Genomic DNA, 461,373 nt, shown 5'->3' on the forward strand with positions numbered 1-461,373 from the left:
CCTGTCCGGGCTCCACCCGGCGGAACTCCTCGGACTCGCCCAGAAGGGCCTCCTGGAGCGCGCCGGGATCGCCCCCGACACCGTGGAACAGGTCATCGGAGGCTGCGTCACCCAGGCCGGCGAACAGTCCAACAACGTCACCCGCAACGCCTGGCTGCACAGCGGACTCCCGCACACCACCGCCTGCACCACCATCGACTGCGCCTGCGGATCCTCCCAGCAGGCCGTGCACCTGGTCGCCGGACTGATCGCCTCCGGCGCCGTCGAGACCGGCATCGGCTGCGGCGTCGAATCGATGAGCCGGGTCTTCCTCGGCGCCGCCCTCGCCCCCGGCACCGGCTCCCCGGCACCGGAGAGCTGGACCCTGGACATGCCCGACCAGTTCACGGCCGCCGAACGCATCGCCCGCGACCGGGGCATCACCCGGGCCGACGCGGACGCCCTCGGCCTCGCCTCCCAGCGCAAGGCGGCCCGCGCCTGGGCCGAAGGACGCTTCGACCGGCAGATCATCGAGATCCAGGCCCCCGTCATGGGCCCCGGGGGACCGACCGGCGAGACGGCCCTCGTCAGCCGCGACCAAGGGCTGCGCGCGACCACCCCCGAAGCCCTGGCAGGCCTCCGTCCCGTCCTGCCCGACGGCATCCACACCGCAGGGAACTCCTCCCAGATCAGCGACGGCGCCGCCGCCGTCCTGCTGATGAGCCGGGAGCGCGCCGCCCGCGAAGGACTGCGCCCCCGCGCCCGGATCGTCGCCTCCGCCATGGTCGGCTCCGATCCCTACTACCACCTCGACGGACCCGTCGCCGCGACCGAACGGGTGCTCGGCAGAGCCGGGATGACCCTCGCCGACATCGACCTCGTCGAGATCAACGAGGCCTTCGCCTCCGTCGTCCTGTCCTGGGCCCAGGCGCACAAGGCCGACCTGGACAAGGTCAACGTCAACGGCGGCGCCATCGCGCTCGGCCACGCCGTCGGCTCCACCGGTGCCCGGCTCGTCACCCAGGCCCTGCACGAACTGGAGCGCACCGGCGGGTCCACCGCCCTGATCACCATGTGCGCGGGCGGTGCGCACGCCACCGCCACCGTCATCGAACGCATCTGAAGGGCGCCATGACCATCGGACTCACCCAGGAACACCGCGACCTGCGCGACGCCGTGCGCGCCTTCGCGGAGCGGCACATCACCGAGGACACCCTGCGGGCCGCCGCCGACGCGGACAAGGAGACCCTCCCCGCCCACTGGGGCGGTCTCGCCGCACAGGGACTCCTCGGACTCCACCTGCCGGAGGAGGCGGGCGGCGCGGGGTACGGACTCGTCGAACTCGCCGTCGTCACCGAGGAACTGGGCCGCGCGGTGGCCCCCGGGCCGTTCCTGCCGACGACGCTCGCCTCCGCCGTGCTGCACACCGCCGGACACCGTGGCCACCTCGCCGCGCTCGCCGCGGGCACCACCCTCGGCGCGGTCGGACTCGCCCCCGGCACCCTCGTCCTGGACCGCGCCGACGACGGCACGGCCACGGTGACCGGGACCAGTGAACTCGTCGTCGGCGGACACCTCGCCGACGTGTTCGTCCTGCCCGCCGCCGACGACGGCCGCACCACCTGGCTGGTGCTGCCCCGCGCCGCCGTCGGGACCACCGACGTCCGCAGCCACGACCTCACCCGCCGCTCCTCCCGCGTCACCGTCCGCTCGGTGCCCGTCCCGGCCGCCGACCTGCTGGACCTGGACCCGCGGACGCCCCTGGACCTCGCCGCGGTCCTGTTCGCCGCCGAAGCCTCCGGGCTCGCCGACCGCTGCGTGGCCACGGCCGCCGGCTACGCCCGTGTCCGGGAGCAGTTCGGCCGCCGTATCGGCCAGTTCCAGGGCGTCAAGCACCGCTGCGCCCGCATGCTCGCCCAGGCCGAACAGGCCCGTGCCTGCGCCTGGGACGCCGCCCGCGCGGCCGGCCCGGACGGCGCCACCGACCCCCGGGAGGCCTCGCTGGCCGCCGCCGTCGCCGGAGCGGTCGGCGTGGACGCCGCGTTCGCGGTGGCGAAGGACTGCGTCCAGGTGCTCGGCGGTATCGGCTTCACCTGGGAGCACGACGCGCACCTCGCGCTGCGCCGCGCCCACACCCTCCGGGTCACCCTCGGACCGGCCGGCGCCTGGCGCCGCCGCGTCGCCCGGCTCGCCCTGGACGGCACCCGCCGCACTCTCGGGGTCGAACTCCCGCCCGAGGCCGAGGCCGTACGCGAGCGGATCCGTGCCGAACTGGGGGAGGCCGCGGCCCTGGAGGGCACGGAACGCCGCACCCACCTCGCCGACCACGGCTACACCGCACCGCATCTGCCGGCCCCCTGGGGCAAGGGCGCCGACCCGGTGACCCAGCTCGTCATCGCGGAGGAACTGCGGGCGGCGGACCTCACCCCCGTCGACATGATCATCGGCGGCTGGGTGGTCCCCACGCTCATCGCCCACGGGGACTCCGCCCAGCGGGAGCGGTTCCTCGCGCCGAGCCTGCGCGGCGACCTCGTCTGGTGCCAGCTGTTCAGTGAACCGGGCGCCGGATCGGACCTGGCGGGCCTCAGCACCCGCGCGGTGAAGACGGACGGCGGCTGGCTGGTCACCGGGCAGAAGGTGTGGACCTCCATGGCCCACGACGCCCACTGGGGCGTCCTGCTCGCCCGCACCGACACCGCCGTACCCAAGCACCGGGGCATCTCCTACTTCCTCCTCGACATGACCAGCCCCGGCATCGAGATCCGGCCGCTGCGCCAGATCACCGGAGAGGCCGAGTTCAACGAGGTCTTCCTGGACGAGGTGTTCATCCCCGACGCACTGCTCGTCGCCGCCCCCGGTGACGGCTGGAAGCTCGCCCGCACCACCCTCGCCAACGAACGTGTCGCCCTCTCCCACGACTCCGTCGGCTCCGGCGCCGAGGCCCTGCTGGAGATCGCCGCAGCCTCCGGCACCCTCGACGACGAGCGGCTCACCACCCTCGGCGGCCACCTCTGCGACGCCCAGACGGGCGCCGTGCTCGCCCTGCGCACCACCCTGCGGAGCGTCTCCGGGCAGCAGCCCGGCGCCGAGGCCTCCGTCGCCAAGCTGCTCGGGGTCGAACACCAGCAACGCGTCTGGGAGACCTGCGTGGAGTGGCAGGGGACCGACGCGCTCACCGGCGAGGGCGAACGCCACGACGCCGTCTGGATGTTCCTCAACTCCCGCTGCCTGTCCATCGCCGGCGGCACCACGGAGGTCCAGCTGAACATCATCGGCGAACGCATGCTCGGCCTGCCCCGTGACCCCGAGCCCACCGAGAGAGGCTGACCATGCCCATCGACCGCGACAAGGCGCTGACCGCGGACCCGTCGGTCCGCGAGATCCGCTGGAGCACGCGCGACGTCCTGCTGTACCACCTGAGCCTGGGCGCCGGAGCCGACCCGGCCACCGGACCCGAGCTGTCCCTGACCTATGAGCGGGGCCTCACGGTGCTGCCCACCTTCGCCCTGGTGGCCGGCTCCGGGATCTCCTCGGGTGAGACGGCCGGACCCGGTCTCCACCTGCCCGGCATCGACGTCGACCTGCGTGCCCTCCTCCACGCCGGCCAGGGACTCCGGGTCCACCGGCCCCTCCCGGCGTCCGGCACCGCCACCCTCCGCTCCCGCGTCGCCGAGGTCTGGGACAAGGGCAGGGCCGCCCTCGTCGTCCTGGAGTCCACGGCCACCGGCCCCGACGGCCGGGCGCTGTGGACCACCACCACCCGCGTCTGGGCGCGTGGCGAGGGCGGCTTCAGCCAGGACCCCGGCCCGGAGGACGAGCGGGTGACCCCACCGGACCGCCCCGCCGACACCGTCCTCACCTCCGTCACCGCGCCCCAACAGGCCCTCTGGTACCGGCTCAACGGCGATCTGAACCCCCTGCACGCCGATCCGGCGACCGCCCGCGCCGCCGGGTTCGACCGGCCGATCCTGCACGGACTGGCGTCGTACGGCCTGGTCGGCAAGGCCCTCGTCGACGGCGTCCTGGACGGCGACGTCACCCGCCTCACCGGCCTCGACGCACGCTTCGCCGGCCCCCTCGTCCCCGGCGAGTCCCTGACCACCTCCGTGTGGCGTACGGGACCCGCCGGTGACGGCACCGAACGTCTCGTACTGCACACGGCCTGCCCCGAACGCGACGGCGCGCCCGTGCTCACCCACGCGACGGCGACGGTGGTGGCGTCATGACCGTCCCCGCCCCCGAGAACACCGCGGCATCCACCGGCCCCCGCCTGGTCGCCGAGGAACACAAGGACGGTGTCGACGCCGCCGTGGCCGCCGCCCGCCGGCTGGTCACCGCCCTGCTACGGGCCGGTGACGGCACCGGCGCCGACCTGGACGCCGTCGCCGCACAACTCGACGCCGTCGCCGTCCGGCTCACCGAGGGCGCGCCCCCGGTGAGCGAACGCCTCGCCGAGATGTGGCGCGGCGAGGGCGTCACCCGCCACGACCCCGTCACCGGCCCGGAGAACGCCCTCGCACCGCCGCTGCGCCTGTACGGCACCGAGGAGGGCACTGTCGAAGGCGTGGTCACCCTCGACCTGCCCTACCAGGGGCCGCCCGGCCATGTGCACGGCGGTGTCTCGGCGCTGCTCCTCGACCACACCCTGGGCGTGGCCAACCACTGGGCCGGCACCTCCGGGATGACGGCCGAGCTGACCCTGCGCTATCTGCGGCCCACCCCGTTGTTCGAACCCCTGACTGTCACCGGCCGCCAGGTCTCGGTGGACGGTTCCCGGATCCGGACGGCCGGGGAGATCCGGGCCGGGGACCGCGTCTGTGTCACCGCGGCGGGGCTGTTCATCAACAAGCAACTGCCCAGGCCGAGTTGAGGGAGACGTTCGATGGGGCACTTCGACGGCAGGACCGCGGTCATCAGCGGCGCGGGCCAGGGGGTCGGCCAGGGCATCGCCCTGGCCCTCGCCTCCGAGGGGGCCTCCGTCGCCGTCCTCGGGCGCACCGAGCGGACACTCGTGGCGACCTGCGAGCTGCTGCGCGAACGGGGCGCGCGGGCCGAGCCGTTCGTCTTCGACGTGCTCGACACGGCGGGTGTCCCGGCCGTCGTGGAGGACGTCGCCGCGCGCTTCGGCGGGATCGACATCCTGGTCAACAACGCCTACAGCGGGTGCTACGGGCCACTGCTGTCGCTGAGCGGCGAACAGTTCCGCAGGGGCTTCGACAGCGGCCCGTTCGCGGCGTTCGCCTTCATGAAGGCCGCGCACCCCTATCTGAGGGAGAACGGCGGGGGCGTGATCATCAACCTCGTCACCTCCGCCATGGAGCGCTGGGACCTGAGCACGTACGGGGCGTACGCCGCCGCCAAGTCCGCACTGCGCACGCTGACCCGGGCCGCCGCCGACGAGTGGGGCCGCGACGGCATCCGGGTCAACGCGATCGCCCCGCACGCCGTGTCACCGGCGTACGCCCGGTGGCAGGAGGCCCACCCCGAGGAGGCCGCAGAGTTCGCCGCGTCCATCCCGCTGGGGTACGTCGGTGACTGCGAGCGGGACATCGGACGGGCCGTCGTGATGCTGTGCGGCCCGGACGCCCGGTATCTGACGGGCGCCACCGTCCCGCTCGACGGCGGCCAGGCCAACTTCGGCTGACCGCCGCACGACCCGAGCCGCCCGGCCCCGGCCCCTCCCGGTCAGCGGGACCACACGGGGCCGCACCGGCTGGACCGCGCATAGCGTCGCCACCGGTCGGCACGGGCGGCCGGGAAGGGCGACGACCCGACGCCTCTGGACCCCGTGATCACCGAGCGGCCCGCACCCGCACCGCACCCCTGTACCGACACCGGCAGACCCGGCCACCGGGTGAGAGGGACCGACGTTGCCACACCAGACCATTGCCGACCTGCTGCTCGCCCGCGCCGGCGACGACCACCCCGGCCTGCTGACCCGTGAACGGTCCTGGACCTGGGACGAGGTCGTGAAGGAGAGCGCGGCCCGCGCCGCCTGGGCCCGGGAGCTGCGCGCCGGGGGACCGTTCCACATCGGCGTGCTCCTGGACAACGAACCCGAGTACGTCTTCTGGCTGGGCGCCGCGGCCCTCGCCGGTGCGGCCGTCGTCGGCATCAACCCCACCCGCCGCGGAGCCGAACTGGCCCAGGAGGTGCGGCACACCGACTGCCGGATGATCGTCACCGACCGAGCGGGCGCCGCCCTGCTCGACGGACTCGACACCGGTGTCGACCGCGACCGCTTCCTCGTCGTCGGCGAACCTGCCTACGCCACCGGCCTCGCCGCCCACACCGGCCGCCGCCCGGCCGCCCCGGACGTCACCGCCGCCAGCCGGATGCTGCTGCTCCTGACCTCGGGCACCACCGGCACCTCCAAGGCCGCGATCTGCTCGCAGGGCCGGCTCGCCGGGCTCGGCGCCGCCAACAGCGCCAAGTACGACATCACCCGCGAGGACGTCTGCTACTGCCCGATGCCGCTGTTCCACGGCAACGCGCTGATGGCGCTCTGGGCTCCCGCCCTCACCGCCGGGGCCACCATCGCCCTCACCCGCAAGTTCTCCGCCTCCGGCTTCCTCCCGGACGTACGCCACTTCCGGGCCACCTACTTCACGTACGTCGGCAAGGCGATCGGTTACGTCCTGGCCCGCCCGGAGACCGGGGAGGACGCCGACAACCAGCTCACCCACGCCTTCGGCACCGAGGCGTCGCCCGAGGACGCGACGCGCTTCCTGGAGCGCTTCGGCTGCCGGCTCGTCGAGGGCTACGGCTCCAGCGAGGGCGCCGGGATGCTCAAGCGGGTCTCCGACGCACCTGCGGGCGCCCTCGGCAGGCCCGCCCGGGAGGGCGTCCGGATCGTGCACCCCGCGACCCGGCGGACGTGCCCGCCCGCCGTCCTCGACCCCCACGGCCGGGTGCTCAACCCGGAGGAGGCCGTCGGCGAGATCGTGGACACCGAGGGCGCCGCGCGCTTCGAGGGCTACTACAAGAACGAGGCGGCGAACGCCGAACGCGTCCGCCACGGCTGGTACTGGACCGGTGACCTCGGATACGTCGACGAGGCGGGCTACTTCTACTTCGCGGGCCGCTCCGGCGACTGGATCCGCGTCGACGGCGAGAACATCTCCGCCCTGCTCACCGAACGCGTCCTGCGCCGGCACCCCGCGGTCGTCGCCGCCGGGGCCTTCGGCGTCCCCGACCCGCGCTCCGGCGACCAGGTCATGGCCGCCGTGGAGGTCGCCGGGGGCACCCGATTCGAGGACCTGGACCTGCCCGGCTTCCTGGAGGAGCAGGAGGACCTGGGCACCAAGGGCGCCCCCCGCTTCGTACGGGTCTCGCACGCCCTGCCCACCACCGGATCCAACAAGCTGCGCAAGAAGGAGATGCAGCTGGAGGGATGGCGCACCGGGGACCCGGTGTACCGGTGGGCGGGACGGGGCCGGCCCGTCTACACACCGATGACCGACGACGACAAGGCCGCGCTGCGCGACGAGTTCCTCGCCAACGGGCGCGGGCGCTTCCTGCCCTGACCGGGCCCCGGCCCGTCCGGCGCCGGACAACCAAGGAGAACCACATGCAACTGCGCGAGAGCGCCGCGCACCACGAGCTGCGGCGGGAACTGCGGGCGTACTTCTCGGGCCTGATGCCCGAGGACGAACGGCGCCGCGCCGGTGAGGAGGGCGTGGGCGGGGACCGCTTCCGCGAGGTCGTCAAACGGCTCGGCTCGGACGGCTGGCTGGGCATCGGCTGGCCCACCGAGTACGGCGGCCAGGGCCGTCCGGCCGAGGACCAGTACGTCTTCTTCGACGAGGTGCAACGCGCGGGCCTGCCCTTCCCGTTCGTCACGGTCAACACGGTCGGTCCGACCCTCATGGCGTACGGCTCCGAGGAGCAGCGGAAGCGGTACCTGCCCGGCATCCTCTCCGGGGACGTCGTGTTCGCCATCGGCTACACCGAACCCGCCGCCGGCACGGACCTCGCCTCGCTGACCACCCGGGCGGTCCGGGACGGCGACAGCTATGTCGTGGACGGGAGCAAGATCTTCACCAGTGGCGCCAACACCGCCGACCACATATGGCTCGCCGCCCGCACCGACCCCGACGCCCCCCGGCACCAGGGCATCTCCATCCTGATCGTGCCGACCTCGGACGAGGGTTTCTCCTGGAGTCCCGTCCGCACCGTCGGCGGCATGGTCGTCACCGCGACGTACTACAGCGGGGTCCGCGTCCCCGCCACCGACGTGGTCGGCGAGGTGAACGGCGGCTGGCGGCTGATCACGGCCCAGCTGAACCACGAGCGCATCGGCCTCGCGGCCCTCGGCGGCCGCATGATCCAGCTGTGGGAACGGGTCCTGGACTGGGCCCGGGAGAACGGCACCGCCGACATCCCCTGGGTGCGGCGGGAGTTCGCCCGTACGCACGCCCGGCTGGAGGCGATGCGGCTGATGAACTGGAAGATGACCGCCGCCGTCGCCCGCGACACCCTGACCGGCGCCGACGCGGGCGCCGCCAAGGCCTACGGCACCGAGACCCACATCGACGTCCAGCGCGGGCTGACCCAGATCCTCGGCGCCGCCGGACGCGTCCGGCCCGAGTCTCCGGGCGCGGTCCTCGCCGGACAGGTCGAACAGCTCTCCCGGCAGGGCATCGTCAACACCTTCGGCGGCGGCGTCAACGAGGTGCTCCGCGACATGGTCGCCACCCAGGGTCTCGGCCTGCCGCGCGAGAGGCGTGGCGCGTGAGCGGGTACGAGGAGCGGCCCCGGCCGGGGTACGAGGAGCGGCTCCAGGCCTTCACCGGACGCGAACTGCGCCCGCTCACACCGGCCCAGGACCCCGTCAACCAGCCGATGATCCGGCACTGGGCGGAGGCCATGGGCGACACCAACCCGGTCTACACGGACGCGGCGGCGGCCCGCGCCACCGGGCGTACGGGCGTGGTGGCACCCGCCTCGATGGTCCAGGCCTGGACGATGCGCGGTTACGCGGCCACCGTCGCACCGCCGTCACCGTCCGCCCCCGGCGGTTTCGACGCCCTGGTCGCCCTGCTCGACGAGGGCGGCTACACCTCCGTGGTCGCGACCGACTCCGAGTTCACCTTCCTGCGGGAGCTGGAGACCGGCGACCACGTCGCCGTACGCGAGACCGTCGAGTCGGTCTCCGCCGAGAAGCGGACCGCGCTCGGCACCGGACGGTTCGTCACCACCCTGAAGACCTACACCGACGGGCACGGCGCCACCGTCGCCACCCAGCGCTGGCGCACCCTCCGCTTCCGCCCGGCCCCCGCCGCCCCGCCGCCCCGCCGGACGCCGCACCCGCCCCGCGCCCCCGTCCCGCCGTCAACCGGGACAACGCCTACTTCTTCGAGGGGGCCGAGCGGCACCGCCTGCTCATCCAGCGCTGCACCGGCTGCCGGACCCTTCGCCATCCCCCCGGCCCCTGCTGCCCCGGGTGCGGCTCCCTGGAGTGGGACACCGTCGAGGCCTCCGGGGAGGGGCGGGTGTACAGCTTCGTGGTGAGCCACCACCCACGGCACCCCGCCTTCACGTCGCCGTACCTCGTCGCCGTCGTCGAACTCGCCGAGGGGACACGGCTCGTCACCAACCTGACCGGTGTCGCCCCCGACGACGTCACCATCGGCATGCCCGTCGTCCTCGACTGGCTGACCGCCGCACACGATCCGACCCTGCCGGTGTTCCGGCCCGCACCGACGGAGGCCCCCTGATGGACTTCTCCCTGGGAGAGGAGCTCGAAGCGGTCCGCGACCTGGCGCGCGAGATCTTCACCGACCGCGCCACCCCCGAGCGGCTGCGCGAGGTGGAGACCTCACCGACCCGCGTCGACGAACACCTCTGGGACGACCTCGCCTCGGCCGGGCTGCTCGCGGCCGTGCTGCCCGAACGGGACGGCGGCGCCGGGCTCGGCACGGCCGGCCTCTGCGTCCTCCTCCAGGAGCAGGGCCGACGGGTGGCCCCCGTACCGCTGTGGCCCGCGCTGACCGGGGCGCTCGCGGTCGCCGCGTACGGCAGCGCGGCGCAGCGGGCCTCGCTGCTGCCGCCCCTCGCGGACGGCACCGGCCGGCCGGCCCTCGCCCTGGAGGAGTTCGGTCCCGCGGACCCGCTGATGCCGGGCACCGGGGCCGTGGCGGACGGTCCGCGCTGGCGGCTCGACGGCCTGAAGGCCGTGGTCCCCTCGCCCGCCGGTGCCCGCCACGTCCTGGTGACCGCCACCACCGACGCCGGCCCCGGCCTCTTCCTGGTGGCGTCCGACGCCCCCGGGGTGACCTGGCGGGACGCGGAGACCACCAGCCACGACATGAGCGCCCACCTCGCGCTGGACGGTGTACGGGCCGAGGCGGTCGGCGCTCCGGGGGACGGAGCCGTTGCCCACCTCGTCAGGAGCGCCCTCGTCGCTCTGGCCGCCGTGCAGACGGGGGTGGCGGAAGGCGCCCTGGGGTACGCCGCCGGCCATCTCGCGCAGCGCGAGCAGTTCGGCCGCCCGCTCGCCACCTTCCAGGCGGTGCGGCACCAACTCGCCGACTGCTACATCGACATCGAGGCGATGCGGGTCACGCTCTGGCACGCGGTGGACGCGCTGGCCGACCCCTTCGACGCCCGTACGGCCGACCGGGCCGCCCTCGTCGCCAAGTGGTGGGCCACCGAGGGCGGCCTGAACACCGTCCATCGGATCCAGCACGTGCACGGCGGCATCGGCGTGGACACCGACTACCCGGTGCACCGGCACTTCCTGTGGGGCAAGCAGATCTCCACCACCCTGGGCGGCGCCGGGGCCGACCTCGAACGCCTCGGCGCGCTGGTGACCGGAGAGGCGGTGACGGCATGACCCGGCCACCGCGGGACCCCGCCACCACGGCCACCGAGGTGGCACCCGCCACCACGGCCGGCGAGGCCGCGCCCGCCCTGCCAAGGACACGCGCGTACGCCGAGGTGGCCCCGGGGGACGTGCTCCCCGAGCTGTCCGTCCCGCTCACCCGCACCCTGATCGTCGCCACCGCGCTCGCGAGCCGCGACTACCAGGACGTGCACCACGACCCGGACCTCGCCCGGGAGCGCGGTGCGAAGGACGTCTTCCTGAACATCCTGACCAGCAACGGCCTGGTCGACCGGTACGTCACCGGCTGGGCCGGTCCCGCCTGCGTCGTCAAGGCCATCCGTATTCGGCTCGGCGTCCCCGGACACCCCGGCGACACCCTGGTGTTCACCGGCACGGTGACGGGGACGTCCGACACGGACCGCCAGGTGGAGATCGCCGTCCGGGGCACCACCGGCCTGGGTGACCACGTCACCGGAACCGTGTCCGTGCGGCTGCCCGAGGGGGAGCGATGAGGGGGACGTTCGCGGGCACCGCGGCCGTGGCCGGGATCGGCGCCACCGAGTTCTCCAAGGACTCCGGGCGCAGCGAACTCCGGCTCGCCTGCGAGGCCGTGCTGGCCGCACTCGCCGACGCGGGGCTCACCCCGGCCGACGTGGACGGGCTGGTCACCTTCACCGCGGAGACCAGCTCCGAGATCCACGTGGCCCGCAACACCGGGATGGGCGAGCTGACGTTCTTCTCCCGCGTCGGGTACGGCGGCGGGGCCGGCTGCGGCACCGTGCAGCAGGCGGCCATGGCGGTCGCCACCGGCGTCGCCGACGTGGTGGTGTGCTACCGGGCGTTCAACGAGCGCTCCGGCGAGCGGTACGGGCTCGGTCAGGCGGCCCGCCCCATGGACACCACCGCGGACCGGGCCGCCTACGCCTGGACGACCCCGTTCGGGCTGAGCACCCCCGCCCAGTGGGTGGCCATGTTCGCCCGCCGCTACCTGCACGAGTACGGCGCCACCACCGACGACTTCGGCCGGGTCGCCGTCGTCGACCGCAAGCACGCCGCGAACAATCCGGCGGCCTGGTTCCACGGCCGCCCCATCACCCTCCAGGACCACCGCGACTCCCGCTGGATCGCGGAACCCCTGCGGCTGCTGGACTGCTGCCAGGAGACGGACGGCGGCCAGGCGTTGGTGATCGTCTCCGCCGAACGCGCCCGCGACCTCCCGCACCCGCCCGCCGTGATCCGCTCGGCCGCCCAAGGGCTCGGTGCCGACCAGCACATGATGACCAGCTACTACCGGCCCACGATCACCGGCATCCCGGAAATGGGCCTGGTGGGACGCCAGTTGTACGGACAGAGCGGGCTGGGACCGGACGACATCGACGCGGCCGTCCTCTACGACCACTTCACCCCGCTGGTCCTTCCGCAACTGGAGGAACTGGGCTTCTGCGCCCCCGGCGAGGCGAAGGACTTCATCGCCGACGGCCATCTGGAACTCGGCGGCCGGCTGCCCTTCAACACCCACGGCGGGCAGCTCGGCGAGGCCTATCTGCACGGCATGAACGGCATCGCGGAGGGGGTCAGACTGGTGCGCGGCACCTCGGTGAACCAGCCGGACACCGCCGACCACGTCCTGGTCACCGCCGGCACCGGAGTCCCCACCAGCGGGCTGATCCTGGGAGCGGACCGATGACCCCCTCCCCGTGGCAGGGCCGCGCCCTGGGCACCCGTACGGTCTCCTGGACCGCCCGGGACGCGATCCTCTACGCGCTCGCCGTCGGCGCCCCGGCGGACCGGCTCGACCTGGTGTACGAGGAGCGTCTGCGGGTGCTTCCCACCTTCGCGCTGACGCTCGCCCAGTGGGCGCCCGACGCGCTCGGGACGCTCGGCGCCTTCGACGTCACCACCGCCGTCCACGGCAGCCAACGCCTGCTCGTACGGCGGCCGTTGGAGCCGGAGGGGGAGCTGACGACCACGGCGCGCGTCGCCCGCGTCCTGGACAAGGGTTCGGCCGCCGTCTTCGACGTGGAGGTGACCTGTCCGTCCTTCACGGCGACCTGGTCGGTCTTCGCCCCGGGCGTCGGCGGATTCGGCGGCGACCGCGGACCGTCCGCCCCGCGCCGCCCGGACGGCCCGGCCGGGCACACCCTGACCGTGGCCACGCACGCGCGGCAGGCGGCGCTCTACCGCTTGCTCGGCGACCGCCACGCGATGCACATCGACCCCGGGGCGGCGCGGGCGGCGGGGATGCCCCGGCCCTTCCTGCACGGACTGTGCACGCTGGCCGCGAGCCTGCTGCCGCTGGCCGACGCGCTCGGCGCCCACCCCGCCGCACTGGTGGAACTGGACGCCCGGTTCGCCGCCCCGGTCTTCCCCGGAGACCGGCTCACCCTGCGGGGCTGGACCACCGACGAGGACCGCGCCGACGGGGACAGCGCCGACGGTGACCGCGCCGACCAGGACCGCACCGGCCCGAACGACCGGGGCGGCACCGCCGTGCGTTTCGAGGCGTCCGCCGCCGACGGCCGCACCGTGCTCTCCGGCGCGCGCGCCCGCTTCGCCCCCGGAGTCCCCAACCTCCCCGACCTCCCCGACCTCCCCGATCAGAAGGAGCAGCACGATGCTTGAGGCCGCACAGCGCACCGAGGCGGCCCGGGTACTGTGGGCCGCCCAGCGCGACCGCACCCCGGTCGAGCCGCTCACCGCCGGGTTCCCGGCCATCGAGGTGACCGACGCCTACGAGATCCAGCTGATCAACGTCCGCAGGCACCTGGCCGAGGGCCGTACCGTCCGCGGACACAAGGTCGGCCTCTCCTCGAAGGTCATGCAGCGGATGATGGGCGTGGACGAGCCCGACTACGGCCATCTGCTCTCGGACATGGTGCTGCCCGAGGGCACCCCCGTCGAGGCCGACCGCTACTGCCACCCCCGGATCGAGGTCGAGCTCGGGTACGTCCTGGGCCGGAGCCTGCCGGGGGAGGGATGCACCACCGCGGACGTCCTCGCGGCCACCGAGTACGTCGTCCCGAGCATCGAACTCATCGACAGCCGGATCAAGGACTGGCGGATCCGGCTCGCCGACACGATCGCGGACAACGCCTCGTCCGCGGGGGTCGTCCTCGGTTCGGCCCGGGTGCGCCCCGGTGACATCGACCTGGCCGGCATCGCCGCCGTGCTGTACCGCGACGGCGAGGAGATCGCCCGGGGCGACACCGGCGCGGTGCTCGGCGACCCGACCGAGGCCGTGGCCTGGCTGGCCCGCACGGTGGCGTCCTACGGGGTGCGCCTGGAGGCCGGGCACGTGATCCTGCCGGGCTCGTGCACCCGGGCGGTGGACGTGGCGCCGGGCGACACGTTCCGGGCCGACTTCGAGGGGCTGGGCCCGGTGTCGGTCGCGTTCGTCCACTCAACGGGACACCAGCGGCCGGAAGACGGACACCGGCACTAGTTTCGCGGGGCGCGGGGCGCTCCCCTCGGCAGTGGGGGGAGGGCCCCGGCGTACCCATCGGACCGACGTACCAACGGAAAGAGGCAGCATGAGCCCGACGAAGACCCTGGAGGGGCGTACCGCCGTCGTCACCGGAGCGGGAGCGGGGCTCGGCCGCGCCGAGGCGCTGGCGCTCGCCGAACTCGGCGCCGCCGTGGTGGTGAACGACGTCGGCCCGTCCGTCCACGACGTGGTCGCCGAGATCCAGGAGCGCGGGTCCCGGGCCGTCGCGGTCACCGGTGACGTGGGGGAGTGGTCCATGGGCGACCGCCTGGTGCGGACCGCCGTGGAGTCGTTCGGCGGCCTGGACGTCGTCGTCAACAACGCGGGCGTGCTGCGGGACAAGATGCTGTTCAACCTCACCGAGTCCGACTGGGACGACGTGATCCGGATCCACCTCAAGGGCCACGCCGGCGTCTCCCGCGCGGCCGCCGCGCACTGGCGGGCGGCGAGCAAGGCGTCCGGCGCCCCGGTCTACGGCCGGGTGGTCAACACCTCGTCCGAGGCCTTCCTGTTCGGCTCCCCCGGCCAGCCCAACTACTCCGCCGCCAAGGCCGGCATCACCGCGCTGACCCTGTCCACGGCCCAGGGCCTGGCCCGGTACGGGGTGCGTGCCAACGCGATCTGCCCGCGCGCCCGCACCGCGATGACCGCCGAGGCCTTCGGGGAGGGCGTGAGCGCGCCGGGCGGCCTGGACATCATGGCCCCGGAGCGGGTCGCCGCCCTCGTCGCGCACCTGGCCTCGCCCGCCGCCGACGAGATCAACGGACAGGTCTTCGTCGTCTACGGCGACATGGTCGCCCTGCTCGCCCCGCCCACCGTGGAGCACAAGTTCACCGCCGCCGACGGGGCCTTCACCCCGGAGGAACTGGAGCGGCAGCTGACTCCGTACTTCGTCGGCCGCGACCCGTACCGCGGTTACGCGGCCTACAGCGTCGCCGGACTCGACACGACGGGCACGCAGAAGACCCCGTGAGGCCCGTGGCCCGGTGGGTCCGTCCGGCCGGTGTCCCCGACACCGGCCGGATCAGCCCGCCTCCGGCCCCGGCGCGAGCAGCAGACGGCACGCCATCCGCAGGTCGGCGTCGGCCTTCTCCGGTGACAGCCGCTCGTTGAGCCGGGACTGGAGCACCCCGTACCAGAGCAGGATCAGCAGCCGCAGCCGCGCGATGTGGTGGTCCGTGGGCCGTTCGACGCCCCAGGCCCGCAGCAGCAGGTCGAGGAAGCCAGAGTCGATCCGCGCCAGGTCCGGGACGGTCGAGGCGCGGGCGGCGTTCGCCGACTGGATCATCGCGGTGGCCAGGGCCGGGCGGCGCAGCAGCTTGCGGGTGGCGCTGCCCAGCGTCTCGAAGACGGCGTCCTCGGGCGAGGTGCCCTCCGCCCGCTCGGGCAGCCGCGCCCCGAACCCCTCGATCTGGTCGGCCATGAGCGCCGTGAACAGGTGGGTCTTCGACGGGAAGTACCGGTACAGGGTGCCGATCGCCACCCCCGCCGACCTGGCCACCTCGTGCATCTGCACCCGTTCGAGCCCGGACTCGGCGGCGAGGTCCGCCGCCACCTCCAGGATGCTCTGACGGCGGGCGCGCTGCCGGGGCGAACTGGGCTCGGCCCCCGCCCTGGCCTCGGCGATTCTGGGCACGCTCCCCTCCCGGAGATCGGTGGTGTCGACGGCCACCGACAATACGCCGAGCCCGGCCGCGCGTCAGGCGCCGCCGTACCGGTCAGCGGGACCGCCCCCGCCCCGTCCGCCGCCCGCGCGGTCTGCTGAGGCCTCACACCACCGAGGCACGGGAGGGCACATGCGAGGCCGCCGGCAGGAACAGGAATGGGACGCCACCCACGACGTGGTCGTCGTCGGGTCCGGGGCGGGAGCGATGACCGGGGCCCTGGAGGCCGCGTCGCAGGGCCTCGACACCGTCGTACTCGAACGGACGGCGCTGCTCGGCGGCACCTCCGCCTACTCAGGGGCCGCCTGCTGGCTGCCCGGCACCCAGGTCCAGGAACGGGCGGGCCTCGGTGACTCCACCGAGGCGGCCCGCGCCTATCTGCGCGCCCTCACCGGCGACGCCGAGGCCGAACGCCGTGAGGCCTTCCTGCGGCACGCCCCCGCACTGGTCGCCCGGCTCGAACGCGACCCGGCCCTCGTGTTCGAGTGGCGTGCCTTCCCCGACTACGTCGCCGCCCCCGGCCGGATGGACGCGGGCCGCTCCTTCGTCCCGCTCGACCTGGCACCGGACGAGCTGGGCGACCTGCTGCCCCTGGTCCGCCCCGCCGTCGACCGGGACCGCGCGGGCCTGGGACACCCCGACGGGCCGCTGAGCGCGGGCCGCGCACTGATCGGGCGCCTGCTGCTGGCCGCCACCCGTACCGGCCGCGCGCACATCCGCGCGGAACACCGGGTCACCGGGCTGGTCACCGAGGACGGCCGGGTCACCGGCGTGGAGGCGTGGACCCCGCACGGCACGGTCCGTGTGCGGGCCCGGCGCGGTGTCCTGCTGGCCGCCGGCGGCTTCGAGCGCGACGACGAGGGGCGCGCCGCACACGAGGTGCCGGGCCGCGCGGCCTGGAGCATGGCCCCCCGGGGGACGAACACCGGTGAGGTACTGCGCGCCGCCGTCGCCGCCGGAGCCGCCACCGCGCTGATGGACGAGGCCTGGTGGTGTCCGGGCACCGAACTCCCGGACGGGACCGCCGCGTTCACGCTCGGCCTGCGCGGCGGGCTCATGGTGGACGCCACCGGGCGGCGCTTCGCCAACGAGTCGCTGCCGTACGACCGGATGGGCCGTGCCCTCGCCGCCGCGCGGCGGGACGGGCCGTGTGTCCACCTCGTCTTCGACTCCCGCGAGGGTGGCGCGCTGCCCGCCGTCACCGTGCCGTCCGCCGCGCCCGAGGCCCATCTGGCGGCCGGCACCTGGGTGCGGGCGGACTCGCTGCCGGAGCTGGCCGGCCTCATCGGGGTCCCGGCCGGCGCCCTGGCCGATACCGTCTCCCGGTTCAACGGCTTCGCCGCCACCGGTACCGACGAGGACCACCACCGGGGGGAGGACCCCTACGACCTGTTCTTCGCCGACACGCGGAACGCCCCGGGTCCCAACCCGTGTCTGGTCCCGCTCGACCGGCCTCCGTACTACGCGGCCCGGCTGGTCCTCGCCGACCTCGGCACCAAGGGCGGCCTCCGTACCGACGCCGACGCCCGGGTCCTGGACGCCGGGGGCCGCCCGCTCCCCGGCCTGTACGCCGCGGGGAACACCAGCGCCTCCTTCACGGGCCGCGTCTATCCCGGCCCCGGCGTCCCCCTCGGCACCGCGATGGTCTTCGCCTCGCTGGCCGTGCGGCACATGGCCGAAGAGCCGGAGCGCACCGCCTGATCCGGGCGGCGGGCCAGGCGTCCCGCCCAGTGGGATGTCCGGCGGCGGCACCGCGCGGGCCCGTTCTACGGTCACCGCACCGCACCGCCGCCCCGCCCCCGGCGTGGAGCCGGCCGGGCCGCCGGGCACGACGAGAGAGGGATTTCATGATCGACAAGAGCGTGTACGGGCCGTGGGCGGTCGTCGCGGGAGGCTCCGAGGGAGTCGGCGCCGCGTTCGCGCACCAGCTCGCGGACGCGGGGATCAACCTGGTCCTGATCGCCCGCAAGCCCGGCCCGCTGCACGAGACCGCCGAGCGGGCGCGCGCCCGGGGCGTCGAGGTCCGCACCCTCGAACTCGACCTGCTCGACCCGGCGGCCCCGGCCTCGGTCCGTGCCGTCACCGACGGTCTGGAGGTCGGCCTGCTGATCTTCAACGCGGGGGCCAACAGCTACGGCCACGACTTCGTCACCGGCGACCTCGACCGCGTCCGGGGCGTCCTGGACCTGAACATCACCGCGCAACTGGCCCTCACCCACCACTTCGGGGCCCTGATGAGGGAACGGCGGCGCGGCGGCATCATGCTGGTCGGCTCGCTCTCCGGCTACCTGGGCCAGGCGCGGATCAGCGTCTACTCGGCGGCCAAGGCCTTCAGCCGCGTCTTCGCCGAGGGACTCTGGCTGGAACTGCGCCCCTACGACGTGCACGTACTGGAACTGGTCCTCGGGGTCACCCGGACCCCCGCCATGGAACGCGCCGGGCTGCGCATGGACCTGCCCGGCCTGCGGGTCGCCGAACCCGAGGACGTCGCCCGCGAAGGGCTGAGCCACCTCGCCGAGGGGCCCGTGCTGGTCGCCGGCGGGAACGCCGGTACGGCCGAGCGCCGCAGCGGCTTCCCGCGCGCCGGACTCGTCCTCGGCGCCCACGAGGCGTCCGAGCGGCTGCTGCCCGCGTCCTCCTGACGTGCCGTCGGCCAGGGCGCGCACGGGCCGCCACCCCGGTCCGGGAAGCCCCGTCCCCGTGAGCCCGCTTGCCGTGAGCCCGCTCCCCGTAAGCCCCGTCGCAGTAAGCCCCGTCGCTGTAAGTCCCCGTCCAGGAAGCCCCGTTCCGGAGAGCAGATGAGCGAGAGCGAGCACCCCCTGACGATTCCCGGCGCCCTCGACCTCGCCGCGCTCCGCGATCCCGGCGGGGAGGCGGTCGTGGACGGTGACGTACGGCTGACCTGGGCGCGGTTGCGCGAGCGGGTGCGGGCCGTCGTGACCTCGCTGATCGCGCTCGGTGTCCGGCGCGGCGACCGGGTCGCGGTCTGGGCCCCCAACAGCCACCGCTGGGTGGTGGCCGCGCTCGCCACGGCGTCGGCCGGGGCGGTGCTGGTCCCCGTCAACACCCGCTACAAGGGCGCCGAGGCCCGGCTGCTGCTCGAACGCGCCGAGGCCCGGCTGCTGTTCGTCGAGAACGGCTTCCTCGGCAAGGACTACCTCGCGATGCTGGACACGAGCGCCGAGGGCCGGGCGGTGCCCCGGCCGGCCGCCCTGGCGGACGTGGTGACGCTGGACGCCGCCACCCGGCCCGGCACTCTGTCCTGGGACGACTTCCTGCGGCGCGGCGCCGCCCGGCCCGACGAGGACGCCACCGCCCGCGCCGCGGCGGTGCGCCCCGACGACCCCTGCGACCTGCTCTTCACCTCCGGTACCACCGGCCGGCCCAAGGGCGCCCTGACCACGCACCGGCAGAACCTCCTCACCTACCGGGCCTGGTCCGCGCGCGCCGGGCTCACCGGCGAGGACCGCTACCTGGTGATCAACCCGATGTTCCACTGCTTCGGCTACAAGGCCGGAGTCCTCGCCTGCCTGCTGCGGGGTGCCACCATGGTCCTCCAGCCGGTCTTCGACGTCCGGCGCGCGCTGCGCGCGGTCGAGTCCGAGCGGATCACCGTGCTGCCCGGCCCGCCCACGATCTACACCGAACTGCTGGACGCGCCCGGCCGGGACCGCTTCGACCTGTCGTCGCTGCGGCTCGCGGTGACCGGCGCGGCCGTCGTCCCGGTCGCCCTCGTCCGCCGGTTGCGGGCCGAACTCTTCCCCGAGGTGCTCACCGCCTACGGGCTGACCGAGAGCTGCGGCACGGTCTCCGTCTGCTCCGCCGAGGACGACGCCGAGACCGTCGCGCTGACCGCGGGCCGCCCCATCGACGGTGTCGAGGTGCGGGTGGCCGGCCCCGACCGGGTCCCGCTGCCGGCCGGGCACGACGGCGAGATCCTGGTACGCGGCTACAACGTGATGCTGGGCTACCTCGACGACCCGGAGGCGAGCGCCGAGGCCGTCGACGCCGACGGCTGGCTGGCGACCGGGGACGTCGGCCACCTCGACGCACACGGCAACCTGGTCGTGACCGGCCGCTCCAAGGACATGTTCGTGGTCGGCGGGTTCAACGTGTACCCGGCCGAGGTCGAGCAGGTGCTCACCGGCCACGGCGCCGTGGCCGAGGCCGCCGTGGTCGGTGTCCCGGACGCGCGTCTCGGCGAGGTCGGACGCGCGTACGTGACGGTCCGCCCCGGGGCCGCGACCGGCCCGGACGACCTGGTCGGCCACTGCCGCGAACGGCTCGCCAACTTCAAGGTCCCCCGCGAGGTCGTCGTCCTGGCGGCCTTGCCGCGCAACGCCTCCGGCAAGGTCGACAAATCCGCCCTGCGGACCACTTGACGGACGCGTCCCGCAGCCGAACGGTCACGATCCACACGGGCATGGAGGACGGACGATGGGCAACGAGGTCCTGGACGCGGTACGCGCCCTGCTGCCGGCCATCGGCGAACGGGCCGTCGCCGCGGACGAGAACCGGCGGATACCGGAGGGCACGATCGGCGAACTGGCCGGGGCCGGAGTCTTCCGGATGCTCCAGCCCGCCCGCTACGGCGGCCTGGAAGCCCACCCGGCCGACTTCTACCGGGTGGTGCGGGAGATCTCCGCGGTGTGCTGCTCCACCGGCTGGGTGGCGTCCGTCCTGGGCGTCCACCCCTGGCAGTTGGGCCTCTTCCCCCGGCGGGCGCAGGACGACGTCTGGGGCGAGGACCCGGACACCCGGATCTCCTCCTCCTACGCGCCGGTGGGGCGGCTCACACCCGTCGACGGGGGCTACGAACTCACCGGCCGGTGGAGCTTCTCCTCGGGCTGCGAGCACGCCGGATGGGCCCTGCTCGGTGCCCTCGTCGTCGGGGCCGAGGGCCGTCCGGTGGACTTCCTCACCGTCCTGGTGCCCCGCCGCGACTACCGCATCGAGGACGTGTGGGACGTCGTGGGGCTGCGCGGAACCGCCAGCAACGACATCCTCGTGGACACGGTGTTCGTCCCGGCCCACCGGGTCCTGCGCAACTACGAGCAGGCCCAGTTGCGGGGCCCTGGACAGCAGGTCAACCAGGGGCCGCTGTACCGGCTGCCGTTCGGGACGGTCTTCACGAGCGCCATCACCGCCCCGGTGATCGGCGCCGTGTCCGGCGGCTACGCCTCCTACGTCTCCCTGATGAAGGAGCGGGTGCGGCTCAGCCTGGGCGGCGGAAAGTTCGCCGAGGACCCGTTCGCCCAGGTGGCCATCGCCCGCGCCGCCTCCGACATCGACGCGACCGTCCTCCAGATGGACCGCAACCTGCGCGAGCTGTACGAACTGGCCGAGGCCGGGAAGGACATCCCCGTGGAACTGCGGCTGCGCGCACGGCGGGACCAGGTCCGGGGCACCGAACGGGCCGTCGCCGCGATCGACCTGCTGTTCAAGACCGCCGGCGGCACCTCGCTGCGGCGCGGCAACCCCGTCGAGCGCGCGTGGCGGGACGCCCATGCCGGAAGCGTCCATGTGGCCAACGACGTGGAACGGGCCCTGGCGATGTACGGGCGGGGGGCCTTCGGGCTGACGGTCGAGGACAACCTGGTCTGAGCCCGGCCCCCGCCACGGCCCCGCACACCCGGCCCGGCCCCGCCGCGACGGCCCCGCACACCACGGCCCGGACCCCCGCGTGGGGTCCGGGCCGGTGTGGCGTACGGCGTTCCTACCGCCCCGGGGCCGCCGCCCGCGCGGCCAGGTAGCGCGCCGGGAACTCCCCGCCGCCGTGCACCGCCAGGTCCGCGCCGTTGACGTATCCGGCGAGCGGGCCCGCGAGGAAGAGGCAGGCGCGGGCGACGTCACCGGGGACGGCCAGGCGGGCCATCGGGAGGGTGCGGGCCACCGACGCCCCGCCGTCGGCGCCGTAGACGGACGCCGCGCTCTCGGTGCGGATCAGCCCGGTGGTGATGTGGTTGACCCGCACCCGTGGAGCCCATTCGAGGGCCAGGGCCTTGGTGAGGCCCAGCAGCCCGGCCTTGGCAGCCGTGTAAGCGGCCGTACCGGGCTGCGGGTCGTGCGCGGAGACGCTGCCGATGTTGACGACCGACCCGCCCTCCTCCTGGTCCCGCATGACGCGGTGGGCCGCCTGCGCCACGTAGAACGGCGCGAGCAGGTTCAGCGCGACGATCCTCTCCACGAAGCGGGGCGAGACGGTGGCGGCGTCGGCGTCGGGGGAGCCGCCCGCGTTGTTGACGAGGACGTCGAGGCGGCCGAAGCGCTCCACCGTGGAATCGACCAGCCCGGCCGCCGCCGCGGGATCGCGTACGTCGGCGGGGACGAAGAACGCCTCCCGGCCCCCCGCCGCCGGCCCGGCCTCAGGTGCGTGGCGTCCGCAGACGGCCACCTCCGCACCCGCCCCGAGGAACGCCTCGGCGACGGTGGCACCGATGCCCTTGGTGCCGCCGGTGACGAGGACCACCCGGCCCGTGAAGTTCAGGGGATCGCCGATGTCCATGATGTGCGGCCTCTCTGCCGGTCGGAAGGGTGCGGGGTACGGGCGCCGGTGGGGGGATCAGCACGCGGACGGCAGCCCGAGGCCGGCGGCGAGCCGTTCCCGGTGCCGTGCGGGCGGACCGAACAGTTCGCCCGCCCCGTGGGCCCGCTTGAAGTAGCGGTGCGCGTCGTGCTCCCAGGTGATACCGATTCCGCCGTGCAGCTGGATCATCTCGCCGGCCACCGCCGAGAACGCCTCGGAGCAGACCGACTTCGCGACGGCGGCGGCCCTCGGCAGCGCGGCGGGATCCAGATCGGCTGCGAACGCGGCTCCCAGTGCCGCCGAACGCGCCGACTCCACCCGCACGTAGGCGTCCGCGAGCCGGTGCCTGACGGCCTGGAACGAGCCGATGGGGCGGCCGAACTGGACCCGTTCGCGCGCGTAGGCGACGGTGAGTTCCAGAGCCCGCCCCGCGGCGCCCACCTGCTCGGCGGCCAGCGCCGTACAGGCCAGGTCCCGCACCCGCTCCAGGCACCGCGCCCCGTCGCCGTCCACCCCGAGCAGCCGTCCCTCGGCACGGTCCAGCACCCACCGGGCCTGGGCCCTGGTCCCGTCCATGGTGACCAGGGGGGTCCGGTGCGCCCCGGCGCCGTCCGCCGCCACCTCGAAGAGCGACACCCCGGCCGCCGTCCGGGCGGCGACGAGCAGCACATCGGCGCCGGGCCAGTCCAGTACGTGTTCCTTGACCCCGTCGACCAGCCAGCCGCCGTCCGGGCCGGGCACCGCCTCGGCGCGGAGCGCGGCCGGGTCCCAGGAACCCGCCTCGGCCCAGGCCAGGGCGCCCACCGAGGTACCCCCGGCGAGCCCCGGCAGCAGCCGTCCGCAGGCCTCCTCGTCGCCCGAGGCGAGCAGCGCCCCGGCCGTGAGCACCGCCGAGCCGAGGTACGGCAGTGGGCTCAGGCTCCGCCCCAGCTCCTCCATCAGCACATGGACGTCCCGCGCGCCGCCCCCGGCCCCGCCGTACCCCTCGGGCACGGCCAGGCCCGCGAGCCCCATCCGGCCCGACAACAGCGACCAGGCGTTCGCCCCCTGATGTCGTGTCAGCGCCGACCGCACGGCCGACCGCAGTTCTTCCTGCTCCTCAGTCAGCCTCATCGGCTGCTCCTCTCGGTGGGGTGCGCCCCGTCACGCGTCAGGCGGCCAGCACACGGGCCCGGCACGCGGCCGGGGTGCCCCAGGCGTCGCGCAGCGGCCGGGCCTTGCGGATCCACAGGGACAGGTCCAGTTCGTCGGTGTAGCCCACGGCGCCGTGCAGCTGGAGTGCCGTGCGCGCCGCCCGGTAGGCGGCCTCGCCGGCCGTGACCTTGGCCGCCGCGATCTCCCGGCCCGCCGCGTCGTCTCCGGCGGCGAGCGCGAGCGCGGCGCCGCGCACCAGCGGCTCGGCGAACTCCAGGGCGACCAGCGTGTCCGCCAGCCGGTGCTTCACGGCCTGGAACGAGCCCACGGGCACACCGAACTGGGTGCGCCCGCCGACGTAGGCGACGGTACGGGCCAGCAGGGTGCGGCCGAGACCGAGCGCCTGGGCCGCGGTGACGAGCGCGGCCACGTCCGTGGCGTACGCGGCGGCCGCCGCCACCGCCGGCCCCCGGGCCAGGACCTCCCCGCCGGACGGCCGCGCCAGGCGCCGCGCCGGATCGGCCGAGTGCTGTACGGGACCGGCCCCGCGGGCCACCCGCAGGGTGTCACCGTCCACGGCGAACACCGCGTCGGCCGCGTCGGCGTCCAGGGCGTACGGGCCGAAGGACGCCACCTGGAGCGAGGCGACGGTCGTGCCGGCGGCGATGCCGGGCAGCCTGCCGGTGGCCACGCCGCCCAGCCGGTCCAGGAGGGCCGCGGCGGCGACCGTCTCGGCCAGGGGGCCGGGGACCGCATACCGGCCCAACTCAGTGAATGCCACGGTCAGTTCGACCGGCATCAGGCCGAATCCGCCGTACTGCTCGGGCACGGCCGGCGCGAAGAGCCCCGCCTCGCCCAGCCGCGTCCACAGGGCCCGTCCCGGTGCCGGATCGCCGGACGCCCAGGCCCGGACAGCGGCCGGTGTGCCGGCGGAGGAGAGCAGACCGTCCAGGGAGCGGGCGAACTCCCGCTGTTCGGCGTCGAGGAGGAAGCGCATCAGCGGCGTCCCTTCGGCAGGCCGAGCAGCCGCTCGGCGATGATGTCACGCTGGATCTCGTTGGTGCCGGCGTAGACGGGCCCGGCCAGGGAGAAGGTGTAGCCCTCGGCCCAGCCGCCCCGGGCGGGCGACTCCGGTGCGTGGTCGGCGAGTTCGCCGAGCGGACCCAGCAGGTCGAGCGCCGTCTCGTGCAGCGCGATGTCCAGCTCGGACCAGTAGACCTTGTTGAGGCTGGAGGCGGCCCCGGCCGGTCCGCCCTCGTCGTGCAGCACGCGGGAGGCGGCCGCGTAGGAGAACAGCCGGTAGGCGCGGGCGCCGATCACCGCGTCGGCGACCCGGTCGCGCAGCGCGGTGTCGGTGGGGTCCGCCCGCTCGCGCCACAGGGCGGTCAGCCGGTCGGCGGCGGCGGTGAAGCGGCCCGGACTGCGCAGGGTGAGTCCGCGCTCGTCGCCGGTGGCGCTCATCGCGACCCGCCAGCCCTGGCCCGGCCCGCCGATGACGTCCCGGTCCGGTACGAACACGTCGTCCAGGAAGAGTTCGGCGAAGGCGGGCTTGCCGTCGAGGCGTCCGACGGGCCGCACGGTGACCCCCTCGGCGTCCAGCGGGAACATCAGGTACGTGAGCCCCCGGTGCGGCCGGTCCGCGTCCGGGTCGCTGCGGAAGAGGCCGAAGGCCCGGTCGGCGAAGGCCGCCCGTGAGGACCAGGCCTTCTGCCCGCGCAGCAGCCAGCCGCCGTCGGTGCGGACCGCCGTCGAGCGCAGCGAGGCGAGGTCGGAACCGGACTCCGGCTCGGACCAGGCCTGCGCCCAGACGACCTCACCGCGCGCCATGGCGGGCAGGACACGGGCGCGCTGCTCGGCGGTGCCGTGCTCGAGGAGTGTGGGGGCGAGCAGGTTGATGCCGTTCTGGCTGACCCGGCCGGGCGCCCCGGCGGCGAAGTACTCCTCCTCGAAGACCAGCCAGCGCAGGATCGAGCCGCCCCGCCCGCCGTACTCCTCGGGCCAGGACACCACCGACCAGCGGTCGGCCGCCAGCGTGGCCTCCCACTCCCGGTGGGCGGCGAAGCCCTCGGCCGTCTCCAGGGACGGCAGCGGGACGGAGGGGACATGAGCGGCCAGCCAGTCGCGTACCTCGGTACGGAACGCCTCGTCCGCCGCGTCGAACGCCAGGTCCATCAGCCGCCCGCCTTCTTCATCGCCCGGATGTCCATGCCGCCGAGCGCGTCCGGCGCGGTCTCGGCGTTGTGCGCGTGTGCCAGGTGGTGCAGGCCGAACACCGAGTCCAGCCCGGTGTGCAGGCCTTGGAGGTCCTCGGCCTGGTTGACGGCGCGTTTGGTCAGGGCGAGGCCCAGGCGCGGCATCTCGGCTATGCGCAGGGCCAGTTCGCGGGTGCGGTCGGCCAGCTTCTCCCGGGGGACGACCCGGTTGACCATGCCGACCTCGTAGGCGCGGCGGGCGCCCATGCGGTCGCCGGTGTAGAGGAACTCCTTCGCCACGCGCGGCGGCATCACCCAGGGGTGCGCGAAGTACTCCACACCGGGGATGCCCATCCGTACCACCGGGTCGGCGAAGAACGCGTCCTCGGAGGCCACGATCAGGTCGCACACCCAGGCGAGCATCAGCCCGCCCGCCACACACGCGCCCTGCACGGACGCGATGACCGGCTTGGGCAGTTCCCGCCAGCGGCGGCACATGCCCAGGTAGACCTCGGACTCCCGGGCGAAGCGGCTCTCCGCGCCCTCCTTGTCCGAGTGGTCCCACCACAGTCCGGCCCTGCGGTCGAACGGCAGGTGGGCGTCCCGCTCCGGGGTGCCGATGTCGTGCCCCGCGGAGAAGTGCTTCCCCGCGCCGGCCAGGACGACGGCCTTGACCTCGCCGTCCCCGGCCGCGCGGTAGAAGGCCCGGTCCAGGGCGTAGGTCATCGCGGAGTTCTGCGCGTTGCGGTAGTCGGGCCGGTTCATGGTCACCGTCGCGACGGGGCCCCGCTTCTCGTACAGCACCGGTTCGCCGGGTACCGGTGCGTCGGCTGCGGACCGGTCGCGGTCCGGTTCCTCGTGGGCAGCGGACATCGGCCCCTCCTTCCCTAACAAGTGTTTGGTAGATTAACGTACGGCCATGAGCAGCGTCGAGGAGTTCCGCGCCGAGATCCGCGGCTGGCTGGCCGCCCACCTCACCGGAGAGTTCGCGGGCCTGCGCGGTCGCGGCGGACCGGGCCGGGAGCACGAGGCCTTCGCCGAACGCCTCGGCTGGGAACGCCACATGGCGGCCGAGGGCTGGACCTGTGTGGGCTGGCCCGAGGAGTACGGGGGCCGGGGCGCGAGCCTCGAACAGCAGGTCGCCTTCCACGAGGAGTACGCCCTCGCCGACGCCCCCGCCCGCGTCAACCACATCGGCGAGCAACTGCTCGGCCCCACCCTGGTGGCCTTCGGCACGGCCGGGCAGCGCGCCCGCTTCCTGCCGCCGATCGTCGCGGCCGAGGAGCTGTGGTGCCAGGGGTACAGCGAACCCGACGCCGGGTCCGACCTGGCGAACGTACGCACCAGGGCCGAGCGGGACGACACGGGCGGGTGGGTGGTCACCGGACAGAAGACCTGGACCTCACTCGCCCACGCGTCGCAGTGGTGCTTCGTGGTGGCCCGCACCGAACCCGGCTCGTCCCGCCACCACGGACTCTCCTACCTCCTGGTGCCGCTCGACCAGCCCGGTGTCGAGATCCGGCCGATCACCCAGCTGACCGGCACCTCCGAGTTCAACGAGGTCTTCTTCGACGGCGCCCGCGCCCGCGCCGACCACATCGTGGGCGCACCGGGCGAGGGCTGGCGGGTCGCCATGGCCACCCTCGGCTTCGAGCGGGGCGTCTCCACCCTCGGCCAGCAGGTGGGCTTCCGGCGCGAGCTGGAGGCCGTCATCGAGCTGGCGAAACACAACGGTGCCGCGAACGACCCGCTGATCCGCGACCGCCTCGCCCGCGCCTGGACGGGACTGGAGACCATCCGCTGCAACGCGCTGCGCTTGCTCGACGGCGCCGCCTCGGGGGCGCCGGGCCCCGAGGCGTCCATCGGGAAGATCTTCTGGGCCACCTGGCACCGCGAGCTGGGCGAACTCGCCATGGACGTCAGCGGCGCCGCCGGCATGCTCGCCGCGGGGGAGCCGTACGATCTCGACGACCGGCAGCGGTTGTACCTCTTCTCCCGCTCCGACACCATCTACGCCGGATCGAACGAGATCCAGCGCGACATCATCGCCGAGCGTGTCCTCGGCCTGCCCAAGGAGAACCGCCCGTGACCCCCCAACCGCCCTACGTACCGGGGCATTCACTCCTGGAAGGACGCACCGCGGTGATCACCGCCGCCGCGGGCGCCGGGATCGGAGGAGCGACCGCCCGCAAGTTCCTCCAGGAGGGTGCCCGGATCGTCCTCGGCGACGCCCACGAGCGCCGCCTGAAGGAGAGCGCAGCCGCCCTCGCCGAGGAGTTCGGCGCGGACAACGTCGCCGCACTGCCCTGCGACGTCACCGACCAGCGGCAGGTCGACGCCCTCTTCGCCCTCGCCGCCGAACGCCACGGCGGACTCGACGTCGTCGTCAACAACGCCGGTCTCGGCGGCACGGCCGAGCTCGTGGACATGACCGACGCCCAGTGGTCCACGGTCCTCGACGTCACCCTGAACGGCACCTTCCGCTGCACCCGCGCCGCCCTGCGCCACCTCAAGGAGCAGGACACCGGCGGCGTCGTCGTCAACAACGCCTCCGTCATCGGCTGGCGGGCCCAGCGCGGCCAGGCCCACTACGCCGCCGCGAAGGCCGGCGTCATGGCCCTGACCCGGTGCGCCGCCCTGGAAGCCGCCGACTTCGGCGTACGCGTCAACGCCGTGGCCCCGAGCCTCGCCATGCACCCGCACCTGGTGAAGGTCACCACCCCCGAGATCCTGGACGGCCTCACCGAGCGCGAGGCCTTCGGCCGGTACGCCGAACCCTGGGAGATCGCCAACGTCATCGTCTTCCTGGCCAGCGGCTACTCCTCGTACATGACCGGGGAGACCGTCTCCGTCAGCAGCCAGAGGGCGTGAACGTGATGACCACGAACTCCAGCGCCGAGCGCCGCGCCGAACTCCTGGCCACCGCGGCCCAGGTCTTCGCCGACCAGGGGTACAACGCCACCACCGTCCGCCGCGTCGCGGACGCCGCCGGACTCCTCGCGGGCAGCCTGTACTACCACTTCGACTCCAAGGAGTCGATGCTCGACGAGATCCTCTCCTCCTTCCTGGACGAGCTGTGGGCGGGCTACGACACCGTGCTCGCCGCCGGGCTCGGTCCCCGGGAGACCATCGAGGCCCTCGTCACCGAGTCCTTCCGCCAGATCGACCGCCACGGACCCGCGGTCGCCATCTACCAGAAGGAAGCCCGGCACCTGTCCGCCCAGCCGCGCTTCGCCTATCTGGCCGACTCCCAGGTGAAGTTCGAGAACGCCTGGCTGCGCACCCTGGAACGCGGCGTCGCCGAAGAGGTCTTCCGCGCCGACCTCGACGTCCGCCTCGTCTACCGGTTCGTCCGCGACACCGTGTGGGTGGCCGCCTCCTGGTACCGCCCCGGCGGCACGCACAGCCCGGAGGAGATCGCCCGCCAGTACCTGTCCATGGTCCTCGAAGGCATCACCCCCCGTACCTGACCCCGCACCACCCCTGACGAAGGAGCAGTCATGGCCGAGGCCTACATAGTCGAAGCGGTCCGCACCCCGGTCGGCCGGCGCGAGGGTGGGCTGTCCGCCGTCCACCCCGCCGACCTCGGGGCGCACGTCGTCCGGGCACTCGTCGAGCGCACCGGCATCGACCCGGCCGCCGTCGACGACGTCGTCTTCGGCTGCCTGGACACCGTCGGCCCGCAGGCCGGGAACATCGCCCGCACCGCCTGGCTCGCCGCGGGCCTGCCCGAGGAGGTGCCCGGCACCACCGTCGACCGCCAGTGCGGTTCCTCCCAGCAGGCCGTCCACTTCGCCGCGCAGGGGGTGCTCTCCGGCACCCAGGACCTGGTCGTCGCGGGCGGCACCCAGAACATGTCGATGATCCCGATCGCCTTCGCCAGCCGCCAGGCCGCCGAGCCCCTCGGACTGACCGAAGGCCCCTACGCGGGCTCCGAGGGCTGGCGCGCCCGCTACGGCGACGCGCCCGTCAACCAGTTCCACGGCGCCGAACTCATCGCGGAGAAGTGGGGTATCAGCCGCCGCGACATGGAGGAGTTCGCCCTGCGCTCCCACCACCGTGCCCTGCGCGCCATCGAGGAGGGCCGCTTCGACCGCGAGACCGTCGCCTACGGAGACGTCACCGTGGACGAGGGGCCGCGCCGCGACACCTCCCTGGAGAAGATGGCCGGTCTCAGGCCGGTCGTCGCGGGCGGCCGGCTCACCGCCGGGGTCTCCTCCCAGGTCTCCGACGGTGCCTCCGCCCTGCTCATCGCCTCCGAGAGGGCGGTGGCCGAGCACGGCCTCATCCCCAGGGCCCGCGTCCACCACCTCTCGGTGCGTGGCGAGGACCCGATCCGGATGCTGTCGGCGCCGATCCCCGCGACCGCGTACGCGCTGAAGAAGGCCGGGATGTCCATCGACGACATCGACCTGGTCGAGATCAACGAGGCGTTCGCGCCGGTCGTCCTGGCCTGGCTGAAGGAGACGGGCGCCGACCCGGACAAGGTCAACGTCAACGGAGGCGCCATCGCGCTCGGCCACCCGCTCGGCGCGACCGGCACCAAGCTGATGACGACCCTGCTGCACGAACTGGAACGCACCGGCGGACGGTACGGCCTCCAGACGATGTGCGAGGGCGGCGGCCAGGCCAACGTCACGATCGTCGAGCGCCTCTGACGGCCCGGTTCCGGTACATCGCGGCGGTCAGGGCCCGGAAGTCGTCCGCCGGGCGCCGTCACTCCCCGTCCTCGGCCGGTCGCGGCGAGGGGGCGGGGCCGGACGCCGTCGACGGCCGGCGCGAGACGGCGCTGATCTGCCAGGCGGCGGAGTAGAGCAGCAGCGCGGCCGCGGCCGAAGCGCCCGCTCTCCTGGCGGCCCCGGTCAACACGCCTTCGGCGAGGGCCCCCCATCGGGCCGGGACCGTCGTGGAGGGGTAGGTGGTCTCGCTCGTGCCGTCACCCAGGTCCACGGTGGTCGGCCGGCCGTAGTCCACTTCCGTCACGTAGCGGTACGCGTCGAAGTCGTCACGCAGGTTGACGGCGGCGCCCAGCACCGGTGCCGCGACCAGCAGAGCCACCACGCTCCACCGCGTGACGGGCCCCGGACGGGCCACTGTGCCGGTGCCGCCGTGGGAGCGCAGTCGGTCCCGGCGCCGCCAGAGACACAGGCCGACGGCCGCCAGGCCGAAGACGGTGCTCGCGGACTGCAGCATCCGGGCACCCGTCAGGCCTCCCAGGGCCGGTGCGCGCAGCGCCTGCACGTGGGTGACCAGGAAGCCGTCGCCATGGGTGAAGGAGTCCCACACGAGGTGGGAGGCGATGCCGATCAGGGCGGAGAGCAGGAGCCACAGGGTGTGGCGGGCCTTGGCCGGCAGGCCGGTTGTCCGCTCGGGCTCCGGAAGACGGAGGCCGGACGGGAGCAGCGCCGTGACCGGCGCGCGCAGCATCCGGTAGACGGCGACCAGCATGACGGCAAGGGGCAGACCGACCGCCGGGCCGACACCGAGTGAGTGGGTCTCCGTGGCGTTGAGGAGCGGCCCGTACCAGTCCTCGGGGCTCGTCTCGGACACGCCGAGGGTGTTCAGGAAGTACGGGACGTCGGGCGCCAGGGCGCCTGCGACCAGAGCCGCCGGTACGAAGGGCCGGCGCATCAGCGGCAGCACCGCGGCGGGGTGGGACAAGGTGAACGGCAACTCGGTGATCTTCTCTGTTCGGAAGGGACCGGGCAGGGGTCACTGCACGTCGTTCCGCGGGCGCCCGTTCGCTGGGGGCACTCACGACCGGCCGGCCCAGGAGGGACACACGCATGGATAGAACACCGGAGAGAGTATTCATCTCAACGGACTATTGCAACGCGGGCACGGCGCGGAGGCGCTGGTGAGTACGGTGTGCTGCCGGCGCGAGGAAGCCGCCGGGCATGACGCGTGCGTGAGGGGCACGACAGAGCCGGCCGCCCGTCGGCGGCCGGCCGGAAGAAAGCGGTGGGGTCAGCTTCGGCGGCGCACCGTCTGGAGGAACGCCGTGAGCGCGGCCATGACCGACAGCAGGAGAAAGGTGCCGAGGACGGGCCGGAGATCGCCCCAGACGGTCGCGCAGGAGTAGGCGACCAGAGGCGGAGCGGACACGGCCATCGCGCCCATCTCACGCAGACCTGAGGAACGCGCGCGGAGGGCGAGGACGGCCCCCGTGAAGGCGAGGACCAGCAACGGCCAGGCGCCGTAGTCCGTGGTCACACCAAAGGCCCCTGTGTATGCCCCGGCATTCACCACGACGACGGGAAACCACCCCACGGCAGCCATGGCTCCGGCCGCCGCCGACAGTCTCCTGTCACCGCGCCGGTCCGGAGGGCAGGCGAGGACGACGGCGACGGTCAGCAGCGCCGCGACCGGAGTGAGGGCCCCGTCCTCGTACACGCGTGCGCCGGCGGCCCACTGCACGACCGCCGTCCCCAGCAGCCCGCACCCGGCCAGCCCCGCACCCGGCCCCCACCGGCCGGTCAACGCGACGACCGCGCCGACGCACACCAGCAGCGAGAGCAGCATGTACAGGATCCACGCACCGTCCGTGGCGTGGAGCTGTACGCGTACCGGGGCCGGCGAGAGGGCGAGCCCGGTGTACCAGCGCGTGAGACGCAGCCCGCTGCCCACCGCGCAAGCCGCCAGGGCGAACGGGGCGGCCAGGGCGAAGAAACGCCCCGCGGGCGACGCCGAGTCGAGCCCCAGCCGGACCCGCAGGGCGTGCGCGACCAGATCGGCGTCCGCGCGCAGCCGGGCCGGACGTGGCATGTCCGCCGTCATCTCCCGGTGCACGTCGATGATCTCCTGCCCGTGAGCAGCCCGGTACGCGGCGGGATACAGACGGACGAGGGGATCACTCACGCCGGCGCCGTCGCGCCGTCGGCCAGACGCCGCCTGACCTCCCGGGCGGTCGCGGCCAGCCGCTCCGCCTCCGCCTCCAGCCTCTCCCGCCCGGCGGGAGCGAGGGCGAAGACCCGACGAGCCCGGCCGCCCACCACCTCCTCACGCTCCACCTGGATCAGACCCTCCGCCAGCAGCCTGTCCAGCGCCCCGTAGAGCGCCCCGGTGCGCGGCGTCACCCGGCCGTCGGTGATGGTCTTGACCTCCTGGGCAATGGCGTACCCGTGCCGAGGGGCATTCGCCAGCGCCGTCAGCAGCAGCAGAGCCAGCTCCTGCATTCCTCGTTCGCTCATGCCGACAGAGTATTCCGCCCGACGGACCCTCGGCGAGCCGGAACCGCGGCGGTCTCGCCCTCACGGGGGCGTGGGTCCCGGTCCGGCGGGGTCTCCGGGGTCTTGTGCCGCGTACTGCCCGGCCGTCAGTGGTGCGTGCGGGGCTTGTGTCCGGATGCCTTGACCGTCCAGGTCAGGGTCTCGGTGGTCTCGGCGCGGACCTGGGGGTCGCGGATCGACGCGCTCCGGTCTTCGGACCTGACCGTGACGGTGTGCGTCCTGCCGTCCGCGGCCACCCCCAGTGCGGCGGGGACGACGCCGGTGAGCCCCTTCGCCCGCTTCACCTGGACCCCGTCCACGTACCAGCGCAGCTCCGGCGCGGCCAGACCGGTGAGTTCGGCCTGGGAGACCTTGATGCGCGTGGTCCTGAGGACAGCACTGCCTGCGGCGACCTCGCTGCTCAGCGCGTTGGCCTCGCGGTAGAAGCCCGCGATCATGGCCTCACGGCCGGGGAGGTTGAACTCGCTGACGTTCAGGGCCCGCATGAGGGAGTTGGACGTGGGGCGGTAGATCCCGTAGGGGTAGTAGCTGCTGCCCTCGTACGTGCCGACGGTGCCGCCCGTGGGATCGGTCTCGCCGAGCCAGCGGTACCACTTGGCCCGCTTGGCGGCCATCTGCCGCGTGGTGTAGGTGCTGGAGTTGATGTCGGCGGGCTCACCGGAGGGCCAGGTGCCGTAACCGTCGTAGGCGTACTCGTCGGCCAGCAGGCCCACCGAGTGGGCGATCTCGTGGACGGCGATCATGCTGGACTGCTCGTTGTCCGAGGAGAGGGTCGAGACGCCGTCGAACGGATACCCCTCGGCCTCCAGTCCGGAGTAGCCCGCGCCGCCGTACTTGGCGGAGTGGGAGAGGACGACGACGAGATCGGCCTCGGGGGCCTTGGCCGCGTAGGAGGCGACCTTGTCGATGTCGGCGCAGACCAGCCTCTCGGTGTCCGAGCACCAGAAGTAGCTGCCGAGCGCCGTGTCCTTGGTGACGTCGACGGAGGGGTCGCCGGAGACACCGGATTCGGCGGAGACCGCGTCGACGGTCCACACGTTCATCAGACCCTGGTAGCTCGCGTACGGCTCGACCCGGGTGATGTCCGCCCACTTGGCGGCCGCCGCGGTGTGGAAGGCGTCCTGCTGGCCGGCGGTGTATCCGTCGCCGATGATCACCACGTCGAGGCGGTCGGCCGAAGGGCCGGTCACCGACAGCTCGTTGACCTCGCCGTCCGTGGTGCCCGCCGTGGGGTCCGCGGTCCGGGCCGTGGACCGCCCGGCCGCCCGCTCCGTGGTGACCGGAACCTCGGTCCGCCGGCCCTCGCCCCCGGGCTCGGGGAAGTACTCCACGGTGACGCGCGGCCCCGGCGCGGGCTGCGGATCCACGGCGGACGCGGGCGTGGCGAGGGCCGTGCCCATCATCGCCATGAGCCCTACGCTCACGGATATGGCGGCATTTCTGCTCGTGCGCATGTCAATCCTTACTCTGGTGTCCAGCTCGGAGGTGAAGTAAAGCGATAAGATAAGTGGAATTAAGTGGTGGTTAACTTAGGTTGTGCGCAGGGGGGTTGGCAACAGTCACGGGCGTGAGGCCGCCGGTGGCCACCGGCGGACGACAGGGCGAGGGGATGGCCATGGCGGGCACCAGCAGGGCGACGGCGGCGTGCGACGGACCGGGGCGGACGGCCGGGAGTGAGGCTTCCGGCGCGCCGGACCAGGAAGCGGGGGAGGGGCGGGAGGCGCCGTCGGCGATCGGTCGCCGGGTGAAGCGACTGCGTGGACAACGGAAACTGACGCAGCGCCAGCTGGCCGAGCCGGTGTACACCGCCGCCTATGTCTCCACCCTGGAAGCGGGCAAGGTGCGGCCCTCCGAAGCCGCCCTCCGGCACATCGCGGAACGTCTCGGCGTGGCCTACGAAGAGCTCGCCACCGGCAAGCCCACCCACCTCGTCACGGCCCTGCGGATGCGCCTGGCCGACGCCCAGCGGGTGCTGGCCGTCGAGGACGCCACCGACGCGCGGACGGCGTACGAGCAAATCCTCGGGCAGGCCGAGGAGTACGGGCTCACGCGGGAGCGGGCGGCCGCGCTCACGGGCCTCGGGGAATGCGCGCTGGAGACGGGCGAACTGGCCGACGCCCTGGCCCGGTTCGAGGCGGCCGAACACGCGCTGGCCGACGAACCACTGCCGGCGCGTGCGCGGGCGGTCCGGGGCCAGGCGGTCGCCCACTACCTCGCGGGCCAACTGCGCTACGCCTGCTACCTGCTGGAGAGCGCGATCGACGAGCTCAACACGTCAGGGCTGCACGATCCGGGCGCGCTGCTCCAGTTCTACACGGCGTCGATCGCCCCGTACATGGACATGGGCGCCCATGCCCGTGCCGCGCAGGCCGCGGAACTCGCGCTGGCCCTGGTGTCCCAGGTGTCCGACCCGGCCCTGGTCGCCACCATGCACCGCACGGTGGCCCGTACGCTGATCGCCGAAGGCAGGGTCGAGGCCGCCCAGGCGTCGTTGGCGCGAGCCACCGAGCTCTACGAGCAGCTGCAGATCCGTACCGAACTCGCTCACTGCCACTGGATGCGTGGCTACGTCCACGCCCAGCACGACGAACTGGAGCGCGCGGAGGCGGAACTGCGCACCGCGCACTCGATGCTGGTGTCCAGGCGGGCAGCCCTGTACGTCTCACAGGTGGAGGTCGAGCTGGCCGACGTCCTGCGCAGGAGGGGGAAGCCGGCCCAGGCGGCGGAGCTGCTGGAAAGCCTGCTGGTGGGCCTCCAGCCGGGGCGCGGGGCCTTGCACGCGGGCGGAGCCCACCGGCTCCTGGGGCTGATCGCCGAGGAGGCGGGGGACGTCGAGGCGGCCGAGCGGCACTACGCCTCCGCGCTCTCCCTGCTCGAACAGACGGGAGCCGCCGGGGACCTCGCCGACATCTGCCGACTGCTCGGAGACCTGATGCGCCGCGAGGGCCGGACGGAGGCGGCGCTGAACGCCTACCGCACCGGGCTCGGGCACCGCGCAGAGCCGGGCACCACCACGCTCGGCCCCGCTCCCGCCCGGCCGCCGTTCGGCCCCTGGGCCTGACATCGCGGGCCGGGCCGTGTCCACGGGGCGTCCCGGGCGGGGGGCGGCCCGGTCGGGGCCCGGACCGCCCACTGTCCCCGTGCGGCCCGGACCGCCCGCGTACCCAAGGAGCGAGGTCCGTGACGTCAGCCGGTGTCCGGGAGGGATCTCAGGGCCGTCCGGGCCTCATCCATGATCCGCTCGACCAGTTCCGAGCAGGACGGCAGGTCCTCGATCAGCCCGGCCACCTGTCCCGATGCCATCACCCCGATGTCCGTACGGCCCTCGACCATCGAGGCCTTCAACAGCATCGGTGTGTTGGCCGCCAGCAGTACCTGACTCCATGTCAGGTCCTTGCCGTGCTTCATCGCCAGTCCGTCCCTCACGAGTCGGGGCCAGCCCGCACCGGTCTCCTTCCGGAAGGCCGAGGCGTGCCGCAGGGCCCGCCACAGGGACGAGAGGCGGCCGGAGCGCTCCAGCGCGTCGACCATGGGGGTCCGCAGCATGCGGTGCGGCAGCCCGTCCACCCGGGTGGTGACCGTGACGTCCTTGACGGTGGCGGCCAGGTACCTCGCCTTCACCGCCTCGGGGACGGTGCTGTCGGAGGTGAGCAGGAAGCGCGTCCCCATCCCGATCCCGGCCGCCCCGTAGGCGAGCGCGGCGACCAGCCCGCGGCCGTCGTGGAAGCCGCCCGCCGCGATCACCGGGATGTCCACCGCGTCCACGACCTGGGGAAGCAGCACGGTGGTGGCCACGTTCCCCGTGTGGCCGCCGCCCTCGCCCCCCTGCACCATGACCGCGTCGGCGCCCCAGGCCGCCACCTTCTCGGCGTGCCGGCGGGCACCGACCGAGGGGATGACGACCACGCCGGCGTCCTTGAGGCGGGCGACGAGGTCCCTGGAGGGGGCGAGCGCGAAGGACGCCACCCGCACCCCCTCCTCGACGATGATCCGCACCCGCTCGCCCGCGTCCCCGGCGTCGGCCCGCAGGTTGACGCCGAACGGCGCGTCCGTACGGGACCTGACCTCGCGGACCGCCGCCCGCAGCTGCTCCACGCTCATCGTGGCGGAGGCGAGGATGCCGAGCGCCCCCGCGTTCGCCGAGGCGGAGACGAGGCGCGGGCCGGCGACCCAGCCCATGCCGGTCTGCACGACCGGGTACCGGACCCCGGTGAGGTCGGTGAGCGCCGTACGGAAGGGTCCGCTCATGCCGGAACCTCGCGTTCGCGCAGCCCTGTCGGGTCGATCACCCCGCGGATCAGGCGCAGTTCGTCCTCCGTGGGCTCCCGGGTGAAGGGCACCTCGTCGGGGACCGCCAAGGCGAACCCGGTGGCCGCGGTGACCTGTTCGAGGCTCACTCCGGGGTGCAGCGAACGCAGCCGCATCACGCGGTCGGGGGTCTCGAAGTCGAAGACCCCCAGGTTGGTGATCACGCCCGGGAGGCGGTGGTAGCGGGTCGCGGAAGGACCGGCCGCCGCCGCCCGGTCGTATCCGACCCCGCTCACCATGTCCACGTGTTCCACGAACACCCGGGTCGAGTGCTTCGGCACCCAGTAACTCGTCGGGTTGTTCAGTGTGTTCACGGGCGCGCCGCGCACGCCGAGAAGCTGGCGGGTGGGCCGGGACCAGTCGCCGACGCAGGAGATGTTCTGGTTGCCGTGCCGGTCGAGCTGGCTGGCGCCCATCATCACGTGGCGGCGGCCGGTGGCGGTCAGCGTGAGGTGCTCACGGAACGGCAGCCAGCCCTCGATGCTCCCCGGCCGCTCCCCGACGGAGGGGGTGTCGGCCATCAGCAGCGCCTCTCCGTCGGTCAGCAACAGGTCCGGTGAGAAGGTGAGTCTGGCCAGGCGTGCCCCGATCGCCGGGACGGTGCCCATCGGGCTCGCCAGGATCTCGCCCGCGTCCCGCCAGGCTTCGGCGCAGGCCACCACGCAGTACTCGGCGCGGCTGACCGCCGGGAGGCCGGGGGTCTCGGTGGCGCTCATGCTTCCTCCAGATGGAACGCGGTGACGGCGGCCTGGTAGGCGGCCTCGTCGCCGGACAGGAACCGTGCGGCGAAGGCCGGCCACGCCTCCGGGTCGCGGGCCGCCCGGACGTAGGCCCGCTGGAAGGACTCGTCCCGGTCGTGGTCGGGCACGCAGGAGGTGAAGTGGGCGCCGTTCGGTGTCTCGACGACCCCGTCCACGAACAGGCGCTTGACCAGGAGGGTCTGCGGCCCGTGCTCCTTGAGCAGGTCCGCCGTCTCCACGATCCGCTCGCACGAGACGTACGCCTGGTCGGCCGCCTCGCAGAACAGGTCGTCGAAGTACGGATCGGGGCCGAGGTACTGGCCGTTGCCCTGTGCGTCGGACCGGTTGAGGTGGACCAGGGCCGCGTCCAGCCGCAGCGCCGGGGCCGCGACCAGTTCCTCCCCGTCCTCGTACGGCGACGTCACCGTGCGCAGTGCCGGGTTGACCTCCATCAGGTCGGAGCCGAGACCCGCCCGTACCGGCATGAAGGGCAGCCGCTGGGCCCCCGCCGTCAGCCCCCACATCATCATCGCCTCGTCGAGCTCGACCATCTCGAACGCGCCGCGCTGCCGGGCCGCCGTGAAGTGCGGCTCCAGCGGTATCGAGTCGAGCGTCCCGAACGCCGCCACGAGCGTGCGGATCTTCCCCGCCGCCGCGAGCAGTCCCACGTCCGGGCCGCCGTACGACACCACGGTCAGGTCGGTGAGGTCCGAACGCAGGAGGGCCCGCACCAGGGCCATCGGCTTACGGCGCGAGCCCCAGCCGCCGATGCCGATCGTCATGCCGCTCTCCAGGCGGCCGACGACCTCCTCGGCCGTCATCGTCTTGTCCTGAGTCACGCCTGCCGCTCCTTGTCCGCGTCCGGGCCCGAAGCCGGGTCCGTGCCGAAGGTGTCGCGTACACGGCCGGCGACCCCGCTGAGATTGGCCTCGAAGGTGAAGCCCTGCTCGAAGCGGTAGCTGCGGCGTACGTCGACGGGGTCGATGCCGTTGATGGCGGCCTTGGCCAGCCGGATGAGGTGTCCGTCCTTGGCGGCGATCTCCCGGGCCAGCGCGAGGGCGGCCCCGGTCAGCCGGTCGCGGGGGACGACGCTCCACACCGATCCGTGCCGGTGCAACTCGTGCGCCGTCACCGTGCGCGAGGTGTAGTACAGGGTCCGCATCAGGTGTTGCGGGACGAGCCGGGCCAGATGGGTGGCCGCGCCGAGGGCGCCCCGGTCCAGCTCCGGCAGGCCGAAGGTCGCGTCGTCGGCGGCCACGATCGCGTCCGCGTTGCCGGCCAGGCCGATGCCGCCGCCCAGGCAGAAGCCGTGCACGGCCGCGACCACCGGCACCTCGCACTCGTAGACCGCCGCGAACGCCTCGTAGCAGCCCCGGTTGGCGCCGATCAGCGCCTCGGGCCCGTCCGCGCGCTGCATCTCCTTGATGTCCACGCCCGCGTTGAAGCCGCGCCCCTCGGCGGTGAGCACCACGCACCGGACGGACGGATCGGCGCCGGCGGCGCGTACGGCGGCGGCCAGCTCGTACCAGCCCCGTACGGGCAGGGCGTTGACCGGGGGGAAGTCCACGGTGACGAAGGCGACGCCTTCTTCCGGGACGGAGGTGGAGACACCCATGAGCAGATCAGCTACCTTTCCACCAAACGTTTGTTAGGCCCGAAGGTAGCAGCGTCCCGGACGTCGCGGGAGGGTGCGATGCCACTGAGCGGTACGGCCGCCCTCGTCCCGCCCGGCCACCGCCCGTCCCCGCTGTCTCCCGCCCCGTCGGAAGGACTTGCCGCCATGACCTCACCTGCCGCCGCCCCACTGTGCGCCGGACGTGTCGTCGCCGTCACCGGAGCCGGCCGCGGACTCGGCCGCGCGCACGCCCTGGCCTTCGCCGCCGAGGGCGCGCGGGTCGTCGTCAACGACCTGGGCGTGGGCCCCGACGGCTCCGGCCCGGCCACCGGACCCGCCCAGCGGGTCGTGGAGGAGATCCGCGCGGCGGGCGGCGAGGCGGTCGCCCACCACGGGGACATCGCCACCACCGAGGGCGCCGGCTCTCTCGTCGCCGTCGCGCTCGACGCCTTCGGCCGGTTGGACACCCTCGTCAACAACGCCGGGTTCCTCCGGGACCGGATGCTGGTGAACCTGGACGAGGACGACTGGGACGCCGTGACGCGCGTCCACCTCAAGGGCCACTTCCTCCCGCTCAAGCACGCGGCGGCGCACTGGCGGGCCGAGGCGAAGGCGGGCCGCACGCCCGAGGCGCGTGTCGTCAACACCAGCTCAGGGGCGGGTCTGCTGGGCAGCGTGGGCCAGGGCAACTACGCCGCCGCCAAGGCGGGGATCGTCGGGCTGACCCTGGTGGCGGCCGCCGAGATGGGCCGTTACGGGATCCAGGTCAACGCGATCGCCCCGGCCGCCCGTACCCGGATGACCGAGGACACCTTCGCCGCGACGATGGCGGCTCCGGGGGAGGAGGGGGCCTTCGACGCGATGGCGCCGGAGAACGTCTCGCCGCTCGTCGTATGGCTGGGCTCCGCCGCGTCCACCGGGGTGACCGGCCGGGTCTTCGAGGCCGAGGCCGGGCGGATCACCGTGATGGAGGGCTGGCGGCCCGGCCCCGGCGTGGACAGGGGTGCCCGCTGGACCCCCGCCGAGGCCGGAGCGGCGGCCACCGGACTGCTCGCCGCGGCCGAACCGCCCCACCCGGTGTACGGGGCGCGCTGACGGCACGCGGTGGGGTGGGGGCGGGTGGTGACGTGGTGTCAGCTCCCGCCCACCGGGATGCGGCCTGCGCATGCGGCAGCCGGGGACTTGGATGGGCCCTCCGCCTCCCCTCCTTCCCGTCCTGTCCTGTCCTGCCTGAGAGAGGTCCCCTCATGCGGCTCGGTGTCAACAGCCCCGTCGTCACAGCGGTACCCGGTGTCCACTCCCCCTGGGAGCGCGGTGCCGGCATCGAGGAGCTGGGGGCGGTCGCCGAGGCGGCCGACCGGCTCGGCTTCGACCATCTGACCTGTTCGGAACATGTCGCGGTGCCCGCGGACATCGCCGAGGTGCGTGGCGGCACCTACTGGGACCCGCTGGCCACCTTCGGCTATCTGGCCGCCCGGACCCGCCGGATCAGGTTCGCCACCCAGGTGCTGGTGCTCGGCTACCACCACCCGCTGGCCCTCGCGAAGCGCTACGGCACGCTGGACCGCGTCTCGGGCGGACGGCTCGTCCTGGGGCTCGGCGTCGGCAGTCTTGAGGAGGAGTTCCGGCTGCTCGGAGCGCCCTTCGAGGGCCGTGGCGCGATCGCCGACGACGCCGTCGCCGCACTGCGCGCCTCCCTGTCCCGGCGTGAACCGTCTTACCACGGTGCGCACTTCGACTACCAGGGCCTGGTGGTGGAGCCGTACGCGGTGCAGGACCGGGTGCCGCTGTGGATCGGCGGCCGGACGCCCCGTTCGCTGCGCCGGGCCGTGACGTACGGGGACGGCTGGGTGCCGTTCGGACTGCCCCTGGAACGGCTGGGCGAGATGGTCGGCGCGGCCCCGCTGCCGGAGGGCTTCGAGGTGGTGCTGAGCGCGGGCCGGCCGCTGGACCCCTCCGGTGACGCGGAGGGGACCGGGGAGGCGCTGCGGAAGGTGGTCCGGGCGGGCGCGACGCTGGTGAGCGTGTCGCTGACGGCACGTTCCGCGGGTCATTACGTCGAGCAGATGGAGGCGCTGGCCGCGCTCGCGGGCACGGCGTCGGACGCGGAGGGCCGGGCGTGAGCGAGAACCGGATCGCCGCGCTGGAGGCCCGGATCGGGCTGCTGGAGGACGAACGCGCCGTCGCCAGGGCGATGGCCTCCTACGGGCCGCTGGTGGACGGCGGGGACGCGGAGGGGGTCGCGGCGCTGTGGGCACCTGACGGGCTGTACGACATCGACGAGATCTTCCTCGCGGGCCGGGAGCGCATCCACGAGATGGTCGCCTCCCCCGCGCACCAGGGCTGGATCCGGCAGGGGTGCGCGCACGTGGTGGGCCCACCGCACATCACGGTCGACGGCGACGAGGCGGTGGCGGTGTGCCACTCGCTGATGGTGGTGCACGAGGAGGGCCGGTACGTGGTCCGCCGGGCCACCGCCAACCACTGGCGGCTGCGCCGCACACCCTCGGGGTGGCAGGTGGTCACCCGGACCAACCGCATCCTGGACGGCCGCGCGGAGTCGCCCGCGCTGCTGGTCGCCGGAGTACGGGGCGAGGCGGCCCAGGCCGACTGAGCCGGCCCGGTCACCCGTCACTTCGACGAAGCCGCACAGGCGCCGGCCGCACCGACATCGGCACCGGACGGCCCGGCCCGCCGGTTCCTCCTCGGCCCGCTCCTGGACGGACGACCGCCCCCGCACGACCCCGGCGTGGTGGCGCCCCCGCCCCGTCCCGTCCGGTCAGCGGGAGTGGGCCCGTCGAAGCGGGCACGGAGGCCTAGCGTCCTGCGGAGGCGTCCCCCTCCGGGGACCCGCGGCCGTCGCCGTCACCTCCCACCCCAGGAGTACTCATGCCCCGCACCGTCGTCGTCACCGGATCCGGTTCCGGGATCGGAGCCTCCGTCACCGCCCTGCTGCGCGAGGGCGGGGACCGGGTGATCGGGGTGGACCTGCGCGGCGGTGAGATCGACGCCGACCTCTCCACGGCCCCGGGCCGCGCATCGGCGGCCGCCGAGGCGGCCGAGGCGGCCGGCGGGGTGGTGGACGCGGTCGTCACCTGCGCCGGGACCTCCGTACCGGGCACCGCGATGGTGACGGTCAACTACTTCGGCACCACCGGGTTCCTGACCGTCCTGCGGCCGGCCCTGGCCGCCGCCGAGCGGCCCCGGGCCGTGGCCATCGGCTCCATCTCCGGTACGCGGCCCGCCGACCCGGACGTCGTCGCCGCCTGTCTGGCCGACGACGAGGCCGCGGCCCTGCGCCACGCGGAAGCCGCCGTCGCCGAGGGCCGCGCCCGGCAGTTGTACCCCTCCTCCAAGGCCGCGCTCGCCCGGTGGGCGCGGCGCACGGCGCTCGCCGAGGGCTGGGCGGACACCGGGATCGCGTTGAACGTCATCGCGCCCGGCATCGTGCTCACACCGATGAGCGCGGGCCTCTTCGACGACCCGGAGACCAAGAGGGTCATGGACGAGGCGGTGCCCATGCCGCTCAACGGCTACCTGCGGCCCGAGGACGTCGCACGGGCGGTGCTGTTCCTGGCCTCGGACGCGAACAGCCACATCACGGGACAGGTGCTGTACGTGGACGGCGGCGCGGAGGCCACCCTGCGCGGCCCCGACATCTTCTGAACCGGCACCGGGGGCCCATCCATCGGCCCCCCGCACGCCCCCTCACCTGATGAGCCGTCCGGACCGAACTCCAGGGCGATCCGGCAGGGCGGTCCGGCCCGAGACGGCACGCTTGTCCGAATCAGGCCTGTCCCACAGGTGCCCCCGGACCACAGAATCTCCGAGGACTCACACGGCACCCACAGGGAGACACTCCATGAACCTGGCCAAGAGACTCGGAACGACCGTGGCCGCGACAGCCCTGCTCTTCGGCGGCCTCACCACCATCGGTGCCGGCCCGGCGTCGGCGGCCAGCCCCTGCGACGCCCGCGCGTACCAGAACAACTCCAGTGCCTACGGCTACTTCTTCGGCTCGTACAACCTGAAGACCCGCCCGGCGGCGGAGTGTTCCAACGTCAAGAAGTTCAGCGCCGGCACGAAACTCTACATATGGTGTTACATCTACAACTATTACGGTAATGCGTGGGTCTACGGGCGTGTCGAGGGCACGCAGACCAAGGGATGGATCTCCGCCGACAACGTCAGCTACGAAGGCGGTTCCCTCAACATCTGCTGAACCGGGAGGCGCGGCCTCGCGCTCCCGGCGGCCGCCGTCCGGAGCGCGAGACCGCCGTCCTTACGGACATGATCCGTGGCTCCGCGCCGGACGGCCCCCCACGGCTCGCCGCAGAGGGCCGGACCGTCCCGCCCCGGGCCGCCCTCAGACCCGTACCGGCGGCCTCAGACCCGTACCGAGTGCCGGATCACCTTGCCCGTCGCGTTGCGCGGCAGCTGCTCGGCGGTGAGCCGCCAGCGCTTGGGGACCTTGAAGTAGGCCAGCGCGTCCGCCGCGTGCTCCCGCAGGGACTCCTCGGTGGCCGTCGATCCCGGCCTGAGCACCACCACGGCCGCCACCTCCTGGCCCAGATCGGGGTGCGGCACCCCGAGGACCAGGCACTCCACGACGTCCGGGTGCTGGGCGAGCACCGTCTCGATCTCCGCCGGGTAGACGTTCTCGCCCCCGCGGATGATCAGGTCCGAGCGGCGGCTGCGCAGATACAGCCGGCCCTCCCGCAACTGCCCCAGGTCGCCGGTGCGCAGCCAGCGGTCCCGGTCGACGGCCGCCTCGGTCGCCTCCGGATCGCGCCAGTAGCCCAGCATGTTGAACATGCTGCGGACACAGACCTCGCCCTCCTCGCCCTCCGGGAGGGCCCGGCCGGCCGGATCGCGGATCTCCAGGCGGACCCCGACGACGGGCCGCCCGAGACTGCCCGGCGCCGCCGCCAGGTCCCGCGGGTTCGCCGCGGCTATGGCCGTACAGGACTCGGTCAGGCCGTAGCTGTCCACCAGTGAGTCCTTCGCGAACGGCACCTCCCGGCGCAGCCGCTCCTTGAACTCCGTCGTCGAGGGCGCCGAGGCCAGGGCGAACGCGGTCAGCGAGGACGTGTCGTACCGGTCCACCCCGCCGTGTTCGAGGAGCCGGTGGGCCATCGTCGGCACCGCCCCCCAGTTCGTCACGCGTTCCCGCTCCACCATGCCGAGCACCGCGTCCACGTCGAACGCCCCCTGGTGCAGGGCGATCCGGCTGCCCGTGGCCAGCCGGGGCGCGACCAGGTTGTGCAGGCTCGCGATGTGGAACAGGGGCAGCGCCAGCAGGTAGACGCGGTCCTCGGAGGCCACCGGGTCACCGGACTCCGCCAGCAGGGCGTCGTTCAGCCGGTGGTACTCCACGACGGCCAGCAGATTGCGGTGGGTGTGCACCGCGCCCTTGGGGCGGCCCGAGGTCCCCGAGGTGTACAGGATGACGGCCGGGTCGTCCTCGGCGACGTCGGCGGACGGCAGCGGCGCGTCGGGGTATGCCCCGGCGAAGCGGCGGACGTCGTCCTCCAGGGACAGCACCGGGACGGGACAGCCGTCCAGTTTCGCCGACTGCCGGGCGTCCGCCAGCACGAGGGCGGGCTCCGCGTTCGCCACCCCGTAGGCCATCTCGCGCGCCGACCACCAGGCGTTGAACCCGACGGCCACCGCTCCGACGGACACCGTGGCCCAGAACGCCTCGATCCACTCGACGCTGTTGGCGGCGGCGATCGCCACCCGGTCGCCCTTGCCGATGCCGTACTCCTCCCGCAGCACCCGGGCCAGCGAGGCGACCTGCGCCGCGTGTTCGGCGAAGGTGACGCGGCGGTCCGCGGTGACGATGTGATCGCGGTCGCCGTGCGCGACGGACGCGTGCAGGACCTCGTGCAGGGCCCGCTGCCGGTGGACGAAGACCGGCAGCCGGGTGCCCAGGACGTCGTCGTCGGAGAGCTCGAACCGGCCACCCGGGCCTGTGAGCCCCGCGACGGCGGCGAGAGCGGGGGAGCGGTGGTCCGTTTCGCTGGGCATCGGGACTCCTGGTGCGTCGGGAACTCCAGACGGATCGCTTGTCGGGCTCAGTGTCGGCCGAGGGCGAGGCTTCGCTCACCGACGGGTTCCGGTCACCGGGACACCGCGCCACTCACCCACCCGGGAGGGAACGGCCACCCCTCGGGCACGGTCCGCGCCCCGCCGGGTTCCCGGTGAGTGGGATGCCTCACGTCGGCCGGAATTCGCTCACCGTAGCGTCCCCCCACCTGATCCGGCCCCGCTCCTTCTCCGCTCCCCGCCACCGGACCTCTGGAGGAAACCATGAAGCGAGCACCACGGGTACGAGCCCGCCTCGCCGCCGTCCTGGCCGCCGCGGCGCTCCTCAGCTCCGCGTGTGCCTCCCCGGACGGTGGCGGCGACGGAGGGAAGCAGCAGAAGGCCGAACGCGGCCGCTACACGTTCGGGAGCGTCGGTGAACAGCCCGACGCGGGCGAGCCGGTGCGCGGCGGCACCCTGCGCTTCGCGGACTACGCCGAGGCCCGCAGTCTCAGCCCGGCGGCCACCTACGCCACCGGCGCCTCCGGCGGCTCCGCGCTCGCCGCCGTCTACGACGTCCTGATGCGCTACGACACGGCCGCCCAGAGCTACGAACCCTGGCTGGCCGAGTCACTGACGAGCAACGACGACGCCACGGTCTGGACGCTCGAGCTCCGCGACGGCGTCGAGTTCTCCGACGGCACGCCCCTGGACGCGAAGGCGGTCGTCGCCAGCCTGGCGTGGTACCAGGAGAGCAAGGGCGCCGACACCGCGCTGCTCGCCCCCGACCTCGCCAAGACGGAGGCCGTCGACGACTCCACCGTCGTCTTCACCCTCCGCACCTCCTGGGCGACCTTCCCCGCGATGCTCGCCCAGGCCCCGGGCATGATCGTCGCCCCCGCCGCGTACGCCGGCGACACCTTCCGACCGATCGGCGCCGGCCCCTTCACCCTCCAGAAGCACGCCCCTCAGGAGGAGATGATCCTCAAGGCGAACAAGAAGTACTGGAAGGGCCAACCGCACCTGGACGCGGTGCGGTTCGTCTGGCCGCAGGCCGACCGGGCCAAACTCGACGCGCTGAACGACGGCACGGCCGACGTGACGTACATGCGCAGCCCCGACGTCGTGGACGACGCCGTGAAGGAGGGCCACCCCGGGGAGCTGACCCTGACCGGTCTCGGCAACATGGTCACCGTCAACACCCGTGAGGGCCGCCCAGGCGAGGACGTCCGGATCCGCAAGGCGATGGCCCTGGCCCTGGACCCCGAACTCGACACCGCGCGCGCCTACGGGGGCAAGGGCCTGCCCGGTCAGGAGATCTTCCCGCCCGAATCGCGCTGGCACTCCGGCGTCGAACCCCTCGGTATCGACCTGGACAAGGCGAAGGAACTCCTCGCGGAGGCCAGGAAGGACGGGTACGACGGCACCGTCACCTACATGGACGGCACCGACCCCGTCTCCCGGTCCAAGGCGGTCGTCGTCAAGGCGATGCTCGAACGCGTCGGGTTCACGGTCGAGCTCGACCTCGTCTCCTCCATCGCCGACCGGGTGTCGAAGACCTACGTGGACCACGACTTCGACATCAGCCGGGGCGCGGCGAGCGTCTCCGAGGGCGACCCCTACCACCGGCTCCAGAACATCCTGAACTCCGAGAGCTACGGCAACCCCGGCGGCTACGCCGACCCGGAGATGGACCAGCTGCTCGTCCGGCTCCAGGGCGCGAAGGACGAGGCCGGGACCCAGAAGGTCCTCGACGACATCCAGACGCTCTTCAACGAGGACGTCCCCGTCATCAACCTCGGCGCCAGCGCCGGATTCACCGCCTGGGGCGAGCACGTGCACGGCATCGTGCCGACCGACGAGTACATGGTGCTCCTCGGAGAGGCATGGATCGGCACATGACGGCCGCCCGCCCCGTCCACCGGCCCGGCCCCGGCCCGTCCGCGGACGGCGCCCGCCGCCTGATGCCCCGCGGACCCGTACGCCGACCCCAGGCAGACCTGGAGGAACCATGAGCACCGCCGTGGTGCGCCGACTGGCAAGGAAGGCCCTGGAGCTGGCGGGTGTGCTCCTCCTCGCCAGCGTCGGGGTGTTCTCCCTGGCCGTCCTGCTGCCCGGCGACCCCGCCGTGGACATCCTCGGCGCGGGCCGCGACCCGGCCGAGTACGCCGAACTCCGCCACGACCTCGGACTCGACCAACCGCTGGTCACCCGCTACCTCGACTGGCTGGGCGGCGCGCTGACCGGAGACCTCGGACACTCCGTCGTACCCCCGCAGAGCGAGGTCACCGACCGGGTGCTGTCCGCGCTGCCCGTCAGCTTCGAGATCGCGGTGCTCGGACTGCTGCTGGCCCTGCTGATCGCGGTGCCGACGGCCATGTGGTCGGCCTACCGGGAGGGTTCGGCGGCCGACCGGATCCTGGGCGCCGGCACCTTCGGCATCCTGTCCGTGCCCAGCTTCCTGGCCGGGCTGCTGCTGATCCTCGTCCTCGTCAACTCGACGGGCTGGTTCCCCCGTTCGGAATGGGTACGGCTCGGTGACGGCGACCTGCTGGGCAATCTCCGTCACGCGTTCCTGCCGGCGCTCACCGTCGCCCTCGCCGAACTCGCCATGTTCACCCGGGTGTTGCGCAGCGACTTGATCGTCACCCTGCGCGAGGACTACATCCTCGCCGCCCGCGCCAAGGGCATGAGCCCCCCGCGCATCCTGTTCGCCGACGCCCTGCGCCCCTCCTCCTTCTCCCTGGTCACCCTGCTCGGCCTGAGCCTCGGCCGGCTGATCGGCAGCACCGTCGTCGTGGAGTACCTCTTCTCGCTGCCCGGCATGGGGACGCTCGTCGTCAACGCCGCCGGACAGGGCGACTACCCGATGGTCCAGGGCGCCGTGCTCACGATCGCCGTGATCTACGTGATCCTCAACGCCGGAATCGACCTCTCCTACGGTTACCTCGACCCCAGGACGCGACGTGTCCATGTCTGACCTCGCCCCGCGCACGCGGAGCCTCCCGCCCCTGCCCACCGCCGTGTCCCTCACCGTCGCCGGCCTCGTCCTGCTGGTGTCCGGCGCGACCACCCCCTACCTGGTCGCGCCCGCCAGGACGGCCGTCGCCCTCCTCGGACTCGGCCTGCTCCTGGCCGGTGCCTCCCGGCTCGGCAAACGGTGGGCCGGGCCCGGCTTCGACGTGGTGTTCTGGTTCGGCGCGGGCTGGCTCCTGCTGCTCGGACTCGCCATCGTGTTCGTCCCGTGGCTGCCGCTCGCCGAGGACCGCGACGTGGCCACCACCGTCACCGAACCGGTCTTCGCCGCCCCCGCCTTCACCGGCGCCCACCCGCTCGGCACCAACGGCTTCGGCCTCGACCTGCTGGCCAGATCCCTCTACGGGGCCCGCTCCTCCCTGCTCATCTCCCTGTCCGCGGTCGCCGTCGGCACCCTGGCCGGCGGCGCGATCGGCATGGTGGCCGGATACTTCCGCAAGACCGTCGACCGGGCGGTCGGCATCGCCACCAACTCCCTGCTCGCCGTGCCCCCGCTCATCCTGCTCATCGCGCTGGCCACCGTGCTCCAGCCGCACCCGCGCAACGTCGCCCTGTCCCTGTCGCTGCTGACGATCCCCGGCATGGTGCGCCTGGCCCGCGCCACCACCATGGCCTACGCCAACCGGGAGTTCGTCGTCGCCGCCCGCGCCATGGGCGCCAAGCGCTCCCGCGTCCTGGTGCGCGAACTGCTCCCCAACGTCCTGCTGCCCGTCCTGTCCCTCGCCGTCGTGATGATCTCCGTCCTGATCGTCGCCGAAGCCTCCCTCAGCTTCCTCGGACTGGGCATCCAACCGCCGGAACCCACCTGGGGAAACATGATCGCCGAGGGGGAGGGCCAGGTCTTCGAGGAGCACCCGCACATCGTGCTCGTCCCCGGGGCCTTCCTCTTCCTCACCGTGTTCGCCTTCAACATCGTCGGCGAGAAGGCTCGCGGGCGAGGGGACTCCCGGAGCGTGAAACTGTGACCACCCCGCCCGTCGCCACCGGCACCCCCCTGCTCACCGCCACCGGGGTACGGACCGCCTTCCGCACCCCGCGAGGACCGGTGCGGGCCGTCGACGGCGTCTCGCTGTCGCTGTCCGAGGGAGAGACCCTCGGCATCGTGGGGGAGTCCGGATCGGGCAAGTCGGTGCTGGGCCGCACCCTGATGGGCCTGATCACCGACGGCCCCGGCACCACCGTGTCCGGCTCGGTGCTGCTCGGCGGCAAGGACGTCCACCGGCTCACTCCCGCCGGACGGCGTGCCCTGTGGGGCACCGAGGTCGCCATGGTCTTCCAGGACCCCATGACCTCCCTGAACCCCGTGAAGAAGGTCGGCGCCCATCTCTCCGAGAGCGTCCGCCTCCACCTCGGGCTGAGCCGGGCCGACGCCCGCGAACGCGCCGTGGACCTGCTCCGGAAGGTCGGCATCCCCGAACCGGCCCGGCGCGCCACGCAGTATCCGCACGAACTCTCCGGCGGGATGCGGCAGCGCGTCGTCATCGCCATGGCCCTGGCCTGCGGCCCCCGGCTGCTCATCGCCGACGAACCGACCACCGCGCTGGACGTCACCGTGCAGAAGCAGATCCTGGACCTGCTGCGCTCGCTGACCGAGGACCTGCGGATGGCGACGATCCTCATCAGCCACGACCTCGCCACGGTCGCCGGCCGCACGGACCGCGTCGCCGTGATGTACGCCGGACGCCTCGTGGAGTACGCGGACACCGCCGCCGTCTTCGACCGCCCCCGGCACCCGTACAGCAGCGCCCTGATCGCCTCGATCCCGCGCCTCGACCAGCCCCCGCACACCCTGCTGCCCACCATCGAGGGCAGGCCGCCCGACCTGCTGCACCCGCCCGCCGGATGCCGGTTCGCGCCGCGCTGCCCCACCGCGACGGACCGCTGCGTCACCGAGGCGCCCGAGCCGGCCGGATATGCCGGTGACCGTGACGCCGGCGGTGTCGTCGCCTGTCACCACCCCCTGGGCGCCGCCGAGGAGGCCACCCCATGACGACCACCCACGGCACCGGACCGGACCCGCGCCCCGCGCTGGTGGCCGAAGACCTCGTCGTCGAGTACCCCGCCGGGCGCGGCCGCAGGGTGCACGCCGTCTCCGGCGTCGGACTGGAGGTCGCGGCCGGTGAGACCCTCGGCATCCTCGGCGAGTCCGGCTGCGGCAAGTCCACCGTCGGCCGCTCCCTGATCCAGCTGCCGCCCCCCGACTCCGGCACCGTCCGCCTCGGCACCACGACCCTCACCGGCCTCGCCCCCGAGGCACTGCGCCGGGCCCGTGCCCGGATCCAGCTCATCACGCAGGACCCCGTCTCCGCCCTGAACCCCCGCCGCAAGGTCAAGGACCTGGTGTGGGAGGGCCCTTCGATCTGGGGGAGCGGCGGCGACACCCGCGACAAGGACACCCGGACCGACACGGCACTGCGCGACGTCGGCCTCGACCCCGCCACCGTACGGGACCGCAGACCGCACGAGCTGTCCGGCGGCCAGTGCCAGCGGGTGTGCGTCGCCCGCGCCCTGATGCTCGAACCCGAGGTGCTGATCTGCGACGAACCCGTCTCCAGCCTGGACGTGTCCGTGCAGGCGCAGATCCTCAACCTGCTGGAGACCACGGTCCGCCGTCGAGGACTGAGCATGGTGTTCATCGCCCACGACGTGTCCGTGGTGAAGAACATCAGCGACCGCGTGATGGTGATGTACCTCGGCAAGGTCTGCGAGGTACTGCCCTCCGAGGGGCTGCCGCACGAAGCCGCGCACCCCTACACCCGGCTGCTGCTCGCCTCCCTTCCCGAGGTCCAGCTCGGCACCACGGACGCCCCCGCCGACGCGCCCGTGCACGCCGCCGAACTGCCCTCACCCCTGGACCCGCCGTCGGGCTGCCGCTTCCGTACCCGGTGCCCCCTGGCCACCCGACGGTGCGCGGACGAGGAACCCGTACCGCGGGAGATACGGCCCGGCCACCGGGTCGCCTGCCACCACGCCGAACCGAGGAGGAACCGCCCGTGACCACCCCCGAGACCCCCGATGTGCTGGCCCCGGCCGTGCTGGGCCCCGTCAAGCTCCGCAACCGCGTCATCAAGGCCGCGACCTACGAGGGGCTCAGCCACAGGTCCCTGGTGACCAGGGACCTCGTCGACTTCCACGTCGCCTACGCCCGCGGCGGGGTCGGCATGACGACCGTCGCCTACTGCGCGGTCGCCAGGGAAGGCCGCACCGACCGGCACCAGATCCACTGGACCGACGAGGCGATGCCCGGCCTGCGCGTCCTCACCGACGCCGTCCACGCCGAAGGGGCCGCCGTCTGCGCGCAGATCGGCCACGGCGGGCCCGTCGCCAACCCCAAGGGCAACGGCGCCCCGGCCCTCTCGCCGACGAAGCACTTCCACGCCACCACCCTGAGCTGGGCCCGGGAGGCGTCCGTCCACGACATCCGGCGCGTCACCGAGGCACACGCCGAGGCCACGCGCCGCGCCGTCGAGGCGGGCTTCGACGCCGTCGAGGTCCACCTCGGCCACAACTACCTGGCCAGTTCCTTCCTCAGCCCCCGGATCAACCACCGCACCGACGCGTACGGCGGGAGCCTGGAGAACCGGGCCCGCTTCGCCCGGGAGATCATGCGCGCCGTCCACGACGCGGCCGGCGGCCGGATCGCCGTCGTCGCCAAGATGAACATGGACGACGGCGTACCGGGCGGCTTCTGGCTCGACGAGGCCATCCCGGTCGTCCAGTGGCTCGAACGGGACGGCACCGTCGACGCCCTGGAGATGACCGCCGGCAGCTCCCTGCTCAACCCGATGTACCTCTTCAAGGGCGACGCCCCGCTCAAGGAGTTCGCCGACGTCATGCCGCAGCCCATGAAGCTCGGCGTGCGGGCCGTCGGCAAGCACTTCCTGCGCAGCTACCCCTACCAGGACGCCTATCTGCTCCAGGACGCGCGGCAGGTACGGGCCGCCGTGCGGCTCCCGATGATCCTGCTCGGCGGGATCACCGGCAGGCCGGTCATGGACCTCGCGATGCGCGAGGGCTTCGCGTTCGTGGCGATGGCCAGGGCCCTGCTGCGCGAACCCGACCTCGTCAACCGCCTGCGCGACGACGCCTCCACGCCGTCCCTGTGCATCCACTGCAACAAGTGCATGCCGACCAACTTCACCGGCACCCGCTGCGTCCTGGTCGACCGGGGCACCACACGCCGCGAGACCTGGGGCAAGCCCGCCGGGTACGTGGCGTGAGGGGCGCGGACGCGGTCGCCACGGCCGAGGCCGTCAGGAACGGTGAGACCGACGTACGCACCCTCGTCGCGGAGGCCGTCGCCCGTATCGAGCGACTCGGCCCCGCGCTCAACGCGGTGGTCCACACCCGGTTCGAGGCCGCCCTCGACGAGGTGGCGGCTGGCCTGCCGGACGGTCCGCTGCACGGTGTCCCGATGCTCGTCAAGGACCTGGGCACCGAGGTCGCGGGGCTGCCCGCGACCGGTGGCAGCCGGCTCTTCGTGGAGGGTACGGCACCGCGCGACAGCGAACTGGTGGCCCGGTACCGGCGGGCCGGCGCGCTCGTCCTCGGCACCACCAACACCCCCGAACTGGGCCTCAACGCTTCCACCGAACCGGCCCTCTTCGGCCCCACCCGCAACCCGTGGAACACCGCGCACTCGCCGGGCGGCTCCAGCGGCGGGTCCGCCGCCGCGGTGGCGGCGGGCCTGGTGCCGGTCGCGCACGCAAGCGACGGCGGCGGCTCGATCCGCATCCCGGCGGCGGCCTGCGGACTGTTCGGCCTCAAGCCCAGCCGTGGCCGGGTCACCCCGGCGCCCCGGCCGACCACCCTGTCGGGGCTCGTCTCGGGACACCACGCCGTCACCACGTCCGTACGCGACAGCGCGCTGCTCCTCGACGTCGCCGAGGGGCCCCTGCCCGGCGACGCGTACGCCGCACCGCGACCGGCCGCCCCCTTCGCCGAACTGGCCCGCCGCGCCCCGGGGCGTCTGCGGATCGGCCTGCTCACCGCGCTGCCGGACGGCCCCGAGACGCACCCGGAGTGCGCCGAGGCCGCCCGCGCCGCGGCCCTGCTGTGCGAACGCCTCGGCCACCACGTGGCCGAGACCACCGCCCCCTACCGGCCGGACGACGTCGGCCGTACCTCGGGCGTCCTGATGGGCGCCGACCTGGTGGCCCAGATCGACGCCCGCCTCGCCCTGCTCGGCAGACCCCTGGCCGACGACGACATCGAACCCTTCACCCGCGTCCTGTACGACACCTACCGCGCCCTGACCGCGGCCGACGTCAGCCGGGCGCTGCGCCGGGCACAGGAGATCGGCTGGCGGGTGGGCGCGGCGTTCGCGGCGTACGACGTCCTGCTGACCCCGACGCTGGCGCGGCCGACGCCCCGGCTCGGCGTCCTGGACACGGCCGACCCGGAGTCGGTCCACCGGCACGCCTCCGACTACTCCGCCTTCACCAGCGTCCACAACGTGACCGGGATGCCGGCGATGTCCGTCCCCTTCGGCCACGACGGCGCGGGGCTGCCACTGGGGGTGCAGTTCGCCGCACCCCTCGGCGGTGAGGGAACCCTCCTCGCCCTGGCGTCGCAACTGGAAGGGGCGGCACCCTGGGGGAGCCCGCCCGGCCTGTGACGGCGCGGGCCCGTGACCGCCGGGCCCGCGCCTTTCCGCCCCTCAGGACCGGTGGAGCACGGATCCGCCCGCGTACCGCGCGCTGTCGCCCAACTCCTCCTCGATCCGGATGAGCTGGTTGTACTTCGCGGTGCGGTCGGAGCGGGACAGCGAGCCGGTCTTGATCTGCCCGCAGCCCGTCGCCACGGCCAGGTCCGCGATCGTGGTGTCCTCCGTCTCGCCGGACCGGTGCGACATGACGGCGGTCCAGCCCGCGCGGTGCGCGGTGGCGACCGTGGCGAGCGCCTCGGTCAGGGTGCCGACCTGATTGACCTTGACCAGCACCGAGTTGCCGACACCGGTGCGAATGCCCTCAGCGAGCAGCTTCTCGTCGGTGCAGAACACGTCGTCGCCGGTGAGCTGGCAGCGGTCACCGACACGGGCCGTCAGCTCCCGCCAGCCGTCCAGGTCGTCCTCGGCCATCGGGTCCTCGACGGACACGACCGGATACGCCTCGATCAGCCCGGCCAGGTGGTCGGCGTGCTCCGAGGGCGTGCGGCGCACCCCCTCGCCCGCGTACACGTACACGCCGTCCCGGAAGAACTCCGAGGACGCCGGGTCCATGACCAGGCCGACGTCCGTACCCGGGCGGTATCCGGTGCGTTCGACCGCCGCCATGACGAAGTCGAGCGCCTCCTCGGCGGTGCGCAGCGCGGGGGCGAAGCCGCCCTCGTCGCCGACGCCGGTGGAGTGCCCGGCGGCCAGCAGGTCGCGGCGGAGGGTGTGGAAGATCTCGGACCCCATACGGACCGCCTCCGCGAAGGTCTCCGCACCCACCGGGGCGATCATGAACTCCTGGAAGTCCAGCGGATTGTCGGCGTGGGCACCGCCGTTGACGATGTTCATCATCGGCAGTGGCAGGAGGCGGGCGTCGGCGCCGCCGAGGTGGCGGTAGAGCGGGAGGCGGTGCGCGGCCGCCGCGGCCTTGGCGGCGGCGAGGGAGACGCCGAGGACGGCGTTGGCGCCGAGCCGGGACTTGTCGGGTGTGCCGTCGAGCGCGATGAGCGCGGCGTCCAGGCCCGCCTGGTCGTCGGCGTCGCGGCCCACGACCGCGGCCGCGATCTCGCCGTCGACATGGGCGATCGCCCGGTCGACGCCCTTGCCGTGCCAGGCGCCGGGGTCGCCGTCGCGCAGCTCCAGGGCCTCCCGCGCCCCGGTGGAGGCGCCGGACGGGACGGCGGCGCGGCCGAGGGAGCCGTCCGCGAGGACGACATCGGCCTCGACGGTGGGGTTGCCCCGGCTGTCGAGGATCCGGCGGGCGGTGACGGACCGGATGGCGGTGGGGCCGACTGCTGTGGAAGCCATGGGATGTCCTTCCCGTTGACGCGTGCCGCGGCTCTGCTGCGACGACGTCGGCGCCTGCCGCGGCGAGGTCAACTGTACAGCAATGCTGTTCAGTGTGGCTGTTCAGTTCTGCTGTTCAGCTTGGCTGTGCAGGCTGTTCGCTCGCACGGTGCGGGGCAGCGGTGCAGGTCAGCTGGGTGGACGAGGGTGCGTGGGCCCTCGGCGGCGCGCGATAAAGTGCCGTATGGCCACCCCGGAACCCGCCACCGTCGCCGCCGAACTGCGTACCGCGATGGGGAAGCTCACGCGGCGCGTGAAGCACGAGGACCACATCCCGCACGGCCAGGTCGCCGTACTCGGTGTCCTGGACCGGGACGGAGCCATGACCACCAGTGATCTGGCCGCCGATCAGCGTGTGCGGCCCCAGTCCATGGCCCGCGCGGTCGGGCTCCTGCTGGAGCAGGGCCTCGTCGTCCGCCGGGCGCACCCCACGGACGGCCGCAAGTCCCTGGTCGAGCTGTCCGGCGCGGGCCGGGACGCGCTGGAGGGCGAACGCGGACGCAGGGCGGGCTGGCTCGCCCAGGCCATCGAGGCCGAACTCACCCCCGAGGAGCGGGAGACGCTGGCCCGCGGCGCCGCGCTGATGGAGCGGCTGGCCGGACGCTGAGCGCCCCGCCCCGACGCGGGCCCGGACCTCGGCGGGGGCCGTGCCGGTCCCTTCCGGCACGGCCCCCGCGTCCGCTTCCCGTCCGGGTCAGCAGCCGGAGTCGGCGATGACGTAGTGGCCCGGGGACGTCTGCTTCAGGGTGTGGGTGACGAACACGTTGTACAGGCCCATGTTCTGCTCGGAGCCGTTGGCGTACGTGTATCCGCCGGCGGTGTGGGCCCGGCCCGCCACCACGTGGGCGTAGTTGGTGGCCGTCGCGCACGTCGGGGTGTAACCCGTGGTGGTGGCCGAGACGGCGGCGGAGGCCGTGCCGACCGTCCCGTCCGCGGCGACCGCCGCGACCGTGTACGTGTACGCGGTCGCCGGGGACAGACCCGTGTCGGTGAACGAGGTGCCGGTGGGCGCGGCGACCTGGGTGCCGCCCCGGTGGACGCGGTAGGAGGCGGCGCCCTGGACCGGGGACCAGCTCAGCGCCACCGAGGTGTCCGTCACCGTGCCCGCCGCGAGACCGCCCGGCGCGGGCAGCTTCTCGCCGCCCTCGCCCGGGTCGGTACCGCCGTCACCGTCCTGGTCCAGGCCCCAGAACTTCGCCGTGTAGGAGCTGGAGCAGATGGTGTTCAGGAAGTACGCGGCGGTCGAACCGCACTGCTCGGCGCCGGAACCGGGGTTCACGGCGAGACCGTGTCCCATGCCGCTGATCTGGTACAGCTGTACGGCGGGCTTGCCGGAGGCGTCGTCGTAGCTGGTCATCGTCGTGTTGCCGGGGAGCGTCGCGGTGCTGGAGGGGGTCTGGGAGATGCCCCAGACATCGGTCCACTGGTCGCGCAGCTCGGTGGCGTTGACCGGGTAGACCGTGTAGTCAGAGGTGCCCTGCCAGATGGCGACGCGCGGCCAGGGACCCGTGTAACCGGGGTACTGGGCCCGGACCTTGGCGCCCCACTGGGCCGGGGTGAGGTTCAGACTGCCGTACTGGCAGCTCGACGCCCCGACCTGACTGGTGGCGCACTGCGCGGGCAGGCCCGAGGCGATGGACCCGCCCGCGAAGACGTCCGGGTACGCCGCGAGCAGGTTCGCGGCCATGCCGCCGCCCGCCGACAGACCGGTCACGTACACCCGGTCCGGGTCCGAGCCGTACAGCGACCCGGCTTTGGTGACCATCTGGGTGATGGAGGCGGCCTCGCCCTTGCCGCGCGTGGAGTCGGCCGGGTCGAACCAGCCGAAGCAGGACAGCGCGTTGTTCGCCGAGCTGGTCTGCGGGAACACCACGGCGAAGCCGTACGCGTCGGCGATCTTCGGCCAGCCGCTGTTGGCGTAGTAGGCGTCGGCGCTCTGCGCGCAGCCGTGCAGGGCGACGACGACGGGGGCGCCGGCCGGCAGCCCCGCCGGGACGTAGGTGTACATGGACAAGTTGCCCGGGTTGGAGCCGAAGCCGATGACCGGTGTCAACCCGCCCGCCGCGGCGGCCGGCTGGGCGAGGGCTACGGTCCCGGCGGCTGCCGCGAGCAGACCGGACACGGCGAACGTCCCGATCCGCCGCGCGAGGCGGCGTAGGAAGGTGGGGCGCACGGGGGGTACCTCCGAGGATGCGCGAGCCGCCCGGCTTCGGGGGATGACCGGTCGGTGCGGCTCTGGACGGTCGGTGCGGCGGGCGGTCCACCGCTCCCGGGGTCCCGCCCGGGGTCGGTGGCGGGGAGGCCCGGGGGAGAGGGCCACCGGTCACCCGCCGAGCAGGGACGCTAGGCGGGGGGCGACGGGCGCCGACATGTGCACGTACGCCATCCGGCGCCGGGGGAAGTGTGCGTACGGACCGTTGTCCGGGGTGCCGCCGTCCGGCGTACGCGCGGCGGCACCCGGCGCGGACGTGCGCGGTGGGGGCCCGTGCCCGCCCATGGGGCGGGGCACCATGGCGGGGAGCGGAACTGTGTGGGCCGGCCACGTGTGAGCGGTCCTTCCCGGTTTCTACGGTGACGCTCATGGAGAGCACTTCGCGTCCGGACGCCGACCGCCGGACCAACGCCCCGGCCCCGCCCCCCGTCCGCCTCGCCGGACCGGACGAGCCCCACCGCCAGGGCGGGGCCGGCCCCGCGCCCGACGGCCGGTTCCTGGCCGGGAGGACCGCGCTCGTCACGGGGGCCGCGAGTGGCATCGGCCGGGCCTGCGCGGTGGCGCTGGCCTCGGCGGGGGCACATGTGCTGGTGGTGGACATCGCCGGGGACGGGGCCGAGGAGGTCGCCGCACTGATCGGCGGCACCGGCGTGCGGGCGGACCTGGCGGACCCGGAACAGGTGGACGCCCTGGCGGTCGACGGCGTGGACATCGTCGTCAACAACGCCGGCCTCCAGCACGTCGCGCCGCTGCACGAGTTCCCCCCGGACCGGTTCACACTGATCCAGCGGGTCATGCTGGAGGCCCCGTTCCGCATCCTGCGCCGCACTCTGCCGGGGATGTACGCGCGGGGGTGGGGACGGGTCGTCAACATCTCCTCGGTGCACGGGGTGCGGGCCAGCCCCTACAAGTCCGCGTACGTCGCCGCGAAGCACGGGCTGGAGGGGCTGAGCAAGGTGGTGGCCCTGGAAGGCGCCCCGCACGGAGTGACGAGCAACTGTGTGAACCCCGGTTACGTGCGCACCCCCCTCGTCGAGGGACAGATCGCCGACCAGGCCCGCGCGCACGGCATCCCGCCGGAGGAGGTGCTGGAGAAGGTGCTGCTGGAGCGCAGCGCCGTCAAGCGCCTGATCGAACCGGAGGAGGTCGGCGCGGCGGTGCTGTGGCTGTGCGGACCGCACACCGGATCGGTCAGTGGGGCGTCCCTGCCGATGGACGGGGCGTGGACGGCCCGCTGACCCGGCGGACGGCACGCTGTACGCCTCGGGAAGGCCGTACGGGCGGGGGCCGCCCCGGTCCGGCGGTCAAGGGAGATCAAAAAAGGCCAGCTCACAGGGGTGACGTGGACAGGCAGGGCTGGCAGGGTTGCGCATCGGCGGGCACGAGCCGCGATACGGCCACGCCGTCCCCTTCCCGCACGACGTCCACCCGGCGCGCCGCACCGGCCGGTCCCGTGCGGCGGGAACGGCGGGGGCGGCGGGACGGACAGGGAGGCGGAGATGGACGCGAGCACGGCGGCGGGCGTCGAGGGGCGGCACGCGACGGACGGGGGCGGCCCCCGCACCCCTGAGACCGCTCCGGACGCCTCCGCCGCCCCGCATCTGCGCCGCCTGTTCGACCTGCTCGCCGCTGACGCGCCCGCCGAGGCGCTCGGCGCGGTCATCGGGCAGGCCCGGGAGGCGGGCGTCGGCGGCGCCGACCTGGCGGAGACCGAGCGGGCCGTCGCCACGGCCCTGCGGGTACGCAGCTCGCTGCGGGCCCACCGCCGCCGCGAGCTCGAACTCGCGGCCCTCTTCGACACGGCGGGCGACCTCGCCGCCTCCCGCGACCTCGACGAGGTGCTGAAGGCCATCGTCCGGCGGGCCCGGATGCTGCTGGGCACCGACACCGCCTATCTGACGCTGCCCGACGAGGAGGCGGGGGACACCTACATGCGGGTCACGGACGGCTCCGTGTCGCCGGTGTTCCAGAACCTCCGGCTCGAACTGGGGGAAGGACTCGGCGGACTGGTGGCCCAGACCACCCGCCCGTACGCCACCCCCGACTACCGCACGGACGACCGCTTCCGGCACACCCGCAACATCAACGCGGGCGTCTTCGAGGAAGGCCTGGTCGCCATCCTCGGCGTGCCGCTGCTGCTCGGCTCGGTGCACGGCGGCGACCGCAAGGTGATCGGTGTGCTCTTCGCCGCCGACCGCACCCCCCGCGCGTTCAGCCCCGACGAGGTGGCCCTGCTCTCCTCGCTGGCCGCGCACGCCGCCATCGCCATCGACACCGCCCGCGCGCTGCACGACACCCGCGCCGCCCTCGCCGAACTCGCCGAGGTGAACGCGCTGGTACGGGCCCACGCGGCGGCCGTGCAGCGCGCCGAGGAGGCGCACGACCGGCTCACCGACCTCGTGCTGCGCGGAGGGGGCGTGCGGGACGTGGCCGCGGCGGTGGCCGGACTGCTCGACGGGGCCCTCACCGTGCACGATCCGGGAGGCCGCCCGCTGGCCGCCGTACGGCACGACGGGGGCCCGTTCGCCGCCGACTCGATGGACGCGGGCTGGCTCGTCTCGGCCGCCGAGGAATCCCGTGCGGCGGCCCGCGCGGTGGCCCGCTCCGGACGGTGGATCTGCGCGGTCCTGGCCGGGCAGGAGCTCCTGGCCATCATGGTGCTGCACCGGCGTGAGCCGCTGGAGGACGCGGACCGGCGGATGTTCGAACGCGCCGGCGTCGTCACCGGCCTGCTCATGCTGCTGCGGCGCACCGTGGCCGAGACCGAGAACCGGGTGCGCGGCGAACTCGTCACCGACCTGCTGACCGACGCGGGCCGCAATCCGGCGCTGCTCGCCGAACGCGGCCGCCGCCTGGGAGTGGACCTCGACCGGCCGCACCTGGTGCTGGTCGCCGACACCGCGCCCGAGGCCCGGGACCGGCTCAGCTCGGCCGTCGTCCGCCATCTGTTCGGGTCGCCGGGAGGCAGCGCGAGCGCCGAACACGCGGGCGCGGTCGTGCTGCTGGTGAGCGCCGAGGGGGCGCAGGCCCCGGATCAGGCCGCCCGCGCCGCCGCCGTGCAGCTCGGCCATCTCACCGGGGCGCCGGTCACGGTGGCCGCCGCCGGACCGACCTCGGGTCCCTCCGCGATCGCGGACGCGCACGCCGAGGCGGTGCGCTGTCTGCGCGCCCTGCATGTCCTGGGCCGGCACGGCGACGGGGCGTCGGCGGGCCAACTCGGGTTCCTCGGAGTGGTGCTGGGGGACGCCAAGGACGTCGGCGGGTTCGTGTCCGGGACCCTCGGCCCGCTCCTGGAGTACGACGCCCGGCGCGGCACCGAACTGGTCCGCACACTCGCCGCCTACTTCGGCGCGGGCGGCAGCCTGACCCGCGCCAAGGCCGCGCTGCACGTGCACGTCAACACGGTGGTGCAACGCCTGGACCGCATCGAGGCCCTGCTCGGCCCGGACTGGAACCACCCCGACCGGGCGCTGGAACTACAACTCGCATTGCGCTTGCAGCAGTTGCACCTCTGAGCGCCGAGCGCCCCACCGGACCGGCGGGGCGCTCGACACACGAGGGACCGTCAGGCGGCCTGCACCCCTGCCGACTTCAGCAGCAGGTCCGCGACGAGTGCCGCCCCCGACTCGCCTGTGAGCACCGTGTAGTGGTTGGTGTCCGGGGCGGGCAGCGGGGTGACGCCGGTGCCGTCGAGGGCGGCGGCGGCGAGGCGCTCGGGGTCGTAGAGGCCCTGGGGCTCGTCCATCAACCCGCGTTCCGCCCACAGCAGGGTGGCGGGCACCGGCAGGGAGCGGACGGCGGCGAGCACGTCCGCGTCGAAGAGGCCGATGCCGTCCGTGCGGACGGCCTCCAGCCGGCACGAGGACCGCATCACCGGTTCCGTGCCCACCAGGTCGCGCTGGATGTACGCCTCGGTCTCCGGCGTCCACCGGTCCGCGAACGAGGGGTGCGCCTGCCAGAACTCCCGGTAGGCGGTGCGGTCCTGGAAGGTCATGGACAGCCGGTCCATGGCCGGGCCGATCACCGCGGTCATCAGCTCGTCCGGTGACAGATGGGTGGGGGCGGGGAAGCCGACCCCGCCGTCCACGAGCAGCAGCGGCCCGAACCGCTCCGGGTGGCGTACGGAGGCCAGCGCGGCCGTAAAGGCGCCCATCGAGTGACCGGCGAGCACCGGCCGCTCCGGCGCGAGCGCCTCGGCGACCACCGCGACGTCGTCCGCGTGGGCGTCGATGCCGTACGGGCCGGGCAGGCCCGAACTGCCCGCCCGGCCCCGCAGATCGGGGGCGAGGAGCGTGGCGCGGCCCGCGAGGTGGCGGGCGACCGCGCCCCACGACAGGCCGTTGGCGGTGATGCCGTGCAGGGCGAGCACCGTGGGGGCCCGCGGGACGGACGCCGGCCAGCGCAGGACGGCGAGGTCACCGCCGGGGACCGGGACGCGCAGTTCCTCGAAGGACAGCGGCTCGGGACCTGCGGATACGGCGGCGGGCGTGGTGCCGGTGGGGGTCACGGCGTGTGCCTTTCCTTGGTGTCGGTGTCGGTGTCGGTGTCGGTGTCGGCGGCGGCCGAGGCCGGGTCGTCCGGGGCCGGGTCGTCCGGGGCCGGGGCGTCCGGGACGCCCTTCCCGCCACCCCGGCGCGCAGCGCGCGCCTCGCGGATCCGGCCGGGCAGGGCCGCGAGGCCACCGGGCAGCACGTTGACGACGATCACGAACAACGCGCCGAGCAGGAACAGCGGTTGGCTGAGCGGCACCCGCAGTACGGCGGGCAGGTCGGCCACGGCCGCCGAGTTCGCCACGTCGCCGAGCCGGTGGTCGGCCCAGGTGTAGAGGATACCGCCGAGCATCGGGCCCCAGCGGGTGCCGGAGCCGCCGAGGACGACCATGACCAGCAGGGACAGCGTGAACTCGGAGCTGGTGGTGTGCGGGGTCGAACCGCCGGTCAGCAGCAGGTGCACGATACCGCCGAGCGCGGCCAGACCGCCCGCCACGGTGAAGGCCACGAGCTTGAACCCGTACGGGCGCAGCCCCAGCACCTCGACGCGGCGCTCGTTCTCCTTGATGCCCTCCCAGACCCGGCCGGTCGGCGAGTGGGTGGTGAGGTGCACGACGGCGAGGGTCAGACCGAGGAAGGCGAGCGTGATCCAGTACAGGTTGGCGGTGTTGTCGATGCCGACGAGTGAGGAGGGAAGGAATCCGGCGGCGACCGCCCGGCCCTCCTCGCCGCCCGTGAAGCCGCCCGGGTCCCGGGCCACCACGATCGAACCGGCCTGCGCGAACGCCAGCGTCACCATCGAGAAGCCGATACCGGTGACCCGCAGGCTGACCGAGCCGAGCAGCACGGCGAGCACGACGCCGAAGACCAGCCCGAGCACCACCGACAGGCCGAACGGCAGGCCCGCCTCCTGCATCATCGTGTTGGTGGCGTAGCTGCCCGCCGCGAAGTACAGGGCGTGGCCGAAGGACAGCAGCCCGGTGCGGCCGAGCAGCAGGTCGTATCCCGTCGCCAGCGCCCCGAAGAGCAGGCACGTCGCCAGGAGTTGCAGACTGCCGGCGCTGCCGACGGGCCCGTCCAGCAGGCCCGGGACCTCCAGGGCGCAGTACGGCAGCAGGAACAGCAGGACGAACAGCCCTACGGGCCAGCGGCGCAGCAGGCGGTGTACGGGGGAGCCCCCGGTGCCGGGGGCGGCGGCGTGGGTGGCGGTGTCGGTGACGGTGCTCATGCGAGCCTCCCGGTGAGACCGCGCGGGCGCACCAGCAGCAGGGCGGCGAGCAGCACGACGACGGCGAGGTCGCCGAGACCGGCGGTGGTGTAGTAGTTGGCGAACTGCTGGACGAGGCCGATGACGACGGACGCCACGGCGGCGCCCGTCACCGAGCCCATGCCGCCGGTCACCACGACCACGAACGCGAAGATCAGCAGCGAGGTCCCCTGGCCCGGGTCGACCGAACCGAAGTACAGGCCGCCCAGCGCCCCGCCGAGCGCGGCGGCCGCGCCGCCGATCGCGAAGACGAGCGTGAAGGCCTTGCGGACGTCGATGCCGAGCGCGGTGACCATGGCCCGGTCCTCGACCCCCGCCCGGACCACCAGCCCGTGCCGGGTGCGGTCGAGGAACAGCTTCAGGCCCGCCCAGACCAGCACGGCCGCGGCGATCAGCACCAGCCGGTTGGCCGGGACGCTGGCACCGAGCACCCCGACGGTGCTCTTCAGAGCCTCCGGGCCGGGGAACGTCAGCGGATCGGTGCCCCAGATCCCCGACAGCAGGGCGGGGACGGCCAGCGACACCCCGACCGTGGCGAGCACCTGCTCACGCGGGCGGGTGTAGAGGGGCCGTACGACGACCAGTTCCAGCACGATCGCCGCGAGCGTGCCGACGGCCACCCCGAACACGACGGCCAGGACGAAGCCGAGTCCGCCGGAACCCGCGCCGGGGAGGTGGCCGGAGGCGGCCCACCAGGTGGCGTAGGCGCCGACCGACAGCAGCGCGCCGTGCGCGAAGTTCAGCACGTCCATCAGGCCGAAGATCAGCGAGAGCCCGGAGGCGACGAGGAAGTACAGCGCACCGAGACCGAGGCCGGTCAGGGTGAGCAGGACGACGGTGTCCATCAGAGGTCGGCCTCCGTGCGGTCGGACCGCCCCGCCCCGGCCGCGTCGTCGGCGGTGGTGGGCGGGGTGGCGGGGGAGGGGGCGCGCCCGACGCCCAGGAGGCGGCGGGTGGCCTCCGGGTCGCCGAGCAGCGCGGCGGCGGGACCCTGGTGGGCGGTGCGGCCGTCGGCGAGCACCGTGCAGTGGGTGGCGAGCCGGCGGACCATGGCGAGGTTCTGCTCGACGAGCAGCACCGGGACGGCCTCGGCCGCGCGTTCCAGCACGGTGGTGACCTCGGTGACGACCTTCGGGGCGAGGCCCTTGGTCGGCTCGTCCGCGATGATCAGCCGGTTGCCGTTGAGCAGGGTGCGGCCGATGGCCACCATCTGCTGCTGGCCGCCGGAGAGCGTGCCGGCCGCCTGCCGGGCGCGGGCGAGGAGTTCGGGGAACAGTTCGTGGACGAGCGCGTAGTCCGGCTCCCCGTCGCCGCGTTCGGCCAGGCGCAGGTTCTCCGCGACGGTCAGACCGGCGAAGACGCCCCGGTCCTCGGGGGCGTAACCGATGCCCCGGCGGACCAGGGTGTGCGTGGGCAGGCCCACCGTCTCCTCGCCGTCCAGCAGCACACTGCCGGTGCGGGGCACCAGGCCGAGCACCCCGCGCACGGTGGTGGTCTTGCCCGCGCCGTTGCGGCCGAGCAGGGCGGTGACCCCCTGGGCCGCGACGTCGAGGTCCACGCCGTGCAGGATGTGCCGTCCGCCGATCAGGACGCGCAGGCCGCGGACGGCGAGCAACGGGCCGCCCGCGGCGGGACGGGTGGTGGGGACGGTGCGTGCCGTCCGGCCGGGGCTCACAGGGCCGCCCCGAGGTAGGCCCGCTGGACGGTGGCGTCGGCGGTGACGGCCTCCGGGGTGTCCAGGGCGAGCAGGCTGCCGTGGTGCATCACGGCGAGCCGGTCGGCCAGGCCCAGCAGGACGTCCATGTGGTGCTCCACCATGAGCACGGTGCGGCCCTCGTCGCGGTGCAGACCGCGGATCAGCTCGGTCAGGGCGGGTACCTCCTCCGCGCTGACGCCCGCCATCGGCTCGTCCAGCAGCATCAGCCGGGGTTCACCGACCAGCAGGACGGCGAGTTCGAGCTTGCGCTTCTCCCCGTGTGAGAGGGACCGCGCCGGTACGTCGGCGCGGTGCGTCAGACCGGTGCGGACCAGCACGTCGTCCACCTGGTCCTGGTAGCGGGAGGCCCGCCGCCAGATCCGGTACGAGCCGCCGCCCGCCGCCTGCGCGGCGAGGCGGACGTGCTCGGCGACGCTCATCGCGGGCCACAGGCTCGACGTCTGGAAGGTGCGGCCGAGGCCGCGCCGCGCACGGGCGTGCGGGGCCTCGCCGGTGATGTCGGCCCCGTCGAGGAGGACCCGGCCGGTGGTGGCCGGGACCAGACCGCTGATCAGGTTGAACAGCGACGTCTTGCCGGCCCCGTTGGGGCCGATGAAGGCGAGGAACTCACCTTCGCGGACGTCGAGCGAGACGTCCGAGAGGATGGTCGCGCCGCCGACGGTCCAGCCGGCCGACTCCAGAGCGAGGACGGCGGGGGCGACCGCCGCGCCGGGCCCGTGCCCGGCGCCTTCGGGTGCCGCGGTCATGGATCAGCCCGCCTGGGGCTGGACGGGAGGGGTCACATCGCCCATGGGGAGGGTCTTGATCAGCTCCGGCACCGCGGTCGCGCCGCTGCCGGTGAGCTTCGCCTGGAACATCGGCTGGAGCATGGCGTGGTCCTCGGCACGGATCTTCTGCTCGCCCTTGACCCCCTCGAACGTCCAGCCCTCCAGGGACTTCACCATGGCGTCCACGTCGTCGGCGCCGGCCTCGACGGCGCGCACGACCATCTGCGCGGCGGTGAAACCGTCCGGGGTGAACAGGTCGGGGGTGCCGCCGGCCTTCTCGACGGACTCGATCATCGCCTTCTCCGCGTCGGTGCCGGCCGCGCCCGCGAAGTAGTGGGCGAGGAAGGTGATCTTCGCGCCGCCCGACCCGAACACCGGGTACGAGGCGGTGCCGGCCAGACCGGTGGTGACGGTGGAGGAGGACAGCACCCCCTGCTGGTCCAGCGCGGTCCACAGTGCCGGGGCGGTGGCACCGGCCCAGGCCACGAACACCAGGTCGGGACCGGCGGACTTGACCTGGCGCGCGAACGGTGTGAGGTCGGTGGCGCTCGGCGGTGCCAGCACCGAGGAGACCTTGGCGCCCTCACCGCCGAGGACCGCCTTGACCGCGCTCACGTTGGCCTGCCCGAAGGTGGAGTCCTGGGCGAGGACGGTGACCTTCTTGCCCTTGGCGTCACCGAGCATGGCGGCGGCGGTCAGGGTGTCCTGGTAGGACTGGCGGCCGGAGCGGAACGTGTACCCGTTGATGCCGGTCACCGCGTCCGTGGCGGCGGGCCCGTCGATGTACAGCACCTTGTTCTGCGCGGCCAGCGGGGCCATCTGGAGGGCGACACCGGAGTCCGTGCTGCCCGCGATGATCTTCGTGCCCTTGCCGATGAGGTCCTTGCCGGCGGCGACGGCCTTGGAGGCGTCACCGGCGTCGTCCCGCTCGGTCACCTTGATGGTCCGGCCGCCGGCCTTGCCGGTGCCCTTCGTCGCGTAGTCGAGTCCGGCCTGGAAGCCCTCGACGTACTGCTTGCCGTAGGCGGCGAGCGGGCCGGTCTTGGAGTAGACGAGACCGACCTCGACGGGCGCGGAGTCCTTGCCGCCCCCGGCCGCGGAGTCCGAGCCCGCCGTGCCGGCCTTGGCGCAGCCGGAGGCGAGGAGCGCCGCGACCGCGAGGGCGGCCACCGAGGCGAGGGTTCTGGTGCGGCGGGGGTGTGCGGAGGTGACAGGCATGGGAACGGCTCCCGGAGAGTGGTTGCCGCACCGGCCCGGTCGTGCCCCGGGGGACCGGGGCACATCTGCGGCGGACGGCGGCGGCGGCGCAGTTGCTGACGGTTGGGACGGTAAAAGTTGGCCACCGGCGCCGACATGGTGCCGCGCACCGCACCTGCGGCGGCGCTCATGTGTCCGTCCCACATGGCGGGGGCGTCCCGGGGACGGCGATCGTGAGGGACGGTCGGCCCCGGCGCGGTGCCGCGTCCCGGATCGCCGGGCGGCCGTCCGCCCGCGCCGCGCACTCCGCGCCGCGTGACGGGGCCCCGAGGGCCCCCGGTCCCCCCGTACGGAAGGCAGCACGAGGACATGGACAAGGTGGTGGGCTCCGCCGCGCAGGCGGTGGCCGGCATTCCCGACGGCGCGGTACTGGCCGTCGGCGGCTTCGGTGTGTGCGGCATCCCCTCGGGACTGATCGCCGCGCTCGTGGAGGCCGGGACCGGCGGACTGCGGGTCGTCTCCAACAACTGCGGCCTCGACGACTGGGGCCTCGGCCTGCTGCTGCGCGCCGGGCGGATCGTCCGTATGACGTCGTCCTACGTCGGTGAGAACAAGGAGTTCGCCCGCCGCTACCTCTCCGGCGAGCTGGAGGTGGAGCTGACCCCGCAGGGCACGCTCGCCGAGCGGCTGCGCGCGGGCGGCGCGGGCATCCCCGCCTTCTTCACCCCGGCGGGTGTCGGGACCCAGGTGGAGGAGGGCGGCCTGCCCTGGCGGTACGCCCCCGACGGCTCGGTCGCGGTGGCCTCGCCGCCCAAGGAGGTGCGCGCGTTCCGCGGCGGCCGCTATCTGCTGGAGGAGGCGATCACCGCCGACTACGCCCTGGTACGTGCCGCCGTCGCCGACCGGCACGGCAACTGCGTCTTCCACGCGGCCGCGGCGAACTTCAACCCGCTGGCGGCGATGGCCGGCCGCGTCACCGTCGTGGAGGCCGAACAGATCGTGGAACCCGGGCAGTTGGACCCCGACCGGGTGCATCTGCCGGGGGTGTTCGTGGACCGCGTCGTCGCGGCTGACCCGGACGACCGGCGCATCGAGCGCCGTACGGTCCGGCCGGCCGCCGAGCCCCCCGTCCCCGCCGAAGCGTCCGCCTCCCCGGCGGCGAAGGAGAACTGACGATGCCGCTCGACCGCGACCAGCTCGCCGCCCGCGCCGCCCGCGAACTGCGTGACGGCCAGTACGTGAACCTCGGGATCGGCCTGCCGACCCTGATCCCCGCCCATCTCCCGGACGGGGTGCACGTGGTGCTGCACTCCGAGAACGGCGTCCTCGGCGTCGGCCCGTACCCGGTCGCCGGGCAGGAGGGACCCGACCTGATCAACGCGGGCAAGGAGACCGTGACCGTCCTGCCGGGCGCCGCCTACTTCGACTCCGCGCTCTCCTTCGGCATGATCCGCGCGGGCCGCATCGACGTCTCCGTGCTCGGCGGCATGCAGGTCTCCGCCCGCGGCGACCTCGCCAACTGGACCGTGCCCGGCAAGATGGTCAAGGGCATGGGCGGCGCGATGGACCTCGTCCACGGCGCCCGCCGCATCCTGGTCGTGATGGAGCACACCGCGAAGGACGGCAGCCCGAAGATCGTCGAGGAGCTGACCCTGCCCGCGACCGGGCGCGCCGTCGTCCACCGGATCATCACCGAACTGGCCGTCATCGACGTGACCGGCGAGGGCCTGATCCTGGTGGAGACCGCGCCGGGCGTCACCGAGGACGAGGTGCGCGCCGCGACGGGGGCGGCGCTGCGCTCCGCGCTCGCCGCCTGACGGCCGCCCGGCCCGGTCCTCGCCGGGCCGGGCGGCCCGCCGTGTCAGGGACGGCCGGTCAGATAGCCGCCCATCGTGGTGAAGTACTCCGCCGCGGCCATCTCCCGGCCGTCCTCGGTCCGTACCCGGGTGAGGGCCAGGCCGCGGTTGCGGCCGGTGCGGGCGTCGGAGCCGGCGACGATCACCACGCCGTCGCCCTCGCGGTAGAAGACACGGCCGGGCGTGCCGCCGTAGCGGTTCTCCGAGACCCTCGCGGCGAGGACCTCCAGCCGCTTCCCCCGGTGGAAGGTGAAGGCGCTGGGGTAGGGCTCGGACTGGGCGCGGACCAGGCGTTCGAGGTCCTCGGCCGGCCAGTTCCAGTCGATGCGGATGTCCTCCTCGGACCGCTTGTGGAAGAAGCTCGCCCGTGAGCGGTCCTGCTTGGTGAACTCCGTCCGCCCCGAGGCGATGAGGTCGAGCGCGCCGATGGTGACCGGGGCGATCAGGCCGACGGTCTTGTGGAAGAGGTCCGTGGTGGTGTCGGCCGGGCCGACCGGGACCGCCTCCTGCCGGACGATGTCGCCGGCGTCGAGTTCGTCGTTCATCATGTGCGCCGTCACGCCCACTTCGGACTCGCCGTTGATCAGGGCCCAGATCAGCGGCGAGAAACCGGCGTACTTCGGCAGCAGCGAGTCGTGGACGTTCAGCGTGCCGTGCCGGGGGAGGGCGAAGACGCGCGGGGGGATCCAGGTCCGCCAGTTGTTGGCCACGATGATGTCCGGGGCCGCTTCCTCCAGGCGCCGGAACAGCTCCTCGTCGTCGGGGCGGTTGCGGATCAGGACCGGTACGCCGTTGGCCTCGGCGAGGTCGGCGACGGAGTCGCTCCAGATCTTCTCGTACGCGTGCTCGCTCTTGGGGTGGGTCACGACCAGCACCACGTCGTGCTCGGAGTCCAGGAGGGCTTGCAGGGTGCGGTGCCCCCAGGTCTGGTATCCGAACATGACGACACGCATGCGGTTCCTCCTACAGGACGGGGAGTGGTCGATGTCAGTAAAGCAAGGCTTACCTTACTCTGCAATGGGTATGCTTCGCAGCGCAGTTGAGGCGGGACCGGCGTCCGGGGTGCCTGATTTGCCGCTGTCGACAGCCTCACGTGATTAGCTTAGGCTCACCTAAGTTCCAGCGTGGGTGCCCCGTCGGTGTGCCCACGCTTCGTACTTCCCCGCGCCTGACGGGGGGTTTCCCCGCACGATGGGAGTGACATGTCGCAGGTTCATCCCGACGACGCACCACCGGTCCATGACCTCATCGGTATCGGCTTCGGGCCGTCCAACGTGGCCATGGCGATCGCGCTCGGCGAGCACAACGCGGACCCGGGCACACGCGAGAAGATCAGCGCGCGCTTCTTCGAGCAGCAGCCGCGCTTCGGCTGGCACCGCGGGATGCTGATCGACGACGCGACCATGCAGGTGTCCTTCCTCAAGGACCTGGTGACGCTCCGGAACCCGGCCAGTGAGTTCAGCTTCCTCTGCTATCTGAAGAGCAAGGGACGGCTGATCGACTTCATCAACCACAAGAACCTCTTCCCGCTGCGGGTGGAGTTCCACGACTACTTCGAGTGGGCTGCCGCCCAGGTCGGCGACCAGGTCTCCTACGGCCACGAGGTCGTCGGCGTCGCCCCCGTACTCCACGACGGAGCGGTGGAGTACCTGGACGTGACGGTCCGTTCGGCCGAGGGGCTCGCGGTCCACCGGGCCCGCAACCTCGTCATCGGCACCGGTCTGCGCCCCCGCCTGCCGGAGGGTGTCGAGCGTGGCGACCGCGTCTGGCACAACTCCGACCTGCTCAAGAAGGTCGACGGCCTGGAAGGCACCTCGCCCTCCAGGTTCGTCGTGGTGGGCGCGGGCCAGAGCGCCGCCGAGAACGTCGCCTATCTGCACCGCCGCTTCCCCGAGGCCGAGATATGCGCGGTCTTCACCCGCTACGGGTACAGCCCGGCCGACGACAGCGCCTTCGCCAACCGGATCTTCGACCCCGAGGCGGTCGACGACTACTTCGCCTCGCCCGAGGACGTCAAGCGCCGGCTGATGGACTATCACGGCAACACCAACTACTCGGTGGTGGACATCGATCTGATCGACGACCTGTACCGGCAGGTGTACCGGGAGAAGGTCCTCGGCACCGAGCGGCTGCGGTTCCTCAACGTCTCCCGCCTCACCGACGTCGAGGAGACGCCGGACAAGGTGAGTGCCACCGTGAAGTCCCTCGTCACGGGCGAGGAGACCCTGCTCGACGCCGACGTCGTGGTCTTCGCCACCGGCTACAGCCCCGTCGATCCGCTCGGCCTCCTCGGCGGCGTCGGGGACCACTGCCTGCGCGACGGCGAGGGGCGCGTGAGCGTCGAGCGCGACTACCGCATCGCGACCGACCCCCGGCTGCGCTGTGGCATCTACCTCCAGGGCGGTACGGAGCACACGCACGGCATCACCTCCGCCCTGCTGTCCAACACCGCGATCCGGGTCGGCGAGATCCTGGACTCGCTGATCGACCGGAGCGTCAAGGCCGCCCCCGACGCGGCCCGGCCGGTCGCGGGCGGCTGACCCGCACCCGCTCCCACCGGAGCCGCGGCCTGCCACGTCACGGTGTGAGATGCCCCACGGGCCCCGCAAGTCCCCGTTGATCAAAGGGATATCGTACGTCGACATGAGCACGACTGCACTGGAGCGCACCGCGCCCACCGGTATGACGGCGGCCCGCCGAAGACGGGTGGCGGGCTCGGTGGCGCTGGTCGTGGTGCTGGTGGTCGCGGTGGCCGTGTCGCTGGCCGTCGGTGCGCGCGCGCTGAGTCCGGCGGAGGTGTGGCACGGGCTGACCGCCGCGCCGGACGCCGACCGGCACCACACCGAGATCAGGCTGATCGTACGGACGGTACGGGTGCCCCGGACGGTGCTCGCGGTCGTCGCGGGCCTCGCCCTCGGGACCGGCGGCGCGCTGATCCAGGGCTTCACCCGCAACCCGATCGCGGACACGGGGCTGCTCGGCGTGAACTCCGGTGCCTCCTTCGCCGTGGTGTCGGCGATCGCCCTGTTCGGCTTCACCGACCCGTTCCAGTACGTCTGGTTCGCGTTCGCCGGGGCGGCCCTCGCCGGTGGCGTCGTCTTCGGGCTGTCGAGCATCGGCCGGGGGGCCGGCAATCCGCTGACCCTCGCGCTGGCCGGGCAGGGCATCACGGTGTTCCTCATGGCGATGACCACGGCGGTCGCGCTGTCGGACGTGAAGTCGCTGAACGCGCTGCGGTTCTGGAACGCGGGCTCCGTGGCCGGGGTCGGGTTCGGCGTCATCGGTCCGGTGGCCGTGTTCGTCGCGGTGGGGCTGGTGGCGGCGCTGGCCCTGCTGCCGTCCCTCAACCTGCTGAACCTCGGGGACGACGTGGCGCGGGGGCTCGGGGTGAACATCGCGCTGAGCCGGACCGTGGGCATCGTCGCCGTCACCCTGCTGGCGGGGGCGGCCACGGCGGCGTGCGGCCCCATCGCCTTCCTCGGGCTCATGGTGGCGCACGTGGCCCGGTACCTGACCGGACCGGACTACCGCTGGCTGGTGCCGTACGCGGGCCTGCTCGGCGCCGTCGTCCTGCTGGTCTGTGACATCGTGGGCCGACTGGTCGTGCGGCCGGGCGAGTTGGACGCCGGAATCGTCGTGGCCCTGCTCGGCGCCCCGTTCTTCGCGGCTCTGGTGTGGCGAGGAAAGTTCAGGAGCGCATGAACACGACCGAAACCGGGCGGGCGACGGCCCCGGGCGTACGGCTCGGGCAGGTGTCGTTCGTGTGGCGGCCCTGGATCGCCGGCGTCACCCTGCTGCTGGCGGCGGCGGCCTTCCTGGTGTTCTGCCTGTCCATCGCGGTCGGGGACTTCCCCATCGCCCTGCCCCGGGTGATCGCCACCCTGCTGGGCGGCGGCGAGCAGGTCGACGCGTTCGTGGTCATGGACCTGCGGATGCCGCGCGCGCTGGCCGGACTCGTGGTGGGCATCGCCCTGGGGGTGTCCGGGGCGATCACGCAGTCCGTCGCGCGCAACCCGCTGGCCAGCCCGGACGTCCTGGGCATCACCGGCGGGGCCGGCACGGTCGCGGTGTTCCTGGTGACGGTGTCCGGCGGGACCGCCGCCGCGGTCGTCTCCACCCTGGGGCTGTCCGCCGCGGCGCTCGCCGGCGGGCTCGCCACGGGGCTGCTGGTGTACTTCCTGGCGTGGCGGCGCGGGATCGACGGCTTCCGCCTCATCCTCATCGGCATCTCGGTGAGCGCCGTCATGGAGGCGCTCACGACCTGGCTGCTGGTCTCGGCCGACATCCGGGACGTGGCCAGGGCCCAGGCATGGCTGGTCGGCTCGCTGGACAACCGGTCCTGGGACGAGGTCGGCACCGCGTTCTGGTGCGTGCTGGTGCTCGTGGTGGTCGTGGCGTGCGCCGCGTTCCAGTTCAAGCCGATGCACCTCGGCGACGACGTGGCGGCGGGGCTGGGCGTCCGCTACACCCGGGTGCGGGCGGTCCTGCTGCTCTGTGCGGTCCTGCTGGCGGCCGCCGCGGTGAGCGCGGCGGGCCCGGTCCCGTTCGTGGCGCTGGTGGCCCCGCAGGTGGCGATGCGTCTGGCCAGGTGCCCCACGCCTCCCATGGCGGCCTCCGGCCTGGTGGGCGCCCTGCTGCTGACCGGCTCGGACCTGGTCGCGCGTACGGCGCTGCCGTTCACCCTCCCGGTCGGCGTGGTCACGGCGGCCGTCGGAGGTCCCTTCCTCGTGTACCTGCTGGTGCGGGCGAACCTCAGGTAGCCGATGACAAGAATGAGCGAGATCCTGAGAGACAGGGGGAGCTGTGGCCGTTTCGCACATCACCACGGTTGATTCCACGGCCGGCGGTGTCTCCCGGCTGGCCGCCAGGGGCGTCACGGTCGGCTACGGCGGACGGACCGTCATCGACGGCCTCGACGTGTCGATCCCGCCCGGACTGGTCACCACGATCATCGGGCCCAACGGCTGTGGGAAGTCCACCCTGTTGCGCACCCTGACGCGGCTGCTCAAACCGGCCGGCGGCACGGTCGTGCTGGACGGCGAGGACATCAGCCGGCTCAGGACCAGGGACGTGGCGAAGCGGCTCGGCCTGCTGCCGCAGGCACCGGTCGCGCCGGAGGGGCTGACGGTGGCCGACCTGGTCGCCCGGGGGCGCCATCCGCACCAGAGCTGGCTGCGGCAGTGGTCCTCCGACGACGCCTCGGTCGTCGAGCGCGCGCTGGCCATGACCGGGGTCCTGGACCTGGCCGACCGCCCGGTGGACTCGCTCTCCGGAGGCCAGCGCCAGCGCGTGTGGATATCGATGACGCTGGCTCAGGGCACCGACCTGCTGCTGCTGGACGAGCCGACCACCTATCTGGACCTGGCGCACGCCATCGACGTACTCGACCTGGTGGACGACCTGCACGAGTCGGGCCGCACGGTGGTCATGGTGCTCCACGACCTCAACCTGGCCACCCGTTACAGCGACCATCTCGTCGTCATGCGGGCGGGAGCGATCCTGGCGCAGGGCCACCCGCGCGAGGTGGTCACCGAGGAACTGCTGTACGAGGCGTTCGGGCTGCGGGCCAAGGTGATCGACGACCCGATGGGGGACCGCCCGCTCATCGTGCCCATCGGCCGCGCCCACGTCCGGCTCGACCGGGGCACCCCCGCCTGACATCGCCCAACTGGGCGCCTCCGTACGGAAACAGAGAAAGTAAGGCTAGGCTAACCTCATCTTGTGAGGATAAGGTTTGGCTGCCCTCAGTCGGGGCGCGGGAACAGTGCGAAAGCAGGGGATACGGGATGCTCTTCCAACGAACGACGCGTGTGAAGCCATGGCGACGGCTGGCGGCGACGCTGTCCGCCGTGACGCTCGGCGTCGGTCTGCTGGCCGCCTGCGGCTCCGACACGGCGGACGAGAAGACCGGCAAGGCCCCCGCCGCCGCGACCGGCGCGTTCCCGGTCACCGTGGAGCACGCGTTCGGCTCCACGGAGGTCACCAAGGCCCCGCAGCGGGTCGTCTCCGTCGGCTACACCGACGACCAGGCCATCCTGGCGTTCGGCATCAAGCCCGTCGGCATGGTGGACCAGTACCCGAACCCCGCCGGACAGACCCCCGACGTCAACACCCAGTGGCCCTGGGTGAAGGACAAGTGGGGCGACGCCCGCCCCGAAGTCATCATGAGCAACGGCGACTCGGGCCCCAACTACGAGAAGATCGCCGCCCTGAGGCCGGACCTGATCATCGCGGTCTACTCCGAGATCGACCAGGCCGCCTACGACAAGCTCTCCAAGATCGCCCCGACCGTGGGCCGCACCAAGGGCGAGAAGGAACTGTTCAGCGCCCCGTGGCAGGACAACGCGCTGCACATCGCCAAGGCGCTCGGCAAGGAGACCGAAGGCGCCGCGCTGGTCAAGGGCATCCAGGACAAGCTCGACGCGGCCCGTGCGGCGCACCCGGAGTTCGCGGAGCAGACCGCCGTCCCGCTGTCCTGGTACGAGGACTCGGTCGCGCCGTTCACCACCACCGACGTGCGCGGGCGGCTCGTGACGGGCATCGGCTTCAAGGGCGCCACGAAGATCGACGAGATCGCGGACGGCAAGTTCTACACCGTGCTCTCCCCGGAGCGCGTCGACCTGGTCGACGTCGACCGCATCTTCGTCATCGCCGACAAGGCGGACCAGGAGGCGCTGAAGAAGTTCAAGCTGTTCGCCAACCTGGACGCGGTCAAGAAGGGCAAGGTCTCGTACCTGCTGGACGGCGAGGGCCCGGCGGTCGGCGCCGCCATGTCCCAGGGCACCCTGCTCTCCCTGCCGTACGCGATCGACGAGCTCGTCAAGTCGGTCGACCAGTGACGCCGGGCCCGTCCCGCCGGACCGAACCGGTACCTGGGTGAGCGGCGCCGGGACGCGCGCCGCCCCGGCGGCCCTGCGCACCGCGGCCGGAGGCGAGTCCACCCGATGGGTCGCGGCGCGCTGCCGCGAACTGCCCTGGCTCACGGCGGCCACCGTGTTCACCACGGTGGCCGGCGCGACGCTCCAGGTGCTTCCGGTGCTCCTGCTCGGCCGGGTGGTCGACGGAGTGGTCCAGGGCGACGGGCGCTCGGTCCTGGTCACCGTCGGGATCTGGATGGGAGCCGCCGCGCTGCTCGGCGCGGCGGCCACCGCCCTGTCGACGTACCTGATCGGGCGGCTGGGCGCGGACCTGCTCGCGCGGCTGCGGGAGGGAGCCGTCCGGGCGGTCCTGGGCATGCCGAGCGCCCGGATCGAGCAGGTCGGACGGGGAGACGTGCTCTCCCGGGTGGGCGACGACGTGGCCGTGCTGTCCCGGGGCATCCGCAGTGCCGTCCCCACCGTGTTCTCGGCCGGTGTGCTGGTCGCCATCGCCACGATCGGCATGTTCGGACTGGACTGGCGGCTCGGCCTGGCGGGCGCCGGCGCGCTTCCGGCGTACGCGCTGGCGCTGCGCTGGTACCTTCCGCGCTCCGCCCCGCTCTACCGCGGGCAGCGGATTGCCCAGGCCGACCGCGCCCAGGCGCTCATCAGCGGACTCGACGGGATCGACACGGTCCGCGCGTACCGCCTCGAAGGAGCCTTCCGGGAGAAGGTCACCGCCGAGTCGTGGCGGGTGCGTGACCTCGGCGTCGAGGTGTTCCGGTTCTTCGGCCGGTTCGTCGGCAGGGAGAACCGGGCCGAGTTCATCGGACTCGTGCTGATCCTCCTGGTGGGGTACGCCCTGCTGGAGGGCGACGCCGCGACCCTCGGCGAGGTGGCGGCGGCCCCGCTCATGTTCCACCGGCTGTTCACCCCGCTGGGCGCCATCATGTTCACCTTCGACGAGGCGCAGAAGTCGGGTGCGAGCCTGACTCGCCTGGTCGGCGTCCTGGGGGAGGCCGCGGAGGACCGTCTCGTAGGCGACACCTCCGTCACGTCGGCCGACGCCGTGCCCCACCCGGTGACCGTGGAGGGGCTCACGTTCAGCTACCCGGACGCCGGGCGGCCGGTCCTCGAGGACATCTCCCTGACGATCCCGGCGGGCGGCTCACTCGCCCTCGTGGGCGCGACGGGGGCGGGCAAGTCCACCCTGGCCGCGCTGATCGCGGGCATCGGACACCCTCAGGCGGGATCGGTGCGGGTCGGGCCCCACGACCTGGCCGATCTGGACGAGGCAGGGGCACGCGCCCTGGTGAGCATCCTGACGCAGGAGACACACGTGTTCTCCGGTTCCCTCGCCGACGACCTGCGGCTGGCCGCGCCCGGGGCGGACGACACCGCGCTCATGGACGCGCTGCGCACGGTCGGCGCCGGCACCTGGGCCGAGGCGCTGCCCGAGGGGCTGGACACCGCGGTCGGCGAGGGCGGCGAACGCCTGGACGTCACCAAGGTCGCCCAGATCGCCCTGGCCCGGCTGGTGCTGGGGCGTACACCGGTGGTGGTCCTCGACGAGTCGACCGCGGAGGCGGGCAGCGAGGGGGCGGCCGAGCTGGAGCGGGCCGTACGGGCCGCGTGCGCGGGCCGGACCACGCTGTTCGTGGCACACCGGCTCACCCAGGCGATGGCGGCGGACCGGATCGCCGTGCTGGACGCGGGACGCGTGGTCGAGCAGGGAACCCACGACGAACTGGTGGCTCTGGGCGGCCGGTACGCGCGCCTGTGGCGTGCGTGGCGAGAAGGCAGTTAGGCGGACCCGGTCGGACCGGGGTCGACTTTCATCCCACGGAAGGGCGTTGAGTCTTCGATGACGGAACCGAGTGCGCGTCTCCTCCCGCTCTCCCCCACGGGGGTGGCCGCCGTGCGCCGGCGGACCGGCGCGTACGGCGACCGGACGGTGGCCGTGGCCTGCGCCGTCGGGCTGGCGTACTGGGCGACGGGCAGAAGCCCCGACGGTCTCGACCTCACCCCCGCCACCCTGTTCGCCGACGTCCTCGGCTGGGTGGACAACGGCGGTCCGGGCCCGGACGGCTGGGAGGTCGGCGCGGACGGCGGGAGCATCACCGTCCCCGAGGGCGTCGCACCGGACGAGGCGCGGCGGGCACTGGAGGACCTGACCGACTTCCCGGACCGCCCGCTCGGCACCATCGGCCCCTGCGGAACGGCCGAGCGGATCGAGGCCCTGGCCCGGTGGAACGACACCGCGACCGAACGGGTCCGCCCGACCGTCGTGGAGATGTTCCGCGAGCAGGCGGGCGCCCGGCCGGACGCGGTCGCCGTCGTCGACGGCGACCGTGTGCTGACGTACCGTCAAGTAGACGATTCATCGGCACAGTTGGCCTACCTACTCCGCGAACGCGGACTCGCCGCCGAACAGGTCGTCGGCATCTCGCTGGGCCGCTCCGCCGAGATGGTGGTCGGACTGCTCGGCGTGCTCCGGGCGGGCTGCGCGTTCGTCCCCCTCGACCCGCGATGGCCCGCCGCGCGCCGGGCCGTCGTCATCGAGGACGCCCGCGCCGTGCTCCAGCTCAACACCTCGGGCGAGCACACCGCCGGTGAACCGGAGGCCGTGGCCGTGGACCTCGGCGCCTGGCGGCTCGGTTCCCGCACGGCCGAGGAGCCCGGCCCGCGCGTCCCGGGCGCCTCGCTGGCCTATGTGATCTTCACGTCCGGTTCCACGGGACGCCCCAAGGGCGCGATGATCCGCCACGAGGCGATCAGCGAGCGCCTGCTGTGGCAGGCCGACGAGATCCTCGGCTTCGGCCCCGACGACGTGTCCCTGTTCAAGGCGCCCCTGTCCTTCGACATCTCCGTCAACGAGATATTCCTGCCGCTGGTGCGCGGCGGCCGGGTCGTGGTCCTGCGCCCCGGCGGCGAACGCGACCCGCACCACCTGCTGGACGTCATCGCCCGGCACGGCGTCACCTTCACCTACCTGGTGTCCTCCATGCTGGACGTCCTGCTGGAGATCGTGGGCGACTCGGGGCGCCTGGACAGCCTGCGGCACGTGTGGTGCGGCGGCGAGGTGCTGACCCCGGAGCTGTACGAGCGGTTCCGCACCCGCCTCGACATCCCCCTGTACCACGGCTACGGCCCGGCCGAGACGACGATCGGCGTCTCGCACGTCGTCTACCGGGGCGCGGCGGAACGCCTGTCGACATCGATCGGCAAGGCCAACCCCAACACCCAGCTGTACGTGCTGGACGACGAGCTGCGCCCGGTCCCCGTCGGGGCCGGCGGCGAACTGTACGCCGGAGGGCTCCTCCTGGGGCGCGGATACGTCAACGCCCCGGCCCTGACGGCCTCCCGGTTCGTGGCCAACCCCTTCGCGGCGGACGGCTCCCGCCTCTACCGGACCGGTGACCTCGCCCGGTTCGCCCCGGACGGGTCGCTGGACTTCCTCGGCCGCGCCGACAACCAGATCAAGATCCGCGGCATGCGGCTGGAGATCGAGGACGTCGAGGCCGGTCTCGCCGAGCACCCCGGGGCACGGCACACCTGTGTCGTCGCGAGAACGAACCCGGCGGGCGGCACCTACCTGGTGGGATACGTCATCCCGGCGGCCGGCCACGAGGACCTGAGCGCGGAGGACGTCCGGGCGTGGGCCGCCGCGCACATGGTGGAGTACATGGTGCCCACCCACATCGTGGTGACCGGGGAGTTCCCGCTCACCGCCCACGGCAAGATCGACCGGAACGCGCTGCCCGAACCCGTGCTCTCCACCGGCCCGCTCGTCGCGCCGGCCACCGAGAACGAGCGCCTGGTGTGCGCGGCCGTGGCGTCGGTCCTCAGACTGGAGGAGGTCGGCGCCGACCAGGACTTCTTCCGGCTCGGCGGCGACAGCATCCTCGCCATCTCGCTGCTGAGCGCACTGCGCGAGGCGGGCCTCCACGTCACCGCACGGCAGATCTTCACCCACAGCGTCGTGGGCGCGCTGGCCGCGGTCGCGAGCCGTGAGGACGCCACTCCGGCGGAACACGGCGACGAGGCCACCGGACACGTCGTGGCACCGCCCGTCGTGCGGTGGCTCGGCGCGACCACGGACGCGATCGACGGGTTCGTGCAGTCGGTGGTGGTGCGCACCCCGGCGGACCTCACCGCCCACGCCCTCGACACGATGCTCACCGCCCTGGTCACCCACCACGTCATGCTGCGCGCCAGGCTGGTACGCGGCGACCGCTGGAGCTTCTACGTCCCGCCCGCGGACCACGTCACCGCGCACTGGCAGGAGAGCGACGCTCCGCTCGACGCGTGCACCACGCTCGCCACCCGCGGACTCGACCCGGACAACGGGGTGATGCTGCGCGCCGTCTGGCGCCGCGAGGCCCGGCAACTCGTCCTGGTCGTCCACCACGTGGTGATCGACGGGGTGTCCTGGCGCGTCCTGACGGACGACCTGGCCACGGCGTGGCGGCAGCTCTCCTCGGGCACGCCTCTCGCCCTGCCCCCGGTGGGCACCTCCTTCCGGCGCTGGACGCGGCTGCTGGAACGTACGGACTTCGAGGCCGACCGCGCCTTTTTCCGGCGCCCGCTGCCCGGCCCGGACCACCCGCTGGGCAGACGTGCCCCGTCCGAGGACGACACCGTCGCCCAGGAACGCCTGCGCACCGTCACGGTCGGGCCCGAGGTCACCTCCGCGCTGCTGGGCGAGATCCCCGCCAGGTTCCACGCGGGCGTCAACGACGTCCTGCTGACCGGGCTCGCCGTGGCCCTCGCCCGGTGGCGGCGCGACCTGGGGCAGGACCAGACCTTCGCCCACATCGAGCTGGAGGGCCACGGCCGCGAGGGACGGTTCGTCGCGGGCACCGCCGGCTCCGAGCCCGACCTGTCGCGGACCGTGGGCTGGTTCACCACCCTGTTCCCGGTGACCGTGGACCCCGGACCGGCGGACGACCTCACCGACCCCGCGTACCTGGCCGCCGCGCTCAAGGCGGTCAAGGACGACCTCGGCCGGGTACCGGGCAACGGGCTCTCCTACGGCGTCCTGCGCCACCTGGCCGGCATCCGCTTCGACACACCCGCGCCGCAGGTGCTCTTCAACTACCTGGGCCGCTTCGACTCGGACACCCCGGGGGACTGGCGGTTCGCCGGCCCCACCGGGCAGTTGGGGGAGCGGCGCGACCCGCGGATGCGTCTGCCGCGCGCCCTGGAGTTCAACGCGATCGCGGAGCCCGCCCCGGCCGGCGGGTACGAGCTGGTCACCACCCTCTCCTGGCCCGAAGGGGTGTTCACCGACGAGGACACCGCCACCCTCGGCGCCTACTTCCAGGACGCCCTGACCGCCCTGGCCGCGCTCGACGGGGGCGGCCACTCCCCGGGCGACTTCGCCGCCGTACCGCTGACGCAGGACGACGTGGACGCCTTGGACGGACCGGCCCTGCGCGACATCCTGCCGCTGACCCCGTTGCAGGAGGGCCTGTACTTCCACTCGGTCTTCGACGACGACGCGACGGGCAGCTACGTCGAGCAGCAGGTGCTCACGCTGGAGGGCGAGGTGGACGCCGGCCGGCTCGCGGCGGCGGCCACCCGGCTGCTCACCCTCTACCCGAACCTGGCCGCCCGGTTCACGGCCCTCGCGGACGGCCGGGTGGTCTCGGTGCTGGAGAGCGGTGTCCGGGCGCCCTTCACCGTCCTGGACCGCCCCGGCATCACCGGCGACGAGCTGCGCGACCACGCCGAGCGCGACCGCCGCGCCGGGTTCGACCTCGCCACCGGACCGCTGATGCGGTACACCCTCGTCCGCGCGGGCCACGGCCGGAACGTGCTGGTGCAGACCGTGCACCACATCGTCGCGGACGGCTGGTCGGTACCGCCGATGCTCCGCGCGCTGCTGACCGAGTACCACGCGCCGGGGAGCGTGTATCCGCTCGGCGGCTTCCCCGACTACGTGCGGTGGCTCGCCGCACGGGACGACGAGGAGAGCGACCGGGTCTGGCACGACCAGCTCGCCGGGCTGCCCGGCCCGTCACTGGTCGCGGAGGGGCACACCCCCTCCGACCGGTTCGCCGACACCGCCGTGGCCCCGGACGGGGACGTCGACGCCGCCGCCCGGTCGGCCGGGGTGCCGCTGAGCGTGGCCGTGCACAGCGCCTGGGCGCTGACCCTGGGCGGCATCCTGCACCGCGACGACGTGGTGTTCGGCTCCACCGTCTCCGGGCGCGACGCCGACGTGCCGGGCATCGCGGACATGGTGGGCCTCTTCATCAACACCGTCCCGGTGCGCGCCCGCTGGTCCAGGGGCACCACAGCGGGCGACCTGCTGGACTCGGTCCGCGCCCACCAGAGCGCGGTACTGCCCCATCAGCACGTCTCACTGGCGCGGATCGGCCGCCGGACCGGCACCGGACCGCTCTTCGACACCCTGGTGGTGTTCGACGTCGCGACCGACGTGGAGGCGCTGCGCGGGCCGGACGACGACCTCGTGGTCACCGGCATCGTCAACGAGGGGGCCCCGCACTACCCGCTGACCCTGGTGGTGGAGCGGGCGCTCGACGGCGGTCCGCGCTTCCAGCTGATCTACGACGGGGCGCTGCTGCGGGAGGCGGGCGCCCGGACGATCCTGCGGACCTTCGCCCGGACCCTCACGGGCCTGCTCACCCGCCCCGGCACCCCGGTCGGTGATCTGGTCCGCGAGGACGTCCGGCGCCCCGCCCCGGCCGTCCCGGGCGCCCCGGCGACCCTGGACGCGCTGTTCGACGCCGCCGCCGGCCGCGACCCGGCCGCCACCGCCGTCACCCACTGCGCCCTCGACGGCACCACCAGGTCACTGACCTACGGTCAGCTCTCCGACGCCAAGGACGGACTGGCCTCCGCCCTGCGCGCGGCCGGCGCCGGACCGGGCACCCGGGTCGCCGTCGCCGTCCCGCGGTCCGCGGAACAGGTCGTCGCCCTGGTCGCGGTCGTCACCGCGGGCGCCGCGTACGTACCCCTCGACCTGGCCTATCCGGACGAACGGCTGGAGTACGTCCTCGCGGACGCCGCACCCCAGGTCGTCCTCGTGGACCGCGAGCACCGCGACCGCTTCGCGCACCTGCCGGCCCGTGTGCTCGTCCTGGGCGACGAGACGCCCGGTGCCGGGCCGCCGCCGGACGCCACCGCCCGCCGGGCCCGCCCGGGGGACCCCGCGTACGTGATCTACACCTCCGGATCGACCGGCAGGCCCAAGGGCGTCGTCGTCCCGCACTCCGCCGTGGTCGCGCTGCTCGCCCACACCCGGGCCGACATGGAGTTCGGCCCGCGTGACGTATGGGTCCAGTTCCACTCGTACTCCTTCGACTTCGCGGTCTGGGAGCTGTGGGGCGCCCTGGCGCACGGCGGTGAGCTGCTGGTGCCGGAGTACGGCCTGACCCGCTCCCCGGTGGACTTCCACCGGCTGGTCCGCGAGCGCGGGGTGACCGTGCTCAACCAGACCCCGTCCGCCTTCCACCAGTTCGTCGAGGCCGACCGGCAGGCCGCCGAGCCGGTCACCGCACTGCGCCGGATCATCTTCGGCGGCGAGGCGCTGGACCCCGGACGGCTGCGCCCCTGGACCGAACGGCACGGCACCGGCTCACCCGAGCTGGTCAACATGTACGGCATCACCGAGACCACCGTCCACGTCACCCACCGGGTGCTCACCGGCGAGGACGTCGACGGTGACACGAGCCCGATCGGCGGCCCCGTCCCCGGGCTGACGGTCCATCTGCTCGACGACCGGCTCCGGCCGGTGCCGCCGGGCCGGGTGGGCGCCCTCTACGTCGCCGGTGACCAGGTGTCCCTCGGCTACCTGGGCCGGCCCGGTCTCACCGCCGGACGGTTCGTGGCGAACCCGTTCGTGGACGACGGCACCCGCATGTACCACACGGGCGACCTCGCCCGGCGCACGCTCGACGGCGAGCTGGTCTTCGTCGGCCGCGCCGACGACCAGGTACAGCTCAAGGGCTTCCGTATCGAGCTCGGTGAGGTGGAGTCCGCGCTCAGGGAACTCGACGGCGTGGCCGACGCGGCCGTCACCGTCGCGGACAGCGGCGACCATCTCGTGGCACACGTCGTCGGCGCGGGTACCGGCGACGTCACCGGCCCGCTCTCCGCGAGACTGCCCGCGTACATGGTGCCCGGCCGGGTGATCCGGCTCGACGCCCTGCCGCTGACCGTCAACGGCAAACTGGACCGCCGGGCCCTGACCGAGCACGCCGCCACCGTGCCGGAGGACACCCCTCCGGCCGCCGGCGGTGACTCCGTGCTCACCGCACTGGTCGGCGTCTACCGCGCGACCCTGCCCGGCGCCCCTGACGTGGACGGCGACACCGACTTCTTCATGGCCGGCGGCGACAGCATCGTCGCCATCACCCTGATCAACCGGGCCAGGGCCCTCGGCCTGTCGATCACGCCACGGGACGTGTTCCTGCACAAGAGCCCGCGCGCCCTCGCCGGCCACCTCGCGGCACGCACACCACGCGCCGTGCCGCCCGCGCCCGCCCACCCCGAGGACGGCCCGCTGGCCCTCACACCGATCATCCTGCGCAGGCGCTCGCTCGGCGGCTCCCTCGCCCGGTTCGCCCAGGCCAGGGCGCTGGTGGCGGCCGAAGGCACCAGCTTCCAGGACGCCGGACGCGCCGCGGACGCCGTCGTCGCCGCGCACCCGGTCCTGCGCCTGCGGCTGCGCGTGGAGCACGGGGTGTGGGCCCTGCGCACCGGGCCCGCCCACCACGTCACCGTGGCCCGGCCGGACACCGCGGACCCGGCGGCCGCGGCCGACGAGGCCGCCGGGCGCCTGGACCCCGAGTCCGGGGAGGTCGTCGCCTTCGCCTGGCTGGAAGCGACCCGGACCCTCGTCGTCACCGCGCACCACCTCGCCGTCGACGCGGTGTCCTGGCTGATCCTGCTGGACGACCTGGCCACCGCCCTGCGCGGCGACAGCCTGCCACCGCCCACCACCTCCTACGCCGCGTACGCCGACGCGCTGAACTCCCGGCCCGCCCACGCCCTCGACGCCCTCGGACACTGGATCAGCACGCTCCAGGCACCCCCGCTGCTGCCTGAGGTCACGGGCCCGCGCGAGACCACGGTCGTCCTCCCGCCGGACGTGAGCGACCGGGTCACGCGCACCGCCCCCGCCGCACTCGGCATCGGTCTCACCGAACTGCTGTGCGGCGCGCTGCGCGCCGCGCTGACCCGTGTCCAGCCCTCGCCCACCGACCTGGCGATCGAGCTGGAGCGGCACGGCCGGGTCCCGGCGCTGGACCACCACGACTACACCCGTACGGTCGGCTGGTTCACCGCCGTCGCCCCCGTACGCCTCACCCCGCGCACCGACCCCGTCGCGGCGGCGCGCGAACTCACCGAACGCCTCCCCGACGAGCGGGGACACGTCGCCTACGGGCAGTTGCGGTACCTCGACCCGCAGACGGCACCGCTGCTGACCGCCCGCCCCCAGGTGCTCTTCAACTACCTCGGCCGGGGCCGCGAGTCCGAGGCGCTCCCCGTCACCGGCCAGGACCAGGGCCGCCCCTACGCCGTCGAGGTCAACGCGTGGACCGACGAGGACACCGGACGCCTGTGCGCCGTCCTCACCCTCGCCGACGGCGTCCCCGACGAGCTGACCCGGCACTGGCGCGACGCCCTTGAGCACGTCGCGGACACCGCCGCGGCGGCCGAACGCACGGCACCGGTCACCCCGCTCCAACGGGGCCTGTTCTTCCAGGCCCAGATGGCGGGCTCCGCCGGACACTACGTCGCGCAGAGCTACTTCACCTTCGACCGGCGGCTGGACACCGACGCCCTGGCCGAGGCGATGGCGTACGTCATCGGCCGTCACCCGGTCGTCGGCGCCGGCTTCACCACCGACCGGGACGGCAACCCGGTCCAGAATCTGAAGGCCGGACGGCGCGTCGAGGTGCGCACGGTGCGCGCGGAGTCCGAGGCGGACGTGGACACCCTGCGCGCCCGGGACCGCGACACGGGATTCGACCCGGGGTGCCCGCCGCTGGTCCGGCTGACCGTGGTGCGCCTGTCCGACGACCGCGACGGTCTGCTGCTGAGCTACCACCTGCTGCTCTGGGACGGCTGGTCCCGCGAGATCCTCCTGCGGGACCTGTTCGACGCCTACCGGGCCGCCGTCGCCGGTGAACCGCTGCGTGCCACCCCGGCCACCCCGTCCTTCGAGGACCACGCCCGGACGCTCCACGCCCGGGACACCGCCGCGTCGGAGCGCTTCTGGGCCGGGCACCTGGCCGGCCTGGCCGGACCGACGCTGCTCGCCGGACCGCGCCCGTCGTTCTCGGACGCCCTGCCGCGCGCCCTCGCGCACACGCTCTCCTCCGAGCGGTCGGACCTGCTCAGGGAAGCCGCCCGGAGACACGGCGTCACCCTCAACTCCCTGCTGACCGGGGCCTTCGGCCTCCTGCTGGGCGCGCACACCGGACGCGCCGACGCCGTGTTCGGTGTGACCGTCTCCGGCCGGGAGGGCGAGGGCCTGTCCGAGGTCGTCGGCGTGCTGCTCAACACCGTCCCCCAGTGGACCCGGGCGCGGCCCGGCGACACGGTCGGGGCGTACCTGGCGGCCGTCCAGGCGTCCCGGGTCGAGGCCATGGACCACGAACACCTGGGACTGGGCGAGATCCAGCGGGCCGGCGGACACGACAGCCTGTTCGACAACCTCTTCGTCCTCCAGAACTTCCTGGACCTGGACGCGCTCGCCGCGATGAACGCCCGGCACGGCATCACCTCGGTGCGGGCCGACGACTCGACGCACTACCCGTACACCTGGGTCGTCACGCCCGGCGACCGGCTCACGGTCAAGCTGGAGTACCGCGGCGACGACACCGGACACGCCCGCCGCCTCCTCGACGACTACCTGCGCGTGCTGGACGACCTGGCCCGCTCGAACGGGCCGGTGGGCGCCCTGAAGGGGCTGGGACCGGAGCCCCGGCCCGCCCCCCGCACGGACATCGGCACCGACACCGTCGTGGACCGGTTCGACCGGGCGGCTGACCGCGACCCGGAGCGGGTCGCCCTGGTCGCCCACGGCACGACCATGACCTTCGCCCGGCTCCGGGACCGCAGCCGGGCGCTGGCGGGGGTGCTCGCCGGGCGCGGCATCGGCCCCGAGCGCACCGTGGGCCTCGCCCTGCCGCGCTCCCTCGACTCGATCGTGGCGCTCTTCGCGGTACTGCGTACGGGGGCCGCCTACGTCCCCCTGGAACTCGACCACCCGGACGAGCGGATCGCCGCGATCACCGCCGACGCCCGCCCCGACGTCATCCTCACCGTGAGTACCGTGGCGCCCCGGCTGACCGGCGAACTCATCGAGCTGGACCGCCCGCTGCCCGAGGCCGCCCCGTTCGTGACGTTCGCGCCCGGTGACCCGCACCGCCTGCGCCACCCCGCGTACACGATCTACACCTCCGGATCGACCGGGAAGCCCAAGGGGGTGGTGACCGAGTACGCGGGCCTCACCAACATGCTGGTCAACCACCGGCGCCGGATCTTCGAGCCGGTCCTCGCGCGCCACGGCCACCGGGTCTTCCGGGTCGCCCACACCGTGTCGTTCGCGTTCGACATGTCGTGGGAGGAGCTGCTGTGGCTGGCCGACGGACACGAGGTGCACATCTGCGACGAGGAGCTGCGCCGTGACGCGCCCCGCCTGGTCGAGTACTGCCGCGAGCACGCCGTGGACGTCGTCAACGTGACCCCGACCTATGCGCGGCAACTGGTGGACGAGGGGCTGCTCGACACCACCGCCCGGCGGCCCGCCCTGGTGCTGCTGGGCGGCGAGGCCGTCACCCCGGACCTGTGGCGGCGGCTCGCGGAGACCGAGGGAACCGTCGGCTACAACCTGTACGGGCCCACCGAGTACACCATCAACACCCTCGGCGTCGGCACCTTCGACTGCCCCGACCCGGTGGTGGGCACGGCGATCGACAACACCGACGCCCACGTCCTGGACCCGTGGCTGCGCCCGCTGCCGGACGGCGCCCCCGGTGAGCTGTACGTCGCGGGGATCGGCATCGCGCGCGGCTACCTGGGGCAGAGCGCGCAGACCGCGGACCGGTTCGTCGCCTGCCCGTTCGGCGCCCCCGGCGAACGGATGTACCGCACCGGGGACCTGGTGGTCCGGCGGCCCGACGGGAACCTCATGTACCTGGGCCGCACCGACCAGCAGGTCAAGATCCGTGGCCACCGGGTCGAACCCGGCGAGGTGGAGGCCGCGTTCGCGGCGCACCCGGCGGTGCGGTTCGCCGCCGCCGTCGCCCAGCCCGCCCCCCAGGCGGACGGCGCGTACCAGCTCGCCGCTTATCTCGTGCTGACCGGCTCCGACCTGGCGACGGTCGCCGCCGAGGCGGGCGCCGGCCTGCCGGACTACATGCGCCCGACGCACTACGCCCAGGTCGACCGCATCCCGCTGACCGTGAACGGGAAGGCCGACACCAAGGCGCTGCCGGAGGCCCGGCCGCTCGGCGTGCTGACCACGGGCGGCGAGCGCGCGCCGAGGAGCGGCACGGAGAGCGAGGTCTGCGCCTTCTTCGCCGAGGCACTCGACCTGGACGACGACGAGGTCGGCGCCGTGAGCGACTTCGTCTCCCTGGGCGGTCATTCCATGCTGGCGGTGCGGTTGATCGGACTGCTCCGCCGCGCATACGGTCCTGTGGTCACGATCCGTGATCTGCTCACCCTGCGAACCCCGGAAGCGATTGCGCGCCACATCGATGACGACTCCTGACACACAGCGGCCCCGCCCGGGGTCCGACATCCTCCGTACCGCCCTGCGCCGCAACATCGGCGCCATGGCGGGCGGCACCGTCCTCATGGGCCTGTACCAGGCGGGCGAGACCGCCTTCCCCATCGCGCTCGGCCTGATCGTCGAACACACCCTGCGGGACCGGCACCTGGGCTCGCTCGGCCTGTCGGTCGCCGCGCTGGCCGTGATCATCACGACCGTGTCGCTGTCCTGGCGGTTCGGGATGCGCGTCCTGCAGAAGGCCAACACGACCGAGGCGCACCGCTGGCGGGTGCGGGTCGCGGCCTGCGGGCTCCAGCCGGTGGCCAGGGACCTCGACCTCAAGTCCGGCGAGGTGCTGACCATCGCCACCGAGGACGCCGACCAGACCGCCGACATCATCGAGGTGGTGCCGCTGCTGGTCAGCTCCCTGGTCGCGGTGGTGGTCGCGGCGGTCGCGCTCGGCCTGGCCGACCTCCGGCTCGGCCTGCTGGTCATCGTGGGGACCGTGGCGATCCTGTCGGTCCTCGGTGTGATGTCCAGACGGATCGGTTCCAGCACCCGCGAGCAGCAGGCCCGGGTGGCGCGGGCGGGCGCGAAGGTCGCCGACCTGATCATCGGCCTGCGCCCGCTGCACGGCTTCGGCGGCAACCACGCGGCGTTCCGGTCCTACCGGCGGGTCAGCGCGGAGGCCAGGAACCAGGCGATCACGGTGGCCCGGGTGAACGGCGTCTACGCGGGCACCGCGCTGGCGCTGAACGCGGTCCTGGCCGCCGCGGTGACGCTGACGGCGGGCTGGCTCGCCTTCGAAGGGCGCATCACCATCGGGGAGCTGGTGATGGCGGTGGGGCTGGCCCAGTTCATCATGGAGCCGCTCAAGATGTTCTCGGAGATGCCGAAGTACGTCATGATGGCGCGTGCCTCGGCCGAGCGGATGGCCCTGGTGCTCTCCGCGCCGCCGGTGACGACCCCGGGGACGGAGCGCCCGGCCGCCGGGGGAGACCTGGAGATCGACTGCGTACGGTACGGCGCGCTGCGCGAACTGAAGTTCCGGGTGTCCGCGGGGGAGTTCGTGGCCGTCACCGCCTACCAGCCGCGTGCGGCGGCCGACCTGGCGTCGGTCCTGGCCGGGAACACCCCGCCCCACGCCTACGAGGGGGCGCTGCGGCTCGGCGGCCGGGAGACCGCGGACCTGTCGATCGAGGCCGTCCGCGCGCACATGCTGGTCAACCCGTACGACGGGGAGATCTTCGCGGGCACCCTGCGTTCGAACATCGACCCCTCGGGCACCAGCGGTTCGGTCGCCGAGGCCGTCGAGGCGTCGATGCTGACCGATGTCGTCGCCCTCCACCGCGAAGGGCTCGACCACGCCGTCCGGGACCGCGGCGCCAACCTCTCCGGCGGACAGCGCCAACGGCTGTCCCTGGCCCGCGCGCTGGCCGCCGACACGGACGTCCTCGTGCTGCACGACCCGACGACGGCGGTCGACGCCGTCACCGAACAGCTCATCGCGCGCAACATCGCGGAACTGCGCCGGGGCCGCACCACCGTCGTCCTCACCAGCAGCCCGGCCCTCCTGGACGCCGCCGACCGGGTCCTGGTCCTGGACGACGGCGCGGTCACCGCGGAGGACTCCCACCGCAACCTCCTGGCCACCGACGAGGCGTACTGCCGGGCGGTGGCCCGCTGACCGGCGGCCGAGGGCCGGGCACCGCGGCCTGGGCGGCCCTCAGCCGAGTGCCCAGGCGACGTCCCTGAGCAGGGCGTGCCGCCAGCCCGCCCGGTCGTGGTCCGACGGCGACCGGGAGACCCGCACGGTCGCCCCGGCCCGCTCGGTCAGGGTCTCGACGAGCCCGCAGTGGGGGAGCATCCGCGCCTCGTGCTCCCCGACGTCGAACGCGACCCGCAGTCCGGGCAGTCCGGGGTGCTCCCGCAGGCGCGCGGCGACGCTGCCGCCGACCGGACCGGCGAGCGGGTCCGCCCGGTCGAAGGCGTCGGGCGTCCACCAGAACGACCCGGACTGGCAGGCGACGCGCGTCACCAGGCCGGGGAACTCCAGGGCCGCGTACAGCGCGCTCAGCCCGCCGAGGCTCTGCCCCGCGACCACCAGCCGGTCCAGGCCGGCCCGCACGCCCGACTCCGCGACCAGTGGCAGCAGTTCGTCCCGGACCGCCTCCCACAGCCGGCGCTCGCACCCGAACTCGGCCTTCCTGCCCTTGGCCGGGAGGAAGACCAGGGTGACGGGGGGCATGTCCCCGGCGGCGACGGCCGAGTCGAACGCGGACACGGCCGGGTGCAGATACAGCCAGTCGTCCCCGTCGAGCAGCAGGACCACCGGCCCGCCGCCGCCCGCCGGATGGACGCGTACGGTGCGCCGCCCGCCGAGCTTCTCGCTGCTCCAGCGGATCCGGGTGCGGGGCAGGGGCGGGACGTCGTCGGGGCCGACGACGGGCCAGTGCGGCTGGTCCGGCGCGTCCGGGGTGGCGGCGAGGGACCGGTCCGCGCCCGCGCCGGCCGGGTTGAACGGGTCCGCGTACGCCGCGCCGTCCACCAGGAGTTGATAGGTCACCCGCAGCCGCGCGGGCATGGGGACCTCGGCGTACCAGCAGTCCGTGCCGGCCCACCGGCGCAGCGGAACCGGCCGCGACCAGCTCTCGAAGCCGACGGTCGCCGGGGCCCCGCGCCACAGGAACAACGCCACCCAGCCACCGTCGCCGGAAGGCACCGGCACGGGTGTCCGCGCCGCCGCCCAGAAGGCGTCGGTACCGGGTTCGCCGGGCAGCCCGTACGCGGCGAAGACCTCCTCCGTACCGGCGGCGCGGCCGGTCGCGGGGCCGTTCACGACCGGCGGGTGACGCGGTCGTGAACGGCCCCGGCGCGCACGCCGGCGTGCGGCCCGGTGCCGCTCTCGAAGGGGAACCGTTCGAACACCAGGCGCATGCGGCGTCTCCTTGTGAGAGGCAAGGTGAAAGGCTAAGCTCGCAATGAATTAGGCGAGCCTAACCTAAGCGTGCCCTCTCCTTCCATCGGTGGCCGCGTGACGGAGCACCGCACGGGGGCCGCTGACCAGGCATCAGCCAGATCCGGCCGCACCCCGCCGGAGACTGGCCCACACCCTCCGGCGCCGCCGTCACGGCCGCGCCGGACCCGAGGAGGCAGTGACAGATGAGCACCAACCCGTTCGACGACCCCGAAGGCCGCTTCCTGGTCCTGGTGAACGACGAGGGCCAGCACTCGCTCTGGCCGTCGTTCGCCGAGGTGCCCGGCGGCTGGACGGTCGCCTTCGAGGAGAACACGCGCGAGGCGTGCCTGGAATACGTCGAGACCCACTGGACCGATCTGCGCCCCCGTTCCCTCGCGGCGTCCATGGACACCTGACCGGCGCGGCGGCCGGAACGACCCCGCCCGTCGCGCCGGCCACTACTGTTTTCCGCATGTCGGACGACGGGACAGCCCTCAAGGCACATGGTAAGGAGGGACGGTGGCACTCGACATCAACGAACCGTTCGGACAGAACTGGACACATGCCGCCCAGTTCGGGATCGCGTTCGCCCTCTCCTGCGCGATCGGTCTGGAACGGGAGATCCGTCAGAAGGCCGCCGGTCTGCGGACCTACACGATCGTCGGGCTGGGGGCCGCCCTGTTCACCCTGGTCAGCAAGTACGGCTTCAGCGATGTCCTGCTGGAGGGCCGGGTGGTGCTCGACCCGTCGCGGGTGGCGGCGCAGATCGTCTCCGGGCTCGGCTTCATCGGCGGTGGCGTCATCTTCGTGTACCGGGGGTCCGTCCGGGGCCTGACCACGGCGGCCTCCATCTGGCTGACCGCGGCGGTCGGGGCGGCCGCCGGAGCCGGTCTCCCCGTCCTCGCGACGCTGGCGACCCTCTCGTACTTCCTGGTCTCCTACGGCGTCCGGCCGCTTGCCCACATGCTCCCGGCCCTGCGTACGGTCGCCATCGGGTACCGGATCACCTACACCGAGGGCATGGGCACCTTGCGGGAGCTGGTCAACCACTGTACCGACGGCGGGTTCTCCATCTCGGAGCTGACCACCCTGACCCCCCAGGGGACGGGCGTGTTCCGACGCCGGCGGCCGGAGGAGCGGCAGTCGGTCGAGCAGACCGTGGAGATCGCCCTCAACGTCCAGGGACGCGGCGACGTGGACGCGCTCACGGCGCGACTGGCCGGCACCTCCGGTGTGCTGGCCTGCAGCAGGAGCGATCTGGCCGACGAATGACGCCGTGGCCCGGCGTCCGGTACGTCCGGGCGCCGGGCCCGGAGGGTGTGGGGCCCGGCCGGTGGGGCCCCGCCGGTGTGGGCCCCCGCCGGGACACCGGCGCGGCCCCCGGCGTGGCTCAGGCCTCGTCGTCCTGGATGTGGACCGCGGCCTCTTCGGCGGAGGCCGCGCCTCCGTCGATCCCCACGTCGCGGCCCAGCACCCGGTTGTGGCGTTCGTCGCCGGGTGCCTCCGGGGCGGCGACACGGCCCGCCCGCTCGTCGCCCGCCTCGTCCTCCGCCGGGCCGTTGCTCTCCGGTTCCCGGCCTCCCGTCCGGTCCTCGGCCGAACCCTGCTCGGGCTCCTCCTGCGCCAGGCGCCGGTCGAGGGACTCGCCCTCCCGCTGCTCCTCGCCGGTCGTGCCGTACTTCGACACACCCAGGGGCTTCTCGGGCGGGGAGTACCCCGTGTCCATCGTGTCGTCGAGGTCGGGCTCGTCGAGCACGTTCTCCGGGTCGAGCTCGTCCGTCGGCCGGTTGCCCGTGTCCGAACCATCCGGCTGGTACACGTCGTCGCCGCGTCCTTCTCCGGACATGTGCCTGTTCCTTCCTTCGGGGTATGCCCTACCCGCCGTCACGTCCGTACGCACGGTCGTGCGGCGTCGTCGCTCTCCTGCCCGCGCGAGCCCGGCTCAGTGATGTGGAAGCGCCGGATTCCCACGGGCGGCCGGTCCGGTCCACCCCGTGCATCCGGTCCGGCGATGCGGCTCTGGGGCGGAGCGGAAGGCCTGGTCGGAGCCGTCGCGGCCACCACTCGACGGCCCCGGCAGCTTATGGCCGATCCGGAGCGGGGGCGACCGGGGGCCGGGTGGGGAGCGGCCGGGGACCGGCTGATTCCACAGGTCTGGCGGGCCCGCGAGGGGGAAGACGGCGAGACGCCGGGGGCGAGACGCCTCCGGGTCCGCCCGTAGCCGCGGGACAGCCGAAGGGACGGGAAGCCATGCCGACCGACATACCGGGAAGACGCGACACCCGCACCGACGAACAGCCCCCGGACGCCCTGTCTGTCCCGGACGTCCCCAACGTCCCGGACGTCCCCAACGTCCCGGACGTCACGGCTGTCCCGGACGTCACGGACGCCCCGGCCGTTTCCGGCGACGCGGCCGTCCCGAGTGGGGGCGCCGCCGTACCGGCCGCCACGGCCGTACCGCACCACACGGGCCGGCCGGGCGAAACCGCCCCCCACGCCCCGGGCGGGCCGCCGGCCACCGGGCTTCCGGGCCCCCTGCCGGGCGCCGCCGACGCCACCGGGCGTCCGTCCGGGGCCTCCAGCGGCACCGCACGCGCGGCCGGGGTCATCGCCGCCGCGGCCGTCTGCCAGGCCGCCCTGATGGTGGGGCTGGGGCTCCTGATCACCGGGCCCGCCGCCCGCGTATGGCCCCTGTCGTCCGAGGACGGGGTCAACGACGCGCTGGAGCGGGCCCGTACCGGCACGCTCGACACGGTGTCGTCCGTCGTCTCCGAGGCGGGCAACACGGGGACGGTGGTCCTCGGCACCCTGGTCAGCTGCCTCGCCCTCCTGCTGATCCCCCGGCTGCCCCGCCTGCGGGAGGCCGTCTTCCTGGCCGTCGCCGTCTCGCTCCAGTCCCTGGTCTTCCTCGTCGTCACCGAGGCGGTGGACCGCACCCGGCCGGACGTGGACCGCCTCGACGCCTCGCCCCCCACCTCCAGCTACACCTCCGGGCACACCGGCGCGGCCACCGCCCTCTACGCGGGCCTCGCCGTCCTCGTCCTGCACCGGGCGAAGGGGCCCTGGCGCAGGGTCGTCGCCGCCCTGCTGCTGCTCCTGCCCCTGCTGGTGGGGCTGGCCCGCGCGTACCGGGGCATGCACCACCCGACGGACGTCGCGGGCGGTCTGCTCAACGGCGGACTGTCCCTGCTGATCGTCGGCCGTGCCCTGCTGGCCGGCCCGCACATACCGGCGCCGCTCCCGTCCGGCGCCACCCGGCACCCCGGGACCACCCGGATCGCCCGTGCGGCGCCGACCGGTCCGGGTCCCGGCCGCACCACGGTGATCCACAACCCCACCGTCACCGACGAGGCCGCCCGCGACGCGGTGCGCGGCGTCCTGGAACGGCACGGTCACCGCTCCGTCCGGTTCGTACCGACCACGGCCGACGACCCGGGGGAGGGCCCGACCCGTAACGCGCTCCGGGACGGAGCGACCCTCGTCGTGGTCTGCGGCGGCGACGGGACCGTCCGCGCGGTCGCGGAGGCCCTGGCGGGCACCGGGACCCCCCTCGCGGTGGTGCCCTGCGGCACCGGGAACCTCCTCGCACGCAACCTCGGCCTGCCCCTGGAACCCGCGAAGGCCCTGTCCGCCGCGCTGCGCGGCACACCGCGCCGCATCGACCTGGGACGGGTCGAGGGCGACGGCCTGCCGCCGGCCCACTTCACCGTGATGTCCGGAGCCGGCCTGGACGCCGCGATGCTGGAGGGCACCAGCGACCGGGCCAAGGCCACCTGGGGCTGGCCCGCCTACCTCGTCGCGGGTCTGCGCGAACTGCGGGCGCCCCGGACGCGCCTGACCCTCCGCCTCGACGGGGCACCGCCGCTGCGCCGCGGCGCCAGGATGGTGCTCGTCGCCAACGCCGGTACGGTGCAGGGCGGGACGGCCCTGGTACCGGCGGCCCGGCCCGACGACGGGCTGCTCGACCTCATGGTCCTCGACCCGCGCGGCCCCGCCGGATGGCTGACCGCCGTCCGCTCACTGCTGCGCCGCCGCCCGTCCCCGCCCACGGGCCCCCGCACGGACACGAGCCGGCGCGCGGTGGAGTACTTCACCTTCCGCCGCGCGGAGATCCACTTCGACGCGCCGCAGCCGCGTGAGCTGGACGGCGACCCCGTGGCCCCGGGCCGGCGCCTGTCCGCCGAGGCCGTACCCGGCGCGCTGACGGTGCTCGTACCGGAGCGAGGGGAGTGAGATGGGTACCGCCACCAAGGTCCCGCAGACCCGCGACATGCGCGGCACCGAACTCTCCGGCGACGAGGCACTGGCCACCCTGCGGCGCTACGGGCGCTGGCCGCTGCTGCGCGACTCCTTCGTCCGCTTCCGGTACGCGGACGGCTTCAGCCACTCCCGGGCGCTCGCCCTCCAGACGGTACTGGCGGTCGTCCCGCTGGTCATCGCGTTCGTCGGGCTGTCCGGCGCCCTGCACACCGAGGACCTGGGCCGGGTGGCCGAACTGACGATCCACCGGATCACCGCGGGCCCCAGCGCCGAGGTGGTCGAGGACGCGCTGCAACGCAGCCGGCGGCGGGCCGACGACGGCGCCCAGGTCGCCCTCTGGTTCGGACTCGCCTTCTCGCTGACCAACACCACCACCGCCATGTGCCAGATCGAACGCGGCGCCAACCGCATCTACGGGGTCGAACGCGACCGGGACTTCCACCGCAAGTACCTGCGCGGGCTGGTGATGTCGCTGACCGCCGGGATCCCGCTGGGTATCGGCTTCGTCGCCATGGTGGCCGGCGGCGACCTGGTGGCGGCCGTCGTGGACGTGTACGGCCTGAGCGCCGGCGCGGAACACGCCCTGAACCTGCTGCGCCGCCCCGTCGGGGTGCTCCTGGTGCTGCTGTCGGCGAGCGCCGTCTTCCGCCGCTCGCCGCGCCGCCGCCAGCCCGGCTACACCTGGCTGGCCTTCGGCGCCGCGGTCTACCTGGTGCTCTGGACCGCCCTCACCTGGCTGTTCAGCCTCTACCTCGAGGTCAGCGGGTCCTTCGACACCGTGTACGGTCCGCTCACCGCCTTCATGTCGCTGCTGCTGTGGGCCTACCTCACCTCTCTCGCGCTGTTCCTCGGCCTGTCGTTCGCCGCTCAGATGGAAGCCGTCCGGGCCAGGCTGCCCGGACCCGTACAACCCGATCCGGGAGCCTGACATGCCCGCCCGACCCGCCGACCCCTCCCCACGCGGCCACCGGGGGAGCACCGGCCGCTCCGCACCGGCGGACCGCCGCCGGGACGCCGACCGCAGGTTCGGTGTCCGGCTGTTCGCCTCCGCGGCCGTCGCCGCGGCCGCCGCCGTCCTCTTCGGCCTCCTGCTCGCACTGGTGGAGAGCGGCTGGGGCCCCCTGCGGCACCTCGACGCGGGCGCGGCCCGCAGCCTGAACCGGACCGCCCTGGACCATCCGGCGTGGACCGGCACCCTGCGCTTCCTCTCCCACGTGGTGTGGGACCCGGTGACCCTGCGCGCGGCGGTCGCGCTGCTCACCCTGTGGCTCGTCCACCGCCGCGCCTGGCGGCTCGCCACCTGGTCCGCGGTCACCGCGGTGACCGGTGGCCTGATCGGCCTGCTGGCCAAGGCGGTCGTCGAGCGGGCCAGGCCGTCCCTCCCGGATCCGGTGGCGCACGCCCCCGGCTTCTCGTTCCCGTCCGGCCACGCGATGACCGCCATGACCTCCTTCGCGATCCTGCTGCTCGTCCTGCTGCCCGTGGTGCGCCGCCGCCTGCGCCCGCTGTGCTGGGCCGTGGCGGGCCTCTCCGTGCTGGGCACCGGCTTCACTCGGGTCGCGCTGGGCGTCCACTGGTTCAGTGACGTGGTCGGGGGCTGGGCGCTCGGGCTCGCCGTGGTCGCGCTCACCGGCTGGGCCTTCGAGGCCTGGCGCGCGGACGCCGGGCTCGGCCGGACCGACGTCGGCGAGGGCCTGGAGCCCGAACTGGGCCGCGACGACCCGGAAGGCGCCGGCGCGCGGCGCGGCACGGCGACCCACCGGACCGGAACACGGGACGGCGGCACCACAAAATGAGACGGGGCGTGCCGACCGTACCGGAACCGGGCTCACACCGGGCGCAAAGGGCGCGTGGACGGCTTGAGCGGGGGGCTCGTTCGCGTACGTCACGTCAACACCTCCCCGCAATCAGCCATTTCACCGGAGAATGGGTGCCTTGTCGGGTCGCACCGGTTATTCGTGGATCCGTACAAGTCCTGTTCCCCGTTCACGAATGAGGGCCGGTTCATGACGACGGTGCTTTTGGTGCACGAGATCTCGCTGTGGAGGGCCTCACTGGCCTGCCTTCTGAGCGCCGACCGCGAACTGCTGGTCGAGGTGACGGACAAAGGCGGGGTACGCGCGGCGGCCGAGGAGTGGTCGCCCGACATCTTCCTCACCGACCTGGACTGTCCGGACTCCGTGGAGGTCCTCGCCGAGGTCGAGTCGCTGCGATGTCCCGACAGCGGGGACGGGGCCCTGGTGGTGCTGGCCCGCGGTGACAGACCCGGCGCCCTGCGCCGGGCGTTCGACGCCGGAGCCCGCGGATACATCGACAAGTTCGGTACCGCGAAGGGATTACCGGAGATCATGCGCAAAGTCGCCGGCGGCGGACGGCACATAGACGAATCCCTGGCGTTCGGACTTCTCCAGGCCGCCGATGTTCCTTTGTCCCGGCGGGAATTGGGGGTGCTCGCCCTGGCGGCCGAAGGAGAGTCCGTATCCTCGATCGCCGGTGCGCTGCACCTGACGAACGGGACGGTGCGCAACTACCTGGCGGCGGCGATACGCAAGACCGGCGCACGCAATCGCCTGGACGCCATACGGCTGTCCAAGCAATTCGGCTGGCTCTGAGCGGGGAGGGCCCGTCAGAACCGCGCCGCCTCAGCGGTCACCGGTTCCCGGCCACCGGCCCGGGACGCCCGTCAGCTCGCGGTAGAAGGGGGAGAGCGCCGGCAGCTCGGCCGGTGTCCCGCACACCACGTGCGTCCCGTCCATCACCACCACACGGTCGGCGCGATGCGCCGACCCCGGGCGGTGGGCTATGACGACCAGGGTGCGCGCCCGGTCCGCGAGGGCGTCCTCGACCCGTGCCTCCGTCACCGGGTCGAGGCCGCTGGTCGCCTCGTCCAGGACGACCAGGGGAGCCGTGGAGAGATGGGCCCGCCCCAGGGCGACGAGCTGCCGTTCCCCCCTGGACAGGTGCCCGGGTGTCACCGGGGCGTCCAGCCCGCCCACCCGGTCCACCAGGGCGTCCAGGCCGAGCGCCCCGACGGTCTCGGCGATCTCCCGGTCCGTGGCCCCCGGCCGCAGATAGCGCAGGTTGTCACGGAGGGAGGCGCTGAACACGAAGGCCCGCTGCGGCAGGAGGGTGCGTACCGAGGCGGCCTCCACCGGCGCGGCATGCCGCCCCGACCAGAGCACCCGGCCCTCGTCGGGCGGCACCACCGCGGCGATCAGACCCGCCAGGGTGGACTTCCCCACGCCGCTGGGGCCGACCACCGCCAGCCTCTCGCCCCGCCGGACGCGCAGGTCCAGCCGGTCCACCACCGGCCGGGCGCCGGGGCCGTACGCGAAGGTGACGCCGCGCAGCTCCGCCTCGTGGCGGGGCGCCCCGCCTCCGGACCGCGCCGGCGGCACGGCACGAGCCGCAGGCACGGGGTCCGGCCGCGGCGGTGGTAGGGGGTCGGTGAAGCGGTCCAGGACCACCACCAGACGGCCCCCCGCCGTACCGAGCACGCTCATCAGGGCGTGCACCGCGGGAGCCAGGGCCTGGGTGAGGTAGGTCAGCGCGCCCACCAGCGCCCCACCGGTCAGCCCGTGGTCCAGCAGCCACGGCGCGGCGAACAGCAGGACCACGGGGGGCACCCGGCCGCAGAGCGCCGTCGCCCCGATCCGTACGGCGCTCCAGCGGGCCAGCTGCCGGGCGGCTCGTGCCTGACGGAGGGTGAGGTCCCGCGCGGTGGCGGACACCTCGTCCCGGGCCCCGGTCGCGGCGATGTCCCGGAGCGCGGACGCGGTCTGCCCGACGTACCCGGCGTACGCCTCGTCGGCGGTCAGATAGGCGTGCTGGCGCGCGGCCATCGGTCCGAGCGTCGCCGCGAACAGCGCGACACCCACGGCGACCGGCGGGAGGACGACCAGCAGCAGCCGCGGTTCGAGCGCCGCCATCCCCGCGAGCGCGCCTGCGGTGGTGAAGACGAACGACCGCAGGGCCAGCACCGTCCCGGCCCAGCCGTCCCGGGCGATCTCGCTCTGGTGGGTCACTTGGGACACCGCACCGCTGGACGCCTCCCCGGGGCCCTCCAGGGCGTCGGCGAGCGCGCGGGCCACGGCGCGCCGCACCAGGCCGTCGCGGAACGGCTCGACCAGGTCCGCGAGCCGGCCGAACACCCCCCGGGTCGCCGCCCCGGCCGGAAGGGTGGCCGCCACCGCGACCAGCAGCCAGAGCAGGCCCACCCCCGGACGCCCGGCCAGGAATCCGTCGTCCAGCGCGCGGGCGACCCCGTAGCCGCCGAGGAAGGTCTGGCCGAACTCCAGCGCGGACCAGCCCGCCAGCCGTACGACCACGCCCCGGCGGGCATGGAGGAAGGGCCGTCCCTCCCGCAGCACCCGGCCCAGCGCCCCCGCCCACGGGTCCCGGACGGAGCGCTCCGTCCGCCGCGCGGCGGGCGGCGGGGCCAGGGGCGGCGCCTCGGTGCGCTGTTCCACCGTCACGCCGTCCCCCTCCCGCCGGACGGGCCGGGCCCGTCGCCGTCCGGGGAGCGGAAGACGGCCCGGTAGTCAGGGTCGGCCCACAGTCCGCCGTGCGGTCCCACCGCGCGTACCTCGCCGTCCTCCAGCCAGACGACCTGGTCCGCACCGGCCGCGACGGACAGCCGGTGGGCGACGACCAGCCGGGTCGTCTCTCCGGCGAAGCCGTCCAGTTCCCGGTGCACCCGGCGCTCGGTGACCGTGTCGAGCCCGCTGGTCGCGTCGTCCAGGATCATCAGCCGTCCCCGGTGCGCGAACGCCCGTGCGAGGCCGAGGCGCTGGTACTCGCCCCCGGACAGCGGGGCCTTCGCCTGCGGGGTCGCGTAGCCCTGGGGGAGGAGCGCGACGAAACCGGCGGAGGCCGCCTCGGCGGCGGCCCGCACCCGGCCGGGCGACGGACGCGGCACCCCGAAGGAGATCGCCTCCTCGACGGTCGTCCCGGGCAGCACCGGGCGGGCGAAGGCGAACGAGACGGTGTGGCGCAGCCGTACGGGATCGACCCCGTCCAGCGGCACCCCGTCGAGGGTGACCGTGCCGGCGTCCGGGTCCGTGAGCCGGCCGGCGACCGCCGCCAGCACCGACTTGCCCGAGCCGGAACGCCCCACGACGGCCACCGAGGTCCCCCCGGGCACGGTGAAGGCCACGTCCCGCAGCAGGTACCTGCCGTCCCGTACGACGTCCACCCCGCGCAGTTCCAGCGTTCCCGGGCCGTCCGGCGGCAGTTCCAGCGAGCGGTGCGGCACGGGGGGCAGGTCCAGGAGCGGTTCCAGGCGGCGCGCGGCGGCCCGGCTGCGCTGGAGGGAGCCCAGCGCCCCCGTCAGGGAGCCGATCCCCACGGCCAGTACGGCGTACCGGGAGGCGGCCACCAGCCCTCCGACGTCGAGCGCCCCGGCCCACAGGCGCAGTCCGGCGACGGCGACGACGAGGACCGTGAGGAGGGGGAGCAGCACGGCGCTGCGGGCGGACGCCCGGCCGTAGACCTCCCAGGTGCGCCGTCCGTGCCCGCCGAGCGCGGTGAGGGGCTCCAGGATCCGGGCGTACTCGCGGGCCCCGGTCCGGGCGGCGCGGATCGTCGCGGCGCCCTCCAGGGCCTCGGTGAGGCGGGCGGCGAGTACGGCCTGTTCCGCCTGGTAGTCCGCGGACGCTCCGGAGGTCTGCCGGGCGAACGTCCGCAGGAGGAGCAGGAGCGCCGGGAAGCCGGCGAGCAGCGCGAGCGCCGTCCACACGTCCACCAGGAAGAGTCCGGCCAGGCCGCCGACCGGGAGGAGGACCGCGGCGACGGCACCGGCGGCGGTGACCGGCGCGGCGGCGGCGTCGGGGGCGTTGGCGGTGAGCCGTGTCGTCAGGTCGCCCGGCGGGACGGGCTCGGTGTTCCGGAGCCCGGTGCCGAGCACCCGGTCCAGGGCGTCGGTCCGCAGCCGGGCGGCGAGCCCGGCCGTCGTGGTGCCGCCGACGACGGTGGCGGCGCAGTCCAGCAGTACCTCCGCCGCGGTGAGCGCCGCGCACAGCCACAGCAGGGCCCAGGGGACGCCGGGGCCGGACACCACACCGTTGACGGCCCCGCCCAGTGCGGCGGGGAGCGCCACGGCGGCGACGGCGGCCCCCGCCGAGCAGAGGCCGGTACCGATCACGGCGACGGGGCGCCGACGGCCCCACGTACGCGGAATCAAGCGTGGCCCCTCTGCCGGGCGCGGTTGCCTCACCGCGCGGATACGGGCACACGGCGGCCCCGGGAGCGGAACCCCCGGGGACCACCGGCCGCCGGCGGGCCGTCCGCGTGCGCGCGGACGGCCCGCCGGTCTCAGGTCACGGGGTGCAGAGCACCACGCTGAGCGAGCTGTACTCGCAGACGAGCAGGCTGACCTGGCTGCCGGTCGCCACCTCGTCGAAGGCCTCTTCCGCCGGGGTGTCCAATGCCTGAAGGTCGAGCAGTGCCATGATGCTTACCCTTTCTCGGGACTGATGGAGCGTCATTTGTTCACGGCCCCGGAGGGGACCGGGCTGTGGGCCGCGGTGCGCGGCTCGGGGAGCCGGGCGGGCGGCAGGAACGGCAGGGCCACCGGACGTCCGGCGAACGCGCTGCCCAGAGCGAGGAGGCAGCCGGCGGTACCGGTCGCCAGGTCCATCGACAGGCGGAGCAACTGCTCCCCGGGGAAGGCCAGGCCACCGCGGTACGGCACGGCGTGCAGGTCGAGCAGGCCGGCGTGACGGCGGATCACCCGCTGCCGCGCCCCGGCGTCCCCCGGGGTGCGTGCCAGGTGCAGGACCAGACCGCCGACGCCCCGGAAGAGCCCCGGCTGGATGTAGAAGGCCGAGCCGCAGGCCCGCAGCAGGGCGTGCCGGGCGGTGGCCAGTTCCTCGTCCGGCCGGTGGGCCAGGAAGTCGTCGAGGACCGTGGCGAGGCCGGCGCTGCCCGCCCCCAGGTACGGCATGGTCCGCTTCCCCTCGACCACCACGAGCGCGTCGTCCGCCCCGGGGCGGCACCGGGCGAGGTCGCGGCGCAGGGCGATCGCGGCGAGGTCCAGGAGCCCGGGGTCACCGGTGGCCTCGTAGCGCCGGATCAGCAGCAGGGCGATGCCCGTCGCGCCGTGCAGCAGCCCGGTGCCCGCCAGTGGACGGTTCTCGGTGAGCGTCCTGACCGCCAGGGCGGCGCAGCGGTCGGCGGCCCGGGACAGGGCGGCCGCGTCGTCCGGGCAGGCGGTGCGGGCGAGGTCGTCGAGGGCCAGGGCGATGCCCGCCTGACCGCTGTGGAGTCCGGCCGGCAGCCCTTCGAAGGGCTGCCGGGCGAGGAGGCGGCCCAGCCGGCCGGCGTGCTCGGCGCGCCCGAGCCTGCCCAGTGTCCAGGCGATGCCGGCCAGTCCGTCGTAGAAACCGGCCGGGGTGCCGGGGGCGGGGTCGGCGGACCGCCGTTCCAGCCAGTCCAGGGCCTGCGGGCAGGAGGGGGCGCCGGTCTCACTCAGCGCGAAGAGGACGCCCGCGGCCCCGTGGGCGAAGGACTGGCCACCGGCGGGCGAGGCGAACTGGGCGATGTCCCCGGGAAAGCAGCGGTCCTCGCGCTCCGGGGTGCAGGAGGCGGCGATCGCGCGGGCCATGGCGTCCCGGCTCAGCGGCCAGTCGGCGGCGGCGGGGAGCGCGCGCCCCCCGCCCGTGCCGGTACCACCGGAGCCGTGCGCCGCCGGGCCGGAGGGGCGCACGGCGGCGGTGTCCCCGGCCGGACGGCGTTCGATCTCCTCGACGGCGGCGTCCAGGGCGCCGGGTGCCAGGCCGAACACCCGCTCGGCACGGGCGGCCAGCGGGGCCGCCTTGCCCCGGTCGATCCCGAAGAGGGTGGTCAGGGGGAGGAACAGGGCCAGCCGCAGACAGGCGAGCGCGTAGCCGTCGATGTCCGTGCCGCGCCGGTCGGGGGGCGCCACGAAGGCCGGATTGGCGACGATCTGCCGTTCGCGCCGGTGGGTGGGTGAGGCCGCTTCGAAGTCGAGGAGCACCACCCGGGCCCCGTCCTCGGAGACGATGACGTTGCTCATGTGCAGATCGCTGATGACCAGCCCGCGGCCGTGCACGTCGCGCACCGCCCGCTCGACCAGGGCGTGGATCCGGTCGGCCCACGCGGCGTGGGCGGCGAGGTCCGCGGGCGACGGGTCCTGGACGGTGAGCGGGAAGCGCCGGGCGAAGACGGTGTTGAGGGTATCGCCGGGTATGTGTTCGAGCACCAGGAAGCGGTGCTCGCCGATGTCGAGGACATCGCGGACGGACGGCACGCAGTCGAGCCCCGCCAGCTGTTCCAGGGCGGCGCGTTCGCGCTCCAGCCGGGCGGGCGCGTCGGCCCCGTCCGCCGCCAGTCCGGCGTGCGGCCGGGCCTCCTTGAGCACCACCCGCGCCCCGTCGCGGGTGTCCCGGCCGAGGTAGACGCCCCCGCCGTTGGAGAAGTGCAGCGCCCGCTCCACCTGGTAGGGCAGGCCGTCCAGGCTCACCGCGGCGCGGGCCGCCAGGTGGGGCAGCAGGAACGGCGGCGTCTCGACCCACGAGGGCACGGTGAACGACGGCCCCCGGGGATCGGGTACGAGGGTGCCCTGAGGGTCGGCCACGGCCGGTACGAGCCGGCCGTCCGGGGTGGCGCAGAAACGCGGCGCGAACGCGCCGTAGCGCACGTGCACCGGCCCGCCGCCGCAGCGCAGGTCGCTGAGGATGCCGGGGCCGTGCTCGCCCTCCAGCAGCCGCATGAGGTCGCCGCACACCAGGGGGAACTCGGCGTCCGAGCGCGGATAGACGGTGATGAACTTCCCGCTGCCCGCGCGGTCCGCGTACTTGGCGTTGCGCAGGTGCAGCAGGCCGGGCGCCGGGACGAACTTGAAGGGCAGGCGCCGCGAGACGCAGTAGGCGGCCACCCGGTCGAGCACCGAGGGGGCGTTGTCGAGTGCAGAGGAGACGTGGATCTTCCATCCCTGCGAGGGCACCCGGACGCCCAGGGGCGTGAGCGAGAACCAGTCACCGCGCCGCGACCGCTCCCAGCCCTCGGGGGCCGGCTCGCGGGCCGGGCCGTACAGCTCCCCCCGCTCGCCGGAGCTCCCGGAGGAACGGTGGGGCGCGTCGTAGAACAGACGGTCCACCGTGCAGTACGAGGCGTACTCCGGATTCACCCGCGCTCCTCGGCTCGTGCGTTCTTCGGTCCGTGCGATTGCGTCGGCACGGAGAAAAGTGCCACGGGGCGGCGGGGCGCGACAGTCGCGGATGTCACCACCGGCCGAGGGGGCGGGACATGCGTAACGCATCTGCGTCCCGCACACCCGCCGGCCCGGCCGGAGCCCCGCCGCAGGTGGGGGCCGTGCCGGACGCCCCGAGCGGGTCCGGACCCGGTGGCCGGAAAGCGCACTCCCCTCGGTAAGGGAACGCATGTTCGATTAGCGGTAGGCTGGTGCCATGTCCGCGCATCTCCAGGGTTCACTGTTCGACCAGACCGACCGCCCGCTCCTGGGCCGGCTCACCGGGCTGCGCAGAACCGTCCTCGGCGACGGCGCCTGGGTGGACCTGCTGCCCGGCTGGCTGAGCGGCGGCGACGCGCTCTTCACCGCCCTCGCGGCCGACGTCCCCTGGCGGGCCGAGCGCCGCCGGATGTACGACCGGACCGTGGACGTCCCCCGGCTGCTCGCCTTCTACGGGGCCGCCGACCCGCTGCCGGACCCCGTCCTGGACGAGGCCCGCACGGCGCTGTCCGCGCACTACGCCGAGGAACTGGGCGAGTCCTTCACCACGGCGGGGCTGTGCTACTACCGGGACGGGCGCGACAGCGTCGCCTGGCACGGCGACACGCACGGGCGCAGCTCGTACGAGGACACGATGGTGGCGATCCTCTCCCTCGGCGCCCCGCGCGACCTGCTCCTGCGTCCCGTCGGCGGCGGCGGGACGGTCCGCCGGCCGCTGGGACACGGCGACCTGATCGTCATGGGCGGCTCCTGCCAGCGGACCTGGCAGCACGCCGTCCCCAAGACCGCGCACGCCCAGGGCCCGCGGATCAGCGTCCAGTACCGGCCGCGCGGGGTGCGCTGAACCCGTCCGGGAGGCCGCCCCGCGACCGGGCCACCTTCCGCGCGGACGCCCCGCTCCACGGCCACGGGGACGGACGCCGGGCCTTCTTCCGTACGGGAGGGCCGGCGGGCACGGCACCCGGCACGAGCACGTCCCCGGCGGGGCGTCCGGCCCTGCCGGGGCGGCGCACACCGATGGGCGCTGCCGAAGGAGTGACGGCCCGACGCCCCCCGTGGCACACCGGTCCGGCGGCGGGAGGTATAGGCGTGGCCGGGCCGGGGGCCCCACGCGGTCACACCGCCGTGCGGGCCGGGCGCACGCCTGGGGGCCGGGGTCCACGGGCGGCCCGACGCGGGCCGGTCTCCTCGCACGTACCGCAGGCCGGTCGGTGGCCGGCGACACCCCACAAGGAGAGCCAGAGTGACGGACAACCCAGCAGAACAGCCCATCCCCGGTGCGCCGGGCAGCGTCCCCCCGTCCGTCGCGGAACCGACGGAGCCGCACGAGCCCCTGCCGCCCAAGCCCGACCAGGGCGGACCGGAGACGGTCAGCCCCACCGGCCAGCCCACCGGGGCCGACCCCGCGCGCAACGCGCAGAGCGGCGCCTACCTGACCACCGCGCAGGGCGCCCGGCTGTACGACACCGACCACTCCCTGAAGGCGGGCCCCCGGGGGCCGGTCCTGCTCCAGGACCACCACCTGCGGGAGAAGATCACCCACTTCGACCACGAGCGCATCCCGGAGCGCGTGGTGCACGCGCGCGGGGCCGCCGCCCACGGCGTGTTCCGGGGCTACGGCTCGGCGTCGAACATCTCCAAGGCCGCCTTCCTGGGCCGGGACGTGGAGACACCCGTCTTCGTGCGGTTCTCCACCGTGCTCGGCTCGCGGGGGTCGGCCGACACCGTGCGCGACACCCGGGGCTTCGCCACGAAGTTCTACACCGAGGAGGGCGTGTTCGACCTCGTCGGCAACAACATCCCGGTCTTCTTCATCCAGGACGCGATCAAGTTCCCCGACGTCATCCACGCCGGCAAGCCGCACCCCGACCGCGAGATCCCGCAGGCCCAGAGCGCCCACGACACCTTCTGGGACTTCGTGACGCTGCACACCGAGGCGACCCACCACACGCTGTGGAACATGTCCGACCGGGGCATCCCGCGCTCGTACCGCATGATGGAGGGCTTCGGCATCCACACCTTCCGGCTCGTCGACGCGGAGGGCGCCACCACCCTGGTCAAGTTCCACTGGAAGCCCAAGCTCGGCACCCACTCCCAGGTGTGGGAGGAGGCCCAGATCGCCTGCGGGGTGGACCCCGACTTCCACCGCAGGGACCTCGCCGACGCGATCGAGTCCGGCGCCTTTCCGCAGTGGGAGCTGGGCGTCCAGACCTTCCCCGACAACCCCGAGCAGATGTTCCAGGGTATCGACCTGCTGGACCCGACGAAGATCGTCCCTGAAGAGCTCGCGCCGGTGCAGCCCGTCGGGCTGATGACGCTCGACGCCAACCCGTCGAACTACTTCGCCGAGACCGAGCAGGTCGCCTTCCACGTCGGCAACATGGTGCCCGGCATCGACGTCACCAACGACGCGCTGCTCCAGGGGCGGCTGTTCAGCTACATCGACACCCAGATCACCCGGCTCGGCGGCCCCAACTTCCCCCAGCTGCCGATCAACCGGACGCACGCCCCCGTCAACGACATGCTGCGGGACGGGATGCACCAGACCGCCGTCCACCGGGGAGTGGCGCCCTACCGGCCCAACTCCCTCGACGGAGGCTGCCCGTTCCTCGCGGGTGAGGACACCCGCGCCTTCGTCGAGGTACCGGCCGAGGTCGCCGCGAGCCGCAAGGTGCGCGACGCCGCCGCCTCGTTCGACGACCACTTCAGCCAGCCCCGCCTGTTCTGGCTCAGCATGAGTCCCGTGGAGCGCGAGCACATCATCGCCGCCTACACCTTCGAACTCGGCAAGTGCTACGAACAGGCCGTCAAGGAACGCGGTCTCAAGGTGCTCGCCCGGATCGACGGCGAGCTGTGCGCGCGGGTCGCCGCCGGTCTCGGCCTCCCCGCCCCCGAGCCCGACGGTCCGCTCGTGGACTCCGACCCGAGCCCCGCCCTGTCGCAGGTCGGCGCCCTCTGGCCGGTCGACGGCCGTGTCGTCGGGATCCTCGTCGGCAAGGACGCGGACCTGGACGGGGTGCGCGCGGTGTGCGGCACCGTGCGCGACACCGGCATGGTGCCCCTGGTCATCGCCCCCGCCGGCGGGGTCATCGGCGCGGACGGCGACCCGGTCACCGTGCAGCGCACCTACGCCACCGCCCGGTCCGTCGAGTTCGACGCCGTCCTGGTCGCCGGGGCCCCCGGCGACGCCAGCGCCGCCCCCGACCCCCGGGTGACGGTCCTCCTCGACGAGGCGTACCGGCACGGCAAGGCGATCGGCACCTGGGCCGGAGGCGGGCGGCTGCTCTCCATGGCGGGCGTGCCGCTGGACGCCCCGGGTGTGGTGGAGGGCGAAGCCGCCACCGAGGTGCTGGAGGAGGTCACCGAACTCCTGGGCGGCCACCGGGTCTGGGACCGCTTCCCGTCCACGGTCTGATCCCGCGGCGCCGGACGTACGGTGCCACAGGGCCGAAGGCGGCGCCCGGATCGCTCCGGGTGCCGCCTTCGGCGTTCCGGGACGCGGGGGAGCACGGCTGAGCTGGGAACACTCCCGGGCGGGACGTCGCGGCGGGAGCCCGGGATTCACAGCCGGCGATCGTGCGAGACATCTTGCCGCCGTCCGCTCCGTGCGGTTACGGTCACGGCCAAGAAGCAGGCGCCGTCCGCCTCCTGACCAGGGCAGTCCGCCCGGCCGGGTGCGGCACGGCGTTCGTGGGCGCACCGCCGTGCGGGCGGTTCCGGCACCCGTGCGAGGTTCCGGTCGTGACCGGCGCGCGCACGGGGGCGGGCCACCGCCGGCACGACCGAGGAGCAGGACATGGACGACCCGCTGCCTCCCCCGCCGTCCCGTACGACGGCCCGCCGCCTCCACGGGAACGTCTCCCCGCCCCCTCACCGGACCCCACCACGCACCGGCCCGGCCGTGCGCGGCAATCCCCGGCGGTTACCAGCCCGGTCCGCCGCCGGATGAACCGGCCCGCCCCGGGATGAACGGGCCCGCGCCGGACGAACGGGACCCCGGAGCGACGAGCCCCCGCCTCACCCCATCTGGTCCTCCGCCGACAGGTGCTCCACCGTCACACCGGTCTGTGTGAAGGTCCGGGTCACCGTGCCCGAGGTGTAGACCCAGAGGATGCGCAGGGGCGTGTCGCCGACGTTCCGGAAGAGGTGCGGCAGGGGGGAGGGGATGTACGTCGTGTCGAAGCGCTCCAGGCGCGTCACCTCTCCGCCCACCAGCACCTCGGCCTCGCCGTCCAGGACCGTCACGTGCTCGTCGCAGTTGTGTGAGTGCATCGGCGCCCCGGAACCCACCGGATACACGCTCATTCCGCTGGTGATCAGATTCTCGCCGTTCGCCGCCTGAGTCGTGACCAGGGGAGTGGTCACGACGGAACCTCCCCGGTCCAGCGTGCGGACGGCGGCGGCCTTGATGATGACGGTCATACGGAATCCCTCTCGACGTCGGTGCGTCGTCCGACGTTAGGCGCCGGAAGCGGGAATCGAGGGGCGTCCGGCGTGCACCTTTACCTTGCGTTCCGGGAGGGGTGAGCCTCGGCGACTCGGGGGTACGGTCGGCTCCCATTGCACGGTCGAACCACCCGTGTCACCGGATGAAAGGCAGGCAACTCCCATGAGACTCCCCGTACTCGCCGCCGAAGAGATGGACGACCGTCAGCGGGAACTCCACGCGAGGATCACAGCACGCCGCGGCGGTGTGCGCGGGCCTTTCCGGGTATGGCTGCACAGCCCCGAACTGTGCGAGCGGGTCGAATCGCTCGGCGCCTTCGCGCGTTTCGAGTCGGGTCTGCCGAAGCGCCTGCGGGAACTGACCCTGCTGATGGCCGCACGCCATTTCGACGCGCAGTACTCCTGGAACGCGCATGTGGCCGCCGCGGTCGAGGCCGGCGTTCCCGAAAAGGCCGTCCAGGCCATCGCCGAACGGCGGACGCCCGAATTCACTGACGAGGCGGACACCGCGTTCCACGCCTTCTGCGAGGAACTGCTGGCGACCCACTTCGTCTCGGACGACACCTTCGCCCGCGCACACGCCCACTTCGGCTCACGGGCCCTGGTCGACGCCATCGGGTCCCTGGGCAACTTCACGATGCTCGGCATGTGCCTGAACGCCTTCCAGGTCGACCTCCAGGCCGACCGCGAGCCCCCGTTCCCCGACATCCGCGGCTTCGCCCGCGTCACCGGTGACGGAGACCGGCCGCAGCCGTGACAGCCCACCCACAGCCATGTACGGAAGGGAGTACGGCCGTGTCCGCCACGACCTCTCCGGAGACCGCCCGCGCCGTGGACCGTCCGGTCGCGGAGCCGGTGGTCCGCGTCCGCGACCTCACCAAGCGCTTCGGCGGAGCCGTGGCTCTGCGGGGCGCCTCCCTGGACATCAGAGCCGGTGAGGTCCACGCCCTGATGGGCATGAACGGCGCCGGGAAGTCCACCCTGGTCCAGCTCCTCTCCGGAGCACACCAGGGGGACGGCGGCACGATCGAGATCGGCGGGACGCGCCACTCGGGACTCACCGCCCGCACGGCACGTCAGCTCGGCATCTCCACCGTCCCGCAGCGCCGCGAACTGGTCATGACACTGACCGTCGCCGAGAACATCCTCCTCGGTGACCTCCCCTCCGCACGCTCCGTGGTGTCGTGGAAGTCCGTCGAGCGCCAGGCCCGTCAGGCCCTGCTCGACCTGGACATCGACATCGACGTGCGGCGCACCGCGGGCGAACTCACCGTCGCGGAGCAGACGATGGTGGAGGTCGCCCGCGAGGTGCGGCGCGGCGGCAGGGTCCTGATCCTGGACGAGCCCACGGCCTGCCTGGGCGCGGCGGCCGCCGACCGGATCCGCACCCTGGTGCGCACCCTGCGCGACGAGGGGGTGGCCGTCGTCTACATCTCGCACTACATCGACGAGGTGCTGTCGGTCGCGGACCACGTCACCGTGCTCAGGGACGGCTCCGTGGTGCACAGCGGCCCCGCCGCCGAGACGGACTCCGCCGGTCTGGTCCGCCACATGGTGGGCCGCGACGTGGTCTCCCGCCGGCCGGAACGCCCGGCTCCCGCGCCGACCGTCGCGCTGTCCGTACGGGGTCTCTCCCACGGCCGCGACATCGCCGACTTCGGCGTCCAGGTCCGCGAGGGCGAGATCGTCGGCGTCCTCGGTCCGGCCGGGGACGCCCAGTCCCGGCTGTTCGACCTGCTGTCGGGCCGACGGCGCCCGGACGCGGGGGAGATGGAGGTGGGCGGGGCCGCGGTGCCCTTCGGTGACGTCGCGCGCTCGCTGGCCGGCGGACTGCGCTGCGTCACCGGGGACCGCCGTGCGCTCGGTCTGATCCCCGGGCTCACCGTGGACGAGAACATCATGTTGGCCACCGACCGGCTCGGCCGGCGGCGGTGGCAGCGCCGGGCCGACACGAGCCGCCGCGCGGCCCCGCGCCGGGAGGCCTACGGGGTGGTCTCGCTGACCCCCAACCCGGTGGTGGCCGGCCTCTCCGGCGGCAACCAGCAGAAGGTCCTGCTCGCCAAGTGGCTGGAGACGTCACCGGTCGCCTGCTTCCTCGAAGACCCCACCAACGGCGTCGACGTGTCGGCGATGGCCGACATCCACGCGCTGATCGACGAACTCGCCTCCCGGGGCGTGGCCGTCCTGCTCGCCTCCTCGTCCGCCGAAGAGGTCATGCGTCTGTCCGACCGCGTGATCGTCGTCAGCGCCGGCCGTGTGGTCGCCGAGCACGACGTCAGCGCCATCACCCGCGACGAACTCGTCGCCACCGCCCTCGGAGGACACCCCCGATGAGCCTCACCGCTCCGCCGGAGACACCCACAACCAAGAGCCCCACACACGCCGGCCGGACGGCGGGGCCCTTCCGCGCGCTCACCGGCGTCCCACACGCCGGCCTGACAGCCGTCCTCGTCGCCGTCATCGTGTTCGCCGGGGTGCAGACCGACTCGTTCGCCACCTCCACCAACCTGGTCAACGTCCTGCGGCAGGTCAGCGTCGTCGCCGTCCTGGCCGCCGGGCTCACCCTGCTGATGACCGCCGGAGGCATGGACTTCTCGATGGGCAGCAACGCGGCGGTCACCACCGCCGTCGCCGCCCAGTTCCTCGCGGACGGCCGCTCCACCGCCTTCACGGTGATCGTGTCACTGCTGCTGGCCACCGCCATCGGACTCGTCAACGGCCTCGTCGTGACCTACACGAACGTGGCGCCCTTCGTGGCCACCCTCGCCACCGCGACCCTGCTGGACGGGGTCGCCCTCCTGGTGCTCAACGGGCTCAGCGTCTCCATCGGGGACCATCTGTCCGCGCTCGGCACCGGCAAGACGCTCGGCCTGCCGAACCTGCTGATCGTGGCGGTCCTGGTGCTCCTCGTCGTGGGCCTGGTCATGAGGTTCACCGTCTTCGGCCGCGACGCCTTCGCCGTCGGCGGCAACGAGCACGTCGCCCGGCTCAGCGGCATCGACGTCAACCGGCGGAAGCTGGTGCTCTACAGCCTGGCCGGCGCCCTGTCCGGCCTCGCCGGGCTGATGCTGCTGTCCCGGCTCGGAGCGAGCAGCCCCGGAACCGGCGGCCTCCAGCTCCAGCTCACCGCGGTCGCCTCGGTCGTGATCGGCGGCACCATGCTGGCCGGCGGCTTCGGCACCGTCATCGGCACCTGTCTCGGTGTGGTCCTCCTCGGGGTGGTGGCCAACGCGCTCAACCTCCTCCAGGTGTCCAGCTACTTCCAGCAGATCTCCGTGGGCGCCGTCCTCCTCGTTGCCGCGATCGCCAACCAGCTCCACAAGAAGCCCTCCCCGCACTGACAGCCGCCGTACCCCTTCGCCGTACCCCCCGCCCGTACCGTTCGAAAGGCCCCTTCCATGAACGTCTCCGTTCGCTCCCGCAGAGCCACCGCCGCCTCTGCCGCCGCCGCGCTCGCCCTCGTCCTGAGCGGCTGCGGCGCCGGCTCCGGCGACGGGGCGGTCTCGCTCGGCTTCGTCAACGGCGGCGACACCGAGTTCCACACCTGTCTCCAGGCGTCCGTGAAGGACACCGCCGAGGCGGAGAACGCCAAGATCTTCACGGCCAACTCCCACCAGAACCCGGGTACGGAGCTGTCCAACATCGAGGACATGATCTCCCGCAACGTCGACGCGCTCATCGTGCAGACGGTCAATGTCGACGCGCTCAAGGGGGACATCGCCAAGGCCAAGAGCGCGAACATACCCATCTTCCTGACGTCCGTGGTGACCGACGACCCCAGCGACATCCTCGGCGCGGTGGTGGTCGACCTCAAGCAGGTCGGCGAACTCGACGCCGGCTACGTGGAGAAGGACGCGGCGGGCTCGCCCGTCGAGGTCGGAGTGATCGCCGGAGCCCCCGGTGCCGCCTCCGACCTGCTGGTCAACGGCTTCACCAAGGCCCTGCCGGACAACGCGAAGGTGGTGGCGAACCAGCCGGGCATGTTCAACGCCGCCAAGGCCCAGGACGTCGCCGAGAACATGATCCAGGCCCACCCGAAGATGACGTACGCCTTCGTGGCGAACGAGGAGATGGCCTTCGGCGCGCTCAAGGCCTTCCGAGCGGCCGGGGCCGATGTGAAGATCGTGACGGTCAACGGAACCGACGAGGGCCTGGCCGCGGTCAAGGACGGGCGCTTCGCCGCGACCGTCGCCAACTCCGCCATGACCACCGGGAAGATCGCCGTCACCAACGCGATCAAACTGCTCGACGAGAAGAAGACCGACAAGATCGCCATGACGCCGATCAGCCTCATCACCGCCGACAACGTCAACAGCGCCCCGAAGTACTGCTCCGTCGAGAAGAAGAAGTCCTGACACCCGGACACCACCCGCCCGTCACCGCGCCGCACCCCTCGCGCCCCCTTCCGACCGGGCACCCACCCCGTCACCCGCACCTGCGGAGACCGGGCCCCACCCCCCGTCACCGCATCCCACCCGCACGGGTCCCCACGCTCAGCCGCACCGACCACACCCTTCACGGCCTAAGGCGCCTTCGGCCGTGAAGGGGCCGGAGGAACCATGGACCGCCTGCTTCTCATGCGCAGCTTCGTGACCGTCGCCCACATCGGCAGCTTCAGCGGAGCGGCCAGGCAACTGAGCTCTTCCGGGTCGCTCGTCTCGCGCCACGTCGCCGAGCTGGAGCGGCAGATCGGTGTGCGGCTGGTCAACCGCACCGCCCGCTCCGTCAGCCTCACGGAACCCGGCCGGCGCTACGCGGAGTTCGCCGCGCGCATCCTCGACGAGATCGAGGCGGAGGACGCCACCCTCGCGCGGCGGCACGACCGGGCGGAGGGGACGCTCAGCATCATCTGCCCGAAGTGGATCGGCAGTCTGGACCTCGGGGACGCCATCGCGGCCTTCTCGGCCGCGCACCCGAAGATCGTGGTGCGCTTCGAGCTCGGCGGCATGTCCGACCGGACGTACGACTTCCTGGACAGCGGTTTCGACATCGCCTTCCACACCCGGGACCTGCGGGACTCCAGTGTCCGGCTCAAGAAGGTCTCCTCGCTGCCGTTCGTCCTGTGCGCGTCCCAGGAGTACCTGGAACGGCACGGCACCCTCGGCCACCCCAACGACATCGCGGCCCACGACTGCCTGGTCCATGTGAACGACCCGGTCTGGCGGATCGGCCACGGCCACGCCAGCACCCTGCACAAGATCCGCAACGTGGCCTTCTCGTCCAACTCCTACATCGCCCTCCAGAAAGCCGCCGTGCACGGCCGGGGCATCGCCCTGCTGCCGCAGCGGTCCGCCTACGACGACCTGGTGTCCGGAGCCCTCCAGGTCCTCCTGCCCGAACTGGCCGTCCCCGACCGGCCCCTCTACGCCATCTACGGCCCCGGACAGGACACCCCGCGCAAGGTCACCGTGTTCCTGGACTTCCTCACCCAGTGGTTCTCCGGCAATCCCATCGCCGCGATCACCCGGTGACGGCGAGCCGTAATTCCGGGTGAACGCGACCGTCCGCGCAACAAACGCTTGCGATATCCGGCCCACCACGTCCGTTGAGGTCACCGGGTCCGAAAAATACGATCGGCCCAGCCGTTGCGGTTCCACGGAATCGGTCCGCGAAATGAGGAGTTCATGGGAATCCAGAGAATCGAATCGGTGACCTACGGTGTCGACGCACTCGACGTGTGCGTGCGTTTCTTCGAGGACTTCGGACTCGCGCTCGTGGAGCGTACCGGCGAACGCGCCTCGTTCCGGACGCTCGCGGGGCAGACCCTGCACCTCGACACCGTCCCCGACCCGTCGCTGCCCGAGCCGCTGGAGGCCCTGCCCACCCTGCGGGAGGTCGTCTGGGGCGTCGACACCGCGGAGGAACTGGACGCGCTGGTGGCCGCCGTCGCCGTGGACCGCGCCGTCACCACCACCCCGGACGGCACCCACCACACGGTGGACGAGACGGGGTTCGGGCTCGGCCTGGCGCTCGCCCGGCCGCGAGAACTTCCCGCCCCCGAGGTGCGCCGGCCCAACGTCTCGGGCAGCGTGCGCCGCTGGAACGAGCCGCTCGGCCCCGTCGGCCGGGTCCGCCCGCTGCGGATGTGCCACGTCGCCCTGAACATCCCCAAGGCGGGCCGGGAGCGGGCCGTCGCGTTCTACACCGAACGCCTCGGCTTCCGGCCGACCGACATCGTCGAACCGATGGGCACCTTCATGCAGTGCGAGGGCGACGACGACCAGCACAACTTCCTGCTGTGCCACCGCCCCGACCGCGCGGGCGTCAACCACGTCTCCTACGAGGTCCCCGGCTTCGACGACGTCGTCGAGGGCGGCAACCACATGATCGCCCAGGGGTGGACGGAGGCCCGCAGACTCGGCCGGCACACCATCGGCTCCAACGTCTTCCGGTTCATCCACGCCCCGTGCGGCGGCCGCGTCGAATACGCGGCCGACATGGACCGGGTCGACGACTCCTACGAGACCCGCGTCCACGCGACCACACCTCCGCACCACATCTGGACCCTGCGCGGCTCCCGTGACACACCCGGGAACCCCGCCTCCTGACCCCCCGACCGCCGAGCGTGAGAGGCCACACGCACCCATGACGAGCCATCAGGAATACCCCTCCGTCCGCATGTACATAGCGGGCGAGTGGTGCGAGGGCGGGACCGGGCGCACCGCGCCGGTCGTGAACCCCGCCACCGCGGAGGTGATCGGACACGTCCCGCTCGCCACCACCGCCGACCTCGACCGCGCCGCCGAGGCGGCCGCCGCCGGATTCGCGGTCTGGCGCGACACCCCGGTCGCCGAGCGCACCGCGATCCTCCACAAGGCCGCCGACCTGCTGGTCTCCCGGGCCGACGAGGTCGGGCGGACCATGACCCTGGAGCAGGGCAAGCCGCTGCGCGAGGCGACCGGGGAGGCCCGGCGCGTCGCCGGGGCACTGCGCTGGGACGCCGACGACGCCCGCCGTGCCTACGGACGGGTCATCCCCTCCGAGCCCGGCACCCTGCTCTCCGTACGCCGCGTCCCCATCGGGCCCGTGGCCGCCTTCACCCCCTGGAACTTCCCCGCGGGCTCACCGATGCGGAAGATCGCCGCGGCGCTCTCGGCCGGCTGCTCCGTGGTCGTCAAGGCGTCCGAGGAGACCCCCGGCACCGCCGTACGGCTGGTCCGCTGCTTCGAGGACGCCGGGGTGCCCCCGGGCGTCCTCAACCTGGTGTTCGGCGAGCCGTCCGAGGTCTCCGCCCATCTGATCGCCCACCCGGCGACCCGGCTGATCGCCTTCACCGGCTCCGTGCCCGTGGGCAAGCTGCTGGCGGCCGCGGCCGGCGCCGAGATGAAGCCGTCCCTCATGGAACTGGGCGGACACGCCCCGGTCATCGTCTGCGAGGACGCCGACCCGGTGGCCGCCGCCCGCCGCGCCGCCGCGGCGAAGTTCGCCAACGCCGGACAGGTCTGCACCTCGCCGAGCCGCTTCCTGGTCCACGAGAGCCTCCTCGCGGAGTTCACGGAGGAGTTCGTCCGGGCCGCCGAGGCCGTCGTCGTCGGCGACGGCCTCGACGAGGGCGTCACCATGGGCCCGCTCGCCAACGAACGCCGGCTGACAGCCATGGAAGCCCTGGTCGCCGACGCCGTGTCCCGGGGCGCGAAGGTGCTCACCGGCGGCGGACGCCTCCCGGGCGCGGGCTACTTCTTCGCCCCCACGGTGCTCACCGACGTACCCGGCGACGCCGCGCTGATGACCGACGAGCCCTTCGGACCGCTCGCGCCCGTCGTCCCGTTCACCGACCTCGACGACGCCCTGCGCACGGCCAACGCCCTGCCGTACGGGCTCGCCGCGTACGGCTTCACCCGCTCCGCAGCCACCGCCGAGCGCCTGACCCGCGGGTTCGAGGCCGGCATCCTCTCCCTCAACCACTGCGGCGGATCCGTGCACGAGGCGCCCTCCGGGGGCGTCAAGGCCAGCGGCTACGGGCGTGAGGGCGGACCGGAGGGGCTGGACGCCTACCTGGTCACCAAGCGCGTCTCCCACCTGCTGACGGACTGAGGCGCCATGCGATACACCCGGGTCTGTCTGGGCGGCCGGGCGGTGTGGGGCCGCGTCGAGGACGACGCCGTGCTCCTGCTGTCCGGGTCGCCCCTGGAGGGCGATCCCACGGTCATCGGCACGGTCCCGCTGGACGAGGCGCGCTGGCTGCCCCCCGTCGTACCGCCCGTCTTCTACGCCGTCGGCATGAACTACCCGCGCCACATCGAGCACGCCCGCCTGCTGGGCGACAAGGCCGGTGTCGTCCCCGAACGCCCGGAGGCCGGCTACCGGGCCAACAACGCGCTCACCGGCCACCGCACCGCGATCGTGAAGCCGGACGGGCTCCGCGGCCGCTTCGAGGCCGAACCCGAATTGGTGGCGGTCATCGGCCGGACCCTGCGGTACGCCACCCGCCAGGAGGCCCGCGACGCCGTCTTCGGCTGGACCATCGGCAACGACGTCAGCGCCCGCGCCTGGCAGCACGAGGACCGCACGTTCTGGCGCAGCAAGAACAGCGACACCTTCAAGCCGATGGGCCCCTGGATCGAGACCGACGTCGACGCCCTGGCGCAGACGACCACCCTGCGGGTCAACGGCGAGGTCCGCGCCCTGTTCCCGACCGGCGACATGGTCTTCGACCCCTTCGACCACCTCGTGGAGATCACCAAGTACATCACCGTGCACCCCGGCGACGTCCTGTGGATGGGCGCCGAGTCCACCTGCCGGATCGAACCGGGCGACACCGTCGACGTCGAGATCAGCGGCATCGGCGTCCTGTCCAACCACGTCCGGGCGGAGACCGCCCGGCCCCCGGCCACCCCACCCGAAAGGCGGCAGCAGCCGTGAGCAAGGAACCCCGCTACATCCACCACGTCAACTTCCCCACCACCGACCCCGACCGGACCGCCGCCTGGTACACCAAGGTCTTCGGGATGAAGAGGATCCAGCCCAAGTCCAACACCCGGGTCGTGCTGATGACCCGGGGCAACTTCGACCTGCACTTCACCCCGGTCGAGGAGATGGACCGGATGGCGCCCTACCACTTCGCCGTCGAGGTCGACGACTGGGACGACTTCCTGGGGCACCTCAAGGACCTGGGCATCCGCCACACACGGCCGATCGAACGCCCCGAGAACCACTCCAAGTTCTGCTACATCCACGACCCCGACCACACCATGATCGAGCTGGTCTTCCACGGCAAGCGCCCCAACTGAGCCGCAGCGTCCGCCAAGGAGAAGAGTCCCCATGCCCTACGTCGACTCCGACGGAGCCTCCCTCTACTACGAACGCCACGGCGACGGCCCCACGATCGTGTTCGTGCACGGCTCGGGAGGCCACCACGCCATCTGGTGGCAGCAGGTGGCCGCGCTGCGCGACGCGTTCACCGTCGTCACCCTCGACCTGCGAGGCTTCGGCGCCACCCGGCTGTCCGCGCCCCGGACCGAGTTCGACGGCCAGGCCTTCCACCGTGACGTCGTCGCCGTACTCGACCAGGAGGATCTGACCGACGCCATGGTGGTCGGCCAGTCCATCGGCTCGATCGCCGCGCTCCGGGCCGGCCTGGAGCGCCCCGGCCGCGTCAGCTCGGTCGTCCTCGGCCACTCCCTCGGCAGCATCAGCCACCCCGAACTCAGGGAGCTGGCCGCGGCCGACCGCGCCGAGGCCGTCAAGCTCCCCGTCATCGACCGGCTGCTCACCAAGGAGTTCCAGCGGGAACGGGCCGACCTCACCTTCCTCTTCCGGCAGATGGGCACGTTCAACACCGCCACCATGCAGGACCTGCGCAACCTCGACACCGACGGCCCCGGACTGGACGAGATCCGGGAATCCGGCGTCAGGGTCGCCTTCCTGGCCGGTGAACGGGACGCGGTGCTCGGTGTGAAGACCGTCACCCGCGCCCACGAACTGGTGGACGGCTCCCATCTGGAGATCGTCCCCGGCGCCCCGCACTCGATGTACTGGGAGACACCCCAGAAGTACAACGCGGCCGTCGCCCGCCTGCGCCGCACCCTCACCGCCCCGAAGGAAGCCGTATGAGCACCCTCACCCTCGACGCCGCCGAAGAGATCATCGACGCCGCGCACCGGCGCGCCCAGGCGCTCGGCAAGGCCGTGAGCGCCGCGGTCGTGGACGCCGGCGGCTTCCCCGTCGCCATCCGCCGGGCGGACGGCGCCCGCCCGCTCACCCCGGACATCGCCCGCGCCAAGGCGTACACCGCCGCGATCATGCAGCGCCCCGGCCGGATGCTGAAGAAGTGGCAGGAGAGCCAGCCCGTCTTCTTCTCCCAGCTCTCCCAGCTGCCCGGTGCGGCCCTGCCCATCCTCGCCACCGAGGGCAGCGTCACGATCAAGAAGGACGGCGAGGTCATCGGCGGACTGGGCATCGCCGGAGGCACCGCCGACGAGGACCAGCAGATCGCCGACGACGTCCTCGCCTCCCTCGGCTACGAACTGGAGTTCGCCGCCTGGGGCGTCCCGGGCAGCCCCGCCGGAGCCCTGGGCAGCCCCGCCGGAAAGGAAGCCTGAACCATGGCCGACACGTTCAACTACCGCATCGATCACCACGGCAGCCTCGTCCGCCCCGCCGCCCTGCTCGCCGCCCGCGAGCGTGCCGCCCGGGACGGGGACACCGGGCCGCTGCGCGAGGCCGAACGCGCCGCCGTCACGGAGGCCGTGGCCTTCCAGCGCAAGCTGCGTTCCACGGTCGTCACCGACGGCGACGTCCCCCGCGAGGACTTCCGCGGCGCCGTCCTCGACGGCGTCTCCGGCTTCCGCCGCACCGGCGAGGTGACCGGCGGTCTGGCCGGCTGGGTGGCCGAGTCCCTGCCCGAGGCGGACGGCCCGCTGCTCGCCGACTGGGCCGCCCTGCTCGGCGAACTCACCCTGATCGCGCCCAAGGTGACCCTGCCGTCGCCCGCCTACCTCGCCGCCACCTGCTTCGACCCGTCCCTGGCCGGCTCCGGCGGCCCTGCGTCGGCCCGGGAGCTCGGTGAGGCCCTGGCGGAGATCGTCCAGGCGGAGATCCGGCTGCTCGTCGCCCGGGGCGTGCGCCTCGTCCAGCTGACCAACCCGCTCCTGCTCGCCCACACCGCCACCGAACCCGGTGACGCCGGCGCGCTCTCCTTCGAGGACGCCCTGGCCGTGGAGGCGCTCGCCCTGCCACCGGAGGAGCACCCCGAAGGCGTACGGATCGGAGTCAGCCCCGGCTTCGCCGCGCCCGCCTCGGTGGACCGGGCCAGGGCCGAGCGGATGTACGCCGGTGTCCCGGCCGACCGCTGGGTGCTGCCGTTCGACCAGGGCACCGCCGCCGAACTCGACCTGCTCCGGGCGCTGCCCGAGGACCGGGACGCATGCCTGGGCGCGGTCGACGCGACCGTCCCGGAGACCGAGGAGATCGACGCGGTCATGGTCCGCATCGACGCCGCCGCCGGGATCAAGGACCTGGAGGACATGGCGCTGTGCCCGTCCCGGGGCTTCGAGGACGTCGCCGGCCGGCCGCTGCTGTCCACCGTGGACCAGAACCGCAAGCTGGTCCAGGTCGAGACCCTGGCCCGCTACTGCTGGGGCAACGAGTTCTGACCGGCCGGGGCCGGGGGCCGGCGGGCGCCCGCGCCCCACGGCCCCGGCCCCCGGCCTACAGGACGTCGGCGAAGGTGACCGTCCGGTCGGTCAGCAGCGGCCGCACCGTCCTGACGATCAGCTCGTCGAAGTAGCCGGCCGCCGCGTGGGCGTCGAAGCCGGACCGGTCCGCGTACCGCTCGTACAGCACGAAGGCACCCGGACCCTCCACGTCCGCGTGCACCTCGTAGCCGAGGTTCCCCGGCTCGGCGAGCGTGTGCTCACGCATCTTCAGCAGCGCGGCGCGCACGGCGTCCTCGTCGGCGGGGGCGCAGCGGTAGTGGGCTATGACGGCGAATGCCATGGGTCTTCTCCTCGTTCGCACAGGGCTTCGGGCGGTGCCGATTCCAGCACGGTTCACGCGCCCGGGGCCGTGCGTGACGCGCAAGCAATGTCTGCCGCCGCGGGCCTGGTCACCTCCGGCGACTTCCTGTGTGGTCGTGACGACCACACCGTCCCCTCTGACACACCGCGCTCGCCGCGGTCGAACGGGAGCAATGATCCAGATGCGCACCATGGAAACCCTTCTCGGCGGACAGTGGGTGACGGCCGACGCGTGGCTGCCGGTCCACGACCCGTCCGACACCCGCGCCCCCGTCGTCCGGGTCCCTGCGCTGACCGCCCGGGAGGTGACCCGCGCGTACGACGAGGCCGAGAAGGGGTTCGACGTCTGGCGGCGCACCAGCCCCTTCGAACGGGCCCGGGTCTTCCACGAGACGGCGAGACTGCTCCGCGAACGGGCCGCCACCATCGCCGCGGACGTGGTCACCGAGAACGGGAAGAACCTCGCCGAGGCCGGGGGAGAGGCCCAGAAGGCCGCCGACTTCTTCGAGTACTACGCGGGCCTCGCCCGCGGCGGCTACGGCACGCTCCTGCACGACGCCCGCCCGGACACCCGTACGAGCTTCCAGAGCGTGCCGCTCGGCATCGTCCTGGCCATCACCCCCTGGAACGACCCTCTGCTGACGCCGGCCCGCAAGCTGGCCCCCGCCCTGGCCGCCGGCAACGCCGTCGTCCTCAAACCCGCCTCCGAGACCCCGGTGTCCGGACTCCACCTGGCCCGCGCCCTGCACGACGCGGGCCTGCCGGCCGGGGTGCTGGGCGTGGTCACCGGCCGGGGCCGCGAGATCTCCGCCCCGCTGCTCGACGACCCGCGCCTGGCCGCGGTCACCTTCACCGGCAGCAACGCCGTCGGCGAGTCGCTGCGCGCCGCGCTCGCCGACCGCTCCGTCCGCTTCCAGGGCGAGCTGGGCGGCAAGAACGCCACGGTCGTCCTCGCCGACGCCGACCTGCCGGCCGCCGTCACGGCACTGATGACCTCCGCGTTCGGACAGGCCGGCCAGCGGTGCACCGCCACCAGCCGCGTCCTGGTCGAGCGCTCCGTGTACGAGGAGTTCACCGGCCTGCTGCTGGAGGCGGTCTCCGCGCTGCGGACGGGCCCCGGCGCCTCCGGGACCGCGGTCGTCGGCCCGCTCGTCAGCCCCGGACAGCGCGCCGGAGTCCTCGCCGACATCGAACGCGCGGTACAGGAGGGGGCCACCGTCCTGGCGGGCGGCGGCACCCCGGCCGACGAGGCGCACGCCCACGGCTGCTACGTCAGCCCCACCGTCCTCGGGGACGTCACACGGCAGATGGCCGTCTGGCGTGAGGAGGTCTTCGGACCCGTCCTCGTCCTGCGCGCCGTGGACGGCCTCGACGAAGCCCTCGACGAGGTCAACGACTCCGCCTTCGGGCTCGCCGCCGCCGTGTTCACCCGCGACCTGCGCGCCGCCCACCGCTTCGCGGACGAGGCCGACTGCGGACAGATCGCGGTCAACACCACGACCTCGGGCTGGGACGTGCACCACCCCTTCGGCGGCTTCCGCGACTCCGGCTCCGCCTTCAAGGAGCAGGGCACCGAAGCCCTGCGCTTCTACACCCGCGTCAAGACCGTCGCCTTCCACTTCGGCTCCTGACGGCGGGTCACCCAGACAGAGAGGAGGACGCCGATGGCTGACGAGACGATCGGCATCGTCGGCGCCGGCATCGTGGGTCTGGCCACCGGCCGGGAGATCGCGCTGCGCCGCCCCGGCACCCGGGTCGTGGTGTTCGAGAAGGAACAGCGGGTCGCCGTCCACCAGACCGGACACAACTCGGGCGTGGTGCACGCCGGGATCTACTACGCGCCCGGCAGCCTCAAGGCCGAGCTGTGCGTACGGGGTGTGTCCCTGCTGCGCGCCTACTGCCAGGAGCGGCGGCTGCCGTACCAGGAGATCGGCAAACTGGTCGTGGCCGTCCGCGAGGACGAGCTCGGCCGCATGGAGGACCTCTACCAGCGGGCCAGGAGCAACCACGTGCCCGATCTGCGCAGGATCTCCAAGGACGAGATCAGGGAGATCGAGCCCAACGCCGGCGGTATCGCGGCGCTCCACTCGCCCCGCACCGCCATCACCGACTACCCCGCCGTCGCCCGGCGGTTCGCCGAGGACATCGTGGCCCACGGCGGCGAGGTGCGGCTCGGGTTCCCGGTGTCGTCCCTCACCGACGTACCCGGCGGGATCGAGGTGGGCTCCGGCGAGGAACGCGTCCGCGTCGACCGGCTGATCCTGTGCGCGGGGCTCCAGTCCGACTCCGTCGCCAGGCTGGCCCGGGACCGCGGGGACCCGCGGATCGTCCCGTTCCGGGGGGAGTACATGCTGCTCAGACCGGACCGCACCGACCTGGTGAGGGGACTGGTCTACCCCGTGCCCGACCCCCGCTACCCCTTCCTCGGGGTGCACTTCACCCCCCGGGTCGACGGCTCGGTGGAGGTCGGCCCGAACGCCGTCCTCGCCCTCGCCAAGGAGGGCTACAAACTGTCCGACGTGTCCGTGCGGGACCTCGCCCGGCTCGCCGCCTACCCGGGCGTGTGGAAGATGGCCGCCCAGCACTGGCGGACCGGCATCAGGGAGTACCGCGGCTCCCTGTCCGTCGCCGCCTTCATGAGCAGGGCCGGCGACTACGTGCCCGGGGTGGGCACCGACGACGTGGTCCGCGGCGGCGCCGGGGTACGGGCCCAGGCGCTCGACCCCGACGGCTCGCTGGTGGACGACTTCCGCATCCACCGGGTCGGCCGGGTCACCGCCGTACGCAACGCCCCCTCACCGGCCGCCACCGCCTCCATGGCCATCGCCGAGCACATCCGCGAGGCCGTGTTCGCGAACGCCGGCGACCCGGCCTGAGCCCGCCCGACCCGGCTGATCGCGCAACAACTGCTTGCACGCCCGGATCTGCGCGGACACCCACTCCCCGCCCTAACGTCTGACGCACACCACCCCACCCCTCGAAACGAAAGAGGCTCACCATGTTCGTGGTCGACACCCAGATTCACATCTGGAAGGAAGAGACCCCGGAGCGCCCCTGGGTCCCCGGAGCCCGTGAGCGCATCCGGCTCAACGGCCACCGCGAGGAGGCCTTCTCCTACGAGGAGGCCCTGGAGCTGATGGACGAGGCCGGAGTCAACCGGGCGCTGATCCTTCCGCCCTCGTGGGAGGGCAACCGCATCGACTACGCCCTGGAGGCGTGCGAGGCCCACCCCGACCGCTTCGGCATCATGGCCCGCGTCCCCCAGGACAACGAGGCCGAGGGAACCGCCCTGCTGAAGGACTTCGCGCAGAACCCGCACATCAAGGGCACGCGCCTCACCTTCCACCGGCCGCAGGACCGCAACTGGATGATCGACGGCACCAACGACTGGTACTGGCCGGTCGCCGAGGAACTGCGCGTCCCGACCATGGTCCACGCGCCGATCTGGAAGAAGGAGCTCGGCCAGATCGCGGCCCGGCACCCCGAACTGAAGATCGTCATCGACCACATGGGCATCATGGCCCGCTGCGTGGACGACGCCATCGGCTACTGGGTCTCCGAGACCGCCGACCTCGCCGAGCACCCCAACATCTACGTCAAGCTCTCGGCCCTGCCGGGATACTCCACGGAAGCCTTCCCGAACAAGAACATCGAGAAGTACGTCCGCGAGATGGTCGACAGGATGGGCCCGCGGCGCTGCTTCTACGGCACGGACATCACCCGCCTGCTCGGCCACGGCATCACCTACACCGACACCATCGAGCAGTTCACCAAGCACTGGGACTTCAGCCCCGAGGAGCTGGAGTGGATGATGGGCCGCGGCATCAGCGAGGTCCTGGACTGGCCGGTCGAGGGCTGAGGACACACCTGAGATGAAGGACAGCGCGAACACACCGGGCGCCGACGGCGGGGAAGCCTTCGTCTCCGCCTTCACCGCCGTCGGCGCCGACTACCTCTTCTGCTCCTCGGGGTCCGAATGGGCCCCGGTGTGGGAGTCCCTGGCCAGGCGCCACCGCGACGGCGACCCGGCCCCCGCCTACCTCGACCTCACCCACGAGACCGTCGCGGTCGGCATGGCCACCGGCTACGGCCTGGTCACCCGCCGCCCGCAGGGGGTCCTCCTGCACGCGGCGCCCGGACTGCTCCAGGGCTCGATGGCCGTCCACGGGGCGCTGCTCGCCGGCGTCCCCATGGTGGTCGCCTCCTCGGAGTCCAGCACCTACGGCGACGGCCCCGGCCAGGACCCGGGCGGCCAGTGGTACCGCAACCTCTCCGTGGTGGGCGGCCCGCACGGCGTCGCCCGTCCGTTCACCAAGTGGTCCAACGAGGCGGCCAGCGTCCACACCCTGCCCACCATGATCACCAGGTCCGCGGAGCTGGCCTGGAGGGCACCGGCGGGCCCCGCCTACCTCAACGTCCCCCTGGAGATCCTCCTGGAGGACTGGGACGGCCGGGAGGCCAAGCCGGTCGTGGCTCCCGGCTCCACACACAGTTCGCCCGAAGAGGCCGATCAGGTCGCCCAGTTGCTCCGTGAGGCCGAGAACCCGGTGATCGTCACCGAGACGGCCGGCCGCGAGGCCGGGGGCTTCGAGGCACTCGTCGCCTTCGCCGAGGCATGGGACATCCCGGTCGTCGAACCCGACTCCGCGGTCTGCGGCAACTTCCCGCGTACCCATCCGCTGCACGCCGGCAGCGACATCGGTCCGTGGATGGACGAGGCGGACCTGATCCTCCTGGTCAACTGCCGCGTCCCCTTCTACCCGCCGAGCCGCCGCCCCGCCAAGGCGACGATCGTGGTCATCGACGAGGTGCCGCAGCGACCGCACATCGTCTACCAGGTGCTGTTCGCGGACCGGTACCTGGAAGGCGGTGTCGCCAACTCCCTTCGCCAACTCGCCAAGCGGGCCAAGGACCTCGACCCGGCGGCCGTGGCCCGGCGCCGGAGCGCCCAGGAGGAGCGGTACGCCGCCGAGCGGAACGCCATCGCCCTGGCGGAGACCGGGGCGGAAGAGGCCGGGTCCCGGACGGACCGGCCCGAGGGAGCCGGGGGGACCGACCCGGTCCTGGTCGCCGCGACCCTGCGGCGGCTGCTCGACGGCACGGACGCGCTCGTCGTCGACGAGACCATCACACACAGCCGGGTCGTCAAGCGCCACCTGAAGACCTCCCGCCCCGACTCGTACTTCTACGTGCAGGGCGGGCTCGGGCAGGGCATCGCGGTCGCGCTCGGCGCCAAACTCGCCGCGCCCGACCGCCCGGTGGTCTTCACCGTCGGCGACGGGGCCTTCACCTACAACCCGGTGATCCCGTCGTACGACGCCGCCAGGACGTACGACCTGCCCGTGCTGATCGTGGTCTTCAACAACCGCGTCTACAAGTCGATGAACCTGAACCACCGCAGGTTCTACCCCGACGGGGCGGCCGCCGGGACCGGCGAATGGCTCGGCACCGACCTGCGCCGGCTGCCCCGGCTCGCGGCCTTCGCGGAGCCGTTCGGGATGCACACCGAGACCGTCGACACGCCCGACGCGCTCGCCCCGGCCCTGGAGCGCGCGCTCAAGGCGGTGGCGGACGGCACCACCGCCGTCGTCGACGTCCTCGTCACCCGCTGAACAGGAGACACCAGCCCACCATGACCGACACCCCTGCCCCCAAGCCGGGCAAGACCCTGGTCGCCGCCGAGGACCTGACGGCCTTCGCCGCCGCACTCCTCGAAAAGGGCGGCCTGACCCCCGAGGACGCCCGCACCACGGCGGACGTGTTCGTCTGGGCCGCCCGGCGCGGGGTCGACTCGCACGGCACCGCCCGCGTCCCCGCCTACCTGGAGCTGCTGGCCAAGGGCGTGGCGAACGCCCGGCCCCGGATCACCGTCGAGTCCACCACACCGGCGGCCGCCGTGCTCGACGCCGACCGGGCTCCCGGCCCGGTGGCTCTGACCCGCGCGGCCCGTGAAGCGGTGGACCGGGCCAGGACCTACGGCATCGCCACGGTCGGTGTGCGCCGCACCGTCCACACCGGCGCCATCGGCTACTACGTGTCCCGGATCGCCGAACAAGGCCTGATCGGCCTCGGCTTCGTCTCCGGTATGCCCAACATGGGCTACACCGGGGTGAAGGGCGCGGCCGTGGCGACCAGCCCGCTGGCCGTCGCGGTCCCCGCCGACAGCCGCGCCCCCCTGCTCCTGGACATGGCGACCGCCACCATCGCGCTGGGCAGGATCCGCCAGGCGAAGGCGAACGGCACCCCCTTGCCGGAGGGGGCCGCGGCCACCGCGGACGGTACGCCGACGACCGACCCGGACCAGGCCGTCATGCCGCTGCCGCTCGGCGGCGTCAAGGGCTCGGGGATGTCGCTCGCCTTCGAGCTGCTCACCAGCGTGCTGGTCGGGGCGCCCATCTTCTCGTCGTTCCACTCGGACGACCCGCGGGGGCGCGAGCACCGCCAGAACGCCCTGCTGATCGCGGTGGACCCGGCCGCCTTCGGGGACCCCGGCGCGTTCACCGAGGCGGTGGACACCACCCTGGGCACGCTCAAGGGCCTGCCGGCGGCGGACGGTGCCACCGGGGTGTTCTACCCGGGTGAGCGCTCCGCCGCGCTGTCGGCGGAGCGTGGTCGTACGGGGGTGCCGGTGGCCCCGAAGGTGTGGCGCGAACTCCTGGCGAAGGCCGAGGAGTTCGGCGTCGAGCCGCCCCGCCCCCTCGGGGGCGCGGGCTGACGGACCCGGTGCGCGGTGCACGACCCGGCGGTGCGGACCGGGTCGTGCACCGCGCACCGGCAGCCGCCCCCGCTCCGCGCCGCGCGGGCCGGGGCCGTCCGCCTCCGGCTCAGAGCACGACGCGGTAATGCGTCGTCAGGCGCCCGGTGTCGTCCAGGACGTGGAAGGCGATCCCGGGCGGCTGGTCGCGGTCGGCCGGGGCGTCACCCTCCCACGGCATGCGCAGGGTCCAGGTGACGGCCGGGGCCACGACGAGGGGGCGGCCCGCGAAGGTCGAGGAGGCGGCCGTGTGGGCGTGCCCGGTCAGCACCGCCACGACCCGCGGATGCGCCTCCAGCAGCGCGGCCAGCCCCTCCGGCTGTTCGAGCATCGCCGAGTCGGGCAGGGGGTGGTGCACCGCGACCGGCGGCTGGTGGAAGGCGATCAGGGCCCGCGTGTCACGCGGCAGTCCGGTGAGGGTGGCGTCGATCCAGGCCAGGGTGGCGTCGTCGAGACGGCCCTCGTCGCGCCCGGGGACGGTCGAGTCGCACATCAGCAGGGCCGTGCCGGCGATGTGGTGGACCTGGTTGACGGCGTCGGCCCCGGCCGGTTCGCCGAGCAGGGCCTTGCGGTACGCGGGCCGCGCGTCGTGGTTTCCCGGGCAGGTCAGCACCGGGAAGGGCGCGACCAGCAGGCGTGCCGCCTCCTCGTACTCCGCCTCCGCGCCGTGGTCGGCGATGTCCCCGGTGACGAGGACCGCGTCCACCGGCCGGGGCAGGGCCCGTAGGTAGTCCATCACCCGGGCGGCGCGGCGGGTGGCCCGCTCACCGCCGTCCAGGTGCAGGTCGCTGATCTGAGCCAGTAGCAGCGTCATGTTCCGTCCCCCTCCGGGCTCGGAGGACGTCGCGGGGACGGCTCCGGCCGCTAACGGTAAGTTCCCTGTTTACCGTTAGGAGCCTAGAGTGTGCGCCACGACGTGGGCAAGGGCGCGGCCATAGGGGTCGCGGAAGGGGGTGCCGGGTGGAGCGCTGGCCGGCCGTGGAGCTGGTGAACACGATCCGCCACGACGGGAGCGGCGGGGTCGCCGACGATCTGGCCACCACGTACGCGACGGACCGCTGGATCCAGGACCGGGCGGAGCTCCTGGACGGCCGTGTCCCGGCCGGGCCGGTCGTGGCCGACGAAGCGTTCCGCCGGCAGCTGGCCGAACTGCGGGACGCGGTCAGGGCGTTGTTCGCGCACACGGTCGGTGCCCCGCCCTCCCGCCCGGCGGAGGCGGGCCCGGCGGCACCCGGTCGGGCGGTGGCCCTGCTGAACGCGTACGCCGCCCGGGAACCCGTCGTCCCTCTGCTGTCCTGGCCGCCCGGCGAGGTTCCCACGGCCGGCTGGTCCTCGGCGGAGGACGACCCGGCGGTCCGGCTCCTCGCGGCGCTGGCCCGCGCGTCCGTGGACTTCCTCACCGGTCCCGGACGCGAGCGGCTGCGGGCCTGCGGCGCCCCTCGCTGCGTGCGCTACTTCGTCCGGAGCCACGGACGGCAGGAATGGTGCAAGCCCTCCTGCGGCAACCGGGCCCGGGTGGCCCGCCACTCCCGGCGCAGGCGCGCGGGCTCCGGCGACGGCACCGGGACCGGGACCGGTGCGCGGGCCGCCGGGCCGGACACCCCGGGCTGAGGGCGTGGTACGTCCGGGACCGGCGAGGTCCGGGCCGGGCCCCGGCACCCCGGCGAGGGGCCGGGGCTCAGCTCCCGCCCGCCCCGGTCCCGGACGCCGCCTCGGCCCGACCGGGTTCGCCCCGCCCGCCTTCTGACCCGTCCTGGTCGTCGGCGCGCCCGACACGGACGACCTCACCGTCGGCGGTCCGGCGCGCGCGGTCGCCGGTGCGGTACATGCGGCCGCCCGGCGGCCCGAACGGGTCGGCGACGAATCGTTCGGCGGTCGGTCCCGTACGGCCCAGGTATCCGTCGGCCAGCCGGTGGCCCGCCACGTACAGCTCACCGGGTACGCCCGGCGGGCAGAGCTGGAGTGCCTCGTCCAGCACGTAGAGCCGGGTGTTCCACACCGCGCGGCCGTCGGGGACCGGCCCGGTGCCGTCCGCCCCGTACGCGTGGTACGTCACGTCCACGGCCGCCTCGGCGGGCCCGTGGAGGTGGTGCAGCGCGACTCCGGGCAGCGCCCGGTGGAAGGCGGCGGCCGTCTCGCGGGGTGGCGCCTCACCGCCGCAGAACACCTGACGCAGGGCCGGGCACGGCTCCGGGCCCGTCTCCGCCAGGAACGTGGGGAGCGTCGGGGGCGTGAAGTGGCAGGTGGTGACGGCCTGTTCGCGGATCAGCCGGGCCGGGCCGGCCGGGTCCCCGTGCGCCTCCGCATCCGCCAGGACCAGCGCCGCCCCCTGGCGCAGCGGCCAGAAGAGTTCCCAGAGGGACGCGTCGAAGGGTGTCGGGGTCCTCTGGAGCACCCGGTCCTCGGCGGTCAGGCCGTACGCGTCCTGCATCCAGCGCAGCCGGTTGTCGACCGCCCTGTGCGACACGACGACCCACTCGGGGTGCCCCGTGGAGCCGGAGGTACGGACGACGTACGCCGGATGGGCCGGGGTCAGGGGGCGCGCCGGGTCGGACCACAGATGGCCGGAGACGTCCAGACCGGCCAGGACCACCAGCGGCGTCCCGGTGGTCCCGGGCAGCCGCCCCGCCCGGTCGGTGATCGCGCACACCGGTCCCGCGTCCCCGAGCGGCGTGGCGAGCCGCGGTTCCGGGTCCTCCGGGTCCAGCGGCAGAAAAGCGGCCCCCGACTTCAGCACGGCGAGCAGGGAGACGACCAGGTCCACCGAGCGCGGTACCGCCACCGCCACCACCGCACCGGGCCGCGCGCCCAGGGTCCGCAGATGGCGTGCCAGCCGGTTGGCCCGGGTGTTGAGTTCCCCGTAGCTGAGGGCGGTCCGACCCTGGATCAGGGCGGTCGCGCCGGGGGTGCGCGCGGCGCGCGCCTCGATCGGGCCGATCAGCGTCGTCGGCGGCAGTGCGCGATCCGTGGCGTCGAACTCCTTTGTGAGCAGCGCGAGTTCGGCCTGGCTCGCGACGGTCTGCGCCGCGGTCGGGGTATGCGGGTCCGCGTGGATCAGGCGCTCCACCAGGTCGAGGAACCGCTCGTGGTGGGCGGCGAGCCCGGCCGCGTCGTACAGGGCGGGGTTGCCGTCGTGGTCGACGCGCAGACCGCGGCCGTCGCCCCGGTCGTAGATGTTCACCGTCAGGTCCTCGACCGGGCCCGTGGACAGGTTCCCGGCGCGGACCGGGGCCCCCGCGAAGTCCAGTGCGTAGTCGAAGGGCACGACGTTGACGAGCGGACCGACCAGGCCCCGGCCCTCACCGAGCAGCCGCAGGTCACGGCGGATGTCCTCGTAGCGGTAGCGCTGGTGGCGGCGGACCTCGCGGACGCCCCGCACCACCTGTCCCACCAGCTCGGCGAAGGTCCGGTCGGGACGGACGGTCAGCCGCAGCGGCAGCACGTTCATCACCAGGCCGGGCACCCGCGGCGAGACCGAACCCGGACGCCCCGTCATGGGCAGCCCGAGCACCACCTCACGGCGTCCGGTCGCCCGCGAGGTGTACAGGGCCTGCGCGGCGATCAGTACGTCCGGCCAGGTGGCGCGGGACCGGCCGGCGAGCTCCCGTAGGCCCTGGGCGGCGGGCGCGTCCAGCTGGCTGGTGCGCCGCAGGAACGTCCGGGACGCCGGCGTACCCCGACCCGCCAGCCGCGGTACGTCGGGCCGGTCCCCGAACGTCTCGCTCCAGTAGGCCCGGTCCGCCTCGAAGGCGCCGGAGGAGCGGTAGGCCGCGTCCTCCGCCACCACGTCGGCGAGGGAGCCGAAGGTACGGGGGCCGGGGACCGCGCCGCGCGCGAGCGCCGTGTAGACCTCGGCGGTACGCCGCGCCAGCAGGGTGTGGCCGAACCCGTCCATGAGCAGGTGGTGGACGCGCACGTACCACAGCCACCGGGCCTCGCCGACGCGCAGCAGGGCGTGGCGGAACAGCGGGCCGGCCGCCAGGTCGAACGGCTCGGCCAGGTCGGCGCGCATCCACTCCTCGGCCCGCCGGTCCGGACGCGGCGCGTCCCGCAGATCGCGGACGATGGGCCCCGGCTCCACGGCGGCGGACAGATACTGGCGGGGGCCCGCCTCGCCGCTCTCGACGCGCACCCGCAGCGCGTCGGTCTCGGCGGTGACGCGCCGCAGCGCCTCGGCGAACACCTCGGGGTCGAGGGGGCCGTCGATCTCCAGGTACTCGGCCGTGTTCTGCGCCGGGCTGAGCGGATCGAGGCTCTGGGCGTGCCACACGCCCGCCTGGGCGGCGGTCAGCGGAAGCGTCACCTGACCGCGGCCGGAGCGGCCGGAGCGGTCGGTGAGCAGGGCCGTCATGAGACCGCTCCCGGACGTGCGGGCCCGCTCCGGGCGGCGGGCGGCCCGGCCGGACCGGTGAGGTCGCTGGGCGCCATGGCGGTCAGATCTCCTTCAGCAGCGCGTCGGTGGTGAGCACCCGGGCGCAGCGGCCGGCGGCGTACCGCAGGGCCATGTCGTGGTCCTCGCGGGAGAAGTCGGCCACGGCGTCGGCCACGACGAACGCCTGGATGTCCCGCATCCAGGCGTCGCAGGCGCTCATCAGGACGCCTATGTGCGCGTAGACCCCCGTGACCACCAGCTGGTCGCGGCCCGACTCGGCGAGGACGTCCGCCAGCCGGGTGCGCACGAAGGCGCTGTACTTCCACTTGGTCAGGACGATGTCGCCGTCCTCGGGGGCGACCACCGCCGGAACGGCCAGAGCCTCGGGCGTGTCCGCCGCTCCGGGGCCCCAGAAGTCGAGCTGGAGCCCGCGTTCCTCGGGTGTCTGACCGCCCTTCTGCGTCGAGTAGACCACCGGGACACCGGCCCGGCGGCACCGCTCGACGGCGCGGGCGGTGTTGTCGAGCATCCCGGTCAGCGGCTGCTCACCGGCCGGGTAGGCGCTGAGGAAGTGGTTCTGGAGGTCGTGGACGAGCAGTACGGCGCGTGCCGGGTCCACGGCCCAGTCGACGCGGTTCACGGGCAGTTCGGCCGGGGCCGGCAGGGCGTAGGGAGCGATGGCGGGAAGTGCCATGGGAGGGAGGGCCTTTCGGTGCCGCGCGGGACGGGGATCAGTGCTGGGGCGTCGCGGATCGGCCGGAGGTCGCGTCGGTGCGCAGCCCCTTCTTGCTGACCTTGCCGATCCCCGTCTGCGGGAAGGCGTCCACGAACTCGACGAGGTCGGGGACCTTGTAGGCGGCGACACCGCGCTCGCGGACCAGCCGCTTGACGGCGGGCGGCTTCAGCGGTTCGGCGCCGTCCCGCAGGATGACGTAGGCGAGGGAGCGTTCGCCCAGGTACGGATCGGCGACGCCCACCACGGACACGTCGTGCACGGACGGGTGGGAGAGGATGATGTTCTCGATCTCCTCGGGCGCGATCTTCTCGCCGCCCCGGTTGATCTGGTCCTTGGCCCGGCCCTCCACGACGAGGTGCCCGGTGGGGGTACGGCGCACGATGTCGCCGGTGCGGTAGAAGCCGTCCGCGGTGAACGAGCGGGCGTTGTGCTCGGGGGCCCGCCAGTAGCCGCGGATGGTGTACGGGCCACGGGTCAGCAGATGCCCGAAGTCGCCGTCGGGGACGTCGTCGTCCTCGTCGTCCACGACGCGGATCTCGTCGTCCGGTGAGATGGGGCGGCCCTGTGTGGTGACGACGGTCTCCTCGTCGTCGTCCAGACGCGTGTAGTTGACGAGCCCCTCGGCCATGCCGAAGACCTGCATCAGCCGGCAGCCGAGGGCAGGTTCCAGCCTGCGGGCCGCGGCCTCGCTGTACTTGGCACCGCCGACGAGGACCAGGCCGAGGCTGGAGAGGTCGGCCGTGGTCCCGGCGGCGGCCTCGGTCCAGAGCAGGGCGAGCGGCGGCACCATGCCCGTCATGGTGACGCGCTCGGCCTCCACGAGGGGGAAGGCGGTCGCCGGATCGGGGCGGGGGCAGAGCACCACCGTGCCACCGGCGTACAGGGTGCCCAGCCAGCCGGGCGAGCTCATCGGGAAGTTGTGCCCGGCCGGCAGGGTGACCAGGAACCGGGTGTCCTCGTCCACTCCGCAGATCTCGTCGGAGCCGCGCAGCGAGTAGATGTAGTCGTCGTGCGTCCGGGGGATGAGCTTGGGCACGCCCGTGGTGCCGCCAGACAGCTGGAGGAAGGCGAGGTCGTCCGGGGCCGGGCCCTCGGGCAGGTGGTCCGGCTCGCACGGCACGTCGGACAGCGCGGTGTGCTCGCCCGGGTCCCCGGCGACGAACACGTGCCGCAGCGTGGGCGTGGCCGCCTTGACCTTCGAGGCGAGGGCGCGGTGGTCGAACCCTGCGTGCCGGTCGGGTATCACGTAGGCGACGGCCTCGGTGAAGGAGCAGAAGTACGCGATCTCCGTCTCCCGGTGCGCGGGCAGCGCGTACACGGGCAGGGCGCCGATACGGAAGAGCGCGAAGACCACCTCGACGAACTCACCGACGTTGGGCAGGTGCACGACGACCCGGTCGCCCTTGGCGATGCCGCGCGCGGCGAACCCGGCGGCCAGCCGGGCCGAGCGCTCCGCCAGCTCCTGGTAGGTCCACACCCGGCGCGCGGGCGCCGGGTCCACGACCGCGATCCGGTCCGGGTGGGCGGCGGCGCGCTCGGCGAGCACGGAGCCGAAGGTCTCCCCGCGCCAGTGGCCGGCCGCGCGGTAGCGCTCGGCGAACTCGGCGGGCCAGGTGGGCGCGTCGGCCCCGGGGTCGTTGGTCACAGTGTCGCTCCCACAGCGTTCAGGAAGGTACGGAACTTGGCGCCGGTCTCCGCCGTCTCGGCGGCGGGCGAGGACTGGGCCACCACGCCGGCCCCGGCGAACAGCCTCAGGGTCCTGCCCTCGGCCTCGGCACAGCGGATCGTCACGACCCACTCGCCGTCACCGTCGGCGTCCTGCCAGCCGAGCATGCCGGTGTAGGCGCCCCGGTCGAAGGGCTCCGACTCGGCGATCACCGCGCGGGCGGTGTCCGTCGGGGTGCCGCAGACCGCGGGTGTCGGGTGCAGCGCCGACGCCAGGTCCAGCGCGGAGGTGGCCCCGGGGTCGGTGAGCGTTCCGGTGAGGGTGGTCGAGAGGTGCCACATCGCCGCGGTGCGTACCAGCGTGGGGCGTTCGGGCGCGTCCAGCCCCGTGCAGAACGGTGCGAGCGCCTCCCGTACGGCGTCGACGACGACCGCGTGCTCGTGCAGGTCCTTGGCGGATTCGAGCAGCGCCGCCGCCCGCCGTACGTCCTCGGCCAGATCGGCGCTGCGGGGCGCGGATCCGGCCAGCGGGTTGGCGACGAGCCCTCCGCCCCGGCGGGCGACGAGGAGTTCGGGGCTGGCGCCGACGAGGGTGCGGCCCGGACCGCTGGGCAGGGCGAACGTGTAGCCCTCGGGATCGCGGCGGGCCAGCCGGTTCAGCATCCCCGGGAGGTCCAGCGGGCGCGGCGAGGTCAGCTCCAGGGTGCGGGCGAGCACGACCTTGTCGAACTCCCCGGCCCGCATGCGCCGTATCGCCGCCGCCACCGCCTCCCCGTACCGCCCGGGGTCCGGTACCTCGCGCAGGTGCCAGTCGGCGGTGTGCCCGCCCTCCGGGGCGCGCAGCGCGATCAGCGGGTCCTCGCGCAGGGCGGGCGCCCGGCGCACGGTCCGGGGGACCGCCAGCGCGAGGGCGCCGTCCGGTGCGAAGGGCAGCGCGCCGATGACGAGCGGCGCGGGGTCGCCCGCCCGCCGCCGCGCGTCGAGCACCTCGCGCACGCGCACGGCCACCGGGCGGGAGTCGCGCGGTACCTCGGCCGCGGTGCCGCTGCCGAGCAGGGTGTGCCGGGGCGTGGCGAGAAACCGGTCCGTGCCGGGCCGGTAGGCGTCCAGCAGGGCGGTGGCCGTGCCGGGGGAGGCGTGCGGAGGATGATCGGTGGGGACACTCGGAGAGGCGGACATGGTGGTCTCCCGTGGTGGGCTCGGGCGGCGGCCGGACGGCTGCGGCTGGACGGCGGCGGTACGGAACGGGCGCGTCAGGCGCGCAGGGTGGCGCCGCCGTCCACGTACAGGTCGTGCATGGTGATGTGCCGGGCGCGGTCGGACACCAGGAAGGCGACGGCGTCCGCTATGTCGGAGGGGTCCGCGATGCGGCCGAGGGGTATGCCCGTCCGGAAGCCCGCGAGGTCCCCTTCCAGGACGCCGCGGGCCCCCGCCGCCTCGTCGCCGCCGCCCGCGGACCACATGGCGCGCTGCATGTCGGTGAGGGTCGAACCCGGCGAGACGGTGTTGCACCGCACTCCCCGGGACGCCACCTCCAGGCCCAGGCACTTGGTGAACATGACGGCCGCGGCCTTGGACGCGGCGTACGCCGCCATGCCGGACCGGGGGATGCCCGCGGCGTTGGAGGCGACGGTGACGATGCTGCCGCCGCCCCGCTCGGCCATCCGCCGCGACACGGCCCGCGAGACGTGGAACACCCCGTCGGTGTTGACGGCGAAGGTGGCCGCCCAGTCCTCGTCGGTCAGCTCCGCGACACGCGAACTCCGCAGTATCCCGGCCACGTTGACCGTGATGTCGAGCGGGCCCAGGGTGTTCTCGGTCTCCGCGACGAGTGCCTCGACCGCCGTGGCGTCCGTCACGTCGAGGGTGCGGGCGGTGAGCCGGCCGTCGTACGTCCCGGCGGGGGAGGTGGTGACGCCCTCGACGGCCAGATCGGTGGCGAGGACGCGGGCGCCCTGACCGGCCAGCGCGTGGACCACGGCTTCGCCGATGCCCCGGCCCGCGCCCGTCACGAGGGCCAGCCGCCCGGAGAGTTCCTGTCCGCCGCTCACTTGACCACGGCCATGTGAAGGCGGAGCGGGAGCGGGGACACGGCGGACGGGGGACGCGTACGGCGGCGGGAGGGAGGGAACGAACTGGGCGCCATGGCCTGGAATCTCCGTCTGTGTGCGTGTCGGTCTCTGTTCCGGTGAGCTCTTCCGATGCATGTCTGAAGAGGGCTTCGCACATGACGCCGTTTCAGGGCGTGGCGAAGCCCTGGCACCCACCGGAACCGGGCGGTTGGGTTTAGGTTAGGCTACCCTTATGTAGGTCGCGCAAGGGGGTCGGACGGGAACAGCCGAAACCCGCCAGGGTGAACGTCCGCCGCTGGAAGGGGAGATCGGCCCGTGGACCGCCACGGGCCGCCAGGTCCTCCTTCTCGGTCTCCTCCCGCGCTCCGGGGGAGGCGGCCCGCCGCGTCGAGCCGTACCGGGCCTCAGGGCGGGAGGGATGTGCGGACGCTCACGCCGGTGACGGCGGGCCGGATCGAGCCGGCGGCGTGGGTGGCCGGACCGCAGGTGGGGAAGCGCCCGCGACCCATTGGCCGAAACCGGACCACTCGGCGCCGGCTCCGGTGACGGCTTCGCCCGGTGTCTGCCGGGGCGCGGGCGGTGGGGGCTCAGGGGCCGGGGCCCGGACGGGCCGGGGCTCAGATGGGCGTGGTGCGGGGGCCGGGGCTCAGTCGGCCAGGGTGTCCAGGAAGGCCGCCAGCTTGTTCCTGGTCCGCTCCGCCTGCTGCTCCACGGTCAGCGACTCCTCGAGGCGCCGGCCGGACGCGGGGAGCTTCTTGCCTCGTACGTAGAGGGAGCAGTCGAGGTCGGTGCAGAGGTAGATGCCCACCGAGTTGCCGTCCCGGCCCGCCTGTCCGCGCTTGCGGGCGGTCATCAGTGAGACCCCGTTGCCCGGGTGGGTGGTCAGGCAGACCGAACACATGCTGCGGTGCAGGAAGCCCCGCTGCTGCGACGGGAAGCGGAGGGTGACCCCCACCAGCTCACCGCGCAGCTCCGTGACGATGTAGCTGCGGTCCGGGGCCGAGAGATCACGCCAGCCCAGGAAGTCCAGATGGTCCCAGGGCCGCTCCTCCAGATCGCGGGGGAGGGGCAGGCGCTTCGCCTCGCCCTTGGAACAATTGACGAACGACGTGCGGATGTCCTGCTCGCTGAGGGCTCTCATGCCTCCGAGGCTAAAACTGCCTACAACCTATAGGCAAATGTTTAATGTCTATAGGTCCGCTCGTGAGGTGCCGAGGTGCAGAGGTGCAGAGGTGCGGGTGTACGGGTGTCACGGGGCTGCGATGGGCAGGTGGTGGGCCGGCGGGTGGGCGATCCCGAGGTCCGGCCGCCAGGCGGCCAGGATCTGGGCGGAGGGGTGGAAGAGGGCACCGGGCAGCGCCTCGACGTCGCTCCACCGCCAGGTACTCATGAGGTGCGGCTCGGTCACCTCGGCGACCGCCGACTCCACCGTGACCAGAGCCCCCATGCTGATGCGGTTGATCCCGCCGACGACGTCGTGCACCATCGCGAAGACGCTCACCGCGCTCTCCGGGACGTCCACCCCGGTCTCCTCGCGCAGCTCACGGGCGGCGGCCGCCGCGACCGACTCGTGCGTCGGGTCGATCTTGCCGCCGGGAAGCTCCCAGGTGCCGTCGCGGTGCCTGCCGAGCAGGATCCGGCCCTGCCCGTCCCGGACGATCACCCCCACCCCGAAGGCGGCCTGGGCGAGCGGCGGGCGGGTGTTGCGGGTGGCGGTGTCCTGGCCGTCGGTGGTCATCTGCGGCTCTGCTCCCGGCTGGTCGTGAGGCGGTGTACGAAGCAGGGTCATCCTCACACGACCAGCCGGAGCGCCGTCCGCGATATCCCCAGCCGCACGCTCTGGCCCCAGGTCAGTTCCAGTGCGTCGGACTCCATCCCGTCACCGAAGACGACCATGCGGTCCGATTCGACGGTGAGCGCCAGGGTTTCGCGCCGTCCGAGCGCGCCCGCCGTCAGCGAGGTGCCGGTCGCGGGGGACGGCCACGCCTCCCGTACGAACCAGAGCAGCCGGGGGTCCGACGGGGCGGGCAGACGCAGGGTGCTGCCGCGTTCCAGCCAGAGGGAGCGCAGCCAGCCGGTGGCGCCGGTGCCGGTCCCGACCAGGACGCCCGAGGACGCCTGCGGCTCTCCGGCCGAGGGCTCTCCGGGGGCGCCGATGCGGTAGCGGGCGGTCCCGTGGCCGGGCGGGGCGAGGCAGATCTCGTTGAGGGCGAGCAGCCGTTGGGTGTCGTCGGCGACGGCCTCCACCATGGTCAGCGACTCCGTCCGGCCGTCCGGCGCGGTGGCCGCCCGGCAGAGCGCGGCGGTGTCGCGGGCCCGGTGGCGTACGAGGACGCCGGGGTTGCGGCCGGGGTCGGTGTCGATGCCCACCACCGGCTGCCCGGCCAGGTACTTGGCGGCGTTGGCGACCAGCCCGTCCTGGCCGACCACCACGACCACGTCCTCCGGCCCGAAGAGGAAGCGGTCCAGGTCCGCCCGCTCGACCTGGGTCCGCCGCCAGCGCAGCGGCACCGCCGCGGCCACGTCGGTCAGGGCCCGCCGGTGGCGGTGGTGCCGTTCGGTCACCTCCGCGAGGGACCGGCCGCGGCTGGAGAGGAAGAACTCCGCCTGCCCGTGGGTCCCGTGCCGGGCCAGCAACTCCTCGTACTCCGTGGTCCGGTGGACCAGGACCGCGCGTGGGGCCAGGCTCACGCCCCCGCCTCGGGCCGGGGTCCGCCGAGCTTGGCGAGCAGGCCCGTCAGGACGTCGGGCGACAGGGTGAGGCTGTCGATGCGGGGCAGGTTGTCCGCCAGCCGGGTCGCCGCCAGGGCGTGCAGCGTGCCCGGGTCCACCTCGGCGTGCACCCGCAGCCAGGCCGCCTGTGCCTCGGCGCGGGCCGCCCCCGTCTCGCGGGCCGCCTCCGCCTCCGCACGCGCCAGGCGTACCGTGCGCGCGGCCTCCGCCTCGGTCCGCACCCCGTCGGCGGCGGACTTCTCCTCGGCCTCGCGGCGGGCGTTGGTGCCGCGCTGATCAACCAACCGCTCCTCGCGGCGGGCCAGTTCGATCTGGCTGGCGAGTTCGTTCTCCGCGATCGCGCGCTCCCGCTCGACCGCGACGGCCCGGCGCTCGTAGGTGGCGCGGTCCGCCTCCTGCTGGATCTGCTCCCGGGCCGGGGTGCGCAGGGCGCGCTCCACCTCGGCCTCGGGGCGGATCGCGACGACGCGGACGGCCACCACGTCGATACCCGTTGCGGGCAGCCGGGGTTCGGCGGCCAGCCCGGTGGCGACGCTCTCCCGCACCGCGGCGACCCCGTCCATCAGGGCGGCGGCGAGCGGAGTGCGGGCCAGCACGTCCAGCGTGTGCTGCTGCGCCGTCTCGGTGAGGAGCGTGGCGATCTGCTCCAGCGGGGCACCCCGCCAGACCCCGGTGTCCGGGTCGATCGAGAAGTCGATCCGAGCGGCCGCCTCGGCCGGGTCGCTGATCCGGTAGGTGACGGTGGCCTGCACGGTGACGTCCTGGAAATCGGCCGTCCGCGCGTGGAAGGCCATGGCCAGCTCGCGGTCGTTCACCGGGACCTCGGAAAGGGCGGCGGAGAGCGAGCGGTACCAGAAGCTGAGCCCGGGACCGTCGTGGGTGAGCCTGCCGCGCTTGTGGTGGCGGATGTGGGCGGTGGGCGCGGAGCGCAGATGCCGCCGCCCGAAGCGCCGGGTGATGTCGGCCATGTCGGGGACCCCCTCTTTTTCGTCGCTATGACGATAAGCGGTGGACCGTCATAGCGTCAAGTAGACGAAAAGGGGGAGGGTGAAAAACGACCGGCCGCCGGTTTCCTCGGAAACCTGCGGCCGGTCGTCGGTGCGCCGGCCCCGTCCCCACGGTCCGGCGCGGCGGGCCGTCGTCGTCCACTGCGACGACGGCCCACGTCATCAGGTCCCGGGCGGGGGTGCCGGGAGGCCGAGCGCGGGCAGGACGGCGCACTCGATGAAGCGGACGAGGAAACCGTCGCCCGCGTAGCGGTCGGCCAGCAGCGGCTTGGCCCGCATGATGCCGAGCAGCTGCGCCGCGACGTACGGGGCGGCGGGGTTGTCCGCCGCGACCTCGCCGCGCTCGACCGCCCGCCGGACCATGGTGTCGATCGCCGCGACCGACGGCGCGATCAGCGTCTGGCGCAGGGCGCACAGCAGTTCGGGGCTCTGGAGCGCGGCATGGGTGAGCGCGTGCATGAGGGCGGTGTCGCGATCGGCGCCGTCGAATGTGGCCGCCACCGCGGACAGGTCCCCGCGCAGGCTGCCGGTGTCGATGGCGGCGAGTGACGTCCTGCTCGTGCCGTGCAGGGCGGCCACCACCAGCTCCGGCTTCGAGCCCCACTGCCGGTACAGGGTCGACTTGCCGCACCGGGTGCGGGCGGCGACACCCTCCATCGTCAGGGCCGCGTAGCCGCTCTCCCGGAGCAGGTCCAGCACGGCCGCGTACAGCTCCTGTGCCCGCTCCGGCGTGATCTTCGACCGGCGGGACGCGGGGGCGGAATCCTGGGCGGGACCGGGCGACGACATCTGCCTGCCTCTCTGGTGGTCTGGCGCGAAGGCCTTCGATACGCCAGTGTACCGATACGCGCGTGTACCGATACGCAAACGTATCGGTACACTGGCGTATCGATGTGGCGCGACGTGGCCGTGCCCACGTCGGCACACCTTTCCCACCAGGTCACAGCGTTCTGGTCACAGCGTTTCGTCAGCGAAGGGGCACGGGGTGATACACGCCCGCAGCGGGCCCGTGGACCCGGAGCCGGACACCTCTGTCCGGCCGCCCCTCGTCCGCGAGCTCTTCCTGGTCGCGGGACTCTTCCTCGTGTACAAACTCGGCCGGCTGGCCGCGAACGGACACGTCGAGGAGGCGTTCCACAACGCCGGGCACGTCTGGGACCTCGAACGCGTCCTCCACCTCCCTGACGAGGCGGCCGTCCAAGGCCTCCTGCTGCACAGCCATACGCTGGTCCAGGCGGCCAACACCTATTACGTGACCGTGCACTTCCCGGCCACGCTGGTGTTCCTGGTCTGGCTGTACCTGCGCCGCCCGCGCCACTACGTCTGGTCGCGCCGCGTCCTCGCCGTACTCACCGGTGCCGCGCTCGCCCTGCACCTGCTCTTCCCGCTGGCACCGCCGAGGATGCTGCCGGCCGCGGACCTCGTGGACACGGGCAGGGTCTACGGGCCCTCGGTGTATGGGGACACGCCCGCCGACGACTCCCTGGCCAACCAGTTCGCCGCCATGCCCTCCCTGCACTTCGGCTGGGCGCTCGCGGTCGCCGTCGGGCTCGTCGTCGCGACCCGCTCCCGGTGGCGCCCGCTGTGGCTGCTGCACCCGCTGGTCACCCTGTTCGTCATCGTGGGAACGGCCAACCACTACTGGCTCGACGCGGTCGTGGTCACGGCCCTGATCTGCGTCGCCTACGCCGTGCTCCGGCCGCCGGCCCGCACGCGCCGGCCACGGCAGGCCCCCGCCGGACAGGCCGCCCCGCCCGCCACGGCCCCGGCGCTCGGGGCGTACGCCTTCGGAACCGGAATGTATGCCTCCGGAACCGCGACGTACGGAGCCGGGACCGCGACGTACGGAGCCGGAACCCGCGTCTCCGGAACGGGGGCGTACGGAGCCGGGAAGCGCACCACTCGCGCCCGACTCCCCGGAACGCGCACCACCCGCGCCCGTCTCCCCCGGATACGGACACGCCGTACGCCCGAGCTCCCGACGCGAACCCTCCGCGCCTACGCGCGCTCCGGAGCGCGCCGGTGAACGCCACGCTCGTAGCCGTCGCGCTGTCCCTCGTCTCCGCCGCCGCCTACGCCTCCGCCGCGGTGGCGCAGGCCCGCCTCGCCGGCCGTACCGAGGCGTCCGCCGGGGTACTGCGGCTGCTGGGCCGGGGCGCGTGGTGGTCGGCGGTGGGGCTGAACGCGGCCGGGGCACTGCTCCATGTCGCCGCGCTGAAGTACGGGCCGCTCACCCTGGTCCAGCCGCTCGGCGCGCTCACCCTGGTCGCCGCTGTCCCACTGGGCGCCCGCGCCGCCGGACGCCGGGTCAGTGGCACCGAGTGGCGCGGCACGCTTCTCACCCTGCTCGGGCTCGGCGCCCTGCTGCTGGCCGCCGGCGGCGCCGCCCCGCACGACACGCTCAGCCTCGCCGAGGCCCTGGCCGTGGGCGCGGTGACCCTGTCGCTCGTCGCCGTCCTCAGCAGGCCGGGCGCCCGGCCGGGCCTCCGGCACGCGGCGGCGTCCGGGCTCGCCTCCGGGGTGGCCTCGGCGCTCACCCAGACCCTGACCGTCGCCACGACCGACCGCTCCGGACCGCTGCTCAGCTGGCGCCTGGTCACCGTGGCGCTGCTGGTCTCGGCCTTCGCGCTGGGCGGTCTGCTGCTCTCCCAGACCGCCTACCGGGGCGGTCTGGGCGCCCCCCTCGCGGTGGTGACGCTGACCAACCCGGTCGCCGCGGCCGCCATCGGTCTGGTCCTGCTCGGCGAACACATCCAGTCCGGGGTGACCGGTCTGGCCCCGGCGCTGGCGGGAGCCGCGGCCGCCGTACGCGGCGTGATCCTGCTCAGCCGCGCCCAGGACCGCAACGCCGCCGCCCCGCCACGCGCCACCGGGGAGGGGCCGCCGTCGCGCGTCGCCGTCGGGGGACCACCCGTCGCCGGGGCGCGGGCCGCCGAATCCCTTCCCCTGCACGCGGAACCGGTGCCCGGCCCCTGAGCCACGCCCCCCCCGCGCCGGGACCTGGCCGGAAACGCTCGGTGCGCGGCCCGTCCCCGTACGGCCGGACCACGAATGGCCCAACACCACCGGACTCCGCCACCCGGGTGAGCACACAGTGGGTCCGTACGGAATCGTCCGCGTTCCCCGCCGACGGGAGACAGCCATGACCACCTTCAACCGACGCGACCTCGGACTTCTCGTGCTCAGGGTCGGAACGGGGGCCGTCCTCGCCGCCCACGGCACCCAGAAGCTGGCCGGCTGGTTCGGAGGCGGGGGTATCGAGGGCACGACCGCCGCCATGGAGTCCATGGGCTTCCTCCCGCCGAAACACAGCGCCCTGGCCGCGGGGCTCGGCGAGACGGGTGGCGGTGTCCTGCTGGCGCTCGGTCTCGCCACACCGGCGGCCGGAGCGGCGGCGGCCGGCACGATGGCCGGCGCCGTCGCGGTCCACGCCCCGGCGGGCTTCTTCGCGATGGGCGGCGGCTACGAGTACCCGGCGTTCCTCGGCTTCGCCGCGGCCGCGATCGGTCTGGCGGGCCCGGGGGCCTACTCCCTGGACCATGTCACCTGCCACGTCCTCAACCGGCCGTGGGTCGTCGGCCTCGCCTTCGCGGGCAGCGCGCTGGCAGCGGCTGCCGTCGTGGGCCGGCGCTCCAAGGGCCGGGCGGAGAGCGCCGGCACCGAGGAGGGCTGACGCGGGCGCGGTCCCTTTCCAAGGGGCGTATCGACCGGCGCGCATTGATCGCCTCTTCACGGGCAACCGGCCATGCATGCATACGAAAGCGTTGTCGGCGAACGGACAAGCCCACGCCAGGCGGGCGGCGAACAGTCAGGCCGTGGACCTGGGAGCCCGTGCGGGCTTCGTCGCCCGGGGTGTGATCTACCTCCTGGTCGGCGTGCTGGCGCTGCGCATCGCCTTCTCCGGCGGCTCGGGCAAGCAGGCCGACCGGGGAGGCGCGATCGCGGAGGTGGCGGACAAGCCCTTCGGGAGCGTTCTGCTGTGGGCGCTCGGCGCGGCCCTCGCCGGTATGGCGCTGTGGCGGTTGTCCGAGGCGGTGTTCGGACAGGCCGGCCCCGACGGCCGCACCCCGGGCAAGCGGGCCATGGCCGCGGGCCGCTTCGTCTTCTACGGCTTCGTCTCCTACTCCGTCCTCTCCTACGCCACCGGTAACCGGGGCAGCGGCAGCGGGTCGAGCGACCGGCGGACCGACGACGTCACGGCGAAGGCGCTGGGCTGGACCGGCGGGCAGTGGATCGTCGGCGTCGCGGGGGCCGTGGTGGCGGGCGCCGGTCTGTGGATCGCCTTCCGGGCCGTCACACGCACGTACCACAAGCACCTGAAGATGGCCGAGATGACCAGGAGGGCCCGTCAGGCCGTCGATGTCGTCGGCGTCTTCGGCGGGGCCGCCCGCGGCACGGTCTTCGCGACGGCGGGAGGCTTCGCCATCGCCGCTGCCGTCCGGCACGAGCCGGGGAAGGCCAAGGGAATGGACGACACCCTGCGCTCCTTCACCCAGACACCCGCGGGGCCGTGGCTGCTCGCCCTGATCGCTCTCGGACTGGCCGCCTTCGGCCTCTTCTCCTGGGCGAACGCCCGCTGGCGCAGGACCTGACCACCGGCGCACGGTCCGAGCGGGCCCACGGTCCGAGTGGGCGCCCGGTCCGAGTGGGCCGCACACCGATCCGGCCCACGGGCCGGGGCGCCCGCCCCGCCGGATCAGTCCAGACCCCGCCCCGCCCTGAAACGCGCGAGCCCCTCGGACAGTTCGACCAGTGGCTCCGGATAGTCGAACGCGGCGCGCTCCCGCCCCGAGAGCCTCCACGGCTCATGGACGGCGGGAGCGCCGAGCTCTTTCAGCTCCGGCACCCAGCGGTGCACATAGGCCCCGTCCGGGTCGTACCGCTTCGCCTGCACCACCGGATTCAGCACCCGGTTCGGCCGGCTGTCGGTGCCGGTCCCCGCCACCCACTGCCAGTTGAGCTGGTTGTTGGCGACGTCCCCGTCCACCAGGAACTCCAGGAAGTGGCGGGCGCCGACCCGCCAGTCCACGTACAGCGTCTTGACGAGGAAAGAGGCGGTCAGCAGGCGGCCGCGGTTGTGCATCCAGCCCTCGTGGCGCAACTGGCGCATCGCGGCGTCGACCAGGGGATAGCCGGTGCGGCCCTCCTTCCAGGCCTCGACGTCGTCCGCCGCCGCGCGCTCCGTACGCCACCGGTCGCCACGCGGCCGGTAGTCGGAGTGGGACGCGGCGGGGCGGGCGGCCAGGACCTGGTGGTGGAAGTCCCGCCAGCACACCTGCCGGACGAACGCCTCGGCGCCCGCACCACCCGCCGAACGGGCGCGGTGGACCAGTTCGGTGGGGGAGAGGGTGCCGAAGTGCAGATGCGGGGAGAGCCGCGAGGTGGCGTCACCGGCCAGGTCGTCGTGGAGGTCCTCGTACCGCGCCAGACCGTGGCGGCGCCAGGCGGCCATACGCGCGCGGCCCGCGCTCTCCCCGCCCTCGGCCAGCCCCTCGGACACCCCCGGCACCCGGGACCGCTCGGGGAGCGGCTCGGACGCCGGACCGTCCGGCACCCGCACGGCCCGCGGCGCGCCGAACGGGGTACGCAGACGCTCCCGGGACCAGCTGCGGAAGTACGGGGTGAACACGGCGAAGTGGTCCTTGCCCGCACCGGAGGGCACCACCGCGCCCGGAGCGACCGCGGTCACCACCGCGTCGTGGACGCACAGCCGGCGGCCCTCCGTCTCCAGGGCCTTCCGCAACCGCTCCTCGCGGCGCTGCGCGTACCCGCTGACGTCCGCCGCCACATGCACCTCACCCGCGCCCGTCTCCGCGACGACCCGGCGGACCGCGTCCACAACATCACCCGAACGGATGATCAGGCGACCGCCCCGGTCACGGAGACCGGCGTCCAGATCGCGGAGGCAGTCGGCGAGAAACGCCTGCCGGTTGGCGGCGAGGAACCCGGCGTGCTCCACCCCGTCGTCCCGTACGAACAGCGGTACCACCTCGTCGGCCGACGCCAGCGCCGCGCGCAGCGGCGGATGGTCGTGCAGCCTCAGGTCGGAGGTGAACAGCGCCACCGCCACACTCATGCCGTTCTCCTGTTCACCGACCGGGCCGCGGCGCGGGCGATGTTGCGTGCCATACCGCCGAAGACCACCGCGTGGAACGGTGACACACTCCACCAGTAGGCGTGGCCCAGCAGGCCCGCCGGATGGAAGATCGCGCGCTGACGGTAGCGGGACCGGCCGTCACCGTCCGCGCCCCGCTCAACGTACATCTCCAGCCAGGCCAGTCCCGGCAGCCGCATCTCGGCACGCAGCCGCAGCAGACGGCCCGGCTCGATCTCCTCGACCCGCCAGAAGTCCAGCGAGTCGCCGACCCGCAGATGCTCCGCGTCCCGCCTGCCCCGGCGCAGCCCCACGCCGCCGACCAGCCGGTCCAGCCAGCCCCTGAACGCCCAGCCCAGGGGGAACGAGTACCAGCCGTTGTCGCCGCCGATCCCCTCGATCACCCGCCACAGGGCCTCGGGCGAGGCGTCCACCTCCCTTTCGCGCACATCCGTGTACAGGCTTCCGCCCGCCCAGTCGGGGTCGGTGGGGAGCGGATCGCTGGGGATGCCGGGCGTCGAGGCGGAGGACCAGCGGGTCGTCACCTTCGCCTCGCGCACCCGCTGCAGGGCGAGGGAGAGCGCGGTCGCGAAGGGGAACGGCTGCCCCAGGCCGTCCGGGACGTGGTCCGCGATGTCGTGCTCGCGGCACACCACCTCGTAGCGCAGGGACTCCGCGAGCGGACGGGCGATGGAGGCCGGAACCGGTGTGATCAGCCCGACCCAGTGGCTGGACAACCCCGGCGACAGCATCGGAACCGGCAGGATCAGCCGGTGCGGAAGCCCCGCGACCCGCGCGTACGCCTGCATCATGGCCCGGTACGTCAAGATGTCGGGGCCTCCGACGTCGAACGTACGGTTCACGTCCTCGGGCATCCGTGCACTGCCGACGAGGTAGCGCAGCACGTCCCGGACCGCGATCGGCTGGACGCGCGTGGACACCCAGCTCGGGGTGACCATGACCGGCAGCCGCTCCGTGAGGTAGCGCAGCATCTCGAAGGACGCCGAACCGGAACCGATGATGACCGCCGCGCGCAGCACGGTCGTCGGTACGCCGGAGGCGAGCAGGATGTGGCCGACCTCGGCCCGGGAACGCAGATGGGGCGACAGCTCCCGCTCGGGGACCTCGGCCGGGGTCAGCCCGCCCAGATAGACGATGCGCCGCACTCCGGCCGCCCGTGCCTGCTCGCCGAAGACCCTGGCCGCCCTGCGGTCGGTCTCCTCGAAGCCCGCCCCGCTGCTCAGGGCGTGGACCAGGTAGTAGGCGACGTCCGTGTCCCGCATCGCCGCGCCGAGCGACTCCGGGTCCGTGACGTCCCCCTGGGCGACCTCGACCTCGTCCGCCCAGGGGAGGTCGCGCAGCTTTTTCGGGGTGCGTGCCAGACAGCGGACCCGGTGGCCGGCCTCAAGGAGTTCCGGGACGAGCCGGCCCCCGATGTACCCCGTGGCGCCGGTCACCAGGCAGCGCAGCCCGCTTCGGTCGTCGCCTGTCTCCATGGCCGCTCCGTTCTGATCGATCCACCTGCGTCCACGGTGTCGTGCCTGAGGCCGTTCCGCTTGTCGGGAACCGCACGGCGATGTGCCTGCGACGCGCCCGGGGGACGCGGACATGGCACGATGAGGGTTTTCCGGGCAGCGGGCAGCGGGCAGCGGGGTGCGGGCAGCGGGCACCGGGCAAGGCGGCAGCACGTGTCGGGCGGAGCCGGAACGGCCGGTAGGCGGCCGGAGAGCGGCGGGTGCGGCGGAGCCGGAGAGGCGGGAGAGCCGGTGCCGCGGAGCCGGAGACGCGGTTGGCTCAGTGCGGCGTGCCCGGCCGCTCGGTGGCCGTGCCACGGATGACGCGGTGGCCGTCCGCATCCGTACCGAGGTCCGTGGGAACGTCTGTGTGCGGGCTCGTGGCGGAGCCGGCATGCGGCCCCGTGGAGGAGCCGGCGGCCTGTGAGGGGGCGGTGGAGCCTCCGTCGCCCTTCAGGGCGCGTGCCTCGCTCTTCAGGATGCGGGCCGACTTGCCCAGGGAACGGGCGAGTTCGGGGAGCTTCTTGGCGCCGAAGATCAAGACGACGATGATGAGGAGGATCGCGATCTCGCTGATGCCGAACATGACTACTGTTGCTCCCCTGATCGGCCTGTCCGTGCCGGACGGCCCGCTTCCCCGGTCGTGTCCCCGGTCGTGACGAATCTACAGCACTGTAGAGCCGTGCGGCAGGGTGCCTCGTGCCTGCCGCACGTGAGAACGACTGGCCCGGTGGTGCCGCCGGGCCGGGGGCCTCAGTCCTCCTCGCCGCCGTCTTCGCCGCTCTCGTCGTCCTCGAAGAAGTCGCCCACCTCGTCCACCACTTCGGCGGCCACCAGTCCGCCCGCCACCCCGACGGCGAGTCCGGCGGCTCCGGCGGCGACGGCCGTCCCCATTCCGGGACCGGAGCGGTGCCCGTGTGCCTCGCCGTGCTCGTCCCCGTGATCGTGTCCGTAGCCGTGTCCGTAGCCGTGTCCGTACGCGGACGGGGCGTCGTGCGCGGAGCGGGCCGCGACCAGCGAGCGGATCCAGGAGTCGATCTCGGTGTCCCAGTCGCGCCCCTGGTAGTCGTGGTGGCCGACGGCGAAGCGGCCGAGGACGTCGCTGCCCTCGGTGTAGAACCCGCCGCGCTTGTCCGCCTCCAGGACGATCTCCAGGCCGCCGGGATCGGCCAGGAACGTCAGCTCGATCTCGTTGATCTCGTGGGCGTACTGGGGTGCGGGAGACAGCTCGATCTCCTGGTAGAAGGGCAGTTGCTGCCCGGTACCGCGGATGTGTCCGAGCTCCAGATCCGCCGACCTGAACCCGAAGCCGAGCCGTCCGAGCGTTTCGAGGAGGGCCTCCTGGGCGGGGAGGGGCGCGACGGAGAGCCGGTCGAGGTCGCCCTTGTCCCGGGCGCCCGCCACCGCCAGCTCCGTGCGTACGCCGAGGACGATGCCGAGATCCTGGCCGTACAGCTCCGTGACCGGGGTCTCCCAAGGCAATGGCACATCGAACGGAACGCTGTGCTCGGCGCCCTCCGCGAGGACGAAACCACCCGATACGGTGAAACGGCCGAAGCTGACCATCCTTTCGGACTCGCCCTCCTCGTGCTCGGCCTCGACCCGCGCGACGAGTTCGAGCGTGATGCCCTCGACCGTGAAGTCGGCGCTGCCGCCCTTCAGGTGGACCTGTCCGCTCAGTGAGCCTCCGGGAACAGCGGCGCCGCCGGTGAGCACCGTGTCCACGGTCGGGGCGCCCACGCCGAGGGAACCGAGCAGCTTCTTGAACACCATCGTGGCGTTCACTCCTTCTTCCGTACGCGGGAACACGGTGTGACGCGTTCGATCGCGTTTCTACGCAACTGTAGAAGCATAGAGGTGAGATGGGGTCGAGGCGGCTCTACTATGGGGCCGTGGACAGTACGGACGGCGCCCGAGGTGGACCGCTCGGCGAGGGGCCCGCCGCTCCTGAGCTCCAGGCACTCGCCGTGCAGCTCCGCCGTATGAACGGAGAGGTCAGCCGGCTGGCGCACGCCTTCGCGCATGCCGAGAGCCTCCACGCCACGGACGTGCAGGCTCTCGCGGCGATACTCGACGCGGAGGACCCGCTCACCCCGGGGCGCCTGCGCGACCACCTCGGTCTGACCTCCGGTGCGGTCACCGCCTGTCTGGACCGCCTCGAACGCTCCGGGCACATCCGGCGTTCGCGTGACAGCGCGGACCGGCGTGTCGTACACCTGCACTACGAGCCCGCCGCGAAGTCGGCGGCCCGTACCTTCTTCATGCCCCTGGCCGAGGCCGCTGCCAGGGCTCAGGCCCTCTCGGAGCCCGGAGAAGTGGCCGCCGCGCTGCGGTTCCTCGCCCGTATGAACGGAGAACTCGCGGGTACGGAGTCCCCCCGGCGCTGACCCTCTGTCACCCCAGGTGTGGCCGGGTACGGCACGCGCGGGGCCGCGAACATGTATTTCAATGATTAAGATACTCAATGCTTGAGTGATCTCGTTCGTCCCGGGAGTGCCATGTCCACCGCATCGAGGCCGGTCCGCTGGCTGATCCCCGCTTTCCTCCTCGTCGCCTGGCTCGCCGTGGGCGGAGCGTTCGGTCCGTACGCGGGGAAGCTCGGCGAGGTGGCCACCAACGACCAGGCGTCCTTCCTGCCGCAGAGCGCGGAGTCCACCCAGGTGATCGACGCCCAGAAGGCGTTCAGCCGGCAGGAGACGGTGCCCGCGATCGTGGTCTGGACGTCCGAGAAGGACGGCGGGCGGCTTGACCCCGGGCAGCGGGAGGCCGCCACGGCGGCACTCGCCGGGCTCAAGGGCGAGCCAGGTGTCACGGGCGAGGTGTCCCCCGCACTGCCGTCGAAGGACGGCCAGGCGTTGGAGGGTGTCGTCCAGCTGCGGTCCGACCTGGGCGACGGACTGCCCGACGCCCTCGCCGCCGTCCAGGAGGCCGCGGACCGGGTGCCCGGCACGCAAGCGCAACTGGCGGGCCCCGCGGCCAGCCAGGCGGACCTTTCCGACGCCTTCGCCGGAATCGACGGGCTGCTGCTCGGCGTCGCCCTGGCGGCCGTGCTGGTCATCCTGCTGCTGGTGTACCGAAGTGTTCTGCTGCCGCTGATCATCATCATCGGGGCGGTCTTCGCGCTCGCCGTCGCCTGCGCGGTGGTGTACGTCCTCGCGGATCACGACGTCGTCCGTGTGGACGGCCAGGTCCAGGGCATCCTGTCGATCCTCGTCATCGGCGCCGCCACCGACTACGCGCTCCTGCTCACCGCACGCTTCCGCGAGGAACTGGGCCGGCACGCCGACCGGTTCACCGCGATGCGCGCGGCCCTGCGCGAATCCGCGGGGCCGATCACGGCCAGCGCCGCCACCGTGGCGCTGGGCCTGCTCGCCCTCCTGATCAGCGACCTGACCAACAACCGGGCGCTCGGTCCGGTGGGCGCCATCGGCATCGTCTGTTCCGTCCTGAGCGCCCTCACCTTCCTGCCCGCCGTCCTGGTCCTGCTCGGCAGGACCGCGTACTGGCCGGCCAAGCCGAAGGAGGGCGACGCCGCCTCCGGATCCACGGGGATCTGGTCGAAGGTCGCCGCCCTGGTCGACCGCTCCCCCCGCAAGGTCTGGGCCGTCACCCTGATCGGCCTTCTCGCCTGCGCCGCCTTCATGCCCACGCTGAACTCCCAGGGCGTCCCCCTGAAGGAGATCTTCGTCAACGACGCGCCGTCCGTCGCCGCCCAGCAAACCCTGAGCAAGCACTTCCCCGGCGGGTCCGGCAACCCCGCCGTCGTCATCGCGAACGCCGACCGTGCCGATCAGGTGGCCGGTGCCGCGAAGGGGGTCAGCGGCGTGGCGAGCGTGTCCGTGGTGACGGAGTCCGGACGGCCCGGCCAGGGCACACCGATCGTGGTGGACGGCCGCGTACGCGTCGACGCCACACTGAAGGCCGCGTCCGACAGCGACGCCGCCAAGGACACCGTCGCCCGGCTGCGCGACGCGGTCCACGCGGTGCCCGGCGCGGACGCACTGGTCGGCGGCTACACCGCGCAGCAGTACGACACCCAGAAGACCGCCGAGCACGACCGCGGCATCATCGTGCCGGTGGTGCTCGTGATCATCCTGGTCATCCTGATCGGGCTGCTCCGCTCCCTGTTGATGCCCCTGCTCCTCGTCGCGACCGTGGCGCTCAACTTCCTGGCCACCCTCGGCATCGCGTCGCTGGTCTTCCAGCACGTCTTCGGCTTCACCGGCACCGACTCGTCCGTGCCGCTGTACGGATTCGTCTTCCTGGTCGCCCTCGGCGTCGACTACAACATCTTCCTGATGTCCCGGGTCCGGGAGGAGTCCCTGATCCACGGCCCCAGGGAAGGCGTACTGCGCGGGCTGACCACCACGGGCGGGGTCATCACCTCGGCGGGTGTCGTCCTGGCGGCCACCTTCGCGGCCCTGAGCGTCATCCCGCTGGCGTTCCTGGTCCAGATCGCGTTCATCGTCGCCTTCGGAGTCCTGCTGGACACCCTCGTCGTGCGCTCGCTGCTGGTGCCCGCGCTCGTCCGGGACATCGGACGCCTGGCCTGGTGGCCTGGGGCGCTGAGCCGCCGCTCCGACGAACCGGCCGCCGAGGCCCGTGGCCCCCTCCCGTAGCCCCGCCTCCGGCAGTCCCGGCTCGCTTCGCCCGAACTCCCGTAGCCTGCACCCATGGTGAGCGCGAAGATCGAACTGCATGTGCATCTGGAAGGGGCGATACGTCCGGCCACGCTGCTGGAGATCGCACGGCGCAACGGCGAGGCGCTGCCCGCCGACACCGTCGAAGGCCTCGAAGCGCTGTACCGCTTCACCGACTTCCGGCACTTCCTGTCGGTGTGGCGGATGACCACCAACTGCCTGCGAACGGCCGACGACTTCCGGCGTGTGGTCGTGGACTACGCGCGGGAGGCCCACGGCCACGGTGCCGTCTACCTGGAGGCGATCTTCTCGCCGGCCGAGCGCGTCGAGTCCCACGCCATCGACTGGGACGAGATGTTCACCGGATACACGGAGGGGGCGGTCGAGGCGCGGGAGAGGTTCGGGCTGACCGTCCGCTTCACCCCCGACCTCTACCGAGGCTGCCCGGTGGAACTGGCGGAGGAGTGTGCCCGGGTGTCCGTGCGGTACCGGGACAGGGGAGTGGTGGGCCTGGGGATCGGGGGCGACGAGCGGCGGACCCCCCTCGCCCCCTACGGCAAGGCGGTGCGTATCGCGCGGGAGGGCGGACTGGCCTTCGTACCGCACGCGGGGGAGGCCGGCGGGCCCGAGCGGATCAGGGAGGCCCTTGACTTCGGGGCGGCCCGCCTGCGGCACGGGATCCGCGCGGCCGACGACCCGGCGCTGCTCGCCGAACTCGCGGACAGAGGAGTGGTCCTGGACGTCTCCGTGACGTCCAACCTGTGTACCGGTGTGGTCCGGGACATCGCCGCACACCCCCTGCCGAGACTGCGCGCGGCCGGTGTGCTGTGTTCGGTCAGCACGGACGACCCCGCGATGTTCGGCACCGACCTCGGGCGGGAACACGCGCTCGCCGCGCGGCTCGGCGTGTCGGCCGACGACGCCTACGCCGCGGGGCTCGCCGGAGCGCTGTGCGAGGACGAGGTGCTGACACGGCTCCGGGCCGTGGCGTCCGCTTCCTGAAGCCGGCGGTCCTCCCACGGGTCCCGGGGCCGGACCAACGGCTTCGCGAGCGCTCTCGCGGCCGGGATCCGGGCGGTTGGCTGGCTGTGCGCTGTAGGTCATGTGCCCAACCTGGCAGCCGGCGGTGCCCGAAGCCTCCCCCGCCAGGGTGGTCCCCCTCCCTCGCGCGGGGGAGTCTCCCCACCCCCACCCGGCCCCAATCACGTCTCATCGGGACAGAAGTCCCCGTGGGACATTTTTAGCTGTACAGTGCAGTTATGGACGCGACAGGGAACGGTTCCGAACGGCGCGGCCGCAAGGCCCGCAGGACCCGCGACACGCTGGCACGGCATGCGTTCGAGCTCGTGCTGGACCGGGGCCTGCGGGGTGTGACGGTCGAGGAGATCGCGCAGGCGGCCGACGTCGACCGGCGTACCTTCAGCCGCTACTTCCCGAACAAGGAATCCGCCGTCCTCGACGCCGTACGGGGCGACGGCGACCGCATCAACCGGGCGCTCCGTGCCCGGCCCGCCGCCGAGCCGCCGCTCACCGCCTACCGGCGGGCCGTCCTGGACTGGCTGGACGACCCGGAGGCCGAGCCCTGGCACCTGCGGCCACGCTTCTTCGACCTGCTGGTCATGGCCGAGGAGGAACCCACCCTGTACGCGGCGTTCCACCACATCCGGGTGGACGCCCAGGAGGAGTCCGTCGCCGTCCTCGCGGCCAGACTCGCTGTTGACGCACGGCAGGACCTCCGTCCCGCCGTCGCCGTCGCCGCGGGAGCCGGAGCGCTCCTCGCGGCCCAGGCGGCGTGGGTGCGGAGCGGCCGGCCGGCCGCCCTGCCCGAGTTCGTCGTCCATGCCTTCGACGCCCTTTCCGCAGACCTGCTGGAACCCCGGCAGAGCGGGCCGGCGCCCCACAGCACCACAGAAGAGAGCACACCGTCATGAGCACCAACCTCCCCACCGCCTACGAAGCGGAGTTCGCCGGCAAGGTCGCCCTCGTCACCGGAGGCGCATCCGGCATAGGCCTGGCCCTCGCGCGCCGACTGGCCGCGGGCGGCGCCGCCGTCGTGGTCGCCGACTACCGCGCGGACAGTGCGGCCAAGGCCGCCGAGGAGCTGAAGGCCACCGGCGCGCGGGCCGCGGCCGTCGCCCTCGACGTCACCGACCCCGCCTCCGTCGAAGCCGGTGTGCGGTTCGCCGTCGACACCTTCGGCGCCCTGCACCTGGCCGTGAACAACGCCGGCATCGGCGGCCCCTCGCAGCCCACCGGCGAGTACGCCGTCGAGGACTGGGACAAGGTCGTCGCCACCAACCTCAGCGGCGTCTTCTACTCGATGCGCTACGAACTCCCGGCCATCCTGGCCGCCGGCGGGGGCGCCGTCGTCAACATCTCGTCGATCCTCGGCACCAACGGCTTCGCGGGCTCCCCGGCGTACGTCGCCGCCAAGCACGGCGTCGTCGGCCTCACCAAGACCGCCGCACTCGAATACGCCGCGCACAACATCCGCGTCAACGCCGTCGGCCCCGGCTTCATCGACACCCCGCTGCTCCGCGACACCGACGGTCCGGCCCGCGACCACCTGGTCTCCCTCCACCCGGCGGGCCGCCTCGGCACGGCCGAGGAGGTCGCGGAGCTCGCCGCCTTCCTGCTCTCCGACCGGGCGTCGTTCGTCCACGGCAGCTACCACCTGGTGGACGGCGGCTACTCGGCCTCCTGAGCCCTGAGTGGCGCACGGCCACCGGCGGGGTCACAAAGGTGGGGGAAGAAAGAACGAAGGAGAGCCATGAAAGCCGTCCAGTACCGCACCGTCGGCGCCGCGCCCGAGGTCGTCGAGATTCCGGAGCCCGCACCGGGACCGGGACAGATCCTGCTCAAGGTCAGCGCCGCCGGCGTCTGCCACTCGGACATCGCCGTGATGAGCTGGCCCGCCGAAGGCTTCCCCTACGAGCTGCCGCTCACGCTGGGCCACGAGGGGGTCGGTACCGTCGCCGCACTCGGTGACGGCGCCCAGGGCTTCTCCGTGGGCGACTCCGTCGCGGTCTACGGCCCCTGGGGCTGCGGCACCTGCGTGAACTGCGCCCAGGGCCGGGAGAACTACTGCCTGCGCGCCGCCGAGCTGGGCATCAACCCGCCCGGACTGGGCAACCCGGGCGCCATGGCCGAGTACATGATCGTCGACGACGCCCGGCACCTGACCCCGATCGGCGACCTGGACCCGGTCAAGACCGTCTCGCTGACCGACGCGGGTCTCACCCCGTACCACGCGATCAAGCGGTCCCTGCCGAAGCTGGTGCCCGGCGCGACCGCCGTGGTCATCGGCGCCGGAGGCCTCGGGCACGTCGGGATCCAGCTGCTCCGCGCCCTGACCGCCGTCCGCGTCATCGCGCTCGACGTCTCCGAGGAGAAGCTGGCACTCGCCCGCTCCGTGGGAGCCCACGAGACCGTGATCTCCGACGAGAACGCGGCCGCCAGGGTCCGGGAACTCACCGGTGGTGTCGGCGCCGAGGTCGTCCTCGACTTCGTCGGCGCCCCGCCGACCGTGAAGACGGCCGGCGAGTCCGCCTCCATCGACAGCGACGTCACCATCGTCGGCATCGGCGGCGGGACGCTTCCGGTCGGGTTCGGCGTGCTGCCCTTCTCCACGACGGTCAGCGCGCCGTACTGGGGCACCCGGCGGGAGCTGGCCGAGGTGATCGAACTGGCCCACGCCGGTGCCGTCGATGTACACGTCGAGACGTACTCCATCGACGAGGCCCCGCTCGCCTACGAACGGCTGCACGCGGGCAAGATCAAGGGCCGCGCGGTCATCCTGCCGAACGGCTGACCAAGACGTGACCACGACCGCGGGCCGCCCACGTGTGCGGCGGCCCGCGGTGTTCACCCACTACGGCGGACACGGACGGTCACGGGCGGACATCGACGGTCGCGGTCGGACACGGACGGTCGCGGACGTTCGCGGCCGGACACGGGCGTACCCGGCGGTCGCGGACGGTCGCGGACGTTCGCGGACGGACACGGGCGTACCCGGCGGTCTCGGACGGTCGGAACGAGCCGGTCACCGCCCCGGGGCCGCCCGGCCGCGCGGATCCGTTCCCCGGCGTCACGATCCGGCCCGGCGGCGGGCGGAAGACCCGGACAGAGGCGCGGAGCATGGCGGTGGCGGCCCCCACATGAGCAACGCGGCGCCCTGCGAGTGGTACGCGCCGGGCCGGTCGGGACCGATATCCACGCGCGTGCGATAGGCAGAGGACATGCAGACCTTCCTGCCCCACGCCGACTTCCGCCGGAGCGCCCTCGCGCTGGACCCGAGGCGGCTGGGCAAGCAGCGCGTCGAGACGATCCAGGTCCTCCGCGGTCTCACCGTCCCCGGCTACGGCTGGCGCCACCATCCCGCCGTCCACATGTGGGCCGGGTACCAGGAGGCGCTCGTCCGCTACGGCCTGGAGATGTGCGCCGTCTGGACGGCGGAGGGCCGGGCGGACACCTGCGCGGCGACCCTGCGCGAGGACCTTACCGCCTCGCTAGGACGCCCCGCCGCCGTCCGCCCGCAGTCCGCGCTCGCCGAGGCGCGGGAGCTGCCCCCGTGGCTCGGTGACGAGGCGTTCCACCTGAGCCATCGCTCCGCGCTGGTGCGCAAGGACCCCGCGTACTATCAGCCGTTGTTCCCCGGCGTTCCCTCCGATCTGCCGTACGTCTGGCCCTCCTCGGACCGCGGACGGACGTGAGCTGGAAACCGAGTTTTGCACATCGTGCAAACTTGCATAGGATGCATCCTCATGAGTGCCGACGGCGCCCCGTCCGTCGGGCTGCGTGAACGCAAGAAGCGTGCGACGCGTGACGCCCTTGCGAACGCGGCACTGCGCGGCGCCGCCGAGCGGGGAATCGAGAACGTGACGGTCGAGTCGGTCACCGACGAGGTCGGTGTCTCCGTCCGCACGTTCTTCAACTACTTCCCCTGTCTGGAGGACGCGATCACCCGCCCCGACCGGGGCTGCGCCGCCCGCCTGCGTCAGGCGGTGCTCGACGCACCGGAGGAACTGCCGGCGTTCGACGCCCTGCGCGAGGCGATCGGCAGGGAACTCGCCGACATCGAGGAGGATCAGGAGCGCTGGGAGCTCCAGGCGGCCGCGCTGACGAAGAGCCCTTCGCTGCTGCCAGGCTTCCTGGCCGCGCAGGGGGCGGACGAACGCGCCATGGTCGCCGTCCTCGCCGAGCGGCTCGGCCAGGATCCCGGGGCCGACCTCTACCCGAGGCTCCTCGCGCACGTGTCGGTCGCGGCCGTGCGCGCGGCCGCCGAACTCTGGGTGGCGTCCGGGCGGACCCGCTCCTTCCAGAGCATCTACCGCGAGGCCTTCACCTCGCTGGCCGCCGGTCTGAGCGGCTGACGCCGCCGGCCTCAGCGGCTGGCGTACATCCGTGGCCCCCCGTCGGGGCCTGTAGCAGAGAACGAGGAACGTGAGCCGATGACCGCTGCTCCCACGTCTGAAAGCGGTACCGCCGGTGCGCTCGAAGGTGCCGCACCGACCATGACACGCAGACACATACTCCAGGCCATGTCCGGCCTCATGGCCGGCATGTTCGTGGCCATCCTGGCCTCCACCGTGGTCGCCAACGCCCTGCCCAGGATCATCGTCGACCTGCACGGCAGCCAGTCCTCGTACACCTGGGTCGTCACCGCCGAACTCCTGGCGATGACGGCGACCGTCCCGGTCTGGGGCAAGCTGTCCGACCTCTACGACAAGAAGCTGCTGATCCAGCTCTCCCTCGGGATGTTCGTCGTCGGCTCGCTCGTCGCCGGGTTCTCCCACAGCGTCGCCCTGCTCATCGTGAGCCGGGTGCTCCAGGGCATCGGCGCGGGCGGTCTGACCGCGCTGGCACAGGTCGTGATGGCGGCCATCATCCCGCCGCGCGAACTGGGCCGCTACTCCGGGATCTTCGGCGCCGTCTTCGCCGTCGGCACCGTCGCCGGACCGCTCATCGGCGGTGTCCTGGTGGACACCTCCTGGCTGGGGTGGCGCTGGTGCTTCTTCATCGGTGTGCCGTTCGCCCTGATCGCCATCGTGCTGCTCCAGCTGACGCTGAAGCTGCCCATGGTCCGCAGAGAGGTGAAGATCGACTACCTCGGAGCCGTCCTCATCATGAGCGGTGTCAGCGCGCTGCTGCTCTGGGTGACGCTCGCGGGCAACAACTTCGACTGGGCGTCGTGGCAGACCGTCGCCCTGGTGTCCGCCGGTGTGATCCTGCTGGGCTGCGCCCTCGTGGTCGAGTCCAGGGTCCAGGAACCGATGATCCCGCTGGCCATCTTCCGTAACCGCACGGTGGCCCTGACGACCGTCGCGAGCATGCTCGTCGGTGTGGCCATGTTCGGCGGCACGGTGTTCCTCTCCCAGTACTTCCAGATCTCGCTCGGCAAGACGCCCACCGCCGCGGGTCTGATGAGCCTCCCGATGATCCTCGGTCTGATGCTCTCGACCACCATCGCCGGACAGATCATCTCCGCCCGGGGCAAGTGGAAGGGCTTCCTGGTGGCGGGCGGCATCATCATGACCGCCGGTATGGGCCTGCTGTCCACCATCAGCGCGGACTCCTCGTTCGGTCTGCTGAGCGTGTACATGGTGGTGCTCGGCGTCGGCGTCGGCATGCTGATGCAGAACCTGGTCCTGGCGGCCCAGAACGACGTGCCCGCCTCGGAACTCGGCGCGGCCACCTCGGTGCTGTCCTTCTTCCGCAGCCTCGGCGGTGCCATCGGTACGAGCGCGCTGGGAGCCGTGCTCGGCCACCGGGTGGCCGACGAGATGGAGAAGGGCTTCGGTGGTGCGGCGGCCGGCGGGGGCGGCGGACACAGCGTCCCCGACCTCTCCACCCTGCCCGAAGAGGCCCGGCACGTGGTCGAGCAGGCGTACGGGGTCGCGACCGCGGACGTCTTCCTGGTCGGCGCCCCCTTCGCGTTCCTCGCCCTGATCGCGGTCCTGTTCATCAAGGAGAAGCCGCTCAGGACCCAGAGCGGCATGGAGCGCCTCGCGGAGGAGACCGCAGCCGCCGAGGCGAAGTCCGCGGCCGTGGTGACGCACTGAGCGAACCATGACGGACCGGCACGGTCCGACCGCCCGCACGGGGTCCCGGCCACACGGCCGGGACCCCGTGCGTCGTCCCGCCGCGCGTCCGGGCGGGGACGGAGCGTGCGCCAGCCCCGTTACGGCACCGGATGCGCGCCCCGGCTCGTCACCTCATCCGGGGGCGCGAGCCGTCCTGCGGCCCGGGCTGTTCCTGGTGCGGGCGCACGCCTCGGCGTGCGCCGAGGAGCCTTTCACCCCGCGATGCGATGAGCGTGTGAGCCTATTACTCGCACTAATTAGCTCACATTGACGATGCGGGTCTTCCGCTATTCCGTCCGCGTGGATAAATCCGCTTCAATGGAGTGGCGGATACCCAACGACTGTGAGCCGCCCGTGATTTCGGGAGCCGGTCGGTGGTTAAAGCCGTAGGAATCGGAAATGAATGATCTGGGCTGATGGGACTGGGGGCGTCAGCCGGGCGGGACCCGCTTCGTCGGAACCGGGCGCCCGAAATCAATCGGTGGGTGGGCAGCTGATGCCCTGGGGTGCCCATGGGCCCCTCGGGCTTCCTTGAACTGCGCCGATGCGGTCTTCTCTCCTGGGTCACCATCTTGTGCGGAGGGTTGCTGGTGGACGAGTGCGAACGGTCGGCCGATGGCGGGAATCCTGCGGTCCCCCTTTCGAGCGGCGGGACCGGTGAGGTCAGGAATTCCCTGGCCGCCCTTCTCCGCGTGACCGCCTATCCGGTGCTTTTGCTGGCGGTTGTCACGGTCGGTGCGGCGGCATTGCTCCTCCGCTGGGATCCGGCCCGGGTCAGCCCGCTATTCCTGGTCGGGACCCTCGTCTATCTCGCCGTCCTCGAACGGCTGATCCCGTACGAGCGGGAGTGGCACCCGGGAAGCGACGAGTGGCGCTGGTACGGCGCCTACTTCGTGCTCACCATGGCCGGGAGCGCGCTGGCCCAGCTCCTGGTCACCGCCACCGTCGGCTGGATCTCGCCCGCGGAGCCGTCCCACCACCTCGGCATCGAGATCCCCGGGGCCCTGCTGACCGGATCGTTCGTCAGCTACGTGGTGCACCGGCTGGGGCACAGCAACCCGCTCCTGTGGCGACTGCACGGGGTGCACCACGTGCCGCGGAAGGTCAACGTCGCCAACAACGGCGTGAACCATGTGCTGGACATCGTCCTGGCCCAGAGCCTCGTCCAGCTGACGCTGGCGCTCGTGGGCTTCTCGCGCTCGTCGGTACTGGTGGTGGGGCTCTTCGTGGCCGCCCAGGGCTACTTCGTCCACGCGAACATCGACGTCCGCATCGGCCGGTTCAACCATCTGCTGGCCAGCCCCGAGCAGCACCGCCTGCACCACAGCACCGACCTGTCCGAAGCCGGCCACTACGGCTCCGACCTCTCGTGCTGGGACCACTTCTTCGGCAGCTTCACCTGGCACCCCGGCCGTGAACCCGCCGCGATCGGGCTCAGCGACCCGGGCTCGTTCCCCGGTACCGGCGAGATCCTCGCCAGCCTTCTGCACCCCTGGAGACGCCGCCCGGAAGCCGGGCGCGGGCCGAGCTGACCACCGAGCCGGTCCGTCCGGACGCCGGCCCGGCCGCGTCCCGACGGACCTCCACCCCTCCGCCGCCTCTCTCCTGTCCCGCCTTACGACTTGAGGAGTTCGACATGGCCGACGCGATCAACAACCCGTTACGGAGCAAGGTGGCGATCATCGGTATGGGCTGCCGCCTGCCGGGCGGTGCCTCGGACCACCGGACGTTCTGGCGCAACCTGATGGAGGGCAAGGACTGCATCACCCCCACGCCGCCCGACCGGTACGACGTCACCACCCTCGGCAGCCGCCTCCGGGACAAGCCCGGACGGCTCACCGGCGGCCGGGGCGGATACATCGACGGATTCGACGAGTTCGACCCCGCGTTCTTCGGGATCAGCCCACGCGAGGCCGACTACATGGACCCCCAGCAGCGCAAACTGCTGGAGGTCGCCTGGGAGGCCCTGGAGGACGGCGGCCAGCGCCCCGCCGAGCTCGCGGGCAGCGATGTCGCCGTCTACGTCGGCGCGTTCACCCTCGATTACAAGATCCTCCAGTTCTCCGACCTCGGCTTCACCTCGCTGGCCGCGCACACCGCGACCGGCACGATGATGACGATGGTGTCGAACCGTGTCTCGCACTGCTTCGACTTCCGCGGGCCCAGCCTCTCGATCGACACCGCGTGCAGCTCCTCCCTGGTGGCCGTGCACCTGGCCTGCCAGGCGCTGGACCGGGGAGAGAGCGACCTCGCGCTCGCCGGCGGCACCCTCCTGCACATGGCCCCGCAGTACACCGTGGCCGAGACGAAGGGTGGCTTCCTGTCACCCGAGGGCCGTTCACGCACGTTCGACGCGGGCGCCGACGGCTATGTGCGGGCCGAGGGCGTCGGACTGGTCGCGCTGAAGCGGCTGGAGGACGCCGTCCGCGACGGGGACCGGATCCACGCGGTGATCCTCGGCAGCGGGGTCAACCAGGACGGCCGTACGAACGGCATCACCGTCCCCAACGCCGAGGCGCAGGTCTCCCTCATCCGGCGCGTGTGCGCCGAGGCGGGAATCGCCCCCGGCGGACTCCAGTACATGGAGGCACACGGCACCTCCACCCCCGTCGGCGATCCGATCGAGGCCAACGCGCTGGCCAGGGCCCTGGCGGTCGGACGCGCCCCCGGCGACCGCTGCTACGTCGGCTCGGTGAAGACCAACATCGGGCACACCGAGTCCGCCGCCGGAATCGCCGGGCTGATCAAGACCGTGCTGTGCCTCAAGCACCGGTACATCCCGCCCCACATCAACCTGGAGCGCCTCAACCCCGCCATCGACGCGGACGCGCTGCCCTACGAGATCCCCACCCGGCCGACCGCGTGGCCCGAGCACGAAGGGCCCGCGCGCGCCGGGGTGAACTCGTTCGGATTCGGCGGCACCAACGCCCATGTGGTGCTGGAGGAGGCCCCACCGGTGGCGCCGGACGGCCCCGCCACGACCGCAGGACGCACCGCGGCCACCGCCGCCGGCCCACCCGTCGTCCGGAGCGCGCCCACCGCCCCGGACGGACGCGCCTGGAGCATCCTTCCGCTGAGCGCCCGCCACCCGGACGCGCTCGGCGAGCTGGCCGCCGGGATCACGGGCGAACTGGCCGGCGGCGACGGCCGCGCCCCGGTGTCCCTGGCCGACCTCGGTCACACCCTGGCACACCGCCGCCAGCACCTGACCGAACGGCTGTCCGTCGTCTACACCTCGCGCGCCTCACTGGACGAGGCGCTCACGGCATACCGGCGCGGTGAGCCCCACCCCCGGGTCGTCCAGGGCCGTCTGCGAACCGCGGAGGACCGCCGGCTGGTCTGGGTCTTCACCGGCATGGGACCCCAGTGGTGGGGCATGGGCCGGCAACTCCTCCGGGAGGAACCGGCCTTCCGCGAGGCCGTGACCGAATGCGACCGGGTCCTCGGCCGGTTCACCGACTGGTCGCTGCTCGCGGAGATGTCCGCCCCGCAGTCCACGTCGCGGATGGCCGAGACCTGGCTCGCACAGCCCGCGAACTTCGCCGTGCAGATCGGACTCGCGGCCATGTGGCGGGCGTACGGAGTGCGTCCGGACGCCGTGGCCGGACACAGCACCGGTGAGATCGCCGCGTTCTACGAGGCGGGCGTCTACTCGCTGGAGGACGCGGTCCGGATCGTCGTGCACCGCAGCCGGCTCCAGCAGACCCTGGCCGGGACGGGCACCATGCTCGCCGTGAGCCTCTCGGAGGAAGAGGCCGAACAGCGGGTACGTCCCTACCGGGACCGGGTGTCGATCGCCGCCGTCAACAGCCCCACCTCCCTCACCCTCGCCGGGGAGGAGGAGGCGCTGACCCTGCTGGCCGAGGAACTGCGGGCCGAACAGCTCTTCGCCAAGTTCCTCACGGTCGAGGTCCCGTACCACAGCGTCGGCATGGAACGGATCAAGGACGACCTGTTCGAGGCCCTGGCCGGCCTCACCCCGCGCCCCGCCCGGGTCCCCCTGTACCTCACCGGGCAGGAGGGGACCGCGGACGGCCCCGAACTCGACGCGGCCTACTGGTGGAAGAACGTCCGTGACCGGGTGCGCTTCCGGGCGGCCGTCGACCGCCTGGCCGACGACGGCCACCAGGTGTTCCTGGAGATCGGCCCCCACCCGGTGCTCGCCCACTCGATCCGCGAATGCCTCGACGCCAGGGCCGCGTCCGGACTCACCCTGCCCTCGATCCGCCGCCAGGAGGACGAGAGCGAGCGGTTCGCCGCCTCGCTCGCCTCGCTCCACAACCTGGGCACCGGCATCGCCTGGGACACCCTCCAGCCGGCCGGCCGCCCGGTCACCCTGCCCCGCTATCCGTGGAGGCGCGACCGCCACTGGACCGAGCCGGCGGCGGTCGCCCAGGTACGCCTGGGCCGCCTCGACCACCCGCTGCTCGGCCGCCGCACCGACCACGCGGAGCCGACCTGGCAGGCCCGTCTCGACACCGAGACCCTGCCCTACCTCGCCGACCACCGCATCCAGGACACCGTCGTGTTCCCCGCCGCGGGCTACCTGGAGATGGCGGCCCAGGCCGTCCTGCGGATCACCGGAGGCACCCGCGCCGTCCTCGCCGGCATCGACCTGCGCAAGGCGCTCTTCCTGTCCGGCACCGAGGACAGGACCGTGCAGCTGTCGCTCTCCCTGGAGGACGCCGCCTTCACCGTCGCGTCCCCGGCAGGCGGCGACGGGGAGCGGACCGTGCACGCGAGCGGGGTCGTCCGCACCGGGCAGCGGCGCGATCCGGGGCCCCCGCTCGACGCGGCGGCGATCCGCGCACGCACCACCACGCGGCTCGCCGGACCCGACTGCTACACCGCGCTGGCCCGGCTCGGCTACCACTACGGCCCCGCCTTCCAGGCCATCGAAGAGGTGTGGATCGGTACCGGTGAGGTACTGGCCCGGATCCGCCCGCCCCAGGCCATCGGCGACGACGCCGCCCGGCACCACCTCCACCCCGTCCTGCTCGACGCCTGCTTCCAGTCGCTGCTGACACCGCAGACCCTGCGGGAGGACACCGAGCCGGGCGGCGGCATCAGGCTGCCGCTCACCCTGGACGAGGTCGCCCTCGAACCGGTCAGCGACCAACCGCTGTGGGTCCACGCCACGCTGCTCCCCAGCGACAAGGACACGACCCTCGGAGACATCGCCCTCTACGCCGACGACGGCTCCCCGCTGGGCCGGATCAGCGGATTCCGGGCCGCCGACGTGGAGAAGGCGGCGACCACCGTCGCCCGGACCACCATCGACTCCTGGCTCGCGGAGACCGTCTGGACCCAGGCCCCGCCGCAGCCGGACGAGGACGCCGACGCGGCGGCCGCGGCGCGGGACCACGGCTGGCTGGTCCTCGCCGACGGCCAGGGGGTCGCCGACGCCTTCGCCGCCCTCGCGGCGGCCCGGGGCGAACGCTGCCACCTGGTGCGCGCGGGCGACGGATACACCGAAGGCGGGATCGGCGGAGCCCTCACCGTCGACCCCGGGTCCCCGGCCGACCTGGACCGCCTCTTCGCCCATCTGGACCGGCAGGGCGGCCCCTTCCGGGGAGCCGTCCTGCACCTGTGGAACCTCGACCGCCCCCCGCTCGCCCGGTGCGACCGGCGGGCACTGGGCGACCACACGGGCCCCGGCGCCTACTCGCTGGTCGTGCTCGCCCGCACCCTGCTCGCCCGGGGCGGCGCCGGCCGGCTGCACATCGTCACCCGCGGCGCCCAGCCCGTCCTGCCCGGCGAGGCCGTCGAACCGCTCGGGGCGCCCGCCTGGGGCATCGGCCGGGTACTGCGCCACCAGGAGCTCATCGACCACCCCGGCAAGCTGATCGACCTCGACCCCCGGCAGCGGTCAGGGCCCGACGGCGTGCGCGCCGACGCCGAGGCGCTGCTGCGCGAGGTGCTCACCCGCGACGAGGAAGAGGTGGCCCTGCGCGCCGGAGACCGCCGTACCAGCCGGCTGAGCCCCGCCGAGGGCCTGACCCGCCCCCTGCCGCTCAGGCTGCGGGCCGACGGCAGCTATCTGGTGACCGGCGCCTTCGGCGCGCTCGGCCGCCTCCTGTGCCGCACGCTCGTCCGCCGTGGGGCCCGCAGGCTCATCCTGGTCGGGCGCACACCGGTGCCGGCCAGGGAGAAGTGGTCCGGCGCCGACCCGACCGCGGCGGAGGGCCGTGCCGTCGCCCTGCTGCGCGAGCTGGAGGACCTGGGCGCGCAGACCGTCCTGGCCCCGCTCGACATCACCGACGAGGACGCGCTGACCCGCTGGCTCGACGCGTACCGCAGCACCGACCCACCGCCCGTGCGCGGCGTCTTCCATCTCGCCGGACAGGTACGGGACACCCTGGTCACCGACCTGGACCGGTCCGCCTTCGACGCCGTCCACGACCCCAAGACCGTCGGCGCCTTCCTCCTGCACCGGCACCTGAGGGACGAACCGCTCGACCACTTCGTGCTGTTCGCCTCGATCGCCTCCCTGCTGACCACGGCGGGCCAGACCAACTACGCGGCGGGCAACGCCTTCCTGGACGCCCTCGCCCATCACCGGCGTGCCCAGGGCCTGCCCGCGCTGAGCCTGGACTGGGGTCCCTGGGCCACCGGGATGATCGAGGAACTCGGCCTGGTCGACCACTATCTGCACAGCCGCGGCATGAGCTCCCTCGCCCCGGAGGCGGGCATGGGCGTCCTGGAGCGCGTCATCGGCCAGGACCACGCACAGCTGGTCGTCGCCACCGTCGTGGACTGGCCGGTCTTCCTCGCCTGGTACCCGGCCCCTCCGCCGCTGGTGGCCGGCCTGGCCGCGGCGGCGGCCCCTCCGGCGTCCGGGGGATCGGGCAACGCCTTCCTCGACGCCTTCGGCGCCGCCGACGAGGAGACCCGCCGCTCCCTGGTGGCCGGGCGGTTCGCCGAGCTGGCCGCCGCCGTCCTGCGCACCACCGCGGAAAGCGTCGACATGGCGTCCGGCCTCGGCACCCTCGGACTCGACTCGCTGCTCGCCATGGAACTGCGCGCCCGCGTCCACGCCGAACTCGGCGTGGCCCTGCCCGTCGTCGCCCTGCTGAGCGGCACCCCGGCCGGAGAGCTGGCCACCCAGCTGCACGACGGGCTGAGCGCCCTGGTCGCCGCCGAGGACTCCGGTGACGGGACCCGTGCCGTCGAACCGCACCACGACGAGAGCCGGTACCCGCTGACCCAGAACCAGAAGGCGCTCTGGTTCCTGAAACACCTCAACCCCGACGGCTACGCCTACAACATCGGCGGAGCCGTCGAGGTGACCGTCGCCCTCGAACCGGACCTGATGTTCGAGGCCGTCCGCAGGCTGATCGCACGGCACCCGGCCCTGCGCACGAACTTCGTCCTGGAGGACGGCCGGGCCGTCCAGCGGGTCTCCCCGGACGCCGAGCCCGACCTCGCCCTCTTCGACGTGCGGGACCAGGACTGGGACACCATCCACCGGACGATCGTCGCGGAGTACCGCAAGCCCTACGACCTCGCACACGATCCGCTGGTCCGCTTCCGGCTCTTCCGGCGCGGGCCCGAGCGCTGGATCATCATGAAGGCCGTCCACCACATCGTCTCCGACGCCATCTCCACGTTCACCTTCATCGAGGAACTCTTCGAGGTGTACGAGGCGCTGCGGCAGGGACAGGAACCGCAGCTGCCGCCTCCGGCCGCCCGCTACCTGGACTTCCTCAACCAGCAGAACCAGTTCCTGGCCGGGCGCGAGGCCGCGGGCATGCTCGACTACTGGCGCTCCCACCTGCCGGCCGAGGTCCCGCTCCTCGACCTCCCCGTCGACAAGCCGCGCCCCGCCGTGCAGACCCACAACGGCGCCTCGGAGTTCTTCGCGCTCGACACCGAACTCAGCGCCCGCGTCCACGCCCTGGCCCGCGCCCACCACGTCACCCCGTTCATGGTGCTGCTGAGCGCCTACTACCTCCTGCTCCACCGCTACTCCGGCCAGGACGACATCGTCGTCGGCAGCCCGGTGACCGGCCGCACCCGCCAGGACTTCGCGTCCGTCTACGGCTACTTCGTCAACCCGCTGCCGCTGCACGCCGACCTCTCGGGCGCCCCGACCGTCGCCGAACTGCTGGAACAGGTCCGCACGACCGTGCTCGGCGGACTGGACAACCAGGAGTACCCGTTCGTGCTGCTCGTCGAGGAGCTGGGCCTTCAGCACGACCCCAGCCGCTCGGCCGTGTTCCAGGCGATGTTCATCCTGCTGACCCACAAGGTGGTCACCGAGCAGTACGGATACAAGCTGGACTACATCGAACTACCTGAGGAGGAAGGGCAGTTCGACCTCACCCTGTCGGTGTACGAGGACGAGTCCGAGCACCGTTTCCACTGTGTGTTCAAGTACAACACCGACCTCTTCCTCGCGGAGACGGTGCGCCGGATGGCCTCCCACTACACCCGGCTGCTGGACCGGATGACCCGGGCGGCGGGGGACCGGCCCACGTCACGGCTGGAGATGCTCGACGACGCCGAACGGGAGCGGCTGGTGGGGCGGTGGGGCCGGCCCGCCCTGCCCGCCCCCCGCACGTCTCCGGCCTCCACCGTCGGGCCGGAGCCCTTCCTGCCGGTGCACGTCCGGATCGGCCGGGTTGCCGCCGCCCGCCCCGAGGCCGTCGCCGTCACCGTGCCGGCCCCGGACGGCGGGGCACGGCGCATGACGTACGCGGAGCTGGAGCGCCGTGCCGGGGAGTGCGCCCAGCGGCTGCGCGCACGCGGGGTCACCACCGGGTCGGTGGTCGCCCTCCGCCTCGACAAGTCACCCGAACTGATCGTCACCCTCCTCGCCGTGCTCAAGGCGGGCGGATCCTATCTCCCCGTCCAGCCCGACCAGCCCTCGGACCGGCTGGCGCATCTCCTGCGGATCACCGGCGCGGTGCTGCTCGTCACCGACGGCACGGCGGAGCAGGGGCCGTCCGAAGGGCTGCCGGTGGCGACGGTGACCCTCGAGGCGCTGCACACCACCGGGCCCGAGCCCGGCACCTCCCCGGCCCCGGAGGAAGAGGTGGGCCCCGGCTCTCCCGCGTACGTCATCACCACCTCGGGCTCCACCGGGCGTCCCAAGGCCGTCCGGGTCGGCCACGGCAACCTCGCCTCCGCGTACACCGCGTGGCGCGACGCCTACCGCCTGGAGGAGGACGTCCGGGTGCACCTCCAGATGGCCGGTCCGTCGTTCGACGTGTTCACCGGCGACCTGGTCCGTGCCCTGTGCTCGGGCGGGAACCTCGTCCTGGCCGACCGCGACCTCCTCTTCGACACACCGCGCCTCTACCGCACGATGCGTCAGGAACACGTGGACTGCGCGGAGTTCGTGCCCGCCGTGGTGCGCGGCCTGATGGACCACTGCGTCCGCGAGGACCTGAGGCTGGACTTCATGCGGCTGCTGGTGGTCGGTTCGGACGCCTGGAACGTGGGGGAGTACCGGCGACTGGGCGAGCTGTGCGGCCCCCGGACCCGCCTCGTCAACTCCTACGGCCTCACCGAGGCGACGGTGGACAGCGCCTTCTTCGAGGGCCCCGCCGACGACCTCGAACCGGGCCTGATGGTCCCCATCGGCCGGCCCCTGCCGCACAGCACGCTCCATGTCCTCGACCCCCACGGCGAACCCGTCCCGCCGGGCGTCCCCGGCGAACTGTGGATCGGCGGCGACGGCGTGGCCCTGGGATACGCGGGGGACCCGGAGCAGACCGCGCGGCGCTTCGTCACCCGCACCCTGAGTCGCCGGCCCGGCGCCACGCCCGAGCGGTTCTACCGGACCGGCGACATCGCCCGCTGGGACGCGCACGGCCGCGTCCACCTGCTCGGCCGTACCGACGGGCAGGTGAAGCTGCGCGGCCACCGCGTCGAGACCGGCGAGATCGAGGCTCACCTGCACCGCTGGCCGGCGCTCGCCCGTGCCGTGGTCACCGTACGCACCGACACCCGCCAGGACCCCGCGCTCTGCGCCTACTGCGTCCCCGCACCCGGCGCCACGCTGGACCGGGGGGCGCTCCGGCGCCACCTGGCCGGCGCCCTGCCCTCGTACATGATCCCGTCGTACTTCGTGGAGATGTCCGCGCTGCCGCTCACGTCCAACGGCAAGGTCGACCTCGCGGCCCTCCCGGCCCCCCGCGCCGAGACACGGGAGCGCACCCACGAGCCGCCGACCACCCTCTACGAGGTGAGCGTGGCCCGGCACTGGAAGGCGCTCCTGGACCTCGAACAGGTGGGTCTGGAGGACGACTTCTTCGAGTCCGGGGGCAGTTCGGTCAAGCTCATCGAACTCCTCCACCACCTGCGGACCGAATTCGGTGTCAGCGTCCCCGTCAGCCGGCTGTACCGCACCACGACCCTGCACGGCATGGCGGCCACGGTCCAGGACGTCCTGCACGGCACGTCCGCCGACGAACTGCCCTTCCTCTCGTTCAACGGCGGGCAGTCCCGGCTCCTCTTCGCCTTCCCGCCCGCGGGCGGCCACGGACTCGTCTACCGCGGCCTCTCCGCCCACCTCCCGGAGTACACCGTCATAGGCTTCAACTACCTCCCCGGAGACGACAAGGTGACCCGGTACGCCGACCTGATCGAGTCGGCCCGGCCCGAGGGGGCGTGCCTGCTCCTCGGCTACTCCCTCGGCGGCAACCTCGCCTTCGAGACCGCCAAGGAGCTCGAACGCCGGGGGCGCCAGGTCGCCCACGTCGTCGTCCTGGACTCCCGCCGCATCCTGGAACCCTACGAACCGGGCGACGAGGGGATCCGCGCCTTCGAGGCCGAGCTGGCCGAACACCTGCGCAAACACACCGGCTCCGAGGCCGTCGCCCGCGAGACACTCGCCCACGCCGCCGAATACCTGGCCTTCTGCGGACGTACCCCCAACACCGGCACCGTCACCGCGGCGGTCAGCGTCATCACCGACGAGGAGAAGGCATCCCTGTACGCCGCGGGCGAGCGGGGTACCTGGCACGGCAGCTCCGCCGGCACCACCACCGTGCTGCGCGGCTCCGGCACCCACGCCGACATGCTCGACCCCAAGCACCTCGCCCGCAACGCCGAGCTGGTGCGCGCCGTACTGACGGGGGACGCGGCCCATGGCGGATGACGACTCCACCGACTGGACCAGCAGGCGGCGCGCACCCGGCACGGCACCGCGCGTCATCGTCATCGGCGCCGGTGTGGCCGGCCTCTCCACCGGCTGCTACGCGCAGATGAGCGGCGCCAGGACCCGGATCTTCGAGAAGCACGTGCTGCCCGGCGGCTGCTGCACCGCGTGGTCGCGCGACGGCTACCTCTTCGACTACTGCATCGAATGGCTGATCGGCACCGCTCCGGGCAACGACGCCCACCGGGTGTGGCGCGAACTGGGCGCGTTCGACGGCAAGACGATGACCAACTTCGACCTGTTCAACAAGGTCGAGGACGAGAGCGGCCGGTCGGTGCTCTTCTACAACGACCCCGACCGGCTGGAGGCCCACCTTCTGGACCTCTCGCCCGCCGACGCCGGTCCCGTCCGGGCCTTCACGCGTGACCTGAGACGGTTCACCGGCATCGAGCTGTACCCCTTCCTGACCGCGCCCCCGCTGCGCACCGTCCGGGAGAGGGCGGCGCTGCTGCGCACGGTCCTGCCCGCCTTCCGGCTGTTCTGGCGCACCGCGGCGACACCGATGCACACCTTCGCCGACACCTTCCAGGACCCGCTGCTGCGCCGGGCGTTCCGCAACATCTTCTTCCAGGACCCGGAGGGCTTCCCGCTCCTGCCGTACCTCTTCAACATGGCCGCCGCCCACCACGGCAACGCCGGATTCCCGCAGGGCGGCTCGCTGGGCCTCGCCCGCTCCGTGGAGGAGCGCTATCTCGGTCTCGGGGGCACGGTCACCTACCGGGCCCGCGCCGAGAGGATCCTGGTCGAGAACGGCCGCGCGATCGGCGTGGAGCTCAGGAACGGCCGCCGCTACTACGCCGAGCACGTCGTCGCGGCCTGCGACGGCCACACCACCGTCCACACCCTGCTCGGCGGCAGGTACACGAGCCCCCGGATCGACAAGCTCTACACCGACCTGCTGGAGCGCCCCGGCACCCTGTTCCCCGCGGTCGTCTCCGCCTTCGTCGGGGTCCGGGGCACGATCGGCCCCGAGGAGGCCCACAGCACCACCCATCTGCTGTCCGCGAAGGACGCCGCCCGGCTCCCCGGCACCCTCCAGAACAGCCTGGTCGCGCAGGTGCGTTCCCGCTACTCCGACGGATTCGCTCCGCCGGGCCACAGCGTCGTGCACTGCACCTACTTCAGCGACTTCGGCTACTGGAAGGAACTGCGTACCAGGGACCGCAAGGAGTACCGCGCCCGCAAACGCGAGGTCGCCGACTTCGTCCGCGCCTTCCTGGGGCGCCGTACCCCGGGACTTGCCGAGCGCATCGAGCTGATCGACGTGGCGACTCCCGCCACCACACACCGGTACACCGGCAACCACGACGGTTCCATCCTGGCCTGGAAGGCGTTCTCCGACGCCGACGACGTCGCCGCCCGGCTGGTCGGCAAGGACCGGATGCGGCTGCCCGGACTGAGCGGCTTCTCCATGGCCGGCCAGTGGGTCGGCATGGGCGGTCTGATCCGCGCCGCCTCCACCGGCCGCTTCGCCGTCCAGTACCTCTGCCGCGAACTCGGCCTGGAGTTCCGGGCGTGGGAGAGCGACGGGGCCGAGCCCTGGCATCCGGGGAAGCTGGGGCACCTGCCCCAGCTCGACCGCTGGTCCGCGCGGGAGGAGACCGGCTCATGACGGACAGGACGAACGGGACCCGGCCGGGCGCCCCCGACCGCAGAGAGACCATGATCATCATCGGCGCCGGGCTCGGCGGCCTCTCCACCGGCTGCTACGCGCAGATGAACGGCTACCGCACCCACATCCTGGAGATGCACGAACTGCCCGGAGGCTGCTGCACCGCCTGGGACCGCGGCGGCTTCACCCTGGACGCCTGCGTCAGCTGGCTCCTCGGCAGCGGCCCCGGCAACGAGATGCACCAGATCTGGCTGGAGCTCGGCGCGTTGCAGGGAAAGGAGGTACGCCACTTCGACGTGTTCAACATCGTCCGCGGACGCGACGGCAGAGCCGTCCACTTCTACTCCGACCCCGACCGGCTGGAGGCCCACCTCATCCAGCTCTCACCGGCCGACGCCAAAGCGGTCCGCCGGTTCTGCGCCCACCTGCGCACCTTCCGCAAGGCCCTCGCCGTCTACCCCTTCCTCAAACCCGTCGGCCTGATGACCCGCACCGAACGCTGGCGGATGCTCGCCTCGTTCCTCCCGTACTTCAACACCGTCCGGAGCACCATCACCGTCCTGATGACCGACTTCTCGGCACGGTTCAAGGACCCGCTCCTGCGCGAGGCGTTCAACTTCATCCTGTACGAGAAGCACCCCGCCTTCCCGGTGCTCCCCTTCCACTTCCAGCTCGCCTCGCACGCCAACCTCTCCGCGGGCGTCCCCGAGGGCGGTTCACTGGGCCTGGCCCGTTCGATCGAACACCGCTACCGGCGCCTGGGCGGCGAGGTCTCGTACAACACGAAGGTCGAGACCGTGCTCGTCGAGGACGACCGCGCCGTCGGCGTCCGGCTCAGCGACGGACAGGAACTCCGCGCGGACATCGTCGTGTCGGCCTGCGACGGCTACACCACCACCATGAAGCTCCTGGGCGGCCGCTATCTCGACGACACCTACCGGCGCCTGTACACCCGGACCATCCACGAACCCGGCATGGTCTTCCCCGGCTACTTCACCCTCTTCCTCGGCCTCTCCCGCCCCTTTCCCGGAGGAGACCCCTGCACGACCTACCTGCTGGACGAGTCCACGGCGGCCCAGCTGACCGGCATCCGCCACCCGAGCGTCAACGTCCAGTTCCGCAGCCGCCATTACCCCGAACTCTCACCGAGCGGAACCACCGTCGTCTACGCCACCTACTTCTGCGACATCGCCCCCTGGCGCGCCCTGGACGAAGGCCCCGAACAGGTCACCCGGGTCCGCGGCGGCGAGCAGCTGCACACCCTGCCGGTCCGGCACGGCCGCGGCTACTACGCCGCCAAACGGCGGGCGCGCGAGACGCTCGTGGACTTCCTGGAGCAGCGCTTCCCCGGCGTCCGGGACGCGATCGTCGTCCGTGACGTGTCCAGCCCCCTCACCCAGGTCCGCTACACGGGCAACTACGACGGCACGGTGCTCGGCTGGCAGCCCTTCGTGGAGAGCGGGGAGACGCTGGAAGAGCTGATCAAGCAGCACGGCCCCGGACTCCCCGGGCTGCGCGACTTCTACCAGTCCGGCGTATGGGCCACCACCGGCGGGCTGATCCGGGCCGCCGCCGCCGGACGCCACGTCATGCAGTTCGTGTGCCGCGACGACGGCAGGCCCTTCACCGCGTCGGTGGACCGCACCGCGCCTTTGCCCACCCACCGCGTGATCCCCGTACCGGCACGCCCCGACCCCCGCGCCGCGGCCGGCCGGCGGACCACCGGCACACGGACGACAGGGAAGGCAGGAAAGACCCCATGAAGATCAAGAAGTGGGTGGTCCGCGAGCACGTCGAGGGCGTGCCCGACGTGGACCGCGTCTACGAGAAGGTCGTCGAGGAACTCGATGTGGACCTCGCGCCCGACGAGATGCTCCTGCGCACCCTCTACGTCTCCGTCGACCCCTACCTCCAGGGCATCGCTCTGGACACCCCGCTCGGGGGCCACATGGGGGCCGACTCGATCATGGAGGTGCTGGAGTCCGGACCGCTCGCCGCCCACCGCCCCGGCGACCTGGTCCAGGGATTCGGCGGCTGGCGCTCCCACCTGGTCGGCACGGGCGCCGCCGAACTCTGGCAGACCGGGACCTTCCCCATGGTCTTCCCCGCCTACCGCAGGCTCGACCCCGGCCGGTACGACGACGCCCTGCCGCTCTCCACCGCCCTGAGCGTGATGGGCGGACCCGGCATGACGGCCTGGGGAACCCTCACCAAGTACATGACGGTCAGACCCGGCGACACCTTCGTCATCAGCGGGGCCTCCGGCGCGGTGGGCGCGCTCGTCGGCCAGCTGGCCGCCCTCGCGGGCGCCCGGGTCGTCGGCACCACCTCCTCCCCGCAGAAGGCGGACTACCTCACCGGCCTCGGTTTCGACACCGTCGTCACCTACCGGCACGGGGACGGCGCCGACACCATCGCCAAGGACCTGGCACGGGCGGCCCCGGACGGCGTCGACCGGTACTTCGACAACCTCGGCGGCGCCGTCACCGACGCGGTGTTCCCGATGCTCAACGTCGGCGGCCAGGTAGCCGTGTGCTGGCAGTGGGCGACCCAGGTCGGCAACGAGGGCGTCGGGCCCCGGCTGCTGCCCTACCTCATGTTCCCGCGGGCGACCGTCCGGGGGGTCTTCTCGCTGGAGTGGTTCACCGACGAGAACTGGCAGGCCCTCCACACCGAACTGGGCAGCAGGGTCCGGCGCGGCGAGGTCGTCTGCGACCACACCTTCCACTACGGCTTCGACAACATCCCCACCGCCTACGACAGCCTGTACCGCGATCGCGCGGTCAACCGCGGCAAGGTGCTGGTCGAACTCTGACCGACCCGGCGCTCCCATCCGCACGCCGAACTCCGAACTCCGAACGAAGGCCTCACCGGTACGGCCAAGGAGGCACAGTGACCGCCATCGAACAGCAGACCGCCGACCCCGCAGCCCCGCCCCTGGTCCCGATGCACCGCCTGCGCTTCGAGGAACCGGGCCCGCCCCGCCTCGCCGCACTGCCGGACGGGTCCCCCGCCTGGCTGGTCAGCAGACACTCCGACGTCCGCCGGGTCCTCTCGGACCCCCGCTTCGGCCGCGCCCGGCTGTACGCGGACGAGGCGCCCTCACCCTCCGGCGTACCCGACCTGGTGAACAACCCCGACCTGATGTTCAACCAGGACGGCCCCGACCACCTGCGGCTGCGCCGCACCCTGCGCCGCGCCTTCACCCCGAGGGCCGTCGCCCGCTGGCGGCCCTGGATCACCGGCATCGTGGAACAGCTCCTCGACCGGCTGGAAGAGGAACCGCGCCCGGCCGACGTGGTCGAGACGTTCACCCTGCCGCTCCCGGTCGCCGTCATCAGCCGGCTGATGGGGCTCGACGAGTCCGTCCGGGGCCGGATGCGCCACTGGAGCGAGCACGCCTTCTCCGACGGCTCCCACGCCGGGGAGCAGGTGGAGTCCGTACTCAGGGAGTTCAGCGACTTCGGCGCCCAGCTCCTCGCGGAACGGCGCCGCACACCGGGCGACGACCTGATCAGCGGCCTGGTCCGGGCCGCCGACCAGGAAGGCGGCATCCCCGAGGCGCAGTTGGTGAGCCTGGTGTGCGGACTGGTCGTCGGCGGCCACGACAGCACGATGACCATGCTCGGCAACGGACTGCTCTACCTCCTCGGGGAGCGGCCGGAGACCTGGCACCGGCTGGGCGCCGACGAGGAGGCGGCCGGCACGGTCGCGGACCGGCTCATCCACCTCGTCCCGCTCGGGGACGACCGGGGCTCCGCACGCCATGCCTCCACGGACGTCGAGATCGGCGGGGTGACGATCCCGGCCGGGGCGGTCGTCCTCGCGGACTGCGGGATGGCCAACCGCGACCCGGAGGTCTTCCCGAGCGGTCTGGCCGACGGCCTCTTCACCCCGCTGGAGGCGCCGACCCTCTCCTTCGGTGCCGGAGCGCACTACTGCCTGGGCGCGTGGCTGGCCCGGGCGGAACTCCAGACCGCCCTGCACCGCCTGGCCGCCCGCTTCCCGGGACTGCGCCTGGCCGAACCGGTGGGCACGGTCACCTGGCGGACCGGCAGCACCTCCCGCAGCCCGCAGAGCCTCGCCGTGACCTGGTGACCGCCCGCGCCAGGCGGGTCGGAACGCCCTGGCCCCCGCGCGCCGCCGACCGAGCCCCCCGCCGCGTCACACCGGCGCGGCGGGGGCCGCCAGGTGTCCGCACTGCCGGGCCTCCAGCGCCTCGACACGCGCGGCCTGCTCCTCGGTGACCACATCGCAGATCCAGTCCCAGTGCACCGTGACCAGATCACCCGCGGCGACCGGGTCGATGAGGCTCCGGCCGCCGACGGCCCAGCGCACGGTGTCCTCCCGTTCCGGGCCGGGCGCCGGCGTCACGCCGTCCCACACCAGCGGCCGGGACCGCACGGTGGCACTCCCCCCGTCCACGCGCACCACCCGCGCGGTCCGGATACGGCACCGGTCCAGCACGTCCAGGGCGGCCGGGTGGCCGCTGCCGCGCAGCAGCGCCGCCCACGGGTACACCTCGAACACCTGGAAGCTGTGGTGGGCCAGGGCCCGCTCCGACGCCTCGCGCCACGTACCCCCGAGCTGCCCGCGGAAGCGGTCGAGCAGGCGCTCCACGAGAGCCGCCGAATCGGCCGGGCCCAGCAGGTCGTTGCCGATCCAGTAGGCCTCGACCACCCGCGCGTCGAGCGGGTCGGCGATCCCGGCCGCCTCCGCGAGGAACTCCAGATAGCACCAGGCCCCCTCGAACCGCCGCGCCCGCCGCTCGATGTCCGCGGTCGCCCCCGGCCGGAGCAGCGCGGAGGCGTCGTCGGGACCGCAGTATCCGAGTGCGTTGGGCGGGTACGCGTACCGCGCGAACAGGAGCGCGCCCTCGGCGGACATTCAGCAGATCCTCGGCAACTGCTCGCCGACCGGGAGCCCGACGACCCGGCTGCCGCCCAGCCCGGTCCTCGCCACCACCATCCCCGGGTGCTCGGGTACACAGGTCCCGATCCGGCAGGCGGAGCGCCCCAGGGGATGGGCCCGCAGCGCGGCGAGCACCTGGTCCGCGGACGCGGACGGCACGATCGCGATCAGCTTGCCCTCGTTGGCCACCTGCAACGGGTCGAGTCCGAGCAGGCTGCACGCGTCCCGTACCGCCACCGGTACCGGCAGCGCGCGCTCCACCAGGTCGATGCCGACCGACGAGGCGCGGGCGATCTCGTTGAGTGAGGCCGAGACGCCCCCGCGGGTCGGATCGCGCAGTACGCGCAGGTCCGCGCCGGTGGCGATCATGTCGGCGACCACCCCGTGCAGGGGCGCGGTGTCGCTCTCCACGGCCGTACCGAACTCCAGGCCCTCCCGGCAGCTCATCACCGCGACACCGTGCACCCCGATGTCGCCGCTGACCAGCACGGCGTCTCCGGGCCGGGCGCGGCGCGGGCCGATGTCCACGCCGTCGGGGACCAGGCCGATGCCGGAGGTGTTGAGGTAGACACCGTCGCCGCTGGCGCTGTCCACCACCTTGGTGTCCCCGGTGACCAGCCGGACCCCGGCGGCCCGCGCGGCCGCGCCGACGGCCTCGGCGACCCGGCCCAGGTCGGCCAGGGCCGTGCCCTCCTGGAGGATGAACGCGGTGGACAGGTACAGCGGCACCGCGCCGGACATCGCCAGGTCGTTGACCGTCCCGTTCACCGCGAGATCACCGATCGACCCGCCCGGGAAGAACATCGGCTTCACCACGTAGGAGTCGGTGGAGAACGCGAGCCGGGTCCCGGCGGCCCCGATGCCCAGGACGGCCGAGTCACCGAGTTCGGACGAGGCCGCCGTCCCGTACGCGGGCAGGAACAGATGCTCGACCAGTTCGGCCGACATCGCGCCGCCGCCGCCGTGGCCCATCATGACGGAGCCGGTGTCCCGCAGCGGAACCGGGCAGACCCACCCCTCGAAGTCGAGGGGCTCCACCCCGTCGTGCACGGTGTCCGTCATGTGGCATCGACCAGTTCCAGCCGGCGGTGGGTGTAGTAGGCGGCGCAGGCGCCCTCGGAGGACACCATCGTCGCGCCCAGCGGCTTGCGTGGTGTGCACTCCTTGCCGAACGCCGCGCACTCCTGCGGTTTGATCTGGCCCTGCAGCACCTCTCCGGACCGGCACAGCGACGACTCCTGTGTGCGGATGCCGGACACGTCGAAGCGCCGCTCGGCGTCGAACGCGCCGTATTTCTCCGCCAGTCGCCAGCCGCTCAGCGGAATCGCCCCGATGCCCCGCCACGTCCGGTCGGTCACCTCGAAGACGTCCCGCAGCATCGCGACGGCCGGGGCGTTGCCCTCGTCGCGCACGGCGCGCGGATAGGCGTTCTCGACTTCGTGGCGGCCCGATTCGAGCTGGATGACCGTCCGTCTGATGCCCTCCAGGATGTCCAGCGGTTCGAATCCGGTGATCACGATCGGGACCTCGTACCTCTGGGCCAGCGGCGGGTACTCCGACGTGCCCATCACGCTGCACACGTGCCCGGCGGCGAGGAAGGCCTGGACGCGGCAGGCGGGCGATTCCATGACGGCGGCGATCGCCGGCGGCACGAGCACATGGGACACGAGCAGCGAGAAGTTCCGGACGCCGAGGCGCTTGGCCTGGTACACGGCCATCGCGTTGGCCGGCGCGGTGGTCTCGAAGCCGATCCCGAAGAAGACGACCTCCTTCTCCGGGTTCTGCCGGGCGATCTTCAGGGCGTCCAGGGGGGAGTAGACCACCCGTACGTCGCCGCCCGCGCTCTTCACCGAGAACAGGTCCTGACCGCTGCCCGGCACCCTCAGCATGTCGCCGAAGGAGCAGAAGACGACATCGGGCCGGGCGGCGATCGCCAGGGCCCTGTCGATGACCTCCAACGGTGTGACGCAGACGGGGCAGCCGGGGCCGTGAATCAACTCGATGCCCTCGGGCAGCAGTTGATCGATACCGTGCCGGATGATCGAGTGGGTCTGGCCGCCGCACACCTCCATCAGCGACCACGCCCGGGTGGTCACCGCGTGGATCTCGTCGAGCAGCCGCTTGGCCGGCTCGGGGTTGCCGAACTCTTCGAGGTACTTCACCGGCCGGCTCCTTCTACGAGATCCCGCTGCTGGGCGGCCTGTTCGAGACCGTCGCCGAACTCCTCCGCCAGGATCCCGAGCCGCTCGAAGTTGGCCAGGGTCTCCTCGGCCGAGCGTTCGTCCAGGCGCTGGATGGCGAATCCGACGTGCACGATGACGTATTCGCCGATCGTCACATCAGGGATGTACTGGAGGCACACCTCCTTGCGTACGCCACCGAAGTCGACGTCGGCCATCAGGGTGCCGTCCACCTCGACGGTGCTGAGGACACGTCCTGGTACTGCCAGACACATGGTTTCTCTTCTCTGTGGATCCCTCGAAGGCCCAGAAGCCCGCCGGCGCGGCCGGGTCAGCCGGAGGCCGCGACCAGAAGCTGCCCGAACGCGATCCCGCCGTCGTTCGGAGGAAGCAGCCGTGGACGCAGCACGGTGAAGCCCCGCTCGGTCAGGAGGCGGTGGGCGGCGTCCAGGAGGACGGCGTTCTGGAAGACGCCACCGCCGAGCGCCACCACACCGAGGCCGGTCCTCTCCCGGCAGATCTCCGCGAACCGGGCGACGAGCCCGGCGACGGACGCATGGAAACGCGCCGCGATCACCTCGGGCGCCACCCCGGCCCGTACGTCGCGGACCACCGCGCGGACGACCGGCCCGGGATCGGCCACGGCCTGCTCCTGGGACGTCGCGGAGGGCAGGCCGAAGGCGTAGCGGTCGCGGGGGGCGCACTCCTCCGCCCGCGCGGCCCGCGCCAGCCCCTCCAGCTCGACGGCCGCCTGCGCCTCGTGGTCCACGGTGTGCCGGACACCGGACAGCGAGGCGACGGCGTCGAACAGCCGGCCCATCCCGGAGGTGGGTACGCAGCCGAAGCCGGTGCCGAACTGATGGGCCAGCACGTCCCGTTCCCTCGGCGGACAGGCACGGACCGCGGGCAGTTCCTCGTCCCAGCCGATCCCGGCCGCCCGCAGATGGGCGAGCGCCATCCGGTACGGCCGCAGCACGCTCGCGTCACCCCCGGCGAGCGGCACGTATCCCAGATGGCCCGCCCTGCTGAACGACTTGTAACCGGCGATCAGCGCCTCACCGCCCCAGGCCGCTCCGTCGGTGCCCTGGCCGGTGCCGTCGAAGGCGATCCCGATCACGCTCTCGTCCGGGCCGAGTCCGTGTTCCCCCATGACAGAGGCGATGTGCGCGTGATGGTGCTGCACCGTCCGGACCGGCCGCCCCCGCGCGTGCTCCCGGGCCCAGGTCCCGGACCGGTAGCCGGGATGCGGGTCGGTGACCAGCTGCCCTGGGGTGACCCCGGTGAGGCGCTCCAGACGCTCCTCGGTCCGGGTCAGCGCCTCGACCGTGGCCGGTGCGTCCATGTCCCCGATGTGCTGGCTGACCCAGGCGTAGCGGCCCTCGCCCAGCGCACAGGTGTTCTTGAGGTCGGCGCCGACCGCGAGCGTGGGCGGTACGTCGAAGGGGAGCGCGAGGGGCAGGGGCGCGTACCCCCGTGACCTGCGCACCGGAAGCTCGGCACCCGCCACGAACCGGCTGACCGAGTCGTCGCACGGCACATGGATCTCCCGGTCGTGCCGCAGCCAGGCGTCGACCAACGGGGCCAGCTCGGCCAGGGCCTCGGCGTCCCCGGTGACGATCGGTTCACCCGACAGGTTCGCCGAGGTCATCACCAGCGCGTCCGGCCCCGGAGGGTCGTCCCCCGTCCCGAAGAGCAGGACGTGCACCGGCGTGTACGGGAGCATCACCCCGAGGTCCGGGTTGCCCGGTGCGACGGACGGTGACACCCCGCCGGACGTTCCGGTCGCCGGTCGCCGGGGCAGGAGGACGATCGGCCTGCGGGCACCGGTGAGCAGGGCCTCCTCGTCGTCGGTGAGCCTCACGAGCTCCCCGGCGGCCGCGAGACCGGACACCATCACCGCGAACGGCTTGTCCCCGCGCCGCTTCCGGCGCCGCAGCTCGCGCACGGCGTCGTCGTTGCGGGCGTCGCACGCCAGGTGGTAGCCGCCGAGGCCCTTGACCGCGACGATCCGTCCCGCGGCGAGCAGTTCGCGCGCGCCCCGCAGGGCGTCCTCGCCGGTGACGGGTACCGCCGTGTCCGTGCGGACGAGTTCGAGCCGGGGGCCGCAGGCGTGGCACGCGATGGGCTGCGCGTGGAAGCGCCGGTCGGCCGGGTCCTCGTACTCGGCCCGGCAGTCCTCGCACATCGGGAAGCCGGCCATCGTGGTGGCGGCCCGGTCGTAGGGGGTGCCCGTGACGATCGTGAACCTGGGTCCGCAGTGGGTGCAGGTGATGAAGGGGTGGCGGTGGCGCCGGTCGGCCGGATCGCGCATCTCGTCGAGACAGGCCTGGCAGGTGGCGATGTCCGGGGAGACCAGCGTGCGGGCCCGGCCGCCCCCGGTGGAGGCCTCGATGGTGAACTCGGTCGCGCCGGTGGGCGGTTGATCGAACGCGCGGACGTCCTCGACGATCGCGAGCGGCGGGGCGTCGGCCACGAGCCGCCGGCCGAACTCCTCGACCGCCTCAGGAGCGCCCTCGACCTCCGCGACCACACCGGCGCCGGTGTTCGTGACCCGGCCCGCGAGCATCAGCTCCGAGGCGGTGACGTAGACGAAGGGCCGGAAACCCACGCCCTGCACCACCCCGCGCACCTCGAACCCGCGCCGGATCCGCTGGGTGCGGGCCTGCCCCATCATCTCCAGGCCCGCCAGCGCCTCCCTGGCCTTGGCCCGGTCGATGACCTCCACCGCGAACCCCATGTGCAGGAGCACCCAGTCGCCGTCGGCGGGGGCCTGGTCGAGCATCCCGATGTTGACGCGCCGCCGCGCCCCCTCCACATCGACGAGCGCGAGCTGGCCGGCGTACCCGTCCACGATCTCCACCACGCGGCCGGGGATGCCAAGACACATGATCAGGTTCTCCGGTGTTAGACGCTCTGGGGATGTCCGGCGTGCGGGCCGGGCGCGGCCGGCAGCAGCCGCCCGACCAGCGCGCGCACGACGTCGGCCGCACCGGGCACCGCCGCGTGGACCGTGCTGCTGAGACCGATGCCCTCCTCCACTCCGGCCGGGGTGCAGCCGACGAGGTAGGTGACCGGAAGAGTACCGCCCAGTTGGCCCAGGTTTGCCAGCACCGCAACGGGATTCATGCCATGTGCGTCGAATTCACCCGTTCCGAGGTCATCCGTACCGATCTCCAGTACGGTCATCTCACCGGGCGGGCCGTCTCCCGGATACGCGTCCACCAGGATCAGCGCGTCGTATCCGTCGAGCAGGTCGTACGCGAGATGCATCCCCCGGATCCCGTAGTCGACCACGCGGACGCCCGGAGGCAGTCCGCCGGCTTCCGCGAGCCGCCGCACCACCTCCGGACCGAAGCCGTCGTCGCTCAGGAAGAGGTTGCCGACGCCCGCCACGAGCACACGCCCGGCCACGTCGCTCCGCATGTTCCGCTCCTCAGGTGGATGGCTGACCCGTGCGGGTCAGCCGCCGCCGGACCGGAGGTCCGGGGCGTCCGGGTCGTGGGGGCCCTGCGGCTGGACTGAGGTGTCGGACTTCTTGTCCGAGGAACCCTCGGGCCGGTCGGCCGGGCCGCCGGACGGCTGGTCGGACCCCGTGTCGCGTGAGCCCTTGCGGCCCCGTACCTCCTGGGGCTCCTCCGCCAGGTGCTCGCCCGGCACGTCGGAATACGGCCTGTCGGTCATGGGAACCACGTCCTCACTCACATCGAACGGATCTTCAGGTACCGGCGGATGTCGGGGATGGACTTCACCGCGGCGCCCACGGCGATCAGCGCGGCGGCCGAGACGACGGCGGTGGTGAGTACGCCCAGGGTCTTCACGATCGGCTCTCCTCTCGGTGTTCCGGACTCCCGGCGGGCAGCGGTTCGAGCTCGTCGGGCGCGAAGTAGAGATAGCGGCCGTACCAGTCGTGCAGGTCGGCCGCCGGGTCGTCGAGGAGGACCACCGCGACATGGGTGCCGCCGTCCACGTCCGAGAGGACGGCTGTGACCCGCGCGACCTGGTCGGCGAGGAAGAGGTCCTGGGCGTCGGCCCGCCGGGAGGGGCGCAGCCTGACGAAGCTGCCCTTGGCGACGCGCACACCGTCGACCACCACCGCGTCGCTCCCCGGCCGTACGTCCGCGTCGGACGCCGGATCCCACCAGGGAGCACCCTCGGTGCCGAAGGTGTCCGGGGCGGCGGTCTCCGCCCGGGGATCGCGCAGCAGGCCGTGCAACTGCCGCATGCCGGACTCGGACATGCCGTCGCACCGGTCGATGATCTCCCGGGCCCGAGGATCGGTCGCCCGTGCCTCGGCCTTCTCCTTCTCGGTCATGGTCATCACCCGCAGGGTCAGGATCTCGTCGATCTCGGTCGAGTCGAAGAGGGCCCCGGCGCTCTGCTCGGCCACCTCCGGGTAGTCGTACAGGATGATCGGGGCGCCCAGCACGGTGTCCGTCGAGCCCCGCACCCCGGCCAGGACCGGCCAGCACCGGCGCTGCCGGCAGCGACCGGCGGCAGCGGCCGCCTCGTCCGGCGGTTCGAGCAGGGACACGAACGCGGCGTCGTGCGCGTCCAGGATCAGATGGGCGCCGATCAGCGAGGCGCGGCAGGCGGCGTCCTTGTCGTCGGCGGGCTCGGGGTGCTCGTTGCGGACGGACACCGAGAGACGGACGTAGCCGTCGTCGACGACGGGCCGTGTACGGATCCGGACCGTCAACGGCTGCCGCCTGCGCACGATCCGGCCCACCACCGAGCCGCGCGTGTCGGTCAGCGGCTCCGACTCCTCACCGCCGGCCACCTGACGCAGGGTGTCGACGGGCCCCGTCAGGCCGGCCGCGGGCAGGGTGATCTCGTGTTCGACCGCCTCGTCCCAGGTCAGCTGCCGCACCCCGTCCACGTCGAGCGACGCCACCGGGGTGTGCCCGCCGTCCGCCTCACGCCGCTCCACCTCCCTGACCCGCACCTGGAGGAAGCGGAGGCGCACCGTGACCGCCCCGCCCGACTCTCCGGGAGCCAGCAGGCACTGCGTCTCCATCTCCGGTTCCTCACCGAAGCTCGCCGCCGCCGCGAGCGGTGGTCCGAGGACTCCGAACTGCCACCGCGACCGGTTCTTGTGCGCGCTCGCCCGGTACGGGTAGAGCAGGTACCCCTCGTAGAGGACCGCGTCGGCGACCGCGCGCACCTGGTCGACGCTCACCGGACCACCTCACCGTTCTCGGCCAGCAGAGCGTCCACCGTCTCCTCCCAACTGGTGAGGCCGCGCTTCGCACGGAAATCCGCGAAGCGGGCGAGCACGTCGTGATCCAGCCTGATCCAGCCGGTGTTGGGGAAGTGGTACGCCATCATCTGCCGCCACACCGCGACCGGCAGCTCGTGCCGGGCCTCGCGGTCCCACGGGACGCGCTGCACCGCGAACCCCGCCTGGCCCCGGGTGAACACGGTCCCCGAGAACATCAGCGTCAGGGGCACGGCGCCGTCCCGGAGGGCGTGCAGATACCGGGACCCGACCACGTCGAAGTCGTAGGTGCAGGGCAGGGGCAGATCGAACTCGGTGGCGCCGGTGAACCCCTGCACCGTCGTGTCGCACTGCATCCACTGGAACGGCCGCAGGGTGTCCGACCAGCGTTCCCGTTCCCCGAACAGGGCGTGCAGGCCGTCCCGTTCGATCGCGTCGTAGGGGCGGCGCTGCGGTTCGATGCGCACCTGGCAGTGCAGGGCGATCGCGTGGATCCGCCGGCCGGCCCTCTCCTCGATCCGCAGGCGCGCGGTCAGTTGCGGGGCCGCCGTGTACGGCTCGGCGACGACGTCGAGCACGGAGAACGCGAGGTCGCTCACCGCGCCTCGGCTCCGGCGGCCGGCCGGCTGCGGCCGTCCACCTGCGCGAAGAAGGCGTCCATCGCGGTGTGCGCCTCCTGGCCGCCGTCGAAACCGCGCCACACCGTCCGCAGTCTGCCGACCAGTTCGTAGCAGGTGTCGACGGGCACCAGATGGCAGCTGCCGCCTCCGCCGTCGAAGCGGCGGACCAGCAGTGCCTCGACGTCGGGCCGCAGGACGGACAGTTCCGGGGCGGCCTTGACCACTCGCTCCCAGGCGTCGAGCGGCAGCTCGGACTCCGTCGCACCGGCGGGCCCCGGATAGAAGGCGACGACGCGGTCCTGGACCGAGTTGCGAAACAGGAACGCCAGCCCGACCGGGATCTGTAACTCGTCCCAGGCGCGCCCGTCCATGGTCAGGCCCTCGAAACGCAGATAGCGGTCGGGGACGGCGCGGTAGCGCAGATCGGCCCCCTCGTCCGCGAACAGGAGGCAGCACGCCCGGCAACCGCACAGCAGGGCACGGCTTTCGACGTTCACCAGGTGCGCGTGGTCCTCACCGACCGGGGCGGCGCACAGCTCGCAGCGCTCACCGTCGGCCGGCCGCGGGCGCTCGCGCGCGATCCGCGACAACACCGCGGCGGGGGAGCCCTGACGGCCCGTCGTACTCATGTCGCCACCGTCGCGGGGACGCAGACCGAGACGCCCGCCCCGTCCGCGAGCAGCGGGAGCGGATCGAGGTGCAGCCCCTCCACGTCCAGGCAGGAGCCCGCCCGACGCACGTCGTAACGCGCCCGGCAGCCGGCGCACCGCAGCACGCCGTCCCCGGCCGCGCCGCCGAGCCGCCGCTCCGGCGCGGCACCGTCGAACGGCCGCTCGCAGCGGGCGCACCGGTCGGCGAAGGCGAACAGGTCCGCACCGATCCGGCAGCCCACGGCGGCGACACCCTCGACGGTGAAGCGGACCACCGCGCCGGGCTCCACGGCGGACAGCTCCGGGACGACTCGCCACGAGGCGCCCTCCTCGGCCTCCCCGTGGAGCCGGGTGAAGAGGGCGTCCACCGGGACGACGGGACCGGCCGTCTCCTCCTCTGCGGCCTCGACCTCGATGGAGGTGACCTCCGGAGCCGCCGCCTCCACGGCTCCCCGCACCGCGAGCTTCAGCGTGACCGAGGACGAGGGGCAGCCGTCGCAACTGCCCAGCAGCCGCAGCCGCACGGTCCCGTCGTCGGTGACGGCCAGCAGTTCGACGTCGCCGCCGTGCGAGCCGAGGTAGGGACGGACGCTCTCCAGCGCCTTCTCGACCCGCGTCTCCACGTCGTACGGGTGCAGGCCGTGCACCAGCAGCACACTGGCCACCAGGTCGTCCCCGGCGAGCGCCGCCAGGACCGTGTCGTCCAGGGTGCCGTGCTCGTGCACGAGATCGAGCAGCCGTTCGAGACCCGCTCCGTAGAAGTCGACGACGAGGCGCACCAGTTCCTCGCTTCGCTCCCGCGCGACGGTGCCGCCGGACGCGCTGGCCGCGATCAGCGTGTCGATGCGCTCCCCGGTGCGGCGCCAGTCGGCGGAGGGGTGCTCCGAGACCTCGGCCACGTCATTCACCGCCGGCGGACTGGGTGGGGGAGTGCAGCAGTTCCAGCTTCTTGCCCTCACCGAGGTACATGTGCACCCCGCACGGCAGACAGGGGTCGAAGCTGCGCACCGTGCGCATGATGTCGATGCCCTTGAAGTTCTCCCGGTCGTTCTCCTCGAAGATCGGCTGCCCCTGCACCGCATCCTCGTAGGGACCGGGTGTGCCGTAGGTATCGCGGGGACTGGCGTTCCACGGGGTCGGGGGGTACGGGTGGTAGTTGGCGATCTTGCCGTCCCGGATGACCATGTGGTGCGAGAGGACGCCGCGCACCGCCTCGGTGAAGCCGCAGCCGACGCCCTCCTCCGGCACTTCGAACCTCTCCCAGGTCTTGGTGCGTCCGGCCCGGATCTCCACGAGGGCCTTCTCCGCGAAGTGCAGCGCGCAGGCGGCCGCGTACGCCTGGAAGTAGGTCCGCGCGCGGTTGCGCTCGATGGTGTTGCTCCACCGCGGTACGTGCCACTCCAGCTCCACCGGGCCCTTGAGCGCGGTCTTGGGGAGGTTGATCTTCACGCTGGTGCCGGTCGCCTGGACGTAGCCGATGTCGACCAGTCCGGCCAGCGCCGTCGTCCACAGACGCGCCAGCGGTCCGCCTCCGGTGTCGAGCGCGAGGTAGTCCTTGCCGTCGAACCAGCGGGGTGACATGACCCAGCTGTACTTGTCCTCCAGATTCCGCTTCTGGGGCCGGGGATTGGTGTGCTGGTTCCAGGGGTGGCGCCGGTCGACCGGGTTGCCGAGGGGGTCGTGGGTCACGAACATCTCCTGGTCCTCCCAGTCGCCGTAGTACGACGAGCCGAGCAGGATGCGGATGCCCAGGTTGATCTTCACCAGGTCCGTGGTGACCAGTTTCCCGTCGACGACCACGCCGGGGGTGACGTACATCTTCCGGCCCCAGCCGGTCATGTCCTTGTACTGGAAGTTGCAGTGCTCCGGGTCCTGGAACGACCCCCAGCAGCCGAGCAGGATGCGCCGGTTGCCGACCTGTTCGTACCCGGGCAGGGCCTCGTAGAAGAAGTCGAAGAGGTCGTCGTGCATCGGCACGACCTTCTTCATGAACTCCACGTAGCGCTGGAGGCGGGTGATGTAGTCGGTCATCAGCTGGATGGTCGCGACCGTGCCGACACCACCGGGGTAGAGCGTGGAGGGGTGGACGTGCCGCCCCTCCATCAGGCAGAACATCTCCCGCGTCAGCCGGCTCACCTGGAGCGCCTCCCGGTAGAACTCACCGGTGAACGGGTTCAGCGACCGCATGATGTCGCCGATGGTCTTGTACCCGTGGGCGTCCGCGTGCGGCGAGGGGGTCCGGTTGGCCTGGTCGAGCACGCCCGGGTTGGTCTCGGCGACCATCTTCTCGCAGTAGTCGACCCCGACCAGGTTCTCCTGGAAGATGTTGTGGTCGAACATGTACTCCGCGGCTTCGCCGAGATTGACGATCCATTCACCGAGGTGCGGCGGTTTCACCCCGTAGGCCATGTTCTGCGCGTAGCAGGAACAGGTGGCGTGGTTGTCCCCGCAGATTCCGCAGATCCGGCTGGTGATGAAATGCGCGTCGCGCGGGTCCTTGCCTTTCATGAAGACCGAGTATCCGCGGAAGATCGAGCTGGTGCTGTGGCACTCGGCGACGACCTTCTGTTTGAAATCGATTTTCGTGTAGATTCCCAGGCTGCCGACGATCCGGGTGATGGGATCCCATGCCATCTCCACCAGGCCGTCTTTACCCGGGGCCGTTTTGGCGCCCGTGTGCTGCGTCGCGGTCATTACGCCACCCTCGTCTTTCTTTCTCCTGCGGTGATTTACCAGGTGCGGGTGGCGCCGGTGGTCAGTTTCCTGCCGGGCTTACGCCACTTCGGCTCGCGGTCGAGCGTGTGCGTCGTGAGGTGGCGCAGCCGCCGCATCGTGTTTCCGTACAGTCCGACCGCGTTCGTCGAGAGCTTTCCGCCGGGCGGCTCGTCCATGAACGGCATGAACTTGTCCGGGAATCCCGGCATGGTGCACCCGATGCAGATCCCGCCCACGTTGGGGCATCCGCCGATGCCGTTCATCCAGCCGCGCTTGGGCACGTTGCACTTGACTGTGGGACCCCAGCAGCCCAGCTTGACGATGCACTTCGGCGAGCCGTACTCGGTGGCGAAGTCACCCTGCTCGTAGTAGCCGGCCCGGTCGCAGCCCTCGTGCACCGTCTGCCCGAACAGCCAGGCAGGGCGCAGTGCGTCGTCGAGCGGGATCATCGGGGCCTGGTCGGTGGCCATGTAGAGCAGGTAGGTGAGCGTCTCCGAGAGGTTGTCCGGCTGGATCGGGCAGCCGGGGACACACACGATCGGGATGCCCGCCTTGGACGTCCAGTCCTTGCCCAGGTAGTCGGGGACCCCCATGGCGCCGGTCGGGTTGCCCGCCATGGCGTGGATCCCGCCGTAGGTCGCGCAGGTCCCGGCGGCCACGATCGCGGTGGCCTTGGGCGCCAGGCGGTCGAGCCACTCGCTGGTGGTGACGGGCTGCCCGGTGGTGGGGTCGTTGCCGAATCCGCACCAGTAGCCCTCGTCGTGCAGCTGCTCGTTGGGAATGGACCCCTCGACCACGAGGACGAACGGTTCCAGTTCTCCGCGGTCCGCCTTGAAGAACCATTCGAGGAAGTCGTCGGCGCCGCCGTTGGGGCCGCACTCGAAATCGATCAGGGGCCAGTGCACCGCGATCTGCGGAAGGCCGGGCAGAGCGCCGAGTGCGATCTCCTCGATGCTGGGCTGAGTGGCCGCGGTGAGGGCCACCGAATCACCGTCACAACTGAGTCCCGCATTGATCCACAGCACATGGATCAGTGTCTCTTCCGCCTTTACCGCTTCCTCTGTAGGCATAGTGCTCTCGCCTTTCGGGGAGACAGCCGTCCCGTCGTGTCGCTGAGCCCGGCTTTCCACACACGGGTGGGTTCGCGCATATTGCTACCATCTAGCCCCGGCGCGGGAGCACCGGCAACACGGTGATTCCGTGGACGGAATGAGCCGGTCGGGTGACACACCCGGTCCGCGGGGCGATTTGCCGCGTCGCGCGGCGCGCACGACGGCCTACGGTCGGGACGCCCATCGCGAGAACGGTACGAACGAGGCCGTGGTGCACGAACTGGCAATTACACAGAGCGTCGTCGACGCCGTATGCGAACGCGCCGCCGGACGTCCGGTCCGGTCGGTCGTCGTCCGGGTGGGTGCGCTCACCGCGGTCGTCGCCGACTCGATGCGTTTCTGCTTCGACCTGGTCACCGAGGGAACGGTGGCCGAGGGTGCGCTGCTGGAGATCGATCAACCGCCGGGATCGGCCCGATGCCGTACGTGCGGTGTCGAATTCGCCCTTGCCGACCTGATCCCGCTGTGCCCGTGCGGCAGCGCGGACGTACGGGTCACGTCGGGACGGGAACTCCAGATCGTCTCGATGAAAGTGGGTTGACTTCCATGTGCGGTACTTGCGGCTGCGGTGACGAGGACGGCGGGCAGGCCGGTACGAGGGTCACCGTGCTGGACGGGCGGGCGGCAACCCCCCATGGGCACGACCATGTGCACGACCACGACCACGACCACGACCACCCGCACGAGCACGGCCGTCCGGCGCCCGACCACGAGACGGTCACGCTCGAACAGCGGGTCCTGGCCAAGAACGAGCGCCTCGCGGAGCGCAACCGCCGCTGGATGGCCGCCCGGGGGATCGTGGCGGTGAACCTGATGAGTTCACCGGGCGCGGGGAAGACCACCCTGCTCGAACGCACCATTGGCGAGCTGGCCGGGTCGCGGCCGCTGGCGGTCGTCGAGGGCGACCAGGAGACCAGACTGGACGCGGAGCGCATCCGGCGCGCCGGATGCCCGGTGGCGCAGGTGAACACCGGGGCCGGCTGCCACCTCGACGCGGAGATGATGCGCGAGGCGCTCACCTCGCTCTCCCCGGCCCAGGACTCGCTGCTGCTGATCGAGAACGTGGGCAACCTCGTCTGCCCCGCCCTGTTCGACCTGGGAGAACAGAGCAAGGTCGTGATCATCTCGGTCACCGAGGGCACCGACAAGCCGCGGAAGTACCCGTACATGTTCGAGGCCGCGGACCTGATCGTCGTCAACAAGACCGATCTGCTGCCCTACGTCGACTTCGACGTGGAGCGGTGCGAGCGGTACGCCCGTGAGGTCAACCCCGACGTCCGGGTGCTGGGCATGTCGGCGACCACCGGTGAGGGCCTGGCCGACTGGTACGAGTGGCTGGCCGGCCAGAAGTAGCGGCGGCCGCGCCGTCCGGGGCCGCCGGGCGGGGCGTCCGGCCACGGCGCGGCCGGTGCCGGCCGCGCCGCCCGGCGTCACCCGGCCGCGTCACCTGCTGGCGCTGGAGTAGGGCAGGAGACCCATCTCCCGGGCGTTCTTGATCGCCGTGGCCATCTGGCGTTGCTGCTGGGCGCTGATACGGGTGACCCGGCGGCTGCGGATCTTGCCCCGGTCGGAGATGAACTTCCGCAGCAGATCGGTGTCCTTGTAGTCGATGTAGGTGATCTCGGCCGCGTCGAGCGGGTTGGGACGGGTCTTGAGCGGCTTGCGGGGGTCTGTACGGCGTGCCATCGGGCACTCCTTCGGTGGTCGGTCGGCCGGGCGGGCCGGGGTGGTCAGTGCGCCGGGTCGAGGAGGGGGTCGAAGGCCGGGGGCAGGCTCTTCCAGGCCTCGGGCCCGGCCGTGTACTCGGCGTCGGTGAGCAGGCAGGAGTCCAGCAGCGCGGTGAGTCCCTCGCGGTCGAGGCCGGGGGAGACGAAGACCAGGTGCTGGCAGCGGTCGCCGTGTTCCGGATGCCAGTCCAGGGCGGCGGCGGCCCGGCGGAAGGGCGGCACCATCTCCCAGGCCGCGTCCGGCAGGGAGGCGAGCCAGGGGCCGGTGTCCTCCACGCACAGGGCGCCGCCGGCCGCGTCCCAGGAGAGCAGGGTGTCCGGCCGGTCGGCGAGCCAGAACCGGCCACGGCTGCGGGCGGCCGCGCAGCACAGGTCCTCCAGCGCGTCGTAGAGGCGCTCGGGGTGGAAGGGACGGTGGCTGCGCCACACGAGGGTGCTGACTCCCGACGCGTCGGCTTCCTGGGGGAGGAGCGCGCACGCGGGGTGCTGGCGGGCGGCCGCCGCCTCCACGTCGAACCCGGACAGCGCGAGTTCGGCCAGCGCGTGTGAACCCGCCGCCGCGTGCCGGGCCGTGGGGTGCAGCTGCCCGATGAGCGCGCGGTCCTCGTCGTCGGCCGCCTCGCTGTCGGTCAGGGCGAGCACGGAGGCGTACTCCAGCTGCCGGGCCCAGGTGTCGCCGACGGTGCGCTGGTCGGTCGCGGCCGCCGCCAGCCCGGCGTCCGCCAGGTCGTCGCCGTTGACCAGGTAGGGCAGGACGAGGGCCGGATCGACCGCGGTGATGACGCTCGTGACCTCGGCCCACCCGGCGCCGTGGGCGGCGACGACCTCGGCCATGGCCTTGGGTTCGACGGAGTCCCAGAGTTCGAGTACGGCGAGACGGGTGCTGCCGTCGGAGGCGAGTCGCTCCAGTTCCGGGATCAGGTCCTCACGCAGGGCACAGCAGGCGCAGTCGTTCACGAGGGGCGCCTCGCCGGCGGACCGCTCGCCGGAGGCGTCGCGGACCGTGCGGCGCACCGTACCGCCGTCCGCCGTGGTCAGGTCGTGGTGCAGCGCGACGCTGCGCGGGACGGCCCTGAGCAGCCCCTCCACCACCTCGCGGCGGGCGTCGGAGTGCAGCCCGCTGACGACGGCGACGGACAGCTTCCGGTTGTCGTCCATCACCGGTCCGCCCGGCTGCCGTAGCGGCGCTCGAACCGCTCCACCCGTCCCGCGGTGTCCAGGACGCGGGCGGTGCCGGTGTAGAAGGGGTGGCTCGCGGAGGAGATCTCCACGTCCACGACGGGGTAGGTGTGGCCGTCCTCCCATTCGACGGTGCGCCCACCGGTGGTTCCGGCGAGGGTGGAGCGGGTCAGGAAGGCGAAGTCGGCGGCCTTGTCGCGGAAGACGACGGGGCCGTACGAGGGGTGGATTCCGGGCTTCATGGCGATGTCCTTCGTTCAGGTCGGGCAGGTCGGGCAAGGCCGGCAGGTCGGGCCGGGTCGGTGGTCAGCGCTCTTCGCGGAAGTCCACGTGCCGGCGCACCACCGGGTCGAACTTCCTCAGTACGAGCCGGTCGGGGTCGTTCCGGCGGTTCTTGCGGGTCACGTAGGTGTATCCGGTGCCCGCGGTGGAGCGGAGCTTGATGATCGGGCGTAGTTCGTTGCGAGCCATGCGGGCTACTATATGGCAATGGTTTCCATGTTCAATAATGGGGCCACTCGACGAGAGGCAGGTATCATCGTGTCCGCCCACTGCCAACTGACCGGCGCCCAGCCGGGCTTCGGCAACCACATCTCCCACTCGCACCGGCGCACCTCACGCCGGTTCGACCCCAACATCCAGCGCAAGCGCTACTGGCTGCCCGGCGAGGGCCGTCATGTGCGTCTGACGCTGAGCGCCAAGGCGATCAAGGCCGTCGACACCATCGGTATCGAGGCCGCAGTGGCCCGCATCCGGGCGCGAGGGGGAAAGGTCTGATGGCGAAGAAGAGCAAGATCGCGCAGAACGAGAAGCGCAAGCTGGTCGTCCGGCGGTACGCGTCCCGGCGGGCCGAGCTGAAGGAGATCATCCGGCGTCCCGGTACGCCCGAGGCGGAGCGGTCCGCGGCCGTCGAGGAACTGCGGCGCCAGCCGCGTGACGCCAGTGCCACACGGGTCCGCAACCGGGACGCCGTGGACGGCCGCCCGCGCGGCTACCTGCGGAAGTTCGGGCTGTCCCGGGTCCGGGCGCGTGAGGAGGCACACGCCGGGTTCCTTCCCGGAGTGACCAAGTCGTCCTGGTGACGGAGGGCCGCACACCCGGCGCGAGGCGGGGTGTGCGGCCACCCGCCGCGGTCGGGGGCGCGGTCGGCCGAGGCCGCGCGAACGGTTCGCCGTGGTGAGCCGCTCGCGGTGACCGTGCCGGTCGTGGGGCACCGTGCTGACGGTCGTGGCCGCCGTGCGCGACCGGAACCACTGAGTCCGCGGGGCCCGCCCGGCGTCCCCGCCACGTCACCGTCAGCACGTGCCGCCGTCAGCGCAGGGCGGCCACCAGCGCGTCGCTCGCGGAGCACCACACCTGCCGCGCCTCGCCGAAGCCCTGTTCCAGCAGGGTCTCGACGTGCCAGCGGGTGAGGGTGGGGCGATCGCGTGGTCCGTCGCCGGTCCGGGGCTTCCTCGGGTCGCCCAGCAGGGCGAAGCGCTCGGCCGCGGCACCGGCCAGGACGGGGTCGTCCGCCACCGCCTGCCACCAGTCCACCCAGTCCGCAGCCCCCTGCCGTCGTCGCTCCTCCTGGCGTCGGGCGTGCAGGGCTCCAAGGGCCGCGTTGATGCGAGGAGCGGAGTCGTCCTCCATGTGGTCGGCGTTGAGGAACACACCGCCCTCGCGCAGCAGACCGGCCAGGGCCCCGTAGAGGCGGCGCAGCGGTTCGGTGTCCAGCCAGTGCAGGGCGGTGGCCGTCACCACGGCGTCGTAGGACACGTGCGGGAGACGCTCGGTCCACCCGGGTGCCGTGAGGTCGGCCTCGACGAAGGTGACGCGGTCGTCCCCGGCGAAGTGGCCACGCGCGATGGTCAGGAGCGCGGGGTCGATGTCCACACACGTACTGGTGGCCCCGGGCAGCCGGCGCAGCAGCCGGTCGGAGATGCTGCCCGTGCCGCACGCCAGGTCCAGGACGCGCGGCGCGGGTCCGGCCACGGCCTCGACGGTGTCGAGCATGACCCGGAACCGCTCCTCGCGGTCCGGCATGTACCACTCCTGCTGGCGGTCCCAACTGGTCTGCCACCGCTGCCAGTCGGTGCTGGTCGTTGCTGTCATGAGTGTGGTTGTCCCTCTCTCGGCGCGTCGTACGGGGTGGGCGTGCCCGCGGCCGCCACGGCACCCAGATGCCGGGAGCGCAGCAGCAGGCGGGTGGTCTCCGAGCGCGGGGCGGTGAGTACGGACCGGCGGTCGCCGTGGTCCACGACGGTGCCGGTGTCGAGGACGACCAGGTCGTCGGCGAGCCGTTCCACGAGACGCAGGTCGTGACCGATCCACAGCACGGCGGTGCCGCTCCCCTCGCGGAGCCGGGTGATCTCCTCCGTCACCGCCCGGGTGCTGACCTCGTCCAGCGCGGTGGTGATCTCGTCACAGATCAGCACCACGGGCTCGGCGAGCAGGGCGCGGGCCAGCGCGGCGCGTTGCAGTTCCCCGCCGGAGAGCGATCCGGCGTGCCGCGCCGCGTGTTCCGAGGACAGACCGAGCCGCTCCCACACGCGCATCGCCCGCCGCTCGGCCTCCCGCGGCGACAGCCCGCGCAGGCGTACCGCGGTGCGGGCCACCTGCTCCAGTACGGTGCGCCGCTCGTCGAACGAGTTCCGTACCTCCTGCCACACGTACTGCACGGCCCTGATCTGCCGTGGCGTCCGGTGGCGCAGGACCGGCAGCGGTTCGCCGAACAGGGACACCTCTCCGTCGTGGCGTTCGTGGAGCCCGGCGAGGCACCGGGCGAGGACCGTCTTGCCGCTGCCCGAGGGGCCGACGACGGCCGTGCAGCCGGCTTCCGGCACCCGCACGGTCACGTCGCGCAGCACCTCGCCCCGCCGTCCGGGGCGCAGCCACGCGGACAGGCCGCGGGCGTGCAGGGCGGCCCGGCCGCCGCCGGGGGAGGGGGCCGGGTCCGAGGCGGGGGCCGGAACAGGTGCGGCCGGCCGTGCCGGCAGGAGGTCCGCCGTGCGGCCCTCGGCCGTGACCCGTCCCCGGTCCATGAGCACGGTCCGCGTGGCGACCGCCCGTACGAGGTCGTGGTCGTGGCTCAGCAGCAGCACCGCGATCCCGTCGGCCGCGAGCCGGGTCAGCTCTCCCGCCAGCCGCAGCCGCGCCACGGTGTCCAGGCCCGTACTGGGCTCGTCGAGGACCACGGCACGGGGGCCGCAGACGAGCACCTGGGCCAGGGCCACCCGCTGCCGCTGCCCGCCGGAGAACTGGTGCGGGAAGCGGCGACGGGTCGCGGGGCCGTCCGGCAGTCCGGCGGTCCGCAGGGCTTCGGCCGCGTACCCGGCCGCGGCGGGGCGCCCGCCGCCGGGCCGGTGCAGGCGGGCCAGTTCGGCCAGGACCGAGCCCGTCCGCCGGGCGGGGTTGAGGGCATGGGCCGGGTGCTGGGGCATGTAGGCGACGACCCGGCCGCGTACGGACGGCGCGAGGCGGGTCGGCCCGTCGGCCGATACCACCGTGGTGCCCGCGACCTCGACCTCGCCGCTGAGCCGGACACCGGTGGCCGACTCCCCCAGGAGGGCCAGGGCGGCGGTGGTCTTGCCGCTGCCGGAGGGCCCCACGAGAGCCGTCACCTCACCGGGCGCGACGGTCAGGCCGACGCCGTCCAGCAGGACGGCCGTCCCCGCCCGCGCGGTCAGTCCGCGGACCTCGATCACCGGTTCCATGCCCGCTCCTTCCCCCGCGTGGTCTCCCCGCGTCCGTCCCCGCGCGGCAGCAGGCCGTCGGCCAGCAGATTGGCACCGACGGTGAACATCACCAGCATCAGCGCCGGGGCGACGACCGCCCATGGCTGCACGAACAGCGCCTCCCGGCTCGCGGCGATCACCACGCCCCAGTCCGGGGAGGTCGGGTCCAGGCCGAGTCCGAGGAAGTTGGCCGCTGCCACGGTGAAGACCGCGGACCCCACCCGGGTACCGGCGTCGGCGGCCGCCACCGGCAGGACGGCACGCCCCACGTGCCCGATCAGGACGCGCGCCGCCGACTCGCCCTGGAGCCGCATCGCCTCCGCGACGGGACCGCCGGCCGCGTCCATGGCCGCCGCCCGCAACAGCCGTGCCACGGCGGGCACGTTGAGAGCCGCGACCGCCAGGGCCACGGCGACCGGATGCCCGCGCCACCCGACCCCGATGACGCTGATCACCAGCAGGGAGGGCAGGGGCAGCAGGAGTTCGACCGGCCGCATCAGCAGATCGTCGAGCCACCGGCTGCGGGAGGCCGCGGCCGTCAGCCCGATCGCGGCCCCGACCACGCAGGCCAGGGCCACCGCGGCGCAGGCCACCCCGAGCGCACTCGCCCCGCCCCGCAGGAGCAGCGCCAGGACGTCGCGGCCGAGGGCGTCCGTGCCCAGCACGTGCCCGTCGCCCCTGGCGTAGGGCATGCCCTCGGACGGAACGGGCGAGTCCGTGACGAACGGGCCGATCAGGGCGGCCGCGCACGGCGGGGCCAGGAGCAGCGCCCCGGTGGCCGTGCGCCGGTACCGGCGGCCGTTCATCGCAGTACCTCCGTGCGGGGGGCCAGCCGTCGGCTGACCAGGTCGGCGGCGAGGTTGAGCAGACAGGCGACGGCGGCCAGGGTGAGGGTGAGCGCCTGGACGGTGGGCACATCACGGTTCTGCACGGCCTCCACCAGAGCCGTCGCGGTGCCGGGAACGGCGAAGACGGCCTCGACCACCAGCACACCGCCCAGCAGATGGTCGCCGGTGCGCGCGAGTTCCTGCACGCCGGGGACCGCGGCGTTGGGCAGCAGGTGCCGCAGTACGAGCCGGACGGGGGGCACTCCGAGACGGCGGGCCTGCACGGTGTATCCGGCGTTCAGCGAGGTGAGGGTGCCGGCCCGGATCTGCCGTGACAGCACGCACACGGTCCTGGCCAGCAGGACCGCCACCGGCAGCACGAACAGCTCGGGGCGCTGCCACCACAGGTCGTCGGCCCCCACCCAGGTGGAGGGCAGCCACCCCAGCCGCAGGGAGAACAGGGCCACCAGCAGAAGGGCCAGGACGAAGTCCGGCACGGAGGTCAGCGTCAGTGTCACCGCGGAGACCACGCGGTCGGTGCGGCTGCCCGCCCGCAGCCCGGTCACCAGCCCGATGACGACGGCCAGCGGAACCAGCAGGAGGATCGTGACGGCGGCGAGGGCGGCCGTCGCCGTGACGGAGCGGGCCAGCACCCCGCTCACGGGCCCGCCGCCGACCAGGGAGGTGCCGAGGTCGCCGGTGAGCAGACCGCGCGCCCAGTCGGCGAAACGCTCGGCCGCCGGCCGGTCGAGCCCCATCTGTTCGCGTAGCTGGGCCACCTGGTCCAGGCCGGCCTGCTCGTTGAAGTCCACGGTGGCCGCGTCGCCCGGCAGCAGGTCGGTCAGCAGGAAGACCACGACGCTGAGGACGGCGAGCTGGACGACGGTCCAGCCGCCGCGGCGCAGGGCGTACCGCAGCACCTCAGTCCAGCCACACCGTGTCGAACCTGGCCCAGTCCACGGTGTTGGGCGGCGCCTCCTTCACCCCGCGCAGAGTGCGGGAGACGGCGTTCAGCCACTGGGGGTGGGCCCACAGGACCAGCCCGCCACGGTCCCGGAGCGTCTGCTGCACCGACCGGTAGCGCTGCTCGCGCTCCTCGTCGTCGGTGACTGCCTGGGCCGCCGCGAAGGCCTCGTCGAAGTCGGGGCGCTGCCACGCGGTGGCGTTCTGCGGCGATTCGGTCAGCAGCCGCTCGCTGATGTACGTGGGGATCGACATGGCGCCGCAGCGGTGGTTGGTCACCGTCCCGGTGGTCAGCACATCGGTGAAGTACGACTCCGGAGGCCCGTTGGTTATCTTCACCCTCAGTCCCGCCTCCTCGGCCTGTTCGGCGAAGAGGTGGGCGGCCTGGGCGAAGCTGTCCGAGGCCGTGGACGTGTAGAAGGACACGGTCTTGCCGAGCAGCCCGGACCGCCGCAGCAGCCGCCGGGCCTCCGCCACGTCCCGCTCGCGCTGTTCCAGGCCGTCCGGGTAGTACGTGTAGCCCTTGCCGTAGAGGTCGTTGCCGATCTCGGCACGGCCGGCGCAGACCACGTCCACCAGGCGTTCGCGGTCCACGAGCAGCTTGACGGCCATCGCCGCGTCCGGGTCGTCGAAGGGCGGCCGGTCCGTCTTGAGGGCGAAGCCCTGGACGCCGCTGCGCGCGGTGGCCACCACCCGTACCCGGCTGTCGTGTTCGACGGTGCGGGCGAAGGTCGGGGTCATCTCGTGCGCGTAGTGCACCTCGCCGCTGCGCACGGCGGCGCCCCGCGCCTCGCTCTCCGCGGACAGGACGCGCACCTCGTCCAGGTGTGGGGCACCGTTCCAGTGGTCGTCGAAGCGGCGGGCGACGAACGAGCGCCCGGCGGTGAAGGAGACGAACCGGAACGGGCCGGTCCCCACGGGATGCCGCGGATCGTCCCAGCCGTCGCGGACGATCGCCGTACCGGTCATCGCCAGCAGGGCGGGCAGCTCCGCGTTGGGCCGGGTGAGCCTGATCTCCACACTCCGCCTGCCCACCGCACGGCAGTTGGGGAGGTCCACGGAGGAGAGGGACTTCTTCGCCAGATGGTCGGCGGCCTTGGGGTCGAGGATGCGCGCGAGGCTGTACAGGACGTCGTCGGCGTCGAGGACGTGCCCGTCGTGGAAGTGTGCCTCACGCAGCTCGAACCTCCAGACGCGGGCCGACGCGTCGCTGGTCCAGGTGCGGGCCAGCCTCGGGACGGGGCGCAGGGAGGCGTCGAGGTCGACCAGCTTGTCGAAGACGGCCTTGTGCCGGGCGATGTCGACGAACTGCCGCTGCGCGTGCGGGTCCATCGTCTCCTTGACGCCCGCGCCCGGGAAGGCGGCCCGCAGGCTTCCGCCCTTCCTGGGGGAGGAGGAGCCGGAGGCGGCGGACGAGCAGCCGGTGAACAGGCCGGTGCCCACGGCGGCGGCCATGAGGAGCGCGTTTCGGCGTGTGGGAGCGACAGGCACCGGCGGGCACCTCCTGATCGAACGTCATTTACATATGCATCCAATGTGTTGTTGCGACCGATTGGCAAGTGGGCCTCCTATGGTGTGGCCCACACTGGTGCTCGGGCGACCACCGGGTTCGTACGGCTGGGCGCGCCCGAAGCCCGTCACGGGCCGCGCGGAGACGTCCTAGAACTTGTCCAGCCACAGGACGATCCCGGTGTGTCCCGTCAGCACCGCCGCCACGCCCGCCCGGACGGCGGCCGCGCAGCGGGCATCGGTGAAGGAGCCCGGGTCGTACGTCGAGGCCATGCCGAGCCCTTCGCCCCGGAACGACGCGCCCGACCAGTCCACGGCCGTCACGTTCTCGGTGGGTTCGGCGAGTTCGGCCCCCACGATCAGGAACTCCTGGTCGAGATGGCTCGGGCTGACCGTCGCCAGCGGGTCCACGAGGTCGTTGCCGGCGCTGACGATCAGGTCGGGGCGCAGGTCCAGTGCCCGGGTGACGGCGGGCACGTGGTCGGCGGCGTCCGAGGCGGTCACCGTCCGCAGATCGACGTCCTCGTCCTTCGCCCACGCCTTCACCGCCTTCACCAGGGCCTTCGTCGGACGGTCCTGACCCGCGGTGAGCAGGACGACACGCGTGCCGGCCGAGGGCCGGACGCCGGACCACGACCCCGGGCTCGGTGTCACGGTCGACTCCGGTGCGGGCGAGGAGTCCGGATCGATGAATCCCACGCCCAGTTCGCCGACGGCGGCGGGGCCGGGGCGTGGTTTCGACCAGTCGTCACCCGAGGCGCATCCGGTGAGCAGGGCGGCGGCCACGAGCAGTACGGCGGCCAGGAGCGGGCGGTGCACGACGATCGTCCTCCGGTACAAGGGTCCGCGGCGGCGGCCCGGCGGGAGCGCGGGGCGCGGGTGGCTCGACGCGGCTTCTCCCTCATCCTGCGCTTCCGCCACGCACGATCTCCATCACCCCGACCCCCGTCGAACGTTTGTTTTCTCATGATTCGCCGCTCGGTCGTCATCGGTTCATCCGCGACCAGCACGGTGCACGGGCAACCCCAAGGAGCCCCATGTCACACCGTGTCCGCCGCCTTCTGCTCACCTTCGCCGCGGCGGTTCTCCTCTTCCTCGGCCTTGTGCGGCCCGCCGCCGCCCATGGCTTCACCTCCACCGTGTACGCGCACGTCACCGCCGACCGTGACGGCCCGATCCGGACCGAACTCAAACTGGAGTACGACCTGCTCGTCGTCTCGGCCGCCGACGCGGGCGACGACGACCCCCTCTTCCGGGACGGAACCGACGCGTTCGAGAACGGGGACGCCGATGCGCGGTCCGCGGCCCTCGACGCCCACCGCGAGACCGCCGTCGACTACGTCACCCGGCGCTTCACGGTCACCACGGGCGGCGCCGTCTGCGCACCGGCCCCCGTAGGCACGTTCCGGACGGGCCGTGAGGAAGGCGTGCCCTACGCGCTCCTGACGCTCGACTGGACCTGTGCCGGACACGGCACCGGCGACCACGAGATCCGCAGCACCCTCTTCCCCGACGCGGAGGGGTACGTCAAGGGAACCAAGACGATCGTCACCTACGACGTCGACGGCCTCACGGGCAGCGCCGCCCTCGACACGGGGCACCCGTCCTTCTCGATCGGCCAGTCCTGGGCGGAGCGCTTCTGGGAGTTCTTCCGGCTCGGCGCCGAGCACCTGTTGACCGGCACCGACCACATCCTGTTCCTGCTCGCCCTCATCGCCGGGTCCAGGCGGCCCCGCGAGGTCGTCCTCGCCGCCACCGCATTCACCCTGGCCCACTCGGTGACGTTCCTGCTGGCCGCGCTGGGGCTGGTCGAGGTCCCCGCCGACCTGGTGGAACCCGTCATCGCCCTGTCCATCGCCGTGGTCGCCGGCTGGCACCTGTGGCGGATCCGCGGGCGTGGCACCGCCGTCGGCGACCTCCCGGCGCCCACCGGGGGCCGGTTCGGTCTGGACCGCGCCGGATGGACCCGGCTCTGCGTGGTGTTCTGCTTCGGACTCGTGCACGGACTCGGCTTCGCCGGGGCGCTCGGCATCGAGGCCGCGTGGTCCTGGACGCTGCTGTGGTCCCTGCTGGTGTTCAACATCGGCATCGAGGCCGTCCAACTCGCCGTCATCGCCGTGCTGTTCCCCCTTCTCCTGCTGCTCGGGCGCCGCTCGCCCCGGGCCGCGCTGTGGGCCACCGGGACACTGTCGGCGGGCGTGGCCGTGATGGGGCTCGTCTGGTTCGTGCAGCGGGTGACCGGATCGTAAGCGCAGGTCAGCGGTGATGTTCAGCCCACGCCAAGATCACATTCAAGCGGCGTTCATCTGGCGCCGACAGCGTGGCGTCCACCCTCGCATGTGCACCGCATGCGCACCGTTCGTACACAGAAGAAACGACACTTCATGAGATCGAACTCCTCCCCGCAGGCCCGTGGGCCTGTGCGGCACCGTGTGGCCACCGGCGCGACCGCCGCGTTCCTCGGTCTGACCGTGGCCTTCGCGGGCGGACAGGCCGCACCGGCCGCCGCGGCCGAATCCTCCACCCTCTCCGGCATCGTCCTGGGTGTCGGCGCCAACGAGACCCAGCGCACCGTCAACTGGTACTCCTCCGCCGACACCGCGCAGAAGGTCCAGCTCGTTCCCTCCGCGCGCCTCACCGGCGGCGAGTTCCCCGCCGACTCCGCCGTCTTCGACGCGCTGGGCGCCGCGAACATCGCCGGCAGCGGCGGCTACAACCGCAACGCCACCCTCACCGGCCTGAAGGAGAACACCGCCTACTCCTACCGCGTCGGCACCGAGGGCAACTGGTCGAAGACGTACTCCTTCACCACGCAGGACTTCGAGGGCGAGTACGACTTCCTCTTCCTCGGCGACCCGCAGATCGGCTCCTCCGGGGACCTGGCGCAGGACCAGGCCGGCTGGGAGGACACCCTCGACGTGGCCACCAAGGCCAACCCGAAGGCCGAGATCCTGGTCTCCGGCGGCGACCAGGTCGAGAGCGCCAACAACGAGTCCCAGTGGACCTCCTTCCTGGCGCCCGACCAGCTCCGCCAGTACCCGTGGGCCGCCACCATCGGCAACCACGACGTCGGCGGCAAGGCGTACGAGCAGCACTTCTCGACGCCCAACACCGACCGCTCCGGCTCGCTGTACGCCAACGGCAACCCCGAATCCAACACCTCCGGCGGCAACTACTGGTACATCTACAAGGATGTGCTGTTCATCGACCTCAACAGCAACAGCTACGCCACCTCCCAGGGCGGCGGGGGCGACGAGGCGCACACCAAGTACGTCACCGACGTCATCAACCAGCACGGCTCCGAGGCCAAGTGGAAGGTACTCGTCTACCACCACGCGATCTACTCCCCGGCCTCGCACGCCAAGGACAAGGACAACAAGGTCCGCCGGGTGGACTTCCCGACGACCTTCTCCAAGCTGGGCGTCGACCTGGTCCTCCAGGGTCACGACCACAGCTACTCGCGCAGCTACCTCATCAAGAACGGTGAGAAGGCCGACGCGAAGGAGCAGCCCGGCGCGTCCGACGTCTACCCGGGCCCCGGCGGCGTCCTGTACGTCACGGCCAACTCCGCCTCGGGCTCCAAGTACTACGACATCACCACGCCCGACAACAGCGGCACCAGCGGCGCGGGCAACGGCCCCGACCCGCTGAACCCGGACAGCTACTGGTACAACTCGGTGCAGAACCAGGAGCACGTCCGCAGCTACGTCAAGGTGGGGGTGCGCAACGACAAGCTCGTCGTGGAGAACCTCCGCAGCGGCACCTGCGAGGCTCCCAACTCCCAGGTTTCCAAGGGCGACTGGTGCAAGAACACCACCGCCGCGCAGCCGGTCGGCTCGGTCGTCGACAAGGTGACCGTCCACCCGTACAACGGTGACGGCCAGTCCCTCCAGGTGGACGTGCCCGAGGTGGCGCCCGGCGAGTTCGGCTGGACCATCGACGGCTACAACGGCCTGGTGGACCTCGGTACCGCCAAGGAGGAGAACGGCGACCACTTCACCGCCTCCGGCAAGATCAACCCGATCCTCGTGTCGGACACCCGCCGCTCGCTCTCCCCGTGGTCGGTCTCGGCCGACGTGAGCGCGTTCAAGGACGCCGAGAAGACGTTCGCGGGCTCCTACCTGGGCTGGAAGCCGTACGTGCTCGACCAGGGCGCCGGCGCCCAGGCCGGCTCGCCGGTCGCCTCCGGCTACGACGGCAAGGGGCAGGGCCTGTCCATCTCGCGGGGCCTCGGCTCCGCGCCCCAGGGCCACCCCCGCGGTACCGCCAAGCTCGGTGCCGACCTGGCCCTCAAGATCCCTGACACGGTCCAGAAGGGCGGCTACCGCGCCACCCTCACCATCACCGCGCTGAGCAGCTGACGTTCCCGCTCCACCGGCGTGGCGGGCTCCGGCAGTTCGCCGGAGCCCGCCACGCCCCCCTTCCGAGAGAGACCCCATGTACGCAGTGGCACCACCTCGCCGCCCCCTCCCCGCCCTCGCCCGCACCGCCCTCCTCATCCTGCTCACGGCCCTGGTGTCCGGCATGTCCGCCGCTCCGGCCCTGGCGGCCGGAGGCGACGTCACCTGGACGGTCCGGACGGCGGCGAACGACTACGGGGACGACCGGTCGAGCTTCAGCTACGGCGTCAACCCCGGCGGCGAGGCCGAGGACGCGATGGTCGTCGCCAACCACGGCAAGGAACCGCTGCGCCTGGCGGTCTACGCGGCCGACGGCTACACCACGGACAAGGGCGGCCTCGACCTCCTCACCCAGGACAAGAAGTCCCGCTCCATCGGCTCCTGGGTGCACACCCCCAGGACGAGCGTGGAGATAGCCCCGGGCAAGAGCGCCGAGATCCCTTTCACCGTCACGGTCCCGCGCGACGCGACCCCCGGCGACTACGTGGGCGGCATCCTCACCTCGCTCAAGCAGTCCGACGACGCCGAGGGCATCGCGGTCGACCGGCGCCTCGGCATCCGGATCAAGCTCCGCGTCAGCGGAGCCCTGCGGCCCGCCCTCGCGGTCGAGGACGTGCGCGTCGGGTACGACGGATCGGCCAACCCGTTCGCCCGGGGCGACGCCACGGTCACGTACACCCTCCACAACACCGGCAACGCCCTGCTCTCCGGCACCCAGAAGGTCACCCTCACCGGCCCCTTCGGGACGCTGAGCACCGACGCGGCGGATGTCGCGGCGCCGCCTGAGCTGCTGCCCGGCGAGCGCTGGAAGGTCACGGTCCCCGTCCACGACGTCACCCCCGCCTTCCGGCTCACCGCCACCGCGACCGTCACCCCGCTCATCACCGACGCGGCCGGTTCCACCACCGCGCTCGACCCCGTACGGGCCACGGGGCACGGCTGGGCCGTGCCGTGGACGGCGCTGGTGATCCTGATCCTCGTCGTGGCCGCGGCCGTGGCGGCGTTCGTGCTCACCCGGCGCCGTCGCGCCCGGCGTGCCGAGCGGGAGGAGGAGCGGGTACGCGAGGCGGTGGACCAGGCGCTGCGGGAGAACGCCGGACACCAGGCCTGACGACCGGGAACGCCACTCGTACACCCGTGCGACCGACGGGACCCGCCGCCTCGTACCATCGCGGCACGGCCGAACGGCGACCCGCTCCGGCTCGGTGGGCGTGCGAGGGATGTGCGGAGATGCTTGACATGAGGAGCCACGCCGACGCGCTGTCGTCGTTGCTGGTGCCCTATGGCGACGACTTGGGCGACGAGGTGGACTGGGCCGAGGCCGAGGCGGCCTACGGCGTGGAGTTTCCCTCCGACTACAAGGAATTTGTGCGACGGTTCGGACAAGGGACCGTCGAAGGAAAGATCTGCGTCATGCTGCCCGTCGCCACCGCCGAACCGGCGACGAGGAGGGTGGCGTACCTGTCCGACCTGGTGCGCGCGCCCTCGACGTACGGCCGGGAGGTCCGGTTCGGCTCGCACGCCTACGGGTCGGACCACATGCTCGTATGGGGCGAGACGGACAGTGCCGACGTGCTCGCCTGGGTGGTCCTCGGCCCCGATCCCGCGACCTGGCCGGTCGCCGTGTGGGTGAGAGGGGACGCGGCCTGGGTCGTACACCCGTGCGGGACGGCGGAGTTCCTCGGCAAGCTGCTGCGGGGCGAGTTCCCCGAGTGCCCGATCAGCGACACCTCTCTCGTGGGGATCCCGAGCCCTCGGTTCCTGCACGACAGGGAGGAAGAGCGCCTGGCGGAGCACGGTGTCCACCCGTGGGACGAGGACTGACCGCGTGACGGCGGCGGTGTCACGCGCGTGGAGGCGTCCGGTGGAGTGCGGTGCCCGCTGTCGCCGGACGGGGCGCCCCGCCCGCGGAGTCACTGCCGCAGGACGCCCCGGTCAGGCGTGGACGGAGGTCAGCCGCTCAGCACCGGGCCGATGAGGGTGCCTTCGGCCACCGTGAACTCGCCCTCGGCGAAGGAGTTTCCGGGGATCTCCCCGCCCGGAGCCTGGAGAGTGAAGGCCACCTCGTCCGCGGCGGTGACACGGCCGGTGTTGGGCACCTGGATGTCGAAGTGCACCGGGTGCCCCGGTCCGAAGGACACGGCCGTCTTCTGGTCCCCGTAGCGGCTGGCCGTGATGCCGCTCTCCGCACCCCCGGATGAGAACCGTACGCCGGTGGGGGAGCCGGCCAGCGTGCACGGCTCGTACCCGGCCGGGGCGGTCAGGGTGACCCGGTAGTGGCGGTGCCCCGAACTGCTGGGCGCGGCGGTGATCTTCGCGATGTGGTTCGCCGGACGGCACGCGGAGGGGGCGAGGCCACCGGTCGTCGCCGACGAGGCCTGTGCGATTCCCCCGCCCGCGGTGCCCGCGAGCACCATGGCGGCGAGAGCGACGGCGACCTTCCGATTGATACGCGTCATGAGCATTCCTTGCCTTGCTTGTAATGGCTCCGCGGATGTTCTCCGTCAGAACCATGGTCAACACGATTCCTGCCCGCGCGTTCTCGCGGAGAATGTCTCAGGGCTGTCACGGTGAGTGGCCGATGGGCGCGGCCCATGGAGGGACGGCCTGTGGACGGGCCGCATCGCTCCATCCGGCCGGTGCCCGCGGGCTGTTGCACGTCGGGGCGTGCGCGATACGGTCGGTGGGCCTTATCGATCACCTGCGCACGAGAACGAGGAACGGAACGGCATGGCTGGTTTACACGAGCGGACACAGCGGATAGACACCTCGACGGCTCACTCCGCGCGGGTGTACGACTACATCCTGGGCGGCAAGGACCACTATCCGGTCGATGCCGAGGCGGGCGACGCGATGTGCCGGCACTGGCCCGCGCTGCCCGTGCACATGAGGGAGAACCGGCGGTTCATGCACCGGGCCGGCCACTACCTCGCGCAGGAGCGGGGCATCCGCCAGTTCCTCGACATCGGAACCGGCCTGCCCACCGCCCCCAATCTGCACGAGGTGGTGCAGGAGGTGGCGCCGGAGTCGCGCGTGGTCTACGTCGACAACGACCCCATCGTCCTCGCGCACGCCCGCGCCCTTCTGCAGGGTTCGGCCGAGGGCGCCACCGCCTACGTCGATGCCGACATGCACGATCCCGAGGCGATCCTGGAGAGCCCGGAGTTCCGGTCGCTGATCGACCTGGACGAGCCGGTCGGCCTGATGATCATCGGGGTCCTCCACTTCATCATGCCCCCGGACGACCGGCGTCTGGTGCGGCGGCTGCTGGATCCGCTGCCGCCGGGCAGCCACCTGGCGATGACCGTCGGCACCGGGGACTTCGCGCCCGAGGAGGTCGGCCGGGTGTCGGAGGAGTACACCCGGCAGGGTATGCCGATGGTGCTCCGCGACCTACGGGTCGCTTCCTCGTTCTTCGACGGCATGGAACTGGTCGAGCCCGGCGTGACCCAGGTCCACACCTGGCGGCCCGGCTCGGAACAGGACGGCGTGGACGGCCGGGCCATCGCCATGTACGGCGCGGTGGCCCGCAAGGTGTGAGCCGCGCACACGTGTGACCCGCGGGCGCTCGGACACCATGGGCCCGGTTGCCCTCCCGCCGAGGGAGGGCAACGCCCCGCGCGTGCCGTCGCGGCGAGCACGTCTATGAGCGTACGGGGCGATGAACGGCCGTCCGGGGCGGCCTTGTTGAGCCCGCGCCACGGGTAGCCCTGTGTGCGTGGGGCATCAGCGGCGAGGGGCTCGCCCGGTGTCCGTCACGTCCCGGCACGGCCGCCCTTCTTCCACGTTCGCGGTCCGGCGGGCCGCCTCACCCGTAACGCCGTCACCGCCCTTCACCGACAGCCCGCCCCTTGACAGTTCAGCCATGGCCGCATGCAATATATTGCATGCCAGTTCCGCACAGCCGGGGCCTCGTCTCCCGGCCACTCCTCCGGGAGAGCGCCTACCGCGCCATCCGTGACGCCATCGTCGACGGCACGCTCGTCCCGGGCGAACGTCTCATCGACGGCGACCTGGTGGCCTGGCTGGGGATCAGCCGCACGCCGGTCCGCGAGGCCCTGACGCGGCTGGAGCAGACGGGCCTGGTACAGACGAAGCCCGGCCGCTACACGATCGTCAGCCCGCTGGACGTGCGCGCCGTGCGCGCCGCGCAGTCGGTCACGTCGGCCATGCACGAACTGGCCGTCCGGGAGGCGGTCCCGCACCTGGACGCCGCCGAGTTCGACGCCATGCGCGAGGCGAACGCGCGCTTCGCCGACGCCTTGCGGCGCAACGACGCCGACATGGCGCTGGAAGCCGATGACGACTTCCACCACGTGGCCGTGGCCGCCTGCGCGAACGAGGCCGTACGCACCGTCCTCGATCAGTTCACGCCTGTGCTGCGACGCCTGGAGCGGCTGCGCTTCTCCTCGTTGAGCGGTCGCGGATCGGTCGCCCAGCATGAGCGGATCATCGCGCTGAGCGCGGCCGGAGACGTCGAAGGAGCGGTCGCCGCCACCCGCGCCAACTGGCAGACGCTCCTGCCGCTGCTCGACACCTGGCCGGCCTCCGGCGAAGAACCGGGCGACGCCACGGCGGGCGGCCACGCACCGGGGTGATGACGCCCCCTTTCCCCTGACCACCTCTCCACCACGAGCCCTGCCCTCAGGCGCCGGGCCGGACCTACCGCGAGGAGCCCCGATGTCCCTTGACGACTTCGAGCGTTACCCCCTTCTGTTCGGCCCCAGCCCGGTGCATCCGCTGGACCGGCTGAGCGACCATCTCGGCGGGGCCCGCATCTGGGCGAAGCGCGAGGATTGCAACGCCGGGCTGGCCTACGGCGGCAACAAGACCCGCAAGCTGGAGTATCTGCTCCCCGACGCGCTACGGCAGGGCGCGGACACCCTCGTCAGCATCGGCGGTGTGCAGTCCAACCACACCCGGCAGGTGGCGGCCGTGGCCGCCCATGCGGGACTGAAGGCGGTACTGATCCAGGAGAGCTGGGTGGACTGGCCGGACGCGGTCAACGACAAGGTCGGCAACATCCTGCTCTCCCGCGTCATGGGCGCCGACGTGCGGTTGGTGCGGGCCGGGTTCGGCATCGGCGTCAAGGACAGCTGGCGCCAGGCCCTGGACGACGTACGGGCGGCGGGCGGCACACCGTACGCGATCCCCGCCGGCGGATCGGACCACCCGCTGGGTGGCCTGGGCTTCGCCAACTGGGCCCGCGAAGTGCAGCGGCAGGAAGCGGAACTGGGCGTCTTCTTCGACACCATCGTGGTGTGCAGCGTCACCGGCAGCACGCAGGCCGGCATGATCGCGGGATTCGCGGGCCAGGACCGGCCGCGCCGGGTGCTGGGCATCGACGCGTCGGCGAAGATAGCCGAGACCCGCGACCAGGTGGCGAGGATCGCCCGTAACACCGCCGAACTCATCGGCCTGAAACGGGACGTGCGGGACGACGAGATCACGGTGCTGGAGGGCTGGGCAGGGGATCTCTACGGCATCCCGGTGGAGTCCACCGTCGATGCCATCAAGCTCACCGGCCGGCTCCAAGGCATGATCATCGATCCGGTCTACGAGGGTAAGTCCATGGCCGGACTCATCGACCTGGTGCGCGGCGGCGAGATCCCCAAGGACTCCAACGTCCTGTACGCCCACCTCGGAGGCCAGCCCGCGCTCAACGCCTACAGCGGCATCTTCCACTGACCGCGTTCCTGACACACCTCTTCGACGAGATCGGCCCCGGCCGGACGACCGGACCGGCCGGGGCCCCGTGAGCCGACGTGTCTCCGTGACGGCCCGGCCTGCCGGCGAACGGGCCATCACCTACGCTTCCGGGCATGGCAGCAGAGAACGGAAGGGCCGGAAAGGCCCCGGAGCCCCGGGTGCAGTTGGTCATCGGCATCGTCCGCAAGGGCGACGAGATCCTGCTCGTACGAGAGAGCCTCGGCATCAACGGCGAGAGCCTCTGGTCCCTTCCCGGCGGTGGAGTCGAGGACGGCGAGCTCATGAACGAAGCCCTCCGGCGCGAACTGCGCGAGGAGACCGGGCTGCTGGTGGGCAACCCGGTACGGACCGCGTTCCTCATGCACATCGACTCCGAGCAGCACCCTTCGGCCCTGGCCGTCGCCTTCGAGATCGACGCGTGGTCGGGGAACCTCGCGCCCACGGACGACGACATCGAACAGGCGGCCTTCTTCCCCCTGCCCGACGCACTGAAGCTGCTCGGCGAACTGGACAGCGCGACGCAGCGGGACCCGATCGTCGGCCATCTGACCGGGACCGTGGCGCCGGGGACCACCTGGCTGTATCGCAACCGGGGTGAGGAGGAGACGCTCGTCGCCCGCTGGTGACGCCGGAACGTGGCCACCGGTGAAGAGCACGCGGAGTGAGGGGCACAGCGGGGCATGACGAGGACGCCCGGTGCCCGCGCCGGAACCGTCCGTCTCAGGGGCCGCGCCAGAGGTTGGCGTACGCCGCGTTCTCGATGGTCCGCCTCTGGCGTACGGCTTCCAGTTCCATCACCGCGTCGTGGACGGCGGCCACCACGGTCGTCACCGCCTCGTCGTCCAGGCCCGGCTCGTCGCCGGACCGTCCGTCGTCGATGCCCACGACCGAGGCGAGGGCGGCCAGGACGGGTTCCTTCGCCTCCCAGCGCCCGGCCGCCCGGCGGCGGCCGGGCGAGTCGACCGGTTCCACGCGTTCCGAACCGAAGGACAACCGGCCGCCCCGCTTCCGCGTCAGCTCGCCGTCCTCCTCCAACGCCGTCTGGTACACGGCCGAGAGGTCCCGGCCCCGGCGCCACAGCCAGTCCTCGATCCGCTCGTACGGCGGTTGCCGGGTGAGCCGCTCCGCGGCCTCGCCGAGGAGCCGATCGTCCGGTGCCGGTGGCCCGCCCGGCACGACGCGGTCACCGTCCACGGTGACGGCCCCCGCGCCGACCAGATCGATCAGCTCGGCTCCCGCGAGTGCGAGCGACAGGTCACCCTGCCCCACGGCGTGTTCCGGCCCCTGGTCTATGGCGATGACGAACAGGTCTTTCGCCGTGGTCATGAACGGCTCCCCTCGGAGACATCTGGGAAAGGGTGCGTCCCCATCGGCCGGCCCGTATCCGGAGCCGGCTCGGTGGTGAGGCGACCGCCACGGTCAGCAGGGCCGGAGCGGTCCGTATTCCAGCATGATGTATACAGTGAGCCGCTTTCATTCTCACGTCGACAGGTCGCGCGTCGGGTCGGTGAACGCGGCTTCGTAGCCACGCCACCGGTACCGGGGGACGATCCAGCCGTCCCCCGGTACCGGCGTAATGCGGGCTCGACCGCCGTGTGGCCGGTGAGCGGCCGGTGGCGGCCGCTCACTCTCCCGGCGTCACGTTGCCGTGCGGGGTCAGCGGCACCTTCTGTCCAGCCACGACGTGAAGTCCTTCGTCCAGGTGGTGACCATCGGCACGGAGGTGACGGGGGAAGCGTACTGATCCATCTTCTCCTGCCAGGTGGCGTAGTGGCCGGAAGCCGCCGGAGCGGGCTCCTCCCAGCGGACCGTGGGCGCGTCGATCCAGCGCGGGTGGTTCGTGAGCGTGGCGCCGAGCCCCGCCGCCTCGATGCGCTTGACGAGTTCGGGGCGCAGCTTGTCGTGGAGCGTGTAGATCATGATCTTCTGCGTGGCCGCACGTTCCGAGATGGGCGCGATGACTTCCTTCCACGCGGCTTCGCGGATGGACGCGTCGGCGTTGAGCAGGGACAGCTCGTTTTCGCCCTTGAGTTCCACGAAGGCTGCCATCTGCTGTTTCTTGGCACTGTCGAGCCATTCGCGGAAGGTGTACACCGTCTCACCGGTGAACGGGCCGTGGTCGATCGTACGGCCCTTGAGCTGGTCGGCGCCGGTGGCCCACCAGATGTCCCTGACGTCGGCCTTGGTGCCGGTCAGACCCCTGGTCGAGAGGTTGTGCCACATCACGCCCTTCGTGCCGTTCTTGGTGAGCCGGAGGTCCGCCTCCACACCGCTCGCACCCCAGCTCTTCTGCTGCGCGAGGCCCTTCGGGTGGTTCGGCTGGCGCACCTGGTCCCGCTCCCAGGCGTCCGGCCCGGTGGGGTAGCCGCCGTGTCCGAAGACCGTCGGGCAGAGGGGCAGGGGACTGTTGTAGCGCTCGACCATGTGGGCCCTGGTGAACGTCCACTTACCGGCGGGGACCTCCCAGCTGTGCAGGGCGTCGCCGAGGGTGCCGTCCGGCTTGGCCGTGAAGGTGATGGTCTTCACCCGGCCGTCGCTGTAGCCGTAGAGGGTGGCGAGGTCGTCGCGGCCGTCACCGTTGTAGTCCCCCGTGACGATGTCCATCCTGTAGCGGCTGTACCACCCGTCCACGGCGTTCAGAAGCTCGCGCCGGTTGCCGAACTTCCCGTCGGCGTCCAGGTCGAAGCCGATCAGGGCGTCGTGCCCGTCGGCGTAGTCGTACCACGCGGCGAACTCGTCACGGCCGTTGCCGTCGAAGTCTCCTGAGTACACACTCACCCGGTCGAACTGCCAGCCGCTGAGCTCCGCACCGCGGACGGGCTCATTGAAACCACCGTCGGGCCTGCCGGTGAAGACCATGAGCCTCACGGTGCCGGAGGTGTAGCTGTCCAGCACGCCGATGTCGGCGCGGCCGTCACCGTCGTAGTCACCGGTGGCGAACTTCATGCGCCCGACCTCCCATCCGTCGGCGGCGGGGCGCTGGAAGGACGAGAAGGGGGCGGCGAAACCGCCGTTGGCGTCGGCCAGGAACGTGAAGAGCTTGTCGTCGCCGTTGCGGTAGTCGTACCAGGCGGCGATGTCGTCGCGGCCGTCACCGTTGAAGTCCCCGGCCTGGGCGGTGATGGCGTCGAAGGTCCAGTTACCGGGTGCCACGGCCCAGGAGGAGAAGTAGGTGGCGAAGGTGCCGTCGCCGTTGCCCAGCCAGGTGAAGAGGGAGACCCGTCCGTCGTCGTATCCGTAGAAGGCGGCGACGTCGCCCGTCCCGTCACCGTTGAAGTCACCGGTGACACGCTTCATGTGCTCGGCCCAGAAGTTGCCCTTGGCCGTTTCCCAGCCCACGAGGGGCGCCGAGAAGCCGCCGTCCGGGGTGGCGGAGAAGGTGTGCATGGCGTCGTGGCCGTCGGCGTAGTCGTACCAGGCGACCATGTCGCTCCGGCCGTCCCCGTTGTAGTCGTGGCGGGGGCCCGTGCCACCTGCTCGTACGGCCGCTGTTCGCGTTCCGCCATCGTTGTCGTCCGTGGGGAGGGAGCTGACCTCGGGCCACGGGGCTCCGGAGGAGACGGCCGGGGACGGCGCACCGTCCGCTGCGGCGCTCGCGCTGCCGGTACCCGACTGCAGAACGAGCAGAGCGCACACGACGGCGGCGCTCACTATGCCTGAGAGTCTCTTCATTCGATTGTTCATTCCCCTTGTCATGGGTCACTGTCATGGGATGGAAGAAGGCTCCAGCCCGCGTCCGACGGGGGATGGCTTCGGAAGTGGTCGGAAGTGGACGGCAGTTCAGGGGTGGTGTCGGTATGGTGCCGGAACCAGGAGCGATTGTCGCCCGAAGAGCCGGTGAAAAGGGGGTAGTTGCTCCCGGTGGTTTGTGCCGTGTCGCATCGTTCCGTGAGTCGAGGGCTTCGCGTCCATGGACGGCCGTCCGGTGCGAACGGACGGAACCCGGACGTGAACTCCCCGACCACCTGTCCGCGTCCTGGGCTGTGCCGCCCGGTCTCGGCGGTACAACGGGACTCGGTGGCGTGGACGAGCGAGGGCCGGTTGGGCGCGTTCGTGAGACCGACTGGCTCACCCCGCCGTGGCCGTGTCCGGCGCTAATGGCCCTGGCGCAGGTGGCCGTAAGGAGGCCTCACCGAAGCAGAGCGACGCCCTTTCCACGGAACGGCGGCCGTGCCCTGGGATCACGTGGTCCGTGCGGTGGGGGGCGCACGGACCGCTCAACGCCCTTTCGGTACGACCGATTACGGGACAGAGTCGAACGTATTGGTGGACCCGTCGGAAGGCCGGGCACGCAGGGTCCGGCGGACGGCGCTCCGTAGCCAGCGGTGTGCGCTGTCGGCGGTGTGCCGGGGATGCCAGGCCATGCCGATGGTCACGGGCGGCAGCGGCAGCGGGATGTCGAGGAGGCGCAAGCCGAGGAGGGTCGCCTGCTCGGTCAGGGGCGAGACGGCGGCGTCGGGCGGGGCGGCGGGGACCAGGGCGACCACGTCGCTGCGGGCGGCGAGGCCCAACGCGGCCAGGTGGTTCGGCAGGACCACGGTGACCCGGCGACTCAGACGGTGCTCGGCGAGGGCGTCGTCGACGGGACCCGTGAAGCGTCCGCGGCGGCTGACCGCGACATGCTCGGCGGCGGCGAACCGGGCCGGCGTCAGGGGCTCCCCGGCGAGGGGGTGACCCGGCCGGACGGCGGCCGTCATCCACAGGGTGACCAGCTCCTCGACCTGGGTTTCGGGATCCACGTGGTCAATGGCCCCGACCTCCAGGTCGACCCGGCCGTCGCGGAGGGCGGGCCCCGCCTCCAACTCCTCGGCCCGGAACCGCAATGACAACCCGGGTGCCTCCCGCCCGGCCAGGGCCAGCAGGCCGGTGGCGAGTGCCGCACCGACCAGGTCGGCTGCCTGGAGGGTGAGAGTGCCACGCAGCGAGGCGGGGTCCATGTCGGCGGCCGGAGTCAACAGAGCGCCCAGCCGGCGCACCACGGCGGCGGCCTCGTCCCGCAGAGCCAGTGCCCTGGGGGTGGGCACCATGCTCTGTCCGGCCCGGACCAGCAGGGGGTCCTGGAGGATACGGCGGAGGCGGCCGAGGGTGCGGCTCATCGCGGCCGGGGACGTGTGCATGCGGGCCGCGGCGCGGGTGACGCTCTGCTCGGCGAGCAGGGCGTCGAGGGCCACGGCGAGGTTGGCGTCGATGACGGGCGCCAGAGCATCTGTGCTGTTCATCGGTGTCATTCCGTTTCAGGCAATAATCCGTTGCTGAAGTTCCCATTGTGGCAATGCTTCGCGCGTTCGCAGTATTGAGGTCGTACCGATCCGACACGACCCACGAGGGTTTCATGATCGTCATCACCGCTCCCACCGGGAACATCGGCCGCCATCTGCTGGCGCTGCTCCTGGAATCCGCTCCCGCCCGCCGCGAGGAACTGCGCGTGATCGTGCGCGACCCCGCGCGCCTCCCCGACACGGTGCGCGAGCGAGTCGAGGTGGTCACCGGATCGCACGGTGACGCCGCCGTCGTCGACCGGGCCTTCGACGGCGCCGACGCCGTCTTCTGGCTCGTCCCGCCGGACTCCTCCCGCACCCCGGACGAAGCCTTCCGGGGTTTCACCCGCCCCGCCGCGAGCGCCCTCGCTCCGCACGGTGTCGGACACGTCGTCGGCGTCTCCGCCCTGGGGCGCGGCACCCCGGTCGCCGGCCGCGCCGGACTCGTCACCGCGTCCCTCGCCATGGACGACCTCCTCTCGGGATCCGGCGTCGCCTACCGGGCCCTGGCCGACCCCTCGTTCTTCGAGAACCTCCTGGAGGAGACCGATTCGATCCGGGAGCAGGGGGTCTTCAGTGACGTGGCCGACGCCGACCGTAAGGCGCCCCTGGTGGCCGTCGCCGATATCGCCGCCGTCGCCGCCGGCCTGCTGCTCGACCGGACCTGGACCGGCAGTGACAGCGTCCCGGTCCTCGGTCCTCAGGACCTGTCGCCCAACGACCTGGCCCGCGTCATGACCGAGCGGCTCGGCCGCCCCGTCCGCTACGAGCGTCAGGCGCTCGACGACCTGCGCACCACCCTTGTCGGCCACGGCCTCGACAGGGAGTTCGTGGAGGGCATCGTCGAGATGAAGCGGGCCAAGGACGGCGGCCTCGACGCGGGAGTCACCCGAACCCCCCGGACGGCTTCCCCGACCACCTTCGAGCAGTGGGTCGCCCAGACCCTCAAACCCGCAGTCCTCTCCTGAACCCACGACCGAACAGGAAAACCATGCCTACAGAGACCACCGAAACCCCGGTCACCGCGTTCATGCTCGTCAAGACCACACCCGAGTGGCTCGCCATGACCGTCGAGCAGCGGACGCACGCCTTCGCCACCGAGGTCGTCCCCGTCGTCAAGGCCAGGACCACCGGCGTCCGGTCACGCTTCTACGACACGGAGTTCTACTCCGCCCGCGTCACCGACGTCTGGGTCTGGGAGGCGGTCGACCACCACGCCTACCAGCTCCTCGTCGACGCCCTGCGCGAAACCCCCTTCTGGGACCGCTACTTCGAGGTCGTCGACCTCCTCGTCGGCACCGAGAACGGCTATGCCCGCACCTACGGCGTCGACGCCGTCACCACCATCTCCACCTGACACCGCCTCAGCCGGACGTGACCTGGCGTGGCGCCAGGTCACGGCGGCGGCGCGTATCCGGCTCCCCATCCGCACGCGTCGGTGGCCGGTCCCCTCCCGCGCGGGTACGACGGGCGAGCGGCTCGCAGCCTGCACCAGGCAGGACTTCAGAATGGAGGCTCGTCCAGCCACTGGCGTGTCGGCGGTACGGCGGGCGGTGGTGGGTGTGTGTGCTGCAGGAGGGCCAGGGCGTCCATGACGCGACCGAGGTCGATGAGGTATCCGGCCAGGGTGGTGGAGTTGGCGGGGGCGTACCGCTCAAGGACGGTGACGGCGTCCTCGGTGCGCCCGGCGTTGGCCAGCATCGTGGCGACGTGCTCCGCCGCATACGAGGTGGTGCCCTCGGGGTGGGCTCGCGTCAGCTCGACGGCCTCGTCGACCCGTCCGCAGGCGGCCATCAGCGGGAGCCTGATCCAGAACAGCTCCCACTCCTCCTTGCCACGACGGGTCTTGAGGTCGTCGAGCCAGGCCAGAGCGTCCTGCGGGCGGCCCTGCTCGGCGTACAGCGTGCACAGCGCGTCGACGATCCAGTCCTCCGCGCCACCGGGGGCGTCGGCCGGCACACGCATCACCTCGATCGCGTCGTCGTAACGGTCGTGCCTGGCCAGGAGCCGTGCGAGTTCCACTGCCGTGTTGCCCCGGCGAAGGGACCCTTGGCCGGCCTTCCGGTAGACGGCGATCGCGCCGTCCACGTCGCCGCGCTCCTCCAGCAGCTCTGCGAGGCGCTGCGCGGCGTACCCGAGAGGTTCGGTGTGCGCGTAGGCGCGCAGCTCGTCGATCCGCTCGTGCCGGGCGAACAGGTCGGCGAGCTGGTCACGGCCGTTGATCGAGGTGAACTGATGGGTGGACAGCAGGGCGACCGCCTCTTCGACGCGGCCCTGGCGTTCGTGGACGGTGGCGAGCAATCCGACGGCCAGGCGGGGTTCCAGGCCGCGGCAACACCATGGGGAGCCGCACTCGTGCCCGGCCGGGATCCGGGTGGCGAGCAGTCCGGCGGCCTCCTCGTCTCGGCCGGCGGCTTGGGCGACGTCGATCAGCGCGTGGGCGAGGGGCCAGTCGTCGATGTGGGGCTGCAGCAGGTCGAACGCGTCGTCGGCCAGGCCGTTCCGGGCGAGGAGCCGCGCGAACGACTCCAGCGCCAGCCCGCCCCCGGTCTCCGCGTACGAGCGGGCCGAGGCCATGTGTGTGCGGGCGAGGGCGACGGCTTCCTCACCGCGTCCCCATTCCTCCAACAGTCCGGCCGTGGCCGCGGTTGCTGTCCACCAGCCCGTGGCCAGGTACGGGTCGAGCACTTCAAGCGCCTCGACCTGCCGGTCCTGCCCGCCGAGCACTCTTGCCCACTCCAGCGCGCAGAACCACTCCCCGCGGAGTGCCTGGCGCTCCACCTCCTGGGCGTGGCCGAGCTCCAGCAGCCGCGAGACCAGCTCCGGCGGGATGCAGCCGAACCGTGTCCGGGCCCGGTGTTCAAGATCAGAAGCGTCCACGACCACGCACCGTAGCGCCTGCCTCTGACACCCTGCCCGCACCACCCACCGACACCTTCGAATTCAACACCGTCGAAATGACGCACCTCGCCGGTCGGAGCCCCGGAAGGGACCGCAGAGCGCCGCGATCAGGACGCCAACGACTTCGCCAGCGGCCGCAGTCGGGTCGCGGTGACCGCGAAGACCAACCGGCCCAAGAGCGACAAGGACCGCGTGGAGCGGTAGTCGACTTCCTGGACCAGCACTACGTGCCTCATTGGTGATCAGTACGGATGCTCCTGCCCAGAGTGCGGCGGCGGCGCGCAGGTTCCCGTACGCCTCGGCGGTCATGGCGCTGCTGGGCGGGAGGGACGGCAGAGGCAGAGGACCTTGTCATGGGTGTCTCCGATCGGAAGGGTCCAGCGGGTAGTTGAGGCCGGGTGGGGTTCGTTCATGCGGTCAGCTGGTACGGGTCGTCGCGGTGCGGTCCGGGCGTGAGCCGGGTGAAGTACTCGGTCCGCAGGATCTGTGCCCGCGTCCCTTCGTCCGTGCGGGCGAGCAGACCGGGCAACGCCCGTTCAATGGCGACCTCCCCGCGGTGCGCGAGAATCGCCGTCCACTTCTGCTGTTGCCAGGGCGTCACATCGACGGCGGTGGTCGCGAAGGAATCGTCGACGGACAGCACCTGCTTGCCGACACCTCGCAGGAGCGGCGCGAGGTCGGCGACTCCGGAGGCCGGGTGAGTGGCGCAGTACACGGCGTGCACCTGCCACGGGTCACCCACCTCGGGGCGAAGGTACCCGAGTGCCGCGTCCCGCACGGCCAGCAGTGCCGCTTGGTGGGTCCGGCGGTGATCCGGGTGACCGGTCAGCTGGCCCAGGGCGTCGTGCGTGACCACGATGTCGGGGCGGGCGGCACGGATCTCCTGGACGACGGCGGTGACCACCTCGTCGAGCGGGGCGTCCAGGAGCCGTCGGCCCTTTGGTTGCCGGCTGCCGACGGCGGCGGTAGGAGGGCACGACACCGACGCGTTCCGGGTCGGCAACCAGCGACCCCATCAGGGCCCGGTGCAGCTCGGCGGCCAGGGTGCTCCTCCCCACGCCGAACGGCCCGTTGAGCCGGATGATCACGCCCCCGCCCGCACCGTGACGGCCTCGTGCTCGGGTCGGGGAGCGGGCACCCGGCCGGGCCAGCCGAAGATCATGCGGCAGGCCGGGGTGTCGATCGGGTCGCCGGGCTGCAGCCGGTCGGCGGGGGTACCGGCGGGGTGAACGCTCAGGGACGGGTAGCCGCTCTCGCGGACCTCCCGGTCCCAGGTCCGCACACACGTGGCGAACCGCTCGGCCAGCTCCAGGCCGGCGGGCCCGTAGGAGTGGATGCGGAACTCGTACCGTCGGTCGGCGCGTTCGGGCCCGTCGGAGATCTTGACCTGGGTCAGGTAGGCGAGAGCTCCGTCGGCGACGATCGCCGCCGCGTCCTCCTGCGCCACGAGCCCGGAGCCGGGGGCCACCGTCAGGCGGCAGTACCCGGTTAGGGTCGTCGCGGCGAGCACCTGTAGCGTCTCGAAGCTGAACTGCCCGGCGACGACCACGCCTGTGCTGAGCTCGTGCCGCTCTCCGCTCAGGGCCTCCTCCAGGCCGCTCGTGTCCTCGGCGGTCCCCAGCTCCCACCGCACGGTCACCTCACCACCGGCCAGGGCGGCGGTCGGCACGGTGCGGGCGGCGGCGCCGCGGTCCCGGACGAACCCGCAGTACGTCCAGTGCTCCGCGTGCAGGATGTCGCCCCGCCGGACCAAGGTGATCGCCCGGGTGTACCCGCCCACGTCCAGCGGGACGACCAGCCGCCCACCCTCGGCCAGCTGCTCCCGCCAGGCGGGGGCGATGTCCGTCGCGGTGTGGGTGACGACCACCGCGTCGAACCCGCCCGCCGGTACCAGCGCGGGCGCCCCCAGGGCACCGTCGCCGAGGACCGCGGTGACCCGGCCGCTGCCGGCCTCCGAGCCGAGTCGTTGTGTTCGGTGCACCACGTACGGGTCGATGTCCACGGTCACCACCCGGCCGCGTTTTCCCAGGACGTGCGCCAGGAGTTCCGCGTTGTATCCGCCGGAGCCGACTTCCAGCACGGTCATCCCCGGCTCCAGGTGGAGTTGCTCGATCATGTCGGCCTGCAGCCAGGCCGCGGAGACGGAGCTGAGCGCCCTCTGGGGTGACTCGCGGACCGTCACCACGGCGAGGTTGTCGTGGTAGGCGGTCTTGAGTCGGGCCTCGGGGACGAACCGGTGCCGGGGCACCTCGCGCAACGCGGCCTGGACCCGCGGCGAGGACGCCCAGCCCTTGCTGATCACGCGGTGCGCCATCCGCTCGCGCAGCCGGACCGCCTCGGCCGGCTCCCCGGGCACCGGCGGGGCGGCGGGGGAACAGGCGTAGGAGTGGACGGGCGGGAGCCCGGGCAGCACCCCGGGCCACACCGCGGTGAGAGCCTGAGCGCTGGGCGCGAAGATCTTCCCCAGAGTCGCCAGGGTGTTCAGGTCGTGGAACTCCCAGCGTACGAAGCGGTGTGGCTCGGGCAGGGCGAGCACACCGTCCCAGCGGGAGACGCGGACCACGGCGGTGACGCGGCGCACGTCCACCCGGTCGTCGTGCAGCACGGTGATGACGTGAGCGTCCTCCACGAGCGCCGTCAGCCCGGTCTCCTCCGTCAACTCCCGCACGGCGGCCGCCGACGCATGCTCGCCCGTCTCGACGCGGCCGCCGGGCAGCTCCCACATGCCCCGGGTGGAGCGGCCCAACAGGACCCGGCCGAACGGGTCGGTGACCACCACTGCGGCACCGAAGACGGCCTGCGGCTCGGGCCGCAGCTTCTCCTCCGCGCTGAACGATCCGGCCGGTCCGCGCAGGACCAGCACCGCCATGCCCTCCGCGTCGAACTGCTCGACGTGCTCGAACCCGTCGGTGAGCGAGGCGAGTTCGTACTCGTCCAGGGCGATGTGGCGCCGCTCCTCCGGGGTGTTCTCCACGATCGGCGTGATGATGACGAGTGCCCCGCCCTCGCGCAGCCGCGCGGCCAGAGCGCGAAGGACACGGGCGCGATCGCGGATGAATGCGATCGACAGCCGCAGGACGATCAGGTCGTAGCCGTCCTCGGCGAGGCCGGCCAGGTCCTCGTGCTCCACGTCCAGGTTCAGCCAGCGCACCCCCTCCACCTCGGCGTGCCGCGCGCGGGCCCGATCGAGCGCCCCTTCGGCGAAGTCCGCTCCGTCGACGGTGTAGCCGAGCGAGGCGAGGTAGACGGACAACCCGCCGGTCCCGCAGCCGATGTCGAGCGCGCGGCCGCCCTCGGGGGCCGGGGTGTGCTCGACGAGGAGGCCTTCTCCTCGTCACCGAGCCGCCGGAAGTCCCGCCCGGTGTTGTAGTGCTCGGACCAGGCAGTCCGGGTGATTCCCACAGGTCGCTCCTTGTTCGTGAAAGGCGGGATGGTCGTGGTGTCAGGGCAGTTCGACTGGGTCGTAGAGGGCGGCCGGTTGCTGGGTCTGCGGTGCCCGGTACCGGTAGCCGAACGACCGGTGCCACCGCTCGGCCCCGTAGTTGATCAATCCTGCGGCCGTAAGCTCAGGGCGGACAGGCGGACGGCGGCCCCGTCGGTGAGGTACCGGTCCCGGTCGAGGGTGACCACCCCCTGGTCGCCGCAGATCTGGCAGGCCACTGCGGCGGTCACCCCGGCACCCGTCCCGATGTCCAGCACCCGCGGACCCGGGCGCATGTCCAGCTCCTCCAGCAGCTCGACGGTCAGACCCGTCACCGCCGACATCGACGTGATCGACGCCCCGACCGCGTCCCGCGCTCCCGGCCCAGCAACGGCTCCCCGTCGTGCTGGACGAGCACACTGGCCCCGCCGTACAGCAGCCCGAGCAGCTCGGGGCGGTCCTGCGGCGCCGACCAGTCCAACAGATCCCACCGCGGTGGCTCCTCGCCCGGACCGCTGCGCCGAACGAACGCCTGCGGCATCAGCACTTCGCGGGGCAGCGCGAGGAGGGCGTCGCGGACCGGGCCCGGCCGCAGGGACCCTTCCTCCTCAAGCCGGGCGACCATCGCCGCCCGCGCGGCTGCCGGATCGGCTTCCGCTTGCGTCGGCGTGGCTCCGCCGACCGGGCCGGCGGTGGGACAGGTGTCCAGAGTGCTCATCGCTCGCCCCAGCCCTGTTCCGAGTACGGGCACCCCCGAAGGATGCCGTCGATCGCCATGCGGGTGTACGGCACGACCTCTGCCGGAAGGTCCTGCGGCCTCCACCACCGCCACTCCACGCACCGGTCGGGCTCCAGGACCTCCGGGTCGCCGGTCCAGGAGCGGGCCTGGAAGACGAGCGCGATCCTCGGCCGGGCATCGGGGGAGTCGACGTGGTGCACAGTGTGGACGAGGTCGACGTCCTCGGGCGCGATGGTGAGGCCCGCTTCCTCCTTTGCTTCCCGAACCAGGCAGTCGATCGCCGTTTCCCGCTCGCAGTGACCTGCCAGGAAGTGCCAGGTGTCCGGCGCATACGTGGAGTCCGGGTGGCGCAGGCCAAGGAGGATCCGGCCCTGGTCGTCCTGGAGATGGAGGTGTACACCGACGATGTGCGGCTCGGTCCCCGGCGGGTCCTCGCCGGGCAGCGGATCGGTGTCGTCCGGCGGTCCCTCGGCCGCAGGGTGCTCGGCCGCGTGGCGCCGGATCAGATCACCGAGCCCGGGGCTCAGGCGCAGCCGGTCGAGCATGTCGACGGTGCACCACGTCAACAGGACACCTTCGCGGAGCTTCACCGCCTCGGCATCCCCACTCCAGCGCCCGGCATAGACGCTGACGGGCACCGCAAGGCCGTCGACACTCGTCGCCTCTTCCACGGCGAACGGCACCAGTTCCGTGGGTTCCAGGCCCGGCACCTCCTCGGCGAGCTCGCGCCGCAGCGTTGCCTCAAGGCAGGAATCGTCCCTCGTGCGGCCGCCACCAAGGAGGGCCAGCACCCAGGGCTCCCAGATGCCCTCCCGGTCATCCCGCAGATGCAGGAGGTACCGACCGGTCCCGTCGTGGATCAGGGCGCTCGCGTTGACAGGCTCCGGGCGCCCATCGAGGCCGTCCGCCTCGGCGTCCAGGAGCTTGGCCCGCAGCACAGGGGGCCGCACTTCGGCGTACGGAAGCCACTGGGCTCCGGCGACTTCCTCGTCCTGCAGAACGAGCGCGGGCGGTTGCTCGGAGGTGAGATGGAACGCGAAGCGGAAGTCGAAGTGCTGGTGAGCGGGCTCGTCTTTCGCCGGGTTGGCGTCGACGTCATGGACGTCCACGTCGATCGGCTCGTCGAGAAACTGTGCGGTCAGGCAGAGGTCGCCTGGACGGAGCCCGGCTTCTTCGCACACTTCCCGAACGGCTGCGGCCAGGAGCGTACGGTCGCCCGCCTCAACGTGGCCGCCTGGGGCGAGGAGCAGCCCCGTCGCCCGATGAACGATGTGGAGCACCCGGCGGTCGCGGTCGATGACCACCGCACTGCAGGTGATGTGACCGGGCAGCGTGGCGCGGCTGGAAGGCTCCTCGGCGCCGTGGAGGACAGCCGGCAGCCCTTCCAGGGCCTTCCGTTCCCCGGGGTGCCGGCTGAGGTAGGCCTCGACGGTCGCGCGGACATGAGAGCGGGAAGGGGGCACGTGATCACCTCGGACAGTGGAAAGCGGGGAGTAGGTGCTGAGCTGGAGGGGCGCGCCTGACGGCGGGCTCGCCGATGACGGCTCCGTGCCAGGGGCGTTGTTGAGGTTCGTGCTCACGGGCCACCTCCCGAAGAGCGGTCACGCCGCACATCCACGGCGACCGCGGAGCCGGGCAGGGCCGGCACCGGCAGCGCCGGGGGCGTGCTCCAGCGCCCGTCGCCCCGCGTCCAGATCGGTGCTGCCGGGTAGGCCTTCCCGAACCACCGGGCGCCAGTCGCTGTCGCGTGCCACGTAGTTGCGGGTCGCGGTCCCCGCAGGACCTTCGTCGACCGCGGTGGGGACGATCCGGTGGAAGAACGGCAGGATCCTTGCCACGACCAGCACGTCCGACTCGGCGCCGTTCATCGCCGCACCCCCGACCGGCCGTCGGAGATCAGCGGCTCGCGGAGAGCTCGGGTATTCGCCCGCAGTTGCTCCTCGTCCTGGCGCCCGAGATCGAGCGCCTCGAAGGACAGCGGGTCGCCCGAAGCCGGGTCCGCTGCTGCCTCACGTCCCCGAACGCAGTGCCGGTGGGCGCGCGGGATCTGGTTGCCCCACAGCAGGTGGTTCATTCTCGTCTGCGTCACTGCCGCTGCTGATGACCCCCACCCCGTATCCAGCCGTGTTGAGCGGCGCGCGTAGGTGTAGGACGGCCGAGCGGCGCAGGTCGGGGACACGGGCGGGGGCGGCCGCCGCTGTTCGAATCCGGGGCGATGAGTGAGAGCGGGCTCGGTGTTCATGGTGTCCCTCCGTCTGGGCGGTCGGTTGGTACTGGTGCTCTAAGAACGCGCCGGATCCCGGGCGGTTACGGCCCCGACCGGGCGAATCTCTCGAACATGAATACGAATCCGGCTCTCAGGCAAGAGCCGCCTGCCTGGTCACTTTCGAACTCACACGTTCGAGTGGTTGACGACGTGCGGCACCCGATCAGGGGCTTGCGCCGTCCTTTCGCGGACCCGGCAAAGGGCTGGGACGGCGTGCGTGGTGGCGGATCAAGCCCAGGCCCTGCTTGAAGGCGACCGGGGCCTGAGAGAGGTTGACCCACAGGAGCCAGCCATCTGGATACAGCGAGTCCCAGGCGGCGGAGGTCCCGCGCACAGCCCGGGCAAGGAGAGGTCCTTGGAGGTGGTGAGGATCAGAGCGGTCTTGCTCAGGTCGATGCCGTGGGCTCGGCCGCTGAGTATCGGGGCGGGCTGCGGGCCTTCGGCCCCGCATCCATCCCGCATCTCGCCGAGCCCGGCGCCTTCTCGTGCCGGTCGGCCAGGTGCCCGGCGGCGCGGGGTCCAGTCCGAGACGGAGACGACTGGCTCGTCGCCCACGTCGAGGAGGAGGTACGGCGCGCAGGGCTGGTCCCGGCGGGCCTGCCCTCTGACGCTGCCCCAGGTGAGGCTCGCGTTGACAGCAGAGCTGCCCCGCGAGGAGCTTCCACGGGGTCCGGACCACACGCTCGCGCGCCAGCCCGACTGCGAGTCGGCCGAACGTTCCGCACGGGGAAGAGTCGGGTTCGGGTGTGCGATGACGGCGTCGGTCCAGATCCCCATGCTGCTCTTTCGGCAAGGGCGTGACGGTGATCACGGACGTGCTTCGGGGGGCTGCGTAGGCTTGGGTCGTCTCCACCTTGGGGGCCGCGAGGGTGGACTTAGCTTCCTTTTGTCACCTGACGGCGCGTCAGGAAGGTGAGTAAGTGGTCGGCGTGAGTCCTGGGAGAGCCGGGACATCTGCCCGGACATGGGACTCGTTGTAGAATGTCGAAACAGCACTTGACCTGCAATAACGCAGGCAGGGAGCCTAGACCGGGAGTACTTCGATGATGCGCACCATGTTCAAGTCCAAGATTCACCGGGCCACCGTCACCCAGGCCGACCTGCACTACGTGGGTTCCGTGACCATCGACGCGGATCTGATGGACGCGGCCGATCTGCTGCCCGGCGAGCTCGTTCACATCGTGGACATCGACAACGGCGCCCGGCTGGAGACGTACGTCATCGAGGGCGAGCGCGGCTCCGGCGTCATTGGGATCAACGGTGCGGCCGCGCACCTCGTCCACCCCGGTGACCTGGTCATTCTCATCAGTTACGCCCAGGTCGACGACGCCGAGGCCCGTGCGCTCGTCCCGAACGTGGTGCACGTCGACGCCGACAACCGCATCGTGGCTCTGGGGGCCGACGCCTCGGCGCCGGTGCCGGGCAGTCGTACCGAGCGGAGCCCGCACGCGGTCCCCGCGCCGTAGCGGCACCCGCCACCCGTAGCGGGACCCACCCACCCGGAGCGCCGTAGCGGAACCCAACCACCGGAAGCGGCGACGGCCCGCCGGTGCGTCGCAGCGACCCGTCCGTCGGACAAGGAGCAACGCGCCATGGCAGCAGAGAACGAGTCGGTGGAGATCAGGGACGACCGGGAACGCCACAAGCTTGTGGCCTACGAGGACGGCACCGCCGCCGGGACCATCGCGTACTTCGTGATGGATCCGGCCCCCGGGGCGCTCGTGCCCGTGCACACGGTCGTCGGGCCGGAGTACGAGGGCAGGGGAATCGCGGGCGCGCTGGCCAGGGAGTTCTACGCCATGGCGGGCCGCGAGGGCGTGCCCGTCGTGCCGCTCTGTCCGTACGTCGTGCGGTGGGCCCAGCGCCACCCCGAGCAGGCACCCGAGCCGTCCGGCGAGCTGGTGGAAGAGGCGAGGCGGCAGCTCGCCTCGCACCCCGAGCTGCTCTGACCGGTGGCCCGCCCGGCCGGTACGTATGGTCTCGGCAGGCGGGGGCAGCCGCACGGAGAGACGGTGGAGACGTGATCCACGCGTACGTTCCGTCGCTGTTGGAGGACGAGATGACCCATCCGTATCCCGAACCGGTGCCGCCGCCCACGCCGACGCCCCCGCCCGTACCGGGGCCGCCGACGCCGGTGCCTCCACCGCCGCCCGTGCCGCCGGGGCCGGTGCCGCCCGGTCCGGCTCCGGAGCCCATCCCGCAGCCGCCCGGACCCGACCCCGACCCCGTGCCCGAGCCGGAACCGGAGCCCTCACCGGCGGGATGAGCGGGGCGAACGCGACGAGTGGACAAAGGCGTGAGGGCCCCGCCCAGGCGGGGCCCTCACACCTGTGCAGGCCCGCCTCCGGTCCTCGCCGTGCCGGGCCGCCTACCGGGCGGTTCCCGGGCCGGTCGGAGCGGTCGGGCCGGTCAGGGCGTCCACGTGGGCCAGCCCGCTCTCGGCCGCCAGCGAGTCCAGTGACTGCGCGTCGCGCACCGGGGCGAACCGCACCTCACCCCCGGGCCGAGGGCGAAGCCATGCACGGCGGGGCGCGGCAGGCTGTTGTACGCCCAGTGTGTCGAGAAGTAGTACGCGCCGGTGTCGTACAGGGCCACGAAATCGCCCTCCCGCAGCTCGGGCAGCTCCCGGCCGTGAGCCACCACGTCCCCGGCGAAACAGCACGGCCCCGCGATGTCCTGGACCATCGGCGGACCGCCGCGCGGACGGCCTTCCCCGTCGAAGGCACCGACCCGCAGCGGCCACGCCTCGGGCATGAGGACCGTCCGCGTCGCGATCTGCGCGCCGGCGTGGGTGAGGGCGATACGGCGGCCGCCCGCGTCCTTGGTGTACTCCACCCGCGCCCCGATGAAGCCGTTCTTGGCGAGCAGCGACCGTCCGAACTCGGTGACCAGGGCGTACCGCCCGTCGAAGAGGCCGGGCGCCGCTGTCCGCAGCGCGGTCACGTAGTCGTGGAAGGCGGGCCGGTCCTCCTCGTCGGCGAAGTTCACCGGGAGGCCGCCGCCGATGTCGATGCCCGTGACACGGCGGGCGCCCACCGTCGCGTTGATCTCCTCGGCCAGCCGGTAGGTCTCCGCGATGCCTTCCGCGATGAGGTCGAGGGGACACCCCTGCGAGCCCACGTGCGCGTGCAGCCTGGTCAGCCAGGGGCGCTCGGCGAAGGCCCGTACGACCTGTTCGCGGACCCCGGCATCACGCAGCGGCACCCCGAACTTCGAGGTGGCCGTGGCTGTGCTCATCGCACCGATGGAACCACTTCCCACCTGCGGATTGACCCGCAGCCCGAGCACCGACGCCGTGCCCGCGGAACGGAGGTCCCCGACGCGGCGGAGTTCGTCGAAGCTGTCGGCGTTCACGGCCACCCCGAGCGAGAGCGCCGACCGGAGCTCGGCGCGGGTCTTCGCGGGTGAGTCCAGCACGATCTTCTCGGGCGCGAATCCGGCCTCGACGGCCAGACGCAGTTCGCCGGGGCTCGCCACCTCGCAGCCCATGCCGCAGGAGGCGAGCAGCCGCAGTACGGGCACCAGCGAGGCCGCCTTCGCGGCGAACGTGTGCAGGACGGGCACGCCTGGCACCCCCGCGAAGGCGTCCCGCAGCGCGGCGACCGCGTGCCGCACCCCGTCCGTGTCGAGGAAGCCGGCGACGGGCTGTTCCTCGCCGAGCAGCCCGCCCGCGACGGCCTGGCGGAGGGCCGCTGCGAACCTGTCGGGGCGGTCGGCCGGGAGGAAGGCCGGGGACGCGGCGGACGTCGTCGGTGTCATACGGCGAGAGTCGGTGATGACGGCCCTCCGGGTCTTTGTCGCGAGGGACAAGACTGGCCTGTCTCCTTGTCCGTACGGACGAACCACCCGCCGGTGTCGGGGGAGACGGTCAGACATCACCCGTCAGACGGTCAGACATCACCCGTCAGGCGCACGGCCAGGGTGACCAGGAGCCGGGTGTCCGGGTCGTCCAGGTCGACGCCGTAACGCTCCCGGGCCCGCCGCAACCGGTAGCGCAGCGTGTTCGGGTGCAGGACCAGCCGCTCGGCCGCCCGCCTGACGTCGCCCGAGGCGTCGAGGCAGGCGCCCAGCGTCCTGATCAGCTCACCGCCCGCCGCGAGGTCGGCCCGCACGAGGTCGTGCACCGGCCCCGAGCCCGCCTCCCAGAGGGGCCGCACGGCGTCCAGCATCCGCAGTACGTCGAGGGCCGGGCCCGCCTCGGCGGGTCCGGCGTACCGTACCGGGTTCCGGACGCCACCGCGGCGTTCGCGCTCCGCCAGCACCCGGACGACCAGCCCCGCCTCCTCGCACGACGCGGCGGCCAGGAGCGCGGACGGGACCACGGGGCCCGCGCCGGCGCGCACCGGTACGCCACCGGGCAGCGACGGCGCGAGCGAGGCCAGCTCCCGGGCCAGACCCGACGCGGCGCGGCCCCCCGCCTCACACCCCCGCCCCCGGAGACCACCCGGTCCGCGCTCGGGAACCTCGCCGCCCCGCCCGCCGGTCAGGGGCAGCAGTACCACCAGCCGTTCCGCCTCCCGCAGGACGAGCGCGCCAGGGCGGAAGGACACGGCCTGCAAGCCCAGCACATCCAGCGTGCGTCGGACGGCGGGCGGGGCATCGCCGCCCGTGTGCTCCGCGACGACCACCGCGCAGGGGGCATCGGCGGCCACCCCCAGGGACCACGCGTGGGTGCGGGCGTCGCCCTGCCCGTACAGCAGCCCCCGCAGGGCGTCGTTCCGGCGGCGTACCGCTCCGCTCTCCCGCAGCCGGTGCCGGATCAGGTGCGGGGCGGCGGCCTCGGCGGCACGCCGCAGGGCGTCTTCGGCCCGTGGGGAGAGGCTGCGGCCGTCGGCCGCGGCCCAGATGGACCCCAGCACCTCGGGACCGCTGCGCACGGCGACGACCAGGCGCTCCGGACCCTCGTCGCTCGCCGGGCGTCGGATGACGTCGCGCGAGGTCCACAGGGCCCGCAGGAGCCCGCTGCGGCGCAGCTCGGCCAGCCGCGCCTCGGGGACCCGGCCGCCCAGGATCGTGGACCGGCGCACACCGTCGGCCTCCGGGAGCGTGGCCGAGTGGGCCAGCACCCGGAACGCGGTGTCCTCGATGGTGATCGAGCCGCCGGTGGACGCGGCGATGGCGGAGGCGAGCGCGTCCAGGCTGTCGCCGTACGGGGGAGCGTCACACCCGGCGTCCTCTTCGGCGCCGGAGAGCGTGAGCGCGGAACGCAGGAGGGAGGCGGTCTCGCCCCAGTCGGTCCATGGCGCCCGTGCCAACAGCGCCAGCCCGGTTTCCCCGGCCGCCGCCAGCACCTCGGGCGCGGGCGGCACCCCTTCGGTATCGCGCAGTACGACGGCGCAGCCGCCTTGCCGGGCCGCTCCGTACACGGCGCCGGCCGCCTCCGGGGACGACGCGGGTGGCCCCACCGCCAGCAACACCCGGCCCCCGGGGCCCCTGCCGGTCTGCTCGCCGCCCGAGTCGGAGAAGACCACCTCGCGGACGACGGGATCCGTGCCCCCGGGAGCCAGCAGCAGCCGCAGCGTACCCGCGTCGTCGAACGCGAGGATGCGGCGGAGCGTCGGCCCGGCCGGCCGTTCCGCCCCGCCCGGACCTCCGGGTTCGACGGGCTCGACGGGCTCGGCGGACTTGGTGGGTTCGGTGGGTCCGGCGGACTTGGTGGGTTCGACGGGTTCGGTGGGTCCGGCGGTGCCTCCGGGGCCGGGACCGCTGGGCTCGACGGCACCCCCGGGCTCGCCGGGGGCGGGGCTGCTGGTCATCGGCCGAGCATACGAGCAGCGGTCCGACGGGCGTGCCTCCTCGTGCGGACCGGGCACGGGCGGTACCTCGGACGCCCCGCGAGGCGCGCGACCCGGTCCCGCGGGCCGTGTGCACAGCCGGGTCCGGGCCCGGACACGCCCTGAGCCTCCTCAGCCCGCCGTGGATTCCGACCGGTCGCCGCCCCACAGCGTGTGGAACGAGCCCTCGCGGTCCGTGCGGCGGTAGGTGTGCGCCCCGAAGAAGTCCCGCTGCCCCTGTGTGAGCGCCGCGGGCAGCCGGTCGGAGCGCAGCCCGTCGTAGTAGGAGAGCGCCGCCGCGAAGCCCGGGGTGGGCACCCCCTGCCGCGCGGCCTCCGCGACCACGGCCCGCCAGTCGTCCTGGGCCCCACCGATCTCCTGGGCGAACTGCTCGTCGGACAGCAGGCTCACCAGGTCGGGCCGGCTGTCGTAGGCCGCCCGGATACGGTCCAGGAACGCCGCCCGGATGATGCAGCCGGCACGCCAGATCGCGGCGACCGAGCCCAGGTCGATGTCCCAGTCGTACGCCTCGCTGCCCGCCCGGATCTGGTGGAAGCCCTGCGTGTACGACACGATCTTGGACGCGTACAGGGCCTGTTCGACCCGGTCCGCGAACGCGGCGGCCTCGGCCTCGTCCATCGGGGCGGGCGACGGTCCCGGCAGTTCGCGGGCCGCCTCGCGCAGATCCGCGTGGCCGGACAGGGAGCGGGCGAAGACGGCCTCCGCGATCCCGGACACCGGGACACCGAGGTCGAGGGCGATCTGCACCGTCCAGCGGCCCGTGCCCTTCTGCTCGGCCCGGTCCTGTACGACATCCACGAAGGGCTTGCCGGTGGCGGCGTCCGTGTGGGCGAGCACCTCGGCCGTGATCTCGATGAGGTAGGAGTCGAGGCGCCCGGTGTTCCAGTCCCGGAAGGTCTCGGCGATCCGGGCGGGGGAGTAGCCCGCGACCCTCCGCAGCAGGTCGTACGCCTCGGCGATGAGCTGCATGTCCGCGTACTCGATGCCGTTGTGCACCATCTTCACGAAGTGGCCGGCGGCGTCCGGGCCGATGTGGGTGGTGCACGGGGTACCGTCCTCCGCCTTCGCGGCGATCTTCTCCAGCATCGGCCCGAGGGACTCGTACGACTCCTTCGAGCCGCCCGGCATGATGCTCGGCCCGTGCAGCGCACCCTCCTCACCACCGGAGATCCCCGTGCCCACGAAGTGGATGCCGCGTTCGCGCAGCTCCTTCTCGCGGCGCCGGGTGTCCTCGAAGTGGGCGTTGCCGCCGTCGATGATCACGTCGCCCTCCTCCAGCAGTGGGGCGAACTCCTGGATGACCGCGTCGGTCGGGTCCCCGGCCTTGACCATGACCACCAGTCGGCGGGGGCGTTCCAGCGCCGCGACGAACTCCTCGGGTGTGCGCGCGGCGACGAAGGTCCCCTCGTCGCCGAACTCCTCGACCAGCGCGTCGGTCTTGGCGGTGGTGCGGTTGTGCAGGGCCACGGTGAAGCCGTGGCGGGCGAAGTTACGGGCCAGGTTGCGGCCCATCACCGCGAGTCCCGTGACGCCGATCTGGGCGGTGCCGCTCATAGGTGCGCTCCTGCGGTCTGGTCGGGGGTGTGCGTGCGTGGTGCGGTGCCTCGTCTGCGGCTGCCACGGAACGGTGCTTCTACGCGTTCGCCCGGAGCCGGAGCCGGAGCCGGAGCCGGAGCCGGAGTCGCGGGTGGGGGTCAGGTGCGCGTGCGGGTGTCGGGGTCACGTGTCCGGGGCGTTCGTCCGGGGGCCCGCGCTCAGGGCTGGTCCTCCGGATCCGGTACCACGTGCATCGCCGCCTCTTCGGCGGACGCGGCGGCGCCGTCGATGCCGACGTCCTGGGCGGTGAGCGCTGAGGGTACGTGTCCGTCTCCCTGCTGCGTGAGGCGCCCGGCCCGGTCGGTGCCGACCTCCGTGTCGGACAACTCGCCGTCCCCGCCCTCCAGGTCCCCCCGGGCGCCGCCCGCCAGATCCTCCGTCCCCTCGTCGGCCGTCTCGGAGGTGTCGGGGACCTCCCTGGCCAGACGGCTCTCCAGGGATTCGCCGGTGTGCTGCTCGGAAGCCGTGGTGCCCCGGTCGTCGACCGCCAGCGGCCGCTCGGGCGGGGAGTACCCCCGGTCCAGGAGGTCGTCGAGGCCCGAGTCGTCCAGGCTGTCCTCCGCGTCGAGCTGTTCCTCGGGGTCGGCGGCCTGGTCCCGCTGGGGCTGGTAGACATCGTCCCCCCACTCGTCGGACCCCGGGCCGGTCCAGGCGGTCATGCCGACTCCCCGGTCGGTGTCAGTCATCGCGTGTCCTCTCCGTCCGGCTGGGGGTTCGTGCCGCCGCGGCGGGCGCCGGGGTCCGCCGCACCCTCTTCCGGGCCCCTCTCACAGCAATTCCACTCCCGTCCGGCGAGGGACGCAACGGAAGCGGATGTCCGCCGTGGGTGAGATACCGCTGAAGAGGCCCCCGGCCCCCGGCCGCCGCCCCGCCCGGACGCGCACCGGACGCGTGGATCGCACCGGCATGGCGGGGAGCCCGCGAGGAGCCTTCGCCTGGGCGGTCCCGAGCGAGCCGGCGTGCGTCTCCGCCGGAAGGGCATCATCCGGCACCTCGAACGTGAGTTCGGGGCAGCCGGTGCGGGGGAGCAGGGTACGGGCACCGAGCACCTCCAGCCGGCGGGGCGGAAGTGCTTCCCGGCCAGTTCCTCCGCCGGTCGGGAGGGCGTCGTCGATGCCGAGAACTCCGCAGGCGTCCAGGGGAGACGGCCACGATTCCGCGACCGTACCGATGAACGCGGTCCTCAGCCGCTCGCGTCGTGAACCGGCCCGTCCATGTCGTGGACCGGCCCGTCCACGTCGTGAGCCAGGCTGGGTACGTCGTGATCCGGCCATGATCGACTTCTCCGGGCTGTCTGCGCCGCCCATGCCCTGTGACCGTAGGGCTGTTGACGGGACGTCGGTCGGACGCGGCTACTCAACTGCGCCGGTCATTGGCATGGACCTGTCTGCCCGAGCTGGGCTACAGTCCGTCGCAGTGGCCCTGAGAGCGCTCTCAGATTCTCGGCCGCCTCCTGTTCCACCCCCACGATGCTGGAACAACAGAAGGGGCAACTCCCTTGAGACCAAAGACGATGGTGCGGACCGGTCTGTCCGCACTGCTCATCATCGGCACCTGGGCGACCGCCGGCCTGAGCCAGGCGGCCGCGGCGGATCCCTCCACCACCGCCACCGAAGCCCCCGCCTCGGCAGGCCTGCTCACCGCGATGCAGAAGGACCTCGGGCTGACGAAGAGTCAGGCCGAGGCCCGGCTCGCCGCGGAGAAGGAGGCGACCGCCCTCCAGGGGGCCGCCCGCAAGGCGGCCGGTGCGTCGTTCGGCGGCGCCTGGTTCGACGCGGACAGCGGGAAGCTCACGGTCGCCGTCACGGACGACGCGAGCGCCCGCCAGGTCCGTGCGACCGGCGCGCAGACCCAGCTCGTCACCCATACCGCAGGCCGGCTGGACGCGGCCAAGGCCCGGATGGACTCCCTCGCCGCGCCGCAGGGTGTGAGCAGTTGGCACGTCGACCCGAAGACGAACAGCGTCGTCGTCGACGTGGTGGCGTCCGAGCGTGCTGACAACGATGTCCTCGCCTTCCTGGCGAAGGCACGGCAGGCCGGCCCGGTCACGGTGAAGGAGACCAGCGAGGCTCCGCAGACCTTCGCCGCCGGGACCGTGGGCGGCGACCCGTTCTACACGGGCAACGTCCGCTGTTCCATAGGCTTCTCCGTGCACGGAGGCTTCGTCACCGCCGGCCACTGCGGTAAGGCGGGCCAGGAGGTACGGGGCTGGGACGGCTCGGGCATCGGGAACATCCAGGGCTCGTCGTTCCCCGACAACGACTACGCCTGGGTCAACGTCGGCAGCGGCTGGTGGACGGTTCCCGTCGTCCTCGGCTGGGGCACCATCTCCGACCAGCTCGTGCGCGGCTCCAACGAGGCCCCGATCGGCGCCTCAATCTGCCGCTCCGGCTCCACCAGCCACTGGCACTGCGGCAACGTCCTGGCCAAGAACGAGACCGTCAACTACAGCGAGGGCGCCGTCCACCAGATGACCAAGACGAGCGTCTGCGCCGAACCCGGCGACTCGGGCGGCTCGTTCATCAGCGGCGACCAGGCGCAGGGCGTCACCTCGGGCGGCTGGGGCAACTGCAGCAGCGGCGGCGAGACCTGGCACCAGCCGATCAACGAGATCCTCAACCGGTACGGGCTGACGCTGCACACCGCCTGACCGCGGCGCGTCCCTTTCCTCAGCACACCGGAAAGCCTCCGTGGCTCCCGGCGGTGCGCATGACCTCGGTCCGCCGCGGCAGCAGGGCGGTTGCCGCCGTGGCGGACCGACCCGGCGGCGGAACCGGGCCCTGCGGTGGGCCCGTTCCGCCGCACCGGCCGGTCGGGTACCGGGCCCTCGGGCCCCGTACCCGACCGGCCGACGACATCTCGACACCCGCGTCTCCGGCCGCGCCGGACCTGCGACCGGAACGTGCGTCCGCGTCGCTCCCCGCCTGCCCGGAGGGGACGCCTCGGTCGAGCTATCGGACAGCCCTTGGTGCGGCTCCAGCTGTCCGGGGCCCGTTGTCCGAGGCTCCGGGAAGGCTCCCGTGTCTATGCAGGGTGGCACCCACGACGCGACCGCGTGACGCGGCCGCCTGCCCATGCGCCCACGTGCCCAGCCCAGGCGGCGACGCCTCCGCGTGGCCACACGGCGACGTGTCCGTGCCGCCACACGCCTACGCGGGCACGGCGCCTGGCCGGCACGCGTAGGGCCGGGAAGCGGCGGCTGTGGGCCGCCCAGCCCCAGCCCCAGCCCTGGCCCGAGCTACGGGCGTGTAGCGGCGTGCAATAGGCGCTCGGGAGCGGGTGCCCGCCCCGTGTACGACAGCTCGGCATTCGCATACGCCCGCCCGGACCGTGTGTGCGGGCGGCCTCCACCGGCCCGTCCCCGCCGTCCTGCCGCTCTCTCCTCCGAGGGCGATCCCACCCCTGATCCGCCAACAGCCCCGCTGTCACGCGTCGTTCGCAAACCATTGACACGGTCTCAACGGCAGCGCAACACTGACAGCGCTTCGGAGAGCGCTCTCCCAGCGTTCCCGCAGCCCGGAACCATTGGTCTCCGGGCTTCACCGGGCGGGTGGCTCCGTCGTGCGTCACCAGTTCCACTTTCCCCCCACCGCGTACCCGATGTGCGCGGACGCAGAGCGGCATGGAGGTCCGCATGGCCGAAAGAATCAGCAGAAGCACCCTGGTGTCCGCCTTGATCGTCGCCACGTCCCTGGCGCTGGTCTTTCTGGGCTTCCAGGCGATCACCGGGGCCGGCGGCGCGTCCGCCGACGCCGCCCCGCGCGCGGCCGGCGAGCCCGCCACGGCGGCGCACGCCATGCGGGGGCACGTCATGGCGGTGCCTGTCCCGTCGGGTGACGACCCGGACGGCGACGGGTACATACCGGCGAACCCACCGGTCACCGGAGTACAGCCTTCCACCGACATCCCGCCGCACCGGTACTTCCACGAGTTCCAGGCGAACTGCTCGGTCACCCACACCGGTTCGGTCGACCCGATCGTCTACCCGGGGCAGCTGAACAAGTCCCACAACCACACGTTCATGGGCAACGACACCACGGACGAGAACAGCACCACGGCCTCCCTGAGCGCGGGCGGTACCGCCTGCAAGGCACCGGGGGACCTGTCGGCGTACTGGATACCGACCCTCTACAACGGCGATCAGGAGGTCCGCCCGGTCGGCCCGCAGACCATCTACTACAAGGCGGGGGTGACCGACTACACCAGCGTCCGCCCGTTCCCCAAGGGGCTGCGGTTCGTCGTCGGCAACCCGATGCAGACGGCGGACGAGTTCCGCAACCACCCGGGCAAGGTCGAGGGCTGGGAGTGCGGGGAGAGCTACAACAACTTCGAGTTCCCGGCGACCTGCCCGTCCCGTCCGGACGTGCAGCTCAACCTGCGTATGCAGGCGCCCAGTTGCTGGGACGGACAGCACCTGGACACTCCTGACCACCAGGCCCACATGGCCTATCCGCGAGCTCAGGGCGCCAACCAGAACGTCTGCCCGCCCACCCACCCGGTCGCCCTGCCGATGATCGAGTTCAAGATGGCCTGGCCGGTCAACGGCGACATGTCGCAGGTGAGTCTCGCCAGCGGCACCGGCCACTCCTTCCACTACGACTTCTTCAACGCCTGGGACGAGGCCACGCTGGACGCCATGGTGGACCACTGCATCGTGGGCGGTCTCCAGTGCGACGCCCGGGGCTACGACGAGAGCAACCCGGGCGAGGGCGCGGCCCTGGATGAGAACTACGAACTTCCGTGACACAGCGACACCGACGCGACATCCCGTAACTCCCGCGCCGTCCCCGACCCCGCCGGCGGCGCGGGAAGTCCGCGGCGGGCAGCGGAAATTCCGTTGCCCGCCGCGGATTCCTGCTGTGTACTCCAGGTCGCCGCGCAGGAAGCCTGCCGGCGCGGCTCGCCCCGCCGATGGCGCGGGGTGTCGCCACCGGGTCGGCACAGCGGTCGCGGACCGGTACGGCGTCAGGCGCGGGTGGCCGGGCGGCCTGCGGGAGGCCCCGTGTCCACGCGGAGGACGAGCCCGACCTCACCGGACACCGTCCGCCCGCGCGCAGTCCGCGTTCCGCGACTCCGGGATACGGACGTCCTGGGAGCAGGCCGTGGAGGTCCCGCACCCGGCACCGGGGCACCCCCCGAGGGAAGCGAAGAACACGGAGAGGAAACGATGAGCGAGCAAGGATCCACCACGGTCCGTACCGGCACCCTGGAGGTGCCGGGCGCGACCCTGTACTACGAGGTGCGTGGCGCGGGACCGGTACTTGTGCTGATGCCGGGCGGCAGCGCCGACGCGGGTCTCTACGGGCCCCTCGCGGAACACCTCGCGGACCGCTGGACGGTGCTCACCTACGACCCGCGCTGCTACTCGCGCAGCCGACTCGCCGCCCCGGTCGCGGACCAGCGGGTGGAGGAGCACAGCGACGACGTCCGACGGCTGATCGACCTGGTCTGCCCGGACGGTGAACGGGCTTCCGTCTTCGGCAGCAGTGCGAGCGCCGTCGTCGCCCTCGACCTGCTGAGCCGGTACCCGGAGCGGCTCGACCGGGTCGTGGCGCACGAGCCGCCCGTGGTGGAGGTGCTGCCCGACGCGACGGTGGGGCGGGCCCTGTTCGCCGAGGTGCGCGCGGTGTTCCGCCGGGACGGCGCGGAGGCGGCCTCGGCCACGATGAGCGCCGGGATCGGTGACCCGGGACCGGCCGTGGGCCGGGGCGCGTCCGGGACCGGATCGGAGGGGCCCCAGGAGGACCCGGCGGCCGAACTGTCCCCGCCGGACCCGGAGGCGCTGCGCAGGATGCGCGCCAACAACCCGGTCTTCCTGGAGCACATGCTGTGCCCGTTCACCGGTTACGTGCCGGACACGACGGCCCTGGCCGCCGGGGCCGAACGGCTGGTGCTCGCCGTGGGGGAGGAGTCCGGACGACAGTTGACCGCCCGCCCCGTCCGGGTCCTCGCGGAACGGCTCGGGCGCGAGGCCGTGGAGTTCCCCGGCGGGCACGTGGGAGTGGTGCAACGCCCGGCGGCCTTCGCGGCGACGCTGCGCAAGGTGTTGGGCGGATAGCCACCTCACGGCCACCCCGCAGGTCACCCCGGGGGTCACCCCGCGGCCAGGGCCACGAGCCAGGACGGGCCGCAGACCGCCCCCACGGGCGACCCCTACGAGTCAGAGCCACAAGCCAAGGCCGCAAGCCAAGGACAACAGGCCACGAGTCGCCCGTCACGGGAGCACGAGTCACCCGTCACGGACATGGGCCACATGACACGAGTCCGGCGGCGCCGGCGCCCGGAGGCGGCAGCCGCAGCGCTACAGCGACTCCTCCGGGCCCTCGTCGCCGTCCCCGCCCGCGCTCAGCTCCTCCGCGCGCAGGGCCAGGTCCTGGAGGACATCGGCGGACGTGACCTCCTCCTGCCCGGAATCATGCACCTGGGCGAGCGCGATGAAGGCCAGGGTGAAGGCGCCCACCAGCTGTTCGACCGCGCCGCCGACCTCGCGGCCCACGAGGAGCGCCACCTCCTCGACGGACGCGTCGCCGGAGATGGCGATGTGCGGCATCGTCTCGTTGAGGAGCGTGGTCACGATGCTCCCGCCCACGTCCGGATCGCCGCCGCCCATGTCCTGCTCGGCCTGGCGCTGCATCTCCCCGGCCTCCGTGAGGATGCCGATCACTCGCTTGAGGACTTCGCTCTGCTCCATATGGTGAGCATATGTGGCGGGGCCTTCCGTACCCGATCGTGGGACGGAGGTGTCCCCCGCGCGAGGTCGCGAACAAGCCTCCACTCCGGCCTTCGAGGTCCGTTTATTAAATTAGGGTAGAATTTAAGCAGTGAAAGAAGGAGACGCGGCGCGGCCGGGCCAGGATATGTTGCCGGTACGAAGGGAGCATCATGGCTGAGCGCAGCAGAAGGACCGTCCGTGACCTGAGAAGAGGCAACCGGTCCAGGGTCTTGCAGCGGTTGTACTTCGACGGCCCGTTGAGCCGTCAGGAACTGGGTCCGGCGACCGGCCTGAGTTCCGGTTCCATCAGCAACGTCGTCGCCGAACTCGCGACGGAGGGGCTCCTCCAGGAGGCGGGGATCGTCGACTCGGACGGTGGGCGCCCCCGTACGCTGCTGCGGGTCGCCCCGGACGGCGGGCTGTTCGTGGGCATCGACATCGGCGAGACCCGGGTCCGCATCGAGCTGTTCGACCTCTCGCTCACGGAACTCGCCCGCACCGACCGCCTGCTGGCCCAGCACGGTTACGACGTCGAGCGCATCGTCGGCCATGTCCGCACCGGCGTGTCGGACGTCCTGCGCGACGCCGGCGCCGACCCCGCGCGCCTGCTGGGGATCGGGATCGGCGTGCCCGGCATCATCGAACGCGACGCCCCGGAGGCGGCGGGCGGACCGGGTGCCGTCGTGCACGGGCCGACCATCGGATGGAGCGCTGTCCCCTTCGAACGCCTGCTCAGGGACGCCGTGGACGTGCCGCCGGAGGTGCCGTTCTTCATCGACAACGGCGCCCGGACGCTGGGCCAGGCCGAGATGTGGTTCGGCGGCGGCCGGGGAGCCCAGTCCGCCGCCGTGGCCCTGATCGGCTCGGGGGTGGGCGCCAGCGTGAACCGAGGCGACATGCTCGACCAGGACCTCTCGAACGCGGCCCTGGAATGGGGCCACACCACGGTGCAACTGCGGGGCCGCCGCTGCCGGTGCGGGTCGATCGGCTGCCTGGAGGCCTACGCCGGCGCGGAGGCCATGCGTGAGCGGTGGTACGAGGCCGGGGGACCGCTGCCCGAGGACACCGACGACGAGACCGCTCTCGCCGCCCTCCTGGAGGCCGCCCGGCCTGGACCCGACGGTCCCGGCCCGGACCCGGTGGCAGCCGCGATCCTGGACGAGACGGCCGAGTGCCTGGGGGCCGCCCTGGCCGACCTCATCAACCTCTTCCTGCCCGAACGCATCCTGCTCGGCGGCTGGGCGGGCCTGCTGATCGGCCCTCACCTGCTGCCGGAGATCCGGCGGTACGCCCAGGAGTACGCCCTCGGGCACGCGGCGGCCCGCACCACGATCGATCTGGGCCACCTGGGCCCGGACGCGGTGACGGTCGGTGCGGCGACGCTGCCCCTCTCGGACTTCCTCGCCCGGGGTGGCACCCGGCCCGCACCGGACCCGCGCGCCGGCACCAGGCCCGGCCCGGGACGCCTGCCGGCCCACAACTACAGTCGCGCCGCGACCGGCTGAGGGGGCGGCGCCACGCGGTGGCGTGGGCGCCGACCCAGTGCCGCACGGCGGCGGCCCACCCTGACGAGGACCCTGGCCGCCGGTCCGGGGCGCCGGTTCCGGGCGCCCCGGGGTGCTTACGCCGACGCCCGTACGACCAGTGTCGGCTCGAAGATCACGGACGTGGCCGGCCGTTCCGGCTCCGCCAGCCTGTCGAGCAGCAGCCGGGCCATCTCCGCGGCCATGTCCTCCACCGGCTGCCGCACCGTCGTGAGCGGCGGCCGGCACGCGGCGGCGGCCCCGCTGTCGTCGAACCCGACGACGGCGACGTCCTCCGGCACCCGCCTGCCGTGTTCCCGCAGCACATGGCAGGCGCCCGTCGCCATCAGGTCGTTCCCCGCGAACACCCCGTCCAGGCCGGGGTGCGCGGTCAGCAACCGCTCCATCGCGGCCTCGCCGCTCTCCTGGGTGAACCCGCCCTCGGCGACCGGGATGTACGGATGGCCGTGCCGCGCCATCGTCTCCTGGAACCCCGCGAGCCGGTCCGCTCCCGCCGGTATGTCCAACGGACCACTGATCGTGGCGATCCGGCGGCAGCCGCGGGCCAGCAGGTGTTCGGCCGCCAGCCGGGCCCCGTCCCGGTGCGCCAGGTCGACGTAGCTGATGCGCGCGGGCCGGGCGGGGCGTGCGTACAGCACGGCGGGCAGCCCGGCCTCCGCGACCAGGGCGGGCAACGGGTCCTCGGCGTGGGTGGACACGATCAGGGCCCCGTCGGCGCTGCCCTGGCGCAGGTACGACACCACGTCGTCCCGGGCCCAGGAGGCCTCGGCGAACATCAGCACCGGGTGTATCCCGCGCGGGCGCAGGTAGTCGACGACGCCCGTCACCACCCGCCCGAAGAACGGGTCCGCGAACACGCGCGCGGTGAACGACCCCTCGCCGCCCCGTCCCGCCGCGTCACCCTCCCCGGGCCGCTCCGCCTGCCCGCCCCCACCGGCCGCCGGTTCCACCCCCGTACCCGACACCACGAGGGCGACCGCGTCCGTGCGGCGGGTGACCAGGGAGCGGGCCGCGCGGTTGGGTGTGTAGCCCGTGACGGAAACGGCCTGGCGGACGGTCTCCTGGATCGCCGGATCGACGTTGCGCACGCCGTTGACGACCCGGGAGACCGTGGCGCGGGAGACACCCGCGGCCCGCGCCACGTCCTCCAGGGTGGGCGCGGCGCCGTCCGATCGCAGAGCATCCGTCATGAGCGCATTTATAGCATCAGGGAATGCACCATGGAGAGCGCTCTCCCACGCCTTGACGCCCGCAGCTCGGACCGCCCCCGCCCCGGACCGCCCCCCGCCTCCCGTACGCCCCCTCCCCGCACCTGCCTGCCACACGGACCGCCCACCGGGTACCCGGCCACCAGGATGCGGAGATCTCCGTTCCGCGAGCCCGCGCGCCCGCCCTCCCGCGCGTGCGCCGGGGCGCGCGTGCCAAGGCGTGGCCGCTCCCTTGTCATCACCCTCGTATGCCCATAAGTTGGCCGCTTGCGACGTGTCCTACTGCCAGTGGGGGAGCCAAGTCATGGCCGCGAACGGACGGCACCGCAGATATCAGCCCAGCCGGATCAACCGTGCCTCGCTCACGGTGACGGTGGGAGGCGCGGGCATCGCCCTCCCGTTACTCACGGCGGCCTCCGCCGGGGCCGCCTCGACCGATATGTGGGAGAAGGTGGCCGCCTGCGAATCGACGGGCGACTGGCACGTCAACACCGGCAACGGCTATTACGGCGGCCTCCAGTTCACCCGGTCGACATGGGCGGCGTACGGCGGCACGGTCTACGCGCCACGGGCCGATCTGGCCACCAGGGACCAGCAGATCGCCATCGCCGAGAAGGTGCTGGACGGGCAGGGACCGGGCGCCTGGCCCGCCTGCTCGGTGCGGGCCGGTCTGACGCGCGGTGGCGACGCACCCGACATCGCCCCGCAGACCCAGGGCAGCAGGCCCGCCGACGCGGGGAAGAAGGCGGAGAGCACACCGGCGCCCGCGGCGAAGACCACGCCGCAGAGCGCCAAGACCGCTTCCCCGACCTCGGTGCCGGGCGTCCGCGACTCGTACACGGTGGCCCGCGGTGACTCGCTCTCCGGCATAGCGGCCACCGAGCGGGTCCGGGGCGGCTGGCAGCGCCTCTACGCGGCCAACCGCACGGTGGTGGGTTCCGACCCGGACCTCATCCTTCCGGGACAGCGGCTCACCCTGGACACGACCGGCGCGCCGAAGCGCCCGGCCACCCCGAAGAGCACCCGGGAAGCCGCGCCGAAGACCGCCGAAAAGGCCCCGGAGCACAAGGCGGTCCCCAAGCAGACGGCCCCCAAGCAGACGGCCCCCAAGCAGGCGGCGTCCGAGAAGGCCGCTCCGAAGAAGGCGGCCCCGAAGCAGACGGCGAAGCCCGCGGCCAAGCAGCACTCGGGCCTCACCGCCCCGGTGTCCGCCCGTACCGGTACGCCCTACCACCAGTCCGGTTCCTGGGCGAGCGGCTACCACACGGGCGTCGACTTCCCCGTGCCCACCGGCACCTCGGTGAAGGCGGTGGCATCCGGCAAGGTCGTCTCGGCCGGCTGGGCGGGGGCGTACGGCTACCAGGTCGTGCTCCGGCACAGCGACGGCAAGTACAGCCAGTACGCGCACCTCTCCGCGCTGCACGTGCGCGAGGGCCAGCAGGTCGGCGGCGGACAGCGGATCGCCCGCTCCGGTTCCACCGGCAACAGCACGGGCCCGCACCTCCACTTCGAGGTCCGTACCGGTCCCGGCTACGGATCCGATGTCGACCCGCTCGCCTATCTGCGGGCAGGCGGCGTCAGCGTCTGAACCGGCCCGCCGGGCACCGGCCCGGCGGGTCTCGCGCTGAACTCGACCCGCCCGCCGTGCTCCAGGGGCATGGCCGAGGGAAGCGACGGGGCCGGAATCACGTCCGAAGGTCCCGTCGCCGGAGAGGTCAGCGGCTTCGCCGGCTCGGGCAGCACCACGACGACCGCCCCCTCGTCCGCGTCACCGGAAGCCTCCGCCCCGGGCCGGTGGCCGGCGCGCACCGGATCCGGGACGTGCCGGCTCCCCACCCGCTCCGTGGTCAGCAGGACCAGCCCGGCGGCGGCCAGCGCCCCGCAGCCCAGCGCGACCAGGGCCCCCGTCATCCCGTAGCGGAAGTCCTCGCCGAAGAAGGAGAGACCCACCGCGGCGGCCACCACCGGATTGACGACGGTGACCACCGCCAGCGGCGCGGTCAGCCCGGCACCCCGGTACGCCGCCTGCGAAAGCAGCAGACCGGCGGTCGCCAGCCCCGCGATGACCAGCAGCGTCGGCAGCCCCGAGCCGACCGCGCCGGTCGTCCACTCCACCGCCACCGTCTTGGTGAAGACCGAGGCCATACCGAACGCCATTCCGGCACCCGTGGCCAGCGCCACGCTGCGCCCCATGGGCCGGCGCAGCCCGGCCCCGAGCAGGAAGAGGGCGGCCACCGCGCCGAACGCCCCGACCGCCAGCGCGAACCGGTCCGGCCCGGACAGGGCGTGCGACCCCGCGCTGCCCGTGAGCGCCAGCAGCCCGGCCAGGCCGACCGTGGCCATCACGGCACCGCGCCACGCCGTACGCCCCGCTCTGCGGCGGACGAACAGCGCCGCCAACGGCAGCGCGAAGACGATCGTCAGGGCCCCCAAGGGCTGTACGAGGCTGAGCGGCCCGTACGCGAGCGCCACCACGTGGAGCAGCGCCCCCGCCCCGTTGAGCGCCACAGCCACCCACCAGACGCCGTTGCGCAGCGGCGCGAAAGCACGCCGCTCGTCGCCGGCGGCCACCCGTTCCTGGACGATCGCCCCGGCCGCGTAGGCGACCGCGGAGACCAGCGACAACAGCACGGACAGCGCAAGGGAACTCATGAACACCACGATGTCCCGTCGGAGCCTCCGCGTCGTCGTCCTTGAGGGGGCGATTTCGCGTACTGCTCCAGTAGTACGTCCATCATTTCCACGTCCTTTTCCTGACCGTAGTACGTCCCCTCCCGACCCTCATCGCGGCGGGCCGCCGGACCATGAGGTATCCACGGCGCGGACGCGCGTCACACGACGGCGCCCGCCCCCGGGGACCGTGACGTGGTCCGGGAACGGGCGCCGCGAGGCCGTCCGTGGTGTGCGGAGGGTTCAGGTGCTGAGTTCGAACTCCGCGCGGATGCGCTTGCCCACCGGCACGCGCTCCGCCGTCACGCGGTCGCAGAGCGCGACCACGATCTCCATGCCGTGCCCGCCCAACCGCGCCGGATCGGGGGAGTAGAGGACGGGGAGCGCCGTGCTGCTGTCGTAGACGGTGACGCTGATGCGCTGTGCGTTGCCCTCCAGCTCCAGCATGTACGGGCCGTGGCTGTAGCGGTCGGCGTTGGTGATGAGCTCGCTCACCGCCAGCATCAGATCGCTGCGGGTGTGGTCGCCGAGAACCGCCAGCCACTCCGCCACGAGGCGGGTCAGGAAGCGGTCGGCCAGCGCGCGGGCCTGCGCGATGCATCCCGGCTCACCGTCGAAGACCTCGGCGGTCAGCAGAACGTCCGGGGACGGCGCTCCCCGTACGGGGTCGTCCGGCCGTGTGGTGGCCTGTTCGTTCATGTGCTCCACCCAAGGCGCCGCAGGATGAGGCCGCGTCGTCGACCTCTTTCTCGCCGTTCGTCTACCCGCGTCGAGAGATCCCACTCCGGGGGATCTCTGAGATCTTACGCACGGCCGGGGAGCCGCACCACGCTGACGAAGAAGTCGTCGATCTGCCGCACCGCGCCGATGAACTGCTCCAGGTCGACCGGCTTGGTGACATAGGCGTTGGCGTGCAGTTTGTAGCTGCGCAGGATGTCCTCCTCGGCGGAGGACGTGGTGAGCACCACGACCGGGATGAGTGCCAGTTCAGGGTCGGTCTTGATCTTCTCCAGCACCTGCCGCCCGTCGTACCTGGGCAGGTTGAGGTCGAGAAGGACCAGATCCGGCCGAGGGGCGTCGGTGTGCTCGCCCTGGCGGTAGAGGAAGTCCAGCGCCTCCTGGCCGTCGCGTACCACGTGCAGCGTGTTGCGGATCTTGTTGTCCTCGAACGCCTCACGCGTCATCAGTTCGTCGCCCGGGTCGTCCTCGACGAGCAGGACCTCGATGGGCTGTACCGGGTCGTTCACGGGGTGTCTCCCGACTGGGGGGTGAGCAGGGCGGGTGAGAGAAGTTCGGCCGTGGTGTGCGTGGGCGCGTCGGGACGGACGGGCAGGGTGAAGTGGATCAGTGTGCCCTCGGTGGGCTCCGGATCCAGCCAGATCCGGCCACCGTGGAACTCGATGATCTTCCGGCAGAGGGACAGGCCGATGCCGGTGCCCTCGTACTCGTCGCGGGCGTGCAGGCGCTGGAAGATGACGAACACCTTGTCCGAGAACTCCGGGGCGATGCCGATCCCGTTGTCGGCGACCGTGAGGTGCCAGTCCTCGCCCTCCCGCACACACCCGATGGTGATCCGGCAGGGCACGTCGGGGCGGCGGAACTTGATCGCGTTGCCGATCAGGTTCTGCCAGACCATCGCCAGCGTGGTGGCGTCGCCCAGCAGCTCCGGAAGCGGGTTCTCGCGTACGACGGTGGCCCCCGCGTCCTCGACGGCCAGGGTGAGGTTGCCCAGGGCCCGGTCCAGGGAGCGGTCGAGATCCACTGGCTTCCAGCTCTCCTGGACCCGCCCCACCCGGGAGAAGGTCAGCAGATCGTTGATGAGTACCTGCATGCGCTTGGCGCCGTCGACCGCGAAGGCGATGTACTGCTTGCCGCGGTCGTCCAGTTCCGTGCCGTACCGCTTCTCCAGCAACTGGCAGAAGGAGGCCACCTTGCGCAGCGGCTCCTGGAGGTCGTGCGAGGCGACGTACGCGAACTGCTCCAGCTCCGAGTTGGAGCGGCGCAGCTCTCCGGTCTGCTCGGCCAGCAGGGTCTCCCGCTCCTGGGATTCGGCGAGTTCCGCCGCCAGGCGGCGGCGCATGTCCTCGACGGCGGCCGCGACCGCCCGGACGTCCGACGGACCGTGTACCTCGATGCGGTTCCCGAAGGCACCCGACCGCACCGCGCCGGACGCGGCGGCCAGGGCGTTCAGCGGCCGGCCCACGATCCGGTGGAGCAGCAGGCTGAGCACCACGACGGCCAGCACCGAACCGGCCACCAGCGCCCACAGCACCCGGTCGCGGGTGGCGCGGGCGGCGTCGAGCTCCGCGCGGGCCTGGTCGCGTGCCGTGTCCAGATGGGCCTGCAACGTCGTGTTCAGCTGCCGCAGCGTGTCGAACTCCGCCTTGCTGCGGCCGATCGGGGCCGACGACTCACGGGCCGGACCGTTCTCGCCCACCGAGGCGATCAGCGGCCCGGCGCGCCGGTCCCGCCACTCGTCGGCGGCCTCCTCGATCCGGTCGAGGTCGTCGGCGAACGGCTGCTCGTTCCCGACCAGCTGGCGCACCCGGCCGAGCCTGAGCCGCTCGGCCGCCATCCCCGCCTCGTACGGTTCCAGGAAGGAGGCGTCCCCGGTGAGCGCGTATCCGCGTACCCCCGTCTCCTGGTCCAGCAGCGAGGTCTGCAACTGGTACGACGAGGAGCGGGCGGGCTGGATGCGGTCGACCAGCTCCGTCGTCCGGTCGGACATACGGGACATGACGACTCCGCCCACGACGACGCAGCCGCAGACCACCAGCACGAAGCCGGCCAGGATCAGATGGACCCAGTTCTGCACGGACAGCCAGGACGCGAGGCCGGGCCGTCCGGTGGTGTCCGCGGTGTTCTGGTCACTCATGCGTTCCGCCAGCCCAGATGCAGAACGGCCACGTCGTCCGCGAGGCCTCCGTACGGCGAGGCCCTCTCGGTGGCCTCGGCGACCAGCGTGTCGACGAACGCGCGCGGCTCCAGCGATCCGTGCCGCGCGGCCATCTCCAGCAGCCCTTCCTCGCCCAGCCGTGTCTGCGGCCCGGTGCGGCCCTCGAACAGGCCGTCGGTGAACAGGACGAGTTCGCTGTCCGGGTACAGCTCCAGGTCGGTGAGCGTCCAGCGGCCGAGTCCGGGCATCAGCCCCAGGGCGATGCCCGTGTCGGGCTCCACCCAGCTGACGTCCGTACCGCGCCGCAGCAGCATGCCGGGATGCCCGGCCCGCGCGACCCGGACCCGGTCCCGCTCCGGTGGGAAGACCAGCGTGGTCACGGTGGCGAAGACATGGGGATCGGACCGCTCGGCGACGAGTATCTCCTCCAGGAGACCGATCTTCTCCAACTGCGTGACACCGGTCAGCACCGCGGTCCGCCAGGCCACCCGCAGACAGACGCCGAGCGCCGCCTCCGCCGCGCCGTGCCCCGACACATCGCCGATCACGGCGTGCACCGCGCCGTCGGCGGTCTGCACGACGTCGTAGAAGTCGCCGCTCAGCAGCCCGTGGGCCCGGCCGGCCTCGTACCGCGCGGCGACGCCGAAGCCATCGTCGTGCAGCAGCGGGATCGGCAGCAGCGCGCGCTCCAGCCGGGCGTTCTCCTGGGCTATGAGCTGACTGGTCCGGATCGCCGACGCCACCCGCTCGGCGTTCTTGCGCTGGAGGGCGTAGCGGACCGCGCGTCCCAGCGACTCGGGATCGATCCGGTCCTTGACCAGGTAGTCCTGGGCGCCGTGCGCCACCGCGGACAGACCGGTCTCCGCCTCGGCCAGACCGGTCAGGACGACGACGGCGGCGTCCGGCGCCGAATCGACGAGCTGGCGGACGGCGTCGAGGCCGTGCACGTCGGGCAGGTGCAGGTCCAGCAGGACGCACACGGGGGTGTTGTTCGTACGCAGGAACCGCCGTGCCTCCGCCAGCGTCTTGCACCAGGTGAGGGTGGAGTCCACCTCGCTGTCGGCCAGCATCTCCTCGACGAGCAGGGCGTCCCCGGCGTCGTCCTCGACCAGGAGGATGGCCGCGCCGAGATCCCACACGGAGGTATCGGCGGTGGCGGAGCCCGCGTTCTGCGCCGGGATCCCGGTGGGCCCCATCAGACGCGCGGACGCGCCCAACGGCAGCTCGATCACGCTCGATCCCCTCCGACGGACGGACGGCACGGGGACACCCCGTGCCGTTTCGCCTGGAAGCATATGTGACTGATGCCCGGCAGTACGCCGGGCATCAGCAATCCGGGACGTGACTTTTCCCGCTCAGGCCTCGACGCACATCCCCGTACGCAGCCGTCGCACGATCCTGCTGAGCAGCCGCGAGACGTGCATCTGCGAGACGCCGAGCTCCGCGCCGATCTGGGCCTGGGTCATCTCCTGTCCGAACCGCATCCGCACGATGGCCCGCTCGCGGTCGTCCAGCTGGCGCAGCAAGGGGGCCAGCGCGTGCAGGTTCTCGACACTCTCCATGCCCGGGTCGTCCTCGCCGAGCAGATCCGCGTACGCCCGCTGCTCGTTGCCGGACTCGCTGTCGGCGCTCGGGGTGTCGAGCGAGCCCGCCGAGTAGCCGTTGGCGGCGACCAGGCCTTCGATGATCTCCTCCTCGGAGAGATCCAGGCGCGCGGCCAGCTCGGCGACCGTCGGATCGCGGTCGAGGTCGGCCGACAGGGCCTCCTTCGCCTTCGCGAGCTCCACCCGCAACTCCTGGAGCCGGCGCGGCACATGGACGGACCAGGTGGTGTCGCGGAAGAACCGCTTGATCTCACCGACGATGTACGGCACCGCGAAGGTGGCGAACTCGACCTCGCGCGAGAGGTCGAACCGGTCGATCGCCTTGATCAGGCCGATCGTGCCGACCTGGATGATGTCCTCGGTGTCGTCCCCGCCCCGGTTGCGGAACCGGGACGCGGCGAAGCGCACCAGTGAGAGATTCATCTCGATCAGGGTGTTGCGCGCGTACTGGTAGTCGTGGGTGCCCTCTTCGAGGGTCTGGAGCCGGTCGAAGAAGAGCTTCGACATCGCCCGGGCGTCCTGCGGCGCCACCTTCCCGGCGTCCTCGATCCACGGGAGCACGGCCTCGTGGGAACCCGTGTCCGCCTCGTCGCGCCGCTCTGTCGCGGTGCCGATCGCTTCGGTGGTCCGCACTGACATGGCCGTCATGGTCACCCTCCCTGGATCCGGTGTATCGATCGGCACCTTCCCGCCCTCGCCGAAGTCATGCCCCCGGATTCCGAGATGTTCTCCGGACGGGCGCGTCGCGCGGTCACGAGCGGCCACGAGCGGCCTTCAGATGTGCCGCTTCATCACGTGTCGCGTTGATGTGCCCGAGAGGAAAGGGCACGGATGTGTGAGCCGGCTCTCGCTCCGGGCACGCCTGGACCGGCTGCCCTGATCGCGGTGGCACGGTCTGATCGTGATCGGCCTCGGGACCGGCATCGCGACCCAGCCCTCCGCCAGGAAGGAGGACGTCTGCCCGGCTCGAACAGGGCGACGTGGGACTCATGGCAGACTTGACCGGGGCATCCGGCCCGTGTGCGCCTGCCCTCGCCGGCTCCCGGCCGGACTCCTGCCCACCGAAGCCCGACAAGCGGCATGAGCGACGAGTGACAGAGGAACGGCCATGACGGTGACCAAGGACAGCCCGGAGTCCGCTCCCGGGACCGACGGGTTCGGTCCCGGCGTCGACCCCGAGCGGCTGGCCGTCTGCCTGAGCGTGCTGGACGAACTGGACTCCATCGACGTCGACCACCCCGACGCCATCGCCGTACGCAGGGCCACCGCCGGTGTCTACCGCACGGTCAAGCAGCGCCGCCGCCAGGAGCGCCGGGCCGCCAAGACCGCGCACGACAAGGCCGTCACCGAGGCCACCGCGACCGGCTCCGCCGAGCGCATCGACGACGAGACGCAGGGCGTGCTCCCCTCCTCCACGGCGACCGCCGAGATCGCCGGCATCCTCCGGCGCCCGAGGTCCTGCTACATCTGCAAGACCCGGTACGTCGAGGTGGACGCCTTCTACCACCAGCTCTGCCAGAACTGCGCCGCCGAGAACCGCGCCCGCCGCGACGCCCGCACCGACCTCACCGGCCGCCGCGCCCTGCTCACCGGTGGCCGCGCCAAGATCGGCATGTACATCGCGCTGCGGCTGCTCCGTGACGGCGCGCACACCACCGTCACCACCCGGTTCCCCAACGACGCGATCCGCCGCTTCAAGGCGATGCCGGACAGCGACGAGTGGATCCACCGGCTGAAGATCGTCGGCATCGACCTGCGCGACCCCGCCCAGGTCGTCGCGCTCGCCGACTCGGTCGCCGCCGAAGGACCGCTGGACATCCTGATCAACAACGCCGCCCAGACGGTGCGCCGCTCCCCGCAGGCCTACGGGGAGCTGGTGAACGCCGAGTCCGCGCCGCTGCCGGCCGGCGCGCTGCCCGCCGCCGAGGTGATCGGCACGTTCAACAGCGGCACCGTCGACCGGGTCGCCGCCATCCCCGCCGCCCGCACGGAGAGCGGGGGCCTGACCGCGAACGACGTCACCGACCTCGCCCTGGTCACCGGGTCCGCATCGCCGGCCCGCATCGCCGCCGGCACGGCGATCGACGCGGGCGGCCTGGTGCCCGACCTGCACGACACCAACAGCTGGATCCAGACCGTCGAGGAGGTCGAGCCGATCGAGCTCCTCGAAGTCCAGCTCTGCAACTCCACGGCACCCTTCATCCTCATCAGCCGGCTCCGCCCCGCGATGGCGGCGACGGCGTCGAAGCGCGCCTACGTGGTGAACGTCTCCGCCATGGAGGGCGTTTTCGGCCGCGGCTACAAGGGGGCGGGCCACCCGCACACCAACATGGCCAAGGCCGCCCTGAACATGCTCACCCGCACCAGCGCCCAGGAGATGTTCGAGAAGGACCGCATCCTGATGACGGCCGTGGACACCGGCTGGATCACCGACGAGCGGCCCCACCCCGACAAGATGCGCCTCGCCGAGGAGGGCTTCCACGCCCCGCTCGACCTGATCGACGGCGCCGCCCGCGTCTACGACCCCATCGTGCGCGGTGAGGCCGGCGAGGAGCTGTACGGCTGCTTCCTGAAGGACTACGCGCCCGCCGGCTGGTGACCGGCGCCCCCACATACCACGGCGCCACGGCGGCGCGCCCGGATCACCCCCGGGCGCGGCGCCGTTCTTCACGGCTGACCCCCCGCTCGTTGGCTGAAAGTGATCCAGGCCATACGTTCTGTCGAGCGGGACGGCGCTCATTTGGTTACGCTGAAGCGAACGGACGTCACCAAGGAATCCACGAAACTTCCTCGGCCGTCCTGGGACAGGTCTTCAAACAGGCCGGCCGTCCCGCCCCGTAACGGCGCCACCGCGACCGAACTGTTTCTGCCCCTGCCCCGCAGGAGCGGTCGACACGGTTCCCACAGCCGCAGCGTCGCCACCGCCCCGGGGTTACGCGACACAAAAGGAGTCCGCGGTGACACCTGAAACGACCACGAGCGAGCAGCCCCCCGCCGGTCCCACCGGAGAACCGGCCGCCCAGCCACACAAGCTCCGCAACATCGAGGTCTGGGCCAGGTCCGCTCCGATCAGACTGGCCGGGTACGAGGACGACCTGGCCGAGCCGCACATCCTGCCCGGAATCGACTGACGGCCGACACCGCTCCCGCCGCACGCGGACCGGGCCCCCGTTCCACGGAGGTCCGGTTCTCGCCGTGTCAGGGCTGCCGCCCCGGAGGCCGGAGCGGTACCGGCCGGGCCACCGGGGGCATGAAGTCCCGCACATAGGTCCGACGCCACCAGCGGCCGGTCGTCCGCAGCTCGTGCCGGTCGGTGAACTCGTAGCGGAAGACCCGGGCGCGGATGTGGGCCGGAGGACCGTCCGGGAACGGGTTGTGGCGCAGCAGCCGCAGGGTGTCCCGGTCCCCTCGCAGCAGCCGCTCGACGAACGGCCCGAACCAGGAGCGCGCGTACGCGGGGGAGAGCGCGGCGAACCACATCATCCAGTCGAGCCGCAGATGGTACGGCGCGAACTGCCGCGGCATCCTGCGCGGATCGCCCGGCTTGCCCCGGAAGCCGTACTCATGCCACCGGGTCCCCTCGTGGATCACGGATTCGTCCGTCCCTTCCACCACCACCTCCAGGCGCGTCCGGCTGATGCTGCCGAACGCCCCGTAGGTGTTGACCAGGTGCAAGGGGTCGAAGGACCGGTTCATCACCTGGCGGCGGGAGACGAGGTTGCGCGCCGGGCGGTAGCTGAGGGCGACCACGAGCACGGTGGCCGCGATGACCACCACCTCGTACCAGAGGGGTGGCGCGGGCCGCGCGGGCGGCGGCCCGGACCACGGGGCCCAGTCGATCGCGGAGAGCGCGATGACGATCGTCAGCCAGTTCAGCCAGGCGAAGTTGCCCGAGAGCACCAGCCACAGCTGGGTCAGGACCATCAGGCCGGCGGCGGCGCCGGCCACCGGTTGCGGCGTGAAGAGCAGGAAGGGCACCACGAGCTGGGTGACGTGGTTGGCCGCCACCTCCGCCCGGTGCACCGGCTTGGGCAGATGGTGGAAGAACCAGCTCAGCGGCCCCGGCATCGGCTGGGTCTCATGGTGGAAATCCAGACAGGTCAGCCGGCGCCAGCAGGCGTCCCCCCGCATCTTGATGAGACCGGCGCCGAACTCCAGCCGGAAGAGCAGCCAGCGCAGCAGCCACAGGACGAGTACCGGGGGAGCCGTGTCCGCGTTGCCGAGGAGGACGGCGAGGAATCCGGTCTCCAGCAGCAGCGATTCCCAGCCGAAGCCGTACCAGACCTGGCCGACCTGGACGATCGACAGGTAGAGCACCCAGGGCACCGCCCACAGCAGCATCGCGGCCCACAGCGGGACGTGTCCGTCGGCACCCGCGATCAGGGCGAGCGAGAGCGCGGTGCCGGTCCAGGCGACCGCCGCGAAGAAACGGTCGGAGTAGTGGAGCCGGAAGAGGCCGGGCGCCGCCCGCCACGGGGTGCGGCGCAGCAGTTCGGGCACGGGAAGCATGCCCCGCGTGCCGATCAGCGCCCGGAACTGGAGCGCGGCGGAGAGGAAGGCGACCAGGTAGACGGTGGCGAGGGCCCGCTGGAAGACCGTCCGGCTGAGCTCGTACCCGTCTGCGGTGAACCACTGCATCGCCCCCAGTATCGGACCGGATCAGCCCGCGGACACGCATTCGCGCAGCGAGTCGCCCAGCCGGCGCGCGTACAGGCGCTGGAGGACCGGGACCAGGGGGCCGCCGAGGCGGGCGTACCAGGAGGCGGGACGGGAGAAGGCGATGACCGTGAACCACACGGTGCCGTCCTCGGCCAGTTCCACCACGAAGCACTCCTCGCCCCGTTCCGGGTGGCGCGCGGTGGTCCCGTAGGCGAAGCCGGCGCGGGTCTCGCCGTACTCGGCCCAGACGACCTCGCAGTGCGCGGTGAAGCGGAGCGGGCCGACGCCGAGCGACACCGCGACGGTGACCTGGGCGTCGGCCCGCGCGGCGGAGGCGCGCACCCGGGCTCCGGAGGCCCGGTGCATCCGCCATTCGGTGACGGCGGCCGCCGCCGCGGCGAAGTCCGCCCGCCCCCGGCCGACGGCGGCCCGGTGGCGCAGATGGTGGTAGCCGTCCGGCAGCGGCCCGTGGCGGGTGGCTCCGACCTCGGGGTACGTCAGGGTGGTCATGCGGTCCTGCCTTCCGGGTGGGTGGGGTGCTGGAGGCGGCGCAGGGCGAGCAGCGAACAGAGGGCGAAGCCCAGCGCGTTGCCCACGCCGTGGGTGGCGGCCATCCAGGTCAGGCTGGGGTGGGGCAGCCCGGTGGCCTCGCCGAGTGCCCAGCTCAGCGCGAGCGCCATGGTCGCCACGAGGACGGCGGCCGAGGCGGTGAGCAGGATCCGGGTGACGCGGTCCCGGCCCACACCGAGGGCGGTGCGCCGGGTGAGCAGGGCGACCGCCCACATCCCGGCGGTCAGCACGACGGCCCCGGCCAGTTCGGCCAGGTCGCCGATGAAGTAACCGGCCAGCACGAGCAGGGTGCCCAGGGGGACGCTCAGCGCGGCGAACCGGCCCACCGGGTTGTCGTCCCCGGCCCGGCAGACCAGCCCCGCGACCAGGGCGGCGGCGAAGCCGGCGAAGTGGAAGTGCGGGACGGTGAGCGCCAGGATGCCGAGCCCGAAGCCGAAGAGTTCGTGGCCGGACCGCTCGGCGACCAGGGCGAGGGCCGCCACCGAGGGGGTGACCAGCGCGGTGAACAGGGCGATCTCGGCCGGGCCGGCGCCGCGGGTACGTGCCAGGCGCAGGGGCGCGTGGGCGGCCAGGATCAGGGTCCCCAGGGCGTAGCAGGCCGCCGCCGCGGTCGCGGCGGTGCCGCGGGGCAGCCACAGGGCCACGGCGCCCGGCACGGCGAACAGCGGCCACAGGCGGCGTATCCGCGCGAGCGCGGGGTCCCCGACGAGCCCCAGGCCGGCGGGCACGATCACGAGCATCCCCAGCATCACGACGAGCCCCACCAGAACAGACATCACGCCTCCGGCCCACCACTGATTTGAACGCGTTCAATTGCCGATGGGGTGAGCGTAGAGGCTTTCTTGAACGCGTTCAAGGCGGTCTGCTCGGTCGAGGAATCGGACAAATAATGGCAGAGTGGCGCACATGGATGATCGGGTTGCGGGTGCCCTGTCACTCCCGGACGACTGGCCCGCCCACCCGGACCTCAGCCTCGCCCTGAACCGAATGGGCAGCTTCGACTGGGATCTGGACAGCGGACTCATGCACATGGACGAGCCCGCGCTCGACGTGTTCGACCTGGGCGTCGACGAGTACGACGACCGTCCCGAATCGCTCGCCGACCGCATCCCCGCCGAGGAGGGGACGCGCCTCGACGCCCTGGTGTCCCAGGCACTCAAGAGCGGCCGCGACACCTACGGCGCCTACTTCCGCAGGAAGCGGCGCGACGGTTCGCTGCGCTGGACCCACACCCAGGGATTCATCCGCCGGGACGCCGAAGGGCGCCCCCGGCGGATCATCGGCATCGTCCGGGACGCCACCCAGGAACTCGCCGACTCCGTCACCCGCCGGACGATCGACGAGGAACGCCGCCGCCGTACCAGCCTGGTGCAGAGCACCACGGCGGCCCTGGCGCACGCCCGCACCGTCAAGGACGTCACGGACGTGCTGAAGAACTCCCAGGGGCTCGCGCACCTCGGTGCCACCAGCCTGGTCATGGGATTGCTGGAGGGCACGCGCATCCACCTCGTGGCCGACGGGCCCGAGGGCGCGTACGTGGCCGGCACCCGCTACACGCGGGTGGACGAGGCCTACCCGATGGGCGAGGTGATCCGCACGCTCAAGCCCCGCTTCATCGAGAGCGCCGAGGACTTCGCGACCTCGTACCCCATCCTGTGGCCGCACATCAGCCACCTCGGCATCACGGCGGCCGCCTATCTCCCGCTCATCGCCCAGGCCCGCCCGATCGGCGCGCTCGGCCTGCTCTACGGAGGCAAGGCGGGCTTCTCCGGGGACGAGCGGAACCTGCTGGTCGCCCTCGGCAGCTCCATCGCCCAGAGCCTCCAGCGGGCCATGCTCTACGAGCAGGAGCACGACCTCGCCGAAGGGCTCCAGCAGGCGATGCTGCCCCGCCGCATCCCCGAGGTGGCCGGTGCCCAGGTCGCCGTCCGCTACCGCTCCGCGCGGCTCGGCCAGGACATCGGCGGCGACTGGTACGACATCATCCCGCTGCCCGGCGGCCGCGTCGGCGCCGTCATCGGCGACGTACAGGGTCATGACACCCACGCCGCGGCCGTCATGGGGCAGCTGCGGATCGTGCTGCGCGCCTACGCCGCCGAAGGGCACCGGCCGTCCACGGTGATGGCCCGCGCCTCCGTCTTCCTCCACGAGCTCGACACCGACCGCTTCGCCACCTGCTCCTACGCCGAGGTCGACCCGGTCACCGGAGTGGTGCAGCTGGTCCGCGCGGGCCATGTGGACCCGCTCGTCCGGAACGTCGACGGCAGCTGCCGCAAGCTGCCGTCCGAGGGCGGTCTTCCCCTGGGGCTCTCGGCCGAGTTCGGGCAGCTGGACTACCCGGTCAGCACGATCGACCTGGACCCCGGGCAGACGATGATCCTGTACACGGACGGCCTGGTGGAGCTGCCGGGCGCCGACTTCGACGAGGGCATGCGGCTGCTGGAGACCCTGGTACGCGAGGGTCCGCAGGACCTCCAGCGGCTCGCCGACCGGCTCTGCGAGGTCGTCGACGAACGCGGCGGCCAGGACGACGTGGCGGTGCTCCTGCTGCGCCGCGACGCCGCGCACGCCCCGCACCCCGGAGGCAGGCTCCAGCAGCACGTCTCCCAGAACGACCCCGAGGCGCTGACCTCGTGCCGCCACATGATCAGGACGGCGGTACGCGCGTGGGGCGCCAGGGAGCGGGCGGACGAGGTGGAGCTCGCGGCCGACGAACTCATCACCAACGCGCTGATGCACACCGACGGTGGAGCCATCGTCACCATCCGGGTGCTGACCGGGCCCGGACGGCGTCTCAGGGTCGATGTGGAGGACCGGTCGAGCGCGCTGCCCCGGCGCCGGGACGCGGGGGAGTCGGGCGTCTCCGGACGCGGGCTGATGCTCGTGGACCTGCTGGCGGACGACTGGGGCGTGGAGGCCCGCGGCAGCGGAAAATGCGTGTGGTGTGAATTCGGCATCGGGGAGCGCGACTGAGGTCCGCGGCGAGGCGCCCGGCCGTGACGACTCGTAACGTTGCTGAGTAGTCATAACTCTGCCGAGAGGTCGTAACCGGCACCGGCGCCGCAGGTGCCTTCGCAGAGCCGAGAGATCGGACAGGTCGAGCGGTCGTCTCCGGTTTTCGGGCAGCTGGGACGGTTGACGCGGCTCAGTGATCCGATGACTATTCGCTGTGCGGGACCGACACGGTACCGAAACAAATCATCAGGGCCGGCGTCAGGGGCAGCGGGAATGCGGCGGATCAAGCTCGGACGGAGCGCGGTCGGGATCACCGAACTCTCCTTCGGCGCGGCGGCCATCGGCAACCTCTTCACCGAGGTGGATCCGGCACAGGCGGCCGCCGCCGTGGACGCCGCCTGGGACGAGGGCGTCCGCTCCTTCGACACCGCCCCGCACTACGGCCTCGGCCTGTCCGAACGCAGGCTCGGCGAGGCCCTGCACGACCGCCCCCGTGACGCGTACACCGTGTCCACCAAGGTGGGCCGGCTCCTCGAACCGCTGCCCCCGGGGACAGCCCCCGCGCACGGACTGTCCGAGGGGTTCGCGGTCGCGCACACCCACCGCCGCCGCTGGGACTTCAGCGCCGACGGCATCCGCCGGAGCATCGAGGACAGCCTCGGACGGCTGGGCCTCGACCGGGTCGACCTCGTCTACCTGCACGACCCCGACGACCACGAGGAAGCCGCCTTCCGCGAGGGGTACCCGGCACTGGAACGACTGCGCGCCGAAGGCGTGGTCGGCGCGATCGGCGCCGGGATGAACCAGACCGCCATGCTCACCCGGTTCCTCCGTGACACCGACGTCGACACCGTCCTGTGCGCCGGCCGCCACACCCTCCTCGACCGGAGCGCCCTCGCCGCCCTGCTGCCCGAGGCCGCGGCCCGGGGGCGTGCCGTCGTCGTCGGCGGGGTCTTCAACTCCGGGCTCCTGGCCGACCCGCGCCCCGGTGCCACGTACGACTACGCGCCGGCCCCCGCCCACCTCCTGGAACGGGCCCTGCGCATCGAGGAGGTGACCCGACGGCACGGCGTCCCCCTGCGTGCCGCCGCCCTGCGCTACCCGCTCGGCCACCCGGCCGTCGCGGGCGTCCTCGTCGGCGCCCGCTCCCCCGAGGAGGTGCGGGACGCGGCCGCCCTGCTGCGCACACCGGTCCCCGACGCGCTCTGGGAGGAGCTGCGGGCCGAAGGCCTGTCGGCCGCCCCGGCGGGGGAGACGGGGTGACCGCCGCGACGGCCGTCGACGCGCACCACCACGTGTGGGACCTCTCCGTACGGGACCAGGACTGGATCACCGGCGAGGAACTCGCCCCGCTCCGCCGCACCTTCGCACTCGCCGAGCTGGAACCCGAGGCGCGCGCCGCGGGCATCGGCGCCACCGTTCTCGTCCAGACCGTCACCGTCCCCGAGGAGACGCCCGAACTCCTCGCGCTCGCCGCCGGTACCGGTCTCGTCGCGGGCGTCGTGGGATGGACCGACCTCACCGCGCCCGACATCGCCGACACCCTGGCCGCCCTCGCCGCCCTGCCCGGCGGAGACCGCCTCGTGGGCATCCGCCACCAGGTCCAGGACGAGCCCGACCCCGCCTGGCTGCTGCGCCCGGACGTGCTGCGCGGTCTCGCGGCCGTCGCGGACGCCGGACTCGTCTACGACCTGGTCGTCCGCCCGCACCAACTGCCCGCGGCCGTCCGCGCCGCCGCCCTGCTGCCCGGACTGACCTTCGTCCTCGACCACGCCGGAAAGCCGCCGATCGCCCAGCGGCGCACACGGCCGTGGGCCGGTGGGCTGCGGGACCTGGCCGCGCTGCCCAACACCGTCTGCAAGCTCTCCGGCCTGCTCACCGAGGCCGATCCGCGCTCCTGGAGCGTGCAGGACCTGCGCCCCTACACGGACACCGTCGTCGAGGCCTTCGGGGCGGACCGGCTGATGTTCGGCTCGGACTGGCCGGTGTGCCGGCTCGCCGCCCCGTACGCCGACGTCGTGGACGCCGCGCACACCCTGACCGCGCACCTGGACGAGGAGGACCGGCGGTCCGTCTTCGGCGCCACCGCGCGGCGCGTCTACGGTCTGGCCGCCCCGGAAGACGGTTCGGCCGCCCTGGAAGACGGTCCGGCCGCCCCGGAAGCCTGACGGGGCGGGCACGCGCCGGGCCACTGAGGCAGGCTGGAGTCATGCCCGAACTGCCCGAAGTCGAAGCCCTGCGGGACTTCCTCGGCGACCACCTGGTCGGCAAGGAGATCGCCCGCGTCCTGCCGGTCGCCATCAGCGTCCTGAAGACCTACGACCCGCCGCTCACCGCCCTGCGGGACGCCACCGTCACCGACGTGGGCCGCCACGGCAAATTCCTCGACGTCACCGCGGGCGGCCTCCACCTGCTCATCCATCTGGCCCGCGCCGGCTGGCTGCGCTGGCAGGACAGCGTCCCCGCCACCCCGCCCCGGCCGGGCAAGGGCCCGCTCGCCCTGCGTACCGTCCTCACCGACGGACAGGGCTTCGACCTGACCGAGATGGGTACCACCAAACGCCTCGCCGTTCACCTGGTGCGCGACCCGGCCGACGTGCCCGGCGTCGCCCGCCTGGGACCCGACCCGCTGGCCGACGACTTCGACCGGGATGCCTTCGCCCGCCTGCTCGAAGGGCAGCGGCGGCAGATCAAGGGCGCCCTGCGCGACCAGTCCCTGATCGCGGGCATCGGCAACGCCTACAGCGACGAGATCCTGCACGTCGCGAAGATGTCCCCGTTCAAGCTCACCACCAGCCTGAGCGACACCGACATCAGCCACCTGTACACGGCGACGCGCACCACCCTCAAGGACGCCGTCGAACGCTCCCGGGGAGTGGCCGCCGGGCGCCTCAAGGCCGAGAAGAAGAGCAACCTGCGCGTGCACGGCCGCGCCGGCCAGACCTGCCCGGTGTGCGGCGACACCATCCTGGAGGTGTCGTTCAGCGACTCCTCCCTCCAGTACTGCCCCACCTGCCAGACCGGCGGCAAGCCGCTGGCCGACCGGCGCATGTCCCGCCTGCTGAAGTAGCCCCGTCCCGGCCCTCCGGGGATCCGGAGGAAACAACAGGGGAGCTCCTGGCCCGCGCCACCACCTAAACTCCCGCCATGCTGCGCGTACTGGCCGTCGACGACGAAGAACCCGCCCTGGAGGAACTCCTCTACCTGCTGCGCGCCGATCCCCGGATCCGCAGCGCCGAAGGAGCCACCGGGGCCACCGAGGCGCTGCGCCGCATCGGCGGAGCCGTGGACGCCGGGCCCGAGGACCCCTCGGCCATCGACGTCGTCTTCCTCGACATCCACATGGCGGGCCTGACCGGGCTCGACGTGGCACAACTCCTGGCGGGCTTCGCCGCACCCCCGCTCATCGTGTTCGTCACCGCCCACGAGGGCTTCGCCGTCCACGCCTTCGACCTCAAGGCCGTCGACTACGTCCTCAAACCGGTCCGCCGCGAACGCCTGGCCGAAGCCGTGCGGCGCGTCGCCGAGCAGGTCGGCGAACGCTCCGCACCCGTCCACGACACGGCGGCCGACCAGATCGCCGTCGAACTCGGCGGAGTGATCCGCTTCGTCCCCGTCGAGGACATCGCCTACGCCGAGGCCCAGGGCGACTACGCCCGGCTGCACACCGCCACCGGCAGCCACCTCGTCCGCATCCCGCTGACCACCCTGGAGGAACGCTGGCGCTCCCGGGGCTTCGTACGCATCCACCGCAGGCACCTCGTCGCCCTGGGGCGGATCGACGAACTCCGGCTCGACGCCGGCAGCATGAGCGTGCGCATCGGGGACGCCGAACTCGCCGTCAGCCGCCGCCACACCCGCGCCCTGCGCGACCTCCTGATGCGGCAGACCGGCCGCTGACCTGGGCCTACCCGCCCACACCCCCTTCCCAGCCGGGGGCCCGGCCGCCTACACTCCGGGCCCATGTCCCACGAGAGCACGCCCCGGCGCGAAGTGGTCACGGGCGAGCCCCGGCGGGTACGGCCGCTGCCGCGCTACCGCGCCCAGTCCGAGATAGACGAGCAGACCGCGCTCGGCGGCGCGTACGTCCGCTCCCTGATGCGCAGTCAGTTGCGAGCCGGGCTCACGGTGTTCGCCGTACTCGCCCTGGTCGCCGGCACCCTGCCGCTCGTCTTCGAGGCGGTGCGCGGCAACGCCGTCGTCTGGGCGGTGCTCGGCTTCGCCCCCTACCCGCCGCTGACCCTGGCCGCCTGGTGGTACGTACGACGGGCCGAGCGCAACGAACGCGACTTCGCCCGGCTCGTGGAAGGCCGCCCCGCACCGTGAGCACCCCCGACCACCCGGCGTCGATGGCGGCGGTCGCCCTCGTCGTGCTCGCCACCGTCCTCGTCGGCGGCTTCGGGCTGCGCATCTCCCGCACCACCTCGGACTTCTACGTCGCCTCCCGGACCGTGCGGCCCCGGCTCAACGCGGCGGCGATCAGCGGCGAGTACCTCTCCGCCGCCTCCTTCCTCGGCATCGCGGGCCTGGTCCTGGTCCACGGCCCGGACATGCTCTGGTACCCGGTCGGCTACACCGCCGGCTACCTCGTGCTGCTCGTGTTCGTCGCCGCCCCGCTGCGCCGCTCGGGCGCGTACACCCTGCCCGACTTCGCCGAAGGGCGCCTGGAGTCACGGCACGTGCGCCGGCTCGTCAGCGTCTTCGTCGTCGGCGCCGGGTGGGTGTACCTCGTACCGCAGCTCCAGGGCGCGGGGCTGACCCTGACCATCCTCACGGGCGCCCCGGGGTGGTTCGGCGACGTGCTCGTGGCCTCCGTCGTGGTGCTGGCCGTCGCGGCCGGGGGCATGCGCTCCATCACCTTCGTCCAGGTCTTCCAGTACTGGCTGAAGCTCACCGCGCTGCTCGTCCCCGCGATCTTCCTGGTCCTGGCGTGGCAGGGCGACGGGGCGCCCCGCGTCAGCTTCGACGAGCAGGTCTCCGCCTTCCGCGCCGACCACCCGCTGTACGCCACGTACGGTCTGATCGTCGCCACGTTCCTCGGCACCATGGGCCTGCCGCACGTCGTCGTCCGCTTCTACACCAGCCCCAACGGCCGCGACGCCCGCCGCACCACGGTCGCCGTCCTCGCCCTGATCGGCCTGTTCTACCTGCTGCCGCCCGTCTACGGGGCGCTGGGCCGGCTGTACGCCCCCGAGCTGATCCACGGCGGCGACGCCGACGCCGCCGTGCTGCTGCTGCCCGGCCGGGTCATCGGCGGACTCGGCGGCGACCTGCTGGGCGCGCTGATCGCGGGCGGGGCGTTCGCCGCGTTCCTCTCCACCGCCTCGGGGCTCACCATGGCCGTCGCCGGGGTGATCACGCAGGACGTGCTCCCCTCGCGCGGGGTACGGCACTTCCGGCTCGCCACCGTCCTCGCCATCGCGGTGCCGCTCGCCGGTTCGCTGGTGGTCGGCCGGGTGCCGGTGGCCGACGCGGTCGGCATGGCCTTCGCCGTCTCCGCCTCGTCCTTCTGCCCGCTCCTGGTCCTCGGCATCTGGTGGCGGCGGCTCACCCCGCCGGGCGCCCTCGCCGGACTGCTGCTCGGCGGTGGCTCCGCGCTGCTCTCCGTCGCCATCACCGTCAGCGGCGCCGTGCGCCCGCCCGGCTGGCCGCACGCACTGCTGGCCTGGCCCGCCGTCTGGTCCGTGCCGGTCGGCTTCCTGGCGATGATCCTGGTGTCGCTCGCCACCCCCGGCCGCGTCCCGCCGGGCACCAACGCCGCCATGAGCCGCTTCCACCTGCCGGAGACGCTGACCTCGGGGAGGGCGCGGTGACCGGGGCCGCGGTGGCCGTCATCGCCGTGCTCGCCGTGCTGCTCCTCGGCACCGGCTTCCTGCTGGGGCGCGCGGCCCGCCCCCAGCGCACCAGCGACGTCGGTACCCCCGTCGAGCACGCCACCTTCGAGACCCTGCACACCGCGTCCCTCGCGGCGCCCCCGCTGCGCGCCGGACTCACCGAGGAGAGCGCCCGCAGGGCGGCCCGCCGGCTGCGCTCGCTGCTCGGCACCGACGCCCTGTGCCTCACCGACCGCGACCGGGTGCTGGTCTGGGACGGCGAGGGCGACCACCACGGCACGGATGTGATGGACCACGTCCGGGGGCTGCTGGACAGCGGCCGGGACACCGCCTTCCGCACCGGCTGCGACGACCTGGACTGCCCGCTGCGCTGGGCCGTCGCGGTGCCCCTCACGGTCGACCACCGGGTCCTCGGCACACTGGTGGCCTGGGCGCCCCGCGAGTCGGCGGTGCTGGCGCGGGCCGCCGGAGAAGTGGCCCGCTGGGTGTGCGTACAGCTGGAACTCGCCGAGCTGGACCGCTCCCGTACCCAGCTGATCGAGGCGGAGATCAAGGCGCTGCGGGCCCAGATCTCGCCGCACTTCGTCTTCAACTCACTGGCCGCCATCGCCTCGTTCGTCCGCACCGATCCCGAGCGGGCACGTGAACTGCTGCTGGAGTTCGCCGACTTCACCCGCTACTCGTTCCGCCGGCACGGCGAGTTCACCACGCTGTCCGACGAACTGCACTCCATCGACCAGTATCTCGCCCTGGTGCGGGCCCGCTTCGGCGAACGCCTCTCCGTCACCCTCCAGGTCGCCCCGGAGGTGCTGCCCGTCGCTATGCCGTTCCTCTGCCTCCAGCCGCTCGTCGAGAACGCCGTCAAGCACGGCCTCGAAGGCGCCGTACGCAGCAGCCGCATCACCATCAGCGCCCTGGACGCGGGCGCCGAGGCGGAGGTCGTCATCGAGGACGACGGCATCGGGATGGAGCCCGAGCGGCTGCGCACGATCCTGCGCGGCGAGGGAGGCGCCTCGACCGGCATCGGACTGCTGAACGTGGACGAACGGCTGCGCCAGGTGTACGGGGACGCGTACGGGCTGGTCATCGAGACGGGCGTCGGAGCCGGTATGAAGATCACCCTCCGGCTTCCCAAGTACCGTGCGGGCGTGCACGGTTCATGACCCCGGGCGGTATCCCGGCCGTCGCCTCCCGCCCGGCGCCCGGTCAGTACAGGTGGATCGCCAGATGCCCCAGCGGCAGCCCCAGCCGCCAGGCGGGCGTCCACACCCGCCTCTCGCCGTCCTCGCCCTCGTACCCCGCCTGCCCCCGGGGCGCGGCGCCCAGGGCCTCCAGGTCGGCGGCCAGCAGCTCGGTCTCCTCCAGCCACCGCCAGGCCGCGCGGGCGAGCGCCAGATCCGGGTCCGCGCCCGGCGCCGACCCCCGCCGCCTGGCGTCCAGCCGCGCGCCGACCCACCGCTGCCATGCCGCTCCGGACGCCGTGAGCAGCCGCAGTTCGTCCACCCGGGCCGCCGGAAGCGCGCCGGCCACCGGCCCCTCGGAGAGGAAGAGGGTCAGGGCGAGGGCGTCGCGGCCCGCCCGGTACTCCAGCGTCGTCGGCTCCATCAGGTCGCCGGTCTCCAGCAGCCCGTCCGCCACGTACTCGGCGTACATCCAGGCCATCGGGACCAGCAGTCCGTCGCCGGTCTCGTCATGTTCTTCGGGACGCATCCCGTCTCGCCTCTTTCTCGTACCGGTCACACCGGGCTTCACGCAGCATTGAACCGGGGACGCGCGCCCCGCGTGGGCCAAAGGGCAGGATCCGTCGGGAGATACGAGGTGCGATGACCGCCGAACGCGGTGCCGATCCGCATGTGCGGGAGCTGCTGGGCGCGTACGTGCTCGACGCGCTGTCCGCGGCCGAGAGCGGCCCGGTCGCCCGGCACCTCCAGCGCTGTGACGCCTGCGCCGCCGCCTATGTGGAGGTGGCCGACGCCGTCTGCCTGCTGGCACTGCTCGACGAGGAGGACCTGCTGGAGTAGCCGGGCAGATGGCGCGACAGCAGCCGCAGCGCGTAGTACGAACGGGACTTGACCGTGCCCGCGGGTATGCCGAGCGCCTCGGCCGTCTCGCCCACGCTCAGCCCGCGGAAGTAGATCTGCACCAGCACCGCCCGGTGTTCGGGGCTGAGTGTCCTGACCGCCTGGCGCACGTCGAGGGCCCGGACCGCCGAGTCCGCGGTGTTCTCGTGGGCCGGCGCGCTCTCCAGCACCGCGTCACTGACCTCGGTGGGCCGGGCCTGGCGGGACCGGCGGGCGTCGATGGCGAGGCGGCGGGCGACGGTGAAGAGCCAGGGGCGCATCGACTCGTACGGGGCGTCGAAGGCCTCCGGGTGCTGCCAGGCGCGTACCAGCGTCTCCTGCATCAGGTCCTCCGCCCGCTGCCGGTCGCCGAAGGTCAGCCCCAGCAGGAAGTGGAGGAGCGCCGGACCGTGCTCCCGCTGCAACTCCGCGAGCGTCCGCTCGTCGGTGGTCGCCGTGGTCATCGTGGACGTCCTTTCCCGAGGAGGCCCCTGCCGCCTCGCTCCCGCCTGGCGTATACGAACGCATCGGGGCGCGCGGGAACAGGCGCTTCACCGAGGTGTGCGCCGAGCGGTCGCACGGAGCGACGAGTGGTGCGGTGAACGGTCGGCGGGCGACGATACGGCCGGTTCAGGTACTTCGGGCCCTTGGTGGCCTTTGTCCTTGACTCGCTGGTATGAACATATATCTATTCGGAGGGCCGACCTCGTTCGAACCGGGAGCCCCGCAGATGACGAAGCACCTCCGACACGGCGCGGTGATCGCGGCGGCGGGCCTGCTCGCAGCCGCGACCGCCTGCTCCGTACCGCAGACCACGCCTCCCGGTTTCGCCGGGCGCCAACTGGCCGCCGAGCGCGGGGCGGAGGGGCCGGGCGGCGGGGGAGCGGACGGCGACCGCACCTTCACCCTGCTGGCCTCGGGGGACGTCCTGCCGCACTCCTCGGTCATCGACCGCGCCGCCGACGACGCGGCCGGCCGGGGATACGACTTCCGCCCCATGCTCAAGGGCGCCGCCCGCGCGGTCTCCGGAGCCGACCTGGCGATCTGTCACATGGAGACGGTGTACGGACAGCGGGGCGGCCCCTACACGGGCTACCCGTCCTTCAAGTCGCCGCCCGAGGTGGCGGCGGCGCTGCGGGCGACCGGCTACGACTCCTGCTCCACCGCCTCCAACCACACCCTGGACGACGGGGCACCGGGCATCGCCCGCACCCTGGACGCCCTGGACGAGGCGGGCGTCGCCCACGCCGGATCCGCCCGCTCCGCCGCCGAGGCGGCCCGCCCCACCCTGCTGAGGGCCGGCAAGGCGAAGAACGCCGCGAAGGTCGCCCACCTCGCGTACACCTACGGCACCAACGCCGACGAGCCGCCCGCCGGACAGCCCTGGGCGGTCGCCGTGCTCGACCAGGACACGATCGTCGCCGACGCGCGGGCGGCCCGCCGGGCCGGCGCCGACGTGGTGGTCGCCTCCCTGCACTGGGGAACGGAGTGGCAGGAGGACCCCGACGACGACCAGCTCGACCTGGCCCACACGCTCACCGCGTCCGCCACCGGGGGCCGCCCCGACATCGACCTGATCATCGGCACCCACGCCCACGTCCCACAGGCGTACGAGAAGGTCAACGGGACCTGGGTCGTCTACGGCATGGGCGACCAGATCGCCGGAGCGATGGTGAACGACGAGGGTGCCCAGGAGCCGCGCGGCAACGAGAGCTCGATGGCGCGGTTCACGTTCGCCCCGCCCGCGCGGCCCGGCGCGCGCTGGACGGTGCGCAGGGCCGAGTACCTCCCCCAGTGGTACGACCCCGTGGCCGGACGCGTCGTCGGCCTGAGCGCACCGCCCGCGGACGGCACCGGCAGGCTGCGCGCGATCCGCGACCGGATCAGCGGTGTGGTCCTCAGCCGCGGCGCCGCCGAGGACGGCCTCGTCCTCGGGAAGTGACCCGCCGGACGCGCGGCGGGGGGACGGTCACGAGGCGGGACGTCACCGAAGGCCGGTCACGGGACGACGGTGACCGGCCAGCGCCCGGCCTTGACCAGGCGGACGGCCACCGAGCCGATGAACCGGTGCCCCGCGGACTCGGAGGCGCCCACCACCACGGCGTCCGCCTTGAGGTCGTCGGCCGCCGTCACCAGGCCGTTGTACGGATCCCCGTGGAAGGTATGGAACTCCCAGCGGACGTCCCATATGTCCTTGAGCCGCTCGGTCGCGGTCCTGATCTCGTTCACCAGCCCCTCCGCGACCTGGCCGGTCGTCTCGGCGACGGAGACACCCAGGGCCGCACCGGCCACCATCACCGGCTGCACGTAGACGAGGGTGAGCATGGCGTTCTGGCGCCGGGCGAGCCCCGCCGCGTAGGCCGCGGCCCGCATCGAGGACTCGGACCCGTCGATACCCACGACGATCACCTTGGGGCCGTCCGTGCCGCGCTCGAACCGGTGGGGCTGCTGCTCTGTCACGGCCACGAGGGTAGCCCCTCGCCCTCGGCCGCCCGGCCCCGGGCCCGTCCCGCCACGCGCGTACGTCGTCCCAGGACACCGCGGTGTGCTCCGTCCAACGGGTGCACCTCGCGGGCCCCCCGGTGTGGTCGGCGGGCAACCGTGCGAGCAGTCAGTCATGAAAGATGATCAGATTCCCGCGAGTCGCCGCGTGGCACTACGCCTCGCCCTCGGCCTGGGAGCCGCCACCGCCGTACGCCTGATCGCCGCCGACCCGGCCGGTACGCCCGTCCGGCCGGGCGGCGAGCCCGCACCGCCGGCCGCCGGCCCCTCGGCGCACGTCGGAGCCGCCACCGCGCCCTACCGGCTGCGGCCCATGACCGGACACGCCCCGCCCCGCTTCAGCCCCGGGCCGCCCCCGGTGCGCACCCGCCCCTTCGAGGAGATGCCGGAGCCGGGGCACGACGCCATGGTCCTGACCTTCGACGACGGCCCGGACCCGCTCTACACGCCGGACATTCTGGCCACCCTGCGCAGGTACCAGGTGCGGGCGATGTTCTTCGTCTGCGGCGAGATGGCGGACGGCAACCGGGACCTGCTGCGTGAGATGGCGGCCGACGGGCACGTGGTCGGCAACCACTCCTGGTCGCACCCGCTGATCCCGAAGCTCTCCCGGCGCCGCATCCGTGACGAACTGGGCAGCACCAGCGACGTGGTCGAGGAGACGCTGGGGCAGGCGCCCCTCTGGTACCGGGCACCGTACGGCGCCTGGAACCGGAACTCCTTCGAGATCGGGGCCGAGATGGGCATGGAGCCCCTGGCCTGGACGGTCGACTCCCTGGACTGGACGACACCGGGCACCGACACCATCGTCCGCCGGGTCGAAGAGGGCGCGGCGCCGGGCGTGATCGTGCTCTCGCACGACGCCGGCGGCGACCGGTCGCAGAGTGTCGCCGCCCTGCGGAGGTATCTGCCCGCGCTGATCGAGGGCGGCTACCGGCCGACGGTGCCGCACCGCGGCTGACGCCACGCGGTGGCCACCGCGTGACCCGCGAAGTCCCCTCCGGCCGAGGGGACTTCGCGGGCACGCCCTAACGGGTACCGACGAGCCGGGCGAAGACGACCACGTTCCCGTCGTAGCCGCCGGCCTTGGAGTAACCGCCCCCACAGGTGATGACCCGCAGTTCGGCGTAGCCGGTGTCGCCGTACACCCGGGGGCCGGGGAAGTCGTCCTTGGGGAAGACCTCGACCCCGTAGATCTCGAACTCCGCGACCGTGTCGTCGTAGCGGGTGACCTCGACGCGCCGGCCCTTCTCCAGGGAGCCCAGGCCGTAGAAGACCGCGGGACCCGCCAGGTTGTCGACGTGGCCGACCACCACCGCCGTCCCCCGCTGGCCCGGGGCGATGCCGTTCTGGTACCAGCCGGCGAGGTTCGCGTCCTGTGGGGGCGGCGCCTCGATCCAGCCCGCCGGGTCGAGGTTCACGTCGATCAGCGGCGCGTCCACCTGGATCGACGGGATCCGCACCCGGGAGGCGGGGGCGTACGCGAGCGGCTGGACCGGCTCGTCGGGGAGGGGGGCGGCGGCCACCGCGTCACGGGGAGCGGCGACGGAGGCGGCCGCGGCCGGCTGCGGCGGTCCGGCGGAGGTCTCCACGCCGTTGCGCATGAGGGCGAGCCCGGTGAGCATCACCAAGGCGATGGCCCCCCACGGCGTCCGTCTGCTCCGTACGGTGTCCCACCGGTCCCGGCCCATGGTTCTTCCCTTCGTCGCGACAGCGTCACGCTAGGCGCGGGGCCGGGCGACGGCGATCAGGGAAGGGCGAACGGGGGACGGCCGCCACAGGGCCGTGCTGTTCGGAGTAATGAGCGGATAAGAGTCCTGACCGAGTGTGACCTGCGGCTCCGTCAGATACGGGCGTATCCCCACGGCGTGTCGGCTCACCGGGGTGGACCAGCGCCGACGTGCGCCGTACGCCACCTCTGGTGATGGTTCGTCATGGGACGCGTCCTCATCGACCGATCCCGGAGGACAGGCCTCCGGGGCGCTTCCCGCTGGAGGTTCACAAGATGCGTGCTTCACGCGCTCTCGCGGTGACCGCGACCGCCTTCGCGGCGGTCGGGCTCGCTGCCCCGCTGGCCGCCGCGGGCGGCGGTCCGGGCACCGAGCCCGTCAATGTTCCCACCCATGTCACCGTCAACCCGTCCCGCGTCCACCAGGGCGCCACCATGCAGGTCAGCGCCGAGGGCTGCGGCCGTTCCGGCGGCAAGGTCTGGTCGAACGCGTTCCCGACGGTGAACCTCTCACCGGGCCGGGTCGGCTACGCCACCGCGCACATCCGCGACAACACGACCCCCGGCCAGTACAGCCTGTCGGTGAAGTGCAACGAGAGCGACAACAACTACGGCGGCGGGAACGGGGACAGGGGCGGCAACGAGGGCGACCGGGGCAACGAAGGCGACCGGGGCAACGGCGGCGACCGCGGCAACCAGGGCGGGAACGACGCGGTCGCGACCGCGCGCTTCACGGTGATCCCCGGCCGGGGCGCACAGGGCGGCCTCGGCGGCTCCATCGGCCCCAGCTCCACCGAGATGAGCGTCGGTGGCGGTCTCGTCGCCGCGGCGGCGCTCGGCGGTGCCGCGCTCGTCATCCGGCGCCGGACCGGCCATGCGCCGGCCTGAGGCGTCCGGCCTTCCGTCCGGCCCGATACGCCCGTCGCCCCGAGTCCTGGACCAGGACCCGGGGCGACTTCCGTACGAGGGGACGCGCGCGGCCGTCAGTGGCGGCGCTCGGCGCGCCGCTTGCGCAGCGCGTAGAAGGCGCCGGCGGCCGCGACGGTGACCAGCGCGGAGCCGGCGGCGATCTCGGTGGGGTCCATGGCCTCCGCGCTGCCGCCGAGGCCGCCCTGGACGCCCTGGGGGGCGACGGTGGAACTGGTGGTGGGAGCCGTGGTCGGCGTGCTGGTGGGCGCGGCCGTGACGGAGAGGTTCGCCGTCTTGGTGGCGGTGCCGCAGCGGAACGTCACCGGGTAGGAGGCACCCCGCCGGGCCTGCTTGTCGACGGTGACGGTGGCCGACCTCCCCTGGGGGATGGTGATGGTGTCGAACACGCCCGAGAACGCGGTCGCGTCGCCGGCGCACCCCACGGCGCCGAGGGTGACCTGGCCTCCGGGCGCGACCGCCGAGGGGGTGATGGTCGGCGTGAACGAGGTGGGTGTGCCGCCGGTGGGTACGGTGGCCGACGCGGCCGGTGCCGCCACGGCGCACAGAGCGGCCCCCAGCAGGGCGACGGGTGCGACACGTATCGCGCGCATGTGAATCCTCCGGGTCCCCGAGGAGCAGTCGCGGAACGGTTCCGCGGGCGTGGAACATGCACCTCGACGGGCGAAACGGTAGGAGTGCCGCATACCACCCGCGATCGGGGTCCGGCGAATGGGGCAGCGGTGTCCCCCGACCGGCGCACCGGCCGGGGGAGCCGCCCGGCGACCCCTTACCCGCCCGTGACGTGCGGGAAGAGGTCGGTGAACGGTGCCGTGGTCGCCGAGATGGCCCGGCCGAACGGGGCGTCGAAGTCCCAGATGAGGAAGAGCAGGAACGCGATGAGGACGCTGAAGAGACCCGCCAGCAGCAGTTCGCGGAAGGTTCTGCGGATCTGGAGCGTGAAGATCAGCCCGACCGTGACCAGCGCCCCGATGATCAGGCCGAACCAGACCACCCCGGGCATGGTCGCGCCCGCGTTCTGCGCCCGGGACCCCCGCGCGTCGTCGGCGGCGGCGACCTGGTCCACCAGCGGCTGGTACGCCTGCCCTTCGAGCTCGGTGCGCGGTTCGTACTCCGTGACGTCGGCCCGCACCTTGTCCAGCAGGCGGGCGCCCTCGTCGGTGAGGTCGCCGTGGGTGGTCATGGCCCGCCACTCCGTGTCGACCACATGGGCCACGTACGCGTCGACGTCACCGCGGATACGGTCGCGGACCGCGGCCGGGTAGACGGCGGAGCGGGCGCTGACCTCGTGGAGGGCCTGGGCCTCCAGCCGGACCGACTCCTGGGCCGCGCTGCGGCCTTCCCAGACCCCGGCGATCGCCAGGCCGAGCACGATGGCGTACACCACGCCGATCATCATCGTCATGTACTCGATGACGTCGGGTGTCTGCGACGGGTCGTCGTCCTCCCCGACGCGCCGGTTGTTGAGGACGGCGATGGTCAGGACGACGGCACAGGCCGAGGCCATGGCAAGGGTCAGAACAAGCCATTCCGACATGGATCTCCTTCGCGGGGCGGGCGGCGGGGCGCGGGTCAGCGGGACGAGCGGGGCCGCAGCACGGCCACGGCGAACACGGCGGGTGCGGTGATCAGGAGCGTGGTCGAGACCAGCGAGGAGCGAGGCCGCGGGACCTTTCGAGGCGGCTTGCGGTAGGTGGGAAGGGCCACCGGCCGGGGCGAGGGGGAGGAAGGGCGCGCCGTGGGCGACGGCGGAGGCGGTGGGGCGGGCGGCGGCGGAGGAGGCTCCGGTGAGCGGACCGGCGGGGTCGTCGGGGGAGGCGAGGGAGGCGGGGGAGGCGGAGGCGACGGCGGAGGCGACGGCCGTGGCGGCGGGGGCGGAGGTGGTGCGGGCGGAGGCGGCGAAGAGGGTTCGGGTTCCGGTTCGCCCAGGAACGCCTCGCACCCTCCCGCGCCCGACACGGCGACGGAGGAACCTTGGTCCCCCTGCCCGATGGAGGCGACGGCGCAGTCGTCACCGGCGGCGGGTGCCGGCGCGGAGAGCAGCCAGAGCAGGGCGGCGACGGCCGCGAGCCCGCGTATGCGTGATCCGTTCACGCCGGGGAGCATGTTCCCCGCCGCCGCGCGACACGCGGGTCCCGGGCCCGAATCGCCTGATGGTGGGGACATCCGGGGATGTGCGTTTGAGGGCGCGGAACGTCTCGCCGGTGCATGTCGAACGCCTGGTCGGACGCCTCTCCGGTCGGCCGGCGTGCCGGGGGAAGACCGGAGAGGCGCGGGCGCCGTGCCGCCTCGGCAGAGAAAACGGCTGTCACGAGGGCCTTCCGTCGTGAACGGGAGGCGGCCGCGGGACTTTTCGGTCGGTGCGGCCCCGAAATCGCTGATATCGACGCCGAGAAGGCGCACAGCTGTTTAACGCTTCACCAACGTCTTCGCCGTACCGGGGAATTCGGCGGACGCGGGCGGCCGTCCCGGGAAGCGGACCGTCACCGCCTCCGCGCCCGCCAACAGCGGGAACCTCACGCGTACATGACGAGCAGTCGGGTTCGGTGGGCTTCCGGTCGGAACGCGCGTGGAGAGGGCGGGCAGTGCTCCGTGGTGCCGTTCCGTCGCGCCGCGTTCACACGCAGCGACGGACGATTGCACATGCCACTGGTGTGTGACCAATAACGGATCTCTAATTTCCGTTTCCACTCGCTCTCCTGGCGGACGATCAGTAGCCTCTGGTCCACACTGACCATGAACATGGCCGGATCACCGTGGCGACTTGTTGGAGACATCGATGGAGCGTCCCGCCTGGGCCCCGCAGGGCATTGACATCTCGGTGCCGAGCGTGTCTCGCATGTACGACTTCTATCTGGGCGGCTCGCACAATTTCGAGGTGGACAGGGAAGCGGCCCGTAAGGCCATGGAGTTCCTGCCGGGACTTCCCAAGATCATGCAGGCCAACCGGGCGTTCATGCGGAGGGCCGTGAACTACGCGGTCACCTCGGGCGTCACACAGTTCCTGGACATCGGTTCCGGCATCCCGACCTTCGGCAACGTGCACGAGGTCGCCCAAGCCGCGGATCCGCGGGCCCGGATCGTCTACGTCGACCACGACCCGGTCGCGGTCGCGCACAGCCGTTCGGTCCTCGAAGGCAACGACCGGACCGCCGTCGTCACCGCGGACCTGCGCAAGCCGAGCGGCATCCTGGAGCACCAGGAGGTCCGCGGTCTGCTGGACTTCGACAAGCCGGTCGCGCTGCTGCTCGTCGCGGTGCTCCACTTCATCGAGGACGCCGACGACCCCCGCGCGGCGGTGGCCGAGCTGCGCGAGGCGCTCGCCCCCGGCAGCCTGCTGATCCTCACCCACGCCTCCTACGAGGGGATACCGCTCCCGCAGGAGGAGGCCGGGGGAGCGGTCGGGGTCTACCGCACCATCCGCAACCCGCTGATCATGCGGTCCCACGCGGAGACGAGCCGCTTCTTCGAGGGGTACGAGATGGTCGAGCCCGGCCTCGTCCCGATGCCCGACTGGCGTCCGGAGGTGACCGGGGCAAGGGCCCAGGAAGACCCGTACGCCTACTCGGGTTTCGCCGGGGTCGGGCGCAAGGCGTGAGCATTCCCGCCCAGGCGTCCGGCGCGCCGGACGCGGAACCGGACGGCCCCGAGGACCGGCTCCGAAGATTCGCCACCATCTGGAGCCGGGCCATCTTCCCGTCCACGGCGACGTCGATGACCCGGCCGGAGTTCGAGGAGCATCTGCTGCCGCTGGCACGGGAGCTCAGCGGCATACTCCACGCCCGGCCCTTCGACGCGGCACCCGCCCAGCGGGTGGGAGCGGCGCTGGTCGCCGCGCACTGCACGGATCCCGACGCGCTGAGCTCCACGCTCGGCGTCGTGGACTCCTACCTGGTGCTCTACTGCGGGGGCAACGGCCCCGTGGCGCTGTCGACGGAGGACAGCCGGGCCCGGTGCGCGCGGATCCAGCACGCGCTGGCCGGCGGCTTCACCCAGGCGCTCCGGGAACGCACCCTCGCCGAGCAGGAAGCCATCGCCCGCTCGGCGCTGGCCGCGCGCTCCCAGGCCGAACAGGCGCTGCACGCCACCGAGGAGCGCTTCCGGGCGGTGTTCAAGGACGCCGCGATCGGGATCGGGATAGCCGACCTCGACGGCAACATCCTGGAGATCAACGACACCCTGACCCGGATGTTCGGCGGTCTGGAGAACCACGTCCGCAGCCACAAGGTCAACGAGTGGGTCCACCCCGAGGACTCGCCGCACGTGTGGAAGTACTACGACGAACTGGTACGTGGCGAACGCGAGCACTACAGCGTCGAGAAGCCGTACTACCGCAACGACGGCACCGTGCTGTGGACCAACCTGACGGTGTCGCTGCTGCGTGACCCGCACGGGCGTCCCGAGTACCAGCTGGCCCTCATGGAGGACACCACCGAGCGGCGCCTGCTCAACCTGCGGCTGCGGTACGAGGCGACGCACGACGCGCTCACCGGGCTGCCGAACCGGACGCTGTTCTTCGAACGCCTGGAGAAGGCCCTCGCCTTCCGGGAGGACATGCGCTTCGGGCTCTGCTACCTCGACCTCGACGGCTTCAAGGCGATCAACGACAGCCTGGGGCACGCGGCGGGGGACCGGCTGCTCGTCGAGGTCGCCGACCGGTTGCAGAGCTGCGCGACCGCCCCGGGCGAGATGGTCGCCCGTCTCGGCGGCGACGAGTTCGTGGCCCTGACGACCGGGCCGCGCACCCAGGAGGAGGTCCACGAACTGGCCGGACGCATCCTCTCCGCGCTCGCCACCCCGGTCCGCCTCGACGGCCGGGAGCTGACCGTACGGGGCTCCGTCGGCGTCGTCGAAGGGCCCTCGGGCTCGCGTACCGCGGCCGACGTGCTGCGCAGCGCCGACATCACGATGTACCGGGCGAAGGCGGCGGGCGGCAACCGCTTCGCGCTCGCCGACGCGGCGGCCGACGCACGGGCGATCACCCGGCACGGACTGACCACGGCGCTTCCCACGGCCCTGGACCGGGGCGAGTTCTTCATCGAGTACCAGCCGCTGGTCCACCTCGGCGACGGCACCGTGCACGGTGCCGAGGCGCTGGTGCGCTGGTGCCATCCGCAGCACGGGGTGCTCGGCCCCGACCGGTTCATCCCGCTCGCCGAGCACACCGGGCTGATCGTGCCGCTCGGCCGCTGGGTGCTGGAGGAGTCGGTGCGCCAGGCCAACTTCTGGCAGGAACGGCACACCGACGGCGGCCCGTTGCGGATCAACGTCAACCTCTCCCCGACCCAGCTGCACCACCCCGGGCTGGTCGCCGAGACGGTCGACGTACTGGAGCGCTCGGGGCTGGAGCCGGGCGCCCTCTGTCTGGAGGTCACCGAGTCGGCGCTGATCGGCGCCGACGACGACCTGCTCAAGCCGCTGCGCCAACTGGCGGAGATGGGCGTGGACATCGCGCTCGACGACTTCGGGACCGGCTACTCGAATCTGGCGAATCTGCGCCGGCTGCCGGTGAGCGTGCTCAAGCTGGATCGTTCCTTCACCCAGGGCATGCAGCAGCACCCGGCCGACCCCGTCGACCTGAAGATCGTCGAGGGCATCGTCGCGCTCGCCCACAGCCTCGACCTCGCGGTCACGGTCGAGGGCGTCGAGACCGGCGCCCAGGCCGAGCAGCTGCGGCGGATCGGCTGCGACACCGCGCAGGGCTGGTACTACGCGCGCCCCGGCGCGCCGGACCGGATCCACTCGCTCCTGCTGGCCGACGCCGTCTGAAGCACGGACCCCTCAGCGGTCGGCCGCGGCCCGGCCGGCCGCTGAGGGCCCGGCCGGGCCCGCCGAGGAGGCGTCCGGCCGGTGGGCGAGCAGCAGCCGCTGGAGCTCACGCGCCGCCCGGGGCGGCGCGACGTCGCCCCGGTGCGCCAGCGCGATCGTGCGGCGCAGGCCCGGGGGAGCCAGCTGGGTCATCCGCAGGTCCTGGCCGGCCCGGGTGGCCACCATCCTGGGCATCACCGCGATGCCCAGGCCCGCCCGGACGAAGCCGAGCACCGCGTCCATCTCGCCGCCCTCCACCGTGAACTGCGGTTCGAAGCCCTCCGCGCGGCAGGCGGCCACCGTCAGCTCCCGCAGGTCGTAGCCGTGCCGGAACATCACCATCGGCTCGTCCGCCAGATCCGCGATCCGTACGACACCCCCCGTCCCCGGGTCGGGCCGTGCCGTCGAGGACAGGACGACCAGGTCCTCCTGGAGCAGCTCCACCGTGGTCAGGACCGGGGAGGCGGCGGGCAGCGGCAGCACCAACAGGGCGAGGTCGAGCGCGCCCCGGGCCAGCTGCCGTACGAGGTCGTGCGAGCCGCCCTCCTCGATGAGGAGCTGGACACCCGGGTGCAGGTCGTGGAAGGCGCGCAGCACCTCGGGCAGCAGACCGGTGCACACGCTGGGAGTGGCGCCGAGCCGGATCCGCCCCCGGCGCAACTGGACCAGCTCCTGCACCTCGTGCCGGGCGGTGTCCGCGTCCGCGAGGATCCGGCGGGCGAGCGGCAGCAGGGCCTCGCCCGCGTCGGTGAGCGCGATGTTGCCGCGGGCCCGGCTGAACAGCTCGGCGCCCAGCTCGCCCTCCAGCGCCTTGATCTGCTGGGAGAGGGAGGGCTGCGACACGTGCACGGTCTCGGCGGCCCGGGTGAAGTGCCTCGCCTCGGCGACCGCGACGAAGTAGGCGAGCTGCTGGAAGTGCATGGTGACCAGGGTATCCGATCGTCATAGTCGATGCCTATGGAGATGAGACCATCCATGTCTTGGACTGATGGTGCCGTTCGGCCCTAGCGTCGTGTCCATGGCATTGGCAACGCGGACGGACCGACGGCCGTCGATGACGCGTACGCTCTGGGACTCGTCCGTCGGCAAGAAGACGATCATGGCCGTGAGCGGTCTGATCATGCTCGGGTATCTCGTGGCCCACATGGTGGGGAACCTGAAGATCTTCTTCGGGCCCGGTGAGTTCGACCGGTACGCCCACTGGCTGCGCACCATGGGCGACCCCGTCCTGCACTACTCGTGGGGCCTGTGGCTCGTCCGGGTGGTGCTGGTCGCCGCCGTCGTCCTGCACGGGGTCTCCGCGTACCAGCTCAGCCGCCGCGACATCAAGGCGCGCCCGGCGAAGTACGTCCACACGAAGCCGCGTGCCAGTTACGCCACCCGGACCATGCGCTGGGGCGGCGTCATCCTCGCCCTGTTCATCGTCTGGCACCTCCTCGACCTGACGACCGGCACCGTGCACAGCGGCGGCTTCCAGGAGGGACACCCGTACCAGAACGTGGTCCACACGTTCTCCACCTGGTACGGCAACGTCATCTACATCGTCGCGGTGCTCGCGATGGGCCTGCACGTCCAGCACGGCTTCTGGAGCGCCGCGCAGACACTCGGCGTGGGCAACGCGACCCGCGACCGCGTCCTGAAGACCCTGGCCAACCTGCTCGCCGCGGTGCTGACGCTGGGCTTCGTCTCCGTACCCGTCGCCGTCATGACCGGAGTGGTGAGCTGACATGAGCGACTACACGCAGTACACGACGGGGGAGCCCGTCACCGACACCAAGGCACCCCGCGGTCCCGTCGCCGACCGCTGGGACACCCGCCGCTTCGAGGCCAAGCTCGTCAACCCGGCCAACCGGCGCAAGCACACCGTCATCGTGGTCGGCACCGGCCTGGCCGGGGGCTCGGCCGGCGCCACCCTCGCCGAACAGGGCTACCACGTGGTCCAGTTCTGCTTCCAGGACTCGCCCCGCCGCGCCCACTCCGTCGCGGCCCAGGGCGGCATCAACGCCGCGAAGAACTACCGCAACGACGGCGACTCCATCCACCGGCTCTTCTACGACACCGTCAAGGGCGGCGACTTCCGGGCCCGCGAGTCCAACGTCCACCGCCTCGCCGAGATCTCCGTAGAGATCATCGACCAGTGCGTCGCCCAGGGCGTCCCCTTCGCCCGCGAGTACGGCGGACTCCTGGACAACCGGTCCTTCGGCGGCGTCCAGGTCTCCCGCACCTTCTACGCGCGGGGCCAGACCGGACAGCAACTCCTGCTCGGCGCCTACCAGGCGCTGTCCCGCCAGATTGCGGCCGGCAACGTCGAACTGCACGCCCGCACCGAGATGCTGGACCTGGTCGTCGTGGACGGCACGGCACGCGGCATCGTCGCCCGCGACCTGGTCACCGGGAAGATCGAGACCTACTTCGCGGACGCGGTCGTCCTGGCCAGCGGCGGCTACGGCAACGTCTTCTACCTCTCGACGAACGCCATGAACTCCAACGCCACCGCGATCTGGCGGGCCCACCGCCGGGGCGCCTACTTCGCCAACCCCTGCTTCACCCAGATCCACCCCACCTGCATCCCGCGCACCGGCGAACACCAGTCCAAACTGACGCTGATGAGCGAGTCGCTGCGCAACGACGGCCGCATCTGGGTCCCCAAGGCCAAGGGCGACACCCGCCCGGCGGCCGAGATCCCCGAGGACGAGCGCGACTACTACCTGGAGCGGATCTACCCGTCCTTCGGCAACCTCGTGCCCCGTGACATCGCCTCCCGCGCCGCCAAGAACGTCTGCGACGAGGGCCGGGGCGTCGGCCCCGGCGGCCAGGGCGTCTACCTCGACTTCGCCGAGGCCATCGGGCGCATGGGACGCGCCAAGGTCGAGGAGAAGTACGGCAACCTCTTCGACATGTACGCCCAGATCACCGCCGAGGACCCGTACGAGACCCCGATGCGGATCTACCCGGCCGTGCACTACACCATGGGCGGCCTCTGGGTGGACTACGACCTCCAGACCACCGTCCCGGGCCTGTTCGCGATCGGTGAGGCCAACTTCTCCGACCACGGCGCCAACCGGCTCGGCGCCTCCGCGCTGATGCAGGGCCTCGCCGACGGCTACTTCGTCCTGCCCTCCACCATCAACGACTACCTGGCGCGCAACCCGCACACCGACGAGATCGACGCGGACCACCCGGCCGTGGCCGACGCGGTGGCCGAGACCGAGGACCGGCTCAGCCTGCTCCTCGCCGTCGACGGAGACCGCACCCCCGACTCCTTCCACCGCGAGATCGGTGAACTCATGTGGGATTACTGCGGGATGGCCCGCACCGAGGAGGGTCTGCGCACGGCCCTGGAACGCATCCCGGCCATCCGCGAGGAGTTCTGGCGCCGCATCAAGGTCCCCGGCACCGGCGAGCAGTTCAACCAGTCCCTGGAGAAGGCCAACCGCGTCGTCGACTACCTCGAACTCGCCGAACTCATGTGCCTCGACGCCCTGCACCGCGCCGAGTCCTGCGGCGGCCACTTCCGCGAGGAGTCGCAGACCCCGGACGGTGAGGCCGCCCGCCGCGACGAGGAGTTCTCCTACGCCGCCGCCTGGGAGTTCACCGCCACCGGCGACGCCCCCGTCCTGCACCAGGAAGACCTCGTCTTCGAGTACGTCCACCCCACCCAGCGGAGCTACGCATGAAGCTCACCCTGCGCGTCTGGCGCCAGCAGAACGCCGAAGCGCCCGGCGCCATGGCCACCTACGAAGTCGACGGCATCTCACGGGACATGTCGTTCCTGGAGATGCTCGACACCCTCAACGAGGAACTCATCCTCGCCGGGGACGAGCCCGTCGCCTTCGACCACGACTGCCGTGAGGGCATCTGCGGCGCGTGCAGCCTCGTCATCAACGGCGACGCCCACGGCCCGGAGCGCACCACCACCTGCCAGCTCCACATGCGCTCCTTCCGGGACGGCGACACCATCGACGTCGAACCGTGGCGCGCCTCCGCCTTCCCCGTCGTCAAGGACCTGGTCGTCGACCGCTCGGCCTTCGACCGGATCATCCAGTCCGGCGGATACATCTCCGCCCCCACCGGCACCGCACCCGACGCCCACGCCACTCCGGTGCCCAAGCCGGACGCCGACTTCGCCTTCGAACACGCCGAGTGCATCGGCTGCGGCGCCTGCGTCGCGGCCTGCCCCAACGGCTCCGCGATGCTCTTCACCTCGGCGAAGGTCAACCACCTCAACGTGCTCCCCCAGGGCACGCCCGAACGGGAGACACGGGTCCTGGACATGGTCGCCACCATGGACGACGAGGGATTCGGCGGCTGCACCCTGACCGGCGAGTGCGCCACGGCCTGCCCCAAGGGCATCCCGCTGCCCTCGATCGCCGCGATGAACAAGGAGTGGCTGCGGGCCACCCGCAAGGTCCGCCGCTGACCCACTGCCGCGCCCCCTGCCGCTCCCTCCCACTCACCGCCGATCCACCTGACCCGCCGGCCGGCGCCCCGGCCGGCGGGTCAGCCCGTCCGCAGCGCCTTCGCCAGGTACGGGGCCGTCCGGCTCCCCGCCGCCCGCGCCACCACGCGGGGAGACCCCGTGGCCACGATCCGGCCGCCCCGGTCACCACCGCCCGGCCCCAGGTCGATCACGTGGTCCGCGCCCGCCACCACCGCCATGTCGTGCTCCACGACCACCACCGTGTCACCCGCGTCCACCAGACCGTGCAACTGCCGCATCAGCACCTCCACATCCGCCGGGTGCAGCCCCGTCGTCGGCTCGTCCAGCAGATAGAGGGTGTGCCCGCGCCGGGTGCGCTGGAGCTCCGTGGCGAGCTTGATGCGCTGCGCCTCGCCGCCGGACAGCTCCGTCGCCGGCTGGCCCAGCCGCAGATAGCCCAGCCCCACGTCCAGCAGCGCCCGGAGCGGGCGCTCCGCCGCCGGGGTCCCCTCGAAGAACCCGGCCGCCGCCTCCACCGTCAGGTCCAGTACCTCCGCGATGTTCAGCCCGTCGAGTGTCACCTCCAGGGTCGGCGGGTTGTACCGCGCTCCGTGGCAGTCCGGGCAGGGCGCGTACGTACTGGGCAGGAAGAGAAGCTCCACCGAGACGAACCCCTCGCCCTGGCACGTCTCGCACCGCCCGCCCGCCACGTTGAACGAGAACCGCCCGGCCCGGTAGCGGCGGGACCGCGCCGCGTCCGTCGCCGCGAACAGCTTCCGTACGACGTCGAACAGCCCGGTGTACGTGGCCAGGTTGGAGCGGGGCGTACGGCCGATCGGCTTCTGGTCGACCCGCACCAGCCGGTCCACCGCCTCCAGCCCTTCCGCCGAGGCGCAGTCCCGCGTCTCCCGCACCGGGTCCCGCTCCGCCGTCTCCGGTGCCTGACGGTCCGCCAGAGCGCCGGCCAGCACCTGGCCCACCAGGGTCGACTTGCCGGACCCGGACACACCGGTGACCGCCGTCAGCACCCCGAGCGGGAAGTCGGCATCCACCCCGCGCACATTGTGCCGGTCCACCCCGCGCAGCCGGATCCACCCCGACGGTGTTCGTGGTTCCCGCGCGGGCACCGGGTCCTCGTCGAAGAGGAACCGCCGGGTCGCCGACTCCGCCACCCCGGCGAGTTCCGCGGGCGGCCCGCTGTACAGCACCCGGCCCCCGTGCTCACCGGCCAGCGGCCCCACGTCCACCAGCCAGTCCGCCCGCCGCATCACATCCACCTGGTGCTCCACCACGAACACCGAGTTGCCCGCCTCCCTGAGCCCGCCGAGCACGGTGAGCAGCGACTCGGTGTCGGCGGGGTGGAGACCGGCGGACGGCTCGTCCAGCACATAGACGACGCCGAACAGCCCCGACCGCAGCTGCGTGGCCAGCCGGAGCCGCTGCAACTCGCCGGACGACAGCGTCGGCGCCGTACGGCCGAGACTGAGATAGCCCAGCCCCAGCTCCGTGACCGGCTCGATCCGGGCCAGCAGATCCGCGGTGAGCATCCGGGCGGTCTCGCTCCTTCCGCCCTCGGCGAGCAGCAGCTCGGCAAGGGACGCCAGCGGAAGATCGACGAGCTCGGCGATCGTACGGCCCGCGAAGGTGACCGCCATGGCCTCCGGCCGCAGCCGACCGCCCCCGCACACCGGGCACGGCTCGCTGGTCAGGAAGGTCTCCGCCTTGGCCCGCAGCGTCCGGCTCCGGGAGTCGGCGAAGGTGTGCAGCACGTAGCGCCGGGCGCTCGTGTAGGTGCCCTGGTACGGGCGCTGGATGCGGCCCGCCTCACGGACCGGGTGCACCGTCACCACCGGCTGCTCGTCGGTGAACAGGATCCACTCCCGGTCCTCGGCGGCCAGCTCCCGCCACGGACGGTCCACGTCGTACCCGAGGGCGTCCAGCACATCGCGCAGGTTCTTCCCCTGCCAGGCACCCGGCCAGGCCGCGATCGCGCCCTCCCGGACGGACAACGACGGGTCGGGGACGAGCAGTTCCTCGGTCGTACGATGGATCCGCCCGAGCCCGTGACACTCCGGGCAGGCACCCGCCGCCGTGTTCGGCGAGAAGGAGTCGGAGTCCAGCCGCCCGACGCCCGGCGGATAGTCACCGGCGCGGGAGAACAGCATGCGCAACGAGTTGGAGAGCGTGGTGACCGTACCGACCGACGACCGTGAACCGGGCGCCGACCTGCGCTGTTCCAGGGACACCGCGGGCGGCAGGCCGGTGATCTCCCCGACGTCCGGCGCCCCGACCTGGTGGATCAGCCGCCGGGCGTAGGGGGCCACCGACTCGAAGTAGCGGCGCTGGGCCTCCGCGTAGATCGTCCCGAAGGCGAGCGAGGACTTCCCCGAGCCGGACACGCCCGTGAAGACGGCGAGAGTGTCCCGGGGGATGTCCACGTCGACATCGCGCAGATTGTGCTCCCGGGCGCCGCGCACCCGGACGTACGGGTCGTCGGTGGTGGTCATGGGCGGTACGGCTCCGTACGGATCGGTGGTTCGGACACGGCTCTGCCGGTGATCATCCCGCACACGTCGGTCGCGGGCGCTCACCGGCAGAGTGCGCGGCGGACGGACCGGACCTACACCATCGGGTCCATGCCCCGGTCCCGCATGCCGCTCTCCGTCTCGCTCTGCTCCCGCAGGCGCCGGGCCTTGTCCTGGAGCCGCCGACGCTGCTCCGGGTCGGTCGCCCGCTCCGCGGCTTCCTTCAGTTCCTGCGCCTTGGCACGCATCTGCTGGACGCGGCCGCCGGACTCACCTGCGACGCTCATGGGCCCTCCTGGATCCGTGGGGAGCGGTCACGCCCAGCGAAGCAGCGGCGCGGCCGGCCTGCATCTCGAACGCCCTGGCGGGAGACGTTTGGCCCTCCGACGCCGGGTAGGCGACGGACGACCACGACAGCGGGGCCACAGGAGGCACGCCATGACCGAACAACGGCCCGGGACGACGGCGTCCACACGCGCGGACGAGGCCGCTCCGCCACTGCCCCGGGACCTGCCCGACCAGCAGGTGGGGGAAGGCGAGGACCCGCTCGACGTGCCCGCACCGCCGGAGCTGGGCCGACGGAGCGGTGACGCCCCCGACGCCGGAGAGGGGCCGGACGGGCTGCCCGACCTGGACGAGTCGGGGGCGGGGCGCGGCGAGCAGCGCCAGGCCGGGGCCCACCCCGAACACCCGGTGCCGGACGAACAGACCGGCTGACGGCCCCGGCCGTGCGGCGCGGATCCCCTCCGCACGGTGCGGAGGGGATCCGCGCCGTGAGCTCAGCTGGTGCGGGCGGACAGCGCCGTGTCGATCTCGCGGAGGAAGTCGTCGAGGTCGCCGGGGTCGCGTGAGGTGATCAGACGCCAGCCGTCCGCGTCGTCGGCGACGACCGGCTTGTCCACCCAGGTGCCGCCCGCGTTGCGGATGTCCGTCTGGAGGGAGGCGTACGAGGTGAGGGTCTTGCCCGTGAGGGATCCGGCCTCCACCAGGAGCCACGGGCCGTGGCAGATCGCCGCGACGGGCCGGCCGGAGGACGTGAAGGACCGCAGGATGTCCAGGGCGTCGCTCTGGAGGCGCAGGGTGTCGGCGTTCAGGGTGCCGCCGGGCACGAGCAGCAGGTCGTAGCCCGCCGGATCGGCGTCGGACAGCGCCATGGAGGGCCGTACGGTCTCGCCGGGGTCCTTGTCCCCCACGAGCGTGCGGATGGCGTCCGCCGTGACGGCCGCCACGTCCACGGTGGCGCCCGCGTCCCGCAGGTGACGGACCGGGACGACGAGCTCGTCCTGCTCGACGCCGTAGTTGGTGACGATCGCCAGCACACGGCGCCCACTGAGGTCGGTGTCCGTCATGGTCTCTGCCTTTCCGCCGTCCTGACCTGTCAGTTCTGTGTGGTCCTGTGGGATCCTGTGTGTTCAGCCTCCCGTGCCACGGGCTCCGTCAGGAGTCCCCGTCGAGCCGGAAGCCCACTTTGAGGCCCACCTGGTAGTGGGCGATACGGCCGTCCTCGATGTGCCCCCGCACTTGTACAATTTCGAACCAGTCGAGATTGTGCAACGTTTCGGAGGCCCTTGCGACGCCGTTGCGTATCGCCGCGTCGACGCCTTCCTCGGAGGTTCCTACGATCTCGGTGACCCGGTAGGTGTGGTTTGGCATGGCGTGTCCCCTTTCGTCCCTCCACGGTGCCTCACCCGGCGGCGCCGCGCGAGGCTTCGAGGTGGCCGAACCGCCACTGATCAGGGCTTGACCTCTCAATTGGTCCATACCAAAATCCAGCCACACACCCGTGCGAGCGTCGCCCGCAGCCCCCCACTCGGGTCCTGTGTTCCGTCGTGCCGTTTCGCAGAAGGTGACCCCCATGAAGAACCGCATTGTGGCCGGAGCCGTCGTGCTCGTTTCCTCCCTCGCGCTGAGTGGCTGCGGATACCTTCCCGGCCTCGGCGGCGACAGCCACAAGGTGACGGTGTGGCTGATGAAGGGCAGCGTGTCCCAGGACTTCCTGGACCGCTTCACCGCGTCGTACGAGGACGAGCATCCTTCTGTCGAACTGGAGTTCGTCATCCAGGAGTGGGGCGGCATCGGCCCCAAGGTCATGGAGGTGCTGAAGGGGAACGACGCGCCGGACGTCATCGAGGTCGGCAACACCCAGGTCGCCCAGTACGCGCAGAGCGGCGCCCTGCGCGACCTCACCCTGGAATCGATGCGGGACCTCGGCGGCGAGGACTGGCTGCCCGGCCTGGCCCAGCCCGGCAGCGTCAACGGCGGCCAGTACGGCATCCCCTGGTACGCCGCCAACCGCGTCGTCATCTACAACAAGGACCTCTTCGAGCAGGCCGGCATCACCGAGACGCCCAAGACCCGCAAGGAGTGGCTGGACGTCAGCGAGAAGCTGAACACGTCCGGACAGCAGGGCATCTACCTCGCCGGGCAGAACTGGTACGTCCTGTCCGGCTTCGTCTGGGACGAGGGCGGCGAGCTGGCCGACGACAGCGGCGGCGACTGGCAGGGCGCGCTGGACACGCCCGCCGCGCTCAAGGGCATGGACTTCTACAAGCAGCTCCAGCAGCACGGCGACGGCCCCAAGGACGCCGACGAGGTGACGCCCCCGCAGACCGATGTGTTCGCCGGGGGCGACATCGCTCAGATCATCAGCACACCCGGCGACGCCGCGGCCATCGAGCAGAAGAACCCGGAGCTCAAGGGCAAGCTCGGCTTCTTCCCCATCCCCGGCAAGACCGCGAACAAGCCGGGGGCCGTCTTCACCGGTGGATCGGACCTGATCGTCCCGGAGAAGAGCAAGGAGCGCGGCGAGGGCATCGAGGTCGTCAAGGCGCTGGCGGGCGAGAAGTGGCAGAAGGAGCTGGCCCGCACCATGAGCTACGTCCCCAACAAGCCCTCCCTCGCGCACGTCATCGACGGGCAGGAGGGGACCGCGGCGATGGCCGAGGGCGCCGCCCAGGGCCGGGCCACCCCGAACTCCCCGCACTGGGCCGCCGTCGAGGCGGTCAACCCGATCAAGCCGTACATGACGGCGGTGCTGGAGGGCGCCGACCCGGCCAAGGAGGCGAAGGAGGCGTCCGAGCGCATCACGGCCAAGCTCATCACCGGCTGACACGGTCCGCCCCGGCCGGCCCGCTCCCCGCGAGGGAGCGGGCCGGACACCTCCTCGGCGCACGGGGCGAAGGACCGGGTCAGCGCACCGTGGACAAGGACAGGGCAAACCGGCCCGCCGGGTCCGTCCACCACTCGTCCAGCCGCAGCCCCGCCACGGCCAGCTCCGCGCGCACGCCCTCCTCGCGGAACTTCGCCGAGATCTCCGTCCGCAGTTCCTCGCCCTCCTCGAACGGCACCACCAGGTCCAGTTCGCGGACCTTCACCGTCAGCGCCCGGCGGGCGCGCAGCCGCATCTCGATCCACTCGTGCTCCGCGTCCCACAGGGCCACGTGCTCGAAGTCGTCGAGCTGGAAGTCGGCACCCAGCTCACGGTCCACCACCGACAGCACGTTCTTGTTGAACGCCGCCGTCACGCCGGCCGCGTCGTCGTACGCCGCGACGAGCGTCGCCTCGTCCTTGACCAGGTCCGTGCCCAGCAGCAGACCGTCACCGGGCGAGAGCCGCGCGCCCACCGACCGCAGGAACTCGGCGCGCTCGCCCGGCAGCAGGTTTCCCAGCGTCCCGCCCAGGAACGCCACCAGCCGGGGCCCCGGACTGTCCGGCAGCTCCAGGGTGTGCGTGAAGTCGGCGATCAGCGCGTGCACCGAGAGCCCCGGGCGTTCGGCCAGCAACGACCGGGCCGCACCCGTCAGGGCGCTCTCGCTGACGTCGACCGGCACATAGGTGTGCAGCCCCGGCAGCGCGTCCAGCAGGTGCCGGGTCTTCTCCGAGGAGCCCGATCCCAGCTCGATCAGGGTCCGGGCCCCGGAGGCCGCCGCGATGTCACCGGCGCGGGCGAGCAGGATCTCCCGCTCCGCGCGGGTCGGGTAGTACTCCTCCAGTCGGGTGATCTCCTCGAAGAGGTCGCTGCCGTGGGCGTCGTAGAACCACTTGGGCGGCAGCGACTTCGGGTGCCGGGTCAGACCGTCGAGCACGTCGGCGCGCAGCGCCGCGTCCGTCGCGTCCGAGGGCAGGGTGCGGGTCAGCAGGAAAGGACTCACGCGGAGGGCTCCTTGAGCGGGGTCAGCAGGACGTCGTCGCGGGTCGCGGCCAGCAGCGTACGGTCGGGGACCTCGTGCCACGACGGGGAGTCGTCGTACGGCTCGGAGGCCACCACCGTGCGGAGACCCGGCTCGTGGAGGTACCAGAGCGAGTCGCCCCACGCGGTCGCCACGATCACCGCACCGTCGGTGAGCAGCAGATTGAGACGGGAACCGGGAGCCGCCCCCGCGATGTCTAGCACCGTGCCCGAGACCGCCTCGGCGATCTCGTCCCCCTCGGCGATCCGGTGGAGCACGAGCGCCCAGACCAGCGCCGAGTCACTGCGCGCCGCGAGGGCGAGCAGCCGTTCGGGCGGCAGGGCGCCGGCCAGTGGCACCAGCGAACCGGGCCAGCCCGCCACCGCCCCGTTGTGGCTGAACAGCAGGGGACCCGAGGCGAACGGCGCGGCGGCGGCCTCCCTGTCCGCGCCCGCCCGGGTGGCGTCCCGTACGGCACCGAGCAGTGCGGTACTGCGCACCACCCGGGCCAGATCGGCGAACGTCTCGTCGCCCCAGACGGGCCCGCTCCGGCGGTAGCGGCCGGGCACCGGGTCCCCGTCCGCGTACCAGCCGACCCCGAAACCGTCCGCGTTGACCGTGCCGGACCGCTGGCGCCGGGGCTCCCAGGACTGGCGTACGAGCGAGTGCGCCGGGACGGTGAGTATCTCCCCGAGCGCCACCGGCGGTCCCAGGTAAGCGATATGACGGCACATCAGGCATCCCTCGCGGTCCGGAAGCCGGAGAAGATCTGGCGGCGCACCGGCAGGTCCCAGTTGCGGAACGTGCCCCGGCAGGCCACCGGGTCCACCGCGAACGACCCCCCGCGCAGCACCTTGTGCTCCGGCCCGAAGAACACCTCCGAGTACTCCCGGTACGGGAAGGCGGCGAACCCGGGATAGGGCAGGAAGTCGCTCGCCGTCCACTCCCACACGTCACCGATCAGCTGACCGGCGCCCGAGGGTGCCCGGCCCGCCGGATACGCCCCCGCGGCCGCCGGACGCAGATGGCGCTGGCCCAGGTTGGCGTGGTCCGGGGTCGGATCGCCGTCCCCCCACGGATAGCGCAGCGAACGGCCCGACGCCGGGTCGTGCCGGGCCGCCTTCTCCCACTCCGCCTCGGTCGGCAGCCGCCTGCCCGCCCAGCGGGCGTACGCGTCGGCCTCGTACCAGCTGACGTGCAGCACCGGCTCGTCGGCGGGCACCGGTTCGGTCACCCCGAACCGCCGCCGCAGCCACTGCCCGGCGTCCTGGTACCAGAACAGCGGTGCGGACAGCTCGTGTTCACGGACCATCGCCCAGCCCGCGGGCTCCCACCAGCGCGGGTCGCCGTAGCCGCCGTCCTCGACGAACCGCAGATAGGCGCCGCAGGTCACCGGAGCGGTGTCGATGAAGAAACTGTCCACCTCCCGGCGGTGCGCGGGGCGTTCGTTGTCCAGCGACCAGGGCTCGGTGGACGTCCCCATGGTGAACGGGCCGCCCTCGACCAGGACTTCGGCGGCCGGAAGCGGGGCCGCTTCCGCCGGGCGGGGCGGTTCCGGGGCGCCGAGCACCGCCGGACCCGCGCGCAGCTGATGGGTGATCAGCATCGTCTCGTCGTGCTGCTGCTCGTGCTGGGCGATCATGCCGAAGGCGAAGCCGGCCCGTTCCAGCGGGCGGCCCGCCCCGTGCAGCGGCGCGCCGTCGAGGATGTCCAGCGCCCGGCCGCGCACCTCGGCGGCGTACGCCCGTGCCTCGGCGGGCGGCAGCAGGGGGAGCGAGGGCCGGCTGGCGCGGGAGTGCTCGAACGCGTCGTACAGCCCGTCGATCTCCGGGCGCATCGCCTCCCGTCCGCCCACGGCCCGCAGCAGCCACAGCTCCTCCTGGTTCCCGATGTGCGCCAGGTCCCACACCAGGGGCGACATCAGCGGGGAGTGCTGGGCGGTGAGGTCGTGGTCGTCGACGCTGTCGGTGAGCAGGGCGGTGCGCTCGCGGGCGGCGACCAGCGCCGCGAGGGCACGCTCACGCAGGACCTCGGCGTCCAGCTCTCGGCCGTGGGGGAGACCGGGCGCGGTGTCGGTCATCGGCCGGTGCCCCTTCCGTGCCGGGCCGAGGCCGGGTCGGGCAGGTCGTCCGCGGGGCAGCGGCCCCGTGCCACGTACCGGTCGGTGAAGGCGGCCACGGCGTCGCGGACCGGGCCGCTCGCGCCGAGCCGGGGCAGCGCCCGCGCGGCCGCGGCGAAACACACCGTGGCGGCGGCGGCCAGCTCGGGATCGGCGAGCCCGTCGCGGGCTGCGGTCCTCCATAACGGATTGCGGGGCGCCGGAGACGGGCCCGCTGTCTCGGCCAGGGGCTTCACGGTGCGGTACACGGTCTCGGCCGCCTCCGGGTCGTCGAAGAGAGCAGTGGTGACGGCCAGTGGCACCAGCCAGCCGTCAGGTCCCGACTGGGCGTCGATCATGCGCAGTTCCAGGTGGCCGCGCGGGCGCACCGGCGGGAACAGCGTCGTCACGTGATAGTCGAGATCGGCCAGGACCGGCGGCCGGGGCGAGCCCCCGCGGATCCAGTCCCGGAAGGTCAGCCCCTCGGGGACGCCCCAGGGCGTGCCGTCGTCGCTGCGGACGCACATGACCGAGGTGTCCAGCACATGGGCCGTCCAGGCGTCCCGGGGCGACCCGCGGCCCGCCGGGGCCAGCGTCCTGGCCGGGTCGAGCGCGTCCCACAACGCCTGCCGGGTGGACCGCCAGCCGGTGCGCACCCCTTGCCGGTACGGCGAGTTGGCGAACGCGGCCACGAGCACCGCGCCCAGCAGATGCGCCAGCTGCCAGCGCCGCCCGTACCCCAGCGGGCCCGGTTCCTCCTCGCCGGCGTCCACACAGACCTGGACGGAGGCGGAGGTGCACATCATGGCCCGGCCCGCGCTCCCCGAACGGTCGAGCGCCGCCTCCATGGCGGTGTAACGCGGCTCCTGGAGCAGTCTGCGGGGCGGGTGGCGCGGGTCCACACCGAGGCCGACCGGTTCGAGTCCCGACCGGTCGAGGACGGCGCGTACGGCGGCCAGATCGGCGGCGACGGCGTCGACGCAGGCCGTCAGGGATCCGGCGGGCCGGGAACTGAGCTCCAGCTGCCCGCCCGGCTCGAACGTCAGGGCCGAGTCCAGCGGGGTCGCGCGCACGGCTTCGGCGGCGGCGGTCAGACGCTCGTGGGAGACGGCGACCTCGGGACGCTCACGGTCGTGGATGAGCCATTCGAGCTCCACACCGACGGTCCGGGGCGGTCCCGTCTTGAAACATATGCCGCGCAGCCGGTCCTCCGCCTCGTTCTCGCCGAGGGGCTCGGCCTCGACGGCCGGACCGCGCGCGCCGGGAGTGTCCAGGGGCATGCTGGGGCCTCCTCTTCGGGTGCGTCCCTACCACCCAAACCCGTAACGGGAGTTCGCACAAGGGTGCCCCCGGACGACGGAAAACCCCTTGCGTCCATGCCGCGCGGACGTCCAGCATGCCCCGTATGCACCACACGGGGGAGCGCCGATGAGCGCACGACTGCGCGGGATCGCGCGCGAGACGGAGGACGTCGTCGCGGCCGGGCGCTACCGCACCGCCGACGGGCGTGAGGTGTCGATCGCACGCGCGCTGTCCGCCGCGCTCTCCGGCACCCGGCTGTACGGCCCGGAGCCGGTGGACGTCGCGGTCCTGGACACCGACCGCACCCCGGTCTTCGAGGTCACCGGCGAGAGCAGTCTGCGGGCGGCGCGGCGGATGACGGCCGCCTCACCCGGCGCGGTGGCGGTGCTCACCTACGCCTCCGCCCGCAACCCCGGCGGCGGCTACCTCAACGGCGCGCAGGCCCAGGAAGAGGCGCTGTGCCGCGGCTCGGCGCTCTACGCCACCCTGCTGCGGGCACCTGAGTACTACGCCCACCACCGTGCCGAACGCGACGCCCTGTACAGCGACCGTGTCATCCACTCGCCCGGTGTGCCGGTCTTCCGCGACGACCGGGGCCGCCTCCTGGACGCCCCCTTCACCGCGGGATTCCTCACCTCGCCCGCACCGAACGCCGGGGTCGTCCGCGCCCGCGAACCGGAGCGCGCGCACCTCGTCCCCGCGGCGCTCGCGAGCCGGGCCGAGCGGGTCCTCGAAGTCGCCGCGGTATGCGGCTACCGCCGGCTGGTGCTGGGTGCCTGGGGGTGCGGGGTGTTCCGGAACGACCCGGCCGAGGTGGCCGGGGCCTTCCACACCCTGCTGACCGGCCGGGGCCGGTTCGCCGGCCACTTCGAGCAGGTCGTCTTCGGCATCCTGGAGCGCGGCCCCCGGTTCCCCGTCCGGGACGTGTTCACCCGGGTGTTCGCCGCTCAGTTCCAGCCGTAGCGCTCCCGCAGGCGTACCACCACCAGATCGAAACGGCCCCGGTCCAGCGCACAGGCCTCACGGCGCATGCCGTTCTCGTGCACCCGCAGCACCCGGTCCAGGTCCACCCAGGAGGGCCGCCCCGAGCTGTCCCACGGGCCGGCCCCGAGTGACACCCACTCGTGGTCCCGGTCGTGCTGCTTGCTCGACAACTGCACCGCGAGGACCGTGCCCGATCCCTCCCGGGCCACGACCAGCACCGGCCGGTCCTTGCCCCGCCCGTCGTTCTCCTCGAACGGCACCCAGGTCCACACGATCTCCCCGGGGTCGGGGTCACCGTCGCGGTCGGGGGCGTACGAGGTGCGGACGGGGCCCACGTCGAGCGGGTCGGCCTCGACGGTGGCCGCGGGGCCGGTCCGGCCGGGGAAGTCGGTGGAGCTGTCGCTGCTGTGGTCCTGGTGGTGAATCGTCATCGCAACACCGTAGAGCGGGTGGTCCGGCGGCCGTGGAGCGGGGCCGGGATTCCTGGTGCCGGGGCGCGTCCGGACCCGCTGTCCCCCGTCCCGGAGAGAAAACCGTCGACCTCGACTTCAGCGTGAGGGTCGGGGTCCGGCACCGGTGGCCCCGGTCCACGACCCTGCCCCCCGGGTCTGGAAGACTTCCGGAAGCCATGAGCCAGTTACCCGAGCAGTCCGCTCGCACCTCCGTCCCGACCAGCGCCGACGTGGCACGGGCCGCCGGGGTCTCCCGGGCCACCGTGTCCTACGTACTGAACGACAACACCACCGTGCGGATCAGCGACGCCACCCGACGCCGCGTCAGAGCGGCGGCGTTCGACCTCGGTTACGTCCCGCACGCGGCGGCCCGCAGCCTGCGGGCCGGGCACAGCAGGATGGTGCTGCTGCCCGCCACGCGCCTCCCGGCCGGCCTCCTCCAGCGGCGCTTCTTCACCGACCTCCAGTCGGATCTGCGCCGCCTGGACTACACCGTCGTGCAGTACGGCAGCGCCGGACTCGACCCCGACGAGGCCGTCAGGGCCTGGGCCGAACTCCGGCCGGTCGCCGTCGTCGCACCCGCCGGTGTCCCGCTCACCCCGCACGGCATAGGCATGCTGACGCGGTCCGGCGCCAAGGCGGTGATCACGCTCGGCCCGCAACCGGTGGAGGGCGCCCACGCCCTGGTCCTCGACCAACGGGTGGTCGGCGGCAGCGCCGTACGGCACCTGCTCGCCCGTGGCCGCCGCCGTATCGGGGTGGTCATGCCCCAGGAACCCGGTCTCGCGCTCTTCTCCGAACCCCGCCTGGCGGGGGCGCTCCAGGCCGCCGAGGCGTGCGCCGGCGCCCGCGTCCGGCGGCTGCCGCTGCGCTACGAGGAGACATCGGCCGCCGGACTCGCCGCCCGCTGGCGGACCTTGGGACTGGACTCCGTCTTCGCCTACGACGACGAGTACGCGATGCTGCTGATGCGGGCCCTTCAGGACGCGGGCGTCGAGGTGCCCGCCGAGACCGCGGTGGTCGGCGCCGGAGACCTGATGCTCGGCCGGCTGCTGAGGCCCCGGCTCAGCAGCGTCAGCATGGAACTGGCCACCGCGCAGCCCCCGGCCGAGATGATCGACCGGCTGGTCAGGAACCCCGGCGGGGCACCGGAGCGCCATGATCTGCTGCGGGCCAGGACCGTGGCGCGTGAGTCCGGCTGACGCGCCGGTCACCTCACGCCGCGCGGGAGGCGCCGGGTGTCCCGCCCACGACGTGCGCGGGCGGCGCCGGATGTCTAGCGTCGGCACCATGAGCCATCCGCAGAGCTACGAGATCCTGCTGGTCCCGGAACACGAGGCGGACACCAGGACGCCCGACCCGGACACGGCCCTGCGCTCGGCGGTCGTCGAGGCCACCGGCGACACCGGCGAGTCGGGCTACCCCCGCTACACGGGCGAGGGCGTGGAGGCGGACATCGATCCGGCGACGCACACCGTGGAGGCACTCCTGGTGGACGGCACGGAGATCGACTACGGCCTCACGGTCCGGATCGCGGAGCACATCGGCGGGAGGCGGGAGGAAGAAGAGGGCCCCGGCGCCACGGGCACGGACGCACCGGCGGGCTGAGGCCGCGTCTCACGCGGGTCCCCGACCGGCACAAGGGCGTGGGCGTACGTTCCGGCGTACCGGTGAGTGTCCGTACGGTGTTCAACGGTTCCGGACAGTCTCAGGGCCGGACCTCCCGGGTCCGGCCCCTGAGCGCCGTACGGATCCGTGGAGCTACGGGTTCTCCTGCTGTGCCTGCTGCTTCTGCTGCTCGACCGACTTGCGGACCTCGTCCATGTCCAGCTTCCGCGCCTGCCCGATGACATCTTCGAGCGCCGACTCCGGAAGCGCCCCGGGCTGGGAGAAGACCGCCACGTTGTCACGGACGATCATCAGCGTGGGAATGGAACGGATCTCGAAGGCGGCCGCGAGCTCCTGCTGCGCCTCCGTGTCCACCTTGGCGAAGACCAGGTCGGGGTGGCGCTCGGACGCCGCGTCGTACACCGGCGCGAACTGCCGACACGGCCCGCACCAGGAAGCCCAGAAATCGATCAGCAAGAAGTCGTTGTCGGTCACGACCTGATCGAAGTTTTCCTTGGTGAGCTCTACGGTGCTCATACGCTGATACCTCTTCCTGGGTCCGTTCGGACCTGTTCCCGCACAACGGCGACGTCGCTTGCGCTATTCCGCCTTCCCATGTGGCCGTGGCCCACACCCACGATCACACTGGGCCCATGACTGACGCAGTGAAGAACAGCGCATACGACGTCGTGGTGATCGGCGCCGGGCCCGTCGGCGAGAACGTCGCGGACCGCACCAGGGCCGCCGGACTGAGCACCGCGGTGGTCGAGTCCGAACTCGTCGGCGGCGAGTGCTCGTACTGGGCCTGTATGCCCAGCAAGGCCCTGCTGCGGCCGGTCGTGGCCCGCGCCGACGCGCGCAAGGTCCCCGGTCTGGGCGGAGCCGTCCAGGGGCCCCTCGACGCGGACGCCGTCCTCGCCTACCGCGACGAGGAGGCCTCCCACTGGAAGGACGAGGGCCAGGTCTCCTGGCTGGACGGCGTCGGCGCGGACGTCTACCGCGGCAAGGGGCGGCTGACCGGGGTCCGCGAGGTCTCCGTCACCGGTCCGGACGGCCGGGAGACCCGCCTCACCGCACGCCACGCCGTCGCGGTGTGCACCGGTAGCAGGGCCGTCGTCCCGGACCTGCCGGGTGTCGCCGATGTACGTCCGTGGACCAGCCGGGAGGCCACCAGCGCCAAGGAGGTACCCGGCCGGCTCGTCGTCGTGGGCGGGGGAGTGGTCGGGGTGGAGATGGCCACCGCCTGGCAGGGGCTCGGCGCCCAGGTGACCATGCTGATCCGCGGCGGGCGGCTGCTGCCGAAGATGGAACCCTTCGCCGGGGAACTGGTCGCCGACGCGCTGACCGAGGCCGGAGCCCGCATCCGTACCGGCGTGTCGGCGGTCTCGGTAGGCCGGCCCGCCCCGGACGGTCCCGTCACGGTGGAACTGGACGACGGTACGAGCGTCGAGGCCGACGAGATCCTCTTCGCCACCGGCCGCGCCCCGCGCACCGACAACCTGGGCCTGGACACCGTGGGCCTGGAGCCCGGCTCCTGGCTGGACGTGGACGACAGCTGCCGCGTGGCGGGGAGCGACTGGCTGTACGGCGTCGGAGACGTCAACCACCGGGCGCTCCTGACCCATCAGGGCAAGTACCAGGCCCGTGTCGCGGGAGCCGCGATCGCGGCCCGCGCCCAGGGGGACCCGCTGTCGCGGACCGAGCCGTGGGGCGCGTACGCGGCCACCGCCGACCACGCCGCCGTACCGCAGGTCGTCTTCACCGACCCCGAGGCCGCCTCGGTCGGACTCACCCTGGCCGAGGCGGAGGAGGCGGGCCACCGGGTGCGGGCCGTCGACTACGACCTGGCCTCGGTCGCGGGCTCCGGCCTCTTCGCGCAGGGGTACAGGGGACGGGCCCGGATGGTCGTGGATCTGGACCGGGAGATCCTGCGCGGGGTCACCTTCGTCGGGCCGGGCATCGGTGAGCTGCTGCACTCCGCGACGGTCGCGGTGGCGGGCGAGGTGCCCCTCGACCGGCTCTGGCACGCGGTTCCGGCGTATCCGACGATCAGCGAGGTCTGGCTGCGGCTGCTGGAGACGTACCGGGGCTGACAGGTCCTCGGACGTCTTCAGGGCCCAGGAGGCCGCCGGGGACGGACTCTCCGCACACCGGGGCTTCGGAGCGCCGGTGTGTCGGGGCAGCGCGGCGGTCACCCCGCCCTGGGACCGGAAGGCGGCGCGGTGACACGGGCGACGATCGCGGCCGCCAGCAGTACCCACGCCGCGGCGAGGAGCCAGCCCGCGAGCACGTCGGTGGCCCAGTGCACGCCCAGCCACACCCGGCTGACCCCCACGACGGCGGCCCACACCACGGTCAGGCCCACCCACAGCCGGTACGCGGCCGGGCGGCGCGCGAGCAAGGCCAGGAGGAGGAGTCCGGCGGCCATCGCCGAGGTGGTGGTGTGGCCGGAGGGGAACGACCAGCGCGAGGCGTGGGTGAGCCAGTCCTGCGCCGGAGGCCGCGGGCGGGCGATCGCCGTCATCAGCCCGAAGCGCAGTACCTGCCCGAGCGCGAGCCACGCGGCGGACGCGAGCGCCGGCAGGGCGAACCGGACCGCGGGAGGGCGCTCTCGTACGAGTGGGAGGGCGGGTGCGGCGATCAGGCCCGCCCCCAGCGCCACCAGGTACGGGACGACGCCGGTGCCGGTGGCCGTCACGGCGCGGAGGACGGTGACGAGCTGGGACGGCCGGTTGTCCAGGGCCCAGCCGCGCACAGAGGTGTCGGGGACGACCGGCCCGCCGTCCGCGGCGAGCACCGCGCCCGACACAGCCGCGAACGCCACAGCGGCGAGCACGCACCACCACACCGTGCGGCGTCGGGCCCGGCGCACGGCCGCACGGGCGGACGCGGACGCACGGGCCGGACTCATGAGGCGATCAGCGGACGCAGACGGGTCCGGCCGAACAGCCCCGCCACCGTCCGGGCGTTCCGCGACACCAGCGGCGCCAGAGACAGGGCGACGAGGGCGCCGACGGCGAGTCCGGCGAGGACGTCGTGCGGATAGCGGGCCCCGACCCACACCCGGGAGGCCGCCATCGCCGACGCGAGGACGGTCGCGATCACGCCGAGGCGGGCCGAGACGGACCACAGCGCGACGGCCGCCGTGGCGGCCAGCGTGGCGTGATTACTGGGGAAGGACCAGTCGCCGGGCGCCTGGCACGCTTCCACGGTGATGACGTGCAAGGACTGGCACGGCCGGTTCTCGTGCACCGCCTGCTTCAGCACGGTGCTGACGGCGAACGCGATCACGGTCAGGACCGGGGCGGCCAGGGCCTTCACCGCCTGCCGCGCGTCCCGCGTGCGGGCCTGCCACCATCCGATCAGCATCAGGACGGCGAACAGGACCAGCCCGTACGTGGAGAACACCGAGACGAGACCGTCCAGCCAGGCCGGGGCGTCGCGCGCGGCATCGACGACGTGCGTGTACACGTTCCCGTCGATGCCCGAACCGTCATGGCCCGAGGCGGCGGTGATCGTTGTCGTGGCGGCGTGCATCAGGCTTCGCCCCCGTCGGTCTCGTGTGTGCGCCGGGAGCGCGGCGATTCCAGGGCGACAGGGACGAGGGAGACGACCAAGGCGTATCCGGTGAGCACCAGGCCGACGGTCCACACGAGTCCGCCGAGCACGGTCTCGGCGAACACCACGACGCCGATGCCGGTCGTGCCGAAGGCGGCGAGGAGCGACTGCGCGTCGGGGATCTTCACGGCGAGCCGGGGCGGGGGTACGGCTTGGTACGCGAGCGTCATCGGCGCTGGGCCCCTTCGGCAACGGGTGGTCGGGCCTACCGGACGCGGGCGAGGACCGCTGCCGCGACACACAGCGCACAGCCCTTGCGTCTACAGGCCAGTAGGCGGTCTACGTCACTGTAGACGATTCGGCGGAAGGGGCGGTTCCGTGACCGGCGCGGTGGGGGAGCGCAGGCCGTGACCGCGGTGTGGTGCCGGCCCGGTTCGTCGGAGGGCTCGACCCCGCCGACGAGGCGGAGCTGAGGCGACTGCCGGGCGGGGGCGACCGCTGATCGCCCTGCCCCTGATCCCTCTGGTCCTGCCCCGGGTGCGGCCGGCGCGCGGACGGGCTCATCTCGCCGCGCGGCGCCACCTGTTCCTGCCTGTCGCGCGGCCGGCCGGACGGTTGTGTCGCCGAGGGTGCGATAAGGGCAGCCTTCCCTCACTGTCTACATGTGCGTAGACTCCGCTGCGGCCGGGCGGTCATGCCCGCGCCGTCGGCTCCCCCTCGTGAATTGAGGCACCCCATGTCCGTCAGACCTCGTCCCCTTCTCCTCGGCGCCGGCACGGCGATAGCCGTCGCCGTGACACTGTCGGGCTGCACGCAGAAGGCGTCGAGTGAGGACGGTGCGGTCTCGGTGACCGCCTCGGACTCGGTGTGCGAGGTCTCCAGGACCGAGTTGCCGGCCGGGCACGTCAGCCTGGCCCTGGAGAACAAGGGCTCCAAGATCACCGAGGTGTACGTCCTCTTCCCGGACGGCCGGATCGCGGCCGAGCGGGAGAACATCGGCCCCGGTACGAAGGCGACTCTGGTCACCGAACTCACGGCGGGCGACTACGAGATCGCGTGCAAGCCCGGTATGAAGGGCGACGGCATCCGGCAGAAGATCGCGCTCACCGGCAAGGACACGGCCGCCGAGCGCAGTCCGGAATCCGACGCCGCGGTCGCCGCCTACCGCTCCTATGTGCTGGCGCAGGCCGAGCAGACCCTGCCCAGGGCACAGGCGTTCGCCGACGCGGTGAAGGCCGGCGACGTCGAGAAGGCGAAGGGACTGTACGCCTCCTCCCGGATCGGGTGGGAGCGCACCGAGCCGGTCGCCGAGTCCTTCGGTGACATCGACCCCAAGGTCGACGTCCGTGAGGACGGCCTCGAGGACGGCCAGGACCCCACGACGGACTGGACCGGCTGGCACCGCCTGGAGAAGGCGCTGTGGCAGGACAAGAAGATCGGTGACCGGGAGAAGGAACTCGCCGATCAGCTGATGACCGACCTGAACGCCTGGGTGAAGAAGGTGGGTACCGCCGAGATCACCCCGACGTCCATGGCCAACGGCGCGAAGAGCCTGCTCGACGAGGTCGCCCGCAACAAGGTCACCGGCGAGGAGGAACGCTACTCGCACACCGACCTGATCGACTTCAAGGCCAACCTCGAAGGCGCGCGGCGGTCGTACGACCTGCTGAAGCCGATCGCCCAGAAGAACGATCCGGCGCTGGCCAAGGAGCTCGGCCAACGGTTCGCGTCGCTGACCGGGCAGCTGGACGCCTACCGCACCGACGACGGCGCGGACGAGGACTCCTACACCTACACGTCCTACGACACGGTCTCCGAGGCCGAGCGCAAGGAACTCTCCGACGGGGTCAACGCGCTGGCCGAGCCGCTCTCCAAGCTCGCCGCCGCAGTCGCGAAGTGAACCGCACGGCATCACAGGCAGGAACAGGAATGTCCGGTCAACCGTCTGAGGCCGCCTTCTCGCGGCGCGCGGTGCTCGGCTGGGGCGGCGCCGGGCTCGCGCTGGGCGCCGCCGCCGCGGGCGGCGCCGTGGCCGTCGCGGGCGCCGCAGGAGACGACAGCCCATCCGGTGGGGGCGCCGTCGCCTTCCACGGCCCCCATCAGGCCGGCATCGCCACCGCGGTCCAGGACCGGCTGCACTTCGCGGCCTTCGACGTGAAGACGGGCGACCGTGCCGAGCTGATCCGCATGCTCAAGGAGTGGACCCGGGCGGCCGAGCGGATGACGGCGGGGCGTGCCGTCGGTGACGGCGCGTACGGAGGCATGCCGGAGGCGCCGCCCGACGACACCGGTGAGGCCCTCGGCCTGCCGCCGTCCCGTCTCACCCTGACCATCGGATTCGGCCCGTCCCTGTTCGACGGCCGGTTCGGCCTGTCCCGGCGGCGGCCGGACGCACTGGTCGACCTGCCGAAGTTCCCCGGCGACAACCTCGATCCGGCCCGTGGCGGCGGCGATCTGTGCGTGCAGGCGTGCGCCGACGACCCGCAGGTCGCGGTACACGCCATCCGCAATCTCGCCCGGATCGGCTTCGGCACGGTCGCGGTGCGCTGGTCCCAGCTCGGGTTCGGCAAGACGTCCTCGACCACGCCCGACGCGCAGACCCCGCGCAATCTGTTCGGGTTCAAGGACGGCACCCGAAACGTCTCCGGCACCGACCCCGCCGGTCTCGCCCGGCACGTGTGGGCCACCGGGCACGGCGGAGCGGGCTGGATGGCGGGGGGCTCGTACCTGGTGGCCCGCCGGATCCGGATGAACATCGAGACCTGGGACCGCACCTCCCTCCAGGAGCAGGAGGACGTCTTCGGCCGCGACAAACGCGAGGGTGCACCGGTCACCAAGGCCACGGAGCACGACGAGCCGTTCCTCAAAGCCATGAAGCCGGACGCGCACGTCCGCCTCGCGCACCCGGACTCCAACGCGGGGGCGACCCTCCTGCGGCGCGGCTACTCCTTCACCGACGGCACCGACAGCCTCGGCCGCCTGGAAGCCGGCCTGTTCTTCCTCGCCTACCAGCGAGACCCGCGCACCGGGTTCATTCCCGTCCAGAGGAGCTTGGCGCGCTCCGACGCGCTCAACGAGTACGTCCAGCACGTGGGTTCGGCCCTGTTCGCCGTCCCGCCCGGCGTCCGTGACACGGACGACTGGTGGGGCCGGGCGCTGTTCACCTGACACACCACAGTGCCCCACTGCTTCCACCGGAGAAAGGAACCGGCGTGTTCGGCAACTACCTGATCGGACTGCGCGAGGGCCTGGAGGCGAGCCTCGTCGTCTGCATCCTCATCGCCTACCTCGTCAAGACCGACAACAAGAGCCGGCTGGCGCCCGTCTGGACAGGCGTCGCCATCGCCGTCGCGCTCTCACTCGCCTTCGGAGCCCTGCTCCAATTCGGGTCCTCCACCCTCACCTTCCAGGCCCAGGAGATACTCGGCGGCACCCTGTCCATCCTCTCGGTGGGCCTGGTCACCTGGATGGTGTTCTGGATGCGGCGCACCGCCCGCCACCTCACGAGCGAACTCCAGGGCAAGCTCGATGCCGCCCTCGCGCTGGGCACCGGCGCCCTGGTGATCACCGCCTTCCTCGCCGTCGGCCGTGAGGGACTGGAGACCTCCCTGTTCATCTGGACCGCCGTGCAGGCCAGCGGTGACGGAGTGCGCCCGCTCATCGGCGCCGTGCTCGGTCTCGCCACCTCGGTCGTCCTGGGCTGGCTCTTCTACAAGGGCACGCTGCGCATCAACCTGGCCATGTTCTTCCGATGGACCGGCGCCATGCTCGTCCTCGTCGCCGCCGGTGTCCTCGCCTACGGCATCCACGACCTCCAGGAAGGCGACTTCCTTCCCGGGCTGCGCACCCTCGCCTTCGACATCAGCGGCACCATTCCCGCCGACTCCTGGTACGGCACTCTGCTCAAGGGCGTCTTCAACTTCCAGCCCGACCCCACCGTGCTCCAGGTCATCGTCTGGCTGCTCTACCTCGTCCCCGTCATGGCCCTCTTCCTCGCCCCTGGACGCATGGGTCCCGCCGTCCGGCCGCGGCAGCCCGTGGGTCGGCCGAGCGCCGAGTGACCCCCCCGCCGGTCGCCGCGCCTTCCCGAGCCGGGGCCGTACCGCGCCCGACGGGCCCGCGACATCCCTCGGGCCCGGAATCCGACAGCGACGGTGACTTCCCATGAACTCCGCCTCGGCCGCGCTCCTGCCGGTCAACGCCGTGCTCGGCTGGGTCCTGGCCGTGCTCCTCGCCGTGGCCGTCACGGTCACGGCCGTCGCCAGGCTCTCGCCGGAGCAGGGCTTCGGCCGCGCCCGCGGAGTGCTGGCCGCCGGGGTGCGCGCGGCCGTCCAACTGGCCGCCGTCTCCGCCGCCATCGGCTGGGTCGTCCACCACGGCACCGCTGTGCTCGGCTTCCTGCTCCTGATGTACGCCGTCGCCGTACGCACCGCGGGACGCAGGATCACCTCCGACAGCACCTGGTGGTGGGCGGCCCTGCCGATCGCTGCCGGTGTCCTGCCGGCCGTCACCCTCCTGCTGGCCACCGGCCTGCTTCCGCCGCGTGGCATCGCGCTCATCCCGGTGACCGGAATCCTGATCGGCGGCGCCCTCACCGCGACCGTCCTGGCCGGCCGGCAGAGCGTGGCCACCCTCCAGCAGCGGCACGGCGAGGTCGAAGCCGGCCTGGCTCTCGGCCTGGGCGAACGCGACGCCCGGATCGAGATCGCGCGCCCTGCCGCCTCCGACGCGCTGGTCCCCGGACTGGACCAGACCCGCACGGTGGGCCTGGTCACTCTCCCCGGCGCGTTCGTCGGCATGCTTCTGGGCGGAGCCGACGCACTCACCGCCGGAGCCGTACAGCTCTTCGTCCTCGTCGCCCTGATGGCCGTGCAGGCCGTCGCGGTTACCGTCACCCTCGAACTGGTCGCCCGCTGCCGCATCACCGCACCGAGCCGCGGCACAGCACCCCCACGGCCCCTGTGCCCCCGTCGTCGTGCGGTCCCCGGAGGGAGCTGATGTACGAGAGCCGAAGGCCCGAAGCCGACCTGGTCAGGGAAGCGGCACCACGAGCCGAGCGCGCGCTGGCCTGGCTGGAGGCACGGGACGAGGCCGAACAGCCCTTCCACGACTCGCTGGACGGCCTGCCGAACGAACGCGACGACCGCATGGCACGGATGGGTGACATCCTCCAGGCCACCGCACAAGGCCTCGGGGTACGGGCAGCCGCGGTGTGGGCCGGGGTGCCCGAGCGGCTCGTCCAGCAGTGGCTGGCACACGACGAGGAGTTCGCCTCCGCCGTACGGGCGGCCGCGACCCTGGCGGCGGCCAACGGGCTTGAGCCGGGCGGGAGGAGGACTCCCGCGGTCATCCGCGTGGTGATCCTGGCCATGAGCAGAGGTGAGTCCTGGAACACGGCCGCCGAGATCGCGGGCATCACCGGGTCCGGACTCCGTCAGATGTGGCGGTCCTCTCCCATGCTGGTGGCCTTGGTGGACAGGGCGAGGAGCGCACGGCCGCGCGGACCGAGGAGCTATGTCCCGCCGTCCTACCGGCCTCGGAAACCGGGGCGTACCGCCCCCACCCACGGGTACCGGCTCATGCGACGCGACCACTCGTAGGCGTCGGCTGCCGGGCCGCCACAGGCGGATCACGCAGGTGTCCGTTCCCGGGACCCGGGCTGTCAGCCGCGAGGAAGCGACTGATCGTGGGCCTGGGCGGGCCCCTTGCCGCTGAAGCGGTCGAGGAGAGCCGCGGTGGGCCCGCTCCCGGTGATGCGGCCGTCCTCCAGGACGTGGACGGTGTCGGTGTAGCGGGCGACCAGGTGGTGTTCGTGGGACACCACGACCAGCGTCATCCGGTGTTCGGCGCGCAGGCGCGTCAGGAGGTCCATGATGCCCGCCGCGGTGTCGGCGTCGAGGGCGGAGGTGACCTCGTCGCAAAGCAGGATGTCGGGTCCGGTGGCCAGCGCGCGGGCGATGGACACCCGCTGACGCTGGCCTCCTGACAGCTCTCCGGGACGGCGGTCGGCGTAGTCGGCGGGAAGGCCGACCTGGGCCAGGAGCTCGGTGACCCGTTCCGGGCGGGCGCTCTTGGGCAGACCGGTGTGCAGGCGCAGGGGGCGGGTGAGCTGCCGGCCGACGGTGTGGCGGGGGTTGAGCGCGGCGAGCGGGTTCTGTGGCACGAGTTGGACGCGCCGCCGCTGTTCTCGGGTGCGGCGCCGGACGAGGGCGTCCAGGGGACGTCCGTCGAGGACGAGTCGGCCGGTGTGGGTGGGGTGGAGTCCGGCCATCACGCGCAGCAGGGTGGTCTTGCCGGAGCCGGAGGGCCCGATGACGGCCGTGGCGGCGCCGGGCGGCGCACCGAACGCGACATCACTCAGGACGGGACGCCGGCTGCCCCGGAAGAAGGCATTGACCGCGTGGGCGGCGAGACCGTCTCCACTCGGGAGACGGTCTGGGCGGGTGACGGTGGTGGCGGGCTCGGCCGTGCGCGTACGGGGGACGGGCAGGGTCTTCGGAGTGAGGCGGATGGTGTGGTCCGCACAGGTCTCGACAAGGTGCGGATCGTGGGTGGCGATGACGACGGCGAGATCACGGGCGGCGGCGAGGTGACGCAGCAGATGGGCGATCTCGTCGCGCACGGTGTCGTCGAGTCCGGACGTCGGTTCGTCGAGCAGCAGGATCTTCGGGGCGTGGGCCAGTGCGCGGGCGAGAGCGACGCGTCGTTGCTGGCCGCCGGACAGGGCGGTGGGCCTGCGCCCCGCGATCCCCGTGTCCAGGGGCAGCCGGCACTCGGCGAGCAGCGCCAGAACCGTGTCCTCGCTCGGGTCGGTGGCGAGTTCGGCGACCAGACGGCGCGCGGTCATCCGCGGGTTGAGAGCGGAACCGGGGTCCTGGCCGACGTAGGCGAGCGCGGTACGGCGCAGCGTGCGCAGCTCCTCGGCGGGCAGTTGGTGCGGGGTGCGGCCGAGGACATCGAGGCTTCCGGTGACGCCGGCGCCTGGCGGGAGGTGACCGATCAGTGCGCGCAGCAGGGTGGTCTTGCCGGATCCGGAGGCACCCATGAGGGCGGTGACGTGTCCGGCGTGGAACTGCGCGCTGGTTTCGGGCAGCAGAACCGGGCCGTCGGGCACCCGAATTCCGAGACCGGTGACCGAGGCGACAGGTGTGGGGGAGACGGTGGTTGAGAGGGGGGCAGGGGCGAGGTCGCTCATGAGCGGGTCACCGCCTTCGCTGTGGTGTCGGGGGTCAGGGAGAGCGTGACCAGGTTGACGGTGATCGCCAGCAGGGCGATCGCCAGACTCGGGGCCATCACCGCCCAGGGGTTGAGGAGAATGCCGGAGGCGTTCTCGCGGACCATCAGTGACCAGTCCGAGGCCGGCGGCTGCGGCCCGATCTGCAGGAAACCCGCCATGGAGATGACGTAGACGGCTTCGACGAACCGGAGTCCGAACAGGGTGAGGACGGTGGCGCGGAGGTTGGGCAGGATCTCGCACAGCGCGATGTAGGGGGTGGACTCCCCGCGGGTCAGGGCGGCTTCGACGTAGCCGGCCGTGGCGAGCGGGGACGCGGCGGCGGCGACGACCCGTACCGCGTACGGCGTGCCGAGGACGACGGCGGCGGCGATCACCGCCCAGCGCCCGCCGCCGGGCCAGGCCAGGGCGATGAGCATGATGCCCAGGAGCGGCGGCAGGAGGATCGCGACGTCCGCGCTGCGTTCGACCGCACGCCCCAGCCGGGGTCGCAGCACGGCGAGGCAGCCGATCAGCACGGCCGCGACGGTGGTGACGACGGCGACGAGGAGGGCGCCGAGAATCACAGGGGTGCCGCCGTGCAGGACGCGGCTGAGCACGTCCCGGCCGAGCTGGTCCCCACCCAGCACGGCGCCGTCGCCGGCGGGGGCGAACGGTGCGGTGACGGGGGTGTCCACGGTGTGCGGGGCGATCAGCGGTCCGGTGAGGGCGAGCAGCAGCGGCAGGGCGGCCACGGCCACGAGTGCGGTGGCTCCGGCTCCGCGGGAGGGACGGCGTGCGGCCACGGGTGGGGTGACGGTCATGCGCGGTCTCCCAGGGTGGCGTAGCGGATGAGGTCGGCGGCCAGGAGTACGAGGCTGATCACTGCTCCGGCACACATGACGACTCCGGCGATCAGCGGTGTGTCGCGGGCGGCGACCGCGCCGGCCAGGACGCTGCCGATACCCGGGTAGTTGAACAGGGTCTCCACCACGACCGCTCCGCCGAACAGCAGGCCGGTGGAGGTCGCGAGTCCGGTGGCGATGGCCGGTACCGCGCCGGGCAGTTGGTGGCGCAGCAGGATCCGGCGTGGTGGCAGACCGTCGAAGTGCGCGGCCTCGACGTGCGGGGCGGACGCCTGGTCGGCCAGAGCTCCGCGTACGACGCGGGTGTTCCAGCCGGTCTGCGGGATGACGAGGGCGAGGACCGGCATGATCAGCATGGTCCAGGTGGCGGGCTTGCCGTCGCCGCCGGTCACGGTGACCGCGGGCAGCCAGCCGGTCCACAGGGACAGCACCAGCAGCAGGACGGCCGAGACCACGAACTCCGGCACCGCGAACGCGGCGGTCGAGGTGTGGGAAAGGAGCCGGTCGCCCGGCCGCCCGGGACGTGAGGCGCCCCAGCAGCCGAGCAGCAGGGAGAGCACCACGGTGATCACGAACGCGCTCACCGCGAGGACAAGGGTGTTGGGCAGCGGATCGGCGAGCAGCTCGGTAACCTTCTGTCCGCGGGCGGACGTGCCGAGGTCTCCGGTGGGCAGCGCGGTCAGCCAGTCCGCGAACCGCTCCCACACCGGCCGGTCCAGGCCCAGCAGGTGACGGCGCGCGGCAAGGTCGGCCGCGCTCTCCCCGCGCTCGGCGGCGGTGCCGGCCGCGTCCCCCGGCAGCAGCTCGACGGCCGCGAACACCAGCGCCAGCAACACGAAGAGCATGAGGAGGCGGCGCCCGACAACTCCCGCGATCCGCACGGCGACCGTCCCGGCCCGGCGCGCGGTGACCGCCCCCGCAGGGTCGGTCACCGCGCGGGTCCTGGCCGTCCGGCTCAACGCAGCCACACGCCTTCGAGCTGGACACGGCCGTAGCCGGGCAGCTTCGGCAGGTTCCGTACCCTGGCCGCGGCCAGGTCGATACCGTCGGCCATGCCCCACAGCAGGTAGCCGGAACGATCGTGCTCGATCTGCTGGAGTTCCTTCAGTGCGGCGGCGCGCTTCTCCGTGTCGGCGGTGCTGATGGCCTCGCGGTAGGCGGCGTCGAATCCGGCATCGTCCCAGCCCGCCTCGTTCTGGCCCGCCTCGCTGACCATCGTCTTGGACGCGAAGAAGATCACCGAGTCGTTGGTGCCCCAGTAGCCGGTGTAGAAGTCGCCGGACTTCCAGGTCTTCTCCCAGAACGCGCCGGACTCCTGCTTGACGACCTTGATTTTGATGCCGGCCTCGCGGGCCTGGTTCGCGAACAGCGTGGCCGAGTCCGCGAGGCCGGAGATGTCCTCGGTGGTGACCAGTTCGTACGTCCTGGACAGGTCGAAGCCCGCGTCCCTGAGCAGCTGTCCGGCCTTGGCCACATCGCGCCCGCGCTGCGGGATGTCCTTCGCGTACTCCGGGTCGCCGGTGCCCAGGATGTCGTTGGCGACGGTGCCGTACCCGGACAGGACCTGCTTGACCATCGCCTCGCGGTCCACCACCAGGCGCATCGCCTCACGAACCCGCACGTCCGCGAACGGACTGCCCTTGGCGGTCCGCATCACGATCGGCATGGCCATGTCGTTGGGACGGCGCAGCACCTGAATGTCCTCGCGCGATCCGGCGGTACGCGCGGCCACCGCACCGGCGTTGGAGGCGAGGTCGATCTGACCGGCCAGCAGGGCGTTCGCCATGGCCTGCGGCGTCTCGAACATCGTGACCTCGATCGCGTCGAGACGGACCTCGGGGCCGTACCACCGGTCATTGCGCACCAGGCGCGCGTTGCCGCCCCTGAACCAGTCCAGCTTGAAGGGACCGGTGCCGGGCGCCTTGGCGAGGTCCGCGTCCTTGGTGCCCTTCTTCATCACGAACGTGGCGAAGCGGGTCAGCAGGGGGAAGTCGGCATTGGCGTAGTCCGAGACGAGGACGACCGTGTCCGCGCCCTGGGCTCTGATGTTCTCTGCCTGGATTCCGGGCAGGCGTGCCGCGCCGGAGGGAGTGTCGCGCAGCCGCTTCAACGACCACACCACGTCCTCGGCGGTCACCGGAGAACCGTCGTGGAACACGGCACCCTTGGCGATCTCGAACGTCCACGTCTTCAGATCCTTGGAGGACTCCCACGACGCGGCGAGCCGCGGAGCGGTGTTCTCCTCGGCGCCCGGGACCGTGAGGGTGTCGAAGACGAGGGCGAGGATCAGGTAGTCGCTCTCGTTGGCCTGGGTGCCGTGCGGGTCACGGGTGATCGCGCTCGCATGCCCCAGCGCCCCGACGCGCAGGGTGCCGCCGGAGCGGGGCTCACCGGCGCCGCCGGAGCCCGCGGTGGCCTTGGAGTCCTCGTTGCCGCCGCCGCAGGCCGCGAGAAGTCCGGCCGCTCCGATGCCGGTGCCGGCCCACAGCAGCTGTCGTCTGGTGACGCCCACGTCTGATCCTCGTCTCAGGTTTGCGCTTGGTCGTTCTTAGGGTTACCTAACCGAAGTCGGCCAGACTTGGCAAGCCGTTCCGCCCCGCCCCGAGCGCCGCCCGAACCTGCGCTCGAATCGGTAACGTGCCTGCTCAATAAGGGTTTTGACGGAGCGTCAGGTCGACTCGAATCGACCGAAAATAGGACTACGTTGATGTAGTCAATCGCATCGATCAGGGTTGCCTTACCTGGTCGGCGTTGTTAGTTTCCTGGTGTCCGGCGGCGCCCCGAGCCGTGCGACGCCCGACCGGAATTCCCATTTCCCCGCCGTGAGAGCCGGTGCGGCGATGCCGCATGCCCGCGCTCCGTCGCGTCCTGCCTGGAAGGTGCCACCGTGCCCACCTGCCCTGCCCCGGTACGCCCTCTTGACGATGCCGCCGCAGCCGAACTGACCGCCCTCGCGGCCAAGCTGCTGGCCGACCACAACGCGGCCACCTCGCCCGAACTGCTGGCCGCCCTGCCCGGCACATGCGCTCAGCTCTCCGACACCGTCCGCCACGCACTGCGCCCCGTGGACACCGCCGACGGACTGTTCGTCCTGCGCGGCCTGCACGTGGACGACACCGAACTCGGCCCCACCCCCGGCCACTGGTCGAGCGTCGGTGACGCCGGAGCCCTGTGGGACGTGGTCCTGCTGCTCGTCTCCACGTCGATGGGCACGCCGATCGCCTGGGACGGCCAGCAGGACGGCCGGTTCGTCCACAACATCGTTCCCTCGCCCGGTCACGAGAGCGAGCAGACCGGTGCCTCCAGCGATGTGCTGCTCACCCCGCACACCGAGGACGCCTTCCACCCCGGCCGTGCCCACCTGCTCCTGCTGTGCTGCCTGCGCAACCACGACGACATCGCCACGACCGCGGCCAGCATTCGCCGAACCGCCCTCGGCCAGGCGGACGTGGAGCGGCTCAAGCGGCCTGTGGTGCCGATCCTGCCCGACGACGCCTACGAGGAAGCACAGCGGTTCGCCGGCCGTCCCGCGCCGGTGCCGACCCTGTTCGCCGCGCCCGAGGGTCTGACCATGCGGTTCGACCCGGCCTACACGCCCCTGGACGAGGCCGATGCCGAGTGGAGGGAGGCGTACCGGCGACTGGAGGACGAACTGGCCCGTGTCTCCGTCGCGGTGAGTCTGGAGCCGGGCGACGTCCTGGTCGTGGACAACGACGTCGTCGTCCACGGGCGCGTTCCCTTCACCGCCCGCTACGACGGCACCGACCGCTGGCTCAAGCGCGCCTCCGTCCGCGTCGGGGGCCGCCCGACCCGCCCCGCGGCCGAACGCGGCGAACACGGCTACGGCCAGGCCGCCCTGACCGCCTGGCCTGCCTGACGGGCACGTTCCACCCCCCGATGAACCACTTCTCGAAAGGCCCCTCCATGGACCGGGACGACACCACCCTGCGCGTACTGTCCACCAGTGACCTCGCCGGTCTGGACATGCCCCTGGCCGACGTCGTCGACACCGTCGAGCAGGCGTACCGCGCGCTGGCGGCAGGCACGTCGGACAACCCGCGCAAGCTCACCGCCAAGCCCGCCGACGGCCACTCCGTCTCGTACGCGATGCTCGGCCGCGACGGCGTCCGCGACGTCGTCGCGATCAAGACCTCGTACAAGCACGGACTGCACGAGAGCCGCGACCGGCAGCACTACTACACGACCCTGACCCTCTACGACGACGTCACCGGACTGCCGGTCGCCATGATGGACTGCTCCCGCATCGGGTCCCTGCGCACCCCGGCCGCCTCTGCCCTCCTGGCCCGCGCATGCGCCGCCCCCGGCGCGTCGACCGCGCTCGTGATCGGTACGGGCACCCAGGGGCGTCTCGCCCTGCCTTTCCTGCTGACCACCCTGCCCACGCTGGAGCGCCTGCTGCTGTCAGGCACCCACCCCGACGGCATCGCCGCCGTCCGCGCCGAACTCGCCCGCCACTTCCCGGGCCGTGACGTGGAACTGGTCAGCGACCTCAAGGCCGCCGCCCGTGAAGCCGATGTGGTCGTCGCAACCGCGGGCGCCCACACGCCCGTCGCGATCGAGGCCGACTGGCTCAAGCCCGGCGCCACCGCGGTCCTCGTCGGCCATGGCCTGGCCCCCTCGACCCTGCACCGCGCCGACCGGGTCATCGCCACCAGCGAGGCGCAGATGCGGATCACCGGGACCGACATGGCCGACGCCGACGGCAACCTGCCCGCCGTGGACCTGGAGCTGCCCGCCATCGTCTCGGGCGTCTCCAAGGCCCGTACCGCGGCCAAGCAGCGCGTCTTCGCCTACAACAGCGGTCTGGTGGTCACCGACATCGCCCTGGGGCACCGCTTCGCACAACTCGCCATCGAACAGGGGCTCGGAACGGAGATAGCACTGTGGAAGTAACCACCACCTCCTGGCCGGCGCTTCCCGCCCTGCCCGACCCGGCCACGACTCCGGTCGTCGTCGGCGGACTCGCCGCCGAACTCGCCTACGCGCTGGACGGCCCGTTCCACTTCCTGCTCCCTGACGCCTTCACCGCCAACCTCGCCGCCATGCGGGAGGTTCTCACCGGCGCCGGCGTGGACGGCTTCATCTACTACGCGAAGAAGGCCAACAAAGCGGCGGTCTTCGTCGAACGAGCCGCCACCGGCGGAGCGGGCATCGACGTCGCCTCCACCGGCGAACTGCGCGAAGCCCTCGGCCACGGCGTCCGCGCCGAACACCTCATGGTCACCGGACCCGCCAAGAATCCCGACCTGCTGCGCCTGGCCGTCACACACGGCGCGACCATCGCCGTGGACGCCCTCGACGAGCTCGACCGGGTGATCTCCCTGGCGCTGACGGGCCGCGTGCGCCCGGCCCGAGTGCTGCTGCGCGTTCTGCCCGGTGCCCAGCCGCATTCACGGTTCGGCATGAGCGAGAGCGAACTGGCCACCGCCCTCGAACGGTGTCTTCAGGCCAGGGACGCGATCCGGATGGAGGGCTTCAGCTTCCACCTGTCCGGCTACGCTCTCCAGCCCCGGGCCGACCTCGCCGCACGCCTGGCCGACCAGTGCCTGAAGGCACGGGTCATGGGCTTGGAAGCCGGCCGGATCTCGATCGGCGGCGGCTTGCCCATCAGCTACACCGACGCCGACAGCTGGCACACCTTCCTCGAAACCCAGCACCCCGCCCACTTCCACGCCCGCAAGACGTTCCAGCCCCGCGACTTCTACCCCTACCACTCACCCGTCGCCGGACCCGAGGCGCTGGCCGCGCTGCTGGCGACCTGCCCGGAAGGTTCCGAGGCTGCCCTGGCCGAGGTCATCCGCGACGCGGGAATCCAACTGCTCCTCGAACCCGGACGGGCCCTGCTCGACCAGGCCGGCGCCACCGTCTTCCGGATCCAGGGTGTCAAGGACCGCGACGGCTACCAGATCCTCACCGTCGACGGCACCAGCCTGAGCCTCTCCGAGCAGTGGTTCCACAGCGAGTACCTCCCCGACCCGCAGCTGATCCCCGTCGACCAGGACGCCGCCACCGGGGTGTTCCCGGCCAGCGTGGGAGCCGCGACCTGCCTGGAATCGGACATGCTCACCTGGCGCAAGATCGCCTTCCCGCACCCGCCGCGCGTCGGGGACCTGCTGCTCTACCCGAACACGGCCGGCTACCAGATGGACTCCAACGAGTCCCCCTTCCACGACCTGCCGCTGCCGCCCAAGGTCGTCATCGACCGCATCGACCAGGTCCGGCCGCGCTGGCGTCTCGACCGACACTTCACCTGACCCCTGATCCCTGATCCCTGACCCCTGACGCCTGACCACCCGCCCCGCACCCTTCCCGTCACAGGAGCCCCCTTGATGTCCGGAGCCCTTCAGCGGCCCGCCGTCGTCTCCCGCGTATCCGACCTGATCGGCTGCACCCCCCTGCTGGCACTGGCCACGACCGAGACCGGCAGCCGCCTGCTGCTGAAGCTGGAGATGTTCAACCCCACCGGCACCGCGAAGATCCGCATGGCCCGCGCCATGATCGACGCCGCCGAATCCGCAGGCGATTTGCGCGCCGGGGGGCGGATCATCGAATCCACCTCCGGCAACACCGGACTCGGCCTCTCCGTCATCGCAGCCGAGCGCGGCTACACCTTCACCGCCGTCGTCGACCACCACGCCGCCGCCGACAAGCTGCGCGCCATGAAGGCCCTGGGCGCCGAACTCGTCTACGTCGATGCCGGCGGTGACGGCAGCGAACTCCACACCGCCGCCCGTGAAGAACTCGCCGAGGACATGGCCCGGGACGAGGACAACACCGTCTTCACCGAGCAGCACAACAACCCGGCCAACGGCGTCGGCTACTTCCCCGTCGCACACGAGTTGGCGGAAGCCCTCGACGGTCGCCTCGACGTTCTCGTCGGGGCCGTCGGCACCGGTGGTGGTCTGTGCGGTACGAGCCGCGAACTCGCCAAGCTCATCACCGGTTTCACGACGATCGGCGTGGAGCCCAAGGGATCGACCGCGTTCGGCGGGCCCGCCCATGACTACTACCAGTCCGGCACCGGTACCCCCGAAGGTGCCGAACTCGGCGCTCTGGTCGACTTCGCCCTCATCGACGAGGGCGTCAAGGTCGGTGACGTCGAAGCCTTCGCCACCTGCCGCGCCGTCGCCAGGACCGGGCTGCTCATCGGCGGCTCCGCCGGCGGCGTGGTCTACGAGGCCCTCACGCGTCTGTCCTCTCTGCCGCCGGGCACCACCATGGTCGCCCTGATCAACGACGGAGGGGAGAAGTACATGGACACCGTCTTCAACGACGACTGGATGACCCAACGCGATCTCCTCAGCGCCGAGACCGAACGCGAAGTCGAAGAACACCTCACCAAGCTCCGCGGGAACCGGTAGACCCGATGCCGACCACCCTCCTCCGCGACAGCCGCGCGCTCGGTGCCCTCGCTGTTCCGCTCGTCCTCACCCAACTCGCGCAGGTCGCCCTGACGACCACCGACACGGTGATGTCGGGCCTGCTGGGTACCACCGAACTCGCGGCCGGCGGCCTCGCCGTCGTCATCTTCAACCAGATCCGCACCATGGGCGTCGGCCTGGTCACCTCCGTCGGCAACCACATCGCCGCGGCGGCCGCCCGAGCGGAACGCACCAGCACCGGCGCGGACGACGGGAACGCACGAAGGGCGGCGACCGACGAGGCCAGGCGCATCGTCCGGGCCGGTCTGGCCGTCGCCACACTGGCCGGCGCCGCGGGCGCCCTCGTCATGATTCTCATCGGACAGGCTTTGCCCTCGCTCGGGCAGGACGCCGGCATCGTCGACCTCACACAGCCGATGCTCTACGCCCTCGCACCCGGTCTTCTGCCCTGCCTGTGGTTCCAGGCGATACGTCAGTTCACCGTCGGTATGCGCCGCCCCCAGGCCCTCCTGCGGATCACCCTTGCCTCCATCGCCGTGAACGCCGGACTGAACTGGGTCCTCATCCACGGCACCTTCGGCCTGCCCGAGCTCGGCCTGACCGGCGTCGGCATCGCCACCTCCGGCGTCCACCTGCTGTCCTTCCTCGCCCTCTACCTCGCCGCGAAGCGGGACAGCGAGCTGGCGCCGCTGCTGACCCTGGACATCACCCGCGCCGACGCCGCCACCCTCAAGCGTCTCCTCGGCCTGGGCGTCCCGATCGCGGCCACCTACGGCTCCGAGGCCGGATTCTTCTCCGTCACCGCCCTGATGGCGGGTTCCCTCGGCCCCGACGCCCTCGCCGCGCACACCGCCGTCAACCAGCTCGTCTACATCGCCTTCCAGGTCGCCGTCGGTCTTTCCCACGCCGCGTCCGTCAACGTCAGCCGCGAACTCGCCCTCGGTGACCACGACGGTGCCCGCCGCATCAGGAACACCGCGTTGGCCTGCGCCGGCGCCGTCATGGCCCTGGTCGGCATCGTGTATCTCACCCTGCCTCACCTGGTCCTGGCCCCGTTCCTCGACACCGGCTCCGACCAGGCTCTGACCATCGCCACCCAGCTGCTGATCGTCGCCGCGTTCCTGCAGTTCTTCGACTGCGCCCAGAACATCGGCGTCGGCCTCCTGCGCGGACTGGACGACACCAGAAGCGGCTTCCGCATCACGCTGATCGGCTACTGGGTCATCGGACTGCCCGCCGCGTGGTTCCTCGCCTACGGGCTTCACCTGGAGACCCTGGGCATCTGGCTCGGGCTCCTCACCGGCCTCGCCGCCACCGCACTTCTGCTGCTGCGCCGGTACAACACCGCACTCGCCGCGACCCGCCCTCGGCGCACGTCGGCCACCGCCTGACCACCGGGTTCCCACGGACTCGCCGACCGGCCGGAGGCCGGCAGCGAGTCCATGGGCTGCTCCTTCGTCATGGGTGTCGCATGCGAACGACGAGATGCCGAACCCCTCGGGCGCGTCTGATCCGCACCACGCGCTCAACGCACCGTGCGGCCGGACGGCGCTCCGATCAGCTGTCGCGCCGCGTACTCCACGTACTCGTGCAGCCCGTACGCCAGCGCGAGCGCCGCGAGGGCCGCGACGACCACCGCCCCCGCCAGGGCGACGGCACCGGCGCGCCGGGCGCCCCCGCGCGGGGCCGCGGGCTCCGGCAGGAGCAGGGCCTGGACACGTCGCGGCACGGGCCCGCTGGTCGCCGACAGCAGCGGATGGCGGGCCGCACGACCGTGCGCGGACCTGGCCAGAGCCGCACGCGCGATGGCCGCGGCGGCCGCGCGCCGATCGCCCACGACCGCGGCAGCCACCTCGTCCGCCCACCGCTCCAGGTGGAAGGCCAACGCGTCCCGCACGCCACGCATCGCGGGATGGACGACCGCGGCGAGATCGACCACCGCCGACAGCAGATGATGACGTCCGGAGAGGTGCGCCCGCTCGTGCGCCAGCAGCACCTCTCGCTCGCCCTCCTTCAGCGACCGCACCATCGCCGCCGTCACGACGACCCGGCCACGGCGGCCCCGGTACCCGGGAAGCGCGAAGGCATCCACGTCGGTCCCCGGGACGACCAGCACGTCGCCGTCGCTCGTGCCCTCGTCCGCCGCCGCCCACGCGCGACCGAGCACACCACGATGCTGAAGCCGGCGCCGCACCAGCAGCACCAGCTGCGCCACCATCACCGCGCCGGCGGCGCAGGCGAGAGGCACCGCGGTCGGCCACTCCTCCAGCACACGCGTCAGGGACAACCGCTCCAGCGAGGCGAGGAACGGAACGTGGAACAAGGCGACCAGGGCGGAAATCGTCCCGCCCGCCAGCAGGACGGACGCGCCCGTCAGCTCCCAGCACGCCCATCGGGGCGGCAGCCGGTCGGCGAGACGTGTCGCGATGGCCGCCCCGCCCCACGGGAGCGCGAGAGCGAGGACGACCACGACCAGCACATACGTCACTCGGGCTCGCCCTCAGCTTCCAGGAGCAGGCGCCGCAACGTCTCCTCGTCCCCCTCGGACAAGGACGAGACGAAACGCTTCAGCACCAGGTCACGGCGGGGATCGCTCTCCAGCTCGCGACGCATACGACCCGCGACGAGCCCCGCCTCGTCGTGCACCGGCTCGTAGGCGAAACCGCGCGTCACAGGGATCCGGCGCAGGGTGCCCTTGTCGTGGAGGCGGCTCAGGATCGTGGCCATCGTGGTCCTGGCGAGCCCGTTGTCGAGCGCGGCGTTCACCTGCTGCGCGGTCATCGGCTCACCCGCCTCCCACAGCACTGCCAGCACTTCAGCGACGAGTTCGCCGTGCTGACGTCTCTCGTCCCGACGCTTCTTCGGCACCGTCTCTCCTGTCCTCCCACGCCCCGGCGCCGGCGAGCCCGGCGCAGCCTGATCCCTCCGCCGCTCATACGCGTGCGGGCGGAGGGCACAGATGTCTCTCAGGTATGGCTAATCTACCGCCCGGGGTGAAGGAGTGTCGTGGGTCACGTACCCCTCGGATCGAGGCCGGGGATGTGCCTTCTCCGGGGCTCGTTGTTCTGGGCCGGAGAAGTTCCGGCGGCGCTACCCCGCCGCCGAGGCGCGCCCTGGCGGCATCTCGCCAACTGGCCTTAGCATGCGACTGCTTCGGCACGTCCGGGGCGACAACTGAATGCGTGCGTGCTCAGGGGGAAGCCGGTGGGAATCCGGCGCTGACCTGCAACCGTGTGCGGCCTCTCCGGGCCGCGAGTCGGAGAACCCGGCGCGTGACGTGCACCGCTTCCCTCTGTCATGGTCTGCAGCGCGAAGCCCGCAGCACTGCTCCGCCCCGCCCCGCCGCACGCCGTGCGGACGGGTACGACGGCGAGCGGCCGGCTCCGGTCAGGGCGGCAGACGACCCGTACCAGGAAGGCACCTCCGTGCACCTGACAGCAGCCCGTCGCACCCTCTTTGTCTCGGCCGCCCTCGGCCTCGCCCTCACCTCCGCTCCCGCTGTCGCCCGACCCGCCGTCGCGCAACCGCAGGGCACGGTCCCGACGAACACCCCGGTCAAGGTGACCGTGGTCGTGGACGGGCCGGACGGCCGTCTCTTCAAGGGCAGGACCAGGACGCAGGGGCACGACGTGACCACCGCCACCGGCGGTACCCACAGATGCGACGGCACCAACGGCGGCGCCCACCCCAGCGCCGTCCCCACCCCGACGGCGGCCCTCGACGACGCGGCACGCAAGAGACAGTTCACCTGGGACGGAGCCTGGTACGCCTCGTTCGACGACTTCTCCGTCGACACGATCAAGAACGTCGGTGGAGGCGGCGCCGCCTACTGGAACATCTCCGTCAACGGCACTCCGACGCCCGTGGGCGGATGCCAGTTCAAGCTGAACGCCGGGGACACGGTCGCCTTCACCTGGACCGCGTTCTAGGTGTATTGAGCGCCCTCGCCCCGTCAGCTGTGACCGCCCCGGACCGCCCCGGTTCGTACACCGTGCAGGACGTGCGCCGTCACGTCGGTGGCGCACGACGCGTGGACCGGGGCGGTTGACGTGGGCCGGACCGTCCGGCTCGCAGATCCCGCCTCGCCGAACGGGGGGACCGTCCCTCCCGGCCGGGCGGCGAGGACTCAGCCGTTGAAGTGGTCCGGGTCCAGCCCGGTCCGCTCGTCGCGGTTCAGCGCCGAGATCTCGGCCATGTCGCCCTCGGTGAGGGAGAAGTCGAAGAGAGCGAAGTTCTCCTCGACGCGCTCGCGCGTCACCGACTTGGGGAAGACGATGTCCCCGCGCTGGAGGTGCCAGCGCAGCGTCACCTGGGCCGTCGACCTGCCGACCCGTTCGGCGACGGCGGCGATCACCGGATCGCCGAGCACCTTGCCCTGGGCGATGGGGGACCAGGCCTCGGTGGCGATCTCGTGCTCGGCGCCGAAGGCCCTGACGGCGTCCTGGGTGAGGTAGGGATGCACCTCGATCTGGTTGACGGCGGGCACGACCTGGGCGCTCTCCAGCAGCCGGCGCAGGTGCGGCGGCTGGAAGTTGGACACGCCGATGGCCTTGGCCCGCCCGGAACGGTAGATCTCCTCCATGGCCTTCCAGGTCTCCGTGAAGTCACCCCTGCCCGGCAGCGGCCAGTGGATGAGGAAGAGGTCCAGGTGGCCCAGGTCCAGTGCCTCCATGGTCCCGTCGAACGCCCTGAGGGCGTCGTCGTACGCGTGGGCGCCGTTGTCCAGCTTGCTGGTCACGAAGACGTCCGCGCGGTCGAGCCCGGAGTCCCGGACCGCCTGTCCGACCTCCTTCTCGTTGCCGTACATCTGCGCGGTGTCGATGTGGCGGTAGCCGGTCTCCAGGGCCGCCAGGGTCGCCTCGCGCGTCTGCTCCGGGGGGATCTGGAAGGTCCCGAAGCCGAGCTGGGGGATGCGCACGCCGTTGTTGAGGGTGACGTCGGGTACTGCGGACACGGTGACTCCTTGCCTTGTCGGTCGGTGGTCTGGGACGGCGGGACGCCGGGGGCTCCCGGACGGTGCCGCCGTGGGGTCGTCCTCAGCCGGCGATGCCGCGGAGTTCGGCGTCGGGCGGCAGGACGCGTACGAGCTTGCGGTTGACGAACTCCCGCATGCCGAGTGCCGAGAGCTCACGCCCGTAGCCGGACCGCTTGATCCCGCCGAAGGGCAGGTCGGCCTGGGTCGAGGTCGGGTGGTTGACCCAGATCATTCCGGTCTCCACCCGCTCGGCGACCCGGCGGCCGCGCTCCACGTCGGCACAGAAGACGGAGCCGCCGAGGCCGTACCGGCTGTCGTTGGCGAGGGCGACGGCCTCGTCCTCGTCGGCGACCCGGTACACCACCGCGGCGGGGCCGAAGAGCTCCTCCGCGTAGGCCCGCATCCCGGGTTTGACGCCGGTGAGGATCGTCGGCTCGACGAAGGCGCCGGGACGGTCGATCCGGTGGCCGCCGAGGACCAGTTCGGCTCCCTGGTCCACCGTCTCGCGGATCTGGTCGGCCAGGCTCGACGCCGCCTGCTCCGAGGAGAGCGGGCCCAGGGTGGTCGCCTCGTCCGCCGGGTCGCCGGGGCGCAACGCCTCGAACCCGCGCCGCATCCCGTCCACGAAGGCGTCGTAGACGTCGGCCAGCACGATGAACCGCTTCGACGCCACGCAGCTCTGCCCGGTGTTCGCCATCCGGCCGGCCACCGCGGCGCCGACCGTGCGCTCCAGCCCTTCGCCGTCCAGGACGATGAAGACGTCGCTGCCGCCCAGCTCCAGCAGGCTGGGCTTCATGTTGCGCCCGGCCCGTTCGGCGACCTGGGCGCCCGCCCGTTCGCTGCCGGTGAGCGAGGCTCCCCGTACGACCGGGCTGTCGATGATGCGCGAGACCTCGTCGTGGCTCACGAACAGGTTGGTGTAGACGCCCTGGGGGGCTTCCGCGTCACGGAACAGCTGTTCCAGGGCGAGCGCCGACTGCGGGCAGATCCCGGCGTGCTTGACCAGGACGGTGTTCCCCAGGACCAGGTTCGGCCCCGCGAAGCGCACCACCTGGTAGTACGGGAAATTCCACGGCATGACGCCCAGCAGGACACCGAGCGGTTCGTTGACGAGGTACGCCTCGCCCTCCTCGACGTCGAGCCGCTCGTTCTCCGCGAACGCGGGACCGTTCTCCGCGTAGTAGGAGAGGATCGACGCCGCGAGATCCACCTCCCCCCGCGCCTCGGAGATCAGCTTGCCCATCTCCAGGGTGAGCAGCTGTGCCAGTGGCTCCTTGCGCTCCCTCATCAGCTCGGCCGCCCGTCCGATTACCGCGGCGCGCTCCCCGATCGGCCGCTTCCGCCAGGCGCCGAACGCCTGACCTGCGGTATCGAGGACGGAGTCGACCTCCGCACCCTCGATCACGGGGAAGGTGGCCTGGGTTTCCCCGGTGTACGGACTGACCGTGGCGAACGGGCTCTTGCGCTGATCCGACATGGAATCTCCAGTACGACGGGGTGGTGCGGCGGGCTGTGCGGGGCAGCGGGGAACAGACGGAACAAAGCGTTCCGCCCACGTAACCCTCTCTGCGTGGTACCCGGTGCGAAGAGCTGAAAACAGTACGAACGCGGATAAACAATCTTCCTCGGTGCGGGGGAGGGGGCGGGTCGGTGAGATCAGAGGCGCGGCTTTCGCCGAGGGCCTGCCGGAACGGGCGTGTTTCCGTCGGATCGGGGCAGACAGCGGACATGTCCCGGGGCGCGAACCCGGGAGACACCCGAGAGCCACGGAAGAAGGGGCAGGCATGGAGATCTCCGGCATCATCAGCGCGATCGTCGTCGGCATCGTGATCGGCATCCTGGGACGGCTCGTACTCCCGGGCCGACAGCACATCGGCGTGCTCTGGACCATCGTCGTCGGTATCGTCGCGGCCTTCGTCGGTACGGCGGTCGCGGCCGCCTTCGGGGTCGCGGACACCAAGGGGATCGACTGGATCGAACTCGCCATCCAGGTCGGCCTGGCCGTCGTCGGTGTGGCCGCTCTCGAACGGCTCAAGTCCCGTAGCTGACGCCGTACCCGACGTGGAGGCGGTCCTCGGAGGCTCGTGCCACGCAGGGACCCCCGCCGACTGCCACGCCCCCACCCGTCCGTCCGCAGGGGGCCTGGCAGCCGCGCGGGCGTCCTGCCGTGAGCCGCCACCCGCCGCTCCTTCGGCGCACGGCCGGCACGTCCCCGCACAGCCCGGTGAGACACGGTTCCGTTCCGTGTTCCGGGGCATACGGAAGGTCCCGAAGCACCGGAGACAGACCGGGGGCGGGCCGGAAGAGCCGGCCGGAAACCGGAGACCGGGAAGCAGAGAGCCGAGAGCACGGAGGACGACGATGGACACGGTCCGCATCTGGGAAGACCCGACATCCGCGCTGGGTGAGGACGTGGTCGAGTACGGCGTGGAGGCGGCGGACGGCAGCCTCGGAACCGTGGTGAGGCTGTCGCGGATCCCGGGGTTCGACCATCTGGTGGTCGACGCGGGTGTGTGGAAGTTCGGCCGGAGCGTGGTCGTTCCGGCGGGTCTGGTCACCGAGGTGGACAAGGCCGGGCGAACGGTCAAGGTCAGGTGCGGCAAGGACGAGATCAAGGCGGCACCCCGCTTCGAACGCGACAACGACACGAGTGACCTCTTCTATCTGCGGAGGCTGGGCACGTACTACGAGTCCCTCATGGCGGCGCGCACGGGCGAGGTACGGGACGCCGAGGACGGGTGACGGCCGAGGGCGGCGGGCGCATGGACAGGAAACCTTTCGAGGCCGCCTGACAGGACGCCACGGGACGGTAGATTCGGCGCATGAGCCCGAAGAGCGCTTCCGCCCCCCGGCCTCCCGACGGACGGGGCCGGCTCCTCGCCGTGAGCGACCTGCACGTCGGAATCGCCGACAACAAGCCGGTCGCGGACCGGCTGCGCCCGACGTCGGACGCCGACTGGCTCATCGTCGCGGGCGACGTGGCGGAGCAGGCCGAAGAGGTCGAGCGGGCGCTGGAGACGCTGGCCGGCCGGTTCGCCCACGTGGTGTGGACCCCCGGCAACCACGAACTGTGGACCCTGGACAAGGACCCCGTACGACTGCGCGGACAGGAGCGCTACGACCATCTCGTCCGGGTCTGCCGCGAGCTCGGTGTGACGACGCCCGAGGACCCGTACCCCCGCTGGCAGGGGGAGGGGGAGGACGGGCCCGTGGCGATCGCCCCCGTGTTCCTGCTGTACGACTACACCTTCAGGGCCCCGGGCACCTCCACCAAGGAGGAGTCCCTGGCCCGCGCGCACGAGGCGGGCGTCGTCTGCACCGACGAGTTCCTGCTCCACCCCGACCCCCACCCGTCCCGGGACGCCTGGTGCCGGGCGCGGGTCGCCCTGACCGAACGACGGCTGGCCGCCCACGATCCCGAGGTCCCCCTCGTGATCGCGGGCCACTGGCCGTTGGTGCGTGAACCCACCTCGGTGATGTGGTACCCGGAGTTCGCCCAGTGGTGCGGCACCGAACTCACCGCCGACTGGCACCGCCGGTTCAACGTCGCGGCGGTGGTCTACGGTCACCTCCACATCCCCCGCACCACCTGGTACGACGGTGTGCGGTTCGAAGAGGTCTCCATCGGCTATCCGCGCGAGTGGCGCAAACGGGGGCACCCACGCGGACTTCTGCGGCAGATCCTCCCGTACGACGGCACGCGGGAGGCCCCGGCCGTGACGGAGGACGCGTCGTGATCGAACGGCTGCTGCCCGCGTACGTGGCGTGCGCGGACACCCACGAGACGGGAGCCGAGGGGGCGGCGGGCCTGTACCCGGAGGAGGCCGCGCTCATCGAGCGCAGCGTGGACCGGCGGCGGCACGAGTTCACCGCCGTACGGGCCTGTGCGAGACGGGCGATGTCCGCCCTCGGGCTGCCTCCGGCGCCCGTGCTGCGGGGCCATCGCGGTATGCCTCTGTGGCCCGAGGGGACCGTGGGCAGCATGACGCACTGCGACGGCTACCGAGCGGCGGTCCTGGCGAGGGCGTCCGACATACGGGGGCTCGGCATCGACGCCGAACCGGACGAGACCCTGCCGCCCGACGTGTGGCCGGCCGTGTCGCTGCCCTCGGAACGGCGGCGGATCACTCCTGACGCGGACGCCCCGTCGCCGCACTGGGACAGGCTCCTCTTCAGCGCCAAGGAGAGCGTCTTCAAGGCGTGGTTCCCGCTCACCCGGATCGAACTCGACTTCGCGGAGGCCGACGTGAGGTTCCACCGGGACGACGACGCGGCGATGGAGGGCACGTTCACGGCGGAGCTGCTGCGCACCGCGCCCGGGATGCCGCGTGTGTTCGAGGGGACATGGCTGGCAGACAAGGGCTTCGTCGTGACGGCGGTGACGCTGCCCCACGTGTGGTGACGTGCAGCCCTGCGGCAGGCCGCGGCCCGGTGTGACGCGGCTCGGCGGCGGTGTGACGCGGACCGGCCCGGTGTGACGCGGACCGGCCCGGCGGCCTCCGTGGGTCGCCGCCGGGCCGGTCCGTACGCACCTGTCCGCCTACCGTGCCGTCCGCCCGGACCCGGACGGCACCGGACCGAAGTCCCCGGCCAGAGCGGCGGCCATACGCAGATGGGTGGCCGCCTCGGTGTTCCGGCCCTGGCGCTCCAGCGTGCGGCCGAGCATCAGCCGCGCGTAGTGCTCCACGGGGTCGCGTTCCAGCACGGCACGCAGCTCCGCTTCGGCCTTGGCCAGGCGCGCGGAGTGGTAGTAGGCGCGCGCCAGCAGCAGGCGCGGGGCGACCTGCTCGGGCGTCTCCTTCACGAGCCCGCCGAGGATCCGCGCGGCGGTCATGTACTCCTTGGCCTCGAAGAACAGGTTCGCCCGGTCCCAGCGGTCGGCGGGCGTACCGAACTCGTAGTAGGTCTCGTCCACTTCTCCTCCTTGACCGGAACGGCTCACGGTGGTGTCAACACCGTGAGGTAGTTTAACATTCCACTAAATTTTCGGCGTGGGGACCACCGCTCCGCGTCCGCACGGGAATAGGTTGAGTGCCATGAGCAATCTCGATCGCCAGGCCACACCCACCGTCTGCGGAGGGCGCGGCTTCGTCGTCGCCGAGCCGGTGCGGGAGCTACTCTCCCCGCGCCACGTCCGGCTCGGGGAGTCGACCGAGGTCCGCCGGCTGCTGCCCAACCTGGGCCGGCGCATGGTGGGAGCCTGGGCCTTCGTCGACCACTACGGCCCCGACGACATCGCGGAGGAGCCGGGGATGCAGGTCCCCCCGCATCCCCACATGGGTCTGCAGACCGTGAGCTGGCTGCATGACGGCGAGGTGCTGCACCGCGACAGCCTGGGCAGCCTGCGGACCGTCCGGCCGAGGGAGCTGGGGCTGATGACGTCGGGCAGGGCCATCAGCCACTCCGAGGAGAGCCCGAGGCCACACGCCAGGTATCTGCACGGCGCCCAGCTCTGGGTGGCCCTTCCCGACGCCCACCGCAGCGTGGAACCGCACTTCGAGCATCACGCCGATCTGCCGACCGTCACGGCGCCGGGCCTTACCGCGACCGTGATCCTGGGCGAACTGGACGGCGCCCGCTCGCCCGGTACCGCCTACACCCCGATCGTCGGGGCGGACCTCTCCCTCACCCGCGACACCGAGACCCGGCTGCCGCTCGACCCCGACTTCGAGTACGCCGTGCTCTCGATGTCCGGCGAGGCCGAGGTCGACGGGGTCCCGGTGCTGCCGGGCTCGATGCTGTACCTCGGCTGCGGCCGCACCGAACTGCCGCTGCGCGCGGCGTCCGACGCGGGGCTGATGCTCCTGGGCGGTGAACCGTTCGAGGAGGAGATCGTCATGTGGTGGAACTTCGTCGGGCGTTCCCACGAGGAGATCGAGGCGGCCCGGCTGGACTGGATGGAGGGCCCGCGCTTCGGCGAGGTGAAGGGCTACGACGGCGCCAGACTGCCCGCTCCGGCGCTCCCGCCGGTGGCGCTGAAACCACGAGGAAGGGTGCGCTGACCTGGAGTGACGTGTTCTCCGGCGCTCCCTGTCGCGTGCGCTCGCTGCCTCCCCCCGCCCGCCAGTGCGGCGGAGGGGCGCGGCTGCGCCTCCCGTAGGTCGATTCCTAGTCGCGCGCTACGACAAGCGCTTCCTGCCGCACACCGAGGTCTCCTACCTGTACACCCCGGGGAGCGAGCCTGTGGTCTTCGAGGTGGACGGCATCCGCATCGGCTGCGCGCTTTGCGTCGAGGCGAACTTCCCGCCGCTCTTCGCCGAGTACGAACGCCTGGACGTCGACTGCGTCCTGCTCTCCGTGATGGTCGACGACGCGCCGCGGCCCGGGTCGCCCAAGCCTACGGAACTCTCTACAGCTACTGGCTCGGCCACTCCATCCCGGCCCAGTTCAGCACCACGGTGCCGTCCGGAATCGTGGCACCCGGTGGCCGGTGGCTTGCGCAGTGCCCCGCCGACGGGCAACCCGCTCTGGCGGTCGCGGACATCAACCTCGACTCGACTGACCCGGACATCGACGTGGCCCTCCGCTACGCCCGGCCGTGGCGCCGTTCGGCACAGAACGGGCTCTACGACGACCATCGGGTATCAGGGGATCCGCGAAGCGACGCCCACATCGCTTTCTGAGGCCGCCGCCCTGTCCTCCAGAGCCTCTCGGCGAGGCCCGAGGCCCGAGGCCGGCCTTCTTCAGAAGCCGGATCTGTCCGGCGAGGTCCTGGCCCTTGCTGGAGACGCGGGCGTAGCCGATGCGGTCGCCGGCCCTCGTGAGGAGTTCCGGGTCGAGGTCGGGTGCGGGGCCGGCTGCCGGGTGCGGCCGGGGCCGCGCGCGGCGGGTATGCGGATCGCGGGTCCGGACTTCAGCGTGAGGATCTTGGCGTAGCGGCCGGTGTGGTAGTCGACGGCGACGACACCGGAGTTCGCCCGGGCACACCGACCCGGGCGGTGCCCGCACCGCGGGCACGGCTCGCGCTCGATCAGCTCGGCGCGGGTGATCTCGTCCAAGCCGCCGTCCACGCGTTCCTCTCCCGCTTGTCCGCTCGACACGGACCGTCCCGAATATTCATCCCGCTTCTCAGGCACGTCCACGAGTTCCGGGAAGCCTTTCGGGACATCTCCGCTGATCCCGGCGGAGGTCTACGCTGACCTTCTGAACAGCGGTGATGCGCTGACCGGTTGAGCTCGCCATCGTTTGACGACACATGAGACCCCCTTGAGGCGCAGGCAAGTCTGCAAGGCTGCCTCGATGGCGATTGGGCCTTTGTCGTTCCCCACTCACGTATCTCTTCGCCTCGATACGCTGCATTCTTCCCGCAACACCGTGCACATCACTCCGAGGGGGGCCCATGCGCGCTCGCTCTGTTGTGGCTATCGCCGCTGTGTTCTGCCTGCCGCTGACAGCCTGCAGTGACGACATCGAGGCCAAGGAGAGCGGCAAGCCCACCCAGTCCGCTTCAGTTGGCAGTGGCGGTGACACCAGCAACGCCACCCCTACTCCAAGCGTGGGGGACTCCGCACCCGATGATGTCGCTGCGCTGAAGACGGCCGCCCTTGACTTCGCCCGAGCCCGTATCGAGAACGACATCAGTGGCTACGACCTGCTCTCCAAGCGGTGCCAGGTCGATCTCTCCAGGGCCGACTTCAAGGCAGTGTCTGAGAACACCCATCCGGACTACCGGCATCTGACCATGCAGAACATTTGGATCTACTGGTACGACGACGACCGCACCCAGATCAGCATCAGAGGGAATGACCCCGAGGACATAGGTAAATACCCCGGAGTGCTCGACACGTGGATCCGCGAGGACGGCGCCTGGCACTGGGATGACTGCTGACCGACACACCGGGACACCGCCAGGGCCGCCACGGCTGCTGGCGCTCACCTTTGGCCGTCGTCGTCCTCGTCCAGTTCCGGCGCGTCCGGGTCGCGCAGCGGACGCAGGGCGCCGGCCGCCGGGACGCTGGCGGTGAAGCTGCAGCGGCAGAGCAGGTTCAGGTTGCCAACACCGACACCCCGGGCAGCAGCACCGGTTGCGGCGCAACCGGCCCGCCGCGTGGTCCTCGTCGGTCATCTTCGTGCCGGGCGGCGGGGCGGGGGAGGGCGTGTGGTCATCTGGTTTCCGATCGTGCGGGCGGGACCTTGCGGATGGTGGGCCGGGTCAGGCGACGAGCCTGTGCGGCTCGCCCGGGGCGGGGCCGAGGGAGAGCCGGGTGAAGTGCTCGGTGCTGATGATGTCGTTGCGTTCCGGTTCGGTGAGGCGGGCGAGCAGACCGGGCAGGGGCCGCGCGCGGGCGGCCTCGCTGCGGTGGGCGCAAATGGCCTCCCACTTCACCGCGGCCCACGGTGAGACGTCGACGCTCGTGGTCACGTACGCGTCCGGCAGCGTGAGGAGCGTCTTGCCCACGCTCCGAAGGAGCGGGCCGAGCCGGCCGACGCCGGATTCCGGGTGCGTGGCCGCGTACAGCGCGGCAGGCTGCCAGGGCTCCCCGGCGTCGGGATACAGGTGCGGCAGTCCGGCGGCCTCGACTGCGAGGAGGGTGATCTGGTGGGCGCGCCGGTGGTCCGGGTGCCCGGTGAGCTGGCCCAGGGCGTCGTGACCGATCACGAGATCGGGCCGGACCTCGCGGATGTGTGCGACCAGTCGTCCGACGGCTTCGTCGAGGGGCGCGTCGACGAGGCGGACGGCGCCGTCGGGGGCCGAGTCGGTATTGCGGGCATCGGCGTAACCGAGCAGCCGCGGCGCCCCGGCACCCAAGACGGCGAGAGCGTCGGCGAGTTCGGGAACTCGGTGGCTGCTGGCTGTCCAGGTGGTGGTGACGACGCAAGTGCGGGCACCGGCGGTGTGGTGCTGTGCGAGCACACCGCCGGCCAACAGGCTCTCGTCGTCGGGATGGGCGAACACCCCCATCAGCGAGGGCAACGGCGGTTGGTACATGGTGAAGAGGACTCCTCGTAGGGGCGGATGGGGCGGAGGGTCAGATGATCGGCGGCCGCCCGGCGGCGGTGAGTCGGTGGACGGTGCGCCAGCTCATCGGGCGCCGCCGCTGCGTACGCCGGCTTGTCCATCCTTCGCGCATGCCGCGCAGGGTCTGGCTCAGTCCGCCGCGGCGCCCGGCCCGGGCCAGGGTGATTGTGGTCCAGGCGCTCAGGTGGAGGGGAAGGAGCAGGGCGGGGAGGTTGCGGTGGGCGATCCAGATCCGGTTGCGGGCTGCGAGCCGGTGGTACAGCGCGTGGCGGGCGGGCGGGTTCGGTGAGGGGGTGGTGCATGCGGATCGAGGCCGCGTACCAGCCGCCCCAGCCCGCCTCATACAGCCGCCAGGCCAGGTCGACCCCCTCGTGATACAGGAAGAGTCGCTCTTCCCACCCGCCTACCGCGTCGAAGGCGTCGCGCCGGATCAGGACGACGCCTTCGGTCATCGAGGCGACCTTCCCCGGCTGCCCCGGGTTCGAGGCGCGGAGCCGGGGGACCCAGCGGCGCGGCGTGGCCGCATCGTCCGGGCCGGTCAGCCGGGGCTGCACCCAGGCGGCTTCTGGATGCCGTTCGGCCTCGGCGACGAGCCGAGCGAGGACGTCCGCACGGGGGAAGCCGGCGTCGTTGTCGAGGAAGTACAGCCACTCGGCCGGATCGCCCGCCTCGTGCAGCGCGTGGGCGCCGGCGTTGCGACCACCTGGGATGCCGACGTTCCCGGGCAGGCTCACGGTGAGCGCATCGGGTGGCACGACCTCGGGCGTGCAGCCGTTGCCGACCACCACCACCCGCACGTCGACGCCGCTCTGGGCACGAAGTGTCGCCTGCGCGGCTGCTTCCTCCGCAGGGCGATCGTTCATGGTCAGAACGACGACGTCGACGCGCGGGCGGGACATGGGTTCCTCCAGGCCGTCGGGGCCGGTCAGGGTGTGGGGACGGGGATGCCGGTCAGGTGCTTGGCCTGACGGGCGACGAGCGGGGCGAGGTGGGGGTGAACGCCCCGGGAGCACGCCTGGAGGAGCTGCCCGAGGGCAATGAGCTCCCCGGCCCGGCCGGCGTCCGTGTCCAGGACGTGGCCGAACTCGAGCCGGATCCGGGCGGCGGTCGCCGGCGCGGCCAGCGAGTACGCGTGAAGTAGCCCCAGGTCGTAGCCCACGGGCAGCCGGCCCCAGTTCTCCCAGTCCAGCAGGACCAGGGGCGCGCCGGTAAGGTTCGCCCAGTGCAGATCGGCGTGCCCGGTCGTCGTCTCACGGATCCGGACGGGGTCGATACCGAGGAAGCGGCGGAAGTTCCGGTCGACCCAGTTCTGCCGTACCGATTCCCGGTCGGTGCTCACCGTCGCGAGCGTCCCGAGTGCGGACCTCAGCTCCGCCCACCACGAGTCTGGCAGAGCGATGTCCTGGTCGAGCGCGGGCGTGCCGCTGGTGACCGGCTCGATGGAGACGTGCTCGGTGAGCTCCGCCCGGTAGGTGACGTCCCGGGAGGCCCAGTCGAGAACGCCGCGAAGCCGTGGCCGCGGCACCGACCGGGGTACGTGCGTGTCCGCGGTCGCCGTCCCCTCCCACAGCCGTCCGCCCGCCTTGCAGGCCTCGGCGGAGACGATGCGCAGCCAGCAGTCCCCGGCCCGGTGCCCCAGGGTGCGGCCCTGCCACCCCCATACCTCCGGCCCTGATGCGGACACCCGGAACTGCATGGCGGCGACCGCGTGTGCGCGCCGCATCCGCTCGAGCTCGTCGCGCTCCGTCGGGGCGACGAACACCGCCTGTCGCACAGCCCGTCCCACCGTCACACCCCCTCCGTCACGGCGTCGGCCACCGGACGCTCAACGGGCCCGGGCAGCACAACGTCACGCCCCGGCCACCGGAACACCAAGCGGCAGTTCACCTTGTCCAAGACGTCACCGGCGGGCAGCGCATCGTCGGGCGTGCCGGCCGGGTGGACCGACAGGACGGGATCGGCGTGCTCGTCGTTGGCCTCGGCGCGGATGTGCCGGTCCCAGGCCAGCACCGTGGCCACCAGCCGCTCGGCAAGCTCGGGCCCCTGCTCGCCAAAGGCGTACGCGAACCACTCCCACTCCTTGTCTTCCCGGCGGTGGCTGTCCTTGGTCTGGACGTGGATCAGATAGGCCAGCGAGGCCTCGCCGAGGAGCGCGGGGGCGTCGCGGTCTTTCGCGATGCCGGTCACTGCCTCGGCGGACTCCTGGTGGGCGGCCAGCCGGCAGAAGCCCGGCACAGTGGTGGCCGCGAACAGCTGAAGGGAGCCGAAGTAGGAGTTCGCGGCCCTCATGGTCACGCCGGTCGCGACCTCGTACCGCCGCCCGCGCAGCGCCTCCTCCAGGCCCTGAGTGCCGACAGCGGGGCCGTCGTCGAAGCGCAGAGTCAGCGCTCCATCCAGCAAGGGGACGGTCGGGGCCGGGCGGCCCTGCTGACCCTGGTCGCGGACGAAGCCGCAGTAGGTGAAGCGGCGGGCGTGCAGCACCTCACCACGCCTCTCGAACTCGATCGCCCGGGTGTACCCGCCCATCTCCAGCGGCATGACCAGGCGCCCGCCCTCGGCCAGCTGATCGCGCCAGGCGGGGGAGATGTCCCAGCAGTTGTAGGTGATCACGCTGCCGTCGAAGCCGCCGCGGGGCACCAGGTGGGCGGGCGCGCCGAGGGCGCCGTCGGCTTCGACGGCGGTGACACGGCCGCTGCCGGCCTCCGCAAGGAAGGCGCGGGTGCGGCGGACGACCCACGGGTCGATGTCGACGCTCACCACGCGACCGTCGGCGGCGTGGGCGATCAGCTCCGCGTCGTAGCCACCTGACCCCGCCTCGAACACGATCGCACCCGGCCGAAGACGTAGGCTCTCGATCATGTCGGCCTGGAGCCAGGCCGCGGACACCGAGCTGATGGCCGTCCCGGTCGCGTCGCGCCGGGTGATGACGGCCCGGTCTCCACCGTCGTACGCGGCTGCCAGGTTCGCTTCCGGGGCGAAGCGGTGGCGGGGCACCGTGCGAAGCGCGTCGCGGACGGGCTCGGACGGGGCCCAGCCGCCGTCGATCACCGTCTGGGCCATCGCCTGACGCAGCCGGACGGCCTCGTCCGGCTCACCCGGCACAGGCGGCCGCTCGGTGGCGAGCGGGTAGGAAACCACAGGCGGTAGGCCCGGGATGACGCCGGGCCACACGCTGTCGATCGCGAGTGCGGCCGGGACGAAGATGTCTCCGACACAGGCGAGAGCGTGCAGGTCGAAGAACTCCCAGCGGTCGAACTTGTCCGCCTCCACGGTGGTCAGAGTTCCCGTCCACGTGGTGATACGGACAACGGCCGTGAGCCGCGGGATGCCGTGGCTGTCGTCGACCAGCATCGTCACCACGTGCGCGTCGCTCGGGTTGGCGACCAGGCCGGTCTCCTCGGCGAGTTCGCGCACTGCTGCGGCGGCGAAGTTCTCCGGGCCGGTGGTCTTGCCGCCGGGCAGCTCGAGCATGCCAAGGCGGGAGCGGCCCAGAAGGACCCGGCCGGCGTCGTCGGTGACGACGGCGAGGGCGCCGGTCAGGGCGTGGCCGGTGGTCGGTCGCTTCTCGACGGCCCGGGTGTCGAGGTGGCATGGCCCGCGCAGCACCAGGAAGGCCAGTCCGTCCGCGTCCAGCCGCTCCACCGTCTCCCAGTCGGCACCGAGCAGCGTGATCTCGTCCTCGTCCAGGGCGATCCCGCGTCGCTCCGACGGCGTGTTATCGACGGTCGGGGTGATGACGACGAACGCGCCGCCCTCGCGCAGCCGCTCGCCCAGCCCGTGAGCAATCCGGCCGCGGTCCCTCACGAACGGATACGCCAGCCGCATCGTGATCAGGTCGTAGCCCTCCTCGTGCAGCAAGGCGGGGTCGTCGCGCTCGATGTCCAGTTGCAGCCAGCGCACACCCTCGATGCCGGCGTGCTCCTCCCGGGCCCGGGCGATCGCACTGTCCGTGAAGTCGACGGCGTTCACGGTGTAGCCGGCCCGGGCCAGGTGGGCGGCCAGCTCCCCGGTCCCGCAGCCCACGTCCAGGGCCAGGCCTCCGCCCTCGGGTACCGGGACGTGCTCGGCAAGGAGCTCCTGCTCGCGCTCACCGAGCCGGCGCCACCCCTTCCCCCCGCGGTAGTGCTGCTCCCATTCGTCGCGCTCTGTGTACGTCAAGGTGCTGCTCCTCGTGTCGGGCGGGCGGGGGTCAGGGACGCTGTTCGGTGCGCAGCCGGGTCAGGGTGCGCAGGCCGCGCTCCACCAGCTCGGGGTCACCGTGGGCGGTGCCGTAGGCGATGCCGGAGACGGCGTCGAGGACGGACAAGACCGTGAACTGGGCCTCTTCCTCAGGCTGGAATCGACGGCCGTAGCCGTCCAGCAGGGCCTGGAAGAGGTCGGGCCGGCCGTGCCAAGCGTCGGAGAGCCGTACGAAGTCCCGCACGGCCGGGCCCGGTTCCGACCGTTCGAAGTCGATCACGTAGAGGTCCTCGGCCCTCTCGTCCCAGCGCAGATTGCGAAGCTGGAAGTCACCGTGGGTGGGCACGATCTCCACGGGGGCCAGGCCGGTGGACCTCTCGGCGGTGGCGCGGATGAACTCTTCGTCGCCTGGCGCGAGATGAGGCAGGGCACCGGCCAGATGCCGCTCCAACCTCGCCAACGGCAAGTTGTCGGCGGCCGGGCGGGGCGGGGTGCTGTGGTGGATGGACGCGGCGAGCCGCCCGATGCGGTGGAAGATCCGCCGCTGCTGTTCAGGCGGGTGGACGGCGCCGTGCAGGGTGCGTCCGCCCACCGCGGTGAGTACAACGGCCCTCAGCGCGGGGTCGGCGGCCACCAGCCGGGGCCCGGCCGCACCGAGGCCGGGGACCCAGCTGCGGAGGGCATCGACTTCACGGTGGTGGAAGCGGTCGTTCTGGTGGATCTTGACGTACCACTCGCCGCCCTCGGCGCCGCCCGCCCGCCACACGCGGCTCTCCTCCCGCACCCAGGACACGTCCGTCCACGCGGTGACCCGACCGACCGCCTGCTCGACGAACGCGCGCACCGCCCGCTCCGGGACCGCGCCGCGCCCGCGGGGGCCCGGGATAAGGATCAGCCGGTCGACGGACCGGTCGTAGGCGATCGGGTCGCCGGGCTCCTGGAAGTGCACGGCCATCCGCGCGCCGGACCGGTAGGCATCCAACCCGGCCCGGCAGTACGCCACCATCGGCTCCGGCAGAGCATCGAAGGAAAACCACCCCATGGCGTCGCACACATCGGGCTCCATGACCTCCGGGGTGCCCTTCCACCGCCGCACCTCGAAGAACACCCCGATCTTGCCATCGCCAGCGGGGGAGCGGTGATGCACGGTGACGGCCGCGCGGAGATCGGCCGGGTCGACGACGACACCGGACTCCTCCCGGGCCTCGCGCACCAGGGCGGCGACCATGTCCTCCCACGGGCCGTCCAAGTGCCCGGACACGAGAGGCCACCAGCCCGCCGCGTACACATCATCGGCCCGCCGGGACATCAGCACCTCGGGCCCCGCCGCGCCGTCGCGCACGGCGATCAGGTGGACGTCGAGCGGCTCGGTGTGCCGCTGGGCGCCGCTCACACTGTGCCGCCGGGGCGGCGCGCGAGCAGCACGGTGAACACCGCGTCCTCTTGCAGGACTCCGCCGTCGGCATGGTCCTGGAGCAGGAGGAGAGCGGCGGTTAGGCCGGGGCGGATCATCGTGCATCTCCAGTCTTACCGGGGGAAAGCTTCCAGGTCAGTGCGCCGTTCGGGCTGGTGGCGCGCTGGCCGTCGTCGGCATCGAAGTGGAGCCGGAAGGCGCCCGGTGCACCGGCCGCCCGCCATCGGTCGGCGACATGCGGGATCTCCGCCCAGATGTCCCGGGGCCCCGACGTCGTCACGTCCCACCGGCGGTAGCCGACGGCCCGCACGCGCATCCACGACCGGCACTGGGGCGCGCCGATCGTCAGGTCCTCGGCGCCGAAGTGACGCACCAGCCCCGGATACAGGTGGTCCAGGGCCAGCCACATGCCGCGCGCCGTGTCGGGCGGTGGTGCGAGCATGCTGCGCTGCTTCCATCCGTCGGCCGTGGCGATCTCCGCACGGAAGGCGGCGGACAGGAACAGCCGGTCGAAGCCGGCACCGGCGCGGTGACCGAACTCAACCGCCCGCAGCTGGGCCTCCACGCTCCCGTCCCGTCGTCGTTCGATCACGGCCAGACCCGGCCACGAAGGCGACGACGTGCCGAGCGTCATCAGCGCGCGGCCGCCCGGCGCCAACTGCTCCACCAGGGCCTGTGGCACGTAGCGGACGGCGAACGAGACGAAGATCCGGTCGTACGGGCCCGCAGCGGCCCACCCGGTGGTGCCGTCCCCGGTCACCGTGGCCGGCCGGTAGCCGAGGGCGGACAGCCGCTCGCGGGCGGCCGCGGTGACGTGCGGGTCGATGTCGAGGGTGACGACGCCCTCGTCGCCGCACACGAAGCAGGCCGCCGACGCGGTCACCCCCGCGCCGGTCCCCACGTCCAGCACCCGCTGACCGGGCCGCAGGTCCAACTGCTGCAGCAGGGTCCGCGGTCAGGCTCATCGTGCTCGACATGGCGGTCATCACGCCCCCGCGGCGCGGCCCGGGAGGTCGGCCGAGGATCGGCTCGCCGTCGTGCTGGATCGAGACGCTGTCCCCGCTGTGCAGCCGCCCCAGCAACTCCTCCCGGTCGGCCGGACGGGAGAAGTCCAGCAGATCCCACCACGGCGGCGTCACGTCGGGGGCGCTGCGCCGCACGTACGCCTGGGGCATCAGGAGCTGGCGCGGCAGCGCGAGCAGCGCCTCTCGCACCGGTCCCGGGCCGAGGGCCCCGCTGTCTTCGAGCCGGGCGACCATCGCCGCCCGGGCCGCCCCAGCCTCCCCGGTGTCGGCGCCGCGCTGGGCCGGCAGGAGGGGCGCGGCGGGTGCGGTGGGGTCGCTCAGCACAGTGCACTCCAGGGGATCGGGCGGGGAAGCAGCGGGCGGCGCCGCCGAGTTCGGCACCTCGGCCACGAGGCATCGCCTCCGAGTGCGTGCTCGTGCCGCGCGTCGTCCGTGCGCGCGGGGAAGGGTGCGGCCGGAGGGGACGTCCGGTCCGCGAGCGGGTCCGGCAACTGCCGTAGGGCGCACATCGGGGAGCGGGCAGGACGACGAGCGGGATCAGCAGCAAGAGTGCCGGAGGCGGAAGGGGTCTCAGCGCAGGGTGGCACGGAGTACCTCCCTCTGCCCTGCCAGGAGCCCCCACTGCACGTGCGTGGGCTCGGCCCTGGGCCTGCCGGGCGGGTAGGCCACCGCGCGGTGGCTCATCCTGTTCACCAGCCCATCTCTGAATAAGGGCGGCCTTCGGAGATCGCGGTGATGGCCGTGCGGGTGTACGAGACGATCCGGTCCGGGAGCTCGTGCCGCGGCCACCACTGCCAGGCCAGACACTTGTCAGGCTCGCGAACTTCGGGGGTGCCCTCCCACCGGCGAGCCCGGAAGACGAGCTGCATCAGGGGCAGGCTGCCCGGGGCGTCAACGACGTGGATGACGTGGACGAGCTCCACATCCGCGGGGTCGATGACCAGCCCCGCCTCCTCCCACGCCTCGCGGACCAAGCACGCGAGGGCGGGCTCCTGCTCGCACCTCCCGGCGAGGTAGTGCCAGGTATTGTCCGCGTACTTCGAGTCGGGATGCCGCAGACCGAGAAGCACCCGGCCTTCCGCGTCTTCGAGGTGAAGGTGGACTCCGACACCGTTCAGCACCCCCTGGCTTCCCCAGTCCCACACGGGAGGAGCCACGGCCGGCTTGATGTTCGGGGGGTTCTCGGCCGCGTGCTGGCGAATCAGCTCCCGGGTTGCGGGGCTCAGGCGCAGCCGGTCCAGGTCATCGGGGGTGAACCAGCGCAGCAGTACGCCCTCATGTAGCCGGAGCCGGTCGGTGCCGCGCCACCGGCCGGCGAAGACTTGGACGGGGACGCTGAGGCCGTCGATGCTGGTGGCGGCCCCCACGGAGTAGGGCGTCACGTCCTCCAGACGGAGGTCGGGCACCTCCTCGGACAGTTCCCGCATCAGGGTGCCCTCAAGGCTTTGGTCGTCGTGCGTGCGGCCGCCGCCGAGAAGAGCGAATGCCCCCGACTCCCAGATGACGCCGGGCTTGTGGTCACGCAGATGGAGCAGGTAGCGACCGGTCGCGTCGTAGATCAGCGCGGAAGCGTTCACCGGCTCGGGCCGGCCGTCCAGCCGCGCCGCGAGGAGTTTCGCGCGCAGTGTCGGCGAGGTGACTTCCGCCTGCGGGAGCCACTGGGCGGCGGCCCCCTTCTCGTCCGGCCGCGCGATCGTCGGCGGCTCCTCGACGGCGAGGTAGAAGACGTAACGGATGTCGTAGTGGCGGGCCGGTTCCCCGTTGGACGGGCTGGCAGCCACGTCGTGGACATCGATGTCGATCGGAGTGCCGAGCATCTGCCGGGTCAGGCACAGGGTGCCCGGTGCGATCCCGGCCTCCTCCACCGTCGCGCGCAATGCCGCGGCGAGCAGTGTGCGGTCCTCGGGCTCGATGTGGCTGCCGGGAGTGTGTACGAGTTCGCCGGTGGCCGGGTGCCGGACGTGCAGGGCCCGGCCCTGCCGGTCGATGACGACGGCGCTGCACGTGATGTGCCCGGGCAGCGGCATCCGTGCCGTCGCGTCGAAGGCACGCTCCAGCGCGGCAAGGAGTCCGGCCAGGGCGTCACGCTCGCCGGGGTGCCGACCGAGGTACGCCTCGACGGTCCTGCGGATCGCGGTGGAACTGGGTGACATGGGCGTCGTCTCGCCTTCGATGTCGTAGGGAGGGTGGCGGGCAGGCTGAGGGAAGGGGGAGGCCGCGCGGGTGGATCAGCTCGCCGTCTCGTGGCCGGTTGGCTGCGTGCCCCGGGGGCGGCGAACGCCGTTGGGGGCCGGCATGATCCCGTACTGTGCTGCCTGGACGGCGAACATCCCTTGATACAGGCCGCCCTTGATGGCCGTCAGGTCCTCGTGGGTGGCGTCCTCGACGACAGAGCCCCGGTCGAGGACGTAGATGTGGTCGGCGTGCATGGTCGCGGCGAGCCGGTGCGTGACGAGCACGACCGCGTGCCCCTCCTCGGCCAGGGACCACAGCCCGCAAACGCAGTGATCTCCGCATGAGGATCGAGGGCACTGGTCGGCTCGTCGACACCAGGGACGGCAGGGCGTCGCGGAGCTTGTCAACGGTCGGGCCGTCGGCGAACAGCTGGGCGAGGACGGTGTTGACTGCCACCAGCCCCCACCCGGCCGTGACGCCCTGCCCGAGTTCGGCCGCAACGCCCCCCATCACAACGCGCCGGTCCGCCTCCCAGCTGGTGCGCAGCACCATGCGGGGCAGCGCCGCAGCCATGTGCCTGAACTTCGTTCGGGTCAGGGGGCGTTCGTGTCGCGCGTAGGACTGGTCGTAGCGCAGCCGACCGCCGTAGAGTTCCCGCTCGGCGTTCGAGATGTCGTCTGCGGTTCCGGTCTTCGGGCTGCTCGCGCTCTTGTCGCTGCCTGGCTCGACTGGTGGCCATGTGTTTTCCCCTCGTGGTCGTGACGCAGTGCTCAACGACGCAGCATGATTTCGAGCACCCGTTCCTTTCGGACTGTCTGTGCGCGCGGCAATTCAGCGGTTTCCGAGGGTGCGCGGTGCACCGACCCTTGCCGCGCAAGGGCACGCGGCGCGGGGGTGGTTGGCCGAAACGCCGAGGGTCGGGTGCTGTCGCGATCGGTTGTCAGCCGGGGCTCGTTGCTGGGGCACCATGGTGTGCAGCCCAGGCGCAGCTTCATCACGGCGTGGTCGGTCAGTCGCGGACGAAGGCGGGCTTGTCACTTCGGCGCAGAGCACTACGACGGTGGCGTCGTCGCGGTAGCCCTTTTCGTCCGCGGTGGCGGCTGTGACCAGCGCGTCCGTCAGGGCCTGCGGGTCGTCGGCGTGCGTCGTGCACGATGCTCGCCGCCGCGGGAGCTCCTGCGGCGACGGGCTGACGAGGAGGGATTCTGCCGTCATAGAGGACGCTGCGGCAGGCGCGTTCGGGGGCATGCCGCTTCCAGGAGTTCGGCGACGATCACGAGCCAGCTCGTGATCGTGATGTCGTCCGGCTGGTCTGAGCCGTGGCCTCGGCGAGGATCGCCATCTTCAGCTTGTAGGAGAGGGCTCCTGATCACGTGGGAGGTCAACATCCATCGACTCCACGATCTGCGGGCCCACCAGCACGCCGCGGGCGCCCGCCGCGACGGACAGGCCCAGAGGGGTCCGTCAGGCGGTCTCCAGGTCGAACCCGACGACCACGGCCTGGGCCGGTCCCGGGGAGGCTTGACCAACCAAGGTCCACCTGGCCTGCGAACAAGGCCAGCGGCCTTTGTCACTGCTGGTCACCGCAGGCCGGCGCGGTGACAGCCCTCAGTTCGCCGCTGTGCTGGAAGGTATTCGAGTACCCCGCACCGGGCCCGGCCGTCCGCGTGTCCGTCCGCCGCGACTGCGGGGCGACAAGGCGTATTCGTCCCGCGCCAACCGGGCCTACCTGCGAAAGCGCGGGATCCGGTGCACGATCCCGGAGCCCGCCGACCAGGCCGGGAACCGCAAGCGGAGGGGAGGACTGGTGGGCGGCCCCCGGCCTTCGACCGCGAGGACTACAAGGCCCGGCACGCGGCCGAGGACGGGATCAACCGGCTCAAGCGCAACCGGGCGGTGGCACACGGTTCGACGAACTCGCGGTCTGCTTCGAGGCCACCGTCCTGGTAGCCGCGATCGGCGAATAGCTGTGACCTGCCGGTGCCGTCGCTCACGCATGCCATGCTGACCGCGACCACGGTGGACAGAGCGAGGAGCGACAACGATGGGGGCTCATCAGCGCTCGCTAGCCCTGATCTCACCCTGGCGTCGCACGTCTGCGGCCTGCTCCCGTGCTGCTGCCGCCTCCGCTCTGGCCCTGACCCTGTCCTCCTCGAAGATCAGCACGGGGGCCAACGCATCCAAGGCCCCAGCGATCCTCTCCCGCCAGTCAGCAAACTCGGCAGAGCACGCATCGGACGGCTGCTGCGACTTCACAGAGCGGAGACGGCGCAGGGCGTGCTCGAGCACGGAGTCAGCCACGAGGCTTCTTTCGATCGGTACGCGGTCGACCCCATCGTGCACCACTTTCAAGGCACGGCCCAGAGATCTTTGCCGCGGGACCACCCGCGCCCCGCTCCAGGCATTTACAGATCAATCAGGTGGCGCGAGGCCAACCTTCAAGAACCGCCCGCACAAGACGGTAGTCGCGACCGCGGTGGCACCGGCGGTCTCTGGCCATGCCCCGGCTCACCGAGCCGTCGGCACCGGATTCCCGGTCACCGACTCACACGCCCACTCGCCAAGTGACGTGCTCAGTCACGTCGATGTGACTGAGCACGCCAGTTGGCCACTCAGCGGTTCGGTCGGCCGCCTGAGCGTCGCTCACGCGGTCGTCACGCCGTGATGTTGGCGCTGTCGCCGCCGGTGGCGGCGAAGCTGGTACCGGTCACCATGCGCGCATCGTCGGAGGCGAGGAACACCACCAGCGGTGCGACGTCCTCGGGCTCGACCCACGGCACCCCGAGCGGCAGCTTGCCGCGCTGGGCGTCGGCTGCCGTCCGCTCGTCCTCGGCGACGTCGCCGGTGGGTTCGTGGCCGCCCGTACGGATGATCTGTGCGTAGCGGTCCTCGTGACGGGTGAGCGCCGTGTTGACCAGCCCCGGGATCACGGCGTTGACGGTGATGCCGTGCTTGCCGAGGTCGAGGGCCGCCGACTTCATCAGCCCGATCAGTCCCCACTTGGACGCCGAGTAGCCTGCGCCGTCGAGGGTGCCGTGCTGCCCCTGGGTGGAGGACGTGACGATGATCCGCCCGCCCCCGCGCTCGACGAGCAGCGGCGCGGCGGCGCGGAGAACGTTGGCCGTGCCGGTGAGGTTGATGTCGATCTGGTCGTCCCAGAGCTCGTCGCTCATCTGGAGCAGGGACGCGAAGCCCTGGATACCGGCGTTGGCGAAGACGACGTCGATTCCACCGAAGCGTTCCACGACCTGGTCGAGCCCGGCCTTCACCGCACTCCGGTCGCGCTGGTCGAAGACCACCGGCAGCCACTCGGCCCCGGCCCCCTGGACGAGCCGCCCGGTCTCGGCGAGGTCCTCGGGCGCCGCCGGGTGGTAGTCCATCGCGGAGCTCGCCGGGGCGGCGATGTCGGCCCCGGCGACGCTGTATCCCTCTCGTGCGAAGGCCACGGCTGTGGCGCGACCGATCCCTCGGGCCGCCCCGGTGATGACCACTACTCGGTTCTCGCTCATCTCCGACTCCTTGTCGTTCATCGTCCGGCTTCTATCCGGTTCGTTCGGGGATCGTCCGGGTGCCGGCCGCCCGGCGTCCTTCCCGGTGCCGCGCCACCCCGAGCCCGATCGCCCCGAGGGTCATGCACGCACCGGCCACGAGAAGCGCGCCGGCACCGGACCAGGCGCTGATCAGCAGTGCGCCGAAAGTGCCTCCCGCGCCCATCGAGACGACCGCTCCCGCGCGGCGGACCCACTTGTCGCCGGTGCCGCCGGCGAGCGGGCTGTCCAGCGCGAAGTTCACCAGCGTGCTCGTGATGACCACCGTGGTGACGTCGGAGATCCGTGTCCCGCGGGCGACCACCGCCTGCATACCCATCGCCGTGGCGAGCAGGGCCGTGAGCCCGATCAGCCGTTCTCCGGCCGGGGCGCCCAGCACCAGCCAGGCGGCTCCGGTCACGAGGACCGTGGCAGCGGTGCCGAACAGGACCAGCAGGTGAGCGGTGGGGAGGCGCGTGACGTGCGTACGTCCGTGCACGAGGCGTCCCGCGACGATTGCGCCGGCGAGGAACCCCACCAGGGCGACCGCGTTGTTCAGCAGCGGCACTTGCCCGGACCCGGTGAGCCCGAAGCCGACGAACAGCACGTTGCCGGTCATGTTCCCGGTGAAGACGTGGTCGAGTGCCAGGTAGCTGACCGCGTCCACGAGGCCGGTAGCGACCGTGAGCGCCAACAGTCCGGCCAGGTACGAGGCATCGCTGTCCGTCGGCTCCATGGGCTCAGGGTCTCGCGTCATGGCGCCGTTCCGGCGAAGGCGCGTCTGTGACCTCGCGCTTTCACGTGCCCGGCCCGCGCACCCCACGGGCTGTATCCGCAGAGGTCTCTACGTAACGGTGGCCGACGCCCGGCACCGCTTGCCGGCTTCCCCGCGTGCGGGGCCGCACGCGGGCAGTTCCACGGCGGCGCGCAGGCCTCCGCCCGGGCGTGGGGTGAGGGTGAGCGTGCCGTCGTGTGCCTGGGTGATGGTCTTGACGATGGCCAGGCCCAGGCCGACGCCCGCGTGGTCGGTGTGCACGCGTTCGGTGCCGCGCCGGAAGGGTTCGGTCAGGGAGGCGACCAGGTCCGCGGGGACCTGCTCGCCGCTGTTCTCGACCGTGATCGCCACGGTGTGCGGGCAGACGCTGGTGGTGACCCGTACGGTGCCCTGTGCGGGGAGGTTGTGGACGATCGCGTTGTGCACGAGGTTCATCGTCAGCTGCAGCAGCAGCGCCGGTGATCCCGTCGTGAACGCGACGGCGCCGCCGGCCTCCAGGGTGACGCCGTGCTTCTCCGCGAGCGGCAGCAGGGTTTCGGCCGCTTCCTCCGCCATGAGGGACAGGTCGACGGGTTCACGGGTGAAGGACCGCTGCTCGGCGCGGCTGAGCAGGAGCAGGGCCTCGGTCAGACCGATCGCCCGGGTGTTGACGGCGGTGAGGCGGTCGAGGATCTCCTCCCGGTCGTGGTGCGGATCGTTGCGGGCGACGTCGAGCAGGGCCTTCGAGATCGCGAGCGGGGTGCGCAGTTCGTGCGAGGCATTGGCCGCGAATCTCCGCTGTTCCCCGACATGGGCTTCGACCTGGACGAGCATCGTGTCGAAGGCGTCGGCGAGTTCGCGGAACTCGTCCTGGCGGCCCGGCAGCCGGATGCGGTGGGAGAGCGATCCGGCGGCGGCCCCGCGGGTGGCCCGCGTGATGCGGTCCAGGGGAGCGAGCATCCGGCCGGCGAGGAGCCATCCGCCGAGGAGGCCGAAGAGCAGGAGGAACACCATGACCCCGGCGGCCACGGGCGCGAAGCCCTGCACGAAGGAGGTGCCCGGTGTGGCTTGCCACCGCCCCTGCTCGTTGGTCCGCAGCCACCCGTTGCGCAGAAGGAAGAAGCCGATGGCGGCGAGCAGCACGGCACCGGCCAGCATGAGGAACCCGGCGTAGCTCAGGGTGAGTTTGAGGCGGACGCTCGGCCCGCGGGGCCTACCCACGGTTACCACCGGCCGCGCCGCCTTCGCGGGTGCCACCGTTGCCACCGGTGGCACCGTTGCCGCCGGGCGGTACGTCGATGCGGTAGCCGACGCCCGGCACGGTGGCGATGATCCTGGGTTCGCCGAGCCGCTTGCGCAGGGCGGAGACGGTGATGCGCACGGCGTTGGTGAACGGGTCGGCGTTCTCGTCCCAGGCCCGCCGCAGAAGCGCTTCGGCGCTGACCACACCGCCTTCGGCCGCGACGAGGACCTCAAGTACGGCGAACTGCTTCCTGGTCAGTGCGACATGGCGGCCGCCGCGGTAGACCTCCCTGCGGAACGGGTCGAGGCGCAGACCGGCGAGCTCGTGCACGGGCGGCCGGTGGTGGGCGCGCCGCCGGTCGAGCGCTCTGAGCCGGAGGGCGAGCTCATGGAGTTCGAAGGGCTTGGTGAGGTAGTCGTCGGCGCCGAGCGCGAACCCGGTGGCCTTGTCGTCGAGCCGGTCGGCGGCGGTGAGCATGAGGATCGGCATGCCGCTGCCGGAGGCGACGATGCGCTCGGCGATCTCGTCACCGGACGGGCCGGGGATGTCGCGGTCCAGGACGGCGATGTCGTACGTGTTGAGGTCCAGCAGTTCCAGAGCGGTGTCGCCGTCCCCCGCGATGTCGGCCGCGATCGCTTCCAGGCGCAGGCCGTCGCGGATGGCCTCTGCCATGTAGGGCTCGTCCTCGACGATCAGCACACGCATGCCGTTCATGCTATGAGCCGGTGTGTATCGTCCGCGTATCGAAAACCGGATACGCCCCGGCAACACCGCGCTCTCTTGACTGGCGGCATGACGCGTACCGCACCATCCGACCCGACAGTGACCGACCTTGCCCCCGGCCCGGCGGCCGGCGACGCGGACGGCCGGGACACACTTCTGCGGCGGCTGGTCCGCATCGGCTCACGGCCAGGGCCGTGGAGGCGCGGCCGGATCCTCGCGGCGCCGGCGCTGCTGCTCGGTTTCCTCATGCTGTGCCACGCGCGGATCCCGAACGGGTTCGGGAACCCCGGCAGCCTGATCGAGTCGTTCCTGCCGTGGTTCGGCCTGTGCGTCCCGGTGCTGCTGGCGTGCGCGCTGTGGCGGCGCTCCGCCGCCGCGGTGGTGGCGCTGCTGCTGCCGACAACCGTGTGGCTGAGCATGTTCGGCGGCATGCTCACCGACAAGTCCCGGGCGGGCGCCGCCGGCTTCACCGTGGCCACCCACAATGTGGGCGCCGACAACCCCGACCCGGCCGCCACCGCTCGCGATCTGGTGGGCTCCAAGGCGGACGTACTGGCTCTTGAGGAGATCACCGCGCAGGCCGAGCCGGCGTACGAGAAGGGGCTGGCGAAGGCGTACCCGTACCACACGGTGATGGGCACGATCGGGCTGTGGAGCAAGCTGCCGCTGTCGGACACGCGGATGGTCGACATCGCGCAGGACGCCGGACCGCTGGGCGCCGCCAAGCCGCTCGCCGTGAAGGAGGCTGACGCGCGGGCGCTGCGCGCCACGGTGACCACGGACCGGGGGCCGCTCGCGGTGTACGTGGCGCACCTGGGATCCGTACGCGTGATGCCGCGGAAGGGCTTCTGGACGGAGAGCCGGGATCGCGGCGTACCGGCGCTCGCCGAGGCGATGGCCGCCGACGAGCACGAGCGGGTGGTGCTGCTCGGCGACCTGAACGGCACGTTGGACGACCGCGCGTTCGTCCCCCTCACCTCGCGGATGACGTCGGCGCAGGAGGCCGCCGGGGACGGCTTCGGCTTCAGCTATCCGGCGACGTTCCCGGTGGCGCGGATCGACCACATCCTGGTCAGGGGCGTCACGCCGGACAGTGCGTGGGTGCTGCCGGGTACGGGCAGCGACCATCTGCCGGTGGCGGCCAGGATCAGCTGGTGACCGGACCCGGCGGCCGTGGTGTCGCCCGGCGGGGCGCGCCGGGGCGGGGGCATCCTCGCCCCCGTCCGTCATGCCCTCGACGAGCCGGCCGCGGTGAGCGTCGAGGTCGAGAACGGTCTCATCACACGGATCCACGTGGTGCGCGACCCTCACAAGCTGACGCACCTGGACGAGCCGGCCCGACCGGCCGGGTGAGGGGCGTCGTGAGTGGTCCGGGCAGGGCCGACCGCCCGGACCGGTCCATGGCCGGACCCTCGACACCACCGCTCGCTCGGCTCGTGCTCGCGTTCAGTGCGGGCGCGGCGGGCCGTCCGGCGGCTTGTCCGGATCCGCGGCGCTCAGCCAGGCGACCAGCTCCCGTTTGAGTACCTTGCCGCTGGGGCCGAGGGGGAAGGCGTCCACGAACTCCACCCGGCGCGGGTACTTGTACGGCGCCATCCGCTCCCTGCTCCAGGCGATGATCCCGGCGCCGAGGGCCGGGCCCGGCGCCGTGCCGGGGCGGGCCCTCACCACCGCGCACACCTCCTCGCCGTGGACGGGGTGGGGGAGCCCGACGACGGCTGCCTGGGCGACGGCCGGGTGGCGGGCGAGGACGTCCTCCACCTCGCGCGGGTAGACGTTGTACCCGCCGCGCAGCACCACGTCCTTCTTGCGGTCGACGACGGACAGATAGCCCTCGTCGTCCTTGACGCCGAGGTCACCCGAGCGGAACCAGCCGTCCACGACGGCCTCGGCGGTCGCCTCCGGCCGGTTCAGGTAGCCGGCCATCACGTTGTGCCCCCGGATGACGATCTCCCCCAGCTCGCCGGCGGGCACCAGCTCGATCCGGCCCTCCACGTCCGCTCGGGCGATCTCGACCTCGACACCCCAGATCGGCCGGCCCACCGTGCCCGGTCTGAGCGGCCACGCCTTCTGGTTGTAGGCCACCACCGGAGACGTCTCGGTCAGTCCGTACCCTTCGAGGACCGGGCAGCCGAACGTCTCCCGGAACGCGTCCAGGACCGCCACCGGCAGCGCGGAGCCGCCGGAGAACACGCGGTCGAGCGCGGGCCTGCGCGGGTCGGCGCGGGCCGCGTCGAGGAGCGCCGTGTACATCGTCGGGACCCCCATGAACACGGTGCAGCCCTCCCGCACCATGAGGTCCAGCGCGCCCGGCCCGTCGAACCGGGGCATCAGCACCAGGGTCGCCCCCGCCCGGAAGCAGGTGTTCATGCCGCAGATCTGACCGAAGGTGTGGAACAGCGGCAGACAGCCGAGCAGGACGTCGTCCTCGGTGAAGTCGAACGGCGACAGCATGGTCGTGTCGACGTTCATCACCACGTTGAGATGGGTGAGCAGGGCGCCCTTGGGGCGGCCGGTGGTGCCGGAGGTGTAGAGGATCACCGCGATGTCCTCGGGGGCGCGCGGCACCTGACGGTCGATCGGGGTGCTCCGCTCCGCGAGCACGTCCAGCCGTGGCGCGTGGGTGCGCCACTCCTCCTCGTCCCCTTCCTCTTCCATGACGGTGAGCACGGGCGTGCCGGCCGTCTCCGCCGCCCTGCCGCCCTCGGTGAGGAGCGGGGCGGCGCAGATCAGCGCCGCCGCCCCGGAGTCCTCCAGGACGTACGCGATCTCGTCCGCCCGGAGCAGGGCGTGGACCGGAACCGCGATCGCGCCGAGCGCGAGCACACCGAAGTAGGCCGCCGGGAAGTGCGGTGTGCTGGGCAGCAGCAGCGCCACCTTGTCGTCGGGGCCGATGCCCCGCGCGCGGAGCGCCGCCGCGTACCTCCGCGCCCCGTCCCACAGCTCGCGGTACGTGATCTTCCGGGAACCGGACACGAGCGCCGGGTGCTCCGGCCGCCGGAGCGCGGATTCGGCCAGTATGGACGCCACGGAGAGGGTCATGGGTGTGTCACCCGCTCGCTTCCACGGCCAGTCGCGCCTTGTCCGGTTTGCCGACGCCGGTGAGGGGCAGAGCGCGCCGGACGTGGATCCGCGCGGGAACGTGCTTGGGCGAGAGGGTGGCCCGGATGTGTTCCGCCAGTTCGCCGGGGCCGGCCGTGTGCGCCTCGCGCAGCACCACGGCGGCGTGCAGGTGCTCGATCCGGTCCCCGTCCCGGACGCAGAAGGCGGCGGCCTGGACGACGTCGGGATGGGCCAGGAAGGCGTTCTCCACCGTCACCGGATGGATCTTGATGCCGTTGGTCTTGATCACCTCGCCGATCCGGCCGCGCAGGTGAAGGTAGCCGTCGTCGTCGACGAGGCCGAGGTCACCGGTGCGCACCCAGCCGTCCTGTACGGTCCGGGCGGTGAGTTCGGGCTCGGCCACGTACGCGCTCATCGTGAACGGCGACCGTACGCGGACCTCGCCGGTCTCGCCGGGCGGCAGGTCGCGGTGGTCGTCCGGATCGGTGATCCGGACCCAGCCGGGTATCGGCCGGCCGACCGTGGCCCGCAGCCGGGGGTCGAGGTGCTCGGCGGGCGAGAGCATGCTGACGAAGCCCGCCTCGCTGGTGGCGTACACCTGGATCAGTACCTCGCCGAAGACCTTGACCGCCTCGCCCAGTCGCTCGGGAGACGCGGGGGAGCCCACGTACGTGACCATCTGGAGGCGGGACAGGTCGGTCGAGCCCATCTCCGGGTGGTCCATGAGCAGGTACAGCTGGGGAGGGGAGAGCAGCATCCGGGTGATCCCGTGCCGTTCCACGCAGCGCAGCACGTCACCCGGGTCGAAGCCGTCCCGCAGGACCACCGAGCCGCCGGACGCGAGTGAGTCGTCGGCCGTGGCGCCGCTGGAGTGGCTCAGCGGGAGACAGGCCAGGTAGACGGACCGCCAGCCCATCTGGAGTCCGGCGGAGATGAAACCGTCGCGGGCCCGGAAGTCGAAGGCGATGCCCTTCGGCTCACCGGTCGTCCCGCTCGTGTAGGTCACCACCGCGGGCCGGTCGGGTCCGATCCCGACGGAGTCCGGGTCCAGCGCGTCCGGGTCTCCGGCCGTCAGGTCAAGGACATCGGGGCCGAGGTCGCCGAGGGCGATGAGGGTGAGCGGAGTACCCAGCCGCTCGCGCAGCTCACGGGCGGCCGTGACGTTCTCCTCGTCGACGGCCAGATACGTCGCACCGGTCTGCCGGAGGATCTTGAGCTTGGCGTCGGCGGCCAGGTGGTCCGCCGGGTCGACCGCGTTGGTGGTGTGCAGATGGACCACCGTGGCCCCGACCAGATTCGCGGCGTACCGCAGGACCAGGGTCGGGCCGGTGTTGGTGACGGTCAGGACAGCGACCACGGCCCCGCCGTCGGTCCCGCCGGCGTGCTGGTGCAGGGCCTGCGCGGCTGACCGGACCAGGGTGGTCAGCTCCGCCGCGGTGAGCGTCTTGTCACGCCAGGACAGGAGAACTTTATCCGGTTCCGCGGAGATCACCTGAAGGATCTGGCTGACATACGTTTCGTTCGACGGCATAGGAAACTCCAGTGGTGCCGTGTCGAGGAATTTCCGCAGAGCCTACAACAAGCAAATCAGGTATACCAGGAGTGCGAATTGAAGAATCGGATGCGCGGGAGGTGTTGAATTGTCGCAGGCCGCGCCATCGAAGTGATATTCCGCTCTGAGACAATGCCCTCTACCGGTTCGGCCCCCGTATCGGCTTGGTCTTCGGAGAAAAGGGTCGTCATGAACCATTACCTGGAGCTCTTCTCGCGGCATATAGGGAAAGGTGGGTCACCGGAGGCGAAACGGGAGTTTCTTGAGATCGGCCGGCTCGCCGGGAAATTTCCGGCGGCCCGGAGCCTGCGGGACGGGGTCACCTCCGAGATCAGCGTCTGGTGCAGCAACGACTACCTGGGGATGGGTCAGCACCCGCTGGTTCTGGCGGCGACCCGCGAAGCCCTCGACGAGTACGGCGCGGGCTCGGGCGGCTCCCGGAACATCGGCGGGACCAACCACTACCACGTGCTGCTGGAGAAGGAACTCGCGGATCTGCACGGCAAGGCCGACGCCCTCCTCTTCACCTCCGGGTACACCGCCAACGACGGAGCCCTCACGGTCCTCGCCGGCCGGCTGGAGAACTGCGTCGTCTTCTCCGACGAGATGAACCACGCCTCGATCATCGACGGACTCCGCCACAGCGGCGCCGAGAAACGCATTTTCCGCCACAACGACACGGCGCATCTGGAAGAGCTGATATCCGCCACCGACCCTGACCGTCCGAAGATGATCGTCATGGAATCGGTCTACTCGATGGCGGGTGATGTCGCCCCGCTCGCCGAAATCGCCCGGATCGCCCGCGAGCACGGCGCGATGACGTTCCTCGACGAGGTTCACGCGGTCGGGATGTACGGGCCGGAGGGAGCCGGTATCGCCGCGGGCCTGGGCATCGCGGACGAGTTCACCGTCATCATGGGAACGCTCGCCAAGGGATTCGGCACCACCGGCGGATACATCGCCGGTCCCGCCGAACTGGTCGACGCGGTGCGCGGCCTGTCCCGCTCCTTCATCTTCACCACCGCCCTGCCGCCGGCGGTCGTGGCGGGCGCGCTCGCCGAGGTCCGGCACCTGCGCACCTCGGAGGAGGAACGCGACCGGCTCCGCGAGAACGCGCGACTGACGCACCGGCTGCTCACGGAACACGGCATCCCCTTCGTCTCCGACGGGTCCCACATCGTCTCGGTCTTCGTCGGGGACGACGCACTCGCCCGGCGGATCTCCGCCCTGCTTCTGGAACGCCATGGCATCTACGTACAGGCGATCAACGCGCCGAGCGTACGCGCGGGCCAGGAGATCCTCAGGAGCGCGCCCGGCGCCGTCCACGAGCCCGCGGAGGTCGAGGAGTTCGTCGCCGCACTGGACGGGATCTGGCGGGAACTGGGGGTGACGCGGACTCCGGGCCCGCACCCGTCCCCCGGAACGGACGGCTGACCCGCCCCACGGGGCGCGCGCGGCACTCCCGCCGCTCCGCGCCCCCGCCCGCTCCCCGTACCCGCATCGTGTCGCGGCCTGCGATATCGGGCCGCTATGCGACGTGGGCACGATCGACCTCGCAGGTCCGGTGGCGGTACACGCCGGGCATGACGAAGGCGTCCCGGCCGACGCGCGCCCCATGGGAGCGGGCACCCGCCCCGGTCCGGTGACTGATGGTCCTGCTCGCCGTGAAGGAGTCCGAAGACACGATGGCGCACCCCGACGGTACGGAAGCACCGCTGCTGTGGACCCTGGCCGGCAGCGGCAAGGAGTCGCTGGCGGCCGGCGCGCGCGGCCTGCACGCGTACCTGGCCGGTCGCGACGACTGGAGCCCCCAGGACATCGCGTCCACCCTCGCGCGCACCGCTTCCGAGGGGAGCCGGCGGGCCGCTCTGGTGGCGGACGGCCGTGACGGATTCCTGCGGCGGCTGGACGCGCTCGCCGACGGCAGGAGCATGCCCGGCCTGGTGGAGGGCGCCGCCGGGGCCGCCCGCCGGGTCGCCTTCGTGTTCCCCGGACAGGGCGCGCAATGGCCCCGGATGGCGGCGGACCTGCTGGACACCTCCACGGTGTTCCGCGACCGGATGGACGCGTGCGCGCAGGCCCTGGAACCCTTCGTCGACTGGTCGCCCCTCGACGTGCTCCGCGACCCGGACGCGCCGGGCGCACCCGCCGCGGACCGGGCCGACGTGGTGCAGCCCCTGCTGTTCGCCGTGACGGTGTCGCTCGCCGCGCTGTGGCGCTCCCACGGCGTGGAACCGGCCGCCGTGCTCGGGCACAGCGTCGGCGAGGTCACCGCAGCCGCGGTTTCCGGCGCGCTGTCCCTGGACGACTCCGCACGGGTGGTGGCCCTGTGGAGCCAGGCCCAGGCGACCCTGGCCGGGCGGGGCGACATGGTCTCCGTCATGGCCCCGGCCGACGACGTCGAGCCGCGGCTGCGCCGCTGGGAGGGCCGCCTCGTCGTCGCCGCGCACAACGGCCCTCGGTCCGTGATCGTCTCCGGCGACCGCGACGCGGCGGCCGAACTCCTCGCCGACCTGGCCGCGGACGCGGTGCACGCACGGCGGATCGCCGTGGGCCTGGCCGCCCATTCCCCCCACATCGACACGATCATCCCCCGGATGAGCGCCGGCCTCGCACCGATCCGGCCCCGTACACCGCGGCTGCCCTACTACTCCGGACTGACCGGCGGACGACTGGACGCCCCGGTCCTGGACGCCGACTACTGGTGCCGCAACCTGCGCGACACGGTCAGGTTCCACCAGGCGACCGAGGCCCTGCTGCGGGACGGGCACGACGTCCTGCTGGAGGTCAGCCCGCACACCGTGCTGACCTCCGCCCTCACGGACTGCGTGGCGGAACACGGCGCGCGGGCCGCCGTCCTCGGGACGCTGCGCCGGGACCAGGGCGGTCCAGGCCGGTTCCTGACCTCGCTCGGTGACCTGTACGTGCGCGGTGTCACCCCGGCACGGGAAGCGCCGGCCGCCGCGCACCACGCCCGGGTGCGGGAGCTGCCGACCGCTGTCCTGGCGGCGCTCGCGCAGTCCGGCCCGGCGGACGCGGACGGGCCGGGCGGCACTGGCGGTGACCGGGAGGCCGGGACCACGTTCCGCGCGGAGCTGGCCGGAATGGACGTACCGGAGCGGCGTGCCGTGCTGGCACGGCTGGTGGCCGAGGAGATCGCCGTGCTGACCGGGCGGTCCGACCCGGTCCCCGCTGACCTGGCCTTCCTCGACCTGGGATTCGACTCCGTCACCGCCGTGGAGCTGCGCGACCGGCTGAGCGCGGCGACGGCGCTGCGCATCCCGGCGACGGCCGTCTTCGACTGCCCGACGCCGGTGGCCCTGACCGCGTACCTCTGCGCCGAGATCGGCGGCGACCGGCCCGACGGGAACACGGACGCGGACGAGCCGGTGCGGCGGGCCGGGGACGACGACCCCGTGGTGATCGTCGGGATGGGCTGCCGCTACCCCGGCGGTGTCGGCAGCCCCGACGAACTCTGGGAGCTGGTGTCGGCGGGTGCCGACGCCGTCTCCGCGCTGCCCGCCGACCGCGGCTGGGACACCGCCGGACGGTACGACCCCGCACCGGGGACGCCGGGCCGGTACTACCAGCGAGAGGCGGGTTCGCTCACCGGTGCGGCCGACTTCGACGCGGAGTTCTTCGGCATCTCGCCGCGCGAGGCCGCGGCGATGGACCCCCAGCAGCGGCTGCTGCTGGAGACGGCCTGGGAGGTGCTGGAGCGGGCCGGGATCGACCCCGCCACCCTGCGACGGACCCCGACGGGCGTCTACGTCGGGGCGATGGCCATGGACTACGGGCCCTCCCTCGAACAGGGCGCCGACGAGGGCGGCCACCTGCTGACCGGCAACACCGGAAGCGTCGCGTCGGGCCGACTGGCCTACACCCTCGGTCTGGAGGGAGCGGCGGTCACCGTGGACACGGCGTGCTCGTCGTCGCTGGTGGCACTCCACCTCGCGGTACGGGCGCTGCGGTCGGGCGAGTGTTCGCTGGCGCTGGCCGGCGGCGCGACCGTGATGTCCACGGTCGGCATGCTCGTGGAGTTCAGCCGTCAAGGCGGTCTGGCCCCGGACGGCCGCTGCAAGTCCTTCGCGGCGGCCGCCGACGGCTTCGGCCTGGCTGAGGGCGTGGGCATGCTGCTGCTGGAGCGGTTGTCGGACGCGCGGCGTCGTGGGCATCCGGTGCTGGCGGTGGTGCGGGGTTCGGCCACGAACCAGGACGGTGCGAGCAACGGTCTGACGGCGCCGAGCGGTCCGTCGCAGCAGCGGGTGATCCGTGCGGCGTTGGCGGACGCGGGACTGGTGGCGTCGGACGTGGACGTGGTGGAGGCGCACGGTACGGGGACCAGGCTGGGTGACCCGATCGAGGCGCAGGCGCTGCTGGCGACGTACGGGCAGGACCGGCCCGGGGACCGGCCGGTGTGGATCGGCTCGCTGAAGTCGAACATCGGCCATGCCCAGGCCGCGGCGGGTGTGGGCGGTGTCATCAAGTCGGTGCTGGCGATGCGGCACGGGGTGATGCCCAAGACGCTGCACGTGGACGGTCCGACGCCGGAGGTGGACTGGTCGGCGGGGGCGGGACGCCTGCTGACGGAGGCCCGTGCGTGGGACGACACGGGCCGTCCGCGCCGGGCGGGTGTGTCCTCCTTCGGTATCAGCGGGACCAACGCCCACGTCATCCTTGAGTCCGCCCCGGCCGGGGCTCCGACCGGGGCGGGGGAGGGGGACCGGCGTCCGGGGGCGGTGGTGTGGCCGGTGTCGGCGCGCAGTGCGGAGGCTCTGCGGGCGCAGGCGGGGGCGTTGGCCGCGCGGGTGGTGGCGGAGCCTGGGCTCGACGTGGCGGACGTGGGCTGTTCGCTGGCGACGGGACGTACGTCCTTCGAGCACCGTGCGGTGGTGGTGGGCGGCGACCGGAGTGAGCTGCTGGGTGGGCTGAAGGCGCTGGCGGAAGGGCGTGCGGCGCCGGAGCCGGTGGCCGGTTCCGGTGCGTCGTCGGGGCGTTCGGTGCTGGTGTTCCCGGGTCAGGGTTCGCAGTGGGCGGGCATGGCCGTGGGGCTGCTGGGTGTTCCGGGGGTGTTCGCGGAGCGCATGGCGGAGTGTGAGCGGGCTCTTTCTCCTTATGTGGACTGGTCGTTGACAGAGGCGCTGGGTTCGGAGCGCTTGTTGTCACGGGTCGATGTGGTGCAGCCGGCGCTGTGGGCGGTGATGGTGTCGCTGGCGGAGGTGTGGCGGTCGTTCGGTGTGACCGTCGACGGGGTCGTCGGGCATTCGCAGGGCGAGGTCGCCGCCGCGTGCGTGGCGGGTGGCCTGAGCCTCGACGACGGGGCCCGCGTCGTCGCGTTGCGTTCCCGTGCGGTGGCGGCGCTGGCGGGTCGGGGTGGTATGGCGTCGGTGCCCTTGCCCTGTGACGTGGTGCGTGAGCGGCTGGGCGCCTGGGGTGGCCGTCTGTCGGTCGCTGCGGTGAACGGCCCGTCGTCGACGGTGGTTTCAGGTGACGCGGACGCGGTTGCCGGGCTCCTCGGAGAACTCACCGGTGAGGGCGTCCGGGCCCGTCGTATCGACGTCGACTACGCGTCCCACTCCGGGCATGTGGAGGAGATCCGCGACCAGTTGCTCGCTGATCTGAAGGACATCACCCCGCTCTCGGGTGCGGTGCCGTTCTATTCGAGCGTGACCGGTGGCCTGTTGGACACGAAGGCCCTGGACGCCGGGTACTGGTACCGCAACCTGCGGGAGACCGTCGAGTTCGAGCGGGCGACCCGCGCGCTCCTCGCGGCCGGGCACCGCGTCTTCATCGAGTCCAGCCCGCACCCGGTGCTGGGCGTGGCGGTGGGGGAGTCGGTGGAGGCCGCCGGTGTGGACGCCGCGGTGCTGGGGACGCTGCGGCGTGACGAAGGCGGCCTGGAGCAGGTGTTGCGTGCGGTGGGCCGCGGGTGGGAGTGCGGACTGGAGGTGGACTGGTCGGGGGCGTTCCCGGGGGCGCGGCGCGTCGAGCTGCCGACGTACGCCTTCCAGCGGCGGCGCTACTGGCTGACGGCCCCCGCCGCCGTCCCGGCCGCCCCCGCCGAGGACCGCTGGGACGATCTGGAAGCACAGGACCCGGCCCAGCTCGCCGAAACCCTCGGGGTCGGCCGTGCGGCCCTGAACGAGGTCCTGCCGGCCCTGGCGACCTGGCGCACCGTCAGGAGCCGTGAACGCAGGGCGGAATCCTGGCGCTACCACGTCGCCTGGGTGCCCCTGTCGGTCGCGCCGGCGGACGGCCTCACCGGTCGCTGGCTCGCCCTGCGCCCCGAGGGCGACGACGCGGCGGCCGTCCTGGACACCCTCGGCGAGGCCGGAGCCGACCTCCTCCCGTGCGTCGTCACCGATCCGGGCGCGACCCGCGCACAACTGGCCGCTCTGCTCACCAAGACCGCCGGGGAGCAGCCGATCGCCGGCGTGCTGTCCCTGCTGTCCTGGGAGGAGCGCCCCCATCCCGGCTACCCCGACCTGCCCGGCGGTCCGGCGCTGACCCTCGCGCTGGCCCAGGCGCTGGAGGACGCGGGCATCGACGCCCGGCTCTGGACGCTGACGAGGGGAACGGCGGTCCTCGGCGGCGCGGAGCGGCCCGGACACGTCGGTCAGGCCGCGTCCGCCGCCCTGGGCCGGACGCTGGCACTGGAGCATCCGCGTCGCCGGGGCGGTCTCGTCGACCTGCCCGAGGTGCTGGACGCGCGGGCCGCCCGCCGTCTGTGCGCGGTGCTCGAGGGAGCCGTGGCCGATGAGGAACAGGTGGCGGTGCGCTCCACCGGGGTCCACGGACGCCGCCTCCGGCCCGCCCCGTCGTCCGGGCCCTCCTCACCGGAACGTACGCGCCCGCGATGGCGGGGTACGGTCCTCGTCACCGGTGGCACCGGAGGCGTCGGCTCGCACACGGCGCGCTGGCTCGCGGGCCAGGGCGCGGAGCGGCTACTGCTGGTGAGCCGTCGCGGTGCCGACGCACCCGGTGCGGACGCGCTGCGGGCGGAACTGACGGCGCTGGGCGCCGAAGTGGCCCTCGCGGCCTGCGACGTCGCCGACCCGGCCGCACTGGCGGCACTGCTCGCCGGCATCCCGGCGCGGCACCCGCTGTCCGCCGTCATCCACGCGGCGGGCGTCCTCGACGACGGTGTGCTCGACGCGCTGGACCCCGCGCGGCTCGCCGTGGTGCTGCGCGCCAAGCTGACCACCGCACGGAACCTGCACGAGGCCACCGCGGGTCTCGACCTGTCGGCCTTCGTGGTGTTCTCGTCGGTGATGGGCGTCCTGGGCAACGCCGGGCAGGGCAACTACGCGGCCGCCAACGCCGCCGTCGACGCACTCGTCGCCGTCCGCCGGGCGGCCGGGCTGCCCGGCACGTCCGTGGCCTGGGGCGCCTGGGCCGGGCCGGGCATGCTGGCGGACGACGTCGCCGCGCGGCTGCGGGACCTCGGCATGCCGGTGATGGAGCCCGAGACGGCCGTCACCGCGATCGGCCGGGCACTCGCGGAGGACGACGCGCTGGTCGTGGTCGCCGACGTCGACTGGCGGCGCTTCACCACGGGCACGGGCCTGCGGTCCACCGCCCTGCTCGACGGGATACCGGACCTGGCCGCCGAGAGGCCCCTCCCCGACACCACCGCACCACCGGCGGGCCGGGAGGGCGGCGGCTCCACCGACGCCCTGCGGCAGCGGATCGCCGTACTGCCGCGCCACGAGGACCGGGTCAGGGCCCTCACCGAACTGGTACGCACCCACGCGGCGACGGTCCTGCGCCACCCCGACGCCGACGCGGTCCAGCCCGGAAAGGCGTTCTCCGCGCTCGGCTTCGACTCGCTGACGGCGGTCGAGCTGCGCAACCGGCTCGCCGCCGTCACCGGACTGGCCCTGCCCGCAGCCGTCCTGTTCGACCACCCGACGCCGTCGGCACTGGCCGGCCGGCTGCTCGCGGACCTGGACCTGCCGGACGCGCCGAGCGGCACCGCCGGGTCCGCCCGCTCCGTCGGCGCCGAGGCGAGCCGGGCGGCGGAGCCCGGCAGCGGCGAGCCGATCGCGATCGTCGGCATGGGCTGCCGCTTCCCCGGTGGGGTCGCGCGGCCCGAGGACTTCTGGGACCTGGTCTCGCAGGGCGTCGACGCCGTCGGCGACTGGCCGTCGAACCGGGGCTGGGACACCGAGGGGCTGTACGACCCGGACCCCGACCGCGCCGGTACCACGTACAGCAGGCAGGGTGGCTTCCTGCACGACGTCCCCGAGTTCGACGCGGAGTTCTTCGGTATATCGCCGCGTGAGGCCCTGGCCATGGACCCGCAGCAGCGGCTGCTCCTGGAAACCGCCTGGGAGGCGGTCGAGGGCGCCGGGCAGGACCCGACCGCGCTGAAGGACCGGCAGGTCGGCGTCTACATCGGTACCAACGGCCAGGACTACTCCGCGCTGCTGGAGGGCGCCGAGGGAGTGTCCGAGGGCCATCTGCTGACCGGGAACACGGCCAGTGTGCTGTCAGGACGGCTGTCCTACGTCCTCGGCCTCCAGGGGCCCTCGCTCACCGTCGACACCGCGTGCTCCTCGTCGCTGGTGGCGCTGCACCTGGCCGTGCAGGCACTGCGGCGCGGCGACTGCGAGCAGGCCCTCGCGGGCGGGGTGACGGTGATGAGCACCCCGCGGCTCTTCGTGGAGTTCAGCCGTCAGCGCGGCCTGGCCGCCGACGGACGGTGCAAGGCGTTCTCGGCGCAGGCGGACGGCACGGGCTGGGGCGAGGGCGCCGGAGTGCTGCTGCTGGAGCGCCACAGCGACGCCCTGCGCCACGGCCACCCCGTACTCGCTCTGATCAGCGGCACCGCCGTGAACCAGGACGGCGCCAGCAACGGGCTCACCGCCCCCAACGGCCCGTCCCAGCAGCAGGTCATCCGTGCCGCCCTGGCCGACGCCGCGCTGCGAGCCGACCAGATCGACGCGGTCGAGGCCCACGGCACCGGCACGAGGCTCGGCGATCCCATCGAAGCGCAGGCGCTCCAGGCCGTCCACGGACCGGCGCGCCCGGCGGACCGTCCGCTGTGGCTCGGCTCGGTGAAGTCGAACATCGGGCACACCCAGGCGGCGGCCGGGGTGGCCGGGGTGATGAAGACGGTGCTGGCCATCCGCCACGGCGAACTGCCGGGAACCCTTCACGCCGGGACGCCGAACCCCCACGTGGACTGGTCCGGCGGTGGTATCCGTCTGCTCAGCGCGCGCACCCCGTGGCCGGAGACCGGGAGCCCGCGCCGGGCGGGCGTGTCGTCGTTCGGCATCAGCGGCACCAACGCGCACGTGATCATCGAGCAGGCTCCGGCCATCGCGGTCGTGCCCGCTCCGGACCGGACCGACACCTCGGGCCTGACCGACGCCCCGGACGTGCCTGTCCCGGACACCGCCGCCGCCGCGACGGCCGTCGCGGCGGTCACCGCCGTCCCCACCGCCCGCCGTACCGGTCCGCCCGTGCCGCTGCTGCTCTCGGCCAGGACACCCGAGGCCCTGCGGGCACAGGCCGGCCGGCTGGTGAGCCGGCTCGATGCCGACCCGGACCTCGAACTGGCGGACGTCGCCTATTCGCTCGCCACGGGACGAGCCCCGCTCGAACACCGGGCCGCCGTCCTGGGACGGGACCGGGCGGCCGTCCGGCGCTCGCTCACCGCACTCGCACGCGGCACGTCGGCGGGCCGACCGCTCACCGGCGGCGCCGTACGCTCCGGCAGGACCGCCTTCCTCTTCCCGGGACAGGGCAGCCAACGGGCCGGGGCGGGTGCGGAGCTCTACCGTGACGACCCGGTCTTCGCCGACGCCCTCGACGAGGTGCTGACCGGCTTCGACCCGCACCTCGACCTGCGCCTGCGCGACATCCTGTTCGCCGGGCCCACAACCCCCGGCGCGGACCTGCTCGACCGCACCCGGTACACCCAGCCCGCGTTGTTCGCCCTGGAGACGGCGCTGTTCCGGCTCGTACGGCACTGGGGTGTGCGGCCCGACCTGCTGATGGGGCACTCCATCGGTGAACTCGCCGCCGCCCACGCGGCGGGCGTGCTGGACCTGCCCGACGCCTGCGCGCTCGTGGCCGCCCGGGGACGGCTGATGGACGAACTGCCCGAGGGCGGGGCGATGGTGGCGGTGGAGGCCACCGAGGAGGAGGTGCGCCAGGCCCTGCTGGACGACCGCACCGGGCACCCCGTCCCGGAGCGGGAGACGGACCCGGCCACCGGCCGGGACGCGGTGGACATCGCCGCCGTCAACGGGCCCGCCTCCGTGGTCCTGTCCGGTGACGCGGACGCGGTACGGCGCCTGGCCGGGGCGTTCCGCTCCCGAGGACGGCGGACCCGGCGCCTGAGCGTGAGCCACGCGTTCCACTCCGCCCGGATGGACGGGATGCTCGACGCGTTCCGGGACGTGGCCGAGTCGCTGACCTACCACGCGCCCGGCATCGAGATCGTCTCCAACCTGACCGGGCGTACGGCCACGGCCACCGAGCTCAGCTCCCCCGACCACTGGGTACGCCACGTCCGGGGCACCGTGCGCTTCCTGGAAGGCGCCCACCGGCTGCGTGCCGAGGGCGCGACGACGTACCTCGAACTCGGGCCGGGCGGCGTGCTGTCCGGCATGCTCCACGCCTGCCTCTCCGACCCCGGCCCCGGCCCCGCCCCCGCTCCGGGCGGAACCGACGACACCGGGACGGTGCCGCTGCTGCGCGACGGCCGTGCCGAGCCGGACGCGGTCCGCACCGCGCTCGCCTCGCTGCACGTGCGCGGCGTACCCGTGGACTGGTCGGCGGGCTGGAGCGGCACCGACGTACGCCGGGTCGATCTGCCCACGTACGCCTTCCAGCGCAGGCGCTTCTGGCCGGAAGCCGCCCTGGACCCGGCCCCCGCCGCCTGGCGCCGCCGGGGGACCGCCGCCCCCGCCGGCCCCCACCGCTACCGCATCGCGTGGGAGCCGCTCACCACGCCCGCGGAACCCCGCCTCTCCGGTCGCTGGCTGCTCGTCACCCCGGACGGGCCCGGCGCCGAGGACACCGCGCTCGCCTGCGAACAGGCCCTCGCCGGACACGGCGCCGACGTGGTGGTGATCCGGGTCGGGGCCGCCGTCGAACGCGCCGAACTGGCCCTGCTGCTACCGGAGTTCGGTTCACTGGAGGGCGTCCTGTCCCTGCTGGTCCTGGCTGAGCCACCCCACCCGGGCCCGCCGACGCCCGACACCTGCCTGACCGGGACCCTGCTGCTGCTCCAGGCACTGGGCGACAGCGGCATCGACGCACCCCTGTGGTGCGCCACCCGTGGTGCGGTGGCGGCCGAGGGCACGGAGGAAGTCCGTCCCGAGCAGGCCCAGATATGGGGCCTGGGCCGGGTGGCGGCACTGGAGCACCCGCTGCGCTGGGGCGGCCTGGTCGATCTGCCGGACCTGCTGGACGGGCCCGCGCTGGACGGGCTGTGCGCGGTGCTGGCCGGACGGGACGGCGAGGACCAGGTGGCCGTACGCGCGCCGGTACCGCTGGGCCGCCGGCTCGTCCCCGCGCCGGAGCCCGTGACACCCGCGCCCGCACCGTGGACGTCGCGCGGCACGGTCCTCGTCACCGGCGGCACCGGCGGCCTCGGCGCCCAGGTGGCGCGCTGGCTCGCGGAGCGCGGGGCGGAACACCTCGTCCTCCTCAGCCGGCGGGGCCCCCAGGCCCCCGGAGCCGACGCGCTGATCGACGCCCTGGCGGCGCTCGGCGCCCGGAGCACCCTGCTGGCCTGCGACGTCGCCGACCGCGCCGCGCTGGAACGGGTCCTGGAGCGGTTGCGCGACGCGGGCGACACCGTACGGGGCGTGGTGCACACCGCGGGACTCACCTCGGACACCGCGCTGATGGACTGCACACCGGAGGAACTGGCCCGGCGGACGGCGGCCAAGACGCGCGGCGCGGCCCACCTCCACGCCCTGTTCGAAGGCCGCCCCCTGGACACCTTCGTGCTGTTCTCCTCGATCTCGGGCACCTGGGGCAGCGGTGGCCAGGGCGCGTACGCGGCGGCCAACGCCTACCTGGACGGCCTCGCCGCGGCGAGGCGACGCCGGGGCCTGACGGCGACCTCGGTGGCCTGGGGCCCCTGGGCCGGCGCGGGTATGGCCGCCGGTGCCGTGGGCGACGGCCTGCGCCGCCACGGGCTGGTGCCGATGGCTCCCGAGGCGGCGCTCGCCGCGCTCGGCCTGGCGCTGGCGCTGGACGAGAGCGAACCGGTCGTCGCCGAGCTGGACTGGAGCCGCTTCGCGCCCACCTTCGGTTCGGCACGGGACAGCGCGCTGCTGCGCGGCCTGCCGGCCGCCCCGGAGCCCGGGGCGGCGGACGCCCCCGCCGGGCCCGGTACGGACGGCGAACCGTCGTGGCGGCACCGGCTGCGCCGGCTCTCCGAGCCCGAGGGCCGCAAACTGCTGACGGAACTGGTCCGCGGCGAAGCGGCCGCCGTACTGGGCCACGAGTCGGCCGCCGGCTTCGCGGCCGAGCGCCCGTTCCGTGAGGTCGGCTTCGACTCGCTCACCGCCGTCGAACTCCGCAACCGGCTGGTCGCGTCCACCGCTCTGCCGCTCGCGCTCACCGCCGTCTTCGACCACCCGACGGCGGCCGCCCTCGCCGCGCACCTCTTCGCCGGGCTGAGCGGCACGGAACCGGACACCGACGGCACGACCGGCACGGCCGCAGCGGACCTGGCGGCCGGCGTCGGCGACGCGGCCGGGCCCGCGGCGGCCGACGAGCCCCTGGCGATCGTCTCGATGGCCTGCCGGTTCCCGGGCGGCGTCCGCTCGCCCGACGACCTGTGGCGGCTGGTGGCCGACGGAGTGGACGCGGTCACCGCGCTGCCCGCCGACCGCGGCTGGTCGCTGGACACCCTCTACGACCCGGACCCCCTGCACCCGGGCACCTTCTACACCACCGGCGGCGGATTCCTGGACGGGGCGGCCGAGTTCGACGCGGAATTCTTCGGCATCTCCCCGCGTGAGGCACTGGCCATGGACCCGCAGCAGCGACTGCTGCTCGAAACCAGCTGGGAGGCACTGGAGCGGGCGGGGCTCGATCCCGCGTCGGTACGCGGCAGCGAGGGCGGCGTCTACGTCGGCGTCGCCGCCCAGGGTTACGGTACCGGCCCGCAGAACCCGTCCGACGAGGTCGAAGGGCACCTCCTCAGCGGCACGGTCACCAGCGTCGCCTCCGGCCGTGTCGCGTACACCCTCGGACTCGGCGGGCCCGCCGTGACCGTGGAAACGGCCTGCTCGTCCTCGCTGGTGGCACTGCACCTGGCCGGCCAGGCACTGCGCGCCGGTGACTGCTCGTTCGCGCTGGTCGGCGGCGCCGCGGTGATGGCGAGCCCGGACGTCTTCGTCGAGTTCAGCCGTCAGCAGGGCCTGTCGCCCGACGGCCGCTGCCGCTCCTTCGCCGAAGGGGCGAACGGCACGGGCTGGGGCGAAGGGGTGGGCGTCCTGCTGGTGGAACGCCTCTCCGACGCGCGCCGCCTCGGGCATCCGGTCCTCGCCCTCGTACGGGGCACCGCGGTGAACCAGGACGGTGCCAGCAACGGCCTCACCGCCCCGAGCGGCCCCGCACAGCAGCGGGTGATCAGGACCGCGCTGGCCACGGCGGGACTGTCCGGCGCCGACATCGACCTGGTCGAGGCGCACGGCACCGGCACCGTGCTCGGCGACCCCATCGAGGCCCAGGCACTCCTGGCCACCTACGGCCAGGACAGGCCCGCCGACCGCCCGCTGTGGCTGGGGTCGCTGAAGTCCAACATCGGGCACACCCAGGCCGCCGCCGGAGTCGCCGGAGTCATCAAGACGGTGCTCGCCCTGCGGAACGGCGTGCTCCCCGGCACCCTGCACGCACAGGAGGCGTCCAGCCGGGTGGACTGGTCGGCCGGCGCGGTCCGGCTGCTCACGAACGCCCGCCCCTGGGACGCCCCGGACGGGGACCGGCCGCGCCGGGCCGGTGTCTCCGCGTTCGGCATGAGCGGCACCAACGCCCACGCCGTCCTGGAGGAAGCACCCGCCCTCGAAGCCCCGTTGGCCCAGGACACCGGCCGCGAACCGTCCGAGGACACCGGGACCACGGTCCCGTGGCTGCTCTCCGCCATGACCCCCGCGGCCCTGCGCCGACAGGCGCGCCGACTGGGCGAGCACCTGCGGGCCGACCCCGACGGGGGCGCCGCCGGACCGGCCCGCGCGCTCGCCGCCACCCGCCCCGCCCTGCCCTTCCGGGCGGCCGCCACCGGCCGCGACCGCGACGCGCTCCTCGGCTGGCTGGACGCCCTCGCGGCGGGAGAACCCGCGCCCGACGCCGTGCGGGACCGGGCGCGCGGCGGCCGTACGGTCTTCGTCTTTCCCGGCCAGGGCTCGCAGTGGGCCGGCATGGCCGTGGCGGCGCTCGACACCTCCGAGACGTTCGCCGCGGCCATCGACGCCTGCGAACGGGCGCTCGCCCCGCACACCGACTGGTCCCTGACCGAGGTGCTGCGCGGCGCGCCCGGCGCACCGACGCCCGACCGCGTGGACGTCGTCCAGCCGGTGCTCTTCGCCGTGATGGTCGCGCTGGCCGCGCACTGGCGCGCCACCGGGGTCACCCCGGACGCGGTCGTCGGACACAGCCAGGGCGAGATCGCCGCCGCCTGCGTCGCCGGAGCGCTGTCGCTCGACGACGCGGCCCTCGTGGTGGCGCTGCGCAGCCGGGCGCTGCTGAGGCTGGCGGGACGCGGCGGCATGGTGTCGGTCGCCGCCTCCACCGAGCGGACCACGCGTCTGCTGCCCGCCGGGGGACGGGTGTGCGTGGCCGCGGTGAACGGCCCCGGAGCCGTGGTCGTCGCCGGGGAGCCCCAGGAGCTGGCCGCCCTGCTCGCGGCCTGCGAGCGAGAAGGCGTACGGGCGAGGACGATCCCGGTGGACTACGCGGCCCACTCGGCCCAGGTCGCCGAGATCGAGGACGAACTGCGCGAAGCTCTCACCGGGATACGCCCCCGCGCCTCGGCCGTCCCGCTCTACTCGACGGTGACCGGCGAACCCGTCGCCGGAGAATCGCTCGACGCCTCCTACTGGTACCGCAACCTGCGCGAGCCGGTCGGCTTCGCCGGTGCGACCCGCACCCTGCTGGACGCGGGTCACACCCTGTTCGTCGAGGTCAGCCCGCACCCGGTGCTGCTCGCCGGGATCGAGGCGGTGGCCGCGGAGGCCGGGCGGGAGGTGGCGGCGGTCGGTACGCTGCGGCGCGGCGACGGCGGCCGGGACCGGCTGCTGGCCTCCCTGACCGAGGCGTGGGCGGCGGGCGGCGGTCCGGTGGACTGGTCGCCCTGGACCGGGACCTCAGGGCCGGGCGTCCCCTCCCACCCCCTCCCGACCTACCCCTTCCAGCGCGACCGCTACTGGCTGCCCACACCGGGCCGGACGGCCGCCGCGCCCGCCACCGGGGCGCCGGCCGAGAGCACGGCGGAGGCCGCGGGCGACGACGACGGCACCCCCGCCGTACGACTGGCCGCCCGGCTGGCCCCGCTGGAGGGGCAGGCACGCCGTCAAGCGGTACTCGACCTGGTCATCCGGCACGCGGCCGCGGTCCTCGGCCATCCCGGAGCCGGTCCGGTGCGCCCGGAACGCTCCTTCTCCGACGTCGGCTTCGACTCCATGCTCGCGGTGCGGTTCAGGAACACGCTGTGTCAGGCCACCGGGCTGGCCGTCCCGCCGACGGTCGTCTTCGACCATCCGACGCCCGACGCGCTCGCCGGCTACCTGGACGCGGAGCTGTCCTCCGCACCCGAACCGCCCTCGCCGCTGCTGGCAGAACTGGACCGGCTGGCCGCGCTCCTCGCGACCGTCCCGCCCGGAGCGGCCGGCACCGACGGGGTCGGCGAACGGCTGAACCAACTGCTGCGCGGCTGGGACCGGCGCACCGGCGCGCCGGGCGGAGACGCACCACCGCCCGGACCGGTGGACGACACCGCCACGGCGACGGAAACGGCGACGGCGGACGAGTTGTTCGCCCTGCTCGACAACGACTTCGGCAACGCCTGAGAGAGAGCTGGCACTGATGTCCGACGACAAGAAGCTGCTCGACTACCTCAGGCGCGCCACCGCGGACCTCGGTGACGCCCGGAGGCAGCTGCGCGAGGCCGAGCAGGCCCGCCATGAACCGATCGCCGTCGTCTCCATGGCCTGCCGCTATCCCGGCGGCGCCCACACGCCCGAACTGCTCTGGGATCTGGTCTCCCGGGGAGCCGACGCGGTCTCCGGCTGGCCGGTGAACCGCGGCTGGGACCTGGAGGGCCTCTACGACCCTGACCCCGACCACTCCGGCACCTCCTACACCCGGCACGGCGGCTTCCTCCACGACGCGGCCGACTTCGACGCGGAGTTCTTCGGCATCTCGCCGCGCGAGGCCCTGGCGACCGACCCCCAACAGCGGCTGGCGCTGGAGACCGCCTGGGAGGCGGTCGAGCGGGCCGCGATCGACCCCCGCGCGCTGCGGCGCACCGGCACGGGTGTCTTCCTCGGGGCGATCGGCAACGGCTACGGCGCGGGCTCGCGCCACCTCCCCGACGTCCAGGGCCTGTTGGACACCGGGACCGCGAGCAGTGTGGTCTCCGGCCGGATCGCCTACACCCTGGGCCTGGAAGGGCCCGCGGTGACCGTGGACACGGCCTGCTCCTCCTCCCTGGTCGCGCTGCATCTCGCGATCAGGGCCCTGCGGGCGGGCGACTGCACGCTGGCCCTGGCCGGTGGTGTGTCGGTGATGGCGACCCCCGACGCGTTCGTGGCGTTCAGCCGCCAGCGCGCGTTGTCGGCCGACGGCCGCTGCAAGGCGTTCGGGGCCGACGCGGACGGAACCGGCTGGTCCGAGGGCGCCGGAGTCCTGCTGCTGGAACGGCTGTCGGACGCCCGGCGCAACGGGCACCCGGTGCTGGCCGTCATCCGCGGTTCCGCCACGAACCAGGACGGTGCGAGCAACGGTCTGACGGCGCCGAGCGGTCCGTCGCAGCAGCGGGTGATCCGTGCGGCGTTGGCGGACGCGGGGCTGACGGCGTCCGAGGTGGACGTGGTGGAGGCGCACGGCACCGGCACCACCCTCGGCGACCCGATCGAGGCGCAGGCCCTGCTGGCCACGTACGGCCAGGGCCGGCCCGCCGAACGGCCCTTGTGGCTGGGCTCGTTGAAGTCGAACATCGGCCACACCTCGGCGGCGGCCGGAGTGGGCGGCGTCATCAAGATGGTGCTGGCGATCGGGCACGGCGAACTGCCCCGAACCCTGCACGCGGACCGGCCGACGCCCATGGTGGACTGGGCGTCGGGGGCCGTGGAAATCCTCTCCGAGGCCCGCGCCTGGGACGACACGGGACACCCCCGCCGGGCGGGTGTCTCCGCCTTCGGCGTCAGCGGCACAAACGTCCACCTGATCGTGGAACAGGCCCCGGCCGAGGAAGCCGAACCGGTGGCCGAACCCGCTGCCGACGGCGACGCGTACCCGCTGCCCTGGGTGCTGTCGGGGCGTACCGACGAGGCGCTGCGCGACCAGGCGGCCCGGCTGCTGGCACACCTGGACGCCGGTCCCGGACCCCTGCGGGCCGCCGGCACCGGCCGCGCCCTCGCCCTCACGCGTACCGCCTTCGAGCGGCGGGCCGTGGTCGTGGGAACCGGCCCGGACCAGCTGATCGACGGCGTGAAAGCCCTGGCCGAGGGCCGGTCGGTGCCGGGGCTGGTGCGGGGTGACGGGGTGTCGTCGGGTCGTGCGGTGTTGGTGTTTCCGGGTCAGGGTTCGCAGTGGGTGGGGATGGCCGCTGAGTTGTTGGGTGGGTCGGGGGTGTTCGCGGGGCGGATGGCTGAGTGTGAGCGGGCGTTGGCGCCTTTTGTGGATTGGTCGTTGGCGGAGGCGTTGGGTTCGGAGCGTTTGTTGGCGCGGGTTGATGTGGTGCAGCCGGTGTTGTGGGCGGTGATGGTGTCGTTGGCGGAGGTGTGGCGGTCGTTCGGTGTGGTTCCGGATGCGGTGGTCGGCCACTCCCAGGGTGAGATCGCGGCCGCTTGCGTGGCGGGCGGCCTGAGCCTCGACGACGGTGCCCGCGCGGTCGCGTTGCGTTCCCGTGCGGTGGGGGTGTTGGCGGGTCGGGGTGGTATGGCGTCGGTGTCGTTGCCGGTGGGTGAGGTGCGTGGGCGTCTGGCTGGTTGGGGTGGTCGGTTGTCGGTGGCGGCGGTGAATGGGCCGTTGTCGACGGTGGTGTCGGGTGACGCGGACGCGGTCGCTGAGCTGGTGGACGGATGTGTCGCTGAAGGTGTGCGGGCGCGGTTGATCGAGGTGGATTACGCGTCGCATTCCTCGCATGTGGAGGAGATCCGTGAGGGGTTGCTTTCCGATCTGGCCGGGGTTGCTCCTGTCTCGGGTTCGGTGCCGTTCTTTTCGACGGTGACGGGTGGCTGGCTGGATACGAAGTCTTTGGATGCCGGGTACTGGTACCGGAATCTTCGGGAGACGGTGGAGTTCGGGAAGGCCACGGACACGTTGTTGGGGGAGGGATTCCGGTTCTTCGTGGAGGCCAGTCCGCACCCCGTGCTCACCTTCGGTGTCCAGCAGACCGCCGACAAGGCCGACACCGCCGGCTCCGCGCAGGGCCCCGCCGTGGTCGTCGGCACGCTGCGGCGCGGCGAGGGCGGCCTCGACCGCTTCCTGACCTCTCTGGGAGAGGCCCATGCGGGCGGTCTGTCGCCCGACTGGGACCGGGTGTTCGCCGGACACCATCCGGACGGCGGCGTCTCCCTGCCCACCTACCCCTTCCAGCGCCGCCCGTACTGGCTGGAGGACACCGGCCCGGCGGCGGGCGGTCCTTCCGGTACGTCCTCGGAGGGCGACGGCTTCTGGGAGGCCTTGGGCGGGGGTGACCTGGAACGGTTCACCACGACTCTCGGGGTGGCACCCGAGGACCCGCTGAACGTGGTGCTGCCCGCGCTCGCCACCTGGCGCGCCGAGCGCACCGAGCGTTCGGTGGCCGACTCCTGGCGCTACCGAGTGACCTGGCGAGCTCTGCCCGAGGGCCCCCCGGCCGCGCTGGACGGCAGTTGGCTCGTACTGTCGTCGGACGGTCAGGCCGAGGACGGCGCGCGCCGGACTGAGGCGACGGTCCACGTCATGGAGCGGGCCGGGGCCTCGGTGGTCCACGTACGGCTCACCGAGGCGGAGGCCGACCGCGCCGTGCTGGCCGACCTGGTCCGCGCCTGCCTCGACGCGCTGCCGGGACCGCTGACGGGAGTGCTGTCGCTGCTCGGCCTCGACGAGCGCCCGCACTCCGCGCACCCCTCCGTCCCGCTGGGCACCGCGCTCAACCTGGCCCTGGTGCAGTCCCTCGGCGACGCCGGGACCGAGGCGCCCCTGTGGTGGGCGACCCGGGGCGCGGTGTCGGTCGGGGGCGAGGACACCGGGAGTGCGGTCAGCGCCGCGCAGCACCTGCTCTGGGGTCTGGGCCGGGTCGCCGCGCTGGAGTTTCCGCAGCGCTGGGGCGGTCTGATCGACCTTCCGGAGGTTCTGGGCACGGACACCGCCTCCCGGCTGTGCCGGGTGCTGGCCGGCGAGGCCGGAGACGAGGACCAGGTGGCCGTACGGGACACCGGCTGCCACGGCCGGCGGCTGGTCCGGTCCGCCCTGGGCGATACCGCGCCGAGGCGGAGCTGGCGGCCCGAGGGCACCGTGCTGATCACCGGCGGTACCGGCGGGATCGGCGCGCAGATCGCCCGCTGGCTGGCCCGGCGGGGAGCCGGGCACCTGGTGCTGGTCAGCCGGCGCGGCGCGGACGCGCCGGGTGCGCCGGAGCTGTCCGAGGAACTGGCCTCCCTCGGCGCCCGGGTCACCCTGGCCCCGTGCGACGTCGGCGACCTGGAGGCTCTGCGGGCACTGAAGGACGGCCTCGAACAGGACGGCCACCGGATCACCAGCGTCTTCCACGCCGCGGGGGCCGGGCTGCTGGTGCCACTGCCCGCCACCGACATGGACGAGTTCGCCGACACCCTCCACGCCAAGGCCGGCGGGGCCAGGAACCTGGACCTGCTCTTCGACCGGGACACGCTCGACGCGTTCGTGCTGTTCTCCTCCATCTCCGGGGTGTGGGGCAGCGCCGTCCACGGCGCCTACGCCGCCGCCAACGCCTGTCTCGACGGCCTCGCCGAGGACCGCAGGAGCCGTGGCCTCGCCGCGACCTCCGTGGTGTGGGGGATCTGGAACCCCGAGGGCGGCGCCGGGATGGCGGCCGAACTGGTGGAGGAGACCCTGCGCGGCCACGGCGTGCTCTTCATGCCGCCCGCGGTCGCGATCACCGCGCTCCAGCAGGTCCTGGACCACGACGAGACGGTGGTCGTGGTCGCCGACATCGACTGGGACCGCTTCGCGACGGTGTTCACCTCGGCGCGCCCCAGCCCGCTGATCGGTGAACTCCCCGAGGTGCGCGCCGCGCTGGCCGCCGAACCGGCGACCGCGGGGACCGGGGCCGAGGAAACGTCCTCGGCGCTGCGCGACCGGCTGGAGCCGCTCCCCGCGGCCGAGCGGACCCGGGTGCTGACCGACCTGGTCCGGACCCACGCGGCCACCGTCCTCGGCCACGGCTCGCCGGACGCGGTCGCCCCCGCCCGTGCCTTCCGCGACCTGGGCTTCGACTCACTGACCGCCGTGGACATGCGCAACCGGCTCAACACCGCCACCGGCCTGCGGCTCCCGGTCACCGTCGTCTTCGACTACGTGTCGGCGACCGCGCTCGCCCGGCACCTGGAGACCGGACTGCTGGGCGCCACCGAGGAGCCCGCCCCCGTCCGGCAGCCCCCGCCGGCCCCGCCCGCCACGGACGACGACCCCGTCGTGATCGTCTCCATGAGCTGCCGCTACCCCGGCGGCGTACGCACCCCCGAGGACCTGTGGCGCCTGGTCGCCGACGGACGGGACGCCGTCTCCGGGCTGCCGACCGACCGGGGCTGGGACCTCGACGCGCTGTACGACGCGGACCCCGACCGGCCCGGCAGGAGCTACACCGCCGCGGGCGGATTCGTCCAGGACGCGGACCGGTTCGACCCCGGATTCTTCGGGATCTCACCGCGCGAGGCCCTGGCCATGGACCCGCAGCAGCGACTGCTGCTCGAAACCTCCTGGGAGGCGATCGAGCGCGCCGGCATCGACCCGGCGTCCCTGCACGGCACCCCGACCGGGATCTTCGCCGGCGCCTCCTACCAGGGCTACGGCGGCACCCTGCGCGACGTCCCCGACGAACTGGAGGGCCTGTTCATCGCGGGCATCTCCACCAGCGTCCTGTCCGGGAGGGTCGCCTACCAACTCGGCCTCCAGGGGCCCGCCGTGACCGTGGACACGGCCTGCTCCTCGTCACTGGTCGCGGTCCACCTCGCCGCGCAGTCGCTGCGCTCGGGCGAATGCGCACTGGCACTGGCGGGCGGCGCCACGGTGATGGGCACCCCGCTGTCGTTCACCGGCTTCAGCCGGCAGCGGGGACTCGCCGAAGACGGGCGCTGCAAGTCCTTCGCCGCCTCGGCGGACGGCTTCGGCATGGCCGAGGGCGTGGGCCTGCTCGTCCTGGAACGCCTCTCGGACGCCCGCCGCAACGGCCATCCCGTGCTCGCGGTGCTGCGCGGCTCGGCGATCAACCAGGACGGCGCGAGCAACGGGCTGACCGCGCCCAGCGGCCTGGCCCAGCAGCGGGTGATCCGCGACGCGCTGGCGAACGCCCGGCTGACCACCGCCGACGTGGACGCCGTCGAGGCGCACGGCACCGGTACCCGGCTGGGCGACCCGATCGAGGCCGACGCGCTGCTGGCCACCTACGGCCAGGACCGGCCGGCCGACAGGCCGGTGTGGCTCGGGTCGCTGAAGTCGAACATCGGGCACACCCAGGCCGCCGCCGGGGTCGGCGGCATCATCAAGATGGTGCTGGCCATGGAACACGGCGAGCTGCCGCGGACCCTGCACATCGACCGGCCGTCCCCGAACGTCGACTGGACGGCGGGCGCCGTCGCGCTGCTGACCGAGGCCACACCCTGGCCGGAGACCGGCCGGCCGCGCCGGGCCGGAGTGTCCTCGTTCGGCCTGAGCGGTACCAACGCCCACGTCCTCGTCGAGCAGCCGCCCGCCGAGCCCGCACTCCCCCTGTCCGCCGTGCCGGCCGGGTCCGGACCGGCCGTCGTGTCCGACGCGCCTGCCGTACCCGTCCGCACCGCCGGGTCGTCCGCCGGGAACGGTGCGACGGACGCGGGCGCTCCGCGGGCCACCGTCCCGTGGGTCCTGTCCGGGCGGACCGCCGAGGCGGTGAAAGCCCAGGCGGAGCGGCTGCACACGTACCTGACGGAGCATCCGGAGCTGTCGTCCGTCGACGTCGGCCACTCCCTGGCCACCACCAGGACCGCCTTCGAGCACCGCGCGGCCGTCGTCGGTGAGGACCGCGCGGCCCTGCTGGGCGGCCTGGCCGCGCTGGCCTCGGGAAACCGCGCACCCGGTCTGGTCGAGGGCACCGTCGCCCGGTCGGCCAGGACCGTCTTCGTCTTCCCCGGCCAGGGATCCCAGTGGGCCGGCATGGCCCGCGAACTGCTCGACCACGCCCCGGCCTTCGCCGACCGGATCGCGGCCTGTGAACGCGCCCTCGCCCCGTACCTGGACTGGTCGCCGCTCGCGGTCCTGCGGGAGGAGCCCGACGCGCCCCCGCTGGACCGGGTGGATGTGGTGCAGCCGGTGCTGTTCGCCATGATGGTGTCGCTGGCCGAGCTGTGGCGGGCGCACGGGATCGTCCCCGACGCCGTGGTCGGCCACTCCCAGGGGGAGATCGCCGCCGCCTGCGTGGCCGGCGCGCTCTCGCTGGACGACGCGGCCCGGATCGTCGCCCTGCGCAGCCGGGCCCTGCTGGCCCTGACCGGCCGTGGCGGCATGCTGTTCGTGCCGCAGCCCGTCGAGACCGTACGCGAAGCGCTGTCCGCCCACGGCGGAGCACTCGACGTCGCCGCGGTCAACGGGCCGACGTCGGTGACGGTCTCCGGTGACCCGGCGGCTCTGGAACGACTGCGCGACCGGTACGCCGAAGCGGGTGTCCTGACCTGGCCGGTCCCCGGCGTGGACTTCGCCGGACACTCGCCCCAGGTGGAGGAGCTCCGGGAGGAACTGCTCACCCTCCTCGGCGGCACCACGCCGCGGACGTCCGACGTCCCGTTCTACTCCACGGTCAGCGGCGGCCCCGTGGACACCCTGGGCCTGGACGCCACGTACTGGTACGAGAACCTGCGCCGGCCCGTGGAGTTCGGACGGGCGGTCGACGCGCTCATCGCCGACGGACACCACACCTTCGTCGAGTGCAGCACCCATCCCGCGCTGACCGTCTGGCTCCAGCAGGCCGTCGAAGCGGCCGGCGCCGGCGACGGAACCGTCGTCGGCACCCTGCGCCGCGCCGAGGGCGGCCCCGGCCGCTTCCTCGCCGCGCTCACCGAACTCCAGGTACGCGGACTGCCGGTGGACTGGGGCACGGTGTTCGCGGGAACCGGCGCGCGCAAGCGGCCCCTGCCCACCTACGCCTTCCAGCGGCAGCGCTACTGGCTCGACACCACCGCCCCCGACCGGCCCGCCACCGCCACCACCGGCACCGGCACCGGCCCGGCCGACTCCGGCTTCTGGGAGGCGGTCGAGCACGGGGACCTGGACGCCCTCGCCACCACCCTGCGGGTCGAGGACGGGGAACCGCGGGCCTCCCTCGCCTCCCTGGTGCCCACCCTCGCCGAGTGGGCGCGCGGCCGGGCCGACGACCGGAGTGCCGACAGCTGGCGCTACCGGGTCGCCTGGAAGCCCCTGCCGGCACCCGAGCGGCCCCGGTTCACCGGCGGCTGGCTCGTCGTCGTCCCGGCCGGCGCCGCCGACGATCCGGCCGTCGCGTTCGCCGTGGACTCCCTGCGCGGACACGGCGCCACCCCCGTCCTGGTCGAGGCGGGCCCCGACGCGACCGACCGGACACGGTTCGCCGCACTGCTCCGCGACGCCCACGACCACACCGACGGGCCACCCGCGGGGATCCTGTCGCTGCTCGCCCTGGCCGAAGAGCCCCACGGCGAGGGATCGGCGCTTCCCCGCGGCCTCACCCTGACCGTCGCACTCCTCCAGGCCCTGGGTGACCTCGGCACCGACGCCCCGCTCTGGTGCGCCACCCGGGGCGCGGTGTCGGTCGGCCGCTCCGACCGGATCCACAGCACGCTCCAGGCCCTGGTCTGGGGTCTCGGCGGGGTCGCCGGCGTCGAGTACCCGCAGCGGTGGGCCGGCCTGGTCGACCTGCCGCGACGGCTCGACCACCGGGCCGCGACCTGGCTCGCCGAAGCGCTGACGGGCCCCGACGGCGAGGACCAGCTGGCGGTACGCGCCACCGGCCTCTACGGCCGCAGGGTCGTCCACGCCGGACTCGGTGACACCGCGCCCGTACGCGACTGGACACCCGAGGGCACGGTCCTGATCACCGGCGGCACCGGCGGCCTCGGTGCCCAGATCGCCCGATGGCTCGCCCGCACCGGCATCGCGCACCTGCTGCTCACCAGCCGGCGCGGCGCCGAGGCCCCGGGGGCCGACGCCCTCCTGGCCGAACTGCGCGGACTCGGCGCCGCCGCCACCGCGGTGGCCTGCGACGTCGCGGACCGCGACGCACTGGCGGACCTGCTCGCCGGCATTCCGGCCGAGCGCCCGCTGCGCGCCGTACTGCACACCGCGGGCGTCCTCGACGACGGGGTGATCGACTCGATCACCCCCGGACGCGCCGCCGGGGTCCTGCGCCCCAAGCTCGACGGCGCACGCAACCTCGACGCGCTCACCCGAGAACTCGACCTCACCGCCTTCGTGCTGTTCTCCTCACTCGCCGGCACGCTCGGCGGCACCGGCCAGGGCAGCTACGCCGCCGCCAACGCCTACCTTGACGCGCTGGCCCGGCAGCGCCGCGACCTCGGACTGCCCGGCACCTCGGTGGCCTGGGGCCTGTGGGGCGGCGACAGCCTCGCCTCCGGAGCGGTCGCCGAACGGCTGATCCGCGACGGCCTGCCCGCCATGGACCCCACCACGGCCACGGTCGCGCTGCGCCAGGCCCTCGACCACGACGACACGGCCGTCCTCGTCGCCGACTTCGCCTGGGACCGCTTCACCCGGGCGTTCACCGCGCTCCGGCCCAGCCCCGCCCTCGGGGACCTGCCCGAGGTACGGGAGGTACTGGCCGCCCCGGACGGACCCCGGAGCACGGCCGACGGCGCCGAGCCGCCGGCCCTGCGGCTGGCCGCACTGCCCCCGGCGGAGCGGGACCGGGAACTGCTGGACCTGGTCCGCCGCGAGGTCGCCGCCGTGCTCGGCCACCCCGGGCCCGAGGCGGTGGGACCCGACCAGGCGTTCAAGGACATCGGCTTCGACTCGCTGACCGCCGTCGAACTGCGCAACCGGCTCGCCGCGGCCACCGGCCTGCGCCTGTCGGTGACCCTGGCCTTCGACTACCCCACGGCCGCGGACCTGGCCAGACACCTGCGCACCGAACTGCCGGGGGCACCCGCCACGGAGATGCCCGACGCACCCGGGCAGACGCCCGCGGCCGCCGCGGTGCCCGAGGACGAGGCGATCGCCGTGGTCGCCATGAGCTGCCGCTACCCCGGCGGCGTCAGCACCCCCGAGGAGCTGTGGGAGCTCGTCGCGGACGGACAGGACGCGATCACCGGCTTCCCCACCGGACGAGGCTGGGACCTGAACGGCCTCTACGACCCGGACCCGGACCGGGTCGGCAGCACCTACGCGCGGGAAGGCGGCTTCCTCCACGACGCCGACCGCTTCGACCCGGCCTTCTTCGGGATCTCCCCGCGTGAGGCGCTGACCATCGACCCCCAGCAGCGGCTGCTGCTGGAACTCTCCTGGGAGGCGTTCGAGCGCGCCGGGATCGACCCGCTGTCACTCAAGGGCAGCGCGAGCGGCGTCTTCGTCGGATGCAGCCACCACGACTACGGGTCGCGTGTCACCGAACCCTCCGAGGAGTTCGAGGGCTACCTCGGCGTCGGCAGCGCGGGCAGCGTGGCGTCCGGGCGGATCTCGTACAGCCTCGGCCTCGAAGGACCCGCGGTGACCGTGGACACGGCGTGCTCCTCGTCGCTGGTCGCGGTCCACCTCGCGGCCCGGTCGCTGCGGTCCGGCGAATGCTCGCTGGCGCTCGCCGGCGGGGTGACGGTGATGTCCACACCGGGCGCGTTCGTCGAGTTCAGCCGGCAACGGGTCCTCGCCGAGGACGGCCGCTGCAAACCGTTCGCCGCCGCCGCGGACGGCACCTCCTGGGCCGAGGGCGCCGGACTGCTCGTCCTGGAACGCCTTTCGGACGCCCGGCGCAACGGCCACCCGGTGCTCGCCCTCGTACGCGGCTCCGCCGTCAACCAGGACGGCGCCAGCAACGGCCTGACCGCCCCCAACGGACCCTCCCAGCAGCGGGTCATCCGGGCGGCCCTCGCCGACGCCGGACTGACGGCCCTTGAGGTCGACGCGGTGGAGGCGCACGGCACCGGGACCCGGCTGGGCGACCCGATCGAGGCCCAGGCGCTCCTGGCCACGTACGGCCGGGAACGCGACGCGGGGCAGCCGCTGTGGCTGGGATCGCTGAAGTCGAACATCGGGCACAGCCAGGCCGCCGCCGGAGTCGCCGGCATCATCAAGATGGTGCAGGCCATGCGGCACGGGGCGCTGCCACGCACCCTGCACATAGACACGCCGACACCCCACGTGGACTGGTCGGACGGCGCGGTCCGGCTGCTCACCGACGACACCCCGTGGCCGGAGACCGGTCGTCCCCGGCGGGCCGCCGTGTCGTCGTTCGGCGTCAGCGGCACCAACGCCCACACCATCCTCGAACAGCCCACCGAACCGGCCCCGGCCGCCGCCCCCGCAGTCCCCGAGGCCTCCGGCCCGGCCCCGGCCCCGGATACCGGCCCCGTACCCGCCCTGCCCTGGCTGCTCTCCGCCCGCGGCGCGGACGCGCTGCGGGAGCAGGCCGCCCGGCTGCTGCGGCACGTGGAGCACGACCCGGCCCTCGCCGTCGCGGACCTGGGCCGCTCCCTGGCGCTGAACCGCAGCGCCTTCGAGCACCGGGCCGCCCTCACCGGCACGGACCGGCAGACCCTGCTCCAAGGGCTCACCGCCCTCGCCGCCGGCGAGCCGTCGGCGGACCTGGCGAGCGGCGTCACCGGACCTGCCGCGAAGACCGCCTTCCTCTTCCCCGGCCAGGGCAGCCAGCGCACCGGCATGGGCGCCGGACTGTACGCGCGGTTCCCGGTCTTCGCCGACGCCTTCGACGCGGTCTGCGCGGAACTCGACCCGCTGCTCGACCGCCCGCTGCGGGAGGTGATCGACGCGGACCCCGGCGACCGGGACCACGGCCTGCTGGACCGTACCGAGTACACCCAGCCCGCGCTGTTCGCCCTCGGCGTCGCACTGTTCCGGCTCGTCGAGCACTGGGGCGTGCGCCCCGACCGGCTGCTCGGCCACTCCGTGGGAGAGCTGGCCGCCGCCCATGTCGCCGGTGTGTTCACCCTGGCCGACGCCGCGGAGCTGGTGGTCGCCCGGGGTCGGCTGATGCAGGCACTCCCGGCGGGCGGCGCGATGGCCGCCCTCGCCGCCGGGGAGGAGGAGGTACTGCCGCTGCTCGCGGGCCGCGAGAGCGTCGTCGGCCTCGCCGCGGTCAACGGCCCGGCCTCGACCGTGGTCTCCGGCGAGGCGGCGGCGGTGGACGAGATCGCCGCCGTGCTCGCCGCGCGCGGGCGCAAGACCCGGCGGTTGCGCGTCTCCCACGCCTTCCACTCGCCCCTCATGGAGCCCATGCTCGCCGGGTTCCGCGAGGTCGCGGCACGGATCGTCCCGGGAGAGGCCACCGTCCCCGTCATCTCCGGCCTGACGGGCGAGCCGGCCACCTCCGAGCAACTCGGCTCACCGGACCACTGGGTGGAGCATGTGCGCGGCACCGTCCGCTTCCAGGACGGCGTACGCCACCTGGAACGCGACGGCGTCACCGCGTTCCTGGAACTCGGACCCGACGGCGCGCTCACCGCCCTGGGCCAGGACTGCCTGACCGGCGCCACCGACCCCTTCACCGACCCCTTCACCGGCCCCTCTACCGACAGCGCCGCCGCCACCGGCGGCCCGCTGCTGCTGCCCCTGCTGCGCAAGGACCGTCCCGAAGCACCCGCGGCGACGGCCGCCCTGGCCCGGCTGCACGTCGCGGGCGTCCCCGTGGACTGGAACGCCGTCCACTCCGGTGGCCCGTCCCGCCCCGCCGTCGACCTGCCGACCTACGCCTTCCAGCGCGGCAGTTACTGGCTGGAGGCCCGCCCGGCCACCGCGGACCTGCCCGCCGCCGGACTCCAGACGGTCGGCCACCCGCTGCTCGGCGCCGGAACCCAGCTCGCGGACTCCGACGGCTTCCTCTTCACCGGCAGGTTCTCGGTCCGCAGCCACCCCTGGCTGGCCGACCACGGCGTCTACGAGGGCGTGCTGTTCCCCGCCACCGCGTTCCTGGAACTCGCGGTCCGCGCGGGCGACCAGGTCGGCTGCGACCAGATCGAGGAACTGACCCTGGAGGCACCGCTGGTGCTCCCGGCGGGCGGAGCCGTCGCACTCCAGCTCACCGTCGGAAGCCCGGACGCCTCCGGCACCCGCCCGCTGAGCGTCCACGCCCGGCTCGCCGACGACGGCCCCGACGCCCCCTGGACCCGGCACGCGAGCGGCCTGCTCACCTCCGCCGGAGACCCCGGCCCGGCGGACCCGGCCGAATCGGCTGACCCCGCCCCCTGGCCGCCGCCCGGAGCCGTCCCCCTCGACACGGACGGCCTGTACGACCGCTTCGCGGACGGCGGATTCGCCTACGGCCCCGCGTTCCAGGGCCTGCGCGCGGCCTGGCGGCTCGGCGACGAGGTGTACGCCGTCGCGAGCCTGCCGGAAGAGCAGCAGTCGGACGCCGCCGCGTTCGGCCTGCATCCGGCCCTGCTGGACGCCGCCCTGCACGCGCTGGTGTTCGACGTACTGGAGGGACCCGCGCAGGGCTGGCTGCCGTTCTCCTGGAACGGGGTACGCCTGCACGCCTCCGGTGCCACCGAACTCCGGCTGCGGCTGACCCCCTCCGGCCGCGACGCCGTCGCCGTACGGGCGACCGACGCCGCCGGGCGGCCCGTGGTCTCGGCCCGCTCCCTCGTCCTGCGGCCCGTCTCGCCCGACCGCTTCCAGGCCACTCGCGCCGGACACCACGAGGAACTGTTCCGCCCCGAGTGGCAGGTCCTGCCCGAGCGCGCGGGGACGCCGGCGGGCACCGTCTCCGGCCCGGAGTCCTGGACCGTGCTCGGCACCGTGACCCCCCTGCCCTCCGGTGCCGCGCCGCTCCCCGGCCGTACGGTCACCGACCTCGCCGCGCTGTCCGCACTGCTCGACGCGGGCGCCCCGCCGCCCCCGCTGGTCCTGGCCGCCTGCCCGCCCGCCCCCGACCCGCAGGCGCCGCCCGGCACCCTCCGCGACGCGGTCCACGACGGCCTCGGCACGGTCCTCGCCCTGCTGCGCGACTGGCTGGCCGACGAGCGCCTGACCGGCTCCAAGCTGGTCCTGGTCACCGCGGGCGCGGTCCCGGTGACCGGCGACGACGTCCCGGCCCCGGCCCTGGCCGCACTCTGGGGCCTGGTCCGCTCGGCGCAGACCGAGAACCCCGACCGCTTCGTCCTGCTGGACCTGGACGCCCACGAGACCCCGCCCGCCGTACTCGCCGAAGCCCTCGCGTCCGGGGAACCCCAGCTCGCGATCCGGGCCGGAGCCGTCCACATCGCCCGACTGGCCCGGGTACCGCTGTCCGCCACCGGCCGCGCACCCGGCTGGGACGGCGACGGAACCGTCCTGATCACCGGCGGCACCGGCGCCATCGGCGCCCACGTCGCCCGCCACCTGGCCGCCGAACACGGTGTCCGGCACCTGCTGCTGACCAGCCGCAGCGGCCCCGCCGCCGAGGGCGCGGCGGAACTCCTCGCCGAACTCGCCGCCCTGGGCGCGCACGCCGAGATCACCGCCTGCGACGCCGCCGACCGCGACGCCCTCGCGGCCCTCCTGGCCACCCTGCCCCCGGCACACCCCCTGACCGGGGTGGTGCATGCCGCGGGAGTCCTCTCCGACGGCGTCGTCGCCACCATGACGCCCGAGCGACTGGACCTCGTCCTGCGCCCCAAGGTGGACGCGGCCATCAACCTGCACGAACTCACCGCCGGACTGGACCTGTCCGAGTTCGTCCTGTTCTCGTCCATCGCCGGAGTCTTCGGCGGCATGGGCCAGGGCAACTACGCCGCCGCCAACGCCTTCCTGGACGCACTGGCCCACCGGCGCCGCGCCGACGGGCTGTCCGGCCGCTCCCTCGCCTGGGGCCTGTGGGCCAACAGCACCGGGATGACCGGCGGGCTGACCGAGGCGGACCTGCGACGGATCGCCCGGGGCGGGATCGTCGCCTTCGACCCGGCCCAGGGACTGGCGCTGTTCGACACGGCCGGCACCCTCGACGAGCCGGTCGTCCTCCCGCTGCGGCTCGACACCGCGGCCGTCCGCACCCAGGCAGCCACCGGCGGCGTCCCCGCCCTGCTGCGCGGCCTGGTGCGCCCCGCCGCCCGGCGCGCCGTGGCGGGCCCCGCCGCCGCAAGCACCGGCCCCGACGGGCCCGAAGCGCTGAAGCGGCGCCTCGGCTCCCTCGGCGCCCCCCAGCGCGGCCGGGTCCTCCTCGACCTGGTCCGCTCCCACGCCGCCCTGGTCCTCGGCCACAGCGGCCCGGCCGAGGTCGAGCCCGGACGCGGGCTGCTGGAGGTCGGCTTCGACTCGCTGACCGCGGTGGAACTGCGCAACCGGCTGCGCGCCGCCACCGGCCACCCCCTGCCGGCCACCCTGCTCTTCGACCACCCCACCCCGGCCGCGATCGCCGCACACCTCGCCGCCGAACTGGTCCCCGACGCCGGGCCCGGCCCGGCCCCCGGCCTCGCCGAACTGGACCGCCTGGAAGGCGCCCTCGACGGCGGTGTCGAGGACCCGGCGGACCGCGAACGGCTCGCCGGCCGGCTCCGGGAACTCCTGGGCCGCCTCGACCCGGCGGCCACCGCGGCCGACGGCGACGGCACGGCGGCCGACTTCATCGAGGACCGCATGGACGGCGCCAGCGACGACGAGATCTTCGACCTCATCGACAACGAGCTCGGCCTGTCATGACACCGACCCGACACGCGAACCAGGACGGCGGCTCCCGATGGTGAACGACGACAAGCTGAGGGACTACCTCAAGCGTGTGACGGCGGACCTGCACCGCACCCGCAGGCGCCTGACCGAAGCGGAGGAAGCGGTCCGTGAACCCGTCGCGGTCGTCGCGATGAGCTGCCGCTACCCCGGCGGCGTACGGTCCCCCGAGGACCTGTGGCGCCTGGTCACCGACGGCACCGACGCCATCACCGGCTTCCCCCGCGACCGGGGCTGGGACCTCGACCACCTGGACGACCCGGAACAACTGCGCGAGGGCACCAGCCACACCGCCCTGGGCGGCTTCCTCGACGACGTCGGGCACTTCGACTCCGGATTCTTCGGGATCTCCCCGCGCGAAGCGCTCGCGATGGACCCGCAGCAGCGGCTCCTCCTGGAAACCACCTGGGAGGCGTTCGAACGGGCCGGCATCGACCCCACGACCCTGCGGGGCAGCAGGACCGGTGTCTTCGCCGGAGTGATGTACCAGGACTACGCGGTACGGCTGCGCCAGGTCCCCGACGACGTGGCCGGCTACGTCGGCAGCGGCAGCTCCGACAGCGTCGCCTCGGGCCGCGTCGCCTACACCTTCGGCCTGGAGGGCCCGGCGGTCAGCATCGACACCGCCTGCTCCTCCTCGCTGGTCGCCATCCACCTCGCCGCCCAGGCCCTGCGGGCCGGCGACTGCGCCCTGGCCCTGGCCGGGGGCGCCATGGTCATGTCGACACCCGTCCCGTTCGTGGAGATGAGCCGCCAGGGCGGCCTGGCCCGGGACGGCCGCTGCAAGTCCTTCGCCGCCGACGCCGACGGCACCGGCTGGGGCGAGGGCGTCGGCATGCTCCTGCTGGAACGCCTCTCCGACGCCCGCCGCAACGGCCACCCGGTCCTGGCCCTGATCCGCGGCACCGCCGTCAACCAGGACGGCGCCAGCAGCAGGCTCACCGCCCCCAACGGCCCCGCCCAGCAGCGCGTCATCCGCCACGCCCTGGCCAACGCCGGACTCACCGCCGCCGACGTGGACGTCGTCGAGGCGCACGGCACCGGCACCCCACTGGGCGACCCGATCGAGGCCCAGGCCCTGCTGGCCACCTACGGGCAGGACCGCGCGGACGGTCAGCCGCTGCTGCTCGGCTCGCTGAAGTCCAACATCGGGCACACCCAGGCGGCGGCCGGCGTCGGCGGCGTCATCAAGACCGTCCTCGCCCTGCGGCACGGCACCGTCCCGCCCACCCTGCACGCGCAGGACCCGTCCCCGCAGATCGACTGGACCGCGGGCGCGGTACGCCTGGTCACCGCGAACACCCCCTGGCCCGAGACCGGACGGCCGCGCCGGGCAGCGGTCTCCTCCTTCGGTGTCAGCGGCACCAACGGACATGTCGTCCTGGAACAGGCGGACGAAACCGCGGACTCCGCGGACCCCGCGGACCCCGCCGAGCGGGGAGAACCGGCCGCCCCGGCCGCCTCCGGAGACGCCGCCGGCCAGGACGCGGCCCGGCCCACCCCGGACCCCGACGGCGCACCGCCGCCCGTCCTCCCCTGGGTGCTCTCCGGACGCACCGCCGACGCGCTGCGCGCCCAGGCCGCACGGCTCCGCGACCACCTCGGCGCCCACCCCGGACCCGGCCCGGCCGAGGTCGGCCACGCCCTCGCGACGACCCGCGCCACGCACGAGCACCGGGCCGTGCTCATCGGGGCCCACCCTGACGAGTTCCTGGGCGGCCTCGACGCCCTGGCGGCCGGCCGCACCGCCCCCGGCCTGGTCCGGGGCACCGCCGGAACCGGCGGCCAGGTCGCCCTGGTCTTCCCCGGACAGGGATCCCAATGGGCCGGCATGGCCGTCGAACTCCTCGACTCCGCACCCGCCTTCGCCGCCCGCGTCGCGGACTGCGAGCGCGCCCTGGCCCCCTTCGTCGACTGGTCCCTGGAAGCCGTCCTGCGCGGCGCCCCCGGCACCCCGCCGGCCGAACGCGTCGACGTGGTGCAGCCGGTGCTGTGGGCCGTCATGGTCTCCCTGGCCGACCTGTGGCGCTCTCACGGCATCACCCCCGGCGCCGTCATCGGCCACTCCCAGGGCGAGATCGCGGCGGCGTGCGTCGCGGGTGCCCTCTCCCTGGACGACGCCGCACGGATCGTCGCCCTGCGCAGCCGGGCGATCCGCGCCCTGTCCGGCCGCGGCGGCATGGCCTCGGTGGCCCTGCCCGCCGAACAGGTCGCCGAACACCTCGCGCCCTGGGACGGCCGGCTCTCCGTCGCCGCCGTCAACGGCCCCTCCTCCACCGTCGTCTCCGGCGACACCGACGCGCTCGACGCGTTCCTCGACCTGACGACGGCCCTGGACATCCGCAGCCGGCGCATCCCCGTCGACTACGCCTCGCACAGCGCCCACGTCGAGGACATCCGTACGGAACTGCTCGCCCAGTTGGACGGAGTGACCCCGCGCCCGGCCGCCGTCCCGTTCTACTCCACGGTCAGCGGCGCCCTGCTGGAGGACACCTCCGTCCTGGACGCCGACTACTGGTACCAGAACCTGCGCGGGACCGTCCGCTTCGAACAGGCGACCCGTGCCCTGCTCGCGGACGGCTACCAGGTCCTGCTGGAGAGCAGCCCGCACCCGGTGCTCACCGTCGGCATGCTGGAGACCGTCGAGGACGCGGGCGCCGACGCCACCGCCGTGGGCACCCTGCGCCGCGACGACGGCGGCCCGCGCCGGTTCACCGAGTCCCTGGCCGAACTCCACCTGCGCGGAGTGTCCCCCGACTGGGACACCGTCTTCGCCGACCGCCGCCCCGGACGGGTGGAGCTGCCCACCTACGCCTTCCAGCGCGAGCCGTACTGGCTGGAGGACGGCGCCGCGCCCGCCGCCGACGTCACCTCCGCCGGACTGACCCCCGCGGACCATCCTCTGCTGGGCGCCGTCGTGGTCCTCGCCGACAGCGACGGCCTGCTCCTCACCGGCCGTCTGTCGGCCCGTACCCACCCGTGGCTCGCCGACCACGCCGTCGGCGGCCGGATACTGTTCCCGGGCACCGCCTTCCTGGAACTCGCGCTCCAGGCCGGAGCCCGCACCGGCTGCCCCCGGGTCGAGGAATTCACCCTTGAAGCACCCCTGGTGCTGCCCGAGCACGGCGGCACCGTGCTGCGCCTCACCGTGGGCGCCCCCGACTCCCGGGGCCACCGCCCGCTCAGTCTGCACTCCCGGCCGGACACACCCGCCGACGGTGACCCCGACGAGGACGAGTGGACCAGGCACGCCGAAGGCGTCCTGGCCCAGGACGGCGCGGAAGGCACCGAGGCCGACGGGCCGATGCCCTGGCCGCCGCCCGGCGCCGAACCCCTCGCCCTCGACGGACTGTACGACCGCTTCGCGGCGGGCGGATTCTCCTACGGCCCCGCCTTCCAGGGCCTGCGCGCGGCCTGGCGGCGCGGCGACGAGCTGTTCGCGGAGGCCGTCGTGCCCGCCCCCGACGCTGCCCGCTTCGGCCTGCACCCGGCCCTGCTGGACGCGGCCCTGCACGCCACCGGCGTGCCCGGCACCCCCGGCGCGGACGCCCACCCCGAGGGGCGGCTGCCGTTCTCCTGGAACGGCGTGACCCTGCGTGCCACCGGCGCCGACGCGATCCGCGTCCGGCTCGCCCCGGCGGGACCCGACGCGGTGACGCTCGCCGTCGCCGACGCGACCGGCGCCCCCGTGGCGACCGTGGACGCGCTGGTCCTGCGGCCCGCCGGCTCGGTCAGCCCCGGCGCCGACCGAGCACCCCAGGGCCGCCGCCGCCACCGGGACCTCTACACGCCGGAGTGGGTCACCGCACCCCCGCGCGGCAGCGGCGCATCCGTCCACCGCACCACGGACCTGGCCACGCTTCCGGCCGCCGTCGACGCCGGAGCCCCGGTGCCCGAAACGGTCCTGCTCGTCCGCACGGAGCCCGTGGACACCGCCGGACCGGCCGCGGCGGTCCGCGCGGCCGTCCACCAGGCACTCACCGATGTCCGGACCTGGCTCGCCGACGACCGCTTCGCCGGCGCGCGCCTGGTGTTCGCCACCCGGGGCGCCGTGAGCACCGGGGAGCGGGAGGACGTACGCAGCCTGGCGCAGAGCGCGATCTGGGGGCTGGTCCGTTCGGCCCGGTCCGAACACCCCGGGCGCTTCGCCCTGCTCGACCTCGACGCCGACGACGAGCACGGCACCGCCGCGGGCGTCGCCGCGGCCCTCGGCTCGGGGGAACCGGAGTGTGCGGTCCGCGGCGACGACGTCCGCGTACCCCGGCTGACCCGGGTCCTCAGGAACGACCCGGACCTCTCGGACGGGGCGGGCGGGCCCCTCCGGGCCTTCGACCCGGACGGCACGGTCCTCGTCACCGGCGGCACCGGCCTGCTCGGCTCCCACGTCGCCCGCCGCCTGGTCACCGGGCACGGTGTCCGGCACCTGCTGCTGCTCTCCCGTGGCGGCCCGGCCGCCGCCGGAGCCGGGGAACTGCGGGCCGAACTCGCCGCGCTGGGGGCCGAGACCGCCGTCGTCGCCTGCGACGCGGCCGACCGGGCCGCCCTGGCCGCCGTACTCGCGGACCTGCCGCCCGCGCACCCGCTGACCGCCGTGGTCCACACCGCGGGCACCCTCGACGACGGCGTCGTCACCGCGCTCACCCCCGAACGCGTGGACGCCGTACTGCGCCCCAAGGCCGACGCCGCCCTCCACCTGCACGAACTGACCCGTGACCTCGACCTCACACACTTCGTGCTCTTCTCCTCGGCCGCGGGCACCTTCGGCGGCCCCGGACAGGCCAACTACGCCGCCGCCAACGCCTTCCTCGACGCCCTCGCCGTCCGGCGCCGGGCGGCGGGGCTGGCCGGCCAGTCCCTGGCCTGGACCCTGTGGGAGCAGCCCAGCGGCCTCACCGGACACCTGGACGAGGACGACGTACGCCGCCTCGCCCGGTCCGGGATGCCACCGCTCTCCACCGAGCGGGGACTCGCGCTCTTCGACACCGCCCTCACCGTGGACCGGGCCGCCCTGGTCCCGATGCGCCTCGACACCGCGGCCCTGCGGTCCGCGGCCGCCGACGGCACCCTCCCGCCGCTGCTGCGCGGCCTGGTGCGTACACCGCCGCGCCGGGCGGCCACGGCCGCGGAGACGGCGTCCGACGACAACGCCCTGCGGCGGCGCCTCGCGGCCCTCGACGCCGGTGGACGGACCCGGCTGCTCGTCGAACTCGTCCGCACCCACGCGGCAGCCGTCCTCGGCCACACCTCCCCGGACACCCTCGACTCCGGACGGGCCTTCCGCGAACTGGGATTCGACTCGCTGGCCTCGGTGGAACTGCGCAACCGCCTGAACGCCGCCACCGGCCTGCGGCTCCCCGCCGGCCTGGTGTTCGACCACCCGACCCCAGCGGCGCTCGCGGACTTCCTGGGCACCGAACTCACGGACACGGAAGCGGCCACGGCCGTCATACCCTCCCTCCCCGCGAGGCCGGCCGACCGGAACCCGGACGCGGACGACGACCGGATCGCGATCGTCTCCGCGGCCTGCCGTCTCCCCGGCGGCGTCCGCTCACCCGAGGACCTGTGGCGGATGCTGGCCGAAGGCCGCGACGGCATCTCCGGGTTCCCCACCGACCGGGGCTGGAGCCTGGACACGCTCTACGACCCCGATCCCGACCGCATCGGCACCTCCGTCACCCGCGACGGCGGCTTCCTCCACGACGCGGCCGACTTCGACGCGGAGTTCTTCGGTATCTCGCCGCGCGAGGCCCTGGCCATGGACCCGCAGCAGCGACTGCTCCTGGAAACCACCTGGGAACTCTTCGAGCGCGCTGCCATCGACCCGTCCACCCTGCGCGGCGCCCCGGTCGGCACGTACGTCGGCCTGATGCAGCAGGACTACGCCGCCCGGCTGCTGCCGTACATCCCCGAGGACGTCGAAGGATTCCTCGGCACCGGCAACTCGGGAAGCATCGTCTCCGGACGCCTGGCCTACTTCTTCGGCCTGGAAGGCCCTGCGGTCACCGTGGACACGGCCTGCTCGTCCTCCCTGGTGGCACTCCACCTCGCGGTACGGGCGCTGCGGTCCGGCGAATGCTCGCTGGCCCTCGCCGGCGGCGTGAACGTCATGTGCAGCCCCGAACTCTTCGTGGAGTTCAGCCGTCAGGGCGGGCTCGCCCCGGACGGCCGCTGCAAGTCCTTCGCCGCGGCGGCCGACGGGACCGCCTTCGGGGAGGGCGTGGGGATGCTGTTGGTGGAGCGGTTGTCGGACGCGCGGCGTCTTGGTCATCCGGTGCTGGCGGTGGTGCGGGGTTCGGCCACGAACCAGGACGGTGCGAGCAACGGTCTGACGGCGCCGAGCGGTCCGTCGCAGCAGCGGGTGATCCGTGCGGCGTTGGCGGACGCGGGACTGACGGCGTCGGACGTGGACGTGGTGGAGGCGCACGGTACGGGGACCAGGCTGGGTGACCCGATCGAGGCGCAGGCGCTGCTGGCGACGTACGGGCAGGACCGGCCCGAGGACCGGCCGGTCTGGATCGGCTCCCTGAAGTCCAACATCGGACACACCTCGGCAGCCGCCGGAGTGGCAGGGGTCATCAAGTCGGTGCTCGGCCTGCGGCACGGCGTGATGCCCAAGACGCTGCACGTGGACGGCCCCACACCCGAGGTGGACTGGTCGGCGGGGGCCGGACGCCTGCTGACGGAGGCCCGTACGTGGGACGACACGGGCCGTCCGCGCCGGGCGGGTGTGTCGTCCTTCGGCGTCAGCGGCACCAACGCCCACGTCATCCTCGAACAGGCCCCGGCCGACCCGACAGTTGCCGCGGACACGCTCGTTGACGAGCCCGGGACACCGGAGACCGCACCCGCCGCCGTCCCCTTGCTCCTCTCGGCGCGCACTCCGGAGGCGCTGCGCGCCCAGGCCGCGGCGCTGTCGGCCCGGATCGGAGACGGGTCCGGCGTCCGCGCGGCGGACGTGGCCTTCTCCCTGGCCACGGGCCGCGGCGCGCTGGGACACCGCGCGGTGCTGGTGGGCACGGAGGAGAACCTCGCCGAGCACCTGACCGCACTGTCACAGGGTGCTGCGGTGTCCGGCGGCGGGTTGGTTTCCGGTCGTGCGGTGTTGGTGTTTCCGGGTCAGGGTTCGCAGTGGGTGGGGATGGCCGCTGAGTTGTTGGCTGGCTCGGGGGTGTTCGCGGGGCGGATGGCTGAGTGTGAGCGGGCGTTGGCGCCTTATGTGGACTGGTCGTTGGCGGAGGCGTTGGGTTCGGAGCGTTTGTTGTCACGGGTTGATGTGGTGCAGCCGGTGTTGTGGGCGGTGATGGTGTCGTTGGCGGAGGTGTGGCGGTCGTTCGGTGTGGTTCCCGATGCCGTGGTCGGCCACTCCCAGGGTGAGATCGCGGCCGCTTGCGTGGCGGGCGGCCTGAGCCTCGACGACGGTGCCCGCGTGGTCGCGTTGCGGTCTCGTGCGGTGGGGGCGCTGGCGGGTCGGGGTGGTATGGCGTCGGTGTCGTTGCCGGTGGGGGAGGTGCGTGGGCGTCTGGCTGGTTGGAGTGGTCGGTTGTCGGTGGCGGCGGTGAACGGGCCGTTGTCGACGGTGGTGTCGGGTGACGCGGACGCGGTGGCGGAGTTGGTGGAGGGGTGTGTGGGGGAGGGGGTGCGGGCGCGGGTGATCGAGGTGGATTACGCGTCGCATTCCTTGCATGTGGAGGAGATTCGTGAGGGGTTGCTTTCGGATCTGGCCGGGGTTGTTCCGGTGTCGGGTTCGGTGCCGTTCTTTTCGACGGTGACGGGGGGCTGGCTGGATACGAAGTCTTTGGATGCCGGGTACTGGTACCGGAATCTTCGGGAGACGGTCGAGTTCGGGAAGGCGACGGAGGTGTTGTTGGGGGAGGGGTTCCGGTTCTTCGTCGAGGCCAGCCCGCACCCCGTGTTGTCGGTTGCGGTGGGGGAGTCGGTGGAGGCCGCTGGTGTGGATGCCGTGGTGTTGGGGACGTTGCGGCGTGGCGAGGGTGGTCCGGCTCAGATGTTGCGTGCGGTGGGTCGTGCGTGGGAGCGGGGGTTGGGGGTTGACTGGTCGGGGGCGTTTCCGGGGGCGCGGCGGGTCGAGTTACCGACGTACGCATTCCAGCGCAACCGCTACTGGCTCGACGTCCCGACCACGAGCTGGGACGTCGCCTCGGCGGGTCTCGCCGCCACCGGGCATCCGCTGCTCGGTGCGGCGACGGAGGTCGCGGACTCCGACGAGCTGCTGCTCAGTGGCCGGATCTCGCTGCGCACCCATCCCTGGCTCGCCGACCACGCCGTGTCGGGCGTCGTCCTCTTCCCCGGCACGGCCTTTCTCGAACTCGCGCTGCGCGCCGGGGCCGAGGCGGGCTGCCCGGTGGTCGAGGAACTCACCCTCGGATCGGCGCTCGTACTCCCGGACGAGGGAGCCGTCCACCTACAGCTCCGGGTCGCCGCGCCCCACGGCGACGGCCGGCGGAGGCTCAGTGTGTTCGCCCGTACGACACGGGACACCGACACGCCCTGGACCGAGCACGCCACCGGCACCCTCGCACCCCGGCCCGCCGGGGACCCGGCCGCGGCCGGTCTGCTGAGCTGGCCGCCGTCCGGTGCCGAACCCGTGGACATCGGCGACCTCTACGAGCGCTTCGCCGAGGCCGGGTACCACTACGGCCCCGCCTTCCGTGGCCTCCGTGCCGCGTGGCTCCGTGGCGGCGAGGTGTTCGCCGAGGTGGTGCTGGAGGAGCCACAGCACGCCGACGCCGCCGGATGCGCGCTGCACCCCGCGCTGCTGGACGCGGCCCTCCAGATCGCCGCGCTGCTGCCCGACCAGGACGGCCGGGCCCGGCTGCCCTTCAGCTGGAACGGTGTGATCAGCGGGGTCACCGGGGCCACCACGCTGCGCGTACGGCTTGCCGCCGACGCCCCGGACGCCGTGACCCTGCACGCCCACGACCTGTCCGGCCGGCAGGTGCTCGGAGTGGAGTCCCTGCTGCTGCGGCCTCCGGCCGAGGGCGGGCCGCTCTCCGCGACCGCCCACGCCGACCTGCTGTACCGCCTCGACTGGACCCCGGCCGCCGACCCGGCCGACAGCGCCGCGCCCACCTGGGGCGCCCTCGCCGGCGCCGTCCCCGGCGCGGTGTCCTGGCAGGACCTCGACGCCCTGGGGGCCGCCCTCGGAGCGGGCGCCGCCCTTCCCGAGGTGATCGTGGCGGCCGTCGCCACCACCGACCTGCCCGACCCCGCCGACCGGGTCCGCGCCACCGCACACCAGGGCCTCGCCCTCGTACAGCGGTGGCTGGCCGACGAGCGGTTCGCCGCGGCCCGGCTGGCCCTGCTCACCAGGGACGCGGTCCGTACCGGCCCGGCCGACCGGCCCGTCGATCCGGCCCAGGCCGCCCTGTGGGGCCTGGTGCGCAGCGCGCGGGCCGAGCACCCCGGGCGCTTCGTCCTCATCGACGCGGCCGGGACCGGCGAGCCGGCGGATGCCCTGTCCGGGGCGCTCGCCACCGAGGAACCCGAACTTGCCCTGCGAAACGGCCTGTTGCTGCCACGGCTGGTCCGCGGCGGCCGGGCGGACGGCACGCTGTCCCTGCCGGACGGCGCCGCCTGGCGGCTCACCTCCGACGGACGGGGTTCCCCGGAGGACATCACGGCGGAGCCCGCTCCCGAGGCCCACGCCCCGCTGGGCAAGGGCGAGGTACGGATCGCGGTACGCGCCGCCGGGCTGAACTTCCACGACGTCATCGCCGCGCTCGGCCTGGACCCCGACCCCGGACAACAGGGCCTGGGCAGCGAGGGCGCCGGAACCGTCATCGAGGTGGGCCCCGGGGTGGACGACCTGGCGCCCGGGGACCGGGTGATGGGGATCTTCGGCAGCGCGTTCGGCCCGACCGCCGTCGCCGACCGCCGTACCGTCGCCCCGATACCGGCGGGCTGGTCCTTCGCCCGCGCCGCGTCCGTGCCGGTGGTGTTCCTCACCGCCTACTACGGCCTGTTCGACCTCGGGGGGCTGCGGCGCGGGGAATCGGTACTGGTCCACGCGGCGGCCGGCGGTGTCGGCATGGCGGCGGTGCAGCTCGCCCGGCACGCCGGTGCGCGGGTGTTCGCGACCGCCTCCCCGGCCAAGTGGGATGTCCTGCGGGCCGGCGGACTGGACGACGCGCACCTCGCCTCGACCCGGACCACCGACTTCGCCGAGAGGTTCCTGACGGCCACCGGCGGGCGGGGCGTCGATGTCGTACTCGACAGCCTGGCACGGGAGTTCGTGGACGCCGGTCTGCGGCTGCTGCCGAACGGCGGCCGGTTCGTGGAGATGGGCAAGACCGACGTCCGCGACCCCGAGACGGTCGCCCGGCAGCACCCCGGGGTGCGCTACCGGGCGTTCGACCTGATGGAGGCCGGTCCGGAGCGCATCGGCGAGATGCTTGCCGACGTCCTGGACCTGTTCGGGCAGGGGGTGCTGCGTCCCCTGCCCGTCACTGGCTGGGACGTTCGGCAGGCCCCGGCCGCCCTGCGCTCGCTCAGCCAGGCCCGAGGCGTCGGCAAGAACGTCCTGCTGCTGCCCGCTCCGCCGGACCCCGAAGGGACCGTCCTGGTCACCGGGGCCACCGGCACCCTGGGGCGGCTCCTGGCCCGGCACCTGGTCGTCGCGCACGGCACCCGGCACCTGCTGCTGGCGGGCCGCCGGGGCGGCTCCGCCGACGGGATGCCGGAGCTGGTGAGGGAACTGACCGGGCTCGGGGTGTCGGTGACCGTCGCCGCCTGCGACGTCGCCGACCGCGCCGCGCTCGCCGCCCTGCTCGGGTCGGTGCCCGCCGCGCACCCGCTGACCGCAGTCGTCCACGCGGCCGGTGTCCTGGACGACGCCACGATCGCCGGGCTGACCCCGGACCGGCTCGACCGGGTCCTGCGGCCCAAGGCGGACGCGGCGCTGGCCCTGCACGAACTCACCCGGGACCTCGACCTCGCGGCGCTGGTCCTGTTCTCGTCGGGCGCCGCCCAGTTCGGCGCGGCCGGCCAGGCGAACTACGCCGCTGCCAACGCGGTCCTCGACGCCCTGGCCGCCGAACGCCGGGCCGAGGGACTGCCCGGCCTGTCCATCGGCTGGGGCCTGTGGGAGGAGCGCAGCGAGATGACCGCCGCGGTCACCGCGGGCCGGGGTGCCGGGGCGGGCGCGCTGACCTCGGCGGAGGGCCTTGCCCTGTTCGACGCGGCGCTGGAATCCCCGTACGCCTACCGGCTCGCGGCCAGGATCGCCCCGTCCGTACTGCGGGCGGACGATCGGCTGCCCGCCGTGCTCCGCGGCCTGGTCCGCCCCGCCCGTACCGGCGCCGCCTCCGCCGCGGAACCGGCCCGCTCGATGGCACGGCAGCTCGCCGAGCTGCCCGAGGCCGAGCTGTACCGGACCCTGCTCGACCTGGTGCGCGGCAACGCCGCGGCGGTGCTCGGCCACAGTTCGCCGGACCTGATCCGCCCGGCCCGCCCGTTCAAGGACGTCGGCTTCGACTCCCTCACCGGGGTCGAACTGCGTAACCGGCTGATGTCCTCGACCGGGCTGCGGCTGCCGGCCGCGCTCGTCTTCGACCACCCCACCCCGGAGGCGCTGGCCCGCCACCTCGCCGAGCGGGCCACCGCCGCCCGCCCGACAGGCGACGCGGCGGTCCGGGCCGGGCTCGACACCCTGGAGACCCTGCTCGACGCCCTGCCGCCGGGCGGCGTCAGCGACGAACTCGCCGCCCGGATACGGGATGTGCTGACCCGTCCGCTGCCCGGCGGGACACCGGCCACCACCGCCCGCCCCACGGGCGACGCGGACGACCTGGCCCCCGACCTGATCGAGTCGGCCAGCGACGACGAGGTCTTCGACTACATCGACCGGCAGTTGGGGTCCGCATGACCAGGACACCGGTCCGCGCACCCCGCGCACCCCGCGACGAGACCCGCGCATCCCGAGACGAGACCCGAGCATCCCGAGACGAAAGCAGCGGTGTCCAGTGAGCGACCAGAGGATGCGCGACTACCTCAACCGGGTGACCATCGACCTGCGGGACACCCGGCAGCGGCTCCGTGACGCCGAGGCCCGCACGAGCGAGCCGATCGCGATCGTGGCGATGAGCTGCCGCTTCCCCGGCGGTGTCCGCACCCCGGAAGACCTGTGGGAACTGCTCGCCGAAGGCCGCGACACCGTCACGGCCGTCCCCGGCGACCGGGGCTGGGAGACCGCCTGGCCGTCCGGCGGCACGGTCCCCGGACGCGGGGCGTTCCTGGACGGTGCCGCGGACTTCGACCCGGAGTTCTTCGGCATCTCGCCCCGCGAGGCGGTCGCGATGGACCCGCAGCAGCGGCTGCTGCTGATGGCGGCCTGGGAGGCCGTCGAGCAGGCCGGCATCGACCCGCTCACCCTGCGGGGCAGCCGTACCGGGGTGTACGCCGCGGCCATCGACCAGGGGTACGCGACGCTGGGCTCCGGAGCCGCCGAAGCCGTCCAGGGGTTCCTGATGACGGGGAACTCGATGAGCGTGATGTCCGGGCGGGTGTCCTACGCGCTCGGTCTCGAAGGCCCCGCCGTCACCGTGGACACCGCCTGTTCGGCCTCGCTGGTGGCCCTGCACCTCGCGACGCGCGCCCTGCGGGCCGGTGAGTGCTCGCTCGCGCTCGCCGGAGGGGTCAGCGTGATGGCGCTGCCGGCGGTGTTCGTCGAGTTCAGCAGGCAGGGCGCGATGTCCCCCGACGGCCGCTGCAAGCCGTTCGCGGCGGCCGCGGACGGCACCGGCTGGGGCGAGGGCGTGGGGATGCTGCTGCTGGAGCGGCTGTCGGACGCGCGCCGCCACGGCCGTACGGTGCTGGCGGTGCTGCGCGGCTCGGCGGTCAACCAGGACGGCGCCAGCAACGGCCTGACCGCCCCCAACGGCCCCTCCCAGCAGCGGGTGATCCGGGCGGCGCTCGCGGACGCGGGCGTGACCGCGTCCGAGGTGGACGTGGTGGAGGCGCACGGCACCGGCACCACCCTCGGCGACCCGATCGAGGCCGACGCGCTGCTGGCCACCTACGGCCAGGACAGGCCCGCCGGGCGTCCGCTGTGGCTGGGGTCGCTGAAGTCGAACATCGGGCACACCCAGGCCGCCGCCGGGGTCGCCGGGGTCATCAAGACGGTGCTCGCGCTGCGGCACGGTGTCCTGCCGCGCACGCTGCACGTGGACACGCCCACTCCGCACGCCGACTGGTCCTCGGGCGCCGTCGAACTCCTCACCGAGGCCCGCGACTGGCCCGCCGTCGACCGGCCGCGCCGGGCCGGGGTGTCCTCGTTCGGCATGAGCGGCACCAACGCGCACGTCGTCCTGGAACAGGCACCGGAGCCGGAACCGGCCGACGGACCGGAAGCGACCGACGGACCGGAAGCGGTGACCGACGGGCCGGACAGCGGGGCCGTGGCGTCGGCGGAGCCGGCGGGCGCGCCCGGAGCCGTGTCGGCCTGGGTGCTGTCCGGCCGCACCGCGTCCGCGCTCGGGGACCAGGCGGCCCGGCTGCGCGCCCGGCTCGCCACGGATGTGTCCGCACGGCCGGCCGACATCGGGTTCTCGCTGGCGACCACGCGGTCCGCCTTCGAACACCGGGCCGTGGTGATCGGCGACGGGTACCCCGCCCTGCTGAGCGGGCTCGCCGCCCTGTCCGGACCGGGCGCGGCCCCAGCTCCCGCCCCGGCCACGCCCGCCGACGTCGTCGCGGGCAGCGGCCGGGTCGTCGAGGGCCGGACGGCACTGGTGTTCCCCGGTCAGGGCTCCCAGTGGGCCGGTATGGCACGGGACCTGCTCGCCACCAGCCCCGCCTTCCGGGACACCCTCGCCGCTTGCGACGCCGCCCTCTCCGCCCATGTCGACTGGCGGCTCCCCGCCGTCCTGGAGGGCGCGCCCGGGGCACCCTCCCTGGAACGGGTGGACGTGGTGCAGCCGGCGCTGTGGGCGGTGATGGTGTCACTGGCCGCGCACTGGGAGTCCTGGGGCGTCCGGCCCGACGCCGTGGTCGGGCACAGCCAGGGAGAGATCGCCGCCGCCGTGGTGGCGGGAGCCCTGAGCCTGCCGGACGGGGCGCAGGTCGTCGCCCTGCGCAGCCGGGCCATCCGGGCGCTGGCCGGACTCGGCGGCATGGTCGCGATGTCCCTGCCCGAGGACGAGGTCCGCGCCGAGATCGCCCCCTGGGCCGAGAAGCTGTCGGTGGCCGCCGTCAACGGGCCCGCCGCCGTGGTGGTCTCGGGGGAGACCGGGGCCCTCGCCGAACTGCTCGCCCACTGCGCGGCACAGGGCGTACGGGCCCGGTCCGTACCCGTGGACTACGCTTCGCACTCGGCCCAGGTCGAACGGATCAGGTCCGAGGTGCTGGCCGCGCTGGCCGATGTACGCCCGCTCCCGGCCCGGATCCCGCTGTACTCCACCGTCACCGGCGACCGGCTCGACACCACGGCCATGGACGCCGACTACTGGTACCGCAACCTCCGTGGGACCGTCCGCTTCGACGCGGCCGTACGGTCCCTGGTCGAGCAGGGCCACGAGGTCTTCGTGGAGGTGTCGCCGCACCCGGTGCTGACCATGGCCCTCCAGGACACCGCCGAGGCCACCGGCACCGCGGAGCCGCCCGTGGTCGTCGGCACCCTCCGCCGCGACGACGGCGGTCCGCGCCGCGCCCTGCGCTCGGCCGCCGAACTGTGGGTGGCGGGCGCGGCCGTCGACTGGTCCGCGGTGTACGCCGGCACCGGCGCCCGCCCGACCGCCCTGCCCGGATACCCCTTCCAGCTGCGGCGCTACTGGCTGGAGCCGGAGGCGGCGCCCGGCACCGGACCGGACACCACCGACCCGCACGACACCGCCTTCTGGCACATGGTCGAGCACGAGGCCCCGGCCGAGATCGCCGCCCATCTCGCCGTCGACGAGGACGCCCTCGCCCCCGTGCTCCCGGCCCTGCGCGGCTGGCGCACACAGCGGCGTGACGAGAGCGTCATCGACTCCTGGCGCTACCGCGTCGGCTGGCAGCCCCTGCCCGACCCGCCGGCCGCCGGCCCCGCCGCGGGCACCTGGCTCGTCGTCCTTCCCACCGGACACGACGACGCACGGGTACGGGGCACGCTGCTCGCCCTCACCGAAGCGGGCGCCACCGTCGTCACGGCCGAACTCACGGCCGACGCCGTCCGCCGCACAGACCTCGCGGACACACTCGCCACCGCCCTCGGCGACCGCGTCCCGACGGGCGTGCTGTCGCTGCTGGCCGCCGCCGACCAGCCCCACCCCGATCACCCGGCCCTGCCCACCGGAACAGCACTCACCGTCACCCTGGTGCAGGCCCTGGGCGACCTCGCCCTCACGGCACCCCTCTGGTGCGCCACCGCCGGGGCCGTGTCCACCGGCCCGGACGACCCGGTCACCCGCCCCCGCCAGGCACTGGTCTGGGGCACCGGACTGGTGGCCGCGCTGGAACTGCCCGCCCGCTGGGGCGGACTCATCGACCTGCCGCCGGACCTCGACGCCCGCGCCAGGACCCGGCTCGCCGCCGTACTGACGGCCTCCGGCCCCGGCACGGACGGCATCGGCCGCGAAGACCAGCTCGCCCTGCGCCCCACCGGCATCCTGGCCCGCCGCCTCCGGCGCGCCCCCCGGAGCGACCACCCCACGAGGCACTGGAAGCCCCGCGGCACCGTCCTGCTGACCGGCGGCACCGGGGCCGTCGGCCCGCACCTCGCCCGCTGGCTGGCCCGCGGCGGCGCCACCCACCTCGTCCTGCCCGGCCGCCGCGGCCCCCAGGCACCCGGCTCGGCCGAACTCGCCGCGGAACTGGCCGCCCTGGGCGTACGACTGACCCTGCCCGTCTGCGACCTGGCGGACCGTCAGGCGGTAGCGGCGCTGCTCACCGGCCTGGAGACGGCGGGCGACCCGGTCACCGCGGTCGTCCACGCGGCCGCCTTCGTCGCGCTCGCCCCCCTGGACGGCACACCGATGTCCGCGTTCGAACAGATCGTCGCCGCCAAGGCCGCCGGCGCCGAACACCTCGACGCCCTGCTCGACCGCGAACTCGACGCCTTCGTCCTGTTCTCCTCCATCGCCGGGGTCTGGGGCAGCGGCGACCACGGCGCCTACGCCGCTGCCAACGCCTACCTCGACGCCCTGGCCCAGCACCGCCGGGCCCGCGGCCTCACCGCCACCACCATCGACTGGGGCATCTGGCAGGCCGAGAACCCCTGGCAGGACCGCGTCGCCGGAGAGGACGCCGACCTGTTCAAACTGGAGCAGCACGGCCTGCCCCGGATCGCCCCCGACCTCGCCGTCCACGCCCTGCGCCAGGCGCTGGACGACGACGAGACCGTACTCGCCGTCGCCGACGTCGACTGGGAACGGTTCGCCGCCGTCTTCACCTCCGCCCGCCCCAGCCCGCTGCTCACCGGCATCCCGGAAGCCCGCCGCGCCCTGGAGGCCGCGACCGGAGACCCGGAGGCACCCACGGCCGCGCTGCTGCGCCAACGGCTCGCCGCCCTCGGCGAATCCGAACAGCACCGCCTGCTGCTCGACCTGGTCCGCACCCACGCCGCAGCCGTCCTCGGCCATGCCACAGTGGACGCGATCCGCCCCGGCAGGGCCTTCCAGGACATGGGCTTCGCCTCCCTCACGGCGGTCGAACTCCGCAACCGGCTCAACGCCGCCACCGGACTACGGCTGCCGTCCACCCTGATCTTCGACCACCCGTCGTCCACCGCGCTCGCCCAGGAGATCCGCACCGAACTGCTCGGCCGACAGGCCACCGAGCCGCGCAGCTCCGACCCGGACCCCTCCGCCCCGGACGCCGCCGCGCACCCGCCCGCGCGCGACGACGAGCCGATCGCGATCGTGTCCATGGCCTGCCGCTTCCCCGGCGGCATCGGCACCCCGGAAGACCTGTGGCGCCTGCTCGCCGACGGCGGCGACGCCGTCTCCGACTTCCCCACCGACCGAGGCTGGGACGTCGAAGCCCTCTACGACCCCGACCCCGACCACCCCGGCACCTCGACGACCCGGCGGGGCGGCTTCCTCCACGACGCGGCCGACTTCGACGCGGAGTTCTTCGGTATCTCGCCGCGCGAGGCCCTGGCCATGGACCCGCAGCAGCGACTGCTCCTGGAGACCACCTGGGAGGCGATCGAGCGCGCGGCCATCGACCCGGCCGCCCTGCGCGGCAGCCGCACCGGAGTGTTCACCGGCGTCAACTACGCCGACTACGCGGCCGTCGTCGCCCAGTCGGACGAAGGCGACGGCCACCTGCTCACCGGCAGCGCACCCAGCGTCGTATCCGGCCGGGTCGCCTACACCCTAGGCCTCGAAGGCCCCGCGGTGACCCTCGACACGGCCTGCTCCTCCTCACTCGTCGCCATGCACCTCGCCGGCCGGGCGCTGCGCGGCGGTGACTGCTCGCTCGCTCTGGTCGGCGGCGTCGCCGTGATGGCGACCCCCGGCGCCCTCATCAGCTTCTCCCGTCAGCGGGGACTCGCCGAGGACGGCCGCTGCAAGGCGTTCTCGGACGACGCGGACGGCATGGGCATGGGTGAGGGCGTCGGCGTCCTCCTGCTGGAGCGACTGTCGGACGCCCGCCGCAACGGACACCCGGTACTGGCGGTGGTACGCGGCTCCGCCGTCAACCAGGACGGCGCCAGCAACGGCCTCTCCGCCCCCAACGGCCCCTCCCAGCAGCGGGTGATCCGTGCGGCGTTGGCGGACGCGGGGCTGACGGCGTCCGAGGTGGACGTGGTGGAGGCGCACGGCACCGGCACCACCCTCGGCGACCCCATCGAGGCGCAGGCCCTGCTGGCCACGTACGGCCAGGACCGGCCCGCCGACCGGCCCCTGCTGGTCGGCTCCCTCAAGTCCAACCTCGGCCACGCCCAGGCGGCATCGGGTGTGGCAGGGGTCATCAAAACGGTGCTGTCCATGCGGCATGGGCAGGTGCCCCGCACCCTGCACGTCGGCAGGCCCTCCGGCCACGTCGACTGGACGCGCGGAGCGCTGGCCCTCGCGACCGAGCAGCAGCCCTGGCCGTCCCACGGTCGCCCCTTCCGGGCCGGAGTGTCCTCCTTCGGCCTGAGCGGCACCAACGTCCACACCATCCTCGAACACACCCCCCTTGAAGACGACGGCCCGACGGCCGAGTGCACCCCCCTGCCGGCGGTGCCCTGGCTGCTGTCGGCGAAGAGCCCGCAGGCACTGCGTTCCCAGGCCGACCGCCTGCGCCGCCACCTGGACGGCAGCCCCGGATCCGACCCACGCGACATCGGGTCCGCCCTGCACGCGCGCACCGCCTTCGAGTACCGGAAGGCACTGATCGGCGACCGGGAGCAACTCACCACTCTGCTGGGCCAGATGGCCGACGACGACTCGGGGGCGTGGGACGGCGGTCGCATGGTCGACGGTCGTGCGGTGTTGGTGTTTCCGGGTCAGGGTTCGCAGTGGGTGGGGATGGCTGCGGAGTTGTTGGGTGGGTCGGGGGTGTTCGCGGGGCGGATGGCTGAGTGTGAGCGGGCGTTGGCGCCTTATGTGGATTGGTCGTTGGCGGAGGCGTTGGGTTCGGAGGATTTGCTGTCTCGGGTTGATGTGGTGCAGCCGGTGTTATGGGCGGTGATGGTGTCGTTGGCGGAGGTGTGGCGGTCGTTCGGCGTCGTTCCGGATGCCGTGGTGGGTCATTCGCAGGGTGAGGTTGCCGCGGCGTGTGTGGCGGGTGGGTTGAGTTTGGAGGACGGGGCGCGGGTGGTGGCGTTGCGGTCTCGTGCGGTAGGGGTGTTGGCGGGTCGGGGTGGTATGGCGTCGGTGTCGTTGCCGGTGGGTGAGGTGCGTGGGCGTCTGGCTGGTTGGGGTGGTCGGTTGTCGGTGGCGGCGGTGAACGGGCCGTTGTCGACGGTGGTGTCGGGTGACGCGGACGCGGTCGCTGAGCTGGTGGACGGATGTCTCGCTGAAGGTGTGCGCGCGCGGTTGATCGAGGTGGATTACGCGTCGCATTCCTCTCATGTGGAGGAGATCCGCGAGCGGTTGCTTTCCGATCTGGCCGGGGTTGTTCCTGTCTCAGGTTCGGTGCCGTTCTTTTCGACGGTGACGGGTGGCTGGCTGGATACGAAGTCTTTGGATGCCGGGTATTGGTATCGGAATCTTCGGGAGACGGTGGAGTTCGGGAAGGCGACGGAGGTGTTGTTGGGGGAGGGGTTCCGGTTTTTCGTGGAGGTCAGTCCGCATGCGGTGTTGGGTGTGGCGGTGGGGGAGTCGGTGGAGGCCGCTGGTGTGGATGCCGTGGTGTTGGGGACGTTGCGGCGTGAACAAGGCGGCCTGGAGCAGGTGTTGCGTGCGGTGGGTCGTGCGTGGGAGCGGGGGTTGGGGGTTGACTGGTCGGGGGCGTTTCCGGGGGCGCGGCGAGTCGAGTTACCGACGTACGCCTTCCAACGCAACCGCTACTGGCCCGAGCCGGCGCCCACTACGGCGGCCGATGTGGGCTCGGCCGGGCTCGACCCGGCCCACCACCCCGTCCTCGGAGCGGCCATCGAGCTGGCCGACACGGGTGAACTGCTGCTCAGCGGCCGGATCTCGCTGCGCACCCATCCCTGGCTCGCCGACCACGCCGTGGCCGGTACGGTCCTGCTGCCCGGCGCGGCCTTCGCGGAACTCGCCGTACGCGCCGCGGACGAGGCCGGATGCCACACGGTGGAGGAACTGACCCTCCAGTCACCGCTGTTGATACCCGCCGACACCGCCGTCCGCCTGCAAGTGCGGGTCGGCGCCGCGGACGGTTGCGGCAGCCGCTCCCTGGACCTGTTCTCCTGCCGCGAGGACGCGACGTCCCCGCACTGGACCGCGCACGCCACCGGCGTACTCACCGCCGACGCCGGGACCCGCAAGCCGCCGCCCACACCGGACGACGCCGGCTCCTGGCCCCCTCCCGGCGCCGTCCCGGTCCCCGTCGACGACCTGTACGAGCGGTTCCACGCCTCCGGTTACGGCTATGGACCCGTCTTCCGCGGGCTCACCCGTGCCTGGCGCCGAGGCGACGAGATCTTCACCGAGGCGCACCTGCCCGAGGACCAGCACCGGTCCGCCTCCGCCTTCGGCGTGCATCCCGCCCTCCTGGACGCTGCCCTTCAGGGACTGTTCCTGCGCGCTCGGCCGGAAACCGGACCGGGCCCGGACCGGCCGTCCGCCGGACTGCCGTTCTCTTGGAGCGGAGTGAGGCTGCACGCCTCCGGAGCCACCGCGCTCAGGGTACGACTCGGCTTCCGGCCGGACGGATCGGTGTCGATCGACGCGACCGACCCGAACGGCCTCCCGGTCGCGTCGGTCGAGGCGCTCGCCGTCCGCCCGATCGACCTCGACGCCCTCCGCCCGAGCGGCGGCCCGGAATCCCTCTACCGGCTGCGGTGGTCGGCGGCGCCCGCCACCGCACCCGCCGACCCCCTCGGACACCGGGCCGTCCTCGGCGGCGGGGAACTCTTCCCGGACAGCCATCCGGACCTGGCCGCGCTCGGTGCCGCGCTGGACGGGGGAGCGCCGTCGCCCGCCGTGGTGCTGGCCTGGTGCGACCACACCCCGCACCGTCCGTCCCCGCCCGACGCCGCATCCGTACACACCGCACTGGACGACGCCCTGCGGCTCGTCCAGGACTGGCTGGCCGACCCGCGTTGGGACGACGGCACCCGGCTCGTCCTCGTCACCCGGGGCGCGGTCTCCACGGCAGCCGGTGAGCAGATCACCGACCTCACCGGCGCCGCGGTCCGCGGCCTCCTCCGCTCCGCCCAGTCCGAGCACCCGGACCGCTTCCTGCTGATCGACACCGACGACCCGGCCGCCGTGACGGGCCTGCTGCCCCGGGCGCTTGCCGGAACGGAACCCCAACTGGCGATACGCGACGGCCAACTCCTCGCCGCCCGTCTCACCAGAGCCACCCTCCCCACGGACCCGAACCCGAACCCGGCCACGGACCCGCTCGCGGGCTCGCGCCCGGACCTGGACCTGGACCCGGCCCTCGCCCCTGACACTCCGTCCGGTATCGCCGCGCCCGGGGGAACCGTCCTCGTCACCGGGGCCGGCGGCGCGCTCGGCGGCCTGGTGGCGCGGCACCTCGTGACCGCGCACGGGGTACGGAACCTGCTGCTCGTCGGCAGGCGCGGCGCGGACGCCCCGGGCCTGGCCGACCTCGCCGCCGAACTGCGCGGACTCGGCGCCCGGGTGGACGTGGAAGCGTGTGACGTCGCCGACCGGGACGCGCTCGCCACCCTGCTCGCCGGCATCCCCGCCGATCGTCCGCTGAGCGCGGTCGTCCACGCGGCCGGCGTCCTGGACGACGGGACGGTCGAGTCGCTGACCCCCGCGCGGATGCGCCACGTACTGCGGCCCAAGGTCGACGCGGCTCTCCACCTGCACGCCCTCACCCGCGATCTTCCGCTGTCGGCCTTCGTCCTGTTCTCCTCCGCGTCCGCCACGGTCGGCAACGCCGGGCAGGGCAACTACGCGGCCGCCAACGCCTTCCTCGACGCCCTCGCCCAGCACCGCCGGGCCCTGAAACTGCCCGCCCAGTCACTCGCCTGGGGCCTGTGGGCGCGCCGCAGCACCATGACCGGGACGCTCACCGCCTCTGACCTGCGGCGCATGTCCCAGGGAGGCACGGCGGCCATCGGCAGCGAAGAAGGTCTGGCGCTGTTCGACGCGGCCCTCACCCTGGACGAACCGCTGCTCGTACCGGTCAAGATCGACCTCGGTCGGCTCCGGACGGCGGCCCGGACCGCGCCCGTCCCGGCCCTGCTCTCCGCCCTGGTCCCCGGCACCGTACGCCGTCCCGCCTCCGGGGCGGACGCCGCCGAAGCGGACTCGCTGCGCCGTCGGCTGACCGGTCTCACCCCGGGGGAACGCGTCGCCGACCTGCTCGACCTGGTACGGAGCCGGGGCGCCGACATCCTCGGCCACGGCGGAGCTGGGACCATCGACCCGGACCAGCCGTTCAAGGACCTCGGCTTCGACTCGCTCACGTCCGTCGAACTCCGCAACCGGCTCAGCGCCGCCACCGGCCGCCGGCTGCCCGCGACCCTGGTCTTCGACCACCCCACCCCGGCCGCCGTCGCCGGCTACCTCGCCGGGCGCCTGGTGCCCGACGGGCCGGGCGGCCCCACCGCCACGGGGAAGGAGGCCGGGACGCCGGTCCGTGAGGACCACGAGATCAGCTCCCTGCTCGCCGCGATCCCACCCGCAGCACTGCGCCGGGCCGGTCTCCTCGACGCGCTCCTGGACCTCGCCGATCGGCCGGAGGCACCGGCTCCCGCCGCCGACGACATCAAGGGCATGGCCGTCGACGAACTCGTCCGGATGGCCCTGGGCGGCGAACGTGACTGACCGACAGCCGCAGAAGGAGAAGCCGAACCCCATGCCCACCGACACGGACCAGGTGGTCGCCGCCCTGCGCGCCTCACTGCTGGACAACCAGCGTCTGCGGCAGGAGAACCGACGGCTCCGCGACGACTCCGCCGAGCCCGTCGCCGTCGTGGCGATGAGCTGCCGCTACCCCGGCGGCGTGCGCACCCCGGAAGACCTGTGGGAGCTGCTGGTCAAGGAACGCGACGCGGTCTCGCCGTTCCCCACCGACCGCGGCTGGGACGTCGAGGGAGGCTTCGACGCCGACCCCGACGCCCCCGGCACCTTCTACGTCCGTGAAGGCGGCTTCCTCCACGACGCGACCGGCTTCGACCCGGGCTTCTTCGGCATCTCCCCGCGCGAGGCCCTCGCCATGGACCCACAGCAGCGGCTGCTGCTGGAAGCGTCCTGGGAAGCGGTGGAACGCGCCGGCATCGACCCGACGACCCTGCGCGGCAGCCGCACCGGCGTCTACACCGGAGTGATCTACGGCGAATACGCGTCCCGGCTCGACCGGGTGCCCGACGAGGTGGAGGGTTTCCTCGGCACCGGCAGCATCCCCAGCGTCGCCTCGGGCCGGATCGCCTACACCCTGGGCCTGGAAGGCCCGGCGGTCACCCTGGACACCGCCTGCTCGTCCTCCCTGGTCGCCGTCCACCTCGCCTGCCAGGGGCTGCGCTCCGGCGACACCACCCTCGCCCTGGCCGGCGGAGTGACCGTGATGTCCACCCCCGGCCTGTACGTCGGATTCAGCCGCCAGCGCGGCCTGGCACCCGACGGGCGCAGCAAGTCCTTCTCGTCCGCGGCGGACGGAGCCGGGTTCGGGGAGGGCCTGGGCCTGCTCCTGCTGGAACGGCTCTCGGACGCCCGGCGCGCGGGGCATCCCGTCCTGGCCGTCATCCGCGGCTCGGCCGTCAACCAGGACGGCGCCAGCAACGGGCTGACCGCCCCGAACGGGCCCGCCCAGCAGCGCGTCATCAGCCAGGCACTCGCCCGAGCCGGACTCGCCCCGTCGGAGGTGGACATGGTGGAGGCGCACGGCACCGGCACCGTGCTCGGCGACCCCATCGAGGCCCAGGCGCTGCTGGCCACGTACGGCCAGGACCGGCCCGCCGGGCGGCCGTTGTGGCTGGGGTCGCTGAAGTCCAACCTGTCCCACACCCAGGCCGCCGCGGGCGTCGGCGGGTTGATCAAGTCGGTGCTTGCCTTGCGGCACGGCGTGATGCCGCGCACCCTGCACATCGACCGCCCCTCGCCCCGCGTCGACTGGACCGAGGGAGCCGTCTCCCTGCTCACCGAGGCCACCCCCTGGCCGGAGACGGGACGGCCGCGCCGGGCCGGGGTGTCCTCCTTCGGCGCCAGCGGGACCAACGCCCATGTGATCCTCGAACAGGCCCCCACCGCCCCCGTCGTCCTCGAAGAGACCCCCACCGCCCCGGCCGGCGCGACGGCCGTCACCGGTAAGCCGGTTGACCGGTCCGCCACGCCGGGACCGGTGCCCGCCGCCGTCCCCTGGACCCTGTCGGCGCGTACGCCGGACGCGCTCCGCGCCCAGGCGGCGGTGCTGCACGAGCGGGTGGTGGCGGAACCGGGTCTCAGCGTGGTGGACGTGGGTCATTCGCTGGTGGCGGGGCGTTCGCGGTTCGCGGAGCGGGCCGTGGTGGTGGGGGCGGACCGGGACGAGCTGCTGGCCGGTCTCGCCGCCCTGTCGCGCGGTGTGGGCTCGGCGGGCGTGGTGACCGGCGATGGGCTGCTCCCGGGCCGTTCGGTGCTCGTGTTCCCGGGCCATGGCTCGCAGTGGGTGGGGATGGCAGCGGGGCTGCTGGCTGAATCGGAGGTGTTCGCGGAACGGATGGCGGAGTGCGGGCGGGCTCTGGCGCCGTACGTCGACTGGTCGTTGGCGGAGGCGCTGGGCTCGGAGCGGCTGCTGGCACGGGTCGACGTGGTGCAACCGGTGCTGTGGGCCGTGATGGTGTCGCTGGCGGAGGTGTGGCGTGCGGTCGGCGTCGTTCCGGACGCCGTGGTCGGCCACTCCCAGGGCGAGATCGCGGCCGCTTGCGTGGCGGGCGGTCTGAGCCTCGACGACGGGGCGCGCGTGGTCGCGTTGCGTTCTCGTGCGGTGGGGGTGCTCGCGGGCCGCGGTGGCATGGCCTCGGTGCCGTTGCCGGTGGAGGTGGTACGGGAGCGCACCACCCCCTGGGTGGGCCGGCTGTCGGTGGCCGCGGTCAACGGCCCGTCGTCCACGGTGGTGTCGGGCGACGCGGACGCGGTCACGGCACTGGTGGGGGAACTCCTGGAGGAAGGGGTGTGGGCGAGTCCCATCGACGTCGACTACGCGTCCCACTCCGGGCATGTGGAGGAGATCCGCGACCAGTTGCTCGCTGATCTGAAGGACATCACCCCGCTCTCGGGTGCGGTGCCGTTCTATTCGAGCGTGACCGGTGGCCTGTTGGGCACGAAGGCCCTGGACGCCGGGTACTGGTACCGCAACCTGCGGGAGACCGTCGAGTTCGAGCGGGCGACCCGCGCGCTCCTCGCGGCCGGGCACCGCGTCTTCATCGAGTCCAGTCCCCAGCCCGCCCTGATGTACGGGATCGAGGACACGGCCGCCGACGCGGGCGCCCCGGAGACGGTGGTGCTCGACACCCTGCGGCGCGGGGCCGGAGGGCTCCGCCGGCTCCAGCTCGCCCTCGCCGAGGCACACGTCCGGGGCCTGCGCGTCGACTGGGAGCGGCTGTTCGCGGGAACCGGCGCCCAGCGGGTGGACCTGCCCACCTACGCCTTCCAGCGACGCCGCTACTGGCTCGACGCCCTGCCGGCCGACCGGGACCCGGCGGCCACCGGCCAGTTGGCCGTGGACCACCCGCTGCTCGGCGCCGAGGTCGAACTGCCCGACGACACGGGCACCCTCTTCACCGGTCGGCTCGCTCTGGCCACCCACCCCTGGCTCGCCGACCACGCGGTGGCCGGAACCGTGATCCTTCCCGGCGCGGCCCTCGTGGAGCTGGCCGCACACGTGGGCCGCCGCCTCGGCTGCGCTCTCGTGGAGGAACTGACTCTCGCCGCACCGCTGTCGCTGCCCGGCGACGCCGCCGACGACCACGCCGTGCACCTGCGCGTACGGGTGGGTGCCGAGGACGGCACGGGGCGGCGCCCGGTGGAGTTCCACTCCCGGCCCGAGGCCGCCCCCGGCGCCGCCGCCCGGCCCTGGACCCGGCACGCGACCGGCACGGTCGGCCCCCGGGACCCCTCGGCTGACGGGGACGACACGGCCGGACCGGGCGGCGCGTGGCCCCCGCCCGAGGCCGTCCCCCTGGACGTGGACGAACTGTACGGGCTGCTCGAAGCCAGGGGCGTCGCGTACGGCCCGGCGTTCCGGGGTCTGCGCGCCGCCTGGCGCACCACGGACGCGATCCACGCCGAAGTGGCCCTGCCCGACGACCTCCCCGGCACCGGAGCGGACGGTTTCGGAGTGCACCCGGCCCTCCTGGACGCGGCCCTCCAGACGGCCGGCCTGCGCGAGAGCGCCGGGACCGGGGAGCCCGCCGACGGCGTCCCGCTGCCGTTCTCCTGGCAGCGCGTCGCGATCGAGACCTCCGACGCGCCGGTCCTGCGCGTACGGCTGCGCCCCGACGGCCCCGACACCGTCGCCGCCCACATCTCCGACCCCTCGGGGCGTACCGTGGCGACGGTCGGCTCGCTCACCCTGCGCACGGCGTCCACCGCCGCGCTGCGGGCGTCCTCCGGCTCCGTCTTCCACGTCGGCTGGACACCGGTCACCGCCGGGCCCGGCCCGCGCCCGGTCACCCGTTGGGGCCTTCTCGGCCCGCGGGACGAGCGGCTGCTGCCGGCCGGCTTCCCCGCCGAACCCCTGTCCGCGACACCCGACGCGATGCTGCTGATCTGCCCCCCGTCCGCCGGCACCGGGACCACGGACGGTGCGACGGGGGACGCGCCCGCCCGGGACACCGACCCGGAGGCGGCGCACGTGGTCGTGTCCGGGGTCCTGGACCGCCTCCAGGCCCACCTGGCCGACGACAGCACCGCCCGTACCCCCCTGGTGGTGCTCACCCGGGGCGCGACCGGCCCGCTCGGCGCGCGGCCGCAGCCGGCGGACCTCGGCGCGGCGGCCGTCTGGGGCATGCTCAGGGCCGCACAGCTCGAACACCCCGACCGGTTCGTGCTGCTGGACACCGAAGGGCCGGACCCGGACGGTCTCGGCGACGCGCTCGCCGACCTCCTTGCCACCGGCGAACCACAGGCGGCCCTGCGCGGGGGCGTCCTGTACGCGCCCCGACTGACACGGCCGTCGGCCACCACGGCCCCTGCCCCGGCGACCCGGCCGGCCCGCCCGTTCGGGCCGTCCGAGGGGACGGTCCTGCTGAGCGGCGGCGGCGCTCTCGCGGCCGTCCTGGCACGCCATCTGGTCGCCGCGCACGGGGTACGCCACCTGCTCGTGCTGAGCCGCCGCGGCGCGGACGCCTCGGGCATGCCGGAGCTGACGGCGGAGCTGGCCGAAGCCGGAGCCGAACTGACCGCCGTCAGCTGTGATGTGTCGGACCGTCAGGCACTGGCCGCCGCGCTCGCGGCCATCCCCGGACGCCATCCGCTGTGCGCCGTGGTCCACACCGCCGGAGTGCTCGACGACGGTCTGCTGGACGGGCTGACGGGGGAGCGGATGACCGCCGTCCTGCGGCCCAAGCTCGACGCCGCCCGTCACCTCGACCAGTTGACGCGCGGGGCGGACCTCTCGGCGTTCGTCGTCTTCTCCTCCGCGGCGGGCGTGCTGGGCAGCCCCGGCCAGGCGTCCTACTCGGCCGCCAACGCGGCGCTCGACGCCCTCACCGCGGAACGCCGACGGCTGGGGCTCCCCGGCCTGTCCCTGGCCTGGGGGCCCTGGGAGCGGGTCGGCGGGATGACGGCGGAGCTCGGCGGCGCCGAACGGCGGCGCATCGACCTGCGCGGCGCCCGCGGCCTCTTGGACGAGGAGGCCATGGCCCTGCTGGACACGGTGTGCGCCGCCGACGCCGTCCCGCCGGGAGACGGGAGCCCCGTCGTCCTCGCGCACCTCGACCTCACCGTGCGCGGCGACGGCCAGGTGCACCCGATGCTGCGCTCCCTGGTCCGGCGCGGCCCGACCGCGACGACCGGGGCGAAGGGCACGCCGACCGCCGCCGCGGCGCTGCGGCAGCGGCTCGACGCCGCCGCCGACGCACAGGAACGCGAGCTGGTCCTGCGCGAACTCGTCCTCGCCCAGGCCGCCGAAGTCCTCGGCCACACCGACGCCGGGGCGCTGTCAGCGACGGCGCCCTTCCTCTCCGTCGGATTCGACTCGCTGACCGCGGTCGAGCTCCGCAACCGGCTGGCCGTCGTCACCGGAGTGCGGTTACGGCCCTCCGCCGTCTTCGACAGCGGCACCCCCGCCGCGCTCGCGGCGCGCCTCGCCACCGAGGCCCGGACGGCAGACACCCCCCGGCCCGAAACGGCACCCGCACCCGGGTCCGGACCGGGCGCCGCCGCATCCGGCACCGACACCGCCGACGCGGACACCGACCCGGCGAGCGTGCTGTTCCGCCGGGCCTGCGCACTCGGCCGGATCGACGAGGGCATCGCGCTGCTCAAGCACGCCTCCGCCCTCCGTCCCGCCTTCCACAGCGGCAGCGACCTCGCGGCCGCCGGCACCGGCCCGCGGCTGCTGCGCCTGAACGAGCGCGTCGACGCCCCCGTACTCGTCTGCTTCGGCTCCGTCGTCGCCCTCGGCGGCGCCCACCAGTACGCCCGCTTCGCGTCCCGCTTCCGGGACCGCTACGCCGTCGCCGCCCTGGACGCCCCCGGATTCACCCCCGAGGAGGAACTGCCCGCCGACATGCCGGCCCTGCTGGACTTCCAGGCGACGACACTGCTCCGGGAACTGCCCGGACGGACGCTCGTCCTGGCCGGCTCCTCCTCCGGCGGCACGCTCGCCCACGGAGTGGCCGCAGCGCTGGAACAGCGGGGCGGGGGCCCGGCGGCCGTGGTGCTGCTGGACACGTACCTCTCCGACAACCAGGGCATCACCCAGTTCAACGACGTCCTGCTGGGCGGCATGTTCGCCCGCGAGGACCGGGCGGCCCCGATGGACGGAACCCGGCTGACCGCGATGGGCGGCTACTTCCGTCTGCTCGACGACTGGAACCCCCCGGCGGTCCGCGCCCCGCTGCTGCTGGTCCGTGCCTCCACCCCGCTCGGCCGCCCGTCCCCCGAAGCCGGTGACTGGCGCTCCTCCTGGGCCGGTGCCGACACCGTCGTCGACGTTCCCGGAGACCACTTCTCGATCATGGAACAGCATGTCGCGACCACCGGCGACGCGGTCGCCGACTGGCTCGGCACCACCCTTGGCACCTCAGACGACCTGTGAAGACGAAGGAGAACCCGTTGACCGCGGCCCCGTACCACGACCCGCCCCCGCGACCCGCCCTCACCGTGCTGGGAGCCGGGGTGATGGGCGTCGGCATCACCGCCCTCGCCCTCGGCCACGGCCTGCCGGTTCACCTGGTCGACATCGACCCGGAACGGCTCGCCGGAGCCGCGGACCTGATCGACGGCGAACTCCGGCTGGCCGAGCTGATGGGAGCCCTGCCCGCCGGGACACCCCCCGGCACCCTGGCCACCCACACCTCGCTCAAGGCCGTCGCCGGTGCCACCGTCGTCGTCGAGGCGGTCACCGAGAACGCCGCGGTCAAGGCCGCCGTACTGTCCGAGGTCTCCGGACTGGTCCGGCCCGGAACTCTGCTGATCACCAACACCTCCTCCATCCCCGTCGACGAACTGGCCGGGGCCCTGGAACGGCCGGAGGAACTGGTCGGCACCCACTTCATGAACCCGCCCTACCTGATCCGGACCGCCGAGGTGGTCCGCGGCGTCAGGACCGGGGACGCCGCGATGGCCGCCGTGGCGGCCCTGCTCACGGCACTGAGGCGGCGGGCGGTGGTCGTCCGGGACGCACCAGGCTTCGTGACCAGCCGCATCTTGCACCCGATGATCAACGACGCGGCGCGGGTCGTGGAGGAGGGCACGGCGACCGCCGAGGACGTCGACGCCCTGATGCGGGGCTGCCTCGGACACCCCACCGGCCCGCTGCGCACCGCGGACCTGATCGGCATCGACAACCTCGTCGACTCCCTCACCGTGCTCCACGAACGCACCGGCGACGACGGCTGCCGTCCCACCGGACTGCTGCTCCGGCTGGTCCGCGAGGGCCGGCTGGGCCGCAAGTCCGGGAGCGGCTTCTACGACTACACCTGATCACCCCGACGAGGAGACGGCCATGACCACAGCGAACACGCCCGGCACCCACGACCTGGAGAAGGAACTGCTGGAATTCCTGGAGGAACGCACCGGAACCGCCTGGGACGCCGACACCGACCTGTTCGACGCCGGCGGACTGTCGTCCCTGTTCGCGATGCAGGTGGTGGTGCACCTGGAGAAGACCTACGCCATCGCCGTCCGCGGCGCGGACCTGCGGCTGGACAACTTCCGCACCGTGGAGCGGATGGCGGAGCTGGTGGACCGGCTCCGGACGCCCGCCGCCGGGGGCCGGCATGGGTGAGGACCTGAGCGGCGCCATGACCTCCGTCACCCTGCGGGTCGGCGACCTGGCGGGGGAGTGGGACCGGACCGGCCTCATCCCGCCGGACCTGCTCCGCGACCTGGGCGCCGAGGGCCGGCTGTGCGCCGAAGTCCCGGAGGAGTACGGCGGCTGGGGGCTCAGCAGCACGCACAGCGGCGCGTACACCGCCCACGTGGGCGGCCTGTGCAGCTCGCTGCGCAGCGTCATGACCTCCCAGGGCATGGCGGCCTGGACCATCCAGCGCCTGGGCACCGCCGAGCAGTCGGCCGCCCACCTCCCCCGGCTGACCGGCGGCGGACTGGCGGCGGTCGGATTCAGCGAGCCCGGCGCCGGCAGCGACCTCGCGGCGATGACGACGACCGTCCGCCGCGACGGCGACGCGGTCGTCGTCGACGGACACAAGAAGTGGGTGACCGCCGCCCACTACGCCGACCTGCTGGTCGTCGTCGGCCGCTACGAGGACGGCGCGGTGGCCGTCGTGGTGCCCGCCGACACGCCCGGCGTCAGGATCGAGCGGATCACCGACCCGCTCGGCTGCCGCGCGGCCGGACACGCGGACGTACACCTCGACGGGGTGCGGCTGCCGGCCGACAGCGTCCTGGGCGGTCACGGGCTGCCGACCGCCCTGCTGGTGACGACCGCGCTGGCCTACGGGCGGATGTCCGTCGCCTGGGGATGCGTGGGCATCCTGCGGGCCTGTCTGGCGGCGGCCACCGCGCACGCCGCCGGACGGGAGCAGTTCGGCAGACCGCTCGGGGAGCACCAGCTCGTCGCCGGGCACATCGCCGACCTCTACACGGCCGAGCAGGTGGCCACGCGGGTCTGCGAGCACGCCGCCCGCTGCTGGGACGAAGGGTCGCCGGACCAGGTGGTGGCGACCGTACTGGCCAAGCACGTCAGCGCGACCCAGGCCGCCCGGGGCGCGGCGACGGCCGTCCAGGTACTGGCCTCGGCGGGGTCCCGGGACGGGCACGCGGCGGCCCGGGCGTACCGGGACGCCAAGCTGATGGAGATCATCGAGGGCAGCAACGAGCTGTGCCGGCTGATGCTGGCCGAACACGCCCTCTCCGCCCCGGGGGCACCGTGAACGGGCCCGCGGCCGAGGAGACGAGGAAGGACGACATGGCCGAGACCGTCAAGTGCCTGGTCTGGGACCTGGACGACACCCTCTGGCAGGGCACCCTGCTGGAGGACGGCGAGGTACGCCTGCCGGACGAGGTGCGCAAGGTGGTGATCGAGCTCGACTCCCGCGGCATCCTCCAGTCCATAGCCAGCCGCAACGACCACGAGCACGCCTGGGCCCGGCTGGAGGCGTTCGGCGTGGCCGAGTACTTCGTCCTGCCGGAGATCGGCTGGGGCGCCAAGTCCGAGTCGGTGCGCCGGATCGGCGACCGGCTGAACTTCGCGCTCACGACCCTCGCCTTCGTCGACGACAGGCCCGCCGAACGGGCCGAAGTGGCCTTCCACCTGCCCGACGTACGGTGCTACCCGGCCGAGCAGGTGCTCGCCCTCCCCGAGCTCGCCGAGTTCACCCCCGCGACCAGCACCGTCGACTCCCGGCGGCGCCGCCAGATGTACCAGGCGGGCTTCCGCCGCGAGGCCGAGCGGGCGGCCGCCCCCGGCCCCGACGAGGAGTTCCTGCGCTCCCTGGACCTGCGGATGGGCATCGGCCGGGCCACCGGTGAGGAGCTGTCCCGCGTCGAGGAACTCACCCTGCGTACCAGCCAGATGAACGCGACCGGCGTCCACTACCCGGACGCGGTGCTGCGCGGCCTGATCACCGACCCCCGGCACGAGGTCCTGGTGGTCACCCTCACCGACCGGTTCGGCCCGCACGGCGCGGTCGGCGTCCTGCTGCTGGAGCGGCACCCGGACCTGTGGCACCTCAAGCTGCTCGCCACCTCCTGCCGGGTCGTCGCCTACGGTGCCGGCGCGACCCTGCTGAACTGGCTGGCCGACGCCGCCGCCCGGTCCGCAGTCCACCTGGTGGCGGACTTCCGGGCGACCGAACGCAACCGGATGATGGAGATCGCCTACCGGTTCGCGGGCTTCGAAGGCCTGGACGAAACCCCGTGCCCGTGCGCCGCCGTCCTCGCACCGGCCCCCGAGGACACCGGACTCCAGCGCCTGCACCTGGTCCCCGGTCCGCGTGTGGTGTCCACCGTCATGAGCGTGGACGCACCCGACCTGAGCTCGCCGGAAGGGGGCCCGGGAACGTCGTGACCGCCGCGGCGGCCGGTGCTCCCGGGCCCCGGCCCGCCGCTCTCAGCGCTTGCGGACGAGGGTGATCCCGTCGGCCATCACCAGCAGCGACAGCTCCACCCGAGGGTCCTCGTGCAGCACCCGGTTCAGAGCCCGGACCCCGGCGGTCTCCGGGTCCACGGCGGCCGGATCGGCGACCCGGCCGAAGAAGAGGGTGTTGTCGACCACGATCAGACCGTTGGTGCGCAGCAGCGCCAGCGACGTCTCGTAGTAGCGGACGTAGTTGGCCTTGTCCGCGTCGATGAACACCAGGTCGAAGCTCTCCGGCCCGCGCTCCGCCAGCAGCGCGTCCAGGGTCGCGGCGGCATCGCCGATCCGCAGGTCGATCCGCGAGCCGACCCCGTCCCGCTTCCAGAAGTCGGCGCCGATGGCCGGCCACCGGTCGTCGATGTCGCAGGACACCAGCACGCCGTCGGCGGGGAGCGCGCGGGCCATGCACAGGGTGCTGTAGCCGGTGAAGGTGCCGATCTCCAGCACCGCCCGCGCCCCCGTCAACCCGACCAGAAGGGCCAGCAGTTGGCCCTCCTCCGCCATCACCTGCATGGCGGTCCCGCCCGGCAGGTCCGCGGTGGTCTCCCGTAGTTCCCTGAGGAGATCGTCGTCGCGGAGGGAGACCTTCCGGACGTAGGCGAGCAGGTCGTGGGTGGCTGCCGTCTGGTCGGCCATGGGGCGGGGGTCCTCTCGAAGGAGATCGGGTCGAAGAAGGTCGGGTCGAAGGAGGTCGGGGTGGGGGGGACAGGACCGCCGGGGTGCCCGTCGCCGGGCGGCCGGGACGGTCACCCGGCGCGCATGTACGGGGGGTCGGGCTGCCGTACGGCGACCGCCTGCACGCGCTCGCGGGCGTACGCCCCCAGCAGCGCGTCCAGCCGGTAGCGGCCCCCCGCCGGCGCACCCAGCAGATTCGCCTCGACCAGGGAGTCCAGGGCCTCCTCCGCCTGCGCCTCGGAGCAGCCGAACATCACCGCGACCTTGCCGCTGGAGACCGAACACGCTCCGGCGGCCCCCAGCGCGGCGAACACCTCGGCCGGGTCGATCCCGGCCGGCGCCGTCCGCCGGAGCCCGGCGACCTCGGCGTCGAGGCAGGGCCGGACACCGAAGTCGCCCGCGCACAGTTCGTCCAGCAGCCGCGGGGCCTCCGTGAGCCGCCGGGCCAAGTGCCCGATGCTCCAGTGCGGGCGCTCCAGCAGCCGGGTCCCCGCGATCCGGATCGCCAGCGGCAGTCCCGCGCAGACCGTCACCACCGTACGGGCCGCCCGCGGTTCGACGCCGACCCTGGCCGGGCCGACGACGCTGCCCAGCAGCTCCAGCGACCCGGCCTCGTCCAACGGGCCGAGCAGAAGGGTGCGCGCCCCCTCCAGATCAGCCAGCCTCCGTCGGCTGGTCACCAGCAGCCGGCTGCCCCCGCTGCCCGGTATCAGCGGCCGTACCTGCGCGGTGCTGGAGGCGTTGTCGAGTACCACCAGCAGACGGCGGCCCGCGGTGAGCGAACGGTAGAGACTCTCCCGTTCCGACTCCTCCTCGGGTATCTCGTTCCGGGGCACACCGAGGTCCGCCAGAAACCGCGGCAGCACCGTCCGGGCGGTCAGCGGCCGCGCCGCTCCGCCGAGATCAGCGTAGAGCTGGCCGTGTATCGAGGAACCGCGCACGGCGTGCGCCGCGTGCAGGGCCAGGGCGCTCTTGCCGACACCGCCCCGGCCGGTCACCACCGCCGTCGCCACCATGCCCGCGGGCATCGTGCCGGTCGTGAGGAACTGCCGCAGCCGCGCCAGCGCGTCGGAGCGGGCCGACAGCGGCAGCGGCACCGAGGGAAGCTGCGCGGGATCGGGCCAGCAGGACCTCTCCCGGGCAGCGGTCGGCGCCGGCGCGACGGCGGCCTCCGGGGCCGCCGCGGGCCGCTCCAGCGGGTCAGGCGTACGGGGCCGGTCGTGGGCCGAGAGGATGTGCCGGTGGACCTCGCGCAGATCGGCGCTCGGCTCGGCCCCGAGCTGTTCGACGAGCAGCACCCGGGTGCGCCGGTAGAGGTCCAGGGCCTCCGACTGCCGTCCCGAGCGGAACAGCGCCAGCATCAACTTGCCCACCAGGGCCTCCCGTAAAGGATGCTTCCGCACCAGCCGCACCAGCTCCGGCACCATCTCGGCGTGCCGCAGCAGCGCCAGCTCCGCGTCGAACCGCAGCTCCATGGTCTGCAGGCGAAGCTCCTGGAGGTAGCGGCCCTCCACATCACGCAGCGTCCGCGACGGGATGTCCGCCAAGGGCTCCTCGCGCCACAGGGCGAGTGCCTCGGCCAGCTCGGCGGAGGAGCCCTCCAGGTCTCCGCGCTCCGCCAGCTCCGCCGCGCGCCGGCGGTGGGCGGTGAACTGCCCGAGATCGCTCTCGTGCTCGCCGAGTTCGAGGAGGTAGCCGGGTGCCCGGGTGAGGATGCGGGCGGAGGCGTGCTCGCCCAGCGACTGCCGCAGACGCATCACGTAGGTGCGGACGGTCGCGGCGGCACTCGGCGGCGGTGCGCCGTCCCAGACGTACTCGGTGATCCGGTCGACCGAGATCACCCGGTTGGCGTTGAGGAGGAGCGCTGCCATGACCACGCGCTGCCTCGGCGCCGACACGTGCACCTCACGCGCGTTCAACCGGACGGAAAGCGGGCCCAGCAACAGGAAGTTCAAGGGGGGAGTCCTCTTCGTCGCACAACCGGTGGGCAAGACTGCTTCCAGCGTCTTTGGTGACCATGTGAGGGTCAACGCGGTCCTGTCGTATCTAGGTGTATTCCTAGAGCGAGGGCCTTGCGCGCATGCCGGGTTTACGCCGCGCGGTACCGTCACGGCGGCCGGGACCAGGCCGCCGACCACGGTCCGGCGGCGGGTGCCCCGGTCACTACCGCACCGCCGTCGCCCCGGTGACCCGGCACCGTCAGCGGGGCCGGGAACCCCCTCGTACCAGCGCGGCAGTCCGGTACCCGGCGCAGTGGCTGACCGCCCCGATCACCCCGTCCGGCCACAGCGGCTGCCCGCGCGACCCGCGGGCACCGGTACCCGCCGCGGGCCCGTTGCCGCGGAGCCGAGCGAATCCCACAGGACTGGCCCGCACCGCAATGTTTTCGCCATCTACCGGAGAAACAGCTGGAATTGAACGCCGGACATGCGTGGCCGGATACGCTTAGATGCGTACTTGCTGACATTCCGATGAGCATGGCAGGCTGCATATGCGACGCCCGTGACCCGCCGATCACCGTCGCTCGGCGTTCCCCGCATTAGCGCGCGTACTGGCCGGCCCACCGGTGCGGAGGATGTCCCATGTGATCACCCATCACCGCTCACCGGCCCCTCGCGGGTATTCGAGAAAGGAATGAAAGGCCGACATGACCTCGCTCTCTTTGGACAGCGACCTGTGGTGCCGTCGCTTCCATCCCTCGCCGACGGCGACGCGCCGACTGGTCTGCTTTCCGCACGCCGGCGGCTCGGCGAGTTTCTACTTCCCGGTGTCCGCCGCACTGTGCGGACCGGTCGACCTCCTGGCCGTGCAGTACCCCGGCAGGCAGGACCGCCGGGAGGAACCCGGCGTCCAGGACCTGCACCGCACGGCCGACGACGTGTCCGAAGCGCTGCGCCGCTGGGACGACCTCCCGCTGACCCTCTTCGGACACAGCATGGGCGCGCTCGTCGCCTTCGAGGTGGCCCGGCGGATCGAGCGCGCGGGCGGCCGGATCGACCACCTCTTCGTCTCCGGCCGTAAGGGCCCGTCCGCCGCCCCGCCCGTGCCCTCCCACCCACTCGACGACGAGGGCATCGTGGCAGAGGTCAGGGCCATGAGCGGCACCGACGCCCGGCTCCTGGAGGACGAGGAACTGCTGCGGATGGTGCTGCCCGCGCTGCGCGGCGACTACCACGCCCTGGGGGCCTACCGGGCCGACCGCGACGCCGCGGTGACCTGCCCGGTCACCGCCCTGGTGGGGGATCAGGACCCCTGGACGCCGGTGCCCGAGGCCGCGCACTGGCGCGACCGCACGACGGCCGCGTTCGACCTCAAGGTCTTCCTCGGCGGGCACTTCTACCTCAGCAGCCGGGTGGACGAGGTGACCGGCATGCTCCGTGACCACCTCGCCGGCACGCCGCGCACCTGAGACCACGGACGAAGAGAAGGGGGGACCGGGGAGTGACACCGTCAGCGACCTCTGAGGAGATCAAGCCCGCGCGGCGGCCGCCGAAATCCGAGCCCGCCGGCGACGCCCGTCCGGCCGGTGGGGGTTCGTCCGGCGGCGCGGGTGTCCGGCGGCTGACCGCCGTGGACGTCCGCATCCTGGAAGGTGTCGCGGTCGGCACCTCGACCGTCCGGCTGGCGGCATCGCTCTATCTGAGCCGGCAGGGCATCGAGTACCGCATAGGGCTGATGATGCGCCATTTCCAGGCCGCGAACCGGCCCGCTCTGATCTCCCGGGCGCACTCCCTCGGTGTGCTGAGCGTCGGGGCGTGGCCACCCCGCGTTCTCCCGGAATTCCTGGAGTCCTAGAAGTAGGGCGGGGTGCCCGGTGCCTTGATCTCCCTCCGTGAGATACCTCCCGGAGGGAGGGCCGAAAAAGTCCATTCCCACGGTGGAATACGCATTCCGCCGGTATGCTGCCGGAGATTTTCCCAGAATCGGACATCATTTCGATATCGCGCCACGCGACAGGTTCTCAACGTCCGGCCGAACACCGGATTCTGCGGCATAGTGCTGTCAGGTTCATGCTCGATGCCCTACGTCCGGGCCGCACCACCGTCCCTCCTTTCACACCAATTCACAGGAGCTGTCATGAGTCTGGGGTACTTGTTCGGCGGTGGCGTCGGGACCGAGCCGCACGGCCTGGAGCTCTACCGGACCTACGAGGTTGTGCGGGACTGGTACGAACAAGTCTCCGCGTGGACCGGGCTGACGGTCGGACAGATCCTGGAGGACGACCTCCCGACCGCCCAGGAGGAGCGCCAGAGCGTCGGCACCGTCCGCGAAGCCGCCCTCGCGATCGGCGTACACGACGTACTGGCCTCGTTCAACCTGCGCCCCGCGGCCATCGGCGGTCTCAGCCTCGGGGCGATGACCGCCAGCTGCCTCGCCGGATCGCTGGGACGACGGGAACTCTTCGAGATGCTGGCCGGCTCCCGCGACACCCCGGAACCGCCCGCCGAAGACCCGCGGCAGGGGATAGCCATCGCCTTCGGCTCCCTCGCCGACGGCGCCCCCTCCCACCCGGGCGAGAACGTCCCCGGCATCTACCTGGCGGGCGACTTCGGCCCCACGGCCGACGGCACCCAGCGCATCATGATGCTCGCCGGTCACAGCGAAGCACTCGGCGCGCTCGCCGCCGAGGCCCCACCGGGAACGGTCGTGCCGCTCCCCGGACGCACCATCGCCGTCCACACCCCGCTGCGCCGGCCCTACCGCGACTTCATGGCCCCGCGCATCGACGCGATCCCCTTCACCGACCCCGAAATCCCCCTGCTGTCCTGCCTGGAGCCCAAGGTCCTGCACACCGCGGCCGATGTCAGGGACCTCTTCCAGCGCAACTCCACGGACCCGATCAGCCTGGTCGACGTCTACGGCGGGATGAAGGAGCAGGGCGTACAACTCGGCCTGGTGATGGGCCCGTCGATCCCCGAGGGCATCCTCGCGTTCCCCTTCCCGGTGGTACACATCGAGCAGCCCGAGCACATCGAGCAGGCCCTGACCACCGCCTACGACCTCGGCATCGACCTCTCCGGCGCCCCGGCCCTCTCGTGACCGCCGCCACCCGCGCAGACCCGGACGCCCAGATCGCGCGATGGCTGGACACCGACCTCGACGAGTGGACCCGCACCGTGGTCCGACGGCACTTCGACCCGGTGTCCGGAAGCCCCTACTGGCTCGGGCAGCGCCCCCGGCTGGACTTCGACCCCCGCGACATCACCCGCTACGACCAGCTCGGAGCCTTCGGCCCGTTCCCGCTCGACCGGCTGCGCGAGGAGGACCCCGCGGACCTCGTCCCGCTGTCGGTGCCCAGGCCGCTCGCCGGACGCGTCTGGGACAGCGGAGGCACCACCGGCACCCCCTGCCGGGCTTTCTACACCCCTGACATGCTGCTGCACCGGGCACTCTGGCGCCGCTGGTCCTTCGTGCGGGAAGGATTCGCACCGGGCCGTACCTGGCTGCAGGCCACCCCCACCGGACCGCACCTGATCGGAAACGGCGTCCACGAGGTCTCCGAACTCCACGCCGGCCAGGTGTACGCCGTGGACATGGACCCCCGGTGGGTCAAGCGCCTCATCCGGGCGGGGCGCCTGGCCGAGGTCGGCGACTACACCACCCACCTGCTGGAGCAGATCACCGATGTCCTCAGGCAGGGCCGGGTCCACTACCTCAACACCACCCCCGCCCTCTTGCAGGCCCTCTGCCGGCAACGGCCCGAACTGGTCGCCGCCCTGGACGGCGTACGCCTGAGCGGCACCCAGATCAGCGCCGACACGTACCGGTCCTTCACCACCGCCCTGCGGGGCGGCATCTGCGGACTGACGTACGGCAACACCTTCGGCAACGCGGCCTGCCTGGACATCGAGCAGGACGGCGAGCTGATCAGCTACGTCCCGAACTATCCGCAGGTCACCATGGCGGTGGTCGACAAGGGCGACTTCTCGACCCAGGTCGCCCCCGGCACGGTCGGCCAGGTACGGCTCACCGTCCTCCACGAGGACCTCTTCCTCCCCAACATCCTGGAACGCGACCAGGCCCTCCGTCACCCGACCGACCACTGGCCCACGGACGGCGTCGCCAACGTCCGCCCCCTCCAGACCACCAACTCGTCCCCCGAGGGCCTCTACTGAACCGTCGCCCCCCGAGGTATCGCATACGACGACGCCGGACGCCGGACGCCTGCGCCAGAAGCGGAACCGGCGCCCGGCCCAGCCCACGCAGACGCGCTACGCCTATGACAGTACGGGCCCCGCTGCCACGGTCAGAGCGAGGCGGCCGTCCGATAGACGGAGACGTGGGAACGCGACTCCGCGGTGAATTCCTCCCCGGTCCAGTCGGCGTGCCTGGATTCCAGCTTCATTCCGGCCAGCTCGGCCATCAGGTCGAGTTCGGCCGGCCAGACGTAACGGTGCGGGCTGCGGAACAGGCTGGCCTCACGACCGGCCTCGGCGTCGAAGCGAAAGTGGTGCGAGACGACCCGCTGACGCAGGACGTCGTACGTGTCGAGCCCGATGTAGCCGGTGGCCGACTCCCAGACCACGGCCTGCTGACCGGGCGGCAAGGCGCGAAGCTCGGGTACCCACAGCTCGACGACGAACCGCCCACCTGGCACGAGGTGACGTGCGGCGTTCCGGAAACACGCGACCTGCTCGGCCTGTGTGAGCAAGTTCGAGAGGGTGTTGTAGACGAGGTAGACAAGCTGGAACTCACCCGGGACTCGCGCGGTGGCCATGTCGCCGACCACAACCGGGACGGCCGCCTCGTCCGCTTTGGTGCGGAGCTGATCGAGCATCGGCTGCGAAAGCTCGATGCCACTGACCGGGACTCCCCGCTCCGCGAGCGGCACTGCCACACGCCCGGTCCCGATCGCGAACTCCAGCGCCCTCCCACCCTCGGTGAGCTCCACCAGGCGGTCCACCGTAGGCCCCAGCACTTCCGGTGCGAACATGCCGGTGCCAGAGGAGTCATAGCCCTGAGCGGCCTGGTCATCCCACATCTCACTTTGAAGCATGAGCAGTGATGATCGACCACCGTCCGGGGAACGTCAACGCACTTTCGCCACGGCCGGATGGGAGGGCGCCACCGTGAACCCTATGCGTTTCCCCCGCATCACCTTGCTGACCAGACGACGATGCCTGCCAGGTGGAGGGCCGCGAGGTAGATGGTGGCGGTCTCGTCATAGCGGGTGGCCAGGCCGCGCCATTGCTTGATCTTGTCGACGCACCGCTCGACCGTGTTCCGCTGGTTGTACGCTTCACGCGCGCATGCCGGAGGGCGCCCGCCACGGCTGCCATCCCGCTTGCGATTCGCTGCCTGGCCGACGGGATTTTCGTTGTCAGCCCAGGGCCCTTTTGGGGGCCCCGGCCGCGTGCTGGTGAGCACGAACCCCCGTGGAGTCGACCGCGACGACCCAGTCCGGATCGCCCTCGGCATCAGCCTGGGCGAGGAGGTTCGTGAAGACCTTTTTCCAGGTGCCGTCAGCTGCCCACTTCCGTAGCCTGTTGTGGACGCCCTTCCACGAACCGGAGTGCTCAGGCAGGTCCATCCAGGGAATCCCGGTGCGGTACGTGCACGCGATCGCGTCGATCACCTGCCGGTGATCCCGCCACCGCCCGCCCCGCCTCGGCGTCCGATCCGGCAGCAACGGCTCGATCCTCGCCCACTGCGCATCACTCAACGACATGCCCCAACGAACGACTCGGTATCTGCCGAGGCAACGGCCGCCCGCCGTACCGGTCAGATGGGCCGCAGTACGTGATCAGGCTCTGCGGAAGCAGCCCCGGCGTACTCCGCGAAGTCCACGTTGCCGAGCGCCAGGTCCACCTGGACGCCGTGCACCGCGGCGGGCAGAGCTCGAAACTCCCTGGGCTCCGGCGACTCGATGAGTTCCTGGTAATAGACGGGGTCAAGGCCACTCACGTCTTCCCAGACGGTCGACAGAGCCAGCAACGCCCGCGCCGGCGACTTCATCGTGCCGCGGTCAGCGAGGAAGACGACAAGCAGGTCCTCGTCCACCACGGCGGCAAGAACCTCATCGGCCGTTGCTCCTGACCAGGCAGGCGCATCGACCAGCCGCACCGCTGCGGCGAACTCACCGCTCGGTCCCCACGGCCGGTGCAACTCCCCAACCACCGCGTTCCACGCCTCGTCGTCGCTGAAGTCGGTCCTGATGACGAGAACGTCGAACAAGTCGCGTTCGATCTCAGGCAGCACTCGCTCAAGGTTCTCCGGCAACGTCATGCCCAGGACTCTTCCACCCCGCACTGACAACCAGCCCCTGCGGGAGTGATCCAGAGGAAACGGCCTCATACTCCAGTCCGATTTCGCGCTCTTGTGGTGGGACTGGCTGGGAAAGGGTACGGCCACTGCGTGATCACCGGGGGTTGTGCGGACTCCTGAAGGTCGTGCGGTGGCTGCGGGCCTTGGCGTAGCCCCTGCCCGCCGGCGGGAGATGTTTGACCAGGCCGTGGCCCGGATCGCTGAACGGCTCGGCCGGGTTGAACCCGGGGCGAGTGCCCGTGCCTATGTGCTCGGGCTGTTGTCGAACATCAAGCGCGGGAACTGCTGGCAGCCGGCCGAGCGGGCCGTCCACTTCGGCACTGACGAACACGCCACCTGCTCATCCGCCGCAGCCGCACCACCGGCGAACTCGCCTTCTACCTCTGCTGGTCACCCACCGCGCTGCCCCTGTCCGAACTGGTCCACGTCGCCGGTGCTCGCTGGGGCGTCGAGGAGTGCTTCAAGGCCGCCAAGAGCCAGGTCGGACTCGACCACTTCCAGGTACGCGACTGGACCTCATGGCACCGGCACATCACCCTCGCCATGCTCGCCCTGGCCTTCCTGACCGCCCTCGCCGCCAGTGCGGCCCCCGACCGGCACCACCCCGGCCCGCAACAGCGACCCGGTCTCCTTGACCGTCCCGGAGCTCCGCCACCTACTCGCCGCCGTGTTCAACCCGCCGACCGTGACCGCAGCCAGACTGCTGCCAGTACGCTGTGGAGGTCAGGTTGGACGCCGCAGCGCTGCTTCACGCGGCTGACCAGTGGGATCTCTCTCTGGCTTCCCTCCCGGCCCGCTGATCCGGACACCTGACATGCCCGTACAACCGATTCCCACCTGCTGTGGCCGGATGCCCTCTATGATCCGGCATGCCGGATCCCGAGTCGCTGGAACGGATCACCGCACGGCGCGCGGAGGTGGACGAACTCGCAGTGGCCGAACACGGCCGCCGTACCGGACTCCACGACGCCTTCGCCTCCCTCGCCGACGGCTTGATTCGCTTCAGACGCCTCAAGCAGGCCGCTCGTGATCCTCTTACGAACTTGTGGGTGGCCACTCGGGGCTCACCACCGCGCGTGGTGACAGGTGAGGGGCCGCCCGCGGTTACGGGCGGCCCCTCACCTTTCTGTGCCTGTAGGTACTCAGAATCCGCGTCATGTTCTCGCGAGCGATGACCTCTGAATAGCACTTATGACGCGGTGCTGAGAATTCGTCCGGGGCTTCGACCACCTGGGAGTGGACCTTGTCACCGGGTCGGCATGTAGGGGACGTGCTCACCGGCACACCAGGGCGGCGGTGGACGGCCCGGGGCCACCGGTGACATGGGTGGACCACCAGGCCCGGGTCATGTGCGAACCGACCTGTCGGCAGAGCACGGACTTCGCGTTCAGTAGGAACTCCGCTGCCACGCGCCTGACCCTCCCGTCAGTTGTCGCCGCGGCGAGCTGCTTGCCGTCAGTGGTGAAGGCGAGGGCTGCGACGGTGTCCGGCGCGACCGCGACCGGATTGCCGATCCGGGCCTCGGACGCCGTGTCCCAAAACTGTCCTTCACCGGTGTTGCTCCCGACCGCGAGCGTCCTGCCGTCGGCACCGAACCCGAGCGCGGTCACGTCCGTGCCCGTACGCAGGGGCCCCGCGGTGATCTCGGTTCCGTCCCGCATGCTCCAGATGCGGATCTGCCCGCTCGCGTCGGCCATGGCGAACCGCGCGTTCGCCGGGTCGGCGGCTGACGCACTGACTTCCCCGTGTGCGTCAACGGGCGCCCCGGCAGCCTTCTGCCGTGACACGTCCCAGAAGGACAAGGCGCTGCTCGACGCCGCACCGGGCCGGGTGACCATGGCGGCGAACCGTCCGTCCGGGCTCAGGGCGACTCTCGTCGCCTGTCCCTTGGCGCCGGTCAGGGTCCTGCCCACAGGCTCGGGCGTGCGCGAGCCGAGGCTCCACACCCGCAGGAACCCGTTGCCTTGGGGCACCAGCATGCCGCCCACCGCCAGGCGCAGTCCGTCCCCTGACAGCGCGATGCTGTTGAACTCCGCGCGGTCGCCGCGGGGCAGCTCGATCAAGCGGTGTCTCCGTGTGGACAAGCCGTCGAGATCCCAGATGTGCACGCGCTGCGTGTATGGTTCGCCGCCCCAGGCGAGGACCGCCACGCGTGTGGCATCGGCACTGAACGCGGCTCTGCGGAAGGGCACGCCGTCGAGATCCAGCGAGTGCGTCCGGTGTTTCATGGGCTCCGAGAGCACGGCCCCGGTCCTGCCGGCGCCTACCAGCAGCCGACCGTCATGGCTGAACTCGACGAAACTATCCTCCATTTGAACCGAAGTACTCGCCGTCACCCGACCCGGGGTGAGGTCCCACACGGCGAGGTGTCCTCCATCACCGCCGCCACTGCCGGACGGCGCCATGGTACCGGCCGCGATCCGCAGGCCGTCCGCGCTGAATACGATGCAGGAGATCTTTCCGGCGGCCGTATCGGTGAAGGTGTCCAGGACGCGTCCGTCCGCGGTGTCGACGAGCCTCACTGCTTCGCTCTTTCCTGACTCGTCGGACGGATCAATCCGGACCACAGCGGCCATCCGCCCGTCGGGGCTGAGCGCCACGGGAGAGTTCTGCTGCCCGAACGCGGCGATCCTGAGCTCCGCCTTCCCGCTCGGTACGTCGACCACGGCCACGGAGCCGTCCTTCTGACGGGCAGCCAGCTTCGTGCCGTCGTCGCTCACGGCGATCGCGCCGGGAGCCTTCACGGCCGTGCCACGGGCCGAACCGTCGCCGGCATCGATCAGGCGCACGGTGTCCGCGTTCCGGACCAGCACCCATTTCCCGCCGGCACTCACGACCCCGTCCTCGGCGACCGACTTCAGTACCGTGCCTTTGACCGCGTCACGAAGCCTGCCGTCCTTGCCGTCGGCCAACACCGTGCCGGCCGAGTCGATCACGAGGGAACGAGGTTCCTGGTCCTGATGGTGCAGTGAGGTCTTGCCAGAGCCGATGTCGACCACGCCGACGAGCGATCTGCGGTTGTCGGTGCGGAACCCGCCGAACGCGGCGGTCCGTCCGTCCTTGCTCAGCGCTACCGTCGATATCCACGCGTTCTCCGTGGCGGGCATGGCGAGCAGCCGTTGGGCGGCGGCGTTTCGCACCGCCTGCTGAGCCGACGCGGAGGACGGAGCGAGTTCCTGAGCCGCCAACGCGTGCAGCCGGGCGTTCAACGGATCCACGTCGGCCAAGGTCCTGCTTTCGTTCACCAGCCGCGCCGCGATCGCGGCGTTGCGCTGCTTGACGGACACATTCTGGGAATGCAGCGCGAAGACTGCGACCAGGGCCAGGCACACGGTGAATGCCACGAACCCCCCGCGCACGGCATGCCGTGTCGCGCGCCGCCTCTTCTCGGCCCGAATGCTCGCCGCGATGAATTCTCGTTCGGAGGGCCCGACGAGGTTCGCGACCGCCGGACCCGACGTTCGCGGGTTTGCCGCTTGGACTGCGGCCGCCAACTGGCTGCCTCGGTACAGGTACGACTTCTCCTCCCGCGGCGCCCACTCGGTAGCGACGACGCGCAGGCGGCCCAGAAGCAGCCGCTGAGAGCGGCTCTCGTCCAGCCAGCCGCGGAGCGTCGGCCAGGCGAGCAGCAGGGCCTCGTGGCTGATCTCTGCGGTGGAGTCCGACACCATGATCAGACGGGCCTGAACGAAGGCTTCGATGATCTGCCCGGCGGAGTCGTCGACCCCGGCGAGGTCTGCGCGTGCCGCAGCCGCTGCGGTGTCGCCGCCTTCGGGGGCGGCGCGGGCCAGCCGGAGGAACAGCGCTCTGGCGACCCTCTGCTGGTGACGGTCGAGCCGCCCGTACACGGCCTCCGCGCTCTGCGCGACCGCCGACTCCAGACCACCGGTCTGTTGGTAGTCCTCTAACGTCAAGGGTCGGTCGGGCGGCCCGGGACGCAGCACGCGCTGCCGCCATGCCTCGTTGAGCGCATGGGACATGAGCGGAAGCACCCCCGCGCCCGGATGCGCCGCGGACGCCCCGGCGTGCCGCGAACTCTCTGCCACCTCCGACAACAGCCGGGCGACCAGATCGCGGTCCACGGTGACACCCAGCCGTTTGGGCGGCTCCGTGATGGCCATCTCCAGCTGTCGCGTCGTCATGCTGGTCAGCAGGAGGCGTCCCTGCACGGCGTCCGACAGCTCGGCCCACTCCGCGCACCGTGCCTCGAAGTCGGCCCGTACAGCCAGGACGGCGACCACGGGGGCGCCGCGGCCGGGCGACATCGGCGTCGATACGGCGGCGTGGATTGCCGAGATGAACCGGCGACGCCGCTCCTGATCCGTGCAGAGCGTGAAGATCTGCTCGAACTGATCGATGACCAGCAGGAGCCGTCTCCCGTCATCGGCAGGCGTCACGGTGCGGTCGTCCGCCGACCGCTCACGGGAGATCAGATGCCGGGCCACGGAAGCGAACACATCCGGCCCCCGTGCCAACTGCTCCGCCAGATCCGGTGAGAAGTCCTGCCTCAACTGGGCGATACCCTGCGCGAGTTCACGGAACGGATCATCGGTCGGTGTCATGACCAGGCAGGGCCACCGCGCCGCCTCCGGAATACCGTCGAGCCCGTCGGTCCGAATGCGATGGATGACGCCGGCCTGCAACAGGGATGACTTCCCGGCCCCGGAGGCACCCGAGACCACTGACAGCTGAGAGCCCGCAGCGCTTCGCGAGACTATCTGCCGCACGAGCTCCACGGAATCCCGACGGCCGTAGAAGAACGCAGCGTCATCAGGACCGTACGCTCCCAGGCCGCGGTAGGGCGACGTGACCGGGTCGTGCCCGGTGACCAGTGGGCCGGAGGACACGGCCTGTACGTGTGTCCGGCCGTCGCTGTAATAGATGTGGGTGACGGACAGGTCGCGTCCGGCTTGGTTGACCTGGCTCTCACCGTAGGCCACCGCCTTCTGGAACAGAAGACGAGGGTCGGGAGGCCCGAAGCCGCCGATGTCAGTCAACGAGGGCCCCGCCGGACTTCGCAGCCGCCGGCGGGGGCACCTGGCCGACAGTCATCGCTCCGTGATGTGCTGATCCCGACCCGCCTGGTACACGCGTCCGCTCCCGGTCGCCTCCGCCCGCATCGCCACGGTGCCGGACGCGGGGCGGGCATCGTTGTCGCGCAACTCCGCGTCTAGAAGACGTCGCAGATCGTCGGCCACCGAGGGGTCCGCTCGCATCAGTGCCTGGAGGCGCAACTGCCAGTCTGTGACTAAGGTTTGCTCGATCTCGGCCTCTTGCGCGTCCCGCGCGGCCAGCACTTGTGCACGGGTCTCGACCAGGTCCTCGTCGACTGTTCCGGCCTGGCCCGGGCGCGCCCTGCGCCACACCGCGACCACACGGTCTCGTGCGGCCTGCCAGCCGTCCGTGGCCATAGCGCTCACCAGCGCCGTGCCCGCGGCCAAGGCAATCGGGTCCATAACACATCCCCCTCCGAGTGCATCTGGCACCACGTTAGCGGATCTGCCGCAGGGTGTTCGGGGCTTAGCTCCGCGGTGACCGCATGGGAGACGGGCCGGGAACCGTCCGGGGGAAGCCCGGATGAGGTCCCCGAACCCGCGAACGTGCCCGCTGAGCCCACGGCCCCGCACCTACGGCGGCGCCCCTCCGCGCCGCGACTGGGAGCGCCACACCACCGCCCGGCACGCGTCAGGAACGGCACACGCCGACATCACTCCCGCCCGCAATAGCCACTCTTTTGAGTGATCGAATGCGCGTACGTGCATTCGTACTCCAGTGTTCGTGCAACTGTCCTGCGATCGAGGTCAGTTACACAGGCGCTGGGGGTGGATGGTGGATGTAGAGGTGTGTGTTCGGCTTGGCGAGGACGAGGTGGCCGAGGGTCTCGCCTGGGGGTCTGTGCCGTTGGAGATGCTGTACGCGGCCGAGCCGTGGCGGACGTTCCGCTGGTACATGAGGCAGAAGCACTACTCGGGTTCGTACTGGTCGAGTACGCAGGCGGATCACGTGATCTACGAGTCGCGGCTGGAGCTGGCGCGGCTGCTCTACGCGGACTTCGACCGGGATGTGACCGCGATCGTGGCCCAGCCTTTCTTGCTGCGGGCCGAGGTGGGCGGCGTGCTGCGCCGGCACATCCCGGACTACCTGCTGGCCACCGCGGCAGGTCCGCTGGTCGTGGACGTCAAGCCGCGGCACCGGGCGGCGAAGCCGGAGCACGCGTTCACGTTCGCCTGGACCCGCGAGGCGGTCGAGTCCCGCGGCTGGCATTACGAGGTGTGGAGCGAACCGCCGGACGCCGAGCTGGCCAACATCCGGTTCCTCGCGGGCTACCGCCGCGACTGGCTGTTCGAGCCGGACCTGACCGACGAGATACACGACCAGGCGGTGAAGGAGGAGTCACCGCCTGAGCGGCTGTTCGACCCGGCCATCCTCGACGAAGCACGCGACCGGGTCGTGGACGGGGACACGCTCGGAGAGGCGTTTTCCTGCCTGCCCGGTCGTCCGGCTCCGCTGGTGCGGGCCGGCGTCCTGCACCTGCTCTGGAAGCGGCAGTGGTCGGTCGGCCTGAGCGTTCCCCTGAGCGCCCGCAGCGTGCTGAGGACGGCGTCGTGAGCCGGGCCGCGGTGCGCATCGGAGTGGGGAGCCGCTTCTCCTACGACGGCGAGGTCGTCGAGGTGGTGGAGTTCGCCGGCACGCAGGCGGGCGGCGAGGTGGTCCTCAAGGACGGCCGGGGCCGGCTGCTGCGGCTGGCCGTCAAGGAACTGCTGCTGTCGGAGCGCGCTCGCGTCATCCCGGACGGGCCGGGGCCGGCCTCCGACGATCCGCAGGAGACAGTGGCGGTGGTGCTGGGCCAGCTGGACGCCGGCGAGCGGGAGCGGGTGCTGGAGCGGGCCGCGCATGTGAGGGAGGTGCTGACCGGGTTCCGCAGCGGCAGCGACGAACTGCCGGCCGAGGGGGAGCCTCGTGCTGCCTACACGGCGGGCGAGCCGATGGAAAGCCGGTACGCGGCGAAGGCGGCCGAGCTGGAGGTGGCGACTCGCACGGTCAAGCGGTGGGTCGCGGCCTTCCGCCAGGACGGTGAAGCGGGACTGGTGCCGGCCCGCAGTGGGCCACGTTCTGGGCATCGGAACGCCGAGCCGTGGTCGGAGGCGGCACTGGAGGTGATGGTCGAGCACACGGGCCAGTCCAAGCCGTCCCGCAAGATGGTCATCGAGCGGACCCGGGCCCGGCTGATGGCCAGGGGCTTTACGGAGGAGGACCTGCCCAGCCGGGCAACCACCTACCGCCTCCTGGAGGACCTGGAGCGGCGCCATCCGACGTTCCGGCTGAGCACGAAGCGGAACCGGGACATCGCCGCCCGGCCTGGCGGGGTCTACGGGAAGCTGCGGCCGACCCGGCCGGGCGAGTACCTGCTGATGGACACCAACCGGCTGGACGTCTTCGCCCTGGACCCGGTCACGCTGCAGTGGCTGCAGGCGGAGCTCACCGTCGCGATGGACTGGTACACGCGCTGCGTTGTGGGGATCAGGGTCACGCCGGTGTCGACGAAGGCCGTCGACGCCAGCGTCGCCCTCTACCAGGCGTTCCGCCCCCGCCCCGCGGGGGAGGACTGGCCGGCGCACGCTCTTTGGCCCGAGCACGGCATCCCGCGGTCGGTGCTGATCGACGTCACGGCGTTGGAGGGGCCGATGCGTTCGGCGGCGTCGCCGGCGCTGGTGCCGGAGACGGTGCTGGTCGATCACGGCAAGGTGTTCGTCTCGGAGCATCTGACCAGCGTCTGCCGCCGGTTGGGAATCTCGGTGCAGCCGGCCCGGCTGCGGACGGGCCGCGACAAGGGCCCGCTGGAACGGTTCTTCCTGACCCTGCGCGAGGACCTGCTGCAGGCCCTGCCCGGCTACAAGGGCCCCGATCTGCACTCGCGCGGCGAGCGCCCCGAAGGAGAGGCGTTCTTCTTCCTCCACGAACTGGAGGCGATCATCCGCGAGTGGGTGGCCTGCGTCTATCACCACCGGCCACACACCAGCCTGATCGATCCAGGGGTGCCGGGGCTGCGGATGTCGCCGGCGGCGATGTTCGAGCATGGGCTGAACCGGGCCGGCTACATCGAGGTCCCGCGCGATCCGGACCTGACGTTTGAGTTCCTGCGGGTGGAGCGACGCAAGATCCAGCACTACGGCATCGACCTGGACGCCCGCCGTTACAACGGCGCCGCCCTGGACCCATACCGCGGTCTGCTCAGCGGCGAGCGGGACGGCAAGTGGCCCGTCGCGGTGAACCCGGACGACATCAACGCGGTCTACTTCCGCGATCCCGCGACCCGCGGGTGGCATGCACTGCCCTGGGAGCACGCACCGGGCCGGAACATGCCGGTGAGCGAGGAGGCACTGCAGTTCGCGCGCCGCCTGGCCGCGTCCCGCGACCGCTTCCCGGACGACAAGGCCGCGGTCCGGGACCTGTTCGCACGCTGGAACCTCGGGCTGGGCACCACGCTGGTCGAGCGCCGGATGGCGCTGCGGCTCGCCCGGGAACAAGCGGCCCTGGACCTGCCCGAGCCCAAGGAGAGCGTCGCGACGCTGCCGAGCGTGAGACGCCTCATGGACTTGACGGACGCGGCAGAACCCCAACCCGCGTCCGGGGCCGCGCAGGAGACGGGCGACGACGACGCGGCTGACGAGGCCGAATTCGTGGAGCTCGAAGACGACAGCGACTTCTACACCGATGCTCTGGAGGATGCGTGAACAGCGAGGGCACCTGGACACCGGGAGACTCCCACCGTCTGGACGCGCTGACGCTCTCGCGCAAGGAGGGCTGGGCGGCGTTCGCGCAGGCCGCACCGCGCGTCCAGCCGGAACTGCTGCCGCACAGCGATTACGCGGGGCTGGGCGAGCGCGCGAGAGCGGAGTACGACCGGGACCGGCGGGTCTGGCACGCGAACCTCGGACCTCTGCGGACCCCGCAGTTGGCCGAGTTGCACGAGGACTTGTGGGACATCCTCGACAGCAACGTCCAGGACGGCGACCAGGCCAAGGGCGCCGTCGCGGTGGACGCCTTCCCCGGGCTGGGCAAGACGACCGCGGTGCTGGCTTTCGCCCGGGACTTCCACCGGCGGGAGATTGCCGAGGGCGGCGCGTTCACCGTCGGCGGCCACGAACGGCTCCCCGTCTGCCGGGTGGGCCTGACGGGGAACACCGGGATGAAGGACTTCAACCGGGCGATGTTGGAGTTCTTCGGCCACCCCGGCCGCACCACCGGCACCACCGCGCAGTTCGCCCAGCGGGCCCTGGACTGCGTGCTCTCCTGCGATGTGAAGCTGCTGATCGTTGATGATCTGCACTTCCTTCGCTGGAGGGCGGCCGGGGGCGTCGAGGTAAGCAACCACTTCAAGTACGTCGCGAACGAGTTCCCGGTCACCTTGCTGTTCGTCGGGGTCGGCCTGGCCAAGCGCGGCTTGTTCTCCGAGGGCGAGTCCTACGACAACGCGGTCCTGGCCCAGACGGGCCGGCGCACGACCCGCCTGGACATGGGGTCGTTCGAACTGGCCACCGACCAGGGCCGCAGCCAGTGGCGCCAACTGCTGCTGGCCCTGGAGAAGCGTCTGGTCCTGCGCGGCACCTACCGGGGGATGCTCGCCGACGACCTGTTCGACTACCTGTTCGTCCGCTCCAGCGGCCATATCGGCTCCCTGATGACCCTCATCAACCGTGGCTGCCAGCTAGCCGTGCGCACCGGCGCCGAGCGTCTGGACGAGGAACTTCTGAGCCGCGTCAAGATCGACCAGGCGGCCCACCTGGCCCAGGACGACGTACGCAATCTCCTGAAGGGCCAGCGCTCCCGGCGGACCCGCCAGAAGGCGGTCCGCCGGTGACGCCCGCGCGGACCCTGCCGATCCGCCTCGCCCCGCAGCCGGGCGAGGCACTCGACTCCTGGTGGGAGGCGATCGCCCACCGACTGGGCACCACCACCGGCGACGTCCTGGCTTCGATGGGACTGCTGCCTCGCGGATCCGCCCGGCCGGTGGACTCGGGCATTCTCAGGCGCCTGGTCACCGTTCTCGATGCGGACCAGGCGGCGGCCATCTCATGGTCGGCCGGCCCCACCGAGGCGCAGGCACACGCCATGACCCTGGCCCGCTGGGACGGACGGGCCCATGTGGTCGACGCACAGCGGCGACGTGTCGAGGCGAGGCATGTCTGGGGGCGGGCCCGCGGGTCTCGCTACTGCCCGGCCTGCCTGGCCGCAAGCGGCGGCAGATGGCGGCTGAGCTGGAGACTCGGCTGGTCCTTCGCCTGTCTCGATCACCGCCTGCTGCTGGTCGACGCCTGCCCGCGCTGCAACCGCATGCCCCGGCACTTTCCGGCGACCACTCGGCACCCGCTCATTCCGGGCCGCTGTCACAGCCCATCGGAGAGGGATGCACCGTCGGCACGCTGCGGCCAGCCGTTCGAGGAGGTTCCCGCACTCACGCTCGCCGCGCGAGGACCCGTGATCGCGGCTCAGGAACTCATCGAGAAGACGATCTCCTTGGGGCAGGCCGGCTTCGGCGTCTACCAGGACCATCCCCAGCCCAGTCTTGCGCTGTTCGGTGATCTTCGGGCGCTGGCCTGCATCCTGCTTCGCCGTGTCCCCGACACCGGCCGACTGGCGGGCTTGGTCCCGCCGGAGATCCTGGCACTGCACCAGCAGCCGCTGCCTGAGAAGCGGCGATCCTTCGACCCTGTCGAGGAGACCCGTCCGGGGCGGCTTGCTCCGCGGCGGGCTGCGACCGTCGCCCTCGCCATCACCGCGGCCCTGCACATCCTCCAGCAGCGCGACGTCCACGTGGCCGGAGCCGTCCTTCGCCACCTGATCAGCCACGTCGACGGCAGCATTCCGCTGGTGATCGGGCTTCGGTGGGCCCACACCAGCCCGGTTTTCGACGCGATCCATCTTGCAACGCTCGCGCCTCGTCTGGGAGGCCCTGATCAGCTGCGATTCCGCATCGCGCACCAACTGCCACGCAAGCCCGGCCGCTCGGCGGCAACGCGAGTCGCCGAGCGGGCACGCAGGACCCCGACGCAGCTCTGGCCTGCCTGGTCCGTCCGGCTCAGCCCCCTCGACGGGGCCCTCTCACGCACGATCCGCCCGGCCCTGTCGTGCTACCTGCTGCTGGTCGGAGGCACGGGAGATTTCACCACGACGGCCCGCCTCCTTCATGCACCGGTGGAGGACCGGCTGGGATCTCACATGACGTTCCGGCTCACGAAGCGGGGCCACTTCCACGGCATCAGCCTCGGCCTGCTCGCGTTGGCGGACTACCTTGACCAGGAAGGATCACCGATCGACTACGCCCGCCGCCGCGGACTCGACTACCGCGATCTGATGCCGCTGGACACCTGGACGCAGCTCTGCCGGGACATCGACTTCGAAGCCGGCGGAGTACGGCGCCACCAGTTCGTCCGAGCGCTGCTGTTCGAACGGCTCAGCGGCCTCCCCGCACCCCTCGCGCCGGCCGCCTACGCGCCCAGCACCACGGAACTGCGGACGATGCTGCGGACCTTCGAAACAGATCTCACCCCAGCGCTTATGAGTCAACTCGAATCACACGCAGCCGAGTTCCTCACCCGGCAGGGAATCCGCGACGAACCCGTCTCCTGGCAGCCCCCGACAGACATCGTCCGCGATCTCAAGTTGCCTGGCTGCGACCTGCGGGACATCGACGCCGGGGTGCTGCACCGGCTCATCAGGGACGAACGCCTGACAACAGCATAGGCCGCCCGCCGCCTTGGCGTCAGCCATGACGCCATCCGCTTCGTCCTGCAGGAGCAGCCCACCCCTCCCGCAGAGGCGAAAAGCGCGAAGTGGGAGAGAGGAGCCACCATTCGACGGGCTCGCGCAGAGCTCCCCAGGGACAAATTCGCACGCTTCTACCTCGACGAATACCGCACGCTGAAGTGGATCGCGGAGCACGCCGGCGTGAATGAGGAGGCCATCAAGGTCCTCGTCCGCGAATACGGCATGAAGCGCGACGGCAGAGCGACCCGCTGGCGTCAGATCGATCTCGACTGGCTCCGCGACCAACGCGCCGCTGGACGCACCTGCCGCGAACTCGCAGCGGAGACCGGCTTCTCGCTCGGAATGATCAGCTACCTGGGCCGGCGGCACGACCTGCCCGGTCGACGGCCCGTCCGGAAAGGCTGACCTGCCGCGCCCTGGGGCCCCGTGACAGCTGGGCGCCTCACCCCGTGCACAAATCCTGCTTACGCTCCCACGCGGCCTGCAGTTGGGCACACAATCGATCAAGGCAACTCACCACCCAGGAGGACCAAAAGTGTCGTGGCCGACCTACACCAAGGTGCAGGAAGAGCAGATCACGAAGCGCGCTCTCGGACGCATCTTTGAGATGGGCATCTACCTCAACCACCACTCGACATCCCGCCCCGAGGCGACCGCCGCGTACCTGCTCGCCGAGGTCGAAGCACTCCGCGGTCTCGACGACCTGCCCGACGACGTACGCGCCCTGCGCATCCGGGACCTCGACGAGACGTACCCCGAGACCCCCACCCCGGTACAGGCGGCCGTCAAGACCTTCGCGGCGGCGTCCGCAGAGGCAGCGAAGCGGCACGAGGAGGAGGTAGCCCGCTTCAACGCGACCGGCGGCCAGTAGCGGCCCCGACCGATGTCGGCGCCCGTCCCGATCCGACCTCGGGGCGGGCGCCGCTGCGTTCCAGGGTGGTGCACGAACCGCACCTGCGGGCATCCTCAAGAAGGCTGGGGCGTCAGAGGGGCCGAGTATTCCGGCTGGCCCCCAAGAGGACCCGGCTCAAGATCACGGAGCGTATGCGAACTCAACTCAGCGCACTGATACATCACACTGGGTCACCTAGTGGCGGGTTTTACGCGTATCGCCAGTTCCATCCCTCACGCGGCGGGGTCGTCGTTGAGCGCCAGTTCCGCAACCCAGTTCTGGGCCTCGGCGAGGTTTGGTGCGGTGCCGGCCACCTGGTAGGTGAAGTCGTCCCACTCCTCCAGGATCCGTGGCTCGTCGGGCCGGAGGTGGCTGGCGCCGCCGTGCACCGGTCGGTGACGGCGGTAGATGTCCATCGGCGGTCGGCGTCGCTTGTTGTACGCGGCGAGCGGGTCGTCGGCGTTCACGTGCGGCACGGCGCGGGACGCCTGGTTCGGGTCGGCGGTGCTTGCCCATGCGCTCGATGCTCTCAGGCCGCGATCGCCGTCGGGCGGGCGGCGACTTCCTCCGCCCTCGTGCGTACCTCATCGACGGCGGCGGTCTCGTACGGGCGGGCCGCCTCGAGCAGCGTGTTGAGCCGGAAGCGACGCGGCCGGCGCCCCGGGCCCGGAGTCCTTCACGCTGCACGTGTACGACGGCGGGCAGCACCTGCGCCACCCGCAGATGCCCGGCCTGCCGCTGCCCAGACCCTGACTGGGCCCTTACGCTCCAGGCGCCCCGGGCGGGGAGAGTGACGACCCCTGCCCCGGGTGCCTGTGCCGCACCGGCCTCGACCTGGGAGTCGCAGCAGCCCCTCCGCCGTCAGCCTCGCCCTCTCGACGGTGCGGGGGTTACCTCTTCTTCGGGGCGAAGAAGAACTCGCACAGGATCAGGAGAACCTGGCGGGCGTCCTCACGGCGGCGGGCCTGCTTGGACCACAGAGCCGCTGCCGTCGCCGCAGCGACGAGAGCGAGCATGGCGAGCGCGAAGAACAGGATCATGCCGGAGGCCAGCAGAGGATCAACGAAGAACAGGAACGAGCCAGCCAGCGCAAGCATGTACTTGAACAGCACGACGAAACCCTCCAAGGGTTCCGGCGTGCCACGGCCGCACTTCCGACTACCGTCAGTGGCTGACTTATTCAGGTTGGATGCGGATAGCGGTGCGCTGCCACTCGGGTTTCAGCAGCGTGTCCGATTCTCCGGGCGACCACCATACGATGCCCGGCTTGCCGGTGCGGTGAAACTCCTCGAATCCGGGGCGCAGCGCTCCCAGGTCCACGCACACGATGACGGTCCGGGCCGAGCCTGAAGACTCGAACTTCTCGGCGATCTCCTTCGCCTTGGGCGCGCCGGGCGCCACGTGCGCGATGCCCTTGTCCTTGAACTCGTTGTGCCCTTTCCGTGGGCACAACGGTCCGGTCACCACTCCGGTGAAGTTGCGCTCGATCAGGATCGGCAGTTGCGCCGCCATGGTGGGCAGCAGTACCAGCGCATGTTCCGCGCCAGGGGGTAGAGCCAGCGCGACTCCCCGGCTCCGTCCGCAGCCCTGGTTCTGTGCGGAGCAGCGGATCGTGAACGCGGTCGGTAGATCCCCGTACAGGGCACGCACGTATGCAGCGCGCCGGTCCCCGGGGCCGAATCCTCCGGGCAGTTCCCCCATTGCGCCCCCTTTCCGGGGTGATCCTCACCTGGGGGCTGCATCCCGTCAACTCGTCAGGAAGCGGGCCGTTTCTGTGTCTCGGCCGCTGGCTGCGGACGCGGACAGCCGCAAGGCCATAAGACCCCGTTTCAAGGAAGATTGATGGTCTGGCGCATCTCCGCTACCTTAGACGCATCGACTCCGTTAAGAGATGGTCTCAAGGAGGCGCGTTGATCCAGATCACGCTGGGCAGACACAGGCTGATCGACCCGCGCAAGGACGCCTTCGCGCGGTCACAGATCGGATGGACCGAAGGGCTCTCCGACCAGCAGCTCCATGACATCGCCCGGGGAACCTGGGCGATCCCCGGCGAACGTGTCGAGCGAGAGCGGTTCGCCGTCGTCAGTGGAGACGTCATCATCAGGCAGGCCATGGAGATCGACCGGGTCGTCGACACCCCCGACGGCCGGCGGGCCTTCGAAGGACGCATCCTCAGCCCCGGGCATCCGGTGTACGACCACTACATCGGCAAACCCGCGCCGAACGGAGCTCAGCAGAACCCCATCACCTACTTCAAGTCCCCACTGGACAACCGGAAGTGCAACTGCGGCTGCGACAAACCGATCGAACGCGGCGACTTCCTTCCCGGACACGACCAGCGAGCCATCCACGAGCGCATCGCCCGCGTCGGCACCGTGATGGACTTCATCACCTGGTTCGACCAGACCTGGAACCCCGGCGAGGACCAGCAGGGCGATGCCGCATGAGGAAATGCCACCGTACTGAGACGGGAACCGCGGGACATTCAATGAGACAGCAGCACAAGCAGCAGGTCACCGCGGTCCGGAATGACAGCGGCGGCGCGAACCTACAGTGCCGTCGGACGGTCTACCCGTGTGACGTCACAGTTCGCGGGTTTCGCCGTTCTTCATGACGTGGCCGGTGATGCCCGCGTCCGTGAGCAGGTCGACGAAGGCGTGGGGGTCCTGGTCCCGCCAGTGCATGGGGACGACGGTGCCGGCCTGGAGGAGCTGCGCGGCGCGGACGGCGTCCGTGGGTTCCATGACCATCCGGCCGTCGATGGGCAGGAGGGCCACGTCGACCGGTGCGAACAGGGCCATGTCACCGAAGAGGGCGGTGTCTCCGGCGTGGTACACGCTCTTTCCGTCGATGTCCACGACGAATCCGCAGGGGGCGCCCAGTTCGACACGCCAGGTCTCGCCGATGCCGAGGGGGGAGTCGTGGATGGCGTTGACGCACTTGACGCTTGCTCCGTCGAGCGGGAGGCGCCCACCGAGGTGAAGGGGTGCCGTCGTGGCTCCCTCGCCCTTGTAGTGCCGGGCGGCGGAGGGGGTGGTGATGATCGGAGCGCCGTAGGTCTTGGAGAGTTCGATCGCGTCTCCGACGTGGTCACGGTGGTTGTGCGTGACCAGGATGTGGGTGGGCGGCCGGAGGTCGGAGGGGATGGCGCCCAGTTCGGGGTTGCCGGAGAGCCACGGGTCGATCAGGAGGTTGAGCGTCGTGGTTTCGAGTCCGAAGCAGGCGTGGCCGTAGAAGCGGAGCGTAGGCATGGGTGTGCCCTTCTGGGGTGTCGAGTGCGGGTGAAGGCCGGTGCGAGGGGGGAGGCCGTGGTCACTCCGAGATGCTGGGCCGCCAGGCGGTGAGGCGCTTCTCGGCCATCTTCACGGCGCTCATGATGAGGACGGAGATGACGACCATGATCATGACTCCGGCGAGGTAGCGGCCGGTGTTGAACGCTTCGGCGTCCGAGCGGATGCGGTACCCGATGCCTTCGGTCGCGGCGATGTACTCGCCGACGACGACCGCGATCATGCCCTTTCCGATGGCGAGGCGGACGGCGGTGATGAAGAAGGGGGTGACGGCGGGGAAGGTGACGTCCTTGTAGAGGGCGAGGCGGCCGGCACCGAAGGAGCGTGCTGCCCTGAGCAGGGCGGGGTCGGTGGTTCTGACGCCCTCGATCATGTTGATGATGACGGGGAAGATCGCCATGATCGCCACGTTGGCGATCTTGGATCCGATGCCGAGTCCGAACCAGACCACCAGGAGGGGTGTCAGGACGAGGATCGGCGTGGAGTACAGGGCGTTGATGATGGGGTCGAACGACTGGTAGAGCCAGCGGATCGATCCCAGGGCCATGCCGACGGGCACGCCCACGCCGAGGGCGATCAGCATGCCCAGTGCGAATTCCTGGCCGCTGACGGCGAGGTCGGACCACAGGGGTCCGTCGGTCAGGTGCAGGAAACCTGACCAGATCTCGGTGGGGCGGGCGAAGAAGAGGGGGTCCCAGGCTCCGGCGCGGCCCAGCGCCTCCCAGATCACCAGGATGATCGCGACGGTCACCACCGGTGCCCACAGGCCGCGGCGGCGCTGCCACCATCCGGGCCTGCCGGCGGTGCGGCGTGGCGGTGCGAGGGGCGGGACTCTTTCCGTGGTGGTCATGCTGCGTTCCTCTCCCGCGCCCGGGTGGTTTCGACCTCGTCGCGCAGGTGTGACCACAGGCGGGTGCGGTACTCGTCGTACCGGGCGGCGTAGTGCGGGGAGTCCCTTGAGGGAAGCTCGACGCGCACGTCGTCGCGGATGGTGCTCGGGCCCGCGCTCATGAGCAGGACCCGGGAGGACAGTTGCAGGGCTTCGTCCAGGTTGTGGGTGACGAGGATGATGCTGCGTCCTTCCTGCTCGACCAGTGCCTGGACCTCGTCGCGCAGGACTTCGGCGTTCTGGGCGTCCAAGGCGCCGAACGGTTCGTCCATGAGCAGGAGCCTGGGCTGTACGGCGAAGGCGCGTGCCAGGCCGACGCGTTGCTGCATGCCGCCCGACAGGTGGCGGGGGTAGCGGCGGGCCGACGAGGCCAGCCCGACCTTCTCCAGATACTCCATGGCGATGTCCGCACGTTCCGTGCGGCTCAGATCGGGACGTTTGTAGCGCAGTCCCAGCGCGACGTTGTCCAGCACGGTCTTCCAGGGCATCAGGGCGAAGCCCTGGAAGACCGTCGCCCGTGAGCCCTCACCGGTGCTCGGTGTACGCCCTTCGACCAGGACGGTGCCGGAGTCCGGTTTCAGGACGCCGTCCATCATGGCCAGCAAGGTGCTCTTGCCGCAGCCCGAAGGGCCGATCAGGGAGAGGAACTCCCCTTCTTCCACCTGGAAGCTGATGCGGTCGATGATGGTGGTCTCGCCGTAACTGAAGGTGACGTCGCTCACTTCGATGGCCGGCGGTGTGGTGGCCCTGCCCATGTCGTTCCCTCTCGTGGTCGGCCGGGGTGGAGAGCGGCGGGGTTCAGGGCGAGCCCGGCAGCAGGCTGGGGTCGTAGAGTTCGTCGACCGTGGGCAGTCGCTTGTCGGTGTTGCCGTACTTCTTGCTCATCTCGATCCATCTCCGCAGTCCCGCGGTGGAGACCTCACCGGTCGTGGAGTAGTCCGGTTCGGCGAACTCGTAGGCCGCCTTGGCGGCTTCGGCGGAGATCCTGGCGTCCTTCTGCAAGATCGCCACCGCTTCCGAAGGATGGGCCTTGACCCAGGCCGCCGACTCCGTGTAGGCCGCCATGAACCGTTTGAGTTCGGGGCTGTGTGCGGAGATGAGCGAGCTGGTGGTGGTGAACACCTGCGGGGTGATGTCGGGGAAGACGTCCCGGTACCGGAGCACCTCGACCTTGCCTCGCTCAGCGGCTGTGCTGTCGTAGGGCGGTACCAGACCGGCCGCGTCGATCTGTCCGCTCACCAGAGAGGTGAGCTGCGTGGACGCCGCGCCCGTGGGCACGTAGACGAGGTCGGTCTCCTTGAGGCCTTCTTCGACGGCGAGGGCCTTGGCGAGCATCTCGGTGCCGGAGCCGGGGCCGACGACGCCGAACTTCTTGCCCTTGAGGTCTGCCACGGACTTCACGCCGGCGTCGGCGTAGAGGATGTGCTGGTCCTGGGTCATCAGGTTGCCGACGATCTTCAGCTTGGCGCCGTTGGCGTTCGCGGCGATGACGCCCTCGGTGAGGGCGGCGGCGATGTCGGCGTCGCCGCTGGCGAGGGCCGCGGTGGCCTCGGCGGTGCTCTTGATCTTGACGACCTTCAGGTCCACCTGGTGCTTGTCGAAGATCCCCTGGTCGATGCCCGCGGTGACCGCGAGGAACGAACTTCCCGTGATACTGGACGCGAGGCGAACGCTTGCCCTGCCGTTCTCGTCGCTGGTGATCCCCGACCCGCCGCCGCAGGCGGACAGGGTGACGGCCAGGACGAACGCGGTGGCCGTCAGCCCGGCCCGGCAGGTGTGTCTGCGGTTCACGGCTTCTCTCCCGTCGTCGCCGGGGCCGCCTTGTCGCTGAAGAGGCGGCCTCCCCGGGCCAGGTCCTGACGCCCGATCTCGAAGAACGTGATGCGCACGCCCTCGGGGTCGATCCCGAAGGCCTTGACGGCGGCCTCGGTGATGCCTTCGACGAACTGCCTGCGCTGGTCGAGTGTTCGTCCCTCGAATATCTCGACGGTGATGTTGGGCATGACTGCTCTCCTTCAGAGGGTCGGTGCGGTCCGGCTGCGTGCCGGGCCGAGGAGCTGGGCGGTGTCGCGTGCCGAGGGCAGGTCCCGCAGAGCGGCGAGCAGTGGCGGCCCGTCGAACACGGAACCGGGGCTGCGCAGGCAGTCGAGGAACTTCGTGTCCAGTTCCTCGTCGGACAGGGGATCGTGGGCGCTGCCGTGGGGCATGCCGCGTCGTGCCCGGTGCTGGGCTCCGTCGGAGGTGGTGACCTCGACCGTGGCGTACCAGCGGGTGAAGTCCGGCGGACCGAACGGGGGAGCGGCGGCCTCCGCGGTGCGTACGGTGGCCATCAGGCGCCGCAGCGCGGGGCGGGTGACCTGGGCGTCGTCGAAGGAGCCGGCGGTGAGCCGGCCGTCGGCCAGCGCGGCGGCCACCGTGTACTCCATGCTGAAGCGCGCCTGGTCCGCGGTGACCGGGGCGTGGTGGATCGGGCCGGTGAGCCCCGTGGGCTGGACCGTCACCGTCACGTCGGTGACGGAGTCGGGGTCGAGGCCGCGGCCGCGGATCTCCAGGGCCGCCTCACCCGCGGGGTGGACCGCGTAGCAGGCGGGAAACGCCTTGACGTTCAGGCCGCGGGTGGAGAGGGTCCAGCGTTCCTTCAGGACCGGTGCGACGGCGGTGAGGTCGGGGTCCTTGCCGAAGACGGCGAAGTAGCCGAGCGGTGCTTCGAGCTGGTGGGGGTCGGCGTCCACGCCGGCGGCGGCGAGCCGCGCCGCGAGGATCCCGTTCCCGGCGGCCATCCCGGCATGGACCGGCTTGACGCTGAAGCCGCAGTTCTGACGGCTTCCGGCCGCCATGGAAGCGGCGATGCCGAAGGCGTGGTGCATCTCCGAGGTGGTGAGCTGAAGGAGCGTTCCCGCGGCGGCGGCGACTCCGAGGACGCCCACCGTCTCCGTGGCGTGCCAACCGGCCGTCCAGTGCGCGCGGACCGGGAGCGCCGCGGACACGGCGCACATCACCTGGTGGCCGATGACGTACGCCCGTAGCAGGTGTTCCCCCGGCAGCCCCAGTTCCTCGCCCAGTGCGAGGACCGGAGGCACGAGCACCACGCTGGGGTGGCCGTTGACGTCGGAGAGGTGGTCGTCGAAGTCCATCGCGTGTCCGGCGACGGCGTTGACGACGGCGGCACCGTGGGCGTCGACCCGGCGGCCGGTTCCCAGGACGGTGGCGGCACCGGCCCCGGCGGTGAGCCTCAACGCGCTGTGCATGGCGGTCACGACGGGCTCGTGCGCTCCGGCCACGGCGACGCCGACGGTGTCGACGAAGGCGTTGACGGCGCGGTGCGTGACGTCCTGGTCCAGCGAGGCGCGGCGGGCCTCCACGCAGAAGTCCACGAGCTGCCCGGTGACAGGGACGGGCTGGTTCATCGGGTTCCTTCCGTCGTGCCGGTCAGGACGGATTCAAGTGCGCGGGAGAGCATCCGGGCCTGGGAGAGCAGAAGCAGTCCGGCGCCCCGGTGGGTTGCCCGCCGCGCCTCGTCGCGGGAGCTCGCGGAGAGACCGAGGAGCTTGTCCCCGTCCGCGATGCGCGCGGTGGCCTGCTCGACGAGTCGCCGGACATCCGGGTGCGAGGGGTCGCCGGGATGGCCGGCCGATGCGGCGAGATCGTGTGCGCCCACGATGAGGGCCTTCACCCAGGGACGGGAAGCGATCTCGGACGCGGTCATGACGGCCTCGACCGTTTCGACGTGGACGAGGAGCGCGATGCCGTCGCTGCGGACGCTGTCCACGAACGCGGGGTAGCCGCCGGGATGGTGGCCGAAGGCGTTGGCACGCGCCCGGCCGATCCCGCGGTGCCCGTCCGGAGGAAAGGCCGCCCAGTCCGTCACCCGGTCGACGTCTGCCGGGCCGGTCACCTGCGTCAGTTGCAGGACGGTGATCCCCGCGTCGAGACACCTGACCACGGATTGCTCCTGACAGCGGATCCGTCCGATCAGAGGAACGCCGGCCACCGCACAGGCGCGGGCGAGGCTGGAGAGTTCCCCCGCGGTGGGGCTGCTGTGCTCCAGATCGACGGCGATTCCGTCACAGCCGAGACGGCCGATGAATTCCGCGGTGTCCGCGTCCGGGAAATCGAGCGTGACTACGGTCAGGGGTTTTTCCTGACTTCCCTTTTCCCAGATCATCGGGACGCCTGGGCGGGGTGTGATGCGGTCATTCGGTGGGCGGGAGAAGAGGTGGCCCGGAAACCGGGTGCACCATTCCGCCGAGAATGAAGGGGGTTCATGTCGCGCCCACTTCCGTGTTGCGGTGACTTGCTTGTGAGAGTGACGTTAAACGGAACCCGATCATTGCCTCAACGGTTGCGAAGCGATGCTTCTATCGGCTGGACCGATAGATGGCACGTTCAGGCGCCGAGCTCCGTCTTGCTCAGGCGCACGGCGTGCAGGAGTGTCCGGACGACCGGCGTCTCGAACTCAGGGCTCCAGGCGAGTTGAAGGGCGACGGTCCTGACGCCGCCGCGCAGCGGCACGAACACCAGGTCGGTGCGGCCGGCGTCCCTGAAGGAGGCAGGCTGCACCGACACGCCCATGCCCGCACCGATGAAGGCCAGCTGGGTCTGCATGTCGGTGCCCTCGACCAGGTGGCCCGGGATGCAGTCGTGCTGGTGACACGCGGCGATGATCTGGTCGTAGAAGGCAGGGTTGGCGTCACGGGGCCAGAAGACGAAGGTCTCACCGCTGAGGTCCGCCAGATCGACGGAATCGTCTCCTGCCAGAGGATGGGCCCGGGGAAGGACGGCCCACAGCGGCTCGTCGGCGATCGTCTCCACCCTCAGACCGGGACGTCTGCTGACAGCCCGCACGAAACCGGCCTCCAGATCGCCCTGCGCCAGCGCTCGCACCTGCCTCTCCGTGCCCATCGTCTGAAGAGTCACGTTGATCCCCGGCGAGAGCTTGGTCAGCCGGCGCAGCACGGTCGGTACCACTCCGGTCAGGGCGGGCCCCACGGCGCCGATCCGCAGACGCCCGAGTTCCCCACGCGCATGAGCGAGCACGGTCTGCTGAAGATGCCCGAGTTCCGCGAGAATCTTCCTGCACCCGGCCAGAAACGCCACCCCGGCCGGGGTCAATGTCACCGACCGGCTCGTACGCAGAAACAGCTCCGCCCCCAACTGCTGTTCCAGCGAACGGATTTGCTCACTCACTGTCGACTGGCCCACTCCCAGTCGCACCGCGGCCTTGCTGAACTGACGCTCCTCCGCCACCGCGACGAAGTATTCCATCTGCCGAAACTGAACCACCGGTACTCCCGACGTCGCCCATGGGCCGACGGCATTTCTTCGGCCGACGGCGGCGCGTGGAGTATATTCCGCGCCATATGCCCGCCCTATACCCTCACCGGGAACGGCTTGCTCGCCCACTCCCTTTTCACGTCACCAGCCCCGACGACTACCACGGCCCGGTGGTGTTCATCGGCGCGTGGTCCGGGTGACCGGAGGGGCCCCGCCGCCCTGGTAGCCGCAGCCGGCATTCCGGACCCCGCCGAAGGCCCGCGCCCTGGACAGCCCGACAGCCGAAGGCCCGGCGCCACCGCAGATGATTGCGGGGGCGCCGGGGCCTTCTTTGGGGCTTCCAGGGGCCGGTCGGGCCAATTTCAGGCGGGGGACTCAGCGCTGTGTGAGGAGGCGTCCTCGGTCAAGGCGGACAGGCCGCGAAGCGGCAGACCGATTCCGTCGTGCGCGATCACGCCGGTGAACTGTCGTCCCTGAACCACCGGTCGGCCGTTCGTCGGAGCGAGACACGAGGCCGTGACCCAAAGCTGTCCCCGCCCGATTCTCGCCGACGAGGAGATCTGCCGTCCGGCCGGAATCACCTGGCCCGACCGCACCACAGGAACTACGACAACACCCTTCCCGCCCTGGAGCCCCCGCACCGTTTCCTGGAACTTCGGATCGATAACATCGGGGTTATCCGTCCATGCGGAGCTGACGATTGTTCGCCCCCTTTCTCTTGGCGCACCCTGTTACAGGTCCTTCTCCCAGAAGGAAATTCAGCGCGGGCGTGGCGTGAATCGCTCGCCGCTGACAAGTAGCCGACCGATGAAAGGGAACACGATGAGAACCAAGACATGGGCCGCCCTCGCTCTGCCCCTCCTCGCCGCCTCGGCCACCATGATCGCGGCTCCCGCGGCAGGCGCCGCGACCACCGGAGCCGCGGCATGCACCCACCCGGCGTGGTCCAACCCGGAAGCCGGCTACGGCTACGTGAAGGGAAGCTCCGCGCCGCTGCGTACCGGTCCGAACGCCGGCTGCCCCACGGTGGCCACGGTCTACGCCGCGAAGCTCTACTACCACTGCTACGTCCACAACTCCGAGGGCAACAAGTGGACTCACGCCCGCATCGAGGGCACCCAGTTGAACGGCTGGATCTACGGCGGCAACCTCGACGACGGCGGTGCGACCAAGCCCTGCTGAGGCCTGCCCTGCCGCTTCGGGCGGATGGGAGATCGTCACTGCCCGGTGGTCCCGAGTCCCGTGCTCGGTCCGGCGTCCCGTGCGGCCTGGGCGAGCGCGCGGACGAGGGCTGTCTGCCCCGCCGCGGGCCAGGTCAGGACCCAGTGTCCGGTCGGTGCGTCGTACGGGTGGAGGTACCGCAGTCCGGGCCACCGGTAGTGGGCGGCGTCGCCGTGGATGAGGCAGACAGCCTCGCCCGCCGCGACCACGGCGGCGACCTCCTGGATCGACGACACCTTCGGGCCGCGCCGGATGGGCCGGCCGCCGGGGGTGTGGGTGGGGACGAGTGTCTGCTGCCAGTACTCCGGTATGGGCACCGCGGAGTGCGGCAGCGGCCACTCGGCCAGATCCTCCATGCCCACCGCCTCGCGTCTGGTGAGGGGATGATCGGTGGCGACCATGAGGACCAGGGGCGCGGTCGCGACGACCGGGCCGACGACGAGGTCCGGCTCACGGATCGGCAGCCAGGAGGTCGCCACCTGGACCGAGCCGTTCCGGAGAGCACCGAAGGGGTCCGTGAAGTTTTGATCTCCTGTACGCGGAGCTGGACTTCGGGGTGCCGGGAGCGGAAAAGGCCGAAGACATGTGTGTAGTAGTGCGCCTGAGGTCCGTGCAGACCGAGGGTCAACGCGCATGTGGTGCCGCGGGCGGCATCGGAGGCCGCCCGGGTCCCCTCAAGTATCCGCTGGTATCCGGCGCTTAAATCCTCGCGTAACTGGGTTCCGATGGAGGTGAGTTCGACCCGGCGACTGCTTCGGGCGAACAGTCGCGCACCGATCCGGCGCTCTTGCTTGGCAATTGACTGGCTGACGCGCGCCTGCGACACATGCAGACGGTCCGCCGTCCGGCCGAAGTGCAGTTCTTCGGCCAGTGTCAGGAAGATCTCGATGTCTCGCAGTTCCATCCGCGTTCCCCCCGGTCGCCAATGAGTACCGAGTCATCAGATCATGTGAGACTCCCGTTGTACGTTCTTTTTCGTACAGCAATCAAATTCGGACGATTCCTCAAGGGCGCCGATGTGACGTCAATGCGCGGAGAGGCCTCCGGTAGCTCGGCTATGGCCGGCGACGAGACGTGGGCCCACCCGTCGGGCGGAAGCGGCGTGTCCTCGCCCCGCTGGAACAGGTGGGCCTGTCGGAGTACGCCGACCGCTGGTCCACCCAGCTCAGTGGCGCACAGCGGCAGCGGCTGGCCTCGGCGCGGGCCCGACATGCCGTGCGGCACCCGGCCTGAGTCGGACGAGGGGGCCACGGGAGGGGACGACGCCGCGCCCTGACTCGCCCTCTCCGCGCCGGCGGAGGTGGGCCGCGCGTGCCCGAGGACGGCGCGGGCGGTCGGGGCCGACGGAAACGGACCGGCTGCGGCGATGACGGCCCGGCGGCGCCCGCGGGACTGGACCAGGCCGGGTGCCGTCCCGGCAGGACCGGCGGGCGCTGGTGAGCGCAGTCGGATACCGGGTGTCATCCTGGGCGCGCGGTCACGGCACCGCAGCCGAAGCACCCGCACGCCGGCGCACTCCGTGTGCACCGGGGGACGAGGAGGAGGGGGCCGTGGCATCACAGGGCGATCAGCCCCGCTGGTGTCTCCCGGAAGCCACAGGCATCGAAATAGAACGAACGCAGATGTTCCTCGAAGTCGACGTGAAGCCACTCGCACGTGGCGGCACGGGCCTCCTCGGCCGCCACTGCGACGAGCGCGGCGCCAACCCCTCTCGACCGAAGATGCCGAGCGACCACCGTGTCCAGGATGAAGGCGTGTGCTCCGCCGTCCCAGACGACGTTGACGAATCCGATCAGGCCGCCGTCCTCCCACGCGCAGACCCAGCCGAGGCTGTGGCGCTCAAGCCGTGCGCGCCAGTCGGTCCGCGCGACCGGGGAGCCGAAGCCGTCGGCGTGCAACGCGTCGAGGGAAGCGTTGTCGAAGTCGCCCCGCCACTCGTACTCGATCGTCACGCCCGGGGAGTCCTCTCTCGTGATCTCGCCCAGGCGGTGAAAGCCTCGATCGCGTCGACGACGGCTTCGAAGCGGAGCGAGTGGTACAGGTCGAAGGCGTGGTGCCCACCGCGCAACTCGGCGTAGACGACGGCGTCGGAGGAGGTGCGGCGCAGTTGCTCGGCGACCTTCCTGATGTCGGACACGGGCACCAGCGGGTCCAGGTCGCCGTGGGCGATGAAGAGGGGTGGCGCGTCGGGCCGGGCATGGCCCAGGGGGGAGGATTCGGGACCCTGGTCCCAGTACGAGCCCAGGAAGCCGTTCAGGATGACGGCCCCGGTGACCGAGGTGTCGGCGTCCTCGAAACCTGGCTGGAACGCGGGGTCGTCGGGGGTCAGCGCGGCGATCGACGCCATGTGGCCGCCTGCCGAACTGCCCGCGACGAACAGGGTCGACGGATCGGCTCCGTACACGTGGGCGTGCTCCCGCGCCCACGCGATGGTCTTCTTCAGATCGATCATGTGGTCGGGGTGCCGGACGTGGGGCTTCAGCCGGTAGTTGGCGCTGATGGTCACCCAGCCCCGGCCGGCCAGCCGGTGGAGCAGGGGGAGCGACTGGCTGTTCTTGCGTCCGCCGCTGTAGTGACCGCCGTGCATGTGGATCAGCACCGGCGCGCCTTCCGGGCGAGAGCGGTGGTGGTACACATCGAGCCGGTTACGTCGGCCCGCGTCGCCGTAGGCGAGGTTCGCCACGCGCCGGACGTCCCACCGGCGCCGGAAGACGGGCAGGATCAGGATGCGCGCCCACGGCAAGCGGCGCCGGAGCCCTTCCGCGAGGTCGGGATCGATGGTGGCGCGCCACCCGTCGCCCAGTCCCTCGGTCATGGCCCGCTCGATCCTGTCCCGCTCGCCCCACGCGCGGTGGGCGATGACCGCGAGTCCGGGCACGGTCGCGACGGCGAGCCCGACGATGGCCCAGGCACCCGCCGAGTCGATGTCGCCCTCGGCGAACGCCAGCGCCGTAGGGAGCAGCAGCATCCAGAAGAAGGCGGCGAACGGCAGCTCGTTGAAGGCCAGGCCGAAGAAGTAGCTCGGGCGGCCCAGCGGGTGCTCCCACGGTGCCGGCGCCAGGGCACACAGGGTGCCGATCGCGACGATCGCCACAGTGATCAAATAGCCGACAGGCACGGAACCTCCTGGGACGGCAGCCGACTCCACTGCCCTCGGGCGCTCACCTCAGTCTTCCGCTGCGGGGACGGGTCATCAACGACGGTCCTGGTAACGTCTTTTGACTCTGGGACAAAGAATCCGGGGGCCGCTCGTGGAGATGCGAGAGATCGAGATCTTTCTGACGCTGGCGGAGGAGCTGCACTTCAGCCGCACGGCCGAGCGGTTGGGCGTCAGCCCCGGCCGCGTCAGTCAATCGATCAAGAAACAGGAACGACGCATAGGCGCCCCCCTGTTCGTCCGCACCACGCGCACCGTGCGCCTCTCCCCCCTCGGTGAGCAGCTGTACCAGGCGCTCAAGCGCGGGCACCGGCAGATCACGCAGGGGATCGAGGCGGCGCGGGCCACCGCCCAGGGGGCCACGGGCACTTTGACCCTCGGCACCATGGGGCCGTACTCCCTGCGGATCAAGGACATGCTCGACCTGTTCCTGGCCCGCCACCCCAACGCCCGCCTCCGGCACCGCGAGATCCAGCCCGCGTCACCCCTGGACCTTCTCATGTCGGGTGACGTGGACGTGGCGTACGTGTGGCTGCCGGTCGAGGCACCGGACCTGACCGTCCTGCCGACCGCGCGAACCTCCGCGCTGCTGCTGATGACCTCCGTCGACCACCCCTATGCGGAGAAGGGGTCCATCTGCCTGGAGGAGTTCGGCGACTGCGCCGTGGTCGAGGGCGGATCGATTCCCTCCTCCATGGAGGAGGTCCTCAATCCCCGGCACACCCCCTCCGGCCGTCCCGTCCGCCGCGGCCCCCGGGTCACCACCTGGCAGGAGACTCTCAGCGTGGTCTCCTCGGGTCAGGCCACCGCCGCCGTACCGGCCGAGGTGCCCGGTTTCTACTCCTGGCCCAGTCTGGTCTTCCTCCCCATTCGCGACGCGCCTCCCTGCCGGTGGGCCTTCGCCTGGCGCACCGCGAGCGAGTCACCGCTCGTCCGCGGGTTCGCCGAGGCATCCGTCGACGCCGACCGGCTCCTGGCCGAGTCCGGCGCACAGTCGCTTTCCCTTCCCTTTCCCCTGAACCAACCGCCGGCCGACGACCGAGACGCCTGGCTCGGCCACCTCGATCCGCGCTGGATCGCACCGAGCGGCGACAGTCGGTAACCAGCGGGCGGGTGGGCTCATCCGCCGAAGACGCGACATCTCGATGTGCGAGCCCACCAGTCCCACCCCCACCTACTGTTCGACGCACTCGGGCTACGCGGCCCGTCCCGGGCCCTGGCGGCCAGGGGGCGGGCCGGGGCGGCGGCGCAGGTGGCCGTGCTGGTAGGCCAGTGCCACCGCGTGGGCCCGGTGCCGGGCCTGGAGGACGTTGAGGATGCGGCGCACATGGCTCTTGACCGTGTTCACGCTCACGTACAGCTCGTCCGCGATCTGCTCGTTGCTCTTCCCGTCGGCGATGAGCTGGAGCACGTCCTGACAGCGTCCGGTGAGGACCACCCACTCGCGGGGCTCGGGCGACAGCCGCGCCAGCCAGCCGCGTTCGTAGCCGATGGCGACCATCTGCGCCCGTTCGCCGGTGCCCAGGCTCTTGCCCAGCCGGTCGACATGGCGTTGCACGGTCGGCCGGGCCACGTGCAGGTGCCCGGCGATCTCGACGTTCTTGTAACCCCGGGCGACGCCCGACAGGACCTGGAGCTGCCTCCAGGTCGGAAGGACGCCCGGCTGCCCAGCCGTCCGCTTGATGGTCTCCGGACCGGTGATGGTCACAATGCCCCTCTTCTCCGCCGTCAGGTGAGGCGATGCGCATCCCGCCTCACCTGGGGAGAGCCCGCAGCCGGGCATTCCTGACGCCATTTAGAGAAACGTTTTTTCGCACCCGCCGAGGCACGTCCCACCGACCGTTCAGGCCGGGCGGTTCCGCTGCCACCCCGTCCACGTGGAACACCCCGGGAAGATTTTTGTACCGCCGCGTCATGGTCCGTCACCTCATGTCTCTGGAGGGTGACGCGTCGTCCTCCGGACGTCCGCGCCAAGACAGACCGACCGACCGACAGACCGACCGATGGGGTTCCGATGGCGAACACACCCCGACCCACCGCTGCGGGGGCGACGAGGTCCGCACGACCAGCGCACGACCGCTCCAGGCGCTTACTCCTTCAGCACTCTCCGATCCACCCGCGCCGGCCGGTTCTCCCACGCCGCAGAGTCCGCCCCCTCGGGACCACGTCACCGCGAGAACGGAACAGAACGCCGTGAGAAGCCTCCACCACGTCCTCTACGGCGCCCTGTTCGGATGGCTCGCCTGGTGCGCTGTGCAGTCCGCCCGTAACGGGGCGCCATGGGTGTGCGCGGTGTTCGTCGCCGGATCCGGTCTCGTGGTCGTCGCGGCGACGCGCGAGGGGGCGCTGAAGGACACACTGCGCCGCGAAGCCGTACGGGCACAGCGCGCCACGCGTCTGCATCCGGCCGACGCCGGCGCCGCCGAGGCGGCCGCCGCGCGGGCCGGCTGGTGTTGCGACGCGTGGGCGGCCACCGCCGGCGGGGAACACGGACCGTCCTGCCGCCACCGTCTGCCGAAGGGCAACGGGGTCTGACGCGACGGAACCCGGGCCGGCGGGAAGACCGGCCCGGGTCCGAACGAGGGGCACCCTATGAGTTCTTGAAAACGAGAGGCACCCTATGAGTTCTTGAACCAGACGAGGACGCCGAACGCCGACCACAGGGCGGCGGTGTACGTCGGCTGTCCGCCGCCCTGGTCCTTCGCGTGACCGGGAGGGCACCAGCCCGGATGACCGGGCCAGTGGCAGGGCCGGCAGGGACGGCCGTGTCCATGTCCATGGCCGGGCGGCCCGCACTCACCACCGGTCGGTGAGGGTGTCGGGGTCGGTGTGGGGCCGGGTGACGTGGTGAACGTGGGGGTGGGTGTCGGGGTCGGCTCCGGTGTCAACTCGGGTGTGGGTGACGGCTCCGGCGTCAGCTCGGGTGTCGGAGTGGGGGTGGGAGTCGGTTCAGGCGAAGGAGAAGACGTGGGCGTGGGACTGAGCTCGGGCGAAGGCGAAGGCGAAGGCGTGGGCGTGGGCGTCGGAGTCGGCTCCGGCGTCAACTCGGGAGTCGGAGTCGGAGTGGGCGTCGGAGTGGGCGTGGGCGTCGGCTTGGACGAAGGCGACGGTGACGGCGTACGCGTAGGGGTCGTAGTCGGTTCGGGCGCCAACTCCGTGCCCCCGTATCCGTTGTCCGGCGAGGACGGTGACGGAGACGGCTCGGGGGGCTCCGGTACGGCCGGCGGATTCACGGCGGGGGACTGCGGGCGCGGGGCACCGCTGTTCGTCCCGGGCGCCTCCGGTGAGCGATGAGGGTCGCTGAGGGGGCCCTCCCGCTCCGTCACCTGCGCTGCCGGACCCTCGTCCGCGACGCCGTGCCCGGCGCCCGGTGCGCCGGAGGGTGCCGGTCGGGCCGCTGTGAAGGACGGTGCGGGGTCGGGTGGTGGCATCTCTCCGGCCGAGGCGGGCGCCGGGATCTGCCCGGCCGCTCCCGCCCGGTCGCTCCCGCCTTGCCCGGCGGTGAGCGCCAGGGCGAGTGAGCCCGCGGCGACCACGGCGGCGGTCACTCCGGCCGCGGCCAGGACCTTGCCGCTCTTCCAGGCGCTCTTGGGCGTCGGCACCACCTGGCCCGCCTGCGCCGCGCCCTGCTGGACGGCGGAGGAACCGACGGTGTGCAGCAGGTAGGCGGAAGCGGCGGAGCCGAGGAAGAACGGGGCGATGACTGCGGGCAGTGTCGAGGAGAGGTCGGCGAGTTCGAGGTAGAGGCCCCCGCAGTCGGCGCAGGTGTCCAGGTGCTCGCCGACCTGGGTGCTCTGCGTCCTGCCGAGCTTGCCGCGGGCGTACGCGCCCAGCTTGGCGGCGTACTCGCGGCACGGCCGGTCTGCGGTGGTGATGTGGGCCTGGATGTACGCGGTGCGCAGGCCCTCACGGGCCCGGTAGGCCAGCGCCGAGACGCTGTTGGGCCGCAGGCCCAGCAGGGGCGCGATGCTCGCCGGTGCCTCGCCCTCGACCTCGGTGTGCCAGAGCACGGCCTGCCAGCGTTCCGGCAGGGAGCGGAAGGCGTTGCCGACGGCCTGGTTGTCGAACGCCTCGACGGCGGGGTCCCGGGCGGGTTCGGCGGAGTCGTGGCCGTCCCACGTGTCGGTGAGGGTCGTGCGCCGCTGCTGCCGGGTGACGCGGAAGGCGCAGTGGCGGACGGTGCGCAGGAGGTAGCCGCGGAAGAAGTCGGTGGGGCCGGAGCCCTTGCGTATCGCGCTCAGGACGTTGGCGAACGCCTCGGCGACCAGATCGTCGACGTCCGCCTCGCGGGAGGCGAACTGCCGGGCGCACCGGACGGCGGCGGCGCGGTGCCGGGCGTACAGCGTCTCGTAGGCGGTGTTGTCGCCCTCGCGGGTGGCGGAGATGAGCCGGGTGTCGCTCGGTTCCGCTGTCTCTTCGGACTCCGGCGGGGAAAACACGGTGTCGTCGCTCATGAATCCTCTACCGCGACGGACCGGCCCGGCCGACCGGGCACGTCGCCTACTGACGGTGATCGATGTACAACCCATTAGATAGACGCATAGTTGACACGTCAACAGATGTGTCTATGAACCTACCTGGAAGTGATGAGGTGACACGTACCGGTCTCAGAGCGTGCGGAAGATGTCCTCGCAGGTGCCGACAGGTCCCTGACCCGCGCTTTCTTCCTCTCAGGGCTTCGGGCGAAGTGTCGACCGTGTCATAGATCACGTCGATCGGACCGTTCTGTCGCGTCATGGAACCGTGGACGGTGTCTCGGGATGGTGTCCGGCCGATCCGGCCGGAATCATCAGCGAGAAGGAGCCACCCGATTGAAGAGCGAGCGCGCATGGCCACCCGTCAACTCGGTCCTGCCCCCCGACGAGTTCTCCTTCCCCTTTGAACACGGGGGAGACCCGTCGTTCAAGGAGTTCGTCGCGGAACCTGTCCCGGAACCCGGCCCGGACGAGCCGGGTTCCGAGCCGGGTTCCGAGCCGGAGGAGGCAGCTGGGCGGCCTCCGGGCGCCCCGACGGACCCTGGCTTCCCGCACGACACCGTCACCCTCACCGGCATGGACCCGGAGCCCGAGCCGGAGCAGGCGTCGCCCGCCGGTCTCCGCCGCCGGGTGCCGCGGGCGGGCGCCCTGTCCGACGTACGGGAGTTCCGTGCCCGGCCGGTCCTGCCTGGCACCCTCGCCCTGCTCTGCGCCGTGCTCAGCGGCGGGGCCCTCGCCGCCGTCGTGACGAGGCCGCGGGCCGTGGGACGTTGGACGGACCTGCCCGAACCGTCTCCGCCACTGCTGGCCGCCCTGACCGCCGCGATGCTGCTCGCGCTGGGCGGTCTGCTCCGCAACCGGGAGGGCCACGCCGTGGTCCTGACCCGGTGGGGCCGCTACCGGGGCACGGTGCGCCGCAGCGGTCTGCTGTGGGTGAACCCCTTCGTCCGGCGGCACCGCGTGGACGTACGGCTGCGCCACTTCCAGGGCGACGCCCTGCCCGCGGTGGACCGCGTCGGCCATCCGGTCGTCGTCAGCCTGCTGATCGTCTGGCGGGTCAGGGACACCGCGCGGGCCGTGTTCACCGTCGGCGACCACGAGGAGTTCCTGCGCGAACAACTGGTGGCGAGCGTGACCGAAACCGTCTCGATCCTGCCCTGCGACCGGTTCAGCACCCCCGGCCCGACACTGCGCGACGGAACGTGGTTCGGCGAGGAGGCCACCCGGCGCCTGGCCTCCGAGATGGCACCGGCGGGACTTGAGGTCTACTCCGTCCAGCAGCTCTCCCTCGGCTACGGCGCCGAAGTCGCCGACGCCATCCACCGGTTGCGCAACGCCGAACTCAACGCCGAACTGCGCACCACCGTCATCGGCGACGCCGTCGACATCGCCCGCGCGGCCCTGGACCGGATCAGGGCCGACGAAGGCGAGGGCGAGGACGCGCCCTCAGGCCGGGACGCCGAGTTCCTGCGCCTGTTCGTACTGTCGCTGCTCAGCCCGAGCGCGAACCTGAAGGAATGGGGAAACCAATGGCCGAATCACCGAAGCTCGTCGAACTGAGCCCCGTCGACGGCTGTGGGACGTGCGCGTTCTGCACCCGGCCGTCGCCCCGGGAGAAGGGAACCGGACCCGCGGCCGGACGGGCCACCGCACGGGCCTGCCGCAGGAGAGCGGCGGGCGCGCTGCTCGCCGTCGCCACGAGCGTCGTGGGCATCGAGGCGGGCACCGCGACCCCCGCGAGCGCCCTGCCCGCGCCCAGCAGCGAGGGCTGGGACGGCAGCCGCTACTGGTTCAAGTCCAACGGCCAGTGGCGGTGGACCAGCCACCAGAGCGTCTATCTCCAGCGCACCGGCACGAAGAAGGCGGCCCCGGCACCGGCCAAGACGACCAGGACGACGGCGGCACGGACCACGGCCTCGGCGCAGGCCTGGCTGCCGGCACCGAGCCGGGCGGGCTGGGACGGCAGCCGCTACTGGTTCAAGTCCAACGGCCAGTGGCGCTGGACGAGCCACCAGAGCGTCTATCTCCAGCGCACCGGAGGCAACGCGGGCACCGGGGGCGCCACCGTCCCGCCGAAGAAGACGACGGCACCCCCGAAGGCGAACACCGGTTCCCTGGAACCCGCCCTCTCCTACGCCCTGGCCCAGCTCGGCAAGCCGTACATCTGGGGCGGCAACGGCTATCTCGGCTACGACTGCTCCGGCCTGGTGCAGCAGGCGTACCGCCGCGCGGGGATCTCGCTGCCGAGGGTCGCCTCCGACCAGTACGGGGCCACCACCAAGATCTCGGCCGGCAGCCTGCGTCGGGGCGACCTGATCTTCTGGTCCTCCAACGGCCGCCAGTCCGGCGTCCACCACGTCGCCGTCTACCTCGGCGGCGGACGCTATGTGGAGGCCCCCCGGCCGGGCGTGAACATCCGGATCTCCTCGCTGTCCAACGGCTACGCGCCGAACCTGTTCGGCCGCCCCTGACCGTGGCCCCGGACCACTTGGCGCCGATCGCGTCATAAGGGAGCAGGTGGGGCCTCTCTCCAGTGTCACGCACGGTACGGCGGCACCGACCGCCCCGATGAGGAGGCCCCTCTTGCCCACCCACCACGCCCAGTCGCCTCGGCCGGCCCACCCGTCCCGGCCCCCCAGACCCTCGCCACCGCGAGAACTGACACAGCGCCAGGAAGAAGTGCTGTGGCTCATGCTGACCGGTGCCACCGCCGACCGGATCGCCCAGGACCTGGGCATCAGCAAGGCCACCGTGCAGACCCATCTGCGCGCCATCTACGCGGCCTTCGGCGTACGCAGCCGCGCCCCGGCCGTCATCGCGGCCATCGAACGGGGCTATCTGCCCGAGAGCCTCGACCGGGGCTGGAGCCCGGACCGGGAGCGCGTGCTGCGCGCGCTGCGGCAGGCCTGGAGCCCCTGCCGGGTCCACCCGGCGCACACACCGAGCTGCGCCGTGTGCGTCCGGGCGGCCACCCTGGGCCACGCCATCACCCTGGTACGGGACCCGAGGACGCCGGCCCACCCGCCGCCGGCGGCCGGCCCCCGGGGCGCCACCGGCGACCCCGGCCCGTACCCGCTCCGCCCCCGTCGAGGGTGACCCTGGCGACGGGAGACGCGGCTCCGTCGTCCTTTCGCGGTCCCGCGACGTGACCGCGAGAGGACGACGGAGACGGAGCCGCTGCCGGTCGTCGGCCTCTTCGCACACGGGAAGACGGCGCCGTCGTTCCTTCCGTCACCGTCCGCTCACGGTCGGTCGTGGCCGGCGCGCAGGCTCGTCACGAGGCTCAGCGCGAGTACGCCGAGGAACGTGAGCAGCGGAGCCTGCCACGTACCCGTCGCCGTACGGAGTACGGACGCCGTCAACGGGCCCGTGGCGGCGATCAGGTACCCGCCGGTCTGCGCCGCCGCCGACAGGGCCGCCACGTGTTCGTGGTCCCTGCCCCGCTTGACGTACAGCACCCCGGCGACCGCCTGGCCGCCGCCGAGGCCCGCGCCGAGCAGCAGGGACCACAGCGCCGGTACGGAACCGGGGGCGGCCAGCAGGCCCACGTACCCCGTCGCGCAGACCAGGACGATGCCCACGAGGTGCGGACGCTGGTCCGCGCGGGCCGCGGCCAGTACCGGCAGGACGAAACCGCCGACGGCGACCCCGACGATGAACAGCGACTGCATGGTCCCCGCGGTCGTCCCGGCGACACCCGCGTCCACCAGGATCGCGGGCAGCCACGCCAGCGTCGTGTAGAAGAGGAGCGTCTGGAAGCCGAAGTACGCCACCAGGCTCCACGCCAGTCCCGTGCGCAGGACACCGCCGGGACGTCCCGCGGTGGTGGCAGGGACGGACGGCCCGGACGGCCGGGGCCGCGGTCCCGTCGGGGACGTGCCGGGCCGGACCGCGGCGGCCGGTGCGCGCAGTTGTGGTGCGACGGCGACCGCCGCGAGTACCGACGGGATCACGGCGAGGCCCATCGCGGCCTGCCAGGAGTGCCCGCTCGCCTGCCAGACCGGCACCATCAGCGCCGCGACCAGCGCCGAGCCCGCTCCCATGGACAGGGCGTAGACGCCCATCATCACGCCGACGCGGCGGTGCGCGAACCGGCTGCGGACGAACACCGGGATCAGTACGTTCACGGTCGCCGTCGCGATGCTCACGATCACCGTGCCGACGAACAGACCGGGCAGGCCCAGTACGCGTACGACCGCTCCCGCGAGCAGCAGCACACTGGCCCAGAACAGGCCCCTCTCCTCGCCGAGCCGTCGGCGTACCGGAGTGGCCAGCGGTGCGAAGAGGCCCATGCAGAGGGGTGGCAGCAGTCCCAGCAGGGTGACCGTCCCCGTCCCGAACCCGGCCACCGGGGCCAGCGGGCCGAGCTGTCCGAACGCCACGCGGGTGTTGAAGCTGAGCAGGACGAAACCGGTCACCAGGACCACGGCCGAGGCCGTCGCGCGCGGCGGTCCGCCGGTGGTGCGCGGCGAGGAGGGGGACGGGGTGGGGGAGGCGGATACCGGGGCGGGAACGGACACGGCGGCCTTTCGGTGGCTTCAGCGCGTCCAGCGGTGGACGACGGTGCTTCGGGTGGACGACGCCGCTTCCGGTGACGGGCGACTCGGTCAGCTTCCACGCTCAAGTAAGCTTGAGCGCAAGTCGACGGAGGTGTCTGTGAAGGACCTGTACTCGATCAGCGAGGTCGCCGAGGCGTTCGGCCTGACGGTCGCGGCCCTGCGGTTCTACGAGGAGCGAGGGCTCGTCCGGCACAGCGAGCGCCGGGGGCGCGTACGCCAGTACAGCCGGGACGACCTGGCCCGGCTCGCGTACGCGCAGCTCTGGCACGAGGACGGCCTGCTCACGCTGACGGAGACCAGTGCCATCGTCGACAGCGAAGAGGTGGCGGACCGGCTCGGGCTGATCACCGCGCAGCGGGACGCGATGCTCGAACGGATCGAGAAGCTCGACCGTGCCGTGGCCGTCCTCACCCATATGCTCGGCTGCCGTACCGACAAGGCGCTGGACTGTCCGATGACCGGGGCCTACATCCGGGGCCGGGTCGACGCCGCGCTCACCGGCACCCCGCACACGACGGACTTCCTGCCGCCGCCGGGACGGAGCGAGTGAGCGGCGAGGGACGGTCGGCGGGGGAGACCGGCCGCACACGCCAGACCGCCGGACCCGCGCCGCCCTCATGGCCCGGACCCCGTCCGGTCCTCCCACCCGCCTCCTTCATTCCGTCCGGCCCCTCTCATCCCCCTCGCAGGAGCGACGACATGCACCAGCTCACGTACGGCGACATAAAGTCGGCCACCGACCGGATCGCCGGACGCGTCCGTCCCGTCGCCCTGGCCCCGGCGGGCCCAGGCGTCACCCTCACCCCCCGTCAGGGCCCGCCCGACGACCGGGCCGGGGAGCCCTGTGAGGTGTGGCTGGCACTGGAGTTCATGCAGCACACCGGATCGTTCAAGGCGCGTGGCGCGCAGAACTTCGTCCGGGCCCACCGCGAGGCCGGCACCCTTCCCGAGGCCGGGGTGACCATCGCCTCCGGTGGGAACGCGGGCCTGGCGTGCGCCTGGGCCGCCCAGCAGCAGGGGGTTCGCGCCACGGTCTTCCTCCCCACCACCGCCCCGGCGGTGAAGGTCGCCAGGCTTCGCGGTTACGGAGCCGAGGTACGGCTGATCGGCATGGAGTACGCCGAGGCCCTAGCAGCGTGCGAGGAGTTCACCGCCGCCACCGGCGCGCTGGCCTCGCACGCGTACGACCATCCGCTCATCGCCGCCGGGGCCGGCACGCTGCTGGAGGAGATCCACCAGCGGATTCCCGGCCTGGACACCGTGGTGGTCGCGGTCGGCGGCGGCGGGCTGTTCGCGGGCGTCGCCACCGCGGCCCGGCACCACGGCATCCGGACCGTCGCCGTCGAGCCGGAGAACTGCCGCGCGCTCAACGCCGCCCTGGAGGCGGGCCACCCGGTGGACGTCACCGTGGACTCGATCGCCTCCGACTCCCTCGGCGCCCGCCGCGCCTCCGCCATGGCCCTGCACGCGGCCCAACAGGACGGCGTACGCTCCGTGTTGGTGCCGGACGCCGAGATCACCGGCGCCCGCCAGGCGCTGTGGGACCAGCGGCGTATCGCGGCCGAGCACGGCGCCGCGACCGCTCTGGCAGCGCTCACCGCGCGGACGGGCCGGGCGGACCGGCACGAGCCCGAGCAGAACGTGTCCGGCCGGGGTCTGTCCGGTCGAGGCCCGGCCGACCGCCCCGCCACGGCCGGGTACGGCTACCGGCCGAGCGCGGGCGAGAAGGTCTGTGTGGTGGTGTGCGGCGCGAACACCGACGTGACCACGCTCGTCGCACCTCCCGGCAACTGACCGGTTGACCGACCGGTCCCGGGGCCTGTGCCGTTACGCCCCGGGCAGCGTCAGCCGCACCGGCAGACTGGAGCCGGGGGCCGAGACTTCGGCGGTGAGCAGCCGGCACAGCGCGCACCCGCCGAGATGGGCCAGCACCTCGTCGTGCCGTCGTGCCGTCAGCCCCAGCCGTACGTGCGAGGCGGCCGTCAGGTACGACAGATGGCTTCCCCGGGCCTCCACCGGCCCGGTGCGGCGCAGCCCCCGCCACAGATAGGCGTCGACAAGGGAGTCGAGACCGGCCCGCAGCAGACCGGGGGAGTGCCGGCCGGGCAGCTCGCCCTCCACGCAGACCGCCCACAGCACATCGGCGTGGTGCGAGGGGAGCGAGGTGAGCACGTCGTACGCGAGCAGCGTCTCCTCGGCACCGGGGCCGCCGCCGGTCACCTCGCGGTGCAGCGCGCGCCCGGCGGCGGCCCGCCGGACGCCGACCCGGACCTCCCGTTCGAAGTCGAAGGCGCGGTCCTGCGGCGCCGTGCGCTGGAGCGACTCGACGGCGCGGCGGCAGGCGTGGAAGAGCAACGCGTCCGTCACCTCGCGTTCCGACGGCCCGAGATAGCACCGGGCGATCCTCCGGCCCGGACGGATCGCCCGCACGCACAGCCGGTGGACGGCACCGGGTTCGCCGAGCCGGGCCCGGTGGACGAGATCGGCCTGTTCGGGCGGGAGCGGGTGCAGGGCGGGCGGCCCGGTGGACAGCGCGTACGGGAACGGATCGGGTCCCAGACGCGGCAGCCGCAGGGTCTCCGGCTCGGCCACGGCCGCCCCCGAGCGCACCCTGGCCCCCCGCCGGAAGGCGGTCCAGTCCCAGGTGGCCCTCCCTCCGAACCGTCGGACATCGCTCACGGCCACCCCGCCCTCCCCATAGGCATCCCGCAGCCCCGGCCGAGCCGAGGCGTCGACACCTCAGAGCCGCGCCCCACGCCCCCATGACGCGGCCCTGTGTGCGGCCCACGTCACACCGGCCGGGTCACCGGGCGGGCGCGCCGCCCGGTCACATCGGGGCATCCGCCGGAGCCGCGGTGTTCCGCGGGACGGTGAGCATGTCTCGGGCACGAAGGCGCCGGACCGCGCGGTGATGTTCGACCTCACCGGCTTGCCGGAACTGCGGTCCAGCAGCAGCGAGGACGGGCCGGTGCTGGACGCCTTGCCGCACGCCGAGCGGCACCGAACGTGCCGCGAGACCATGGCGTTCCTACACGGGCACTTCGAGGCGATGGTGTTCCGCCACCTCGCTGAGGAGCTGCGGACCGGCGGCATCGCCGTGATCGGCTCGGAGGAGTACGCCGACTGGAACAAACGGCTGCTGTCCTGGCCGGTGGTGGAGGACAAGCCGCCCGCCTACCTGGTGGAGATCGGCCTGCGCGAGGTTCACGAAAGCCCGTTCGGGCTTCCTCCGGCCCTGCGAGTCCGTGGGCCTACTGCCCGAACGGCCAGCCAACCGTGTGCGAACGGCCCCTTACCCGAACTGCCTCAGCGCGATATCCAGGACAGGTACCTGATCTGCCCTTAGAGAGGCCTACTCCGCATGCGTACGCAAGAGCCTGGCAAGTCGCCTGACCAGAGGGAGACCCACCACCGCCCGGCACGCCTGGCGGGCACGGCCCCCGTCACACCCGCCGCAATCCCCGCCTCCATGGTGCTGCTCGCCCTTCAGCGCAGCACCGGCAACGCCGCGGTCGTCCAGATGCTGCGCCAGGCCGGACATCCCGGTGCGCAAGCCCTGGTGCGACGTCAACACGGTGAGGGCTGTGGTCACCAGCGGCCCGGACAGGCCCCGGTGCAGCGCTCCGCCGTACACAACGTCCTGCGCACTGGTGGCCGGCCCTTGGACGCCGCCACGCGTTCGGACATGGAGAACCGCCTCGGCGCCGACTTCTCCCACGTCCGCCTGCACACCGGCGCGGCAGCGCAGCGCTCCGCCGCCGAGATCGGCGCCCGCGCCTACACCTCCGGACACCACATCGTCATAGGCGACAGCGGAGCGGACAAGCACACGCTCGCCCACGAGTTGACCCATGTCATCCAGCAGCGCCAGGGCCCGGTAGCCGGAACTGACAACGGCTCCGGCCTCAAGGTCTCCGACCCTTCGGACCGCTACGAGCGGGATGCGGAGAACAATGCCACGCGAGTGATGGCCGGCGGCTCCACTCTGGTGGAGGACCTTGGACAGGACGTTCCGTCAGCGGACGCGGAGTCCGTTCAGCGGATAGTCATGTCTGACGAGGCCGCCACCCTCAGCAGCTTCACCCCGTCCAAGGCCGGCGCCACCCCCCTCCACGGAATCCCGATCCGACGTCCCACGACAGTGACCGGACAGATCAAGAAGACCGGAACGACGGGTCGGCCCGGAGCGCCCAACCCCCTCGCGGTCACGAGCCTGCATGCCCAGTACCGCCAGGCGGTAGCCAACGGCCAGGCCACCACCTCACTGACCGAGGCCGACGTCTGGTCCGACCTCTTCGCCGGCGCCGGATACGACCGCGGGCACATCATGGGCCTGGAAGTCGGTGGCGTCGACGTTTGCGAGAACATCGTGCCGCAGTGGTCCCTCAACCAGCAGTCCGGAGCCTGGCGGAAGATCGAGCGGGACCTGACGGCCGCCAGCAACGGCGACGACGTCGAATTCAGCGTCACCTACGCGTCGAGCACGGGTGGCTATCAGACCGTCATGGTGCCCAAGGACATCTCGGCGAAGGTCACCTCCAGGACGACCGGACAGTCGAACAGCCTGACCTGGGACAACAGGCCGGATGACAACGACCTGTTCAGAGCGGGCGTCAGCCCGGAGGAACGGCCCGAGGCGTACGAGGCGACCAAGATCAAATGCCAGGTCACCACGGGCTCGGTACTCACCGAAGCCCAGATGCATCAATTCGCACTCAGGGCGATCACCTATGCCAAGGCGCTCGCTCGATCGTACCGGGACTACGAACGAACCCACGCGAACGGGTCCGGCCGGCAGGCCAGCCAGTTCGACGCCTACTGGGACAAGTTCACGTTGTCGGACGTACCGAAGAAGAACCGCACCAAATTCATCGAGGAACTCGTGGTCGAAGGACTGGTCACCAAGAGCCAGGCCGGCTATCAGATTCTTCGGTAGCCGAAACCGAAGGGGTGTCCGCACGCCTGCGGGCCCTGACCGGAAACGCCGAGTGGCGAGCTGACATGAAGCAGAAGAAGGCCCGCGCCCGGCCTGCCCGACGCCGTCGTCAACAGGGACGGCGACGTAACTGACCGTTTCAGTATGGAGTTCTGAGGCGGTGGAGGCAGATGATGCCGCAGGCGAGTTCGAGCAAGCCCTGATGGAGGTCGGCGCGGCACTCGTAGCGGATGCGTAGGCGATTGAACTGGTGCGGCCAGGCGAAGGCGCGCTCGACCACCCGGCGGACGCCGCTCAGCCCAGAGCCGTGGGTGACACCGCGTCGGACGATCATCGGTTTGATGCCGCGCTGCCGCAGCAGACGCCGGTACTTGTCGACGTCGTAGCCCCGGTCGGCGTACAAGTGCCGGGGCTTGCGCCGCGGGCGTCCCCGCAGGCCCCGGAACGGCGGGACAGCGTCCAGCGGCGGCAGGAACTGGGTGACGTCATGGCGGTCGCCGCCGCTGAGAGTGACGGCCAACTGGTGCCGGTCGACAATCAGGTGATGCTTGCAGCCTGGACGGGCTCGGTCGACAGGCGAGGGGCCCACGTGGTCCCCCTTTCAGAGCCCGGACCTGCGCGCCGTCGACGGCGCAGTCGTCCAGGCCCAGCAGGTTCGCTCGCCGCAGCTCGGTGAGCAGGGCGACGTGCAGGCGGGGCCACACGTCGGCCTCGGTCCAGTCACGCAGCCTGCGCCATGCCGTGACTCCGGAGCAGCCCACGGTCTCCGCGGGTACGTCACGCCGGCAACACCGGTCCGCAGCAGGTACATCACGCCCGCCGGCGCCGCCCTGTCCGGTACACGCAGGCGTCCGGGGGTAGCGACGACGGCGCTCGGGAACGGGCGCCAGTAGCGGGGCCACGCGCTCCACAGGGCATCCGGAACAAAATCGGCACACACCCGGACAGCCTGCCGATCAAGACCTTCAGATGTAAGATCCTGGACTCTCTGAAGCAATCGATAAGATCGGCGCGTGATTTCGTTCTGGGAGGATCGACGTACCGCCGATGCCGATTTCGCAGCGGCTTGCGCCGCCCTTGGTCACGGCCCTGACGAGCGCCACGAAGAAGATCGCGGGACAGCGTTCTGGTGGACCACCAATCAACCCGCATGGCCTTACGGGGTGGTCTTGTTCTGGCGGCATGGCCGCGACTGGCGGTGCATTCCCCTGGATCGCGATGAGAAGCCAGTCCGTGACGGCGTCGAACGACTTCCCTGGGCATTCGAGCTGGCACCAGACGAGATCGCCCAGCGGGTTGCAGTACTGCTCAATGCAGGACCCCGGCTGACGTGAGGCGGCGACCGGCGCAAGAGTCATTCTGAAACGATCAGCAATTCAACTACGCGAACCTGAACGGGCAGGACTCCGTTGCCGGCCCCTCTCAGTGTCTCCACGGTCACGGTGCGGTACTGACCGGTTCACGGTGGTGTGGGGTGTGTCGTTGCAACCACACACCCCACACCACCGTCTGGGCCTGTAGTCATTACTCACCTGGGGTTTGCGTGCCACTGCACTACATGGACTGTTCCTTCGCCTACCGGGCCGGTACTCCTGTCCTGGACAGCCTGACGACGGACCTCCCGCAAGGGTGCACCGTCCTGCTCGGCCCGAACGGCGCGGGTAAGTCGACGCTCCTCTCGCTGGGCGCGTCCTGTCTCGCCCCCGCGTCGGGGCGCATCACCCTGGGGCGCCTGGACAGCGTCCGGAGGCGGGACCGCCGGGCGTTCCGGCAGAAGGTGGGCTGGCTGCCGCAGGAAGTGAAAGCCATCCCGGCCCTGACCGTGCGCGAGCAAGCCGCTTACGTGGGCTGGCTGAAAGGCCTGTCCAAACGCGACGCGTGGGACCGGTCGGCCACCGCACTGGAACAGGTCCGGCTCACCGAGCTGGGCGGGCGCAAGAGCCACGAACTCTCCGGCGGGCAGCTACGCCGCCTGGGCATCGCCCAAA

The 461,373-nt window shown here is 72.6% G+C and carries 359 protein-coding genes, 5 pseudogenes and 1 riboswitch (2 of these 365 running past the window's edge); of the genes and pseudogenes, 195 read left to right on the plus strand and 169 right to left on the minus strand.

The window, feature by feature from the left end; all coding sequences use genetic code 11:
• From B9S64_RS30790 to B9S64_RS30855, 15 genes and pseudogenes are all read left to right on the plus strand, one after another.
• Nucleotides 1–1,102 carry the 3' portion of a steroid 3-ketoacyl-CoA thiolase gene (locus B9S64_RS30790; protein ID WP_103492174.1) on the plus strand. Its footprint begins 59 nt before the window's first position, so only the last 1,102 of its 1,161 coding nucleotides appear in the window; the start codon falls outside the window, past its left edge; its stop codon occupies nt 1,100–1,102.
• An 8-nt stretch (nt 1,103–1,110) separates the two neighbouring features.
• The gene (locus tag B9S64_RS30795; RefSeq protein ID WP_103492175.1) at nt 1,111–3,306 is read left to right on the plus strand and encodes an acyl-CoA dehydrogenase; all 2,196 of its coding nucleotides are present in this window, start codon (nt 1,111–1,113) and stop codon (nt 3,304–3,306) included.
• Between the two features lie 2 nt (nt 3,307–3,308).
• A complete protein-coding gene (locus B9S64_RS30800) occupies nt 3,309–4,205 on the plus strand; it encodes a MaoC/PaaZ C-terminal domain-containing protein (protein WP_103492176.1) in 897 nt (298 codons plus the stop codon).
• A complete protein-coding gene (locus tag B9S64_RS30805; RefSeq protein ID WP_103492177.1) occupies nt 4,202–4,849 on the plus strand; it encodes a PaaI family thioesterase in 648 nt (215 codons plus the stop codon). The genes B9S64_RS30800 and B9S64_RS30805 overlap by 4 nt, the downstream gene beginning before the upstream one ends.
• 12 nt (nt 4,850–4,861) lie before the next feature.
• Nucleotides 4,862–5,623 carry an SDR family NAD(P)-dependent oxidoreductase gene (locus tag B9S64_RS30810; RefSeq protein WP_103492178.1) on the plus strand — a complete coding sequence of 254 codons (762 nt, stop codon included), beginning with the start codon at nt 4,862–4,864 and terminating at the stop codon, nt 5,621–5,623.
• Between the two features lie 226 nt (nt 5,624–5,849).
• Nucleotides 5,850–7,505 carry an AMP-binding protein gene (locus B9S64_RS30815; RefSeq protein ID WP_103492179.1) on the plus strand — a complete coding sequence of 552 codons (1,656 nt, stop codon included), beginning with the start codon at nt 5,850–5,852 and terminating at the stop codon, nt 7,503–7,505.
• A 44-nt stretch (nt 7,506–7,549) separates the two neighbouring features.
• Entirely contained in the window at nt 7,550–8,716 is a 1,167-nt protein-coding gene (locus B9S64_RS30820) for an acyl-CoA dehydrogenase family protein (protein ID WP_103492180.1), read from the plus strand.
• A gap of 107 nt (nt 8,717–8,823) precedes the next feature.
• Nucleotides 8,824–9,165, plus strand: a pseudogene (locus B9S64_RS35290) (MaoC family dehydratase N-terminal domain-containing protein); the annotation flags it as partial.
• Between the two features lie 323 nt (nt 9,166–9,488).
• The gene (locus tag B9S64_RS35295) at nt 9,489–9,698 is read left to right on the plus strand and encodes a Zn-ribbon domain-containing OB-fold protein (RefSeq protein WP_258037927.1); all 210 of its coding nucleotides are present in this window, start codon (nt 9,489–9,491) and stop codon (nt 9,696–9,698) included.
• A complete protein-coding gene (locus B9S64_RS30830; protein ID WP_103505014.1) occupies nt 9,698–10,816 on the plus strand; it encodes an acyl-CoA dehydrogenase family protein in 1,119 nt (372 codons plus the stop codon). Before B9S64_RS35295 ends, B9S64_RS30830 begins: the two co-directional genes overlap by 1 nt.
• Entirely contained in the window at nt 10,813–11,319 is a 507-nt protein-coding gene (locus B9S64_RS30835; RefSeq protein WP_103489830.1) for a MaoC/PaaZ C-terminal domain-containing protein, read from the plus strand. The genes B9S64_RS30830 and B9S64_RS30835 overlap by 4 nt, the downstream gene beginning before the upstream one ends.
• A complete protein-coding gene (locus B9S64_RS30840) occupies nt 11,316–12,494 on the plus strand; it encodes a lipid-transfer protein (protein ID WP_103489831.1) in 1,179 nt (392 codons plus the stop codon). Before B9S64_RS30835 ends, B9S64_RS30840 begins: the two co-directional genes overlap by 4 nt.
• On the plus strand, nt 12,491–13,429 hold the full coding sequence (locus B9S64_RS30845; protein WP_103489832.1) for a MaoC/PaaZ C-terminal domain-containing protein: 939 nt from the start codon (nt 12,491–12,493) through the stop codon (nt 13,427–13,429). Before B9S64_RS30840 ends, B9S64_RS30845 begins: the two co-directional genes overlap by 4 nt.
• Nucleotides 13,422–14,249 (plus strand): 2-keto-4-pentenoate hydratase, encoded by an 828-nt coding sequence (locus B9S64_RS30850; protein WP_103489833.1) that lies wholly within the window; start codon nt 13,422–13,424, stop codon nt 14,247–14,249. Before B9S64_RS30845 ends, B9S64_RS30850 begins: the two co-directional genes overlap by 8 nt.
• Nucleotides 14,250–14,337: 88 nt before the next feature.
• A complete protein-coding gene (locus B9S64_RS30855) occupies nt 14,338–15,264 on the plus strand; it encodes a 3-oxoacyl-ACP reductase (protein WP_103489834.1) in 927 nt (308 codons plus the stop codon).
• A gap of 51 nt (nt 15,265–15,315) precedes the next feature.
• On the opposite strand, the gene B9S64_RS30860 is transcribed toward B9S64_RS30855, so the two are convergent.
• Entirely contained in the window at nt 15,316–15,927 is a 612-nt protein-coding gene (locus tag B9S64_RS30860; protein ID WP_028440696.1) for a TetR family transcriptional regulator, read from the minus strand.
• A 160-nt stretch (nt 15,928–16,087) separates the two neighbouring features.
• On the opposite strand from B9S64_RS30860, the gene B9S64_RS30865 reads away from it, so the two are divergent.
• From B9S64_RS30865 to hsaA, 4 genes are all read left to right on the plus strand, one after another.
• On the plus strand, nt 16,088–17,656 hold the full coding sequence (locus B9S64_RS30865; RefSeq protein WP_103489835.1) for an FAD-dependent oxidoreductase: 1,569 nt from the start codon (nt 16,088–16,090) through the stop codon (nt 17,654–17,656).
• Between the two features lie 146 nt (nt 17,657–17,802).
• Nucleotides 17,803–18,597: an SDR family oxidoreductase gene (locus B9S64_RS30870; RefSeq protein WP_103489836.1), complete on the plus strand. Its 795-nt coding sequence runs from the start codon at nt 17,803–17,805 to the stop codon at nt 18,595–18,597.
• A 156-nt stretch (nt 18,598–18,753) separates the two neighbouring features.
• Complete coding sequence (locus B9S64_RS30875) at nt 18,754–20,337, plus strand: FadD3 family acyl-CoA ligase (protein ID WP_103489837.1); 1,584 nt, start codon at nt 18,754–18,756, stop codon at nt 20,335–20,337.
• A 55-nt stretch (nt 20,338–20,392) separates the two neighbouring features.
• Nucleotides 20,393–21,559, plus strand: coding sequence for a 3-hydroxy-9,10-secoandrosta-1,3,5(10)-triene-9,17-dione monooxygenase oxygenase subunit (gene hsaA, locus B9S64_RS30880; RefSeq protein ID WP_103489838.1), 1,167 nt, complete (start codon nt 20,393–20,395; stop codon nt 21,557–21,559).
• A 112-nt stretch (nt 21,560–21,671) separates the two neighbouring features.
• Here the strand turns inward: hsaA and B9S64_RS30885 are convergent, their stop codons facing one another.
• From B9S64_RS30885 to B9S64_RS30905, 5 genes are read right to left on the minus strand one after another with little or no spacing between them, the layout of a single operon-like run.
• A complete protein-coding gene (locus tag B9S64_RS30885) occupies nt 21,672–22,460 on the minus strand; it encodes an SDR family oxidoreductase (RefSeq protein WP_103489839.1) in 789 nt (262 codons plus the stop codon).
• A gap of 57 nt (nt 22,461–22,517) precedes the next feature.
• The gene (locus B9S64_RS30890; RefSeq protein WP_181012191.1) at nt 22,518–23,594 is read right to left on the minus strand and encodes an acyl-CoA dehydrogenase family protein; all 1,077 of its coding nucleotides are present in this window, start codon (nt 23,592–23,594) and stop codon (nt 22,518–22,520) included.
• A 37-nt stretch (nt 23,595–23,631) separates the two neighbouring features.
• Entirely contained in the window at nt 23,632–24,612 is a 981-nt protein-coding gene (locus tag B9S64_RS30895) for an acyl-CoA dehydrogenase (RefSeq protein WP_109492181.1), read from the minus strand.
• Complete coding sequence (locus B9S64_RS30900) at nt 24,612–25,787, minus strand: acyl-CoA dehydrogenase family protein (RefSeq protein WP_103490130.1); 1,176 nt, start codon at nt 25,785–25,787, stop codon at nt 24,612–24,614. Before B9S64_RS30900 ends, B9S64_RS30895 begins: the two co-directional genes overlap by 1 nt.
• On the minus strand, nt 25,787–26,680 hold the full coding sequence (locus B9S64_RS30905; protein WP_308460745.1) for an enoyl-CoA hydratase: 894 nt from the start codon (nt 26,678–26,680) through the stop codon (nt 25,787–25,789). The genes B9S64_RS30900 and B9S64_RS30905 overlap by 1 nt, the downstream gene beginning before the upstream one ends.
• Nucleotides 26,681–26,726: 46 nt before the next feature.
• On the opposite strand from B9S64_RS30905, the gene B9S64_RS30910 reads away from it, so the two are divergent.
• The 4 genes from B9S64_RS30910 to B9S64_RS30925 are packed head-to-tail and all read left to right on the plus strand — an operon-like array spanning nt 26,727 to nt 30,465.
• Nucleotides 26,727–27,896 (plus strand): acyl-CoA dehydrogenase family protein, encoded by a 1,170-nt coding sequence (locus B9S64_RS30910; RefSeq protein ID WP_103490131.1) that lies wholly within the window; start codon nt 26,727–26,729, stop codon nt 27,894–27,896.
• Entirely contained in the window at nt 27,893–28,678 is a 786-nt protein-coding gene (locus B9S64_RS30915) for an SDR family oxidoreductase (RefSeq protein WP_103490132.1), read from the plus strand. Before B9S64_RS30910 ends, B9S64_RS30915 begins: the two co-directional genes overlap by 4 nt.
• Nucleotides 28,679–28,683: 5 nt before the next feature.
• Complete coding sequence (locus tag B9S64_RS30920; RefSeq protein WP_103490152.1) at nt 28,684–29,277, plus strand: TetR/AcrR family transcriptional regulator; 594 nt, start codon at nt 28,684–28,686, stop codon at nt 29,275–29,277.
• A gap of 30 nt (nt 29,278–29,307) precedes the next feature.
• Nucleotides 29,308–30,465, plus strand: coding sequence for an acetyl-CoA C-acetyltransferase (locus B9S64_RS30925; protein ID WP_103490133.1), 1,158 nt, complete (start codon nt 29,308–29,310; stop codon nt 30,463–30,465).
• Between the two features lie 58 nt (nt 30,466–30,523).
• Here the strand turns inward: B9S64_RS30925 and B9S64_RS30930 are convergent, their stop codons facing one another.
• From B9S64_RS30930 to B9S64_RS30945, 4 genes are all read right to left on the minus strand, one after another.
• The gene (locus B9S64_RS30930) at nt 30,524–31,480 is read right to left on the minus strand and encodes a DUF4184 family protein (RefSeq protein ID WP_219818766.1); all 957 of its coding nucleotides are present in this window, start codon (nt 31,478–31,480) and stop codon (nt 30,524–30,526) included.
• Nucleotides 31,481–31,774: 294 nt separating this feature from the next.
• Complete coding sequence (locus B9S64_RS30935) at nt 31,775–32,665, minus strand: hypothetical protein (protein WP_103490134.1); 891 nt, start codon at nt 32,663–32,665, stop codon at nt 31,775–31,777.
• Nucleotides 32,662–32,997: a PadR family transcriptional regulator gene (locus tag B9S64_RS30940; protein WP_103490135.1), complete on the minus strand. Its 336-nt coding sequence runs from the start codon at nt 32,995–32,997 to the stop codon at nt 32,662–32,664. Before B9S64_RS30940 ends, B9S64_RS30935 begins: the two co-directional genes overlap by 4 nt.
• A 125-nt stretch (nt 32,998–33,122) precedes the next feature.
• Nucleotides 33,123–34,490 (minus strand): M64 family metallopeptidase, encoded by a 1,368-nt coding sequence (locus B9S64_RS30945; RefSeq protein ID WP_258037761.1) that lies wholly within the window; start codon nt 34,488–34,490, stop codon nt 33,123–33,125.
• Between the two features lie 113 nt (nt 34,491–34,603).
• Here B9S64_RS30945 and B9S64_RS30950 point away from each other — a divergent pair, with 113 nt between their 5' ends.
• Nucleotides 34,604–36,097, plus strand: a complete 1,494-nt coding sequence (locus tag B9S64_RS30950) for a helix-turn-helix domain-containing protein (RefSeq protein ID WP_258037762.1) — start codon at nt 34,604–34,606, stop codon at nt 36,095–36,097.
• A 125-nt stretch (nt 36,098–36,222) separates the two neighbouring features.
• Here the strand turns inward: B9S64_RS30950 and B9S64_RS30955 are convergent, their stop codons facing one another.
• The 4 genes from B9S64_RS30955 to B9S64_RS30970 are packed head-to-tail and all read right to left on the minus strand — an operon-like array spanning nt 36,223 to nt 39,699.
• A complete protein-coding gene (locus B9S64_RS30955) occupies nt 36,223–37,284 on the minus strand; it encodes a nitronate monooxygenase family protein (protein ID WP_103490137.1) in 1,062 nt (353 codons plus the stop codon).
• A complete protein-coding gene (locus tag B9S64_RS30960) occupies nt 37,281–38,060 on the minus strand; it encodes a CoA-transferase subunit beta (RefSeq protein WP_103490138.1) in 780 nt (259 codons plus the stop codon). The genes B9S64_RS30955 and B9S64_RS30960 overlap by 4 nt, the downstream gene beginning before the upstream one ends.
• Nucleotides 38,057–38,905, minus strand: coding sequence for a CoA transferase subunit A (locus B9S64_RS30965; protein WP_103490155.1), 849 nt, complete (start codon nt 38,903–38,905; stop codon nt 38,057–38,059). The genes B9S64_RS30960 and B9S64_RS30965 overlap by 4 nt, the downstream gene beginning before the upstream one ends.
• A gap of 14 nt (nt 38,906–38,919) precedes the next feature.
• Nucleotides 38,920–39,699 (minus strand): enoyl-CoA hydratase family protein, encoded by a 780-nt coding sequence (locus B9S64_RS30970; RefSeq protein ID WP_103490139.1) that lies wholly within the window; start codon nt 39,697–39,699, stop codon nt 38,920–38,922.
• A 165-nt stretch (nt 39,700–39,864) separates the two neighbouring features.
• Between B9S64_RS30970 and B9S64_RS30975 the strand changes: the two genes are divergently transcribed.
• The 5 genes from B9S64_RS30975 (at nt 39,865) to B9S64_RS30995 (ending at nt 43,921) form a co-directional block, all read left to right on the plus strand.
• On the plus strand, nt 39,865–40,794 hold the full coding sequence (locus tag B9S64_RS30975; protein WP_103490140.1) for an SDR family oxidoreductase: 930 nt from the start codon (nt 39,865–39,867) through the stop codon (nt 40,792–40,794).
• Nucleotides 40,795–40,946: 152 nt separating this feature from the next.
• Nucleotides 40,947–41,822: an LLM class F420-dependent oxidoreductase gene (locus B9S64_RS30980; RefSeq protein ID WP_103490141.1), complete on the plus strand. Its 876-nt coding sequence runs from the start codon at nt 40,947–40,949 to the stop codon at nt 41,820–41,822.
• On the plus strand, nt 41,819–42,313 hold the full coding sequence (locus B9S64_RS30985) for a nuclear transport factor 2 family protein (protein WP_103490142.1): 495 nt from the start codon (nt 41,819–41,821) through the stop codon (nt 42,311–42,313). Before B9S64_RS30980 ends, B9S64_RS30985 begins: the two co-directional genes overlap by 4 nt.
• A gap of 275 nt (nt 42,314–42,588) precedes the next feature.
• A complete protein-coding gene (locus B9S64_RS30990; protein WP_103490143.1) occupies nt 42,589–43,365 on the plus strand; it encodes an SDR family oxidoreductase in 777 nt (258 codons plus the stop codon).
• A 196-nt stretch (nt 43,366–43,561) separates the two neighbouring features.
• Entirely contained in the window at nt 43,562–43,921 is a 360-nt protein-coding gene (locus B9S64_RS30995; protein WP_028440671.1) for a hypothetical protein, read from the plus strand.
• 164 nt (nt 43,922–44,085) lie between these two features.
• Here B9S64_RS30995 and B9S64_RS31000 read toward each other — a convergent pair whose 3' ends face one another.
• Nucleotides 44,086–45,729: a class I adenylate-forming enzyme family protein gene (locus tag B9S64_RS31000; RefSeq protein ID WP_103490144.1), complete on the minus strand. Its 1,644-nt coding sequence runs from the start codon at nt 45,727–45,729 to the stop codon at nt 44,086–44,088.
• Nucleotides 45,730–46,011: 282 nt separating this feature from the next.
• Between B9S64_RS31000 and B9S64_RS31005 the strand changes: the two genes are divergently transcribed.
• From B9S64_RS31005 to B9S64_RS31035, 7 genes are all read left to right on the plus strand, one after another.
• Complete coding sequence (locus tag B9S64_RS31005; protein ID WP_103490145.1) at nt 46,012–47,628, plus strand: ABC transporter substrate-binding protein; 1,617 nt, start codon at nt 46,012–46,014, stop codon at nt 47,626–47,628.
• A 109-nt stretch (nt 47,629–47,737) separates the two neighbouring features.
• Nucleotides 47,738–48,706 (plus strand): ABC transporter permease, encoded by a 969-nt coding sequence (locus B9S64_RS31010; RefSeq protein ID WP_103490146.1) that lies wholly within the window; start codon nt 47,738–47,740, stop codon nt 48,704–48,706.
• Nucleotides 48,699–49,727: an ABC transporter permease gene (locus tag B9S64_RS31015; RefSeq protein WP_103490147.1), complete on the plus strand. Its 1,029-nt coding sequence runs from the start codon at nt 48,699–48,701 to the stop codon at nt 49,725–49,727. Before B9S64_RS31010 ends, B9S64_RS31015 begins: the two co-directional genes overlap by 8 nt.
• Nucleotides 49,724–50,752 carry an ABC transporter ATP-binding protein gene (locus B9S64_RS31020; RefSeq protein ID WP_103490148.1) on the plus strand — a complete coding sequence of 343 codons (1,029 nt, stop codon included), beginning with the start codon at nt 49,724–49,726 and terminating at the stop codon, nt 50,750–50,752. Before B9S64_RS31015 ends, B9S64_RS31020 begins: the two co-directional genes overlap by 4 nt.
• A complete protein-coding gene (locus tag B9S64_RS31025) occupies nt 50,749–51,759 on the plus strand; it encodes an ABC transporter ATP-binding protein (protein ID WP_103490149.1) in 1,011 nt (336 codons plus the stop codon). Before B9S64_RS31020 ends, B9S64_RS31025 begins: the two co-directional genes overlap by 4 nt.
• Complete coding sequence (locus B9S64_RS31030) at nt 51,756–52,982, plus strand: NADH:flavin oxidoreductase (RefSeq protein WP_103490150.1); 1,227 nt, start codon at nt 51,756–51,758, stop codon at nt 52,980–52,982. Before B9S64_RS31025 ends, B9S64_RS31030 begins: the two co-directional genes overlap by 4 nt.
• Nucleotides 52,979–54,379 (plus strand): amidase, encoded by a 1,401-nt coding sequence (locus tag B9S64_RS31035; protein ID WP_103505009.1) that lies wholly within the window; start codon nt 52,979–52,981, stop codon nt 54,377–54,379. Before B9S64_RS31030 ends, B9S64_RS31035 begins: the two co-directional genes overlap by 4 nt.
• Before the next feature lie 42 nt (nt 54,380–54,421).
• Here the strand turns inward: B9S64_RS31035 and eno are convergent, their stop codons facing one another.
• Nucleotides 54,422–55,723, minus strand: coding sequence for a phosphopyruvate hydratase (eno, locus tag B9S64_RS31040; RefSeq protein WP_103488606.1), 1,302 nt, complete (start codon nt 55,721–55,723; stop codon nt 54,422–54,424).
• A 223-nt stretch (nt 55,724–55,946) separates the two neighbouring features.
• Here eno and B9S64_RS31045 point away from each other — a divergent pair, with 223 nt between their 5' ends.
• Nucleotides 55,947–56,369, plus strand: a complete 423-nt coding sequence (locus B9S64_RS31045) for a MarR family winged helix-turn-helix transcriptional regulator (protein ID WP_103488605.1) — start codon at nt 55,947–55,949, stop codon at nt 56,367–56,369.
• Between the two features lie 87 nt (nt 56,370–56,456).
• Here the strand turns inward: B9S64_RS31045 and B9S64_RS31050 are convergent, their stop codons facing one another.
• The gene (locus tag B9S64_RS31050) at nt 56,457–57,935 is read right to left on the minus strand and encodes a PHB depolymerase family esterase (RefSeq protein ID WP_103488604.1); all 1,479 of its coding nucleotides are present in this window, start codon (nt 57,933–57,935) and stop codon (nt 56,457–56,459) included.
• 407 nt (nt 57,936–58,342) lie between these two features.
• Here B9S64_RS31050 and B9S64_RS31055 point away from each other — a divergent pair, with 407 nt between their 5' ends.
• Entirely contained in the window at nt 58,343–59,212 is an 870-nt protein-coding gene (locus B9S64_RS31055) for a 3-hydroxybutyrate dehydrogenase (RefSeq protein WP_103488603.1), read from the plus strand.
• Between the two features lie 261 nt (nt 59,213–59,473).
• Entirely contained in the window at nt 59,474–61,489 is a 2,016-nt protein-coding gene (locus B9S64_RS31060; protein WP_103505008.1) for a GAF domain-containing protein, read from the plus strand.
• A gap of 50 nt (nt 61,490–61,539) precedes the next feature.
• Here B9S64_RS31060 and B9S64_RS31065 read toward each other — a convergent pair whose 3' ends face one another.
• Genes B9S64_RS31065 through B9S64_RS31090 form a run of 6 tightly spaced genes read right to left on the minus strand, consistent with a single transcriptional unit; the run spans nt 61,540 to nt 67,433 of the window.
• On the minus strand, nt 61,540–62,481 hold the full coding sequence (locus B9S64_RS31065; RefSeq protein WP_103489245.1) for an alpha/beta hydrolase: 942 nt from the start codon (nt 62,479–62,481) through the stop codon (nt 61,540–61,542).
• Entirely contained in the window at nt 62,478–63,692 is a 1,215-nt protein-coding gene (locus tag B9S64_RS31070) for a branched-chain amino acid ABC transporter permease (RefSeq protein WP_103489246.1), read from the minus strand. Before B9S64_RS31070 ends, B9S64_RS31065 begins: the two co-directional genes overlap by 4 nt.
• The gene (locus B9S64_RS31075) at nt 63,689–64,576 is read right to left on the minus strand and encodes a branched-chain amino acid ABC transporter permease (RefSeq protein WP_103489247.1); all 888 of its coding nucleotides are present in this window, start codon (nt 64,574–64,576) and stop codon (nt 63,689–63,691) included. Before B9S64_RS31075 ends, B9S64_RS31070 begins: the two co-directional genes overlap by 4 nt.
• On the minus strand, nt 64,576–65,406 hold the full coding sequence (locus B9S64_RS31080) for an ABC transporter ATP-binding protein (protein ID WP_258037713.1): 831 nt from the start codon (nt 65,404–65,406) through the stop codon (nt 64,576–64,578). The genes B9S64_RS31075 and B9S64_RS31080 overlap by 1 nt, the downstream gene beginning before the upstream one ends.
• Nucleotides 65,403–66,194 carry an ABC transporter ATP-binding protein gene (locus B9S64_RS31085; protein ID WP_103489248.1) on the minus strand — a complete coding sequence of 264 codons (792 nt, stop codon included), beginning with the start codon at nt 66,192–66,194 and terminating at the stop codon, nt 65,403–65,405. Before B9S64_RS31085 ends, B9S64_RS31080 begins: the two co-directional genes overlap by 4 nt.
• A gap of 3 nt (nt 66,195–66,197) precedes the next feature.
• Entirely contained in the window at nt 66,198–67,433 is a 1,236-nt protein-coding gene (locus B9S64_RS31090) for a substrate-binding domain-containing protein (protein WP_103489249.1), read from the minus strand.
• Between the two features lie 348 nt (nt 67,434–67,781).
• Between B9S64_RS31090 and B9S64_RS31095 the strand changes: the two genes are divergently transcribed.
• Nucleotides 67,782–68,585: a CoA transferase subunit A gene (locus B9S64_RS31095; RefSeq protein ID WP_103489250.1), complete on the plus strand. Its 804-nt coding sequence runs from the start codon at nt 67,782–67,784 to the stop codon at nt 68,583–68,585.
• Nucleotides 68,586–68,587: 2 nt separating this feature from the next.
• The gene (locus B9S64_RS31100) at nt 68,588–69,229 is read left to right on the plus strand and encodes a 3-oxoacid CoA-transferase subunit B (protein WP_103489251.1); all 642 of its coding nucleotides are present in this window, start codon (nt 68,588–68,590) and stop codon (nt 69,227–69,229) included.
• A gap of 44 nt (nt 69,230–69,273) precedes the next feature.
• On the opposite strand, the gene B9S64_RS31105 is transcribed toward B9S64_RS31100, so the two are convergent.
• On the minus strand, nt 69,274–70,221 hold the full coding sequence (locus B9S64_RS31105) for a methionyl-tRNA formyltransferase (protein WP_037881299.1): 948 nt from the start codon (nt 70,219–70,221) through the stop codon (nt 69,274–69,276).
• Nucleotides 70,222–70,470: 249 nt separating this feature from the next.
• Here B9S64_RS31105 and B9S64_RS31110 point away from each other — a divergent pair, with 249 nt between their 5' ends.
• The 8 genes from B9S64_RS31110 to B9S64_RS31145 all read left to right on the plus strand — a co-directional run bounded on the left by B9S64_RS31110 (nt 70,471) and on the right by B9S64_RS31145 (nt 90,569).
• Nucleotides 70,471–71,808: a lysine N(6)-hydroxylase/L-ornithine N(5)-oxygenase family protein gene (locus tag B9S64_RS31110; RefSeq protein WP_103489252.1), complete on the plus strand. Its 1,338-nt coding sequence runs from the start codon at nt 70,471–70,473 to the stop codon at nt 71,806–71,808.
• Nucleotides 71,809–71,911: 103 nt separating this feature from the next.
• Nucleotides 71,912–72,970 carry an iron ABC transporter permease gene (locus B9S64_RS31115; protein WP_103489253.1) on the plus strand — a complete coding sequence of 353 codons (1,059 nt, stop codon included), beginning with the start codon at nt 71,912–71,914 and terminating at the stop codon, nt 72,968–72,970.
• Nucleotides 72,967–74,028, plus strand: a complete 1,062-nt coding sequence (locus B9S64_RS31120; protein WP_103489254.1) for an iron chelate uptake ABC transporter family permease subunit — start codon at nt 72,967–72,969, stop codon at nt 74,026–74,028. The genes B9S64_RS31115 and B9S64_RS31120 overlap by 4 nt, the downstream gene beginning before the upstream one ends.
• A 43-nt stretch (nt 74,029–74,071) precedes the next feature.
• Nucleotides 74,072–74,926 carry an ABC transporter ATP-binding protein gene (locus tag B9S64_RS31125; RefSeq protein WP_103489255.1) on the plus strand — a complete coding sequence of 285 codons (855 nt, stop codon included), beginning with the start codon at nt 74,072–74,074 and terminating at the stop codon, nt 74,924–74,926.
• 128 nt (nt 74,927–75,054) lie between these two features.
• Nucleotides 75,055–76,107, plus strand: a complete 1,053-nt coding sequence (locus B9S64_RS31130) for an iron-siderophore ABC transporter substrate-binding protein (protein ID WP_103489256.1) — start codon at nt 75,055–75,057, stop codon at nt 76,105–76,107.
• Between the two features lie 37 nt (nt 76,108–76,144).
• Nucleotides 76,145–77,932 carry an ABC transporter ATP-binding protein gene (locus tag B9S64_RS31135; protein WP_103489257.1) on the plus strand — a complete coding sequence of 596 codons (1,788 nt, stop codon included), beginning with the start codon at nt 76,145–76,147 and terminating at the stop codon, nt 77,930–77,932.
• Nucleotides 77,933–77,989: 57 nt separating this feature from the next.
• Nucleotides 77,990–88,882, plus strand: a complete 10,893-nt coding sequence (locus tag B9S64_RS31140; RefSeq protein ID WP_109492182.1) for a non-ribosomal peptide synthetase — start codon at nt 77,990–77,992, stop codon at nt 88,880–88,882.
• Entirely contained in the window at nt 88,869–90,569 is a 1,701-nt protein-coding gene (locus tag B9S64_RS31145; protein WP_103489443.1) for an ABC transporter ATP-binding protein, read from the plus strand. Before B9S64_RS31140 ends, B9S64_RS31145 begins: the two co-directional genes overlap by 14 nt.
• A gap of 39 nt (nt 90,570–90,608) precedes the next feature.
• Here B9S64_RS31145 and B9S64_RS31150 read toward each other — a convergent pair whose 3' ends face one another.
• Nucleotides 90,609–91,721: an alpha/beta hydrolase-fold protein gene (locus B9S64_RS31150; protein WP_103489444.1), complete on the minus strand. Its 1,113-nt coding sequence runs from the start codon at nt 91,719–91,721 to the stop codon at nt 90,609–90,611.
• Between the two features lie 323 nt (nt 91,722–92,044).
• Between B9S64_RS31150 and B9S64_RS31155 the strand changes: the two genes are divergently transcribed.
• Both B9S64_RS31155 and B9S64_RS31160 read left to right on the plus strand, forming a co-directional pair.
• Entirely contained in the window at nt 92,045–92,257 is a 213-nt protein-coding gene (locus tag B9S64_RS31155) for an MbtH family protein (protein ID WP_103489445.1), read from the plus strand.
• Nucleotides 92,258–92,360: 103 nt separating this feature from the next.
• On the plus strand, nt 92,361–93,113 hold the full coding sequence (locus B9S64_RS31160; protein WP_103489446.1) for an MgtC/SapB family protein: 753 nt from the start codon (nt 92,361–92,363) through the stop codon (nt 93,111–93,113).
• A 118-nt stretch (nt 93,114–93,231) separates the two neighbouring features.
• Here the strand turns inward: B9S64_RS31160 and B9S64_RS31165 are convergent, their stop codons facing one another.
• Nucleotides 93,232–93,687 (minus strand): DUF5709 domain-containing protein, encoded by a 456-nt coding sequence (locus B9S64_RS31165; protein WP_103489447.1) that lies wholly within the window; start codon nt 93,685–93,687, stop codon nt 93,232–93,234.
• 404 nt (nt 93,688–94,091) lie between these two features.
• Here B9S64_RS31165 and B9S64_RS31170 point away from each other — a divergent pair, with 404 nt between their 5' ends.
• From B9S64_RS31170 to B9S64_RS31185, 4 genes are all read left to right on the plus strand, one after another.
• Nucleotides 94,092–96,074, plus strand: coding sequence for a diacylglycerol kinase family protein (locus B9S64_RS31170; protein WP_375153035.1), 1,983 nt, complete (start codon nt 94,092–94,094; stop codon nt 96,072–96,074).
• 1 nt (nt 96,075) lies between these two features.
• A complete protein-coding gene (locus B9S64_RS31175; protein ID WP_103493727.1) occupies nt 96,076–97,029 on the plus strand; it encodes a YihY/virulence factor BrkB family protein in 954 nt (317 codons plus the stop codon).
• Nucleotide 97,030: 1 nt separating this feature from the next.
• The gene (locus B9S64_RS31180) at nt 97,031–97,897 is read left to right on the plus strand and encodes a phosphatase PAP2 family protein (RefSeq protein ID WP_103493728.1); all 867 of its coding nucleotides are present in this window, start codon (nt 97,031–97,033) and stop codon (nt 97,895–97,897) included.
• A gap of 210 nt (nt 97,898–98,107) precedes the next feature.
• Complete coding sequence (locus B9S64_RS31185) at nt 98,108–98,713, plus strand: response regulator transcription factor (protein WP_093529821.1); 606 nt, start codon at nt 98,108–98,110, stop codon at nt 98,711–98,713.
• Nucleotides 98,714–98,743: 30 nt separating this feature from the next.
• On the opposite strand, the gene B9S64_RS31190 is transcribed toward B9S64_RS31185, so the two are convergent.
• The 4 genes from B9S64_RS31190 to lanKC form a co-directional block, all read right to left on the minus strand.
• Complete coding sequence (locus tag B9S64_RS31190) at nt 98,744–100,576, minus strand: ATP-binding cassette domain-containing protein (RefSeq protein WP_374936110.1); 1,833 nt, start codon at nt 100,574–100,576, stop codon at nt 98,744–98,746.
• On the minus strand, nt 100,573–102,282 hold the full coding sequence (locus tag B9S64_RS31195; RefSeq protein WP_103493729.1) for an ABC transporter ATP-binding protein: 1,710 nt from the start codon (nt 102,280–102,282) through the stop codon (nt 100,573–100,575). The genes B9S64_RS31190 and B9S64_RS31195 overlap by 4 nt, the downstream gene beginning before the upstream one ends.
• 136 nt (nt 102,283–102,418) lie before the next feature.
• Nucleotides 102,419–102,550, minus strand: a complete 132-nt coding sequence (locus B9S64_RS31200; protein WP_028440635.1) for a SapB/AmfS family lanthipeptide — start codon at nt 102,548–102,550, stop codon at nt 102,419–102,421.
• A 32-nt stretch (nt 102,551–102,582) separates the two neighbouring features.
• On the minus strand, nt 102,583–105,249 hold the full coding sequence (lanKC, locus tag B9S64_RS31205; RefSeq protein WP_103493730.1) for a class III lanthionine synthetase LanKC: 2,667 nt from the start codon (nt 105,247–105,249) through the stop codon (nt 102,583–102,585).
• 280 nt (nt 105,250–105,529) lie between these two features.
• Between lanKC and B9S64_RS31210 the strand changes: the two genes are divergently transcribed.
• Both B9S64_RS31210 and B9S64_RS31215 read left to right on the plus strand, forming a co-directional pair.
• A complete protein-coding gene (locus B9S64_RS31210; RefSeq protein ID WP_103493731.1) occupies nt 105,530–106,156 on the plus strand; it encodes an alpha-ketoglutarate-dependent dioxygenase AlkB in 627 nt (208 codons plus the stop codon).
• Nucleotides 106,157–106,555: 399 nt separating this feature from the next.
• Entirely contained in the window at nt 106,556–108,727 is a 2,172-nt protein-coding gene (locus tag B9S64_RS31215) for a catalase (RefSeq protein ID WP_103493732.1), read from the plus strand.
• 602 nt (nt 108,728–109,329) lie between these two features.
• On the opposite strand, the gene B9S64_RS31220 is transcribed toward B9S64_RS31215, so the two are convergent.
• The gene (locus B9S64_RS31220; protein WP_103493733.1) at nt 109,330–109,734 is read right to left on the minus strand and encodes a cupin domain-containing protein; all 405 of its coding nucleotides are present in this window, start codon (nt 109,732–109,734) and stop codon (nt 109,330–109,332) included.
• 187 nt (nt 109,735–109,921) lie between these two features.
• Here B9S64_RS31220 and B9S64_RS31225 point away from each other — a divergent pair, with 187 nt between their 5' ends.
• The 12 genes from B9S64_RS31225 (at nt 109,922) to B9S64_RS31280 (ending at nt 121,352) form a co-directional block, all read left to right on the plus strand.
• Complete coding sequence (locus B9S64_RS31225; protein WP_181012461.1) at nt 109,922–110,515, plus strand: carboxymuconolactone decarboxylase family protein; 594 nt, start codon at nt 109,922–109,924, stop codon at nt 110,513–110,515.
• 38 nt (nt 110,516–110,553) lie between these two features.
• Nucleotides 110,554–112,092 carry a sugar ABC transporter ATP-binding protein gene (locus tag B9S64_RS31230; protein ID WP_103493734.1) on the plus strand — a complete coding sequence of 513 codons (1,539 nt, stop codon included), beginning with the start codon at nt 110,554–110,556 and terminating at the stop codon, nt 112,090–112,092.
• Nucleotides 112,089–113,099, plus strand: coding sequence for an ABC transporter permease (locus B9S64_RS31235; protein ID WP_103493735.1), 1,011 nt, complete (start codon nt 112,089–112,091; stop codon nt 113,097–113,099). Before B9S64_RS31230 ends, B9S64_RS31235 begins: the two co-directional genes overlap by 4 nt.
• A 57-nt stretch (nt 113,100–113,156) precedes the next feature.
• On the plus strand, nt 113,157–114,113 hold the full coding sequence (locus B9S64_RS31240) for a sugar ABC transporter substrate-binding protein (protein ID WP_103493736.1): 957 nt from the start codon (nt 113,157–113,159) through the stop codon (nt 114,111–114,113).
• 204 nt (nt 114,114–114,317) lie between these two features.
• Nucleotides 114,318–115,229 (plus strand): LysR family transcriptional regulator, encoded by a 912-nt coding sequence (locus B9S64_RS31245; protein ID WP_103493737.1) that lies wholly within the window; start codon nt 114,318–114,320, stop codon nt 115,227–115,229.
• 153 nt (nt 115,230–115,382) lie between these two features.
• A complete protein-coding gene (locus tag B9S64_RS31250) occupies nt 115,383–116,306 on the plus strand; it encodes a VOC family protein (protein WP_103493738.1) in 924 nt (307 codons plus the stop codon).
• Nucleotides 116,307–116,343: 37 nt separating this feature from the next.
• Nucleotides 116,344–117,792: an NAD-dependent succinate-semialdehyde dehydrogenase gene (locus B9S64_RS31255; RefSeq protein ID WP_103493739.1), complete on the plus strand. Its 1,449-nt coding sequence runs from the start codon at nt 116,344–116,346 to the stop codon at nt 117,790–117,792.
• A gap of 6 nt (nt 117,793–117,798) precedes the next feature.
• Nucleotides 117,799–118,620 carry a fumarylacetoacetate hydrolase family protein gene (locus tag B9S64_RS31260; protein ID WP_103493740.1) on the plus strand — a complete coding sequence of 274 codons (822 nt, stop codon included), beginning with the start codon at nt 117,799–117,801 and terminating at the stop codon, nt 118,618–118,620.
• The gene (locus tag B9S64_RS31265; protein ID WP_103493741.1) at nt 118,617–118,988 is read left to right on the plus strand and encodes a VOC family protein; all 372 of its coding nucleotides are present in this window, start codon (nt 118,617–118,619) and stop codon (nt 118,986–118,988) included. The genes B9S64_RS31260 and B9S64_RS31265 overlap by 4 nt, the downstream gene beginning before the upstream one ends.
• Nucleotides 118,989–119,019: 31 nt before the next feature.
• The gene (locus B9S64_RS31270; protein WP_103493742.1) at nt 119,020–119,811 is read left to right on the plus strand and encodes an alpha/beta fold hydrolase; all 792 of its coding nucleotides are present in this window, start codon (nt 119,020–119,022) and stop codon (nt 119,809–119,811) included.
• Nucleotides 119,808–120,299, plus strand: a complete 492-nt coding sequence (locus B9S64_RS31275; RefSeq protein ID WP_103493743.1) for a heme-binding protein — start codon at nt 119,808–119,810, stop codon at nt 120,297–120,299. The genes B9S64_RS31270 and B9S64_RS31275 overlap by 4 nt, the downstream gene beginning before the upstream one ends.
• Nucleotides 120,300–120,302: 3 nt before the next feature.
• Nucleotides 120,303–121,352: a methionine synthase II (cobalamin-independent)-like protein gene (locus B9S64_RS31280; protein WP_103493744.1), complete on the plus strand. Its 1,050-nt coding sequence runs from the start codon at nt 120,303–120,305 to the stop codon at nt 121,350–121,352.
• A gap of 55 nt (nt 121,353–121,407) precedes the next feature.
• Here the strand turns inward: B9S64_RS31280 and B9S64_RS31285 are convergent, their stop codons facing one another.
• Entirely contained in the window at nt 121,408–121,695 is a 288-nt protein-coding gene (locus B9S64_RS31285) for a putative quinol monooxygenase (protein ID WP_103493745.1), read from the minus strand.
• Nucleotides 121,696–121,897: 202 nt separating this feature from the next.
• On the opposite strand from B9S64_RS31285, the gene B9S64_RS31290 reads away from it, so the two are divergent.
• The 5 genes from B9S64_RS31290 (at nt 121,898) to B9S64_RS31310 (ending at nt 128,430) form a co-directional block, all read left to right on the plus strand.
• Nucleotides 121,898–123,346, plus strand: coding sequence for an aldehyde dehydrogenase (locus B9S64_RS31290; RefSeq protein ID WP_258038068.1), 1,449 nt, complete (start codon nt 121,898–121,900; stop codon nt 123,344–123,346).
• A gap of 33 nt (nt 123,347–123,379) precedes the next feature.
• Entirely contained in the window at nt 123,380–124,591 is a 1,212-nt protein-coding gene (lhgO, locus tag B9S64_RS31295; RefSeq protein WP_103493747.1) for an L-2-hydroxyglutarate oxidase, read from the plus strand.
• Between the two features lie 122 nt (nt 124,592–124,713).
• Entirely contained in the window at nt 124,714–125,574 is an 861-nt protein-coding gene (locus B9S64_RS31300; protein ID WP_103493748.1) for an amidohydrolase, read from the plus strand.
• Between the two features lie 13 nt (nt 125,575–125,587).
• Complete coding sequence (locus B9S64_RS31305; protein ID WP_103493749.1) at nt 125,588–127,327, plus strand: thiamine pyrophosphate-dependent enzyme; 1,740 nt, start codon at nt 125,588–125,590, stop codon at nt 127,325–127,327.
• Nucleotides 127,328–127,347: 20 nt separating this feature from the next.
• Nucleotides 127,348–128,430 (plus strand): Ldh family oxidoreductase, encoded by a 1,083-nt coding sequence (locus tag B9S64_RS31310; RefSeq protein WP_103493750.1) that lies wholly within the window; start codon nt 127,348–127,350, stop codon nt 128,428–128,430.
• 109 nt (nt 128,431–128,539) lie between these two features.
• On the opposite strand, the gene B9S64_RS31315 is transcribed toward B9S64_RS31310, so the two are convergent.
• Nucleotides 128,540–129,283, minus strand: coding sequence for a metallophosphoesterase (locus tag B9S64_RS31315; protein ID WP_028440614.1), 744 nt, complete (start codon nt 129,281–129,283; stop codon nt 128,540–128,542).
• A gap of 146 nt (nt 129,284–129,429) precedes the next feature.
• Here B9S64_RS31315 and B9S64_RS31320 point away from each other — a divergent pair, with 146 nt between their 5' ends.
• On the plus strand, nt 129,430–130,080 hold the full coding sequence (locus B9S64_RS31320; protein ID WP_109492183.1) for an ABATE domain-containing protein: 651 nt from the start codon (nt 129,430–129,432) through the stop codon (nt 130,078–130,080).
• Nucleotides 130,081–130,147: 67 nt separating this feature from the next.
• Here B9S64_RS31320 and B9S64_RS31325 read toward each other — a convergent pair whose 3' ends face one another.
• The 10 genes from B9S64_RS31325 to B9S64_RS31370 form a co-directional block, all read right to left on the minus strand.
• Nucleotides 130,148–132,820: an amino acid adenylation domain-containing protein gene (locus tag B9S64_RS31325; RefSeq protein WP_103491703.1), complete on the minus strand. Its 2,673-nt coding sequence runs from the start codon at nt 132,818–132,820 to the stop codon at nt 130,148–130,150.
• A gap of 82 nt (nt 132,821–132,902) precedes the next feature.
• A complete protein-coding gene (locus B9S64_RS31330; protein ID WP_028440612.1) occupies nt 132,903–133,535 on the minus strand; it encodes an isochorismatase family protein in 633 nt (210 codons plus the stop codon).
• 37 nt (nt 133,536–133,572) lie between these two features.
• Nucleotides 133,573–135,222, minus strand: coding sequence for a (2,3-dihydroxybenzoyl)adenylate synthase (locus B9S64_RS31335; protein ID WP_103491704.1), 1,650 nt, complete (start codon nt 135,220–135,222; stop codon nt 133,573–133,575).
• On the minus strand, nt 135,219–136,421 hold the full coding sequence (locus B9S64_RS31340) for an isochorismate synthase (RefSeq protein WP_093677614.1): 1,203 nt from the start codon (nt 136,419–136,421) through the stop codon (nt 135,219–135,221). The genes B9S64_RS31335 and B9S64_RS31340 overlap by 4 nt, the downstream gene beginning before the upstream one ends.
• Nucleotides 136,422–136,495: 74 nt before the next feature.
• The gene (locus B9S64_RS31345; RefSeq protein WP_258037895.1) at nt 136,496–137,293 is read right to left on the minus strand and encodes a 2,3-dihydro-2,3-dihydroxybenzoate dehydrogenase; all 798 of its coding nucleotides are present in this window, start codon (nt 137,291–137,293) and stop codon (nt 136,496–136,498) included.
• A 667-nt stretch (nt 137,294–137,960) separates the two neighbouring features.
• Nucleotides 137,961–138,455, minus strand: coding sequence for an FBP domain-containing protein (locus B9S64_RS31350; RefSeq protein ID WP_103491706.1), 495 nt, complete (start codon nt 138,453–138,455; stop codon nt 137,961–137,963).
• 108 nt (nt 138,456–138,563) lie between these two features.
• Nucleotides 138,564–139,052 (minus strand): NUDIX hydrolase, encoded by a 489-nt coding sequence (locus B9S64_RS31355; RefSeq protein WP_103491707.1) that lies wholly within the window; start codon nt 139,050–139,052, stop codon nt 138,564–138,566.
• 53 nt (nt 139,053–139,105) lie between these two features.
• Entirely contained in the window at nt 139,106–140,005 is a 900-nt protein-coding gene (locus B9S64_RS31360; protein WP_103491708.1) for a hypothetical protein, read from the minus strand.
• Nucleotides 140,002–141,015, minus strand: coding sequence for an SPFH domain-containing protein (locus B9S64_RS31365; RefSeq protein ID WP_103491709.1), 1,014 nt, complete (start codon nt 141,013–141,015; stop codon nt 140,002–140,004). Before B9S64_RS31365 ends, B9S64_RS31360 begins: the two co-directional genes overlap by 4 nt.
• A 201-nt stretch (nt 141,016–141,216) precedes the next feature.
• The gene (locus B9S64_RS31370) at nt 141,217–141,843 is read right to left on the minus strand and encodes a TetR/AcrR family transcriptional regulator (protein ID WP_103491710.1); all 627 of its coding nucleotides are present in this window, start codon (nt 141,841–141,843) and stop codon (nt 141,217–141,219) included.
• Nucleotides 141,844–142,039: 196 nt separating this feature from the next.
• Between B9S64_RS31370 and B9S64_RS31375 the strand changes: the two genes are divergently transcribed.
• From B9S64_RS31375 to B9S64_RS31390, 4 genes are all read left to right on the plus strand, one after another.
• On the plus strand, nt 142,040–143,080 hold the full coding sequence (locus B9S64_RS31375; RefSeq protein ID WP_258037896.1) for a phosphatase PAP2 family protein: 1,041 nt from the start codon (nt 142,040–142,042) through the stop codon (nt 143,078–143,080).
• Nucleotides 143,077–144,030, plus strand: coding sequence for a hypothetical protein (locus tag B9S64_RS31380; protein WP_103491711.1), 954 nt, complete (start codon nt 143,077–143,079; stop codon nt 144,028–144,030). The genes B9S64_RS31375 and B9S64_RS31380 overlap by 4 nt, the downstream gene beginning before the upstream one ends.
• A 166-nt stretch (nt 144,031–144,196) precedes the next feature.
• Entirely contained in the window at nt 144,197–144,727 is a 531-nt protein-coding gene (locus B9S64_RS31385) for a DoxX family protein (RefSeq protein WP_103491712.1), read from the plus strand.
• 76 nt (nt 144,728–144,803) lie between these two features.
• A complete protein-coding gene (locus tag B9S64_RS31390; protein ID WP_103491713.1) occupies nt 144,804–145,646 on the plus strand; it encodes a DUF1206 domain-containing protein in 843 nt (280 codons plus the stop codon).
• 104 nt (nt 145,647–145,750) lie between these two features.
• Here B9S64_RS31390 and B9S64_RS31395 read toward each other — a convergent pair whose 3' ends face one another.
• The 4 genes from B9S64_RS31395 to B9S64_RS31410 form a co-directional block, all read right to left on the minus strand.
• Nucleotides 145,751–147,130, minus strand: a complete 1,380-nt coding sequence (locus B9S64_RS31395) for a deoxyribodipyrimidine photo-lyase (RefSeq protein WP_103491714.1) — start codon at nt 147,128–147,130, stop codon at nt 145,751–145,753.
• Nucleotides 147,127–148,644: an SDR family oxidoreductase gene (locus B9S64_RS31400; protein WP_103491715.1), complete on the minus strand. Its 1,518-nt coding sequence runs from the start codon at nt 148,642–148,644 to the stop codon at nt 147,127–147,129. Before B9S64_RS31400 ends, B9S64_RS31395 begins: the two co-directional genes overlap by 4 nt.
• Before the next feature lie 298 nt (nt 148,645–148,942).
• Complete coding sequence (gene tatA / locus B9S64_RS31405; protein ID WP_103491716.1) at nt 148,943–149,248, minus strand: Sec-independent protein translocase subunit TatA; 306 nt, start codon at nt 149,246–149,248, stop codon at nt 148,943–148,945.
• Between the two features lie 167 nt (nt 149,249–149,415).
• Complete coding sequence (locus B9S64_RS31410; protein ID WP_103491743.1) at nt 149,416–150,435, minus strand: sporulation protein; 1,020 nt, start codon at nt 150,433–150,435, stop codon at nt 149,416–149,418.
• 89 nt (nt 150,436–150,524) lie between these two features.
• Between B9S64_RS31410 and B9S64_RS31415 the strand changes: the two genes are divergently transcribed.
• The 15 genes from B9S64_RS31415 (at nt 150,525) to B9S64_RS31490 (ending at nt 177,261) form a co-directional block, all read left to right on the plus strand.
• A complete protein-coding gene (locus B9S64_RS31415) occupies nt 150,525–151,049 on the plus strand; it encodes a MarR family transcriptional regulator (protein ID WP_181012321.1) in 525 nt (174 codons plus the stop codon).
• Nucleotides 151,050–151,160: 111 nt separating this feature from the next.
• Nucleotides 151,161–153,281 (plus strand): MMPL family transporter, encoded by a 2,121-nt coding sequence (locus B9S64_RS31420; protein WP_103491718.1) that lies wholly within the window; start codon nt 151,161–151,163, stop codon nt 153,279–153,281.
• A 54-nt stretch (nt 153,282–153,335) separates the two neighbouring features.
• Entirely contained in the window at nt 153,336–154,304 is a 969-nt protein-coding gene (add, locus tag B9S64_RS31425) for an adenosine deaminase (protein ID WP_103491719.1), read from the plus strand.
• Between the two features lie 257 nt (nt 154,305–154,561).
• The gene (locus B9S64_RS31430) at nt 154,562–155,233 is read left to right on the plus strand and encodes a TetR family transcriptional regulator (RefSeq protein ID WP_103491720.1); all 672 of its coding nucleotides are present in this window, start codon (nt 154,562–154,564) and stop codon (nt 155,231–155,233) included.
• Nucleotides 155,230–156,006, plus strand: a complete 777-nt coding sequence (locus tag B9S64_RS31435; RefSeq protein WP_103491721.1) for an SDR family NAD(P)-dependent oxidoreductase — start codon at nt 155,230–155,232, stop codon at nt 156,004–156,006. The genes B9S64_RS31430 and B9S64_RS31435 overlap by 4 nt, the downstream gene beginning before the upstream one ends.
• Before the next feature lie 66 nt (nt 156,007–156,072).
• Nucleotides 156,073–157,113: an NAD(P)-dependent alcohol dehydrogenase gene (locus tag B9S64_RS31440; RefSeq protein WP_103491722.1), complete on the plus strand. Its 1,041-nt coding sequence runs from the start codon at nt 156,073–156,075 to the stop codon at nt 157,111–157,113.
• Between the two features lie 427 nt (nt 157,114–157,540).
• Nucleotides 157,541–158,014, plus strand: a complete 474-nt coding sequence (locus B9S64_RS31450) for an MSMEG_6728 family protein (RefSeq protein ID WP_103491723.1) — start codon at nt 157,541–157,543, stop codon at nt 158,012–158,014.
• 51 nt (nt 158,015–158,065) lie between these two features.
• The gene (locus tag B9S64_RS31455) at nt 158,066–158,674 is read left to right on the plus strand and encodes a TetR family transcriptional regulator (RefSeq protein ID WP_103491724.1); all 609 of its coding nucleotides are present in this window, start codon (nt 158,066–158,068) and stop codon (nt 158,672–158,674) included.
• Nucleotides 158,675–158,752: 78 nt separating this feature from the next.
• On the plus strand, nt 158,753–160,363 hold the full coding sequence (locus B9S64_RS31460) for an MDR family MFS transporter (protein WP_103491725.1): 1,611 nt from the start codon (nt 158,753–158,755) through the stop codon (nt 160,361–160,363).
• A 611-nt stretch (nt 160,364–160,974) separates the two neighbouring features.
• Nucleotides 160,975–161,916, plus strand: coding sequence for a sterol desaturase family protein (locus B9S64_RS31465; protein ID WP_103491726.1), 942 nt, complete (start codon nt 160,975–160,977; stop codon nt 161,914–161,916).
• A gap of 104 nt (nt 161,917–162,020) precedes the next feature.
• Entirely contained in the window at nt 162,021–171,491 is a 9,471-nt protein-coding gene (locus B9S64_RS31470; protein ID WP_103491727.1) for a non-ribosomal peptide synthetase/type I polyketide synthase, read from the plus strand.
• The gene (locus tag B9S64_RS31475; protein WP_103491728.1) at nt 171,481–173,163 is read left to right on the plus strand and encodes an NAD(P)/FAD-dependent oxidoreductase; all 1,683 of its coding nucleotides are present in this window, start codon (nt 171,481–171,483) and stop codon (nt 173,161–173,163) included. Before B9S64_RS31470 ends, B9S64_RS31475 begins: the two co-directional genes overlap by 11 nt.
• Nucleotides 173,160–174,926, plus strand: a complete 1,767-nt coding sequence (locus tag B9S64_RS31480) for an NAD(P)/FAD-dependent oxidoreductase (RefSeq protein ID WP_181012322.1) — start codon at nt 173,160–173,162, stop codon at nt 174,924–174,926. Before B9S64_RS31475 ends, B9S64_RS31480 begins: the two co-directional genes overlap by 4 nt.
• Entirely contained in the window at nt 174,923–175,978 is a 1,056-nt protein-coding gene (locus B9S64_RS31485) for an NADP-dependent oxidoreductase (protein WP_103491729.1), read from the plus strand. The genes B9S64_RS31480 and B9S64_RS31485 overlap by 4 nt, the downstream gene beginning before the upstream one ends.
• Nucleotides 175,979–176,109: 131 nt before the next feature.
• Nucleotides 176,110–177,261: a cytochrome P450 gene (locus B9S64_RS31490; RefSeq protein ID WP_103491745.1), complete on the plus strand. Its 1,152-nt coding sequence runs from the start codon at nt 176,110–176,112 to the stop codon at nt 177,259–177,261.
• Nucleotides 177,262–177,327: 66 nt separating this feature from the next.
• On the opposite strand, the gene B9S64_RS31495 is transcribed toward B9S64_RS31490, so the two are convergent.
• Genes B9S64_RS31495 through B9S64_RS31555 form a run of 14 tightly spaced genes read right to left on the minus strand, consistent with a single transcriptional unit; the run spans nt 177,328 to nt 190,524 of the window.
• Nucleotides 177,328–178,050: a DUF6390 family protein gene (locus tag B9S64_RS31495; RefSeq protein WP_103491730.1), complete on the minus strand. Its 723-nt coding sequence runs from the start codon at nt 178,048–178,050 to the stop codon at nt 177,328–177,330.
• Nucleotides 178,051–179,136 (minus strand): hydrogenase expression/formation protein HypE, encoded by a 1,086-nt coding sequence (gene hypE / locus B9S64_RS31500; protein WP_103491731.1) that lies wholly within the window; start codon nt 179,134–179,136, stop codon nt 178,051–178,053. It abuts the gene before it with no gap.
• Entirely contained in the window at nt 179,133–180,236 is a 1,104-nt protein-coding gene (gene hypD, locus B9S64_RS31505) for a hydrogenase formation protein HypD (RefSeq protein ID WP_103491732.1), read from the minus strand. The genes hypE and hypD overlap by 4 nt, the downstream gene beginning before the upstream one ends.
• A complete protein-coding gene (locus tag B9S64_RS31510) occupies nt 180,233–180,529 on the minus strand; it encodes a HypC/HybG/HupF family hydrogenase formation chaperone (RefSeq protein WP_103491733.1) in 297 nt (98 codons plus the stop codon). The genes hypD and B9S64_RS31510 overlap by 4 nt, the downstream gene beginning before the upstream one ends.
• 56 nt (nt 180,530–180,585) lie before the next feature.
• Entirely contained in the window at nt 180,586–183,141 is a 2,556-nt protein-coding gene (hypF, locus tag B9S64_RS31515; protein ID WP_103491734.1) for a carbamoyltransferase HypF, read from the minus strand.
• A gap of 17 nt (nt 183,142–183,158) precedes the next feature.
• On the minus strand, nt 183,159–183,677 hold the full coding sequence (locus B9S64_RS31520) for a hydrogenase maturation protease (RefSeq protein WP_103491735.1): 519 nt from the start codon (nt 183,675–183,677) through the stop codon (nt 183,159–183,161).
• Nucleotides 183,678–183,713: 36 nt separating this feature from the next.
• Entirely contained in the window at nt 183,714–183,935 is a 222-nt protein-coding gene (locus B9S64_RS31525; protein WP_103491736.1) for a hypothetical protein, read from the minus strand.
• Between the two features lie 17 nt (nt 183,936–183,952).
• Nucleotides 183,953–184,072: a hypothetical protein gene (locus B9S64_RS35580; RefSeq protein ID WP_374936077.1), complete on the minus strand. Its 120-nt coding sequence runs from the start codon at nt 184,070–184,072 to the stop codon at nt 183,953–183,955.
• Complete coding sequence (locus B9S64_RS31530; protein WP_103491737.1) at nt 184,069–185,430, minus strand: hypothetical protein; 1,362 nt, start codon at nt 185,428–185,430, stop codon at nt 184,069–184,071. Before B9S64_RS31530 ends, B9S64_RS35580 begins: the two co-directional genes overlap by 4 nt.
• Entirely contained in the window at nt 185,427–186,068 is a 642-nt protein-coding gene (locus tag B9S64_RS31535; RefSeq protein WP_103491738.1) for a DUF6084 family protein, read from the minus strand. The genes B9S64_RS31530 and B9S64_RS31535 overlap by 4 nt, the downstream gene beginning before the upstream one ends.
• Nucleotides 186,065–186,718 carry a DUF5947 family protein gene (locus tag B9S64_RS31540; protein WP_103491739.1) on the minus strand — a complete coding sequence of 218 codons (654 nt, stop codon included), beginning with the start codon at nt 186,716–186,718 and terminating at the stop codon, nt 186,065–186,067. Before B9S64_RS31540 ends, B9S64_RS31535 begins: the two co-directional genes overlap by 4 nt.
• Nucleotides 186,715–187,638, minus strand: a complete 924-nt coding sequence (locus B9S64_RS31545; RefSeq protein WP_181012323.1) for a NifU family protein — start codon at nt 187,636–187,638, stop codon at nt 186,715–186,717. Before B9S64_RS31545 ends, B9S64_RS31540 begins: the two co-directional genes overlap by 4 nt.
• 1 nt (nt 187,639) lies before the next feature.
• Complete coding sequence (locus B9S64_RS31550) at nt 187,640–189,433, minus strand: nickel-dependent hydrogenase large subunit (protein ID WP_103491741.1); 1,794 nt, start codon at nt 189,431–189,433, stop codon at nt 187,640–187,642.
• A gap of 35 nt (nt 189,434–189,468) precedes the next feature.
• The gene (locus tag B9S64_RS31555) at nt 189,469–190,524 is read right to left on the minus strand and encodes a hydrogenase expression protein HypE (protein WP_103491742.1); all 1,056 of its coding nucleotides are present in this window, start codon (nt 190,522–190,524) and stop codon (nt 189,469–189,471) included.
• Between the two features lie 250 nt (nt 190,525–190,774).
• Here B9S64_RS31555 and B9S64_RS31560 point away from each other — a divergent pair, with 250 nt between their 5' ends.
• Together B9S64_RS31560 and hypB are read left to right on the plus strand one after the other, a co-directional pair.
• The gene (locus B9S64_RS31560) at nt 190,775–191,107 is read left to right on the plus strand and encodes a hydrogenase maturation nickel metallochaperone HypA (RefSeq protein WP_203631474.1); all 333 of its coding nucleotides are present in this window, start codon (nt 190,775–190,777) and stop codon (nt 191,105–191,107) included.
• Between the two features lie 5 nt (nt 191,108–191,112).
• Complete coding sequence (hypB, locus tag B9S64_RS31565; protein WP_103491747.1) at nt 191,113–191,919, plus strand: hydrogenase nickel incorporation protein HypB; 807 nt, start codon at nt 191,113–191,115, stop codon at nt 191,917–191,919.
• Between the two features lie 90 nt (nt 191,920–192,009).
• Here the strand turns inward: hypB and rpsR are convergent, their stop codons facing one another.
• The 4 genes from rpsR to rpmG form a co-directional block, all read right to left on the minus strand.
• Nucleotides 192,010–192,252 (minus strand): 30S ribosomal protein S18, encoded by a 243-nt coding sequence (gene rpsR / locus B9S64_RS31570; RefSeq protein ID WP_103489497.1) that lies wholly within the window; start codon nt 192,250–192,252, stop codon nt 192,010–192,012.
• Between the two features lie 44 nt (nt 192,253–192,296).
• Nucleotides 192,297–193,451, minus strand: coding sequence for a GTP-binding protein (locus tag B9S64_RS31575; RefSeq protein ID WP_103489498.1), 1,155 nt, complete (start codon nt 193,449–193,451; stop codon nt 192,297–192,299).
• On the minus strand, nt 193,451–193,714 hold the full coding sequence (locus B9S64_RS31580; RefSeq protein WP_103489499.1) for a type B 50S ribosomal protein L31: 264 nt from the start codon (nt 193,712–193,714) through the stop codon (nt 193,451–193,453). The genes B9S64_RS31575 and B9S64_RS31580 overlap by 1 nt, the downstream gene beginning before the upstream one ends.
• Nucleotides 193,715–193,778: 64 nt before the next feature.
• Nucleotides 193,779–193,943, minus strand: coding sequence for a 50S ribosomal protein L33 (gene rpmG / locus B9S64_RS31585; RefSeq protein WP_028440560.1), 165 nt, complete (start codon nt 193,941–193,943; stop codon nt 193,779–193,781).
• 69 nt (nt 193,944–194,012) lie between these two features.
• Between rpmG and rpmB the strand changes: the two genes are divergently transcribed.
• Together rpmB and rpsN are read left to right on the plus strand one after the other, a co-directional pair.
• Nucleotides 194,013–194,249, plus strand: coding sequence for a 50S ribosomal protein L28 (rpmB, locus tag B9S64_RS31590; RefSeq protein WP_103489500.1), 237 nt, complete (start codon nt 194,013–194,015; stop codon nt 194,247–194,249).
• The gene (rpsN, locus tag B9S64_RS31595) at nt 194,249–194,554 is read left to right on the plus strand and encodes a 30S ribosomal protein S14 (RefSeq protein ID WP_103489501.1); all 306 of its coding nucleotides are present in this window, start codon (nt 194,249–194,251) and stop codon (nt 194,552–194,554) included. Before rpmB ends, rpsN begins: the two co-directional genes overlap by 1 nt.
• Before the next feature lie 229 nt (nt 194,555–194,783).
• On the opposite strand, the gene B9S64_RS31600 is transcribed toward rpsN, so the two are convergent.
• From B9S64_RS31600 to B9S64_RS31625, 6 genes are all read right to left on the minus strand, one after another.
• Entirely contained in the window at nt 194,784–195,566 is a 783-nt protein-coding gene (locus B9S64_RS31600; RefSeq protein ID WP_103489502.1) for a trans-aconitate 2-methyltransferase, read from the minus strand.
• Complete coding sequence (locus tag B9S64_RS31605) at nt 195,563–197,167, minus strand: ABC transporter ATP-binding protein (protein WP_109492185.1); 1,605 nt, start codon at nt 197,165–197,167, stop codon at nt 195,563–195,565. Before B9S64_RS31605 ends, B9S64_RS31600 begins: the two co-directional genes overlap by 4 nt.
• Entirely contained in the window at nt 197,155–197,994 is an 840-nt protein-coding gene (locus tag B9S64_RS31610; protein WP_103493754.1) for an ABC transporter permease subunit, read from the minus strand. The genes B9S64_RS31605 and B9S64_RS31610 overlap by 13 nt, the downstream gene beginning before the upstream one ends.
• Nucleotides 197,991–198,935 carry an ABC transporter permease gene (locus tag B9S64_RS31615; protein WP_103493755.1) on the minus strand — a complete coding sequence of 315 codons (945 nt, stop codon included), beginning with the start codon at nt 198,933–198,935 and terminating at the stop codon, nt 197,991–197,993. The genes B9S64_RS31610 and B9S64_RS31615 overlap by 4 nt, the downstream gene beginning before the upstream one ends.
• Nucleotide 198,936: 1 nt before the next feature.
• Nucleotides 198,937–200,469: an ABC transporter substrate-binding protein gene (locus B9S64_RS31620; protein WP_103493756.1), complete on the minus strand. Its 1,533-nt coding sequence runs from the start codon at nt 200,467–200,469 to the stop codon at nt 198,937–198,939.
• A 168-nt stretch (nt 200,470–200,637) separates the two neighbouring features.
• Nucleotides 200,638–201,306 (minus strand): hypothetical protein, encoded by a 669-nt coding sequence (locus B9S64_RS31625; RefSeq protein WP_103493757.1) that lies wholly within the window; start codon nt 201,304–201,306, stop codon nt 200,638–200,640.
• 218 nt (nt 201,307–201,524) lie between these two features.
• Here B9S64_RS31625 and B9S64_RS31630 point away from each other — a divergent pair, with 218 nt between their 5' ends.
• From B9S64_RS31630 to B9S64_RS31645, 4 genes are all read left to right on the plus strand, one after another.
• The gene (locus B9S64_RS31630) at nt 201,525–202,736 is read left to right on the plus strand and encodes a HupE/UreJ family protein (protein ID WP_103493758.1); all 1,212 of its coding nucleotides are present in this window, start codon (nt 201,525–201,527) and stop codon (nt 202,734–202,736) included.
• Nucleotides 202,737–202,871: 135 nt separating this feature from the next.
• Nucleotides 202,872–204,848 carry a metallophosphoesterase family protein gene (locus B9S64_RS31635; RefSeq protein WP_103493759.1) on the plus strand — a complete coding sequence of 659 codons (1,977 nt, stop codon included), beginning with the start codon at nt 202,872–202,874 and terminating at the stop codon, nt 204,846–204,848.
• A 76-nt stretch (nt 204,849–204,924) separates the two neighbouring features.
• Nucleotides 204,925–205,998 (plus strand): WxL protein peptidoglycan domain-containing protein, encoded by a 1,074-nt coding sequence (locus B9S64_RS31640; RefSeq protein WP_103493760.1) that lies wholly within the window; start codon nt 204,925–204,927, stop codon nt 205,996–205,998.
• A 119-nt stretch (nt 205,999–206,117) separates the two neighbouring features.
• Entirely contained in the window at nt 206,118–206,711 is a 594-nt protein-coding gene (locus B9S64_RS31645; protein WP_258038071.1) for an SMI1/KNR4 family protein, read from the plus strand.
• A gap of 128 nt (nt 206,712–206,839) precedes the next feature.
• On the opposite strand, the gene B9S64_RS31650 is transcribed toward B9S64_RS31645, so the two are convergent.
• Nucleotides 206,840–207,346, minus strand: a complete 507-nt coding sequence (locus B9S64_RS31650) for a DUF4232 domain-containing protein (protein WP_103493782.1) — start codon at nt 207,344–207,346, stop codon at nt 206,840–206,842.
• A gap of 271 nt (nt 207,347–207,617) precedes the next feature.
• Between B9S64_RS31650 and B9S64_RS31655 the strand changes: the two genes are divergently transcribed.
• The 4 genes from B9S64_RS31655 (at nt 207,618) to B9S64_RS31670 (ending at nt 211,222) form a co-directional block, all read left to right on the plus strand.
• Nucleotides 207,618–208,427, plus strand: coding sequence for an SAM-dependent methyltransferase (locus B9S64_RS31655; RefSeq protein ID WP_103493762.1), 810 nt, complete (start codon nt 207,618–207,620; stop codon nt 208,425–208,427).
• A 347-nt stretch (nt 208,428–208,774) separates the two neighbouring features.
• Entirely contained in the window at nt 208,775–209,485 is a 711-nt protein-coding gene (locus B9S64_RS31660) for a GntR family transcriptional regulator (protein WP_103493763.1), read from the plus strand.
• Between the two features lie 82 nt (nt 209,486–209,567).
• On the plus strand, nt 209,568–210,575 hold the full coding sequence (locus B9S64_RS31665; protein WP_103493764.1) for a 1-aminocyclopropane-1-carboxylate deaminase: 1,008 nt from the start codon (nt 209,568–209,570) through the stop codon (nt 210,573–210,575).
• A 134-nt stretch (nt 210,576–210,709) separates the two neighbouring features.
• Nucleotides 210,710–211,222, plus strand: a complete 513-nt coding sequence (locus B9S64_RS31670) for an NUDIX hydrolase (protein WP_181012462.1) — start codon at nt 210,710–210,712, stop codon at nt 211,220–211,222.
• 94 nt (nt 211,223–211,316) lie between these two features.
• Here the strand turns inward: B9S64_RS31670 and B9S64_RS31675 are convergent, their stop codons facing one another.
• From B9S64_RS31675 to B9S64_RS31685, 3 genes are all read right to left on the minus strand, one after another.
• Nucleotides 211,317–211,922, minus strand: coding sequence for a GPP34 family phosphoprotein (locus B9S64_RS31675; protein ID WP_103493766.1), 606 nt, complete (start codon nt 211,920–211,922; stop codon nt 211,317–211,319).
• Between the two features lie 330 nt (nt 211,923–212,252).
• Nucleotides 212,253–214,268 (minus strand): FG-GAP-like repeat-containing protein, encoded by a 2,016-nt coding sequence (locus tag B9S64_RS31680; protein ID WP_258038072.1) that lies wholly within the window; start codon nt 214,266–214,268, stop codon nt 212,253–212,255.
• Nucleotides 214,269–214,837: 569 nt separating this feature from the next.
• Entirely contained in the window at nt 214,838–215,815 is a 978-nt protein-coding gene (locus B9S64_RS31685) for a LysR family transcriptional regulator (RefSeq protein ID WP_103493768.1), read from the minus strand.
• Between the two features lie 113 nt (nt 215,816–215,928).
• Between B9S64_RS31685 and B9S64_RS31690 the strand changes: the two genes are divergently transcribed.
• Entirely contained in the window at nt 215,929–216,822 is an 894-nt protein-coding gene (locus B9S64_RS31690) for an NAD(P)H-binding protein (RefSeq protein ID WP_103493769.1), read from the plus strand.
• Nucleotides 216,823–216,845: 23 nt separating this feature from the next.
• On the plus strand, nt 216,846–217,211 hold the full coding sequence (locus B9S64_RS31695; RefSeq protein WP_103493770.1) for a darcynin family protein: 366 nt from the start codon (nt 216,846–216,848) through the stop codon (nt 217,209–217,211).
• 146 nt (nt 217,212–217,357) lie between these two features.
• Here B9S64_RS31695 and B9S64_RS31700 read toward each other — a convergent pair whose 3' ends face one another.
• The 7 genes from B9S64_RS31700 to B9S64_RS34255 all read right to left on the minus strand — a co-directional run bounded on the left by B9S64_RS31700 (nt 217,358) and on the right by B9S64_RS34255 (nt 224,989).
• On the minus strand, nt 217,358–218,734 hold the full coding sequence (locus B9S64_RS31700) for a hypothetical protein (RefSeq protein ID WP_181012463.1): 1,377 nt from the start codon (nt 218,732–218,734) through the stop codon (nt 217,358–217,360).
• A 430-nt stretch (nt 218,735–219,164) separates the two neighbouring features.
• Nucleotides 219,165–219,737 (minus strand): PIG-L deacetylase family protein, encoded by a 573-nt coding sequence (locus tag B9S64_RS31705; protein ID WP_219818818.1) that lies wholly within the window; start codon nt 219,735–219,737, stop codon nt 219,165–219,167.
• A 102-nt stretch (nt 219,738–219,839) separates the two neighbouring features.
• A complete protein-coding gene (gene fxlM, locus B9S64_RS31715; protein ID WP_258038075.1) occupies nt 219,840–222,029 on the minus strand; it encodes a methyltransferase, FxLD system in 2,190 nt (729 codons plus the stop codon).
• A gap of 272 nt (nt 222,030–222,301) precedes the next feature.
• Nucleotides 222,302–222,520: a 50S ribosomal protein L11 methyltransferase gene (locus B9S64_RS35305; RefSeq protein ID WP_258038073.1), complete on the minus strand. Its 219-nt coding sequence runs from the start codon at nt 222,518–222,520 to the stop codon at nt 222,302–222,304.
• Nucleotides 222,508–222,894: a hypothetical protein gene (locus tag B9S64_RS31725; protein ID WP_258038074.1), complete on the minus strand. Its 387-nt coding sequence runs from the start codon at nt 222,892–222,894 to the stop codon at nt 222,508–222,510. Before B9S64_RS31725 ends, B9S64_RS35305 begins: the two co-directional genes overlap by 13 nt.
• Entirely contained in the window at nt 222,891–224,378 is a 1,488-nt protein-coding gene (locus B9S64_RS31730) for an NUDIX domain-containing protein (RefSeq protein WP_103493771.1), read from the minus strand. The genes B9S64_RS31725 and B9S64_RS31730 overlap by 4 nt, the downstream gene beginning before the upstream one ends.
• A gap of 401 nt (nt 224,379–224,779) precedes the next feature.
• The gene (locus B9S64_RS34255) at nt 224,780–224,989 is read right to left on the minus strand and encodes a hypothetical protein (protein WP_146060193.1); all 210 of its coding nucleotides are present in this window, start codon (nt 224,987–224,989) and stop codon (nt 224,780–224,782) included.
• 1,235 nt (nt 224,990–226,224) lie between these two features.
• On the opposite strand from B9S64_RS34255, the gene panD reads away from it, so the two are divergent.
• Nucleotides 226,225–226,647: an aspartate 1-decarboxylase gene (gene panD / locus B9S64_RS31740; protein WP_103493774.1), complete on the plus strand. Its 423-nt coding sequence runs from the start codon at nt 226,225–226,227 to the stop codon at nt 226,645–226,647.
• A 126-nt stretch (nt 226,648–226,773) separates the two neighbouring features.
• On the plus strand, nt 226,774–227,130 hold the full coding sequence (locus tag B9S64_RS31745; RefSeq protein WP_103493775.1) for a GNAT family N-acetyltransferase: 357 nt from the start codon (nt 226,774–226,776) through the stop codon (nt 227,128–227,130).
• A 419-nt stretch (nt 227,131–227,549) separates the two neighbouring features.
• Here the strand turns inward: B9S64_RS31745 and B9S64_RS31755 are convergent.
• The 4 genes and pseudogenes from B9S64_RS31755 to B9S64_RS31770 form a co-directional block, all read right to left on the minus strand.
• Nucleotides 227,550–228,940: pseudogene (locus B9S64_RS31755) on the minus strand (diaminopimelate decarboxylase).
• A 131-nt stretch (nt 228,941–229,071) separates the two neighbouring features.
• Nucleotides 229,072–230,937 (minus strand): PucR family transcriptional regulator, encoded by a 1,866-nt coding sequence (locus B9S64_RS31760; RefSeq protein WP_103493777.1) that lies wholly within the window; start codon nt 230,935–230,937, stop codon nt 229,072–229,074.
• Nucleotides 230,938–231,087: 150 nt separating this feature from the next.
• Complete coding sequence (gene gndA, locus B9S64_RS31765; protein ID WP_103493778.1) at nt 231,088–232,530, minus strand: NADP-dependent phosphogluconate dehydrogenase; 1,443 nt, start codon at nt 232,528–232,530, stop codon at nt 231,088–231,090.
• 200 nt (nt 232,531–232,730) lie between these two features.
• Nucleotides 232,731–233,258 (minus strand): DUF5709 domain-containing protein, encoded by a 528-nt coding sequence (locus tag B9S64_RS31770; RefSeq protein ID WP_103493779.1) that lies wholly within the window; start codon nt 233,256–233,258, stop codon nt 232,731–232,733.
• Nucleotides 233,259–234,085: 827 nt separating this feature from the next.
• Between B9S64_RS31770 and B9S64_RS31780 the strand changes: the two genes are divergently transcribed.
• The 3 genes from B9S64_RS31780 to B9S64_RS31790 all read left to right on the plus strand — a co-directional run bounded on the left by B9S64_RS31780 (nt 234,086) and on the right by B9S64_RS31790 (nt 238,630).
• Nucleotides 234,086–235,222, plus strand: a complete 1,137-nt coding sequence (locus B9S64_RS31780; RefSeq protein WP_103493781.1) for a S1 family peptidase — start codon at nt 234,086–234,088, stop codon at nt 235,220–235,222.
• A 984-nt stretch (nt 235,223–236,206) separates the two neighbouring features.
• Nucleotides 236,207–237,316 (plus strand): DUF1996 domain-containing protein, encoded by a 1,110-nt coding sequence (locus B9S64_RS31785; protein ID WP_109492242.1) that lies wholly within the window; start codon nt 236,207–236,209, stop codon nt 237,314–237,316.
• Nucleotides 237,317–237,739: 423 nt separating this feature from the next.
• Nucleotides 237,740–238,630 (plus strand): alpha/beta fold hydrolase, encoded by an 891-nt coding sequence (locus tag B9S64_RS31790; protein ID WP_103488907.1) that lies wholly within the window; start codon nt 237,740–237,742, stop codon nt 238,628–238,630.
• A 243-nt stretch (nt 238,631–238,873) separates the two neighbouring features.
• On the opposite strand, the gene B9S64_RS31795 is transcribed toward B9S64_RS31790, so the two are convergent.
• On the minus strand, nt 238,874–239,263 hold the full coding sequence (locus B9S64_RS31795; protein ID WP_028440531.1) for a hypothetical protein: 390 nt from the start codon (nt 239,261–239,263) through the stop codon (nt 238,874–238,876).
• A 191-nt stretch (nt 239,264–239,454) separates the two neighbouring features.
• Here B9S64_RS31795 and B9S64_RS31800 point away from each other — a divergent pair, with 191 nt between their 5' ends.
• Complete coding sequence (locus B9S64_RS31800; RefSeq protein ID WP_103488908.1) at nt 239,455–240,789, plus strand: ROK family transcriptional regulator; 1,335 nt, start codon at nt 239,455–239,457, stop codon at nt 240,787–240,789.
• Nucleotides 240,790–240,905: 116 nt separating this feature from the next.
• On the opposite strand, the gene B9S64_RS31805 is transcribed toward B9S64_RS31800, so the two are convergent.
• Nucleotides 240,906–242,018 (minus strand): LacI family DNA-binding transcriptional regulator, encoded by a 1,113-nt coding sequence (locus B9S64_RS31805; protein ID WP_103488909.1) that lies wholly within the window; start codon nt 242,016–242,018, stop codon nt 240,906–240,908.
• A gap of 322 nt (nt 242,019–242,340) precedes the next feature.
• Here B9S64_RS31805 and B9S64_RS31810 point away from each other — a divergent pair, with 322 nt between their 5' ends.
• Nucleotides 242,341–243,624 carry a transglycosylase family protein gene (locus B9S64_RS31810; protein WP_103488910.1) on the plus strand — a complete coding sequence of 428 codons (1,284 nt, stop codon included), beginning with the start codon at nt 242,341–242,343 and terminating at the stop codon, nt 243,622–243,624.
• Here the strand turns inward: B9S64_RS31810 and B9S64_RS31815 are convergent.
• The 6 genes from B9S64_RS31815 to B9S64_RS31840 form a co-directional block, all read right to left on the minus strand.
• Nucleotides 243,594–244,688, minus strand: coding sequence for a DMT family transporter (locus B9S64_RS31815; RefSeq protein WP_103488928.1), 1,095 nt, complete (start codon nt 244,686–244,688; stop codon nt 243,594–243,596). The two genes, B9S64_RS31810 and B9S64_RS31815, sit on opposite strands and share 31 nt — an antisense overlap.
• 261 nt (nt 244,689–244,949) lie before the next feature.
• Nucleotides 244,950–245,405, minus strand: coding sequence for an ATP-binding protein (locus tag B9S64_RS31820; RefSeq protein ID WP_103488911.1), 456 nt, complete (start codon nt 245,403–245,405; stop codon nt 244,950–244,952).
• A 104-nt stretch (nt 245,406–245,509) separates the two neighbouring features.
• Nucleotides 245,510–245,953 (minus strand): response regulator, encoded by a 444-nt coding sequence (locus B9S64_RS31825; RefSeq protein WP_028440526.1) that lies wholly within the window; start codon nt 245,951–245,953, stop codon nt 245,510–245,512.
• Nucleotides 245,950–247,581, minus strand: coding sequence for an ATP-binding protein (locus B9S64_RS31830; protein ID WP_103488912.1), 1,632 nt, complete (start codon nt 247,579–247,581; stop codon nt 245,950–245,952). Before B9S64_RS31830 ends, B9S64_RS31825 begins: the two co-directional genes overlap by 4 nt.
• Entirely contained in the window at nt 247,578–248,798 is a 1,221-nt protein-coding gene (locus B9S64_RS31835) for a PP2C family protein-serine/threonine phosphatase (protein ID WP_181012128.1), read from the minus strand. The genes B9S64_RS31830 and B9S64_RS31835 overlap by 4 nt, the downstream gene beginning before the upstream one ends.
• 159 nt (nt 248,799–248,957) lie before the next feature.
• Nucleotides 248,958–249,854: an RNA polymerase sigma factor SigF gene (locus B9S64_RS31840; RefSeq protein WP_103488914.1), complete on the minus strand. Its 897-nt coding sequence runs from the start codon at nt 249,852–249,854 to the stop codon at nt 248,958–248,960.
• A gap of 460 nt (nt 249,855–250,314) precedes the next feature.
• Here B9S64_RS31840 and B9S64_RS31845 point away from each other — a divergent pair, with 460 nt between their 5' ends.
• Together B9S64_RS31845 and B9S64_RS34690 are read left to right on the plus strand one after the other, a co-directional pair.
• Complete coding sequence (locus B9S64_RS31845; protein ID WP_103488915.1) at nt 250,315–251,805, plus strand: SDR family NAD(P)-dependent oxidoreductase; 1,491 nt, start codon at nt 250,315–250,317, stop codon at nt 251,803–251,805.
• 358 nt (nt 251,806–252,163) lie between these two features.
• Nucleotides 252,164–252,337: a hypothetical protein gene (locus B9S64_RS34690; protein WP_167344444.1), complete on the plus strand. Its 174-nt coding sequence runs from the start codon at nt 252,164–252,166 to the stop codon at nt 252,335–252,337.
• 67 nt (nt 252,338–252,404) lie between these two features.
• On the opposite strand, the gene B9S64_RS31850 is transcribed toward B9S64_RS34690, so the two are convergent.
• Genes B9S64_RS31850 through B9S64_RS31860 form a run of 3 tightly spaced genes read right to left on the minus strand, consistent with a single transcriptional unit; the run spans nt 252,405 to nt 255,211 of the window.
• Entirely contained in the window at nt 252,405–253,844 is a 1,440-nt protein-coding gene (locus B9S64_RS31850; protein WP_103488916.1) for a lipase maturation factor family protein, read from the minus strand.
• Between the two features lie 21 nt (nt 253,845–253,865).
• Entirely contained in the window at nt 253,866–254,375 is a 510-nt protein-coding gene (locus B9S64_RS31855; protein ID WP_103488917.1) for a DUF1990 family protein, read from the minus strand.
• Entirely contained in the window at nt 254,372–255,211 is an 840-nt protein-coding gene (locus tag B9S64_RS31860; RefSeq protein WP_103488918.1) for a YndJ family protein, read from the minus strand. The genes B9S64_RS31855 and B9S64_RS31860 overlap by 4 nt, the downstream gene beginning before the upstream one ends.
• Nucleotides 255,212–255,341: 130 nt before the next feature.
• On the opposite strand from B9S64_RS31860, the gene B9S64_RS31865 reads away from it, so the two are divergent.
• The 8 genes from B9S64_RS31865 to B9S64_RS31900 all read left to right on the plus strand — a co-directional run bounded on the left by B9S64_RS31865 (nt 255,342) and on the right by B9S64_RS31900 (nt 264,387).
• Nucleotides 255,342–257,408 (plus strand): SpoIIE family protein phosphatase, encoded by a 2,067-nt coding sequence (locus B9S64_RS31865; RefSeq protein WP_103488919.1) that lies wholly within the window; start codon nt 255,342–255,344, stop codon nt 257,406–257,408.
• Between the two features lie 255 nt (nt 257,409–257,663).
• Entirely contained in the window at nt 257,664–258,653 is a 990-nt protein-coding gene (locus tag B9S64_RS31870) for an aldo/keto reductase (RefSeq protein ID WP_103488920.1), read from the plus strand.
• On the plus strand, nt 258,650–259,558 hold the full coding sequence (locus B9S64_RS31875) for an amidohydrolase (RefSeq protein ID WP_103488921.1): 909 nt from the start codon (nt 258,650–258,652) through the stop codon (nt 259,556–259,558). The genes B9S64_RS31870 and B9S64_RS31875 overlap by 4 nt, the downstream gene beginning before the upstream one ends.
• Nucleotides 259,559–259,599: 41 nt before the next feature.
• Nucleotides 259,600–260,460, plus strand: coding sequence for an Fpg/Nei family DNA glycosylase (locus B9S64_RS31880; protein WP_103488922.1), 861 nt, complete (start codon nt 259,600–259,602; stop codon nt 260,458–260,460).
• 77 nt (nt 260,461–260,537) lie between these two features.
• Complete coding sequence (locus B9S64_RS31885) at nt 260,538–261,290, plus strand: LytTR family DNA-binding domain-containing protein (RefSeq protein ID WP_103488923.1); 753 nt, start codon at nt 260,538–260,540, stop codon at nt 261,288–261,290.
• A 63-nt stretch (nt 261,291–261,353) separates the two neighbouring features.
• Entirely contained in the window at nt 261,354–261,716 is a 363-nt protein-coding gene (locus B9S64_RS31890; protein ID WP_030624028.1) for a hypothetical protein, read from the plus strand.
• Nucleotides 261,713–263,203: a cation acetate symporter gene (locus B9S64_RS31895; protein ID WP_103488924.1), complete on the plus strand. Its 1,491-nt coding sequence runs from the start codon at nt 261,713–261,715 to the stop codon at nt 263,201–263,203. Before B9S64_RS31890 ends, B9S64_RS31895 begins: the two co-directional genes overlap by 4 nt.
• On the plus strand, nt 263,200–264,387 hold the full coding sequence (locus B9S64_RS31900) for a sensor histidine kinase (protein WP_103488925.1): 1,188 nt from the start codon (nt 263,200–263,202) through the stop codon (nt 264,385–264,387). Before B9S64_RS31895 ends, B9S64_RS31900 begins: the two co-directional genes overlap by 4 nt.
• Before the next feature lie 43 nt (nt 264,388–264,430).
• Here B9S64_RS31900 and B9S64_RS31905 read toward each other — a convergent pair whose 3' ends face one another.
• Complete coding sequence (locus B9S64_RS31905) at nt 264,431–264,934, minus strand: hypothetical protein (protein WP_103488926.1); 504 nt, start codon at nt 264,932–264,934, stop codon at nt 264,431–264,433.
• Nucleotides 264,935–265,047: 113 nt separating this feature from the next.
• Here B9S64_RS31905 and B9S64_RS31910 point away from each other — a divergent pair, with 113 nt between their 5' ends.
• The gene (locus B9S64_RS31910) at nt 265,048–265,245 is read left to right on the plus strand and encodes a zf-HC2 domain-containing protein (RefSeq protein ID WP_037881471.1); all 198 of its coding nucleotides are present in this window, start codon (nt 265,048–265,050) and stop codon (nt 265,243–265,245) included.
• On the opposite strand, the gene B9S64_RS31915 is transcribed toward B9S64_RS31910, so the two are convergent.
• Entirely contained in the window at nt 265,179–265,748 is a 570-nt protein-coding gene (locus B9S64_RS31915) for a sigma-70 family RNA polymerase sigma factor (protein ID WP_028440508.1), read from the minus strand. The two genes, B9S64_RS31910 and B9S64_RS31915, sit on opposite strands and share 67 nt — an antisense overlap.
• A 266-nt stretch (nt 265,749–266,014) precedes the next feature.
• Between B9S64_RS31915 and B9S64_RS31920 the strand changes: the two genes are divergently transcribed.
• Nucleotides 266,015–267,226, plus strand: coding sequence for a CapA family protein (locus B9S64_RS31920; RefSeq protein ID WP_103488927.1), 1,212 nt, complete (start codon nt 266,015–266,017; stop codon nt 267,224–267,226).
• A gap of 56 nt (nt 267,227–267,282) precedes the next feature.
• Here the strand turns inward: B9S64_RS31920 and B9S64_RS31925 are convergent, their stop codons facing one another.
• On the minus strand, nt 267,283–267,744 hold the full coding sequence (locus tag B9S64_RS31925; protein ID WP_103488929.1) for a universal stress protein: 462 nt from the start codon (nt 267,742–267,744) through the stop codon (nt 267,283–267,285).
• Nucleotides 267,745–267,901: 157 nt separating this feature from the next.
• On the opposite strand from B9S64_RS31925, the gene B9S64_RS31930 reads away from it, so the two are divergent.
• A complete protein-coding gene (locus tag B9S64_RS31930; protein ID WP_103505193.1) occupies nt 267,902–268,747 on the plus strand; it encodes a polysaccharide deacetylase family protein in 846 nt (281 codons plus the stop codon).
• 67 nt (nt 268,748–268,814) lie between these two features.
• On the opposite strand, the gene B9S64_RS31935 is transcribed toward B9S64_RS31930, so the two are convergent.
• Nucleotides 268,815–269,477 (minus strand): class F sortase, encoded by a 663-nt coding sequence (locus tag B9S64_RS31935; RefSeq protein WP_103490072.1) that lies wholly within the window; start codon nt 269,475–269,477, stop codon nt 268,815–268,817.
• Between the two features lie 314 nt (nt 269,478–269,791).
• On the opposite strand from B9S64_RS31935, the gene B9S64_RS31940 reads away from it, so the two are divergent.
• The gene (locus B9S64_RS31940; RefSeq protein WP_028440503.1) at nt 269,792–270,403 is read left to right on the plus strand and encodes a hypothetical protein; all 612 of its coding nucleotides are present in this window, start codon (nt 269,792–269,794) and stop codon (nt 270,401–270,403) included.
• A 95-nt stretch (nt 270,404–270,498) separates the two neighbouring features.
• Here B9S64_RS31940 and B9S64_RS31945 read toward each other — a convergent pair whose 3' ends face one another.
• Together B9S64_RS31945 and B9S64_RS31950 are read right to left on the minus strand one after the other, a co-directional pair.
• The gene (locus B9S64_RS31945) at nt 270,499–271,035 is read right to left on the minus strand and encodes a hypothetical protein (protein ID WP_037881477.1); all 537 of its coding nucleotides are present in this window, start codon (nt 271,033–271,035) and stop codon (nt 270,499–270,501) included.
• Between the two features lie 176 nt (nt 271,036–271,211).
• Complete coding sequence (locus B9S64_RS31950) at nt 271,212–271,979, minus strand: DUF4239 domain-containing protein (protein ID WP_103490071.1); 768 nt, start codon at nt 271,977–271,979, stop codon at nt 271,212–271,214.
• 1,242 nt (nt 271,980–273,221) lie between these two features.
• On the opposite strand from B9S64_RS31950, the gene B9S64_RS31960 reads away from it, so the two are divergent.
• Nucleotides 273,222–274,040: an SAM-dependent methyltransferase gene (locus tag B9S64_RS31960; protein ID WP_103489795.1), complete on the plus strand. Its 819-nt coding sequence runs from the start codon at nt 273,222–273,224 to the stop codon at nt 274,038–274,040.
• A complete protein-coding gene (locus tag B9S64_RS31965; protein ID WP_103489794.1) occupies nt 274,037–276,211 on the plus strand; it encodes a bifunctional diguanylate cyclase/phosphodiesterase in 2,175 nt (724 codons plus the stop codon). Before B9S64_RS31960 ends, B9S64_RS31965 begins: the two co-directional genes overlap by 4 nt.
• Before the next feature lie 12 nt (nt 276,212–276,223).
• On the opposite strand, the gene B9S64_RS31970 is transcribed toward B9S64_RS31965, so the two are convergent.
• Nucleotides 276,224–277,171, minus strand: a complete 948-nt coding sequence (locus B9S64_RS31970; protein ID WP_103489793.1) for a LysR family transcriptional regulator — start codon at nt 277,169–277,171, stop codon at nt 276,224–276,226.
• A 97-nt stretch (nt 277,172–277,268) separates the two neighbouring features.
• Between B9S64_RS31970 and B9S64_RS31975 the strand changes: the two genes are divergently transcribed.
• The 3 genes from B9S64_RS31975 to B9S64_RS31985 are packed head-to-tail and all read left to right on the plus strand — an operon-like array spanning nt 277,269 to nt 280,670.
• The gene (locus B9S64_RS31975; RefSeq protein WP_103489796.1) at nt 277,269–277,976 is read left to right on the plus strand and encodes a succinate dehydrogenase; all 708 of its coding nucleotides are present in this window, start codon (nt 277,269–277,271) and stop codon (nt 277,974–277,976) included.
• A gap of 1 nt (nt 277,977) precedes the next feature.
• Nucleotides 277,978–279,927 (plus strand): fumarate reductase/succinate dehydrogenase flavoprotein subunit, encoded by a 1,950-nt coding sequence (locus tag B9S64_RS31980; RefSeq protein ID WP_103489792.1) that lies wholly within the window; start codon nt 277,978–277,980, stop codon nt 279,925–279,927.
• Nucleotides 279,924–280,670 (plus strand): succinate dehydrogenase/fumarate reductase iron-sulfur subunit, encoded by a 747-nt coding sequence (locus B9S64_RS31985; protein ID WP_103489791.1) that lies wholly within the window; start codon nt 279,924–279,926, stop codon nt 280,668–280,670. The genes B9S64_RS31980 and B9S64_RS31985 overlap by 4 nt, the downstream gene beginning before the upstream one ends.
• 80 nt (nt 280,671–280,750) lie before the next feature.
• Here B9S64_RS31985 and B9S64_RS31990 read toward each other — a convergent pair whose 3' ends face one another.
• Together B9S64_RS31990 and B9S64_RS31995 are read right to left on the minus strand one after the other, a co-directional pair.
• Nucleotides 280,751–283,177: an excinuclease ABC subunit UvrA gene (locus B9S64_RS31990; RefSeq protein ID WP_103489790.1), complete on the minus strand. Its 2,427-nt coding sequence runs from the start codon at nt 283,175–283,177 to the stop codon at nt 280,751–280,753.
• 113 nt (nt 283,178–283,290) lie between these two features.
• Entirely contained in the window at nt 283,291–283,482 is a 192-nt protein-coding gene (locus B9S64_RS31995) for a DUF6381 family protein (protein WP_103489789.1), read from the minus strand.
• 151 nt (nt 283,483–283,633) lie between these two features.
• On the opposite strand from B9S64_RS31995, the gene B9S64_RS32000 reads away from it, so the two are divergent.
• Nucleotides 283,634–283,912: a hypothetical protein gene (locus tag B9S64_RS32000; protein WP_103489788.1), complete on the plus strand. Its 279-nt coding sequence runs from the start codon at nt 283,634–283,636 to the stop codon at nt 283,910–283,912.
• A gap of 62 nt (nt 283,913–283,974) precedes the next feature.
• Here B9S64_RS32000 and B9S64_RS32005 read toward each other — a convergent pair whose 3' ends face one another.
• The gene (locus B9S64_RS32005; protein WP_103489787.1) at nt 283,975–284,544 is read right to left on the minus strand and encodes a type 1 glutamine amidotransferase domain-containing protein; all 570 of its coding nucleotides are present in this window, start codon (nt 284,542–284,544) and stop codon (nt 283,975–283,977) included.
• An 88-nt stretch (nt 284,545–284,632) separates the two neighbouring features.
• Nucleotides 284,633–284,848, minus strand: a complete 216-nt coding sequence (locus B9S64_RS32010; RefSeq protein ID WP_037881496.1) for a dodecin — start codon at nt 284,846–284,848, stop codon at nt 284,633–284,635.
• A 202-nt stretch (nt 284,849–285,050) separates the two neighbouring features.
• Here B9S64_RS32010 and B9S64_RS32015 point away from each other — a divergent pair, with 202 nt between their 5' ends.
• Nucleotides 285,051–286,304, plus strand: a complete 1,254-nt coding sequence (locus B9S64_RS32015; RefSeq protein WP_103489786.1) for an extracellular solute-binding protein — start codon at nt 285,051–285,053, stop codon at nt 286,302–286,304.
• A 79-nt stretch (nt 286,305–286,383) separates the two neighbouring features.
• Here B9S64_RS32015 and egtD read toward each other — a convergent pair whose 3' ends face one another.
• From egtD to egtA, 4 genes are read right to left on the minus strand one after another with little or no spacing between them, the layout of a single operon-like run.
• A complete protein-coding gene (egtD, locus tag B9S64_RS32020) occupies nt 286,384–287,346 on the minus strand; it encodes an L-histidine N(alpha)-methyltransferase (protein WP_103489785.1) in 963 nt (320 codons plus the stop codon).
• A complete protein-coding gene (gene egtC / locus B9S64_RS32025; protein ID WP_103489784.1) occupies nt 287,343–288,098 on the minus strand; it encodes an ergothioneine biosynthesis protein EgtC in 756 nt (251 codons plus the stop codon). The genes egtD and egtC overlap by 4 nt, the downstream gene beginning before the upstream one ends.
• On the minus strand, nt 288,098–289,444 hold the full coding sequence (gene egtB / locus B9S64_RS32030) for an ergothioneine biosynthesis protein EgtB (RefSeq protein WP_103489783.1): 1,347 nt from the start codon (nt 289,442–289,444) through the stop codon (nt 288,098–288,100). Before egtB ends, egtC begins: the two co-directional genes overlap by 1 nt.
• Nucleotides 289,441–290,742, minus strand: a complete 1,302-nt coding sequence (egtA, locus tag B9S64_RS32035; RefSeq protein WP_103505195.1) for an ergothioneine biosynthesis glutamate--cysteine ligase EgtA — start codon at nt 290,740–290,742, stop codon at nt 289,441–289,443. Before egtA ends, egtB begins: the two co-directional genes overlap by 4 nt.
• A gap of 148 nt (nt 290,743–290,890) precedes the next feature.
• Here egtA and B9S64_RS32040 point away from each other — a divergent pair, with 148 nt between their 5' ends.
• Nucleotides 290,891–291,727, plus strand: a complete 837-nt coding sequence (locus B9S64_RS32040; RefSeq protein ID WP_103488806.1) for a TIGR02452 family protein — start codon at nt 290,891–290,893, stop codon at nt 291,725–291,727.
• Here the strand turns inward: B9S64_RS32040 and B9S64_RS32045 are convergent.
• Nucleotides 291,712–292,179, minus strand: a complete 468-nt coding sequence (locus tag B9S64_RS32045) for a type II toxin-antitoxin system PemK/MazF family toxin (protein WP_103488805.1) — start codon at nt 292,177–292,179, stop codon at nt 291,712–291,714. The two genes, B9S64_RS32040 and B9S64_RS32045, sit on opposite strands and share 16 nt — an antisense overlap.
• A 197-nt stretch (nt 292,180–292,376) precedes the next feature.
• Between B9S64_RS32045 and B9S64_RS32050 the strand changes: the two genes are divergently transcribed.
• Together B9S64_RS32050 and B9S64_RS32055 are read left to right on the plus strand one after the other, a co-directional pair.
• Complete coding sequence (locus B9S64_RS32050) at nt 292,377–293,402, plus strand: LacI family DNA-binding transcriptional regulator (RefSeq protein WP_103488804.1); 1,026 nt, start codon at nt 292,377–292,379, stop codon at nt 293,400–293,402.
• A gap of 88 nt (nt 293,403–293,490) precedes the next feature.
• Nucleotides 293,491–293,808 carry a hypothetical protein gene (locus tag B9S64_RS32055; protein ID WP_103488803.1) on the plus strand — a complete coding sequence of 106 codons (318 nt, stop codon included), beginning with the start codon at nt 293,491–293,493 and terminating at the stop codon, nt 293,806–293,808.
• Nucleotides 293,809–293,961: 153 nt separating this feature from the next.
• Here the strand turns inward: B9S64_RS32055 and trxA are convergent, their stop codons facing one another.
• A complete protein-coding gene (trxA, locus tag B9S64_RS32060; RefSeq protein WP_103488802.1) occupies nt 293,962–294,345 on the minus strand; it encodes a thioredoxin in 384 nt (127 codons plus the stop codon).
• A 116-nt stretch (nt 294,346–294,461) separates the two neighbouring features.
• On the opposite strand from trxA, the gene B9S64_RS32065 reads away from it, so the two are divergent.
• Nucleotides 294,462–295,901: an NAD(P)/FAD-dependent oxidoreductase gene (locus B9S64_RS32065; protein WP_103488801.1), complete on the plus strand. Its 1,440-nt coding sequence runs from the start codon at nt 294,462–294,464 to the stop codon at nt 295,899–295,901.
• A gap of 98 nt (nt 295,902–295,999) precedes the next feature.
• On the opposite strand, the gene B9S64_RS32070 is transcribed toward B9S64_RS32065, so the two are convergent.
• The 3 genes from B9S64_RS32070 to B9S64_RS32080 are packed head-to-tail and all read right to left on the minus strand — an operon-like array spanning nt 296,000 to nt 297,596.
• On the minus strand, nt 296,000–296,719 hold the full coding sequence (locus B9S64_RS32070) for a phosphatase PAP2 family protein (protein ID WP_146060040.1): 720 nt from the start codon (nt 296,717–296,719) through the stop codon (nt 296,000–296,002).
• Nucleotides 296,716–297,345 (minus strand): phosphatase PAP2 family protein, encoded by a 630-nt coding sequence (locus tag B9S64_RS32075; RefSeq protein ID WP_103488799.1) that lies wholly within the window; start codon nt 297,343–297,345, stop codon nt 296,716–296,718. The genes B9S64_RS32070 and B9S64_RS32075 overlap by 4 nt, the downstream gene beginning before the upstream one ends.
• Nucleotides 297,345–297,596: a hypothetical protein gene (locus B9S64_RS32080; RefSeq protein ID WP_103488798.1), complete on the minus strand. Its 252-nt coding sequence runs from the start codon at nt 297,594–297,596 to the stop codon at nt 297,345–297,347. The genes B9S64_RS32075 and B9S64_RS32080 overlap by 1 nt, the downstream gene beginning before the upstream one ends.
• Before the next feature lie 506 nt (nt 297,597–298,102).
• On the opposite strand from B9S64_RS32080, the gene efeO reads away from it, so the two are divergent.
• From efeO to B9S64_RS32110, 5 genes are all read left to right on the plus strand, one after another.
• Nucleotides 298,103–299,266, plus strand: coding sequence for an iron uptake system protein EfeO (gene efeO / locus B9S64_RS32090; protein WP_103488797.1), 1,164 nt, complete (start codon nt 298,103–298,105; stop codon nt 299,264–299,266).
• A 29-nt stretch (nt 299,267–299,295) separates the two neighbouring features.
• Nucleotides 299,296–300,534, plus strand: a complete 1,239-nt coding sequence (efeB, locus tag B9S64_RS32095; RefSeq protein WP_109492186.1) for an iron uptake transporter deferrochelatase/peroxidase subunit — start codon at nt 299,296–299,298, stop codon at nt 300,532–300,534.
• 44 nt (nt 300,535–300,578) lie between these two features.
• Nucleotides 300,579–301,427 carry an iron uptake transporter permease EfeU gene (gene efeU, locus B9S64_RS32100; RefSeq protein ID WP_103489396.1) on the plus strand — a complete coding sequence of 283 codons (849 nt, stop codon included), beginning with the start codon at nt 300,579–300,581 and terminating at the stop codon, nt 301,425–301,427.
• A 103-nt stretch (nt 301,428–301,530) separates the two neighbouring features.
• Complete coding sequence (locus B9S64_RS32105; RefSeq protein WP_103489397.1) at nt 301,531–302,364, plus strand: ABC transporter permease; 834 nt, start codon at nt 301,531–301,533, stop codon at nt 302,362–302,364.
• Nucleotides 302,364–302,966 (plus strand): hypothetical protein, encoded by a 603-nt coding sequence (locus tag B9S64_RS32110; protein WP_103489398.1) that lies wholly within the window; start codon nt 302,364–302,366, stop codon nt 302,964–302,966. The genes B9S64_RS32105 and B9S64_RS32110 overlap by 1 nt, the downstream gene beginning before the upstream one ends.
• 62 nt (nt 302,967–303,028) lie before the next feature.
• Here the strand turns inward: B9S64_RS32110 and B9S64_RS32115 are convergent, their stop codons facing one another.
• From B9S64_RS32115 to B9S64_RS32130, 4 genes are all read right to left on the minus strand, one after another.
• Nucleotides 303,029–304,561 (minus strand): ABC transporter ATP-binding protein, encoded by a 1,533-nt coding sequence (locus B9S64_RS32115; protein ID WP_103489399.1) that lies wholly within the window; start codon nt 304,559–304,561, stop codon nt 303,029–303,031.
• A complete protein-coding gene (locus tag B9S64_RS32120; protein ID WP_103489400.1) occupies nt 304,558–305,403 on the minus strand; it encodes an ABC transporter permease in 846 nt (281 codons plus the stop codon). Before B9S64_RS32120 ends, B9S64_RS32115 begins: the two co-directional genes overlap by 4 nt.
• The gene (locus B9S64_RS32125) at nt 305,400–306,290 is read right to left on the minus strand and encodes an ABC transporter permease (protein ID WP_103505154.1); all 891 of its coding nucleotides are present in this window, start codon (nt 306,288–306,290) and stop codon (nt 305,400–305,402) included. Before B9S64_RS32125 ends, B9S64_RS32120 begins: the two co-directional genes overlap by 4 nt.
• Nucleotides 306,291–306,400: 110 nt before the next feature.
• Entirely contained in the window at nt 306,401–307,957 is a 1,557-nt protein-coding gene (locus B9S64_RS32130) for an ABC transporter substrate-binding protein (protein ID WP_103489402.1), read from the minus strand.
• Nucleotides 307,958–308,332: 375 nt separating this feature from the next.
• On the opposite strand from B9S64_RS32130, the gene B9S64_RS32135 reads away from it, so the two are divergent.
• The 5 genes from B9S64_RS32135 (at nt 308,333) to B9S64_RS32155 (ending at nt 314,239) form a co-directional block, all read left to right on the plus strand.
• On the plus strand, nt 308,333–309,322 hold the full coding sequence (locus B9S64_RS32135) for a TauD/TfdA family dioxygenase (protein WP_103489403.1): 990 nt from the start codon (nt 308,333–308,335) through the stop codon (nt 309,320–309,322).
• A 20-nt stretch (nt 309,323–309,342) separates the two neighbouring features.
• Entirely contained in the window at nt 309,343–310,359 is a 1,017-nt protein-coding gene (locus tag B9S64_RS32140; RefSeq protein ID WP_103489404.1) for an ornithine cyclodeaminase family protein, read from the plus strand.
• Complete coding sequence (locus tag B9S64_RS32145; protein ID WP_103489405.1) at nt 310,350–311,720, plus strand: Y4yA family PLP-dependent enzyme; 1,371 nt, start codon at nt 310,350–310,352, stop codon at nt 311,718–311,720. Before B9S64_RS32140 ends, B9S64_RS32145 begins: the two co-directional genes overlap by 10 nt.
• 75 nt (nt 311,721–311,795) lie before the next feature.
• Entirely contained in the window at nt 311,796–312,827 is a 1,032-nt protein-coding gene (locus tag B9S64_RS32150) for a cysteine synthase family protein (protein WP_103489406.1), read from the plus strand.
• A gap of 5 nt (nt 312,828–312,832) precedes the next feature.
• On the plus strand, nt 312,833–314,239 hold the full coding sequence (locus B9S64_RS32155; RefSeq protein ID WP_103489407.1) for an MATE family efflux transporter: 1,407 nt from the start codon (nt 312,833–312,835) through the stop codon (nt 314,237–314,239).
• A gap of 134 nt (nt 314,240–314,373) precedes the next feature.
• Here B9S64_RS32155 and B9S64_RS32160 read toward each other — a convergent pair whose 3' ends face one another.
• Both B9S64_RS32160 and B9S64_RS32165 read right to left on the minus strand, forming a co-directional pair.
• Complete coding sequence (locus tag B9S64_RS32160; protein ID WP_109492187.1) at nt 314,374–315,336, minus strand: M48 family metalloprotease; 963 nt, start codon at nt 315,334–315,336, stop codon at nt 314,374–314,376.
• Nucleotides 315,333–315,716: a BlaI/MecI/CopY family transcriptional regulator gene (locus tag B9S64_RS32165; protein WP_103491654.1), complete on the minus strand. Its 384-nt coding sequence runs from the start codon at nt 315,714–315,716 to the stop codon at nt 315,333–315,335. Before B9S64_RS32165 ends, B9S64_RS32160 begins: the two co-directional genes overlap by 4 nt.
• A 302-nt stretch (nt 315,717–316,018) precedes the next feature.
• Nucleotides 316,019–316,136: riboswitch (cobalamin riboswitch) on the plus strand.
• A gap of 137 nt (nt 316,137–316,273) precedes the next feature.
• On the opposite strand from B9S64_RS32165, the gene B9S64_RS32170 reads away from it, so the two are divergent.
• The gene (locus B9S64_RS32170) at nt 316,274–316,777 is read left to right on the plus strand and encodes a DUF4430 domain-containing protein (protein WP_103491653.1); all 504 of its coding nucleotides are present in this window, start codon (nt 316,274–316,276) and stop codon (nt 316,775–316,777) included.
• Between the two features lie 197 nt (nt 316,778–316,974).
• Here the strand turns inward: B9S64_RS32170 and B9S64_RS32175 are convergent, their stop codons facing one another.
• Together B9S64_RS32175 and B9S64_RS32180 are read right to left on the minus strand one after the other, a co-directional pair.
• Nucleotides 316,975–317,802, minus strand: coding sequence for an aldo/keto reductase (locus B9S64_RS32175; protein WP_103491652.1), 828 nt, complete (start codon nt 317,800–317,802; stop codon nt 316,975–316,977).
• Between the two features lie 82 nt (nt 317,803–317,884).
• Nucleotides 317,885–319,300 (minus strand): NAD-dependent succinate-semialdehyde dehydrogenase, encoded by a 1,416-nt coding sequence (locus tag B9S64_RS32180; protein ID WP_103491651.1) that lies wholly within the window; start codon nt 319,298–319,300, stop codon nt 317,885–317,887.
• A gap of 307 nt (nt 319,301–319,607) precedes the next feature.
• Here B9S64_RS32180 and B9S64_RS32185 point away from each other — a divergent pair, with 307 nt between their 5' ends.
• The 4 genes from B9S64_RS32185 to B9S64_RS32200 all read left to right on the plus strand — a co-directional run bounded on the left by B9S64_RS32185 (nt 319,608) and on the right by B9S64_RS32200 (nt 322,225).
• Entirely contained in the window at nt 319,608–319,871 is a 264-nt protein-coding gene (locus tag B9S64_RS32185; RefSeq protein ID WP_028440478.1) for a GlsB/YeaQ/YmgE family stress response membrane protein, read from the plus strand.
• Between the two features lie 313 nt (nt 319,872–320,184).
• Nucleotides 320,185–320,565, plus strand: coding sequence for a hypothetical protein (locus B9S64_RS32190; protein ID WP_103491650.1), 381 nt, complete (start codon nt 320,185–320,187; stop codon nt 320,563–320,565).
• A gap of 80 nt (nt 320,566–320,645) precedes the next feature.
• Nucleotides 320,646–321,560, plus strand: a complete 915-nt coding sequence (locus B9S64_RS32195) for a metallophosphoesterase (RefSeq protein ID WP_103491649.1) — start codon at nt 320,646–320,648, stop codon at nt 321,558–321,560.
• Nucleotides 321,557–322,225, plus strand: coding sequence for a 4'-phosphopantetheinyl transferase (locus B9S64_RS32200; RefSeq protein WP_103491648.1), 669 nt, complete (start codon nt 321,557–321,559; stop codon nt 322,223–322,225). The genes B9S64_RS32195 and B9S64_RS32200 overlap by 4 nt, the downstream gene beginning before the upstream one ends.
• A 138-nt stretch (nt 322,226–322,363) precedes the next feature.
• On the opposite strand, the gene B9S64_RS32205 is transcribed toward B9S64_RS32200, so the two are convergent.
• The gene (locus tag B9S64_RS32205; RefSeq protein WP_103491647.1) at nt 322,364–322,738 is read right to left on the minus strand and encodes a tetratricopeptide repeat protein; all 375 of its coding nucleotides are present in this window, start codon (nt 322,736–322,738) and stop codon (nt 322,364–322,366) included.
• 121 nt (nt 322,739–322,859) lie between these two features.
• Here B9S64_RS32205 and B9S64_RS32210 point away from each other — a divergent pair, with 121 nt between their 5' ends.
• A complete protein-coding gene (locus tag B9S64_RS32210; protein WP_103491646.1) occupies nt 322,860–323,825 on the plus strand; it encodes a pirin family protein in 966 nt (321 codons plus the stop codon).
• 1,337 nt (nt 323,826–325,162) lie between these two features.
• Nucleotides 325,163–325,651 (plus strand): hypothetical protein, encoded by a 489-nt coding sequence (locus B9S64_RS32225; protein WP_103491643.1) that lies wholly within the window; start codon nt 325,163–325,165, stop codon nt 325,649–325,651.
• Nucleotides 325,652–325,975: 324 nt separating this feature from the next.
• Here B9S64_RS32225 and B9S64_RS32230 read toward each other — a convergent pair whose 3' ends face one another.
• From B9S64_RS32230 to B9S64_RS32275, 9 genes are all read right to left on the minus strand, one after another.
• The gene (locus tag B9S64_RS32230) at nt 325,976–326,752 is read right to left on the minus strand and encodes a PIG-L deacetylase family protein (protein WP_103491642.1); all 777 of its coding nucleotides are present in this window, start codon (nt 326,750–326,752) and stop codon (nt 325,976–325,978) included.
• Complete coding sequence (locus B9S64_RS32235) at nt 326,725–327,681, minus strand: glycosyltransferase family 2 protein (protein WP_308460758.1); 957 nt, start codon at nt 327,679–327,681, stop codon at nt 326,725–326,727. Before B9S64_RS32235 ends, B9S64_RS32230 begins: the two co-directional genes overlap by 28 nt.
• A gap of 26 nt (nt 327,682–327,707) precedes the next feature.
• Complete coding sequence (locus B9S64_RS32240; RefSeq protein ID WP_258317592.1) at nt 327,708–328,568, minus strand: hypothetical protein; 861 nt, start codon at nt 328,566–328,568, stop codon at nt 327,708–327,710.
• A 2-nt stretch (nt 328,569–328,570) separates the two neighbouring features.
• Nucleotides 328,571–330,940 carry a methyltransferase, FxLD system gene (gene fxlM / locus B9S64_RS32245; RefSeq protein ID WP_103491640.1) on the minus strand — a complete coding sequence of 790 codons (2,370 nt, stop codon included), beginning with the start codon at nt 330,938–330,940 and terminating at the stop codon, nt 328,571–328,573.
• A gap of 31 nt (nt 330,941–330,971) precedes the next feature.
• The gene (locus tag B9S64_RS32250) at nt 330,972–332,354 is read right to left on the minus strand and encodes a phosphotransferase (RefSeq protein WP_103491639.1); all 1,383 of its coding nucleotides are present in this window, start codon (nt 332,352–332,354) and stop codon (nt 330,972–330,974) included.
• Nucleotides 332,351–332,473, minus strand: a complete 123-nt coding sequence (locus B9S64_RS34695; RefSeq protein WP_258317593.1) for a hypothetical protein — start codon at nt 332,471–332,473, stop codon at nt 332,351–332,353. Before B9S64_RS34695 ends, B9S64_RS32250 begins: the two co-directional genes overlap by 4 nt.
• Nucleotides 332,470–333,309 carry a methyltransferase domain-containing protein gene (locus tag B9S64_RS32260; protein WP_258037890.1) on the minus strand — a complete coding sequence of 280 codons (840 nt, stop codon included), beginning with the start codon at nt 333,307–333,309 and terminating at the stop codon, nt 332,470–332,472. The genes B9S64_RS34695 and B9S64_RS32260 overlap by 4 nt, the downstream gene beginning before the upstream one ends.
• A 780-nt stretch (nt 333,310–334,089) precedes the next feature.
• Entirely contained in the window at nt 334,090–335,553 is a 1,464-nt protein-coding gene (locus B9S64_RS32270) for an NUDIX domain-containing protein (protein WP_103491638.1), read from the minus strand.
• 75 nt (nt 335,554–335,628) lie between these two features.
• Nucleotides 335,629–335,859, minus strand: a complete 231-nt coding sequence (locus B9S64_RS32275; protein WP_181012318.1) for an ABC transporter ATP-binding protein — start codon at nt 335,857–335,859, stop codon at nt 335,629–335,631.
• 1,283 nt (nt 335,860–337,142) lie between these two features.
• On the opposite strand from B9S64_RS32275, the gene B9S64_RS32290 reads away from it, so the two are divergent.
• Nucleotides 337,143–337,583, plus strand: a complete 441-nt coding sequence (locus tag B9S64_RS32290; protein ID WP_374936075.1) for a transposase — start codon at nt 337,143–337,145, stop codon at nt 337,581–337,583.
• A gap of 646 nt (nt 337,584–338,229) precedes the next feature.
• Here the strand turns inward: B9S64_RS32290 and B9S64_RS32300 are convergent.
• The 4 genes from B9S64_RS32300 to B9S64_RS32315 all read right to left on the minus strand — a co-directional run bounded on the left by B9S64_RS32300 (nt 338,230) and on the right by B9S64_RS32315 (nt 341,804).
• The gene (locus B9S64_RS32300; protein ID WP_103491659.1) at nt 338,230–339,084 is read right to left on the minus strand and encodes an SDR family NAD(P)-dependent oxidoreductase; all 855 of its coding nucleotides are present in this window, start codon (nt 339,082–339,084) and stop codon (nt 338,230–338,232) included.
• A gap of 31 nt (nt 339,085–339,115) precedes the next feature.
• Nucleotides 339,116–339,838 carry a YoaK family protein gene (locus B9S64_RS32305; protein WP_181012317.1) on the minus strand — a complete coding sequence of 241 codons (723 nt, stop codon included), beginning with the start codon at nt 339,836–339,838 and terminating at the stop codon, nt 339,116–339,118.
• A gap of 108 nt (nt 339,839–339,946) precedes the next feature.
• Complete coding sequence (locus tag B9S64_RS32310) at nt 339,947–341,014, minus strand: HAMP domain-containing sensor histidine kinase (RefSeq protein ID WP_103491658.1); 1,068 nt, start codon at nt 341,012–341,014, stop codon at nt 339,947–339,949.
• A gap of 55 nt (nt 341,015–341,069) precedes the next feature.
• Nucleotides 341,070–341,804, minus strand: a complete 735-nt coding sequence (locus B9S64_RS32315; protein WP_103491657.1) for a response regulator transcription factor — start codon at nt 341,802–341,804, stop codon at nt 341,070–341,072.
• Nucleotides 341,805–341,891: 87 nt separating this feature from the next.
• On the opposite strand from B9S64_RS32315, the gene B9S64_RS32320 reads away from it, so the two are divergent.
• Nucleotides 341,892–342,980 (plus strand): endonuclease/exonuclease/phosphatase family protein, encoded by a 1,089-nt coding sequence (locus B9S64_RS32320; RefSeq protein ID WP_103491634.1) that lies wholly within the window; start codon nt 341,892–341,894, stop codon nt 342,978–342,980.
• Nucleotides 342,981–342,995: 15 nt separating this feature from the next.
• Nucleotides 342,996–343,175 (plus strand): hypothetical protein, encoded by a 180-nt coding sequence (locus tag B9S64_RS32325; RefSeq protein ID WP_374936074.1) that lies wholly within the window; start codon nt 342,996–342,998, stop codon nt 343,173–343,175.
• A gap of 93 nt (nt 343,176–343,268) precedes the next feature.
• Here B9S64_RS32325 and B9S64_RS32330 read toward each other — a convergent pair whose 3' ends face one another.
• Entirely contained in the window at nt 343,269–344,864 is a 1,596-nt protein-coding gene (locus B9S64_RS32330; protein ID WP_103491633.1) for a long-chain fatty acid--CoA ligase, read from the minus strand.
• 7 nt (nt 344,865–344,871) lie between these two features.
• Entirely contained in the window at nt 344,872–346,416 is a 1,545-nt protein-coding gene (locus B9S64_RS32335) for a class I adenylate-forming enzyme family protein (RefSeq protein WP_103491632.1), read from the minus strand.
• Between the two features lie 210 nt (nt 346,417–346,626).
• Here B9S64_RS32335 and hemA point away from each other — a divergent pair, with 210 nt between their 5' ends.
• From hemA to B9S64_RS32385, 10 genes are all read left to right on the plus strand, one after another.
• Nucleotides 346,627–347,871: a 5-aminolevulinate synthase gene (hemA, locus tag B9S64_RS32340; protein WP_103491631.1), complete on the plus strand. Its 1,245-nt coding sequence runs from the start codon at nt 346,627–346,629 to the stop codon at nt 347,869–347,871.
• A 251-nt stretch (nt 347,872–348,122) separates the two neighbouring features.
• Nucleotides 348,123–362,477: a type I polyketide synthase gene (locus B9S64_RS32345; RefSeq protein WP_109492243.1), complete on the plus strand. Its 14,355-nt coding sequence runs from the start codon at nt 348,123–348,125 to the stop codon at nt 362,475–362,477.
• A 34-nt stretch (nt 362,478–362,511) separates the two neighbouring features.
• A complete protein-coding gene (locus B9S64_RS32350; RefSeq protein ID WP_375153045.1) occupies nt 362,512–377,682 on the plus strand; it encodes a type I polyketide synthase in 15,171 nt (5,056 codons plus the stop codon).
• Between the two features lie 37 nt (nt 377,683–377,719).
• Nucleotides 377,720–389,590, plus strand: a complete 11,871-nt coding sequence (locus B9S64_RS32355) for a type I polyketide synthase (RefSeq protein WP_109492189.1) — start codon at nt 377,720–377,722, stop codon at nt 389,588–389,590.
• 97 nt (nt 389,591–389,687) lie between these two features.
• Nucleotides 389,688–400,064 (plus strand): type I polyketide synthase, encoded by a 10,377-nt coding sequence (locus tag B9S64_RS32360; protein WP_375153036.1) that lies wholly within the window; start codon nt 389,688–389,690, stop codon nt 400,062–400,064.
• A 31-nt stretch (nt 400,065–400,095) separates the two neighbouring features.
• Nucleotides 400,096–406,479 (plus strand): type I polyketide synthase, encoded by a 6,384-nt coding sequence (locus B9S64_RS32365; protein WP_109492190.1) that lies wholly within the window; start codon nt 400,096–400,098, stop codon nt 406,477–406,479.
• A gap of 17 nt (nt 406,480–406,496) precedes the next feature.
• Nucleotides 406,497–407,366, plus strand: coding sequence for a 3-hydroxyacyl-CoA dehydrogenase family protein (locus B9S64_RS32370; protein WP_103492896.1), 870 nt, complete (start codon nt 406,497–406,499; stop codon nt 407,364–407,366).
• A gap of 22 nt (nt 407,367–407,388) precedes the next feature.
• Nucleotides 407,389–407,670: an acyl carrier protein gene (locus B9S64_RS32375; RefSeq protein ID WP_103492897.1), complete on the plus strand. Its 282-nt coding sequence runs from the start codon at nt 407,389–407,391 to the stop codon at nt 407,668–407,670.
• A complete protein-coding gene (locus B9S64_RS32380; protein WP_103492898.1) occupies nt 407,663–408,778 on the plus strand; it encodes an acyl-CoA dehydrogenase family protein in 1,116 nt (371 codons plus the stop codon). The genes B9S64_RS32375 and B9S64_RS32380 overlap by 8 nt, the downstream gene beginning before the upstream one ends.
• Nucleotides 408,779–408,813: 35 nt before the next feature.
• On the plus strand, nt 408,814–409,914 hold the full coding sequence (locus B9S64_RS32385; protein WP_103492899.1) for an HAD family hydrolase: 1,101 nt from the start codon (nt 408,814–408,816) through the stop codon (nt 409,912–409,914).
• 42 nt (nt 409,915–409,956) lie between these two features.
• Here the strand turns inward: B9S64_RS32385 and B9S64_RS32390 are convergent, their stop codons facing one another.
• The 3 genes from B9S64_RS32390 to B9S64_RS34700 form a co-directional block, all read right to left on the minus strand.
• On the minus strand, nt 409,957–410,619 hold the full coding sequence (locus B9S64_RS32390; protein ID WP_103492900.1) for a class I SAM-dependent methyltransferase: 663 nt from the start codon (nt 410,617–410,619) through the stop codon (nt 409,957–409,959).
• A gap of 110 nt (nt 410,620–410,729) precedes the next feature.
• Nucleotides 410,730–412,562: a BTAD domain-containing putative transcriptional regulator gene (locus tag B9S64_RS32395; RefSeq protein ID WP_374936094.1), complete on the minus strand. Its 1,833-nt coding sequence runs from the start codon at nt 412,560–412,562 to the stop codon at nt 410,730–410,732.
• 295 nt (nt 412,563–412,857) lie between these two features.
• On the minus strand, nt 412,858–413,034 hold the full coding sequence (locus B9S64_RS34700) for a hypothetical protein (protein ID WP_308460773.1): 177 nt from the start codon (nt 413,032–413,034) through the stop codon (nt 412,858–412,860).
• A 271-nt stretch (nt 413,035–413,305) separates the two neighbouring features.
• Here B9S64_RS34700 and B9S64_RS32405 point away from each other — a divergent pair, with 271 nt between their 5' ends.
• From B9S64_RS32405 to B9S64_RS32420, 4 genes are all read left to right on the plus strand, one after another.
• Complete coding sequence (locus B9S64_RS32405) at nt 413,306–414,067, plus strand: thioesterase II family protein (protein ID WP_103492902.1); 762 nt, start codon at nt 413,306–413,308, stop codon at nt 414,065–414,067.
• A gap of 32 nt (nt 414,068–414,099) precedes the next feature.
• Nucleotides 414,100–414,453 carry a LuxR family transcriptional regulator gene (locus B9S64_RS32410; RefSeq protein WP_103492903.1) on the plus strand — a complete coding sequence of 118 codons (354 nt, stop codon included), beginning with the start codon at nt 414,100–414,102 and terminating at the stop codon, nt 414,451–414,453.
• Nucleotides 414,454–414,735: 282 nt separating this feature from the next.
• Nucleotides 414,736–415,698 (plus strand): malonyl transferase, encoded by a 963-nt coding sequence (locus B9S64_RS32415; protein WP_103492904.1) that lies wholly within the window; start codon nt 414,736–414,738, stop codon nt 415,696–415,698.
• Entirely contained in the window at nt 415,695–416,774 is a 1,080-nt protein-coding gene (locus B9S64_RS32420; RefSeq protein ID WP_103492905.1) for an arylcarboxylate reductase, read from the plus strand. Before B9S64_RS32415 ends, B9S64_RS32420 begins: the two co-directional genes overlap by 4 nt.
• A gap of 131 nt (nt 416,775–416,905) precedes the next feature.
• Here the strand turns inward: B9S64_RS32420 and B9S64_RS32425 are convergent, their stop codons facing one another.
• From B9S64_RS32425 to B9S64_RS32435, 3 genes and pseudogenes are all read right to left on the minus strand, one after another.
• Nucleotides 416,906–417,655, minus strand: a complete 750-nt coding sequence (locus B9S64_RS32425) for a bifunctional 2-polyprenyl-6-hydroxyphenol methylase/3-demethylubiquinol 3-O-methyltransferase UbiG (RefSeq protein WP_103492906.1) — start codon at nt 417,653–417,655, stop codon at nt 416,906–416,908.
• Nucleotides 417,656–417,753: 98 nt separating this feature from the next.
• Nucleotides 417,754–418,327, minus strand: a pseudogene (locus tag B9S64_RS32430) (IS5 family transposase).
• Between the two features lie 53 nt (nt 418,328–418,380).
• Nucleotides 418,381–418,884, minus strand: a complete 504-nt coding sequence (locus tag B9S64_RS32435) for a DUF6924 domain-containing protein (RefSeq protein ID WP_103492907.1) — start codon at nt 418,882–418,884, stop codon at nt 418,381–418,383.
• 456 nt (nt 418,885–419,340) lie between these two features.
• Here B9S64_RS32435 and B9S64_RS35585 point away from each other — a divergent pair, with 456 nt between their 5' ends.
• Nucleotides 419,341–419,736, plus strand: coding sequence for a hypothetical protein (locus B9S64_RS35585; RefSeq protein ID WP_374936095.1), 396 nt, complete (start codon nt 419,341–419,343; stop codon nt 419,734–419,736).
• Between the two features lie 461 nt (nt 419,737–420,197).
• Here the strand turns inward: B9S64_RS35585 and B9S64_RS32450 are convergent, their stop codons facing one another.
• Both B9S64_RS32450 and B9S64_RS32455 read right to left on the minus strand, forming a co-directional pair.
• The gene (locus B9S64_RS32450) at nt 420,198–423,920 is read right to left on the minus strand and encodes an AAA family ATPase (RefSeq protein WP_146060159.1); all 3,723 of its coding nucleotides are present in this window, start codon (nt 423,918–423,920) and stop codon (nt 420,198–420,200) included.
• A 51-nt stretch (nt 423,921–423,971) separates the two neighbouring features.
• Nucleotides 423,972–424,379, minus strand: coding sequence for a hypothetical protein (locus tag B9S64_RS32455; RefSeq protein WP_103492910.1), 408 nt, complete (start codon nt 424,377–424,379; stop codon nt 423,972–423,974).
• Nucleotides 424,380–424,764: 385 nt separating this feature from the next.
• Between B9S64_RS32455 and B9S64_RS32460 the strand changes: the two genes are divergently transcribed.
• From B9S64_RS32460 to B9S64_RS32485, 6 genes are all read left to right on the plus strand, one after another.
• Nucleotides 424,765–425,532 (plus strand): TnsA-like heteromeric transposase endonuclease subunit, encoded by a 768-nt coding sequence (locus tag B9S64_RS32460; RefSeq protein WP_103492911.1) that lies wholly within the window; start codon nt 424,765–424,767, stop codon nt 425,530–425,532.
• Nucleotides 425,529–427,658 (plus strand): Mu transposase C-terminal domain-containing protein, encoded by a 2,130-nt coding sequence (locus B9S64_RS32465; protein WP_103492912.1) that lies wholly within the window; start codon nt 425,529–425,531, stop codon nt 427,656–427,658. The genes B9S64_RS32460 and B9S64_RS32465 overlap by 4 nt, the downstream gene beginning before the upstream one ends.
• Nucleotides 427,655–428,785, plus strand: a complete 1,131-nt coding sequence (locus tag B9S64_RS32470) for an AAA family ATPase (RefSeq protein WP_103492913.1) — start codon at nt 427,655–427,657, stop codon at nt 428,783–428,785. The genes B9S64_RS32465 and B9S64_RS32470 overlap by 4 nt, the downstream gene beginning before the upstream one ends.
• Nucleotides 428,782–430,668, plus strand: coding sequence for a TniQ family protein (locus B9S64_RS32475; protein ID WP_103492914.1), 1,887 nt, complete (start codon nt 428,782–428,784; stop codon nt 430,666–430,668). Before B9S64_RS32470 ends, B9S64_RS32475 begins: the two co-directional genes overlap by 4 nt.
• A gap of 204 nt (nt 430,669–430,872) precedes the next feature.
• Nucleotides 430,873–431,097: a hypothetical protein gene (locus tag B9S64_RS32480; RefSeq protein ID WP_103492915.1), complete on the plus strand. Its 225-nt coding sequence runs from the start codon at nt 430,873–430,875 to the stop codon at nt 431,095–431,097.
• Between the two features lie 130 nt (nt 431,098–431,227).
• Nucleotides 431,228–431,563 carry a hypothetical protein gene (locus B9S64_RS32485; protein ID WP_103492916.1) on the plus strand — a complete coding sequence of 112 codons (336 nt, stop codon included), beginning with the start codon at nt 431,228–431,230 and terminating at the stop codon, nt 431,561–431,563.
• Between the two features lie 254 nt (nt 431,564–431,817).
• On the opposite strand, the gene B9S64_RS32490 is transcribed toward B9S64_RS32485, so the two are convergent.
• The 3 genes from B9S64_RS32490 to B9S64_RS34260 all read right to left on the minus strand — a co-directional run bounded on the left by B9S64_RS32490 (nt 431,818) and on the right by B9S64_RS34260 (nt 433,285).
• A complete protein-coding gene (locus tag B9S64_RS32490; protein ID WP_258037987.1) occupies nt 431,818–432,060 on the minus strand; it encodes a DUF6087 family protein in 243 nt (80 codons plus the stop codon).
• Between the two features lie 414 nt (nt 432,061–432,474).
• Nucleotides 432,475–432,696 (minus strand): hypothetical protein, encoded by a 222-nt coding sequence (locus B9S64_RS32495; RefSeq protein ID WP_103492917.1) that lies wholly within the window; start codon nt 432,694–432,696, stop codon nt 432,475–432,477.
• Nucleotides 432,697–432,760: 64 nt separating this feature from the next.
• Nucleotides 432,761–433,285, minus strand: coding sequence for a hypothetical protein (locus tag B9S64_RS34260; RefSeq protein ID WP_146060160.1), 525 nt, complete (start codon nt 433,283–433,285; stop codon nt 432,761–432,763).
• Nucleotides 433,286–433,494: 209 nt separating this feature from the next.
• Here B9S64_RS34260 and B9S64_RS32505 point away from each other — a divergent pair, with 209 nt between their 5' ends.
• Nucleotides 433,495–434,031 carry a hypothetical protein gene (locus tag B9S64_RS32505; protein ID WP_028442350.1) on the plus strand — a complete coding sequence of 179 codons (537 nt, stop codon included), beginning with the start codon at nt 433,495–433,497 and terminating at the stop codon, nt 434,029–434,031.
• 135 nt (nt 434,032–434,166) lie between these two features.
• On the opposite strand, the gene B9S64_RS32510 is transcribed toward B9S64_RS32505, so the two are convergent.
• From B9S64_RS32510 to B9S64_RS32545, 8 genes are all read right to left on the minus strand, one after another.
• Entirely contained in the window at nt 434,167–434,835 is a 669-nt protein-coding gene (locus tag B9S64_RS32510) for a metal-dependent hydrolase (protein WP_103492919.1), read from the minus strand.
• Nucleotides 434,836–434,896: 61 nt separating this feature from the next.
• Nucleotides 434,897–435,724: an ABC transporter permease gene (locus tag B9S64_RS32515; protein ID WP_103492920.1), complete on the minus strand. Its 828-nt coding sequence runs from the start codon at nt 435,722–435,724 to the stop codon at nt 434,897–434,899.
• Nucleotides 435,721–436,518 carry an ABC transporter ATP-binding protein gene (locus tag B9S64_RS32520; protein ID WP_103492921.1) on the minus strand — a complete coding sequence of 266 codons (798 nt, stop codon included), beginning with the start codon at nt 436,516–436,518 and terminating at the stop codon, nt 435,721–435,723. Before B9S64_RS32520 ends, B9S64_RS32515 begins: the two co-directional genes overlap by 4 nt.
• Before the next feature lie 43 nt (nt 436,519–436,561).
• Nucleotides 436,562–437,554 (minus strand): ABC transporter substrate-binding protein, encoded by a 993-nt coding sequence (locus B9S64_RS32525; protein ID WP_103492922.1) that lies wholly within the window; start codon nt 437,552–437,554, stop codon nt 436,562–436,564.
• On the minus strand, nt 437,551–437,766 hold the full coding sequence (locus B9S64_RS32530) for a tautomerase family protein (RefSeq protein ID WP_103492923.1): 216 nt from the start codon (nt 437,764–437,766) through the stop codon (nt 437,551–437,553). The genes B9S64_RS32525 and B9S64_RS32530 overlap by 4 nt, the downstream gene beginning before the upstream one ends.
• Before the next feature lie 12 nt (nt 437,767–437,778).
• A complete protein-coding gene (locus B9S64_RS32535) occupies nt 437,779–439,170 on the minus strand; it encodes an MmgE/PrpD family protein (protein ID WP_103492924.1) in 1,392 nt (463 codons plus the stop codon).
• On the minus strand, nt 439,167–439,928 hold the full coding sequence (locus tag B9S64_RS32540) for an aldolase/citrate lyase family protein (protein ID WP_103492925.1): 762 nt from the start codon (nt 439,926–439,928) through the stop codon (nt 439,167–439,169). Before B9S64_RS32540 ends, B9S64_RS32535 begins: the two co-directional genes overlap by 4 nt.
• Nucleotides 439,929–440,149: 221 nt before the next feature.
• Complete coding sequence (locus B9S64_RS32545) at nt 440,150–441,028, minus strand: LysR family transcriptional regulator (RefSeq protein ID WP_103492947.1); 879 nt, start codon at nt 441,026–441,028, stop codon at nt 440,150–440,152.
• Between the two features lie 831 nt (nt 441,029–441,859).
• Here B9S64_RS32545 and B9S64_RS32550 point away from each other — a divergent pair.
• Nucleotides 441,860–442,219, plus strand: a complete 360-nt coding sequence (locus B9S64_RS32550) for a hypothetical protein (protein ID WP_103492926.1) — start codon at nt 441,860–441,862, stop codon at nt 442,217–442,219.
• Between the two features lie 35 nt (nt 442,220–442,254).
• Here B9S64_RS32550 and B9S64_RS35315 read toward each other — a convergent pair whose 3' ends face one another.
• Nucleotides 442,255–442,737, minus strand: coding sequence for a substrate-binding domain-containing protein (locus B9S64_RS35315; RefSeq protein ID WP_258037988.1), 483 nt, complete (start codon nt 442,735–442,737; stop codon nt 442,255–442,257).
• A gap of 302 nt (nt 442,738–443,039) precedes the next feature.
• Nucleotides 443,040–443,162: pseudogene (locus B9S64_RS35320) on the minus strand (LysR family transcriptional regulator); the annotation flags it as partial.
• Between the two features lie 170 nt (nt 443,163–443,332).
• Between B9S64_RS35320 and B9S64_RS32560 the strand changes: the two are divergent.
• Nucleotides 443,333–443,491 (plus strand): hypothetical protein, encoded by a 159-nt coding sequence (locus B9S64_RS32560; protein ID WP_219818807.1) that lies wholly within the window; start codon nt 443,333–443,335, stop codon nt 443,489–443,491.
• A gap of 323 nt (nt 443,492–443,814) precedes the next feature.
• Here the strand turns inward: B9S64_RS32560 and B9S64_RS32565 are convergent, their stop codons facing one another.
• Both B9S64_RS32565 and B9S64_RS32570 read right to left on the minus strand, forming a co-directional pair.
• The gene (locus tag B9S64_RS32565; RefSeq protein WP_103492927.1) at nt 443,815–444,210 is read right to left on the minus strand and encodes a GNAT family N-acetyltransferase; all 396 of its coding nucleotides are present in this window, start codon (nt 444,208–444,210) and stop codon (nt 443,815–443,817) included.
• Nucleotides 444,207–445,376 carry an alpha/beta hydrolase gene (locus B9S64_RS32570; RefSeq protein ID WP_103492928.1) on the minus strand — a complete coding sequence of 390 codons (1,170 nt, stop codon included), beginning with the start codon at nt 445,374–445,376 and terminating at the stop codon, nt 444,207–444,209. The genes B9S64_RS32565 and B9S64_RS32570 overlap by 4 nt, the downstream gene beginning before the upstream one ends.
• A 139-nt stretch (nt 445,377–445,515) precedes the next feature.
• Here B9S64_RS32570 and B9S64_RS32575 point away from each other — a divergent pair, with 139 nt between their 5' ends.
• Complete coding sequence (locus B9S64_RS32575) at nt 445,516–446,517, plus strand: LysR family transcriptional regulator (RefSeq protein WP_258037993.1); 1,002 nt, start codon at nt 445,516–445,518, stop codon at nt 446,515–446,517.
• A gap of 93 nt (nt 446,518–446,610) precedes the next feature.
• Here B9S64_RS32575 and B9S64_RS34705 read toward each other — a convergent pair whose 3' ends face one another.
• Nucleotides 446,611–447,123 (minus strand): LuxR C-terminal-related transcriptional regulator, encoded by a 513-nt coding sequence (locus B9S64_RS34705; RefSeq protein WP_181012405.1) that lies wholly within the window; start codon nt 447,121–447,123, stop codon nt 446,611–446,613.
• A gap of 485 nt (nt 447,124–447,608) precedes the next feature.
• Between B9S64_RS34705 and B9S64_RS32585 the strand changes: the two genes are divergently transcribed.
• Nucleotides 447,609–447,950: a hypothetical protein gene (locus B9S64_RS32585; RefSeq protein ID WP_103492930.1), complete on the plus strand. Its 342-nt coding sequence runs from the start codon at nt 447,609–447,611 to the stop codon at nt 447,948–447,950.
• A gap of 83 nt (nt 447,951–448,033) precedes the next feature.
• On the opposite strand, the gene B9S64_RS35455 is transcribed toward B9S64_RS32585, so the two are convergent.
• Nucleotides 448,034–449,869: a sigma-70 family RNA polymerase sigma factor gene (locus B9S64_RS35455; RefSeq protein ID WP_181012406.1), complete on the minus strand. Its 1,836-nt coding sequence runs from the start codon at nt 449,867–449,869 to the stop codon at nt 448,034–448,036.
• A 357-nt stretch (nt 449,870–450,226) separates the two neighbouring features.
• Between B9S64_RS35455 and B9S64_RS32595 the strand changes: the two genes are divergently transcribed.
• From B9S64_RS32595 to B9S64_RS32605, 3 genes are all read left to right on the plus strand, one after another.
• Nucleotides 450,227–451,450, plus strand: coding sequence for an SPFH domain-containing protein (locus tag B9S64_RS32595; protein ID WP_103492932.1), 1,224 nt, complete (start codon nt 450,227–450,229; stop codon nt 451,448–451,450).
• Nucleotides 451,420–452,361 carry a C40 family peptidase gene (locus B9S64_RS32600; RefSeq protein WP_181012407.1) on the plus strand — a complete coding sequence of 314 codons (942 nt, stop codon included), beginning with the start codon at nt 451,420–451,422 and terminating at the stop codon, nt 452,359–452,361. The genes B9S64_RS32595 and B9S64_RS32600 overlap by 31 nt, the downstream gene beginning before the upstream one ends.
• Nucleotides 452,362–452,458: 97 nt before the next feature.
• Nucleotides 452,459–452,986: a response regulator transcription factor gene (locus B9S64_RS32605; RefSeq protein ID WP_146060161.1), complete on the plus strand. Its 528-nt coding sequence runs from the start codon at nt 452,459–452,461 to the stop codon at nt 452,984–452,986.
• A gap of 146 nt (nt 452,987–453,132) precedes the next feature.
• On the opposite strand, the gene B9S64_RS32610 is transcribed toward B9S64_RS32605, so the two are convergent.
• On the minus strand, nt 453,133–454,410 hold the full coding sequence (locus tag B9S64_RS32610) for an MFS transporter (RefSeq protein ID WP_103492935.1): 1,278 nt from the start codon (nt 454,408–454,410) through the stop codon (nt 453,133–453,135).
• A 136-nt stretch (nt 454,411–454,546) separates the two neighbouring features.
• Here B9S64_RS32610 and B9S64_RS35330 point away from each other — a divergent pair, with 136 nt between their 5' ends.
• Nucleotides 454,547–454,999 carry a MerR family transcriptional regulator gene (locus B9S64_RS35330; RefSeq protein ID WP_103492936.1) on the plus strand — a complete coding sequence of 151 codons (453 nt, stop codon included), beginning with the start codon at nt 454,547–454,549 and terminating at the stop codon, nt 454,997–454,999.
• A 149-nt stretch (nt 455,000–455,148) separates the two neighbouring features.
• Nucleotides 455,149–456,243 carry a serine/threonine dehydratase gene (locus B9S64_RS32620; protein ID WP_103492937.1) on the plus strand — a complete coding sequence of 365 codons (1,095 nt, stop codon included), beginning with the start codon at nt 455,149–455,151 and terminating at the stop codon, nt 456,241–456,243.
• 33 nt (nt 456,244–456,276) lie between these two features.
• Here the strand turns inward: B9S64_RS32620 and B9S64_RS32625 are convergent, their stop codons facing one another.
• The gene (locus tag B9S64_RS32625) at nt 456,277–457,128 is read right to left on the minus strand and encodes a hypothetical protein (RefSeq protein WP_146060162.1); all 852 of its coding nucleotides are present in this window, start codon (nt 457,126–457,128) and stop codon (nt 456,277–456,279) included.
• Nucleotides 457,129–457,360: 232 nt separating this feature from the next.
• Between B9S64_RS32625 and B9S64_RS32630 the strand changes: the two genes are divergently transcribed.
• Both B9S64_RS32630 and B9S64_RS32635 read left to right on the plus strand, forming a co-directional pair.
• Entirely contained in the window at nt 457,361–457,795 is a 435-nt protein-coding gene (locus B9S64_RS32630; protein WP_146060163.1) for a hypothetical protein, read from the plus strand.
• 123 nt (nt 457,796–457,918) lie between these two features.
• Nucleotides 457,919–459,385, plus strand: coding sequence for a DUF4157 domain-containing protein (locus tag B9S64_RS32635; protein WP_258037990.1), 1,467 nt, complete (start codon nt 457,919–457,921; stop codon nt 459,383–459,385).
• 139 nt (nt 459,386–459,524) lie between these two features.
• On the opposite strand, the pseudogene B9S64_RS32640 reads toward B9S64_RS32635, so the two are convergent.
• Nucleotides 459,525–460,325, minus strand: a pseudogene (locus B9S64_RS32640) (IS5 family transposase).
• Nucleotides 460,326–460,398: 73 nt separating this feature from the next.
• Between B9S64_RS32640 and B9S64_RS34265 the strand changes: the two are divergent.
• Entirely contained in the window at nt 460,399–460,719 is a 321-nt protein-coding gene (locus B9S64_RS34265; RefSeq protein WP_146060164.1) for a hypothetical protein, read from the plus strand.
• A 209-nt stretch (nt 460,720–460,928) separates the two neighbouring features.
• Nucleotides 460,929–461,373: the 5' portion of an ATP-binding cassette domain-containing protein gene (locus B9S64_RS32645; protein WP_103492941.1), read on the plus strand. 299 nt of this gene lie beyond the right edge of the window; the window shows 445 of its 744 coding nt (coding positions 1–445); it begins with the start codon at nt 460,929–460,931; the stop codon falls past the right edge of the window.

Source organism: Streptomyces sp. SM18 (assembly GCF_002910775.2).
In the GTDB taxonomy this organism is placed as follows: Bacteria; Actinomycetota; Actinomycetes; order Streptomycetales; family Streptomycetaceae; genus Streptomyces; species Streptomyces halstedii.

What these genes read in the sequence shown, in the direction of transcription:
- B9S64_RS30795 (WP_103492175.1), top strand. Translation starts at nt 1,111, where the DNA reads ATGACCATCGGACTCACCCAGGAACACCGCGACCTGCGCGACGCCGTG.
- B9S64_RS30800 (WP_103492176.1), top strand. Translation starts at nt 3,309, where the DNA reads ATGCCCATCGACCGCGACAAGGCGCTGACCGCGGACCCGTCGGTCCGC.
- B9S64_RS30805 (WP_103492177.1), top strand. Translation starts at nt 4,202, where the DNA reads ATGACCGTCCCCGCCCCCGAGAACACCGCGGCATCCACCGGCCCCCGC.
- B9S64_RS30810 (WP_103492178.1), top strand. Translation starts at nt 4,862, where the DNA reads ATGGGGCACTTCGACGGCAGGACCGCGGTCATCAGCGGCGCGGGCCAG.
- B9S64_RS30820 (WP_103492180.1), top strand. Translation starts at nt 7,550, where the DNA reads ATGCAACTGCGCGAGAGCGCCGCGCACCACGAGCTGCGGCGGGAACTG.
- B9S64_RS30830 (WP_103505014.1), top strand. Translation starts at nt 9,698, where the DNA reads ATGGACTTCTCCCTGGGAGAGGAGCTCGAAGCGGTCCGCGACCTGGCG.
- B9S64_RS30835 (WP_103489830.1), top strand. Translation starts at nt 10,813, where the DNA reads ATGACCCGGCCACCGCGGGACCCCGCCACCACGGCCACCGAGGTGGCA.
- B9S64_RS30840 (WP_103489831.1), top strand. Translation starts at nt 11,316, where the DNA reads ATGAGGGGGACGTTCGCGGGCACCGCGGCCGTGGCCGGGATCGGCGCC.
- B9S64_RS30845 (WP_103489832.1), top strand. Translation starts at nt 12,491, where the DNA reads ATGACCCCCTCCCCGTGGCAGGGCCGCGCCCTGGGCACCCGTACGGTC.
- B9S64_RS30850 (WP_103489833.1), top strand. Translation starts at nt 13,422, where the DNA reads ATGCTTGAGGCCGCACAGCGCACCGAGGCGGCCCGGGTACTGTGGGCC.
- B9S64_RS30855 (WP_103489834.1), top strand. Translation starts at nt 14,338, where the DNA reads ATGAGCCCGACGAAGACCCTGGAGGGGCGTACCGCCGTCGTCACCGGA.
- B9S64_RS30865 (WP_103489835.1), top strand. Translation starts at nt 16,088, where the DNA reads ATGCGAGGCCGCCGGCAGGAACAGGAATGGGACGCCACCCACGACGTG.
- B9S64_RS30870 (WP_103489836.1), top strand. Translation starts at nt 17,803, where the DNA reads ATGATCGACAAGAGCGTGTACGGGCCGTGGGCGGTCGTCGCGGGAGGC.
- B9S64_RS30875 (WP_103489837.1), top strand. Translation starts at nt 18,754, where the DNA reads ATGAGCGAGAGCGAGCACCCCCTGACGATTCCCGGCGCCCTCGACCTC.
- hsaA (WP_103489838.1), top strand. Translation starts at nt 20,393, where the DNA reads ATGGGCAACGAGGTCCTGGACGCGGTACGCGCCCTGCTGCCGGCCATC.
- B9S64_RS30885 (WP_103489839.1), bottom strand. Translation starts at nt 22,460, where the DNA reads ATGGACATCGGCGATCCCCTGAACTTCACGGGCCGGGTGGTCCTCGTC.
- B9S64_RS30890 (WP_181012191.1), bottom strand. Translation starts at nt 23,594, where the DNA reads ATGAGGCTGACTGAGGAGCAGGAAGAACTGCGGTCGGCCGTGCGGTCG.
- B9S64_RS30895 (WP_109492181.1), bottom strand. Translation starts at nt 24,612, where the DNA reads ATGCGCTTCCTCCTCGACGCCGAACAGCGGGAGTTCGCCCGCTCCCTG.
- B9S64_RS30900 (WP_103490130.1), bottom strand. Translation starts at nt 25,787, where the DNA reads ATGGACCTGGCGTTCGACGCGGCGGACGAGGCGTTCCGTACCGAGGTA.
- B9S64_RS30905 (WP_308460745.1), bottom strand. Translation starts at nt 26,680, where the DNA reads ATGTCCGCTGCCCACGAGGAACCGGACCGCGACCGGTCCGCAGCCGAC.
- B9S64_RS30910 (WP_103490131.1), top strand. Translation starts at nt 26,727, where the DNA reads ATGAGCAGCGTCGAGGAGTTCCGCGCCGAGATCCGCGGCTGGCTGGCC.
- B9S64_RS30920 (WP_103490152.1), top strand. Translation starts at nt 28,684, where the DNA reads ATGACCACGAACTCCAGCGCCGAGCGCCGCGCCGAACTCCTGGCCACC.
- B9S64_RS30925 (WP_103490133.1), top strand. Translation starts at nt 29,308, where the DNA reads ATGGCCGAGGCCTACATAGTCGAAGCGGTCCGCACCCCGGTCGGCCGG.
- B9S64_RS30940 (WP_103490135.1), bottom strand. Translation starts at nt 32,997, where the DNA reads ATGAGCGAACGAGGAATGCAGGAGCTGGCTCTGCTGCTGCTGACGGCG.
- B9S64_RS30945 (WP_258037761.1), bottom strand. Translation starts at nt 34,490, where the DNA reads ATGCGCACGAGCAGAAATGCCGCCATATCCGTGAGCGTAGGGCTCATG.
- B9S64_RS30955 (WP_103490137.1), bottom strand. Translation starts at nt 37,284, where the DNA reads ATGAGCGGACCCTTCCGTACGGCGCTCACCGACCTCACCGGGGTCCGG.
- B9S64_RS30960 (WP_103490138.1), bottom strand. Translation starts at nt 38,060, where the DNA reads ATGAGCGCCACCGAGACCCCCGGCCTCCCGGCGGTCAGCCGCGCCGAG.
- B9S64_RS30965 (WP_103490155.1), bottom strand. Translation starts at nt 38,905, where the DNA reads ATGACGGCCGAGGAGGTCGTCGGCCGCCTGGAGAGCGGCATGACGATC.
- B9S64_RS30970 (WP_103490139.1), bottom strand. Translation starts at nt 39,699, where the DNA reads ATGGGTGTCTCCACCTCCGTCCCGGAAGAAGGCGTCGCCTTCGTCACC.
- B9S64_RS30975 (WP_103490140.1), top strand. Translation starts at nt 39,865, where the DNA reads ATGACCTCACCTGCCGCCGCCCCACTGTGCGCCGGACGTGTCGTCGCC.
- B9S64_RS30980 (WP_103490141.1), top strand. Translation starts at nt 40,947, where the DNA reads ATGCGGCTCGGTGTCAACAGCCCCGTCGTCACAGCGGTACCCGGTGTC.
- B9S64_RS30990 (WP_103490143.1), top strand. Translation starts at nt 42,589, where the DNA reads ATGCCCCGCACCGTCGTCGTCACCGGATCCGGTTCCGGGATCGGAGCC.
- B9S64_RS30995 (WP_028440671.1), top strand. Translation starts at nt 43,562, where the DNA reads ATGAACCTGGCCAAGAGACTCGGAACGACCGTGGCCGCGACAGCCCTG.
- B9S64_RS31000 (WP_103490144.1), bottom strand. Translation starts at nt 45,729, where the DNA reads ATGCCCAGCGAAACGGACCACCGCTCCCCCGCTCTCGCCGCCGTCGCG.
- B9S64_RS31005 (WP_103490145.1), top strand. Translation starts at nt 46,012, where the DNA reads ATGAAGCGAGCACCACGGGTACGAGCCCGCCTCGCCGCCGTCCTGGCC.
- B9S64_RS31010 (WP_103490146.1), top strand. Translation starts at nt 47,738, where the DNA reads ATGAGCACCGCCGTGGTGCGCCGACTGGCAAGGAAGGCCCTGGAGCTG.
- B9S64_RS31015 (WP_103490147.1), top strand. Translation starts at nt 48,699, where the DNA reads ATGTCTGACCTCGCCCCGCGCACGCGGAGCCTCCCGCCCCTGCCCACC.
- B9S64_RS31025 (WP_103490149.1), top strand. Translation starts at nt 50,749, where the DNA reads ATGACGACCACCCACGGCACCGGACCGGACCCGCGCCCCGCGCTGGTG.
- eno (WP_103488606.1), bottom strand. Translation starts at nt 55,723, where the DNA reads ATGGCTTCCACAGCAGTCGGCCCCACCGCCATCCGGTCCGTCACCGCC.
- B9S64_RS31045 (WP_103488605.1), top strand. Translation starts at nt 55,947, where the DNA reads ATGGCCACCCCGGAACCCGCCACCGTCGCCGCCGAACTGCGTACCGCG.
- B9S64_RS31055 (WP_103488603.1), top strand. Translation starts at nt 58,343, where the DNA reads ATGGAGAGCACTTCGCGTCCGGACGCCGACCGCCGGACCAACGCCCCG.
- B9S64_RS31060 (WP_103505008.1), top strand. Translation starts at nt 59,474, where the DNA reads ATGGACGCGAGCACGGCGGCGGGCGTCGAGGGGCGGCACGCGACGGAC.
- B9S64_RS31070 (WP_103489246.1), bottom strand. Translation starts at nt 63,692, where the DNA reads ATGAGCACCGTCACCGACACCGCCACCCACGCCGCCGCCCCCGGCACC.
- B9S64_RS31075 (WP_103489247.1), bottom strand. Translation starts at nt 64,576, where the DNA reads ATGGACACCGTCGTCCTGCTCACCCTGACCGGCCTCGGTCTCGGTGCG.
- B9S64_RS31085 (WP_103489248.1), bottom strand. Translation starts at nt 66,194, where the DNA reads ATGACCGCGGCACCCGAAGGCGCCGGGCACGGGCCCGGCGCGGCGGTC.
- B9S64_RS31090 (WP_103489249.1), bottom strand. Translation starts at nt 67,433, where the DNA reads ATGCCTGTCACCTCCGCACACCCCCGCCGCACCAGAACCCTCGCCTCG.
- B9S64_RS31095 (WP_103489250.1), top strand. Translation starts at nt 67,782, where the DNA reads ATGGACAAGGTGGTGGGCTCCGCCGCGCAGGCGGTGGCCGGCATTCCC.
- B9S64_RS31100 (WP_103489251.1), top strand. Translation starts at nt 68,588, where the DNA reads ATGCCGCTCGACCGCGACCAGCTCGCCGCCCGCGCCGCCCGCGAACTG.
- B9S64_RS31105 (WP_037881299.1), bottom strand. Translation starts at nt 70,221, where the DNA reads ATGCGTGTCGTCATGTTCGGATACCAGACCTGGGGGCACCGCACCCTG.
- B9S64_RS31110 (WP_103489252.1), top strand. Translation starts at nt 70,471, where the DNA reads ATGTCGCAGGTTCATCCCGACGACGCACCACCGGTCCATGACCTCATC.
- B9S64_RS31115 (WP_103489253.1), top strand. Translation starts at nt 71,912, where the DNA reads ATGAGCACGACTGCACTGGAGCGCACCGCGCCCACCGGTATGACGGCG.
- B9S64_RS31120 (WP_103489254.1), top strand. Translation starts at nt 72,967, where the DNA reads ATGAACACGACCGAAACCGGGCGGGCGACGGCCCCGGGCGTACGGCTC.
- B9S64_RS31130 (WP_103489256.1), top strand. Translation starts at nt 75,055, where the DNA reads ATGCTCTTCCAACGAACGACGCGTGTGAAGCCATGGCGACGGCTGGCG.
- B9S64_RS31140 (WP_109492182.1), top strand. Translation starts at nt 77,990, where the DNA reads ATGACGGAACCGAGTGCGCGTCTCCTCCCGCTCTCCCCCACGGGGGTG.
- B9S64_RS31145 (WP_103489443.1), top strand. Translation starts at nt 88,869, where the DNA reads ATGACGACTCCTGACACACAGCGGCCCCGCCCGGGGTCCGACATCCTC.
- B9S64_RS31155 (WP_103489445.1), top strand. Translation starts at nt 92,045, where the DNA reads ATGAGCACCAACCCGTTCGACGACCCCGAAGGCCGCTTCCTGGTCCTG.
- B9S64_RS31165 (WP_103489447.1), bottom strand. Translation starts at nt 93,687, where the DNA reads ATGTCCGGAGAAGGACGCGGCGACGACGTGTACCAGCCGGATGGTTCG.
- B9S64_RS31170 (WP_375153035.1), top strand. Translation starts at nt 94,092, where the DNA reads ATGCCGACCGACATACCGGGAAGACGCGACACCCGCACCGACGAACAG.
- B9S64_RS31175 (WP_103493727.1), top strand. Translation starts at nt 96,076, where the DNA reads ATGGGTACCGCCACCAAGGTCCCGCAGACCCGCGACATGCGCGGCACC.
- B9S64_RS31180 (WP_103493728.1), top strand. Translation starts at nt 97,031, where the DNA reads ATGCCCGCCCGACCCGCCGACCCCTCCCCACGCGGCCACCGGGGGAGC.
- B9S64_RS31185 (WP_093529821.1), top strand. Translation starts at nt 98,108, where the DNA reads ATGACGACGGTGCTTTTGGTGCACGAGATCTCGCTGTGGAGGGCCTCA.
- B9S64_RS31200 (WP_028440635.1), bottom strand. Translation starts at nt 102,550, where the DNA reads ATGGCACTGCTCGACCTTCAGGCATTGGACACCCCGGCGGAAGAGGCC.
- B9S64_RS31210 (WP_103493731.1), top strand. Translation starts at nt 105,530, where the DNA reads ATGTCCGCGCATCTCCAGGGTTCACTGTTCGACCAGACCGACCGCCCG.
- B9S64_RS31220 (WP_103493733.1), bottom strand. Translation starts at nt 109,734, where the DNA reads ATGACCGTCATCATCAAGGCCGCCGCCGTCCGCACGCTGGACCGGGGA.
- B9S64_RS31225 (WP_181012461.1), top strand. Translation starts at nt 109,922, where the DNA reads ATGAGACTCCCCGTACTCGCCGCCGAAGAGATGGACGACCGTCAGCGG.
- B9S64_RS31235 (WP_103493735.1), top strand. Translation starts at nt 112,089, where the DNA reads ATGAGCCTCACCGCTCCGCCGGAGACACCCACAACCAAGAGCCCCACA.
- B9S64_RS31240 (WP_103493736.1), top strand. Translation starts at nt 113,157, where the DNA reads ATGAACGTCTCCGTTCGCTCCCGCAGAGCCACCGCCGCCTCTGCCGCC.
- B9S64_RS31245 (WP_103493737.1), top strand. Translation starts at nt 114,318, where the DNA reads ATGGACCGCCTGCTTCTCATGCGCAGCTTCGTGACCGTCGCCCACATC.
- B9S64_RS31250 (WP_103493738.1), top strand. Translation starts at nt 115,383, where the DNA reads ATGGGAATCCAGAGAATCGAATCGGTGACCTACGGTGTCGACGCACTC.
- B9S64_RS31255 (WP_103493739.1), top strand. Translation starts at nt 116,344, where the DNA reads ATGACGAGCCATCAGGAATACCCCTCCGTCCGCATGTACATAGCGGGC.
- B9S64_RS31260 (WP_103493740.1), top strand. Translation starts at nt 117,799, where the DNA reads ATGCGATACACCCGGGTCTGTCTGGGCGGCCGGGCGGTGTGGGGCCGC.
- B9S64_RS31270 (WP_103493742.1), top strand. Translation starts at nt 119,020, where the DNA reads ATGCCCTACGTCGACTCCGACGGAGCCTCCCTCTACTACGAACGCCAC.
- B9S64_RS31275 (WP_103493743.1), top strand. Translation starts at nt 119,808, where the DNA reads ATGAGCACCCTCACCCTCGACGCCGCCGAAGAGATCATCGACGCCGCG.
- B9S64_RS31280 (WP_103493744.1), top strand. Translation starts at nt 120,303, where the DNA reads ATGGCCGACACGTTCAACTACCGCATCGATCACCACGGCAGCCTCGTC.
- B9S64_RS31285 (WP_103493745.1), bottom strand. Translation starts at nt 121,695, where the DNA reads ATGGCATTCGCCGTCATAGCCCACTACCGCTGCGCCCCCGCCGACGAG.
- B9S64_RS31290 (WP_258038068.1), top strand. Translation starts at nt 121,898, where the DNA reads ATGCGCACCATGGAAACCCTTCTCGGCGGACAGTGGGTGACGGCCGAC.
- lhgO (WP_103493747.1), top strand. Translation starts at nt 123,380, where the DNA reads ATGGCTGACGAGACGATCGGCATCGTCGGCGCCGGCATCGTGGGTCTG.
- B9S64_RS31300 (WP_103493748.1), top strand. Translation starts at nt 124,714, where the DNA reads ATGTTCGTGGTCGACACCCAGATTCACATCTGGAAGGAAGAGACCCCG.
- B9S64_RS31305 (WP_103493749.1), top strand. Translation starts at nt 125,588, where the DNA reads ATGAAGGACAGCGCGAACACACCGGGCGCCGACGGCGGGGAAGCCTTC.
- B9S64_RS31310 (WP_103493750.1), top strand. Translation starts at nt 127,348, where the DNA reads ATGACCGACACCCCTGCCCCCAAGCCGGGCAAGACCCTGGTCGCCGCC.
- B9S64_RS31315 (WP_028440614.1), bottom strand. Translation starts at nt 129,283, where the DNA reads ATGACGCTGCTACTGGCTCAGATCAGCGACCTGCACCTGGACGGCGGT.
- B9S64_RS31325 (WP_103491703.1), bottom strand. Translation starts at nt 132,820, where the DNA reads ATGACGGCCCTGCTCACCGACCGCTCCGGCCGCTCCGGCCGCGGTCAG.
- B9S64_RS31330 (WP_028440612.1), bottom strand. Translation starts at nt 133,535, where the DNA reads ATGGCACTTCCCGCCATCGCTCCCTACGCCCTGCCGGCCCCGGCCGAA.
- B9S64_RS31340 (WP_093677614.1), bottom strand. Translation starts at nt 136,421, where the DNA reads ATGTCCGCCTCTCCGAGTGTCCCCACCGATCATCCTCCGCACGCCTCC.
- B9S64_RS31350 (WP_103491706.1), bottom strand. Translation starts at nt 138,455, where the DNA reads ATGAGAGCCCTCAGCGAGCAGGACATCCGCACGTCGTTCGTCAATTGT.
- B9S64_RS31355 (WP_103491707.1), bottom strand. Translation starts at nt 139,052, where the DNA reads ATGACCACCGACGGCCAGGACACCGCCACCCGCAACACCCGCCCGCCG.
- B9S64_RS31365 (WP_103491709.1), bottom strand. Translation starts at nt 141,015, where the DNA reads ATGGCCGACATCACCCGGCGCTTCGGGCGGCGGCATCTGCGCTCCGCG.
- B9S64_RS31370 (WP_103491710.1), bottom strand. Translation starts at nt 141,843, where the DNA reads ATGTCGTCGCCCGGTCCCGCCCAGGATTCCGCCCCCGCGTCCCGCCGG.
- B9S64_RS31385 (WP_103491712.1), top strand. Translation starts at nt 144,197, where the DNA reads ATGACCACCTTCAACCGACGCGACCTCGGACTTCTCGTGCTCAGGGTC.
- B9S64_RS31390 (WP_103491713.1), top strand. Translation starts at nt 144,804, where the DNA reads ATGCATACGAAAGCGTTGTCGGCGAACGGACAAGCCCACGCCAGGCGG.
- B9S64_RS31395 (WP_103491714.1), bottom strand. Translation starts at nt 147,130, where the DNA reads ATGAGTGTGGCGGTGGCGCTGTTCACCTCCGACCTGAGGCTGCACGAC.
- B9S64_RS31400 (WP_103491715.1), bottom strand. Translation starts at nt 148,644, where the DNA reads ATGGAGACAGGCGACGACCGAAGCGGGCTGCGCTGCCTGGTGACCGGC.
- tatA (WP_103491716.1), bottom strand. Translation starts at nt 149,248, where the DNA reads ATGTTCGGCATCAGCGAGATCGCGATCCTCCTCATCATCGTCGTCTTG.
- B9S64_RS31410 (WP_103491743.1), bottom strand. Translation starts at nt 150,435, where the DNA reads ATGGTGTTCAAGAAGCTGCTCGGTTCCCTCGGCGTGGGCGCCCCGACC.
- B9S64_RS31415 (WP_181012321.1), top strand. Translation starts at nt 150,525, where the DNA reads ATGGGGTCGAGGCGGCTCTACTATGGGGCCGTGGACAGTACGGACGGC.
- B9S64_RS31420 (WP_103491718.1), top strand. Translation starts at nt 151,161, where the DNA reads ATGTCCACCGCATCGAGGCCGGTCCGCTGGCTGATCCCCGCTTTCCTC.
- add (WP_103491719.1), top strand. Translation starts at nt 153,336, where the DNA reads ATGGTGAGCGCGAAGATCGAACTGCATGTGCATCTGGAAGGGGCGATA.
- B9S64_RS31430 (WP_103491720.1), top strand. Translation starts at nt 154,562, where the DNA reads ATGGACGCGACAGGGAACGGTTCCGAACGGCGCGGCCGCAAGGCCCGC.
- B9S64_RS31435 (WP_103491721.1), top strand. Translation starts at nt 155,230, where the DNA reads ATGAGCACCAACCTCCCCACCGCCTACGAAGCGGAGTTCGCCGGCAAG.
- B9S64_RS31440 (WP_103491722.1), top strand. Translation starts at nt 156,073, where the DNA reads ATGAAAGCCGTCCAGTACCGCACCGTCGGCGCCGCGCCCGAGGTCGTC.
- B9S64_RS31450 (WP_103491723.1), top strand. Translation starts at nt 157,541, where the DNA reads ATGCAGACCTTCCTGCCCCACGCCGACTTCCGCCGGAGCGCCCTCGCG.
- B9S64_RS31455 (WP_103491724.1), top strand. Translation starts at nt 158,066, where the DNA reads ATGAGTGCCGACGGCGCCCCGTCCGTCGGGCTGCGTGAACGCAAGAAG.
- B9S64_RS31460 (WP_103491725.1), top strand. Translation starts at nt 158,753, where the DNA reads ATGACCGCTGCTCCCACGTCTGAAAGCGGTACCGCCGGTGCGCTCGAA.
- B9S64_RS31470 (WP_103491727.1), top strand. Translation starts at nt 162,021, where the DNA reads ATGGCCGACGCGATCAACAACCCGTTACGGAGCAAGGTGGCGATCATC.
- B9S64_RS31475 (WP_103491728.1), top strand. Translation starts at nt 171,481, where the DNA reads ATGGCGGATGACGACTCCACCGACTGGACCAGCAGGCGGCGCGCACCC.
- B9S64_RS31480 (WP_181012322.1), top strand. Translation starts at nt 173,160, where the DNA reads ATGACGGACAGGACGAACGGGACCCGGCCGGGCGCCCCCGACCGCAGA.
- B9S64_RS31485 (WP_103491729.1), top strand. Translation starts at nt 174,923, where the DNA reads ATGAAGATCAAGAAGTGGGTGGTCCGCGAGCACGTCGAGGGCGTGCCC.
- B9S64_RS31490 (WP_103491745.1), top strand. Translation starts at nt 176,110, where the DNA reads ATGCACCGCCTGCGCTTCGAGGAACCGGGCCCGCCCCGCCTCGCCGCA.
- B9S64_RS31495 (WP_103491730.1), bottom strand. Translation starts at nt 178,050, where the DNA reads ATGTCCGCCGAGGGCGCGCTCCTGTTCGCGCGGTACGCGTACCCGCCC.
- hypE (WP_103491731.1), bottom strand. Translation starts at nt 179,136, where the DNA reads ATGACGGACACCGTGCACGACGGGGTGGAGCCCCTCGACTTCGAGGGG.
- B9S64_RS31510 (WP_103491733.1), bottom strand. Translation starts at nt 180,529, where the DNA reads ATGTGTCTGGCAGTACCAGGACGTGTCCTCAGCACCGTCGAGGTGGAC.
- hypF (WP_103491734.1), bottom strand. Translation starts at nt 183,141, where the DNA reads ATGTGTCTTGGCATCCCCGGCCGCGTGGTGGAGATCGTGGACGGGTAC.
- B9S64_RS31520 (WP_103491735.1), bottom strand. Translation starts at nt 183,677, where the DNA reads ATGCGGAGCGACGTGGCCGGGCGTGTGCTCGTGGCGGGCGTCGGCAAC.
- B9S64_RS31525 (WP_103491736.1), bottom strand. Translation starts at nt 183,935, where the DNA reads ATGACCGACAGGCCGTATTCCGACGTGCCGGGCGAGCACCTGGCGGAG.
- B9S64_RS31540 (WP_103491739.1), bottom strand. Translation starts at nt 186,718, where the DNA reads ATGAGTACGACGGGCCGTCAGGGCTCCCCCGCCGCGGTGTTGTCGCGG.
- B9S64_RS31550 (WP_103491741.1), bottom strand. Translation starts at nt 189,433, where the DNA reads ATGACCGCGACGCAGCACACGGGCGCCAAAACGGCCCCGGGTAAAGAC.
- B9S64_RS31555 (WP_103491742.1), bottom strand. Translation starts at nt 190,524, where the DNA reads ATGCCTACAGAGGAAGCGGTAAAGGCGGAAGAGACACTGATCCATGTG.
- hypB (WP_103491747.1), top strand. Translation starts at nt 191,113, where the DNA reads ATGTGCGGTACTTGCGGCTGCGGTGACGAGGACGGCGGGCAGGCCGGT.
- rpsR (WP_103489497.1), bottom strand. Translation starts at nt 192,252, where the DNA reads ATGGCACGCCGTACAGACCCCCGCAAGCCGCTCAAGACCCGTCCCAAC.
- B9S64_RS31575 (WP_103489498.1), bottom strand. Translation starts at nt 193,451, where the DNA reads ATGGACGACAACCGGAAGCTGTCCGTCGCCGTCGTCAGCGGGCTGCAC.
- B9S64_RS31580 (WP_103489499.1), bottom strand. Translation starts at nt 193,714, where the DNA reads ATGAAGCCCGGAATCCACCCCTCGTACGGCCCCGTCGTCTTCCGCGAC.
- rpmG (WP_028440560.1), bottom strand. Translation starts at nt 193,943, where the DNA reads ATGGCTCGCAACGAACTACGCCCGATCATCAAGCTCCGCTCCACCGCG.
- rpsN (WP_103489501.1), top strand. Translation starts at nt 194,249, where the DNA reads ATGGCGAAGAAGAGCAAGATCGCGCAGAACGAGAAGCGCAAGCTGGTC.
- B9S64_RS31600 (WP_103489502.1), bottom strand. Translation starts at nt 195,566, where the DNA reads ATGACAGCAACGACCAGCACCGACTGGCAGCGGTGGCAGACCAGTTGG.
- B9S64_RS31605 (WP_109492185.1), bottom strand. Translation starts at nt 197,167, where the DNA reads ATGGAACCGGTGATCGAGGTCCGCGGACTGACCGCGCGGGCGGGGACG.
- B9S64_RS31610 (WP_103493754.1), bottom strand. Translation starts at nt 197,994, where the DNA reads ATGAACGGCCGCCGGTACCGGCGCACGGCCACCGGGGCGCTGCTCCTG.
- B9S64_RS31630 (WP_103493758.1), top strand. Translation starts at nt 201,525, where the DNA reads ATGTCACACCGTGTCCGCCGCCTTCTGCTCACCTTCGCCGCGGCGGTT.
- B9S64_RS31635 (WP_103493759.1), top strand. Translation starts at nt 202,872, where the DNA reads ATGAGATCGAACTCCTCCCCGCAGGCCCGTGGGCCTGTGCGGCACCGT.
- B9S64_RS31640 (WP_103493760.1), top strand. Translation starts at nt 204,925, where the DNA reads ATGTACGCAGTGGCACCACCTCGCCGCCCCCTCCCCGCCCTCGCCCGC.
- B9S64_RS31645 (WP_258038071.1), top strand. Translation starts at nt 206,118, where the DNA reads ATGCTTGACATGAGGAGCCACGCCGACGCGCTGTCGTCGTTGCTGGTG.
- B9S64_RS31650 (WP_103493782.1), bottom strand. Translation starts at nt 207,346, where the DNA reads ATGACGCGTATCAATCGGAAGGTCGCCGTCGCTCTCGCCGCCATGGTG.
- B9S64_RS31655 (WP_103493762.1), top strand. Translation starts at nt 207,618, where the DNA reads ATGGCTGGTTTACACGAGCGGACACAGCGGATAGACACCTCGACGGCT.
- B9S64_RS31660 (WP_103493763.1), top strand. Translation starts at nt 208,775, where the DNA reads ATGCCAGTTCCGCACAGCCGGGGCCTCGTCTCCCGGCCACTCCTCCGG.
- B9S64_RS31665 (WP_103493764.1), top strand. Translation starts at nt 209,568, where the DNA reads ATGTCCCTTGACGACTTCGAGCGTTACCCCCTTCTGTTCGGCCCCAGC.
- B9S64_RS31670 (WP_181012462.1), top strand. Translation starts at nt 210,710, where the DNA reads ATGGCAGCAGAGAACGGAAGGGCCGGAAAGGCCCCGGAGCCCCGGGTG.
- B9S64_RS31675 (WP_103493766.1), bottom strand. Translation starts at nt 211,922, where the DNA reads ATGACCACGGCGAAAGACCTGTTCGTCATCGCCATAGACCAGGGGCCG.
- B9S64_RS31680 (WP_258038072.1), bottom strand. Translation starts at nt 214,268, where the DNA reads ATGAAGAGACTCTCAGGCATAGTGAGCGCCGCCGTCGTGTGCGCTCTG.
- B9S64_RS31685 (WP_103493768.1), bottom strand. Translation starts at nt 215,815, where the DNA reads ATGAACAGCACAGATGCTCTGGCGCCCGTCATCGACGCCAACCTCGCC.
- B9S64_RS31690 (WP_103493769.1), top strand. Translation starts at nt 215,929, where the DNA reads ATGATCGTCATCACCGCTCCCACCGGGAACATCGGCCGCCATCTGCTG.
- B9S64_RS31695 (WP_103493770.1), top strand. Translation starts at nt 216,846, where the DNA reads ATGCCTACAGAGACCACCGAAACCCCGGTCACCGCGTTCATGCTCGTC.
- B9S64_RS35305 (WP_258038073.1), bottom strand. Translation starts at nt 222,520, where the DNA reads ATGTCGGCGGTGACGGGTCTGACCGTCGAGCTGCTGGAGGAGCTGGAC.
- B9S64_RS31725 (WP_258038074.1), bottom strand. Translation starts at nt 222,894, where the DNA reads ATGAGCACTCTGGACACCTGTCCCACCGCCGGCCCGGTCGGCGGAGCC.
- B9S64_RS34255 (WP_146060193.1), bottom strand. Translation starts at nt 224,989, where the DNA reads ATGAACCACCTGCTGTGGGGCAACCAGATCCCGCGCGCCCACCGGCAC.
- panD (WP_103493774.1), top strand. Translation starts at nt 226,225, where the DNA reads ATGATGCGCACCATGTTCAAGTCCAAGATTCACCGGGCCACCGTCACC.
- B9S64_RS31745 (WP_103493775.1), top strand. Translation starts at nt 226,774, where the DNA reads ATGGCAGCAGAGAACGAGTCGGTGGAGATCAGGGACGACCGGGAACGC.
- B9S64_RS31760 (WP_103493777.1), bottom strand. Translation starts at nt 230,937, where the DNA reads ATGACCAGCAGCCCCGCCCCCGGCGAGCCCGGGGGTGCCGTCGAGCCC.
- gndA (WP_103493778.1), bottom strand. Translation starts at nt 232,530, where the DNA reads ATGAGCGGCACCGCCCAGATCGGCGTCACGGGACTCGCGGTGATGGGC.
- B9S64_RS31770 (WP_103493779.1), bottom strand. Translation starts at nt 233,258, where the DNA reads ATGACTGACACCGACCGGGGAGTCGGCATGACCGCCTGGACCGGCCCG.
- B9S64_RS31780 (WP_103493781.1), top strand. Translation starts at nt 234,086, where the DNA reads ATGGTGCGGACCGGTCTGTCCGCACTGCTCATCATCGGCACCTGGGCG.
- B9S64_RS31785 (WP_109492242.1), top strand. Translation starts at nt 236,207, where the DNA reads ATGGCCGAAAGAATCAGCAGAAGCACCCTGGTGTCCGCCTTGATCGTC.
- B9S64_RS31790 (WP_103488907.1), top strand. Translation starts at nt 237,740, where the DNA reads ATGAGCGAGCAAGGATCCACCACGGTCCGTACCGGCACCCTGGAGGTG.
- B9S64_RS31795 (WP_028440531.1), bottom strand. Translation starts at nt 239,263, where the DNA reads ATGGAGCAGAGCGAAGTCCTCAAGCGAGTGATCGGCATCCTCACGGAG.
- B9S64_RS31800 (WP_103488908.1), top strand. Translation starts at nt 239,455, where the DNA reads ATGGCTGAGCGCAGCAGAAGGACCGTCCGTGACCTGAGAAGAGGCAAC.
- B9S64_RS31805 (WP_103488909.1), bottom strand. Translation starts at nt 242,018, where the DNA reads ATGACGGATGCTCTGCGATCGGACGGCGCCGCGCCCACCCTGGAGGAC.
- B9S64_RS31810 (WP_103488910.1), top strand. Translation starts at nt 242,341, where the DNA reads ATGGCCGCGAACGGACGGCACCGCAGATATCAGCCCAGCCGGATCAAC.
- B9S64_RS31815 (WP_103488928.1), bottom strand. Translation starts at nt 244,688, where the DNA reads ATGAGTTCCCTTGCGCTGTCCGTGCTGTTGTCGCTGGTCTCCGCGGTC.
- B9S64_RS31820 (WP_103488911.1), bottom strand. Translation starts at nt 245,405, where the DNA reads ATGAACGAACAGGCCACCACACGGCCGGACGACCCCGTACGGGGAGCG.
- B9S64_RS31830 (WP_103488912.1), bottom strand. Translation starts at nt 247,581, where the DNA reads ATGAGTGACCAGAACACCGCGGACACCACCGGACGGCCCGGCCTCGCG.
- B9S64_RS31835 (WP_181012128.1), bottom strand. Translation starts at nt 248,798, where the DNA reads ATGGGGCCCACCGGGATCCCGGCGCAGAACGCGGGCTCCGCCACCGCC.
- B9S64_RS31840 (WP_103488914.1), bottom strand. Translation starts at nt 249,854, where the DNA reads ATGACGGCCATGTCAGTGCGGACCACCGAAGCGATCGGCACCGCGACA.
- B9S64_RS31845 (WP_103488915.1), top strand. Translation starts at nt 250,315, where the DNA reads ATGACGGTGACCAAGGACAGCCCGGAGTCCGCTCCCGGGACCGACGGG.
- B9S64_RS31850 (WP_103488916.1), bottom strand. Translation starts at nt 253,844, where the DNA reads ATGCAGTGGTTCACCGCAGACGGGTACGAGCTCAGCCGGACGGTCTTC.
- B9S64_RS31855 (WP_103488917.1), bottom strand. Translation starts at nt 254,375, where the DNA reads ATGACCACCCTGACGTACCCCGAGGTCGGAGCCACCCGCCACGGGCCG.
- B9S64_RS31860 (WP_103488918.1), bottom strand. Translation starts at nt 255,211, where the DNA reads ATGTCTGTTCTGGTGGGGCTCGTCGTGATGCTGGGGATGCTCGTGATC.
- B9S64_RS31865 (WP_103488919.1), top strand. Translation starts at nt 255,342, where the DNA reads ATGGATGATCGGGTTGCGGGTGCCCTGTCACTCCCGGACGACTGGCCC.
- B9S64_RS31870 (WP_103488920.1), top strand. Translation starts at nt 257,664, where the DNA reads ATGCGGCGGATCAAGCTCGGACGGAGCGCGGTCGGGATCACCGAACTC.
- B9S64_RS31880 (WP_103488922.1), top strand. Translation starts at nt 259,600, where the DNA reads ATGCCCGAACTGCCCGAAGTCGAAGCCCTGCGGGACTTCCTCGGCGAC.
- B9S64_RS31885 (WP_103488923.1), top strand. Translation starts at nt 260,538, where the DNA reads ATGCTGCGCGTACTGGCCGTCGACGACGAAGAACCCGCCCTGGAGGAA.
- B9S64_RS31890 (WP_030624028.1), top strand. Translation starts at nt 261,354, where the DNA reads ATGTCCCACGAGAGCACGCCCCGGCGCGAAGTGGTCACGGGCGAGCCC.
- B9S64_RS31905 (WP_103488926.1), bottom strand. Translation starts at nt 264,934, where the DNA reads ATGCGTCCCGAAGAACATGACGAGACCGGCGACGGACTGCTGGTCCCG.
- B9S64_RS31910 (WP_037881471.1), top strand. Translation starts at nt 265,048, where the DNA reads ATGACCGCCGAACGCGGTGCCGATCCGCATGTGCGGGAGCTGCTGGGC.
- B9S64_RS31915 (WP_028440508.1), bottom strand. Translation starts at nt 265,748, where the DNA reads ATGACCACGGCGACCACCGACGAGCGGACGCTCGCGGAGTTGCAGCGG.
- B9S64_RS31920 (WP_103488927.1), top strand. Translation starts at nt 266,015, where the DNA reads ATGACGAAGCACCTCCGACACGGCGCGGTGATCGCGGCGGCGGGCCTG.
- B9S64_RS31930 (WP_103505193.1), top strand. Translation starts at nt 267,902, where the DNA reads ATGAAAGATGATCAGATTCCCGCGAGTCGCCGCGTGGCACTACGCCTC.
- B9S64_RS31935 (WP_103490072.1), bottom strand. Translation starts at nt 269,477, where the DNA reads ATGGGCCGGGACCGGTGGGACACCGTACGGAGCAGACGGACGCCGTGG.
- B9S64_RS31940 (WP_028440503.1), top strand. Translation starts at nt 269,792, where the DNA reads ATGCGTGCTTCACGCGCTCTCGCGGTGACCGCGACCGCCTTCGCGGCG.
- B9S64_RS31945 (WP_037881477.1), bottom strand. Translation starts at nt 271,035, where the DNA reads ATGCGCGCGATACGTGTCGCACCCGTCGCCCTGCTGGGGGCCGCTCTG.
- B9S64_RS31950 (WP_103490071.1), bottom strand. Translation starts at nt 271,979, where the DNA reads ATGTCGGAATGGCTTGTTCTGACCCTTGCCATGGCCTCGGCCTGTGCC.
- B9S64_RS31960 (WP_103489795.1), top strand. Translation starts at nt 273,222, where the DNA reads ATGGAGCGTCCCGCCTGGGCCCCGCAGGGCATTGACATCTCGGTGCCG.
- B9S64_RS31970 (WP_103489793.1), bottom strand. Translation starts at nt 277,171, where the DNA reads ATGCACTTCCAGCAGCTCGCCTACTTCGTCGCGGTCGCCGAGGCGAGG.
- B9S64_RS31975 (WP_103489796.1), top strand. Translation starts at nt 277,269, where the DNA reads ATGGCATTGGCAACGCGGACGGACCGACGGCCGTCGATGACGCGTACG.
- B9S64_RS31980 (WP_103489792.1), top strand. Translation starts at nt 277,978, where the DNA reads ATGAGCGACTACACGCAGTACACGACGGGGGAGCCCGTCACCGACACC.
- B9S64_RS31985 (WP_103489791.1), top strand. Translation starts at nt 279,924, where the DNA reads ATGAAGCTCACCCTGCGCGTCTGGCGCCAGCAGAACGCCGAAGCGCCC.
- B9S64_RS31990 (WP_103489790.1), bottom strand. Translation starts at nt 283,177, where the DNA reads ATGACCACCACCGACGACCCGTACGTCCGGGTGCGCGGCGCCCGGGAG.
- B9S64_RS31995 (WP_103489789.1), bottom strand. Translation starts at nt 283,482, where the DNA reads ATGAGCGTCGCAGGTGAGTCCGGCGGCCGCGTCCAGCAGATGCGTGCC.
- B9S64_RS32000 (WP_103489788.1), top strand. Translation starts at nt 283,634, where the DNA reads ATGACCGAACAACGGCCCGGGACGACGGCGTCCACACGCGCGGACGAG.
- B9S64_RS32005 (WP_103489787.1), bottom strand. Translation starts at nt 284,544, where the DNA reads ATGACGGACACCGACCTCAGTGGGCGCCGTGTGCTGGCGATCGTCACC.
- B9S64_RS32010 (WP_037881496.1), bottom strand. Translation starts at nt 284,848, where the DNA reads ATGCCAAACCACACCTACCGGGTCACCGAGATCGTAGGAACCTCCGAG.
- B9S64_RS32015 (WP_103489786.1), top strand. Translation starts at nt 285,051, where the DNA reads ATGAAGAACCGCATTGTGGCCGGAGCCGTCGTGCTCGTTTCCTCCCTC.
- egtC (WP_103489784.1), bottom strand. Translation starts at nt 288,098, where the DNA reads ATGTGCCGTCATATCGCTTACCTGGGACCGCCGGTGGCGCTCGGGGAG.
- egtB (WP_103489783.1), bottom strand. Translation starts at nt 289,444, where the DNA reads ATGACCGACACCGCGCCCGGTCTCCCCCACGGCCGAGAGCTGGACGCC.
- egtA (WP_103505195.1), bottom strand. Translation starts at nt 290,742, where the DNA reads ATGCCCCTGGACACTCCCGGCGCGCGCGGTCCGGCCGTCGAGGCCGAG.
- B9S64_RS32040 (WP_103488806.1), top strand. Translation starts at nt 290,891, where the DNA reads ATGAGCGCACGACTGCGCGGGATCGCGCGCGAGACGGAGGACGTCGTC.
- B9S64_RS32045 (WP_103488805.1), bottom strand. Translation starts at nt 292,179, where the DNA reads ATGACGATTCACCACCAGGACCACAGCAGCGACAGCTCCACCGACTTC.
- B9S64_RS32050 (WP_103488804.1), top strand. Translation starts at nt 292,377, where the DNA reads ATGAGCCAGTTACCCGAGCAGTCCGCTCGCACCTCCGTCCCGACCAGC.
- B9S64_RS32055 (WP_103488803.1), top strand. Translation starts at nt 293,491, where the DNA reads ATGAGCCATCCGCAGAGCTACGAGATCCTGCTGGTCCCGGAACACGAG.
- trxA (WP_103488802.1), bottom strand. Translation starts at nt 294,345, where the DNA reads ATGAGCACCGTAGAGCTCACCAAGGAAAACTTCGATCAGGTCGTGACC.
- B9S64_RS32065 (WP_103488801.1), top strand. Translation starts at nt 294,462, where the DNA reads ATGACTGACGCAGTGAAGAACAGCGCATACGACGTCGTGGTGATCGGC.
- B9S64_RS32070 (WP_146060040.1), bottom strand. Translation starts at nt 296,719, where the DNA reads ATGAGTCCGGCCCGTGCGTCCGCGTCCGCCCGTGCGGCCGTGCGCCGG.
- B9S64_RS32075 (WP_103488799.1), bottom strand. Translation starts at nt 297,345, where the DNA reads ATGCACGCCGCCACGACAACGATCACCGCCGCCTCGGGCCATGACGGT.
- B9S64_RS32080 (WP_103488798.1), bottom strand. Translation starts at nt 297,596, where the DNA reads ATGACGCTCGCGTACCAAGCCGTACCCCCGCCCCGGCTCGCCGTGAAG.
- efeO (WP_103488797.1), top strand. Translation starts at nt 298,103, where the DNA reads ATGTCCGTCAGACCTCGTCCCCTTCTCCTCGGCGCCGGCACGGCGATA.
- efeB (WP_109492186.1), top strand. Translation starts at nt 299,296, where the DNA reads ATGTCCGGTCAACCGTCTGAGGCCGCCTTCTCGCGGCGCGCGGTGCTC.
- B9S64_RS32105 (WP_103489397.1), top strand. Translation starts at nt 301,531, where the DNA reads ATGAACTCCGCCTCGGCCGCGCTCCTGCCGGTCAACGCCGTGCTCGGC.
- B9S64_RS32110 (WP_103489398.1), top strand. Translation starts at nt 302,364, where the DNA reads ATGTACGAGAGCCGAAGGCCCGAAGCCGACCTGGTCAGGGAAGCGGCA.
- B9S64_RS32115 (WP_103489399.1), bottom strand. Translation starts at nt 304,561, where the DNA reads ATGAGCGACCTCGCCCCTGCCCCCCTCTCAACCACCGTCTCCCCCACA.
- B9S64_RS32120 (WP_103489400.1), bottom strand. Translation starts at nt 305,403, where the DNA reads ATGACCGTCACCCCACCCGTGGCCGCACGCCGTCCCTCCCGCGGAGCC.
- B9S64_RS32125 (WP_103505154.1), bottom strand. Translation starts at nt 306,290, where the DNA reads ATGCTCTTCGTGTTGCTGGCGCTGGTGTTCGCGGCCGTCGAGCTGCTG.
- B9S64_RS32140 (WP_103489404.1), top strand. Translation starts at nt 309,343, where the DNA reads ATGAACCACTTCTCGAAAGGCCCCTCCATGGACCGGGACGACACCACC.
- B9S64_RS32150 (WP_103489406.1), top strand. Translation starts at nt 311,796, where the DNA reads ATGTCCGGAGCCCTTCAGCGGCCCGCCGTCGTCTCCCGCGTATCCGAC.
- B9S64_RS32155 (WP_103489407.1), top strand. Translation starts at nt 312,833, where the DNA reads ATGCCGACCACCCTCCTCCGCGACAGCCGCGCGCTCGGTGCCCTCGCT.
- B9S64_RS32180 (WP_103491651.1), bottom strand. Translation starts at nt 319,300, where the DNA reads ATGTCGGATCAGCGCAAGAGCCCGTTCGCCACGGTCAGTCCGTACACC.
- B9S64_RS32185 (WP_028440478.1), top strand. Translation starts at nt 319,608, where the DNA reads ATGGAGATCTCCGGCATCATCAGCGCGATCGTCGTCGGCATCGTGATC.
- B9S64_RS32190 (WP_103491650.1), top strand. Translation starts at nt 320,185, where the DNA reads ATGGACACGGTCCGCATCTGGGAAGACCCGACATCCGCGCTGGGTGAG.
- B9S64_RS32195 (WP_103491649.1), top strand. Translation starts at nt 320,646, where the DNA reads ATGAGCCCGAAGAGCGCTTCCGCCCCCCGGCCTCCCGACGGACGGGGC.
- B9S64_RS32210 (WP_103491646.1), top strand. Translation starts at nt 322,860, where the DNA reads ATGAGCAATCTCGATCGCCAGGCCACACCCACCGTCTGCGGAGGGCGC.
- B9S64_RS32225 (WP_103491643.1), top strand. Translation starts at nt 325,163, where the DNA reads ATGCGCGCTCGCTCTGTTGTGGCTATCGCCGCTGTGTTCTGCCTGCCG.
- B9S64_RS32230 (WP_103491642.1), bottom strand. Translation starts at nt 326,752, where the DNA reads ATGTACCAACCGCCGTTGCCCTCGCTGATGGGGGTGTTCGCCCATCCC.
- B9S64_RS32235 (WP_308460758.1), bottom strand. Translation starts at nt 327,681, where the DNA reads ATGTCCCGCCCGCGCGTCGACGTCGTCGTTCTGACCATGAACGATCGC.
- B9S64_RS34695 (WP_258317593.1), bottom strand. Translation starts at nt 332,473, where the DNA reads ATGATCCGCCCCGGCCTAACCGCCGCTCTCCTCCTGCTCCAGGACCAT.
- B9S64_RS32270 (WP_103491638.1), bottom strand. Translation starts at nt 335,553, where the DNA reads ATGTCACCCAGTTCCACCGCGATCCGCAGGACCGTCGAGGCGTACCTC.
- B9S64_RS32300 (WP_103491659.1), bottom strand. Translation starts at nt 339,084, where the DNA reads ATGAGCGAGAACCGAGTAGTGGTCATCACCGGGGCGGCCCGAGGGATC.
- B9S64_RS32305 (WP_181012317.1), bottom strand. Translation starts at nt 339,838, where the DNA reads ATGGAGCCGACGGACAGCGATGCCTCGTACCTGGCCGGACTGTTGGCG.
- B9S64_RS32310 (WP_103491658.1), bottom strand. Translation starts at nt 341,014, where the DNA reads ATGCTGGCCGGTGCCGTGCTGCTCGCCGCCATCGGCTTCTTCCTTCTG.
- B9S64_RS32315 (WP_103491657.1), bottom strand. Translation starts at nt 341,804, where the DNA reads ATGCGTGTGCTGATCGTCGAGGACGAGCCCTACATGGCAGAGGCCATC.
- B9S64_RS32320 (WP_103491634.1), top strand. Translation starts at nt 341,892, where the DNA reads ATGACGCGTACCGCACCATCCGACCCGACAGTGACCGACCTTGCCCCC.
- B9S64_RS32330 (WP_103491633.1), bottom strand. Translation starts at nt 344,864, where the DNA reads ATGACCCTCTCCGTGGCGTCCATACTGGCCGAATCCGCGCTCCGGCGG.
- B9S64_RS32335 (WP_103491632.1), bottom strand. Translation starts at nt 346,416, where the DNA reads ATGCCGTCGAACGAAACGTATGTCAGCCAGATCCTTCAGGTGATCTCC.
- hemA (WP_103491631.1), top strand. Translation starts at nt 346,627, where the DNA reads ATGAACCATTACCTGGAGCTCTTCTCGCGGCATATAGGGAAAGGTGGG.
- B9S64_RS32345 (WP_109492243.1), top strand. Translation starts at nt 348,123, where the DNA reads ATGGCGCACCCCGACGGTACGGAAGCACCGCTGCTGTGGACCCTGGCC.
- B9S64_RS32355 (WP_109492189.1), top strand. Translation starts at nt 377,720, where the DNA reads ATGGTGAACGACGACAAGCTGAGGGACTACCTCAAGCGTGTGACGGCG.
- B9S64_RS32365 (WP_109492190.1), top strand. Translation starts at nt 400,096, where the DNA reads ATGCCCACCGACACGGACCAGGTGGTCGCCGCCCTGCGCGCCTCACTG.
- B9S64_RS32375 (WP_103492897.1), top strand. Translation starts at nt 407,389, where the DNA reads ATGACCACAGCGAACACGCCCGGCACCCACGACCTGGAGAAGGAACTG.
- B9S64_RS32380 (WP_103492898.1), top strand. Translation starts at nt 407,663, where the DNA reads ATGGGTGAGGACCTGAGCGGCGCCATGACCTCCGTCACCCTGCGGGTC.
- B9S64_RS32385 (WP_103492899.1), top strand. Translation starts at nt 408,814, where the DNA reads ATGGCCGAGACCGTCAAGTGCCTGGTCTGGGACCTGGACGACACCCTC.
- B9S64_RS32390 (WP_103492900.1), bottom strand. Translation starts at nt 410,619, where the DNA reads ATGGCCGACCAGACGGCAGCCACCCACGACCTGCTCGCCTACGTCCGG.
- B9S64_RS32405 (WP_103492902.1), top strand. Translation starts at nt 413,306, where the DNA reads ATGACCTCGCTCTCTTTGGACAGCGACCTGTGGTGCCGTCGCTTCCAT.
- B9S64_RS32415 (WP_103492904.1), top strand. Translation starts at nt 414,736, where the DNA reads ATGAGTCTGGGGTACTTGTTCGGCGGTGGCGTCGGGACCGAGCCGCAC.
- B9S64_RS32425 (WP_103492906.1), bottom strand. Translation starts at nt 417,655, where the DNA reads ATGCTTCAAAGTGAGATGTGGGATGACCAGGCCGCTCAGGGCTATGAC.
- B9S64_RS32435 (WP_103492907.1), bottom strand. Translation starts at nt 418,884, where the DNA reads ATGACGTTGCCGGAGAACCTTGAGCGAGTGCTGCCTGAGATCGAACGC.
- B9S64_RS32455 (WP_103492910.1), bottom strand. Translation starts at nt 424,379, where the DNA reads ATGGACCCGATTGCCTTGGCCGCGGGCACGGCGCTGGTGAGCGCTATG.
- B9S64_RS34260 (WP_146060160.1), bottom strand. Translation starts at nt 433,285, where the DNA reads ATGGGGGAACTGCCCGGAGGATTCGGCCCCGGGGACCGGCGCGCTGCA.
- B9S64_RS32510 (WP_103492919.1), bottom strand. Translation starts at nt 434,835, where the DNA reads ATGCCTACGCTCCGCTTCTACGGCCACGCCTGCTTCGGACTCGAAACC.
- B9S64_RS32515 (WP_103492920.1), bottom strand. Translation starts at nt 435,724, where the DNA reads ATGACCACCACGGAAAGAGTCCCGCCCCTCGCACCGCCACGCCGCACC.
- B9S64_RS32520 (WP_103492921.1), bottom strand. Translation starts at nt 436,518, where the DNA reads ATGGGCAGGGCCACCACACCGCCGGCCATCGAAGTGAGCGACGTCACC.
- B9S64_RS32530 (WP_103492923.1), bottom strand. Translation starts at nt 437,766, where the DNA reads ATGCCCAACATCACCGTCGAGATATTCGAGGGACGAACACTCGACCAG.
- B9S64_RS32535 (WP_103492924.1), bottom strand. Translation starts at nt 439,170, where the DNA reads ATGAACCAGCCCGTCCCTGTCACCGGGCAGCTCGTGGACTTCTGCGTG.
- B9S64_RS32540 (WP_103492925.1), bottom strand. Translation starts at nt 439,928, where the DNA reads ATGATCTGGGAAAAGGGAAGTCAGGAAAAACCCCTGACCGTAGTCACG.
- B9S64_RS32545 (WP_103492947.1), bottom strand. Translation starts at nt 441,028, where the DNA reads ATGGAATACTTCGTCGCGGTGGCGGAGGAGCGTCAGTTCAGCAAGGCC.
- B9S64_RS32550 (WP_103492926.1), top strand. Translation starts at nt 441,860, where the DNA reads ATGAGAACCAAGACATGGGCCGCCCTCGCTCTGCCCCTCCTCGCCGCC.
- B9S64_RS32575 (WP_258037993.1), top strand. Translation starts at nt 445,516, where the DNA reads ATGCGAGAGATCGAGATCTTTCTGACGCTGGCGGAGGAGCTGCACTTC.
- B9S64_RS35455 (WP_181012406.1), bottom strand. Translation starts at nt 449,869, where the DNA reads ATGAGCGACGACACCGTGTTTTCCCCGCCGGAGTCCGAAGAGACAGCG.
- B9S64_RS32600 (WP_181012407.1), top strand. Translation starts at nt 451,420, where the DNA reads ATGGCCGAATCACCGAAGCTCGTCGAACTGAGCCCCGTCGACGGCTGT.
- B9S64_RS32605 (WP_146060161.1), top strand. Translation starts at nt 452,459, where the DNA reads ATGAGGAGGCCCCTCTTGCCCACCCACCACGCCCAGTCGCCTCGGCCG.
- B9S64_RS32620 (WP_103492937.1), top strand. Translation starts at nt 455,149, where the DNA reads ATGCACCAGCTCACGTACGGCGACATAAAGTCGGCCACCGACCGGATC.
- B9S64_RS32630 (WP_146060163.1), top strand. Translation starts at nt 457,361, where the DNA reads ATGTTCGACCTCACCGGCTTGCCGGAACTGCGGTCCAGCAGCAGCGAG.
- B9S64_RS32635 (WP_258037990.1), top strand. Translation starts at nt 457,919, where the DNA reads ATGGTGCTGCTCGCCCTTCAGCGCAGCACCGGCAACGCCGCGGTCGTC.